This window comes from Acidovorax soli, from assembly GCF_014207955.1.
GTDB classification, from domain to species: Bacteria; Pseudomonadota; Gammaproteobacteria; order Burkholderiales; family Burkholderiaceae_C; genus Acidovorax; species Acidovorax soli_A.
On record NZ_JACHLK010000002.1, the window covers coordinates 108522 to 556229 of the forward strand.

The 447708-nt window shown below is 66.8% G+C and carries 405 protein-coding genes, 2 tRNA genes and 3 pseudogenes (2 of these 410 running past the window's edge); 212 read left to right on the forward strand and 198 right to left on the reverse strand.

Features of this window, described 5'->3' with window-relative positions:
* The 3 genes from HNP48_RS05000 to HNP48_RS05010 form a co-directional block, all read left to right on the forward strand.
* Positions 1-429: the 3' portion of a DNA polymerase III subunit chi gene (locus HNP48_RS05000; RefSeq protein ID WP_184855792.1), read on the forward strand. The gene continues 6 nt to the left of window position 1, outside the view; 429 of the gene's 435 nt are visible here — the last part of the coding sequence; its start codon lies off the left edge, out of view; it ends in the stop codon at positions 427-429.
* Positions 429-1169 carry a hypothetical protein gene (locus tag HNP48_RS35295; RefSeq protein WP_260420095.1) on the forward strand — a complete coding sequence of 247 codons (741 nt, stop codon included), beginning with the start codon at positions 429-431 and terminating at the stop codon, positions 1167-1169. The genes HNP48_RS05000 and HNP48_RS35295 overlap by 1 nt, the downstream gene beginning before the upstream one ends.
* A 131-nt stretch (positions 1170-1300) precedes the next feature.
* Complete coding sequence (locus HNP48_RS05010) at positions 1301-2431, forward strand: branched-chain amino acid ABC transporter substrate-binding protein (protein WP_184855793.1); 1131 nt, start codon at positions 1301-1303, stop codon at positions 2429-2431.
* Positions 2432-2537: 106 nt separating this feature from the next.
* Here the strand turns inward: HNP48_RS05010 and HNP48_RS05015 are convergent, their stop codons facing one another.
* From HNP48_RS05015 to lexA, 3 genes are all read right to left on the reverse strand, one after another.
* Positions 2538-3545 carry a D-2-hydroxyacid dehydrogenase family protein gene (locus tag HNP48_RS05015; RefSeq protein ID WP_184855794.1) on the reverse strand — a complete coding sequence of 336 codons (1008 nt, stop codon included), beginning with the start codon at positions 3543-3545 and terminating at the stop codon, positions 2538-2540.
* A gap of 216 nt (positions 3546-3761) precedes the next feature.
* Positions 3762-4172 (reverse strand): hypothetical protein, encoded by a 411-nt coding sequence (locus tag HNP48_RS05020; protein ID WP_184856549.1) that lies wholly within the window; start codon positions 4170-4172, stop codon positions 3762-3764.
* 137 nt (positions 4173-4309) lie between these two features.
* Complete coding sequence (gene lexA / locus HNP48_RS05025; RefSeq protein WP_184855795.1) at positions 4310-4984, reverse strand: transcriptional repressor LexA; 675 nt, start codon at positions 4982-4984, stop codon at positions 4310-4312.
* Between the two features lie 83 nt (positions 4985-5067).
* Between lexA and HNP48_RS05030 the strand changes: the two genes are divergently transcribed.
* From HNP48_RS05030 to HNP48_RS05045, 4 genes are all read left to right on the forward strand, one after another.
* A complete protein-coding gene (locus tag HNP48_RS05030; RefSeq protein ID WP_184855796.1) occupies positions 5068-6021 on the forward strand; it encodes an asparaginase in 954 nt (317 codons plus the stop codon).
* 22 nt (positions 6022-6043) lie between these two features.
* Complete coding sequence (locus HNP48_RS05035) at positions 6044-6463, forward strand: hypothetical protein (protein WP_184855797.1); 420 nt, start codon at positions 6044-6046, stop codon at positions 6461-6463.
* Between the two features lie 231 nt (positions 6464-6694).
* On the forward strand, positions 6695-7174 hold the full coding sequence (locus tag HNP48_RS05040) for a DUF6152 family protein (protein WP_184855798.1): 480 nt from the start codon (positions 6695-6697) through the stop codon (positions 7172-7174).
* 386 nt (positions 7175-7560) lie between these two features.
* Complete coding sequence (locus HNP48_RS05045) at positions 7561-8055, forward strand: DUF3617 family protein (RefSeq protein ID WP_184855799.1); 495 nt, start codon at positions 7561-7563, stop codon at positions 8053-8055.
* Positions 8056-8142: 87 nt separating this feature from the next.
* Here HNP48_RS05045 and adk read toward each other — a convergent pair whose 3' ends face one another.
* From adk to HNP48_RS05075, 6 genes are all read right to left on the reverse strand, one after another.
* Positions 8143-8799 (reverse strand): adenylate kinase, encoded by a 657-nt coding sequence (adk, locus tag HNP48_RS05050; RefSeq protein WP_184855800.1) that lies wholly within the window; start codon positions 8797-8799, stop codon positions 8143-8145.
* Between the two features lie 310 nt (positions 8800-9109).
* Positions 9110-9892: a 3-deoxy-manno-octulosonate cytidylyltransferase gene (kdsB, locus tag HNP48_RS05055; RefSeq protein ID WP_184856495.1), complete on the reverse strand. Its 783-nt coding sequence runs from the start codon at positions 9890-9892 to the stop codon at positions 9110-9112.
* 11 nt (positions 9893-9903) lie between these two features.
* Complete coding sequence (locus tag HNP48_RS05060) at positions 9904-10086, reverse strand: Trm112 family protein (protein WP_007858740.1); 183 nt, start codon at positions 10084-10086, stop codon at positions 9904-9906.
* A 37-nt stretch (positions 10087-10123) separates the two neighbouring features.
* A complete protein-coding gene (gene lpxK / locus HNP48_RS05065) occupies positions 10124-11182 on the reverse strand; it encodes a tetraacyldisaccharide 4'-kinase (protein ID WP_184855801.1) in 1059 nt (352 codons plus the stop codon).
* Positions 11182-11622 carry a biopolymer transporter ExbD gene (locus HNP48_RS05070; RefSeq protein WP_184855802.1) on the reverse strand — a complete coding sequence of 147 codons (441 nt, stop codon included), beginning with the start codon at positions 11620-11622 and terminating at the stop codon, positions 11182-11184. The genes lpxK and HNP48_RS05070 overlap by 1 nt, the downstream gene beginning before the upstream one ends.
* A 10-nt stretch (positions 11623-11632) precedes the next feature.
* A complete protein-coding gene (locus HNP48_RS05075; RefSeq protein WP_184855803.1) occupies positions 11633-12274 on the reverse strand; it encodes a MotA/TolQ/ExbB proton channel family protein in 642 nt (213 codons plus the stop codon).
* Positions 12275-12628: 354 nt separating this feature from the next.
* Here HNP48_RS05075 and xseA point away from each other — a divergent pair, with 354 nt between their 5' ends.
* Positions 12629-13942, forward strand: coding sequence for an exodeoxyribonuclease VII large subunit (gene xseA / locus HNP48_RS05080; protein ID WP_184855804.1), 1314 nt, complete (start codon positions 12629-12631; stop codon positions 13940-13942).
* Positions 13943-14110: 168 nt separating this feature from the next.
* Positions 14111-14692, forward strand: a complete 582-nt coding sequence (locus HNP48_RS05085; RefSeq protein ID WP_184855805.1) for a superoxide dismutase — start codon at positions 14111-14113, stop codon at positions 14690-14692.
* Between the two features lie 85 nt (positions 14693-14777).
* On the opposite strand, the gene HNP48_RS05090 is transcribed toward HNP48_RS05085, so the two are convergent.
* Positions 14778-15275 (reverse strand): DUF192 domain-containing protein, encoded by a 498-nt coding sequence (locus tag HNP48_RS05090; RefSeq protein WP_184855806.1) that lies wholly within the window; start codon positions 15273-15275, stop codon positions 14778-14780.
* Between the two features lie 120 nt (positions 15276-15395).
* Positions 15396-15605, reverse strand: coding sequence for a hypothetical protein (locus tag HNP48_RS05095; RefSeq protein ID WP_184855807.1), 210 nt, complete (start codon positions 15603-15605; stop codon positions 15396-15398).
* Positions 15606-15801: 196 nt separating this feature from the next.
* Between HNP48_RS05095 and icd the strand changes: the two genes are divergently transcribed.
* From icd to HNP48_RS05110, 3 genes are all read left to right on the forward strand, one after another.
* Complete coding sequence (gene icd / locus HNP48_RS05100) at positions 15802-17061, forward strand: NADP-dependent isocitrate dehydrogenase (protein WP_184855808.1); 1260 nt, start codon at positions 15802-15804, stop codon at positions 17059-17061.
* 44 nt (positions 17062-17105) lie between these two features.
* The gene (locus HNP48_RS05105; protein ID WP_260420146.1) at positions 17106-17867 is read left to right on the forward strand and encodes a CHASE2 domain-containing protein; all 762 of its coding nucleotides are present in this window, start codon (positions 17106-17108) and stop codon (positions 17865-17867) included.
* A 102-nt stretch (positions 17868-17969) separates the two neighbouring features.
* The gene (locus tag HNP48_RS05110) at positions 17970-19310 is read left to right on the forward strand and encodes a tetratricopeptide repeat protein (protein WP_184855810.1); all 1341 of its coding nucleotides are present in this window, start codon (positions 17970-17972) and stop codon (positions 19308-19310) included.
* Here the strand turns inward: HNP48_RS05110 and HNP48_RS05115 are convergent.
* Complete coding sequence (locus tag HNP48_RS05115; RefSeq protein ID WP_184855811.1) at positions 19291-20208, reverse strand: AraC family transcriptional regulator; 918 nt, start codon at positions 20206-20208, stop codon at positions 19291-19293. The two genes, HNP48_RS05110 and HNP48_RS05115, sit on opposite strands and share 20 nt — an antisense overlap.
* A gap of 116 nt (positions 20209-20324) precedes the next feature.
* Between HNP48_RS05115 and HNP48_RS05120 the strand changes: the two genes are divergently transcribed.
* Genes HNP48_RS05120 through HNP48_RS05135 form a run of 4 tightly spaced genes read left to right on the forward strand, consistent with a single transcriptional unit; the run spans position 20325 to position 27224 of the window.
* Positions 20325-22424 (forward strand): TonB-dependent receptor, encoded by a 2100-nt coding sequence (locus HNP48_RS05120; RefSeq protein WP_184855812.1) that lies wholly within the window; start codon positions 20325-20327, stop codon positions 22422-22424.
* On the forward strand, positions 22424-23683 hold the full coding sequence (locus tag HNP48_RS05125; RefSeq protein ID WP_184855813.1) for an MFS transporter: 1260 nt from the start codon (positions 22424-22426) through the stop codon (positions 23681-23683). Before HNP48_RS05120 ends, HNP48_RS05125 begins: the two co-directional genes overlap by 1 nt.
* A complete protein-coding gene (locus HNP48_RS05130; protein WP_260420096.1) occupies positions 23680-25464 on the forward strand; it encodes an ABC transporter ATP-binding protein in 1785 nt (594 codons plus the stop codon). Before HNP48_RS05125 ends, HNP48_RS05130 begins: the two co-directional genes overlap by 4 nt.
* Positions 25461-27224, forward strand: a complete 1764-nt coding sequence (locus HNP48_RS05135) for an ABC transporter ATP-binding protein (RefSeq protein ID WP_184855814.1) — start codon at positions 25461-25463, stop codon at positions 27222-27224. Before HNP48_RS05130 ends, HNP48_RS05135 begins: the two co-directional genes overlap by 4 nt.
* A gap of 2 nt (positions 27225-27226) precedes the next feature.
* Here the strand turns inward: HNP48_RS05135 and HNP48_RS05140 are convergent, their stop codons facing one another.
* The gene (locus tag HNP48_RS05140) at positions 27227-28180 is read right to left on the reverse strand and encodes an aldo/keto reductase (RefSeq protein WP_184855815.1); all 954 of its coding nucleotides are present in this window, start codon (positions 28178-28180) and stop codon (positions 27227-27229) included.
* A gap of 310 nt (positions 28181-28490) precedes the next feature.
* Here HNP48_RS05140 and HNP48_RS05145 point away from each other — a divergent pair, with 310 nt between their 5' ends.
* Positions 28491-29483, forward strand: a complete 993-nt coding sequence (locus HNP48_RS05145; protein WP_184855816.1) for a hypothetical protein — start codon at positions 28491-28493, stop codon at positions 29481-29483.
* Here the strand turns inward: HNP48_RS05145 and HNP48_RS05150 are convergent.
* Complete coding sequence (locus HNP48_RS05150; protein ID WP_184855817.1) at positions 29471-30070, reverse strand: chromate transporter; 600 nt, start codon at positions 30068-30070, stop codon at positions 29471-29473. The two genes, HNP48_RS05145 and HNP48_RS05150, sit on opposite strands and share 13 nt — an antisense overlap.
* Entirely contained in the window at positions 30067-30660 is a 594-nt protein-coding gene (locus HNP48_RS05155) for a chromate transporter (protein WP_184855818.1), read from the reverse strand. Before HNP48_RS05155 ends, HNP48_RS05150 begins: the two co-directional genes overlap by 4 nt.
* A 114-nt stretch (positions 30661-30774) precedes the next feature.
* On the opposite strand from HNP48_RS05155, the gene HNP48_RS05160 reads away from it, so the two are divergent.
* From HNP48_RS05160 to HNP48_RS05175, 4 genes are all read left to right on the forward strand, one after another.
* Positions 30775-31620, forward strand: coding sequence for a fumarylacetoacetate hydrolase family protein (locus tag HNP48_RS05160; RefSeq protein WP_184855819.1), 846 nt, complete (start codon positions 30775-30777; stop codon positions 31618-31620).
* A 132-nt stretch (positions 31621-31752) separates the two neighbouring features.
* On the forward strand, positions 31753-33645 hold the full coding sequence (locus HNP48_RS05165) for a CHASE2 domain-containing protein (RefSeq protein ID WP_260420097.1): 1893 nt from the start codon (positions 31753-31755) through the stop codon (positions 33643-33645).
* Positions 33642-34163 (forward strand): SH3 domain-containing protein, encoded by a 522-nt coding sequence (locus HNP48_RS05170; RefSeq protein ID WP_184855820.1) that lies wholly within the window; start codon positions 33642-33644, stop codon positions 34161-34163. Before HNP48_RS05165 ends, HNP48_RS05170 begins: the two co-directional genes overlap by 4 nt.
* On the forward strand, positions 34160-35098 hold the full coding sequence (locus HNP48_RS05175) for a M48 family metalloprotease (protein WP_184855821.1): 939 nt from the start codon (positions 34160-34162) through the stop codon (positions 35096-35098). Before HNP48_RS05170 ends, HNP48_RS05175 begins: the two co-directional genes overlap by 4 nt.
* 128 nt (positions 35099-35226) lie before the next feature.
* Here the strand turns inward: HNP48_RS05175 and HNP48_RS05180 are convergent, their stop codons facing one another.
* Together HNP48_RS05180 and HNP48_RS05185 are read right to left on the reverse strand one after the other, a co-directional pair.
* On the reverse strand, positions 35227-35511 hold the full coding sequence (locus tag HNP48_RS05180) for a DUF6150 family protein (protein ID WP_184855822.1): 285 nt from the start codon (positions 35509-35511) through the stop codon (positions 35227-35229).
* 170 nt (positions 35512-35681) lie between these two features.
* Positions 35682-36299, reverse strand: a complete 618-nt coding sequence (locus HNP48_RS05185) for a hypothetical protein (RefSeq protein WP_184855823.1) — start codon at positions 36297-36299, stop codon at positions 35682-35684.
* A gap of 122 nt (positions 36300-36421) precedes the next feature.
* On the opposite strand from HNP48_RS05185, the gene HNP48_RS05190 reads away from it, so the two are divergent.
* On the forward strand, positions 36422-37813 hold the full coding sequence (locus tag HNP48_RS05190; protein WP_184855824.1) for a sorbosone dehydrogenase family protein: 1392 nt from the start codon (positions 36422-36424) through the stop codon (positions 37811-37813).
* A 9-nt stretch (positions 37814-37822) separates the two neighbouring features.
* Here HNP48_RS05190 and HNP48_RS05195 read toward each other — a convergent pair whose 3' ends face one another.
* From HNP48_RS05195 to HNP48_RS05205, 3 genes are all read right to left on the reverse strand, one after another.
* On the reverse strand, positions 37823-38863 hold the full coding sequence (locus tag HNP48_RS05195; protein ID WP_184855825.1) for a phytanoyl-CoA dioxygenase family protein: 1041 nt from the start codon (positions 38861-38863) through the stop codon (positions 37823-37825).
* A 77-nt stretch (positions 38864-38940) separates the two neighbouring features.
* Positions 38941-39945, reverse strand: coding sequence for a tripartite tricarboxylate transporter substrate-binding protein (locus HNP48_RS05200; RefSeq protein ID WP_184855826.1), 1005 nt, complete (start codon positions 39943-39945; stop codon positions 38941-38943).
* 34 nt (positions 39946-39979) lie between these two features.
* A complete protein-coding gene (locus HNP48_RS05205) occupies positions 39980-40636 on the reverse strand; it encodes a DJ-1/PfpI family protein (RefSeq protein WP_260420098.1) in 657 nt (218 codons plus the stop codon).
* A gap of 118 nt (positions 40637-40754) precedes the next feature.
* Between HNP48_RS05205 and HNP48_RS05210 the strand changes: the two genes are divergently transcribed.
* A complete protein-coding gene (locus tag HNP48_RS05210; RefSeq protein ID WP_184855828.1) occupies positions 40755-41768 on the forward strand; it encodes a GlxA family transcriptional regulator in 1014 nt (337 codons plus the stop codon).
* A gap of 83 nt (positions 41769-41851) precedes the next feature.
* Here the strand turns inward: HNP48_RS05210 and HNP48_RS05215 are convergent, their stop codons facing one another.
* From HNP48_RS05215 to HNP48_RS05225, 3 genes are all read right to left on the reverse strand, one after another.
* Positions 41852-42055 carry a YjfB family protein gene (locus HNP48_RS05215; protein ID WP_184855829.1) on the reverse strand — a complete coding sequence of 68 codons (204 nt, stop codon included), beginning with the start codon at positions 42053-42055 and terminating at the stop codon, positions 41852-41854.
* 117 nt (positions 42056-42172) lie between these two features.
* A complete protein-coding gene (locus HNP48_RS05220) occupies positions 42173-43588 on the reverse strand; it encodes a dihydrolipoyl dehydrogenase (protein ID WP_184855830.1) in 1416 nt (471 codons plus the stop codon).
* Positions 43589-43678: 90 nt separating this feature from the next.
* Entirely contained in the window at positions 43679-44269 is a 591-nt protein-coding gene (locus tag HNP48_RS05225; RefSeq protein ID WP_184855831.1) for a YigZ family protein, read from the reverse strand.
* A gap of 240 nt (positions 44270-44509) precedes the next feature.
* Between HNP48_RS05225 and HNP48_RS05230 the strand changes: the two genes are divergently transcribed.
* Complete coding sequence (locus HNP48_RS05230; protein WP_184855832.1) at positions 44510-44731, forward strand: hypothetical protein; 222 nt, start codon at positions 44510-44512, stop codon at positions 44729-44731.
* Positions 44732-44737: 6 nt separating this feature from the next.
* On the opposite strand, the gene HNP48_RS05235 is transcribed toward HNP48_RS05230, so the two are convergent.
* Both HNP48_RS05235 and HNP48_RS05240 read right to left on the reverse strand, forming a co-directional pair.
* A complete protein-coding gene (locus HNP48_RS05235; RefSeq protein WP_184855833.1) occupies positions 44738-45277 on the reverse strand; it encodes a GNAT family N-acetyltransferase in 540 nt (179 codons plus the stop codon).
* A gap of 30 nt (positions 45278-45307) precedes the next feature.
* Positions 45308-46249: a bifunctional helix-turn-helix transcriptional regulator/GNAT family N-acetyltransferase gene (locus HNP48_RS05240; protein ID WP_184855834.1), complete on the reverse strand. Its 942-nt coding sequence runs from the start codon at positions 46247-46249 to the stop codon at positions 45308-45310.
* Between the two features lie 172 nt (positions 46250-46421).
* Here HNP48_RS05240 and HNP48_RS05245 point away from each other — a divergent pair, with 172 nt between their 5' ends.
* The 3 genes from HNP48_RS05245 to HNP48_RS05255 all read left to right on the forward strand — a co-directional run bounded on the left by HNP48_RS05245 (position 46422) and on the right by HNP48_RS05255 (position 50624).
* Positions 46422-48815 (forward strand): YgiQ family radical SAM protein, encoded by a 2394-nt coding sequence (locus HNP48_RS05245; protein ID WP_184855835.1) that lies wholly within the window; start codon positions 46422-46424, stop codon positions 48813-48815.
* A gap of 15 nt (positions 48816-48830) precedes the next feature.
* Positions 48831-49601: a helix-turn-helix transcriptional regulator gene (locus tag HNP48_RS05250; RefSeq protein ID WP_184855836.1), complete on the forward strand. Its 771-nt coding sequence runs from the start codon at positions 48831-48833 to the stop codon at positions 49599-49601.
* Between the two features lie 63 nt (positions 49602-49664).
* Positions 49665-50624 (forward strand): DMT family transporter, encoded by a 960-nt coding sequence (locus tag HNP48_RS05255; protein ID WP_184855837.1) that lies wholly within the window; start codon positions 49665-49667, stop codon positions 50622-50624.
* On the opposite strand, the gene HNP48_RS05260 is transcribed toward HNP48_RS05255, so the two are convergent.
* From HNP48_RS05260 to HNP48_RS35300, 3 genes are all read right to left on the reverse strand, one after another.
* Positions 50573-52990, reverse strand: a complete 2418-nt coding sequence (locus HNP48_RS05260) for an EAL domain-containing protein (RefSeq protein ID WP_184855838.1) — start codon at positions 52988-52990, stop codon at positions 50573-50575. The genes HNP48_RS05255 and HNP48_RS05260 overlap by 52 nt on opposite strands.
* A gap of 284 nt (positions 52991-53274) precedes the next feature.
* On the reverse strand, positions 53275-53742 hold the full coding sequence (locus tag HNP48_RS05265) for a hypothetical protein (protein ID WP_184855839.1): 468 nt from the start codon (positions 53740-53742) through the stop codon (positions 53275-53277).
* A 337-nt stretch (positions 53743-54079) separates the two neighbouring features.
* Positions 54080-54202, reverse strand: coding sequence for a hypothetical protein (locus HNP48_RS35300; RefSeq protein WP_260420099.1), 123 nt, complete (start codon positions 54200-54202; stop codon positions 54080-54082).
* A gap of 271 nt (positions 54203-54473) precedes the next feature.
* Here HNP48_RS35300 and HNP48_RS05270 point away from each other — a divergent pair, with 271 nt between their 5' ends.
* Positions 54474-55022, forward strand: a complete 549-nt coding sequence (locus HNP48_RS05270; RefSeq protein ID WP_184855840.1) for a hypothetical protein — start codon at positions 54474-54476, stop codon at positions 55020-55022.
* A 69-nt stretch (positions 55023-55091) separates the two neighbouring features.
* On the opposite strand, the pseudogene HNP48_RS05275 reads toward HNP48_RS05270, so the two are convergent.
* From HNP48_RS05275 to HNP48_RS05285, 3 genes and pseudogenes are all read right to left on the reverse strand, one after another.
* Positions 55092-55717: pseudogene (locus tag HNP48_RS05275) on the reverse strand (AMP-binding enzyme); the annotation flags it as partial.
* 586 nt (positions 55718-56303) lie between these two features.
* Positions 56304-56963, reverse strand: coding sequence for a cold shock and DUF1294 domain-containing protein (locus HNP48_RS05280; RefSeq protein WP_184855841.1), 660 nt, complete (start codon positions 56961-56963; stop codon positions 56304-56306).
* A gap of 13 nt (positions 56964-56976) precedes the next feature.
* Entirely contained in the window at positions 56977-57867 is an 891-nt protein-coding gene (locus HNP48_RS05285) for a CoA transferase (RefSeq protein ID WP_184855842.1), read from the reverse strand.
* Positions 57868-57994: 127 nt separating this feature from the next.
* Between HNP48_RS05285 and ygiD the strand changes: the two genes are divergently transcribed.
* The 3 genes from ygiD to HNP48_RS05300 all read left to right on the forward strand — a co-directional run bounded on the left by ygiD (position 57995) and on the right by HNP48_RS05300 (position 59996).
* On the forward strand, positions 57995-58897 hold the full coding sequence (ygiD, locus tag HNP48_RS05290; protein WP_184856497.1) for a 4,5-DOPA dioxygenase extradiol: 903 nt from the start codon (positions 57995-57997) through the stop codon (positions 58895-58897).
* Positions 58898-58986: 89 nt separating this feature from the next.
* Positions 58987-59541 carry a Crp/Fnr family transcriptional regulator gene (locus tag HNP48_RS05295; protein WP_221480099.1) on the forward strand — a complete coding sequence of 185 codons (555 nt, stop codon included), beginning with the start codon at positions 58987-58989 and terminating at the stop codon, positions 59539-59541.
* 95 nt (positions 59542-59636) lie between these two features.
* Positions 59637-59996, forward strand: coding sequence for a DUF6463 family protein (locus HNP48_RS05300; protein WP_184855844.1), 360 nt, complete (start codon positions 59637-59639; stop codon positions 59994-59996).
* On the opposite strand, the gene HNP48_RS05305 is transcribed toward HNP48_RS05300, so the two are convergent.
* Positions 59955-60536, reverse strand: a complete 582-nt coding sequence (locus HNP48_RS05305) for a nucleotidyltransferase family protein (RefSeq protein ID WP_311773803.1) — start codon at positions 60534-60536, stop codon at positions 59955-59957. The two genes, HNP48_RS05300 and HNP48_RS05305, sit on opposite strands and share 42 nt — an antisense overlap.
* A 34-nt stretch (positions 60537-60570) precedes the next feature.
* Positions 60571-61767 carry an amino acid aminotransferase gene (locus HNP48_RS05310; RefSeq protein WP_184855846.1) on the reverse strand — a complete coding sequence of 399 codons (1197 nt, stop codon included), beginning with the start codon at positions 61765-61767 and terminating at the stop codon, positions 60571-60573.
* 105 nt (positions 61768-61872) lie between these two features.
* Here HNP48_RS05310 and uvrB point away from each other — a divergent pair, with 105 nt between their 5' ends.
* From uvrB to HNP48_RS05365, 11 genes are all read left to right on the forward strand, one after another.
* Positions 61873-63963, forward strand: coding sequence for an excinuclease ABC subunit UvrB (uvrB, locus tag HNP48_RS05315; protein WP_311773804.1), 2091 nt, complete (start codon positions 61873-61875; stop codon positions 63961-63963).
* Positions 63964-64262: 299 nt separating this feature from the next.
* Positions 64263-64799, forward strand: coding sequence for a Fe-S cluster assembly transcriptional regulator IscR (gene iscR, locus HNP48_RS05320; protein ID WP_184855847.1), 537 nt, complete (start codon positions 64263-64265; stop codon positions 64797-64799).
* Positions 64800-64915: 116 nt separating this feature from the next.
* On the forward strand, positions 64916-66130 hold the full coding sequence (locus HNP48_RS05325; RefSeq protein ID WP_184855848.1) for an IscS subfamily cysteine desulfurase: 1215 nt from the start codon (positions 64916-64918) through the stop codon (positions 66128-66130).
* 60 nt (positions 66131-66190) lie between these two features.
* Positions 66191-66589 (forward strand): Fe-S cluster assembly scaffold IscU, encoded by a 399-nt coding sequence (gene iscU / locus HNP48_RS05330; protein WP_184855849.1) that lies wholly within the window; start codon positions 66191-66193, stop codon positions 66587-66589.
* Positions 66590-66595: 6 nt separating this feature from the next.
* On the forward strand, positions 66596-66919 hold the full coding sequence (gene iscA, locus HNP48_RS05335) for an iron-sulfur cluster assembly protein IscA (RefSeq protein WP_184855850.1): 324 nt from the start codon (positions 66596-66598) through the stop codon (positions 66917-66919).
* A gap of 95 nt (positions 66920-67014) precedes the next feature.
* The gene (gene hscB / locus HNP48_RS05340) at positions 67015-67533 is read left to right on the forward strand and encodes a Fe-S protein assembly co-chaperone HscB (RefSeq protein WP_184855851.1); all 519 of its coding nucleotides are present in this window, start codon (positions 67015-67017) and stop codon (positions 67531-67533) included.
* 78 nt (positions 67534-67611) lie between these two features.
* Positions 67612-69480, forward strand: coding sequence for a Fe-S protein assembly chaperone HscA (gene hscA, locus HNP48_RS05345; RefSeq protein WP_184855852.1), 1869 nt, complete (start codon positions 67612-67614; stop codon positions 69478-69480).
* 40 nt (positions 69481-69520) lie between these two features.
* Positions 69521-69859, forward strand: coding sequence for an ISC system 2Fe-2S type ferredoxin (fdx, locus tag HNP48_RS05350; protein WP_184855853.1), 339 nt, complete (start codon positions 69521-69523; stop codon positions 69857-69859).
* 1 nt (position 69860) lies between these two features.
* Complete coding sequence (gene dnaQ, locus HNP48_RS05355) at positions 69861-70574, forward strand: DNA polymerase III subunit epsilon (protein WP_184855854.1); 714 nt, start codon at positions 69861-69863, stop codon at positions 70572-70574.
* Positions 70575-70613: 39 nt separating this feature from the next.
* A tRNA-Val gene (locus HNP48_RS05360) sits at positions 70614-70688 on the forward strand.
* 50 nt (positions 70689-70738) lie between these two features.
* A tRNA-Val gene (locus tag HNP48_RS05365) sits at positions 70739-70813 on the forward strand.
* Between the two features lie 80 nt (positions 70814-70893).
* On the opposite strand, the gene HNP48_RS05370 is transcribed toward HNP48_RS05365, so the two are convergent.
* The 16 genes from HNP48_RS05370 to atzF form a co-directional block, all read right to left on the reverse strand.
* Positions 70894-71868 carry an MBL fold metallo-hydrolase gene (locus HNP48_RS05370; RefSeq protein ID WP_184855855.1) on the reverse strand — a complete coding sequence of 325 codons (975 nt, stop codon included), beginning with the start codon at positions 71866-71868 and terminating at the stop codon, positions 70894-70896.
* A gap of 36 nt (positions 71869-71904) precedes the next feature.
* Positions 71905-72729, reverse strand: coding sequence for an ABC transporter substrate-binding protein (locus tag HNP48_RS05375; RefSeq protein ID WP_260420100.1), 825 nt, complete (start codon positions 72727-72729; stop codon positions 71905-71907).
* 101 nt (positions 72730-72830) lie between these two features.
* Positions 72831-73571: a GntR family transcriptional regulator gene (locus HNP48_RS05380; RefSeq protein ID WP_184855857.1), complete on the reverse strand. Its 741-nt coding sequence runs from the start codon at positions 73569-73571 to the stop codon at positions 72831-72833.
* Between the two features lie 16 nt (positions 73572-73587).
* A complete protein-coding gene (locus HNP48_RS05385) occupies positions 73588-74274 on the reverse strand; it encodes a cysteine hydrolase family protein (protein ID WP_184855858.1) in 687 nt (228 codons plus the stop codon).
* Positions 74271-75866, reverse strand: a complete 1596-nt coding sequence (locus HNP48_RS05390; protein ID WP_184855859.1) for an ABC transporter ATP-binding protein — start codon at positions 75864-75866, stop codon at positions 74271-74273. Before HNP48_RS05390 ends, HNP48_RS05385 begins: the two co-directional genes overlap by 4 nt.
* A gap of 18 nt (positions 75867-75884) precedes the next feature.
* Positions 75885-76586: a cysteine hydrolase family protein gene (locus HNP48_RS05395; RefSeq protein WP_184855860.1), complete on the reverse strand. Its 702-nt coding sequence runs from the start codon at positions 76584-76586 to the stop codon at positions 75885-75887.
* 16 nt (positions 76587-76602) lie between these two features.
* The gene (locus tag HNP48_RS05400) at positions 76603-77529 is read right to left on the reverse strand and encodes an ABC transporter permease (protein ID WP_184855861.1); all 927 of its coding nucleotides are present in this window, start codon (positions 77527-77529) and stop codon (positions 76603-76605) included.
* Entirely contained in the window at positions 77526-78623 is a 1098-nt protein-coding gene (locus HNP48_RS05405) for an ABC transporter permease (RefSeq protein ID WP_184855862.1), read from the reverse strand. The genes HNP48_RS05400 and HNP48_RS05405 overlap by 4 nt, the downstream gene beginning before the upstream one ends.
* 13 nt (positions 78624-78636) lie before the next feature.
* The gene (locus tag HNP48_RS05410; RefSeq protein ID WP_184855863.1) at positions 78637-79758 is read right to left on the reverse strand and encodes a BMP family ABC transporter substrate-binding protein; all 1122 of its coding nucleotides are present in this window, start codon (positions 79756-79758) and stop codon (positions 78637-78639) included.
* Between the two features lie 67 nt (positions 79759-79825).
* On the reverse strand, positions 79826-80206 hold the full coding sequence (hpxZ, locus tag HNP48_RS05415; RefSeq protein WP_184855864.1) for an oxalurate catabolism protein HpxZ: 381 nt from the start codon (positions 80204-80206) through the stop codon (positions 79826-79828).
* Positions 80207-80217: 11 nt separating this feature from the next.
* Entirely contained in the window at positions 80218-81645 is a 1428-nt protein-coding gene (locus HNP48_RS05420) for an AtzE family amidohydrolase (RefSeq protein ID WP_184855865.1), read from the reverse strand.
* A complete protein-coding gene (locus HNP48_RS05425) occupies positions 81642-81848 on the reverse strand; it encodes a DUF4089 domain-containing protein (protein WP_184855866.1) in 207 nt (68 codons plus the stop codon). Before HNP48_RS05425 ends, HNP48_RS05420 begins: the two co-directional genes overlap by 4 nt.
* Positions 81845-82666, reverse strand: coding sequence for an ABC transporter ATP-binding protein (locus tag HNP48_RS05430; protein ID WP_184855867.1), 822 nt, complete (start codon positions 82664-82666; stop codon positions 81845-81847). Before HNP48_RS05430 ends, HNP48_RS05425 begins: the two co-directional genes overlap by 4 nt.
* Positions 82663-83493, reverse strand: coding sequence for an ABC transporter permease (locus HNP48_RS05435; protein WP_184855868.1), 831 nt, complete (start codon positions 83491-83493; stop codon positions 82663-82665). Before HNP48_RS05435 ends, HNP48_RS05430 begins: the two co-directional genes overlap by 4 nt.
* A gap of 14 nt (positions 83494-83507) precedes the next feature.
* On the reverse strand, positions 83508-84515 hold the full coding sequence (locus tag HNP48_RS05440; protein ID WP_184855869.1) for an ABC transporter substrate-binding protein: 1008 nt from the start codon (positions 84513-84515) through the stop codon (positions 83508-83510).
* A gap of 44 nt (positions 84516-84559) precedes the next feature.
* The gene (gene atzF, locus HNP48_RS05445; RefSeq protein ID WP_260420101.1) at positions 84560-86296 is read right to left on the reverse strand and encodes an allophanate hydrolase; all 1737 of its coding nucleotides are present in this window, start codon (positions 86294-86296) and stop codon (positions 84560-84562) included.
* A gap of 285 nt (positions 86297-86581) precedes the next feature.
* Here atzF and HNP48_RS05450 point away from each other — a divergent pair, with 285 nt between their 5' ends.
* The 5 genes from HNP48_RS05450 to HNP48_RS05470 all read left to right on the forward strand — a co-directional run bounded on the left by HNP48_RS05450 (position 86582) and on the right by HNP48_RS05470 (position 90043).
* Positions 86582-87628 (forward strand): histone deacetylase family protein, encoded by a 1047-nt coding sequence (locus tag HNP48_RS05450; protein WP_184856500.1) that lies wholly within the window; start codon positions 86582-86584, stop codon positions 87626-87628.
* Positions 87625-88725, forward strand: a complete 1101-nt coding sequence (locus HNP48_RS05455) for an NAD(P)/FAD-dependent oxidoreductase (RefSeq protein ID WP_184855870.1) — start codon at positions 87625-87627, stop codon at positions 88723-88725. Before HNP48_RS05450 ends, HNP48_RS05455 begins: the two co-directional genes overlap by 4 nt.
* A 160-nt stretch (positions 88726-88885) precedes the next feature.
* On the forward strand, positions 88886-89191 hold the full coding sequence (locus HNP48_RS05460) for a DUF883 family protein (protein WP_184855871.1): 306 nt from the start codon (positions 88886-88888) through the stop codon (positions 89189-89191).
* Positions 89192-89321: 130 nt separating this feature from the next.
* Positions 89322-89717: a phage holin family protein gene (locus HNP48_RS05465; RefSeq protein ID WP_184855872.1), complete on the forward strand. Its 396-nt coding sequence runs from the start codon at positions 89322-89324 to the stop codon at positions 89715-89717.
* Positions 89717-90043 (forward strand): hypothetical protein, encoded by a 327-nt coding sequence (locus tag HNP48_RS05470; protein ID WP_184855873.1) that lies wholly within the window; start codon positions 89717-89719, stop codon positions 90041-90043. The genes HNP48_RS05465 and HNP48_RS05470 overlap by 1 nt, the downstream gene beginning before the upstream one ends.
* A gap of 52 nt (positions 90044-90095) precedes the next feature.
* Here the strand turns inward: HNP48_RS05470 and HNP48_RS05475 are convergent, their stop codons facing one another.
* Positions 90096-95627, reverse strand: coding sequence for an alkaline phosphatase D family protein (locus tag HNP48_RS05475; protein WP_184855874.1), 5532 nt, complete (start codon positions 95625-95627; stop codon positions 90096-90098).
* Positions 95628-95724: 97 nt separating this feature from the next.
* Here HNP48_RS05475 and HNP48_RS05480 point away from each other — a divergent pair, with 97 nt between their 5' ends.
* Positions 95725-97503 (forward strand): hybrid sensor histidine kinase/response regulator, encoded by a 1779-nt coding sequence (locus HNP48_RS05480; RefSeq protein WP_184855875.1) that lies wholly within the window; start codon positions 95725-95727, stop codon positions 97501-97503.
* A 94-nt stretch (positions 97504-97597) separates the two neighbouring features.
* Here HNP48_RS05480 and HNP48_RS05485 read toward each other — a convergent pair whose 3' ends face one another.
* Both HNP48_RS05485 and HNP48_RS05490 read right to left on the reverse strand, forming a co-directional pair.
* A complete protein-coding gene (locus HNP48_RS05485; protein ID WP_184855876.1) occupies positions 97598-98248 on the reverse strand; it encodes a response regulator transcription factor in 651 nt (216 codons plus the stop codon).
* Between the two features lie 198 nt (positions 98249-98446).
* On the reverse strand, positions 98447-99505 hold the full coding sequence (locus tag HNP48_RS05490) for a quinone-dependent dihydroorotate dehydrogenase (protein WP_184855877.1): 1059 nt from the start codon (positions 99503-99505) through the stop codon (positions 98447-98449).
* Between the two features lie 47 nt (positions 99506-99552).
* Between HNP48_RS05490 and rpiA the strand changes: the two genes are divergently transcribed.
* Positions 99553-100242 (forward strand): ribose-5-phosphate isomerase RpiA, encoded by a 690-nt coding sequence (rpiA, locus tag HNP48_RS05495; RefSeq protein WP_184855878.1) that lies wholly within the window; start codon positions 99553-99555, stop codon positions 100240-100242.
* A gap of 93 nt (positions 100243-100335) precedes the next feature.
* On the opposite strand, the gene HNP48_RS05500 is transcribed toward rpiA, so the two are convergent.
* From HNP48_RS05500 to HNP48_RS05520, 5 genes are all read right to left on the reverse strand, one after another.
* On the reverse strand, positions 100336-101010 hold the full coding sequence (locus tag HNP48_RS05500) for a glutaredoxin family protein (protein WP_184855879.1): 675 nt from the start codon (positions 101008-101010) through the stop codon (positions 100336-100338).
* A gap of 38 nt (positions 101011-101048) precedes the next feature.
* Positions 101049-103094: a M3 family metallopeptidase gene (locus HNP48_RS05505; RefSeq protein ID WP_184855880.1), complete on the reverse strand. Its 2046-nt coding sequence runs from the start codon at positions 103092-103094 to the stop codon at positions 101049-101051.
* A gap of 40 nt (positions 103095-103134) precedes the next feature.
* A complete protein-coding gene (gene folD, locus HNP48_RS05510; protein WP_184855881.1) occupies positions 103135-103992 on the reverse strand; it encodes a bifunctional methylenetetrahydrofolate dehydrogenase/methenyltetrahydrofolate cyclohydrolase FolD in 858 nt (285 codons plus the stop codon).
* Positions 103993-104070: 78 nt separating this feature from the next.
* The gene (locus HNP48_RS05515; protein WP_007848524.1) at positions 104071-104697 is read right to left on the reverse strand and encodes a response regulator transcription factor; all 627 of its coding nucleotides are present in this window, start codon (positions 104695-104697) and stop codon (positions 104071-104073) included.
* Positions 104694-107255, reverse strand: a complete 2562-nt coding sequence (locus tag HNP48_RS05520; RefSeq protein WP_184855882.1) for a PAS domain-containing sensor histidine kinase — start codon at positions 107253-107255, stop codon at positions 104694-104696. The genes HNP48_RS05515 and HNP48_RS05520 overlap by 4 nt, the downstream gene beginning before the upstream one ends.
* Before the next feature lie 241 nt (positions 107256-107496).
* On the opposite strand from HNP48_RS05520, the gene aceE reads away from it, so the two are divergent.
* From aceE to HNP48_RS05555, 7 genes are all read left to right on the forward strand, one after another.
* The gene (gene aceE, locus HNP48_RS05525) at positions 107497-110214 is read left to right on the forward strand and encodes a pyruvate dehydrogenase (acetyl-transferring), homodimeric type (protein WP_184855883.1); all 2718 of its coding nucleotides are present in this window, start codon (positions 107497-107499) and stop codon (positions 110212-110214) included.
* Positions 110215-110231: 17 nt separating this feature from the next.
* A complete protein-coding gene (aceF, locus tag HNP48_RS05530; RefSeq protein ID WP_184855884.1) occupies positions 110232-111911 on the forward strand; it encodes a dihydrolipoyllysine-residue acetyltransferase in 1680 nt (559 codons plus the stop codon).
* Positions 111912-111926: 15 nt separating this feature from the next.
* The gene (gene lpdA / locus HNP48_RS05535; RefSeq protein WP_184855885.1) at positions 111927-113759 is read left to right on the forward strand and encodes a dihydrolipoyl dehydrogenase; all 1833 of its coding nucleotides are present in this window, start codon (positions 111927-111929) and stop codon (positions 113757-113759) included.
* Between the two features lie 167 nt (positions 113760-113926).
* Positions 113927-114817, forward strand: a complete 891-nt coding sequence (locus HNP48_RS05540; RefSeq protein WP_184855886.1) for a DMP19 family protein — start codon at positions 113927-113929, stop codon at positions 114815-114817.
* 67 nt (positions 114818-114884) lie between these two features.
* Positions 114885-116084, forward strand: a complete 1200-nt coding sequence (locus tag HNP48_RS05545) for a hypothetical protein (protein WP_184855887.1) — start codon at positions 114885-114887, stop codon at positions 116082-116084.
* Positions 116085-116103: 19 nt separating this feature from the next.
* Entirely contained in the window at positions 116104-116616 is a 513-nt protein-coding gene (locus HNP48_RS05550) for a DUF4274 domain-containing protein (RefSeq protein WP_184855888.1), read from the forward strand.
* Between the two features lie 43 nt (positions 116617-116659).
* Positions 116660-117241, forward strand: coding sequence for a DUF2199 domain-containing protein (locus HNP48_RS05555; RefSeq protein WP_184855889.1), 582 nt, complete (start codon positions 116660-116662; stop codon positions 117239-117241).
* A 25-nt stretch (positions 117242-117266) separates the two neighbouring features.
* On the opposite strand, the gene HNP48_RS05560 is transcribed toward HNP48_RS05555, so the two are convergent.
* On the reverse strand, positions 117267-118253 hold the full coding sequence (locus HNP48_RS05560; RefSeq protein WP_184855890.1) for a tripartite tricarboxylate transporter substrate binding protein: 987 nt from the start codon (positions 118251-118253) through the stop codon (positions 117267-117269).
* A gap of 23 nt (positions 118254-118276) precedes the next feature.
* Complete coding sequence (locus HNP48_RS05565; RefSeq protein WP_184855891.1) at positions 118277-119356, reverse strand: ABC transporter substrate-binding protein; 1080 nt, start codon at positions 119354-119356, stop codon at positions 118277-118279.
* Positions 119357-119488: 132 nt separating this feature from the next.
* Here HNP48_RS05565 and HNP48_RS05570 point away from each other — a divergent pair, with 132 nt between their 5' ends.
* Positions 119489-120001: a MarR family winged helix-turn-helix transcriptional regulator gene (locus tag HNP48_RS05570; RefSeq protein WP_184855892.1), complete on the forward strand. Its 513-nt coding sequence runs from the start codon at positions 119489-119491 to the stop codon at positions 119999-120001.
* 9 nt (positions 120002-120010) lie between these two features.
* On the opposite strand, the gene HNP48_RS05575 is transcribed toward HNP48_RS05570, so the two are convergent.
* Entirely contained in the window at positions 120011-120985 is a 975-nt protein-coding gene (locus HNP48_RS05575; RefSeq protein WP_184855893.1) for a DMT family transporter, read from the reverse strand.
* A gap of 165 nt (positions 120986-121150) precedes the next feature.
* Between HNP48_RS05575 and HNP48_RS05580 the strand changes: the two genes are divergently transcribed.
* Positions 121151-122050 carry a LysR substrate-binding domain-containing protein gene (locus HNP48_RS05580; RefSeq protein WP_184855894.1) on the forward strand — a complete coding sequence of 300 codons (900 nt, stop codon included), beginning with the start codon at positions 121151-121153 and terminating at the stop codon, positions 122048-122050.
* A 325-nt stretch (positions 122051-122375) separates the two neighbouring features.
* On the opposite strand, the gene HNP48_RS05585 is transcribed toward HNP48_RS05580, so the two are convergent.
* Positions 122376-123134 carry a DeoR/GlpR family DNA-binding transcription regulator gene (locus HNP48_RS05585; protein WP_184855895.1) on the reverse strand — a complete coding sequence of 253 codons (759 nt, stop codon included), beginning with the start codon at positions 123132-123134 and terminating at the stop codon, positions 122376-122378.
* Positions 123135-123202: 68 nt separating this feature from the next.
* Here HNP48_RS05585 and HNP48_RS05590 point away from each other — a divergent pair, with 68 nt between their 5' ends.
* Positions 123203-123613, forward strand: a complete 411-nt coding sequence (locus HNP48_RS05590; RefSeq protein WP_184855896.1) for a DUF4406 domain-containing protein — start codon at positions 123203-123205, stop codon at positions 123611-123613.
* Complete coding sequence (locus tag HNP48_RS05595) at positions 123610-124227, forward strand: NUDIX domain-containing protein (protein WP_184855897.1); 618 nt, start codon at positions 123610-123612, stop codon at positions 124225-124227. Before HNP48_RS05590 ends, HNP48_RS05595 begins: the two co-directional genes overlap by 4 nt.
* A 243-nt stretch (positions 124228-124470) precedes the next feature.
* Here the strand turns inward: HNP48_RS05595 and HNP48_RS05600 are convergent, their stop codons facing one another.
* Positions 124471-126831: a penicillin acylase family protein gene (locus tag HNP48_RS05600; protein WP_184855898.1), complete on the reverse strand. Its 2361-nt coding sequence runs from the start codon at positions 126829-126831 to the stop codon at positions 124471-124473.
* 131 nt (positions 126832-126962) lie between these two features.
* Here HNP48_RS05600 and HNP48_RS05605 point away from each other — a divergent pair, with 131 nt between their 5' ends.
* On the forward strand, positions 126963-128054 hold the full coding sequence (locus HNP48_RS05605) for a GlxA family transcriptional regulator (RefSeq protein ID WP_260420103.1): 1092 nt from the start codon (positions 126963-126965) through the stop codon (positions 128052-128054).
* A gap of 7 nt (positions 128055-128061) precedes the next feature.
* Here the strand turns inward: HNP48_RS05605 and HNP48_RS05610 are convergent, their stop codons facing one another.
* The gene (locus HNP48_RS05610; protein WP_184855900.1) at positions 128062-128553 is read right to left on the reverse strand and encodes an EVE domain-containing protein; all 492 of its coding nucleotides are present in this window, start codon (positions 128551-128553) and stop codon (positions 128062-128064) included.
* An 89-nt stretch (positions 128554-128642) separates the two neighbouring features.
* On the opposite strand from HNP48_RS05610, the gene HNP48_RS05615 reads away from it, so the two are divergent.
* The gene (locus HNP48_RS05615) at positions 128643-130433 is read left to right on the forward strand and encodes a DUF3592 domain-containing protein (protein ID WP_184855901.1); all 1791 of its coding nucleotides are present in this window, start codon (positions 128643-128645) and stop codon (positions 130431-130433) included.
* A gap of 1 nt (position 130434) precedes the next feature.
* On the opposite strand, the gene alkB is transcribed toward HNP48_RS05615, so the two are convergent.
* From alkB to HNP48_RS05650, 7 genes are all read right to left on the reverse strand, one after another.
* Positions 130435-131106, reverse strand: coding sequence for a DNA oxidative demethylase AlkB (gene alkB / locus HNP48_RS05620; protein WP_184855902.1), 672 nt, complete (start codon positions 131104-131106; stop codon positions 130435-130437).
* Positions 131103-131837, reverse strand: a complete 735-nt coding sequence (locus HNP48_RS05625) for a 2OG-Fe(II) oxygenase (RefSeq protein WP_184855903.1) — start codon at positions 131835-131837, stop codon at positions 131103-131105. Before HNP48_RS05625 ends, alkB begins: the two co-directional genes overlap by 4 nt.
* The gene (ada, locus tag HNP48_RS05630; protein WP_260420104.1) at positions 131834-132985 is read right to left on the reverse strand and encodes a bifunctional DNA-binding transcriptional regulator/O6-methylguanine-DNA methyltransferase Ada; all 1152 of its coding nucleotides are present in this window, start codon (positions 132983-132985) and stop codon (positions 131834-131836) included. The genes HNP48_RS05625 and ada overlap by 4 nt, the downstream gene beginning before the upstream one ends.
* 111 nt (positions 132986-133096) lie before the next feature.
* Positions 133097-135913 carry a DEAD/DEAH box helicase gene (locus HNP48_RS05635; protein WP_184855904.1) on the reverse strand — a complete coding sequence of 939 codons (2817 nt, stop codon included), beginning with the start codon at positions 135911-135913 and terminating at the stop codon, positions 133097-133099.
* Positions 135914-135937: 24 nt separating this feature from the next.
* The gene (locus HNP48_RS05640; protein ID WP_184855905.1) at positions 135938-136810 is read right to left on the reverse strand and encodes a helix-turn-helix domain-containing protein; all 873 of its coding nucleotides are present in this window, start codon (positions 136808-136810) and stop codon (positions 135938-135940) included.
* A 176-nt stretch (positions 136811-136986) separates the two neighbouring features.
* Positions 136987-137343, reverse strand: a complete 357-nt coding sequence (locus tag HNP48_RS05645; RefSeq protein WP_184855906.1) for a nuclear transport factor 2 family protein — start codon at positions 137341-137343, stop codon at positions 136987-136989.
* An 85-nt stretch (positions 137344-137428) separates the two neighbouring features.
* Entirely contained in the window at positions 137429-138334 is a 906-nt protein-coding gene (locus tag HNP48_RS05650; RefSeq protein ID WP_184855907.1) for a DMT family transporter, read from the reverse strand.
* Between the two features lie 131 nt (positions 138335-138465).
* On the opposite strand from HNP48_RS05650, the gene HNP48_RS05655 reads away from it, so the two are divergent.
* Positions 138466-138906 (forward strand): Lrp/AsnC family transcriptional regulator, encoded by a 441-nt coding sequence (locus HNP48_RS05655; protein ID WP_184855908.1) that lies wholly within the window; start codon positions 138466-138468, stop codon positions 138904-138906.
* Between the two features lie 6 nt (positions 138907-138912).
* Here the strand turns inward: HNP48_RS05655 and HNP48_RS05660 are convergent, their stop codons facing one another.
* Complete coding sequence (locus HNP48_RS05660; RefSeq protein ID WP_184855909.1) at positions 138913-139764, reverse strand: helix-turn-helix transcriptional regulator; 852 nt, start codon at positions 139762-139764, stop codon at positions 138913-138915.
* 116 nt (positions 139765-139880) lie between these two features.
* On the opposite strand from HNP48_RS05660, the gene HNP48_RS05665 reads away from it, so the two are divergent.
* The 3 genes from HNP48_RS05665 to HNP48_RS05675 are packed head-to-tail and all read left to right on the forward strand — an operon-like array spanning position 139881 to position 143151.
* A complete protein-coding gene (locus tag HNP48_RS05665; protein ID WP_184855910.1) occupies positions 139881-140357 on the forward strand; it encodes a DUF3237 domain-containing protein in 477 nt (158 codons plus the stop codon).
* Positions 140358-140407: 50 nt separating this feature from the next.
* On the forward strand, positions 140408-141418 hold the full coding sequence (locus HNP48_RS05670; protein ID WP_184855911.1) for a tripartite tricarboxylate transporter substrate binding protein: 1011 nt from the start codon (positions 140408-140410) through the stop codon (positions 141416-141418).
* A gap of 50 nt (positions 141419-141468) precedes the next feature.
* The gene (locus HNP48_RS05675; RefSeq protein ID WP_184855912.1) at positions 141469-143151 is read left to right on the forward strand and encodes a tannase/feruloyl esterase family alpha/beta hydrolase; all 1683 of its coding nucleotides are present in this window, start codon (positions 141469-141471) and stop codon (positions 143149-143151) included.
* A 6-nt stretch (positions 143152-143157) separates the two neighbouring features.
* On the opposite strand, the gene HNP48_RS05680 is transcribed toward HNP48_RS05675, so the two are convergent.
* Together HNP48_RS05680 and HNP48_RS05685 are read right to left on the reverse strand one after the other, a co-directional pair.
* Positions 143158-143661, reverse strand: coding sequence for a hypothetical protein (locus tag HNP48_RS05680; protein WP_184855913.1), 504 nt, complete (start codon positions 143659-143661; stop codon positions 143158-143160).
* Positions 143662-143730: 69 nt separating this feature from the next.
* Positions 143731-143979, reverse strand: a complete 249-nt coding sequence (locus HNP48_RS05685) for a GlsB/YeaQ/YmgE family stress response membrane protein (protein WP_184855914.1) — start codon at positions 143977-143979, stop codon at positions 143731-143733.
* Positions 143980-144212: 233 nt separating this feature from the next.
* On the opposite strand from HNP48_RS05685, the gene HNP48_RS05690 reads away from it, so the two are divergent.
* The gene (locus HNP48_RS05690; RefSeq protein WP_260420105.1) at positions 144213-144602 is read left to right on the forward strand and encodes a hypothetical protein; all 390 of its coding nucleotides are present in this window, start codon (positions 144213-144215) and stop codon (positions 144600-144602) included.
* A gap of 61 nt (positions 144603-144663) precedes the next feature.
* On the opposite strand, the gene HNP48_RS05695 is transcribed toward HNP48_RS05690, so the two are convergent.
* Positions 144664-145248, reverse strand: coding sequence for a C40 family peptidase (locus HNP48_RS05695; RefSeq protein WP_184855915.1), 585 nt, complete (start codon positions 145246-145248; stop codon positions 144664-144666).
* Positions 145249-145383: 135 nt separating this feature from the next.
* Here HNP48_RS05695 and HNP48_RS05700 point away from each other — a divergent pair, with 135 nt between their 5' ends.
* Together HNP48_RS05700 and HNP48_RS05705 are read left to right on the forward strand one after the other, a co-directional pair.
* Positions 145384-146550, forward strand: coding sequence for a PQQ-dependent sugar dehydrogenase (locus tag HNP48_RS05700; RefSeq protein ID WP_260420106.1), 1167 nt, complete (start codon positions 145384-145386; stop codon positions 146548-146550).
* A 62-nt stretch (positions 146551-146612) separates the two neighbouring features.
* Positions 146613-147218, forward strand: coding sequence for an isochorismatase family protein (locus tag HNP48_RS05705; RefSeq protein WP_184855916.1), 606 nt, complete (start codon positions 146613-146615; stop codon positions 147216-147218).
* Here HNP48_RS05705 and HNP48_RS05710 read toward each other — a convergent pair.
* Positions 147211-148071 (reverse strand): helix-turn-helix domain-containing protein, encoded by an 861-nt coding sequence (locus HNP48_RS05710; protein ID WP_311773805.1) that lies wholly within the window; start codon positions 148069-148071, stop codon positions 147211-147213. The genes HNP48_RS05705 and HNP48_RS05710 overlap by 8 nt on opposite strands.
* 91 nt (positions 148072-148162) lie before the next feature.
* On the opposite strand from HNP48_RS05710, the gene HNP48_RS05715 reads away from it, so the two are divergent.
* On the forward strand, positions 148163-148582 hold the full coding sequence (locus tag HNP48_RS05715) for a nuclear transport factor 2 family protein (RefSeq protein WP_184855917.1): 420 nt from the start codon (positions 148163-148165) through the stop codon (positions 148580-148582).
* 173 nt (positions 148583-148755) lie between these two features.
* Positions 148756-150660, forward strand: a complete 1905-nt coding sequence (locus HNP48_RS05720; protein ID WP_184855918.1) for a propionate--CoA ligase — start codon at positions 148756-148758, stop codon at positions 150658-150660.
* Positions 150661-150673: 13 nt separating this feature from the next.
* Here the strand turns inward: HNP48_RS05720 and HNP48_RS05725 are convergent, their stop codons facing one another.
* The 5 genes from HNP48_RS05725 to HNP48_RS05745 all read right to left on the reverse strand — a co-directional run bounded on the left by HNP48_RS05725 (position 150674) and on the right by HNP48_RS05745 (position 158283).
* Complete coding sequence (locus HNP48_RS05725) at positions 150674-151177, reverse strand: YcxB family protein (RefSeq protein WP_184855919.1); 504 nt, start codon at positions 151175-151177, stop codon at positions 150674-150676.
* A gap of 58 nt (positions 151178-151235) precedes the next feature.
* Positions 151236-155075, reverse strand: coding sequence for an EAL domain-containing protein (locus tag HNP48_RS05730; RefSeq protein WP_184855920.1), 3840 nt, complete (start codon positions 155073-155075; stop codon positions 151236-151238).
* 100 nt (positions 155076-155175) lie between these two features.
* A complete protein-coding gene (locus HNP48_RS05735) occupies positions 155176-156102 on the reverse strand; it encodes a DMT family transporter (RefSeq protein ID WP_184855921.1) in 927 nt (308 codons plus the stop codon).
* Positions 156099-156635, reverse strand: a complete 537-nt coding sequence (locus HNP48_RS05740; protein WP_184855922.1) for a methylated-DNA--[protein]-cysteine S-methyltransferase — start codon at positions 156633-156635, stop codon at positions 156099-156101. Before HNP48_RS05740 ends, HNP48_RS05735 begins: the two co-directional genes overlap by 4 nt.
* Positions 156636-156693: 58 nt before the next feature.
* Positions 156694-158283: a DNA-3-methyladenine glycosylase 2 family protein gene (locus tag HNP48_RS05745; protein WP_184855923.1), complete on the reverse strand. Its 1590-nt coding sequence runs from the start codon at positions 158281-158283 to the stop codon at positions 156694-156696.
* A gap of 150 nt (positions 158284-158433) precedes the next feature.
* On the opposite strand from HNP48_RS05745, the gene HNP48_RS05750 reads away from it, so the two are divergent.
* The 4 genes from HNP48_RS05750 to HNP48_RS05765 all read left to right on the forward strand — a co-directional run bounded on the left by HNP48_RS05750 (position 158434) and on the right by HNP48_RS05765 (position 164860).
* A complete protein-coding gene (locus tag HNP48_RS05750; RefSeq protein ID WP_184855924.1) occupies positions 158434-159822 on the forward strand; it encodes a phosphomannomutase/phosphoglucomutase in 1389 nt (462 codons plus the stop codon).
* Between the two features lie 61 nt (positions 159823-159883).
* Positions 159884-160642: a carbon-nitrogen hydrolase family protein gene (locus HNP48_RS05755; protein ID WP_260420107.1), complete on the forward strand. Its 759-nt coding sequence runs from the start codon at positions 159884-159886 to the stop codon at positions 160640-160642.
* 10 nt (positions 160643-160652) lie between these two features.
* Complete coding sequence (locus tag HNP48_RS05760) at positions 160653-161993, forward strand: 3-deoxy-D-manno-octulosonic acid transferase (RefSeq protein WP_184855926.1); 1341 nt, start codon at positions 160653-160655, stop codon at positions 161991-161993.
* A 440-nt stretch (positions 161994-162433) separates the two neighbouring features.
* Positions 162434-164860 (forward strand): penicillin acylase family protein, encoded by a 2427-nt coding sequence (locus tag HNP48_RS05765; RefSeq protein WP_184855927.1) that lies wholly within the window; start codon positions 162434-162436, stop codon positions 164858-164860.
* 27 nt (positions 164861-164887) lie between these two features.
* On the opposite strand, the gene HNP48_RS05770 is transcribed toward HNP48_RS05765, so the two are convergent.
* Together HNP48_RS05770 and HNP48_RS05775 are read right to left on the reverse strand one after the other, a co-directional pair.
* On the reverse strand, positions 164888-166297 hold the full coding sequence (locus HNP48_RS05770) for a HAMP domain-containing sensor histidine kinase (RefSeq protein WP_184855928.1): 1410 nt from the start codon (positions 166295-166297) through the stop codon (positions 164888-164890).
* On the reverse strand, positions 166297-166983 hold the full coding sequence (locus HNP48_RS05775) for a response regulator (RefSeq protein WP_184855929.1): 687 nt from the start codon (positions 166981-166983) through the stop codon (positions 166297-166299). The genes HNP48_RS05770 and HNP48_RS05775 overlap by 1 nt, the downstream gene beginning before the upstream one ends.
* Before the next feature lie 204 nt (positions 166984-167187).
* Here HNP48_RS05775 and HNP48_RS05780 point away from each other — a divergent pair, with 204 nt between their 5' ends.
* On the forward strand, positions 167188-167781 hold the full coding sequence (locus tag HNP48_RS05780; protein ID WP_184855930.1) for an outer membrane beta-barrel protein: 594 nt from the start codon (positions 167188-167190) through the stop codon (positions 167779-167781).
* Between the two features lie 41 nt (positions 167782-167822).
* Here the strand turns inward: HNP48_RS05780 and HNP48_RS05785 are convergent, their stop codons facing one another.
* Positions 167823-169748 carry a PhoX family phosphatase gene (locus HNP48_RS05785; protein ID WP_184855931.1) on the reverse strand — a complete coding sequence of 642 codons (1926 nt, stop codon included), beginning with the start codon at positions 169746-169748 and terminating at the stop codon, positions 167823-167825.
* A gap of 197 nt (positions 169749-169945) precedes the next feature.
* On the opposite strand from HNP48_RS05785, the gene HNP48_RS05790 reads away from it, so the two are divergent.
* Positions 169946-171445 carry a CYTH and CHAD domain-containing protein gene (locus HNP48_RS05790; RefSeq protein ID WP_184855932.1) on the forward strand — a complete coding sequence of 500 codons (1500 nt, stop codon included), beginning with the start codon at positions 169946-169948 and terminating at the stop codon, positions 171443-171445.
* Here the strand turns inward: HNP48_RS05790 and HNP48_RS05795 are convergent.
* From HNP48_RS05795 to HNP48_RS05820, 6 genes are read right to left on the reverse strand one after another with little or no spacing between them, the layout of a single operon-like run.
* On the reverse strand, positions 171435-172760 hold the full coding sequence (locus HNP48_RS05795) for a TolC family outer membrane protein (RefSeq protein ID WP_184855933.1): 1326 nt from the start codon (positions 172758-172760) through the stop codon (positions 171435-171437). The genes HNP48_RS05790 and HNP48_RS05795 overlap by 11 nt on opposite strands.
* 56 nt (positions 172761-172816) lie before the next feature.
* Positions 172817-173170 carry a rhodanese-like domain-containing protein gene (locus tag HNP48_RS05800; RefSeq protein ID WP_007850151.1) on the reverse strand — a complete coding sequence of 118 codons (354 nt, stop codon included), beginning with the start codon at positions 173168-173170 and terminating at the stop codon, positions 172817-172819.
* A 25-nt stretch (positions 173171-173195) separates the two neighbouring features.
* On the reverse strand, positions 173196-173903 hold the full coding sequence (locus HNP48_RS05805) for a protein-L-isoaspartate O-methyltransferase (protein WP_184855934.1): 708 nt from the start codon (positions 173901-173903) through the stop codon (positions 173196-173198).
* Positions 173904-173925: 22 nt separating this feature from the next.
* A complete protein-coding gene (locus HNP48_RS05810) occupies positions 173926-177138 on the reverse strand; it encodes an efflux RND transporter permease subunit (RefSeq protein ID WP_184855935.1) in 3213 nt (1070 codons plus the stop codon).
* A gap of 6 nt (positions 177139-177144) precedes the next feature.
* Entirely contained in the window at positions 177145-178317 is a 1173-nt protein-coding gene (locus HNP48_RS05815; protein ID WP_184855936.1) for an efflux RND transporter periplasmic adaptor subunit, read from the reverse strand.
* A gap of 3 nt (positions 178318-178320) precedes the next feature.
* Positions 178321-179037, reverse strand: coding sequence for a TetR/AcrR family transcriptional regulator (locus tag HNP48_RS05820; protein WP_184855937.1), 717 nt, complete (start codon positions 179035-179037; stop codon positions 178321-178323).
* A 294-nt stretch (positions 179038-179331) separates the two neighbouring features.
* Between HNP48_RS05820 and HNP48_RS05825 the strand changes: the two genes are divergently transcribed.
* The 24 genes from HNP48_RS05825 (at position 179332) to HNP48_RS05940 (ending at position 204301) form a co-directional block, all read left to right on the forward strand.
* Positions 179332-180150, forward strand: a complete 819-nt coding sequence (locus HNP48_RS05825; RefSeq protein ID WP_260420108.1) for a GntR family transcriptional regulator — start codon at positions 179332-179334, stop codon at positions 180148-180150.
* Positions 180151-180194: 44 nt separating this feature from the next.
* Positions 180195-181397 carry an ABC transporter substrate-binding protein gene (locus tag HNP48_RS05830; protein WP_184855938.1) on the forward strand — a complete coding sequence of 401 codons (1203 nt, stop codon included), beginning with the start codon at positions 180195-180197 and terminating at the stop codon, positions 181395-181397.
* 98 nt (positions 181398-181495) lie between these two features.
* Positions 181496-182368, forward strand: coding sequence for a branched-chain amino acid ABC transporter permease (locus HNP48_RS05835; protein ID WP_184855939.1), 873 nt, complete (start codon positions 181496-181498; stop codon positions 182366-182368).
* Positions 182365-183336 carry a branched-chain amino acid ABC transporter permease gene (locus HNP48_RS05840; protein ID WP_184855940.1) on the forward strand — a complete coding sequence of 324 codons (972 nt, stop codon included), beginning with the start codon at positions 182365-182367 and terminating at the stop codon, positions 183334-183336. The genes HNP48_RS05835 and HNP48_RS05840 overlap by 4 nt, the downstream gene beginning before the upstream one ends.
* The gene (locus HNP48_RS05845; RefSeq protein ID WP_184855941.1) at positions 183326-184090 is read left to right on the forward strand and encodes an ABC transporter ATP-binding protein; all 765 of its coding nucleotides are present in this window, start codon (positions 183326-183328) and stop codon (positions 184088-184090) included. The genes HNP48_RS05840 and HNP48_RS05845 overlap by 11 nt, the downstream gene beginning before the upstream one ends.
* Positions 184087-184806 carry an ABC transporter ATP-binding protein gene (locus HNP48_RS05850; protein ID WP_184855942.1) on the forward strand — a complete coding sequence of 240 codons (720 nt, stop codon included), beginning with the start codon at positions 184087-184089 and terminating at the stop codon, positions 184804-184806. Before HNP48_RS05845 ends, HNP48_RS05850 begins: the two co-directional genes overlap by 4 nt.
* 22 nt (positions 184807-184828) lie before the next feature.
* On the forward strand, positions 184829-185788 hold the full coding sequence (locus tag HNP48_RS05855; protein WP_184855943.1) for a tripartite tricarboxylate transporter substrate binding protein: 960 nt from the start codon (positions 184829-184831) through the stop codon (positions 185786-185788).
* Positions 185785-187062, forward strand: coding sequence for a 3-isopropylmalate dehydratase large subunit (locus HNP48_RS05860; RefSeq protein ID WP_184855944.1), 1278 nt, complete (start codon positions 185785-185787; stop codon positions 187060-187062). Before HNP48_RS05855 ends, HNP48_RS05860 begins: the two co-directional genes overlap by 4 nt.
* Entirely contained in the window at positions 187059-187565 is a 507-nt protein-coding gene (locus HNP48_RS05865; protein ID WP_184855945.1) for a 3-isopropylmalate dehydratase, read from the forward strand. Before HNP48_RS05860 ends, HNP48_RS05865 begins: the two co-directional genes overlap by 4 nt.
* Positions 187558-189273: a hydantoinase B/oxoprolinase family protein gene (locus tag HNP48_RS05870; protein WP_184855946.1), complete on the forward strand. Its 1716-nt coding sequence runs from the start codon at positions 187558-187560 to the stop codon at positions 189271-189273. Before HNP48_RS05865 ends, HNP48_RS05870 begins: the two co-directional genes overlap by 8 nt.
* Positions 189270-191312: a hydantoinase/oxoprolinase family protein gene (locus HNP48_RS05875; RefSeq protein ID WP_184855947.1), complete on the forward strand. Its 2043-nt coding sequence runs from the start codon at positions 189270-189272 to the stop codon at positions 191310-191312. Before HNP48_RS05870 ends, HNP48_RS05875 begins: the two co-directional genes overlap by 4 nt.
* Entirely contained in the window at positions 191309-191938 is a 630-nt protein-coding gene (locus HNP48_RS05880; RefSeq protein WP_184855948.1) for a cysteine hydrolase family protein, read from the forward strand. The genes HNP48_RS05875 and HNP48_RS05880 overlap by 4 nt, the downstream gene beginning before the upstream one ends.
* Positions 191935-193341, forward strand: a complete 1407-nt coding sequence (locus HNP48_RS05885) for an FAD-dependent oxidoreductase (protein WP_184855949.1) — start codon at positions 191935-191937, stop codon at positions 193339-193341. Before HNP48_RS05880 ends, HNP48_RS05885 begins: the two co-directional genes overlap by 4 nt.
* Positions 193338-194201 carry an oxaloacetate decarboxylase gene (locus tag HNP48_RS05890; protein ID WP_184855950.1) on the forward strand — a complete coding sequence of 288 codons (864 nt, stop codon included), beginning with the start codon at positions 193338-193340 and terminating at the stop codon, positions 194199-194201. The genes HNP48_RS05885 and HNP48_RS05890 overlap by 4 nt, the downstream gene beginning before the upstream one ends.
* Positions 194202-194415: 214 nt before the next feature.
* Entirely contained in the window at positions 194416-195930 is a 1515-nt protein-coding gene (locus tag HNP48_RS05895; RefSeq protein WP_260420109.1) for an MBOAT family protein, read from the forward strand.
* A gap of 11 nt (positions 195931-195941) precedes the next feature.
* Complete coding sequence (locus HNP48_RS05900; RefSeq protein WP_184856507.1) at positions 195942-197081, forward strand: alginate O-acetyltransferase AlgX-related protein; 1140 nt, start codon at positions 195942-195944, stop codon at positions 197079-197081.
* Between the two features lie 106 nt (positions 197082-197187).
* A complete protein-coding gene (gene msrA / locus HNP48_RS05905; protein WP_184855951.1) occupies positions 197188-197733 on the forward strand; it encodes a peptide-methionine (S)-S-oxide reductase MsrA in 546 nt (181 codons plus the stop codon).
* A gap of 239 nt (positions 197734-197972) precedes the next feature.
* Positions 197973-198398 (forward strand): transcriptional repressor, encoded by a 426-nt coding sequence (locus HNP48_RS05910; protein WP_184856508.1) that lies wholly within the window; start codon positions 197973-197975, stop codon positions 198396-198398.
* Positions 198395-199045, forward strand: coding sequence for an ABC transporter ATP-binding protein (locus HNP48_RS05915; protein ID WP_184855952.1), 651 nt, complete (start codon positions 198395-198397; stop codon positions 199043-199045). The genes HNP48_RS05910 and HNP48_RS05915 overlap by 4 nt, the downstream gene beginning before the upstream one ends.
* A 174-nt stretch (positions 199046-199219) precedes the next feature.
* A complete protein-coding gene (locus tag HNP48_RS05920; protein ID WP_184855953.1) occupies positions 199220-200446 on the forward strand; it encodes an ABC transporter permease in 1227 nt (408 codons plus the stop codon).
* A gap of 32 nt (positions 200447-200478) precedes the next feature.
* Entirely contained in the window at positions 200479-200733 is a 255-nt protein-coding gene (locus tag HNP48_RS05925) for a hypothetical protein (protein WP_184855954.1), read from the forward strand.
* Between the two features lie 169 nt (positions 200734-200902).
* Complete coding sequence (locus HNP48_RS05930; RefSeq protein ID WP_184855955.1) at positions 200903-201490, forward strand: DUF3299 domain-containing protein; 588 nt, start codon at positions 200903-200905, stop codon at positions 201488-201490.
* Positions 201491-201505: 15 nt separating this feature from the next.
* Positions 201506-201958, forward strand: a complete 453-nt coding sequence (locus HNP48_RS05935; RefSeq protein ID WP_184855956.1) for a hypothetical protein — start codon at positions 201506-201508, stop codon at positions 201956-201958.
* Between the two features lie 231 nt (positions 201959-202189).
* Entirely contained in the window at positions 202190-204301 is a 2112-nt protein-coding gene (locus HNP48_RS05940) for a TonB-dependent receptor domain-containing protein (RefSeq protein WP_409362534.1), read from the forward strand.
* Between the two features lie 13 nt (positions 204302-204314).
* Here HNP48_RS05940 and HNP48_RS05945 read toward each other — a convergent pair whose 3' ends face one another.
* On the reverse strand, positions 204315-205565 hold the full coding sequence (locus HNP48_RS05945; protein ID WP_184855957.1) for an FAD-dependent oxidoreductase: 1251 nt from the start codon (positions 205563-205565) through the stop codon (positions 204315-204317).
* Positions 205566-205768: 203 nt separating this feature from the next.
* Between HNP48_RS05945 and HNP48_RS05950 the strand changes: the two genes are divergently transcribed.
* Genes HNP48_RS05950 through map form a run of 3 tightly spaced genes read left to right on the forward strand, consistent with a single transcriptional unit; the run spans position 205769 to position 207502 of the window.
* The gene (locus tag HNP48_RS05950; RefSeq protein WP_184855958.1) at positions 205769-206374 is read left to right on the forward strand and encodes a helix-turn-helix domain-containing protein; all 606 of its coding nucleotides are present in this window, start codon (positions 205769-205771) and stop codon (positions 206372-206374) included.
* Positions 206375-206417: 43 nt separating this feature from the next.
* Entirely contained in the window at positions 206418-206699 is a 282-nt protein-coding gene (locus tag HNP48_RS05955; protein WP_184855959.1) for a ParD-like family protein, read from the forward strand.
* Positions 206699-207502 (forward strand): type I methionyl aminopeptidase, encoded by an 804-nt coding sequence (map, locus tag HNP48_RS05960; RefSeq protein WP_184855960.1) that lies wholly within the window; start codon positions 206699-206701, stop codon positions 207500-207502. The genes HNP48_RS05955 and map overlap by 1 nt, the downstream gene beginning before the upstream one ends.
* A gap of 2 nt (positions 207503-207504) precedes the next feature.
* On the opposite strand, the gene HNP48_RS05965 is transcribed toward map, so the two are convergent.
* Positions 207505-208416, reverse strand: coding sequence for a LysR family transcriptional regulator (locus HNP48_RS05965; protein ID WP_184855961.1), 912 nt, complete (start codon positions 208414-208416; stop codon positions 207505-207507).
* Positions 208417-208516: 100 nt separating this feature from the next.
* Here HNP48_RS05965 and HNP48_RS05970 point away from each other — a divergent pair, with 100 nt between their 5' ends.
* Together HNP48_RS05970 and HNP48_RS05975 are read left to right on the forward strand one after the other, a co-directional pair.
* On the forward strand, positions 208517-208978 hold the full coding sequence (locus HNP48_RS05970; protein WP_184855962.1) for an ester cyclase: 462 nt from the start codon (positions 208517-208519) through the stop codon (positions 208976-208978).
* On the forward strand, positions 208975-209901 hold the full coding sequence (locus HNP48_RS05975; protein ID WP_184855963.1) for an NADP-dependent oxidoreductase: 927 nt from the start codon (positions 208975-208977) through the stop codon (positions 209899-209901). Before HNP48_RS05970 ends, HNP48_RS05975 begins: the two co-directional genes overlap by 4 nt.
* Positions 209902-209918: 17 nt before the next feature.
* On the opposite strand, the gene HNP48_RS05980 is transcribed toward HNP48_RS05975, so the two are convergent.
* From HNP48_RS05980 to HNP48_RS05990, 3 genes are read right to left on the reverse strand one after another with little or no spacing between them, the layout of a single operon-like run.
* Entirely contained in the window at positions 209919-211805 is a 1887-nt protein-coding gene (locus tag HNP48_RS05980) for a bifunctional diguanylate cyclase/phosphodiesterase (RefSeq protein WP_184855964.1), read from the reverse strand.
* The gene (locus tag HNP48_RS05985; protein WP_184855965.1) at positions 211802-212344 is read right to left on the reverse strand and encodes a YfiR family protein; all 543 of its coding nucleotides are present in this window, start codon (positions 212342-212344) and stop codon (positions 211802-211804) included. The genes HNP48_RS05980 and HNP48_RS05985 overlap by 4 nt, the downstream gene beginning before the upstream one ends.
* 3 nt (positions 212345-212347) lie before the next feature.
* Entirely contained in the window at positions 212348-214360 is a 2013-nt protein-coding gene (locus HNP48_RS05990; protein WP_260420110.1) for a TonB-dependent siderophore receptor, read from the reverse strand.
* Positions 214361-214560: 200 nt separating this feature from the next.
* Between HNP48_RS05990 and HNP48_RS05995 the strand changes: the two genes are divergently transcribed.
* Positions 214561-215856: an aspartate carbamoyltransferase gene (locus HNP48_RS05995; protein ID WP_184855966.1), complete on the forward strand. Its 1296-nt coding sequence runs from the start codon at positions 214561-214563 to the stop codon at positions 215854-215856.
* 75 nt (positions 215857-215931) lie between these two features.
* A complete protein-coding gene (locus HNP48_RS06000; protein ID WP_184855967.1) occupies positions 215932-216885 on the forward strand; it encodes an AEC family transporter in 954 nt (317 codons plus the stop codon).
* Here HNP48_RS06000 and pdxH read toward each other — a convergent pair whose 3' ends face one another.
* On the reverse strand, positions 216886-217524 hold the full coding sequence (pdxH, locus tag HNP48_RS06005; protein WP_184855968.1) for a pyridoxamine 5'-phosphate oxidase: 639 nt from the start codon (positions 217522-217524) through the stop codon (positions 216886-216888).
* An 82-nt stretch (positions 217525-217606) separates the two neighbouring features.
* Between pdxH and HNP48_RS06010 the strand changes: the two genes are divergently transcribed.
* The 4 genes from HNP48_RS06010 (at position 217607) to HNP48_RS06025 (ending at position 221636) form a co-directional block, all read left to right on the forward strand.
* A complete protein-coding gene (locus HNP48_RS06010) occupies positions 217607-218179 on the forward strand; it encodes a TetR/AcrR family transcriptional regulator (RefSeq protein ID WP_184855969.1) in 573 nt (190 codons plus the stop codon).
* Positions 218180-218333: 154 nt separating this feature from the next.
* Positions 218334-218795 carry a (2Fe-2S)-binding protein gene (locus tag HNP48_RS06015; RefSeq protein WP_184855970.1) on the forward strand — a complete coding sequence of 154 codons (462 nt, stop codon included), beginning with the start codon at positions 218334-218336 and terminating at the stop codon, positions 218793-218795.
* 13 nt (positions 218796-218808) lie between these two features.
* A complete protein-coding gene (locus tag HNP48_RS06020; RefSeq protein ID WP_184855971.1) occupies positions 218809-221067 on the forward strand; it encodes a xanthine dehydrogenase family protein molybdopterin-binding subunit in 2259 nt (752 codons plus the stop codon).
* Positions 221067-221636, forward strand: a complete 570-nt coding sequence (locus tag HNP48_RS06025) for an NTP transferase domain-containing protein (RefSeq protein ID WP_184855972.1) — start codon at positions 221067-221069, stop codon at positions 221634-221636. The genes HNP48_RS06020 and HNP48_RS06025 overlap by 1 nt, the downstream gene beginning before the upstream one ends.
* Here the strand turns inward: HNP48_RS06025 and HNP48_RS06030 are convergent.
* Both HNP48_RS06030 and HNP48_RS06035 read right to left on the reverse strand, forming a co-directional pair.
* Entirely contained in the window at positions 221623-222144 is a 522-nt protein-coding gene (locus tag HNP48_RS06030; protein WP_184855973.1) for a superoxide dismutase family protein, read from the reverse strand. The genes HNP48_RS06025 and HNP48_RS06030 overlap by 14 nt on opposite strands.
* A gap of 163 nt (positions 222145-222307) precedes the next feature.
* On the reverse strand, positions 222308-222898 hold the full coding sequence (locus HNP48_RS06035; RefSeq protein WP_184855974.1) for a gamma-glutamylcyclotransferase: 591 nt from the start codon (positions 222896-222898) through the stop codon (positions 222308-222310).
* An 83-nt stretch (positions 222899-222981) separates the two neighbouring features.
* Between HNP48_RS06035 and HNP48_RS06040 the strand changes: the two genes are divergently transcribed.
* The 3 genes from HNP48_RS06040 to HNP48_RS06050 all read left to right on the forward strand — a co-directional run bounded on the left by HNP48_RS06040 (position 222982) and on the right by HNP48_RS06050 (position 225306).
* The gene (locus HNP48_RS06040) at positions 222982-223536 is read left to right on the forward strand and encodes an OmpA family protein (protein ID WP_184855975.1); all 555 of its coding nucleotides are present in this window, start codon (positions 222982-222984) and stop codon (positions 223534-223536) included.
* A 220-nt stretch (positions 223537-223756) separates the two neighbouring features.
* On the forward strand, positions 223757-224248 hold the full coding sequence (locus HNP48_RS06045; RefSeq protein WP_184855976.1) for a tetratricopeptide repeat protein: 492 nt from the start codon (positions 223757-223759) through the stop codon (positions 224246-224248).
* Entirely contained in the window at positions 224245-225306 is a 1062-nt protein-coding gene (locus HNP48_RS06050; RefSeq protein WP_184855977.1) for a hypothetical protein, read from the forward strand. Before HNP48_RS06045 ends, HNP48_RS06050 begins: the two co-directional genes overlap by 4 nt.
* Before the next feature lie 123 nt (positions 225307-225429).
* On the opposite strand, the gene gloA is transcribed toward HNP48_RS06050, so the two are convergent.
* The 3 genes from gloA to HNP48_RS06065 form a co-directional block, all read right to left on the reverse strand.
* The gene (gloA, locus tag HNP48_RS06055; protein ID WP_184855978.1) at positions 225430-225843 is read right to left on the reverse strand and encodes a lactoylglutathione lyase; all 414 of its coding nucleotides are present in this window, start codon (positions 225841-225843) and stop codon (positions 225430-225432) included.
* Positions 225844-225904: 61 nt separating this feature from the next.
* Positions 225905-226678 (reverse strand): SHOCT domain-containing protein, encoded by a 774-nt coding sequence (locus HNP48_RS06060; RefSeq protein WP_184855979.1) that lies wholly within the window; start codon positions 226676-226678, stop codon positions 225905-225907.
* Between the two features lie 55 nt (positions 226679-226733).
* Positions 226734-227285, reverse strand: a complete 552-nt coding sequence (locus HNP48_RS06065; RefSeq protein WP_184855980.1) for a PaaI family thioesterase — start codon at positions 227283-227285, stop codon at positions 226734-226736.
* A gap of 55 nt (positions 227286-227340) precedes the next feature.
* On the opposite strand from HNP48_RS06065, the gene HNP48_RS06070 reads away from it, so the two are divergent.
* Genes HNP48_RS06070 through HNP48_RS06085 form a run of 4 tightly spaced genes read left to right on the forward strand, consistent with a single transcriptional unit; the run spans position 227341 to position 230986 of the window.
* Positions 227341-227826, forward strand: coding sequence for a MarR family winged helix-turn-helix transcriptional regulator (locus tag HNP48_RS06070; protein WP_184855981.1), 486 nt, complete (start codon positions 227341-227343; stop codon positions 227824-227826).
* Positions 227816-229072 carry an MFS transporter gene (locus HNP48_RS06075; RefSeq protein WP_184855982.1) on the forward strand — a complete coding sequence of 419 codons (1257 nt, stop codon included), beginning with the start codon at positions 227816-227818 and terminating at the stop codon, positions 229070-229072. Before HNP48_RS06070 ends, HNP48_RS06075 begins: the two co-directional genes overlap by 11 nt.
* A gap of 28 nt (positions 229073-229100) precedes the next feature.
* A complete protein-coding gene (locus HNP48_RS06080; RefSeq protein WP_184855983.1) occupies positions 229101-229568 on the forward strand; it encodes a MaoC family dehydratase in 468 nt (155 codons plus the stop codon).
* Positions 229565-230986: an MATE family efflux transporter gene (locus HNP48_RS06085; protein ID WP_184855984.1), complete on the forward strand. Its 1422-nt coding sequence runs from the start codon at positions 229565-229567 to the stop codon at positions 230984-230986. The genes HNP48_RS06080 and HNP48_RS06085 overlap by 4 nt, the downstream gene beginning before the upstream one ends.
* A gap of 149 nt (positions 230987-231135) precedes the next feature.
* On the opposite strand, the gene HNP48_RS06090 is transcribed toward HNP48_RS06085, so the two are convergent.
* Positions 231136-231939, reverse strand: a complete 804-nt coding sequence (locus HNP48_RS06090) for an SDR family NAD(P)-dependent oxidoreductase (RefSeq protein WP_184855985.1) — start codon at positions 231937-231939, stop codon at positions 231136-231138.
* A 51-nt stretch (positions 231940-231990) separates the two neighbouring features.
* Positions 231991-232209, reverse strand: coding sequence for a hypothetical protein (locus HNP48_RS06095; protein ID WP_184855986.1), 219 nt, complete (start codon positions 232207-232209; stop codon positions 231991-231993).
* A 130-nt stretch (positions 232210-232339) separates the two neighbouring features.
* Between HNP48_RS06095 and HNP48_RS06100 the strand changes: the two genes are divergently transcribed.
* Complete coding sequence (locus HNP48_RS06100) at positions 232340-234610, forward strand: EAL domain-containing protein (protein WP_184855987.1); 2271 nt, start codon at positions 232340-232342, stop codon at positions 234608-234610.
* A 179-nt stretch (positions 234611-234789) separates the two neighbouring features.
* Entirely contained in the window at positions 234790-237276 is a 2487-nt protein-coding gene (locus HNP48_RS06105; RefSeq protein ID WP_260420111.1) for a bifunctional diguanylate cyclase/phosphodiesterase, read from the forward strand.
* Between the two features lie 19 nt (positions 237277-237295).
* On the opposite strand, the gene HNP48_RS06110 is transcribed toward HNP48_RS06105, so the two are convergent.
* The 4 genes from HNP48_RS06110 to HNP48_RS06125 form a co-directional block, all read right to left on the reverse strand.
* Complete coding sequence (locus HNP48_RS06110; RefSeq protein WP_184855989.1) at positions 237296-238474, reverse strand: ankyrin repeat domain-containing protein; 1179 nt, start codon at positions 238472-238474, stop codon at positions 237296-237298.
* Positions 238471-239088, reverse strand: a complete 618-nt coding sequence (locus tag HNP48_RS06115; RefSeq protein WP_184855990.1) for a sigma-70 family RNA polymerase sigma factor — start codon at positions 239086-239088, stop codon at positions 238471-238473. The genes HNP48_RS06110 and HNP48_RS06115 overlap by 4 nt, the downstream gene beginning before the upstream one ends.
* Before the next feature lie 36 nt (positions 239089-239124).
* The gene (locus HNP48_RS06120; protein ID WP_184855991.1) at positions 239125-240018 is read right to left on the reverse strand and encodes a hypothetical protein; all 894 of its coding nucleotides are present in this window, start codon (positions 240016-240018) and stop codon (positions 239125-239127) included.
* Positions 240019-240132: 114 nt separating this feature from the next.
* A complete protein-coding gene (locus HNP48_RS06125; protein ID WP_311773806.1) occupies positions 240133-240600 on the reverse strand; it encodes an Lrp/AsnC family transcriptional regulator in 468 nt (155 codons plus the stop codon).
* A gap of 169 nt (positions 240601-240769) precedes the next feature.
* On the opposite strand from HNP48_RS06125, the gene HNP48_RS06130 reads away from it, so the two are divergent.
* Positions 240770-241864, forward strand: coding sequence for a saccharopine dehydrogenase family protein (locus HNP48_RS06130; protein ID WP_184855992.1), 1095 nt, complete (start codon positions 240770-240772; stop codon positions 241862-241864).
* A 195-nt stretch (positions 241865-242059) separates the two neighbouring features.
* Here HNP48_RS06130 and HNP48_RS06135 read toward each other — a convergent pair whose 3' ends face one another.
* The gene (locus tag HNP48_RS06135; RefSeq protein ID WP_184855993.1) at positions 242060-242710 is read right to left on the reverse strand and encodes a GntR family transcriptional regulator; all 651 of its coding nucleotides are present in this window, start codon (positions 242708-242710) and stop codon (positions 242060-242062) included.
* 45 nt (positions 242711-242755) lie between these two features.
* Here HNP48_RS06135 and ggt point away from each other — a divergent pair, with 45 nt between their 5' ends.
* From ggt to HNP48_RS06150, 3 genes are all read left to right on the forward strand, one after another.
* A complete protein-coding gene (gene ggt / locus HNP48_RS06140) occupies positions 242756-244348 on the forward strand; it encodes a gamma-glutamyltransferase (RefSeq protein WP_221480101.1) in 1593 nt (530 codons plus the stop codon).
* Positions 244349-244476: 128 nt separating this feature from the next.
* The gene (locus tag HNP48_RS06145; protein WP_184855994.1) at positions 244477-245436 is read left to right on the forward strand and encodes a tripartite tricarboxylate transporter substrate binding protein; all 960 of its coding nucleotides are present in this window, start codon (positions 244477-244479) and stop codon (positions 245434-245436) included.
* Positions 245437-245798: 362 nt separating this feature from the next.
* Entirely contained in the window at positions 245799-246179 is a 381-nt protein-coding gene (locus tag HNP48_RS06150; protein ID WP_184855995.1) for a hypothetical protein, read from the forward strand.
* 16 nt (positions 246180-246195) lie between these two features.
* On the opposite strand, the gene HNP48_RS06155 is transcribed toward HNP48_RS06150, so the two are convergent.
* Entirely contained in the window at positions 246196-247191 is a 996-nt protein-coding gene (locus HNP48_RS06155; RefSeq protein WP_184855996.1) for a DNA-binding protein, read from the reverse strand.
* Between the two features lie 124 nt (positions 247192-247315).
* Between HNP48_RS06155 and HNP48_RS06160 the strand changes: the two genes are divergently transcribed.
* On the forward strand, positions 247316-248371 hold the full coding sequence (locus HNP48_RS06160; RefSeq protein WP_184855997.1) for a site-specific integrase: 1056 nt from the start codon (positions 247316-247318) through the stop codon (positions 248369-248371).
* Between the two features lie 20 nt (positions 248372-248391).
* Here the strand turns inward: HNP48_RS06160 and HNP48_RS06165 are convergent, their stop codons facing one another.
* The 3 genes from HNP48_RS06165 to HNP48_RS06175 are packed head-to-tail and all read right to left on the reverse strand — an operon-like array spanning position 248392 to position 250948.
* Positions 248392-249063 (reverse strand): hypothetical protein, encoded by a 672-nt coding sequence (locus tag HNP48_RS06165; RefSeq protein WP_184855998.1) that lies wholly within the window; start codon positions 249061-249063, stop codon positions 248392-248394.
* Positions 249060-250040: an SMI1/KNR4 family protein gene (locus HNP48_RS06170; protein ID WP_184855999.1), complete on the reverse strand. Its 981-nt coding sequence runs from the start codon at positions 250038-250040 to the stop codon at positions 249060-249062. The genes HNP48_RS06165 and HNP48_RS06170 overlap by 4 nt, the downstream gene beginning before the upstream one ends.
* Positions 250037-250948, reverse strand: coding sequence for a LysR family transcriptional regulator (locus HNP48_RS06175; RefSeq protein ID WP_184856000.1), 912 nt, complete (start codon positions 250946-250948; stop codon positions 250037-250039). The genes HNP48_RS06170 and HNP48_RS06175 overlap by 4 nt, the downstream gene beginning before the upstream one ends.
* A gap of 107 nt (positions 250949-251055) precedes the next feature.
* On the opposite strand from HNP48_RS06175, the gene HNP48_RS06180 reads away from it, so the two are divergent.
* The 12 genes from HNP48_RS06180 to HNP48_RS06235 all read left to right on the forward strand — a co-directional run bounded on the left by HNP48_RS06180 (position 251056) and on the right by HNP48_RS06235 (position 264485).
* Positions 251056-253185: a 3-hydroxyacyl-CoA dehydrogenase NAD-binding domain-containing protein gene (locus HNP48_RS06180; RefSeq protein ID WP_184856001.1), complete on the forward strand. Its 2130-nt coding sequence runs from the start codon at positions 251056-251058 to the stop codon at positions 253183-253185.
* Positions 253186-253202: 17 nt separating this feature from the next.
* Complete coding sequence (locus HNP48_RS06185; RefSeq protein WP_184856002.1) at positions 253203-254384, forward strand: acetyl-CoA C-acyltransferase; 1182 nt, start codon at positions 253203-253205, stop codon at positions 254382-254384.
* 13 nt (positions 254385-254397) lie between these two features.
* Positions 254398-255606, forward strand: coding sequence for an acyl-CoA dehydrogenase family protein (locus HNP48_RS06190; protein WP_184856003.1), 1209 nt, complete (start codon positions 254398-254400; stop codon positions 255604-255606).
* Between the two features lie 10 nt (positions 255607-255616).
* Positions 255617-256750: an acyl-CoA dehydrogenase family protein gene (locus HNP48_RS06195; protein WP_184856004.1), complete on the forward strand. Its 1134-nt coding sequence runs from the start codon at positions 255617-255619 to the stop codon at positions 256748-256750.
* A gap of 25 nt (positions 256751-256775) precedes the next feature.
* The gene (locus tag HNP48_RS06200; protein WP_184856005.1) at positions 256776-258014 is read left to right on the forward strand and encodes a CaiB/BaiF CoA-transferase family protein; all 1239 of its coding nucleotides are present in this window, start codon (positions 256776-256778) and stop codon (positions 258012-258014) included.
* A gap of 31 nt (positions 258015-258045) precedes the next feature.
* Positions 258046-259047 (forward strand): tripartite tricarboxylate transporter substrate binding protein, encoded by a 1002-nt coding sequence (locus HNP48_RS06205; RefSeq protein WP_184856006.1) that lies wholly within the window; start codon positions 258046-258048, stop codon positions 259045-259047.
* Positions 259048-259054: 7 nt separating this feature from the next.
* Positions 259055-260029: a nitronate monooxygenase family protein gene (locus HNP48_RS06210; RefSeq protein ID WP_184856007.1), complete on the forward strand. Its 975-nt coding sequence runs from the start codon at positions 259055-259057 to the stop codon at positions 260027-260029.
* A 28-nt stretch (positions 260030-260057) separates the two neighbouring features.
* Positions 260058-260813 (forward strand): electron transfer flavoprotein subunit beta/FixA family protein, encoded by a 756-nt coding sequence (locus HNP48_RS06215; protein WP_184856008.1) that lies wholly within the window; start codon positions 260058-260060, stop codon positions 260811-260813.
* Entirely contained in the window at positions 260814-261746 is a 933-nt protein-coding gene (locus HNP48_RS06220) for an electron transfer flavoprotein subunit alpha/FixB family protein (protein WP_184856009.1), read from the forward strand.
* A gap of 35 nt (positions 261747-261781) precedes the next feature.
* Entirely contained in the window at positions 261782-262774 is a 993-nt protein-coding gene (locus HNP48_RS06225; protein WP_184856010.1) for a tripartite tricarboxylate transporter substrate binding protein, read from the forward strand.
* 148 nt (positions 262775-262922) lie between these two features.
* The gene (locus HNP48_RS06230; protein ID WP_260420112.1) at positions 262923-263960 is read left to right on the forward strand and encodes an acyl-CoA dehydrogenase; all 1038 of its coding nucleotides are present in this window, start codon (positions 262923-262925) and stop codon (positions 263958-263960) included.
* A 270-nt stretch (positions 263961-264230) separates the two neighbouring features.
* Entirely contained in the window at positions 264231-264485 is a 255-nt protein-coding gene (locus tag HNP48_RS06235; RefSeq protein WP_260420113.1) for a hypothetical protein, read from the forward strand.
* Between the two features lie 24 nt (positions 264486-264509).
* On the opposite strand, the gene HNP48_RS06240 is transcribed toward HNP48_RS06235, so the two are convergent.
* Positions 264510-264806, reverse strand: coding sequence for a DUF2917 domain-containing protein (locus tag HNP48_RS06240; RefSeq protein WP_260420114.1), 297 nt, complete (start codon positions 264804-264806; stop codon positions 264510-264512).
* 83 nt (positions 264807-264889) lie between these two features.
* On the opposite strand from HNP48_RS06240, the gene HNP48_RS06245 reads away from it, so the two are divergent.
* The 4 genes from HNP48_RS06245 (at position 264890) to HNP48_RS06260 (ending at position 269155) form a co-directional block, all read left to right on the forward strand.
* Positions 264890-265855, forward strand: coding sequence for a LysR substrate-binding domain-containing protein (locus HNP48_RS06245; protein WP_184856014.1), 966 nt, complete (start codon positions 264890-264892; stop codon positions 265853-265855).
* A 79-nt stretch (positions 265856-265934) separates the two neighbouring features.
* On the forward strand, positions 265935-266804 hold the full coding sequence (locus tag HNP48_RS06250; RefSeq protein WP_184856015.1) for a LysR family transcriptional regulator: 870 nt from the start codon (positions 265935-265937) through the stop codon (positions 266802-266804).
* A gap of 94 nt (positions 266805-266898) precedes the next feature.
* Positions 266899-268038 carry an agmatine/peptidylarginine deiminase gene (locus HNP48_RS06255; RefSeq protein ID WP_260420115.1) on the forward strand — a complete coding sequence of 380 codons (1140 nt, stop codon included), beginning with the start codon at positions 266899-266901 and terminating at the stop codon, positions 268036-268038.
* 10 nt (positions 268039-268048) lie between these two features.
* Positions 268049-269155: an agmatine/peptidylarginine deiminase gene (locus HNP48_RS06260; RefSeq protein ID WP_184856016.1), complete on the forward strand. Its 1107-nt coding sequence runs from the start codon at positions 268049-268051 to the stop codon at positions 269153-269155.
* A 14-nt stretch (positions 269156-269169) separates the two neighbouring features.
* Here HNP48_RS06260 and HNP48_RS06265 read toward each other — a convergent pair whose 3' ends face one another.
* The 6 genes from HNP48_RS06265 to HNP48_RS06290 form a co-directional block, all read right to left on the reverse strand.
* Positions 269170-269658 (reverse strand): hypothetical protein, encoded by a 489-nt coding sequence (locus HNP48_RS06265; protein WP_184856017.1) that lies wholly within the window; start codon positions 269656-269658, stop codon positions 269170-269172.
* Between the two features lie 195 nt (positions 269659-269853).
* Positions 269854-270615: a S9 family peptidase gene (locus tag HNP48_RS06270; RefSeq protein WP_184856018.1), complete on the reverse strand. Its 762-nt coding sequence runs from the start codon at positions 270613-270615 to the stop codon at positions 269854-269856.
* On the reverse strand, positions 270599-271783 hold the full coding sequence (locus HNP48_RS06275; protein ID WP_184856019.1) for a DUF3182 family protein: 1185 nt from the start codon (positions 271781-271783) through the stop codon (positions 270599-270601). The genes HNP48_RS06270 and HNP48_RS06275 overlap by 17 nt, the downstream gene beginning before the upstream one ends.
* Before the next feature lie 194 nt (positions 271784-271977).
* Positions 271978-275358 carry an EAL domain-containing protein gene (locus tag HNP48_RS06280; RefSeq protein ID WP_260420116.1) on the reverse strand — a complete coding sequence of 1127 codons (3381 nt, stop codon included), beginning with the start codon at positions 275356-275358 and terminating at the stop codon, positions 271978-271980.
* Positions 275359-275463: 105 nt separating this feature from the next.
* Positions 275464-276990: an ATP-binding protein gene (locus HNP48_RS06285; RefSeq protein ID WP_184856020.1), complete on the reverse strand. Its 1527-nt coding sequence runs from the start codon at positions 276988-276990 to the stop codon at positions 275464-275466.
* Positions 276987-277706 carry a response regulator transcription factor gene (locus HNP48_RS06290; protein ID WP_184856021.1) on the reverse strand — a complete coding sequence of 240 codons (720 nt, stop codon included), beginning with the start codon at positions 277704-277706 and terminating at the stop codon, positions 276987-276989. The genes HNP48_RS06285 and HNP48_RS06290 overlap by 4 nt, the downstream gene beginning before the upstream one ends.
* A 142-nt stretch (positions 277707-277848) precedes the next feature.
* Between HNP48_RS06290 and msrB the strand changes: the two genes are divergently transcribed.
* From msrB to msrA (HNP48_RS06305), 3 genes are read left to right on the forward strand one after another with little or no spacing between them, the layout of a single operon-like run.
* On the forward strand, positions 277849-278349 hold the full coding sequence (gene msrB / locus HNP48_RS06295) for a peptide-methionine (R)-S-oxide reductase MsrB (protein ID WP_184856022.1): 501 nt from the start codon (positions 277849-277851) through the stop codon (positions 278347-278349).
* A gap of 13 nt (positions 278350-278362) precedes the next feature.
* Entirely contained in the window at positions 278363-280189 is a 1827-nt protein-coding gene (locus tag HNP48_RS06300; protein WP_184856023.1) for a cytochrome c biogenesis protein DipZ, read from the forward strand.
* 47 nt (positions 280190-280236) lie between these two features.
* Positions 280237-280968, forward strand: a complete 732-nt coding sequence (gene msrA, locus HNP48_RS06305) for a peptide-methionine (S)-S-oxide reductase MsrA (RefSeq protein WP_184856024.1) — start codon at positions 280237-280239, stop codon at positions 280966-280968.
* 225 nt (positions 280969-281193) lie between these two features.
* Here msrA (HNP48_RS06305) and HNP48_RS06310 read toward each other — a convergent pair whose 3' ends face one another.
* The 6 genes from HNP48_RS06310 to HNP48_RS06335 form a co-directional block, all read right to left on the reverse strand.
* Entirely contained in the window at positions 281194-284235 is a 3042-nt protein-coding gene (locus HNP48_RS06310) for a PAS domain S-box protein (protein ID WP_184856025.1), read from the reverse strand.
* A gap of 184 nt (positions 284236-284419) precedes the next feature.
* Positions 284420-284638 (reverse strand): hypothetical protein, encoded by a 219-nt coding sequence (locus tag HNP48_RS06315; protein WP_184856026.1) that lies wholly within the window; start codon positions 284636-284638, stop codon positions 284420-284422.
* Positions 284639-284719: 81 nt separating this feature from the next.
* Entirely contained in the window at positions 284720-286897 is a 2178-nt protein-coding gene (locus HNP48_RS06320) for a TonB-dependent siderophore receptor (protein ID WP_184856027.1), read from the reverse strand.
* 40 nt (positions 286898-286937) lie between these two features.
* Positions 286938-288398, reverse strand: coding sequence for an ABC transporter permease subunit (locus HNP48_RS06325; protein ID WP_221480136.1), 1461 nt, complete (start codon positions 288396-288398; stop codon positions 286938-286940).
* A gap of 3 nt (positions 288399-288401) precedes the next feature.
* Positions 288402-289799: an ABC transporter permease subunit gene (locus HNP48_RS06330; protein ID WP_184856029.1), complete on the reverse strand. Its 1398-nt coding sequence runs from the start codon at positions 289797-289799 to the stop codon at positions 288402-288404.
* Entirely contained in the window at positions 289796-290506 is a 711-nt protein-coding gene (locus tag HNP48_RS06335) for an ABC transporter ATP-binding protein (protein ID WP_184856515.1), read from the reverse strand. Before HNP48_RS06335 ends, HNP48_RS06330 begins: the two co-directional genes overlap by 4 nt.
* 246 nt (positions 290507-290752) lie before the next feature.
* On the opposite strand from HNP48_RS06335, the gene HNP48_RS06340 reads away from it, so the two are divergent.
* Both HNP48_RS06340 and HNP48_RS06345 read left to right on the forward strand, forming a co-directional pair.
* Complete coding sequence (locus HNP48_RS06340; RefSeq protein ID WP_184856030.1) at positions 290753-291187, forward strand: Fur family transcriptional regulator; 435 nt, start codon at positions 290753-290755, stop codon at positions 291185-291187.
* Positions 291188-291297: 110 nt separating this feature from the next.
* Positions 291298-292272: a magnesium and cobalt transport protein CorA gene (locus HNP48_RS06345; protein ID WP_184856031.1), complete on the forward strand. Its 975-nt coding sequence runs from the start codon at positions 291298-291300 to the stop codon at positions 292270-292272.
* Here the strand turns inward: HNP48_RS06345 and HNP48_RS06350 are convergent.
* From HNP48_RS06350 to HNP48_RS06365, 4 genes are read right to left on the reverse strand one after another with little or no spacing between them, the layout of a single operon-like run.
* Positions 292269-293459, reverse strand: a complete 1191-nt coding sequence (locus tag HNP48_RS06350; protein WP_184856032.1) for a lipid-transfer protein — start codon at positions 293457-293459, stop codon at positions 292269-292271. The genes HNP48_RS06345 and HNP48_RS06350 overlap by 4 nt on opposite strands.
* Positions 293460-293474: 15 nt before the next feature.
* The gene (locus HNP48_RS06355; protein ID WP_184856033.1) at positions 293475-295007 is read right to left on the reverse strand and encodes a long-chain fatty acid--CoA ligase; all 1533 of its coding nucleotides are present in this window, start codon (positions 295005-295007) and stop codon (positions 293475-293477) included.
* Between the two features lie 14 nt (positions 295008-295021).
* A complete protein-coding gene (locus tag HNP48_RS06360; protein WP_184856034.1) occupies positions 295022-296161 on the reverse strand; it encodes a DUF5938 domain-containing protein in 1140 nt (379 codons plus the stop codon).
* 23 nt (positions 296162-296184) lie between these two features.
* Positions 296185-296991, reverse strand: coding sequence for an SDR family NAD(P)-dependent oxidoreductase (locus HNP48_RS06365; protein ID WP_184856035.1), 807 nt, complete (start codon positions 296989-296991; stop codon positions 296185-296187).
* 186 nt (positions 296992-297177) lie between these two features.
* Here HNP48_RS06365 and HNP48_RS06370 point away from each other — a divergent pair, with 186 nt between their 5' ends.
* The 9 genes from HNP48_RS06370 to HNP48_RS06410 all read left to right on the forward strand — a co-directional run bounded on the left by HNP48_RS06370 (position 297178) and on the right by HNP48_RS06410 (position 307961).
* Positions 297178-297849, forward strand: a complete 672-nt coding sequence (locus HNP48_RS06370; RefSeq protein ID WP_260420117.1) for a TetR/AcrR family transcriptional regulator — start codon at positions 297178-297180, stop codon at positions 297847-297849.
* A 159-nt stretch (positions 297850-298008) separates the two neighbouring features.
* Positions 298009-298944: a hydroxymethylglutaryl-CoA lyase gene (locus HNP48_RS06375; RefSeq protein ID WP_184856037.1), complete on the forward strand. Its 936-nt coding sequence runs from the start codon at positions 298009-298011 to the stop codon at positions 298942-298944.
* A gap of 1 nt (position 298945) precedes the next feature.
* Positions 298946-300139, forward strand: a complete 1194-nt coding sequence (locus HNP48_RS06380) for a CaiB/BaiF CoA-transferase family protein (RefSeq protein WP_184856516.1) — start codon at positions 298946-298948, stop codon at positions 300137-300139.
* Positions 300140-300247: 108 nt separating this feature from the next.
* Positions 300248-301225: a tripartite tricarboxylate transporter substrate binding protein gene (locus HNP48_RS06385; RefSeq protein WP_184856038.1), complete on the forward strand. Its 978-nt coding sequence runs from the start codon at positions 300248-300250 to the stop codon at positions 301223-301225.
* Between the two features lie 26 nt (positions 301226-301251).
* Positions 301252-302184 carry an SMP-30/gluconolactonase/LRE family protein gene (locus HNP48_RS06390; protein ID WP_184856039.1) on the forward strand — a complete coding sequence of 311 codons (933 nt, stop codon included), beginning with the start codon at positions 301252-301254 and terminating at the stop codon, positions 302182-302184.
* Positions 302185-302248: 64 nt separating this feature from the next.
* Positions 302249-302782 (forward strand): molybdopterin-dependent oxidoreductase, encoded by a 534-nt coding sequence (locus tag HNP48_RS06395; protein ID WP_184856040.1) that lies wholly within the window; start codon positions 302249-302251, stop codon positions 302780-302782.
* Positions 302783-302800: 18 nt separating this feature from the next.
* Positions 302801-305836 carry a hybrid sensor histidine kinase/response regulator gene (locus HNP48_RS06400; RefSeq protein ID WP_184856041.1) on the forward strand — a complete coding sequence of 1012 codons (3036 nt, stop codon included), beginning with the start codon at positions 302801-302803 and terminating at the stop codon, positions 305834-305836.
* Positions 305833-307023 carry a two-component system response regulator gene (locus HNP48_RS06405; protein ID WP_184856042.1) on the forward strand — a complete coding sequence of 397 codons (1191 nt, stop codon included), beginning with the start codon at positions 305833-305835 and terminating at the stop codon, positions 307021-307023. Before HNP48_RS06400 ends, HNP48_RS06405 begins: the two co-directional genes overlap by 4 nt.
* Positions 307024-307031: 8 nt before the next feature.
* Positions 307032-307961, forward strand: a complete 930-nt coding sequence (locus HNP48_RS06410; RefSeq protein WP_184856043.1) for a response regulator — start codon at positions 307032-307034, stop codon at positions 307959-307961.
* 119 nt (positions 307962-308080) lie between these two features.
* Here HNP48_RS06410 and HNP48_RS06415 read toward each other — a convergent pair whose 3' ends face one another.
* From HNP48_RS06415 to HNP48_RS06440, 6 genes are all read right to left on the reverse strand, one after another.
* The gene (locus HNP48_RS06415) at positions 308081-308731 is read right to left on the reverse strand and encodes an SEL1-like repeat protein (protein ID WP_184856044.1); all 651 of its coding nucleotides are present in this window, start codon (positions 308729-308731) and stop codon (positions 308081-308083) included.
* Between the two features lie 288 nt (positions 308732-309019).
* Positions 309020-309661 (reverse strand): hypothetical protein, encoded by a 642-nt coding sequence (locus tag HNP48_RS06420; protein ID WP_184856045.1) that lies wholly within the window; start codon positions 309659-309661, stop codon positions 309020-309022.
* An 81-nt stretch (positions 309662-309742) separates the two neighbouring features.
* Entirely contained in the window at positions 309743-309964 is a 222-nt protein-coding gene (locus HNP48_RS06425; protein ID WP_184856046.1) for a hypothetical protein, read from the reverse strand.
* 96 nt (positions 309965-310060) lie between these two features.
* Positions 310061-310918, reverse strand: coding sequence for a hypothetical protein (locus HNP48_RS06430; protein WP_184856047.1), 858 nt, complete (start codon positions 310916-310918; stop codon positions 310061-310063).
* Between the two features lie 363 nt (positions 310919-311281).
* Entirely contained in the window at positions 311282-312334 is a 1053-nt protein-coding gene (bioB, locus tag HNP48_RS06435; RefSeq protein ID WP_184856048.1) for a biotin synthase BioB, read from the reverse strand.
* A gap of 100 nt (positions 312335-312434) precedes the next feature.
* The gene (locus HNP48_RS06440; protein ID WP_184856049.1) at positions 312435-312647 is read right to left on the reverse strand and encodes a hypothetical protein; all 213 of its coding nucleotides are present in this window, start codon (positions 312645-312647) and stop codon (positions 312435-312437) included.
* Positions 312648-312719: 72 nt separating this feature from the next.
* Between HNP48_RS06440 and HNP48_RS06445 the strand changes: the two genes are divergently transcribed.
* A complete protein-coding gene (locus HNP48_RS06445) occupies positions 312720-313166 on the forward strand; it encodes a hypothetical protein (RefSeq protein ID WP_184856050.1) in 447 nt (148 codons plus the stop codon).
* A 34-nt stretch (positions 313167-313200) separates the two neighbouring features.
* Here the strand turns inward: HNP48_RS06445 and HNP48_RS06450 are convergent, their stop codons facing one another.
* From HNP48_RS06450 to scpA, 10 genes are all read right to left on the reverse strand, one after another.
* Positions 313201-313596, reverse strand: a complete 396-nt coding sequence (locus HNP48_RS06450) for a phosphopantetheine adenylyltransferase (RefSeq protein WP_184856051.1) — start codon at positions 313594-313596, stop codon at positions 313201-313203.
* 101 nt (positions 313597-313697) lie between these two features.
* Positions 313698-314009, reverse strand: coding sequence for a hypothetical protein (locus HNP48_RS06455; RefSeq protein WP_260420118.1), 312 nt, complete (start codon positions 314007-314009; stop codon positions 313698-313700).
* Between the two features lie 50 nt (positions 314010-314059).
* Positions 314060-314533 (reverse strand): VOC family protein, encoded by a 474-nt coding sequence (locus HNP48_RS06460; RefSeq protein ID WP_184856053.1) that lies wholly within the window; start codon positions 314531-314533, stop codon positions 314060-314062.
* Positions 314534-314564: 31 nt separating this feature from the next.
* Entirely contained in the window at positions 314565-315395 is an 831-nt protein-coding gene (locus HNP48_RS06465; protein ID WP_184856054.1) for a YdcF family protein, read from the reverse strand.
* Positions 315396-315414: 19 nt separating this feature from the next.
* Positions 315415-317463, reverse strand: a complete 2049-nt coding sequence (locus HNP48_RS06470) for an acetyl/propionyl/methylcrotonyl-CoA carboxylase subunit alpha (protein WP_184856055.1) — start codon at positions 317461-317463, stop codon at positions 315415-315417.
* A gap of 50 nt (positions 317464-317513) precedes the next feature.
* On the reverse strand, positions 317514-318134 hold the full coding sequence (locus tag HNP48_RS06475; RefSeq protein WP_184856057.1) for a glutathione S-transferase family protein: 621 nt from the start codon (positions 318132-318134) through the stop codon (positions 317514-317516).
* A 38-nt stretch (positions 318135-318172) separates the two neighbouring features.
* A complete protein-coding gene (locus HNP48_RS06480) occupies positions 318173-319705 on the reverse strand; it encodes an acyl-CoA carboxylase subunit beta (RefSeq protein ID WP_184856058.1) in 1533 nt (510 codons plus the stop codon).
* 34 nt (positions 319706-319739) lie between these two features.
* Positions 319740-320789 carry a methylmalonyl Co-A mutase-associated GTPase MeaB gene (gene meaB / locus HNP48_RS06485; protein WP_184856060.1) on the reverse strand — a complete coding sequence of 350 codons (1050 nt, stop codon included), beginning with the start codon at positions 320787-320789 and terminating at the stop codon, positions 319740-319742.
* Positions 320786-321253: a GNAT family N-acetyltransferase gene (locus HNP48_RS06490; protein ID WP_311773807.1), complete on the reverse strand. Its 468-nt coding sequence runs from the start codon at positions 321251-321253 to the stop codon at positions 320786-320788. The genes meaB and HNP48_RS06490 overlap by 4 nt, the downstream gene beginning before the upstream one ends.
* 20 nt (positions 321254-321273) lie before the next feature.
* On the reverse strand, positions 321274-323445 hold the full coding sequence (gene scpA / locus HNP48_RS06495) for a methylmalonyl-CoA mutase (RefSeq protein WP_184856062.1): 2172 nt from the start codon (positions 323443-323445) through the stop codon (positions 321274-321276).
* Between the two features lie 119 nt (positions 323446-323564).
* Here scpA and HNP48_RS06500 point away from each other — a divergent pair, with 119 nt between their 5' ends.
* A complete protein-coding gene (locus HNP48_RS06500) occupies positions 323565-324200 on the forward strand; it encodes a GntR family transcriptional regulator (RefSeq protein ID WP_184856063.1) in 636 nt (211 codons plus the stop codon).
* Positions 324201-324209: 9 nt separating this feature from the next.
* Here HNP48_RS06500 and HNP48_RS06505 read toward each other — a convergent pair whose 3' ends face one another.
* The gene (locus HNP48_RS06505) at positions 324210-325373 is read right to left on the reverse strand and encodes a diguanylate cyclase (protein WP_184856064.1); all 1164 of its coding nucleotides are present in this window, start codon (positions 325371-325373) and stop codon (positions 324210-324212) included.
* 211 nt (positions 325374-325584) lie between these two features.
* Here HNP48_RS06505 and HNP48_RS06510 point away from each other — a divergent pair, with 211 nt between their 5' ends.
* Positions 325585-327438 (forward strand): long-chain fatty acid--CoA ligase, encoded by a 1854-nt coding sequence (locus HNP48_RS06510; protein WP_184856065.1) that lies wholly within the window; start codon positions 325585-325587, stop codon positions 327436-327438.
* A gap of 9 nt (positions 327439-327447) precedes the next feature.
* Here the strand turns inward: HNP48_RS06510 and HNP48_RS06515 are convergent, their stop codons facing one another.
* Entirely contained in the window at positions 327448-328722 is a 1275-nt protein-coding gene (locus HNP48_RS06515; protein ID WP_184856066.1) for an HD-GYP domain-containing protein, read from the reverse strand.
* Positions 328723-328861: 139 nt separating this feature from the next.
* On the opposite strand from HNP48_RS06515, the gene dusA reads away from it, so the two are divergent.
* Entirely contained in the window at positions 328862-329902 is a 1041-nt protein-coding gene (gene dusA, locus HNP48_RS06520) for a tRNA dihydrouridine(20/20a) synthase DusA (RefSeq protein WP_184856067.1), read from the forward strand.
* Here the strand turns inward: dusA and HNP48_RS06525 are convergent.
* Entirely contained in the window at positions 329874-332672 is a 2799-nt protein-coding gene (locus tag HNP48_RS06525) for an EAL domain-containing protein (protein WP_184856068.1), read from the reverse strand. The genes dusA and HNP48_RS06525 overlap by 29 nt on opposite strands.
* 185 nt (positions 332673-332857) lie before the next feature.
* On the opposite strand from HNP48_RS06525, the gene HNP48_RS06530 reads away from it, so the two are divergent.
* From HNP48_RS06530 to HNP48_RS06540, 3 genes are all read left to right on the forward strand, one after another.
* Entirely contained in the window at positions 332858-333925 is a 1068-nt protein-coding gene (locus HNP48_RS06530; protein WP_184856069.1) for a GTP pyrophosphokinase family protein, read from the forward strand.
* A gap of 196 nt (positions 333926-334121) precedes the next feature.
* The gene (locus tag HNP48_RS06535; protein ID WP_184856070.1) at positions 334122-335630 is read left to right on the forward strand and encodes a polyhydroxyalkanoate depolymerase; all 1509 of its coding nucleotides are present in this window, start codon (positions 334122-334124) and stop codon (positions 335628-335630) included.
* The gene (locus HNP48_RS06540) at positions 335627-336337 is read left to right on the forward strand and encodes an RnfABCDGE type electron transport complex subunit B (RefSeq protein ID WP_184856071.1); all 711 of its coding nucleotides are present in this window, start codon (positions 335627-335629) and stop codon (positions 336335-336337) included. The genes HNP48_RS06535 and HNP48_RS06540 overlap by 4 nt, the downstream gene beginning before the upstream one ends.
* 25 nt (positions 336338-336362) lie before the next feature.
* On the opposite strand, the gene HNP48_RS06545 is transcribed toward HNP48_RS06540, so the two are convergent.
* Positions 336363-337850 carry a methyl-accepting chemotaxis protein gene (locus HNP48_RS06545; protein WP_184856072.1) on the reverse strand — a complete coding sequence of 496 codons (1488 nt, stop codon included), beginning with the start codon at positions 337848-337850 and terminating at the stop codon, positions 336363-336365.
* A 203-nt stretch (positions 337851-338053) separates the two neighbouring features.
* Between HNP48_RS06545 and dapC the strand changes: the two genes are divergently transcribed.
* The 12 genes from dapC (at position 338054) to HNP48_RS06605 (ending at position 353857) form a co-directional block, all read left to right on the forward strand.
* Positions 338054-339259, forward strand: coding sequence for a succinyldiaminopimelate transaminase (dapC, locus tag HNP48_RS06550; protein ID WP_184856073.1), 1206 nt, complete (start codon positions 338054-338056; stop codon positions 339257-339259).
* Between the two features lie 5 nt (positions 339260-339264).
* Entirely contained in the window at positions 339265-340098 is an 834-nt protein-coding gene (gene dapD / locus HNP48_RS06555) for a 2,3,4,5-tetrahydropyridine-2,6-dicarboxylate N-succinyltransferase (RefSeq protein WP_184856074.1), read from the forward strand.
* Between the two features lie 73 nt (positions 340099-340171).
* Complete coding sequence (locus HNP48_RS06560; protein ID WP_184856075.1) at positions 340172-341335, forward strand: PilT/PilU family type 4a pilus ATPase; 1164 nt, start codon at positions 340172-340174, stop codon at positions 341333-341335.
* A gap of 64 nt (positions 341336-341399) precedes the next feature.
* Positions 341400-342578, forward strand: a complete 1179-nt coding sequence (dapE, locus tag HNP48_RS06565) for a succinyl-diaminopimelate desuccinylase (RefSeq protein WP_184856076.1) — start codon at positions 341400-341402, stop codon at positions 342576-342578.
* A complete protein-coding gene (gene prmB, locus HNP48_RS06570; RefSeq protein ID WP_184856077.1) occupies positions 342575-343477 on the forward strand; it encodes a 50S ribosomal protein L3 N(5)-glutamine methyltransferase in 903 nt (300 codons plus the stop codon). Before dapE ends, prmB begins: the two co-directional genes overlap by 4 nt.
* Entirely contained in the window at positions 343474-344523 is a 1050-nt protein-coding gene (locus HNP48_RS06575; protein WP_221480104.1) for a glycosyltransferase family 2 protein, read from the forward strand. Before prmB ends, HNP48_RS06575 begins: the two co-directional genes overlap by 4 nt.
* A gap of 71 nt (positions 344524-344594) precedes the next feature.
* Positions 344595-346010 (forward strand): DUF2142 domain-containing protein, encoded by a 1416-nt coding sequence (locus tag HNP48_RS06580; RefSeq protein ID WP_184856078.1) that lies wholly within the window; start codon positions 344595-344597, stop codon positions 346008-346010.
* 45 nt (positions 346011-346055) lie between these two features.
* Complete coding sequence (locus HNP48_RS06585; protein ID WP_184856080.1) at positions 346056-346403, forward strand: 4-amino-4-deoxy-L-arabinose-phospho-UDP flippase; 348 nt, start codon at positions 346056-346058, stop codon at positions 346401-346403.
* On the forward strand, positions 346400-348961 hold the full coding sequence (locus tag HNP48_RS06590; RefSeq protein ID WP_184856082.1) for a hypothetical protein: 2562 nt from the start codon (positions 346400-346402) through the stop codon (positions 348959-348961). Before HNP48_RS06585 ends, HNP48_RS06590 begins: the two co-directional genes overlap by 4 nt.
* A 190-nt stretch (positions 348962-349151) precedes the next feature.
* Positions 349152-351194: an ABC-F family ATP-binding cassette domain-containing protein gene (locus tag HNP48_RS06595; protein ID WP_184856083.1), complete on the forward strand. Its 2043-nt coding sequence runs from the start codon at positions 349152-349154 to the stop codon at positions 351192-351194.
* A gap of 649 nt (positions 351195-351843) precedes the next feature.
* Positions 351844-352512, forward strand: coding sequence for a hypothetical protein (locus tag HNP48_RS06600; protein WP_184856085.1), 669 nt, complete (start codon positions 351844-351846; stop codon positions 352510-352512).
* Between the two features lie 190 nt (positions 352513-352702).
* Positions 352703-353857: an ABC transporter substrate-binding protein gene (locus tag HNP48_RS06605; RefSeq protein ID WP_184856086.1), complete on the forward strand. Its 1155-nt coding sequence runs from the start codon at positions 352703-352705 to the stop codon at positions 353855-353857.
* A gap of 88 nt (positions 353858-353945) precedes the next feature.
* Here the strand turns inward: HNP48_RS06605 and phbB are convergent, their stop codons facing one another.
* From phbB to dnaE, 4 genes are all read right to left on the reverse strand, one after another.
* Positions 353946-354683, reverse strand: a complete 738-nt coding sequence (phbB, locus tag HNP48_RS06610; protein ID WP_184856088.1) for an acetoacetyl-CoA reductase — start codon at positions 354681-354683, stop codon at positions 353946-353948.
* A gap of 248 nt (positions 354684-354931) precedes the next feature.
* Positions 354932-357280, reverse strand: a complete 2349-nt coding sequence (clpA, locus tag HNP48_RS06615) for an ATP-dependent Clp protease ATP-binding subunit ClpA (RefSeq protein WP_184856090.1) — start codon at positions 357278-357280, stop codon at positions 354932-354934.
* Between the two features lie 57 nt (positions 357281-357337).
* Positions 357338-357706, reverse strand: coding sequence for an ATP-dependent Clp protease adapter ClpS (clpS, locus tag HNP48_RS06620; protein WP_035203675.1), 369 nt, complete (start codon positions 357704-357706; stop codon positions 357338-357340).
* Positions 357707-357976: 270 nt separating this feature from the next.
* On the reverse strand, positions 357977-361531 hold the full coding sequence (gene dnaE, locus HNP48_RS06625) for a DNA polymerase III subunit alpha (RefSeq protein ID WP_184856091.1): 3555 nt from the start codon (positions 361529-361531) through the stop codon (positions 357977-357979).
* 187 nt (positions 361532-361718) lie between these two features.
* Here dnaE and HNP48_RS06630 point away from each other — a divergent pair, with 187 nt between their 5' ends.
* Positions 361719-362516: an outer membrane protein assembly factor BamD gene (locus tag HNP48_RS06630; RefSeq protein ID WP_184856092.1), complete on the forward strand. Its 798-nt coding sequence runs from the start codon at positions 361719-361721 to the stop codon at positions 362514-362516.
* Positions 362517-362535: 19 nt separating this feature from the next.
* Here the strand turns inward: HNP48_RS06630 and HNP48_RS06635 are convergent, their stop codons facing one another.
* Positions 362536-364572, reverse strand: a complete 2037-nt coding sequence (locus HNP48_RS06635; protein WP_184856093.1) for an ATP-dependent DNA helicase — start codon at positions 364570-364572, stop codon at positions 362536-362538.
* Between the two features lie 190 nt (positions 364573-364762).
* Here HNP48_RS06635 and HNP48_RS06640 point away from each other — a divergent pair, with 190 nt between their 5' ends.
* Positions 364763-365623, forward strand: coding sequence for a PP2C family serine/threonine-protein phosphatase (locus HNP48_RS06640; protein ID WP_184856095.1), 861 nt, complete (start codon positions 364763-364765; stop codon positions 365621-365623).
* A gap of 69 nt (positions 365624-365692) precedes the next feature.
* On the opposite strand, the gene HNP48_RS06645 is transcribed toward HNP48_RS06640, so the two are convergent.
* The 5 genes from HNP48_RS06645 to HNP48_RS06665 form a co-directional block, all read right to left on the reverse strand.
* Positions 365693-366409: a hypothetical protein gene (locus tag HNP48_RS06645; protein ID WP_184856096.1), complete on the reverse strand. Its 717-nt coding sequence runs from the start codon at positions 366407-366409 to the stop codon at positions 365693-365695.
* Positions 366406-367503, reverse strand: coding sequence for a cell division protein ZapE (gene zapE, locus HNP48_RS06650; protein ID WP_184856097.1), 1098 nt, complete (start codon positions 367501-367503; stop codon positions 366406-366408). The genes HNP48_RS06645 and zapE overlap by 4 nt, the downstream gene beginning before the upstream one ends.
* 91 nt (positions 367504-367594) lie before the next feature.
* The gene (gene lpdA / locus HNP48_RS06655; RefSeq protein ID WP_184856099.1) at positions 367595-369022 is read right to left on the reverse strand and encodes a dihydrolipoyl dehydrogenase; all 1428 of its coding nucleotides are present in this window, start codon (positions 369020-369022) and stop codon (positions 367595-367597) included.
* Between the two features lie 94 nt (positions 369023-369116).
* Positions 369117-370388 carry a 2-oxoglutarate dehydrogenase complex dihydrolipoyllysine-residue succinyltransferase gene (odhB, locus tag HNP48_RS06660; protein ID WP_184856101.1) on the reverse strand — a complete coding sequence of 424 codons (1272 nt, stop codon included), beginning with the start codon at positions 370386-370388 and terminating at the stop codon, positions 369117-369119.
* A gap of 51 nt (positions 370389-370439) precedes the next feature.
* On the reverse strand, positions 370440-373319 hold the full coding sequence (locus HNP48_RS06665) for a 2-oxoglutarate dehydrogenase E1 component (protein ID WP_184856103.1): 2880 nt from the start codon (positions 373317-373319) through the stop codon (positions 370440-370442).
* A 247-nt stretch (positions 373320-373566) separates the two neighbouring features.
* On the opposite strand from HNP48_RS06665, the gene HNP48_RS06670 reads away from it, so the two are divergent.
* Both HNP48_RS06670 and HNP48_RS06675 read left to right on the forward strand, forming a co-directional pair.
* Positions 373567-374634, forward strand: coding sequence for an AI-2E family transporter (locus HNP48_RS06670; protein ID WP_184856104.1), 1068 nt, complete (start codon positions 373567-373569; stop codon positions 374632-374634).
* 48 nt (positions 374635-374682) lie between these two features.
* The gene (locus tag HNP48_RS06675; protein ID WP_184856105.1) at positions 374683-375603 is read left to right on the forward strand and encodes a putative molybdenum carrier protein; all 921 of its coding nucleotides are present in this window, start codon (positions 374683-374685) and stop codon (positions 375601-375603) included.
* A gap of 19 nt (positions 375604-375622) precedes the next feature.
* On the opposite strand, the pseudogene HNP48_RS06680 reads toward HNP48_RS06675, so the two are convergent.
* Positions 375623-376033 (reverse strand): annotated as a pseudogene (locus tag HNP48_RS06680) (pentapeptide repeat-containing protein); the annotation flags it as partial.
* Between the two features lie 122 nt (positions 376034-376155).
* Between HNP48_RS06680 and HNP48_RS06685 the strand changes: the two are divergent.
* Together HNP48_RS06685 and HNP48_RS06690 are read left to right on the forward strand one after the other, a co-directional pair.
* Entirely contained in the window at positions 376156-379098 is a 2943-nt protein-coding gene (locus HNP48_RS06685; RefSeq protein WP_184856106.1) for a Tn3 family transposase, read from the forward strand.
* Between the two features lie 589 nt (positions 379099-379687).
* Positions 379688-380500, forward strand: coding sequence for a hypothetical protein (locus tag HNP48_RS06690; protein ID WP_184856108.1), 813 nt, complete (start codon positions 379688-379690; stop codon positions 380498-380500).
* A 34-nt stretch (positions 380501-380534) separates the two neighbouring features.
* Here the strand turns inward: HNP48_RS06690 and HNP48_RS06695 are convergent, their stop codons facing one another.
* The 8 genes from HNP48_RS06695 to HNP48_RS06730 form a co-directional block, all read right to left on the reverse strand.
* On the reverse strand, positions 380535-381095 hold the full coding sequence (locus HNP48_RS06695; protein ID WP_184856109.1) for a hypothetical protein: 561 nt from the start codon (positions 381093-381095) through the stop codon (positions 380535-380537).
* Positions 381096-381182: 87 nt separating this feature from the next.
* The gene (locus tag HNP48_RS06700) at positions 381183-381677 is read right to left on the reverse strand and encodes a Pycsar system effector family protein (RefSeq protein WP_184856111.1); all 495 of its coding nucleotides are present in this window, start codon (positions 381675-381677) and stop codon (positions 381183-381185) included.
* The gene (locus HNP48_RS06705; protein WP_184856112.1) at positions 381661-382260 is read right to left on the reverse strand and encodes a Mov34/MPN/PAD-1 family protein; all 600 of its coding nucleotides are present in this window, start codon (positions 382258-382260) and stop codon (positions 381661-381663) included. The genes HNP48_RS06700 and HNP48_RS06705 overlap by 17 nt, the downstream gene beginning before the upstream one ends.
* Positions 382257-383954 carry a ThiF family adenylyltransferase gene (locus HNP48_RS06710; protein ID WP_184856113.1) on the reverse strand — a complete coding sequence of 566 codons (1698 nt, stop codon included), beginning with the start codon at positions 383952-383954 and terminating at the stop codon, positions 382257-382259. The genes HNP48_RS06705 and HNP48_RS06710 overlap by 4 nt, the downstream gene beginning before the upstream one ends.
* Positions 383951-385504, reverse strand: coding sequence for an adenylate/guanylate cyclase domain-containing protein (locus tag HNP48_RS06715; protein WP_184856115.1), 1554 nt, complete (start codon positions 385502-385504; stop codon positions 383951-383953). The genes HNP48_RS06710 and HNP48_RS06715 overlap by 4 nt, the downstream gene beginning before the upstream one ends.
* 388 nt (positions 385505-385892) lie before the next feature.
* Complete coding sequence (locus tag HNP48_RS06720) at positions 385893-386900, reverse strand: DNA-binding protein (RefSeq protein ID WP_184856116.1); 1008 nt, start codon at positions 386898-386900, stop codon at positions 385893-385895.
* 339 nt (positions 386901-387239) lie between these two features.
* Positions 387240-387854, reverse strand: a complete 615-nt coding sequence (locus tag HNP48_RS06725; protein ID WP_184856117.1) for a cation transporter — start codon at positions 387852-387854, stop codon at positions 387240-387242.
* A gap of 70 nt (positions 387855-387924) precedes the next feature.
* The gene (locus HNP48_RS06730) at positions 387925-390066 is read right to left on the reverse strand and encodes a protein-disulfide reductase DsbD (protein ID WP_260420119.1); all 2142 of its coding nucleotides are present in this window, start codon (positions 390064-390066) and stop codon (positions 387925-387927) included.
* A gap of 214 nt (positions 390067-390280) precedes the next feature.
* On the opposite strand from HNP48_RS06730, the gene HNP48_RS06735 reads away from it, so the two are divergent.
* Together HNP48_RS06735 and nadE are read left to right on the forward strand one after the other, a co-directional pair.
* The gene (locus HNP48_RS06735; RefSeq protein WP_184856120.1) at positions 390281-391516 is read left to right on the forward strand and encodes a sterol desaturase family protein; all 1236 of its coding nucleotides are present in this window, start codon (positions 390281-390283) and stop codon (positions 391514-391516) included.
* 11 nt (positions 391517-391527) lie between these two features.
* A complete protein-coding gene (gene nadE, locus HNP48_RS06740; RefSeq protein WP_184856121.1) occupies positions 391528-392361 on the forward strand; it encodes an ammonia-dependent NAD(+) synthetase in 834 nt (277 codons plus the stop codon).
* Positions 392362-392363: 2 nt separating this feature from the next.
* On the opposite strand, the gene cadR (HNP48_RS06745) is transcribed toward nadE, so the two are convergent.
* Positions 392364-392762: a Cd(II)/Pb(II)-responsive transcriptional regulator gene (gene cadR / locus HNP48_RS06745; RefSeq protein WP_184856122.1), complete on the reverse strand. Its 399-nt coding sequence runs from the start codon at positions 392760-392762 to the stop codon at positions 392364-392366.
* A gap of 95 nt (positions 392763-392857) precedes the next feature.
* Between cadR (HNP48_RS06745) and HNP48_RS06750 the strand changes: the two genes are divergently transcribed.
* From HNP48_RS06750 to HNP48_RS06770, 5 genes are all read left to right on the forward strand, one after another.
* The gene (locus tag HNP48_RS06750; protein ID WP_184856123.1) at positions 392858-395770 is read left to right on the forward strand and encodes a heavy metal translocating P-type ATPase; all 2913 of its coding nucleotides are present in this window, start codon (positions 392858-392860) and stop codon (positions 395768-395770) included.
* Positions 395771-395775: 5 nt separating this feature from the next.
* On the forward strand, positions 395776-396399 hold the full coding sequence (locus tag HNP48_RS06755; RefSeq protein ID WP_184856124.1) for a phosphatase PAP2 family protein: 624 nt from the start codon (positions 395776-395778) through the stop codon (positions 396397-396399).
* Positions 396400-396578: 179 nt separating this feature from the next.
* A complete protein-coding gene (gene lspA / locus HNP48_RS06760) occupies positions 396579-397076 on the forward strand; it encodes a signal peptidase II (protein ID WP_184856125.1) in 498 nt (165 codons plus the stop codon).
* Positions 397077-397162: 86 nt separating this feature from the next.
* The gene (locus tag HNP48_RS06765) at positions 397163-397633 is read left to right on the forward strand and encodes a TlpA disulfide reductase family protein (RefSeq protein WP_260420120.1); all 471 of its coding nucleotides are present in this window, start codon (positions 397163-397165) and stop codon (positions 397631-397633) included.
* Between the two features lie 81 nt (positions 397634-397714).
* Entirely contained in the window at positions 397715-398302 is a 588-nt protein-coding gene (locus HNP48_RS06770) for a thiol:disulfide interchange protein DsbA/DsbL (RefSeq protein ID WP_260420121.1), read from the forward strand.
* Between the two features lie 79 nt (positions 398303-398381).
* Here the strand turns inward: HNP48_RS06770 and HNP48_RS35780 are convergent, their stop codons facing one another.
* The gene (locus HNP48_RS35780) at positions 398382-398537 is read right to left on the reverse strand and encodes an SCO family protein (RefSeq protein WP_184856127.1); all 156 of its coding nucleotides are present in this window, start codon (positions 398535-398537) and stop codon (positions 398382-398384) included.
* 44 nt (positions 398538-398581) lie between these two features.
* Here HNP48_RS35780 and HNP48_RS35785 point away from each other — a divergent pair, with 44 nt between their 5' ends.
* The 4 genes and pseudogenes from HNP48_RS35785 (at position 398582) to HNP48_RS06795 (ending at position 400361) form a co-directional block, all read left to right on the forward strand.
* Positions 398582-398674, forward strand: coding sequence for a hypothetical protein (locus HNP48_RS35785; RefSeq protein ID WP_409362535.1), 93 nt, complete (start codon positions 398582-398584; stop codon positions 398672-398674).
* Between the two features lie 84 nt (positions 398675-398758).
* Positions 398759-398983 (forward strand): annotated as a pseudogene (locus tag HNP48_RS06785) (efflux RND transporter permease subunit); the annotation flags it as partial.
* A gap of 380 nt (positions 398984-399363) precedes the next feature.
* Complete coding sequence (locus HNP48_RS06790) at positions 399364-399735, forward strand: hypothetical protein (RefSeq protein WP_184856129.1); 372 nt, start codon at positions 399364-399366, stop codon at positions 399733-399735.
* Between the two features lie 98 nt (positions 399736-399833).
* Complete coding sequence (locus HNP48_RS06795) at positions 399834-400361, forward strand: DUF4148 domain-containing protein (protein ID WP_184856130.1); 528 nt, start codon at positions 399834-399836, stop codon at positions 400359-400361.
* 139 nt (positions 400362-400500) lie between these two features.
* On the opposite strand, the gene HNP48_RS06800 is transcribed toward HNP48_RS06795, so the two are convergent.
* The 8 genes from HNP48_RS06800 to HNP48_RS06835 form a co-directional block, all read right to left on the reverse strand.
* Positions 400501-400815, reverse strand: coding sequence for a hypothetical protein (locus tag HNP48_RS06800; RefSeq protein ID WP_184856131.1), 315 nt, complete (start codon positions 400813-400815; stop codon positions 400501-400503).
* Positions 400816-400895: 80 nt separating this feature from the next.
* On the reverse strand, positions 400896-401828 hold the full coding sequence (locus tag HNP48_RS06805; protein ID WP_184856132.1) for a cation diffusion facilitator family transporter: 933 nt from the start codon (positions 401826-401828) through the stop codon (positions 400896-400898).
* Between the two features lie 429 nt (positions 401829-402257).
* Entirely contained in the window at positions 402258-402638 is a 381-nt protein-coding gene (locus HNP48_RS06810; protein ID WP_184856133.1) for a hypothetical protein, read from the reverse strand.
* Positions 402639-402699: 61 nt separating this feature from the next.
* Positions 402700-405885 carry a CusA/CzcA family heavy metal efflux RND transporter gene (locus HNP48_RS06815; protein ID WP_184856134.1) on the reverse strand — a complete coding sequence of 1062 codons (3186 nt, stop codon included), beginning with the start codon at positions 405883-405885 and terminating at the stop codon, positions 402700-402702.
* Between the two features lie 15 nt (positions 405886-405900).
* Entirely contained in the window at positions 405901-407511 is a 1611-nt protein-coding gene (locus tag HNP48_RS06820; RefSeq protein WP_184856135.1) for an efflux RND transporter periplasmic adaptor subunit, read from the reverse strand.
* A gap of 2 nt (positions 407512-407513) precedes the next feature.
* Positions 407514-408869 carry a TolC family protein gene (locus tag HNP48_RS06825; protein ID WP_184856136.1) on the reverse strand — a complete coding sequence of 452 codons (1356 nt, stop codon included), beginning with the start codon at positions 408867-408869 and terminating at the stop codon, positions 407514-407516.
* A gap of 157 nt (positions 408870-409026) precedes the next feature.
* Complete coding sequence (gene czcI / locus HNP48_RS06830; protein WP_184856137.1) at positions 409027-409386, reverse strand: cation efflux protein, CzcI family; 360 nt, start codon at positions 409384-409386, stop codon at positions 409027-409029.
* Positions 409387-409428: 42 nt separating this feature from the next.
* Positions 409429-409767 (reverse strand): DUF4148 domain-containing protein, encoded by a 339-nt coding sequence (locus HNP48_RS06835; protein WP_184856138.1) that lies wholly within the window; start codon positions 409765-409767, stop codon positions 409429-409431.
* Positions 409768-409923: 156 nt separating this feature from the next.
* Here HNP48_RS06835 and HNP48_RS06840 point away from each other — a divergent pair, with 156 nt between their 5' ends.
* Both HNP48_RS06840 and HNP48_RS06845 read left to right on the forward strand, forming a co-directional pair.
* Positions 409924-410610, forward strand: coding sequence for a heavy metal response regulator transcription factor (locus HNP48_RS06840; protein ID WP_184856139.1), 687 nt, complete (start codon positions 409924-409926; stop codon positions 410608-410610).
* Positions 410607-411944, forward strand: a complete 1338-nt coding sequence (locus tag HNP48_RS06845; protein ID WP_184856140.1) for a heavy metal sensor histidine kinase — start codon at positions 410607-410609, stop codon at positions 411942-411944. The genes HNP48_RS06840 and HNP48_RS06845 overlap by 4 nt, the downstream gene beginning before the upstream one ends.
* Before the next feature lie 3 nt (positions 411945-411947).
* On the opposite strand, the gene cadR (HNP48_RS06850) is transcribed toward HNP48_RS06845, so the two are convergent.
* A complete protein-coding gene (gene cadR / locus HNP48_RS06850; protein WP_116005313.1) occupies positions 411948-412439 on the reverse strand; it encodes a Cd(II)/Pb(II)-responsive transcriptional regulator in 492 nt (163 codons plus the stop codon).
* A gap of 97 nt (positions 412440-412536) precedes the next feature.
* On the opposite strand from cadR (HNP48_RS06850), the gene HNP48_RS06855 reads away from it, so the two are divergent.
* Entirely contained in the window at positions 412537-415062 is a 2526-nt protein-coding gene (locus tag HNP48_RS06855; protein WP_260420122.1) for a heavy metal translocating P-type ATPase, read from the forward strand.
* Positions 415063-415085: 23 nt separating this feature from the next.
* On the opposite strand, the gene HNP48_RS06860 is transcribed toward HNP48_RS06855, so the two are convergent.
* Positions 415086-415742 carry a thioredoxin domain-containing protein gene (locus HNP48_RS06860; RefSeq protein ID WP_184856142.1) on the reverse strand — a complete coding sequence of 219 codons (657 nt, stop codon included), beginning with the start codon at positions 415740-415742 and terminating at the stop codon, positions 415086-415088.
* On the reverse strand, positions 415739-416155 hold the full coding sequence (locus HNP48_RS06865; RefSeq protein WP_184856143.1) for a disulfide bond formation protein B: 417 nt from the start codon (positions 416153-416155) through the stop codon (positions 415739-415741). Before HNP48_RS06865 ends, HNP48_RS06860 begins: the two co-directional genes overlap by 4 nt.
* A gap of 796 nt (positions 416156-416951) precedes the next feature.
* Here HNP48_RS06865 and HNP48_RS06870 point away from each other — a divergent pair.
* The 3 genes from HNP48_RS06870 (at position 416952) to HNP48_RS06880 (ending at position 418261) form a co-directional block, all read left to right on the forward strand.
* The gene (locus HNP48_RS06870; protein WP_184856144.1) at positions 416952-417293 is read left to right on the forward strand and encodes a DUF4148 domain-containing protein; all 342 of its coding nucleotides are present in this window, start codon (positions 416952-416954) and stop codon (positions 417291-417293) included.
* Positions 417294-417451: 158 nt separating this feature from the next.
* Positions 417452-417721 (forward strand): flagellar biosynthesis protein FliQ, encoded by a 270-nt coding sequence (gene fliQ, locus HNP48_RS06875; RefSeq protein ID WP_184856145.1) that lies wholly within the window; start codon positions 417452-417454, stop codon positions 417719-417721.
* A gap of 48 nt (positions 417722-417769) precedes the next feature.
* Positions 417770-418261 (forward strand): IS5 family transposase, encoded by a 492-nt coding sequence (locus HNP48_RS06880; RefSeq protein WP_184856146.1) that lies wholly within the window; start codon positions 417770-417772, stop codon positions 418259-418261.
* Positions 418262-418342: 81 nt separating this feature from the next.
* On the opposite strand, the gene HNP48_RS06885 is transcribed toward HNP48_RS06880, so the two are convergent.
* From HNP48_RS06885 to HNP48_RS06920, 8 genes are all read right to left on the reverse strand, one after another.
* Entirely contained in the window at positions 418343-421492 is a 3150-nt protein-coding gene (locus tag HNP48_RS06885; protein ID WP_184856147.1) for an efflux RND transporter permease subunit, read from the reverse strand.
* Positions 421489-423009, reverse strand: a complete 1521-nt coding sequence (locus tag HNP48_RS06890) for an efflux RND transporter periplasmic adaptor subunit (protein WP_184856148.1) — start codon at positions 423007-423009, stop codon at positions 421489-421491. The genes HNP48_RS06885 and HNP48_RS06890 overlap by 4 nt, the downstream gene beginning before the upstream one ends.
* A gap of 12 nt (positions 423010-423021) precedes the next feature.
* Positions 423022-424338, reverse strand: coding sequence for a TolC family protein (locus HNP48_RS06895; protein WP_184856149.1), 1317 nt, complete (start codon positions 424336-424338; stop codon positions 423022-423024).
* Positions 424339-424414: 76 nt separating this feature from the next.
* Complete coding sequence (locus tag HNP48_RS06900; protein WP_184856150.1) at positions 424415-424870, reverse strand: hypothetical protein; 456 nt, start codon at positions 424868-424870, stop codon at positions 424415-424417.
* Positions 424871-424936: 66 nt separating this feature from the next.
* Positions 424937-427189, reverse strand: coding sequence for a heavy metal translocating P-type ATPase (locus tag HNP48_RS06905; RefSeq protein WP_409362536.1), 2253 nt, complete (start codon positions 427187-427189; stop codon positions 424937-424939).
* A 171-nt stretch (positions 427190-427360) separates the two neighbouring features.
* Positions 427361-427579, reverse strand: a complete 219-nt coding sequence (locus HNP48_RS06910) for a DUF2933 domain-containing protein (RefSeq protein WP_184856520.1) — start codon at positions 427577-427579, stop codon at positions 427361-427363.
* Positions 427580-427831: 252 nt separating this feature from the next.
* Positions 427832-428248 (reverse strand): DUF305 domain-containing protein, encoded by a 417-nt coding sequence (locus HNP48_RS06915; protein WP_260420123.1) that lies wholly within the window; start codon positions 428246-428248, stop codon positions 427832-427834.
* A 30-nt stretch (positions 428249-428278) separates the two neighbouring features.
* Entirely contained in the window at positions 428279-428620 is a 342-nt protein-coding gene (locus HNP48_RS06920; protein ID WP_184856151.1) for a four-helix bundle copper-binding protein, read from the reverse strand.
* 444 nt (positions 428621-429064) lie between these two features.
* Between HNP48_RS06920 and HNP48_RS06925 the strand changes: the two genes are divergently transcribed.
* Together HNP48_RS06925 and HNP48_RS06930 are read left to right on the forward strand one after the other, a co-directional pair.
* Complete coding sequence (locus HNP48_RS06925; RefSeq protein ID WP_184856152.1) at positions 429065-429436, forward strand: hypothetical protein; 372 nt, start codon at positions 429065-429067, stop codon at positions 429434-429436.
* 92 nt (positions 429437-429528) lie between these two features.
* A complete protein-coding gene (locus HNP48_RS06930; protein WP_184856153.1) occupies positions 429529-430053 on the forward strand; it encodes a DUF4148 domain-containing protein in 525 nt (174 codons plus the stop codon).
* Positions 430054-430226: 173 nt separating this feature from the next.
* Here the strand turns inward: HNP48_RS06930 and fliE are convergent, their stop codons facing one another.
* From fliE to HNP48_RS06950, 4 genes are all read right to left on the reverse strand, one after another.
* Positions 430227-430535, reverse strand: coding sequence for a flagellar hook-basal body complex protein FliE (gene fliE / locus HNP48_RS06935; RefSeq protein WP_184856154.1), 309 nt, complete (start codon positions 430533-430535; stop codon positions 430227-430229).
* 190 nt (positions 430536-430725) lie between these two features.
* The gene (locus tag HNP48_RS06940) at positions 430726-431988 is read right to left on the reverse strand and encodes a type II restriction endonuclease (RefSeq protein ID WP_184856155.1); all 1263 of its coding nucleotides are present in this window, start codon (positions 431986-431988) and stop codon (positions 430726-430728) included.
* On the reverse strand, positions 431981-433387 hold the full coding sequence (locus tag HNP48_RS06945) for a heavy metal sensor histidine kinase (protein ID WP_184856156.1): 1407 nt from the start codon (positions 433385-433387) through the stop codon (positions 431981-431983). The genes HNP48_RS06940 and HNP48_RS06945 overlap by 8 nt, the downstream gene beginning before the upstream one ends.
* The gene (locus tag HNP48_RS06950; protein ID WP_184856157.1) at positions 433384-434070 is read right to left on the reverse strand and encodes a heavy metal response regulator transcription factor; all 687 of its coding nucleotides are present in this window, start codon (positions 434068-434070) and stop codon (positions 433384-433386) included. Before HNP48_RS06950 ends, HNP48_RS06945 begins: the two co-directional genes overlap by 4 nt.
* A gap of 143 nt (positions 434071-434213) precedes the next feature.
* On the opposite strand from HNP48_RS06950, the gene HNP48_RS06955 reads away from it, so the two are divergent.
* From HNP48_RS06955 to HNP48_RS06985, 7 genes are all read left to right on the forward strand, one after another.
* Positions 434214-434531, forward strand: a complete 318-nt coding sequence (locus HNP48_RS06955; protein WP_184856158.1) for a hypothetical protein — start codon at positions 434214-434216, stop codon at positions 434529-434531.
* Positions 434528-435964, forward strand: coding sequence for a TolC family protein (locus tag HNP48_RS06960; protein WP_184856159.1), 1437 nt, complete (start codon positions 434528-434530; stop codon positions 435962-435964). The genes HNP48_RS06955 and HNP48_RS06960 overlap by 4 nt, the downstream gene beginning before the upstream one ends.
* Positions 435965-435981: 17 nt before the next feature.
* Positions 435982-437394, forward strand: a complete 1413-nt coding sequence (locus HNP48_RS06965) for a multicopper oxidase family protein (RefSeq protein ID WP_184856160.1) — start codon at positions 435982-435984, stop codon at positions 437392-437394.
* Positions 437395-437430: 36 nt separating this feature from the next.
* Positions 437431-437934, forward strand: coding sequence for a plastocyanin/azurin family copper-binding protein (locus HNP48_RS06970; RefSeq protein ID WP_184856161.1), 504 nt, complete (start codon positions 437431-437433; stop codon positions 437932-437934).
* Positions 437935-437974: 40 nt separating this feature from the next.
* The gene (locus tag HNP48_RS06975) at positions 437975-438310 is read left to right on the forward strand and encodes a copper-binding protein (RefSeq protein ID WP_184856162.1); all 336 of its coding nucleotides are present in this window, start codon (positions 437975-437977) and stop codon (positions 438308-438310) included.
* A gap of 77 nt (positions 438311-438387) precedes the next feature.
* Complete coding sequence (locus tag HNP48_RS06980) at positions 438388-438681, forward strand: hypothetical protein (protein ID WP_184856163.1); 294 nt, start codon at positions 438388-438390, stop codon at positions 438679-438681.
* A gap of 106 nt (positions 438682-438787) precedes the next feature.
* Positions 438788-439423, forward strand: coding sequence for a hypothetical protein (locus HNP48_RS06985; protein ID WP_184856164.1), 636 nt, complete (start codon positions 438788-438790; stop codon positions 439421-439423).
* A 72-nt stretch (positions 439424-439495) separates the two neighbouring features.
* On the opposite strand, the gene cueR is transcribed toward HNP48_RS06985, so the two are convergent.
* Complete coding sequence (cueR, locus tag HNP48_RS06990) at positions 439496-440050, reverse strand: Cu(I)-responsive transcriptional regulator (RefSeq protein WP_311773808.1); 555 nt, start codon at positions 440048-440050, stop codon at positions 439496-439498.
* 106 nt (positions 440051-440156) lie between these two features.
* Positions 440157-440348, reverse strand: a complete 192-nt coding sequence (locus HNP48_RS06995; protein WP_184856165.1) for a heavy-metal-associated domain-containing protein — start codon at positions 440346-440348, stop codon at positions 440157-440159.
* Positions 440349-440557: 209 nt separating this feature from the next.
* On the opposite strand from HNP48_RS06995, the gene HNP48_RS07000 reads away from it, so the two are divergent.
* Complete coding sequence (locus HNP48_RS07000) at positions 440558-442942, forward strand: heavy metal translocating P-type ATPase (protein ID WP_184856523.1); 2385 nt, start codon at positions 440558-440560, stop codon at positions 442940-442942.
* A 114-nt stretch (positions 442943-443056) separates the two neighbouring features.
* Here the strand turns inward: HNP48_RS07000 and HNP48_RS07005 are convergent, their stop codons facing one another.
* From HNP48_RS07005 to HNP48_RS07015, 3 genes are all read right to left on the reverse strand, one after another.
* Positions 443057-443686 carry an HAD family hydrolase gene (locus HNP48_RS07005; protein WP_184856166.1) on the reverse strand — a complete coding sequence of 210 codons (630 nt, stop codon included), beginning with the start codon at positions 443684-443686 and terminating at the stop codon, positions 443057-443059.
* A gap of 108 nt (positions 443687-443794) precedes the next feature.
* On the reverse strand, positions 443795-444595 hold the full coding sequence (locus HNP48_RS07010; protein ID WP_184856167.1) for a metallophosphoesterase: 801 nt from the start codon (positions 444593-444595) through the stop codon (positions 443795-443797).
* Positions 444596-445140: 545 nt separating this feature from the next.
* Entirely contained in the window at positions 445141-445521 is a 381-nt protein-coding gene (locus HNP48_RS07015; RefSeq protein WP_184856168.1) for a hypothetical protein, read from the reverse strand.
* Between the two features lies 1 nt (position 445522).
* On the opposite strand from HNP48_RS07015, the gene HNP48_RS35305 reads away from it, so the two are divergent.
* Together HNP48_RS35305 and HNP48_RS07020 are read left to right on the forward strand one after the other, a co-directional pair.
* Positions 445523-445654 (forward strand): hypothetical protein, encoded by a 132-nt coding sequence (locus HNP48_RS35305; protein WP_260420124.1) that lies wholly within the window; start codon positions 445523-445525, stop codon positions 445652-445654.
* A 196-nt stretch (positions 445655-445850) separates the two neighbouring features.
* On the forward strand, positions 445851-446069 hold the full coding sequence (locus HNP48_RS07020; protein ID WP_260420156.1) for a helix-turn-helix transcriptional regulator: 219 nt from the start codon (positions 445851-445853) through the stop codon (positions 446067-446069).
* Here HNP48_RS07020 and HNP48_RS07025 read toward each other — a convergent pair.
* Positions 446041-446502 carry a hypothetical protein gene (locus HNP48_RS07025; RefSeq protein ID WP_184856170.1) on the reverse strand — a complete coding sequence of 154 codons (462 nt, stop codon included), beginning with the start codon at positions 446500-446502 and terminating at the stop codon, positions 446041-446043. The two genes, HNP48_RS07020 and HNP48_RS07025, sit on opposite strands and share 29 nt — an antisense overlap.
* A 209-nt stretch (positions 446503-446711) precedes the next feature.
* Between HNP48_RS07025 and HNP48_RS07030 the strand changes: the two genes are divergently transcribed.
* Positions 446712-447122, forward strand: a complete 411-nt coding sequence (locus HNP48_RS07030) for a helix-turn-helix domain-containing protein (protein WP_260420125.1) — start codon at positions 446712-446714, stop codon at positions 447120-447122.
* Positions 447123-447285: 163 nt separating this feature from the next.
* Positions 447286-447708, forward strand: the 5' end (the start) of a protein-coding gene (locus HNP48_RS07035; protein WP_184856172.1) for a tyrosine-type recombinase/integrase. Its footprint extends 510 nt past the window's final position; only the first 423 of its 933 coding nucleotides appear in the window; the start codon lies at positions 447286-447288; the stop codon falls past the right edge of the window.

A 447708-nucleotide genomic window follows, 5' to 3' on the forward strand; every position in this document is an offset into this window, starting at 1 on the left:
GAGGTCGCCTTCCATTTCAACGCACCGGACAAGGTGGCCTATGCCTGCCGGTTCGCACGCAAGGTGCTTCGCAGCGATGCCCGCCTGGTGATCACCGGCCCGGCCCCCGTGCTCGCGGCGCTGGACCGGCAGTTGTGGAGCATGGCGCCGCAGGACTTCGTCGCGCACTGTACCGATGCGGCCGACGAGGACCTGCGCCTGGCCTCGCCGGTGCTGCTCACCTCCGATGTGCAGGGCGCACCGCACCACGAGGTGCTGCTCAACCTGGGGGCCGATGTGCCCGAGGGCTTTGGCCGTTTCGAAAAGCTGATCGAAGTGGTCAGCGCCCACGACGAGGAAGACCGGGGACAGGCGCGCAACCGCTGGCGCCACTATGCCTCGCGCGGCTATGCCATCGTGCGCCACGATCTGGTGCTGAAGGGCGCTTGATGGCCACCACGCCGCCCCGCACGCCGCCCCGTTTTGTACCCACGCTCACTGAAGTGGTGCAGGCCCCGCCGGGCGCTGTGCCCGTGCCGCTGGCGGCCAGGCCGCCGGCGGGGGCGCCTTCTGCTGCCCCTGTGCGCCCGCAGCCTGCCGTAGCTGCTCCCGTGGCCCCGGCGGCGAGCCGCAGCGCTGCGCCGCAAACTCCCCCCGCCGTGGCCCCTGCACGGCCGCCCGCCAGCACGCCCGCGGCCTCTTCGCCCGTGGCGCAAGCAGCGGGTCGGGCGCTGGAGGCGCTGGCCTTGCGCCGTGCGCAGATCGCGGCGGCGGCCTCGCCCTCGGCATCCTCTGCCCCCCCCGTTGCCGCCCCGGTCGGCGTGCCTGCAGAGCCTGCGGCATCCCTGCCTTCTTCCAGGCCGTCGGCTGCGGCCTCCCAGCCCGTGGCTGCAGCGCCGCTTGCTGCGCCCGCCACGGCGGCCCCTTCGGTGTCGAATGTGGGGCAGCGGCCCGCTGCGCGTGCACTGCCTGAGGGCATGGAGGAGTACATGGTGCACCGTGTCATGCAGCGTGTGGACGGGGTCCTGGAGCAGCGCCTGCGCGATGCCATCGCCACCGTGGTGCAGGAGCAGACGCGTTCGGTGCTGCCGCGCCTGCGCGAGGAGATCGAATCCGTGGTCCGCCACGCGGTGTACGAGGCCGTGGCCGATGAGCTCGCGGGCAGCCATGCCGCGCCGACAAAGGGATGACAGGGTATTCCCCTGTGGTTTCTCTCACATTTACTCGTGTTCCCTAGTGATCTGGCCCGTAAATTGCGATATGTTCGCCTGCGTTGAGACACAAGAACATTTCTCAGCGTTTATCTTTACTGGAGATTGATATGCAATTGAAGTTGAAACTGACCGTGGTTGCTGCTATCGCAGCTGCTGCTGGTGTGGCCTCTGCACAAGAGCAGGTGGTCAAGATCGGCCACGTGGCTCCGGTTTCCGGCGCCCAAGCCCACTACGGCAAGGACAACGAAAATGGCGCACGCATGGCCATTGAAGAGCTGAACGCACAAGGTGTGACGATCGGCGGCAAGAAGATCAAGTTCGAGCTGCAGGCAGAAGACGACGCTGCGGATCCGAAGCAAGGCACGGCTGCTGCACAGAAGCTGTGCGACGCCAAGGTTGCTGGCGTTGTCGGTCACCTCAACTCCGGTACCACCATCCCCGCTTCCAAGGTCTACAACGACTGCGGCATCCCCCACGTGACCGGCGCGGCCACGAACCCCAACCTGACCAAGCCAGGCTACAAGACCACGTTCCGTATCATCGCCAACGACAACGCCCTGGGCGCTGGCCTGGCTGCCTACGCTGTGGACACCCTGAAGCTCAAGTCGGTCGCCATCATCGACGACCGTACCGCTTACGGCCAAGGCGTTGCCGACGTGTTCAAGAAGACCGCTGCCGCCAAGGGCATGAAGGTGGTGGACGAGCAGTTCACGACCGACAAGGCCACGGACTTCATGGCCATTCTGACCGCCATCAAGGCCAAGAACCCTGACGCCATCTTCTACGGCGGCATGGACCCCCAAGGCGGCCCGATGCTGCGCCAGATGGAACAGCTGGGCATGGGCAACGTGAAGTACTTCGGTGGTGACGGCATCTGCACGGCCGAAATCGCCAAGCTGGCTGCAGGCGCCAAGACCCTGGCCAACGTGATCTGCGCCGAAGGCGGTGCATCGCTGGCCAAGATGCCTGGCGGCACGGCCTGGAAGGCCAAGTACGACGCCAAGTACCCCAACCAGTTCCAGGTGTACAGCCCCTACACCTACGACGCCACGTTCCTGATCGTGGACGCCATGAAGCGTGCCAACTCGGTCGACCCCAAGGTCTACACCCCCGAGCTGCTCAAGGCCAACTTCAAGGGCGTGACCTCCACGATCGCCTTCGAACCCAATGGCGAAATGAAGAACCCTGCCATCACCCTGTACAACTACAAGGATGGCAAGAAGACCCCTCTGAACTAAATTCAGGGTCTGTCTCTGGGGCATCGCTTTCGGGTGGTGTTCCAGGAACAAGAAAGGCTTCCCTCGGGAAGCCTTTTTCGTTGGTGCAGCGCAAGCCAGTGTCGAACTATCGGCGCACCTGCAGCGAACCCGGGTTCACGATATTGGTGGGCGTGCCCTTGATGAAGTTCACCACGTTGTCGAAGGCTGCACCAAAGTAGAGCTCGTAGCTGTCCTGCTCCACATAGCCGATGTGCGGCGTGCAGATGCAGTTTTCCAGGCGCAGGAGGGCGTGGCCCTGCAGGATGGGCTCGCTCTCGAAAACGTCCACGGCGGCCATGCCGGGGCGGCCACGGTTCAGTGCCGCGATCAGGGCATCGGGCTCCACCAGTTCGGCGCGCGAGGTGTTCACGAACAGCGAGGTGGGCTTCATACACGAGAGGTCTTCGAGCGAGATGATGCCGCGCGTCTCGTCGTTCAGGCGCAGATGCACCGAGATCACGTCGCACTGCGAGAAGAACTCCTCGCGCGTGCTGGCGGCCTGGTAGCCGTCGGTGAGGGCCTGTGCGCGCGAGGCTTCGCGGCCCCAGACGCGCACGTTCATGCCGAAGGCCTTGCCATAGCCGGCGACGAGCTGGCCGATGCGGCCATAGCCCCAGATGCCCAGCGTCTTGCCACGCAGCACCGAGCCCAGCCCGAAATTGGAGGGCATGGACGCGGCCTTGAGCCCGGACTGCTGCCAGGCCCCGTGCTTGAGGTTGGAGATGTACTGCGGCAGCCGCCGCGTGGCTGCCATCACCAGCGCCCAGGTCAGCTCGGCCGGGGCCACCGGCGAGCCCACGCCCTCGGCCACGGCGATGCCGCGCTCGGTGCAGGCGGCCACATCCACGTGGTTGCCCACTTTGCCGGTCTGGGCGATGAGCTTGAGGCGGGGGAGCTTCTCGACGAGTTGGCGCGTGATCTGGGTGCGCTCGCGCACCAGCACGATGATGTCGGCATCCTTGAGCCGCACCGACAGCTGTCCCAGGCCCTTGACGGTGTTGGTATAGACCTTGGCGGTGTAGGCGTCGAGCCGGCTGGCGCAATGGAGCTTGCGCACTGCATCCTGGTAGTCGTCGAGGATCACGATGTTCATCCCGACATTGTGCCTTGGCGCGCCGCAGTCTTTGCGTCCCAAGCCCCGTCGGGCGTGCTGCATTTGCAACGCTGCGTGAATGCCCGGGCCCTGGCGCCGCAGAACGGGGCCAAAAGGGCTTGGCGCAGCCTTCGTGGCCAGCCCCAGGCGAGCGGGGTCGGGGCCTCGGAGGGGCGGTGTTGCACGCGCTGCGGGGCGCGCGCGGTGGTGGTGCACTCAGTGCTGCAGCAGTGCCTCGCGCGCGGCCATGCGGTCGAGCTCTGCGCAGACATCGGCCATGCGGCCCGAGATCACGAGGCGGCCGGCATCGGCGCCCGAGGCCGCCGTGCGCAGCACGCGCACCACATGGCGTGCCTGGGTGTGGCCATGCGGAGCGTCGGTGCCTGGGGTGGTGCCGTGCTGCAGGCCGCGCGCTCCAGCGGCGGCTTGCATGGCATCGTCGCGCGGCATGCGGGCTGCGGCGGGGCATGTGGGTGCCGTGTAGGCGGGCACTGGTGCCTTGCAGGTGCGTGCTGGCCGCGCCGTGGCGCTGTGCTCGTAGCCGCCACGCATGGCGGGCTGCAGCCAGCGTGCCAGTGCGTGCAGTGGGTGGGAGAAGGCCGAGAAGGTCAGGGAGGCAATTCGCATGTGAAGACTCCGAAGGTCGGTGGTGAACACAGGCAGGATTGCGAGGACAAGTGCGCGGCCCAGGGCTGGCCAGCGGCGGCGCCGACAACCGGCACCCCGCCTGCCAAACGCCCGCCACCTGGGCGGCGCAACGGTGGCTACATGAGCATGGTGTTGCGGATCAGGCCGACCGCCAGGCCTTCGATCTCGAAGGTTTCCCCGGGCTGCACGGTGATCACGGGGTAGTCGGGGTTCTCGGGCAGCAGTTCGATGCCGGTGGCCGTGCGGCGCAGGCGCTTGACGGTGACGTCGTCGCCCAGGCGGGCCACGATGATCTGGCCATTGCGTGCCTCGCGCGTGGACTGCACGGCCAGCAGGTCGCCGTCCATGATGCCGGCATCGCGCATGGACATGCCGCGCACCTTGAGCAGGTAATCGGGCTTGTGCTGGAACAGGTTGTTTTCCAGGCTGTAGGTCTGATCGACATGCTCCTGCGCGAGAATGGGCGAACCCGCGGCGACCCGGCCGATCAAGGGCAGCACCAGCTGCGACAGGCCGGGAATGGGCAGGCTGAACTGGGTGCCGCGCGCTGCATTGATGGAGCGCACGGTGTCGCCACGCAGGCGGATGCCGCGCGAGGTGCCGCTGACCAGCTCGATCACCCCTTTGCGGGCCAGGGCCTGCAGGTGCTCTTCTGCCGCATTGGCGGATTTGAAGCCCAGTTCGCTCGCGATTTCGGCGCGGGTGGGTGGGGCGCCGGTGCGTGCAATGGCGGTCTGGATCAGGTCCAGAATCTGTTGCTGGCGGGCCGTGAGCTTGGGGTTGTCGAGCATGGTGGTTTCCAGTGGGTGCCGGTACAGTGGCAAATGACTGTTTTTTAATCCAGTAACTGTATTTTTCACCAGTTTTTCGGAGTATGCAAGTGAGCGCGCAAAAAATTGTGGTTCTGGGTACGGGCGGCACCATTGCCGGCACCGCTGCGCAGGCGGGGGACAACATCGGCTACACGGCCGCACAGGTGGGGGTGGGCGAGCTGCTGGCCGCGGTTCCGGGGCTGGAGGCCGTGGCCGGCGGGCCCTTTGTGGTCGAGCAGCTGGCCCAGATCGACAGCAAGGACATGGAGCACGGCGTGTGGCGTGCGCTGGCGCAGCGCTGCGCCGAATGCCTGGACGACCCGGCCGTGCGTGGCATTGTGATCACCCATGGCACTGACACCATCGAAGAGACGGCCTGGTTCCTGCACTCCGTGCTGGATGCCAGGAAGCCCGTGGTGCTGACCTGTGCCATGCGGCCGGCGACTGCGCTGGTGCCCGATGGCCCGCAGAACCTGCTCGATGCCGTGGCCGTGGCCGCCACGCAGGGCGCGCAGGGCGTGGTCGTCGTGGCGGCCGGCACCATCCATGGTGCCCAGCGCGTGCAGAAGGTGCACCCCTACCGGGTCGACCCCTTCAGCTCCGGCGATGCCGGGCCGCTAGGCTGGGTGGAGGAGGGCGTGGCCCGGCTGGTGCAGGCCTGGCCGCAGTCCGCTGGTGCCAGGGGCGTGGGTGCCCTCGCGGCAGTGCCTGCCGATGCGCCCTGGCCCTGGGTGGAGCTGGTGGTCAGCCACGCGGGTGCCAGTGGCCGCGCCGTGGACGCGCTGGTGCGCGAGGGCGTGCGGGGCCTGGTGGTGGCCTGCACGGGCAATGGCACCATCCACCATGCCCTGGAGGCAGCGCTGCTGCGTGCCCAGGCCGTGGGGGTGCGTGTGGTGCGTTCCACGCGCTGCAGCGAAGGCCAGTTGCTGCCCACGGCCGGCGATGGCCTGGCTGCCATGCCCGGCCTGTCGCCTGCCAAGGCCCGCGTGAGCCTGGTGCTCGATCTGCTGGGCTGAGCGCCGCGGAAGGCAGCCTGCCATGTTCACCGCCCTGCGCTCCCATGTATGGGCCTACCCGGCACTGGAGGTGGTGCACATCGTGGGCATTGCGCTGCTGCTGGGCAACCTGGTGCTGTTCGAGCTGCGGGTGTTTGGCTGGGGCGCTGCCATTGCGCCCCGCGATCTGGCGCGCCTGAGCCTCTCGCTGGCGCTGTGCGGCTTCGGTCTGGCGGCCTTGTCGGGCCTGGTGATGTTCGCCACCCAGCCGCAGGAATTGCTGGCCAACCGGGCCTTCACCCTGAAGATGCTGTTGTTGATGCTTGCCGCGTGCAACGCGGCGTGGTTTCATGGGCGGGGTTCGCTCGCGCGGCTCGATGGCCTGGCGCGGGCGCAGATGCTGCTGTCCACCCTCATCTGGCTGGCTGTCGTGGCTTGTGGCCGCTGGATCGCGTACTTGTAGCCCCCTGAGTCGCTTCGCGCCACGGTGCAGCCGCCAGAGGCGGCAGCCCTTCGGCGCCGTCCAAGCCCGCGCAGGCGGGCTTGGAGCCGCGGCCCTCAGCCCCTCAGGGGGACGCCACCCGTGGCCTGGCAAAGCCAGTTCCACGGTGGCGCTGGCTTGGGTCAGTGCCGGTTGCATAAGCCGAGGGCTGTGTGTGAGGCAGAGACCGCTTTTTTGCAAAGGAGAAGTTCCATGTCCCTACGACGTCGTCAGTTGGTTCTCGCTGGCTTTGCCTTGCCTTTGGTGCCTCTTGCAGTCCATGCCCACCATGGCTGGAGCAGCTTCGATGCCGACCGGCCCATCTACCTGGAGGGCACGGTGCGCAAGGTGCGCTGGCAGAATCCGCATGCCGAGCTGGAGCTGGAACTGCCCGCCGCCCTGGCCTTGCCGCCCAATCTGGCGCAGCGGGCCGTGCCCGCGCAGACCGCTCCGGTCGATGGCAAGGCCTTGCTGGCGCGCGCCGTGCTGCCCACGCGCAAGGACCGGATGTGGGAGATCGAGCTGGCGCCGCTGACCCGCATGCAGGCCTGGCAGGTGGCCGAGATCAAGCCGGGCACGGCGCTTTCGGTGCTGGGCTTCACACTGCGCGAGGAAAAGGGCGACCCGGTGCTGCGCGCCGAGTACCTGTTCGTCGACGGCAAGGCCTACGGGCTGCGCTCCAGTCCGGCCTGAAATGAAACACCCCCGCAGGCGCTTCGCGCCTCGGTGTGTCCGCCAGAGGCAGTCACTCTTCGGGCACGTCCAAGCCTGCGCAGGCAGGCTTGGAGCCGCGGCCCTCAGCCCCTCTCTCTCCTCGCTGCGCGAGTCGGGAGGGGGACGCTCCCGGTGCACGCAAGCGAAGCGCCGCCTGCGCGGCTTGGCGGCCCTTGTACGGGAGCACTGGCTCGGCCGCGCCAGTTGCATGCCATGCAGGTGGCGCGCGGCACCGTGAAAAACTGAGACCTGACGCGGCGCGGATGTCGATTAGTGCACGTTTGGTTGCATTGCTTTTGGCCCTGCCGACGGTTCTGCGCGAGACCGCAACTATCATCCGGCGCATTACCTTGCAGGAGTTTCCCATGCGTTTCGTTTCCCTCTCTCTCGTGGCCGCAGCGGTGGCATTGGCAGCCCTGCCTGCGCAGGCTGTGGACCTTCCCAAGCGCAAGGCGGGTCTGTGGGAGCTCAAAACCGTATCGGGCGAGGGCGCTCCAGCTGCCGTCATGCAGCAGTGCACGGACGAAGCCTTTGAGGCTCAGATGCAGAAGACGGCCCTGGAAACGGCCAAAAACATGTGCAGCAAGAATGAGTTGAAGCGGGACGGCAACACGATCACCGGCAATTCCGAGTGCAAGATGGGCACCATTGCCGTGACGTCGCGAACGGTCACGACGGGCGATTTCTCCAGCAGCTACAAGACGGTGATCAACAACGCCTACAACCCCCCAATGATGGGCAAGGCCACGGATACGATGGTGATGGAGGCCCGTTACCTGGGCCCGTGCGCGGCAGGTCAGAAGCCTGGTGCCGTGACCATGCCCAACATGCCTGTTCCTCCTGCGGCGAAGTCCAAATAAGCGGCGTCCTGCCGGCGCCTTCGCCGGAGAGGCAGAAACAACAAAGCCGGGCATGCCCGGCTTTGTTGTTGAAGGGCTGCTGAAAAATCAGCTGGCCAGTGCCGCGAAGGCGCGCTGCGTGATGTCGTCCACGCTGCCCATGCCGCTGATGGCGCGGTACTGGGGGGCGGCGGCCGGTTCGGCCTTGGCCCACTGGCTGTAGTAGTCCACCAGGGGGCGGGTCTGGTCGCTGTAGACCTGCAGGCGCTTCTTGACGGTTTCTTCCTTGTCGTCGTCGCGCTGGATCAGGTCTTCACCGGTCACGTCGTCCTTGCCTTCCACCTTGGGCGGGTTGAACTTGACGTGGTAGGTGCGGCCGCTGGCGGGGTGCGAGCGGCGGCCGCTCATGCGTTCGACGATGGCCTCGAAGGGCACATCGATCTCCAGCACGTAGTCGAGCTTCACGCCCGCGGCCTTCATCGCGTCAGCCTGGGGGATGGTGCGCGGGAAACCATCGAACAGGAAGCCCTTGGCGCAGTCGGGCTGCGCAATGCGTTCCTTGACGAGGTTGATGATCAGGTCGTCGCTGACCAGGGCGCCCGACTTCATGATCGCGTCGGCCTGCAGGCCCAGCGGCGTGCCGGCCTTCACGGCGGCACGCAGCATGTCGCCGGTGGAGATCTGCGGAATGCCGTACTTCTGGCAGATGAACGTGGCTTGCGTGCCCTTTCCGGCGCCGGGCGCGCCCAACAGAATCAGTCTCATGAAGGTCCTCGAAGGTTAGAAATCGGTGGCACTGCTGGCAGGGGCGGATCGCATGCCTGCGCAAAGCTCACCGAAGTGGCAGCAAAAAAAGACCACAGTGCTCCACGGATGGGGCAGAGGCTGCGGGGTGGTGTGCTGCTACGTCAGTGCTCGCGCAGGCGCTTGTGGAGCCCGGGATGCAATGCTCTCGTTGCGTCGAGGATAGCATGTGACCGCCTTGCACTGGCTTACACGCGCGATATGACGTGCGTATAAATGCGTAGGATGGGGCATTGCCGCACCAGATCAGTGCATTTGGCCGGCCTTGGTGTCAGGCCAAAAGGGCGCGCACGCGCTCCAGGTCCGCGGGGGTGTCCACGCCGGGGCCCGGCGCCGTGTCCGTGGTGTGCACCGCTATGCGGTGGCCATGCCACAGGGCACGCAACTGCTCCAATGCCTCCATGACTTCGGTCGGGGCCTGGGGCAGTGTGGGGAACGCGCGCAGAAAGCCCGCGCGGTAGCTGTAGATGCCGATGTGGCGCAGCGGCGCGAAGCCTGCCGGCACTGCGCCCTTTGCGTTGTCCCACCAGGCTGTGCCTGCATGGTCACGCGCCCACGGGATGGGCGCGCGGCTGAAGTAGTGGGCCAGGCCGCGGGCGTCGAGCACGACCTTCACCACGTTCGGGTTTTCATAGTCGGCCAGGGTGTGGATGGCGTGGGCCGCCGTGCCCATGCTGGCCTCGGGCCGTGCGGGCAGCAAGGCCGCCACGGCGTCGATCAGGCTGGGGTCCATCAGCGGCTCGTCGCCCTGCACATTGACCACGATATCGTCACCTGCGAGGCCCAGTTGCTCGCAGGCCTCGGCCAGGCGGTCGCTGCCGCTGGCGTGGTCGGTTCGGGTGAGAATGGCCGGCACGCCATGCGCCTGGCAGGCCTGCATGACGCGCGGGTCATCGGCAGCCACCACCACGCGGGCGGCGGCGCTCAATGCGGCGCGCTGGGCCACGCGCACCACCATGGGCAGGCCGGCGATGTCGGCCAGGGGCTTGTCCGGCAGGCGGCTCGAGGCCATGCGCGCCGGGATCACCACCGTGAAGGGCGCGGAGGCGGGCAGCAACACCGCGCTCATGCCTCGACTTCTTCGTCGGTCAGCGTGCGCGCCTCGTTCTCGAGCAGCACGGGGATGCCATCGCGCACCGGGTAGGCCAGGCGCGCGCTGCGCGAGACCAGCTCCTGGTGCTCGCGGTCAAAGGTCAGCGGGCCCTTGGTGACGGGGCAGACCAGCAGTTCAAGCAGTTTGGGGTCCATGGCAGCTCTCAGGGAAGACGGTGGCGCCTGCGGTCGATCATGCAACCGGTGGGCGGGCAGGGGGCGATGATAGCGAGACTGGGGCCACCAGCGTTGCCAACCGGGCGTCCAGTGCAGTGAAAAAAGCGGGATCCACGCGCACCTCCAGGGGAACTGCCAGGGCATCGGGGCGCAGCGGCCAGAGCTTCACGGCGTCCTTGGCCGTGCACAGCAGCGGCAGGCGGCCGCCGGACCCCTCTTTTCCCTCACCCCAGCCGGTGAAGTCGTGGTGGTCGGGCAAGGCCGTGGTGCGCGCAAGGTCCAGACCCCGCTGCCGCAGCATGCCGAAAAAATCCTCGGGCCGGGCAATCGCCGCCAGGGCATGCACAGGCCGACCTTGCAGCGATTGCAAGGGGATGCGGCTGCCATCGGCCCGAGCGGCATGCTCGGCCAGACCGCGCCGCAAGGCAAATGTGGGTGCCGGGCCTGCGGGGGCGGCGGCAGAGTCGGGATGGAGCACCCAGTCCACCGCGCGCGGCCAGGGCTCGCGCAGCGGCCCTGCGGGCAGCAGAAAGCCATTGCCCACCCCCTGGTCGTTGAAGACGCAGACCTCCAGGTCGCGCTGCAGCGCCAGGTGCTGCAGGCCGTCGTCGCAGACGATGACATCGGTGCCGGGGTGGCGGGCCAGCAGTGCGCGGGCGGCGGTGCTGCGCTGGCGGTCCACGAAGACCGGCACACCGCAGTGGCGCGCGATCAGTGCGGGTTCATCGCCGACTTCGCTGGCCGGACTGTCGGCCAGCACCTCGCGGCAGTCGCTGGTGCTGCGGCCGTAGCCACGCGAAATGACGCCGGGCTGGAGTCCCCGGGCCTGGAGGTGTTCCACCAGGGCCATCACCACCGGGGTCTTGCCGGCACCGCCGGCAATCACATTGCCCACTACGATGGTGGGCCTGCCCGGGTGCTCGGAGTGCAGCAGGCCGCTGCGGTACAGGGCCCGGCGCAACCGCACCAGGCCTGCATAGAGAAGGGAGGTGGGCCACAGGGCCCAGGCGGCGGGGCCTCTGGTTTGCCAGGCCTGCCGCAGCCCGGCAGAGGGGGGCTGCTCGCGCCCGGCCATCAACGACCGTTGGCTGCCCGCGCGCCGGCCGACGACTGGGTGGCGAAGGTGATCTGCGTGAGGCCCACGCGGCGCGCGGCCTCCATCACCGTCACCACGGCCTGGTGGGGTGACAGCGCATCGGCGCTGATGATGACCACGCTGTCCTTGCCGATGGCGGTGGCTGCATCGCGCAGGGCGCGTGCCACGGCATCGACACTCTTGCCGTCCACGCCCGTCTTGTTGACCGCATAGCGGCCATCTGCCGCCACGGCGACCACGACCTCCTTGGGGTGGTCGCGTTGCTGCTCGGTGTCGGCCACGGGCAGGGTCAGCTGCAGCTCGGTGAACTTGCTGTAGGTGGTGGTCAGCATCAGGAAGATGAGGATCACCAGCAGCACGTCGATGAACGGGATCAGGTTGATCTCCGGTTCTTCCTTGGTGCGGGGGCGAAAGTTCATGACCGGTTCGTCACTTCTTGTGGCGCAGGATATGGCGCACGAACTGCTCGGAGGCCAGCTCCAGCGTGAGCAGGTACGCATCGACGCGGCCGCGGAAGTAGCGCCAGAAGATCAGCGCCGGGATGGCCACGATCAGGCCGAAGGCCGTGTTGTACAGGGCGATGGAGATGCCGTGTGCCAGGCGGGCCGGGTTGCCCCCACCCATGGCCTGCCCCACGCCGCCGGCACCCACCTGGGAGCCGAAAATCTCGATCATGCCGATGACGGTGCCCAAGAGGCCGAGCAAGGGCGCTGCCGAGGCGATGGTGGCCAGGGCGGACAGGTATTTTTCGAGCCGGTGGGCGACGGAGCGGCCCGTGCCTTCCATGGCGGCCCGCAGATCGGCCTCGCTGCACTGCGGGTTGCTGTTGAGCGTGCGCAGGCCGCTGGCCAGCACCTCGCCCAGGGCGGAGTTCTGCGCCAGCTGGTTCACCACGTCGGGCGTGGGCAGGCTTTTCGACGAGACGGTGATGGCTTCGTCGAGCAGCTTGGGCGGCGCAACACGGGCCGTCTTGAGGGCCACGAAACGTTCGATGACCAGGGCCATTCCGAGGATGGAACACAGGATCAGAGGCCAGATCGGCCAGCCTGCGGCTTGTATGATGGACAGCAAATCTCTCTCCGCGCAGATGAGGGGCAATCGGCGATTATGGCCCAGCTTCTTGGCAGCTTTTGGTCACAAACCGTTACCTTGGCGGACGCTTCCCATGCACTGTGGCGTCACCCACAAAAACTGTGGATAACTTTGTGGGCAACCGGGTTGCCGGGGTCCGCAAAGTGGCTTGGCGCCGTGCTTGCAACAGATTGATGAAAAATTGCGCAGTGAAAAATCGTTATAAATCAATAACTTGCACGTATGTCTGTGGCGTGCGAGGCGAGAATCGTTCTCAGGCACGCTCGGCGGCTGCATCGCCGTTTCTGTGGAAGACTCGCTCTGCCAATGGGGCGCCAATGGCCGCCATTGCTCATGTTTGATCGTACAAACCCCATGGCAGCGCCCCGCGTCTGGGAAGTTGGTGCGCTGTGCCGCGCCATTGCTGATGCGCTGGAGGCGCGCTTCAATCCTGTCGCGGTGCGCGGCGAGATCACGGGCTTCTCGCGCGCGTCCAGCGGGCATTGCTATTTCTCGATCAAGGACCCCCAGGGCCAGTTGCGCTGTGCCATGTTCCGGCGTGCCGCCAGCCTGCTTGACTTTTCGCCGCGCGATGGCGAATTGGTGGAGGTGCGCGGCAAGCTCGGGGTCTACGAAGCCCGGGGTGACCTGCAGTTCATTGTGGAAAGCATGCAGCGTGCAGGGCAGGGGGCTCTGTTCGAGCAGTTCCTGCGCCTGAAGGCCCAGTTGGAGTCCGAAGGCCTGTTCGATGCTGCCCGCAAGCGGCCGCTGCCCGTGCAGCCGCGCGGCATCGGCCTGGTCACTTCGCTCGGGGCGGCTGCGTTGCACGACGTGGTGACGGCCCTGCGCCGCCGCGCACCGCATGTCCCCGTGGTGCTGGTGCCGGCCCAGGTGCAGGGGGCGGCGGCGCCGCAGTCCCTCATCTCGGCCCTGTCCCGGCTGTACCGGCTGGCACAGCAGGGGCCGGCGGAAGGCCGGCCGCCCATCGACACCATCCTGCTGGTGCGTGGTGGCGGCTCCATCGAAGACCTGTGGGCCTTCAATGACGAGCACCTGGCCCGCACCATCGTGCAAAGCCCGGTGCCGCTGGTCAGCGGTGTGGGGCATGAGACCGACTTCACGATTGCGGATTTCTGCGCCGATCTGCGCGCACCCACGCCCACGGCGGCCGCCGAATTGGTGGCACAGCCGCGCGAGGTCTGGCTGGGCGCCCTGGACCTGATCGAAGGCCGCATGGCCGATGGCATCCAGCGGCTGCTGGATGCCCGCCACCAGCGGCTGGACCAGGCGGCCGCACGCCTGGGCCGGCCCTCGGGTCTGGTGGCGCGTGAGCAGTTGCAATTGGCCCGCACGGCCCAGCGCATGCGCCATGCCGTGCTGCTGCGCCTGCAGCGCATGGAGCAGGCGCAGCAGGCCGCCGCCGCTGCCTTGCCAGTACAGGTGCAGCGCCGCATCGACGGCCTGCGCGAGCGGGTGGACCGTGCCGCGCTGCGCCTGGAACTGCTGGACCCGCGCCTGGTGCTGCAACGCGGCTATGCCTTGCTGGCCGATGCCGACGGCCGCTCGGTCACCAGCGTGCAGCAGGCCCGGCCGGGCGACGCGCTGAAGGCCACGCTGGCCGACGGCGTGGTGGACGTCACCGTCGCCAGCCAGCCGCGATTGCTGTAGCGCGCTGTAGGATCAGAGCCCGTAGCTCCCTGCAGCGCACGATTGCTTGCCAACTTCGCTGCACAGGTCACACGTTCTTCCTACAATGCCCGTTCGCCTGGGGCTTGCTGCATTGCCGCATGGGCGCAGCGGCAGCCCACCCGATTCAAACCACCACGAGGAAAAACCATGGAACATACCCTTCCCCCGCTGCCTTACGCCATCGATGCCCTGGCTCCCCACTACAGCAAGGAAACGCTGGAATTCCACCACGGCAAGCACCACAACGCCTATGTGGTGAACCTCAACAACCTGCAAAAGGGCACCGAGTTCGAATCGATGTCCCTGGAAGAGATCGTCAAGAAGTCCAGCGGCGGCATCTACAACAATGCGGCCCAGATCTGGAACCACACCTTCTTCTGGAACTGCATGGCCCCCGCCGGCGGCGGCGAGCCATCGGGCGCGCTGGCCACGGCCATCAACGCCAAGTGGGGCAGCTACGCCGCCTTCAAGGAAGCCTTCGTGAAGAGCGCCGTGGGCAACTTCGGTTCGGGCTGGACCTGGCTGGTCAAGAAGGCCGATGGCAGCGTCGACATCGTGAACACCGGCGCTGCCGGCACGCCCCTGACCACGGCCGACAAGGCCCTGCTGACGGTGGACGTGTGGGAACACGCCTACTACATCGACTACCGCAACCTGCGTCCCAAGTTCGTCGAAACCTTCCTGGACAAGCTGGTCAACTGGAAGTTCGCCGAAGCCAACTTCGCCTGATTGCCGCAGACGGCAGTCCATCCGCCCCGATGGGCGGAAACGAAAAAACGGCCCAAGGGCCGTTTTTTTCATGGGCGCAGGGAGCTCACTTCTTCGAGAAGGGGGCGCCGCCCAGCTTGAAGCCGGCCTTGATGCCCTTCTTGGCGAACCAGCCCTGGTTCATTTCCAGCACGAAGCGCACCGGCTTCTTGGAGCAGTGCGAATCGAGCGTCTGGGGCTTCATGTCCTCCAGATTGACGATGGTGCCGTCGTCAGCGACGAAGGCCGCCGTCAGCGGCAGCAGGGTGTTCTTCATCCAGAAGCACTGCTCGCTGGGCTGCTCGAAGACGAACAACATGCCTTCGTGCTGGGGCATCTCGGGCCGGTTCATCAGGCCGATCTGGCGCTCCACCGGGGCCACGGCCACCTGGGCATCGATGCGGTGCATGCCCGCCGTGAGTTCCACACGCTGCAGGTTCAGCTGGGGGCCCTCCTGGGCCTGGCTGGCAGGTGCCAGGGCTGCGAGCGATGCGGCCAGCAGAACGGCCAGCAGGCCATGGCGGCGCAGGAATGGGGTGGGGGCGGCAAGGCGGAGGCTGGGCATGGAAGAAGCTCGGTCGATGGGAGGAACGGGCGCCAGAAACAAAATCGCCCGCGACTGCGGGCGATTTTGAAGCAAACCGGAAGGGAGGGGGTCAGAGATCCGCACAAACCCCCGGCCGCATCAGGCGGCAGCCTTCTTGGCGTGCTTCTTGGTCTTCTTCTGGGCCATTTTCTTGGACTGCTTGTGGGCAGGGGCCTTGGCCGCAGGAGCGGGTGCAGCCGCAGGAGCGGCGGCGGGCGCTGGAGCAGCAGCGGGGGCGGCTGGAGCCTGTGCGAAGGACGCACCGGCCGAGAACAGACCAGCCATCAGGACAGCGAGGAGTTTTTTCATATGTGCCATTTCCTAGACGAACTATCGGGTTGAGGGCCTCGCAAAATATTCACGAGGCTCCACCTGCAACGATAGCAGCCCGCGCGCGGTTGACAGGGGTTTTCGGCATTTTTTTGTCTATAGAATCTTTGCGATCAGGGGGCACTTGCCCCGTCTGCACAATTGTGTTTCAGATATCCAACGGAGACCCCCGTCCATGACCAGCTACCAGCACATCCAGGTGCCTGCCCAAGGCCAGAAAATCACCGTCAATGCCGATATGTCGTTGAACGTGCCGGACGAGCCCATCATCCCCTTCATCGAAGGCGATGGCACGGGCCTCGACATCACGCCCGTCATGATCAAGGTGGTGGATGCGGCCGTGGCCAAGGCCTATGGCGGCAAGAAGAAGATCCACTGGATGGAGGTCTACGCGGGCGAGAAGTCCACCAAGGTCTACGGCCCCGATGTGTGGCTGCCCGACGAGACGCTGGCCGTGCTGCGTGAGTACGTGGTGTCCATCAAGGGCCCGCTGACCACGCCCGTGGGCGGCGGCATCCGCTCGCTCAACGTGGCCCTGCGCCAGGAACTCGACCTGTACGTCTGCCTGCGCCCCGTGCAGTACTTCAAGGGCGTGCCCTCGCCCCTGAAGGAGCCCGAGAAGACCAACATGGTGATCTTCCGCGAGAACTCCGAAGACATCTACGCGGGTATCGAGTTCGAGGCCGAGTCGGACAAGGCCAAGAAGCTCATCAAGTTCCTGCTCGACGAGATGGGTGTGAAGAAGATCCGCTTCCCCAACACCTCGGGCCTGGGCGTCAAGCCGGTTTCGCGCGAGGGCACGGAGCGCCTGGTGCGCAAGGCCATCCAGTACGCCATCGACAACGACAAGCCCAGCGTGACCATCGTGCACAAGGGCAACATCATGAAGTTCACCGAAGGTGGCTTCCGCGACTGGGCCTATGCCCTGGCGCAAAAGGAATTCGGCGCCCAGCCGATCGACGGCGGCCCCTGGTGCAAGTTCAAGAACCCCAAGACGGGCCGGGAGATCACCATCAAGGACAGCATCGCCGATGCCTTCCTGCAGCAGATCCTGCTGCGCCCTGCCGAGTATTCGGTGGTGGCCACGCTCAACCTCAACGGCGACTACATTTCCGACGCACTGGCCGCCCAGGTGGGTGGCATCGGCATCGCGCCCGGCGCCAACATGTCCGACTCGGTGGCCTGCTTCGAGGCCACCCACGGCACGGCCCCCAAGTACGCCGGCAAGGACTACGTGAACCCTGGCTCCGAGATCCTCTCGGCCGAGATGATGCTGCGCCACATGGGCTGGGTCGAGGCCGCCAACCTGATCATCAGCTCGCTCGAGAAGTCGATCGCCTCCAAGAAGGTCACCTATGACTTCGCGCGCCTGATGGATGGCGCCACCCAGGTGAGCTGCTCGGGCTTCGGGCAGGTCATGATCGACAACATGTGAGGCGAAGCGGCGCGTTGCCGGCCCTGTGCCTTGCCGTGGCGGGCATGTGGGTCGGGCCGGCTGCTGCACGGGTGGCCGAGGCCGGGGCGGGCCCACCCTCGGGGTTAGAGTTCGTCGCGGTCACCGACGAAGACATCGCCCATTTCGGTGATTTTCCGTTTTCCCGGGCCATTTCGGCCACGGTGATTCACCGTCTGGCGCAGGCGGGGGCCAGGTCCATCGTCTACAAATTCTTTGTGGACGAACCGAGGGATGCCGATGCGCAATTGGCGACCGCGTTGGCTCGAATTCCCAGCTTTCTGCAGATCGATCTTGCCGATGTGGTGGAGGGGCCCGATGGCTTGATGCATGGCTCGGCCGTCGGCCCCAACAGCCGCCTCGCCCCTGCAGCGGCCGGTTTCGGCTTCGTGCACCAGCGTGCAGCCGGTGCAGAGGAATCCATCGAGGTCCAGGCGCAAGTCAACGGGCGCACAGTCCAGAGCCTGAGCCTGCTGGCTGCGCAGGAGTTGGTGCGAGCGAAAGCGGTGATCACGCCCTCGGAGCTCCGGCTGGGTCCCCGCCGGTTCGTGCTCGATGGCAAAGGGCAGGCCCGCTGCTTCCATGCGCAGCAGCCGGTGCCTGAGGGGCATTCGTTTCGCTCCGTGGTCGATGGGTCGCGCCGCTTTCTGGCACGTTTCCGGGACAAGGTGGTGGTTATAGGCCACATGGCGTCGAACACGCCCCGCCTGGCCGTCGGCCAGGGGCGGGAGCTTCCTGTCCATGCGATCTTTCTGCAGCAGGTGGCCTGCCTGGCGGCCAGCCCCTGAGCTGCTGCATCGGTATGGCATGATTTTCATCCCGGCCTTCGGCCCACGATGGGACCTACCGCATCCATGGACGGCGCCAGCACCCCCATTTCCATCCCCGCCATGGCAGATCCTGCCGCTGCGTTCGCGGCTGCGCTGAGCGAGCACCTCGCTGGGCGCCTGCCCGAGGCCGAATCCCGGTACCGCGGCATCCTGGCGGCGGCACCCGGCCAACCTTCAGCCACCCACTTCCTCGGCGTGCTGCTGCACCAGCGGGGCCGCAGCGAAGAAGGCATTGCCCTGGTCCGTGATTCGCTGGCCGCATCGCCCGGCGAGGCCGACTGGCACAACACCCTGGGCAACATGCTCGCGGCCACGGGGCAGGGTGCCGAGGCCATCGTGGCCTTCATGGCTGCACTGGAGCTGGATGCGCGCCATGCACAGGCCTGGAACAACCTGGGGGCGTTGCTGCTGCGGCACCAGCAGACGGACCAGGCCATCACGGCTTTCGAGAACGCCGTGGCCATCGATCCCGCCTTCGAGGACGCGTTGTACAACCTGGGCGATGCCCAGGCCCAACGGGGCGACAACTCGGGGGCTGCGCGCAGCCGCTGCGCGGCCTATGTGCTGCGTCCCGTGGCTGACAAGCCACGCCGCATGCTGGGTGTGGCCTACAGTGTGCTCGGGCGCTTCGAGGATGCGGCGCGCATGTACGAGGAATGGCTGGCGCAGGAGCCCGGCAACCCGGAAGCCAGCCACCTGCTGGCGGCTGCGCGCGGCAGCAGCGGGGACGGCGGTGCACCCGAGCGCGCATCCGACGCCTACCTGGCCGCCTACTTCGACGGCCTGGCGGAGACCTTCGAGCACAAACTCGTGGACATGCTGCACTACGGTGTGCCGCCCCTGATCGGCAAGGTGCTGCGCGGTTTGGGCACGGCCCCGCGCAGCCTGCGCATCCTCGATGCGGGCTGCGGCACCGGCTTGTGCGGGCTGGAAGTGGCGCCCTTCGCCAGCCGGCTGGTCGGTGTGGATCTCTCGGCCCGCTCGCTCGCGGTGGCAGCGGACAAGGGGGTCTACAGCAGCCTGCACGAACAGGAAGTCGTGGCCTGCATGGAGCAGGGCCCGGCCGGCAGCTTCGATCTCGTGGTCGCGGCCGACACCCTGGTCTACTTTGGCGATACCGGTGGTTTCTTCGCCGCCGCCGCACATGCGCTGGCGCCGGGCGGCTTGCTGATCGCGTCTTTCGAGGAACTCCTGGCCGAGGGGCCGGGCGGCCACGCCATTGCCCCTTCGGGCCGCTACAGCCACCGCCGCAGCCATGTGCGTGAGCGCCTGGCCTCGGCCGGGTTCGGGGCGCCCGACTTCACCGACGTCGACGTACGCGACGAACTCGCCACGCCCGTGAAGGGCTTTCTGGCGGTGGCTCGGCGCGGGGGCGCAGCGTTCAACCCTGCCGGCGCTTGAGCTCGCCCGGCAGGATGCCGAAGGCCTTGCGGAAAGCCGCGCCGAAATGGCTCATGTTGGTGTAGCCCAGCCGGCTGCCGGCCTCGCTGGCGCTGTGGCGGCCTGACTCGATGAGCTGCCAGGCCGCGCGCATGCGCTCCTGCTGGTGCAGTGCATGCACGGGCAGGCCGAACAGGCGCTTGAAGTCCTTCTTGAGGGCAAAGCTGTTCATGCCGCTCTCGCGCGCCAGGTGCTCGATGCTGGGGGGATCGGCCAGGTCGGCCAGCAGCAGCTCGCGCGCGCGGTGCAGGCGTTCGCGCTGCACGCGCGTGATCAGGGGCGCCGCGGATTCGGCGCGCCCGGCCGCGATCAGGTGGGCCAGCAGCTCCAGGCTCTTGGCCTCGCGCAGCAGCGGGCTGGCCGACGGGTTGAGCAGGGTGGCATCGAGCTCGTGCGCGGCGCGCAGCACCTCGGCCGTGCCGGGCTGCACGCGCAGGAAGCCATCGCGCCTGAGGTCGCTGAAGAAGATCTCGCCCTGTTCGCCACCCAGCACCGGCAACTGCCCAGGCGGCAGCAGCAGGCCCACGTGGTGGGCCTGGCCGCGGAAGTCGGATTTCCATGGTGTGCCCGGCAGGTAGCCGGCCACGGTATCGCGTCCGGCCACGCGGAACTTCCAGCCATCGGATTCCACGGCCAGGCCATCGCGCAGCCAGACCGACAGGTGCAGCCGCTCGGCCGAGTCGCAGACGGTGATGCTCACCGGGTCGGCGTACTCGCTGTGGCTGGAGAACGCGGCCAGGCCATAGCCCGTCATGTGCGCGCCGCTGCGCTGCGGCCCGGCGGGCCACAGATCCGTGCGCTGCGAAAGGTCGGAGGGCAGGTAGCCCGCCACGTCGACGACGGTGCTCGCATCGTGCATCCCAACACCCCCTCTCTCAAAAACTCCCGCTGCGGGTAGATGCACTTCCTTGCGGGGTAGAAGATGCAAATGAGAATTACTAGCATCAAAGTATATCTACGAAACGACCTCTGTCCATGCTTCACAACCGCCCAACGCCGTCCCGTCTTTCCCCCCTGTGCCTGTGCCTCGCACTGGCTGCCGCCCAGGGCGCCTGGGCGCAGTCCGCGCCGGAGTCCGGGCCTTCCGCTGCCGCCATGCCTTCGGTGGTGGTCACCGCCACCAAGCAGGGCCGCACCGTCTTCGACACGCCCGGCAGCGTGGATGTCATCGACGGCGAGGCCGTGAACGCCCAGGGCCTGCAGTCGCTGACCGACGTGGCGCAGCAGCTGCCCAACGTCTACTTCTCCGACTTCACGGGCAGTGCGCCTACCATCACCATCCGCGGCCTGGGTTTCTCGGACGATGAGTCCGACAGCCACAGCACCTCGCTGCTGGTCGATGGCGTGCCCGTGCCGGGCGCCATGCTGGGCGCACTGTTCGACCTGGAGCACATCGAAGTGCTGCGCGGCCCGCAGAGCACGCTGTACGGCCAGAACAGCATGGGCGGCCTGGTAGCGATGCGCACGCGCGACCCGGGCGCGGTCTTCGGCGGCAGCGCGCAGCTCGACTTCGGCACGGCCAACCGGCGCAAGCTTGGCTTGGCGGCCGACCTGCCGATGTCCAGCGATACCGGCTTTCGCCTGGCGCTGGGCGGCGAGGAGGGCGATGGCTACGTGAAGAACACCGCCCTGGGCCGTGACGACACCACAGGCTGGAGCAGCCGCTACGCACGCCTCAAGTTCCTGCACCGCGATGGCGCGGGCGGCACCTGGCGCCTGGGCCTGCACCATGCCGAGCGCAAGGGCGGCAACGACTTCTTCGCCCCGCTGGCGCTGGCCGCCGACCTGCGCTCCAACGCCAGCGAGGCCGGCCGCAACGACACCGATTTCACGTTGTTCACGGGCGAGTACCAGCGCCGCCTGGCTGGGGGCTCGCAACTGGCCGTGACGTTGGGCGGCAGCACCGGCACCTGGGCCAGCTGGATGCCGTCCTCGCTGTTTGGCGGGCCCTCGGGCTTCGACGCCAAGAACCGCCAGTTCAGCGGCGAGGCGCGGCTCTCGGGCGAGACAGCGCCGGCCAGCGCGGGCGGCTTTGATTGGCTCGCGGGGGTCTATGCCTCCAGCCTCAAGAAATCCTCGCCCTACCTGTTCGAGGTGCCTGGGTACATGCGCAGCGCCACCACGGCCGAGATCGAAGGCCAGACGGCTGCCGTGTTCGGTGAACTGGGCTGGCGCCTGGCCCCGCGCTGGCGCCTGGCGGGTGCGCTGCGCTACGAGGCCGACCGCCGCCACATGGACTGGACCAGCGCGCAAAGCGGCTTTTTCGACAGCAATGGCGATGGCAAGCCCGACACGCCCTACAACACCAACGACACGGTGAGCCGCTTGAAGACACGCGACAAGGTGCTGCTGCCGCGCCTGACGCTGGAGCACCGGCCCGATGGGCACCAGTTTGCCTGGCTCACGCTGGCGCGTGGCTACAAGGCCTCGGGCTTCAACCAGTACGCCTACAACCCCGTGTCGGCCGGCACACCCTTCGCCCCCGAGTATGGCAACTATGCCGAGATCGGCTACCGCGTGCGCGGCGAGCGCAATGCCTGGGACCTGGGCGCCACGGCCTTCTACACTCGCCTGCGCGACCAGCAGGTGGTCGTCATCGGGGCCAACGGGCAGAGCATGGTGAGCAACGCGGGCCGCTCGCACAACCAGGGCATCGAGCTCACGGGTGCGGTGCGGCCGGCAGCGGGGCTGGAGGTCAGCGGCTTTGCGGGCTATGTGCGTGCCGTGTACGACGAGTACGTCAACGGCGGTGTGGACTATGCGGGCCGGCAGTTCCCGAACGCGCCGCGCAGCAGCTATGGCCTGGCCGTGAACTGGAAGCCTGCGGCCGGCTGGGAGGCGGGTGTCTCGGTACGGCGCATGGGCAGCTCGGCCCTGTACCCTTCGAGCGCCGTGCAGAACCCGGCCTACACCCTGGTCGATGCCCAGCTGTCCTACCGCCTGCAGCGCTGGACCTTCGGCCTCTACGGCAAGAACCTGGGCGATGCGCGCTATTCCACACGCGCACTCGATGCCCGCACCGTGGTGGCGGGGGCTCCGCGCACCGTGGGCGTGCGCGTGGGGGTGGACTTCTGATGGCGGCCGTTCTGGACACCGCCATGGCAGCCCAGGCGCAAACGTCGCGCCGGGCCGAATACACCGCGCTGGCCTTGATGTACGTGGCCCAGGGCCTGCCCGCCGGCCTGGCCTTCAACGCGCTGGGTGTGCTGATCCGCGAGGGCGGCCACGGCGTGGGCGACGTGGGGCTTGCGGGCCTGGCCTTTCTGCCCTGGGCGCTCAAGTTCTTGTGGGCCGGGCCGGTGGACAACGCCTGCGCACGCTGGGGTTATGCGCCGGTGGTGGGTGTCACGCAGGGTCTGGCCGTGCTGGCCTGCCTGGCGCTGGTGCCGTTCTCGCCGGCCGGCCAGCTCACACTGGCGCTGGCCGGCGTGGTGCTGCTCAACACCCTCTGCGCCACGCAGGACATCGCCACCAATGCCTATGCCGTATCGCGCATGCAAGGCAGGGCGGCCGGTGCGGCCAATGCCATCCAGGTCGCGGGGTTCATCGCCGGCATGCTGGCGGGCGGCGGTGGGTTGCTCATCGTGTACGAGCATGTCGGCTGGGCAGGGGCCATGCTGGGCATGGCGGCGCTGATGTGCCTGCTGTACCTGCCCTTGCTGCTGGGGCAGCGCTGGCGCGCCGCACCGCCCCAGGCGCGGCCCGCAACGCGTGTGCGCCTGCGTGACCTGCGCGAGCACACCGACCTGGGTTGGGCCCTGGCCGTGGCGCTGCTGTTCAAGTTTGCCAGCACGGCCGCCGGCACGCTGGCCCAGCCCTGGCTGGTGGACCGGGGCCTGCCCGTGGCGCAGATCGGCGGCCTGCAGATGGGCACGCTGGTGGCCACGGCGCTGGGCGGTGTATTCATCGGCGTGCCCCTGGTGCGCTCGCTGGGCAACCGGCGTGCCCTGCTGGTGGGCTGCGCGCTGTCGACCCTGGCGCTGGGTGTGCCCTGGGCGCTGAACGCCGGTGGCGCGCAGCACCCGCTGGCGCTGTACTCCGCCGCGTTCGCGCTGCAGGCCCTGTGCGACGGCGCCATGTACGTGGCGCTGTGGGCGCTGGTGATGAACTGGGCTTCGCCTGCGCGCCCCGGTACGGACTACACGGTCATGCAGTGCAGCGAAAGCCTGGCCAATGCCGTGGCTGCGGGCGCCATCGGTGGGCTGGGGCAGCGCTGGGGCTATGGCAATGCCTTTGCGTTCGCCTGGCTGGCGGGGGCCGTGGTGCTGGTGCTGATTGCGCTGGCCCTGCCGCGCATGCATCTGGCGCATGAAGAAAAGGAGGGCCGCCCATGAGCTCCGCACCGCACAAGCCGCTGGGCTTTGCCGGCCTGATCGGCATGGCGCCCTGGGCGCTGCTGGGCGCCTCGCTGCTGGCCATCGCCTCGGCCGCACTGTCGCTGGCGCCGTTCTATGTGCTGTACCGCATGGCGCTGGCGATCTTTGCGCCGGTGCCGGACACGGAGGCCATCCGCCACCTGGCCCTGCTGGCGGTGGCTGCCATCGCACTGCGCTGGCTGATGATGGCGGCCAGCCATGCGCTCGCGCACCTGGGCGCATTCTCGGTGCTGTTCCAGCTGCGCCTGCGGCTGGCGCGGCAACTGGCGCGGGTGCCCATGGATTTCTTCGCACGCCACGGCAGCGGCAGCCTGCGCAAGACGGTGGTCGACGACACCGGCGCCATGGAGGGCTTTCTGGCCCATATGCTGCCCGACGTGGTGGCCAGCCTCACCGTGCCCCTGGCGGCGCTGGCGCTGATGGCGGCCATGGACTGGCGCCTCACGCTGGCCGCGCTGGCTCCCTTGCCGGTGGCGGTGCTGCTGCAGGCGGTGCTGCTGCGCGATTCGGGCGAGCGCATGCGCGAATGGCATGGGCTGCAGGCCGGCATCGCCACGCAGATCGTGGAGTTCCTGCGCGGCATGCCCGTGGTCAAGGTCTTCGGCCTGTCCGCGCAGTCCTTCGGCCGGCTGGACGATGCCATCCAGGGCGCCGTGCGCTGGGTGGACCGCTACTCTGCGGGGTCTGCAGGCGGCTGGGCCATGTTCATGGCGCTGCTGTCGGCCAACCTGGTGGTGGTGGCACCGCTGGGTGCCTGGCTGCATGCCCGCGGACAGGTGGATGCCGCCACGCTGGTGCTGTTTCTGCTGGTTGCGCCGCTGGTGCTGCAGCCCCTGCTGCGGCTGACCTTTGCCTTTGGCGAGCAGGCACGACGTGCCGAGGCGCTGCGGCGCATCGGTGAGGTATTGGCGGCCCCGGTGCTGCGGGATGTGCCGGGTGCGCAGGCCCCGGCGCTGGCGGTGCCGCACGGCATTGCATTTGACAACGTCGAGTTTGCCTACGGCGATGGGGTTGGCGAGGCCCAGGCCCTGCAGGGCATCAGCTTCGAGGCCCCGGCGGGCCGCGTCACGGCACTGGTCGGCCCGTCGGGCGCGGGCAAGAGCACGGTGGCCCGGCTGCTGCCACGCCTGCACGAGGTGAGCGGCGGTGCAGTGCGCGTGGCCGGGCGGGATGTGCGCCAGTGGCCGCAGGCGGCACTGCTCTCGCGCATGGCCATCGTGTTCCAGGAAGTGCACCTGTTCCACGGCACCGTGCGCGACAACCTGCGCATGGCGCGCCCGGGGGCGAGCGATGAAGAGCTGGTGGCCGCCGCCACCACAGCCCGTGCGCACGACTTCATTGTGCGCCTGCCGCAGGGCTATGACACACCCATCGGCGAGCGCGGCGCGCGCCTGTCGGGCGGCGAGCGCCAGCGCCTGTCCATCGCCCGGGCGCTGCTCAAGGATGCGCCCATTGTGCTGCTCGACGAAGCCATGGCCCATGCCGATGCCGAGAACGAGCTGCTGATCCAGCAGGCGCTGGACGTGGCCTGCCAGGGGCGTACGGTGCTGGTCATCGCGCACCGGCTGCACACCGTGCGCCAGGCGGCGCACATCGTGGTGCTGGACCAGGGCCGCATTGCCGGCCAGGGCCGGCACGAGGAGCTGCTGGCCGGCTGCGCGCTGTACCGCCAGCTGTGGCGGGACCATGAGGACGCACGCGACTGGACATTGGGTTCGGAACTCGGAGGCGCGCCATGATCCGCACCCTGGTACTGGCCGGCCATGAACTGGCCGGCTACACCGACAAACGGCTGCGCCGCGGCCTGCGCTGGTCGGTGGCCGAGTCGCTGTTCGCCGCCGTGCCCTTCGGCATCGTCGCATGGCTGTTGCTCGATGTGTTGCGCGGCACTGGCTCCGTGCAGCGTGCCGGGGGGGCTGCGCTGGTTCTGCTGGCCTGCCTGGTGGTGCGCATCGCCTGCGCGCGCCGGGCCATGCCCACCATCTTCTCGGGCGCCTACGCGATGATGGGCCAGGCGCGCCTGCGCGTGGCCGACCACCTGCGCCGCCTGCCCCTGGGCTGGCTGGCCGGCCGGCGCAGCGGCAGCCTGGCCGCCACTTTGGCGGCCGACATGCAACTCGTGGAGGACATCTGGGCCCACTTTCTGGGCGTGTTCTTCGGCGGGCTCCTGGTGCCGGCCTTCCTGTCGGTGCTGCTGCTGTGGCTGGACTGGCGGCTGGGCCTGGCTGTGCTGGCCACACTGCCCCTGGCGTTTGGCCTGCTGGTGGTGGGCCAGCGCGTGCTGATCGCCCAGGCCGGCAAGCTGCAGGCAGCCAACGCCCACGGCCAGGCCGAGGTGCTGGACTATGTGCAGGGCATTGCCGTGGTGCGTGCCTTCGAGCCCGCAGGGGAGGGCGGCGCCACCTTCCAACGCCTTGCGACGGCGCTGGCCGCCATGCGCCGCCAGGCCCTGGCCATCGAGCTGTGGCCCACGCCGCTGGTTGCGCTGTTCGGCTGTGCGGTGGAGTCGGGCTTTGCGCTGGCCGTGTGGCTGGGCGCACAGCGCCTGGGCAGCACGCTCAGCGGCGAGATGCTGCTGGTGTTTGCCGTGCTCTCGCTGCCGGTGTACCGCCAGTTGTTCGAGGTGGGGCTGTCGTTCTTGCTGCTGCGCTATGCGCAGGAGGCGATGCAGCGCATCCGCGACCTGCTGGCCGAGCCCGCGCTGCCCGAGCCCGCCGAGCCGCAGGCACCGCAAGGCCATGCCATTGAACTGGCGGATGTGCGCTTTGGCTATGGCGGGGGAGAGGGGGAGCCCGTGCTGCACGGCATCAGCGCCCATATCCCCGAGCGCAGTCTCACGGCGGTGGTCGGGCGCTCGGGCTCGGGCAAGACCACCTTGCTGCACCTGGTGGCGCGGCTGTGGGACGTGGATGCCGGCGCCGTGCGCATCGGCGGGGTGGACGTGCGTGCCATGGGATCCGAGCTGCTGCACCGCCAGGTGGCCATGGCCTTCCAGGACGTGGTGCTGTTCTCGGGCACGGTGCGCGAGAACCTGGCCATCGGCAGGCCCGGCGCCACGCATGAAGAGATTGTGGCGGCAGCGCGCCTGGCCGAGGCGCACGGCTTCATCGAACGCTTGCCCGAGGGCTACGACACGCCGCTGGGGGAGGGCGGAGCCCGGTTGTCGGGCGGTGAGCGCCAGCGCATCTCGATTGCGCGCGCCCTGCTCAAGGACGCGCCCATCGTGCTGCTCGATGAGGCCACGGCCAGCGTGGACCCCTCGAACGCGGCGCAGATCCAGCGTGCGCTTTCGACCCTGGTGCGCGACCGCACCGTGGTCGTCATCGCCCACCGGCTGCGCAGCGTGGTGCATGCGGACCAGATCCTGGTGCTGGACGGCGGCCGGCTGGTGGAGCAGGGCCGCCATGCCGAGCTGCTGGCGCGTGGCGGGGTGTATGCCACGCTATGGCAGTGTCAGCAGCAGACCCGGCAATGGCAAATCGGCGCCGCAGCGCCATAGGCTTATTCGGCGCTGGCGGTGCCCAGCGTAGCCAGTGCCTCGGCGTCCAGTGTGAGCTGGCTGGCCTTCACCAGGTCCTGCAGCTGTGCCAGCGAGGTGGCGCTGGCGATGGGGGCGGTGATGCCCGGCTGCACGATCTGCCAGGCCACCGCCACCTGGCCGGGCGTGGCGTTCAGGCGCGCGGCCACGGTGTCCAGCGCGGCCAGGATGCGCAGGCCGCGCGCATTGAGGTACTTGGCCGTGGTGTTCTTGCCGCGCGCGCTCTTGGCGGCGTCGGCCTCGGTGCGGTACTTGCCGGTGAGAAAGCCCGCGGCCAACGCATAGAAGTTGATCACGCCCACGCCCTGGTCCACGCACAGCGGCTGCAGTTCCTTCTCGAACACGGCGCGGTCGTACAGGTTGAACAGGGGCTGCAGGCTTTCGTAGCGCACCAGGCCCAGGCGCTCGCTGGTCGCCAGGGCCTCACCCAGGCGCGCCGCCGTGAAGTTGGAGGCGCCAATGGCACGCACCTTGCCGGCCTTGACCAGGTCGTCGTAGGCACCCAGGGTGTCGGCCAGCGGCACGCTGGCATCGTCGTCGTGCGACTGGTAGAGATCGATGTGGTCGGTCTGCAGGCGCTTGAGCGAGGCCTCCACCGCCTGGCGGATGTATTCGGGGCGCAGGCCCACCTTGCCGTCACCCATGTCCTTGCCGACCTTGGTGGCCAGCACGATCTGGTTGCGCTTGCCCGACTTGGCCAGCCAGCGGCCGATCACGGCTTCGGATTCGCCGCCCGCGTGGCCCGGCACCCAGCGCGAGTACACGTCGGCCGTGTCGATGAAATTGAAGCCCGCATCCAGCCAGGCATCGAGCAGCGAAAACGAGGTGGCCTCATCGGCCGTCCAGCCGAAGACATTGCCGCCAAAGCACAGGGGAGAAACTTGCAGGCCCGAGCGGCCCAGGGGACGGAGGTTCATGGAGCAGGATTCCTTGGTGGAGAAAGGTTCACAGGCATTGTTGCTGCTTTTGGCAAGTGCTGCTGGCGCAGGGCTCTGCGCTGCCAGCAGGCCTGTGCGTGATCTTGTTCACGGCTGGGGCGCCTGCGGCGCTGCCGGCCTATGGACTTCAGGGCGGTGCCAAAGAGACACTTCGCCCAGCCGCAAGGAACCCGTGACTTGCAGGCCTTGGTGGGTACCCACGGGGATATCTGGCAAGCCCGGATCTGCAGAGCTCCTGGTCTACGCCTTCACCGGAGAAACCATGATGCGATCAACTACCAGGTGCGCAGTGACCTTGGCCCTCGGCGCCATGCTCGCGGCCACGGCGCAGGCCGAACCGACCGTGCGCCCATCCAGCCGCGACGCGGCGCGGCAATGGCTCGAAAGCTCCTTCCCCTCCCTTTTTCCTGCCGGCGCCGGGCAGGACGGAATGGCCGGGCCCTATGCCTACCGGTTCTACGCCTCGGTGGGCAATGCCTTTGCCTTCAGCGAGGGCCGGTTTCTGGTGGCCAGCCAAAGCCAGACCGCAGGGCAGATCGTGGACCTGACGGCCGCCCTGTGCCAGCTCAATGCGGCGCTGTGCGAGAACACCTCCGTGCCCCCGCCCGGCACGGGCACCGGGGCCGCGTCGGACTGCTTCAACCCCGCGCTGCTGCAACAGGGCACGACCTACCGCTGGGACTGGCAGTCAGCCGATGGCGCCGTGCAGTTCAGCACCGAAGGCCGCATCAACCCCCCTGCCAGCTTTGCCGGGCAGTCCGGGCTGATCGAGACCGAGCGCACGGTGCTGGTGAGCAAGGCGGGCGCCACCACGTTCAATGCCCGGGTGTGGGAATACGACACGCTGGAGAGCACCCCCCAGGGCCCGGTGCTGCTGCGCTATGGCAGCACCGCGCGCGTGGAGGCACCGGTGGCGGGCATGCGGACCACCATGGTGCTCAGCCCGGCCAACCGCGTGCGCGACTTTGCGCTGGCGCTCAACGAGAGCTACACGATCAATGAGGTGCGCCAGACCACCATGGAGCTCCCGGGCCTGCCGACCCAGACCAGCACGACCCGCGAATCACAGACCATCACCTACCGCGGCCAGGAAAGCGTGACCGTGCCCGCCGGCACCTACATGGCCTGCAAGTTCGAGTGGACCAATGGCACGCGCGTGTCGGCGGGGTGGACGGCCAAGGGCGCGGGCCTGCCCCTGGTGATCACGGGCGACGATGGTGCGGGCAACCCGGTCACGCTGTACATCAAGTCCAGCTCGCACATCAACGGTCACCCCATATAGCCGAGTGCGCCCAGCAGGGCGCCGGCACCCAGCATCCACAGCAGGTGCAGGCGCGTCTTCCACACCAGCAGCATGGTCACCACGGTGGTCAGCCACAGCGGCCAGGCGGTGGCCAGGCCGCCATGGGCCTGGGCCAGCACCCAGGTGGTGGCCAGCAGCAGGCCGATGACCACCGGCACCATGCCCTGCTTGAAGGCGCGCACGCCGCGCCGCTCGCGGTTGCGGTGGCCCCAGCGCGTGGCCAGCCAGGTCAGCAGGCTGCTGGGCAGCATCACGCCCACCATGCACAAGGCCATGCCCAGGGCGCCCAGGGCCCAGCCCAGCGGGCCAGCCCCGCCGGCATTGAGCCCCACGTTCCAGCCCAGCAGGGCGATGAAGAGCACATTGGGCCCGGGGGCCGCCTGTGCGATGGCGATGGATGCGTTGAACTGCGGGTCGGCCAGCCAGGCGTTCTTTTCCACCAGAAAGCGGTGCATGTCGGGCGCGGTGGCAATGGCGCCGCCCACGGCCAGCAGCGACAGCGACATGTAGTACAGGAAGAGCTGCAACCAGTCGGCCCAGCCCAGGTGGATGCTGGCGCCCGTCATGGCGCGAGCTTTCGCCAGGTGAGCAGGCAGGCTGTTCCGCCCAGCAGGGGCAGGGTCCAGACCAGCGGCCAGCGCAGCACGGCCATGGCCACCACGGTAAGCACCGTGATCACCGAACAAACGGCCGGGCCGAGCGGGTGGGTGCGCAGCGTGGCCGAGAGCTTGAGCCCGGTACCCGCAATCAGCCCGGCGGCCACCGCGCCCATGCCGCGCAGCGCACCGGCCACTGCCGGGTGGCTGGCGAACTGGGCGTAGACCACGGCCAGCGTCAGCACCAGCATGAGCGGAAACAGCAGCATGCCGGCCAGCGCCGCCAGCGCGCCACGCCAGCCGAAGTAGCGGTCGCCGATGGTGATGGAGAGGTTCACCACATTGGGGCCGGGCATGATCTGCGCCACCGCCCATTCCTCGACGAATTCCTCGTTCGTCATCCAGCGCTTGCGCTCCACCAGTTCGCGCTGCACCACGGCCAGCACCCCGCCAAAGCCTTGCAGCGCCAGCCAGGTGAAGGACCAGAACAGGTCGGTGCAGTTGCGCGGGGCCGGGCGGGGCTCTGCCGGAGTGGAGGGGCTGGGGGAAGGCGGGACCATGGATGCAGGGCAGGGAAGACAAAGACCGGGCGCAAGCGGATGTGCCCCTGCGATGGTAAACGCCCGCCGGTGGGTATGCTGGCGTCCTCCCGTTTCCCTTGAACCATTTCCCATATGAAACTCATCCGTTACGGCCAGGCTGGTGCCGAGCGTCCCGGCCTGCTCGACGCCCAGGGCGTGCTGCGCGACCTGTCCATGCTGCTGCCCGAGCTGGGGCCGGCCCAGCTCAACCCGCGCACGCTGGCGGCCCTGGCCGCCATCGACGCCACCCGCCTGCCCGCCGTGGAAGGCACGCCGCGCCTGGGTTGCCCCGTGGGCGGCGTGGGCAAGATCGTCTGCGTGGGCCTGAACTACGCCGACCATGCGGCCGAGGCCGGCATGCAGGCGCCGGCCGAGCCGGTGCTGTTCATGAAGGCTGTCACCTCGCTCAACGGCCCGAACGACGAGGTGCGCATACCGCCTGGATCACAGAAAACCGACTGGGAGGTGGAGCTGGGCCTGGTCATCGGCACGCGCGCCAGCCATGTCAGCGAAGATGCTGCACCGCAGCATGTGGCCGGCTATGTGCTGGCCAACGATGTGTCGGAGCGTGCTTACCAGATCGAGCGCGGCGGCCAGTGGGTCAAGGGCAAGAGCTACGACACCTTTGCCCCCATCGGCCCCTGGCTGGTGACCGCGGACGAGGTGGCCGACCCGCATGCGCTGGACCTGTGGCTCGAAGTCAACGGCCAGCGCGTGCAGAACGGCAACACGCGCAACTTCATTTTCGGCTTGCCCAAGGTGATCTCGTACATCAGCCAGTTCATGACGCTGGAGCCTGGCGACATTGTGCTCACCGGCACCCCCGCCGGCGTGGGCCTGGGCCAGAAGCCCGCGCCCTGGTTCCTCAAGCCCGGCGATGTGGTGCGCCTGGGCGCCTCGGGGCTGGGCGAGCAGCGCCAGGTCTTCGTGGGCGGCTGAATGGCCCTGCCCGGGGAGTAGGGTGGGCACAACGCGCCGGGCCAATGTGCTTGCGGCGCGCAAAGCGGGGCGTGGATACTCTCGGCTGTGCCGTCTGCCCCTTCCCACCCTTCCTCGTCGGTCCTCACCCGGTTGCGCCAGCGCTTTGGCCGCAGCGCGCTGTATGCCGTGCTGTGCCTCATGCTCTGCGCGCTGGCGCTGTTCGAGGTGACCACCTGGCACAAGCTCGATGCCCTCGACAACCGGGTGGGAGACGCCTTGCTGCGCTGGCATGCGGACAGCCGCAAGCCGCCAGACGACATTGTGGTCGTCGACATTGACCAGGTCTCCTTGGTCAACCCCCAGATGCTCGATGTGGCTGGCAAATGGGTGTGGCCACGGGTCATCCATGCAGAAATGATTTCTGCGCTCGTCGCGCAGCAGCCGCGTGCCATCGTGCTCGACCTGATCCTGACCCAGCCGGACCGGTTCCGTCCCGAGAACGACGTGGAATTGGCCAAGGCGCTGGCCTTCGAGCATGCCTTCATTCCCATGGTGCTGGAAGAAAATACCGAACAGAAGGCCCCGCTGAAGATGGCGCCGCCAGCCATGGGCATACGCCCGCTGGAAAATGCCAGTCCTGATGCGGCCTATGGCATTGAAGGTCCTCTGTCGTTGCCGCCAGAGGTCTGGCGTACCGGTTACATCAACTTCATCAAGGACCGGGACGGAATCGGCCGCCGGACCGAGGTGGGCCGAGAGTCCGAGGGCTGGTGGATTCCGCACATCATTGGTCGGGTTGCCGATGCACTGCAACTACCCCAGCCCAAAAGACCCGGCTTTCGGCTGAACTGGTACGGCTCGGATTTCACGCGGATCTCCTACGCCGATGCCTACCTGGCCACCCAATCGGGTGATCGCAAGCTGCCTTTTGACGCGCGCGGCAAGATCATCGTGATCGGTGCCACGGCCAGCGGCATCCTGGACTTCGTGCCTACGCCCATGGATGCCACCACGCCGGGCCCTTTCGTGCTGGCGACCGGGCTGGCCAATCTGCAAAACAACGAGTGGTTGCGCGAGGCGCCGCCCTGGGCCAATCCGACCCTGGTGCTGGTCCTCATTTTCGGCCTGGCGCTGGCCTTCGTGGTGCGTGTATCACCCACTTGGGTGGTGACGGGCTACGGGCTGCTCGCTGCGGCTGCCATTGGGGGCAGTGTTGCGGCGTTGCAGGAGGCCAATGTGTACTGGATGCCGGTGTCCTCCCTGGTGCTGGGGGCTGTGGCACTGCTCGCTTTTGGGCTGCTCTCGTCGCGCCTGGAGATGGGGCAGCGGCGCCATGTGCAGGCCATGTTCTCGCGCTTCGTGGATCCGCGCATCGTGCAAGATCTGTCAGAAACTGTGGCCGAGGCCGAGGTGTCCGCGAGCCGCGAGATCACGCTGCTGTTCTCCGACATCCGGGGCTTTACCAGCCTGTCGGAGCACCGCAAGCCCGAGGAGATCGTGAACATCCTCAACCGCTACTTCGAGATGCAGGTGGAGGTGATCTTTCGCCACCAGGGCACGCTCGACAAGTTCATCGGCGACGCCATCATGGCCTTCTGGGGGGCGCCCATCGCCCAGCCCAACCATGCGGTGCTGGCCGTGGAGGCGGCGCTGGGCATGGCCGATGCGCTGCAGCGCTTTGCCGACGACATGGCGCGCGAGGACCCGACGGCCAAGTTCGACATCGGCATCGGTGTGCATACCGGCTCGGCCGTGGTGGGATTCCTGGGCACGGCGCGCCGGCTGGACTACACCGCAATCGGCGATGCCGTCAATCTGTGCAGCCGCATCGAAGGGTGCACGAAAGGGATTGCCCGGGTTTTGGTTTCCGAGTCGACAAGGGCACAATGTGGGGAAACATTTGTTTTCATTGACCGCGGCGATTTCGAGGTGAAAGGCCGCGACCAGGCGGTGCGACTTTTCGAGCCACAGCGCCGCCCGCCAATGGGGGAATCGGCACCCGCCGAAGCCCCGATTTCGACACAGAGAGGAGAAGGAAAGTGAACACATCATTCGTGGGCCTGTTGAAAGGCCTGCTCATTGCGCTGCTGCTGGGGCTGGGCCTTGGCGTGCATGCCCAGCAATTGGAAGTCACCACGCCCACCGAGCTGCGCGCCACGCCGGCATTGGACGGCAAGATCCTGGTCAAGCTGGCCAAGGGCAACAAGCTCGAACAGACCGCCGCACAAGAAGGCTGGGTCAAGGTCAAATTCGGCCGCACCGAAGGCTGGGTGCGCCTGACCCACGTGAAATCCCTGGAAGCTGCGGCACCGGCCGCGTCTGCGCCTGCCAGTTCGGGTACCAACCTGGCAGGCATGTTCTCTGCCCCCAGCCGGGGTGCGACGGCGACCACTGGGACCCGAGGCTTCACGAAGGAAGACCTTGCCAAGGCACAGCCTGCCCCAGCTGAAATGGCACAACTGGAGAAATACGCCATTAACCTGAATCAAGCAGAAACCTTTGCACGCAATGGCAAGGTCGTGGCTCAAAAGATTGATGCATACACCGGAGCAGAAAAATGAAAATCCAACGCTTCAAGTTTGCAGCACTGGCACTGTCTACTGTTGTGCTATTGACCGGTTGTGAAACCATGCCACAGGCTGGCGGTTCAGGAGGACTGAATGTTCTTTCCTCAGCGCTGGGTGGAGGTTCTGGTGGCGGTTCCCGTCTCGGTGGCGCATTGGATGTAATTCAAGGCGTCTCTACCGCCTTCAAGGATTACTCTGCTGAAGAACAGCGCGCCATGGGCCATGACTTCGCGTCTGTTCTGCTGGGCGCAGCGCCGCTGCTAAAAAATGATCCAGTGCAGCGTTATGTCAGCCAAGTCGGCTGGTGGGTTGCGGTTCAGGCCGAAAAGCCAAAGGACAAGGACGGTAAGGAGATCCAGTTCGCATGGCGCTTTGGCGTCACTGAATCCGAGGCGGTGAATGCTTACGCAACGCCTGGTGGCTTTGTCTTCATCACCGTCGGTCTCATGCGCCAACTCAAGTCTGAGGCGGAACTGGCTGGCGTACTGGGCCACGAAATTGCCCACGTGACCCGCGGTCACTACCTGTCTGCGTTGAAGAAGGGCGGTTTTGCGCAGGCTGCCGGAGGGGTGATTCAGGCCAGATCAGGCAATTCAATGGTGAGTTCTGCCGTTGTCGGATTGGCTAAAGACCTCTACAGCAAAGGCTTGGACCAGTCGGATGAGTTTGATGCTGACCGCCAAGGTGTTCTGTATGCGGCCCGCGCTGGCTACGCACCTATTGGTTTGCCCACGGTGCTAAACATGTATGCCGCCACAGGATCCAGTTCCAACACAGCTTATGAAATTCTGTTTTCGACTCACCCAGCGCCCAAAGATCGTCTGGAAAAGTTGCAGCCTTTCATGACCTCCAAGTTCTCAACCGTGGCAAGCGTTAGCAACGAAGCGCGCTACGAGTCTTTCAAACGCCAACTTCCCGCGAGACGGTAGTCACTTTGGCGCGTCTGTTCATTGGAGCGCCAATCCAGCAGTACTGAACTCTGGCTTGCTGCGCTTGAAAGAAACCCCTGCCGTGCATTGCACGGCAGGGGTTTTTTGTTTGTTGCCGTGCAGAATGCTCAGCCCATCTTGCCCACGAACTTGTGCGCCGCATTGCGCCAGCGCGCCTGCTCGGGGTACTTGACCTGGAAGGCCTTGATGTCGGCCTGTCCCTCGTACTTCACCTTGAAGATCTTGAAGCTGGCCTGGCCCTCGTAGTCGACGAAGAGCCACTTGGCGTCGCCTTGGGCCTGCTGCTCGTAGGGCGTCTCGTACCAGCACAGGTCGGCCTGGCTTTCATAGGCCACTTCGCAGACGGTTGCATCGGCCTGGTTTTCGTACTTGGTGACCAGAATTTTCGCCATGGGAGGAGCCCTTTGTAAGTGCAGTGAGCGGGTTTCGTGCCAGGGCTGGGCCGGGCAGTCGTTGCTGTCTGACCGCAAGCCTACCCAAAAAACCGTGAAAAATTTCACGCAGCCGATGAATGTCACGTCTGGACACTTTGCTGGTGGGCTCTTTTGCTGGCCAGCGGCGGCTACTCGACCAGTGCCGTCTCCACATAGATGAGCTCGCAGGAGTTGGCCCCCGAGTCCGAGCGGGTGAGCGAGCTGGTCCAGCGCCAGCCGCTGGGGTGTGTCACCTCGACCAGCTTGCCGGTGATGCGGATGTAGCTGCCCTTGCTTGCCTTCTTGAGCGCGCGCTCCACCGCATCGTTGGCGGGAATCATGTGCATGTTGGCCGAGGATTCGATGATCTCCTGCACCGGGATGGGGGGCTGGTTCGACCAGGAGTAGCGGTACCAGCGCCCGCCCTGGGTGATGTTCAGGGGCTCGTACACGGCCGGCTCGGCCATGCGCTTCCAGCCCAGCGCCAGGTCCACGGGCGACAGGTCGGCCTCGCGCCCCACCATGTAGCTTTCGCGCCCCAGCACCCGCGCGCGCACCGCGAACCGGGCCAGGGGGCGCACCTGGTAGCCGTTGAGCGCAAACGGCGGGTCGCTGGTCGCGCTCTGCTGCGGCGCATCGCCAAACTCCTGTTGCTGGAGCACCTGGCCTTGCAGTTTTTTGTCCACGCGGCCCACGCGCAGCTTTTCGATCGCGAAAAAGCCGATCAACAGGGCGATCGCCAGCAGGACAACGGATTTGAGTCTCATGGTTACAGGGAGGGTGCAGGGGGCGCGCCACGGCGGTACCGGGAATGTACCGCGCGGCGGGGCAGGTCGCGCCCTTGGCTGACAGTGCAGGCAGGCCCGTTCGGCCCACAATGCGGGCCACGATGCCATCTGCCCGCTTCCTTCCTTTGTTGCGCCGTGCCGCAGAGCCCCGCCGGTGGTGGGCAGTGCTGGCCAGCCCCGTGGTCCTTGCCGGCCTGGCGGCCTGCGGCGACACGGCCATCCTGGCACCGGAGCAGGGCATGGGCAGGTCGCCCACCCTGCCGGCGCCCAAGCCCTCCCTGATCCCCACGCTCCAGATCGCCCCCGCCACGGGTTGGCCCGCGGGGGCCATGCCCACTGCCGCCGTGCCGGGCCTGGCGGTCACGCCGATGGCCACCGGGCTGGACCACCCGCGCTGGGTGGTGGTGCTGCCGGGGGGCGATGTGCTGGTGGCCGAAAGCCAGGCACCGCCCAAAGGGGAGGGTGCGCCCGGCGGCCTGGTCAACGCCATCCGGGGCTGGATCATGAAGACCGTGATGGGCAAGGCCGGCTCGGGCCGCAGCCCCTCGGCCAACCGCATCACGCTGCTGCGCGACGCCGATGGCGATGGCCGAGCCGAGGTGAAAAGCGTGTTCCTGCAGAACCTGAACTCCCCCTTCGGCATGGCCCTGGTGGGCAGGGACCTCTATGTGGCCAATGCCGATGCCGTCATGCGCTTTCCCTACGAGCCGGGGCAGACCGCGATCACGGCCGCCGGTACCAAGCTCGTGGACCTGCCCGGCGGCCCCATCAACCACCATTGGACCAAGAACCTCATTGCCAGCGCCGATGGCAGCAAGCTCTACGTGACCGTGGGTTCCAACAGCAACGTGGGCGAGAACGGCATGGCGGCCGAGGAGGGCCGTGCCGCCATCTGGGAGGTGGACCGTGCCAGCGGCGCCCACCGCATCTTTGCCAGCGGCCTGCGCAACCCCAACGGCCTGGGATGGGCGCCGGGCACCGGCGCACTGTGGACGGTGGTCAACGAGCGCGACGAGATCGGCAGCGACCTGGTGCCCGATTACCTTACCTCGGTGAAAGACGGTGCCTTCTACGGCTGGCCCTACAGCTACTACGGCCAGCATGTGGACGCGCGCGTGCAGCCGCCCCGGCCCGATCTGGTGGCCAAGGCGGTCTCGCCGGATTACGCGCTGGGCTCGCATGTGGCGCCCTTGGGGCTGGCATTTGCCCAGGGGCCGGCGTTGGCCCCCCAGTTGGCCAGCGGCGCCTTCGTCGGCGAACATGGCTCGTGGAACCGCAAGCCGCTCAGCGGCTACAAGGTGGTGTTCGTGCCTTTTGCCGAGGGCCAGCCCGCGGGCCTGCCGGTCGATGTGCTCACAGGGTTCCTGAGCCCTGAAGGCAAGGCCTACGGACGGCCGGTGGGCGTGGCCATGGATGCGCGTGGCGGTCTGCTGGTGGCCGACGATGTGGGCAATGCCGTCTGGCGTGTGGCTCCTGCTGCTGCTGCGCGTTAGCTCGGCCCCTTACACCCAGTCTTCGTGGGCCGGTACCTCGGCCGGGAACATGTTGATGTACTGCACCAGCCGCGGCTGGGTGGCCCGGTTTGGACTGGGGCCATGGGGCAAGGCCTGGTGCCAGATCACGAGGTCACCTGCTCCCGCGCCGATGGCCCGTGCCCCCAGGGCCCGGAAGTCCGCGCGCCGCGGTTCGGCGCCCGGCGGCAGGCTGGCCAGCCAGGGGCCGATGCGGCGGTGAAAGCCGGGCACCACGGTCAGGCCGCCTTGCTCCGGCAGGGTGTCGGTGAGGTAGAGGATGCCCTGCGTGCAGAACGGAATCGGTTGCACCAGGCTCACGTCCCAGTGCAGGCCCTGGGCGCTGTAGGGGTGGCCTGGGCGCTCGGGCGGATTGAAGCCGCAGTGGTCCGTGCTGCGCCACAGGTCGGCCGAGCCCCACAGCTGGGCAAAGGCCTTGTGGATGCGCAGGGACCGCCGGTTCTTCTCGAAGGCCGGGTGCTGGAACAACTGCACCATGACATTGCGCGGGGCGTTCGGGTACCAGGAGTCCACATCGTGCGGGGTGGCACCCACGGCGTCCCACACCACCTGCGCTGCGGCGGCGCTGTCGTCGGCAGCCACGGCCTGCCGCAGGACCACGTAGCCATGTTCGTCCCAGTGGGCCAGGTCGGCGGCGTCCAGCACGGGGGGCATGGCATCGATGCGGGCTTGCAGGTCCAGTTGTGCGGCAGGCGGTGCACCGCCTTCGACCAAGGCCTGCAGGCGCGCCACCGTGGTGGCATCAGGAGCGCCTGCCGTGCGCACGATCCAGTCCTCGAACTCGGCAAAGTCCGGTGCCTCGCGCAGCACGTATTGCATGGTCTGTTCCAGCCCCACCCCCATGGCGGCCAGCACGACCTGGGTGCGGTGGGCTTCCTGCTGGCCCATCCCAGATTGTCCCTGGCGTGCCGCCATCCAGCTGGACCAGCAGCGCTTGAGGTAGGGCACCTGCAGGGCGCCGCGTTCATGGGGTGGGCAAAGGAGGTCTGCAGAGTGCGGGGCGGCGGACATGCGGGTCTTGTGTGTGGGCAGGCGATGGTGCAGCCCGCTTTGTATCATCCACCGCACGGGGCATGCCGCTTGGGCGGCTATTGGGGCACGAAGCCGCTTTGCGCAACCAGGGCTGCCAGGGCCTTGGACACCTGCGCCAGCCGCTGGCCCTGGTCTGTGGGCGTGCCTGCAGCCGGCGTCATGGCGCTGGCCTGCAGCTTGGCCACCACCTCGGGCAGGGCCAGCACCTGGTTCAAGGCCGCGTTGTAGCGGGCTACGGCCGTGTCGTTCAGGCCGGCGGGCGCGTACAGCCCGAGAAAGTCGCTGGTGGCATCCAGGCTCGCAAGGCCCGCCTGCGCGAACGAGGGCACGCCCGGCAGCAGCGGCGTGCTGCGGCTGGCCGCCAGGATGCGCAGCTTGCCCGCCTTCTGGTGCTGCAGGAAGTCCGAGATGCCCGAGACACCTGCCGAGATCTGCCCGGCCAGCAGATCGGTCACCATGGGTGTGGCGCCGCGGTAGGCCACCGGCACGATATCGGCCTTGAGGTGGCGGGCCACCTCGCCGGCAATGAATTCCGGTGCGGACGCTGGCGCCGGTACGCCGATGCTCGCGTCGCCGCGGCGTGCGGCGAACCAGGCACCCAGTTCGACCAGGCTGGCGGCGCCGGTCTTGGGGTGCACGGCCAGCGCCAGCTCGAAGTTGGCCACGGCACCGACGGGCCGGAAATCGGTGGCAGGGGCAAAGCCCGGCGCCTTCATGGTCAGGGGCACCATGGCCACGGTATGGGTGTTGCTCAGGAAGAGCACCGAGCCGTCTGCGGGCGCCACCTTGAGCGCCTGGGCCGCGATCTGCCCACCGGCGCCAGGCTTGTTGTCCACCAGCACGGGCTGGCCCAACTGGGTGGCGAGCTTGTCGGCCACGATGCGGGCCGCCGTGTCGGCCGGGCCACCGGGTGGGTAGCCCACCAGGATGCGGATGGGGCCCGGGTAAGCCGGCGCCTGGGCCTGGGCGCTGCCGTGCAGCGCCGGCCAGGTGAGGGCAAGAAGGGCTGCGGCCTGCAGGCAGTGGCGGCGCGACGGGGCGGGGCGGTAGGGGCTGTGCATGGTGTTCTCTTCCGGGGCGGTCAGGATGGCGGGGTCAGGCGGCTGCGCGCTCGGCAAGCAGGGCGCGGCGCCGTTCCACGATGGGTTGCAGGCGTGTCCGGGCCGCCTGCACGAGGGCAGGCGGCGCCTTGTGCGGTGCACCGGTGTCGAAGGGCGGTTGTGGGTCGTACTCGGCAAACAGCTGAACGCCCTGGGCCACTTCGGCGCTGCTGGCCAGCGCAATCGCCTGCAGCGCGCAGTCGATGCCCGAGGTCATGCCGGCGCCGGTGATGCGGTTGCGGTCCACCACGACGCGCTCGTCCACCGGGGTGGCGCCCACCAGCGAGAGCAGGGCGTGCGAACCCCAGTGGCAGGTGGCGCGGTAGCCCTGCAGCAGGCCGGCCGCGCCCAGCACCAGCGGGCCGGTGCAGATGCCCACGATCCATTTCGCGCCCTGGGCCTGTCTGGAGAGAAAGGCCAGGGTCTCTTCGTCGCTGAGCAAGGCTTCGATGCCCGGGCCGCCCGGTACGACGACCATGTCGAGCGTGCCGCAGCTGTCGAACGATGCGGTGGGGCGGAACTCCCAGCCCAGCTCCGTGCGGATCGGGTCGGTGTGCTTCCACACCAGGTGCAGTTGCGCGCCCGGTATGCGCACCAACAGGTCGGCGGGGGCGACGTAGTCGATGGCGGTGATGTCGGGAAATACCAGCATGCCGATGTTCATGGGGAGCCTTTCTGTGCGGTGGATGTTTGGATGGCTCCACTGTAGGATCGGCCTGTCTGTCCGTCAGGACACAAGTACCACGATTTCTGCCAAGCCAATCCACCCCATGCAAAACGCCGCCCACCAGGTCTGGTTCCTGGTTTTCGATCAGTTCCAGCTCTTGGACGTGAGCGGGCCGCTGCAGGTCTTTGCCACGGCCAATGACGAACTGCGGCTGGCCGGCCGCGCGCCGGTGTACGAGACCGGGGTCTACGGCCTGTCGGGCGGTGCCGTGCGCAGTTCGAGCGGGGTGGACCTGGTGGCGCGGGCGCTGCCACAGCGCCTGGCGCGTGGTGTGCAGACGGTGGTGGTGCCTGGGGGGCCTGGGGTGTTCATGCCTGCGGCCGCAGGCCGCGCGGCGCATGACACCCCGGTGGCGCATGCCCTGGCGCAGTGGTTGCGCCGCGCCTCACCGCGCATCGAGCGGCTGGCGTCGGTCTGCACCGGCGCCTTTGTGCTGGCGCACACCGGGGTGCTCGACGGCGCCGGTGCCGTGACCCATTGGGCGGCCTGCGATCACCTGGCATCGGGGTTTCCGGCCATTGCCGTGCAGCCCGATGCCATCTACTTCCGCCATGGACGGGTATGGACCTCGGCCGGGGTCACGGCCGGCATCGACATGGCCCTGGGCATGGTCGAGGCCGACCTGGGCCGGGACATCGTGATGGCCGTGGCCAAGAAGCTGGTGGTGTTCTACAAGCGCCCGGGCGGGCAGTCGCAGTTCAGCAGCGCGCTGCTGGAGCAGACCGCCGGCGACGAGCGCATCACCCGCCTGCATGCCTGGATCGCCGAGCACTTGCGCTCGGACCTGAGCGTGGCGCGCATGGCCGACCAGGTGGGCATGAGCCTGCGCACCTTTGCGCGCTTCTACACCGCCCACACGGGCACCACGCCCGCCCATGCCGTGGAGCGCATCCGCCTGGAGAAGGCCTGCCGCCTGATCGAGGAGCACCGGCACAGCAACAAAGCCATTGCAGTGCAGTGCGGCTTCAACTCCGAGGAGGTGATGCGGCGCATGTTCATGCGCCACCTGAATGTGTCGCCCAAAGGCTACCGCGAGCGGTTTGCGGCTGCGGACTGATGTGAACCGGGCAAAAAAATGCCGCCTCTAGGGGCGGCTTGTGAGGGGCTTACCTTGGAGAAATGGGGGCGGCATGCCTGCCTTCAGGCAAACGTATTGACCTGGGTGCCCAGCGTGCCCGAAGTGGCCAGCGGAGGCTGGGGCAGGGCCTGGAGCAGGGTGGCGGCCGAAGAAGCCTGGATGTCCAGTGCCTTCTTGAGCACGCGGACGTTGAGGGCATCGGAGGTTTCGCGGCTGGCCAGGGCCGTGGCGGTGTTGACGATGCTGTTGGTGAGGGCGACATCCATAGGGGTTCTCCGGTACTTCTCTCGCTTATCGGCATTCTGCGCCTGAAATGAAGGAAGTTTGTCAACTGTTACATCCTGCCGTGGCTGAAACGCCCTCTCCGCCTTGCGCAAGCCCCATTACTCCAGGGCCGCCACCCCAATGGGCTGGCAGGCAGCCAGGTCGGATTCGCCCACCTCGGGCAGGTGCCGGGCCGCATTGCGCAGGGCCGTGCGCAGGCCCTCTTCCAGCACCGGGTGGTAGATGGGCATGCCAAGCAACTGGTGCACGGTAAGCTTTTGCGTGATGGCCAGCGCCAGCAGGTGGGCCAGGTGCTCCCCGTCCGGCGCGCACATCTCGGCGCCCAGCAGGCGGGCACTGCCCTTGTCCGCATAGACGCACAGGCGGCCATGGTTGCGCAAGGCGGCGCGGGCGCGCCCATGGCGCTCGAACTCGACGGCACCCACCACGGTGTGGGCCGGGTCGAGGCGGTCGAAGGGCGTGCCCACCACGGCCACGTTGGGGTCTGAGAACACGATGGACAGGCGCGTGCGGCGCGCAAAGCGCGTGGGTTCGGCCGCCAGCGCGTTCATGCCGGCGATGTGGCCCTCGTCTGCCCCCTCGTGCAGCAGCGGGGCATGGCCATTGGCATCGCCGGCCAGGAACACGCGCAGCCTGCCGATCTGCTGGGTCTGCGGGTCCACCTGGGGCATGCCGCGCTCGTCCAGCGGTTCGCCCAGGGTTTCGAGGCCAAGGTGCTCGATGTTGGGCGTGCGGCCCATCGCGGCGATCACCTGGTCCACCACCACGCGGTTGGCACCGCTGCGCACCTCGATGCCGCCGGCCACCTCGCGCAGTTCGGCCTTGGCGTGGGTGTGCAGAACCATCTCTTTCCTGAGCAGGGCGCCCAGTTCGGCATTCAGGGTGGGGTCGCTCAGCCCGCCCAGCGCATGGCCGGTGGTGAAGGCGGCCACCTCCAGCCCCAGTCGGGCAAGGGCCTGCGACAGTTCCACGCCGATGGCGCCCATGCCGATCACGGCCACGCGCGGGCCCAGGTTTTCCTGCTCGAACAGGGTGTCGGTGGTCAGGATGTGGTCGCCAAAGGCCAGCCACTCCTCGGGCACCACGGGCCGCGAGCCGGGGGCCAGGATGATGCTGTCGGCGTGGTAGCGCACGCCGTCCACGTCCACGGTGTTCGCATCGAGCAGCACGGCGCGGCCCGACAGGCTGGCCTCGCCCAGGTCCTCGGTGGCCCGCAGGGCACCGGCCACAAAGTCATCGCGCAGGGCCCGCACGCGCCGCAGCACGGCAGGGAGATCGGCCTTGAGGTCGGCGCCCCCGCGGATGCCGAATTCCCCGAATGCCAGCCGCCGGTGGAAGGCATTGGCCGCCTCGATCAAGGTCTTGGAGGGCATGCAGCCCACGCGGGCACAGGTGGTGCCCCAGGGCCCCTCGTTGACGATCAGGTAGCGCTCCGTGCGCTTGCGCACCTCGCGCAGGGCCGCCAGGCCGGCCGTGCCTGCGCCAATGATGATGGTGTCGAGGGGCTGGCCCATGGATTGCGTCTCCCGAGTGGCGTGGAGCCGCCAGTGTGCAGGGCATGGGGCCGCCCGCGTGTAGGCGGGTTGCCCAAGGTGCGCCGCTTTTCAGCCTGCGTCCATCCAGCCCACCCGCCCCTGGCCCTGGTCGTTGATGCGTTGCACGAAGCCCGCCGACTGCGCCTCTGGCAACCGGATCTGCAGGGTCACGAGCGAGCCGTGCTGCACGTCCAGCAGGTCGGCGCCGGCCGCCTCCACCTCGCGGCGCAGCAGGCCTTCGAGGGCGTAGGGTACGGCGCATTGCAGCGTGGCCATGCGTTGCAGTGTGACCTTGGGCGCGGTGAGCAGGGCCTGGGCGATGGCGTCGGTATAAGCCCGCACCAGCCCGCCCGCGCCCAGCTTCACGCCACCGAAGTAGCGCACCACGGTGGCCAGCACGCCTTCCAGATCCTGGTGGCGCAGCACGTCCAGCATGGGGCGGCCGGCCGTGCCGCTGGGCTCGCCATCGTCCACGGCAGCCGATTGGCCGCCCGCCAGCAGCGCCCAGCAGACATGGGCGGCGCCCGGGTGCTGCTTCCACAGCGCGTCCACCGCGGCCTGGGCGCTGGCCCGGTCGGCCATGGGCTGCACGCAGCCGATGAAGCGGCTTTTCTTGATGAGGAGCTCGCTGTGGGCGGGGGCGGCAAGGGTCTGTGGCATGGGGCGAGGAGCTTATCAGCGTTGCCGGGCCGCAAAGATGTGGTGCAAATGCGCCACTGGCAGGCCACCACAGGTGGCAGATATGTGACGCCTGTCACAGCCACGGGCCCGCTGGTCGGTTGCGGGCCTGGAAGTGTGCGTTCTGTCACAAGCTCCGACGCGGTGCGTTCCTACACTTGAGCCCATAGCCGATGACTATTCTCGGCAAACAAGCACACCGACGCACCCAAGGAACCCGCCATGTTCGCACTGCCATTGACCGCCTCCCTCCCCAGCACGCTGGCCAGCCACGTGTTCGGCCGCTTCGCCGCATCCTCGGCGCCATCGTCCATGGCGCGCATGGCCATGCCCGCTCCTGCTGCTGCTGCCAGCACGCTGCGCGCCGATGTGGCCGCCGATTTCGAGGACGAAGAGGAAGAGTTCGACCTGGCCCAGCGCGTGCGTGAAGTGGGCGAGTGGTAAGACCGCCTACCGGTGCTCGGGCATGGGCGGCGTGACCGCGCGCGCCATGAGCACGCTGGTGTAGTTGGTGAGCGGCCTCCAGTCGCATTCGCCGACCACCCGGTAACCCCAGGATTCGTACATCGCAATCAGCGCATGGGCCGGTTGGGCCGTGTCCAGTGCCAGGGTGGCGGCCCCGGCACTGCGCGCCCTGTCCAGCAGCTCCGTGTGCAGCAGTTTCCCCAAGCCCTGTCCCTTGAACCAGGGCGCCACGCAGAACTGCGTGATGGACCACACCGAGCTGTCGCGGTACAGCGCCACTTTCGAGTCCGGCTGCGGCCCGCGCAGGGTGGCCGTGGCGGCATAGTCTCCCTCTATCTCCACCACCAGCGCCAGGCCCGAGGCCAGGCGCTTGGCCGTGTCCTCCACCGTCTGGTGCGTGGCCCAGTAGCGCAGGCCTTTGCTGGCGTGCGGGGCGTAGGCGGCGTGGATCAGCGCGGTCAGCCGCTCCAGGTCGTCGTGCGGCGCGAGCGGGCGGATGTGGGGGGCGGGCAGGGCAGGGGTCATGGCATTGCTGCCGCCGGGGGGGCGGCGGCCTCAGAGTTTGAGCGACCAGGTTTCCGAGACCAATTGTTGCCCGAAGTCCTCGTACGGTTCCGACTTGTCCAGCACAAATCCCCGTTTGGCGTAGATCGAACGCGCGGTGGTCAGGCAGCTGTTGGTCCACAGCACCATTTTTTTGTAACCTTTGGCACGCGCGAATGCGATGCATTCGTCGGTGAGCCGCGCGCCCAGGCCCATGCCGCGGGCCTTGGGCGACAGGATCAGCATGCGCAGCTTGGCCGTGGTGGCCGACTTGCGCACCACGAAGATCGCGCCCACGCGCTCGCCGTCGAGCTCGGCGATCCAGCACTTTTCCCATTCGGGCTGGAACTTGCGCACAAACTGCGCCGCGATGTCGGCCACCAGGGCCTCGAAGCGCATGTCCCAGCCGTATTCGCGGGCATAGATCTCGCCGTGCTGCTGCACCACCCAGCCGATGTCCCCGGGCATGGGGTCGCGCAGCACGGCAACGCGCGGGGCAGCCCCGGGGGCGGCGGGCTGCAGCAGGGCCTCGATGCGCTCCATGGCTTGCACCAGTTCCGCCTGGCGGGGGGCGGGCAAGGGGGCGAGCAGGGCCGCCGCCTCGTCGCGCGAGCGCTGCTGCAGCGGGGCGAAGGCTTCGTGGCCGGCCGGCGTCAGCGTGAGCACGCTTTGGCGCGCATCCTTGGCGCTGGGCGAGCGGCTGATCCACCCGGCGTTCTCGAAGCGGCGCAGGATGCGGCTCAGGTAGCCTCCGTCCAGCCCCAGCTCGCGCGCCAGCTCGCTGGCCACCAGGTCCTGGCGGTGCGCCAGTTCGTAGAGCACACGCACGTCGGTCAGCGAGAGATCGCTGCCCAGATAGGGGTCCAGCACACCGATGCGGCGTGTGAAGAAGCGGTTGAAACGGCGCACGGCCTTGATGGCGTCTGCGGGGGCATTGGCGAGGGGTTGATCCATGATTTATTGCCAAAGTCATGTAATTAATTGACTTTGGCAAGTATATGCCCTTTGGCCCATGGCCGGGCAAAGGGTAGGGCAAACACAAGCAGGGCGACAAAAGAGGGCCGCCAACGTAAAATCGCGGGTTATCCATAACGGCCTCGCCCATCCGAGGTCTCGCACCCCCCACATGAACGCCCCCGTCGACGTCTCCTTTTTCGCGCGCGCAGCCAAGCCGCTGACCAGCTATCGCCCCTATTGGGCGAAGCGTTTCGGCACGGCCAAATTCCTGCCGATGAGCCGCGCCGAGATGGACCAGCTGGGCTGGGACAGTTGCGACATCATCCTGGTGACGGGCGATGCCTATGTGGACCACCCGAGCTTCGGCATGTCGGTGATCGGCCGCACCCTGGAGTCCCAGGGCTTTCGCGTGGGCATCATCGCCCAGCCCGACTGGCAGAGCGCCGACCCGTTCAAGGCGCTGGGCAAGCCCAACCTGTTCTGGGGCGTGACCGCGGGGAACATGGATTCCATGATCAACCGCTACACGGCCGACCGCAAGATCCGCAGCGACGACGCCTATACCCCGGGCGACGTGGGCGGCAAGCGCCCGGACCGTGCGGCCATCGTCTACAGCCAGCGCTGCCGCGAGGCTTACAAAGATGTGCCCATCATCCTGGGCGGCATCGAAGGCAGCCTGCGCCGCATCGCCCACTACGATTACTGGAGCGACAAGGTACGCCGCTCCATCGTGGTGGACGCCAAGTGCGACCTGCTGCTGTACGGCAATGCCGAGCGCGCCCTGGTCGAGGTGGCGCACCGCCTGGCCGCGCGCGAGCCCGTGGAGCAGATCACCGATGTGCGTGGCACGGCCTTTGTGCGCCGCCCCGACGACGAAAGCGGCAAGGGCTGGTTCGAGATCGATTCCACCAGCGTGGACGAGCCGGGCCGGGTCGAGGCGCACGTCAACCCCTACATGACGACCAGCGAGCAGGCCGCGGCCCAGGGCAGCACCTGCAGCAAGGAAGACGGTCCGCAGGACGGGCAGGGCGGTGCGGCCATTGCAGCGGCCGATCCCAACCCCGCCATCCAGCCCATGCTGTTCGTGGCCAATCCCGCGCTCAAGGCCAAGCTCAAGGTGCCGCCGCGCGAGCGCAGCGTGATCCGCCTGCCCAGCTACGAGCAGGTCAAGAGCGACCCGGTGCTGTACGCCCACGCCAACCGTGTTTTGCACCTGGAGACCAACCCTGGTAACGCGCGCGCCCTGGTGCAGGCCCATGGCGAGGGCGTGACCGCGCGCGACGTGTGGATCAACCCGCCGCCCATCCCGCTGACCACGGCCGAGATGGACCATGTGTTCGACCTGCCGTACGCGCGCGGCCCGCACCCAAGCTATGCCGACGAGAACGGCAGCCACGATGGCGCGACCAAGATCCCCGCGTGGGAGATGATCCGCTTTTCGGTCAACATCATGCGTGGCTGCTTCGGCGGCTGCACCTTCTGCTCCATCACCGAGCACGAGGGCCGCATCATCCAGAGCCGCTCCGAGGATTCCATCATCCAGGAGATCGAGGACATCCGCGACAAGGTCGCCGGCTTCACCGGCACCATCTCCGACCTGGGCGGCCCCACGGCCAACATGTACCGCCTGGGCTGCAGGAGCCCCGAGATCGAGGCCGCCTGCCGCAAACCGAGCTGCGTGTACCCTGGCATCTGCCAGAACCTCACCACCGACCACGGCCCGCTGATCAAGATCTACCGCCGTGGCCGCGCGCTCAAGGGCATCAAGAAGATCCTGATCGGCTCGGGCCTGCGCTACGACCTGGCCGTGAAGAGCCCCGAGTACGTCAAGGAACTGGTGCAGCACCACGTGGGTGGTTACCTCAAGATCGCGCCCGAGCACACCGAGCAGGGCCCGCTCACCAAGATGATGAAGCCGGGCATCGGCAGCTATGACAAGTTCAAGCAGATGTTCGAGAAGTTCAGTGAAGAGGCGGGCAAGAAGCAGTTCCTGATCCCGTACTTCATCGCCGCGCACCCGGGCACCAGCGACGAGGACATGATGAACCTCGCCATCTGGCTCAAGAAGAACGGTTTCCGCGCCGACCAGGTGCAGACCTTCTACCCCAGCCCCATGGCCACGGCCACGGCCATGTACCACAGCAACAAGAACCCGCTGCGCAAGATCACGCGCGACAGCGAAGGCGTGGACATCGTGCGCGGCGAAAAGCGCCGCCGCCTGCACAAGGCCTTTCTGCGCTACCACGACCCGAACAACTGGCCGCTGCTGCGCGACGCGCTCAAGGCCATGGGCCGGGCCGACCTGATCGGCAACGGCAAGCACCACCTGATCCCCACCTTCCAGCCGATGACGGACGGGGGCTACCAGAGCGCGCGGCGCAAGAACTCCACGCTGAGCGGCGGCAAGACTGCGGCGCAAAGTGCCGCATCATCGAAGCCTTCGCAGGGCGTGGCGCTCAAGTCCACCCAGCCGCAGAAGGGCCGCATCCTCACCCAGCACACCGGCCTGCCGCCGCGCGTGACCGGGTCAGCCAAGCCTTCCGCTGGCCGCAAGGGCCGCTGACCCACAACACTGATCATGCCGCAGGAACGCATCCTCTACGCCGACACCGCTGCGTGGCGGGTGGAGCGGGTGGTCAGGCCTGCGGGGGTGGTCCATGCGGGCAGCACCGTCTACCAGGTGGCGACCCCGCGCTGGGTCTTCCCGGTGAGCGGGGTGTCCGAATTCCACATCGAGGGGCGGCAGGTGCTGCTCGACGGGCTGACCGTGGTGGCCTTGCCCACGGGGCTGCCCTACCGCGTCCATGAATGGCAGGCCACGGAGCGCAGCCACATGGTGGTCAGCATGCAGCCGGGCAGCACCCCGGCCAGCGGCCCCGGCCAGGCCCTCGCATGGAGCCTGTCGCCCCGGGCCCTCTGGCAGTTGCGCCTGCACTGGCGTGCGCTTGCGCAGGGGCGCGAGCAGACCGTCGGGCCCATGCCCGCGCCAGCTGCGCTGGGCGGCAGCTCAATGGCGCATGCGGCGGTGGCGCGGGCGCGGCGCTTCATGGCCACGCGCACGGCAGCAGCCGATGGCCTGCGCTGGTCGCTGCACGACGTGGCCGATGCCGCATGCTGCTCCTACTTCCATCTGGCGCGCCTGTTCCGTGCACATACTGGCCTGGGCCTGCATGCCTACCGCGAGCAACTGCGGCTGGCCGTGGCGCTGCAGCGCCTGGAGGAGGGCGAGGGGGATCTGGCCGCCCTGGCACACGACCTGGGCTACAGCAGCCAGAGCCACCTGGGCACTGCCTTGCGCCGCGAAGTCGGGGTGACGCCGGCGCAGGCCCGGCAGGCGCTGCGCGGCTGACCGCAACGGACCTGGGCAGGATTCTGATAGCCGGGTCGGGGGTGGCGCGCAGAGACTGCGGGCATGCCTGCTGTCACTCCCTTTTTGCGCCGCTCGTCTTTCTTCCTGCCATCGCCCTGGATCGGCTGGCTGGCCGCGCTGGCTGCCGCGCTCATCGGCAGCGGCTGGCAGCTTGCCTCGCGCCACGGCGTCACCACCACGCTGGGGCCGGTCGAGCTGGCCGTGCTGCGCTATGCCATTCCCGCGCTGGTCCTGGCGCCGCTGTGGCTGCGGCGCAGCGGGTGGCCGGCTGGCCTGTCCCTGCTGCGCTGCGCGCTGCTGGTGCTGTGTGGCGGCCTGCCGTTCGGCCTGGTGGTGCTGGCGGGGGCGCAGTGGGCGCCAGCGGCGCACATGGGCATCTTCGTGGCGGGCAGCCTGCCGGTGTTCACGGCGCTGGGTGGCTGGCTGGCAGCCGGGGACAGACCGGCCCCTTCTCGGTTGCTGGGTCTGGCGCTGATCGTGGCCGGCATGGCGGTCTTTGGTGCTGCAGATTGGCGCACGGTGGAGGGCGCCTGGCGCGGCGACCTGCTGTTCCTGTTCGCGGCACTGTTGTGGGCGGTGTACACGCTGGCGTTTCGCGGCTGTGGTCTCACGCCCTGGCAGGGCGCCGCCGTGGTGAACCTGGGCTCGGCCCTGCTGTTGCTGCCCCTGGTGGCGGTGGCCGGGGCGCCGCGGCTGCTGTCGGCGCCCTGGGCTGACGTGGCCTGGCAGGCGCTGGGGCAGGGCGTGGTGGCCGGGCTGCTGGGCCTGGTGGTCTACAGCGTGGCCATTGCCCGGCTGGGTGCGGCACGCGCTGCCCTGTCTGCAGCGCTGGTGCCGCTGCTCACGGCTGCAGGCGGTGCCGGCCTGCTCGGGGAGCCGTTTTCGGGCGCCTGGCTTGCCGCCGTTTTGCTGGTGGTGCCCGGCCTCGTGCTGGGCAGTGGGGCCCTGGCTCAGCCTTTGCGCAGGCAGTCGGCCAGCGGTACGGGGCGCGAGAGCGCATAGCCCTGGGCATGGTCCACGCCGATGGCGCGCAGCGCATCGACGATCTCCATGGACTCGGCGAACTCCGCAATGGTCTCCTTGCCCATCACGTGGCCGATGTGGTTGATCATCTCCACCATGGCCCGGTTGGTGGGGTCGTCCAGCAGGTCGCGCACGAAGCTGCCGTCGATCTTGAGGTAGTCCACCGGCAGGTGCTTGAGGTAGGTGAAGGAGGACATGCCCACGCCGAAGTCGTCGAGTGCAAAGCGGCAGCCCAGTTGCTGCAGGTCCTTCATGAGCCGCACGGCACTGGGCAGGTGCGAAATGGCGCTGGTTTCGGTGATCTCGAAGCACAGCAGGTGCGGGTCCACCCCCGACTGCTCGATTTCGGTGTGGATGTAGCGCAGCAGGCTCTCGTCGCCCAGGCTGGTGCCCGAGAGGTTGATGGCGCAGGTGTGTACCGCGGGGCCACCGGCCGCCTGGTGCTGCGCCAGGGCGGCCAGCGTGTGCCGAACCACCCAGCGGTCGATGGCGGGCATCATGCCGTAGTGCTCGGCCGCAGGAATGAAGCAGCCCGGGGCGATCAGTTCCGTGCCGTCCTCGGCCAGGCGCAGCAACACCTCCAGGTGCAGGCCCGCGCCGTCCCTTTGCAGTGCGGTGATGGTCTGCGCATGCAGGCGAAAGCGGTGGTGCTCCAGGGCCAGGCGCAGGCGCCGCACCCAGTCCATGTCGCCTTCGCGGCGGCTCATCTCGATGTCTTCGGTCTGGTAGACGAAGACCTGGTTGCGCCCGCCTTCCTTGGCGCGGTAGCAGGCCATGTCGGCCACGCGCATGGCCTCCTGGATGGTGCTGAGCGCCGGGATCAGCTGCACCATGCCGATGCTCAGCCCGGTGGAGAGCTGGCGCCCTTCCCAGAGCACGCGCAGCTCATGCCCCGCCTGGCGCAGTTGCTCGGCAATGCGTGCCGAGGGCCCGGGTGGGCAGTCCTTGAGCAGAATGCCGAATTCGTCGCCCCCCAGCCGTGCCAGCGTGTCGCCTTCGCGCAGGTGGCTTTGCAGCATGCGGCAGACCTCGCGCAGCATCTCGTCGCCCGCCTGGTGGCCACAGGTGTCATTGATGAGCTTGAACTGGTCCAGGTCCACGAAGAGCAGGGCGCCTTCGCGCCCCACGGCGCGCGGCTGGCTGAGCAGCACTTCGAGCCGGTGTTCGAACTCGCGCCGGTTCACCAGGCCGGTGAGCGCGTCGTGGCTGGCCTGCCAGGACAGCTGCTCCACATAATGCTGCTCGCGCGTCACGTCGTGCAGCACCAGCACCGCCCCCTTGGGCCGGCCCTGGTGCTCGATCGGCGAGCCCATGAGCTTGACGGGCACCGCGCTCTGGTCCGGGCGCACCACGGTGGGTGTGAAGCCATCGCGGTGGGTGGGGCCGCCGCGCAGCACCCGTTCCACCAGGTGCTCCGCGCCCAGGGCGCCGGTGCCATCGTTGAGCTGCAGCACCTGGGCCAGGGGGCGCCCGGTGGCTTCCCGGGCGGGCATGCCCACCAGGGCCTCGGCAGCGGCATTCAGGTACAGCACCTGGCCCTGCAGATCGGTGGTGACCACAGCGTCGCCAATGGCGGCGAGCGTGATGCGGGCCTGCTCGCGCTCGGCGTCGAGCGCCAGCTCCGCCCGCTGGCGCTGCGCGAGCAGGCCCCGGGTGTGCCAGGTGGTCAAAAGGATCAGCAGGCTGGCCATGCCCACGTTGGCCCAGAGCAGCCACTGCACGATGCGCCGGGAGCTGTCCCCCAGCGAGGCACTGAAGGCCCGCGCCGCCGGTGTGGCGCCCGCATTGATGGAGCGTATGCTGGCCTGCCAGCTGCGGCGCGTGCCGGCGTCCACCAGCCCCGCGGTGTGGCCCTGGTGGATCTCCTCGGCCAGCAGCTGCAGGCTGGCAATGTGCTGGTCCCCGACCACCCAGTGGACCAGCGGCTGCCGCATGATCTCGAAACGGTGGAACCATTGCAGCAGCCAGATCAGGCTGTCGATGTCGTCGGGGTGGTTCTCGCCACGGGCAAAGCCTTCCCGGGCGGCGTTCAGGTCGATGGGCCGGGATTCGAGCAGCGCCAGGCGGGCCGCCTTGTCACCCAGCGGAACCTCGACGGCCTTGCGGTACTGCACATAGGCGTCGGGGGAGCCCGTGGCGGCGTAGCGGTCCAGGTAGTAGATGGCGTCCTTCTGCCCCTTGGTCCACAGGCTTTCGCCAGCGACGAAGGCCCGCACAGCCGACAGCACATACAGGCTGCTCGCGACGCAGGCCGCCAGCAGGACCACCATCAGCAGGAAAGGCCAGGTGATCCGCAGCGTGGCGCGCAGCGGTCCCTGGCCTGGTGGCGCGCCTGTGTCGGTCATGTGCCGCTGCCGCCGGGGCTTTCAAGGCCGTGCGGCCGGATGTGCCTGGAGCGGGCTTTGGTGGCTGAACAACCCCATTGTCGATTCCCTCCCGTGCGGTGGGCTGCCATGGCGCCCCCAGCCGGAACTCCGGTGGTCGGGCGGGCTGGCTGGCTTGCCGTGCCAGGCCACTATATCGGCAACCCGGCGGCCGCGCAGCAAATCCTTGGCGCCGGGTGCGCTGGCGGCGGGCATGAAAAAACCCGCGTGCCTCGCGGAACGCGGGTTCCCGGGATGGGGGGCGCTCAGTGGGCCGTGGCCGCGTGCGTGCCCACCACCACGGACTGGGCCTTGCCGTCCGGCACGGGGGGTGTCACCAGGTCTTCGATGATGAAGGTGCGGTAGTAGAAGGCCGTGGCCGCACCCTGTGGCGTGATGGCATCCACCACGGTACCGGGCTCGTCCTTGCTGTCCATCTGGACCAGCAGGCCATGGTGGCCGGTGCCGGCCAGGTCGGCGATGCGGCGCACCATGTCGCCTTCGGCGCCCACCGAGGGCAGGGGGGCATCGGCCGTGCCCAGGGTGCGCACGATGTCGGCCAGGATGGTTTCGGGGCTGGCATAGGCCAGCGCGCCCTTGTGGCCCGCGGCTTCCAGCGCGGCGGCGGCCTGGCGCACGCAGTCCTCGTCGGGGAACAGGGCGAACACATGTCCCGTGGGGTAGAACACGCCGCCCATATTGGTCATGGTGGAGTCAAGAATCATTGGCTTCATGGCCGTCTCCTTTGGAGGGGTGGATACCTGACCATTGAAACCGGTGTGGCTGCTGGCTTGTGTAGTCCCAGGATGCATATGTGTGTCATCCGTAGGTGGTTTTCGCCTGCTCGAACGAAGCCACAGGAGGACTCGCGGCGTCGCAATACTCTCGCAATGCAAAGCCATATTTTGCACTTAGGAAGGTCTGCAAAACCCCTGTTTTCAGGCCCTCCTGACGCCACCGCGAACATAGGTCGCCCAATTCCCTCGCAAGCTGCGTCTTGGCACCAGTTTCATACCGGCTTCTGGCCTGTTTCAAGCCTGGCGGTGCCACTTTGGCGCCATGCAGACGCACTTATCCCTGCGCGCCCATGATGCGCTTCCTGGCCATCCACAGATCCTGGTTCATCTCGTCGAGGAAGACTTCCTTGCGGGTCTTCTTGGGCCGTGGGTCCAGGCCCAAGGTGAATTGATCCATGTGGGGACTGTCCTGGATGCCTGGCGCTGGCGGCTGCTCGGGTGGGGGAGGTTTTGCAGACCTTCCTTAACACCCAGTCTTTGCGCAATGGATGGCCGCCCTCCGGCAGGCAAAGAAGCAGGCCCGCGTGGCTGCTTTCCAGGGACGAGGGAAGCCCCCAGCCTGACTGCATCGTGAAAAAACGGTTCCCGCCGCCGGTGGCAATAAACCCGTGGGTTTCGAACGCCAGGGCTGTAACAATGGATTTTCATTCTCACCCCAGGAGTTTTCAATGAGCGCTTTGACGTTGCGTAACGACACCCCCTACATCGCCCAGTATGTGGTCCACAAAGGACAGCAGGTGATAGCCCGCCTGCCCGGCATTGCTCCCGGTGCGTTGCTATCCGTTCCCTTGAACGATACCTTCGAAATCACCGCCAGTACCATCCTGCACGGCAACACCTACACCTGCGCCCCAATCGCCATGGGAGGGGCGACCCACTATCTGGCACAAGTGAAGGAGATGGCTGCACAGGGCACCTACGCGTTCGAGGTAGTGACCACACCCAGCACCGTCGCCAACCAGATGCAATTCGAGAAGACAAGCCTCGCGCCCGTGACTTTCAATATCACGCGAAGCGGTGCGTATCTCCAAAGTGTCGTGGTTCAAGACACCTTCATCCGGGTGACACTGGAGATCAGCGATGTCTACTTCGTCTACGCTGTCATCAATGGCATCACCACAGACAACGTAACCACATCCAATCCCAACGCCACCATCACGGCCGTGGCCGATACCTCAGACACGGAGTTTGGCTACTTTACACTGGTGGTCTCCTGAGCCTGCAACCGCACGGCAGCCGGTCGGGAACATTCCCGCCGCGGGCCTTACTGAAGCGGGCAACTCATGGCCCACCAAATCCCTCACCTGCTGCAACGCCGCTGGGTCCCGCATCTTCATCAGATCACCCGGATCCCGCCGCTCGGCCACCCCCTGCAACGCCCTGCGCAGCAGCTTGCCGATGCGCGTCTTGGGCAGCACCGTCACGAAGTAGACCCGCGCCGGGCGCGCCACTGCGCCCAGTTGGCCATCCATTTGCTTCATCACCTCGCCCTCCGGCCTCAGGCGGGCTGTGTCATCCACCAGGCCCGACGCATCCCGCGCCGCGGCGAACGCAATCGCCACCTGGCCCTTGAGTGCATCGGCAATGCCCACCACGGCCACCTCGGCGGTGTTGGGATGGGCAGAAATGCTTTCTTCGATCTCCCGAGTGCCCAGGCGGTGGCCCGCGACGTTGATCACGTCGTCCGTGCGGCCCAGAATGAAGTGGCAGCCGTCGGCATCGCGGATGCCCCAGTCGAAGGTGCTGTAGATCAGCCGCCCCGGAATGCTCTTCCGGTACGTGCTGACGAAACGAGCATCTTCGCGCCACACCGTCTGCATGCAGCCGGGCGGCAGCGGTCCCTCGATGGTGGCTCCGCCCTTCTGGTGGGGCCCGTCAGTTCCTCGCCCGTGGCCTCGTTGATGGGCTTCACGCCGTTTGGCTTCATGGCCGTCTCCTTTGGAGGGGTGGATACCTGACCATTGAAACTGGTGTGGCTGCTGTGGCCCATGTAGTCCTAAGCGGTGTTTGCGTGTCGTTTGCTGCGGGTGGTTTTCGCGGCGAGATCGACTGTGCAGCGTGATGTCGCCGCCACAGCCATGACATCATGACGAAGGCAAGACTGCCCAGAGGGCGCATTGAAATGGCAGTCTGGCCCTGGCGCGGGGTAAGGGCAATTTAGATTTTGGAAATCTATGTATCAAATATATGCTTCGAAAATTCGCTTCTGGACGTCGCTGTGCACCACTGCGTGGGTGTTGATGGCATCCGCGATTTGTCACGCGTCACTTCCGATGTCGCCACCGATGCCGTTGGATGTTTTTCTAAGAAATTCAAATACTATTGTTTTCAAAGGGCGTTTTGAGGGAATATTTTATATAAGCGAGTCTTTGAACGAAAAATTAACCGGTAGGCGTTGTTGGATAGATCAAAATGAACTGGTGATTGCTGCTGAATTGAAGGGCAAAAAGATCGGCCAGCCATTCATGGTGGTTTCTTCAAAAGCAATTATTCTGCAGCTATCGTACCCAGCCGATTACCCAGATAGCCAGGCCCGCGCAGTTCGCAATCACGGTGGCCCAGTACACTGCCCGGAATGCGGCCTTGCTCGATTTGTGGCGTAGCATTTGCTGAGCGAACCAGGCACCAGGCCATCCCCCGGCAAGGGCCAGTCCATGCAGGGTGTTTTCGCTGGTACGCCATTGGTCGCTTTTTGCAGCCTGCTTGTCGATGAAGTAGACGGCAAAGGTCAGCAGGTTGAGTGCTACTGCGCCGCCCAACAGCCAAATGGGCAATCGGCCGTTCCAGGCGCCAAAAGCCAGCAGTCCCGCCCAAGCTCCCATCAGCAGAAAGGCCAGGCCCTGAAATGCAGGCGTGCCACGCGGCTGGTCGGTGCGCGATGGCCTCGCCTGCCGGGGCTTGGATGCTGACGGCCCTGGCGCCGAGCGAGCGGATGCGCGTGCTGCCGCCTGGGCGCCCGCTGGCTGCACCGCCATCGCCCTGGGTCCCTTGCCGCCCACGTGGATCTCTTCGTAGACCACGGCCTGGCCCTCGCGGGGCGCACCACCGCCCTGGAAATCGCGCACGTGGAAGAAAACGTCGGCATCGGTGTCCGCGCTGCGGATGAAGCCAAACGCACGCTCGGCGTTCCAGCGCACCACTTCTCCCTGTTTTTGCATGTCGGTTCTGTCTTCAGGCCAGGGTGTGCAGGGGAATGTCCTGCGCCTGGGCCAGTGCATCGAGCTGCGCGCGGGTCTGCGTGCGCAGGAAGGCGGCCACGGCCTCGTGCGTGGCCGGGGCACGCAGCACCTGGGCATCGCCCGCGGCGGGCAGGCCGGCGGCGGTGCACAGGCTGGCGGCAAAGTGCGGCTCCAGGGCGGCCACGGCCACGCGGCCGTCGGCGCAGGGGTAGATGCGGTAGCCCGCATGGTTGCCGCCCACATCGCCATCGGGCGTGGTCAGGCCCCAGTCGCGCGGCTGGGCCAGCCAGGCGGCGGCGTCGGCCAGGGCGACCTCGATGCACACGCCGCTGCCGCTGTGGGCGCGCTCCAGCAGGGCCTGCAGCACGGCCTCGCTGGCCATCAGCGAGCCACCCATGTCGGCGTACAGCGTGGGCGGCATCTCGGTGCCGGTGACCAGGCCGGCATCGGCCAGGTAGGTCAGGTCATGGCCGGGCTCTTCGGCGCGCTCGGCGGCCGCCCCGACGATGCGCACCAGTGACAGGCGCGGGTACTTCGCTTGCAAGACCTCCCAGGAAAGGCCCAGCTTGGCCAGGGCCGAGGGGCGGAACGAGGTGATCAGCACATCGGTGCGTGCCAGCTCTTCGTGCAGCGTGGCCTGGCCTTCGGCCGTCTTGAGGTGGGCATGCAGCACGCGCACCCCCTGGTGCAGCGTGGCATAGGCAGCCGGGCTGTAGATGCCCATGGGGTCGGCGCTCGGGTAGCCGGCCACGGGCGGCGGTTCCAGCTTGGTGCACTCGGCGCCCATGCGCACGCAGCGCATCAGGGCGGCGGGGCCGGGCAGGTTCAGGGCAAGGCTCAGGACGCGGGTGTTGCGCAGGGGCTGGGGCAGGGTGGTGCTCATGTCTCTTTGTAGGAATGGATAAAGGTGGTGCAGTTGGGCGGCCGGAACTTTGGCCCAGCCGGGTGCTCACTCCCTGCGTTATACAAAATTTGTTACGTTATCCTTGTCCATGCAACGCAGAACCTCTCTGGCCGCCCTCGCGGGTTGGGCCACTCTTCCAGGAGCTTTCGTGACTTCGCTCAGTAGTGCCGCCACCTTGCCCGCGTTGCAAGCCCTCAAGCCCTCGCCGCGCATGCCGGTGCTGTTCCTGGGCCATGGCAGCCCCATGAATGCCATTGAAGACAACGCCTGGCGCCGCGCCTGGCAGGCGCTGGGCACGGAGCTGATGGCGCGCGCCGTACAGCCGCAGCTGATCCTGTGCGTCTCGGCCCACTGGCTCACGCGCGGCGGCTGGCAGCTCACGGGCATGGCCAATCCCAAGACCATCCACGATTTCGGCGGTTTTCCGCAGGCGCTGTTCGATCAGCAGTACCCCGCGCCGGGTGCGCCTGCCGTGGCGCGCACCCTGGCCAAGGAGCTGAAATCGCCGGCCACCGGGGCCGCCCTGGGGGTGGACGAGGGTGAGTGGGGCCTGGACCACGGCACCTGGTCGGTGCTCAAGCCCATGTTCCCCAAGGCGCAAATCCCCGTGCTGCAGCTGAGCATGGACTACAGCCGTGCTCCGGCCGAGCACTATGCCCTGGGCAAGCAGCTGGCGGCCCTGCGCGAGCGTGGCGTGCTCATCGTGGGCAGCGGCAATGTGGTGCACAACCTGCGCGCCACACGCCGGGGCACGGCCGCCAGCGAAGCCTACGACTGGGCCAATGAGTTCGACGGGGTGGTGCAGGACCAGATCAAGCAGGGCCAGCTCGATGCGCTGGCCAACTTCCTGCAGCTCGGTCCCGTGGCGAAGCAGGCCCACCCCACGCACGAGCACTACCTGCCGCTGCTGTATGCGGCCGGGGCGGTGCAGCCAACCGAGATGCCGCGCTTCTTCAACACGGGTTTCCAGTCGGCATCGATTTCGATGCGCTCGGTGCTCTGGGGTTAGCCATGCAAGGCCCCCGGATGCCCTTGGATGCGGCAGGCCCCTGCGACGGCGAGGTGGCCGGCAGGGTCCGCGCGCTGATGGCGCAGGCCATGTCGACAGGAGATCCCGGGGTCTTGCTGTCCCTGGTGCCGCAATTCCAGGCGCGCATGCACAAGAAGGGGAGTGTGCTTTTGCACCAGGGGGCGGTCTGGGACCACGCATTCTTCGTGGAGCGCGGCCTGCTCCGCATGCACACCATCGAGGGCGATGGCAAGGATTTCAGCAAAAGCTTCTGGCCCGGCGGCACCATGTTCTTCCCGCTGACGCCCGGCATGGAGAGCGAAGCGCTGGCGTTCAATGTCTCGGCGCTGGAGGACTCCGTCGTCTGGAGTGCACCCCTGGCCGATCTGCGCACCGGCCTGGAGGGCAAGGGGCTGTGGGAGCCCTTTCGCGCCGAACTCCTGGGGCGGCTGCTGCACCGCAAGTCGCAGCGCGAGCTGGACCTGCTCACGCTGGACGGCAAGGCCCGCTACCAGAAGTTCTGCCAGCAGGAGCCGGGCTTGGCCGAGCGGGTGCCACTGGTGCACCTGGCGAGCTTCCTGGGGCTCACGGATGTCTCGCTGTCCCGGATCCGCCGCCAGATCAAGAAGGCCACGCAGAACTGATCAATTGTTAAGGCGCCGTTCTTCTCCCTTCCCTACAGTGGGGGCGCCTTGTGCAATGCCGCGCAAGGGCATCCCTATGGAAGGAGTTTCGATTCATGGCAAGAGGTATTGCATGGGCCACCCTGGTTCTGGGCCTGGTCCATCTCGTGTTCGGCATGGTCCGCTTCAAGCTGCCGCTGGAAGAGGCTGTGGCCGCCGGGTTCATAGACCAGTTCCGGGAGCACGAGCTGCGGCGCACGGCGTTCTGGTTTCTGATGTGTGGCCCCTTGCTGATGCTCATGGGACACCTGGCCATCCGGGCCGTGGCCATGGGCGACCCGGCGCTGCTCAGGATCACGGGCACGTATGCCCTCGTGGCATCGGTGGTGGGCATCGCGGCGTTCCCGATGTCGCCGCTGTGGTTGCTGTTTGGGCTATCGCTTTTGCTGATCGCTGCAGGGTGTGGCTGGCTCTAGGGTGTGCATGCGCAGCCAGGGCCAGCGCTGCTGGTAGCTCAGTGCCTTGGCCTCGAACAGCGGCAGGTGTGGGCAGGCCGGGTTGGGGCGCAGGATGCCGGCGTACAGCTCGGCGAGCCCATAGGGCGCATGCAGCACCGGCCCGTCAATGCCGGGCTGCAGGCCCACACAGGTGCAAGGCACCAGAAAGCGGCCAATCCCGTCGCGCGCCGAGGTGAGGGCGGTGTAGGGGTAGCCGAACCATTCCTCGTACCACAGGTGCACGCGCGCCTGGTTCTTGGCTTCCACGGTGGTGGGCAGGTCGGCGAACAGCGCCTCCGCGCGTGCCTGTACGGCGGCCTCGCCCTCGGCCGACAGATCGTCCGCGTCGAAGTAGAACAGGTCGTAGTCCTTGATGCGCGCCTCGGGCGCATGGCCGGTATGCAGGTTCCACACGGTCTGGAACAGGCAGCCCGCGACCAGCCAGGCATCGGGCACGCCCAGAAGCGGCAAACGCTCCAGAATGGCCGCGTTGTGCGGGTTCTGGAGCGTTTCGCTCACAAAGCGGCGCCGCAGCGCCGCTTCTTCATCGTGCTCAGACGACCTTTGCAATGGCCTGGCAGACGTAGTCGATGTTCTTGCTGTTCAAGGCGGCAACGCACATGCGGCCGGTGTCGGTGCCGTACACGCCGAACTCGTTGCGCAGGCGCACCATCTGGTCCTTGGAGAGGCCCGAGTAGCTGAACATGCCGATCTGGGTGGTGATGAAGGACATGTCCTGCTTCACGCCGGCGGCCTTCAGGCCGTCGACCAGCTTCTGGCGCATGGCCTTGATGCGCACGCGCATTTCGGCCAGCTCCTTCTCCCACAGGGCGCGCAGCTCGGGGTTGCCCAGCACAGCGGCCACCACGGCGCCGCCGTGGATGGGTGGGTTGGAGTAGTTCGTGCGGATCACGATCTTGAGCTGGCTCAGCACGCGGCCGGCTTCTTCCTTGTCCTTGCACAGCACGGACAGGCCGCCCACGCGCTCGCCGTACAGGCTGAAGCTCTTGCTGAACGAGGTGGAGACGAAGAACGTGAGGCCGGCGGCCACGAACTTGCCGATCACGGCGCCGTCTTCGGCGATGCCGTGGCCGAAGCCCTGGTAGGCCATGTCCAGGAAGGGGGTCAGGCCCTTGGCCTTGACGGCGGCGATCACCTGGTCCCACTGCGCGGCGGTGATGTCGTAGCCGGTGGGGTTGTGGCAGCAGGCGTGCAGCACGACGATGGTGCCGGCAGCGGCTGCGTTCAGGCTGGCCAGGAAGCCTTCGAAGTTCACGCCGCGCTTTTCGGCGTCGTAGTAGGCGTAGGTGTCGACTTCGAAGCCGGCGTTGGTGAACAGCGCGCGGTGGTTTTCCCAGCTCGGGTCGGAGATCAGCACCTTGGCATTGGGGCTGACCTTCTTCAGGAAGTCGGCGCCGATCTTCAGGCCGCCGGTGCCGCCGATGGCCTGCACGGTGGCCACGCGGCCGGAGGCCACGGGTTCGCTGTCCGCACCGAAGACCAGGGCCTTGACGGCATTGTCATAGGCCACGATGCCGTCGATGGGCAGGTAGCCGCGGGCGGTGGGGGCCGACATCATGGTCTTTTCGGCGGCTTGCACGCACTGCAGCAGGGGCAGCTTGCCGTTGTCGTCGAAATACACGCCCACACCCAGGTTGACCTTGTTGGGGTTGGTGTCGGCAGCAAATTGCTCGTTGAGGCCCAGGATGGGGTCGCGGGGTGCCATTTCGACGGCGGTGAACAGAGACATGAAAATCCTTGAAAGGTTGTCAGTAGCGAAGAATCCAGGCGTGGTGTACTGTGCCAGGTTCCACCGATTTTAACGGGCGGACCACCGCAACCGTTGACACACCCCATGCCGGATATTTCAGAAGTCATGACGGACACGCAAGAAGGCGAGTTCGTGCGCTTTCCCGATTCGCCCTTCGAGCTGTTCCAACCCTATCCCCCTGCGGGCGACCAGCCCGAGGCCATCGCCAAGCTGGTCGAGGGCCTGAACGACGGCGAGGCCTTCCAGACGCTGCTGGGCGTGACGGGCTCGGGCAAGACCTTCACCATGGCCAATGTGATCGCCCGCATGGGCCGCCCGGCCATCGTGTTCGCGCCCAACAAGACGCTGGCCGCCCAGCTGTACAGCGAGTTCCGCGAGTTCTTCCCCAAGAACGCCGTGGAGTACTTCGTGAGCTACTACGACTACTACCAGCCCGAGGCCTATGTGCCCCAGCGCGACCTGTTCATCGAGAAGGACAGCGCGATCAACGAGCACATCGAGCAGATGCGCCTGTCGTGCACCAAGAGCCTGATGGAGCGCAAGGATGTGGTCATCGTGGCCACCGTCTCGGCCATCTACGGTATTGGCGAGCCCGAGAGCTACCACCGCATGGTGATGACCCTGCGCACCGGCGACAAGCTGGGCCAGCGCGATGTGATCGCCCAGCTCATCCGCATGCAGTACCAGCGCAACGAGGCCGACTTCTCGCGCGGCAAGTTCCGTGTGCGCGGCGACACCATCGACGTCTTCCCGGCCGAGCACTCGGAGCTGGCCATCCGCATCGAGCTGTTCGACGACGAGATCGAGAGCCTGCAGCTGTTCGATCCGCTCACGGGCCGCGTCAAGCAGAAGATCCCGCGCTTCACCGTCTACCCCAGCAGCCACTACGTGACCCCGCGCGACAAGGTGCTGGCCGCCGTGGAAACCATCAAGATCGAGCTGGCCGAGCGCTTGAAGCAGCTGCTGGACGACGGCAAGCTGGTGGAGGCGCAGCGCCTGGAGCAGCGCACGCGCTTCGACCTGGAGATGCTCAGCGAAGTGGGGCACTGCAAGGGCATCGAGAACTACACGCGCCACCTGTCGGGCGCGGCGCCGGGCGATCCGCCCAGCACGCTGACCGACTACATGCCGCGCGAGGCCCTGATGTTCCTGGACGAGAGCCACCAGATGATCGGCCAGCTCAACGCCATGTACAGCGGCGACCGCTCGCGCAAGACCACGCTGGTGGAATATGGCTTTCGGCTGCCTTCGGCGCTGGACAACCGCCCGCTCAAGTTCGAGGAGTTCGAGCAGCGCATGCGCCAGGTGGTCTTCGTCTCGGCCACCCCGGCCGACTACGAGAAGCAGCACGCCGGCCAGGTGGTTGACCAGGTGGTGCGCCCCACGGGCCTGGTGGACCCGGTGGTGGAGGTGCGCCCGGCCACCCACCAGGTGGACGATGTGCTGCAGGAGATCCGCATCCGCACCGAGAAGCACGAGCGCGTGCTCATCACCACGCTGACCAAGCGCATGGCCGAGCAATTGACCGACTACCTCACGGACAACGGCGTCAAGGTGCGCTACCTGCACAGCGATGTGGACACGGTCGAGCGCGTGGAGATCATCCGCGACCTGCGCCTGGGCGCCTTCGACGTGCTGGTGGGCATCAACCTGCTGCGCGAGGGGCTCGACATTCCCGAGGTCTCGCTGGTGGCCATCCTCGATGCCGACAAGGAAGGCTTTCTGCGCGCCGAGCGCAGCCTGATCCAGACCATCGGCCGCGCGGCGCGCAACATGAACGGCCACGCCATCCTGTACGCCGACCGCATCACCGACTCCATGAAAAAAGCCATGGACGAGACGGAACGCCGGCGCGCCAAACAGATCGCACACAACGAGGCACATGGCATCACGCCGCGCAGCATTGTCAAGAGGGTAAGAGACCTGATTGACGGTGTGTACAGCGAAAAAGCGGGCAAGGACGCCGAGCGGCTGGAGCAGGAAACGCTGCAGCGCGCCAAGGTGGAGGACATGTCCGAGAAGGACGTGGCGCGCGAGATCAAGCGGCTCGAAAAGCAGATGCTCGACCATGCGCGCAACCTCGAGTTCGAGCAGGCGGCGCGTGTACGCGACCAGCTCACGCGCCTGAAGGACCAGGCCTTCGGTGCGCACGGCAGCGATTCCGTGGCCTTGTGAAAGTGCGCGCGCGCCCCGACATGGCAGCAAGGTGGGGCGCGCGTTTTTCTTCGGTGAGTGGGCTGTCAGTAAAAACGCGTATGGGGAAATAGTGACCCGGTAGTTTCTTATCCCGACTGATTCAATAGGGATTTGTGCTATACTCCTACAAACTACTCAAGAACAAAAGCCCACAAGATGAAGGGCTCTGCACCGGGGCAACCCGTGTGGAGTAAGGGGCGGAGACGGTGTCGTTGCTGGCCAACAGCCTGCAGTCGGCAGTTTCTACAACGAACAAGCCTTAGCACAAGGAGCTTGCGATGCGTCTCACTACCAAAGGCCGTTTTGCGGTCACCGCCATGATCGATCTGGCCCTGCGCCAGAACAACGGACCCGTCACCCTGGCTGCGATCAGCCAGCGCCAGCAGATTTCGCTGTCCTACCTGGAGCAACTCTTCGGCAAGCTGCGCCGCCACGAACTGGTGGAATCCACCCGTGGCCCCGGCGGCGGCTACACCCTGGCCCGCAAGGCGGGCGACATCACGGTGGCCGACATCATCGTCTCCGTGGACGAACCCATTGATGCCACCCAGTGCGGCGGCAAGGAAAACTGCCTGGGCGAAGCCGGCCGTTGCATGACGCACGAGCTGTGGGCCTCGCTGAACCAGCGCATGGTCGAGTTCCTCGACTCCGTCACGCTGCAGAAGCTGGTGGAAGAGCAGCTCGCCAAGGGTGTGCAGATCGAGGACAAGCCGGTCGTGCGCCGTGCGATCTCGACGACCCCCGTGGTCAAGCCCATCCGTGTGAACGCCCCCAATTCGGTGTTCGCGCTGGGCAACGCCTTCGCCAAATCCTGATCGCCGAACCCGCCGCGCCGGCCCTGGGGTCGGCACTGCCCTGAACGCTTTCTCTTTCTGTAACCATTCGTGCTTCGTTGTTTGCAAGCCAGCATTCTTCCTGAGCCAGCCACGCCATGACTCCACACTTCCCCATCTATCTCGACTACGGCGCCACGACCCCGGTGGACCCCCGCGTGGTGGACGCCATGATCCCCTGGCTGCGTGAGCACTTCGGCAACGCGGCATCGCGCAGCCACGCCTGGGGCTGGGAAGCGGAAGAAGCGGTGGAGCGTGCCCGTGCCCAGGTGGCCGACCTGATCCACGCCGACCCGCGCGAGATCGTCTGGACCAGCGGCGCCACGGAGTCGATCAACCTGGCCCTGAAGGGCGCCGCCCAGTTCTACAAGGGCAAGGGCAAGCACCTGATCACGCTCAAGACCGAACACAAGGCCGTGCTGGACACCATGCGCGAGCTGGAGCGCCAGGGTTTCGAGGCCACCTATCTGGACGTCAAGGAAGACGGCCTGGTGGACCTGGAGGCCTTGAAGGCCGCGATCCGCCCCGACACCATCCTGGTGAGCATCCTGTTCGTGAACAACGAGATCGGCGTGATCCAGGACATCCCGGCCATCGGCGCGCTGTGCCGTGAGAAGGGTGTGCTGCTGCACGTGGATGCAGCGCAGGCCACCGGCCGCGTCGAGATCGACATGAACACCCTGCCCATCGACCTGATGAGCATGACCGCGCACAAGACCTACGGCCCCAAGGGCGTGGGTGCCCTGTACGTGCGCCGCAAGCCCCGCGTGCGCCTGGAAGCGCAGATGCACGGTGGCGGCCATGAGCGTGGCATGCGCTCGGGCACCCTGCCCACGCACCAGATCGTGGGCATGGGCGAGGCCTTCCGCATCGCCAAGGAAGAGATGGCCGAGTCCAACGCCAAGGCCTACGCGCTGCAGCAGCGCCTGCTCAATGGCTTGAAGGACATCGAGCAGGTGTTCATCAACGGCAGCATGGAACGCCGCGTGCCGCAGAACCTGAACATGAGCTTCAACTATGTCGAAGGCGAGTCGCTGATCATGGGCATCAAGGGCCTGGCGGTGTCGTCCGGCTCGGCCTGCACTTCGGCCAGCCTGGAGCCCAGCTACGTGCTGCGCGCCCTGGGCCGCAGCGACGAGCTGGCCCACAGCAGCCTGCGCATGACCATCGGCCGTTTCACGACCGAGGAAGAGATCGACTACGCGATCGCCACCATCCGCGAAAACGTCGCCCGCCTGCGCGAGCTGAGCCCGCTGTGGGAGATGTACCAGGATGGCGTGGACATCAGCACCATCCAGTGGGCCGCGCACTGAGCGACCGCGCATCGCGACCGACCGACCGAATTGCATTGAAGAATTGAAGAGGTAAACATCATGGCTTATTCAGACAAAGTGGTTGACCATTACGAAAACCCCCGCAACGTGGGCTCGTTCGACAAGGGTGACGAGTCGGTGGGCACCGGCATGGTGGGCGCGCCCGCCTGCGGCGACGTGATGAAGCTGCAGATCAAGGTGAACCCCGAGACCGGCGTGATCGAAGACGCACGCTTCAAGACCTATGGCTGCGGTTCGGCCATCGCCTCGTCCTCGCTCGTGACCGAGTGGGTCAAGGGCAAGACGCTGGACGAAGCGGCAGCCCTCAAGAACAGCGTGATCGCCGAAGAGCTGGCCTTGCCGCCCGTCAAGATCCACTGCTCCATCCTCGCGGAAGACGCCATCAAGGCCGCCGTGCTCGACTACAAGACCAAGCACGCTGCGGCTGTGAGCGCCTGATCGACCATGGCCATCACGCTGACAGAAGCCGCTGCGCGGCACGTGACCCGCTACCTGAGCCGCCGTGGCAAGGGGCTGGGCGTGCGCCTGGGCGTCAAGACCACGGGCTGCTCGGGCCTGGCCTACAAGCTTGAGTATGTGGACGACACCGAGCCCGAGGACGTGGTGTTCGAGAACCACGGCGTGAAGGTGCTGATCGACCCCAAAAGCCTGGCCTACATCGACGGCACGGAGCTCGATTTCGTGCGCGAAGGCCTGAACGAAGGCTTCAAGTTCAACAACCCCAATGAGCGCGACCGCTGCGGTTGCGGCGAGAGCTTCCGCGTCTAGGCACAGGCAGGCGATCAAGCCTGCGTTGATGCGCCCAGCCAAACCGCCATCGCACGCACCCGTGCTGGCGGTTTTTTCTTGACCCATTCCCTTCCATGAACCTGCAATCCGACGATTTCGAGCTGTTCGGCCTCGCGCAGCGCTTTGCGCAGGAGCGCAGCGCCATCGATGCGCGCTGGAAGGAGCTGCAGCGCGAAGCCCATCCCGACAAGTTCGCTGCCCAGGGCGCGGCCGCGCAGCGCGTGGCCATGCAGTGGTCGGTGCGCATCAACGAGGCCTACCAGCGCCTGAAGGACCCGCTGCGCCGCGCCGCCTACCTGTGTGAGCTGCGTGGCGCCCCCATCCGTGCCGAGGACAACACGGCCATGCCGGCGGCCTTTCTGATGCAGCAGATGGAATGGCGCGAAGCGCTCGAAGACGCCGAAGGCGAAGCGGCCCTGGATGCGCTGGACGACGAGGTCCAGCAGGCCCGGCGTGCCGCGCTGGCGCGCTGCGGCCAGTTGCTCGATGAAGCGGGCGATGCCACGGGGGCGGCCCGCGAGGTCAGAGCCCTCATGTTCATTGCGCGATTTGGCGACGACATCGAGCGCCGCCGCGATCAACTGGGACAATAGGGGCTTGCCCCTTTCTGCAGGCCGCCCGGCGCGCTTGCAGGCACGAAGAACACGACGACAAGAATTCATCATCACGCCATGGCGCTTTTGCAGATCTCCGAACCCGGCCAGTCCCCCGACCCGCACCAGCGGCGCATTGCCGTGGGCATCGACCTCGGGACCACGCACTCGCTGGTGGCCGCCGTGCGCAACGGCGTGGCCGAATGCCTGCCCGACGACCAGGGCCGGGTGCTGCTGCCCTCCGTGGTGCGCTACCTGGACCAGAACGGCCGCCAGATCGGGCACGACGCCGTGGCCGCGCAGGCGCAGGACCCGCGCAACACCATTGCCTCGGTCAAGCGTTTCATGGGCCGCGGCCTGGCCGACGTGGCCGATGCCGGCAAGCTGCCCTACGACTTCGTGGCGCCCGCTGAAGGCGCCCAGGGCATGGTGAGCCTGGCCACCGTGGGCGGCGTGAAGTCGCCCGTGGAGGTGAGCGCCGAGATCCTGGCCACGCTGCGCTACCGCGCCGAAGACACCTTCAACGACGACCTGTACGGCGCCGTGATCACCGTGCCCGCGTACTTCGACGACGCCCAGCGCCAGGCCACCAAGGACGCGGCGCAGCTCGCCGGCATCCACCTGCTGCGCCTGATCAACGAGCCCACGGCCGCCGCCATCGCCTATGGCCTGGACAATGCCAGCGAGGGTGTCTACGCCGTCTACGACCTGGGTGGCGGCACCTTCGACATCTCCATTCTGCGGCTCACGCAGGGCGTGTTCGAGGTCATCGCCACGGGGGGGGACTCGGCCCTGGGGGGTGACGACTACGATGCCGCGCTGGCCGACTGGGTGCTGCAGCAACTGGGCCGCACGGTCGATACCCCGGCCGACAAGGTGGCAGCCCGCATGGCGGCACGCGCCTGCAAGGAGGTGCTGAGCGCCGCCGACAGCGCCACCTTCAGCGCGCAGCTGGCGGGTGAGGTGGTGCAGCACGCCGTGTCGCGCGCCGACTTCGAGGCCGCCACGGCGGCCCTCACGGCGCGCTCCATGGCCGCCGTGCGCCGCGCGCTGCGCGATGCGCACCTGGCGCGCGACGAAGTGCAGGGCGTGGTCATGGTCGGCGGCTCCACCCGCATGCCGCAGGTGCAGCGCGCCGTGGCCGAGTTCTTCGGTACCGAGCCGCTCACCAACTTGAACCCTGACGAGGTGGTGGCCCTGGGCGCCTCCATCCAGGCCAACCAGCTGGCTGGCAACAACACCGCGGGCGACCTGCTGCTGCTCGATGTGATCCCGCTGTCGCTGGGCATCGAGACCATGGGTGGCCTGGTCGAGCGCATCGTGGGCCGCAACGAGACCATTCCCACGGCCAAGGCGCAGGACTTCACCACCTACAAGGATGGGCAGACCGCGCTGGCCATCCACGTGCTGCAGGGCGAGCGCGACCTGGTGCAGGACTGCCGCAGCCTGGCCCGCTTCGAGCTGCGCGGCATTCCGCCCATGGCGGCCGGCGCCGCGCGCATCCGCGTGACCTTCACCGTCGATGCCGATGGCCTCCTGAGTGTGAGCGCCAAGGAGCAGGGCAGCGGGGTGGAGGCACGCATCGATGTGAAGCCCTCCTACGGCCTGTCGGACGACGAGATCGCGCGCATGCTGCAGGACGGCTTTGCCACCGCCGCGCAGGACATGCGCGCCCGTGCCGTGGTCGAGGCCCGCGTGGACGCCGACCGCATGCTGCTGGCCACGCAGAGCGCGCTCGATGCCGACGGCGATGTGCTCTCGGCCGCCGAGCGTGCCGACATCGACGCCCTGATGCAGGCTTTGCGCGGCCAGCGCGAGTCCGAAGACGCTGCCGTGATCGAGGCCGCCACCGAGGCCCTGGCCAAGGGCACCGAGGCCTTTGCCGCGCAGCGCATGAACCGTGGCATCCAGCAGGCCCTGGCCGGCAAGAACGTCCAGTCCTTCTGACCGACACCCCCTACGACAAGAACGAACAACAAGACGCACCATGCCCGTCATCAAGATCCTGCCCCACCCGGAATACTGCCCCGCCGGCGCCGAAATCACCGCGCCTGCCGGCACCTCGATCTGCGAGGCCATGCTGGACAACCACATCGACATCGAGCACGCCTGCGACATGAGCTGCGCCTGCACCACCTGCCACGTCATCGTGCGCCAGGGCCTGTCCTCGCTCAACGATGCCGAAGAGGAAGAGGAAGACCTGCTGGACCGCGCCTGGGGCCTGGAGCCACAATCGCGCCTGTCCTGCCAGGCCATCCTGGCGCAGACCGATGTGACCGTGGAAATCCCCAAGTACACGATCAACCACGCCAAGGAAAACCACTGAAATGACACGGCAGATCGTTCTCGATACCGAAACCACCGGCCTCTCGGCCGAGGGCGGCGACCGCATCATCGAACTCGGTTGCGTGGAGCTGCTCAACCGCAAGCTCACGGGCAACAACCTGCACTTCTATTTCAACCCGGGGCGCGACAGCCATGAGGACGCGCTCAAGGTCCACGGCATCAGCAACGAGTTCCTGCGCGACAAGCCCAAGTTCTCCGAGCTGGCCCCGGACATCCTGGAGTACCTGCAGGGCGCCGAGATCATCATCCACAACGCGGCCTTCGACGTGGGCTTCCTGAACAAGGAGCTCGAACTCACGGGCCGCCCTGCGCTCAAGACCTATGTGGGCAGCGTGACCGACACCCTGGCCATGGCCAAGGAGATGTTCCCGGGCAAGCGCAACTCGCTCGATGCGCTGTGCGACCGCCTGGAAGTGGACAACTCGGGCCGCACGCTGCACGGCGCCTTGCTCGATGCCGAACTGCTGGCCGACGTCTACATCAACATGACGCGCGGGCAGGATGCCTTGCTGGTTGCGGACGAGGCCGACGACAGCGCCGGTGGCATCAGCGTGGCCGCCATTGATCTGCGCAGCCTGTCGTTGCCCGTGCTGCCCGCCAGCGAGCAGGAGGTGGCACTGCACGCCGAGGTGCTCACACAGATCGATAAATCGAGCGGTGGAAAAACAATCTGGCGAAAATTCCAAACAGCCTGAAAAACTGTTCTATAATCTAAGGCTTGTCGCAGCGACAAAGGGTGATTAGCTCAGCGGTAGAGCACTGCCTTCACACGGCAGGGGTCACATGTTCGATCCATGTATCACCCACCACGCTTGCAACAGGAAAATGGCAAAGTCTTTCGCATGAGAGATGGCGCTTCGGGTGATTAGCTCAGCGGTAGAGCACTGCCTTCACACGGCAGGGGTCACATGTTCGATCCATGTATCACCCACCAATTCGAAACCCTTGCAGATTGCGGTCTGCAAGGGTTTTTTCGTTGGGGGCCGCCTCCAACTGCCGCCCCGCTCCGCGCGCTCAGTTGCTGGCCTTGCCGCAGCCTGCGGTGCACAGGCCAGCCGCATTGAACTCCATGGTGCGGCCCGACAGCGGCACCGCCACCGGCACGCGCGATGCCTTGATGAAGGCCTCGGTCTTGCTGCCCGGGCGCACCACGCCATCGACCGTGCCGACCTCGTTGACGTGGGAGGCGATCACCGTGGCGGGCTTGACCAGTTCGTTGATCACGAAAGCGGCTTCTGCCGGGCCGGTGCTGAAGCCATCGCCGATGTTCATCACCGCGAGCTTGGCCTTGTAGTAGTCGCGCACCACGCGCTCCTGGTCGGCGGTGATGCCCGTGTCGCCCGACAGATACGCCACCAGCCCGTTGCTGAAGCTCAGCACGTAGCCCGTTGCCAGGCCCACGTCGCCGGCAATGCCTGCGGCCTTCATTGCCTCGCCCAGTGGCCCGCCGATGTAGTCGGGGTCCACGCCATTGCTGTGCACGGCCGTCACGGTGGCGATGCGCACACCGCTCACGGTGACGCTGCCGCCGAAGCGCGCCAGCATGGAGTTGGCCGGGTCGCCGCCATTGGCCCTGAGCTTGGCCGCGAAGAAGGGCGGCATCTCGCTGCCCGTCACGATCTTGGATTTCTTGGCCAGGGCGATGTTCACCGCGCTGGAGTTGGGCAGGGCCGAGACCGACATGTCCGGGCTGGCGCAGGTGCCCGAATTGGGCGCCTTGTTGTGCGCGTTGCCCACATGGTCGCCATGCATGTGGCTCACCAGGATGATGTCGATCTTGCCCAGCCGCGGGTCGTTGGGGCCGGCCACCGTGCGGCCCGGGTCGTACAGAATGCGTGTTCCATTGGGATCCTCGAACACCAGGGCCCGGTCCTGCGGGCACAGCTCGCCCTCGATGCCGCCCAGCGGCGTCACCTTGACGTTCTGTGCCTGGGCGGTAGACAGCGCAGTGGCCAGGAAGAGGGTGGTGGCAAAGCACTTCAAACGCATGGACATCTCCTTGTGCTGGATGGCGGAAACGGGGGGTCAGCGCGGCGGCGCGGGGTCGGCGACGGCTGCGCCTTCGATGCCATGGCGCTTGAGTGCTGCGGCAACAAAGCCGCTCGCCTTCATGCGTTCCACGAAGGCATGCAGCGTGGCCCGCGCCAATGGTGGGCGGCCTGCGGGTACGCCCATGGCCTGCTCGATCACCATGAAGCGCCCGGGCAGCAGCCGCACGCCGGGCACGCGCCGTGCGTCGGCCTCCAGTTGCTGGCGTACACCAGCCGCCACATCGAGCTTGCGCGCCAGGAACTCGTCCACCACCTGGGGCGAGGTCGGGGCCCGCACCAGCGTGGCCTGCTTGATCTCGCGGGTCAGGAACAGGTCGTAGGCGCTGCCCTTGCCGACCACCACGGTAGTGCCAGGCCGGTCCACCTGGGCATTGGCCGTGAGTGGTGAATCGCTGCGCACCAAGTAGGCGCCCTCGATCACCACATAGGCCGCGGTGAATGCCACGCCCTCGCCGCGCACCGGATCGATGGCGAAGAAGCCGACGTCGGCCTGGCCGGCGCGCACCACCTCCACCGACTTTCCCGCCGCATCCACGGCCTTGAGTTCCACCGGCACGCCGAGCTGGCGGCCCAGCTCCTGCGCCAGGTCGACCGATACGCCCTTGAGTGCCCCGGTTGCCGCATCGCGCGAGGCGAGCACCGGGTTGCCCAGGTTGATCGAGGCCCGCAGCACGCCTTCGGGTGCGAGGGCGCGGACGGCCTCGGCCGGCAGCAGCGGTGTTGGCGCGGGGGAAGGCTGTGTGAGCGCGCAGGCGCAGAGCAGTGTGGCGCAGGTCAGCAGCGCCGGCCTGCGGAGCATGGCGAGACCGGTGAGGGGGCGGAGAATGGGCAAGGCGGTGCTCCTTCCGTGCGGACGGCGCGGGCCCGGGTTGGCTGCGCCAGCGCAGGGGATTGTGTCACTTACCCCGCGCTGGGTCCAAGGCGCGCCATGTGCACCTGGTGCAGCGTGATCTTGCGCACCTCGGCCTGGCTGGTCTGGATGTGGGCGCGCAACAGCATGGCGGCCTGGTCGCCGCGGTGGGCGCGGATGGCCTTGAGGATGGTGGCGTGCTCGTCGTAGGTCGCCTCGATGCGCGCCTGCTGTGTGAAGTCGAGCCGGCGGATGATGCGGATGCGCTCGGTCACGTCGCGGTGCACGCGCGTCATCTCGGCATTGCCGGCGGCGCGCACCAGCGCGCAGTGGAAGGCCTCGTCCCAGGCGGCCACCTGCAGGGTGTCGGTGCTGCGCTCGGCCACGGGCACCAGCCAGATGCGGTTGAGTTCGTCGAGCAACTGGTGGTCCACCGGCATGGACTTGAGCGCGCCGCCAGCCCCCTCGTCGCACAGGCGGTGCACGGCCGTGGTCTCCAGCACCATGCGCAGGTCGTAGAGCTGCTCGAACTGGTCGAAGTCGAAGGGCAGCACGCGCCAGCCGCTGCGGAACAGCACCTCCACATAGCCTTCCTGCTGCAGGCGCACCAGGGCCTGGCGCACGGGCGTGCGCGAAACGCCCAGGCGCTCGCAGATCTCGTTTTCGGTGAAGCGGTCGCCGGGCACCAGCTTGAACTCGCCCACATCGCGCTTGAGCTGGGCGTACACATCGTCGGCGCGCGAGCTGCGGGCCGGTTTCGTCTTGGAATGGGGGAGGGCGGGTGTCTGCACAAGGCGACTTTAGCAACTACGCGGCCACGCCAGCGTCGGCCAGGGCCGACAGCAGGGCGGCCGAGGGGGCAGTCCAGCCGACGATGGCGCCCTGGGCGCGCAGCATCTCGAGGGCGGCCGCCTTGAAATGCGGGAAATAGCTTTCGGTGCAGTCTTCCAGCAGCAGGCTGTCATAGCCGCGGTCGTTCGCCTCGCGCATGCTGGTCTGCACGCAGACCTCGGTGGTCACGCCCATAAAAACCAGGTGCGTGATGCCGCGTGCCTGCAGGGTTTCGTGCAGGCCGGTGGCGTAGAACATGCCCTTGCCGGGCTTGTCGACCACGATCTCGCCCGCCACCGGGGCCAGGGCCGGGATGATCTGGTTGCCCGGCTCGCCCGCCACCAGGATGCGGCCCATGGGCCCCGCATCGCCAATGCGCAGCTGCGGGTTGCCGCGCAGGCGCTTGGCGGGAGGGCAGTCCGACAGGTCGGGCCGGTGCGATTCGCGCGTGTGCAGCACCAGGCCGCCCGCCGCGCGCCAGGCCGCGAGCACGGCCTGGCAGGCCGGCACGATGGCTTCGAGCAGCGACACATTGTTGCCCAAGGTCTCGCCGAAACCGCCGGGCTCGATGAAGTCGCGCTGCATGTCGATGATCACCAGCGCGGTGTGCGCCAGTGCGAAGCGGTAGGCGAAGGGGTTGGCGTGGAGGGTGATGGGGCTCATGCCGCCTCCTGGTGGGGTGTGTGATCGTGCCCGCCGCCCATGTAGGCGCCCAGGATGTGGCGCTCGGCAACGGCGGCCGGGGTTTCGTGGACGATGCGGCCCTCGCTCATGACCACGATGCGGTCAGCCAGCTCCAGCAGTTCGTCCAGGTCTTCGCTGACCAGCAGCACGGCGCCGCCGCGCTCGCGCACGCCCAGGATGCGGGCATGGATCTCGGCCACGGCCGCGAAGTCCAGCCCGAACACCGGGTTGGCCGCGATCAGCACATTGATGTCGCCCGCCAGCTCGCGTGCCAGCACCGCGCGCTGCACGTTGCCGCCCGACAGGCTGCGGATGGGCGCGCCCTCGCCCTGGGTCTTGACGCCATAGCCCGCGATCCATTCGCGCGCGCGGCTGCGCCAGCTGGCAAAGCGCAGCACGCCGCCCCGGCGCAGCGGCGGCTGGTCGAAGTCGCGCAGCGCCATGTTCTCGGCCACCGACAGGTCGCCCACGCAGGCATTGCGCAGAGGTTCTTCGGGCAGGCTGCGCACTTTGAGTTCGCGGTTCTGCGCGCGTGTGGCGGTGTAGTCCCGGCCCAGCACCTGCACCCGGCCGGCCAGGCGCGGGCGCTGGCCGACCAGGGCCTCGACCAGTTCGCGCTGGCCATTGCCCGACACGCCGGCCACCCCCAGCACCTCGCCCCGGCGCACCGCCAGGTCCAGGCCCGGCAGGGCCAGGGGGCCGCGGTCGCCCGGGGCCTGCAGGCCTTGCACCAGCAGGGCGGTCTCGCCCGGTGCCGCTTCGGCGCGGCCTGCCGCCTCCGGGCGGGCCTGGGTGGATGGGGTGGCCGATGCTTCGCCCATCATGGCCTGCGCCAGGGCCTCGGGCCCGGTATCGGCCACGCGGCCATGGTGCACGGCCTGGCCCCGGCGCAGCACGGTCACGGCGTCGGCATAGGCCATGACCTCGCGGAACTTGTGCGTGATGATGATGACGCTGCACCGCCCGCTCTGCGCAAAGGCGCGCACATGGCCCAGCACCTCGTCGGCCTCCTGCGGGGTCAGCACCGAGGTGGGTTCGTCCAGGATCAAGAGGCGCGGGCGCAGGTACAGCTGCTTGAGCAGTTCGAGCTTCTGCTTTTCGCCGGCTGCCAGTTCCGAGGGGCGGGCATCCAGGTCCAGCTGGAAGGGCGTGGTGGCCAGGAAGGCCTGCAGTTCGGCGCGCTTGGCGCGCCAGTCGATCACCGCCGGGGTCTGGCCGCCGGCCAGCAGCAGGTTCTCGGCCACCGTCATGCCCGGTGCCAGCGTGAAGTGCTGGTAGACCATGCCGATGCCCAGGCTGCGCGCGACGATGGGGTTGGCGATGGCCTGCTCGCGCCCGTCGATCAGGATGGCGCCTTCCTCGGCCCTTTGGTACCCCGCCACGCATTTGACCAGCGTGCTCTTGCCCGCGCCGTTCTCGCCCAGCAGGGCGTGCACGCTGCCAGGCTCCACGCGCATGTTCACGCGGTCCATGGCGGTGAAGCTGCCAAAGCGCTTGGTCAGGTTCCAGGTCTCCAGCGCCAGCGCGCCGGTGCCGGCGGGCAAGGCACCAATGGGGTGGTCTGCGGACATGGCGGTTCCTCTCCCGGCTCAGTCCAGGGCGGCCAGCAGCGCGCTGGACGGGGCATGCGCCCCGAACACGCCGCCCTGCATGGTCACCATGTTCAAGGCCGCCTGGTGGTTGGCCGGGTCGGTGGCCGCCGTGCAGTCGGACAGCAGCAGGCATTCATAGCCCCGGTCATTGGCTTCGCGCATGGTGGTGTGCACGCAGACATCGGTGGTGATGCCTGCGAGGATGAGGTTCTGCACGCCCGCAAGCTGCAGCACCATGTCCAGGTCGGTGGCATAGAACGAGCCTTTGCCGGGCTTGTCGATCACCACCTCGCCGGGCAGCGGCGCGAGTTCGGGGATCAGCTCCCAGCCCGGCTCGCCGCGCACCAGGATGCGCCCGCAGGGCCCGGCATCGCCGATGCCCAGGCCGTCCTTGCCGATCTGGCGCGAGCGCCAGCGCTTGTTGGCCGGCAGGTCGGCCAGGTCCGGGCGGTGCCCTTCGCGGGTGTGGATGATGCGAAAGCCCTGCGCGCGCATCGCCGGCAGCAGGCGCTGCAGCGGTGCGATGGGTGCGCGCGTGAGGCCGATGTCGTAGCCCATCACGTCCACATAGCCGCCGATGCCGCAGAAGTCGGTCTGCATGTCGATCACGAGCAGCGCGGTGTTGTCGGGGCGCAGGTCGCCGTTGTAGGGCCAGGCATAGGGGTTGGCCTGGACGTGCCGGGTGGTCGCTGTGGTCACGTGGGAGGTCCTTCAATCAAGACTGTTTGGTGGAAGAGAGCTCACCGGGGCTGCCGGCCGCGACACTGCCGGGCTTGCAGGTCACCACCAGGATCAGCAGGGTCAGCACATAGGGCACGGTGTTGAACAGGTGGTAGCCCCAGCCCACGCCGACCGACTGCAGGGCCGGGCCGATGGCGCCCGCACCGCCGAACAGCAGGGCGGCCACCAGGCAGCGCAGGGGGCTCCAGCGCGCAAAGATCACCAGCGCCACGGCGATCAGGCCCTGGCCGCTGGAGATGCCTTCGTTCCAGCTGCCGGGGTAGAACAGGGTCAGCGAGGCGCCCCCTAGCCCGGCGATGAAACCGCCCGCCGCCGTGGCCGCGATGCGGATGCCCGGCACCGAATAGCCCAGGGCGCGCGTGGCGTTGGCCGAGTCGCCCGCCAGCCGCACCAGCAGACCCCAGCGCGTGCGCGCAAAGGCCCACCACAGCAGCGCGGCGAGCACCACGCCCAGCGGAAGCAGGGCGTTGACCTGGAGGGCCGACTGCACCACGGGCGAATCGCTCCAGCCGCCCAGCGGCAGCGCGGGGATCTGCGGGGCCTGCGGCTGGATCAGCGGCTTGCCCAGGTAGAAGGCCAGGCCCATGCCCAGCAGCATCAGCGCGATGCCGGTGGCCACGTCATTCACGCGCGGCAGCGAGCACAACACGCCGTGCAGCGTGGCCAGCAGGGCGCCTGCCATCGCGCCGGCCAGCACGCCCAGCCAGGGCGAGCCCGTGAGGTAGGCACCGCCAAAGGCCGCCATGGCCGAGAGCACCAGCACGCCCTCCAGCCCCAGGTTGATGCGGCCCGACTTTTCGGTGAGGCATTCGCCCAGGCTCACGAACAGGAAGGGCACGCCCACGCGCAGGGCTCCGCCCACGATGGCGGCGATGAGGGCAATCCATTGGTCAGCGGTCATATCGCCTCCACGTGGGCAGTCGGTGCCGGGGTGGTGCTGGTGTCCTCAGGCCGCTTGCGGCGCTGGGCCCACCAGGTCCGCCAGTCCACCTCGCGCAGCGCCTCGCTGGCCAGGATCAGCACGAAGGCAATGCCCTGCAACACCATCACCGAGGCGTCGGGCAGGCCCAGGCGCCGCTGCAGCAGGCTGCCCGCCGCGCCGAAGCCGCCGAACACGATGGCCACGGGGATGATGGCGATGGGGTTGTGCCGCGCGATGAAGGCCACGAGGATGCCCGCATAGCCATAGCCCGCGATCAGCGCCCCGTTGGCATTGGTGTGCACCGCTGCCACTTCCACCGCGCCGGCCAGGCCGGCCGCCGCGCCCCCCAGGGCGCAGGCCAGCAGCACCAGGCGCGTGGCCGGCAGGCCCACGAGCTGCGCCGCGCGCGGGTTGCCTCCCACCACGCGCACCGAGAAGCCCGAGGCCGTGAAATGCAGCCACAGCCCCAGCGCCACGCAGGCGAGCACGCCCAGCACCAGGCCCCAGTGCACGTCCGACCCGGCGATGCCTCCGATGAGCAGGCCGGGGTCCAGGCTGGGCGTGGCCGGCTTGTTCAGGCTGGCCGGGTCGCGCAGCGCACCCTCCACGAAATGCTTGAACAGGCCGATGGCCACGTAGGACAGCAGCAGGCTGCTGATGGTCTCGTTGATCCCGCGGTATTGGCGCAACCAGCCCGCGAGCATGATCCAGAGTGCGCCGGCCACGGCCCCCGCTGCGCAGGCCAGCACCGTGCCCGCCGCATTGGTGGGCAGGGCCACGGCCATGGGCAGGGCCGCTGCGGCCAGGCCGCCGAGCACCAGCGCGCCTTCGCCGCCGATCACGGTGAGCCCGGCGCGCGCGGGCAGGGCCACGCACAGGGCGGTGAGCATCAGCGGCGCTGCGCGCTGCAAGGTGTTCTGCCACGAGAACCAGTCGCCGAAGGCGCCCTTGAACAGCGTTGCCCACACGTCGAGCGGGTTCACGCCGGCAAAGCCGACGAAGCCGCCGAACAGCAGCAGCGCCAGCGTGATGGCGGCAACGGGCAGAAGGATGTCCTTGGCGACCGGGTGCATGGCAGTTCCCCGCTTAGAAAGAGCCTTGGACGCCTTCGACCAGGTAGTCCATCTTTTCCAGCTCCAGATCGGTCTGCTTGAACGACTTGCCGCTGGCGATGACCTCCTTGCCCTTGTTGGTCTTGAGCGGGCCCTTGAAGATGTCGAAGCCGCCCGCGATCATCTTGGCCTTGGTCTCGTCGGCCTGCTTCTTGGCCGCGTCGCTCACGGCCGGGCCGTAGGCCGACATCTTCACGAAGCCTTCCTTCAGGCCCCCGCGCAGGAAGTTGGGGTGCGGCTTGCCGGTGCGCGCGGCCTCGATGATGGTGGTGTAGGCCGTGAGCCAGTTCCACTCGGCCCCGGTCAGGTAGGCCTGGGGCGCCAGCTTGGCCTGGCTGGCGTGGTAGCCGCAGACCATCTTTCCGCGCTTGGCGGCGGTCTCGACGATGACCTTGGGCCCGTCCACGTGCATGGTGAACACGTCGCAGCCCTGGTCGGCCAGGCTGTTGGTGGCCTCGGCCTCCTTCACGGCCATGGACCATTCGCCCGTGAAGATCACGCTGCAGGTGATGCCCGGCTTGACCGAGCGCGCACCCAGCGTGAAGGCGTTGATGTTGCGCAGCACCTGCGGAATGGGCTTGGCCGCGATGAAGGCGATCTTGCCGCTCTTGCTCATGTGGCCGGCCACCACGCCGTTGAGGTACTGGCACTCGTCGATGTAGCCGAAGAAGCTGCCCGCGTTCTTGGGGTGCTTGCCCTCGGTCCACATGCCGCCGCAGTGCGAAAAGCGCACATCGGGGTACTTGGCGGCCAGGGCCAGCAGGTGCGGGTCGAAGTAACCGAACGAGGTGGGGAACAGCAGCTTGGCACCGTCCTGCGCGATCATGCCGGTCATGGTCTTTTGCACAGCGGCGGTCTCGGGCACGTTCTCTTCTTCGACCACCTTCACACCGGGCAGCTTCTTGAGTTCGGCCGCTGCCTGGGCATGCGCCTGGTTGTAGCCGTAGTCGTCGCGCGGGCCGACATAGATCACGCCCACGGTGAGCGGCGCCTGCGCGTTCGCCTGCAGGGCCCAGCTACCCAGGGTGCCGGCAGCGCCAAGCGCCGCGAGGGATTTCAGGGATTCACGGCGGTTCGGGTTTGCGAGACGAGACATGGGTTTCACGGGTTTCATGGCAGTCCTTTCGGCAACGGTTGGATCAAGGGGGATGAAAAGGGATCGATCAGTCCAGCAAGCTCACATGGGCAGCGACGACACGCCAGCCGGCTGGCGTGCGCAGCCAGGTCTGGCTCTGGCGCCCGGTGCGGGCGCTGCCTTCGCGCTGGAACTCCACGTTGGCGGTGGCGAAGTCGCTGCCGTACGTGGTGATTTCGGTGCGCAGCAGGCGTCGCTGCAGGCCCTGGGAAGGGCGTGCGGCGCGAAACGCCTTTATCTGCGCGTAGCCGTACAGGTTCTCGGTGGCGCCGTAGCGCAGGGTGTGCGGGCTGTCCCAGAACAGCTCGTCGAGCACATCGACTTTGTTGTTCACCAATGCGTCTTCGTAGCGGGCGAACACGGCCTGTACTTCGGCAAGCACCTCGGGCTGGTTGATGGGGTAGGGCATGGGGTGGGCTTTCACAGGGATGCGACAGGTGCCTGGCAGATGCCGGCAGCCTCCAGCACGGCGGCGGCGCGCAGCGCCAGGTCTTCGCGCCAAGGCGCGGCGATGAGCTGCACGCCGATGGGCAGGTTGGGGTGCGCCCCCCAGACGGGCACGGAGCACACGGGCAGGCCGATGCACGAGATCGGCTGGGTCAGCAGGCCCATGTTGGGGCGCAGCGGCAGGTCGCGCCCGTTGAGGTCGAAGCGCTCGGTGCCGATGGGCGTGGCCGCGCAGGGCGTGGCGGGAGCCAGCAGCAGGTCGTAGCGCGCCAGCACGGCGGCAGCAGCACGGGCATAGCGGCCGCGCACGCGCTGGGCCCGTGCCACCCAGGCGGCGGGGATCAGCGCCCCGGCCAGGAAGCGGTCGCGTGAGAGCGGCTCGAAGTCGGCCGCACGCATGCGCAGGTTGTCGAGGTGCAGGGCACCCGCCTCGGCGTTGGTGATGAGGAAGGCTGCCGCACGGCCGGCCTCCACCAGCGGCAGTTCCACCGGTTCGGCCTCGGCGCCCAGCGCCTGCGCCACCCGGGCCACGGCGGCGCGTGCCTCCGGCAGGGCGTTGTCGGCAAAGTAGCCGCCGAGCACGCCGATGCGCAACCCGGCCGAGCCCTGGCCCAGGGTGGGGGCTACCGGCTCCACAGGCCGCTGTGCGCAGCCGGCATCGGTGTGCGCGCCGGGGGCCTCAGGCCCTTGCAGGGCATCGTAGGCCAGCGCCAGGTCGCGCACGCTGCGCGCCATGGGGCCCAGGTGGTCCAGGCTGGAGATGAAGGGAAAGCTGCCCGTGCGCGGCAGGCGCCCGAAGGTGGGCTTGAGGCCGAACACCCCGCACAGCGAGGCCGGCACACGGATGGAGCCATTGGTGTCCGAGCCCAGCGTGATCGGCACCTGGCCGGCCGCCACTGCCGCCCCCGAACCGCCAGACGAACCCCCTGCGATGCGCGCCAGGTCGTGCGGGTTGTGGCAGGCGCCCTCGTGGCTGTTCTCGGTGGTGAAACCGTAGGCGTACTCGTCCATGTTGAGCGCACCGACCAGGATGGCGCCCGCGGCCTCCAGCCGCTGCACCAGCAGGCCATCGGCCGTGGCGGGTGCGCTGCCCCGCTCGATCTTCGAGCCCGCCAGGGTGGCGATACCCTCCACGTCAAACAGGTTTTTCACGGCAAAGGGCACGCCCAGCAGGGGCAGGGCGGCCTGTGTGGCATGGGTGCTGTGGGCCAGGCCGGCGTCGATGCGCGCGGCGCGTGCCAGGGCGCGCTCGCTCAGCACGGCGGTTAAGGCATTGACGCGGGCGTCGGTCTGCGCGATGCGTGCGAGGCAGTCCGCGACCAGCGCTGTGGCCGTCACATCGCGTGCTGCCACGGCCTGGGCCATGCCGGCCGCGTCCTGCTGCCACCAGGGGGCCGTCATGCGCTGCCCTCCAGCGGCACCACGGGCACGAAGGCCATGGCGGGTTCGTCCGTGGCGTCCAGGGGCACGGCGTTGACGGTGTCGGCAAAGCCGCTGGCCAGCGCCAGGTAGCCGAGCACGGCAGCGCGGTGCTCGGGCGCGATGGGCAGGCCGACGGCGGCCGAGGCGGCATCCAGGTAGCGTTCGAGCTCGGCGGCGTTCATCGGCGCACCTCGCGCTGGAAGATCTCCAGGCTGAGCTTCTTCATCGCCACAAAGCTGGGCTCGCTCAGCGTGGCCAGGGTGCGCGGGCGCGCGTCTTCGTAGTGCAGGATCTCGGCCACCTTGGTCGGGCGCTTGGTCAAGAGCAGCACCTCGTCGGCCAGGTAGACGGCTTCTTCCAGGTCGTGCGAGACCAGCAGCATGGTGGTGCCGGTCTGCATGAACACCTCCTGCAGCTTCTCGCGGATGAACAGCGTCATCTCGAAGTCCAGCGCCGAGAAGGGCTCGTCGAGGAACAGCACCTCGGGGTTGGGCGCGAGCGCCCGCATGATGGAGGCGGTCTGCTGCTGTCCGCCCGAGAGTTCGTAGGGGTAGCGGTTCAGGTCGAACTTCACGTCGAACGAGGCCACCAGTTCGGCCATGCGGCGGTCCACCTCGGCCTTGCTTTTGCCTTCGAGCTTGAGCGGGTAGGCGATGTTGTCGATGGTGCGCATCCACGGGAACATCGCTTCGCGGTAGTTCTGGAAGACGTAGCCGATCTTGGTGTCCTTGAGGCTTTTGCCGTCGAACAGGATTTCGCCGCTGTCGATGGGCACCAGGCCTGCGATCATGTTGATCAGCGTGCTCTTGCCGCAGCCGTTGGGGCCGAAGACCGAGACGATCTTGTGCTTGGGGATGTCGAGGTCGAAGTCTTCGTACAGCGGCCAGCCCGCGAAGTACTTGGTGAGGCCACGGATGGTGATGTGTGTGCCGGCCGGGCCCGGGGTGAAGGCGCGGCGGGGCACGTCGGCGTACACGGCGCCGTTGACGACGGCGTTCATCGGCCGCTCCAGTGCACGATCTTGCGCTCGGCGACAAGGAACAGGATGTTCAGGGCGTAGCCCAGTGCGCCCGCGGCCAGGATGGCGGCGTACATGCTCTTGACGTTGAGCACCTGCTGCGCGTCGATGATGCGGTGGCCCAGGCCGTTGTCCGAGCCGATGAACATCTCGGCCACGATGACGATGACCAGCGCCATCGACACCGCCGAGCGCAGGCCCACGAAGGTGGGCTGCAGGCTTTCCCAGACCAGCACGTCCTTGAAGATCTGCCAGCGCGACGCCCCCATGACGCGCGCCGCCATCACGCGCTGCTTGCGGGCGTTGATGACACCATAGGCGCTGTTGAAGATGACGATGAGGAAGGCACCGAACGCGGCGATGGCGACCTTGTTCACGTCCGACACGCCGAAGATCAAGAGGAACAGCGGGATCAGCGCCGAGGAGGGCGTGGAGCGGAAGAAGTCGATCAAAAACTCCACGCTGCGGTAGGCGCGCTCGTTGCTGCCCAGCAGCACGCCCAGGGGCACGCCGACCACGGCGGCGATCAGAAACGCCTGTACCGTGCGCCAGACGGTCACGGCAAAGTCCAGGAGCAGCGGCCCACCGGCCAGGCCGCTGACCAGGGTGAGCACGGTGGCACTGGGCGGCGGCAGCAGGATGGGCTTGATGAAGCCCAGGCGCACCACCAGGTCCCATACGATGAACAGGGCCAGCGGCCCGGCAAAGGGCAGGAACCTGTCCCAGGCAGGCTTCCTGGGCGCGGCGGCGGCCGCCTTGCCCGCGGGCGGCGACCAGGCGCCGGCAGTGGTGGTCGTGGTGTCGGCCATGGTGCGTCCTGCCCTCAGGCCTTGTAGATCAGGCTGTCGACCACGACCTTCTTCTCGAAGATGCCTTTTTCGGTGAACAGGTCGTAGAACTTCTGGAAGTGCGCCAGGTCGCTGGGCTTGAACTCGTTGTAGAGCATGTAGGACGCCAGCGGCACCTCGGCCGTGAGCGGGCCTTCGATGGCGGTGTAGCCCTTCATGAACTGGCGGGCCTCTTCGGGCTTGGTGCGCACCAGCTCGATGCCGCGGGCATAGGCGGCGATGAACTTTTTGGCAGCCTCGGGGTTCTTCTTGATGAACTCGCTGGTCAGGCTGGCCGCGCCGCCGTGCCAGGGGGCCATGGCATCGCCCAGGATGTACCGGGCCACCACGCCCGACTCGATCACGCGGGTGGTGCCGTTCATGCGGCCGATGGTGCCCGTGGGCTCCAGCGTGTAGCAGGCGTCCACCTGGCCGGCCACGATGGCGGCGATGTGCTGGCCGATGGGCAGCTCAGTCACCGTGACGCCGCTGGCGCCCGCGCGCTCCAGCATGGTCTTGCACAGGGTCATGTTCTGGATGCCGGGGCCGGAGGCGACCTTCTTGCCCTTGAGGTCGGCCATGGTCTTGATGGCGCTGTCCTTGCCCGTGATGAACTGGTCGAGCACGAACTTGGCGTTGCTCGGGTTGGTCGCGAAGATCTTGAACAGGCCGGGCTGGGCGATTTCGCCAATGGCCAGGTTGGCCGAACCCGTGCCGTTGGAGCTGCCATCGGACCGGCCCGAGAGCATGGCCTCCATGACCTGCTGGGCGCCCGCGAACTTGAGCGGCTCCACGTCCAGCCCGGCCTCCTTGAAGTAGCCCTTTTCCACCGCTGCGAAGAAGGGCAGGCCGGCCGCCACGGGCCAGAAGCCGATGCGGATCTTGGGCGCCGCCTGGGCGCGCACCAGGGCAGGGGCGGCCAGCGCGCCCAGGGTGGCGGCCGAGGCCTGCAGGACGCGGCGGCGCGAGGCGCCGGTGGATGGGGTGGAACTGTGGGATGTCATGGCAGGCTCCTGCAGCAGGGTTGGAGGTGGATGGAATGGGGGTGTCAGTTGCCGGCCTTGAGCGAGGCGATGTACGCCCGCCAACCGCCAAAGTGGCTGATGTCGCGCGCCCCGGCCAGGGCCAGCGGTTCGCAGATGAAGCCCTGCACGCTGCTGCCGTCGGCCAGGGACAGCGTGCCTATGCCCAGCGGCTGGGGGATCAGTGCGACAAAGCTGCCGTAGTGCGCGGCCGGCATGCGCCAGACCTCGACGGCGATGCGCGCGCCCTGGCCCGGCGCCACGCGCAGCAGGCCGGGCTTGGGCGGCACGGTGCCGGGCAGGGCGTAGAGCTGGTAGTCGGGCGCGGTCTCGGTGGCACGCTCCAGCGTGGCGCCGCGTTCGGTGAGCTGGCCGTTGAGCGGCATGCCGCTCAGGTGCGCGCCGACCACGGCGACCCGCACCGTGGCAGGCGCCTGCAGCCCGGCGATGGGCTGCGGTGCCGGCAGAGGTGTGCTGCCAGCAGCCTGGGGCAGGCCGGTGGCATGGTGGTAGCGCTGGCCCAGCTCGGCCAGCTGCAGGTCGCTGCCGCTGGGGCCGATCAGCGTGATGCCGAAGGGCAGGCCATCGGCGCGCAGGCTGCTGGGCACCGCGATGGCGGCATAGTCGAGCAGGTTCACGAAGTTGGTGTAGGCCCCCAGGTTGCGGTTGAGCACCACCGGATCGGCCTGCATGGCGGCAATGGTGTAGTGCGTGGGGGCTGTGGGCACCAGCAGCACGTCGATGGCCTCGGCCCCCTGCCACATGGGCGCGACCTGCTGGCCCAGGGCGCGCAGCCGGGTCTGGGCATCGCACAGGTCGGCCGCACTGTAGCCGCGCCCGCTGGCCAGGATGCTGCGCACGGGCTCCACCACCTGGTCGGCATGCGCATCGAAGAAGCTGCGCACGGCGGCATAGCGCTCGGCCACCAGGGCGCTTTCGTAGAGCAGGGCGGCGGCCTGGGCCAGCGGCGCATAGTGGATGGAGACCGGCGTGCCGCCCAGGGCCTGCAGCCGGACGACGGCTTCGGCAAAAGCGGCCTCGGCCGCGGCATCGCCAAAGAACTCCAGCACATCGGGCACACCGAAGCGAAAGCTTGCGGGCAGCGGCTCGCTGGCCAGCGTGAGCTGCCGGCCATACGGGTCTTCTGCGTCATGGCCCTGCGCCACCTGCAGCACACGGGCCGCCAGATCCACGGTGCGCGCAAAGATGGAGACGCAGTCCGCGCTCTGCGCTGCCGGCACCACACCGCGTGCGCTGATGAGGCCCTTGGTGGGCTTGACGCCCACGATGTTGTTCAGCCCGGCCGGCACGCGGCCCGAGCCAGCGGTGTCGGTGCCCAGCGCAAAGTCCACCTGCTCCGTTGCCACCACGTAGGCCGAGCCCGAGCTGGAGCCGCCCGACACATAGGCCGCATCCAGCGCGTTGGGCACCGCGCCATGGGGCGAGCGCGTGCCGTTGAGGCCGCAGGCGAACTGGTCCAGATTGGTCTTGCCCACCAGGGTGGCGCCCGCATCGAGCAGGCGCTGCACCACCGCGGCGTGGGTTGTGGCGGTGTAGGCGAAAGCGGGGCAGGCGGCCGAGGTGGGGTAACCCGCCACATCGATGTTGTCCTTGACCGCAAAAGAGAGGCCACTGAGCGGCCCGCCCGGCGCGCCGGCAATGGGCGGCTCGCAGCGCACGAGCCAGGCCTGCTCGGCCCGCACCGGCACGCCTGCCGCGGCGGGGGAAAGTCCGGCCACCAAAGAGCTTGTTGCTTGCACCATTTTGAAGAATTCAATCTTGGATACAAGATGAGATGCAAGCGCTGTGCCAGGTGTGCGGGAGCGTGAGGGCTGGGCGGCGACCTGCCCTGCGCTCAGAGGAAAAAGGGGCGCCTGGCTCCTTTTGCGCAGGGCAGGCTCGCGCCGTTGGCGGTTCGGATCCTGCCGCGCTCTGGTGCACGGATGGGGTTTCTGGGGGGGCGGGACGCGCTAAAGTGGTGAGCCTTGCTGGTGTCCTTGGAGCGCATGGAGGATGCCGGCCTGAAATCCATCCCCAGCCGTGTCCGCATGATCTCCTTCCACAACCCCCTGCACCACCGGCATGCGCCGGTCCACGAGTTCTACCGCGGCGAGCGCGTCCCCTGCTTCGAGAAGCCGGTGCGTGCCCAGTACGTCGAGGACGCGCTGCGCGAACGCGGCCACGGCCTCTTGGCGCCCGATGTGGACAGCAGCCCCGTGTTGGCCCAGATCCATGCGCCGCGCTACCTGGCTTTTCTGCAGAGCGCCTGGCAGCAATGGCTGGCACTGGACGCGGCCAACGCTTCGGTCCAGCCCTTTCCCTCTGTCTGGCCGGTGCGCAGCCTGCGCAGCGACGTGGAACCTGATAACTTCGTGGCCAAGCTCGGCCTGTACTCCATGGACAACGGCACGCCCATGGCCGAAGGTACGTGGGAGGCCGCCAAGGCCGGGGCCGATGCCGCCGCCAGCGCAGCAGCCCGGGTGGCCCAGGGCGCGCGCGCCGCGTTCTGCTGCACGCGCCCGCCCGGCCACCATGCGGGCCCGGATTTCATGGGCGGCTACTGCTTCCTCAACAACGCTGCCGTGGCCGCGCAGTGGCTGCGCAACCACGGGTCCGACCGCGTGGCCCTGCTGGACGTGGACTACCACCACGGCAATGGCACGCAAAGCATCTTCTACGACCGCGCCGACGTGCTTTTCATCAGCATGCATGGCGATCCGCGCACCGAGTACCCGTTCTACCTGGGCCATGCCGATGAAACCGGCGCAGGGCAGGGCGCGGGCTTCAACCTGAACCTGCCGTTGCCTGCGGGCACCAGTGCAGACACCTGGTTTGCCGCGCTGGAGCAGGCCTGTGTGCGCATCACCCAGTACCAGGCGGACACGCTGGTCGTGTCACTCGGGCTCGACGCCTTCGAGGACGACCCGATCTCTAAATTCGCCCTCAAGACGACGGACTTCACGCGCCTGGGCGAGCGCCTGGCCGCCCTGGGCCTGCCCACGGTGTTCGTGCTGGAGGGGGGCTATGCGGCGGCCGAGCTGGGCCACAACGCCGTGAACGTGCTCGACGGCTTCGAGCAGGCGGCGGCGCGGTGAGCGAGGCCGTCGACTGCGTGGTGGTCGGTGCCGGTGTGGTGGGCCTGGCCGTGGCCCGCGCGCTGGCCTTGCAGGACCGCGAGGTCATGGTGCTGGAGGCAGCCGATGCCATCGGCACCGGTACCAGCGCGCGCAACAGCGAGGTCATCCATGCCGGGCTGTACTACCCGGCCGGCTCGCTCAAGGCCCGCCTGTGCGTGCAGGGGCGCGAGATGCTCTATGCCTACTGCGCCGAGCGCGGCGTGCCCCACCGGCGCTGCGGCAAGCTCATCGTGGCCACGGCGGCCGACCAGATCCCGGCGCTGGAGGGCATCGCGGCACGTGCCCTGGCGAATGGCGTCACCGACCTGCAGTGGCTGGACACGGCAGCCGCCCAGGCGCTGGAGCCCGCGCTGCAGTGCGTGGCCGCGCTGCACTCGCCCAGCACCGGCATCATCGACAGCCATGCGCTGATGCTGGCCCTGCAGGGTGACCTGGAGCACGCGGGCGGGCTGGTGGCGCTCAACTCGCCGCTGGCGCAGGCGCACTGCACGGCCGAGGGCATCCACCTGCAGGCGGCCGATGGCACGCAGTTGCTGGCACGCAGCGTGGTCAATGCTGCCGGCCTGGCTGCGCCCGATCTGGCGCGCCGCTTCAAAGGGCTGGACCCGCGCCATGTGCCTACGCCGTACTATGCCAAGGGCAACTACTTCACCCTCGCCGGGCGTGCGCCGTTCAGCCGCCTGATCTACCCTGCCCCCGAGGCGGCGGGCCTGGGCGTGCACCTCACGCTGGACCTGGGCGGCCAGGCCCGCTTCGGCCCCGATGTGCAATGGGTGGACGACCCTGCCGATCTGCTGGTGGACCCCGCCCGTGGCGATGCCTTCTATGCCGAGGTGCGCAAGTACTGGCCGGGCCTGGCGGACAGCGCGCTGCTGCCGGGCTATGCCGGCATGCGCCCCAAGATCACGGCGCCGGGCGAGGCCGCGGCCGACTTTGTGGTCCAGGGGCCGGCGGTGCACGGCGTGCCGGGCCTGGTGAACCTGTTCGGCATCGAGTCACCGGGCCTCACGAGTTCACTGGCCATCGCAGCGCATGTGGCCGCTTTGTCGCCGTGATGCGTGTCAACACCCTGTCATGCGTAGGCCATTGCGTCCAAGTCCTACATGGTTTTTGGCGATGTGTCCGCTAAGATGACAGCGAGCGCTGCATGAGGGAGAGCCTGCGGCAACCCATGGGGTGTGATTTCTTCAATTTCTAATCAGAAAGGTTTGCTGTATGAGCGTTTCCGACTCCGTTTCCACGACCCAGGCCGATCTGGAAAAACTCGTGTCCGACCTGCGCGGCCTGTTGGCCAGCAAGGACCTCGACTCCGTGCCCGACATCAAGCTCTTGCGCCAGAAGCTCGACGATGGCCTGCACAATGCGCGCGAAGCCGCCGTGCGCGCCGCCCAGGATGCCGCTCGCCAGGCCAAGGATGCGGCCCTGGCTGCCGACCGCTACGCCCATGACGAACCCTGGCGCGTGGCCGGTGCTGCGCTGGCAGTGGGCGCTCTGGTGGGCTTTCTGCTGGCCCGCCGCTGAAGCGAGGGCGGCCCACGGGGGCGCCTTCTTGCGCACTTGCGGTGCGGCAGGGCATTGCTCTGCTGGCGCCGTGGTGCCTGCAACCCTGGCAGCGCGGCCTGCCTTGACTATCTAACACCCAAGGACACTGATGAACTGGTTCGCTCTTCTGGGCCTGGATGCGCTGGTGGCGCGCTGGCGCGCGAACATCATTGAAGGGGCCATTGCCGCCGAAGACCGCATGGACCTGGTGCGCCTGGAATGGCAGGACCAGAAGCAGCGCCTGCAGCAACTGCTGGTGCTGACCATTCTGGTCGGCGGGCTCACGGTGGTGGCCCTCATCATGCTGTCCATGGCGCTGCTGGTGCACTTCTGGGACACCGAGCACCGCGTGCTCGTGGGCTGGCTGGTGGCCGGTGCATGGCTGCTGGGCTGGGGCGCGGCGCTGGTCCGCCTCGTGTCCGTAGCCAAGCGGGCCGGCAACGGCTTTGCACTGACCCGCCAGGAACTGGCCCAGGATTGGCGTGACATCAAGGAGCGGCTGTGATGCCTGCCGAGAAACAAGCCTTTGTTACCGAACCCACGCCCGAACAGCAGCGCGTGCTGGACCGCATTGCCCTGCAGCGCGAGCGCATTCGCGCACGGCGCAAGGCCCGGGCCCAGGCGCTGGCCCTGGCGCAATCCGCCCAGCAGGCTTCGCCGGATGAGCCGTTTGCCCTGCGCGCAGCGGCGTTTGCCAAGCAGCACCCGGTCGCAGTGGCCGCCCTGGCCGGTGCCGCCGTGGTGGCCGGGCCGCGCCGCCTGGTCCGCTGGGTGGGGCTGGCGATGCCGCTCATCACCCGCCTGGGCCCGTTGCTCGCGCGAAGGGGCTGACGGCGGCCACGGCCCGCATGCACATCGCAGAGGGCCGGCGGGCCAATGGGGGTCAGCCCCCCACTGGCAGTTGCGCCCGCAGTTCCTTGGCCAGAACATTGCCTGGCCCATAGACGTCCATGGCGACCGCTGCCGTGCCGCGGTTCCCTGGATCGCAGGTCACCGTGACCTTGGAGAACTGCCGCTGGGCGTCCGACGCGAAGCGCGCGGTGCACACCATGGCGGCGTCGGCATCGCTGCCTGGCACGCGCACCGGCTGGTCGAAGCTGAAATCAGATGGCTGGGCGTTGGCAAACGGCAGGCTGGCATTCCACGCCGAACACACGAGGTTGAGCGCCTTCACGGATTTTCCCTGGCTGCTCAGTTCGATCTCGACCAGGGCGCTCAGGTGGTAGTCTCCGGCCACGAAGATCAGGCCCTCGATCTCGTTCTTGACAATGAACCGGACCAGCCGGCGCCAGCTGGCCGGATAGCCGAGCCAGTTGTCGGCAGCGATGCAGGTCGCCGGTTGGGCGACGAAGCGGTTCTCCGGCAGGGCGAATACGCTGCCGCTGCACAGCAGCTTGGGCCCTTTGGGGTGGGCCGTCAGCCAGTCTTCGATGGCCTCCATCTGCTCGTCGTGCATGATGCGCGCATGCCTCCAGTTGCCCAGGGTGCGGGGGCTGCGTTCGGTGCGCGTATCGGCCGCGAACGCGGGGATGCCGCCCACCTCGAAGCAATGCCACAGGCCGCGCTCCACCCTGTACACCTGCGGGCCCACGGACAGCCGAGGCAGCCCCGGGCGGTGAAAGCGTGACTGGTAGGCCGTGGCCGCCAGGAAGCCGCTCAGGAAACGCTGCCCACGCACGGAGTCGGCCGTGGCACGGTCCGCCCCGTCGAGGTTGTCGTCGAACTCGTGGTCGTCCACCACCAGCCAGACGGGAAGGCGCGCGAACAGCTGCCGCGTGGCGGGGCTGCCCCAGCTCTCGCGGTAGCGCTGGGCGCCGCGCTCGTCGGGTTCCGTGGTCTCGGCGATATTGGCGGTGGCATCGGCATAGATCTGGTCGCCCAGCAGCAGCAGCGCCTGCACGGGCGCGCTGGCATGGTCGATGTGCTGCGCCATGTCGCCGGCCAGGGCATCGATCGCGCTGCGCTCGAAGGCCAGGCCCGGCCAGCGGCAGGAGCTGGCGAGGAAGCTGGTGCAGGTGTGCGTCTGGCCGTCCGCAGCAAACCGTTGCCACCAGGGCCGTGCGGCCAGGTCCAGAGCGATGGGTGGCGATTCAGCCACGGCATGCGCATCCCCGGCCACGCCGGACCCCTGGGGAAGGCTGCGCAGCACCAGGCTGATGGGCGGCAGGCTGGCAAACCGCAGGCTCGCACTTTCCTCGAGCACGCAGGTCCAGTAGTAGCCCTGGCCGGTGGGCGGCCTGGCCGGAGAGGGGGCGGATTCGACCACGCCGGGAAGTTGCGTGATCCAGGCTGCGGGGCACACGGCACCGCCGATCCGGAGCTCGGGCGGTATCGGTGTGCTGGTGGTATCGAGGTACTGTTCCACCCAGATCACCAGCCGGCGCTGCCCCTTGGGCCCGTGTTCGATCTGCAGCATGGGGCCGGTGAGCGGCCGGATGGGCGTGGTGAAATCGCGATCAGCCAGGTCGGTGTCGCTGGACTGGCCGTCCGGGCACGGCCGTTCGGGATCGATGTGGCAACCATCGGTGATGTCCTCGAACGCGGCCGGTTGCTCAAGGAAGCGGGTGAGGTGGGGATAGATGTCCCGGTGGGCATGCTTGCCGAACAGGAAATCCATGTGCCCATAGCCTTTGCGCAGGAAGGTGCGCACCACGTGTTCCTGCGGCTGGCCTGCGAAGATCCGGCGCAGCCGGTTCCAGCTGCGCGCCGCGCCGCGCGGATCGAACACCTGGTTGTCCAGCCCGTGCACGAACAGCGTGGGAAAGTGCCAGTTCTGGCGGAAGTTGTCTTGCAGCAGGTAGGCGTTCTCGCCATCGCGGTTGGTCAGCCGCTCGCGCAGCACGATGAAGTACAGCTGGCGGAACACCTCGACGCCGGCCACACCCACGAGTTCGCCCAGCCGCTCGTGCGTGCGCGGGTCCAGGTTGGCGTGCACCCATTCGCGCCCGTAGAACGCGGTCATCCGGTTGCAGATGGCACAGCCCGCGCCGGGCGATTCGCGGTGCGCCTCGTGCAGGCTGCGTTCCTCCTCGGTCCAGGCCAGGGTCGCCGCGAACCGGTCCAGCAGCTCATCGGCCGCATCGGGCTGGGCCGGGAGCAGGGGGCTGATGCGCTCCCTGCCGGTCAGCAGATTGCGGTAGAGCGCAGCCAGGGCGCCCGAGAAGCGGTTGGACACCGACGGCACCACCCACGGGTGCACGGCATGGATGATGGCCGCGCGCACCTTGGTGGTGTCAAAACGCGCCTGCAGTGCAGACATCGCGAAGGCCCCTGCGCCCACGCAGTGCGCGAAGACATCGATGGCCTGGCCTCCCGCTTGTGCGTGCACGCGGTCGATGGCGGCGGGAATATCGGTGTGCGCAATATCGTCCATGGTGTGCGCACCGCGCGCGTAGCGCAGGCGGTTGGACATGCGGTTGTCCAGCAGCCAGACGGTGTAGCCTGCGCGCAGGAAATGGCCGGCCATGCTGGTGTCCACGGTGTCCGTCGCGTACACGCCGCTGCCATGGGCCAGCCCATGGATGAAGAGCACATGCCGCCCGCCTTCGGGATGGCGGTAGACCGTGAGCTGCAGCCCGATCTGTTGCTGCGCTCCGCTGCGGCGTGCCGCCTTGAGCACCTCCTCCTGTGGCCGGACAATGGCCCCTCCGGCGGTCTTCAAGGGAGGATGCGGTGGCAGCGCCGGGGGCGTGTACTGCCCGTAATCCAGGCCCCGCAGTGACCAGAAGTGCGTCTGCATCAGTGCGCGCAGCCACAGGGAGGCGAATGCCGCCAGCCCGACCATGGAGGCCGGCGTGCTGGACGATTCGCGGATCTGCAGGCGCAGCCGGCTCACCAGGTCGGCCAGATCGACGCGCAGCCCGAGCTTCCAGGGCGTGCCCTCGTCTTTGGTGCGCAGTTCGAAGTCCAGCAGCGTGAGCGCTTCCCACAGCGTGCGCGCACCTGGGCGGTAGGCCAGCAGCTTGCTGCCGCGGGCGACGACCTCCAGGGGGTGGTCCATGGCACGGCCCTGCGGCAGCAGCGTGAAGTGGTAGTCGAGTGTGCGGTGGTTGGTGTGCAGCCAGCCCGCGCGCGCGAGGGCGCACAGCTTCTTGAGCCAGCCGGGCCCCAGGTACCGCAAGAGATTGCCCGGCCTGCGTTCCTGGAAGGCACCGAAGGCGAGCAGCCAGCGCCAGACCCTGCGCACAACGCTGGCGCGCTCGAACGCGAGCAGCGACACCTGCCCTGCACCGCGCAGCAGGGGTTCGCCCTTCAAGGCCTCGGAGTGGATGGACGGCCAACCGGGAAGGGGGTTGGCGTAGATCGACAGGGAGGCATCCCACCGCGTCGACGGCTCGGCCAGCCACTGCTGCAGGTCCACCTCCATCTCGACGGCGGCGATGAACGCGCGCGGCTGCATGGCGGCCCCGGGGGACTGTGCGGGATCGTGCCGGTTCAGCAGTTGTCGAGCCCAGTCGGGCAGGTGGCCCTGCTCGGTACCGCCCAGCAGGTGCTCATGGATGCGAAACCGGAGCTTTCCGTCGGCGCCGGCCCGCGTGGCCACCTCCACGCGCGGTTGCGGCCGGGCGGCTTGGGCGGCTGCCGGCTGCGCGGTAGGGGCCTGGTCCGGCTGCGCCAATTCGCCGGCGATGTCCCGTGCGGCGAGCATGGAGAGGGCGGAAATCGTGACAAAGGGATTGACGCCCAGCGCGCGCGGAACGATGGCACCGTCCAGCACATGCAGGCCCGCATGCACCTCGCTCCCTGCACCCTTGAACACCGCGCCGCGCCAGTCGACCGCGCCCTGCGTGCCGTTGTCGCCCATGGCGCAACCACCCAAAGGGTGCACTGTGACCGACTTCTCCAGCTGGCTGCCCGCGATGATGTCGGAGAAACCGTCAGGTGCCGGACGCCACAGGGGGTTGGGCAGGTAGTCGCCACCGTCGAAGCCCCCGGCCGCATGGGCCCGGCCCAAGGCGTTGTGCACCGCCTGGTAGTACGCGGCATGCCCTGCGGTAGCGGTCTTGTCGTGCGCAGGCCAGCGCACGTCCAGTTCGAGTCCATGGGGGGCCGCCGGGTCGTTGCCGGTGGGGGCGCGCAGCAGGATTTGCCCGTTCGATGCATCCTGGCCCATGGCCAGCAGCAATTGCGCGTGCCGCGCTGCATCCCGCGGCAGGGCCAGGGGGTCGTCGGTGCCGGGGAAGCGTGCATCCGTGTCCTGTACATAGCGGTGCAGCGTGGACAGCGTGTGGCCCAGGGTGCTCGTGGCCTGCGCGAGCGCGGAGGGGATGGCGCCGTCCTGGAGCAGGATTTCCTGCGGCACGCCCTCGACCGTGAGCGGCACGCGCAGCGTGGCCGAGATCGTCGGCCCCACATCACGGCTGGGCTCGGTGCCGTCGGCTTCGGGGGCCGAGACCGCATTGACGGCCCGGCGCTGGCGCCAGCCCATCGCCACCACGTCGCCATTGGTGGAAAAGGCCGCGCCGAGCCGCTCGGAGTGCGGAACCTGAGCCGAGCGCAGCAGCAGCTCGGTGCTGCCCAGGCTGCCCGCGCTGACGACGACGGTATGCGCATCGATGGTGAATTCGACGGGGGCTGTGTTGCGGCTGCCGGTGGAGCACTCGAAGTGCACGCGCCAGCGCAGGCTGCGCCCGTTCGCGCTGCGTGTGGATGTTGCAAGGGGCTCTACCCGCAGGGCATGGCCGCCGACGAAGAAGCGCGCGCCGCGGCGGTGGGCCGCCGGGATGAGGTTGGTGGCCAGCGACCCCTTGGCGCCGACGTTGCAGCCGGTGAAGCAGTTGCCGCAGCGCACGCAGGCCTCCATCTCCACCCCATGCGCGTTGGTCCTCTTCGTCCCCGAGATGGTCAGGTCGACCGGCTGGGCGCTGCCGGCCTGCAGCGCGCCGCCCAGGCGGGACAGGGCCTGGAACTTGGGCAGTTCGGCCGCGCGTTCCAGGGGCGCGGCCTCCAGGGCGCAGACGACTTCGTCCAGGGCCTTTAGCAAGGCCCCGTGGCGTGCGCCGCCGGGCCGGTAGACACCGGGCCACGGCGCATGGCCGAAGGTGCTTGCCGCAGGCTTGAAGGCCACGCCCGCATTGACCAGGGAGCCACCCCCCAGGCCGCTGCCGGTGAGCACCGCCACCTGCTCGAAGTTCTGGACGTTGAGCAGCGCCTGCGCGTTCCCCAGGGCCTTTCCGCTTGCGCCACGCTGCATCCGCAAATGGCCCGGCAGGTGGCCGATGTCCTCGGGAAACTCGCCGAGCGCGTATTCCCGGCCGCGTTCGACAACCCAGGTTTCCACGCCGGGCGCAGCCAGTTCACGGGCTGCGAAACTCCCGCCATAGCCTGAGCCCACAACAAGGACATCGCAGCAAGGGGAGGCATTGAGCTGCAACATCGCTTCGATGGGCTCTGACCAGCGAGAATGGGGCGCCATGGGGCCTTTCCGTAGGGCTTTGTTTTGGGTAACAATTGTTTACATGCATTTTCTACCGCCCTTTCCTGTTGATGCCAATCACCCATTGGATGTAGCGATGGCGCGCGAGTCGCTGCGGCTGCGGGCGCAGCAGTCGGTCAGCGCGCGCACCATGGTGGTGGTGGCGGCCATCGTGGCGGCGATCTGCTTCGGCTTTTCCACCCCGGTCTGGCGTGTGCTGGCCTGGATGATTCCCGTGGTGCTCATGGCCCAGATCAATGCGGTGCTCAGTGCCCGGGCCCTGGCGGTGCTCGACACGGCGGATGCTGCCGCGCTGGCAAAGCAACAGACGGACCACTGGTGGATCACCATCGCCAACCAGGCCCTGATGGGCACGACGGTCTGGTGGATCGGCTATGGCACCAGCGGGGGCATCGCGACCTTTGCCACCGTGCTGCAGCTCATCTACCTGGGCGGGGCGCTGGTGAATGCGTCGACGCACCCGGCCACCTTCATCGCCGGGGCATGGATCAACCTGGCCTTCGCGGCCGTGTTCTGGCTGACGCAGGGCGGCACCAATGGCCTGCCGCTGGCCCTGGCCCTGTTCGGTGTGGGGCTGGTGGTCGCGGTCTCGTCGCGGCAGACGGCGCAAGCCTTCCGTGATTCGCTGCAGATCCGCTTCGAGAACGCAGACCTGCTGCGCCGGCTGGGGGAGGAGAAGCAGGTGGCCGAGGAGGCCAATGCCGCCAAGTCGCGCTTTCTGGCCGCAGCCAGCCATGACCTGCGCCAGCCCCTGCATGCCCTGCTGGTCTTCTCGTCGCTGCTGCACCGCCACGAAACGCCGCAGACCGCGCAACTGATTGCCCATATCCGCGACGCTGCGGGCTCGCTGGACAAGCTGTTTTCGGGGCTGCTCGACCTCTCCAAGCTGGAGACCGGCTCCATCGTGCCGCAGATGCAGGCCCTGAACATCGCGGGCATGGTGCGCGACCTGGCCGGCGAGTTCCAGCCGCGCTGTGCTGCCAAGGGGGTTTCCATAGAAACCGAGGGCGATGCCGAGGCGTGGGTGCTGAGCGATGCCTTTTTGCTTGAGCGCATTGTGCGCAACCTGGTGGACAACGCGGTGAAGTACACCAACGAAGGCGGTGTCGTGGTCTCCGTGCACGCACGGGAAAGCGTGGTGGCGCTGGAGGTGCGCGATACCGGCATCGGCATCGCGCATGAAGCGCAGGCCCGGGTCTTCGAAGAATATTTCCAGGTCGGCAATCCTTCGCGCGACCCGGGGCAGGGCAGTGGCCTGGGCCTGGCCATCGTGCGCCGCCTGGCGACCCTGCTGGGCCTGGAAATGGGCATGCGCTCGAACCCGGGCCAGGGGACCACCTTCACGCTGACCTTGCCCCAGGCGCCGATCTTCGAGAGCACGGGCGTCGGCGCGCTGCCGGCACCGGCCCAGCCGGTGTTGCACAAGGCCGTGGATGTCTGGCTCGTCGAGGACCATGCCCTGGTCCGCATGGCGACCAGCCAGGCCCTGGAGTCATGGGGCTGCAAGGTCATGCAGTGGGAGGGCATGCCCCCGGACTCCGTGATCGAATCGGCGGCCACCCCTCCGCATGCGCTGGTTGCCGACTACCGGCTTTCTGGCGATGCCACGGGCCTGGACGTGGCGCGGCGCCTGCGTTCCCGCTGGCCCGGGCTTCCCGTGGCCATCATCACCGGAGACCCGGGCATCGACATCCACGAGGTTGCGCGCCTGGGCAATATTGCAATGTGGCAAAAGCCGGTATTGCCCTCGTTGCTGATCAACTGGTTGGCAGAAATAGGTGAGCCGGCGGCCGAGCGGTCGGCTCCTGCTTTGAGGCCTGTGGTGGACAAGCCTGGAACCATCGGCCTTTCATGAGGCCGGCGTGCTGTGCGCCACCCCAATCGCACGCAACGGACCGTCTGCATGCACTCGGGGGCGGCGCCAAGCGCCCCTCGGGCGGTGGTTTATCTCATGCGATGCGCACGCCTTGCCGTGCGCAGACGTAGACCGCCTCGGTGCGGCTTTGCACGTTGAGCTGGCGAAAGATGACGCTCAGGTGGGATTTCACCGTCTGGTCGCTGATGTTGAGTTCGCGCGCAATCACCTTGTTGGGCAGGCCGCGCAGGATGGCGGCGAGCACATCGCCCTGGCGCTGGGTCAGCTCGGGGAAGGCGTGGGTGAGTTCGCTGGGCAGGTGGCTCTCTCCGGCGGGCGTTGTCCGCGCAGGGCCGGAGAGCAGGGTGGCTGGCAGGTAGATTCCGCCCGAGGCAATGGTGTTGAGGGCGAGCAGCAGGGTCTCGGGCTCGGAGTCCTTGGCGATGAAGCCCACCGCACCGTTGTCGATCGCGGTGCGCACCAGCGCTGCGCTCTTCTCGCCCGACAGCACGATCTGGCGCGCCTGGGGCACCAGTTCGCGGATGGCCACCATGGCGTCGGCCCCGGAGAGGCCTTCCATGTGCCAGTCGAGCAACACGACGTCTGCGGGCCGCGCCCGCAGTTTTTCGAGCCCTTCTTCGCAGCTGCCCGCGATCTGGGTGTCTATGCCGAAGCCAAGCTCGGCGAGCAACAGGCGCAGTCCCTCTCGAAACAGGGAGTGGTCGTCAATGACAAGAACGTTCATGGGTTGGAAGTGCAGGGCATCGCCGTGGCGTCGCAGGGCGACACAGGCACGTCGGATTGGATGGGATCGCCATCGGAAGACACATTTGGTATCGATCCGACTATGCCATGGTCTTGGCGTCCGTGCTGTGTCATCGCGATTTTTTTACCAGTTGGTGGAATCATCGTCGCGCTCGCAGCCTGCCCCCTGGACATGTCCTCAGCGCATGGCCTTGATGGCCTGCGCTGCCCGGGTCACGAGCGCCGGGCCCTCGTAGATCAGCCCGGTGTAGATCTGCACCACGTCTGCACCTGCGCGTATCTTGCTCACCGCATCCTCGGCGCTCATCACGCCTCCCACGCCGATGATGGGGAACTGGCTGCCCAGCGCGGCGCGCAGCTGGCGGATCACGTGGTTGCTGGCTTCGAGCACCGGGGCTCCGCTCAGGCCGCCGGTCTCCTCGGCATGGCGCAGGCCCTTGACGGCATCGCGGGCTATGGTGGTGTTGGTGGCGATCACGCCGTCCATGCCATGGCGCTGGAGCGTCGCGGCGATCACGGAGACCTGCTCCTCGCTCAGGTCGGGCGCAATCTTCACGAAGATGGGCGTGCGCTTGCCGGCCTGTGTTGCCAGCACTTCGCGGCGCGCAGCGATCGCACCGAGCAGGCCGTCCAGTGCCTCGTCGCTTTGGAGGGCGCGCAGGTTCTGGGTATTGGGCGAGCTGATGTTCACCGTCACGTAGTCGGCATGCGGGTACACGCCATCCAGGCAAGTCAGGTAGTCGCTGGTGGCGTTCTCGATGGGCGTGCTGGCGTTCTTGCCGATGTTCAGGCCCAGCAGCATGCGTGGGCCGCGGCCCTGGGGCTGGTCGCGAAAGCGCGATTGCTGCACATTGCGCAAGAAAGCGTCCAGCCCTTCGTTGTTGAAGCCCAGGCGGTTGATCAGTGCGCGCTTCTCGGGCAGGCGGAACATGCGTGGCTTGGGGTTGCCGGGCTGGCCCTTGGGCGTCACGGTTCCCACCTCGACGAAGCCGAAACCCATGGCGCCCAGCGCATCGATCACGCGCGCGTTCTTGTCCAGCCCGGCAGCCATGCCCACGCGGTTCGGAAAGGTCAGGCCCGCCAGCTCGATGGGGTCGTCCACCCGCGTGTTGCACCAGGCCCATTGCAGCGGCGTGCGTTGCCCGCGGGCCAGCATGTCCATGGTGAGTTCATGCGCGGCTTCGGCATCCATGCCGAAGAGGAAAGGGCGGGTGAGGGCGTAGGGGATCAGGGACATGGAGGAATGACAGGGGATAATTGCGCAATAACCGCTGATTTTCCCTCATGACGACCTCTACCCCCCTGACCCAAGACGAACTCAAGGCCCTCGTAGGCCAGGCTGCCCTGCAATACGTGGTGCCTGGCGAGATAGTGGGGGTGGGCACGGGCTCCACCGTCAACAAGTTCATCGATGCCCTGGCCAGCATGAAGGGCGACATCAAGGGTGCCGTGTCCAGCTCCGTGGCCAGCACCGAGCGGCTGAAGGCCCTGGGCATTCCCGTGTTCGACGCCAACGAAGTCGAATCGCTGTCGGTGTACATCGACGGCGCCGACGAGATCGACGGCCAGGGCCACATGGTCAAGGGCGGCGGTGCAGCGCTCACGCGCGAGAAGATCGTGGCCGCGCTGGCCGGCCGTTTCGTCTGCATCGCCGACGAATCCAAGCTCGTTCCCGCGCTGGGCAAGTTCCCGCTGCCCGTGGAAGTGATACCCATGGCGGCAGCCCACATCGCGCGCCGCTTTGCGGCCCTGGGCGGCAAGGCGACGATTCGCCAGAAGGATGGCCAGCCCTTGGTGACCGACAACGGCCAGCACATCCTGGACGTCACGGGCCTGTCCATCACCGACCCGCTGGCCTTCGAGTCCGACGTCAACCAGTGGCCTGGCGTGGTCACGGTAGGCGTGTTCGCGCACCAGAAAGCCTCGGTGTGCCTGCTGGGCACAGCGCAGGGCGTGAAGACGCTGAGCTACTGATTCCGTGCGGGCCCCGATCCCCGGGGCGGCGCCACAGAAAAGACAATGGGCCGCAGTTGCGGCCCATTGCCATGGGGGCGTTGGCCCGCCGGTTCAGAACCGGATGCCTGCCGGGTTGGTCGGCGAGGGGCCTTCGGTGGAGGGGGCCGGGCGCGTGCGTGGCGAGGCGGCGGTGGCTGCTGCTGCATCCGAGGCGGGAGCTGCTGCAGCCGGGGCTGCGGGGGCTGCGGGGGCTGCAGCAGCCAATGGCGTGGCGGGCGGACGCTGGTAGCCTGCCGTCAGCTGGGAGGTCTTGGGATAGCCTGCCACATCCAGGTACTGCGTCCATTCCGTGTCCTGGAAGCCGACCATGCGCTGCGCGCCGATGGTGCCGTAGGGCAGCGAGGTGTCTCCACTGAGCTTGCGCAGGGCCTCGAGGTCCTCGTTGGTGTTCACGGTGCGTTCGGTGAAGGGGACGCCCCGGCTCATCAGCAGGCTGCGCGCGCTCACGCAGGGCGCGCAGTCGCTGCCGGTGTACAGCGTCACGGGAAAGCGCTGCGCCACACGCGAAAGCGCCTGCGGCAGGCCGGCCGCGCTGCCCGCGGCGCCTGTCGCCGGGTTGGTGGTGGTGGCCGTGGCCTTGCTCGCATTGTCCGGCGCCCGGTCCGAGAAGGTGACCTTGCCATCGGGTCCGACGATGCGGTACACCGTCTGGGCCTGGGCCCCTGCACAGGCGAGAAGGACCAGCACCGGGGCCAGCATCGGCAGGGACAGCAGGTTCTTGCGCATTGTCTTTCTCCTCGGGATCCGTTGGTTGTAGGGGAAACTCAGGCCGCGACCGGTTCGGCCATGCCCTGGTGGCGCATCAAGGCGTCCAGGCGCGGCTCGCGGCCCCGAAAGGCCTTGAACGACTCCATGGCCGGGCGGCTGCCGCCGGCCTCCAGGATCGCCTCGCGGTAGCGGCGGCCGGTTTCGGCGCTCGGCTGGCCATCGCTGCCCACCGTTTCTTCAAACGCCGCATAGGCGTCGGCGCTCAGCACCTCGGCCCATTTGTAGCTGTAATAGCCCGCAGCATAACCGCCCGCGAAGATGTGGCTGAAGGTATGCGCCGTGCGGCTGAAGGCCGGCGGCTGCAGCACGGCCACCTCGGCGCGCACCTGGGCCAGCAGAGGCATGATGTCCTTTGCGGGATCGTGCTCGGTGTGCAGCAGCATGTCGAACAGCGAGAACTCGATCTGGCGCAGGGTCTGCATGCCGCTCTGGAAGTTCTTGGCTGCGATCATCTTGTCGAACAGCGCGCGCGGCAGGGGCTCGCCCGTGTCCACATGGGCCGTCATGTGCTTGAGCACATCCCACTCCCAGCAGAAGTTCTCCATGAACTGGCTGGGCAGTTCCACCGCATCCCACTCCACGCCGCCGATGCCCGAGACGTCGCGCTCGTTCACCTGGGTCAGCATGTGGTGCAGGCCGTGGCCGAATTCGTGGAACAGGGTGATCACATCGTCGTGCGTGAGCAGCGGCGGCTTGCCGTCCACGCCGCTGGCGAAGTTGCACACCAGGTGCGCCACCGGGGTCTGCAGCACGCCTGTGTCGGGGCGCAGCCAGCGCGTGCGCACATCGTCCATCCAGGCGCCGCCGCGCTTGCCGGTGCGGGCCGGCTGGTCCAGGTAGAACTGGCCGACCAGCGTGTCGCCGCGCTCGATGCGATAAAACTCCACGGCGGGGTTCCATACGGGCGCGCTGTCGCGGCGTATGGCCACTTCAAACAGCGTCTCGATGATCTTGAACAGGCCCGCCAGCACCTTGGGGGCCGTGAAGTACTGCTTGACCTCCTGCTCGCTGAAGGCGTAGCGCGCTTCCTTGAGCTTTTCGGCCACATAGGGCCAGTCCCAGGACTGCGGGTCGGCCAGGCCGAGCTGGCTGGACGCAAAGGCGCGCAGATCGGCCACGTCCTTTTCGGCATAGGGCCGGGCGCGGTGCGCCAGGTCACGCAGGAAGGTGACGACCTCGGTGGGTGAATCGGCCATCTTGGCCACGACCGAGACTTCGCCGAAGTTGGCATAGCCCAGCAGTTGCGCCTCTTCCTTGCGCAGGGCCAGGATCTCGCCGATCAAGGCCGTGTTGTCGTACTTGCGGGCATCGCCCTCGGCCTGGTCGGAGGCCCGGGTCACATAGGCGCGGTAGATCTTCTCGCGCAGCGCGCTCTGGTGCGCGAACTGCATCACCGGCAGGTAGCACGGCATCTTCAGGGTGAGCTTGTAGCCTTCCTTGCCTTCGGCCTGGGCGGCATCGCGTGCGGCCTGCAGCACGTCGGCAGGGATGCCATCGACTTCGGCCTCGGTGGCGTAGTAGGCAAAGGCGTCCGTGGCATCCAGGGCGTTTTCGCTGAACTTCTGGCTCAGTTCGGCCTGGCGCTCCTGGATCTGGGCGAAACGCTCCTTGGCGGCACCCACCAGTTCTGCGCCGCTGAGCACGAAGTTGCGCACGGCGTTCTTGTGCGCCTGGCGCTGCTCGCTGGTCAGCGTGGCCGGATCGATGGCCTTGTACTTTGCGTACAGGCGTTCGTCGGCGCCCAGGCGGGTCCAGAACTCGGTGACACGGGGCAGGGCGGCGTTGTAGGCGGCGCGCAACTCGGGCGTGTCGGCCACGCTGTTGAGATGGCTCACCGCACCCCAGGCCGTGCCCAGCTGTTCGGTGGCCACGTCCAGCACCTTGGCAATGGCATCCCAGCGGGCGGGAAAGTCGGGGGCAGTCACCGCCTCCAGCGCCGCGTTGGCACGCCCGAGCAGAACATCGACCGCAGGGGCGACGTCCTCGGGGGTGATGCGGTCAAACTGGGGAAGGCCGGAAAATTCGAGAAGGGCGTTGCTCATGCGGTGTAGATGGCGCCTCGGGGCGTAGGTTCAAGGTTTTTCAGCGGCCTGCTGCCGTGCGCTCGGCGGCCTCGATGGTGTTCACCAGCAGCATGGTAATCGTCATCGGGCCGACCCCGCCAGGGACGGGGGTGATCCAGCCGGCCACTTCCTTGACGCCTTCGAAATCCACGTCGCCGCAGAGCTTGCCTTCATCGTTGCGATTCATGCCCACGTCGATCACCACGGCGCCGGGCTTGACCATGTCGGCGGTCAGTACATTGCGCTTGCCCACGGCCGCCACAATCACGTCGGCCTGCAGGGTCTGGGCCTTCAGATCCTGTGTGGCGCTGTGGCAAACGGTAACGGTAGCGTTCTGGCCCAGCAGCATCAGCGCCATGGGCTTGCCCACGATGTTGCTGCGGCCAATGACCACGGCGTGCTTGCCCTTGAGGGGGTAGCCGATGCTCTCCAGCATCTTCATGCAGCCGTAGGGGGTGCAGGGCCAGAAGCCAGGCATGCCGGTCATCAGCGCGCCTGCGCTGGCAATGTGGAAGCCGTCCACATCCTTGGCGGGCGAAATGGCTTCGATGACCTTCTGCGCGTCGATGTGCTTGGGCAGAGGCAACTGCACCAGGATGCCGTGGATGCTGGCGTCGTTGTTGAGTGCCTCCACGCGGGCCAGCAGCGCTGCCTCGGTCATGTCGGCGTCGTACTTCTCCAGGACAGAGTGCAGGCCGCTGTCCTCGCAGGCCTTGACCTTGTTGCGCACATAGACCTGGCTGGCAGGGTTGTCGCCCACCAGCACGACGGCCAACCCGGGCGTGACACCGCGCCCTTTCAGGGCAGCGGAGCGTTGCGCCACGTCGGTGCGCAGTTGGCGGGAGAGGGCGTTGCCATCGATGAGTTGGGCTGTCATATCGAAAATACCGGTCGAAAATGCTGTTGGCGCTGGACGCGCAAGCGCCAGCAGCCGTCATAAGTAGAGAGGAATGCGTCAGCCCTTGGGGGCATTCTGGCCGAGGGCGATCTTCAGCAGATCGGCCACGGTGTTGGCGTTGAGCTTTTCCATGATGTTGGCGCGGTGCGCCTCCACCGTCTTGATGCTGATCCCGAGGTCGTCGGCGATCTGCTTGTTGAGGCGGCCGGCCACGATGCGTTCGAGCACCTGCGCCTCGCGGCTGGTGAGCTTGGAGAGCAGGGCGTCGCGGCTGGCGGCCTGCTGGTAGCCGGCAAACGCCTCGCGGGCATGGTCCAGCATGCGCTCGACCAGGCCGACCAGCTCTTCCTCGTCAAAAGGCTTCTGGATGAAGTCGAGCGCGCCCTTCTTCATGGTGTTCACGGCCATGGGCACGTCGCCGTGGCCGGTGATGAACACGATGGGCAGGGGGGACTTGCGCTCGATCAGGCGGTCCTGCAGCTCCAGGCCGGTCATGCCGCCCATGCGGATGTCCACGATCAGGCAGGCCACTTCGCGGGGGTCGTAGCGCGACAGAAAGGTCTCGGCCGAATCAAAGCAGCGCACCCGGTAGTCCTTGCCTTCCAGCAGCCACTGCAGGGAGTCTCGGACCGCTTCGTCATCGTCCACGACGTATACGGTGCCTTTTTTCGGAATCAAGCTCATGCAATTGTCCTTGGAGTGTGTGCGTTTGCTACAGAATTTGTAGTGTCATCGGCAGGCTTGGCAAGCGGCAACCAGAAGGAGAACCTGCAGCCGGTGACCTCGGAACCATTGTAGATGTTCTCTGCATGCATCCGGCCCTGGTGCGACTCGACGATGCTGCGGCACAGATTGAGGCCCATGCCCATGCCTTCCTGCTTGGTGGAGAAGAAGGCTTCGAACAGCCGCTCCAGCACCTCGGGCGCCAGGCCCTTGCCCGTGTCCAGCACCGAGAACTCGACCACGCCGCGGTCGTCGATGGTCTTGGGGACCACGCGCAGCTCCACGCTGCGGCCGGCCGTGGGGCGGTTGGCCTGCTGGATGGCCTCGGCGCCGTTCTTCATCAGGTTCACCAGCACCTGCTCGATCAGGATGGTGTCGGCCATCACGGGCGGCAGGCGCGCGGCGATATAGAGGGTCAGGCGCACATGGTGGCGGCGCAGCTCGATGTCGGCCAGTTCCACGGCCTCGGTCACCATGGAGTGCACATCGGCCAGGGCCCGGTTGGGCTCGCTCTTCTTCACGAAGGAGCGGATGCGCTGGATGATCTGCCCCGCGCGCTGGGCCTGGTGGGCCGTCTTCTGCAGCGCGGTGAGCAGCGCTTCTTCCGTCAACTGCCCGCTCTGGATGCGCGAGACCATGCCGCTGCAGTAATTGTTGATGGCCGTGAGCGGCTGGTTGAGCTCGTGCGCCACGCTGGACGCCATCTCGCCCATGGTGATGAGCCGGCTCACCGACTGGGCGCGCTCGGCCTGGCGCGAGGCCTGCTCTTCGGCCTGGCGGCGCGGCGTGATGTCGGTGGCGATCACCATCTGTGCCAGGCGGCCGTCCACCCAGTTCAGGTAGCGCGAGCGCACTTCCAGCCACTTGCCCAGGTCGGGTAAAAAGATTTCGGCGTTCTCGGTGCGGGCGCTGGTCAGCGTGTCGGTGGGCAGGCCCATCAGGCCGTCCTCGTCGTCCACGCCCGAACTGGTGCTGTTGGCCACGGGCACCACGCCGGCCTGGGCCACCAGCTGCAGGTGGCCCCCGGTCTGTGAGCCGAACCACTGGCGGTACAGCTTGTTGGCAAACAGCAGCTCCTCGCTGCCCAGCGGCGCCACAGAGACCGAAGCATCGAGCGATTCGAGCACGATGGTGAAGCGCTCGTGCGAGGCCGACAGCTGCTCGCGCACCCGGTTGGGCTCGGTGATGTCGGTCATCGACGTCATCCAGCCCGTCTGGTGGCCGTGGGCGTCGATCAGCGGCGAGACATACAGCCGCGCGTCGAACAGCGTGCCGCTTTTGCGCCGCACGCGCACCTGGAAGCCGCCGACGATGGTCTTGCCGCTCAGCTCGTCGCGCAGCTTGGCGTGCAGGGCCTCGTGGTCCGAGTCGGGCCAGTAGGGAAACGGCGCCTTCAGGCCCACCAGCTCGGCTTCGCTCCAGCCTGTCATCTGGCAGAAGGCGGCGTTCACATAGGTGATGCGGCCCTCCATGTCCAGGGCGCGCATGCCGGTGAGGATGGAATTCTCCATCGCGCGGCGGAAATTGGTCTCGGCCACCAGGGCCTGCTGGGCCTGCATGCGCCGGCGCGTGTGGCGCCAGGTGGCGATCAGCATCCAGGCTGTCATGGCCGAGAGGGTGCCCACCAGCCAGAACAGGCCGCTGCCCACCACGCCCAGCGAGGTGCGGTAGGCCTGGGCGCGCAGCACCAGGCCGTTGCCCACGGGGGACACGGGCACCTCGTACTCGTTGGCGCGCGGGCTCCAGGGCAGGAACTGCGTGGCCGGGTTGCGCGGGCCCAAAGGGGTGCCGGCCAGCACCTGGCTCTTGCCGTCGAGCATGGTCACGGCATAGCGCGCCAGCACCTCGGTCGGCGTGCCATAGCGCAGCAGGCTGTCGATGGAGTATTCGCCCAGCACCACGCCGCTGAACTTGCCCTGGTTGTTGAGTGGCACCTGCAACTGCAGCAGGGGTGTCACATCCCCCTGGGAGGCGGGCGGCTGGGCGTAGACGGGCTGCTGCAGGTCGCGCGCGAGGCCATAGGTGTCTGCCGTGTCACCGGCCTTGAGCACCTCGCCGGCAATGCGCAGTTCGCTGCTGGCCAGGGTGGGTGCGGCATGGCTGGCGCGGATACGGCGGCGCTCATCGATCCAGGTGATGGCCTGCAGTTCCGGGTACTGGCTGATCAGCGTCTCGGCCCGGCTCACGAACTCGGAGCGCTCCAGCTCCTGGTTGGACAGGTCGCGCGCGATGCGCATGAGCTGCTCCTGGCGCTCCAGCAGGCGCAGGCGCACGCGCTGCTGGGCGTATTCCACATCGCGGCGCAGGGCTTCCTGCTCGCGCTCGGCCTCTTCGGCGCGCAGGTACCAGAAGGCCGCCACGATGGCGGCCAGGAACATCAGCACTGCCGCCAGGGGTGCGAGGGCGGCAAACCGGTCCTGCCGGGTGGGCGAGAGGCTGCGCCACCACTTGCGCCACCAGCGTGCGGGGGCCGCAATGGGCGAGACCGTGGGGGAGGGCGCGGGATCGGTGGCTTGCATGGAGCCCCCAAGTGTAGAGGAGGCGCACACCTGGTTACGGACAGCCGGGGGAAAGCTGTCCACGATCCTTGGCCATGCATGGGCGCAGTGAGGCCAGACTGTTTGCGAACGCCCGTTCTTGTGCACTTGCAGCAAAATCTCATAATGCGATATGAATAGGCACCATTTGAAATTGGCAAAAAGTTGTGAGAAACTAGGGACAGTCATCTAAATTGCTGCCACATCTACAGGAGACAAAAGCATGTCAGCTCAGCCCGACCCACAGGCCGGTTTCGGCATCGGTACCGACGCCGATCAACAAGAGACCCGTGAATGGATGGACGCGCTGTCCGCCGTGATCGACAAGGAGGGCCCGGAGCGCGCCCACTACCTGCTCGAACAACTCCTCGAACATGCGCGCCAGAGCAGCATCGACATGCCGTTCTCGGCCAATACCGGCTATGTGAACACCATCGAGCCAACGCAGGAAGCCCACTGCCCCGGCAACATCGCCATTGAAAAGCGCCTGCGCGCCTATATGCGCTGGAACGCCATGGCCATGGTGGTGCGCGCCAACCGCCTGAACCCCGCTGATGGTGGCGACCTGGGCGGCCACATCGGCTCCTTCGCCTCGGTGGCCAGCATGTTCGGCGCCGGCTTCAACCACTTCTGGCACGCTGCCAGCGAAAACCACGGCGGTGACCTGCTGTACATCCAGGGCCACAGCTCGCCCGGCATCTACGCGCGCGCCTACCTTGAGGGCCGCCTGACCGAAGAGCAGCTCGACAGCTTCCGCCAGGAAGTGGACGGCAAGGGCCTCTCGAGCTACCCCCACCCCAAGCTCATGCCCGAGTTCTGGCAGTTCCCCACGGTGTCCATGGGCCTGGGCCCGCTGATGGCCATCTACCAGGCGCGCTTCCTCAAGTACCTGCACGCCCGCGGCATTGCCGACACCGCCAACCGCAAGGTCTGGGTGTTCTGCGGCGACGGTGAGATGGACGAACCCGAATCGCTGGGCGCCATCGGCCTGGCAGCGCGCGAAAACCTGGACAACCTGGTCTTCGTGATCAACTGCAACCTGCAGCGCCTGGACGGCCCGGTGCGCGGCAACGGCAAGATCGTGCAGGAGCTCGAAAGCGAGTTCCGCGGCAGCGGCTGGAACGTCATCAAGCTCCTGTGGGGCAATGGCTGGGACACGCTGCTGGCGCGCGACAAGACCGGCAAGCTCAAGCAGCTGATGATGGAGACGCTGGACGGCGACTACCAGGCCATGAAGGCCAACGACGGTGCCTTCGTGCGCAAGAACTTCTTCGGCCGCTACCCCGAGACGCTCAAGCTCGTCGAGCACATGACCGACGAAGAGATCTTCGAGCTGCGCCGCGGCGGCCATGAGCCCGCCAAGGTGTACGCCGCCTTCCACGCCGCCAACGAGCACAAGAACCAGCCCACCGTGCTGCTGGTCAAGACCGTCAAGGGCTACGGCATGGGCAAGGCCGGTGAAGGCAAGAACACCGTGCACCAGACCAAGAAGCTCTCGGACGAGGACATCAAGTACATCCGCGACCGCTTCAACATCCCGATCCCGGACAGCCAGCTGGCCGAGATCCCGTACTACAAGCCGGCCGACGACACGCCCGAAATGCAGTACCTGCACGAGCGCCGCAAGGCCCTGGGCGGCTACCTGCCCAAGCGCCTGCCCAAGGCCGAAGAGAGCTTCACCGTGCCCGCACTGGAGACCTTCAAGGCAGTGCTGGAGCCCACGGCCGAAGGCCGCGAGATCTCCACCACCCAGGCATATGTGCGCTTCCTCACGCAGCTGCTGCGCGACCAGGCCCTGGGCCCGCGCGTCGTGCCCATCCTGGTGGACGAGGCCCGCACCTTCGGCATGGAAGGCCTGTTCCGCCAGATCGGCATCTACAACCCCAAGGGCCAGCTGTACACCCCGGTCGACCGCGACCAGGTGATGTACTACAAGGAAGACAAGGCCGGCCAGATCCTGCAAGAGGGCATCAACGAAGCCGGCGGCATGGCCAGCTGGATCGCTGCCGCCACCAGCTACAGCACGAACAACCGGATCATGATCCCGTTCTACGTGTACTACTCGATGTTCGGCTTCCAGCGCATTGGCGACCTGGCATGGGCAGCGGGTGACATGCAGGCGCGCGGCTTCCTCCTGGGCGGTACCTCGGGCCGCACCACGCTCAACGGCGAAGGCCTGCAGCACGAAGACGGCCACAGCCACATCCTGGCCGGCACCATCCCCAACTGCGTGAGCTACGACCCGACCTTCGCCCACGAAGTCGGCGTGATCATGCACCATGGCCTCAAGCGCATGGTCGAGCGCCAGGAAAACGTCTTCTACTACCTGACCCTGCTCAACGAGAACTACGCCATGCCCGGCCTGCAACCCGGCACCGAAGAGCAGATCTTGAAGGGCATGTACATCTGCAAGCAGGCGCCGGCCCTGGCTGCCGACGCACCCACGGTGCAACTGCTGGGCAGCGGCACCATCCTGCGCGAATCCTTCTTCGCCCAGGAACTGCTGGAAAAAGACTGGGGCGTGGCCGCCAGCATCTGGAGCTGCCCAAGCTTCAACGAACTGGCCCGCGACGGCCAGGACGTGGAGCGCTGGAACCTGCTGCACCCGACCGAAACGCCCCGCGTTTCCTTCGTGGCCGAGCAACTGGGCAAGACCACGGGCCCCGTGGTCGCCTCCACCGACTACATGAAGAACTACGCGGACCAGATCCGCTCGTTCATCCCCGCAGGCCGCACCTACAAGGTGCTCGGTACCGACGGCTTCGGCCGCAGCGACTTCCGCAGCAAGCTGCGTGAGCACTTCGAGATCAACCGCCACTACATCGTCGTGGCGGCCCTGAAGGCGCTGTCCGAAGAAGGCAAGGTGCCGGCAGCCAAGGTGGCCGAAGCCATCGCCAAGTACAACATCCAGGCCGACAAGGTCAACCCGCTCTACGCTTAAAAGAACCGGAGACAACAATGGCATTGGTCAACATTCAAGTCCCGGACATCGGCGACTTCGACGAAGTCGGCGTGATCGAGCTGCTCGTCAAGCCGGGCGACACGGTCAAGGCCGAGCAGTCGCTGATCACCGTCGAATCCGACAAGGCCTCGATGGAAATCCCGTCGAGCCACGCAGGCGTGGTCAAGGAACTCAAGGTCGCTGTGGGCGACAAGGTCAAGCAGGGCTCGGTCATCGTGGTGGTGGAAGCCGCCGAAGCCGGCGCCCCTGCGGCAGCCCCGGCCGCCGCCGCGCCTGCTCCGGCAGCAGCCCCCCAGGCCGCCGCCCCCGCGCCAGCACCTGCAGCCGCCGCCACCCCCGCCGCTGCAGCTGGCCCCGTGGAAGTGCGTGTGCCCGACATCGGCGATTTCAAGGACGTGGCCGTCATCGAAATGCTGGTCAAGGTGGGTGACACCATCAAGGTCGAGCAATCGCTGTTCACCGTCGAGTCCGACAAGGCCTCGATGGAGATCCCGTCGCCCGCCGCTGGCGTGGTCAAGGAACTCAAGGTCAAGATCGGCGACACCGTGAACATCGGCGACCTGGTGGCCATCCTCGAAGGTGCGGCCGGTGCGGCTGCGCCCGCTGCCGCCGCACCTGCAGCGGCTCCGGCCGCCCAGGCCCAGGCTGCAGCAGCCCCCGCTCCTGCACAGGCCGCAGCGGCCCCGGCACCTGCAGCCGCATCGGTACCCGCCCACCAGCCTGGCACCCCCACGGCAGGCCTGCCCCACGCTTCTCCCTCGGTGCGCAAGTTCGCCCGCGAACTCGGTGTGCCGCTCGAAGAAGTCAAGGGCACCGGCCCCAAGGGCCGCATCAGCCAGGACGACGTGCAAGCCTTCACCAAGCAGGTGATGAGTGGCGCCACCCAGACCAAGGCCCAGGCGGCCAAGGCACCCGCCGGCGGCGGTGGTGGCTCCGGCGTGGGCTTGGATCTGCTGCCCTGGCCCAAGGTCGACTTCACCAAGTTCGGCACGGTCGAGCGCAAGGACCTGTCGCGCATCAAGAAGATCAGCGGCGCCAACCTGCACCGCAACTGGGTGATGATCCCCCACGTCACCAACAACGACGAGGCCGACATCACCGACCTGGAAGCCTTCCGCGTGTCCACCAACAAGGAGAACGAGAAGAGCGGGGTCAAGGTCACCATGCTGGCCTTCGTGATCAAGGCTGTGGTCTCGGCGCTCAAGAAGTTCCCCGAGTTCAACACCAGCCTGGACGGCGACACCCTTGTCTACAAGCAGTACTACCACATCGGCTTTGCGGCCGACACGCCCAACGGCCTGGTGGTGCCCGTGCTCAAGGACGCCGACAAGAAGGGCATCATCCAGATCAGCAATGAGATGGGTGAACTCGCCAAGAAGGCGCGCGACGGCAAGCTCGGCGCGGCCGACATGCAGGGCGGCTGCTTCTCGATCAGCTCGCTGGGCGGCATCGGCGGCACGCACTTCACGCCCATCATCAATGCGCCGGAAGTGGCCATCCTCGGCCTGTCCAAGGGCCAGATGAAGCCGGTGTGGGATGGCAAGCAGTTCGTGCCCCGCCTCACGCTGCCGCTGTCGCTGTCGTACGACCACCGTGTCATCGACGGTGCCTCGGCTGCGCGCTTCAATGCCTACCTGGGCCAACTGCTGGCGGACTACCGCCGCATCCTGCTGTAACGAGGAGACCCTGCAATGGCAACCATTGACATCAAGGTCCCCGACATCGGCGACTTCGACGAAGTCGGCGTCATCGAAGTGCTGGTCAAGCCCGGCGACACCATCAAGGCCGAACAGAGCCTGATCACCGTGGAGTCCGACAAGGCCTCCATGGAGATTCCTTCCAGCCACGCCGGCGTGGTCAAGGAACTCAAGGTCAAGGTCGGTGACAAGGTCGCCGAAGGCGCCGTGGTGCTGACGCTGGAAGCGGCGGACGCTGGTGCTGCAGCAGCCGCTTCGGCTCCCGCACCTGCTGCGCCAGCACCGGCCGCCGCTGCCACCCCGGCAGCCCCTGCACCGCAGGCGGCGAGCTTTGGCGGCAATGCCGACATCGAATGCGACGTGGTCGTGCTCGGCGCCGGCCCCGGCGGCTACAGCGCCGCCTTCCGCGCGGCCGACCTGGGCCTCAAGGTCGTGCTGGTCGAGCGCTACGCCACCCTGGGCGGCGTGTGCCTGAACGTGGGCTGCATCCCATCGAAGGCGCTGCTGCACGTGGCGGCCGTCATGGACGAAGTCAGCCACATGGCCGACCTGGGCGTGAGCTTCGGTGCGCCCACGCTCGACATCGACAAGCTGCGCGGCCACAAGGAAAAGGTCATCGGCAAGCTCACTGGCGGCCTGGCCGCCATGGCCAAGATGCGCAAGGTCACCACCGTGCGCGGCGTGGGCCAGTTCGTCGGTGCCCACCACCTCGAAGTGGAAGAAACCGGCGGCGCCACCGGCCAGGAGAAGACCGGCAGCAAGAAGGTCATCGCCTTCAAGAACGCCGTCATCGCCGCCGGCAGCCAGGCCGTGCGCCTGCCCTTCATGCCCGACGATCCACGCGTGGTCGACTCCACCGGCGCACTGGAGTTGAAGCAGGTGCCCAAGCGCATGCTCATCCTGGGCGGCGGCATCATCGGCCTGGAAATGGGCACCGTCTACAGCACCCTGGGCGCCCGCCTGGACGTGGTGGAAATGATGGACGGCCTGATGCAGGGCGCCGACCGCGACCTCGTCAAGGTCTGGCAGAAGATGAATGCCAAGCGCTTCGACAACATCATGCTCAAGACCAAGACGGTGGGGGCCAAGGCCACGCCCGAAGGCATCGAGGTGACGTTCGCCGCGGCGGAAGAGGGCGGCACCGCACCCGCGCCCCAGGTCTACGATCTGGTGCTGCAGGCCGTGGGCCGCACGCCCAACGGCAAGAAGATCGCTGCCGAGAAGGCCGGCGTGGCCGTCACGGACCGCGGCTTCATCAACGTCGACATCCAGATGCGCACCAACGTGCCGCACATCTTCGCCATTGGCGACATCGTGGGCCAGCCCATGCTGGCGCACAAGGCCGTGCACGAAGCGCATGTGGCGGCCGAAGTCATCGCCGGCGAGATCCAGGGCAACAAGGAACTGGCGAGCAGCGCCTTCAATGCCCGCGTGATCCCGAGCGTCGCCTACACCGACCCCGAAGTGGCCTGGGTGGGCCTGACCGAAGACCAGGCCAAGGCCCAGGGCATCAAGGTCAAGAAGGGCCTGTTCCCCTGGACGGCCTCGGGCCGCGCCATCGCCAACGGCCGTGACGAGGGTTACACCAAGCTCTTGTTCGACGACAGCCCCGAGGCCCATGGCCACGGCAAGATCCTGGGCGGCGGCATCGTGGGCACGCATGCCGGCGACATGATCGGCGAGATCGCGCTGGCCATCGAGATGGGGGCGGACGCAGTGGACATCGGCAAGACCATCCACCCGCACCCCACGCTGGGCGAAAGCATCGGCATGGCGGCGGAGATCGCGCATGGCAGCTGCACGGATGTGCCGCCGCAGAAGAAGTAAGCAAGCCGTCAAGCAAGCTGCTCCAGCAAAGCCGCACACGCTTTCGGGCCTGTGCGGCTTTTTTCATGCCTGGCGAATCCGTGAACAAATCGATGCATGGACGGCTGCGCAGCCGGGCCGGCGCGGTGCCCGGTATAGGATTCGGAATGGCTTTTGACCCCCGAACCATGGCATACCAGCAGCACTTCATCCGCCGGATCGGCTCCCAGCCTCCGGCCCATGTGCGCATGACCGTCGAGGGCCACCTGGTGCACACGGCTGAACTGCAGCCCAGCCCTGGCGTGGCTGCGGACAGCCCTGGTGCGGTCTGGAAGCCCCTGCACACGAAGAAATGCCGCAATGCCTTCGAGGCCGCCATGCATGCCAATGGCCAGGAGTGGGAGCGGCTGGGCACAGGCTGGCAACTGGCCTTGCCTACTGGCGAGCCGCAGCCCGCCCAGCCACCCGATCTCCGACCTGTGAATCCGGGTCCGCTGCATGCCCTGGCCAAGGACCTGGACTTCGACTGGAGCAGCTACTTCGAATACGCGGTGTGCCGCATCGCCGAGGTCTGGGAGTGGGACAAGCCCCTGCGAGCCGCCGAACTGCAGGCCCGCATGACGCCGGTACAGATGGCCCTGTGGGCCATTGCCAATGCCGATGGCCAGATCTGCAACGGCGGCTTCTCGCAGTTCTTCTACAACAGCTATGGAGAGTTGGCCCACGAGGCACTGGATGGCTTTGAACTGCTGGGCCTCACGGAGTTTGCCGACATCCTGCGCGAGGCCTATGCCGTCTTCCCTGGCCAGCGCATCCCCAGGGACCGGGACGAGCGCGTGGCCCTCCTGGAAGCCATGGCACTCGACGAGGAGGCCACCGCGGCCCGCCTGCAGGCTGCCAGCAACGGCATCGAGCACGCCTTTGCCATCTTCAAGGGCACCGAGGACCTCTGGGACGAACTGGGCACCCGCTACTACGCCCTGATCCACCAGGACATCGGGATCCCCGGTTACAACCCGGCTTTCTACAAGCCGTTGTGCGAGGGCATCGAAGCACGGGCCCACGAGGTTTTCCGGTAGCCGCGCGGCGCGGCATTGCGCACAATCTGCGGATCCCGTTACATTTTCGGGCGCCTGCCGCTTCTCCATGAGCTTCATCGTCCAGATCTTCGATCGCATCACGGCCACCGACGTGCCAACCGCCCAGGCTGCGTGCAAGCGCAGCCAGGTGGCCACGCCCCGGGTGGTGGCCATGCTCGACCAGTTTGTGCGCGAGGTGCAGTGCTATTACCCGCTGGCCGCCGGTGCCAACGGCGTGCCCCAGCCCCTGGTCTGGACCGAGGGCCTGCCGTTCGGGCCGCTGGACCAGTGGCCGTTGAACCTGGGCGTCGATGCGCAGGCGCTGGACGCCACCGTGCTCTCCACCCTGGGCCACGTGGCGGCCGATGCAGGCTTGCAATTGTTCGAACCGCAGAGCGGGGCGCTGTACCGGCTGGACCGCCAGGTGGTCTACGCCAACGGCACGGTCGAGCCCTTTGCCGAAAGGGCCCTGCGTGCCGACCCGCCCAAGGTGCAGGCCACGCCCGGCAGCTTTGCCCCCGCCCGGGTGCCGCACAGTCTCGACACGCTGTGCGGCGCGCTGATGGAGCGGCTCGCGCCCCTGGGCTTCGAGGTCCACCCGCACCCGGTGAATTCGCGTGCACGCTTCGTGCAGCGCAGCTACGGGCCCACGGTGCAGGCCTTTTCCCTGCACGTGCAGCCCGAGCAAGACCGGCAGTACATCCACTGTTCCGTGGGCTGGTGGCTGCCCAGCGTGCGCGAGGCCTGGCTGGCGCGCCTGGACGAGGTTGGCGGTCGCGAGCTGCGCAGCCGCATCAAATCCTTCATCCCGGACCACGAGCGCACGCTCAGCGACTTCCAGCAGATCCCGTGGCACCGCCATCCCCGCCTGGGCCAGAACGAGCTGCGCAGCGCGCAAGACCTCGATGAATACGCCCGGGCCCTGGCCTTCTGGGCCGCCGAGCGCGCCATCCTCTGGCAGGACGCGCCCAAGGACATGGCTGCGTTGGGCAAGCTGATGTTGTCGGTCGACCAGTTGAACCGCATTCTCAAGGACGGCGAGAGCGGCGTGCATGGCGCGTTCTGCCTGCAGGAGCAGATGGCCCTGCTGGTGCTGGCCCTGCACTGCAGAACGCCGCTGCGCGATGTCTGGGTCGAAACCCTGCGCCACCGCCAGCGCGTGACCCAGCATGTGCAGTGGAAGCCCGTCAGCGGCAACGATGGCAATGCCCTGTTCGAGGGCATCCTGCAAAGCCTGGTCGGGCGGCCGCCTGTGCTGGGTGCGTGATCCCCCCTTTATCAACAACATGACCTCTGAAAACGACATCGATACCCGCGTCCGGGCCATCGTCCAGGCCTACCTGGCCGAAGCCTCTCCCGCTGCCTGGCATGTCTATGCTGCGCGCTCCAACTACGGTGACAACCTGCCGTTGCTGCAGTGGCTGGTGGACCAGCCCGCGCTGGACCGGGGCACGGCGCTGCTGATCTATTGGTACCTGGGCGCTGCCTGGCATGTGCAGTTCACCTCGGCAGAACAGGCACTCAGCCCTGAAACCTTCACGCTGCTGCGCCGCATCGAGGAGCGCTATGCAGCGGGCTTCTACCGCACGGGCAACATCGGGTTCGATCCGTACACCTCCGAAGGCGGCCGGCCCGACGACTACCCCAAGGTGCCGGTGGTGCGGCCCGTGCCTGCCCTCATGCTGGAGCCGGTCAACGGCAGCGAGTTGGTCGATCTGCACCCGGAAGGCTTTGACGAGGGGTTGCCGATGGATGTGGCGGTGGCGATCTATGCGCTGTTCGAGGACCACGAAGGCTGAGTCCTCTGTCGCTTGCCTGAAGCTCACCGGAAAAGGCCACCGCATGCCCTCCGATACCTCCCTTCCCAAGCCACACGGACACCTTGCAACGGGTGAGCGTGCTGCCGAGGCGCAGCAGGTCTGCCCGTCCTGCGGGATGGTCCACAGTGTGTTGTCGGGCTCCATTCCGGTGTCCCTGCCGACGCAGGCTGCCATGGTCCCGCAGGCGGAACGCGAGGAGCGCATCTGGACGAATGGCGAGCTGTGCGTCGTGGACGATGAGCGCTTTTACCTGTACGGCTCGGTGGTGCTGTCCATCCACGGCCATGCCGAGGAATTTTCCTGGGGTGCCTGGGCCGAAGTGAGCGAGGCGCACTTCATGGCCTGCCAGGACCTGATGGCGGTGCAAGGCCGGGAGGCCACGGCCCCGCTGGCCGCGGCTCTGGGCACGGACATTCCTTTCTACCCCGTGACGCTCGGCCTGCCGCTCCAGGTGCACCTTCAGCCGCTGGGCCTGCGGCCCTTGTTTCGCCTGGATGCGGGGGAGCATCCGCTGGTTCTCGATCAGGCGGGCGGTGTGCCCCCGGAGCGCATCCACGCCATCCGGGCTTGGCTGGCATCGCTCAAGGCGGGTTCAGCCGGGTGATCGATGAGGGGCAGTCCCCAGCCCCTCAATCCGCCGTCAGCCCCAGCCGCTTCACCACCGGCTCCCAGCGCACCATCTCCTGGTTCAGCGTGGCCTGCGCCTGCGCGCTGGTGGTGCCCAGGGCCGTCACGTCGCTGTTCTGCAGCTTGGCACGCACGTCTGGCAGCTTCATCACCTCCTGCGCCCGTTTCGCCAGTTCGGCGATCACGGCGGGTGGTGTGGCCTTGGGCGCCTGCAGCACCAGCCGAAAGCTCACGTCCAGGCCGGGCTGCTGCAGGGCCTGGGCCAGCGTGGGTACCTCGGGCGCCAACGGCGATGGAGTGGCAGAGGAGACGGCCAGCGCGGCGAGCTTGCCGGCGCGTACATGCGGCAGCACGGTGGGCGTGGCCAGGAAGCCGCACTGCACCTCGCCGGCCAGAACCGCCTGCGTGGCGGGCGCGGGGCCGCGGTAAGGGATGTGCTCCATGCGCGTCTTGGCCGCATCCAGGAACATCTCGGTCGCCAGGTGGCCGGGCACCCCCGGGCCGCCGGAGCCGTACATGATGCGCTCGGTCTTGCTCTTGGCCACCAGCTCGCCCACCGTCTTCACGCCCACCGAGGGGTGGCACACCAGCATCTGCGAGAAGCTGCCGATGATGGAGACGTTCACCAGATCGGTCTTGGGATCGAAATCGCGGTTCTTGTAGATGTGCGGGTTCACCGTGAGCACGGTGTCCGGGCTCAGGACCAGCGTGGCACCGTCGGGTTCGGCCTTGGCCGCCGCCATGGCGGCCAGGTTGTTGCCGGCCCCGGGGCGGTTGTCCACGACCACGGGCTGCTTGACCAGTTTGCCCAACTGGTCGGCGAACAGCCGTGCCGTGATGTCCGACGGGGCGCCGGGCGGCGAGCCCACGAAAAGGCGCACGGGGCCTGCGGGCCAGGCCTGGGCCAATGCGGCGCAGGGTGACAGGGTGGCCAGTGCGAGGAGGCCGATGGCACCCGCGCTGCGGATCGTCTTGGTGGAAATGCCCATGAAAGCTTGCTCCTTGTTGGTGCTCAGTACATCAGCTGGCCGCGGCGGTTCACGACACCGATGTCCACCCACTGCGTGCCGATATTCTGGCCATTGGTGAAATCCAGCGGCAGGCCACCCAGGTCCATGCGCAACTGGCGCAGCGCGGCCGTGACCTTCTCGGGCGTGGGGGATGCGCCGGCGCGGGTGATCGCCTCGACCGCCACCTGGGCGGCCACGTAGCCCGTGAGGTGCGGGTTGGACGGCTCGGATTTCGGGTAGGAGGTGCGCATGGCCGCCCGGAAGTCCCGCGTCAGCCGCGTCTTGTCGGCCGAGGCGTTGGGCAGCACCTGGGCCACACCGACGCCGATGGCCGACTCCAGCGGCGTCTTTTCCATGATGGCCTCGGCCGGCACATAGGACATGCCGTAGATGGGCGTGCGGTCGGTGGCCGCGCGCACGTCGCGTACCAGCGCGGCGCCGCTGTTGCGCACCAGCACCATCACATAGGCCTGCGCGCCCGTCGCCTGCAAGGCCTTGGCCGTGCCGGCAAGCGCCTCGCCGACGGGCGGCACCGGCACGCGGCCGAGCACATCGAGCTTGAGTTCCGCCGCGGCTTCGTTGAAGTGGCCCAGGCCGCTCTTGCCCATGGGGTTGTCCTGGTGGGCGACCGACACCTTGCGGATGCCCAGCGTGGACAGGTGCTGCAGGATATGGCGGATCTGCGCGCGGTCGCCCGCGCTCACATGGAAGATCCAGGGGCTGCCGGGGCTGCGCATGGCCTCGGCACCTGGTGTCGCGCCGATGGCCGGTATCTTCACGCGCTCCAGCACCTTGCTCGACTGCAAGGCCAGCACATTGGCCGAGCCGAACAGGTTGATGAAGGCCAGCGGCTTGTCCTGTGCGGCGATGCTCTCGACCAGGCGCACGGTCTCTTCGGGCTTGTACTGGTCGTCCTCGTGCACAAAGCGGATCTTCTGTCCGTTCACACCGCCCTTGGCGTTCACGGCGTTGAAATACGCCATGGCCCCCTCGTAGTTGCCCACCGCCGTGACGGCCAGTGGCCCCTTGGTGGGCGAAACCTGGGCGATCACGATCTCGGCATGGGCGGCGGCTGCCTGCACAGCCGCATATAAGATCAAGGCACGAACGAACAAAGGCACAGGCTGTCTCCAGTGGCATAGGGAACTCTTTGCGAAGAATTCTTAGGCCTGGGCCAATGGTTCATCTAATGAAGAAAAGAGGAGACATTCCGAATGTTGCGCAATCCCCGTGTGCCGGACGATTTCGTGAACTACCGGCTGCAGCGGCTGTACGCATTGGCCGGCGCGCCCGTGGTGCGCCTGTGCGAAGGGCGCTATGGCGTGACGCGGCGTGAATTCCGGCTGCTGTGCCTGGTGGTCGATGGCGGCCCGGTATCGCCTTCGCGCCTGAGCGAGCTGGCGCACCTGGACCTGGCGCGCGCCTCGCGCGTCATCGCGGCCCTGGCCAAGAAGCGGCTGGTGCGCCGCGAAGTGCAGGATGGCGACCGCCGTTTCGCGCTCGTGGCCGCTACGCGCGAAGGCGTGGCGCTGCACCAGGAGCTGTTCCCGCAGATCGCCAGCATCAACCAGGGGGTGGTGTCGGTGCTGGATGCGGGGCAGGTGAAGGCGCTGGACCAGATCCTGTCGGTCCTCACACGCCATGCGGAAGTGATGAACAGTTCCATCGTGCTCGACGTGGGTGCGGACCGCCAGCGTGGGCGGCGCAGCCTCGACGACATGATGTGACTGCGGCCCTCAGCCGGCCTTGCTGGCCGCCAGTCCTTGCGGCAGGTCTGCCGTGGGCGATGTCGCGGGCTTGCTGCGCTTGCTGATCAGCAGCACCCCCGCCAGCACCAGCCCGGCGCCCGCCATCTGCCACCACGACAGCGGCTCGTTGAGCAGCCAGCAGCCAAAGAAGATGGTCAGCATGGGCCCCAGGTTGCCGATCAGTGCCGTGCGGGCCGCACCGATGCGGCGGATGGCGGCCGAGGTCATGAACACCGGCAGCACCGTGGAGAAGACCGCCATGCCCAGCGCATGCAGGTACACGGGCGCGGGCTGCGCCAGGGCGGCAACGGGCTGGGTCGCCACAAAGTGCGCCAGCGTCGCCACGGTGGACACCAGCATCGCCAGCGCCGTGAAGCGCGCCGCACCCAGGGCGCGGATGGCCGATTCGCTGCCCGCCTGGTAGAAGGCGTACGAGACGGCCGAGCCAAAGACGAAGCCCGCGCCGATGAGCACGGCCCGGGCGTCACCCGCCACATGCAGGTCGTGCGCAAAGGCCAGGCCGATGCCCGCGTAGGACAGCAGCAGCGAGCCGAATTCGCGCTTTGAGGCCCGCTTGCCCATGAAGAGCACACCGATCACGATGGTGAGCGTGGGGTACATGAACAGGATCAGCCGCTCCAGGCTGGCGCTGATGTACTGCAGGCCGATGAAGTCGAGGATGCTGGCACCGTAGTAGCCCAGCAGGCCCAGGGCGGCGACCAGCGCCCAATCGCGCCGGGTCAGCGGTGCCAGGCTGCGGCTGGCACGCCAGCCCACCCAGGCGAACACCGGCAGCGAGAACGCCATGCGCAGTGCCAGCAGGGTGACCGAGTCGACCGGCGTGGCCTGGGGCACGGCGTAGGCCAGTTTCACGAAGATGGCCTTGAACGAGAAGCCCAGGGCGGCCAGGACGGCCAGGGCCAGGCCGATGCGTTCGGCGGGCCAGTGTTTCCAGGAGGACATGGGGAAGCGTGGGAGAGGGTTGGCATGCGCTCACCGCGAACGGTATGCATGCATGCGATAGAGCCAATTAATGAGTGTGGCCATGGTGCACTGGGATGTTGCAGGGCACAATTGCTATTCCCGCAAGCATGTGTTCGTTTATGACGAACGCTGGTGTGCCGCCCCATGAACTACGACCTGACCGACCTGCGCCTGTTTGTCGCCATTGCCGAGGAGCGCAACCTCACGCGCGGCGCCGCGCGGGCGTGCCTGGCCCCGTCCTCGGCCAGCCACCGGCTGCGCCGGCTCGAAGATGCGCTCAACACTTCTTTGTTCGAGCGGCAGACCCGCGGCGTGCAGCTCACGCGCGCGGGCGAAGCCTTGCTGCGCAATGCGCGCCAGGTGCTGGCCAGCCTGGAGCAGATGCATGCCAACCTCTCGCCCTTTGCCACGGGCATCCGCGGCCATGTGAGCCTGTGGGCCAACACCCATGCCACGCACACCTTTCTGCCCGACGACCTGGCCGGCTTTTTGAAGCAGCACCCCCAGGTCAGCGTGACGCTGGAGGAGCGCACCAGCGCCGAGATCGTGGTGGCCGTGGCCAGCGGCGAGATCGAGGTGGGGGTGCTGGCCGACAGCGGCAACAGCGCGGGCGTGGCGCTGGCCCCGTACCGGCAGGACCGGCTGGTGCTGATCGTGCCGCGTGGCCATGCCCTGGCGGGCCGCGTGACGGTGGGCTTTGCCGAGGTGCTGGACCATGCCTTCGTGATGCTGCATGCGGGCTCGGCCATCCACACCTTCACCATGAACGCGGCTGCCGCGCTGGGCCGGCACCTGGACGTGCGCATCCAGGTGCGCAGCTTCGAGGCCGTTTGCCGCATGGTGGGCGCGGGTGTGGGCATCGGCCTGGTGCCGCGCAGTGCGGTCCAACTGGTGGGCCTGGCTGAGCCGCCGGTGGTCGTGGCGATGGACGAGCCCTGGGCCCAGCGCGACCTGCAGATCTGCGTGCGCAAGGGCGTCGAGCCCTCGGGCTTTGCGGCGGCCCTGGTGGAGCACCTGCGGCGCAGCGGCAGCACTCAGGGATGATCGCGCGCAGGGGTTTTCGCCGGCCGGATCGGCAGCCAACGCACCGCCAATCGCCCGGGCACGGCGCTGCTGGTTGCGCAAGCCCCTGCCGGTCGGCTCTGCGTGCATGTCCTGCATCAGGCGCTGGCGCTCGCGGCTCAGCGTCTGCGCATGCTCCGCCTCCCTGAGCGCCTGGTAGCTGCGTTCCAGTTCGGCCTCGCGCACCGCGAGCTGCTCGGCCAGGCCGGCGTTGAGCCGTTCAGGTCCAGCAGCTGCTGGGACTTGAACCCGTCGTAGGTGCCCAGGCCCACGGCGGTGGCAACGCTGCAGCGCAGCGGATGACGGGTCAGCTGGCGAGGACAAGGTCCACACCCGTCGCACGCAGTTCCTGCTGGATGCGGCCCGGTGCCGTGGCCGGAACGACCAGCGTGGTGATGTCGCCCAGGGCCGCCACGGTGAAGGGCGAGGCCGCGCCGAGCTTGTCGCTGGACGCCAGCACCACGGTCTCGGCTGCGCGCTGGTGCAGGGCGCGCTTGACGGCGGCCTCCTCGAAATCGCCCGTGGTCAGGCCCGCCTCGGCATGCACACCGGTGACGCCCATCAGGAACAGGTCAGCGCGCAACCGCCCGGCGGCCTCGACCACGCTGGCGCCCACATGGACCATGGAGTGCCGGTACAGGCGCCCGCCCAGGCCCAGCACCTCGATGTGCACATGGCCGGCCAGCGCCGCGGCCACCACCGGGCTGTGGGTCACGACCGTGGCATGCAGGTGGAGCGGCAGGTGCTGCACCACCTGCAGCGAGGTGGTGCCGCCATCGAGGATGACCACCTGGCCAGGCCGGACCAAGGCGGCGCCGGCCTGTCCCAGCAGGCGTTTTTCGTCGGGCGCGAGTTGCTGGCGCAGCCGCAGGTCACCCACGGCGGCCGAAGCGGGCAGGGCGCCGCCGTGCACGCGCTGCAGTTGGCCTTCGGCCGCCAGCTCGCGCAGGTCGCGCCGCACCGTGTCTTCGGAGATGCCCCATTCGTCGCTCAGCGCCTTGGCCACGACCTGGCCGTCGCGCTGCAGGCGTTGGAGGATGCGTTGTTTGCGCTGGCTTGTGAGCATGGCTTGCTTGATTGCATGAAATTCAATGAAAATGCATGATACTGCACGATTGAACTGTGGAGAACCCCATGCACGACACCACGGCGGCCGACCGCCCCCTGCTGGTACTCATTGCCGGCCCCTACCTGTCCGGCACCGACGGCGACCCCGCGCGCATTGCCGCCAACCGCGCGCGGCTGGAAGCCGCTGCACTGCCCATCTACCAGCGCGGCCACCTGCCGATGCTGGGCGAGTGGCTGGCGCTGCCCATCATCGAGGCGGCAGGTGGGCGCGCGCAGGGGGATGCCGTGTTCCATGCCTACCAGTACCCGGTGGCCGAGCGGCTGCTGTCGCGCTGCGATGCGGTGCTGCGCCTGCCCGGCGCATCGCGCGGGGCCGACAGGGACGTGGCCCGCGCGCAGGCCCTGGGGCTGCCCGTCTACCACCACATCGATGCGCTGCCCCTGCGCTCCGTGGCCCCAGAGGCGGTGGTGCCATGAAGCGCCCCGAAGCTGCCCCCTTGCCGGGCGATGCCGAGAACGTCCGGCTGCTGGGCGCGGAGCTGCTGTCGGACAGCTGGTACACCCTGCGCAAGATCCACTTCGAGCTGCGCCGCCGCGACGGCCGGTGGCAGCCGCTGAGCCGCGAGGCCTACGACCGTGGCAACGGCGCCGTGCTGCTGCTGTGGGATCCCGTGCGCCGCACCGTGGTGCTGACACGCCAGTTCCGCCTGCCGGCCTTTCTCAATGGCTCACCCGATGGGCAGTTGATCGAGGCCTGTGCCGGCCTGCTCGATGGCGATGAACCCGAGGCCTGCATCCGCCGCGAGGCCGAGGAGGAAACCGGCTACCGCATCCGCGCGCCACGCAAGCTGTTCGAGGCCTACATGAGCCCGGGCTCGGTGACCGAGAAACTGCACTTCTTCATCGCCGAGTACGCGCCCGGCGACCGCGTGCGCGCGGGCGGCGGCGTGGTGGAAGAGGGCGAGGACATCGAGGTCATCGAGATGCCCCTGGCCGACGCCCTGGCCGCCATCGCCTCGGGCCGCATCCAGGACGGCAAGACCATCATGCTGTTGCAGCACGTGGCCCTGGCTAGCGTGAACACCCCCTGAGTCGCTTCGCGCCTCGGCGCCACCGCCAGAGGCGGTGGCTCTTTGGGCACGTCCAAGCCTGAGCAGCCAGGCTTGGAGCCGCGGCCCTCAGCCCCTCTCTCATATTGCTGCGCAATCTGGGAGGGGGACGCCCCCAGCGCGGCGGGGCGGCCCTTGCGCGGGGGCACTGGCTTCGGCCGCGCCAGTTTCATGCACTGCTGCCAGCACAGTGCAGTTGTTGCCTGAAGCCGTGTCGGCCAGGTTTTACGGCCGTACCAGGCGCAGCGGTTCGCCGATGCGCTCGCGCTCCACATCGGCGCGGTGGAAGGGCAGGGTGTGCCATTCCTTGCGTGAGAACAGGCGCATCTGGTCGTTCGCATGCGGAGACTCGGGGTTGGTCGACTGGCCGTAGGTCAGGATGGCCTGGGCCACCGGGCCACGCGCGTCGAAGGTCACGGTCTGCACATAGCTCGTGCCGTAGTCGATGCGCAGGCCCGCCTGGTTGAGGGGCGCGGGCTCCTGGCGGCCCAGGTTGTTGAGCACGCCCTCGAATTCCTCGCCGCCATGCAGGGCGATGGCCTCCTCGGTGATGGCCGGGCGCTGCACGCTGCCCAGCGGGGCGTCGAGCGCAAAGCCGCTGCTGCGGATGGTGGCGACCGCCTTGTCCAGCGCCTCCCACACCTTGGCGGCCATGGCGGCATCGTCCATCTTCAGCCCCGCTGGCGTGGCCACGGGCTGGGCCGGGTCGAAGGGCACGCGGAACACGCCAGGGATGTTGCGTGCATTGCGCCAGAACTCGCGGAACAGGTGGGCGCCGCGCGCATCGAGGTCATTGCGCAGGTTCCAGCCGCGCAGGGCCGTGCAGGCATCGCGCGATGCGGCGCTGGGCGCCTGGGCGCAGGCGGCCAGCAGGTCCGGCACAGTGACCGAGGCCATGAAGTTGCGGTTCTGGAACAGCTGCTGCTGCATGGCCTGCAGCGTGACCTTGCCCCGGCCCAGCATCTCGGGGATTTCGGCGAGACCGGCGCGGGTGCGCGGGCGGGTCAGGCTGGCATCGCCCACCAGGGGCGAGATCGCGCCGAATGGCTGGGCCGGATGGGTGTAGTAGAAGCTGTCGTTGCTGTTGTGCACCCAGTCGTTGCGAAACGCCACCGGCATGCGGGCCATGGGGATCAGGCCGGGCACGGGCGAGGCGCTGTCGCGGCGCCAGGCGCAGTCGCTGCGGGCGCCGTCCAGCACCACCAGGCCGGCGCTGCCGCGCAGTGCCGCGGCCGGTTTGCTGGGAGCGCAGCGTTCCAGGTCGGCGGCGTTGAGGTCGGGCACCACGCTCACATCGGCATACATCGCGCGGCCCTGGCGGTCGGCCGCCAGCGTGTTCACCCAGGGCAGGCCCAGCGAGGCATGGGCCCGGTGCAGGTCGTCCACCTTGCCGGCCCGGGCAAAGGCCAGGGCGGCGTCCATCATGCGGGTGTTGCCGGTGTTGGCATCGCGCAGGGCGTAGGCGGTCTTGCCGTTCCAGGTGAGGCCGGCGCGCGGCACCACCACCAGCGGGCCCCAGCGGCTGGTCCACACCGTCTGTTCACGGGTCTGCAGCGTGCCATCGGGGCTGCGCACCTGGGCCTTCACCTGGCGCGCCACCATTTTCTCGGGCTTGCCGTCCACCAGGTAGCTGGTCGGCTCGCCGGGCACCAGGGCCAGTTCGTAGAGCGTGAAGCGCTTGCCGGTGGAGACGGTGTGCGACCAGGCCACGTCCTTGTTGAACCCGATGGAGACCATGGGGTAGGTGCCTATGCCCACGCCCATCACGTCCATGCGGCCCGGGATGGTCAGGTGCATCTCGTAGAAGCGGTTGGGCCCGCTCCAGGGGAAGTGCGGGTTGCCCAGCAGCATGCCGCTGCCATTGGCCGTGGTCTCCTTGCCGAAAGCCCAGGCGTTGGAGCCCAGCGGCGAATCGAGCAGGCCCAGCTCGCGCAGGGCCTGGGCGGCATCGGCCAGGTCCACGGCAGGGGCAGCCGCCTGTGCCGCCTTGGGCGCCGGGGGCTGCGCATCCAGCATGCCATCGGCCAGCGCGGCGATGCCGGCCTGCACGGCCACCACCTCGGCCATGCGCCGGTATTCGGGCAGCGTCATGGGCTGCACCCAGGGCTGGCCGTTGCAGGCCTTGGGCAGGCGCCCGGCGTGGTCGGCCAGAAAGCGGTTGTAGCCCGCCACATAGCCGCGTGCCATGGACTGCGCCTCGGTGCTGGTGGCGGACCAGCTGCGCGCCAGCAGTGCATCGTCCATGTGGGCGGCCATGAACAGGTCGATCTGCTCGTTGGGCAGGTAGCGGCGGCCCAGCAGGCCGATGGTCTTGCCGCCGAAGGTGGCGGCGCGCTGCCCGCGCGCCGTGACCAGCTGGTCGGCGGTCATGCAGACATTGTCCTGCGCATAGGCATAGGCCACGCCATAGGCCAGTGACTCGGGGTCGTGCGCGGTGATGTGGGGGATGCCGTAGGTGGTGCGCTCGATGGTCAGGCTGCGGTCGCTGGCCGCAGTGCCTGGAGCGCTGGCGCAGGCGGACAGCAGCAGGGCCGCGGCGGCGGCCGTGGCGGACAGGGCCAGCGTGCGGCCCGTGGGGTAGGTCATTGGGGTCTCCGGGTGTTGTGTTGGCATGGGCATGCAGCCCATGGCGCTTTGCGATCGCGCAGCCATGCTACTGCCCGGTAACATTTGGAGATGGTGGCAGGATGGACGCAAATGGTGGCAAGATGGCCACCATGCCCGCACCCACCTTGCCCCCGCCTGCCCACGTCAACGTCGGCATCCTCTGGGGGCCTGACAGCATTGCGGGCACGGCGGCTGCGGTGGTGGATGTGCTGCGCGCCATGAACACGCTGGCCGCCATGCGCAGCGACAAGGCCCCGCCGCCGATGCGCTGGTGCTGGCTGGCGCTGCCGGGGGAAGCCCAGGGCCTGCCGCCACCCGTGCCGGGCGCCGAGCAGATGGATGGCCCCCTGCACACCATCGTGCTGCCCGGCTGGCTGGCGCCCACGGGGCCGCGGCTGCGTGACATCTGCAGCCGGCATGTGGCGCATTTCGGTCCCTTGCTGCGTGCCCACCTGGCCGGCGGCGGGCAGGTGGCGGGCTTGTTCACCGGCTCGCACCTGCTGGCCGACTGCGGGCTGCTGGCCGGGCGCAAGGTGGCGCTGCCCTGGGTGTTTGCTCCCTCCATCCTGATGCCGGCACCGGGCAGTGGCCAGCAGGGAGTCATGCCCCGGGGCGATTGGCAGCGCAACCAGCCCTGGCAGCGCGATGGCGCCCTGTGGACCACCGCATCGCTGCAGGAGACCACGGCCGCCATGCTGGACCTGCTGTCGTCCACCCCCATGGCCGAGCTGGCGCAGGCCGCCTCACCGGTGCTGCGCTTTGACCCGCAGCGCCAGCTGACCGCCCCCGCCGGCATGGAGACGCCCACCGGCAGCCCCATGGTCGCGGGTGCACTGGAGCAGGCGCGGCGCTGGCTGCAGGCGCACCGCAGCGAGCCCTACAGCCTGCAGGCCACGGCGCGTGCCGCGTCGACTAGCCCGCGCACACTGTTGCGCTGGTTTGCGCAGGAGCATGGCCAGACGCCGCAGGACTACCTGCACGGCCTGCGCGTGGCCCAGGCCCAGGCGCTGCTGCAGACCACCTACCTCACCGTGGAAGACGTGGCCCAGCAATGCGGCTATGGCGACGCGGGCAGTTTTCGCAAGGTCTTCGTGCGCCTGTGCGGCGTGACGCCAGGCGCCTGGCGCCAGCGTTTTCGGCTGCGCACCACGCGCAAGCAATGGCAGGGGGCCGGGGAGGCACCGGTGCCAAAAGGCCGTTGAGGGCGGCTCAGGCCTGGGTGTCCAGCAGCGCCATGATGCGCTCCCAGTGGGGCAGGTCCACCGGCGTGATGGACAAGCGGCTGCCTTTTTGCAGCACGCGCAGGTCGGCCAGCTCGGGGTGCTGGCGCAGCTCCGGCAGGCCCAGGAGGCGCGTCTTGCGCAGGGCCTGCACATCGAGCAACAGCCAGCGCGGCGCATCGGGTGGCGACTTGGGGTCGTGGTAGGGCGAGGCCGGGTCGAACTGGGTGGGGTCGGCGCGCGTGCCCGAGGCCACGCGCGCGATGCCGACGATGCCGGGCTCGGCGCAACTGGAGTGGTAGAACAGCACGCCGTCACCGACCTGCATGCCGTCGCGCATGAAGTTGCGTGCCTGGTAGTTGCGCACGCCGGTCCAGGGCACGGTGGCACCGGGCGCGGCCAGGGCGTCGTCGATGGAGCATTCCTCGGGCTCGGACTTCATGAGCCAGTGGCGGGGGGTGGCGCTGGAGGGGGGTGTCATGGCACCATTCTGGCAAAGAGACTGTTCGACCGCAAAACATGTGAGGGGGAAATGCGCTGCCGCCTGCGAGGGGCGCGGCGCTGCACGCCATGGCTGAAGAATCCAAGAGCAAGAAAAGCAATGGCCCAGGCCCCTGGGTGCTGGTGCTGTTCGGCATGCCGTTTGCGGCCGTGGGCCTGGGCCTGCTGCTGCTGAGCGTGCTGCCCACGCTGTACGACTGGACCACCATGCAGGGCTGGCAGCCCGTGCAGGCCACGCTGGTCTCGGCCGAGACGGTTGCCAGCCGGGGCAGCAAGTCCACCACCTACAGCGTCAAGGCCGAGTACCGCTACCGCGTGGCGGGGCAGGAGTACACCGGGCGCCGCGTGGCCATCAACTCGGGCAGCGACAACGTAGGCGAGTTCCACCAGGAACTGGGAGCCCGGCTGGAGGCAGCCCAGCGCACTGGCACGCCGGTAGAGGCCTGGGTGGACCCTGCCGATCCCACCAAGGCCGTGCTCGACAGAAGCTTGCGGACCGGGCTGCTGGCCTTCAAGCTGGTGTTCTCGCTGGTGTTTGGCGGGGCCGGGATCGGCATCATCGTCTTCGCGCTGCGCTTTTGGTTCGCGCGCACCCAGGGCGCTCCCACCTCGGGGCCGGCCTGGGAGGCACGCCCCTGGGAGTCGCGCGCGGCCTGGAAGGACAACCGCATCCGGGCGCAGCGGCACATCGGGGTCTGGGTGCTCTGCGCCCTGGCGGTTCTGTGGAATCTGGTGGCGCTACCCATGGCCTTCTCCGTGGTGCCGCGCGCGCTGGCCCGTGGCGACCACCTGGCGGCAGGCATCCTGGTGCTGGTCCCGCTGGTCGGCCTGGTGCTGCTGGCCTGGGCCGCACGCAGCGCCTTCCATGCACGGCGCTATGGCGATGCACGGCTGGAGCTGGACCCGTTTCCGGGCTCCATCGGCGGGCATTTCGGCGCCACGCTGGCGGTGCCCGTGGCCTACAGCTCAGGACTGCGCTTTCTGGCCACCCTGCAATGCGTGGAGCACACGCGCACCCGCTCGGGCGGCAAGACCAGCTATGAAAGCCGCACGCTGTGGCAGGTGCGCGGCCTGGCCCAGGTGGAGGCGCAGGGCGAGGGCGTGCGGTTGGCCATGCGCTTTGACGTGCCGGCGCACCTGCCTGCCTCGGAAGATCCGGGCAGCGAGTACCACCGCTGGGGGCTGCAGGTCACCAGCGTGCCGGGCAGCGCGGGCGACAACCTGGCCCCGGGTTTTGAACGCAGCTTCGACGTGCCGGTCTACATCACCAACCAGAAGTCCGTCTGGCTGCGCCACGATGCGGCCGAGCACCCGCAACTGGGCGAGGTGGCCCAGGCCGGTGATGCCGCAGACGTGTCCGACGTGGAGCAGGTGCCCGGCGGCGTGCGCCTGTATTTTCCCTATGGGCGGCGCTGGAAGACCATGTTGGCGCTGCTCGTGTTCGGCGCCATTTTTGCTGGTGGGGGCGTGCTGATGTGGACCAACGCGGCGCCGCTGCCGTTCACGCTGATCTTCGGCGGCATCGGCTGGCTGGTGGTGCTGGGGGCGCTCTACGGCCTGTGCAACAGCCTCACGGTGCGCCTGGACCGCCAGGGCATCCACTCCGAGCGGCGCCTGCTGGGACTGGTGCGCTGGGAAAGCACCGCCACGGCCAGCGAAGTGGCGCGCCTGGAGCTCAAGGAAAGCTACTCCACCACCACAGGCGGCCACAAGGAGACCTACTACCGCCTGCAGGCCGCACTGACCAGCGGCAAGGCCATCACCGTGGCCGACAGCCTGCGCGGCAAGGCTGCGGCGCAGCAACTGCTGTCGTCGCTGTGCCGGCAGACCGGCTACACCAAGGGCTCTCCGCCCGGTTGAGTCATCCGGCCTTGCGGAAAGTGAGGTTGATGCGACAAGCACCCGTCAGCGGGTGCTCGGCCTCGGCCAGCGGCATCACCCCGTGGTAGCGCAGCCGCGCCGGGCCGCCCCAGACCACCACGTCGCCATGCACCAGGGGAATGCGCTGCGCTTTGTCGGCCCGGGCATCGCCACCAAACAGGAACACGGCGGGAAGGCCCAGCGACACCGACACGATGGGGTGCCCGTGGTCGCGCTCGTCCTTGTCCTGGTGCAGCGAGAGGCGGGCGCCGGGGGCATAGCGGTTGATGAGGCAGGCATCGGGCGCGAAGCCGGCAAAGCCCGCGGCCTCGGCCGCAGTGCGCGCCAGGGTGGCGAACACGGCAGGCAGGGGTGGCCAGGGGCGTCCGCTGAGCGGGTCGGCCCGGCCGTAGCGGTAGCCGCTGCGGTCGGAGATCCAGCCCAGCGGGCCGCTGTTGGTCATGGCCACCGACATGCGCTGGCCTCCCGGTGTCTCCAGGTGGCGGAAGGGGGCGTGGGCGGCGATGCCGTCCACCGCCTGCAGCAGGGCGGGTGCCCCATCCAGCGCAAAGCCGCGCAGCAGCACCGCCCCGGGTGCCAGGGCCTCCCGGGTGCCGGCCTGCTGCTGCAGCAGTGCGGCCTCTTCGTCCGCGGCAAAGAGATTCAGGGTCATGTCGCGTCGTGGAAGATGATGCCCGCCGTGTGCCGCACGCCCGAGCGCAGCCGGCTCACGCCGTGGCGCATGTTCACGCGGTAGGGGCCGCGCGTGCCGTTCACGGGGCGGTGGTGCACGGCGAACACCACCGCATCGCCCTGGCGCAGCGGCACCACCTCGGCCCGTGACTGCATGCGCGGGCGCTGTTCGGTCAGCACGAACTCGCCGCCCGTGAAGTCGCGCCCGGGCTCCGACAGCAATATGGCCACCTGCAGCGGGAACACATGCTCGCCATACAGGTCCTGGTGCAGGCAGTTGTAGTCGCCCGCCTGGTACTGCAGCAAGAGCGGCGTGGGCCGCAACTGGCCGGCCGCATGGCAGCGCGCAATGAAATCGGCATGCGCGGCCGGGTACTGCACGGCGATGCCCATCACCTGGTTCCAGCGGTTGGCCAGTGGGTAGAGGTGTGGGTACAGCGCCTCGCGCAGCCCGGCCACCAGGGGCGGCAGCGGGTAGCTGAAATACTGGTACTCGCCCTGGCCGAAGCCGTGGCGCGCCATCACCACGCGGCTGCGAAAGCGGCCACCGTCCGCGTACAGGCCTGCGAGGGCCTGGCATTCCCCCGCGCTGAGCAGCGCCGGCAGAATGGCCGCGCCCTCGGCATTCAGGCCCTCCGTGGCGGCCACCCAGTCGATGGCACCCGCGCGTGCAGCCCAGTCCGTGGTGTGTTCAGGAAGACGGGCGTTCATGCAGGCTGCCCCTGGGCTTGGCGGTGTTCACGGTCCAGCAGGGCCTGCTTGCGCTCCACGCCCCAGCGGTAGCCCGACAGGGCACCGTCGTTGCGCACCACGCGGTGGCAGGGAATGGCCACGGCCAGCGCATTGGCCGCGCAGGCCCGGGCCACGGCGCGGGCCGCGCTGGGCGTGCCGATGCGCTCGGCGATCTCGGCGTAGCTCGCCGTCTCGCCAGCCGGTATCGCCTGCAGCGCCTGCCACACGCGCTGCTGGAAGGCCGTGCCTTGCACGTCGAGCGGCAGGTCCAGGCCCAGGCCCGGTGCCTCGACAAAGGCCACGACCCGGGCCACCAGGGCATCGAAGCCGCGGTCGTCACCCACCAGTTGCGCCTGGGGAAAGCGGTCCTGCAGGTCCTGGAGCAGGGCCTGGGCATCGTCCCCCAGCAAAATGGCGCACACGCCGCGCCCGCTTTGCGCCACCAGGATGGCGCCCAGCGAGCACTGCGCAATGGCAAAGCGGATGGTGACCTGCCTGCCGCCCGCCTGGTAGCGCGTGGGCGTCATGCCCAGCACCCCGTCGGCTTCTTCATAGAAGCGGCTGGTGGCGTTGTAGCCCGCGTTGAAGATCGCATCGGTCACGCTGCCGGCCTCTGGCGCGGCCAGTTCGCTGCGCACGCGCTGCGCGCGCCGGGCCGTGCCATAGGCCTTGGGCGTGAGGCCGGTGGCCTGCTTGAAGATGCGGTGGAAGTGGTGGGCGCTCAGCCCCACGCGGGCGGCCAGTTCGTCCAGCGTGGGCGGCGTGTCGGCCGCCTCGATGATGCGGCAGGCCTCGGTGACCAGGGCCGCATGGTGCGCCACGGGCGATGCCTGGCCGGGCTTGCAGCGCTTGCAGGGGCGAAAACCGGCGCGTTCGGCGTCGGCGATGCTGTCGTGGAAGCGCACGTTCTCGGGCAGGGCCGGACGCGCCGCGCAGCTCGGGCGGCAGTAGACCCCGGTGGTCTGCACCGAGTAGTAGAAGCGGCCGTCGGCCGAGGCGTCGCGCGCGCGCACCGCCGCCCAGCGCGGGTCGGCCAGGGTGGCGGCGGCCTGGGCGGCCTTGGCGCTGGCTTTGGGCGGGCGGGTGGTGGGCATGCTGCTGTGGGCGAACGCGGTGGTGGTGTTCATGGTGGCCTCGCAAAGGTGTTGGAGATGGCCTCACTGTAGAAATGGACCGCCTTGCACGCACCCCGAAGCTTGCTTTTGAATTCTGCACTTTTGGCGACCGCCCTGGGGCCGTCAGGGATCCGGCACAAAGGGGCGAGGCCGGCGCAGCCCTGTGCCGCCCCAGCGCCTGGCGTCCTCGCCGGGTATCGCCAGCGGGTTGTTCTGCGGCTCCGACAGGGGCGCCAGCAGGGCCACCAGATCGGCCTCGCTGAATTTCACGGCGCCTTCCTCGTCGTGCCCCAGCACGCCCTGGGCCAGGGCCGCCTTGCGCGCCTGCAGTTCCAGCATGCGCTCCTCGATGCTGCCTTGCACCACCAGCTTGTAGACGAAGACCGGCTGCTCCTGCCCGATGCGGTGGGCACGGGCCGTGGCCTGCTCCTCCACGGCCGGGTTCCACCAGGGGTCCACATGGACCACGGTGTCTGCGGCAGTGAGGTTCAGGCCCACGCCGCCGGCCTTGAGGCTCACGAGCAGGATGGGCGGGCTGGCTTCGTCCTGCGCCTGGAAGCGTTGCACCACCGCGCCGCGCTGGCCCGGCGGTGTCTGGCCCGTGAGGGACAAGAAGGGCAGCGCCAGCGCCTGCAACTGCTCGGCCACCAGCTCCAGCATCTCGGTGAACTGCGAGAACACCAGCACGCGCCGGCCCTCGGCCACCAGGGCGGGCAGCATGTCGGCCAGCAGCTCGAGTTTGGCGCGCTCCACGCCGGCCGCAGTTTTGCTGCCCTTGACCAGGCGCGGGTCACAGCACACCTGGCGCAGCTTGAGCAGGGCATCGAGGATGGTGATCTGCGCGCCGTCGAAGCTCTCGCGTTCCAGCACCCGGCGCACCTGCTTGTCGACCGTGGTGCGCACGGCCTCGTACAGTTCGCGCTGCTTGCCCTGCAGCTGCACATGCTGGATCACCTCGGTGCGCGGGGGCAGTTCGGTGGCCACGTCCTGCTTGCGCCGGCGCAGGATGAAGGGGCGCACGCGCTGCGAGAGCAACTGGGCGCGCAGGGTCTCGCCGTTTTCCTCGATGGGCTTGCGCCAGCGCGCGTTGAAGCCGCGCAGATCGCCCAGAAAGCCGGGCATGAGAAAGTCGAACTGCGCCCAGAGCTCGCCCAGGTGGTTTTCCAGCGGCGTGCCGGTCAGGCACAGCAGGTGCGGGGCCTGCAGGCGGCGCAGCGCGCGGGCACTGCGGCTGCCGGCGTTCTTGACCATCTGCGCCTCGTCCAGGATGAGCAGGTGAAAGGCCTGAGCGGCCAACGCCTCCACATCGCGCCAGAGCAGGGGGTAGGTGGTCAGCACCAGGTCGTGGTCGGCGATCTCGGCAAATGCCTTGCCCCGCTCCGGCCCGTGCAGGGCCAGCACGCGCAGGCCCGGGGCCATGCGCCGCGCCTCGGCCTGCCAGTTGAACAGCAGCGAGGTGGGCAGCACCACCAGGGCGGGGCGGGTAAGGCGCCCGGCCTCCTTTTCCACCAGGATATGGGCCAGGGCCTGCGCGGTCTTGCCCAGGCCCATGTCGTCGGCCAGGATGCCGCCCAGCCCTTGCGCGCGCAGGTACTGCAGCCAGGCCAGGCCTTCGCGCTGGTAGGGGCGCAGCTGCACCTGCAGGCCCTCAGGCGCGGGCACCGGCTCGGGCGTGCCGATGGCCTTCAGGCGTTTGGCCAGTTGCGACAGGCCGATATCGCCCTGCAGCTGCCAGTCGTTGGCGGCGTCCACACGGTGCGCCTGCACCAGGCCGGCGCGCAGGGCTTCGAGCCGGCGCAGCTCCCAGGCGCCCAGGCGCAGCGGGTCCCCGTCCTTGTGCTGGTTGCGCTCGGGGTCGGTGATCAGGTCCACCATGGCGCCCACGATGGCCTTGAGCGGGCCGGCAGGCGCATCGATGCGCCGCCCGCCGGGGGCGCGCAGCGAAATGATCTCCAGATCGTCGATGCGCGCCATGCGCCGCGCGATGAGCCAGCGCGCATCGCGCCTGAGCAGGTCGGCCAGCATGGGCGCCAGGTCCAGCGTCTCGCCGTCGATCTCGATGCCCAGGCTCAGCAGCCAGGCGCCTTCGCGCGCGGGCAGCTGCAGCTTCTGCACCGGGCGCTCGCGGGGACCGACCGGCCCGGCCAGCTCCTTGCCCAGCACCTCGCCGGTGTCGGGGGCGATGACCAGCTTCCAGCGCTGCACGGGCACGCTTTCGTGCGCAAAGCCGGGCCGCACCACCACGCTCCAGCCCTGGGCCGCAAGCTGCGGCACCTGCTCGGCCCAGAAGTCGCCGAAGAAGGCCTCCTGCGCCAGCGTCCACACCGGCCCCAGGCTGGCGCCGGCATCGCGGTTGCGCCACTGCAGGGTGCGTGCGTCCAGCGGCTGCAGGCCCAGTTCCCAGACCCGGTCCATGGCGTCGGACTCGGCCGCCAGGTCGCGCTGCATGCGCACCACGGGGCCGCCGGTGTCGTACAGGTCCACCAGCGGCGCAGGGCGCGAGTTGAGGATAGAGGTGGGCGCCGGCGCCTGCCAGGCGATGGCGGCCTGGGGCGTGTCCTCCAGCCGGTAGGTCCAGTCGATCTGCACCAGCGTCACGCTGTCGCCGCGCGGGCCCATCTTGCCCTGGGGCTTGAGGCCCAGTAGCCCCTCGCCCCGGCCCAAGGTCATGAGGGTGATGCGGGGCTGGAAATGGCCGGCGGCGATGCCCGGGGGCAAGGCCGGGCGTTGCGGGGATGGGGGGGCTTCATTGCCATCGCCCCGCATCAGCCCCATCACGCGCGCGGCCTCGGCGTCGGTCAGCGGGGGCAGGGCCTTGAGCGCATCGGCCCCGGCCTGGCGGCGCAGGGCGGCCACCCAGGCGGCGATCACCGCCTGGCGGTCGGAGCGCGGAGGGCCGGGTTCTGCGGAATGGGAGGGTGGGTCACCGGGGCGTGTCACAGGGCGGTGATTGTGCCCGCAACGCTACCCGAGCACGGGCACGGCGTAGTGCATCACGGACGCGTCCGATCCGCCCTGGTAGGCGGGCCCGTAGATCTCCAGGTCGGCACCGCCGCTGTGGCGCTGTTCGGACCCCGCCAGCCAGTTGGCGTAGATGTAGTTCACCGTGTGGTTCAGGTTCTCCGGGGCGCCCCGGTGCTCGAAGCTGGCGTAGCGGGCCGCGGGCACTTCGAAGTGCACCATGCCTTCGGGCAAGGTGCCCGCGTGCGAGACCTCGATGGCGGCGTGGTAGAGCAGCAGGTCGGAGTCGCTCGCCGTCTGGCTCACCACGCCGTAGCAGACCCCGGGCACCCGGTGCGCAATCTCCGCCAGCCGGGGCATGAAGCTCGCCCACAGCGGGGGCAGCTTCTGGCCCAGGTTGTCCTTGTCCGAATCTGCCCCATAGAAATGGGTGGCCAGGCCCACCAGCTGCAGCGGCGGGCGCTCGCGGATGTCCGGGGTGAGCGACAGATTGCGGTCCAGCTGGCGCAGGTAGTCTTCATCGAACTGCACCTTCTTGACGAAGAGGCTGCGCCTGCCGAACTTGCGGTACTGGTTGGGCGTGAGCGCAAAGCAGGCCTTGAAGGCGCGCGTGAAGCTCTCCTGCGTGTCGTAGCCGGCCGCCAGCGCGATGTCCAGGATGCCCAGGCGCGTATGGAGCAACTGGTCCAGCGCCTTGGCGAAGCGCCGGGAGCGGATATAGGTCTTCAAGGTCTCGTTGGTCAAGGCCTTGAAGATGCGCTGGAAGTGCCACTGGCTCAACCCGGCGGCCTGCGCCACGTCCGACAGGGCAATGTCGGTCTCGAGGTGCGCTTCGATGAAATCGATGCCGCGCTGGATGCGGTGCAGGTAGAACATGCTGGGCTGCCCGTGCAGTGTTTCATGCTTGATGGCACAAATAAAAAGAACGGATTTTTGGTCCTGGTAAGGTGCAAACCACAGCGATACCGGGAGTATCGCGAGGATTTGCAACGCGGCCAGGGCCGAAAAGACGACTTTTTATGTGCCAGATAGCGTGAAACGCTGCACCAAATTCAGGGGGTGTCGTAGAAGCCGGTCATCGTGAGCAGCTTGCCTTGGCCGTTGAAGTGGCCGAAGCTTACGCCCTCGCCCAGCACCGCGCCATCGGCGCCCACCATCTTCCACTGTGCCATGCAGTGCTGGTGGTGGCTTGCAAAGCGCTCGGTCACGAAGTAGGCGCCGGGCAGCTGCTGGTGAAAGCCCTGCATGGTCTCTGCCAGCGCCTCCCAACCCGAGGCCACGCCCAGCGGGTCGGTGTAGGTGCAGTGTGGATCCAGACTGGCGGCAAACAGGGCCTGCTTCTCAGTGGCGGTGGGGGCCTTCCACGAGGCGACATAGGTCTCCCAGGTGGTTTGCAATGTGTGGTCCATGAAGGTGCTCCTTGGGTGGATTGGAGCTGCCGATGGTGCCGATCGCCGAACGCCGGTTTTGATATTTTGTGCTTATTCGACGGGTCTATTTCGCGCCCTGTGCAGCAGGCTCCGTGGCCGCCGTCCGCGGCCGGCTGCCCTGCAGGTTCATCGCGGCTGCGGCCAGCAAAATGGCGGCGGCGCCCAGCCACTGCGCGGGCTGCAGCCGGTGACTAAAGGCGATGAAGTCCACGGCAATGGCCACCACCGGGTAGATGAAGGACAGCGCGCCCTGCAGGTAGGTGGGCAGCTTTTGCACCGCGCCATAGAGCAGGATGTACATGATGCCGGTGTGCACGACGCCCACGGTGACCAGCAGCAGCCAGGTGCGCGGCTCCCGCGGCAGGTCGCCGAAGTGGGCGAACGGCGCCAGCATGAGCACGCCCACGCAGACCTGCACCAGCGCGATCAGGTGCGGCGGCGTGCCCGTGAGCCGCTTGGCGATGACCGAGGCCACGGCCCAGAAGAAGGCCGCGCCCAGCGCCATGCCAATGCCCAGCGCATAGTTGCTGCCGGCAAAGCTGGCGCCCGGCCGCGCCTGCACGATGAGCAGCATGCCGCCAAAGGCCAGTGCCAGCCAGCCGATCTTGGGCAGGGTGATGCGCTCGCCAAACAGCAGGGCGCCGAAGGCCACCAGCATGAAGGGCTGGGTGTTGTAGACCGCCGTGGCGATCGAGATCGAGGCATGCGAGTAGGCGCCGAACAGCAGCAGCCAGTTGGTCACGATGGCCACGCCGCCGAGCGCCGCCCATGCCGCCTGACGCCATGTGAGCACGCCGCGCAGGATGCCCATGGCCGCGCACACCAGGGCCAGGGTGGCCGCGCCGAAGGCGCAGCGCCAGAACACCACGTCCAGGGCCGGCAGGCCCGATTGCACGACGAACCAACCTATCGTGCCCGAAATGGCCATGGCACCGCCCATCTCCAGCGTGCCCTGCGTCTTCTTGTCCATCACCGTTCCACCTTGTATTCCGATGCACTGAGTGTAGAAAAATGGCGCTGCCGGGTGAATGGTCAAAACAAGTCGATTGCTCAGATAGTCCTCATAATCGAAGGCATGGCTTGAATCCGGAGTAATTTTCCATGGACTTGGTCGATCAATCCATTTTGTCTGTGCTGCATGCGGATGCGCGCACCTCGCTCAAGTTGCTGGCCGAGCGCGTGGGCCTGTCGGCGCCCAGCGTGTCCGAGCGGCTGCGCCGGCTGGAGGAGCGTGGGGTGATCCGCGCCTTCACGCTCGATATCGAGCCCAGGGCCCTGGGCTACCAGCTGCAGGCCATCGTGCGCATCAAGCCGCTGCCGGGGCAGTTGGCCGCCGTGGAGCAACTGGTACGCGACACGCCCGAGTTCTGCGAATGCGACAAGGTGACGGGCGACGATTGCTTCATCGCGCGGGTCTATGTGCGCTCGATCGAGCAGCTCGACAGCGTGCTCGACCGCATCGCCGACAAGGCCGAGACCAGCACCGCGGTGGTCAAGGCACAGACCATACGGCGCCGGCCACCGCCGTTCACGCCGGGGTAGAAGCAGTCAGCGGCCCAGCACCTTCGCAAACAGCTCGTTGCGAAAGTGGATGCCCATGCGCGCGAAGGCGCGGTTGCGGTAGGTCTTGACCGTGGGCACGCCCAGGCCCAGGTCGGCCGCGATGCCCTCGTGCGTCATGCCCTGCAGCACGCGGGCGCAGACGTCGAGTTCGCGGTCCGTCAGGTCGGGCTGCAGGCGCAGCAGGCGCTCGCGCAGCGCGGGCACCCCCTGGGGGAGGGCTGCCAGGGCGGGCAGCACGGCAGGCTCTGTGCTCTCTTCCGGCAGCAGTGGCACGGCCTGCGGGCGTGCCAGCGCAATGTGCTTGCGCGCCAGGGCCAGCAGCACCGGGGCCAGGGCCTCGAAATCGCTGATCTGCCCGTCGCGGAACGCTGCCTGGTGCTGGTGGCGGTAGAAGTTGACGGCGAAGACCGAGCCATCGCTCTCGTAGTCGACCACCGAGACGCGCTCGGCCACGCCGTGCGCCTCGTACACGCGCGCGCGGTGCTCGCCCTCGACCTCGCTTGCCGCCACATGGCACAGGCGGGTCAGCGGCTCGGCGGGCATGTCCTCGAAGGAGCGGCCCCAGGTGCGGTCCTGGCGGTACGGCCCTGACAGGTAGGCCCACCAGCAGTCCTGCGTGGTGTCGGGCACGCCGCGGCTGGCCGACATGAACAGGGTGGGCTTGCAGCGCTGGCCTGTGCGGTACACCGACCACGAGGCCGCCGGCAGCACGGGGGCCAGTTCCTCCAGCAAACCGCCGGCAAAGCCGGGCTCGCCCAGGCGCTGCACCATGCCCGCCACGGCCAGGCTACCGTGGCCTTGCGCTGCAGGGGGAGAAGAGGGAAGCCATTGCCTCATGGGGTGGGGGTGTGGGAGATCCGTGTCATCGCGCTGTCATCCTCAGGGATGACAGGCCCCGGACACAACCGGATTTACGCTAGGTTCATAACTAATTTTGCCGTGAAGAACCGCCCATGCCCGAGCTGTCCACCCTGCCCGAACCCCGCCTGAAATTCTTTGCCGACCTGCGCGTGCAGGTGGGCGTGCCCCAGGAAGTGGGCCACACCGCCCATGGCTTGCGGCGGCTGATCCCCATCACCGGCGGCACGGCAACGGGCGAGGGCTGGACGGCCCGGGTGCTGCCCGGCGGCGCTGACTTCCAGCTCATCGTGAACGAGCGGCTTTCCGAGCTCGATGCCCGCTATGTGCTGGAGACCGATGGCGGCGATTTCATCTACGTGCAGAACCGCGCCGTGCGCTCGGGTCCGCCCGAGCTGATCGCGCGCCTGGTGCGCGGCGAGCCGGTGGACCCGGGGCAGATCTATTTCCGCTGCAGCCCGAGTTTCGAGACCGCCTCGCCCGCGCTGGCCTGGATCGCCGAGCGCATGTTCGTGGGCTCCGGCGCGCGCTACCCCGATGCCGTGGCCATGCGCTTCTTCGAGCTGGCCTGAGATTTTTTCCCTTTCCCCGACTTTCCTCACAAGAACCACTGGAGACAAGCATGACGAACAAGACTTCCACCACCCCCGCTCGGCGCGCATTGCTGGCCGCTGCAGTCGTGGCAGGCCTGGCGCCTTGGGCTGCAGCCCAGGCCCAGAATGCCGCCGCCGGCTACCCAGGCAAGCCCGTGCGCATCATCGTGGGCTTTCCGGCCGGCACGGGGCCGGACATCGTGGCGCGGCTGCTGGCGCAAAAGCTCTCCGAGGCATGGGGCAACCAGGGCGTGATCGTGGACAACAAGCCCGGCGCGGGCGGGTTGATCGCCGCCACCGAGGCAGCACGCGCCCAGCCCGACGGCTACACCCTGATGCTGGGCGAGACCGGCCAGCTGAGCATTGCCCCGAGCAGCTACAGCAAGCTGCCGTATGCGCCGCAAAAGGACTTCGTGGCGGTGAGCCAGGTGGTCACCTCGGACTTCGTGCTGCTGGTCAACCCGCAGAAGGTACCGGCGCGCAACGTCAAGGACTTCGTCGAATGGACCAAGCAGCAGAAGGGCCTGTTCCTGGCCACCTTCGGTGCGGGCACGCCAGGGCACTTCGGCGCCTTCATGTTCGGTGATGCGGTGCAGCTCAAGCCCGAGCCCGTGCACTACAAGAACACAACCGACGCGCTGGGCGGCCTGTTCAGCGGCGACGTGCAGGGCGTATTCGCCAGCGTCGGGCTGGCCGCCCCCAATGTGAAGGCCGGCAAGCTGGCCGCCCTGGGCAGCACCGGTGCCACGCGCACCAATGCGCTGCCCGAGGTGCCCACCATCAAGGAGCAGGGCTACGCCAACCTGGAATTCTCGTCCTGGTTCGGCATCGTGGCGCCCGCCAAGACCCCGCCCGAGATCGTGGCCAAGCTCAGCGCTGACATCGTCAAGGCCGTGCAGTCGCCCGAAGGCAAGGCCAAGATGGAAGAGGCCGGTTTCCGCGTCACGGGCACCGGCTCGCAGGAATTCACCAAGGTCATCGCCGCCGACACGGTGACCTGGGGCAAGGCCGTTGCCGCCACGGGCTTCAAGGCCGATTGAGCCGGGCAGAACCCCACCGAGAACCACGACAACACCCAAGGAGACACACCATGCCATCCACTTCCCTGCGCACGCGTGCCGTGCGCCGCGCAGCGCTGCCCGCCGCCGTGCTGCTGCCCATCGCCCTGGCCGCCTGCGGCGGCAGCAACGACGGCCCCGTCTGGCCGCCGGCCAACGGCGCCTATGCAGCGGCCTGTACCGACCTGGTGGCCAGCGCCAAGCTGGCGGCCACCACATTGGCGACCAGCTATGTGCCGCCCGACACCAAGCGCCCGGGCGGCGCGGCCACGGGCGCCTTCCTGCCGGGCCACTGTGTGGTCACGGGCAGCATCAACCCGCGCGTCGGGGTGGATGGCAAGAACTACGCCATCGGCTTTCAACTGAGCCTGCCGGACAACTGGAATGGCCGCTTCCTGTTCATCGGCGGTGGCGGCAACGACGGCATCCTGCGCGACACCTCGCTGAGCTCCAGCATCTCGGGCGGCACGCCCTCGCCGCTGGGCCAGGGCTTTGCCGTGGTGTCCACCGACGCGGGGCACAGCGGCACCACCGCGAGCTTCGGCGCCGACCCGCAGGCACGCACCGACCATGCCTACAACTCCTACGACAAGACAGCCGTGGCCTCCAAGTCGCTGATCGCCACGCACTACGGCCGCAAGCCCGACCGCTCGTACTTCTCGGGCTGCTCGGGCGGCGGGCGCCAGGGCATGGTGTTCTCGCAGCGCTTTCCGGACTATTTCGACGCCATCACGGCGGGCGCCCCCGCCATGCGCGTATCGAGTGGTGCCACGGTGGCCGCGATGTGGAACACCATTGCCTTCAATGCCATCGCGCCACAGGACGCTGCGGGCAACCGCATCCTTTCGCAGGCCTTCAGCAATGCCGATCTGAACCTGGTGGCCGGTGCAGTGAAGTCCTCGTGCGATGCGGCCGATGGGGTGGTGGACGGCATGGTCAACAACACCAAGGCCTGCAACTTCAACCCTGCAGTGCTGCAATGCAGTGGCGCCAAGGGGGCCGACTGCCTGTCCTCTGCCCAAGTGGGCGCGCTCACCAAGGTATTCGGCGGCCCGCGCAACTCGGCCGGACAGGCGCTGTATGCCGGCCAGCCCTGGGACCCGGGCCTGGCCGCGCCCGGCTGGCGCGCCTGGACGCTGGGCAGCTCGACCACGGCCACGTCCGATGCACGCTACATCACGCTGATGGTGGATGCGCTCATCAACGAGTTCTTCACGCCGCCGGACCTCACGTTCAACCCGCTGGCCTTCAATTTCGACACCGACCCGGCGCGCATGGCGGCCTACTCGGCGATCTATGACACCTATGCGGACGACAAGCTCACGGCTTACCGCCAGCGCGGCGGCAAGCTGCTGTTCATCCACGGCATGTCGGACCCGATCTTCTCGGCCAAGGACACGGTGGACTACTACGAACGGCTCGCGGCCAACAACGGGGGCATGGCCACGACGCAGGGCTTTGCACGCACCTTCCTGGTGCCCGGCATGAACCACTGCTCGGGTGGCCCGGCCACGGACAGCTTCGACTCGATCCAGACCATGGTCGACTGGGTGGAAAAGGGCATTGCGCCCGACACCATTGCTGCGAAGGCGCTGCCCACCCAGGCGGACTACCCGAACCGCACCCGGCCGCTGTGCGCCTACCCGAAGTTCGCCAAGTACAAGGGATCGGGCAGCGTGGAGGATGCTGCAAACTTCACTTGTGCAGCGGAGTGAATCGGATCAACCTTTGGTGGCAGGGGCGGGCAGCTGGAGCTGCGCCTCCTGCACCACGCGGATGCAGTCGCGCATGTGCTGCTCGCCCAGGTAGCGCAGCGTGGCATAGCCGATGGCGGCAGACACCGCCTGCCCGGCGATGGGCACGTACTTGGCCAGTTGCTTGGTGGTCAAGCGCACGCCCACGGTGCGGGCGGCGCGCAGCACCAGTTCCTGGGTGATGAGCTTGCCGATCAGCACCGAGCCGACCAGGGCCACGGCCTTTTGCACCTTTTCGCGTTTCTCGGGGTCGAGCTGGTCCAGCTGCTGGGCCGACAGGCCGAACTCCGAGCTGATCTGCGGCAACAGGCGCGACAGGAGGGCCGCGTCCACGGCCCAGTCCAGGCCCGGTACGGGAACGGTGCTGGCGGCAGCGGCCACCAGGGCGCGGCGGTGCAGCAGGCGCCGGCTGCGCTGAACGGCAGCAGCCATGGCAGGGTCATCGGCAGCCATTTGTCGGGCAGTGGGCATCGGTCACATCCTCATGGTCGGGTTTGACGTGATCTGGGGCCACATGGCGCCAGCGCAACCAGCCGGTGCTCAATTTTTCTTGATCAGCCCGTAGATGAACAGCAGCACGATGGACCCCAGGATGGAGGCGATCCAGCCCGCCGCGTCGCCCTGCTGGTACCAGCCCATGGCCACGCCCACATAGCTGGCCAGGAACGAGCCCGCCACGCCCAGCAGGGCGGTCATGATCCAGCCCATGGAGTCGTTTCCGGGTTTGATGGCGCGCGCAATGAAGCCCACGACCAGTCCGATCAGCAGCGTTCCTATCAGTGAGAACATGGTGTTTGTCGCTTTGTGTGAAAGGTGAAAGAAGGAATGGCCCGACTGTAGCCGGGTGCTGGACCTCCGTCTGTCGGACAGCATGCATTGGATCCACCGCTCGCAGTTGTTGACATTGTTCCCGGCCGTGTAGGACGGGTCGCACAAGGGCGTGCGCGCGCCGCTGATCACGGCCGGCCCGGGGCGTGGCTAGAGTCAGGGAAATGCCCAGAACCAGCCCAAAGGAGCACGCCATGCACGAACCCTGGATCCCCTCCATGCGCCCCATGTCCTTGCTGGCGGCCATCGCACTGGTTGCCGGGGTGCTGGCGGCGTCGCCATCGCAGGTACTGGCCCAGGGGGACGAGGCCTCGCTGCAGCGCGGGGCCGTGGCCGACATGACGCCACAGCAGCGCTACAACACGGCGATCCGTGAGGCCGGCGGCGGCATGAAGGTCGCGCTGGAGGAGTGCCGTGCGCAAGCAGGTGCCGAGCGGCGCTCCTGCGAAGCCCAGGCCCGGGCCCGCTACCAGGCCGATATGGCGGCCGCCAAGGAATTCCTGCGCAACCCGAACGCCCGGCCGGTGAATGTGACGGGCGGGCCCATCCGCAGCACCGAAAGCACCTACGTGGTCAAACCATGAGCGCACAAAGCAAAAGCGCGCCCGGGGCGCGCTTGGTGGTGCCTGTCGCCGGTGGTGCGGCTTACTTGGCCGCGGCGGTGCTCGTCTCGACAGCCGTGGCTGCGGGCGTGACGCGGCGGGCGCCATCGAAGCGGCGCTGCCAGTAGGTCTGGCGCATGTCTTCCACCCGGACTTCCGATCCACTGCGAGGAGAGTGAATGAATTTGCCGTCGCCCACATAAATGCCCACGTGGCTGAACGCCCGGCGCATGGTGTTGAAGAACACCAGGTCACCCGGCTGCAGTTCCTTCTTGTCGATCACCGTGGTGGTGGCCGCCTGCTGGTCGGCCCGGCGGGGCAGCAAAAGCCCGACCGTCTGCTCGTAGATCGCACGGACGAAACCGCTGCAGTCGAAGCCAGTCTCGGCACTGTTGCCGCCGCGCTTGTAGCGCACGCCAAGGAATCCCATGGCATTGCCCACGAGGTCGGACGCCTTGTCCGCCACCGTGTGGGCCTTGTCGGCCACGGTGTGCTGCATATCCCTGAGCTGGGACAAGAGACCCTTGTCCATCAGGATTTTTTCCATGTCATCCGCCTTGTCGGTGGATGGTGCAGCCTGTGCGCTGACAGCGCAAGCCAGGAGGAGGGTGCAAAACCATTTGGACATGGGGGCGAAGGGTACCACGCTAAATTGCCTGTTTTGTGAGGGAAGTCACGTATGCCTTCATGTGAGGGCTGGACTTGCCTGCGCCGCTCCCTTATACCAATGGGTTGCATGGAACCCAGGTCCACCAAGGCTGACATGTATCTGACATCGAAAAGCCGCGTTGCTGCGCGTGCCGTGGGGTTTCTTGCTCTTTTTTCCATAGCGGGTGCGGGGTCAGGAGCTGCCCATGCGCAGGCCGCTGCGCCCGCACCACCTGCTGTCACCTTGGCGTCAGTGGCCACCGGCCTGGTGAATCCCTGGGCCGTGGCCTTCCTGCCCGAAGGCCGCTTCCTGGTCACCGAGCGGCCCGGCCGCATGCGGGTGATCGAAGCCAATGGCCAGTTGGGGCCCGCCCTGGCTGGTCTGCCCAGCATTGCTGCCGGAGGGCAGGGCGGCCTGCTGGACGTGGTGACCGACGCCGACTTTGCCAGGAACCGGCGCATCTTCTTTTGCTATTCGGAGCCCGGCGCTGCCGGCACGTCGGATAACAGCACGGCCGTGGCACGCGCCACCCTCGCGCCCGACAACCGTTCGCTGCAGGATGTGAAGGTCATCTTCAGCCAGAAACCCAAGGTGGCGAGCAACTTGCACTTCGGCTGCCGTATCGTGCAGGCCCCTGACGGCAACCTGTTCCTGGCGCTGGGCGAGCGCTACCACCGCAAGGACGACGCGCAAAAGCTCGACAACCACCACGGCAAGATCGTGCGCATCACGGCCGATGGCGCGGCACCGGCCGACAACCCGTTCCGCGAGCGCGCTGGTGCCTTGCCCGAGATCTGGAGCTATGGCCACCGCAACGCCCAGGGCGCGACGCTGGCGCCCGACGGCAAGCTGTGGATGCACGAGCACGGCCCCCAAGGCGGCGACGAGATCAACCTGCCCCAGCCGGGCCGCAACTACGGCTGGCCGGTGATCACCTACGGCGAGAACTACGGTGGTGGCAAGGTGGGCGAGGGCACGGCCAAGGCCGGCATGGAGCAGCCGCTGCACTACTGGGTGCCCTCCATCGCGCCTTCGGGCATGGCCTTCCTGACCAGCGACCGCTATGGCGCCGCCTGGCGCGGCAGCCTGTTCGTGGGCTCGCTCAAGTTCGGCAAGCTGCACCGGCTTGAGGTAGCGGGCGGCAAGGTGCAGCGTGAAGAAAAGCTGCTGCCGAACAACAACGAGCGCATCCGCGACGTGCGCCAGGGCCCCGACGGCTTTCTTTACCTGGTCACCGACAGCCCCCAGGGGCGGCTGCTGCGGCTGGCACCGGCCAGCTGAAGCTGCTGCCGGGCGGCGGGGCTGCGACAATCGGGCATTCCCATTGAATTCCCGTACCGCCCATGCTGCTCGACGCCTCCGAATCCCAACTCGTCCTGGTGGACTACCAGGAACGCCTGATGCCCGCCATTGCCGATGGCGCTGCCGTGCTAGCCAATGCGCGCCGCCTGGCGCAGATCGCGCAGTTGCTCGAGGTGCCGGTCTGGGGCACGGAGCAGAACCCCTCGCGCCTGGGCGCCAACGATGCGGTCCTGCGCGCGCTGTGCCAGCGCACGCTGGCCAAGATGCATTTCAGCGCCGCCGAAGAAGGCCTGGGCGAGTGGCTGCGCCCCCCTGCCAAGCCCCAGCAGGGCGGCAATGCGCGCAGCCTGCCGCGCCACCTGCAAAAGCCCGCCCAGCAGGCGCCCGAGCGCGGCACCATCGTGATCGCCGGCTGCGAGGCCCATGTCTGTCTGCTGCAGACCGCGCTGGACCTGATCGAGGACGAGTTCGAGGTCTGGGTCGTGACCGACGCCTGCGGTTCGCGCACCGACCGCAACCGCGATGCCGCTTTCGACCGCCTGGCCGGCGCGGGGGCCGAGCTGGTGACCACCGAGATGGTGGCCTTCGAGTGGCTGGGCAGCTGCGAGCACCCCGATTTCAAGGATGTGCTGGCGCTGATCAAGTAAGCGGCGGGGCGGCCGCTGCCAGGGCAGCCTGCAGCGCCTGCCGGGTGCGGTCATCGGCCGGCAGCAGGTGGTCCATGCGCAGCGAATCCAGCGCCACGTCCAGCGGCGACGCCAGTGTGGTGAAGGCCGACATGAAGGCCAGGATGCCGGCGCTGGAGCGCAACTGCATCAGCAGCACCGGCCCTTGTGGGGCGGGTGCCGGCCTCGCCGGTGAAGGTGAGGAGCCCATGCCGGGCAAGGCGCGCAGGCGCGCTGCCAGCGCGGGGTTGAACACCGCCTCGGCCTGCGCCCGCTGGCGCACGGCCTGTGCCACCTCGGGGCCGTTGACTGCACAGGCCAGCAGGCCGCCGGGCAGGAGCAGCATCTCCAGCAGGTTCAGCGGCATGCCATCGGCCACAGCCGGCGGGGTGTAGCCGATGAGCCGCATCAGCGCGGGAACCGCCGCGTTCGTTTCCAGCACGTTCCACCCCGCATCGAGCAGCATGGTGGGTGCCGGCTCGTGGGCGCGCAAGAAGTCGCGCAGGCTGGTGCGCACGGCCAGCAGGCCCTCGTCCTCCCAGCCGCGGCTGGGATAGTGCGGCGCAAATCCGGCTGCCAGCAGGGCCTGGTTGCGCTCGGCCAGCGGCGTGCGCAGGGCATCGAGCAGCGCCAGCAGCATGGCCCGGCTGGGCAGGGCCTTGCCGGTTTCCAGGCAGCTCAGGTGGCGCTGCGACACACCGGTGTGCAGGGCCAGGGCCATCTGGCTCAGGCGCTGGCGCTCGCGCAAGCCCCTGAGCAAGGGGCCTATCGGCAGTGCGGAACTGACCGCAGGAGATGGGGAGGCAATGGCGCTGTCCATGCGCCATGGTGGCACACAATGGTTATTGTCGTTATGACCTGGGAGGTGATTGCGACGATGATCGAGCATGCGCAAGATGCGGGCTCATTCATCTGAGGGAGTTTCCATGACGCCATCCATCACCACCGCCAGCGCATCCCGCCAGGCCATCGCCACCGCAGAGGCCTGGCAGGCCATGGCCGCGCAGCGCGACTTCGCACCCGCTGCGGCGCTGCTGCACCCCGACGCCGTGCTGCACTCGCCGCTGGACCACCAGATCCTGGTGGGCCGCCAGCAGGTCGCCGGCATCCTGGGCATGGCTTTCGGCATGTACAGCCGGTTCTCCTATGGCCAGCCCCTGTGGAGCCAGGAGGGCCACCAGCTCGCGCTGCCATTCGAGGGACAGATGGGGCCGCATGCCGCACGCGGGGTGGACCTGCTCACCCTGGATGGCGAGGGGCGCGTGACGGCCCTCGAGATCTTCCTGCGCCCGCTGGCCGTGGTCAGCTACCTGGCAGGGCAGGTGGCCCGTCTGCAGCCTGCGTGAGGCCTGTGTGGGGGATGGGACCTCAGGCCCCGTGCACGGGGCATCCACCAGAGCCCACCCTCTGCTGATCCTGCACCTCTGGCGCGTCAGCTTCCCGCAAGCCCGTCATGAATAATTATGAATTCAGAAATGCACCCCCGCAGGGGGCGCAGACGAGATGCTGGAGACAAACCATGACAACACGCTACGCAGATTTCTACCGCCAATCCATCGACCAGCCTGAGGCCTTCTGGGCCGAGCAGGCCCGGCTCATCGACTGGCAGACGCCGCCTGCCCAGATCTGCGACTACAGCAATCCACCATTTGCCCGCTGGTACGCGGGCGGCACCACCAACCTGTGCCACAACGCGGTGGACCGGCATTTGGCCGACCGTGCCGACCAGCCGGCCCTGGTGGCCATCTCCACCGAGACGGACAGCGAGCGCAGCTACAGCTTTGCCGAGCTGCATGCCGAGGTGCAGCGCATGGCGGCCGTGCTGCTGGCCTTGGGTGTGACAAAGGGCGACCGGGTGCTGATCTACATGCCCATGGTGGCCGAGGCGGCGTTTGCCATGCTGGCCTGCACGCGCATCGGGGCGCTGCATTCGGTGGTGTTCGGCGGCTTTGCCTCGGGCTCGCTGGCCTCGCGCATCGAGGATGCCGAGCCCGTGGCCGTGGTCAGCGCCGATGCCGGATCGCGCGGCGGCAAGGTCGTGCCCTACAAGCCGCTGCTCGACGAGGCCATCGCCCAGTCGCGCCACAAGCCCCAGGCCGTGCTCATGGTCAACCGCGGCATGGCGCCCATGCCATTGCACCCGGGCCGTGACCACGACTGGGCCGCCCTGCGTGCCCAGCACCTCGATGCCACCGTGCCCTGCGAGTGGGTGGACGCCACCCACCCCAGCTACACGCTCTATACCAGCGGCACCACGGGCAAGCCCAAGGGCGTGCAGCGCGACACCGGTGGCTACGCCGTGGCGCTGGCGGCCAGCATGCAGCACATCTTCGACGCCAAGCCGGGCGACACCTACTTTGCCACCAGCGACATCGGCTGGGTGGTGGGGCACAGCTACATCGTCTACGGCCCGCTGATCGCGGGCATGACCACCATCATGTACGAGGGCTTGCCCATCCGCCCTGATGCGGGCGTGTGGTGGAGCATCGTCGAGAAGTACCGCGTGACGCACATGTTCTCGGCCCCCACCGCCGTGCGTGTGCTCAAGAAGCAGGATGCGAGCTGGCTGCGCAAGTACGACGTATCGAGCCTCAAGGCCTTGTGGCTGGCCGGCGAGCCGCTGGACGAGCCCACGGCGCAGTGGATCAGCGATGCGCTGCAGGTGCCCATCATCGACAACTACTGGCAGACCGAGACCGGCTGGCCCATCCTCACGCTGGCCAATGGCGTGGAGCCGCAGACCACGCGCTTTGGCAGCCCCGGCAAGGCCATGTACGGCTATGCCGTCAAGCTGATCGACGAATCCACGGGTGAGGAGCTCACCGGCGCCCACCAGAAGGGCGTGGTCGCCATCGAAGGACCGCTGCCGCCGGGCTGCATGCAGACGGTATGGCGCGATGACCAGCGCTTCGTCAACACCTACTGGAAGAGCATCCCGGGCAAGCTGATCTACAGCACCTTCGACTGGGGCATCCGCGATGCCGACGGCTACCACTTCATCCTGGGCCGCACGGACGATGTGATCAACGTGGCCGGCCACCGCCTGGGCACGCGCGAGATCGAGGAGAGCATTGCCTCGCACCCCAACATCGCCGAGGTGGCCGTGGTGGGCGTGGCCGACGCGCTCAAGGGCCAGGTGGCCATGGCTTTTGCCGTGGCGCGCGATGCCAGCGGGCTCGGTGACCCGGCGGCACGCCTCAAGCTCGAGGGCGAGGTCATGCAGCGCGTGGACCAGCAGCTCGGCGCCGTGGCCCGGCCCTCACGCGTGCACTTTGTGACCGTGCTGCCCAAGACGCGCAGCGGCAAGCTGCTGCGCCGTGCCCTGCAGGCCGTGGCCGAGCGGCGCGACCCGGGCGACCTGACCACCATGGAAGACCCGGCCGCGCTGCAGCAGGTGCGCGAGCTCGTCGGGCAGGGCGGTTGAAGTTCTCTGCCTCTCAGGGCTTCGCCTGGATCTTGCCCCCCGCAGCGCGAACGCGGGCCTCGATGAGGGCTTGCATCTCGGGCGGCAGATCGGCCACTGGCAGGGTGCTGAACTGGGCCGGAGAGAACAGCAGCAGCCAGACGCGTTCGAACTGCCAGACCTCCTTGACGCTGCTCCAGGGCAGCGTGGCCAGGCCGGCTTCCGACTGCAGCGTGAAACCGTTCTCGTCGGCCCGCAAGGCGGCCCGCGCCATACCGCCCATGGCGCGCAGCTTGGCCATGGCGTTGCGGTAGTGCACGGCATAGACCATCACGCCCACCAGCACGCTGATGGCGACGGCCGTGCCGACCACGCCGACCTGCCAGGAGCGGTCGCCCTGCGCGAGCAGCACGCCCAGCCACAGCAGCATGGCCCCGGTCACGAGCACCGTGCGCAGCCCCACCGAACGGCGCCAGAAACGAAGGACGGCATGGCGCACCAGATCGGGCGTGTAGTGCAGGGTGGTTTCCAGGGGCATGGGATCGCAGCGGGGGGGCGGACAAAAGGCTGCAGTGTGCCACCGCTTGCAGCGGTGCTCAGTGCGGCCGTGAACGCTGCCAGCCTGCCGGCGTCTGCCACTGGGCCGCCCATTCCACGAACTGCTCCAGGGCCATGGGCCGGGCAATGCAGTAGCCCTGGGCCTGGGCGCAGCCCAGCTGCTGCAGCATCTGGCCCTGCTCGATGGTTTCCACGCCCTCGGCGATCACGCGGTAGCCGAAGGAGCGCGCCAGGCCGATCACGCCCTGCACGATGGCCAGGTCACCCGGGTCGCCCATCATGCCGTGCACGAAGCTCTGGTCGATCTTGAGCGTGTCCATGGGCAGGCGCCTCAGGTAGGTCAGCGACGAGTAGCCGGTGCCGAAGTCGTCGAGCGACACGCTCACTCCCAGTTCGCGCAGCCGCGTCAGCGTCGCCGCCACCGCACTGATGTCGTAGAGCGCGGCGCTTTCGGTGATCTCGATCTCGACCTGGCGCGCATCGAGGTCGGGGCGCTCGGCCAGCATCCGGGCCATCCAGTCGGCAAAGCCCGGGTGCTGCAGGTGCAGGGCCGAGATGTTGATGCTCAGCGGCAGGGCCAGGCCATGGCCGTTCAGTTGCCTGAGCAGGTCCAGCGCCGCCCCCACCACCCACTGGCCGAAGCCGATCTCCAGTTCGGTGCCCTCCAGCAGCGGCAAAAAGGCGCCCGGCGGCAACAGGCCGCGCTCGGGGTGCTGCCAGCGGGACAGGGCCTCGGCGCCCACGACCGCGCCGCTGCGCATGTCGACCTTGGGCTGCAGGTGCAGGATGAACTGGGCGCCCGCAATGGCCTCCTGCAGGTGCTTGCCCTGCTCGCGCTGCGCCACCAGGGCCCGCTCCTGTGCGGCATCGAACTGGTGGAAGCGGTTGCGGCCGGCCTGCTTGGCCGCGTACATGGCCTGGTCGGCATGGCGCAGCAGGGTGTCGGCATCGGCCTCGTCCAGCGGGAACACGGTGTAGCCGATGCTGGCGGTGACGACCACGCGCTCGGTATCGAGCGCGTAGGGGGCGGAGATGTTCTCCATCACCCGCGAGAGCATGCGTTCGCATTCGGCGGTGTCGGCCAGGTCGGGCAGCAGCATCACGAACTCGTCGCCGCCCAGTCGGGCCACGCTGTCACCGGGGCGCAGGGCGCGCGTCAGGCGGCCCGCCACCATCACCAGCAGGCGGTCGCCCGCGCCATGGCCCAGGCGGTCGTTCACGGGCTTGAAGCCATCGAGGTCCAGGTAGCCGACGCCGAGCTGGGTGCCGCGCTCGCGCGCCTGGTCCAGGCATTCCTGCAGCCGGCGCGCCAGCAGCACCCGGTTGGGCAGGCCGGTCAGGGCGTCGAAGTGCGCCAGCTTCTGCAGCAGCACCTCCTGCTCGCGCTGGGGCGTCACATCGAGCGCCACGCCCAGCATGCGCTGCGGCTGGCCGCCCGCACCAAAGCTCACGATCTTGCCCAGGTTGCGCACCCAGCGCGTGCCCTCGTGCGGGGCGGGCACCTTCCAGGTCGCGTCGAACGGCGTGGCCGGCCGTGCCGCATGGCGCGCCACTTCGGCCGTGATGCGGTCGATGTCGTCTGCCGCCACCGCGCTGGTCCACTGCATCGAGGTCTGGGCGATCGGGCCGGGGTTCTTGCCCTGCATGGCGGCCCAGCGGCTGTCGCCGGTGATGGTGCCGCGCTCCAGGTCCCAGTCCCACAGGCCCAGCGAGGCGGCAGAGATGGTCAGCGACAGCAGCTCCTCGCGCTCGCGGACCTGCTCTTCCTGGCGCTTGCGGTCGGTGATGTCGTGCACCGAGAACAGCCAGCAGGGCTCGCCATCGAAATCGATGGGGCGCATGGACTGCAGCACGGTCAGCCGGTTGCCCGGGCGCGCATTGAGCGTCACTTCGTGGCTGGTCTGGGGGTCTCCGCGCTCGAAGGCTTGTATCAGCTGCTGGCGCTCTTCCGGGGTGAAGATGCCCAGTTGCACGGCAGTGCGGCCCACGGCCTCGCTGCGCGGTATGCCCAGCAAGGCTTCCCAGGCCGGGTTCACGTCCAGGTACTGGCCATCGCTGCGGCGCGACAGCCCCATGGGGAAGGGCATGAGCTGGAAGATGCGCGAGAAGCGCTCTTCGGACTGGCGCAGGCGCTCGGTGGCGCGCTTGGCCGCGTCGATGTCCTGCATGACCCCGCGCACGCGCGTCACGCGGCCGTTCTCGATGACGGGCTCGCCCCGGGCGCGCACCCACAGCAGGTGGCCATCGGCGTGGATCACCTCCAGCTCCAGGCTCCATTCGGCGCGATCGAGGATGCTCGCGCGGAAATGGTTGCGCAGCGTCTCGCGGTAGGCGGGCGCCACCATGCGGTCGATGTAGTCGGTCGGCAGGGGAGAGCCGGGCGGCATGCCGTGGATGTCGAAGCACACGTCCGACCAGTAGACCAGGCCCTTGCCGCGCACGTCTTCCCAGGCGCCCAGGCGCGCCAGCCGGCCCGCCTGCTGCAGCAGGCTGTTGAGGGCGCGCAACTCGTCGCTGGTGCGTTGGGCCTCGGACATGTCGTGAAAAACGAAGACGAAACAGTTTTCGCCATCCACAAGCACGGACCGTGCCGACATCAGCCCCGGGATGCGCACGCCACGCCGCTGGGCCACCAGGGGCAGGCGGTCCACCTTGCCGTGGCGCTGGTAGGCGTCCAGCAGGCGCTTGCGCTCCCCATCGGTGGCCCAGATGGTGAGTTCGGTCGAGGTGCGGCCCACCACCTGGTCGCGCGGCAGCCCGAACATCTCGCAGAACGCCGGGTTCACATCGAGATAGCGGCCGTCCGAGACGCGGCTGATGCCCGCCGGGTCGGGCAGCGTCTGGTAGAACGAGGTGTACTTGGCCTCGGAGTCGCGCAGTGCCTGCTGGGTCTCGCGGTGGGCGGAGATGTCCACGTCCATGCCGATCAGGCGCAAGGGCTTGCCCGCGGCATCGCGCAAGGACACCATGCCGCGCGACATCAGCCAGCGCCAGCGGCCGGAGGTATCGCGCACACGGAACTCGGCTTCGTAGGTGTCTTCGAGCCCATCCATGGCGCGCGCGAGCTTGGCGGCATTGCGCTCCCGGTCCACCGGGTGGCGCAGGTCGTACCAGCGCTGCCACAGGTCCGGTGCCTGCAGCGCCTCGTCGCCCAGGCCGAACTGCGCGTAGAAGCTGCCTTCGCAGCGGAACTTGCGCGTGTCCACATCCCATTCCCAGCGCCCGCCGTTCAGGGAGTCGAGCGCCATGCGCAACTGTTGCTCGCGCTGGCCCAGGGCCCGGTGGGTCGACTCCTCGGCGTCCATCGACTGGGCCTTGCTGATCAGCAGCAGGCGGCAGCTTCCCAGCACCAGGATGCCGGTACCATGCTGCCAGGGCAGGTTTTCCCACCAGCTCGCCAGCGTGGGGCCCTCCGCCTGCGCGCCCGCTGCCGTGAGCAGCAGGCCGCTGACCACTGGCAGGCTCAGCGCCAGGCCCAGCATTTCCGGCCAGCTGCGTTGGCCCCGGTGGAGGGCCACCTGCCGCCACAGGGCCCCGCAGGCCCAGGCGCCGGCCAGTACCAGCGCCCCTGCGGGTGAGGGCGCGCCCTGGATCCAGGTGGCCACCAGAAAGGAAAGTCCGGCACACAGGGCGGTGGCGCGCACGCCAAAGCACAGGGCCACGAAGGCGGTGGCCGTGGGGTAGGCCACCAGGCCGGTGCCGCTGGGCTGGAGGTTGAGCACGGCCAGCATGGCAGCCGACACCAGGCCCCCCGCCAGGCCGGCCAGCCACTCGGTGCGCCGGGAGGGCGCCAGCACCTCCCGGGGCGGCAACAGGGCCAGGCCCAGGACGGTCAGCAGCAGCAACAGGCTGCCGGCGAGCAGGGTGTTATGCGCCATGGTGGCCGTGGCCGGCCCCCTGCGCCGGGGCGTTCAGCCAGGGCCCTGCGGCAAAGCATGTCAGCAGATGAAAAACCGGCGCAGGAACCATGCACCGAGTTTAGGGCCGTTCCGCAGCCCCCCAGGCCGGTGCACGCGTCCTGACAAGCCCGGTTGACAACAGCGTGCCGGTGACGATGACCGCGGCGCAGCCCAGCATCCACAGGGTGATGCGTTCCTGCAGGAACAGGGCGCCGTAGAGCACCGCGAACACCGGGGTGAGAAAGGTCACGGCCAGCGCCCGGCTCGGGCCCGCGTGGGCGATGAGGCGAAAGTACAGGATGTAGGCGATGCCCGTGCACAGCACCGCCATGGCCACGATGGCCGCCCAGGCGCGCGGGCCCGGCATCTGCGCCGGCCACAGCCAAAGGGTGGGCAGCGCCAGCCCGAGGGCGGCGCCCAGCTGGCTGCCCGTGGCGGTGGCCAGCGGCGGGATGCCCGCCAGATGGGTGCGCGCGAAGCTGGCCGCCAGGCCATAGAACGCCGACGCCAGCAGGCAGGCGCCGATGGCCCAGTGCGCCTGGTCGGTCTTGAAGCCCGTGCCGGCCGGGGCCCGCCAGGCCAGCAAGGCCACCCCCAGGAAGCCCAGCGCCAGGCCCAGCCAGCGCAGGCGTCCGATGCGGTCGCCCAGCCACACCCAGGCGATCAGTGCGCCGAACAGGGGTACGGTGGCGTTGAGGATGGAGCTCAGGCCTGTGGCGATGTGCAGCACGGCCCAGGAAAACAGCGCGAACGGAATCGCCGAATTGATGATGCCGGCCAGCATGATGGGCCGCCAGTGCTGGCGCAGCGCGGGCCAGTGGCCCTGGCGCAGCAGGATGGGCCAGAGGAACAGTGTTGCCAGGGTCACGCGCAGCCCGGCCGTGGGCAGGGGCCCGAATTCCGAGGCGCCCATGCGCATGAACAGGAAGGAGGCGCCCCAGAGCGAGGCCAGCAGCACAAACTCGCCGATCCAGGCGGAGACGGGGCGGGTGGCGGAATCGCTCATGCCGCCAGCAGGTCCAGCGTGCGCGGGCGCGCGCCCTCGATGGCCAGCAGGGCGCCCTTGCGCTCCAGGCCGCCGGCATAGCCGGTGAGGCTGCCGTCGGCGCCCAGCACGCGGTGGCAGGGCACGACCACGCTGATCGGGTTGCGTCCCACGGCCGCGCCCACGGCACGCACCGCGCGCGGGCGGCCCAGGCCGCGGCTGAGGTCGCCATAGGTGGAGGTGGCGCCGCAGCCAATGGCCAGCAGCGCGCGCCAGACCTCCTGCTGGAAGCTGGTGCCGCCCGACAGGTCCAGCGGCAGGTCGAACGCGCGGCGTTCGCTGCGCAGGAACTGCTGCAGCTGGCCCGCGGCCTCCTGCATCAGGGCATGGCCGCTTACCTCGGGCCAGGCCCCGGGGCCGTCGAGCAGGGGCGTGGGCTGGTGCCGTTGGCCATCGAACCACAGGCCGACCAGGCCCTGGGGAGAAGCCGCCAGGCGCACGGCGCCCAGCGGGGAGTCGGCGCGCGATTGCACCGTGGCGGGATGGAATTGCATGGAAGCGGAGGTTCTTTCTATATGTAGGTGCTGTAGGTGCAGATGGGCCGCGGCCATGTCAGGCGGGGGATGCCTGCCGGGCTGCCGTTGCGGGCAGGGGCAGTTCCGCCCAGGCGCGCAGCACGGCATAGCTGCGCCAGGGGCGCCAGGCGGCCGAGGCCTCGGTGGCGGCGCGGGCCGGGTGCTTCTGGCCCTGCACGCCCAGGGCCTTGTGCAGCGCCACGTCGCCGGCCGGGAAGGCGTCGGGCCAGCGCAGCACGCGCATGGCGATGTATTGCGCCGTCCAGTCGCCGATGCCGGGCAGGGCGCACAGGGCGGTGGTGGTCGCGGCCACATCGGCGCCCGCATGCAGGGCCAGGGCGCCGCTGTCCACCGCGCGCGCCAGCGCCACGATGGCCGCCTGGCGCTGGCGCACGATGCCCATCTGGCCCAGGGTGTCGCCCTCGGCCCGGGCCAGTACGGCGGGCGGGGGGAACAGGCGGCTGAGCTCAGGCCAGGGCGTCTCGATGGGCTCGCCCAGGCGCTCCACCAGGCGCTGGCCCAGGGTGCGGGCGGCGGCCACGGTGATCTGCTGGCCCAGCACGGCCCGCACGGCCAGCTCGAAGCCGTCGAAGGCGCCAGGCACGCGCAGGCCGTCGCCTTCGGGAAAGCGCTGGTGCAGCACGGCATTGATGGCGCCCGGGTCGGCATCCAGGTCCAGCATGGCGCGCACCCGCGCGATCACCACGGGCAGCACCGGGTACAGGCTGTCGCTGGTCTGCAGCAGCACCTGGTGGCGGGTGGTGTCGAAGCGCGCGCTGAGCCAGCCGGTCACTTCCATGGCTCCCGTCACGGCGGGCGACAGGCGCACCGTGCGCCGCAGGGCGGGGGCGCCATCGCCTTCCTGCTGCACCCATTCCACGCCCAGGAAACGGCGCCGCTCGAAGAAGGCCAGCAGCGCCGGTACATCCAGCGGCGGGCGGTAGGCCAGGCGCAGCGTGCCCGTGCGGGTGGCGCCCTGGGCACTGCCGCTTTTGCGCAGCTGGCTGGGGTTCAGGCCGTAGTGTTCGGCAAAGGCCGCATTGAAGCGGCGCACGCTGCCAAAGCCGCTGGACAGCGCCACCTGGGTGACGGGCAGCGGTGTATCGGTCAGCAACTGCTTGGCCGTGAGCAGGCGCCGGGTCTGCAGGTACTGCAGCGGCGAGACGCCCAGGGCCGCCTCGAAGATGCGGCGCAGGTGCCGGTCGCTCACGCCCAGGCGCTCGGCCAGGCGGGCCACGGTGGCGCCCTGGCCATCGCTCGTGGGGTTGCGGGCCCAGCCCTCGGGCGCATCGAGCAGGCGCACCGCCTCGCGCACCAGGATGTCCGAGGCGTCCTGCGTCGACCAGGCCAGGGACTGGGGGGCCATCTCGGGCCGGCAGCGCAGGCAGGGGCGAAAACCCGCACTCTCGGCCTGGGCCGCCATGGCGAAGAAGCGGCAGTTCTCGCGCCGCGGCGTGCGCACCGAGCACACGGGCCGGCAGTAGATGCCGGTGGAGGTCACCCCCGTGAAGAAGCGCCCATCGAAGCGGGCATCACGGGTCTGCAGGGCCAGGTAGCGGCCTTCGTCATCCGCCACCGTATCGGTGGTGATGGTGGGCTGGCCGGGAGAGGGCAGGGGGCTGGGCATGGAGGGAATGATAGGTCGCGCCTGCATCCGGGCTGGCCGTTTTCGGACATATGCCCCTGCCAACGTGGTTACGATCCTTGCCTGGAGCTGCAGGGGGCGCCCCCTACAATCCAGCGCTCTGTTCCAACGCTCACTGCAAAGGCCCCCCACGTGCAACCCACGCCCGCCATTTTCAAAGCCTATGACATCCGCGGCATCGTGCCGTCGACCCTGAACGAAGAAGTCGCCCTGGGCCTGGGCCGCGCCTTTGGCTCGGCCGCCCGCGCCGAAGGCCAGACCACGGTCGCCGTGGGCCGCGATGGCCGCCTGTCCGGCCCGGCCCTGTCGGCCGCGCTGATCCGGGGGCTGGTGGAAGCAGGCATCGAGGTGATCGACGTGGGCATGGTCACCACGCCCTTGCTGTACTTTGCGGCCAGCACCCTGTGCACCAGCGGCATCCAGGTCACCGGCAGCCACAACCCGCGCGACTACAACGGCTTCAAGATGGTGCTCAATGGCCGCGCCATCTATGGAGAGGAAATCCAGTCCCTGCGCCGCACCATGGAGCAGGAAAGCTGGCAGTTGGCCGCGGGCGGCAGCGTGCGCCATGTGGATGTGCTGCCCGCCTACCGCGACCGGATCGTGGGCGACGTGAAGCTGGCCCGTCCGCTCAAGATCGTGGTCGACTGCGGCAACGGCATAGCCGGTGCCACGGCCCCGGCCATCTTCCGCGCCCTGGGCTGCGAGGTGATCGAACTGTTCTCCGAGGTGGATGGCAATTTCCCCAACCACCATCCCGACCCGAGCAAGCCCGAGAACCTGCGCGACCTGATCGCCGCGCTGCAGGGCAGCGATGCCGAGTTGGGCCTGGCCTTCGACGGCGATGGCGACCGCCTGGGCATCGTCACGCGCGACGGCGTGAATATCTTCCCCGACCGGCAGATGATGCTGTTCGCCCAGGACGTGCTCACGCGCGTGCCCGGCGGCAACATCCTGTTCGACGTGAAGTGCACCCAGCGCCTGGCGCCGGCCATTGCGGCCGCAGGCGGCGTGCCGGTGATGTTCAAGACCGGCCACTCGCTGATCAAGGCGCGCATGAAGGAGCTCGACTCGCCCCTGGGCGGCGAGATGAGCGGCCACATCTTCTTCAAGGAGCGCTGGTACGGCTTCGACGACGGCACTTACGCGGGCTGCCGCCTGCTCGAGATCCTGAGCCGCCATGCCGACCCGAGCGCCGTGCTCAACGCATTGCCCACGAGCTTTTCGACGCCCGAGCTCAATGTCGCCTGTGCCGAGGGCGAGCCGCACCGCCTCACGGCCGAGCTGCAGGCCCTGGCGGCCGGCAGCTTCAGCGCACCGGCCCAGGTCAACACCATCGACGGGCTGCGCGTGGACTGGCCGGACGGCTTCGGCCTGATCCGCGCGAGCAACACCACGCCGGTGCTGGTGCTGCGCTTCGAGGGGCACACCGAGGAGGCGCTCTCGCGCATCGAGGCCGCCATGCTGGCGCTGCTGCACAAGGTCAAGCCCGATGCGCAGTTGGGCGCGGCCGCCCACTGAGTCCGGGGCCTCTCCCCCTCCTTTTTCGAACGCGCTTTCCTTGACTACTCTCTTGTCTCCCTTGCTGCGCGTCGCCGCGGCGCAATCGATTTCCGTGCCTGGCCAGGTGCAGGCCAATGTGCAGTCGCACCTGTCCATGGTGCGCGAAGCAGCCCGGCACGGTGTGCAGCTGCTGGTGTTTCCCGAGCTTTCGCTCACCGGCTATGAGCCCGCGCTGGTCGCGGACCTGGTGCTTGGCGCCGACGATGCCGTGCTCGCGCCCCTGCGCGAAGCGGCCCGCGCCACCGGCATGGCACTGGTGGTGGGCGCCCCTGCGGCCCCGGTCACGCCGGGCGGCAAGCCCGCCATCGGCGCCTGGGTGTTCGAGGCCGATGGCAGCGCCGCCCTGTACCGCAAGCGCTACCTGCACCCCGGCGAGGAGCAGTTCGCCAGTGCCGGCAGCGAAGACTTCCATGTGCGCCCGCTCGCGGGCCAGCCCACGGCGCTGGCCGTGTGCGCCGACACCACGCACCCGGAGCACGCCCGGGCGGCTCTCGACGGCGGTGCCTTGCTGTATGCCTGCGGCTCGGTGATCTCCGAAGGCGGCTACGCCAAGGACTCCGGCCAGCTGCAGGGCTATGCCGCAGACCTCGGGCTGGCCGTGCTGATGGCCAACCATGGCGCCTCCACGGGCGGGTACACCTGTGCGGGCCGCAGCGCTTTCTGGGCGCCTGGCGGCGAGCAGGTGGTTGCCGCCCCTGGCGTGGGAGCCTGCCTGGTCATGGCGTCCCGCGAGGGCGGTGCATGGCAAGGCCGTGTGGTCGAAATCGCCGCGCCATGAGGCAACCCGCATGACCACCGCGCGCGCTCTCTATTCCATGGTCACCTGGGCGGCCCAGCCGCTGCTGCGCCGCAAGCTGCGCCGCCGCGCCGCCGCCGAGCCCGGCTATGCCGTTGCGGTGGGCGAGCGCTTTGGCCGCTACCCGCAGCCCATCGACAGCCTGGTGCTGCACAGCAGCACCGATCCGCTGGGCCAGTTCGTCTGGATCCATGCGGTGTCGCTGGGCGAGACCCGCGCTGCCGCCATCCTGCTGGCCGAGCTGCGTGCGCAACTGCCCGGCATGCGCCTGCTGCTCACGCATGGCACGGCCACGGGCCGGGCCGAGGGAGAAAAGCTGCTGCAGGCCGGTGATGTGCAGGTCTGGCTGCCCTGGGACACGCAGGGTGCCGTGCTGCGCTTCCTGCGCCAGTTCCGCCCGGCCATTGGCATCCTGATGGAGACCGAGGTCTGGCCCAACCTGGTGGCCGCCTGCCGCCGGCGCGGTGTGCCGCTGGTGCTGGCCAATGCCCGTTTCAACGAACACTCGCTGCGCAAGGCGCGGCGGGTGTCGCCGCTGGCGCGCCCGGCCTATGGGGCTCTCGCGGCCGTGTACGCCCAGACCGAGGACGATGCCGATCGCCTGCACGCCATCGGCGCGCAGGTGCACGGCGTGTTCGGCAACCTCAAGTTCGACGTGGTGCCCGACGTGGCCCAGCTCGAGCTCGGGCGTGCCTGGCGCGTACAGGCGCTGCGCCCCGTGGCCATGCTGGCCAGCAGCCGTGAAGGCGAAGAGGCGCTGTGGCTGGACGCGATCCGCGCCTGGAGCACCTCGCGCACCGATGCGGCGCAGCCCGTGCAGTGGTTGATCGTGCCGCGGCATCCACAGCGCTTCGACGCGGTGCAGCAGCTGCTCGAGGCCGCCGGCCTCACGGTGTCGCGTCGCAGCACCTGGAGCCTGCTGCCCGAGCCGGCCGATGTGTGGCTGGGTGACTCGCTGGGCGAGATGGCCCTGTACTACGGCATGGCCGATGTGGCGCTGCTGGGCGGCAGCTTCGCGCCGCTGGGCGGGCAGAACCTCATCGAGGCAGCAGCCTGCGGCTGCCCCGTGGTGCTGGGCCCGCACACCTTCAATTTTGCCGAGGCCGCCGAACTGGCCTGCGCCGCCGGTGCGGCGCAGCGCGTGCCCGACCTCACGGCCGGCGTCGCGCAGGCCGTGCAGCTGGTGCGCGACCCGGCACAGCAGGCGGCCGCTAGCGAGCGCGCGACCCGCTTTGCGCGCCAGCACCGGGGCGCCGCCCGCGCCACCGTGCGTGAACTGCTGCAATTGGTGCGCCGGCGCACGGTGGGACGCTTCGAAGACTCTGATGTTTGAAGTGAACACCCCCTGAGGCGCTTCGCGCCTTCCCCCTCTCTCTCCTCGCTACGCGAGTCGGGAGGGGGACGCCCCCAGCGCATGCGCTGGATACGCCGCCTTCGCGGCGGGGCGGCCCTTGCGCGGGGGCACTGGCTTGGGCCGCGCCAGTTTCATGCGTCGCGGGTGGCGCTTTGCGCAATGAATAGCTGATACGACTCCGCCTTCAACCGTCGAACGTCGTGGTCCGCCTTGCCGTGCTACAGCACTGTCTAGGGCTTCTCGCATGGTTGTACGGTCGAACGCAAATCCGTATGAGCTGCTGTGAGCGGCTGACCCGATGTCCCTGACCGGGGCCTTCAGCATTTCTTCAGCCAGGCTTCACCTTGCGCGAAGCCTGGCTTCCTATCGTGCCGGGAGACCGCAGCAAAGGGCTGCGGTCGACTCCAACCAGGTACGACATGAATCTTCAGAATTTGCATTCCCGGCCCTCGGCGCAGGCTGGCACCCCAGGGCGCCGCCGGGTCTGGTGGCTGGGCCTTGGCATCGGCACCGCCGCGGCACTGGCCGCGTGTGGCGGTGGTGGTGGGACGGAGGGCGGCAGTGCCGGCGGCGGCTACAAGGCCGAGATCCGCCGCACCGCCCATGGCATTCCCCACATCGAGGCCGAGGACGAAAAAGGCATCGGCTACGGGGTGGGATATGCCTATGCCCAGGACAATTTCTGCCTGCTGGCGGAGCACTTCGTCACCGTGCGGGGCGAGCGTTCGCGCTATTTTGGCGCGGGGGACGCGCCCGAAGCGGGGCAGGGCACGCTGGCCTCCAACCTCACCTCCGACCTGTTCTACCGCTACCACAACGATGAGGCCCAGTTGCGGGCCGCATGGAGTGCCTACAGCGCACCGGTCAAGTCGCTGTTCAAGGGCTTTGCCGCGGGCTACAACCGCTACCTGCGCGAAACCGGGGCCGCAGGCCTGCCGGCGGATTGCAAGGGCCAGGCCTGGGTGCGGGCGGTGGACGACACCGACCTGGTGCGCCTGATGCGCGACTATGGGGCCATGAACGGCATCGCCGACATGGCGCCCTTCCTCGCCCAGGCCGCGCCACCCGGACGCGGCAGCCAGGCCGCGCAGGCCTCCAGGCATGCCCCGTCACTGCAGTCCCTGCTGCGCAAGCCCGTCACGGGCAGCAATGCCATGGCGTTGGGCAGCGACGCCACCGACAACGGGCGCGGCCTGCTGCTGGGCAACCCCCATCTCCCCTGGAACGGCGTGATGCGCATGTACCAGCTGCACCTGCGCATTCCCGGCCGCATGGATGTGATGGGCGCAAGCCTGCCCGGCCTGCCGATGGTGGGAATCGGCTTCACCCGCGATTTCGCCTGGACGCACACCACCAACACGGCGGCGCGCATCGCCTTCCACCAGTTGCAGCTGGACCCGGCCGACCCCACCCGCTACGTGGTGGATGGCCGCAGCAAGCCCATGGAGCGCAAGGCCTTGCGGGTGGAGGTGCTGCAGCCCGACGGGCGCATTGCGGTGCATGAGCACACCTACTACGCCACCGACTTCGGCACGGTCATTGCCCACCCGCAACTGCCCTGGGACAGCCGCCATGCCTATGCCGTGCGCGATGCCAACACCGACAACCACCGCCTGGCGGACCAGTGGCTGGCCATGAACCAGGCTGGCTCGCTCGCCGAGATGAAGGAGGCGGTGCTGCGCATCGTGGGCAACCCCTGGAACAACACGCTGGCGGTGGATGCCGCGGGGCGCGCCCTGTTCATGAGCGCAACGCCCACGCCCAATGTCTCTGCGCAACTGCTGCAGGACTGCCGCCCGGCCTCCACGGATGAAGCCCTGGCCGAGTTGCCGGCCGCGCTGCTGCGTGGCGACACGGCCCGCTGCCAGTGGGCGAGCGACCCCGCGGCGCCGCAGCCCGGCATCTTCGCCGGCCGCAGCCTGCCCGTGCTGGAGCGGCGCGACTATGTGCACAACGCCAACGACAGTGCCTGGCTGACCAACCCCGCGGCGCCACTCACGGGCTTTTCACCGCTGCTCAGCGTGGCGGACGCACCGCAGGGCTTGCGCACCCGCCAGGGCCTGGCCTGGCTGCAGGCCGCGCTGCAGCCACGCAATGGCCTGCCCACCCGGCGCGTGTCGCAGGACCAGGTGCAGGCCATGGTGCTCGACAACCGCTCTTACCTGGCCGAGCTGGTGCTGGACGACATGCTTTCGCTGTGCCCCGGGGGCAGCCGCATGGGCGCCCCCTCTGCCGAGCTGCGCCAGGCCTGCTCGGCGCTTGCCGCCTGGGACCGGACCGCCGGCCTCGATGCCGGCATCGGCTATGGCTATCTGGAAGACTTTGCGCTGTCGTTCCTGGGGTTGGCGCCCGACGTCTGGCGCGTGGCCTTCGATCCTGCCGATCCGGTGAACACCCCGCGCGGCCTGCGCGTGGAACAGCCCGCGGTGGCCGAGCAGGTCCGCGCGGCGATGGAGGCGGCCGTGCGCAACGTGGCCGCGCGCGGCTGGGCGCCGGGCCAGCGCTGGGGTGACATCCAGGGGGTGACACGGGGCGGGCGCCGCATCCCCGTGCCGGGCGGGGTGGAGGAGCTGGGCATCTACAACGTCGTGGGGAGCCTCGATACCACGGGCAATGGCCAGCGTGAAGCCTTGCTGGGCACGAGCTACCTGCAGGCGGTGGGGTTCACGGCCGAAGGGCCGCGCGCCCGGGCGATCCTGGCCTACTCGCAATCCTCCAACCCGGCTTCCGCCTGGTCTGCCGACCAGACCGAGCGCTTTGCCCGGCGCGAATGGGTCGATCTGCCCTTCACGCGCGCGCAGATCGATGCCCAGCCCGGGGTATCGCGCAGTGTGATCGCGGAGTGAGGGGGCGGCATGCCGGCACCAGGCGGATCAATCGCTGCCCTGGCCTGGCGCCAGGGGCAGGGCCACCTGCACCAGGAGCCCGCCGCCGGCGCCCTCGTGCAGGCTGGCACGGCCGCCATGGCGGGCCGCCACGTTCTGCACGATGGCCAGGCCCAGGCCGCTGCCGCTTTGCACCTGGTCGGGCACGCGAAAGAACCGGTCGAACACGCGCTCGCGCCACTGCACCGCAATGCCGGGGCCCTGGTCGGAGACGCTGAGCAGCACCTCGGTGCCGGTGCGCTCGAGCGCTGCGTGCACGGTTCCGCCGCGCGGGCTGTACTTGATGGCGTTGTCCACTAGGTTGTCGACCAGGGACACCAGGCCTTCGCGGTCGCCGGACACCGTGACCGGCCCTGTGGCCACAAGCTCCAGCTCCACCCCGGCGGCTGCCGCCAGGCCGTCGAACTCCGCCAGGCGGTCCTGCACCAGCGTGTCCAGGCGCAGGGAAGAGGGCATGCCGGCGTCGGCCGTGGCGTCGCTGCGCATGAGCTGCAGCAGCTGCGCCACCATGCGCGTCGCGCGTTCATTGCTGCGCAGCAGGCTGTCCATGAGTTCGCGCTGGCGCGGGTCGGTGGACTGCTGGTGCAGCGCCTCCACGTTGACGCGCATGGCCGCCAGTGGCGTGCGCAGCTCATGGGCCGCGTCGGCGATCAGCGCGCGCTCGCGTTCGGCGCTGTTGCGCACCCGGGAGAGCAGGGTGTTGATGCTGCGCACAAAGGGCTTGAGCTCGGCATGGCGCGGCTGGAACTGCAGGGGGGCCAGATCGCCGGGGCCGCGCGTGGCGATCTCCTCGCTCGCGCGCCGCCAGGGCCGCAGGGCCAGCCGCACCGACCACCAGGCCGGAAACGCCAGGAAGGGCAGGCTCACCAGCAGCGGCAGGATGTAGTAGCCGCGCGAATTGAAGGTGATGAGCAGGCGCGGCAGGTCCGGTATGGCGATCGCCACCTCGGTGTCCGCCGTTGCTGAGCGGCGGGTGCGCATGCGCCAGGTCTTGCCATCGACCTGCACGTCCTCCACCGTGTTGATCTGCCGGTTGCGCACCAGTTGCGCAGCGGGTGGGGAGCGGTAGATGGCCTCGCCCTTGTGCCAGACGAACAGTACCGGCGCGAAACTGCCGTCCTCTTCGCCGTCGCCATACTCGGTGCGCAGGGCCTTGTCGAAGTCGCGCAGCGCCTCGGCCTGGCGGGCCGGGTCATGGGCCAGCTTGTCGGTGATCGACAAGGCCAGGTCGAAGACCGGGTCGCTGTTCAACAGGTCATTGTCGCCATGGGCCGCCAGCAGCAGGGCGCCCACCAGCGTCGTCCACAGCACGAGCATCACCGCGATCTGCGCGAGCAGCAGCCGGCGGCCCAGCGAAGGCTGCAGCCAGCGCCGCAGCCGTGCCAGCGCGCGGCGCATCAGGCTCCCCCTCCGGTGTCGGGCAGCGGCCGGGCATCCACCACGTAGCCAATGCCGCGCACCGTGCGGATGAAGCCCGGCCCGATCTTGCGGCGCAGGTTGGAGACATGCACCTCCAGCGCGTTGCTGCCATTGTCCGGCCCGCCCGGCAGCACCTGCTCTTCCAGCAGGCGGCGCGTCACCACGCGGTCCGCGCGCTTGAGCAGCAGGGCCAGCAGGTCGAACTCGCAGCGTGACAGCTCCACCGGCCGGCCTTCCACACTGGCGCGGCGGGTCGGTTCGTGCAGGGCCAGGCCGCGCAGGCGCAGGGTCTCGTCGTCGAGGCCATAGCTGCGCCGTGCCAGGGCGCGCACGCGCGACAGCAGTTCGGCCAGCGCAAACGGCTTGACGAGGTAGTCGTCCGCCCCATGGTCCAGGCCCTGCAGCCGGTCGTTGAGGCTGTCGCGCGCGCTCAGGATCAGCACCGGCAGGCGCTGGCGGTTGCGGCGCTGGGCCTGCAGCAGCTCCAGCCCGTCGCCATCGGGCAGCCCCAGGTCCAGGATGGCCATGTCGAACAGGCCGCTGGCCAGCTCGCGCCGGGCATCGTCCAGGCGCCGCACCCAGACCACGTCCAGGCCCTGGTCGGCCAGGGCGATGCGTATGCCGTTGCCCAGGTCCAGATCGTCTTCCACCAGCAGCAGTCTCATGGGCCTTCCCTCGTGGCGTGTCGCCTTCCAAAAAGGGCAAGTATCTGCGAGCAGACAGCTCGGCCCTTCAGCTTGTCTTCAGCCAAGCCAAGCCCGCGTTCAGGTGCGCAAAGAACACTGCAGGGGTGCTGGAGCCGCAGCCCGCCCTGCGCGGCAGGGGTTGCCAGCCACTTTTTTCAACGGAACCACCACAGGAAACCTGACATGCAGAAATCATCGATCGCGTCGCTGCTCGTGCCCCTGGCACTGTGCACAGCCATGACCGGCAACGCCCAGGCCGCCGAACCGGCGCCCCATACGGGCCTGTACGTCGGCGGCGCGGCAGGCGTCTCGCGCTACCGGCTGGCCGATCCCGGCGCGCCGGTGGCCAGCAAGGACACTTCCGGCACCGGCCTCAAGCTCTATGGCGGCCTGCGCTTCACCGAGCACTTCGGGATCGAAGCCGGCTATGCGCAACTGGGCCAGTTCAGCGAGCGGGTGCGCCAGGGCGGGGCCGAGGTCGAGCAGCAGGGCAAGGGCCGCGTGTTCTATGCCGCAGCCACCGGACGCATTCCGATCACCGATGCCATAGCGATCAACGCCCGCGCCGGCATTGCCCAGGGGCGGGTATCGGGCCACAACGTCCTGTCGGCCAGTGCCAACCCCATCGGGCGCGAGCGCGGGCTGATGCTGGGCGGCGGCGTGGAGTATGGGCTCTCGCGCAACCTCGCCATCACCGCCGACTACGACCATTTCGGCAAGCTCTCGCGGGCCGCCAAGGGCGGCCTGGTCACGGTCGGGCTGCGCGCCAGCTTCTGACGGCGGGGCTGAACAGGGGGCGACCCACCGCTCCCCAGGCCTCAGGTGCCTACCACCCCGCCATCGGCCTTGCGGATCACCACCGTGGCCGAACGCGGCCGGCCTGCGGCGCGGTGCTCGGGCCAGTTGGAGAACTTGCGCGGCTCGGCAGGGTCGCTGCGCTCGCTCGGGCTTTCGCCCGGGTGCTGGATGTTGATGAACAGGGTTTTGCCATCGGGCGCCATGGTGGCGCCGGTGATCTCGCAGCCCGAGGGCCCCACCAGGAAGCGGCGGATCTCCCCGGTGCGCGGGTCTGCAGCCAGCATGGCGTTGTTGCCCATGCGCGCCAGATCGCCCTTGCCCATGGCCGAGGTCGACATGTCGGTCTGCACCCAGAGCACACCGCGGTGGTCGGCCCACAGGCCGTCGGGGCAGGCGAACATGTCGCCCTTGACGCTGCCTTTGGCGTCTGCGCGCTCGTTGGCCGGGTCGCCCGCGAGGATGAAATGGTCCCACTGGAAGCGCGCGCCATCGAAATCACCGGTTTCCTTCCAGCGGATGATGTTGCCCATGCTGTTGTTGGCGCGCGGGTTGGCGGCATCCACGCCGGGCTGGCCGTTGCCGCCGCGGTTGCTGTTGTTGGTCAGCGTGCAGTAGACGGCGCCGTCCTTGCCCACGGCGATCCATTCGGGCCGGTCCATCTTGGTGGCGCCCAGCAGGTCGCTGGCCTGGCGCGTCTTGACCATCACCTCGCCGGCGTCGGCAAAGCCGTTGGCGGCCGTGAGCGGGCCTTGGCCATGGGTGAGGGGCAGCCACTGGCCGCTGCCGTCGGCGTTGAACCTGGCGACGTACAGCGTGCCATGGTCCAGCAGCTCGGCGTTCTCGCGCGCGCCACCTGGGCGGATCTTGTCGCGGCTCACGAACTTGTAGATGTACTCGAAGCGCGAATCTTCGCCTGAATAGACCACGGCGCGGCCGTCCTTGGTGACGGCCACGGTGGCCCCTTCGTGCGCGGCACGGCCCAGGGCCGTGCGCTTGACGGGGGTGGAGCTGAAGTTGAAGGGGTCGATCTCCACGATCCAGCCGAAGCGGTTGGGTTCGTTGGGGTGCTTGCTCGCGTCGAAGCGCTCGTCGTGCTCGCTCCAGCGGTAGCCGGCCGGCTCGCCCTTGCGCAGGCCCCAGCGGGTTTCGTGGGCGTTGGGCGTGTCCGGGCCCTTGAAGTAGTTGATGAAGTTCTCTTCGCAGGTCAGGTAAGTGCCCCAGGGCGTGATGCCGCTGCCGCAGTTGTTCAGGGTGCCCAGCGGGCGCATGCCGGCCGGGTCGGCGGCGGTGCGCAGCAGGGCATGGCCGGCGGCGGGGCCGCCGAAGGCCATGGGCGTGCGGGCGGTGATGCGGCGGGCCCAGGGGGAGGGGCGCACCACCTCCCACTGGCCATCGGCCTTTTGCGCCACCTCGACCACCGAGACGCCGTGCGCGGCCTGCGACTTGCGCACCTTCTCGGCCGTCCAGGTTTTCATGCCGTCGGCATGCAGCAGGCCGTCGTCGGTGTACTCGTGGTTCATGACCAGCAGGCCCTGGCGGCTGCCTTCCTGGGCGTAGAAGTGGATGCCGTCGTGGTGCATGCCGAACTGCGCCTCCTGTTCGGCGGCGGTGTTGCTGCCGTCTTCCTTGAAGGCCGGGTTCTCGCCCGACAGGCCCACCGGGTCGCCCCAGGGCGCAATGACCTGGGCCACATAGCCCTCGGGCACCACGATGCGGTCGGCCGTGCCGATGGGCACGCTCTTGAAGCCCAGCAGCGGGCCGCTGGGCATGCCGGTACCGCTGGCGCAGCCGGGCAGGGACGCGGCGGCCAATGGCGCCAGCAGGCCGCCGACGGCCGAGGCCAGCCCACCGCCGAGCAGGGTGCGGCGGCGCAATGCCGAGACCTCGTGGATGCTCGGGTTGCCCGAGCGGTTGCTGTCTTCCATCGTGGCGAAGTCTTTGGCCATGAAACTCTTTCGGTGGGGTGGGAAACTGGATTTCTTCTGGGGCGGCCGGGAGACAATGCTGCCAACGCGGCTCCTGCGCGCTGTGGCATGGAGCCCATGCGGCGTGGCCACGCCTGGGGCCAGCAGCTTAGGTTTCAAAAATGGCGGTTTGATGACAGGCAGTTCCCTGGCACGCCCCGCCTCCCCGAGAAGACACCATGGAAGTCGAGTTCAAGTTCACCATTGCGCCCAAGCGCCTGGCCGCCGTGAAGGCGGCTGCCCGCCGCGGCGCGTCCAGCGCGATCCGCCTGGAGGCGCGCTATTTCGATACCGCCGACAAGGCCCTGTCATCGCGCGGCATCGCGCTGCGCTTGCGCAACGAGGGCGGGCAGTGGGTGCAGACCGTCAAGGCCCTGGGCGACGGGCCGCTGGACCGCGAGGAGCACAACGTCCGCCTCGACGCCCCGCCAGCGCTGGCACGCCCGGCCCTGCATGCGGGCAGCAAGGCCGGCGAGCGCCTGCGCGCGGCGCTGGACAGCGCGCAAGGCCCGCTGCTGGAGACCTACCGCACCGAGATCGACCGCACCCTGCGCGACCTGGCCTTCCGTGGCGGCGTCGTCGAGCTGGCCTTCGACTTCGGCCGCATCGTGGCGCATGGCGGCACGGCACAGGAAAGGCAGACCCCCGTGTGCGAGCTGGAACTGGAGCTCAAGGAGGGGCCGGTGGCCGGCCTCGTCGAAGTCGCCACCCAGTGGGCGGCGCAGCATGGCCTGGTGCTGAACACGGTGTCCAAGGCCGAGCGCGGCGAGCGGCTCATGGCCGCCCAATGGGCCCGGCCGGCGGTCAAGGCGCGGCCCATGGTGGCCAGCGGCACGCGCAAGCAGTTTCTCAAGGGACCGGGCCTGCAGCGCGCGGTGCTGTCCAATTGCCTGGCACAGGTGCTGGCCAATGCCAGCGAGATCGTCGAGGGCTCGGCAGGGCCTGAGCATGTGCACCAGCTGCGCATCGGCATCCGCCGCTTGCGCACGGCCTTGCGCGAACTCGACGCGCTGGCGCCGGGGCGCTTCGACCCGGCCTGGGAAGCGCCGCTGGTCGCGGCCTTCCGCAGCCTGGGCCGGCTGCGCGACCAGGAGCAGGCGCTGCAAGCGATAGGCGCAGAACTGCGGGACGCTGGCGCGCCCCCGGCCGGGGCGCAGCCGGCCGCCGCCCCGGGGCCATCGCCGCTGCACATCATCAGCAGCCCCGATTTCCAGTCGGTCCTCATCGCCCTGATGGGCTTCACCGCGCAGGCCGCAGTACCGTTGGCAGAGGAAGAAGTGCTGGGCGCGGCCGGCGCGCGCCGCTACCTGCAGCAGCGGCTGGATGCGCTGCGCAAGAAGATCCACCAGGATGCGCGCCGTTTCGAGTCCTTGCCGGGCGAGGCACAGCACCGGGTGCGCAAGCGCCTGAAGCGGCTGCGCTTTCTGGCGGAGTTCGTGGCACCGGCCCTCGAAGGGGAGGGCAGCGCATTCCTGCAGAGCCTGCAGCCGGCCTTGTCGGCCCTGGGCCGGCTCCACGACGAGCAGGTGGCCAGCGCGCTGTACCGCGACCTGGCCGCCAGGGACCCCAGGGCCTGGTTCGGCGTGGGCTGGCTGGCGGCCCGGCGCGGGGCCTCGGCCAAGGCCACCCGAAAAGCCCTGGCCCGGCTGGGGGAGGCCCCCCGTTTGCTCAGGGGGTGAGCAGTGCGTTGATGGCGCGCACGTCTTCGAGGGTCAGCGTGCCGGCGGCCTGGCGCAGCTTGAGCGTGCCCAGGAGCACGTTGTAGCGTGCCTGGGCCAGGTCGCGCTTGGTCTGGAACAGCTGGCTCTGGGCGTTGAGCACATCGATGTTGATGCGCACGCCCACCTGGTAGCCCAGCTTGTTGGCGTCCAGGGCGCTCTGGCTCGATGCCTCGGCGGCTTGCAGGGCCTGCACCTGGCCCTGGCCCGACTGCACGCCGAAGAAGGCCGTGCGCGTGGCCTGCGCCACGTTGCGGCGCGTGGTCTCCAGGTCGGCACTGGCCTTTTCTTCCAGGACCAGGGTTTCCTTGATGCGGTTTTGCACCGAGAAGCCGGCGAACAGCGGCAGGTTCAGTGCCAGGCCCACGCTGGCATTGTTGGTGCGGCTGTTGATGCCCGGCGCCGTGATGGTGCCCGTGGGGTTGCGCTGGATGTTGTAGCCGGCCTGCAGGTCCACCGTGGGCAGATGGCCGGTTTCGGCCTTTTTCGTCTCCAGGCGCGCGATGTCCAGGGCGATCTGGGCCTGGCGCACGCCGGGCTGCTGCTCACGGGCCGTATCCACCCAGGTGATCACATTGTCGGGTTGCACCGGGGGCAACTGCAGCGGCAGGGCCAGGGGTTTGGGCTGGGAGCCCGTGACGCCCACGAGCTGGTCGAGCGCGAGCTTTTTCACGCGCAGGTCGTTCTCGGCCGCGATCTCCTGGGCGATCACCAGGTCGTAGCGGGCCTGGGCTTCGCGCGAATCGGTCACCGTGGAGGTGCCGACCTCGAAATTGCGCTTGGCCGAAGCCAGCTGTTCCGACACGGCGGCCTTCTGCGCCTGCACGAAGGTCAGCGTGTCCTGTGCGGCCAGCACGTCGAAGTAGGCCTGGCTCACACGCACCAGCAGGTCCTGGCTGGCGGCGTCGAGCTGGGCCTGGGCCACGTCCACGCCGCGCTGCGCCTGTTCCAGGTTGATGCGGTTGGCCGGGCGGTACAGGGGCTGCGAGGCATTCACGCCCAGGGTCTGGGTGGTGGCGGTGCGCTCCACCGGCGGGCGGCTCACGTCAGTGTTGGCGCGCGAAACACCCGCCGACAGACCGGCGCTGGGCAGCAGGCCGGCGCGGGCCTGGTCGGCGCGGCGCGCCGCGGCATCGAGCTGCAGCCGGGCCGACTGCCAGGCCGTGTCATAGGTGCGCGCGGACTCCAACAGCTCCATCAGGCTCTGGGCCTGTGCGGGGGCGCACAAGGCAGCGCCCAGCGCCAATGACAGGGGAAGTAGCCGGAACGAGGTCATGGATGCCTTTCAGGAAGATCTGCATGTCGGAGGGGACGAAGGAGACGGTGCGGGCCTCAATAGCGGGGGACGGCCGGGTCGTTCTCGTGCGACCAGGCGTCGATGCCGCCGCTGATGTTGGCCAGGCGCTCGAACCCTTGCTGCTCCAGGAACGCTGCCACGCGCAGGCTGCGGGCGCCGTGGTGGCACAGGCAGGCAATGGGCGTGCCCGCGTCGCGGGCGGCATCGAGTTCGGCCAGGCGGCCCGTGAGCTGCCCCATGGGGATGGCCACCAGCTCGAACCCGTCAGCGCGCACGCTGGCCGTCTGCAGTTCCCAGGGCTCGCGCACATCCAGCACCACGGGCCGGCTGCCATCGGGGGCGGTGGCGAACCAGGCGGCGAGTTGGGCGGGGCGGATGTGCTCGATCATGCAAAAAACTCCAGAAAAAAGCGGGTCAGAACGTGAAGCTGGAAGGTTCGGGGAAGTTCACCAGGCGTGGCGCGGTGGTGTCCCAGGGTGAGGTGGTCTCGAAACGGTCGCCGCTGCGGCGCACCAGGGTGAAGCGCATCACGGGCTCGTTGCCCACGATGGCGCCCAGGCGGCCACCGTCGCGCAGCTGCGAGAGCAGGGCGGTGGGCACTTCGGCCACGGAGCCGCTGAGCACGATCACGTCGAAGGGGCCGTCGCTGGCGCCCTGCGAGCCGTCGGCCAGGCGCACCTCGGCGTTCTGCACGCCGGCGCTGAGCAGGTTTTCGCGGGCCATTTCTGCCAGTTCGGGCACGATTTCCAGCGACACCACGCTCTGGGCACGGGCGGCCAGCAGGGCGGCCATGTAGCCGGAGCCGGCGCCGATCTCCAGCACGCGGTCGGTCGGCTTGATGGCCAGGTCCTGCAGCACGCGGGCTTCCACGCGGGGCTGCAGCATGCTGTGGCCGGCCTGCACGGCCTCCTCGGCATTGCCGAGCAGCGGCACTTCGATGTCCATGAAGGCCATGCTGCTGTAGGCAGGGGGCACGAATTCCTCGCGGCGCGCCACGGCCAGCAGGTCGAGCACGTCGGCGTCGAGCACGTTCCAGGGGCGGATCTGCTGCTCGATCATGTTGTAGCGGGCCTGGGCGATGGGATCGTTGGGGTTGGCCGAGGTGTTCAGGGGCAGGGTCATGGAATTCTCCGTGGGGCGGGTGTCAGGACAAACCCTCGATTTTAGAGGCCTTGGGCGACACCTGGCCGCGACCCATGCGCGCCAGGGCCCAACGCGCCAGATCGTCCATGTAGCAATACACCACCGGCACCACCACCAGGGTGAGCAGCGAGGAGGTGATGACCCCCCCGATCACGGCCTGGCCCATGGGGGCGCGTTGCTCGGAACCTTCCGACAGCGCGAAGGCCAGCGGCACCATGCCGAAGATCATGGCCAGCGTGGTCATGAGGATGGGGCGCAGGCGCACGCGGGCCGCCAGCAGCAGGGCATCGGCACGCGGCAGGCCGGGCACCGTGTTGCCGGCGTCGTCGGTGTGTTCTTCGCGGGCCCGGATGGCGAAGTCCACCAGCAAGATGGCGTTCTTGGTCACCAGGCCCATGAGCATCACCACGCCGATGATGGAGAACATCGACAGGGTGGAGCGGAACATCATGAGCGCCAGCACCACGCCGATCAGCGTGAGCGGTAGCGAGGTCATGAGCGCCAGCGGCTGCAGAAAGCTCCTGAACTGGCTGGCCAGGATCATGTAGATGAAGACGATGGCCAGCACCAGGGCCGAGATGGCGTAGCCGAAGGATTCGGCCATGTTCTTGGTGGAGCCGCCGAACTGGTAGCGGTAGCCGGGCGGGAAGTGCACCTCGTCCAGGGCCTTCTTGATGTCGGCCGACACCTCGCCGGCCGAGCGCTGCGACACGTTGGCGTTGACCGTCACCTCGCGCGTCAGGTCGCGGCGGTTGATCTGGTTGGCGCCGGTGGATTCCTTCACCGCAGCCACCTGGTTCAGGCGCACGATGCGCGAGCTGCCATCGGCCGCCGCGGCCATGGCAAAGGGCAGGCGCTCCAGGTCCTGCGGGGCGGTGCGGGCCTCGGGCGCCAGGCGCACGTTCACGTCGTAGGTCTGGTCATCGGGTGCGCGCCAGTTGCCCACCGTGGTGCCGGCCACCAGGGTGCGCAGCGAGGCGGCCATCTGCGCCACCGACAGACCCAGGTCCGAGGCCGCATCGCGCTTGATGTCGAGGGCGATCACCGGCTTGTTGGGCTTGGCGCTGGTATCGAGGTCCACCAGGCCGGGAATGCCGCGGATCTTCTCGGTCACGGTGCGCGTGAGGCGCTCCAGCTCCTGCAGGTCCGGGCCCTGCAGCGAGAATTCCACCTGCTTTTGGCCGCCCACGGCATCGAGCAGGCCCACATGCGTGACGGTGATGCCGGGCACGGTCTTCAGGCGCTCGCGCAGCACGTCGGACATGGCGTCCACGCTGCGGCTGCGGTCCTTGCGGTCCACCAGGCGCACGTAGATGTTGGCGTAGATCTTGCCCTGGGCGTTGCCAGTGTTGATGGTGGACAGTGTGTAGCGCACCTCGGGCATCTCGTGCAGGATGGCCTCGACCTGGGCCGCCTTGGCCTCGGTGGCTTCGAGCGAGGAGCCCACGGGCGTGTAGAAATTGATCGAGGTCTCGGAAAAGTCCGCCTTGGGCACGAACTCGGTGCCCAGGAGCGGCACCATGACGATGCTCAGTACGAAGATGCCCACGGCAATCGCCATGGTGGTCAGCTTGTGCACCAGCGACCAGCGCAGGATGTGCTGGTAGCCCTCGGCCAGGGCGTCGGTGGCGCTGTCGAACCAGCCCGTGACGCGGCCGATGGTCTTGTCGTAGAAGGTGACCGGCTCGGTCTTCTGGCCATGGCCGTGGATGCTCGGGTCGTGCCAGATGCTCGACAGCATGGGGTCGAGCGTGAAGCTCACGAACATCGAGATCATCACCGCCGCGACGATGGTGATGCCGAACTCGTGGAAGAACTTGCCGATGATGCCGCCCATGAAGCCGATGGGCATGAACACCGCCACGATGGACAGGGTGGTGGCCAGCACGGCCAGGCCGATCTCCTGCGTGCCGTCCATGGCCGCGTTGTAGGCCGATTTGCCCATCTGCACGTGGCGCACGATGTTCTCGCGCACCACGATGGCATCGTCGATCAACAGGCCCACGCACAGGCTCAGCGCCATCAGCGTGATCATGTTGATGGTGAAGCCGAACATGTTCATGAACAAAAAGGTGCCGATCAGCGCGATCGGCAGGGTCAGCCCCGTGATCACGGTGGAGCGCCAGGAGTTCAGGAACAGAAAGACGATGAGCACCGTGAGGATGGCACCCTCGATCAGCGTCTGGCGCACGTTGTTCACCGCCACGCGGATCGGGCGGGCGCTGTCGCCGATGGTCTCCAGCCGCACGCCGGGCGGCAACTGGTTGCGCAGCTCGACCACGGCGGCGTTCAGGCCGTCCACCACCTCGATGGTGTTCTCGCCCTGCGACTTCTGCACCGACAGCAGCAGCGTGCGCTGGCCGTTGTACAGGGCCAGGCTCTCCACCTCCTGGGCGCCGTCGTTGACGCGGGCCACCTGGTCCAGGCGCACCGGGGCGCCGTTCTTGCGCGCCACGATGATGCGGCCGAAGTCCTCGGGCCGCTCCATGCGCGCGTCGATCTGCACCACGCGCTCCTGCGCCAGCGAGCGGATGGCGCCCACGGGCAGATCCTGGTTCTCGTTGCGCACGGCGCTGGCCACCTGGTCGGGCGTGACGCCGAAGGCCTCGAGCGCCTGCGGGTTCAGGTAGATGTTGATCTCGCGCTTGGTGGCGCCCACCAGGTTCACGGCACCCACGCCGCGCACGTTTTCCAGGCGCTTCTTCAGGATCTGCTCGGCCCAGGTGGTCAGCTCGACCGCGCTGCGCGCCGCAGCGCCGTCCTTGGCGGCTTTCTCATCGGGCAGCACGGCCAGCGACCACACGGCGCGGCTGGCCGGGTCGAAGCGCAGCACACGCGGCTCCTTGACCTCGGTGCGCAGCAGGGGGCGCACCGTGGCCACCTTCTCGCGCACGTCCTCGGCGGCCTTGCGGCCATCGATGTGCAGCTGGAACTCGATGATGACGACGGCCATGCCCTCGTAGCTGCGCGAGGTCAGGGCATTGATGCCGGCAATCGAATTGACGCCTTCCTCGATCTTCTTGGTGACCTCGCTCTCGACGATCTCGGGCGAGGCGCCGGGATAGTCCACCGTGACCACCACCACCGGGAAATCGATGTTGGGGAACTGGTCGACCTTGAGACGCTGGTACGAAAAGAGACCCAGCACCACGATGGCGAGCATCACCATGGTGGCGAACACCGGGTTTTTGAGACTGACCTTGGTGAACCACATGGCGGGTCAGGGCGCGGGGCGCGATGCAGGGGCCGAAGCGGGAGCGGCGGCTGCCGCCGTGGTGACGGCCGTGCCTTCGCGCAACTGCCCCATGCGGCCGGAGACGACCACCGTGCCTTCGGGGGCACCCTCAATGGCGACCAGGGCCTGGCCATCGACCACGGCGCGCGCCCCGGTCTTGACCGGCAGGTAGGCCACCTTGCCATCCCGCACGGCCTGGATGTAGGGCGCGGGCTTGTCGGTGCGCACGGCATCGAGCGGCACGGTCAGCACCTCGGCACGGCCGGTGTCGAGCAGGCCCTGCACGAACAGGCCCTGGCGCAGCGCGGGGGCACCGCGGTTCTGGGCAATGGCCAGGTAGACGGGCACCGTGCGGCTGCCGGCCTGGGCGCTGGGGTTGATGCGCGCCACCGTGGCCACCACGGGCTCGGCGCTGCCTTCGATCTGCAACTGGGCCTTCTGGCCCACACGCACGGCCAGTGAATCGGCCGGGCTCAGCAGGGCCTCGAGTTCCAGGCGCGAGAGGTCGACCACCTCCAGCACGCGGCCATCGACGGGCATGCGCTCGCCGGGCTGGGCCAGGCGCTGCGAGACCTGGCCCGTGATGGGGCTGCGCAGCACGGTGTCTTCCAGAGACTTCTTGGCCAGATCGGCCGCTGCCAGCGCGGCGCGGTAGGTCGATTGGGCCGATTCCAGGCTGGCCTGCGAGGTGACCAGGGCCGTGGCCGAGATGAAGCCCTGGTTCACCAGCGCCTGGTTGTTGGCCACCGTGCGCTGGTTGATGTCGACCTGGGCACGGGCGGCGTCGGCCTGCTGCTGCGCCTGGCGCAGGCGGGCCTGGGATTCGGTGGCGTCGATGCGGGCCAGCACCTGGCCGGCGCGCACGCTGTCGCCTTCGCGGACCGTCAGGCCCTGCAGCTCACCCGCCACGCGCGCCTTGACCATGGCCGATTCGGTGGCGCGCAGCGAGCCCGAGACCGGGACGCCCAGCACCAGGCTTTTGCGCACCACGCCCACCAGCTCGCTGGCCGCCAGTTGCATGGGCGCCTCGGCACGCTGGCTGGCAGCCTGTGCCAGGGCCTTTTGCTGCTGCTGGCGCGCGGCCATGGCGCGCCATGCACCACCGCCCACCAGCACGACGACGGCGGCCGCAGCCAGCCAGGGAATCCAGCGTTTCATGGGTCAGACCGCAGAAGGAGAAGAGGGAAGGGAAGGGGAGGAGAGGGCGGGGGCGAAAGGCCCCGTTTCCGGACGCGCGCACAGGCCGTAGAGCACGTTGTCCACCTGCGCGTCGATGAACTTCTCGGGGCCGAGTTCCAGCGCGTCAGGCATGCAGGCGCCCATGGAGTGCTTCCACAGCATCAGGAAGATCATCGGGGCCATCACCACGTGCACGGCGTAGTCCAGGTTCACGCCACGGAATTCGCCGCGCTCCATGCCGCGTCGCAGGATGCGGCGCACCAGGTCCTGCCCGGGGCGTATCACTTCCTGCTGGTAGAAGACGGTGATCTCGGGGAAGTTCTGGGACTCGCTGAACATCAGCTTGGTGATGCCCGAGGCCTTGGTGGCGCCAATGCGCTCCCACCAGACCAGGTAGCAGTGGCGCAGCAGCTCGCCGGTCGTGCCCTCGAAGGTTTCGAGCTCATGGCTCCACTCCTCGAAGCGGCCCGCGATGTTCTGGCGCACCACGGCCTTGAACAGCTCTTCCTTGCTCGGGAAGTACAGGAACAGCGTGCCCTTGGACACCCCGGCGCGCGCGGCCACGTCGTCCACCCGGGTGGCGGCAAAGCCTTTTTCCACGAACAGGTCGAGCGCCGCCTCCAGCAACTCGCCGGGACGCGCTTCCTTGCGGCGTTCGCGTTTGGTTCCGGCAGAAGGGGTGGCGGGGGCGGTGGTCAAGGGGGTGTTGTAGTTAATGACTGACTGGTTAGTAATATAGCAAGCGTGTCTGCCGGCGTCAATTGATCGATGCCCTGGGGCGACACCAGCGCGATGCCTTCCGGGGTTGCGGGTAAACCCCAGGCCCCGCGCGCGTGCTGCTCCACGGCGGTGCATGCGTCCCGTGGCAGCCCCATGAGCGTGCGTGCAAGTGCTCCAAAAATGGGAGCGCCATGGGCCTGGCCGCGCTCCGGCGCAAATGTCCTCAAAACAGGACCAAATGGGCTTAAATGTCTCATTGACAGGACATTATGGATGGCCCACGATGAACCCATGTCGCCCAAGCTGCCGTTGCCCAAATACCACCAGATCTACCTGGTGCTGCGCGAGCAACTGCAGGAAGGGCACTTCGCCGCGGGCTTGCCGGGCGAACTGGCGCTGATGCAGCAGTTCTCTGTGGCGCGCGTCACGGTGCGCCGTGCCCTGGAACTGCTGCAGGGCGAAGGCCTGATTTCCCGCCAGCCCGGCAGAGGCACGCGGCCCGTGCCCCAGCCCGAGGCAGGGCAGGGCGGCCAGGAGGGCCACCTGCACAGCAACCGCGCCCAGCTCACCGGCCTGCTCGAAAACCTGGTCAGCATGGGCTTGCGCACCTCGGTCAAGGTGCTCGATGTGGAGACCGTGACCGCCTCGCGCGCCGTGGCCGGCGCCTTGCAGATCGCCGTGGGCGACGCCGTGCAGAAGGCCGTGCGGGTGCGCAGCACGCGCGAGGGCCCGCTCTCGCACATCACCACCTATGTGCCGGCCGACATCGGCCGCCAGTTCGGCCGGCGCGAGCTGGCGCGCAAGCCCATCCTGGTGCTGCTGGAGGAGTCGGGTGTGAAGGTGGGCCGCGCCCACCAGACCATCTCCGCCAAGCTGGCCGATGCCGTGGTGGCGCGCCACCTCGACGTGGCGGTGGGCTCGGCCCTGCTGGCCGTGCGCCGCCTGATCTACGACGACCAGGAGCGCCCCGTGCAGTGGCTGCACGGCCTGTACCGGCCCGACCGCTACGAATACGAGATGCAGCTGTCCCGCGTGGGCAGCATCGACGCGAAGGTCTGGGTCAGCAAAGAGCTGTCGGCCCAGTTCCATTGAAAAACACAACAACCGCCCCGACCCATCCTCCAAGGAGTACGCCCATGAGCAATCGCCGCCATTTCCTCTCCCAGTCGGCCGCCGCCGCATCGGCCCTGGCCTTTCCCCTGGTGGGTGGCGCGCAGGCCAAGGCGGTCAAGGTGGGGGTGCTGCACCCGGTGACGGGGGCGCTGGCCTATTCGGGCCAGCAGTGCCGCGAGGGCGCGATGCTGGCCATCGAGGACATCAACAAGGCCGGCGGCATCAAGTCCCTGGGTGGCGCCAAGCTCGAAGCCCTGCTGGGCGACGCGCAGTCGCAGCCCCAGGCCGGCGCGGCCGAGGTCGAGAAGATGAACGAAGCCGGCGTGTCCGCCGTGGTCGGTGCCTTCGCCTCCGCCATCTGCCTGGCCACCACGCAGGCGGCCGCCAAGTACAACCTGCCGCACATCGTGGACGTGGGCGTGGCCGACCAGATCGTGGAGCGCGGCCTGAAGAACACCTTCCGCTTCGGCCCCGGCTACAAGAAGTGCACCGAGACCGCCATGGCCAACCTGCACGTGCTCAACACCGCGGCCGGCAAGCCCGCCAAGACGGTGATGGTGATCCACGAGGAGTCGCTGTTCGGCTCGGGCACGGCGCAGCTGCTGTCGCGCGAGCTGCCGGGCTACGGCTACGAGGTCAAGGAAGTCGTCAAGCACGCCAACCCCACGCGCGACTTCAACAACATCGTGCTGCGCATGAAGGCCGTGAACCCCGACATCGTGATCCCCGCCAACTACTACAACGAGTACGCGCTGCTGGTGCGCACCATGCAGCAGCAGAAGGTCACGCCCAAGGCCATCTACTCGGTGCTGGGCGGCGCCGCATCGAGCTACAAGTTCGTCAAGGAGTTCCCGGACGCGGCCAACGGCATCATCGACTGCAACCACTGGTTCAACCCCAAGGACAAACGCGCCCAGGATCTCAAGAAACGTGTGGAGGCCAAGGGCCTGTTCTTCAGCTACGAGCTGTTCATGACCTACACCAGCATGTGGCTGCTGGCCGATGCGCTGGAGCGTGCCAAGTCCACCGAGCGCGCCGCCGTCATCGACGCGTTGGAGAAGAGCACGTTCGCCGACCACATCATGCCCTACGGACCCACCAAATTCGTGGCCGGGCAGAACCAGGGGGCCCAGCCGCTCATGACCCAGGTGCTCAAGAACGACATCAAGGTCATCATCCCGCGCGACTACCGCGAGGCGGATCCACTCTTCCCGCTGAAGGCCTGACAACCGAGCTGGCGGCCATGCGCGCACCGGCTGACTTGGCGCCAGAGACCCTGGCGCCAGGCCGCGCCTTTGCCTGACATGCCCGGCACACCACCCCCATGTTCGATCTCAGCATCCTCTTCCCCTCGGTCCTCAACGGGCTGACGACCGGCGCGGTCTACGCGCTGATCGCCCTGGGCCTCACCCTGATCTATGGTGTGCTGCACATCATCAACTTCGCGCACGGCGCGTCGCTGATGCTGGCGCTGTACGCCGTCTACCTGCTCAAGCAGCACTGGGGCATCGACCCCTACCTGGCGCTGCCCATCCTCGTGCCCGGCATGTTCGCGCTGGGCTATGGGCTGCAGCGCGTGGTCATCAACCGCGCCAGCCATGGCAAGGACGAGAACATCCTGCTGGTCACGCTGGGCATCTCCATCGTGATGGAGAATTTGGCGCTGCTGTTCTTCAAGTCCGATACACGCACCATCGAGACGGCCTACACCCTCACCACCGTGGCCATCGGCCCGGCCATGATCGCGCTGCCCAAGCTGGTTTCCTTTGCCGGGGCGCTGGTGGTGTCGGGCCTGCTGCTGTGGATCGTGGGGCGCACCGACCTGGGCCGCGCCATCCGCGCTGTGGCGCGCGAAAAGCACGGCGCCAAGCTCATGGGCATCCATGTGGACCATGTCTACGCCATGAGCTTCGGCATCGGCCTGGCCTGCCTGGGCGCGGCGGCCTGCTTCCTGCTGCCGGCCTACTACGTCAACCCGCAGGTGGGCAGCGGCTTCGTGCTGGTGGCCTTCACCATCGTCGTGCTCGGCGGCATGGGCAGCTTTGCCGGAGCCCTCGTGGGCGGGTTGCTGATCGGGGTGGTCGAATCGCTGGGCGGCCTGTACCTGGGCGAGTCGCTGGGGCAGATCGGCATCTTCGCCATCTTCATCGCCGTGCTGCTGTTCCGCCCGCAGGGCCTGTTCGGAGCCCGGCAATGAAACAGCTCGCATCCATCGCAGTCTTCGTTCTGGCCGTGTCGGTCATCACCCTGGCGTCCGATTCGGGCGTGCTGCTCAATTTCGTCATGATGTCCCTGTACGCGGCGCTGCTGGCGCAGGCCTGGAACATCCTGGGCGGCTTCGGCGGGCAGTTCTCGTTCGGCCATGCGCTGTTCTTCGGCACGGGGGCCTACATCCAGGCCATCGCGCAGATGCAGGGCGGCATCAACGCCTGGCTGGCCTTGCCCCTGGCCGTGGCAGGCAGCGCGCTCGTGGGCCTGTTCGTGGGCGGGCTGTCGTTCCGCTACGGGCTCAAGGGTTCGTATTTCGCGCTGGTCACGCTGGCGTTCGCCGAGGTGTTCCGCATCCTGGCGCTGTCGGTGCCGTTCACCGGCGCGGGCGTGGGGTTGATGCTGCCGCTCAGGGAGTCGCTCTCCAACATGCAGTTCGGCTCGCGCAAGGGCTATGTCTTCCTGGTCCTGGCGCTGGTCACCCTGGCATTGCTGGCCAGTTGGTGGCTGCGCAATTCGCGCTTCGGTGCCTGGCTGCAGGCCGTGCGCGACAACGAGGATGCGGCCCGCGCCGTGGGCGTCAACCCCTTTCGGGTGAAGCTGGGCGCCATTGCGCTCTCCGGCGGCTTCATGGGGGCGGCCGGGGCGTTCTATGTGCAGGTGTTCCAGTACATCGACCCGGGCATCGCCTATGGCTCTTCCACCTCGGTGGAGGCGCTGGTGGCGGCCATCGTGGGCGGCATCGGCACGGTCTGGGGGCCGGTGCTCGGCGCCCTGGTGCTGCATGTGCTGGCCGACCTCACGCGCAACCTGTTCGGCCAGTTGCCCGGGATCAACATGGTGATCTACGGCACCGTGCTGGTGCTCATCGTGATGTTCCTGCCGCGCGGCATCGCGGGTCTGGGCCAGTCGGTGGTGGACCTGTGGAAACGATCGGGGGGCCGCCATGGCCAATAAAGAACTCTTGGCCCTCACGGGCGTGGGCAAGTCCTTCGGCGGCCTCAAGGCCGTGCAGAACGTCAGCCTCACCGTGCGCGAGGGCACGCTGACCGCGCTGATCGGCCCCAACGGCGCCGGCAAGACCACGCTGTTCGCGCTGATGAGCGGCTTTGTGCGGCCCGACACGGGCAGCGTGCACCTGGCCGGGCAGGACATCACCGGCCAGGCCCCGCACCTGAACGCCCGGCTGGGCATGGCGCGCACCTTCCAGATCGTGCAGCCCTTCGCGGCCCAGACCGTGCGCGAGAACATCGCCGTGGGCGCCCACCTGCACGAGCCGCGCCGCGCCGCCGCCCTGGCGCTGGCCACCGAGGTGGCTGCCCGCGTGGGCCTGGCCGCCCAGCTGGACAAGCCCGCCTCGGACCTCACCGTGGCCGGGCGCAAGCGGCTGGAGCTGGCGCGCGCGCTGGCCACCCGGCCGCGCCTCTTGCTGCTCGATGAGGTGCTGGCCGGCCTCAACCCCCAGGAGATTGCCGAGATGATTCCCGTGGTGCGCGGCATTGCGCAGGGCGGTGTGACGGTGCTGATGATCGAGCATGTCATGCAGGCCGTGATGAACCTGGCCGAGCACGTGTGGGTGCTGGCCCAGGGCCAGTTGATCGCCGAGGGCAGCCCCGCGGCCGTGACCTCCGACGAACGCGTGATCGAGGCCTACCTGGGCCATGGCACGGCAGCGCGCCTGCGCGCCGCCGCCGCGAAGGAGGCCGCATGAGCACGGCGGCTCCCTTGCTTGGCATTGCCGGCCTGCGCGGCGGCTATGGCCGCGTCGAGGTGCTGCGTGGCGTGGACCTGCAGGTGAACCCCGGCGAAACCGTGGCCCTTCTCGGCAGCAATGGCGCTGGCAAGTCCACCTTGAACAACGTGGTCTGCGGCATCTACCAGGCCTGGGCCGGCACGGTCGCCTTCGGCGGCGCGGACCTGAGCGGCGCGCACTACACCGAGGTGGTCAAGGCCGGGCTGATCCAGGTGCCCGAGGGCCGCAAGATCTTCCCCAACCTCAGCGTGCTCGAAAACCTCTCGCTGGGCAGCTTCACCCGCGCCCGGGAGCGGCGGGCCGAGAACATCGACAAGGTGTTCGCGACCTTCCCGCGCCTGAAGGAGCGCACCGGCCAGCTGGCCGGCACCATGAGCGGCGGCGAGCAGCAGATGCTGGCCATCGGCCGCGGCCTCATGGCCGAGCCGCGCCTCCTGATCCTGGACGAACCCTCGCTGGGCCTGTCGCCCCTGCTGGTCGAGGAGATGTTCGGCCTGATCCGGCAGTTGCGCGCAACCGGCCTGGCGGTGCTGCTGGTCGAGCAGAACGTGGGCCAGTCGCTGGAGATCGCCGACCGCGCCTATGTGATGGAAAACGGCAGCATCCGCTTTGCCGGAGCCCCCGACGAACTGCTGCGCAGCGACGAACTGCGCCGGGCCTACCTGGGCCTCTGAGAGAAAAAGGAGACAAGACACCATGACCATTCCACGCCGCAAAATGCTGCTGGCCCTGCCCGCGGTACTCCCGTTCGGGCAGGCCCTGGCCCAGAACAACGCGCCCATCCGCATCCTGGTGGGCGCGCCCGCAGGCGGCTCCACCGACACGCTGGCGCGCAACCTGGCGAGCGAGATGGGCCGCCAGCTCGGCCGCACCGTGGTGGTGGAAAACCGCCCCGGCGCGGGCGGCAATATCGCCGCTGACGCGGTGGCCAAGGCGGCACCCGATGGCAACACCCTGCTCATGAGCTTCACGAGCCATGCCATCAACGCCAGCCTCTACCCTTCGCTGCCGTTCGACCCCATCAAGGACTTCACGCCGCTGACCTGCGTGGCGACCTCGCCCTCCATCCTGGTGGCCAACCCCTCGGTGCCCGCCAAGGACGTGCGCGAACTGATCGCGCTGGCCAAGGCGCGACCGGGCCAGCTCAATTTCGCGATTGGCGCCGTAGGATCTTCGCTGCACCTGGCGGGCGATGCCTTCAAGATGCAGTCGGGTGCCTACATCGTCAACATTCCCTACCGCGGCACCGCCCCGGCCCTGCAGGACGTGCTGGCCGGGCAGGTGGAGCTGATGTTCGCCGCCGTGGGCAATGCCCAGGCCCAGGTGCGGGCGGGCAAGCTGCGTGCGCTGGGCGTGACCAGTGCCAAGCGGTTGCCGGCCTTCCCCGATGTGCCAGCCATCTCCGAGGTGCTGCCCGGCTACGAATCGAGCGCCTGGTTCGGCCTGTTCGGCCCCGGGCAGATGAACCCCGAGTTGGCCAAGAAACTCAGCGACGCCGCGCGCCATGCCATCGCCACGCCCGAGGTGAAAAAGCGCCTGGAGACCGAAGGCGCCGTGCCCGTGGGCAACAGCCCCGAGGAGTTCGCCCGCTTCGTGCAGGCCGAGATCCCGCGCTGGGCCAAGGTCGTGCGTTTTGCCGGAGCCAAGCCCGAATGACTGCCTTGCCCAGCACCCTGGCCCAGAAGCTGGTGGCCCGCGCCAGCGGGCGCAGCGGCGTGGCGCCCGGGGAAATCGTCAACTGCAAGGTGGACCTGGCCATGTTCCACGACTCGTCCGGCCCGCGCCGGCTCCAACCCATGCTCGAAGAGCTGGGCGCCGGGCTCTGGGACAAGTCGCGCGTGGTGCTGGTCATGGACCACTACCTGCCCGAGCGCGACGAGGAGTCACGCCGCATCGTGCGCATCGCGCGCGACTGGGCCAAGGAGCAGGCGCTGCCCCATGTCTATGACGGCCAGGGCATCTGCCATGTGGTGGTGCCGCAGCATGGGCACATCCGCCCCGGCATGTTCTGCGTGGGCGGCGATTCGCATTCGCCCACGGGTGGTGCCTTCGGGGCCTACATGTTCGGCATTGGCAGCACCGAGATGCTGGGCGTGGTGGTCACCGGCGAGATCTGGCTGCGCGTGCCCCACACCCTGCAGATGCACTGGAGCGGTCAGCTCGCTGCCGGCGTGACCGCCAAGGACATGGTGCTGCACATGATCGGCCGCTTCGGCATGAACGGCGGCCAGTACCAGGCCGTGGAGTTCGCCGGCCCTGCGGTGCAAGCGCTGTCGATGCAGGAACGCATGACACTGTCGAACATGAGTGCCGAGATGGGCGCCCAGGCCGGCCTGATCGCCCCCGACGCGACCACGCGCGACTGGCTCGCGACCCACGGCGTGCCCGAGGCGGACCTGCAGGGGCTGGACGCCTGGCGCACCGACCTCGGCGCGCCACTCACCCGCCACGATTTCGACGCCGATACCCTGGCACCCCAGGTGGCCGCGCCCCACAGCCCGGCGAACACCGCAGCCGTGGACCGGCATGCGGGCACGCGCATCGACGTGGCCTACATCGGCGCCTGCACGGGGGCCAAGCTCGACGACCTGCGCGCCGCGGCCCGCGTGCTGCGCGGCCAGCGCGTGGCCAGCGGCGTGCGCCTGATGGTGGCCCCCGCCAGCCAGCAGGACCAGGCCGCCGCGCGGGACGAGGGTGTGCTGCAGGTGCTGCAGGACGCGGGGGCCGAACTCTTCCCCACCACCTGCGGCGCTTGCGCCGGCTATGGCGACACGGTGGGCGACGGCACCACCGTGATCTCCAGCACGGCGCGCAACTTCAAGGGGCGCATGGGCTCGGCCACGGCCCAGGTGTACCTGGCCTCGCCCTACACGGTGGCCGCATCGGCCCTGAAAGGGCGCATTGCCGACCCGCGCGAGGTGCTGGCATGAGCGCCGTACCGTTGCACAGGGTCTGGAAACTCGGGGCCGACATCGACACCGATGTGCTGGCCCCCGGCCATGCGATGAAGCACGGCGTCGAGGTGCTGGCGCGCCACTGCCTGGAATCGGTGCGCCCGGATTTCGTGGGCGGTGTGCGCCAGGGCGACGTGATCGTGGCCGGGCCCAACTTCGGCATCGGCTCCTCGCGCGAGCAGGCCGCCGCCGTGCTGGTGCGCCTAGGCATCGTGGCGGTCATCGCGCCGTCGTTCAGCGGCCTGTACTTCCGCAACGCCTTCAACCTGGGCCTGCTGCTGCTGACCTGCCCCGAGGCGGGCCGGGTGGCCGAGGGCGAACAGATCGCCCTGGACTGGCAGGCCCCGGCTGTGCTCACCGCAGAGGGCACGCGCCTGGCCTGCGACCCGATTCCCCCGTTTCTCATGGACATGGTGCGCGCTGGCGGGCTGATGAACCAGCTGCGCGCCCGATTTGGCAAGGAGGCCGTCAATGGCTGAACAGACAACGACAAGCAGCAGCATGGACCCGGTCACCCTCGCGGTGCTGCGTGGCCGGCTCGAGCAGATCGCGGACGAAATGGACGCCACGCTCTACCGCAGCGCGTTCAATCCCATCATCGCCGAGGCGCACGACGCCTGCCACGGCCTGTACGACGCGGTGAGCGGCGACACCCTGGTGCAGGGCAAGTCCGGCCTGCCGGTTTTCGTGGGCGCCATGGCCTTCGCGGTGCGCGCGGCCATGCAGGCGGCCAGCGGGCGCGGCGGCATGGCCGAGGGCGACACCTGGCTGTTCAACGACCCTTACGAGGGCGGCACGCACGCCAACGACTTCAAGCTGGTGCGCCCGTTCTTCCGCAATGGCCGGCTGTACTGCTTTCTCGCCTCGGCCGCCCACTGGCACGACGTGGGCGGCGCCGTGCCCGGCAACTACAACCCGGCCGCCACCGAGTGCTGGCAGGAGGCGGTGCAGATACCGCCCGTGCGCATCGTGCGCGGCGGCGCGCTCGACGAGGACGTGCTGGCCATCCTCAAGGCCAACACGCGCCTGCCCGACAGCCTGTGGGGCGACCTCAACGGCCAGCTCTCGGCGCTGGACCTGGGCGAGCGGCGCCTGCACGACCTGCTGGACCAGTACGGCGATGCCGTGGTGCTGCAGTCCATGGGCGAGTTGCGCGCGCGCGCCGTCAAGCTCATGCGCTCGCACATCGCGGCGCTGCCCGACGGGCGCTACAGCTTCAGCGACATGCTGGACAATGACGGTGTGCGGGACGAGGCGCTGACCATCGCCCTGGACATGACGGTGCAGGGCGATGCGCTCACGCTCGATTTTTCGCGCAGCTCGCCGCAGTGCGCCGGGCCGGTCAACATCTCGCGCGCCACGGCCATCGCGGCCTGCTACGTGGCGCTCAAGCACCTGTTCCCCGACGTGCCGGCCAATGCCGGGGTGCTCGACGCGGTGGATTTCGTGCTGCCCGACGGCCTGGTGATCAGTGCCGCACGGCCACGGCCCGTGGGCGGCTACACCGAGACCATTTTGCGCATGATCGACGTGATCTTCAGCGCCACGGCCCTGGCCGCGCCCGAGCGCGCCATGGCCCAGGCCTACGGCACCATCAATGCACTGTCCATCGCCGGGCACCGCACCGATGCAGCACGCAAGGGCCAGCGCTGGGTGATGTTCAGCTTCTTTGGCGGCGGCCACGGCGGCCATTCCGATGGCGATGGCATGAGCCATGGCAACGCCCCCATCTCCACGGCGACCATCCCGCCGCTGGAGATCCTGGAGGCGGCCTACCCGGTGCGCTTCACGCAATGGGCGCTGCGCCCGGGCTCGGGTGGCGACGGCCAGCACCGGGGCGGCCTCGGGGCCATCTACGAGATCGAGCTGCTGGAGCAGGACGCCGAGGTCTTCATCTTCGGCGAGCGCGGCAAGGCCGCACCCCAGGGCATTGCCGGGGGCGGGGCAGGGGCCCTGAACGTGTTCCGTTACCAGAACGCGGGCGAGTGGAAGACGCCGCCCATGCGCTCCAAGATGATCGGCATCAAGCTGCAGCAGGGCGAGCGCGTGCGCCTGGAGACCCCGGGCGGGGGCGGCTACGGTGCGCCCGAAGCACGGGCCGTGGCGCGCCGGCAGATCGACGCGGCCATGGGCTATGTGGTGGAGAACAGTGAGAGTGCGACGGCAGTGAAAGGCGCAGCAGCATGAGTGGCAAGGCATCCTTTGTGGTGGGGGTGGACGTGGGCGGCACCTTCACCGATCTTTTCGTGCTCGACGAGGCGGACGGCAGCGCCCGCATCGTCAAGGTGCCCTCGACCCGGGGGGAAGAGGCGCGCGGCTTCATGAACGGCGTGGCGCGCGTGGCGGATTCGGCCGCGGCCATCGCCACCATCGTGCACGGCACCACCGTGGGCACCAATGCGCTGCTGGAGCGCAAGGTGGCGCGCACCGGCATCATCACCACGTGCGGTTTCCGCGATGTGCTGGAGATGCGCCGCCGCGACCGGCCCCAGACCTGGGGCCTGCGCGGCAGCTTCGAGCCCATCGTGCCACGCCACCTGCGCCTGGAGGTGGACGAGCGTGTGCTGGCCGACGGCACGCTGCACACCCCGGTGGACCTGGCCCAGGTGAAGGCCCAGGCCCAGGCCCTGCTCGATGCGGGCTGCGAGGCCGTGTGCGTTTTCTTCATCAACACCTATGCCAACCCGGCCAACGAGCAGGCGGCCGTGGCGGCCGTGCGCAGCCTGTGGCCCAACGCCCATGTGACGGCGGCCAGCGAGGTGCTGCCCGAGATCCGCGAGTTCGAGCGCTGCTCCACGGCCACGCTCAACGCCGCGCTGCAGCCCGTGGTGGGCAGCTACCTGGAGCGGCTGGAGGGCGACCTGCGCACCCAGGGCTTTGGCGGCGAATTGCTCATCGTGCAGAGCAACGGCGGCGTGATGTCGCGCCAGACGGCCTGCGACGTGCCGGTGCGCACGGCCCTGTCGGGCCCGGCGGCGGGTGTCATCGCCTGTGCGGCCATCGCGCGCGCGGCAGGCTTTCCCGATGCGATCACGGGCGACATGGGGGGCACCTCGTTCGACGTGTCCCTGGTCGCGGGCGGCGAGGCGGCCCTGGCCACACAGACCGCCATCGAATTCGGCATGGTGGTGCGCTCGCCCATGATCCAGATCGAGACCATTGGCGCGGGCGGCGGCTCCATCGCCTCGGTGGATGCCAGCGGCATGCTGCAGGTGGGCCCTGAGTCCGCTGGCAGTGTGCCTGGCCCTGCCTGCTACGGGCGCGGCAACACCCGGCCCACGGTGACCGATGCGAACGTGCTGCTGGGCCGCATCGCGGCCGACCGGCCGCTGGGCGGCGGCCTGCTGGCCGCCATGGATGCGGCCAAGGCGCGCGATGCCATCGAGACCCATGTGGCACTGCCCCTGGGCCTTTCTGTGATGGCTGCCGCCGAGGCCATCCTCACCGTGGCCAATGCCAAGATGGCCGGCGCCGTGCGTGTGGTTTCCATCGAACGCGGGCACGACCCGCGCCAGTTCGCCTACATGCCCTTCGGCGGTGGTGGCGCCCTGCACGTGTGCGCCATGATGCGCGAGGTGGGCGTGGGCACGGGCATCGTGCCACGCTACCCGGGCGTCACCTCGGCCCTGGGCTGCGTGATGGCCGACATGCGCCACGACGCGGTGCAGACCCTGAACAAGCCCCTGGCCGAACTGGATGTGGCCGACCTGCGCCAGCGCGTGCAGTCCCTGTCCGAAGCCTGCCAGCAGCGCCTGGATTCGGCGGGCGTGCAGTTCGTGCAGGTGCAGGAGATCATCGCGCTGGACATGCTCTACGCCGGGCAGACGCACACGGTGCAGGTGCCCGTCACGGCCGCTGCGCTCAGCCGCGAAGGCATCCAGGCGGCTTTCGAGGAGGCCTACCGCGCCGCCTTCGGCCGGGTGCTGGCCGGCATCGCCGTGCGCGTGATGAACCTGCGCTATGCCCGCGTGGGTGTGCGGCCCAAGTTCGACCTCACGGTGCTGGCGCCGCAGTCGACCACGCTGAACCCGCCCCTGGGCGTGCAGCGCGTGTTCCATGCCGGCCAGTGGTGGGACGCCGTGCGCCATGCACGGCTGGACCTGCCCGTGGGCGCCCGCATCGAAGGCCCGGCCATCCTGGAGCAGCCCGACACCACGGTGTGGCTGGAGCCGGGGTTCCACGCCACGGTGGACACGCTGGGCAATCTGCTGGTGCGCGCTGCATGAGCACCACTGCCACACCCTTGCACACCCGGCGCGTGGCGCTGGTCCTGATCGACCTGCAAAACGACTTTCTCGCGCCCGACGGTGCCTACGCGCGCGGTGGCGCGGTGAGCCCCGCCGCGCTGCTGCTGCCGCCGCGCCTGGCCCAGGTGGCCCAGGCCGTCAAGGCTGGCGGTGGCCTGGTGGCGGGCAGCCAGTTCACGCTGTGGCCGGATGCCCAGGGCGAGCCCATGGTCTCGCCCCACCTCAAGGAGCTGCGGCCCTTTCTGCGGCGCGGCGATTTCGCACCGGGCGGCACGGGCCAGGCCCATGTGCCCGAGATCGCGCCCTGGGTGGATGTGTCGGTCTGCAAGGTGGCGTATTCGGCCTTCTTCAACACCCAGCTCGACTGGGTGCTGCGCCGCGCGGGCGTCGACACCGTGGCCGTGTGCGGCATCGTCACCAATGGCGGCGTGGCCAGCACGGTGCGCGATGCCCACATGCGCGACTACCGCACGCTGGTGCTGTCCGACGGCTGTGCGGCCTTCCGCCAGGAGGTGCACGACACGGCGCTGGCCGACATGGCCAATGTGGCCCAGGTGCTGACTTGCGCGGACTTCACCGCGGCACTGGCGGCCGGAACGCCATGACGGGCATGAAGCCGACCATCCGCCGTGCCGAGCACATGCCTGCGGCCGCGCAGGACAGCCATGTGCCCGTGGCCATCGTCGGCGGCGGGGCCTGCGGCCTCACGGCCGCGCTGCTGCTGCACGACCTGGGCGTGGACTGCGCGGTGCTGGAGCGCGATGCCACGCCCACGGGATCCTCGGCCCTGTCCTCGGGTTTCATCCCGGCGCCGGCCACGCAGGTGCAGCGGGATCTGGGCATAGCCGACAGCCCCGAGCGCTTTGCCGCCGACATCGGCGCCAAGGCCAAGGGCAGGGCGGCGCCGCACCTGGTGCAGGCCTATGCCCGGGCCATCGGCCCCGCGCTCGATGCGCTGCAGCAGCGCCATGGCCTGCAGTGGCAGGTGCTCGATGGCTTTCTCTACCCCGGCCACAGCGTGCGCCGCATGCATGCCGTGCCCGAGAAGACCGGTGTGGGCCTGATGGGCCGGCTGGCCAATGCCGCCGCAGCGGCCGACATTCCCCTGGTGACCGATGCCGCCGTGCGCGAACTCTGGGCCGACGACACGGGGCTGGTGATCGGCGTGGGCTACGAGCGGCCCGATGGCACGCTGGAGCACCTGTCCTGCGACGCGGCCATCCTGGCCTGCAACGGCTTTGGCGGCAATGCCGCCATGGTGCGCGAGCTGCTGCCCGAAATGCGCGATGCCCTGTTCGCCGGCCATACCGGCAATGACGGCAGCGCCGTTGCCTGGGGCCGGGCGCTGGGTGCGCGCCTGGCCGACCTGGGGGGCTACCAGGGCCATGGTTCCTGGGCCATTCCCCAGGGGGCGTTGATCTCCTGGGCGCTGATGATGGAAGGCGGCATCCAGGTCAACGCCCTGGGCCGGCGCTTCCATGACGAGACTGAGGGCTATTCCGAGGCCTCGGTCCATGTGCTGGCCCAGCCGGGCGGCGTGGCCTGGAACGTGTTCGACGCCCCCATCCTCGCGCTGGCGCGCGGTTTTCCGGACTTTGTGGATGCCGAGGCGGCGGGTGCCGTGAAGCACTGCGACAGCGTGCAGGCCCTGGCCGCCGTGATCGGTTGCGACGAGGCAGCGCTGGCGGCCACGCTGGCGGGGCAGGGCCCGTATCCGCGCCCGGCGGCGCGGCCCCTGCAGGCGCCGTTCTGCGCCGTCAAGGTCACGGGCGCGCTGTTCCATACCCAGGGCGGGCTCGACATCGACGCGCAATGCCGCGTGCTCGATACGGCGGGCCGGCCGTTCCCCAACCTGCTGGCGGCCGGTGGCGCGGCGCGCGGCGTCTCGGGCGATGCCGTCTGGGGTTACCTCTCCGGCAATGGCCTGTTGAGTGCCGTGGCGGGCGGCTTCATTGCCGCGCACACCGCCGCCCACCAGCTTCGATCCACTACCGGCACCACCCCATGACCGCGATTTCCCTGCACGAACGGCTGCAGCAGCCCCACATCCTCCTGGCCCCCGGCATCTACGACGCGCTGAGCGCCCTGGTGGCCGAGCAGGCCGGTTTCGAGGCGTTGTACCTCTCGGGCGCCTCCATCGCCTACACCCGGCTGGGCCGCTCCGATGTGGGCCTGACCACCTACACCGAGGTGGAGGACACGCTGGCTCGCATCACCGAGCGCGTGCGCACGCCGGTCATCGTCGATGCCGACACCGGCTTTGGCAACGCGCTCAACATGCAGCGCACGGTGCGCGGTTTCGAGCGCGCGGGAGCCGCCATGGTGCAGGTGGAGGACCAGGGCTTTCCCAAGCGCTGCGGCCACCTGGACGGCAAGACCGTGGTGCCGGTCGCCGAGATGTGCGGCAAGCTGCGTGCCGCGCTGGACGCGCGGCATGACGCCCGCACCCTCATCCTGGCGCGCACCGATGCCATCGCGGTCGAGGGCATCGAGGCCGCCTTCGAACGCGCCGAGCGCTACCTCGAATGCGGGGTGGACGCGCTGTTCATCGAGGCCCTGCGCACCCCCGGGCAGATGGACGCCGCCTGCCAGCGCTTCGCCCACCGCATTCCCTTGCTGGCGAACATGGTCGAGGGCGGCAAGACCCCGGTGCAGAGCGCGCAGGAGCTGGGCGCGCGCGGTTTTCGCATCGCCATCTTCCCGGGCGGTACCGCACGGGCCGTGGCCCATACCCTGCAGGGCTACTACGCCAGCCTGCACACGCACCAGACCACGGCGCCGTACAAGGAGCGCATGCTGGACTTCGACGGGCTCAATGCACTGATCGGCACGCCCGAACTGATGGAGCAGGGGCGCAGGTACGAATAGCCCCCGATGGGCCGGCCGGCGATTCTGCCTGGGGCTTGGGGTACGATCACCGCCGACGGAGTGCTGTGGGTTGTGGATCAGCCACTCGCGGTACCCCATCCCCATGCATGGGGGCCGAGGGTGTTGCACTCCAGCACATCAGCAGGGGCGAGGTCACCTCCCCGTACCACCGCCTCGAGCGGCCCACATCTCCAAGCCCCCGGCCTTGCCGGTGATGGCCGCTAGCTCTATGGTTTTCAGTTCCTGGCAGTTCATTCTGGTCTACCTGCCCATCGTGGTGCTCATCTACTTCTTGATGAATCACCTGCGCTGGATCACTGCTGGAAAGGCTTGGCTCGTTGTAGCAAGCCTGTTTTTCTACTCGTACTGGGATACCAAGCACCTGCCGTTGATCCTGGGTTCCATTTTCGTGAACTTCGCGATTGGCACGTATCTGGCCAAGTCGCATGGCCCCCTCCCTGGCGATACGGGCAGGCTGAACCATGGAATCAGCAGAAAAATGGTGCTGGCCGCAGGCATTGCCGCCAACCTGGTGCTGCTCGGGTACTACAAATACACCAATTTTCTGTTGGACAACGTGAATGCCCTGTTGGGCACGGCGCACACCGTGCCCCAGATCGTGCTGCCGCTGGCGATCAGCTTTTTCACTTTCACGCAAATCGTGTATTTGGTGGACAGCTATCGCGGGGAAACCGCGAAATACGGAATTCTGAATTATTCGCTGTTTGTGACGTTTTTCCCGCACCTCATTGCGGGACCCATTGTGCACCACCAGCAGATCATGCCCCAGTTCGACTCGCGCTGGACGCTCATGCTGAGAAAGTCGAACCTCCTCAAGGGCTTGTTCATTTTTGGCATCGGTCTTTTCAAGAAGGTGGTCATTGCCGACAACTTCGCCGTGTGGGCCGATGCCGGGTTCGATGGCGGCCAGAGTCTTGGGTTCTTTGCAGCATGGGCAACCAGCCTGGCCTACACCTTTCAGCTGTACTTCGACTTCAGCGGGTACTGTGACATGGCGATCGGCGCTTCGTTGCTGTTCAATATTTCGTTGCCGATCAATTTCAATTCACCCTACAAGGCGCTGAACATCCAGGATTTCTGGCGACGTTGGCACATCACCCTCAGCAGTTTTCTGCGGGATTATCTGTATATCCCTCTGGGGGGCAACCGGTCCTCGGAGTACCAAACCTACCTCAATATTTTCATCACCTTTGTGCTGGGGGGGCTGTGGCATGGCGCGACCTGGATGTTTGTCATCTGGGGCGCCATGCACGGGGCTGCGCTGGGAGTGCACCGGCTCTGGAAGAAGTGGGGGCGCCCGATGCCCGCAGCCTTGGCATGGCTGCTCACCTTTGTGTTTGTGAATGTTGCGTGGGTTTTCTTTCGTGCAAAGACCCTGGAGGATGCGGCCCGCGTGCTGCACGGCATGGTGGATTTCCGCTCTATCGCCGGAACCTCCCTGCCATCCGCACCCACGTCTGATTTTGCCTGGGGGGGCTGGCTGTCCGATGTGTTGCTGCAATACCTTCCCGTGGGGCTTGTCGGACACGTGCCTGCATACCTTGCCATTGCGTTCGCTTTTATTGTCGTCCGTCAGAAGAATTCCATCGAAATAGCGAGTGCATCATTGGGGAGTGCCAAGCTTGTTTGCGGAGTGGTGATTTTTTCTCTGGCAATGTACGCCATGCTTGCAACGACAAGTTCGGTGTTTTTGTACTTCAATTTCTAATAAAAATGAACATGAGGCATCGGGCTGTTCTTTTCCTGGTTGCGCTGTTGGCGAGCTTGTTGATCGTGCCGATGGTCAATATTTCTCGCGTGAAAAATATCGAATCCATCAAATGGGAGAAATCATTTTTCTTCAACATGGACTTCGCATCGAAATTTGCGGCGAAGTTGCTGTACCCGGTGGGGATAAGCACCAATCCCAGACGGGTCGTCATTGGCCACGACGGCTGGCTTTTTCTGGGGGATGAGTTTGAGTCCACGCTGTCAGCATCCCGGCATCCACCTGCACCGGGGGATGTGGAGCTGGCCAAGCAGATTGGTGTGGCGGCGGCTGCCTGGGACACGTACCTGGCCAGCAAAGGGGTTCAACTCTTTCGGGTCATGATCGGTCCCAACAAGGGAAGCATTTACCCCGAACATCTGCCCCATTGGGCGCAGCCGGCATCACCCAACGCCACCGACGCGCTGTTTGCCGGGACGGGCAACGTTCTCTATGTCGATCTTCGAGCCCCCCTGTTGGAGGCCAAGGCGCACCAGCAAGCCGATCTGTACTTCAAAACGGACACCCATTGGAATGATCTTGGTTCTGCAACGGCATTCCGTGCCTTTGGGCAGCAGGTCGCAGCCGCGGCACCAGAGCTCCGCTGGCCATCGAGTGAGGTGTATCGCTTGAAATCCACCCATCCGGTCGGAGGAAAAGACCTGGCGAATTTTCTTCGGCTGTCGGAACATCTGTCCGATACCAGAGTGGCTATCCATGCCGAGGATCTGCCCCTGAAGACCACCCAGTTGGACTTTGACACCCACAAAGTCCTGCATACGGGAGGTCACCTGCCCACGGTACCGCCGAGGAAGCCGGTTCTTGTTCAATCCAGCAATGCCTTGAACCACAAGAAGGTGCTGTGGCTGAGGGATTCGTTTGGCGACTCGATGTCGTTGCTGATGGAGGCCACATTCAGTGACGTGCTCCAATTGCATTGGCATGAGGCCATCAAGCCCGATGGGCGCCTGGCCCAATTGGTCGAAAGCTGGAGGCCTGACTACGTCTTTTTCACGGTGGTGGAACGGGATGCGAGAAACGGATGGTTCACCGTTCCTCCCCCTGCAGCGGGCCTGCACGAGGGTGCCGCGAAAAACGCCCAGGCCCGCTGAAATCAGGACGCCGACCTGCAGCCGCAGTCGCAATGGCCCTGTCCGCACTGCGGCACCCCGGGCCGCGTACCATGCCATGGAAATACGTCATTGCATGGAGACCTTCATGGCAGAGAAACTGCAAACCATCACCCTGGGCGGCGGTTGCTTCTGGTGCACCGAAGCGGTGTTCGACCGCGTTCGCGGCATCACCGATGTGGAAAGCGGCTACACCAACGGCCACACCATCCATCCCACCTACGAGCAGATCTGCGGGGGCGACACCGGCCATGCCGAGGTGGTGCGACTGACCTTCGACCCCGAGGAGATCGGCCTCGAAGAGATCCTGGAGATCTTCTTCCACACGCACGACCCGACCACGCTGAACCGCCAGGGCAACGACGTCGGCACCCAGTACCGCAGCGGCATCTACTACGAGGACCCGGCCCATGGCGAACTGGCCAATGCCATGGTGCGCCAGATGGGGCAGGACAAGCTGTTCGGCGCGCCGATCACCACCGAAATCAAGCCCTTGGCCAACTACAGCACGGCCGAGGACTACCACCAGGACTACTTTGCCAAGCACCCGGGGCAGGGCTACTGCGCTTTCGTGGTGGGCCCCAAGGTGGAGAAATTCCGCAAGACCTTCCGCAAGTACCTGAAGGAAGACTGATCCCGGGCTGCGGCCTGTGGCAGTCCGTGTTCCAGACCCGCCTTGACGGCGGGTTTTCTTCATCGTGGCGGCAAAAGGTGCCCGCCATGGTGGGTCTCTGTGCGAGGACAGCTGCCGCGCGCGGGCATAATGCAATCCAATTGCGTTACCGGCATCCAGCCGGAGCCATGCCGCCCATGCCCACCGCACGCTCTCCATCCTCTTCTTCCGTCGCCAGTTCCTGGACCTTGCCGGCCGGCATGCGCGCCACCAAGGCCACGCGGGCCCTGGCTGCGCTCTACGAGGCGCGGCCCGATGCAGCGCTGTCCGAATCCGAGGTGGAGGCTGCGCTGGCTGCGGCGGGTGCGCCCGTCAACAAGGTCACCGTCTACCGCATGCTGGACCGCTTTGCCGCGGCCGGCCTGCTGCACAAGCAGGTGGATGCCGCCAGGGTGACGCGCTTTGCGCTGGCTTCACAGGACGAGGACACTGCAGTGCCCCGCTTTGAGTGCGGCGACTGCCACCGCCAGTTCCGCCTGGCCCAGGGCTCGGCGCGCGTGCAGTCGGCCTTGAAGCAGGTGCTGGCAGCCCTGGCCACGGCGGGGCACGAAAGCCTGGCCGTGGATGTGGCCGTGCGCGGGCGCTGTGCGGGCTGCGCGCACCCGGCCGGGGGCGCGGCCGCATGATACGCACCCGGGGCCTTTCCTACCGCTATGCCGAGGGCAGCGAGCCGCTGCGCTTTCCCGACGTGGACCTGCGCCAGGGCGGCACCCTGCTGCTGCGCGGGCGCTCGGGCACGGGCAAGTCGACCTGGCTGGCGCTGATGGCGGGGTTGCGCTCGCCCGCAGGCGGCGACCTGTTCGTGGCCAGCACCCAACTGGGCACGCAGCGCGGCGCCGAGATCGATGCCTGGCGTGCGCGCTGCGTGGGTTTTCTACCGCAAAAGCTGCACCTGAGCAGCGCGCTCACCGTGGCCGACAACCTGGCCCTGGTGTACTTTGCGGCCGGCCAGCCGCGCGACGATGCCGCCATCGCCCGCGCGCTGGCCCAGGTGGGTGTGGCCGAGCTGGCCGGGCGCAGGCCGCACCAGCTCTCGGGCGGGCAGGCGCAGCGCGTGGCGCTGGCCCGCGCCGTGCTGCTGCAGCCGCAGATATTGCTGGCCGACGAGCCCACGGCCAGCCTGGATGACGAGGCCGCGGCCGATGCCCTGGCCCTGCTGCAGGCCAGCGCCGCCGCCTGCGACGCCAGCCTGGTGATCGCCACGCACGACCAGCGCGTGGTGCAGGCCCTGGCTGCCGTGCCGGGCCTGCAGCAACTCGATCTCAACGCCTGAAGTGAAACACCCCCTGAGTCGCTGCGCGCCTTCCCCCTCTCTCATATTGCTTCGCCATCTGGGAGGGGGACGCCCCCGGTGCGGCGGGGCGGCCCTTGCACGGGGGCACTGGCCTCCGCCGCGCCAGTTTCATGCACCGCGATTGGTGCGCGGCGCAATGGATAACTGATACCGATGGCCAAACTTTTTTCGCTCTCTTGGCGCTACCTGTGGGCGCGCCCCTTGGCCGCCGCGCTCAACCTGCTGGTGCTCACCCTGGGCCTGGCGGCCATCACGCTGGTGCTGCTGGTGGCCACGCAGCTGGACCGGGCATTCGAGCGCGACCTCGATGGCATCGACCTCGTGGTGGGCGCCAAGGGCAGCCCGCTGCAGCTGATCCTGGCGGGGGTGTTCCACATCGATGTGCCCACGGGCAATATTCCGTTGCAGGAAGTGCAGGCGCTGCAGAAGAACCCGCTGGTGGCCCAGGTGATCCCGCTGAGCCTGGGCGACAGCTACCAGGGCTTTCGCATCGTGGGCACCACGCCCGACTACCTGGCGCTCTATGGCGCCAGCCTGGCGCATGGCCAGCCCTGGGCCCAGCCCATGGATGCGGTGGTGGGTGCCACCGTGGCGCGCGGCATTGCCCGGGAAGGCCATGCGGGCGCTGCGCTCGTGGGTGGCACCTTCATCGGCAGCCACGGCCTGGGCGGGGGAGGGCATGCGCACGGCGAGCACCCCTACCGTGTGGCCGGCGTGCTGGCGCCCTGCGGCTGCGTGCTCGACCGGCTGATCCTCACCTCCACCGAATCGGTCTGGATGGTGCACGAAACCGCCACGGCATCGGAGCCCGAGGACCTGGATGTGCTGAAGGAAGAGCGCGAGGTGACCGTCGCCCTGGTGCGCTACCGCACGCCCATGGCCGCCATCACCTTGCCGCGCCAGATCAATGCCGACACCTCCATGCAGGCGGCGGCCCCGGCCATCGAGGTCACGCGCCTGCTGCGCCTCCTGGGCGTGGGGGCCGATGTGCTGCGTGCCTTTGGCGGCGTGCTGCTGGGCGTGGCCGCGCTCAGCGTGTTCATCGCCCTGTGGAATGCCGTGCGCGAGCGCCGCACCGACCTGGCCATGCTGCGCATGCTGGGCGCCCCGCCGGGCCGCGTGGCCGGCCTGGTGCTGTGCGAGGCCTTGTGGCTGGCCGCCATGGCCTCCATCCTGGGCCTGCTGCTGGGCCATGGCCTGGCCCAGGTGCTGGGCTGGGTGCTGCAGGCGCAAGGGCTGTTGCCTGTGACCGGCCTGGTGTGGCTGCCGGCCGAGGCCGGCGTGCCGCTGATCGCGGGGGCCGTGGCCGCGTTTGCCGCGCTGCTGCCGGCCATGCAGGCCTACCGCACCGAAGTGGCTGATCTCTTGAGCCAGCCCTGATCCGATTACCAACTGCCCCTGAAAGGTTCACCATGAAGAAGCTGATCACCGCCCTGGCCATCGCGCCCCTGCTGCTGGCAGGCGCCTTCGCCCACGCCCAGGGCGCGCACACCGACAAGGAAACCAAGGCCGATGTGGAGCGCCACCGCGCCATGGCCGCTGCGCACGAGGCAGCGGCCAAGTGCCTGGAAGCGGGCAAGGGCCATGACCAGTGCCAGAAGGAACTTCAGGTGGCTTGCAAGGGTCTGGCCATCGGCAAGTTCTGCGGCATGCGCCACGTGCATTGACTCCCCCTGAGTCGCTTCGCGCCATCCCCCTGAGGGGGACGCCCCCAGCGCGGCGGGGCGGCCCTTGCGCGGGGGCGCTGGCTCTGGCCGCGCCAGTTTTGCAGGACTTGGCGGCCAGAGAGCCTCAACTGTAAGAAAATACCGCCAGCCCTGTTACGAAGGACTTTGCATGCACCACCATTCCTCACCCCGTTCCCTGCCAGCCCGTGCTGCCGCGCTGGTGCTGGCCTGCGCCCTGGCCGGGGCGGCTGGCGTGCATGCCGAAAGCAAGCCCGCGGCCACGGCCGGCGCGCCTTTCAACGCGCCGGTGCTCAGCTCGCCCATGCCGGGCACGGCGCCCACGGGCTCGGGCGCGGGCTACCACAGCCCCAACAGCCCCATCGCGCCACTGCCGCAGCGCAATGACGTGGTGCCCTGGTCGGTGCTCAGCGACCTGACCAAGAAGACCACCAAGGATGGCATCCTGCCCGTGTTCAACGCCCAGCAGCAGGGCATGGACAAGACCGTGCAGCGCATCCAGGGCTTCATGATGCCGCTCGATGCCAAGGCCACGCAGACGCACTTTCTGCTCACCTCGGTGCCGCTGACCTGCTCGTTCTGCATTCCCGGCGGGCCCGAGAGCATGGTCGAGGTCAAGGCCAAGACGCCCGTGCGCTACTCGCTCGAACCCGTGGTGGTCGAAGGCCGCTTCACCGTGCTGAACAACGACCCCTATGGCCTGTACTACCGCGTGGTCGAAGCCGTGCCGGTGAAGTAAGCCCACCATCCTCCCGTGAACCGCTCGCGCACTCCGCTGATGGCCTTGCCGGCCGTCTCCACCCGCATGGGGCACCCAGCCCCACAGGCGGGTGCGCGTGCATGGGCTGCGCGGCTGGCCCTGGTCTGGCTCGTGCTGGCCCTGGCCTGGGTGCCCACGGTCGGCCGCCTGCACCAGATCGCCCATGCACAGCCGCTGGCGCAGATCCATGCGGGGCATGGTGCGCTGGTGGCAGCGGAGCAGGGTGCAGCCCATGGCGCATCGGCTGGCTTCCTGTCGAGCCACAGCCTGGTCGACTGCCTTTTGCTCGACCAGCTTGCCCTGGGCGACGCCCTGCACAGCGCCTCTGTGGTGCTGTTGCCCCATGCGCCGGCCCCTGCGCCGGTGGCCTCGCATGCCCATGGCGTGCAGGCGCGCTCTGCGGCGCTGTTCCAGGCGCGCGCCCCGCCGCCTGCGCTGCGCGCCTGACAGCCTTTTCTCTCCCCGCATGGGCCACCGGGCCCGCAGGGCAGGGTCTGGCCCCTCCGTGCGCGCTGCTGCTGCCCCTGTTCCCCTGAATCCACTGCGGTAGGCGCCTGTTCGCCAGGCGGCTGCTGGCATGCCCGTTTTCTTTTTCCTTGATTCATGCCCCGCGGCATGAAGGCCTGCGCCCGTGACCGGCCGCTGCCTCGCTGCGCGCACGCTTTTGCACTGAATACCATGACGACACCTTCGCTCCACTCCACCTCCCGCCGTCCTGCCCTTCACCTCACCTTGCACCCTGTGGCCCTGGCAGCCATGCTGGCCCTGTCAGCCGGCAGCAGCCTGGCCCAGACAGCCGTGCCCGACGCGGCGGCCAATGCCCCCAGCCTGCCGTCGGTCACGGTGTCCACCAGCGGCCTGCAACTGGGTGTCAATGAAATGACCACGCCCGTGAGCGTGCTCGAAGGCGATGACCTCGTGCGCCGCCGCGAGGCCACGCTGGGCGAGACGCTGAACAGCGAGCCGGGCATCACCAGCAGCCACTTCGGCGCAGGCGCCAGCCGCCCCATCATCCGCGGCATGGACGGCCCGCGCGTCAAGGTGCTGTCCGATGGCGCCGAGCTGCACGATGCCTCCACCATCAGCCCCGACCATGCCGTGGTGTCCGAGCCCCTGCTGGCCACCCAGATCGAGGTGCTGCGCGGTCCTTCGGCCCTGGTGCATGGCAACGGCGCCGTGGGCGGCGTGGTCAATGTGCTCGATGGCAAGATTCCCACCGCCGTCCCCGAAAAGGGCTACGAAGGCAGCGCCGAGCTGCGTGCCAACAGCGGCGCGCGCGAAGGGGCCGGGGCGTTCTCGCTGACCGGCGGCGCCGGCAACCTGGCCGTGCATGTGGAAGGCGTGTCGCGCGATGCCAGCGACTACCGCGTGGGCAAGGGCTGGGCCCCCAACGGCGAGCCGGCGCGCAAGGTGCTGGGCAGCTTCAACCGCACCGACACGGGCAGCGTAGGCCTGTCGTGGGTGGGCGAGCGCGGCTACCTGGGCGCCGCCTATACACGCCAGACGGCGCGTTACGGCCTGCCGGGCCACAACCACAGCTTCGAGGGCTGCCACACCCATGGCGACCACCTGCACTGCGGCGCACACGGCGACGATGACGGGCACGACCATGACCACGGCGCCGAGGCGGGCGACGTGCCGGTGGTGGACCTGCGCAGCGAGCGCTTCGATGTGCGCGGCGAGCTGCGCAACCCGTTCGCCGGCTTCTCGGCCCTGCGCCTGCGTGCCGGCGTGACCGACTACCAACACGACGAAGTGGAAGACGGTGCCATCAGCACCACCTTCAAGAACAAGGCCTACGACACGCGCGTGGAGCTGCAACACGAACCCATCGCCGGCTTCAAGGGCGTGTTCGGCCTGCAGACCTCGCAGCGCAAGTTCAGCGCCGAGGGCGAGGAAGCCTATGTACAGCCCACCGTCACGCGCAAGACCGGCCTGTTCCTGCTGGAGGAATACCGCATGGGCGACTGGCGCTTCGAAGGCGCGCTGCGCCACGACCGCCAGACCGCCGAGGCGCAGGACTCGCGCATCGAGCGCAGCCACAACGGCACCTCGGCATCGCTGGGCGCGGTGTGGCAGTTCACGCCAGGCTATTCGCTCGGTGCCTCGCTCACGCGCGCCAGCCGCGCGCCCTCGGCCGAGGAGCTGTACGCCAACGGCCTGCACATGGCCACCAGCACTTATGAGCGCGGCAACGCCGACCTGCGGTCCGAGACCTCGCAGAACATCGACCTGAGCCTGCGCAAGACCAGCGGCGACACCACCTTCAGCGCCAGCGTGTTCCGCAACCGCGTGAACAACTACATCTATGGCCGCACGCTCGACGCGGTGGACGGTTTGCAACTGCTGCAGTACGCCCAGGCCGACGCCACCTTCACCGGCATCGAAGGCCAGGTGCGCCAGCGCATCACGCGCAACCTGGGTGTCACGCTGTTCGGCGACACGGTGCGTGCCCGCCTGGCCGGCGGCGGCCTGCTGCCACGCATTCCCGCCACGCGCGCCGGTGTGCGCCTGGATGCCAACTGGAACGCCTGGGAGGGCCAGGTCGAGTGGGTGCAGGTGGCCCGCCAGAACCGCGTGGCCGAATTCGAATCGGCCACGCCCGGCTACGGCATGCTCAACCTGGGCGTGAGCTACAGCGGCAAATACAACGGCGAGACGCCCTGGCAGGTCTACCTCAAGGCCAACAACCTGACGGACCGCCTGGCCTATGCCCACACCTCGTTCATCAAGAACGCGGCGCCGCTGATGGGGCGCAATATCACGCTGGGCATGAAGGTCTCCTTCTGACGGCGCGGCGGGTTCAGAACCGGTCGCAGCGGTAGGGCGCCAGGTCGATGGCTGGCGGCAGCCCGTCCAACTGGTCGCATACCAGCTGGGCGCTGCCGCTGGCCATGGTCCACCCCATGGCGCCGTGCCCGCAGTTGAAGAACAGGTTGGCATGCCGGCTGCTGCGGCCCAGGATGGGCAGGCCGTCCGGCGTCATGGGGCGCTGGCCGGTCCAGTGCCGGGGCTGCAGCGTGGTGGCAGGGGCATAGATCGACGCCGCAAACCGCTCCAGCGCCGCCCTGCGACGGCGCACCAGTGCCTGGCTGCGCGGGATGCCGATGTCGGCAAAGCCGGTAAAGCGCACCGCCTTGCCGAACGATGCCCACGCGATCTTGTGCTGCAGGGAGACGGCCCCCATGCGGGGCTGCAGGCCCAGGGTGTCATCGTGCGCATAGGTGACCGAGTACCCAGTCACCGGGTATATCGGCAGCCGGTAGCCCAAGGGCCGTGACAGGGTGGCCGCACCGAGACCTCCGGCCATGACCACGGCATCGCAGGCCCAGAAGGTCTGGGCGGTGCGGATGCCCGTTACGCGGCTGTTCTTCATCTGCAGGCCCTGGACCTGCTGTCCGAAATGGAACTGGGCCCCCAGGGCCTGTGCTGATTGGGCGGCCCGCTCGGTGAAAGTGCGCGCGTTGCCGGTCGCATCGGTGCGGCACAGGATGCCCGCGCCAAAGCGCTGCACCGCGGGCGCCAGCAGCGGCTCTGCCCGGACAATGCCGGCGCTGTCCAGCGCTTCGTAGGGTTCGCGCGCCAGGTCCAGCAAGGCCAATTCCTGCGCATCGCTGGCCTGTCCGGGCGCGAGCAGGTACACGATACCTGCGGCGGCATGCCCGTAGTCTGCCGCCGCCACTTCCCGTTGGTTCACCTGCAGCGTGCGCGAGTACGCCGACAGCGCCACCGACGCCGCCGAATTGCGCCGCCAGCGCGCAGCGGTGCATTCCCGCAGAAAGCGCAGGCCCCAGGGCCACAACGCCGGGTCGCTCCAGCGCGCAATGCCCATGGCATCGTCCGTGCCGGCCACCACACCGCCGAGTGCGTGCAGCACACCGGGCGATGCCCAGCTGAAGCTGTGGCCCGGCGAGATCAGTCCTGCATTGGCAAAGCTGGCGCCCTGGGCTGGTGCGTTCGCCGCCTCCAGCACGGTCACCTCGTGGCCTCGGGTGGCCAGTTGCAGGGCCGTCGTGGTGCCCACGACGCCTGCACCGATCACTGCAACGCGCATGGTGCACCTCCCGCTACGGGGTCTGCCGCGGGGGCGGTGTGGTGGCGCAAAGGCCGGCGCAGGGGCTGAGAGGCTGGCATGGCATGGTTCGGTGAAAATTCGTATTTGCAATTTTATTTGCAAATATGCAAATTTGAAAGATCAGGACTTCTGGCCCCGCTGGTAGGATCGAAGCAGCCGTTCTCCGCCACGCCGCGGCCCCCATGCAAGCGATCACAACGCCACCTTCAGAACCCGCCCTCGACCGCGAGACGCTCAGTGCGCGCGTGCGTGCCGCGCGGCACGACAAGCGCATGACCCTGGTGCAGGTGGCGCAAGCCGCAGGCATCTCGGCTGCCACCGTTTCGCGCGTGGAGCGCGGCCAGATGTCGCTGACCTATGAAAAACTCACCGCGCTGGCGCGTGCCCTGGGCATCGAGCTGTCCAGCCTGCTGGCCGGCAGCGGGGCCACGGGGAGCAGCAGCAGCGCAGGGCCGTCGCTCACGCGGGCCGGGCAGGGGGTCAGCTACCGCTCGGACGCCTACCTCTACACCTGGCTCAACGCCGATCTTGCGCGCAAGCGCATGACGCCGACCCGCATGGTCGTCTATGCGCGCACGGTGCAGGAGTCACCCGGATACTCCCGCCACGCAGGAGAGGAGTTTCTGTTCGTGCTCTCCGGGGCGCTGCAGGTGCACTTCGAGACCGGCGAGGCCATCGACGTGGCCCAGGGCGACTGCCTGTACTTCGACAGCCGCGTTGGCCACTTCTTCCTGTCCTCCGGCGAGGGCAATGCGGAGATCATCGGGGCCATCAGCGAGACGGGCTGATGTTGGTTTACACGAAACGTATATGTTTCGTATAATTCAACCCATGGGCATCGTCAAAATTTCCGACCAAATGCACGAGAACCTGCGCATCGCCAGCAATGCGCTGTCTCGTTCCATCAACTCCCAGGCCGAGCACTGGATGCGCGTGGGCATGCTCGCCGAGCTGCACCCCGAGCTCAGCCACAGCCAGATCTGCCAGCTGCTGATCCGCGCCGAGCAGGCAGGTGGGTTCGATCTGGCCGCACTCGCGCAGGCACTGCCGTCTGCCGCTGGCGGCAGTGGTGCCGGGGACAAACCCAGCCTCCAGGTCAGGCGGGTGCAGTGATGGGGGCCCGGCATCCCCAGGTCATCATCAAGACGCCGGCCGAAATCGCCCAGTCGCGCATTGCCGCCCAATTGGCAGCGCGGGTGCTGCAGATGATCGGCCCCTACGTGCAGCCCGGTGTTTCCACCGAAGAGCTGGACGACCGCTGCCGCGAGTTCATCGTGAACGAGCTGCAGGCCACCCCGGCCAACATCGGCTACCACGGCTACACCAAGACGCTGTGCACCTCCGTCAACCACGTGGTCTGCCATGGCATCCCGGCGGCAGACAAGGTGCTGAAAAAGGGTGACATCATCAACATCGACGTGGCCGTCATCAAGGATGGCTGGTTCGGCGACACCAGCCGCATGTACTACGTGGGCGAACCCAGCCGCCTGGCGCGCCGCCTGGTGGAGACCACCTACGAAGCCATGTGCGCCGGCATCCGCCAGGTGCGGCCCGGTGCCACGCTGGGCGACGTGGGCCACGCCATCCAGAGCGTGGCCGAGCGCGAGCGCTTCAGCATCGTGCGCGACTACTGCGGCCACGGTATCGGGCAGATCTACCACGAGGACCTGCAGGTGCTGCACTACGGCCAGCGCGGCCAGGGCATCACGCTCGAAGAGGGCATGGTCTTCACCATCGAGCCCATGGTCAACGTGGGCCGGCGCGAGACGCGCGAGCTGGCCGACGGCTGGACCGTGGTGACCCGTGACCATTCGCTCTCGGCCCAGTGGGAGCACATGGTGGCCGTCACGGCCGATGGCTTCGAGGTGCTCACGGCCTGGCCCGAGGGCACGGGCAGTTACCCGGCCATCGGCTAGGTTCAAAGCTCCGCAGCCAGGCTGGCAAGCAGGCCGCGCAGCCATTGCTGCGCAGGGTGCCCATCGGTGCGCCGGTGCCATACCAGGTGAAAGACGATGGGCGCAAGCGCTACGGGCGGCGCCAGCACTTGCAGTTGCAGCGGCTCGGTGCCATGCAAGGCCACACGCCGCAGCAGCGTGGCCGCCATGTCGGTGCGCGCCACCAGGGCGGGGGCCGCGAACAGCTGTGGCAAGGTCACGGCCAGGTGCCGGCGCTGGCCGAGCCGGGCCAGGGCTTCGTCCACCAGGCCATGGCGGTCCCCCTCGGGCGAGACCAGCACATGCGACAGTGCCAGGTAGGCATCCAGGTCCAGCCCCTGGCGTGCCGCTGGGTGGCCCTGCCGCACGATGGTCACGAACTCGTCCTGCAGCAGGGGGCGGGTGAGGATGCGGCCATCGGCCAGCGTGGGCGGCACGCCCACCGCCGCATCGATGGTGCCGGCATCGAGCAGGTCCACCGCGCTGTCGCGCGCGCTGAAGGCATGCACATTCAATGAAGCACCCGGCGCCTGCCGCCGCAAGGCCTCGGCCAGGGCCGGCAGCAGCACCAGGGCCGGGTAGTCGTACAGGCCCAGGTTGAAGCTGAAGGCCGCCGTGGCCGCGTCGAACTGCGGCCGCGGCACCACGGCGGCCTCGATCTGCCGGAGGGCCTGTGCGATGGGCCCGGCCAGGTCGCGCGCGCGCTGGGTCGGCAGCAGGCCTTCGGCGCTGCGCAGGAACAGCGGGTCGGCGAACAGCGTGCGCAGGCGCGACAGCGCGGCGCTCATGGCCGGCTGGCTCACCCCCATGCGCACGGCGGCGCGGGTGACATTGCGCTCGTCCATCAGCGCGTCAAAGGCGGCCAACAGGTTCAGGTCGATGCCGTGAAAATCCATAAATCAGATATTCACTCATATCTGCCATTTGTTGGACAGATTTTAGGTTGCTTTCCAGAATCACGTCATCGCTTTTCACACACCTCTAGAGGACTCGACGATGACCGATTCACCAGAACAGAAGCAGCTGCGCCGCGAGCGCCAAGCCGTGGAGACGCTGTACCGCGCCTTCAGCGACAAGAACCCCGACCTCATGGACCAGGCCGTCACGCCCGACTGGGACGACATTCCGCTGGCGCCCGGCCAGGGCCCGGGCCCTGAGGGGCTCAAGCCCATCATCCGGGGATTCATCGAGGCCATGCCCGATGTGCAGATCACCATCCACGACGTGCTCCAGGTCCCCGGCCGCCTGGCCGTGCGCGCCGAGATCACGGGCACCCACGAGGGCACGTTGTTCGGCATCCCCGCCACGGGCAAGCAGCTGAGCATTCCCATCCATGAATTCCACCAACTGCGCGGCGACCGCATCGAGCGCACCTGGCACCTGGAGGATTGGTTCGGCGCCTTTGTGCAAATGGGCAGCTTTCCACCCGCACCTGCACCTGCATCGGAGGCCGCATGAAAGCACTGCGCATCCACGGGTTCAGCACCCCTGATCTTGCTGTGCTGGAAGACATCGCAGTGCCGCTGCCACCTGTGGCAGGGCAGGTGGCCGTGCGCATCGAGGCGGCCAGCATCAACCCGCTGGACCTCAAGATCCTGTCCGGCGCCATGCAAGCGGTGTTCCCGATCCGCCTGCCCTACACCCTGGGCACCGACTTCGCCGGCGTGGTGCAGGCAGTCGGCCCGCAGGCGGCGGGTTTCCGGCCCGGCGACCGCGTGGCAGGCCGCCTGGAACCGACCGCAGGCGGGGCCTTGGCACAGGCTGCGTTGGTGCCGGCAACGGCGCTGAGCCTGCTGCCCGAAGGGGTGGCCTTCGAGCAGGCGGCAGCGTTGCCCACGGCCGCAGGCACCGCCTGGCTGGCCTTGTTCGGTGTGGGCCGGCTCCAGGCGGGACAGCGGGTGCTGGTGCATGCCGGCGCAGGCGGCGTGGGCAGCTTTGCCGTGCAACTGGTGCGCCAGGCGGGGGCGCAGGTGATCGCCACCGCCTCGCCCGAGAAGCACGCACTGGTGGCCCAGTTGGGCGCACACAGCGTGCTTGACTACCGTACGGAGGGTCTCGAACACGGCGCCAGAGACCTGGATCTGGTGATCGACACCGTGGGCGGACAGGCCACGGAGCGCTCCTGGCCGCTGCTCCGGCCTGGCGGCAGGCTGGTGTCGGTGGTGGACCATGCCATCCAGGGGCAGGGTGGGGTGCAGGGCGCCTTTGCCTTCTTCCAGCACGATGCGCGGGTGCTCGACGGGATCGTCGCACGCCTGGCTGCGGGGCAACTGCAGGCCGTGCTGGACAGCGTCCATCCGCTGGAAGCGGCCGGCGCAGCGCTCGCGCACCTGGCACGCGGCCATGCGCGGGGCAAGGTGGTCGTGCAGATGCCCCGCTGAGGGTGCCGGGGGGCTGGTCAGCGCGCTGCCTGCATCTGCTCGAACTGCTCGACCGGCATGGGGCGGGCAAAGGCAAAACCCTGCAGCACATCGCAACCGGCGTCCACCAGGTAGTCGGCCTGCTCGCGCGTCTCCACGCCCTCGGCCGTCACGGCCAGCCCGAGGCCGTGGGAGAGGGCGATGATGGCGTTGACGATCATGCGGCTGTGCTCCTGCCCGGGCAGGTCGCGGATGAAGCTGCGGTCGATCTTCAGGCGCTTCATGGGCAGGCGCCGCAGGTAGGCCAGCGACGAGTAGCCGGTGCCAAAGTCGTCGATGGCCAGGTGCACGCCCAACTGGCTCAGGCGGTGCAGGGTGCTGGCACAGGCATCCATGTTCTCCATGAGCACGGTTTCGGTGAGCTCGATCTCCAGCAGGTGGGCCGGCAGGCCTTCCTCGCGCAGTATGTCCATCACCCGTTCCAGGAACTGCGGGTCGCCCAGCTGCCGTGCCGAGACATTGACCGCCACGCGCAGAGGACCCTCTGCCCGGGCCTGCCAGCGGGCCGCGTCGCGGCATGCCGTGCGCACCACCCAGTAGCCCAGGTGCACGATCAGCCCGCATTCCTCCGCGACCATCACCGCCTCCAGCGGCGGGATGGCGCCCAGCCGGGCATGGGTCCAGCGCAGCAGCGCTTCGGCGCCCATCATGCGGCGGTCCGTGGCCGAGAACACCGGCTGGTAGTGCAGGGCCAGGCCCTCGCCGTCTTCCAGCACCTGGCGCAGGGCCTGCTCGATGGCATGCCGGCGCACCGCTGCGAGGTTCATGGACACGTCGAAGCGCTCGCAGCGGTTCTTGCCCAGGTCCTTGGCGCGGTACATGGCCGTATCGGCGCTGATGATGAGGGCGTCCCTGTCCTGCGCATCCCCCGGGTAGGTGGCAATGCCTGCGCTGCAGGTCACCATGACCTCCTGGTCCGACTCGACGAAACCCTTCTCGAACACGGCGACGATCCGGTCCCCATAGCTGCCGAGTGCGGCTTCGTCCATGTCCAGCCGCAGGATGACGGAGAACTCGTCGCCCCCCATGCGGCAGATGTCATCGCCCGCCCGCACCACCGATTGCAGGCGCTGCGCCACCTGGCGCAGCAAGCCGTCGCCCGCGGCATGGCCGAAGGTGTCGTTCAAGGTCTTGAAGTTGTCCAGGTCGATATAGACCAGCGCCAGCTTGCTGCCCAGCGTGGCGGCCCGTGCGATTTCGTGGGCCAGCCGTTCATTGAAATAGTGCCGGTTGCCGACGCCCGTGACGGCGTCCTGGTGGGCCAGCACCTGCAGGCGGCGTTCCGCTTCGCTGACGGCCGCGCGGCTGCGCAGCACCAGGGCGGTGGCCAGCGCCATGGTGCCTCCTGCGATCAGCAGCGCACCGCCGAATCGGATGACCAGGTGGGTGTAGACCTCGGCCATCGACTTGCGCAGGTAGATGCTGCCCGAACTCTTGCCCCGGAATTTCACGGGCTTGGCCATTTCCAGCAGCGACAGGCCCTGGTATTCGAAATCCCCGTTGCCCCCGCCCGGCAGTGTGCCGGGTGCCACCTGGTCGCCATCGCGCTGGTACGAGGCGAACAGCACGCCCTGGGCATCGTAGATGGCCGCCATCAGCACCATGGGCGAGGCCTTGAGGGCGCCCAGGATCTCTTCCGTCGTGTGCGCGTCGCGGAACATCACAGCCGTGGACACGTTGTCGGCAACGATGGCGGCCTCCACCCGGCTGTCGGCGAGCATGGCCTTGCGGCTGCTCCAGTAGTCGAAGGCCGTCAGGGCCAGCACCATGGTCAGCAGGGCCAGCCCGGTGGCGAGCAGGCCGGTCGCCACCACCTGCGATGACAGCTGCTCGGAGTTGGTGCTGGCCGGGCTCTCGGGCGTCATCGGGCCCCCCTGGACAGGCGCATCAGGCGCGAGCTGACCGACAGCCCCGCCTTGCCGATGGCATCGGCATTGATGTCAAAGACGATGCGGTCGCCCTCGCGGTACAGGGCGATCATGATCTCCGGCGGGGCGGCCGCCGCATCGTCGGCAATGGTCAGCACGGCCGTCTTGCCCGGCAAGGCGCGCAGGGCGCGCAGGGCGCGGTCGGTGTCGGCACCGCTGAGCACCAGCACGCGGCAGTCGCTCAGTTCGTTGGCTTCCCAGAGCCGGATGCGGATGGGGTTGTCCTTGCGCGCAGGCCGCCCCTCCAGTGCCAGCAGGTTGCGCTTGAGGGGGCTGAAGGGGGAGACACAGATGGTCCAGTCGGTGCCGGCGCGGCCATCGCCCTGGGGCCATTCGACAAACTGGATGAAGTTGAAGACATAGGCCGCCTTCAGTTCATTTTCACCCACCCGCTCCTGCGCACCGGCGCCGGGGTCGCACGCGAGCACGCACAGGCCCACCAGGAGGGCTTGGTACAGGCGGTGCAGGTGTGGCATGGCCTAGAACGCATGGGTGAGCTTCAGGCGCAGGGTCCTGCCGTCCTGCAGGATCGAGTCCCCCCGGATCTCGAAGGACGCAGGGTCGGCGTACCGCCGGTCCAGCAGGTTGTAGACCCCGAAGGACACCTCCGTGCCCGCCAGCCGCGTGGTGTAGGTCAGGTTGGCCACCGCATGGGCCGGCAGGCGCGATGCCAGCGTGTTGCGCGCGCCGATGCCGATGGCCTCCAGCCCCAGGCGGCCCCGGGCCCAGGGTGCAGCGTCGGCATTGCCAATGGCCGTCGACCACTGCGCCTTCAAGAGGTGCCGGGGGGAATTGGCCAGGGTCTCCCGCGTCAGGGTATCGCGTGCGCGCTGCCAGCTGTAGGCCAGGCGCAGCCGGACGTCGGGGCCCAGGCGCTGCTCGACTTCGGTCTCCACCCCGTACACGCCGACGCTGTTGCCGGCATTGCTGAACATGAGGCGGTCGGGCTGCGGTGCATCGCCAATGGCCAGCAGATGCGACACGCGCGACTGGAACAGCGTGACCAGGGCACGCGATGCGCCCGAGGGCGCATGCTCGAGCACCAGCTCCGTGGTGCGGATGCGCTCGGGCCGCAGCCTGTCCGTGCCCACCACGCCACCGGGCGTTTCCACGCGGTAGTCGCGCTCATAGGCATTGGGAGGGCGGTAGGCCGTGCCGTAGAGCAGCTTGAGGGCCGTTGCCGGCCCCACCAGGTACACCAGCCCCAGGCGCGGGTGCAGGCTGCCCTTGCTGTCCGAGTGTTTGCCCCAGCGCAGCCCGGCGTGCAGCACCAGGTCGGGGCGCAGCGCGACCTCGTCCTGCAGGTAGATGCCCAGCACGTCGCCGCGGCTGCTCTTGTCCAGCAAGAGCGCTTCGGGCGCCAGGTCCAGGTTGCGCTGCGTGATGTCGAGATCGCGCCGGTAGTCCAGTCCAAAGGAGATCTTGTGCCGCTGGAATGCCGTGCTCACCCATTGCAGCTCCGAGCCCAGCCAGCGGCCGCGGCCGATGTCGCGGTTGGCGGTGACGGGCGGGTAGTCGTAGACATAGTCGCCCACATACCGGTACTGGCCGCCGTGCAGGCGCGCCGTGAAATGCAGGGCAGGGCCCCACTGGCCGGCATACTCCGCCGCCATGCGGGTGCTGGAATCGACCACGCGCGAGCGCGGGTCGTTGAACACCTGCGAAAAGGCGGCCGTGGGCAGGCCTTTGGCGCGCTCGCCATGCGACAGGGACAAGGTCACACCTTCGCGCCGCATCTTCACAAACAGGCTGCTGCTGCGGTCGTAGTCCAGGCGCTGCGCCAACCCGTGGTTCTGGCCGGGCGTGTCGTAGGCGGGAAAGTAGAGCTCCTCTCCCCGCGTGGTGGAGCGGGATGCCGACACCAGCCAGTCGCCGCCATACCCGTCCGCCGTGCCCAGCGTGAAACGCAGCCGGGCGTGGCCGTGGCTGCCCAGTTCGGTGCTCAGTTGCGCACCCTTGAGCTGCCGGCCCTCGCGCGTGATGATGTTGAGCACGCCGAAAAAGGCATTCGCGCCATAGACGGCCGCACTCGGCCCCGGCACGAACTCGACACGCTCGATCAGGTCGATGTCGATGGGGAAGTCCGTGCCCACCGGGGCCTGGTCGTACAGGTTGTCGTTGAAGCGCACCCCATCGACCAGCAGCAGCACCCGGGTGTTGTAGTCGCCCGGCGTGGAAAAGCCGCGCATGCCCAGGTAGTGGTAGGAGCGGTCGTAGGACATGTACAGGCCGCGCATGCCGGCCAGGATCTCGGCCAGGTTGCGGTAGCCGAAGGTGCGGATGTCCTCCGCCGTCACCACGCTGACCGCGGCAGGTGCCTCCAGCGCGCTTTGCAGGTAGCGGCTCGCCGTGCGCACCTCCATCTGCATCAATTGCTCCAGCGGCAGCTGGGCGACATCGGCCTGGGCATGCGTGCCGCCCACCCAGGCAAAGGACAGGCACATCCCGAGGGCAAGCCGGCGGCTTCCTGCGCAAGGGGGTGATCTTGTCATGGCATCTCTATCGTGGGCTTGTCCAGCCCCGATCGCAAGCCGCACCGGATGGCTGTAACAAATGCTTGCATCCTACTCCTCTGGCAGGTGCCGGGGCCTGGGTTTACCTTAGTTCAAGATTGCCGCAGCGTGCGCTCTGTTTTTGATTGAATATACGCAATGCGTTTTGCAAAATTGCGCATTGCGTATAATAGAGGGCCATGAACAGCCAACAAGACTTCCTGCGCGACGCCATGCGCCGCCTCAACCTCACGCGCGATGCGTTTTCCGACCGTCTGGGCGTGCGCCGGCGCGCCCTCGATACCTGGCTGCTGCCGTCCGACTCGGGCGAGGCGCGCTCCATGCCCGAGATGGTGGAGAAGTTCGTTGCCGAGATCCTCGCGCACGAAGCCCGGGCCGTCGGGGCGGAGCCGGGCAGGGCGCAGGCCGCCCGGCCCCTGGCCCAGCGCATCGCGGCCGAGGGTCGGCCGCACCTGCTCTCGGTGGCCCAGTTCGACCGGGGCAGTCTGGAAGACCTGTTCCAGGTGGCCGATCTGATGCAGCCCATCGCGCGGCGCCAGAAGGTCTCGCGCGTGCTGGAGGGCGCCGTGCTGGGCAGCCTGTTCTTCGAGGCCAGCACACGCACGCGCGTGAGCTTTGGCGCGGCCTTCTGCCGCCTGGGCGGCACGGTGTGCGACACGACGGGCTTCACCTTCTCGTCCATGGCCAAGGGCGAGTCGATCTACGACACCAGCCGCGTGATGGCCGGCTATGTGGATGCGCTGGTGGTGCGCCACCCGGAGCAGGGCGCGGTGGCCGAGTTCGCACGTGCCACCAACATCCCTGTGATCAACGCGGGCGACGGCCCGGGCGAGCACCCGAGCCAGGCCATCCTGGATCTCTACACCATCCAGCGCGAGTTCTCGCGCCTGGGCAAGCTGGTCGATGGCACGCATGTGGCCCTGGTGGGCGACCTGAAGTACGGCCGCACGGTGCACTCCCTCATCCGCCTGCTGGCGCTGTACAAGGGGCTCAAGTTCAGCCTGGTGGCCCCGCCCTCGCTGGAGATGCCCGCCTACCTGCTGGAGCTGGTGGCGCGCAACGGTCATGTGATCGAGCAGACTTCGTCGCTGCAGGAAGGGCTGCGCGGCGCCGACGTGGTGTACGCCACGCGCATCCAGAAGGAGCGCTTCGTGGGCGAGGAGATCGAGGGCTACACGCCCGAGTTCCAGATCCGCAAGTCGCTGGTGGACGAACTGTGCAAGAGCGACACCATCCTCATGCACCCGCTGCCACGCGATGGCCGGCCTGGCGCCAACGACCTCAGCACCGACCTCAACCACGACCCGCGCCTGGCCATCTTCCGCCAGACGGACAATGGCATCCCCGTGCGCATGGCGCTGTTCGCCGTGCTGCTGGGCGTGGAGAACCAGGTGGCGCGCTCCATGCGCGATGCCGGCTGGCGATCGCCCTCGCACATCGGGCCCGACGATGCCGTGTTCGATGGCCTGGACTGAGAGGCTGAGAATGCCTGAGGGTAAACCCTTGCAGGTACTACACTCAAAGCCTTCTCCCCCGCGCGCCGCTGTCCCGTGAACTCCCCCGTCTTCGCCTCCCTGATCCCCGTCGTCCTGTTCATCGCCATCGGCTTTCTGTCGGGCAACCGGGGGTGGATACGGGCGGGCTCGGTCAAGGACCTCTCCAACCTGGTGTTCATGGTGCTCACGCCGGCGCTGCTATTCCGAACCATGAGTTCGGTGCACCTGGGCGATGTGGACTTTGCGCCCATTGCCGCGTACTTCGCGGCGGCGGGCCTGGTGTTCGGTGGCACCATGCTGCTGCTGGGCTTCACCAGTCTGGCGGCGGCGCGGGCGCTGGCCAATATGTTCAGCAACACGGTGATGATTGGCGTGCCGCTGGTGGGCCTGGTCTTCGGCGAGGCCGGGCTGGTCACGCTGTTCACCTTGATCTCATTGCACGCGCTGATCCTGCTCACGGCCGCCACCGTGGTGTTCGAGCTGGCAGCCGCGCGCGAGCGCGCGGGCACCCCGGGGCACGAGGGCCGCTCCATGCTGCGCACGGTGCTCATGGCGGTGCGCAACGGCATCGTCCACCCGATTCCCCTGCCCATCATCGCCGGCCTGCTGTATGCGCAGACGGGCCTGCCGATATCGCTGGTCATCGACAAGCCGCTGGAACTGCTGGGCCAGGCCCTGGGGCCGCTGGCGTTGCTGCTGGTGGGCGTGACGCTGGCCTTCACCACCGTGGGCTCGCATTTCCGCGCGGCCCTGCGCATCGCTCTCGTCAAGTGCCTGGTGCACCCTGTGGCCATGGCGGCCGTGGGCTGGGCCATGGGGCTCAAGGGCATGCCGCTGGCGGTGATGGTGGTGGCGGCATCGCTGCCGGTGGGCGCCAATGTGTTCCTGTTCTCGCAGCGCTACGAAGTGGCGCAGGACGAGGTGACGGCCAGCGTGGCCGTATCGACCGCGTTGGCGCTGATCACCATGCCGGTGGTGATCGTGCTGGTCACCCGATTCCTGGTCTGATCACGGGGCCAGGCGTTCTCGTAGCCATTCGACTCCATCGAGCCGGTAGCGCAGCCGGTCGTGCAGGCGGCTCTTGCGGCCCTGCCAGAACTCCCATTGCTCGGGCTTCAAACGGTAGCCACCCCAGTGCGGCGGGCGCGGGGGGCTCAGCAGAAACTGGGCGCCGTACTTCGCCGCATTGGCCACCAGCACGCTGCGGCCGGTGATGACCTGGCTTTGCGGGCTGGCCCAGGCGCCGATGCGCGAATCCAGTGGGCGGCTGGCGAAGTAGGCATCGCTCTCCTCGTCGCTGACCTTTTCCACCACGCCCTCGATGCGCACCACGCGTTCGAGCTCCACCCAGTGGAACTGCAGCGCGGCAAACGGGTTGCCCGCGATCTGGCGGCCCTTGCGGCTTTCGTAGTTGGTGAACCAGACGATGCCGCGCTCGTCATAGCCCTTGATCAGCACGATGCGCGTGCTGGGGCGCAGGTCGCCGCCCACGGTGGCCAGGGTCATGGCATTGGGCTCGGGCACCTGGGCGGAAATGGCTTCCTTCAGCCATTGATCGAATTGCTGCAGCGGCGCAGCATGCGAGGCGTCTTCGTTGAGTTCGGCGCGCTCGTAGCTCTTGCGCAAGTCGGCGATGGAGGTGGTCATGCCGCGATTGTGCACCCCTGCTGCAGAGCCCCTCGCGCAGCCGGTTGTTGTCGAATAAAAATTCGCTTATATTCGCTCTGCGATGAAACCCAAGGACGACGAAAAGCAGCGCGCCATTGCGCAGGCCACCTTCGATCTGGTGGGCCAGACCGGGCTGAGCGGCCTCACCATGGCGCAGATCGCGCGCGCCGCCGGCATTGCCACGAGCACGCTGTATGTCTACTACCCGTCCAAGGACGAGCTCATCAGCCAGCTCTACCAGGACGCCAAGACCGTCACCGCCGCGCGCATCATGGAAGGCGTGGTGCCCAGCCTGCCGTACCGCGCGCGCGTGCGCCGCATCTGGGAGAACCTGCTGCGCCACCGGCTCGACCAGTACGCCGAGGTGGTGTTCCAGGAGCAGTACTACAACTCCCCCTGGTTCACCGAGGGCAACCGCGAGTTCTCCACGCGCCTGATGACCGGCTTCTACGCGCTCATGCGCGAGGGGCAGGAGCAGGAGATCCTCAAGGCCGTGCCCGTGCCGCTGCTCACCGCCAGCCTCACGGGCTCGGTGCGCGACACCGCCACCCTGGTGCGCACGGGCGTGCTGCCCGACGACGAGGCGCTGCACCAGGCCGCCTTCAGCCTGTGCTGGGATGCGCTCAAAGCGTAACTCTTCAATTTGCGCTTTAATCGAATAAATATTCTCTTAAAAATGGCAACACCTTCTGCGTTTGCGTTGCCTGACCGAAGGCGGTGTTGAAGCCGCCTGCGTTCTGCTGTTTCCGTCAGTCCCCCTGAAAACACCTCCCCAAGGAGAACCCACGATGCCAACCCTCCATATCAACGGCAAAGAAACGGTGGTGGATGCCGATGAGTCCACCCCCATCCTCTGGGCCCTGCGCGACACGCTGGGCATGACCGGCACCAAGTTCGGCTGCGGCGCTGCCCTGTGCGGCGCCTGCACGGTGCACCTCAATGGCGCACCCATCCGCTCGTGCATCACGCCCATTTCGGCGGCGGCGGGCCAGAAGATCACCACCATCGAGGCCATCGCTGCCAACGACAAGGTGGGCAAGGCCGTGCACGCCGCCTGGGTCAAGCACGACGTGGCGCAATGCGGCTACTGCCAGAGCGGCCAGATCATGAGCGCCACGGCCCTGCTCAAGGGCAAGAAGAAGCCGAGCGATGCCGACATCGACACCGCCATGGCCGGCAACATCTGCCGCTGTGGCACCTATGTGCGCATCCGTGCCGCCATCCACGATGCGGCCCGCAGCCTGGCCTGAAGGAGCGCACACCATGCATTTCGAACCCCACACCGTTCAGGCCCACATGCCCCGCCACCTGCTGGCACTGCTCGAAAGCGTGCAGGATGCGCCCGCCGAACCCGCGCAGGGCCTGGCGCGCCGCAGCTTCCTCAAGGTCACGGCGGCCACCGGCTTTGCGCTGGGTGCGTTCCCTCTGGCTGCCGTGGCCCAGGGCGCAGCCGCGCCGGCGGGCGGTCTCAAGCCCTTCGAGCAGCCCTCGGCCTTTGTGCGCATCGAGCCCGATGGCACGGTCACCGTCACCATCAACCGGCTCGATTTCGGCCAGGGCGTGCAGACCGGCCTGCCCATGATCCTGGCCGAAGAGCTCGATGCCGACTGGTCCAAGGTGCGCAGCACGCACGGCGATGCCAATCCGGCCTATGCCGATCCGGCCATGGGCATGCACCTCACGGGCGGCTCCAATTCCATCAAGAACTCCTACACCCAGTACCGCGAACTGGGCGCGCGCACGCGTGCCATGCTGGTCTCGGCCGCGGCGGCGCAGTGGGGGGTGGATGCATCGACCCTGCGCACGCAAAGCGGCTTTGTCGTGGGCCCCGGCGGCAAGAAGCTGGGCTATGGCGAGCTGGCCGAGGCGGCCATGAAGCTGCCCGTGCCCGAGAAGGTCACGCTCAAGGACCCCAAGCAGTTCCGCCTGATCGGCAAGCCCACGGGCCGGCTCGATGCCAAGGCCAAAGCCAGCGGCCAGCAGGGCTACGGCATCGACGTGCGCCTGCCCGGCATGCTGACCGCCGTGGTCGCGCGCCCCCCGGTGTTCGCGGCCAAACTGAAGTCCCTGGACGATTCGGCCGCCAAGGCGGTCAAGGGCGTCAAGGCCGTGCTGCGCGTGCCCGTGGACCGCGGCGGCGAGGGCGTGGCCGTGGTGGCCGACGGCTACTGGGCCGCCAAGCAGGGGCGCGATGCGCTCAAGGTGGAATGGGACACGGCCGCGGTCGAGAAGGCCGACACCGTGCAGATGCTGGCCAGCTACCGCGAGCTGGCGGCCAAGCCCGGCCTGGTGGCCATGCAGGCCGACACAGCCCCGCTGGCGAACGCGCCGCACAGGATCAGCGCCGAGTACGTCTTCCCCTACCTGGCGCATGCCCCCATGGAGCCGCTCAACTGCACCGTGCAGTTGGTCGGCAACAAGGCCGAGCTGTGGATGGGCACGCAGATGCCGGGCCTGGACGCCGTGGCCGCGGCCAAGGCCCTGGGCCTGCAACCGCAGGACGTGAAGATCCACACCCAGATGGCCGGGGGCGGCTTTGGCCGCCGTGGCGTGCCCACGGCCGACTACGTGGTGGAGGCCTGCGCGGTCGCCAAGGCGGCCGGGGCCGCAGGCCTGGCAGCCCCGGTGCGCACGCTCTGGAGCCGCGAGGACGACATCAAGGGCGGCTACTACCGCCCCATGCACGTGCACCGCGCCGAGATCGGCTTCGACGCCCAGGGCAATGTGCTGGCCTGGGACCACACCATCGTGGGCCAGTCCATCCTCAAGGGCTCGCCCTTCGAGGGCTTCATGGTCAAGAACGGCATCGATGCCACGGCCATCGAAGGCATGAAGGAGCCCTATGATGTGCCGATGAAGCTCTCGGTCCACCACCCGCAGGTCAATGTGCCGGTGCTGTGGTGGCGCAGCGTGGGCTCCACCCACACCGCCTATGCGATGGAAACACTGATCGATGAAGTGGCCCGCACCACGAAGCAGGACCCCGTGGCCTACCGCCTGCGCCTCATGGGCGACAAGCACCCGCGCCACAAGGCGGCCCTGGAGCTGGCCGTGGCCCAGTCGGGCTATGGCAAGAAGAAGCTGCCTGCGGGCCGCGCCTGGGGCGTGGCGGTGCACGTGTCCTTCCAGTCGGTCGTGGCCTATGTGGTCGAGGCCTCGGTGACCAAGGACGGTGCGCCCAAGCTGCACCGCATCACGGCCGGCGTGCATTGCAACCTGGCGGTCAACCCGAAAAGCGTGGAGGCCCAGGTGCAGGGCGGGGCGCTGATGGGGCTGTCGATGTGCCTGCCGGGTGGCGCCGTCACGCTCAAGGACGGCGTGGTGGAGCAAAGCAATTTCGGCGACTTCGCGGTGCCGCGCATCACCGACATGCCCCAGGTGGCCGTGCACATCGTGCCCAGTGCCGAGCCCCCCACGGGCATGGGCGAGCCCGGGCTGCCCCCGCTGGCGCCGGCGTTCGCCAACGCCATTGCACAGCTCACCGGCAAGACGCTGCGCGAATTGCCGTTCAAAATGGCGTGATGGAACCAGAACCGCTGCCATCCCCCATCGTGCTCGTGCTGGCCTCTGGCCGGGGCGAGCGCTTTGCCGCCTCGGGCGGCACCGTCCACAAGCTGAGTGCGCTGCTCCACGGCCTGCCGGTGCTGGAGCACACGCTGGCCGCCGTGCGCGCCAGCGGCCTGCCCTGGCACCTGGAGGACGTGGGCCACCCGGGCATGGGCGATTCGATCGCGGCGGCGGTGCGCGCCACGGCCAACGCACCGGGCTGGCTGGTGCTGCCGGGCGATCTGCCCCTGGTGCAGCCGCGCACCCTGCGCCGCATGGCGGCGGCACTCTACGGCTGTGCGGTGGCGGTGCCCGAATACCGTGGCGAGCGCGGCCACCCGGTGGCTTTTTCTGCGCAATGCCTGCCTGGCCTGCTGGCCCTGGCGGGGGAGCAGGGCGCCGCCAGCGTGGTGCGCGAGCAGCAACAGCAGGGCAGGGTGCGGCTGGTGGAGGTGGACGATGAAGGCACGGTGACCGATGTGGACACCGTGCAGGACCTGGCCCGGGCGGAGCAGGTCCTGGCCGGCCGGCTTACTTTGCCGTGATCACTGCGCACGCCAGGCGCGGGCCGGCGTTGCCCGTGGGCTGGGTGGTGTAGTCATCGGGGTCGCGGTGCACGATCAGGCCCTTGCCGACGATGTCGTTGGCGCTGCTGCCCACGCGGATGGAACGCGACTCGAAATTGATCCGGGCCACGCCACCGGCATCGGCCTTGAGGCTGGGCAGGTCGCCCGTGTGGTGCTCGGCGCCCCCATGGCTGCCGTGCGGCTTGCCACCGGGGTTGAAGTGGCCGCCTGTGCTCATGCCGTCGCCGCTGGAGCAGTCGCCCTTTTCATGGACGTGGAAACCATGCTCGGCATTGGGCTTGAGGCCGCGCACCTCGCCCACCACCTTGACGGTTTCGCCCGTCTGGGTGAAGGTCACCGTGCCGGTGGTGGTGTTGCCGCGCGTGGATTCCAGCTTGGCCGTGGCCGAGGGGCCGGACGAGGAAAAGGCGGCACAGCCCGCCAGGGAGGCAACGGCCACGGCGAGCGCTGCAAAACGAAGATTCATGAAATTCACTCCTTGCTTGAAATATTGGCAGGCATGGGGCATGCGCGCTGCATCGGGCGCCCACGCCTTGGGACACTGGTACGGATGCGCCGTCCGCCGCGCCATGATGCGTTGCCGCTGCCGCCGACCCGGCGAACCGTACGCCGCAGGGGCACCACTATGCCTACTTTTTCACGGTAAGAGAAAGTAATCTTGCAAGCGAACGGTCGTGGATGCCCAGGCGGCAAAGCTCATCGTAGGTGGCCTGGGCATAGTCGCGCGTGGTGCCGTAGCGGCCGCAGGCCTCCTCGAAGATGCGCCGGTACTCCTGGTCGGGCAGTTCGCCCGTGTGGTTGGGGCTTTTGCGCGACAGGGTGAAGGCCAGGGCCTGCACGGCACCGTGGGGTGTGTGGCAGGTGAGCCAGCGCGGGTCGTACACCCCGGTCATCATCTCGCGCTGCCACAGGTTGACCAGCACCTGGCGCGCATGCGCCTTGTCCACGCGGAACACCATGCCCCGGCAACTGCCGCCCGAGAGCATGCCGAACACCAGGCCCGGGCACTCGGGCGTGCCGCGGTTGATGCGGCTCCACATCTTGAGCGCGCGGTGCCAGCCATGCACGCGTGCCGCACGCCGCTCGGCAAAGTCGAAATCGGGCCGCCAGATCAGCGAACCATAGCCAAAGATCCACAGGTCGCGGTGGCCACCCCATTCCTGCAGGGCCCGCTCCAGCATGGGGGCGGGGTCACGCAGCGGCGCAGGAAGACTGGTCATCACATCACTCTACAATGAAGAAGGTGCCCAAGCGGGGCGCCTGACAATATCCACCACAGACAGAGACAACACAGGGAGACTTCATGTCCGGTAGTTCCGATAACGACAGCCAAGAACGTTTTGCACTCGGTTTTTTGTTCATCCTGATCGCACTGGTGATCTCCACCGCGGTCGGTACCGTGGTGGTCAAGCGCCTGCGGGCCGCAGCGCCCGCCAAGCCGGTCCCTGCGGCCACCGCACCGGCGGTCGCAGCCGCAGCAACTGCTGCTCCTGCCACCAACGCGGCAAGCGCCCCGGCCGCTGACGCAGCCAGCGTGCGCGTCGAGAACGGCGTCGTGAAGTTCTACTTCGCCAGCGGCAAGGCCGAGCTGGCCGCTGGCGCCAACGAAGCCCTGGCCGACGTGGTCAAGGGCGTGGCCGAAGGCAAGAAGGCCGTGGTTTCGGGCTTCAACGACGCCACGGGCGACGCGGCCGCCAATGCCGAACTGGCCAAGCAGCGCGCCTTTGCCGTGCGCGATGCGCTCAAGGGCCTGGGCGTGGCCGAAGACAAGATCGAGCTGAAGAAGCCTGAGGACACTACCGCGAGTGGCAGCAATGCCGAGGCGCGGCGGGTGGAGGTGGCATTGGCTGCCAGCTGACCCGCTTCCTGGGCAGCCGCCCCTGAACGGAAAAGCCCGGCAGTGCCGGGCTTTTTTCTGGTGTTCCGTGGCGGAAGTGCAGATCGACAACACCGAGCCCGGCTGGGCGCAGCAACCCCTGGTGGAGGTGCCTGGTCTGTGCCAGGCAAGGGCAGTTCAGGAACTATTGGTGGCGTCTGGTTACTCAGCGATCACTGGACTGTCCAGTCAGGAGCCCACCATGTCCCCATCGCCCGACGCCACCACCGTCGACCTCAGCACCCCCGACGGCATTGCCGATGCCTTTATCAACCACGGCGTCACGCTGGCGTCCGTCAAGGGAATCACCGACGACGACCTGGAAGCGGTCTACGCCGAAGCCTACGGCCACCTGGCGGAAGGCCGCGCGCAGGAGGCCGTGGAGGACCTGATGCTGCTGGTCACGCATGACCCCTGGGAGCCGCGCTTCCAGTTTGCCTACGCGCTCGCGCAGCAACTGCTGGGCCAGCACGAAGCCGCTGCCCAGCACTACGCGCAGGCGCTGCTGATGGATGCCACGAACGCGGGCTGCATCCTGCGGCTGGGCGAGTGCATGGAAGCCATGGGCAATCTCCAAGAGGCCGAAGAGGCCTATCGCTCCTGCATCCAGCTGAGTTACCTGGACCCTGAATACCACTTGGTGCGCGCCCACGCGCAAGCGCGCCTGTCCAGCCTGAACGGAGGTGCAGCATGAGCTCCCCCATCGGCGTTGGAATGGGCCGTCCGGCCAATATGTTCGGCACCGTCGGCAGTGAACCTGCACCGCGGGCCACCCAGACTGCACAGGCCGCTTCTCAGGCTCCGGTGTCGCTGACCTTGCCCGCACCGCCACGCAGCGATGTGTCTGCAGGCCAGGCCGACCGGGTGCGCGCAACCGCCTCCGAGCCTGCCCGCGCGGGCGTGGCGCCCTCACGGGCCGAGGTGGCCAAGGGCAAGTTGGTCGCGGCCGGTGAAAAGCTGCTCGCGGCCCGGCAGGAGGGCGTGGACGTGGCCAAGACCTCGTTCTGGAAAAAGGCGCTGGGCGTGGCCCTGTCTGGCGTGGCGGTGGGCGTGGCCGCGGGCCTCACGGCCATATCGTTTGGCGGCGCCACCCCCTTGCTGGCGCTGGCCTGCGTGAACTTCGCGGTCTCCACCGGCGATGCCATCTGTGCCTACCGCAACATGCGCAACACCGAAGCCATTGCCGACCACCGGCCGCCCCCTTACGACACCCTGCCCATGGGCAACAGCATCGTGGCCAACATGGCGCATGGGGTGTTGACGCGGTGCGGCGTCAGCGCGGAGACCGCCAGCTCGGTTGCCAAGGGGATTGGCATCACGGTCGGTGTGGGGCTGGCGGTGGCATCGATCGCGGTCAGTGCGGGACTATCGGGCCTGCCCATGGCGTATGAAGTGGCAGGCAAGGTGGCCTCGTATGCTGGCACGGCGGTGGCCGTGGCGTCCACCGTGGGAGGGATGCTCACAGACGATGCAGACCGTGAACATCTCAAGGAAACGCTGGATGGCGTTCGCCAGAACGTCACATCGCTGGCAACACCTGACGGAAGACGCACCGAACTCGATGCGGAAGGCGAGTTGGTGGCGTCGGCCATGATCAATTCGCTGGACGGCACGGACATTGCCACGGCCACCGCGCTGCACGAAAGCGCTCTCAACGACGCGGGCCGGACCAAGGATGCCGTGCAGGGCGCAGCCGGTGTGTTCAAGGCCGTCGAGCCGGCCATCGGCATCATGAACATGATCCGGGGGTAAGAACCTGTTCTTCTGCCGCGCATGCCCCTGGCCCAGGAGAGGGCTCATGGCCTGACGCCCGCGCAGATACAACAAAGCCCGGCTTTGCCGGGCTTGTTCTTTGGGGAGGGCAGGGCCGGGCGCTCACCGCAGCCCTGTTCCGCCCGTATCGCTCTTGCGCTCAATCAGCTCGATCTTGTAGCCATCGGGGTCCGTCACAAAGGCGATCACCGTGGTGCCGCCCTTCACTGGCCCGGCCTCGCGCGTGACATTGCCGCCTGCCGCCTTGATCTTCTCGCAGGCTGCATACGCATCGGGCACGCCCAGGGCGATGTGGCCATAGGCCGTGCCCAGGTCGTAGCTTTCGGTGCCCCAGTTGTAGGTGAGTTCGATCTCGGCCTGGCCGGGGTTGCCGCCGTCGAAGCCGAGAAACGCCAGCGAGTACTTGTACTCGGGGTTCTCGGACTGGCGCAGCAGCTGCATGCCCAGCACCTGGGTGTAGAAATCAATCGAGCGTTGAAGGTTGCCAACGCGGAGCATCGTGTGGAGGAATCTCATGCCCTTGATTGTGCAGGCAGATCGAAGACCTGGTGCAGGTGCAGGGTGGTGGTGGGCAGGGTCAGATCCTTGCGAGCAGTTCGGCCTTCTTCGCCGCGAACTCCTGCTCGGTGAGGATGCCTCTGTCTTTCAGCGCTGAAAGTTGCGCGATGGCCTCGAAGACGGAGGCTTGCGCGTTGCCGCTGCCGCTGCTGCCGGACGCTGCTGCGGCTTCATGGCCCCCGTGGACGACTGGCAGGGTCGAGAGGTCCACGGTGCCGTGCTGGCTGGTGAAGCTCAGCGATCCAGTGCCACCTTGCTGCTGGCCAAAGCCGGTGATCTGGTGTTCCAGCGTGTCGTACAGCGACACCCTGCCACCCACCTCCACCGCCAGGCGGCGCTTGCCTGCGAAGTAGGCATACCGGGTGGCGTTCTGCGCGCCGCTGCTGTTGGGTGTGCCCAGGTCCGCTGGATACCAGGTGGGCTGGGGATCGGCAGTGAAGAGTGATGGCGGGGTACTGCCGAACCCCATTGCGCCGCTGCGATGGGACTGCGATGGGGGAGGGCTCGTCTGCAAGGGGGCCGGTGAACCAACCACAAGGGCGCTGGCCAGTTCGGTGGCCAGCGCATTCACGCGCGCCTTCAAGGCGTCGTTGAACATGTCGCCGATCATGAGCATGCCGCCACGCGCCCATTGGCCGCCGCCGCCCAACTCGGGGTGCGAAAACTGCGCCATGGTGCCGTTGCCCCTCTGCAGGGCCAGCAGCAACTGCCTCACCGCCTCGGGGCTGAAGCCGGTGCGCGATGCCAGGCTGGAAACAAGTTGCCGACCGTGTTCGCTGAGTTCTGGTGCCATATACCCCTTGGTGAGGTTCCGCTGCGGTCCCGTAGGGTAGCACCAGACCTGTGTCTTATGCCTTCGCTTGCGCGGGCAGGTCAAACACCAGGCAGGTGGTGGTGGCGTGGGCGTACAGGGTGCCGTCGGGGCCTACCAGGCGTGCTTCGGCTGTGGCGAGCTGGCGGCCGCAGTGGATGACCCGGCCTTCGGCGCGCACGCGGGGCACCTTGGGGGTGATGGCCTTGACGAGGTTCACGCCCAGCTCGGCCGTGGTGTAGCCGCGCCCGGGCAGCATGCGGGTGTGCACCGCGCAGCCCAGGGCTGAGTCGAGCAGGGTGGCGAACCAGCCGCCGTGCACGGTGCCCATGGGGTTCAGGTGCTCCACGCGGGGCGTGCCCTGGAAGACGGCCAGGCCTTCACCCACTTCCACCAGGCGAAAGTCCAGTGTGCGGGCGATGGGCGGGTAGGGCAGCTCGCCGCGCAGCATGGCCTGCATCATCTGCAGGCCATCGAGCCCGGCCACCTGGTCAGGACGTGCCACGCCCGGGCCCACGCCGGCATCCATGCGGGCCATTATTTCCTGCTCCTGGGCAAGCCATTGTTCGAGTTGGTTGTGTTGCGTCATGGGGTTTCCCGGTTGAAGTGTTGCATATGCAATTATTGCAGATACAATAATCTCCATGCAAGCCGAAACAGCCACCTTCGAGACACCTGCCGTGCCCCGGCGACCGCAGGGCTGTACCAACTTCAAGCTGCGCCAGCTGCTGCGGCGCGTGGGCCAGCACTACGACACCGAGATGGCCAAGTGCGGTCTCAAGACCACGCAGTACTCGCTGCTGTCGCATGTGTTCAAGCTCGGGCCCATCCGGCCGGGCGACCTGGCGGCGGAGATGAAGATGGATGCGTCCACCCTCACGCGCAACCTGCGTCCGCTGGTGGATGCGGGCTGGGTGACGCTGGAGGCGGGCACCGATGCACGCAGCCGCCTGGTGCACATCACTGACGCGGGCCGCGACAAGCGCGCCGAGGCCCAGCGCTGCTGGAAGGTGGCGCAGGTCTCGCTCAATGACCTGCTGGGCCTGGAGCGCGTGATGGCGCTGCACGCGCTGGCCGATGAATCCCTGGAACTGCTGTCCCCCGTATCGGAGCTTGACCATGGCGAGTGATGTGCTCAACCCCCCCGCGTCGAGCGGCCGCAAGATCGCCGTCTGGCTGGTGCTGTTGGCCGCAGCCGGTGCCTTTGCCCTGACCATGGGCACGCGCCAGACCATGGGGCTGTTCCTCTCAGCCCTCAACACCTCCACCGGCCTGGGCGTGGGCAGCATCAGCCTGGCCTTCGCGTTCGGCCAGCTGTGGTGGGGCCTGACCCAGCCCTTTGCGGGCGCGGTGGCCGACCGCATCGGCACCGGGCGGGTGATTCTGCTGGGCGTGGCGCTGGTGGCGGTGGGCACCATCATCACGCCGCTGATGACGACGACGGCCGGGCTGATCCTGGCCATCGGCGTGCTGGCCGCAGGCGGCGCCGGCATGGCCGGCCCCTCGGTGCTGATGGCGGCGAGCACGCGCCTGGTGCCCCCGGCCCAGCGCGGGCTGGCCACCGGCATCGTGAATGCGGGCGGCTCCTTCGGGCAGTTCGCCATGGCGCCCATTGCCATCGGCCTCACGGCTGCCGTGGGCTGGGCCAGTGCCATGCAGTGGCTGGGCGTGCTGGTGCTGCTGGCGCTGCCGGCGGCGTTGGTGCTCAAGGGCAATTCCAAGGCGCTGGCGGCCCAGGCGGCCGCGGCATCGGGCACCCAGGCGCTGACCGCGCGCCAGGCCATCGCCCAGGCACTGGCCACGCCCAGCTACCTGTACCTGGCGGCGGGCTTTCTGGTCTGCGGCTTCCATGTGGCCTTTCTGGCCACGCACCTGCCAGGCGTGATCGCGGCCTGCGGGCTGCCACCCGAAGTTGGCGGCTGGTCGCTGGCCATGATCGGGCTGTTCAACATCGTCGGCAGCCTGGCCATGGGCTGGGCCGTGGGGCGCTGGCGCATGAAGTCGCTGCTCTCCATCCTGTACGCCACGCGCGGCCTGGCGGTGCTGATCTTCCTGTTCGCCCCCAAGACCACGGCCGTGGTGCTGGTCTTTGCCGCGGTGATGGGGGTGAGTTTTCTGTCCACCGTGCCGCCCACGGCCGGCCTGGTGGCCAAGATGTTCGGCACGGCCAACATGGCCATGCTGTTCGGCCTGGTGATGCTCTCGCACCAGATCGGCGGCTTTTTCGGCGCCTACCTGGGCGGCAGCGTGTTCCAGGCCACGGGCAGCTACGACTGGGTCTGGTACATCGACATCGCGCTGGCCGTGGGTGCCGCGCTGGTGAACCTGCCGATCCGTGAGGCGCCGCTCAAGCGCCTGGTGCCTGCCGCGGCTTGAAGCCCCACACCCTCCCAAGACACTCCCCATGACAAGCACCGTGCAACCCCTGTACCTCGAAGACATGGCCGTGGGCCGGCGTTTCCAGAGCGGCGAACACGCGATGGACGCGGCGCAGATCATTGCCTTCGCCCAGCAGTTCGATCCGCAGCCCTTCCATATGGATGACGCCGCCGCCCAGGGCACGCTGTTCGGTGGCCTGGCCGCGAGCGGCTGGCACACGGCGGCCATCACCATGCGCCTGCAGGTGACCACGGGCCTGCCGGTGGCGGGCGGCATCATCGGCGCCAGCGGCGATGTGGCCTGGCCCCGGCCCACGCGGCCCACCGATGTGCTGCATGTGGTGAGCGAGGTCATGGAGGTGAACCCCTCCAGGTCCAAGCCCGACCGCGGCATGGTCACCATCCGCAGCGAGACACGCAACCAGAACGGCGAGGTGCTGCAGATCTCCACCGTGCGCATCGTCGTGCCGCGCAGGCCGGGTGCTGCGTCATGACCGCGACGACGGCGGCAGCCGCGATGAACCCACGCACGCGCATGCTGCTGGAGGCGCCCATCGCCCCCACGCTGCTGCGCCTGGCCCTGCCCAATGTGCTGGTGATGCTGGCCCAGGCCGGAGTGGGGCTGATCGAGACCTATTTCGTGGGCAAGCTTGGCACCGATGCGTTGGCTGGCATGGCGCTGGTGTTTCCGGTGGTGATGCTGATGCAGATGATGTCGGCCGGCGCCATTGGCGGCGGGGTGGCAGCGGCCATCGCGCGGGCCCTGGGTGCGCGCCGGCGCGACGATGCGGACGCCCTGGTGCTGCACGCCCTGGTCATCGGCCTGGTGTTTGCGCTGTGCTTCAGCGTGGCGGTGGTGGGCGGCGGGCGCTGGCTTTACACCCGCATGGGCGGGGCCGGGGGCGCGCTGGAGGCGGCGCTCATCTATTCGAACTGGGTGTTTGCCGGCGCCATTTGCGTCTGGGTGTTCAACACCCTGGCGGCCATCATCCGCGGCACGGGCAACATGGCGGTGCCAGCCTATGTCACGGTGTGGGGGGCGCTGGTGCTCATTCCGCTGTCGCCACTGCTGATCTTTGGCTGGGGCCCGCTGCCGGGTCTGGGCATCGCGGGCGGTGCCATTGCGCTCATGGCCTACTACGTGCTGGGCAGCGCCGTGCTGGCCTGGTACCTGTGGTCGCCGCGCAGCCTGCTGCGGCCCTCGTTCAAGGGGCTGCAACTGCGCTGGCCGCTGTTTGCCGACATCCTGCGCGTGGGCCTGGTGGGGGCGGTCTCCACCGTGGCGACCAATGTCGCCATCGGCGTGACCACGGCCATGGTAGGCGGCTTCGGCACGGCGGCCATCGCGGGCTATGGCACGGCATCGCGCCTGGAGTACCTGCTGGTGCCGCTGGTCTTTGGCTTTGGTGCACCGCTGGTGGCCATGGTCGGCACCTGCATCGGCGCGGGCCAGCGCGAGCGCGCCCTGCGCGCCACCTGGGTCGGCGCCGCCATGGCCTTCGGCATGACCGAGGCCATCGGCCTGTGGGCCGCGCTGTTTCCCGCCACCTGGCTGTCGCTGTTCGCCAGCGACCCGGCCATGATCGCCGCGGGCAGCCAGTACCTGCGCACCGTGGGGCCGGTCTATGGCTTCTTCGGCCTGGGGCTGGTGCTGTACTTTGCCTCGCAGGGGGCCGGCCGCCTGTTCTGGCCCGTGGCCGGCAACCTGGCGCGGCTGGCCGTGGCGGTGGCTGGCGGCTGGCTGGCCCTGCGCTGGAACGGGGGGCTGGCCGGTGTGTTCGCCGCCCAGGCGCTTGCGCTGCTGGTCTATGGCGTCGTGATCGGCTGGGCGATTGCCGGCGGCGCCTGGTTCGGCCGGGTGGGCTGGCCGAGCAGCCCGGCGGGGCTGCTGCGGCGCGTTCCCCAGCCGTAGACTGGAGCTTGCCCGCTGCGGGTGGGCCTGACGTGGCCAGTGTCAGTGCTCCTGCGCAAGGGCCGCCCCGCCGCGAAGGCGGCGTATCCAGCCCCTGCGCTGGGAGCGTCCCCCTGGGGGGAAGGCGCGAAGCGACTCAGGGGGGCCTCTTATACTGGCACGGTGTAGTTCAAGGTCATGCGCCCGCCGTCCACGGTGACGATCTCGCCCGTCACATAGCTCGCCGCATCGCTGGCCAGCCAGGCAACCACATCGGCGATTTCCGAGGGTTCGCCCAGGCGCTTCATGGGCGTGCGCGACATGATCTTGGCCTTGGCTTCCTCGCTGGTGAGCACGGCCTTGGCGGCCAGCTCGGTGGCGATGGTGCCCGGGGCCACCGCGTTCACGCGCACGTTCCTGTCGGCCAGGGCCAGCGCCATCACGCGCGTGAGCTGGTTGATGCCGCCCTTGCTCACGTTGTAGCTCGAAATGCTGGGGATGGTGAGCACGCCGTTGACCGAGCTCATGTTGACGATGGAGCCGCCGCCCGAGGCCACCATGGCGCGTGCCACGGCCTGGCCCATGAGGAACGAGCCCTTGAGGTTGACGCGCAGCACGGCGTCGAAATCCGCTTCGGTCACGTCGAGGAAATCCGCCGCGCGGAAGATACCGGCGTTGTTCACCAGCACGTCGATGCGGCCATGGGCCTTGAGCGTCTGCGCCACCAGCGCATCCACCTGGGCCTTGTCGCCCACATCGCAGTGCACATACAGGGCGCCCAGCTCCTGGGCCAGGGCCTTGCCGCGGGCATCGTCCAGGTCGGCGATCACCACGTGGGCGTTCTCGCGGGCAAAGCGGCGCACGCAGGCCTCGCCAATGCCCTGGGCCCCCCCGGTAACGATGCAGACCCGGCCCTGGTGGCCGAAGTGGACGGTGGACGGAGCAAAAGAAGAGGGCGCAGCAGAGAATGTCATGCCCGGATGGTAGCCGCTTGGCGGCGATGTGCCGGCTGTGCCGGCATGGGCCTAGCGGCGCAGGGTGGGGCGCCGGGCGGTCTTGCTCTTGGCGATGCCGGCCGGGCCGGCGCCCTTGTGGCCCGCGTGCAGTGCAGCGGGGCGCCGCAAGGGCTTGAACCGGGCGCGCTCGCGGCTGGCGCGGTGGCCACGCCACAGCCAGGCAAGCGCCAGCATGAGCACCACGGTCCAGGCCGTCACCAGCCGGGGGTTGGCTGCCAGCCAGGACATGGCGAATTCCAGATACTCCATGGGCGGGGACGCTATCACAGCACGAACGTGCGTCGCATGGGTGTAAACAATCATCAACAATCTGGCCGCTGCCCCGGGTTTTGTTGAAACCCTTGGATACACTGCAAGCATGAGCGACCTGACGGCCACCGTGACCGAAGCGCCTTCCCACGCCAAGGCCTTGCTGCAGCTGTGCAAGCGCCTGGAGCGGGCCTGGACCTTGTCCGACATCCTCGATGCGGTGTCGCCGGTGGCGGTCCAGGTGCTGGGCTATCCCCATTGCTGGCTTGGGGTGTATGGGGTGAAGCCGGGGTTCGTGACCATCCTGCTGCACTCCAGCGAGCGCACCGACCTGGAAATGGCCCGGGCCGTCGATGCCATCGAGATTCCCATCGAAGGCGACTCCATGGTCCAGGAGATCATGGCGGCGGACCACGTGGTGGTGGTGGTCGACGCGCGCACCGACCCGCGCACCAACAAGGAGATCGTGGCGGCGCTGCAGAACCGCACCATCATCAATGTACCCCTGGTCATGGCCGAGCAGCGCCTGGGCTCCGTGGGCCTGGGAACCTACGGCGATGCCGAGGGCGTGCGCCCGCCCTTGCCCTGGCAGATCGACTTCATGCAGGCCATGGGCGCCCATGTGGCCGTGGCCATGGACCGCGTGCGCTTCATGCAGGCCCGCAAGGATGCCGAGGATGCGCTCTACCATGAAAAAGAGCGCCTGCAGGTCACGCTGCATTCGATCGGCGATGCCGTGATCTCTGCCAATGCCCGCGGCGATCTGCTCTACATCAACCCGGCGGCCGAGGCGCTGACGGGATGGAACCTGACCGCCGCCGTGGGAAAGCCCTATGGCGAGGTGTTCCGGCTGCGCGGCCCCGAGGGCGCCGGAGAGCCGGCCCCCGACATGATGGCCGCCGCCATTGCCGCCGCCCAGGCCCTGCGCTACCCGGAGCTGCAGCTGCAGCCCCTGCAGGGCGGCACCGTGCTGGTGGAGGCGACGGTCTCGCCCATCAAGGATGCCGATGGCGAGGTGCAGGGGGCGGTGCTGGTATTCCGCGATGTGACGGAGCAGCGCCGCCTGAGCCACGAGATCGCCTACCAGGCCCTGCACGATGAGCTGACCGGCCTGGGCAACCGGCGCGCTTTCGAACAGGCGCTGGACCGTGCCTTCGAAGGGACGCGGGGCACGGCCCAGCACGATGTGGTGTGCTACCTGGACCTGGACGAGTTCAAGGTGGTCAACGACACCTGCGGCCATACCGCCGGCGACACCATGCTGCGCGAGATCTCCGCACTTTTCTCCGGCCTGCTGGACGGGCAGGACCTGCTGTGCCGCATCGGCGGGGACGAATTCGGCATCCTGCTCGCGGGGCGCAGCGTGGCTGCTGCGCTGCAGCTGGCCGAGCGGCTGCAGCAGGCGCTGGCGGGCTACCACTTCGTCTGGCTGGAGCAACGCTTTGGCGTGGGTGTCAGCATCGGCATGGTGGCGCTCGATGCCCAGACCGAGAGCGTGGGCGCCTTGCTGCAGGCGGCCGACAGTGCCTGCTACGTGGCCAAGGAGGCGGGCCGCAACCGCATCCACCTGTTTGCCATCGACGACCCTGCGCTGGCGCAGCGCTATGGCGTCATGGAGTGGGTGAGCCGCATCGAGCATGCCCTGCTGCACGACCGGTTCGAGCTGTTCGCGCAGCCCATCGTGCCGCTGCAGGGCAGTGAAGCGCAGGGCTTGCTGCATTGCGAGATCCTGCTGCGCATCCGCAGCGAGCAGGGCGAACTGGTGCTGCCGGGCCGCTTCATGCCGGCCGCCGAGCGCTACCACCTGGCCGCCCGGGTGGACCGCTGGGTCGTCACCCATGCGCTGCGCTGGGTGGTGGCGCAGCAGGACCGCATCGGGCAGTGCTCGATCAACCTGTCGGGCCAGTCGCTCGGGGATGCGGCCTTCACCGCCTTTGTGCTGCAGGCGCTGGCGCATGCCGATGTGCCATGCTCCAAGCTGTGCTTCGAGATCACCGAGACGGCCGCCATCAGCAACCTGCACACGGCCAACCATTTCATTGCGTCCCTGCGGGCCAGCGGCTGCAAGATCTCGCTCGACGATTTCGGCAGCGGCCTGTCGTCTTTTGCCTACCTGCGCAATCTGCCGGTCGATGTGCTCAAGATCGACGGCCAGTTCGTGCGCGACATCGACCGCGACCCGGTGAGCCTGGCCATGGTCAAGTCCATCCACGAGATCGGCTGCCTGATGGGCAAGCGCACGGTGGCCGAGTTTGTCGAGAGCCCGGCCCTGGTGGGCATGCTGCAAGGGATCGGGGTGCACTATGCCCAGGGCTATGCGGTCGGCCGCCCTGTACCGCTCGCACAGGTGCTCGAAGGGCATCTGGCCCCGCACCCATGAGGCCCGCCGTGCATTGCCCCGCCGCCAGCGCAGGCCCCGCAAAGGGGCGGCAGGCCATGGCACCGCCCAGGCGGGCACGCCAGTTGCATGCGGTGCTTGGGTAACGGGAGCTATCCAGGATGCGTGCCTTCCAGCTGTCTCTGCGGACCGCCATTGCAGTGCCTTTTGCGGCGCTGTTCATGGCCACGGTCGCTCTGCAGGCGGTCACGCAGCACCGGCAGATCAGCCACCTGATCGACCAGGAGAGCGTGCGCGTGCTGGAAGCCCTCACCGGCAATGCGCGCGCCCGGCTGGCGGAGTTCCTGGAGACGCCGTTTCTCATCCAGAGCACGGTGGCCGATGCCATCGGCCGCCATGGCCTGTACCAGGAAGGCGACCTGCGCCCCGTGTACACACACCTGCGGGGCGTTTTTGCCGACCTGTATGCCGGGCAGCAGCAGATCAGCCTGCTCAGCTTCGGAAGCAGGGCGGGGGAGTACACCGGCATCCGCCGGGAACCCGGCGAAGGGTTCCGCCTGATCCTCAAGGATGCCAGCACGAATGGCATGATGAATGTGTACGAGGACGATACGCTGCGCAAGGTGGCGGCCGCCTTCCCCAACTACGATCCGCGCGTGCGCCCCTGGTACGCGCCGGTGGCAGGTTCGGGCCAGTCGCGCTGGTCTCCCATCTACACCACGGCAGGCGAGCGCGGCGACATCACCATCTCGGCCGCGACGCCGGTCATGGCCGGCGGCAGTCTGCTGGGCGTGATGGAGGCCGATGTGCGGCTGGACAGCCTGAACCGCTTTCTGCGCGAAGAGCCGCTGCGTGGGCAGGGGCAGATCTTCATCGTCGATGCGCAGGGCCTGATCGTGGCGCACTCGGAGCCGGGCTCCGTGCTCAGCGACCGGCGCAATGCCGCGGGCCAGCGCGAGCGCCTGCGCATCTCGGAAAGCACGAGCTCCCAGATCCGCACGGCCGAGAGCCACCTGCGCGAGGTACCGGCTGCGGCCGGTGGCAGTTTCTACTTCGAGCACCAGGATGCGCGCTACTTCGGCCGCGTCACGCCCTATGTGGACCGGCGCGGCATCGACTGGCGCATCGTGGTGCTGCTGCCCGAGTCCGAGTTGCTGGGTGACACGCGCAGCGCGGGCCAGGGGGCGCTGCTGGCGGCCGGGGCCATTGCCATCATCGGCCTGCTGCTGGGCCTGTGGGTGATCCAGTGGGCCGCGCGGCCCATTCTGCGGACCGCCGAGGCGGCCAACCGCATTGCGCGTGGCGACTGGGACACCGACATCGTGGCCCCCAGCCCCCTGCGCGGAACCACGGTCCTGGTGCAGGCCTTCAATGAAATGACGCACCGGCTGCAGCGCTCGTTCCTGCAGATGCAGGAGCTGCTCACCCACGACAGCCTGACCCAGCTGCTCACGCGCCGGGGGCTGCTGGAGCAGGTGCAGTGGGCCGAGCCCAGGCGCGCCGTGCTCAGCCTGGTGGGGCTGAACGCCTTTCGTGCCATCAACGACAGCGTGGGCTTCGGCACGGGCGACCGTTTGCTGCAGGCGGTGGCCAACCGGCTGCGGGGGCATTTTCCGGCGCCGGTGCTGCTGGCCCGTGTGGGCGGGGACGAATTTGCGCTGCTGAGCCTGGTAGAGGAGGAGGACCAGCCCGCAGAGCGCTTCGGCAAAGCTGTGCTGGGCCTGTTTTCCACCCCCTTTTCGGCGGGCGCCGACGAGGTCATGGTGCATGCCTCGGTGGGGCTGGTGGCGGGCCACCTGCGCGGGGACGAGCTGGCGGAATGGTTGCGCAACGGCAGCATCGCGCTGGGCGAAGCCAAGCGCCATGGCCAGAGCCAGTGGATGGTGTTCGAGCCCGGCATGGCGGACCAGTCGATGGAGCGCACGCGGCTGGCCTCCGAGCTGCGCCAGGCCCTGGACAAGGACCAGTTCCTGGTGCACTACCAGCCGGTGATCGACCTGGCCACAGGCCGCGTCACGGGGGCCGAGGCACTGCTGCGCTGGCGCAGCCCCACGCGCGGCATGGTGCCGCCGGGCGTGTTCATCGCCATGGCCGAGGAGAGCGACCTGATTCTGGCGCTGGGCGACTGGGTCATGCTGCGGGCCACGCGGGACATTGCGCAGCAGCTGCCGCAGCTGCCCAGGGATTTCGGCCTGCATGTCAACGTGTCGGCCCGGCAACTGATCCAGTCGGACTTTGTCGAGCAGGTGCAGCGCACGCTGGAGGCCAGTGGCCTGCCTGCGCGCCACCTGACGCTGGAGCTCACCGAGTCGGTGCTGATCGAAGGAGATGCGGTGGCGCTGCAGCAGCTCTCGCGCCTGCGCGCCCTGGGGCTGAAGATCGCCATCGACGACTTCGGCACGGGCTACTCCTCGCTGGCCTACCTGAGCCGCCTGCCCTTCGATTGCCTGAAGATCGACCAGACCTTTGTGCGCGACCTGGTCGAGTCCTCGCAGAATGCCGCCATCGTCACGGCCGTGCTGCACATGGCCACGGGTTTTGGCGTGACGGTCGTGGCCGAGGGCGTGGAGACCGAGGCCCAGGCCCGGCGCCTGCTGCAGATGGGCTGCGGCAGCGCCCAGGGCTACTGGTTCGGCCGCCCGGCGCCGCTTGAGCAACTGAGCCTGGCCCAGCGCAGCCTCGATGGGCCGGGCCAGGGGTTGAAGTAACCAGGCGCTGGCGCCGTCTTCAGGAGCCGGCCTCGATCAGCTCCGCAGTGCGCGTGTGCCCGAGCCGCCGGGCTTGCTGGGCGGCGTTCAGGCCTTCGTGGTCCAGCAATGCGGGGTTGGCGCCCAGGGCCAGCAGTTTCTGCACCGTGGTGGTCTGGCCGTTGGCGGCGGCCAGCATCAGTGCCGTCCGGCCGGCGCCGTCGCGGGCATCAACCGGCGCGCCCTGGGCGATGAGGCGTTCGACCTCTGGGGTCTGGCCTGCACGGGCCGCTTCGCGCAAGCCGTCCGGCAATAAGGTGTTGGCGCGCCCGCTGTCGGCGCGTGGGGCGGCTGCCGCCAGTCGGTTGTCGGCTGCGATGCCTCCTCGCAGGCCGCTGCCTGCACCTTGCGCTGCCTGCGCTGCAGAGCGGGCCGGTTCGGGAACGGGGACGGCGCGTGCGGTGGCCTCGGCGGCCGCCGCGGGGGCCGGGGCCGGAGGTGGTGGTGCCATGGACTTGGCGGCCGCAGCATCCTGGTTGGCCAGGCGCTCGCGCATTTCTGCGCGCGGGGCGGGCGCTGAAGACACCGAAGGCGCAGCCGCCGGGGGGCCGGACGGTGCATCGGCCGTGAAAGGAGGGGATGCCGGGAAGCCCGATACGGCGCCGGCCCGGCCCGGTGCCGGTGGAGCCTCGGCTTCCTGGGTGGCAGGTGCCGGCGCCGTTTTGGCCAACGGTGTGGTGGCGCCTGGTACCGGCGCAGCGGGCTTTTGCGCCTGCGGCCTGGCCGGTGGACTGGTCTCTTGACGGGTGCTGCGCCCCAGGGGTGCAGGTGCCGCGGGCTCTGGGAGTGTGGCCGGTGGGGCTGCAGGCGCTGGCGGCGGCGCGGCGGGTGCCTGCACGCTGGCGGAGGGTGCGGCACGGCGCTGGCCGTAGGCGATCTCCTGTTCTTCGGGGGTGCCGCGCTGGAACTGCAGCAGCAGCAAGCCGGTCAGGCCCACCACGGCCACGGTGGCCAGGGCCGAGATCTTCCAGTGCGACTGGTTGGCGGCCGCCTGCCGGGGGGCAGGGGAGGCGGGCAGGGGGGCGGCTGCTGAAGCAGCCGCCGCCAGCATCTGCGCATGGGCACGCACGGCATCGCGGACCTGCGCGCCGGGGCGGGCCGTTTCCTGTGCGCTGGCTTCGCGGTACCGCTCTGTCAGCTCGTCGTCCCGCGCGCTCATGGTGCAAACTCCTGTAGCTGTTGGCGAAGGCTGGCCCGCGCATAGCGCAGGCGGCTCTTGGCGGTTTCGAAATTCACCTGGGTCGCCTCGGCGATCTCCTGCACGCTGAGGTCGCCTTCGGCCTGCAGCAAAAAGGCCTCCCGCTGCTCGAAGGGCAGTTGCTCCACGGCGCGGACCAGGGCGGCCGCCTGCTCGCGCGACTGCAGCTGCCGTACGGGCCCGAACCCGGAGTCGGCCGCCAGGGTGTCGGCCAGGCCGGGCCGGCCTTCGCTGCCATCATCGGCCGCATCCAGGCTGGTGTGGTTCCTGGCGGTGCGCAGATGGTCCACCAGCCGGTTGTGGGCCAGGGTGAACAGCCAGGTGCGGAATTTCGCCCGGGCTTCATAGCTGCCTGCGTTGCGCGCCACGGCAAACCAGACGTCCTGCAGCAGATCGTCCGCCACGGCCTGGATCTTGACGCTGCGCAAGACGAAGCGCCAGACGGCCAGCTCGTGCCGGCCGTACAAGGTGTCGAACGCAGCCATGTCGCCGGCCGCATAGCGCAGCATCAGCGTCTCGTCGGCATCGTCGGTGGACAGGGCGGTCTGCACCCGCGCATTATGCGGGCCTCTCATCCACCGGCGCAGCGCGCCATGCTGCGCCCGGATCCATCACCTGGGGTCCGGCACATAGGACACGTTGTCCGATTGCGGGAAGGCGCGGGGCAGGGGTGGCCGCACCGGTTGCTCGCGGATCACGCCGCTGGCGACCAGGTTCTCGCGGCTGTCGTAGCGGATGCTGATCACCTCGTTGGGGCGCTCCTGCAGGCGCGTGAAGGTGGTGTGCGACACCACGGAGGTTTCGCGCTGGCCATGGGCCGTGCCCAGTTTGGCGGTGGGGGCCGGCGCAGGCCTGGCCAGGCTGCCTGCCGACAGCGAACGGTTGGCGGCAGATGACTCCGCCTCCGCGGACGGCGCGGGGGCTGCAGCGGCGGCCGGCGCCGCCGGCTCTTCGCGCAGCCGCCCCAGGCCGGCACTGTCGCTGCTGCTGCTGTCGCGGCGCTGGCTGTAGGGTTCGGGGATGACAACGGGGGCGGGCTGGGGCGGTTGCTCGCGGAACAACGCCACGCCGATCACCCCCACATTGGCCGGCCGGCCGGTGCGGCTGGCATACGAGTTGGCAATGCTGGAGAACTCGAAGGCGGCGACTTCGCTGCTGCTCTTGCGCCAGCCGGTGATCTGGTAGCGCTCGTAGGGTGAGAACACATAGCCACGCTGGTCCCAGGCGGCGGTTTCGCCGCTCAGCACATTCACGCCATCCACCGACGGCACGGCCAGCACGCGCTCGCCGGTGCGGTTGTGCACGGTGACGGCGTAGCGTGCACCGGGCCGGCCCGCCACCCAGTACTCGCCCTTGGCGTAGTGCACCGGCAAGGTGGCACCGGTGTCGCGGTCGACGATGGTGACATCGGCCAGGCGGCCAATCGCCTGGGCTGGCAGGCTGGTCAGCGACAGCACGGCAGCCAGTGCCGTCAGTGCGGGAAGGATCAGTGAACCGGATTTCATGGCAGCTCCATCAATCAAAGTGTTGGTGCTGGGTGAAACGAACGGGGTGGTCCAATGGGGTTAAATATCCGCAAAAAAATTTTCGACCCGGCACATCGTCTGCATCAATGCACGCTAGCCGCCTCTGTCGATTCGAAGGGCGAGAATGACCGAGGTGTTGGTCCTGGTGACCCCCTCGATCTCCCCGATTTGATCCAGCAGCACGTCGAGCCGCGCCGTGCTGTCTGCCCGAAGGGTGGCCATGTAGTCAAACTCGCCGCTTACCGATGCCAGCTGGAGCAACTCGGGAAACTTCGTCAGCTCCCGGATGACTTCTCTGCCGGCCTTGGGCTGCACCACGATCCCCACAAATGCCTGTACGCCCCGCGCGATTGCTTCGCCTCCGAGGCGCACTGAATAGCCACTGATGAGGCCGTTGGCCTCCAGTTTTGCAAGGCGTGCCACGACCGTTGTTCTCGCTACGCCGAGCCTGCGGGCCAGGTTGGCCGTGCTCTCGCGCGCGTTGGCCTGCAGCAGCGCGATGAGCTCGCGATCGAACTGGTCGCGCAGCAGTGTTTCGGGAGGGTGGGTCGGCGCGTTCACGGCAGGGGATGCAAATCAAAAAAGGAGGCGCGTTGACGATTCGACTGAATTGTCTGCCATTTCGGCGAAGGAAGTAGGTATTTCGTCGAACTCATGCTTTTTTTCGTCAAAGGATTTGGGAACACTTGGGTGCATTCCCCCACCCACTCTGTTCTTCAAGGAAACCTGCATGAAAGTAGCTCTTCTCGGCGCAGGCCATATCGGCCAAACCATCGCTCAACTGCTGCACACCAGTGGAGACTTTGCGTTGACGGTCTTCGACCGTGACCAGGCAGCGCTGGATCGGCTGGCCCAAAAGGGCATCCGGACCGTGTGCATCGACACCTCCAGTGCCGCCGAACTCACGAGTGCCCTGGACGGGCACCTTGCCGTGGTCAATGCGCTCCCGTACCACCTGGCGACTTCTGCGGCCCAGGCGGCCTTGCGGGCCCGTTGCCATTACTTCGATCTGACGGAGGACGTGGCGGCAACCAAGGAAATCAAGCGCCTCGCACAGGATGCTGAAACTGCGTTCATGCCCCAGTGCGGCCTGGCCCCGGGCTTCATCGGGATCGTGGCGCACCACCTTGCCAGCGGCTTCGAGGCCCTCCACGACGTGAAGATGCGCGTGGGTGCCCTGCCGGCGTTTCCCACGAATGCGCTCAAGTACAACCTGACGTGGAGCGTGGATGGCCTGATCAATGAGTATTGCCATCCGTGCGAGGCGATACACGATGGTCAGGTGATCTCGGCCCTGCCGCTCGAAGGTCTGGAGCACTTTTCCCTCGACGGGGTGGAATACGAAGCCTTCAACACGTCGGGTGGCCTGGGAACCCTGTGTGAGACCTGGGACGGAAAGCTGCGCAACCTCGATTACAAGACGGTGCGCTACCCAGGGCATCGTGCCTTGATGCAATTTCTGTTGGATGAGCTGCAACTCAAGAGCGACCAGGGCACGCTCAAGACCGTGCTTCGGCGCAGCATGCCTGCCACCATGCAGGATGTGGTGCTGGTGTTTGTCACCGTCTCGGGCACCAAGAACGGCGTGCTCGTACAGGAGGTGTTCGCACGCAAGATCTTTGCCGAGCGTGATGGCCAATACCCCTTGTCCGCCATCCAGATCACGACCGCTGCAGGGATCTGTGCGGCCCTGGACCTGTTTCGCGAAAAGAAGCTGCCCCAGCGTGGCTTCATTCGCCAGGAGCAGGTCGCTCTCACGGATTTCCTGGCCAATCGCTTTGGCCGGGCCTACCAGCAGTACCGTCAGGTTGAATCGATTGGCTGAGTGGCCTGCGGGCAGGGCGCGTGGGCCTTGCTTGAGGGCGTGGCTTCCTGCGGCCCCTTGGCCCGGGCTTCTTCAGCGTATTCCTGCGCAGGGCAGGGCAGTGGCCTTTGGCGTGAAAGGAGGTATCAAGCCTCTTCGCATGCTTACGGCGGTGGCGAAAAATGTAAGACTGTATCCAATTGACTGCCAACCCATTCAGGTGCGCATGAGCTTCGCCAGCGTTTCCAAGGTGCTGCAAACATGCTCGCGTACCACTGCCTCAATCAACTCCGGGCGCTTGCGGCGCAGCGCGTCGATGATGAAACCGTGCTCTTCGCGGCTTGGCCTGGGCTTGTAGGTCGACTGCAGCCATAGCCGCATATGGGGCTCGATGCACACGTGAAGTGCCGCAATCTGCGCGACCAGCCGCGGGCGGGCGCTCAGGCCGCACAAGTACAGGTGGAAGTCACGGTGCTCGGTCACCCAGGCGGAAAGATCTTCTGCGCACCGGTCCATGGCGTCCAGCCGCCGCTCGAGCTCATCAATGTCTGCCGGGCCGATGCGGTGCAAAGCGGCTGTGGCGGCCAGACCTTCCAGCACCGCACGCATTTCGAACACCTCGATCGCCTCGTCATGGCTCAAGCCCCGCACCACCGCACCGCGGTTGGGGCGGATGGTCAGCAATTCTTGCGTTGCAAGGCGCCGGAACGCGTCGCGCACCGGCATTCGGCTCATCCCCAATTGCGACGCAATCTCCTCGGGCACGATGCGGTCGCCCGCCTTGAACTGGCCCATGCGGATTCCGTCGAGGAGGAAGCGATAGGCTTCTTCCTCCGCCGTTGCGGGGCTGGAAAAGGGTGTGAGCATACTGGCCATTCACTTCAGATTGGATACACGAATATACTTCGGGCCATGCAGCCCTTTGACTGGTCGTTCCCGTACCCCTCCCAAAAGATGCCATTGCTCGCGGCCAATGCCGTGAGCGCAAGCCAGCCTCTGGCGGCGCAGGCGGGCTTGAGCATGCTGTACCAGGGGGGCAACGCCATCGATAGCGCATTGGCGTCCGCGATTGCGCTGACCGTGGTGGAGCCGGTCATGAACGGGATAGGCGGCGACATGTTCGTGCTGGTGTGGCATGAGGGCCGATTGCACGGTTTGAATTCGAGCGGGCGCGCGCCCGCGCTCTGGACGCCGCAGTATTTCAAGGGGCATGAAAAGATGCCGGAGAAGGGCTGGGATTCGGTGACTGTACCGGGCCAGGTTGCAGGTTGGAAGGCGCTGTCGGATCGCTTTGGCAAACTGCCCTTTGCGCGCCTGTTCGAGCCGGCCATTCGGTACGCGCAAGAAGGCTTCATGGTGTCGCCGCAAATTGCGAGGCAGTGGGCCCACCAGATTCCACGGCTGATCGACCAGCCGGGCTTCCGCGATGCGTTCACGTTGGATGGGCGGGCTCCTCGCGCGGGTGAGCTGTGGCGCTTTCCAGCCCAGGCCAGGACACTCGAGCTGATCGCCGAGAGCGGTGGCGAGAGTTTCTACCGGGGCGAACTCGCCGAGAAGATCGAAGCGTTTGCCAGGCAGTGCGGCGGTGCGCTGCGCGCAACCGATCTTGCGGCGCACCGGGCCGAATGGGTCGAGCCCATTGCGCAGTCGTTTCGCGGTTACACCGTGCACGAGATTCCGCCGAATGGCCAAGGGCTTGCTGCACTGATTGCGTTGGGCATCCTGGACCACTTCGACCTGGCCAGCATGGGCGTGGACAGTGCCGACTACTACCACGTGGGCCTGGAGGCGATGAAGCTGGCCTTCGCCGACCTCAAGAAATATGCGGCCGATGCGCCTGCCATGTCGCCTGTCTCTGCGGCGCATTTGCTCGACGCTGCCTATCTGGCGGAGCGCGCGAAGCGCATCGACATGAAGCGCGCGGCCGATCCAGGCCCCGGCATGCCAAAAATCGGCGGAACGGTCTATCTGGCGTCCGCGGATGCGGCGGGCACCATGGTCTCTTACATCCAGTCGAACTACCATGGCTTTGGCTCCGGCGTGGTTGTTCCTGGCACCGGCATCAGTTTGCACAACCGCGGCGAAGACTTCAGCCTGGTCCCGGGGCATCCGAATATCGTCGCTCCAGGCAAGCGGCCACTGCACACCATCATCCCGGGTTTCATCACGCGCGATGGCGCACCCGTGATGGCGATGGGCGTCATGGGTGGTTCGATGCAGGCACAAGGGCATGTGCAGATGGTGGCGCGGCTGGCCAGCTTCGGACAAAACCCGCAAGCCATGAGCGATGCCCCACGGTTTCGCGTGGAGCCGGGCCCCACGGTCACGCTGGAATCGCATGTCCCGGGCGATGTGCCGGACTCCCTGCGCGCCCGCGGACACCAGGTCACTGTCGCACAGCGTGAAAGCCTGGACTTCGGGTCGGCCCAATTGATCTACCAGGCGGAGCATGGGTATGTCGCGGCATCCGACTCGCGCCGGGATGGACAGGCCGTTGGCTTTTAGCAGGAGCTGAGCCCATCACGCAAGCCACCGAAGCTGCGCGCAGCGTCGACCTGATGATCGACGCACATGCATCTCCTCTACGCACTGTATTCCCTTCCCACCCACCAATGAGCCAGGAGACACCCACAATGAAGCGACGAATCTTTTCCGCAGCAGCCGCAGCCTCAGCACTCTCACTGGCTTTGCCGGCAGCTGGGCAAGACCGGACCCTGAAGCTCATTGTGGGGTTCGCGCCCGGTGGTTCGTCCGACCAACTGACGAGAATTCTTGCCGACAAACTGCGCGTTTCACTGGGACAGAACGTCGTCGTCGAGAACAAGCCGGGCGCATCGGGGCGGGTTTCCATGGCGGAACTCAAACGCTTGCCGCCGGATGGGCAAACCCTGGTCATGGCCACCAGTGGCACGCTGGTGGTGGCTCCCTGGCTTTACCCCAATCTGCCCTACGATGCCGTGAAGGACTTCACGCCGATTGCGCGTGCGGCGAGCTTCGACTTTGCCCTCACCATCGGCCCTGCAGGCCCCCAGCGCGATATCAAGCATGTGGTGGCCTGGATGAAGGCGAATCCTGAAAAGGCCAACTTCGCCACGTCGGGGGCCGGTACGCTGGGCCACTTTACGGGCGTGCTGCTGTCGCAGACCACGGGCGTCAATCTCACGCACATACCGTACAAAGGGGGCGCACCCGCAGCGCAAGACCTGGTGGCCGGGCTGCTCCCTCTCATGGTGGACACGGCTTCTGAAACCTTGGAGCACCACAAGGCGGGCAGGGTGCGGATTGTTGCGGTGACGGGACAGGAACGCTCCAGCGCCTTGCCCGACGTGCCGACTTTGAAGGAAGCCGGCATCAACATGACGGCGGATGGGTATTTCGGCCTGTACGGCCCTGCGGGAATGCAGCCGGCTGTCGTGCAGCGCATCGAACGTGCCGTGGCCGAGGCGCTTCGCGCCCAGGACGCGAGGGACAAGATTTCCGCGCTGGGGCTGGTTCCAGACTATCTGGATTCATCTGGGCTCAAGAAGCTGCAAGCCGAGCAGCTCAAACGCTGGGAGCAGCCAGTGAAGGCCTCTGGCTTCAAGCCAGACTGACGAAGCAGGACGGTGCTGGCGTGTCGGTGTTTGCTGCACGCCACCAACAACTTGCGTGCGGCCGCGTTTGCCGCCCAGTCTGGGGCCCATGTCGAGGTGCCACAGACCAGATCGAGTACGGCGTGGGGTCAGGCGCGGCCCTCTGCGCTCGGAGTATCTGTGACTAGATACGATGTATATTATGTTAAATAAAAGAAGCGAAATTTGAGCGTATTTGGGCTGTTTGTGCCCAGGCATGCCGGGCCAGCCCGGGCCGGTCCCTCTTTTGCGCCCACCCCTTTCTCTTCTCGGTGCTTGCCATGGATTCGAGTGCCAGCCAGGTCCGGCCGTTTGATGCCGACCCGCCACCCTATGATCGCTCCATGCTGATCCGCCACTTCCAACGCACGCTCCTGGTCGCCGCTGTCCTTGTCTCGACCACTGCGGCTGCCCAGTCGGCCAGGGAGTCCTTCAGCGTGGCCGAATCCAGGAAGGCCATCCTCGATACCTTGCCCCATCCCAAGGGGACGAAGTTCCGCCAGTTGTTCCTGTCGGAGCATGGCGACTCCAAGGTCACGCTCTGTGGCGAGATCAACGCCAAAGACCGCGCGGGGGCCTACCTCGGGTTCCGGCGCTTCATGGTGGACGACCTGGGTGAATCGATGCGGGACCCGATGGACACCGCAGCGGGCTCCTGGCAGCAATCGATCTTCGACCGGGTCTACCAGCGGGCCTGCTCCGACAGGTTCAAGGACGTGAAATAGGCCGCCCGGGTCGGTTCTAGCCCTTGCCTCGGCGGGCCCTCGTTTTCGATGCCGCCCCCGGCGTGGGTGCTGGCGGCGTGGCGGGGAGCCGGTCGCGCAGTTCGTTGAGCACGGCCAGCATGTCGTTGCTGCGCGCATCGAGCTTCGCCTGCAGGCCTTGGGCCTCGTCGCGGGCAGATTGCAGCTCCCGGCCCAGGTTGGCGCGTTCGGTCTGCAGGCTGCCCACCTGGGCATCGAGCTCCCGGCTTCGGTCCATGGCGTCGGCCAATGCCTTGGCCGCCTTCCTGCCGTCGACTTCCAGCTGCTGCGCCAGGCGCTTGGACTCCTGGCGGGCCCGGTCCACCTCGGTGTTGAGCCGGCGTTCCTGGGATTGGGCCCGCTCTTCGAGCCGTGCGCGCTCGGCCCGGTGCTCCATGTCACGGGCTTCGTGCTGCAGCCGCTGGGCATCCGCCGCCTGCCGCAATTGCACGCTTTCGGAACGCAGGCCTTCCAGCTGCTGCTGGCAGGCCTGCAGTTGCTGCTGCAACTCCTGGGTCTGGCGCACCAGTTCGGCAATCTGGGCATCCCGGGCCTGCATGGCCACGGCATAGGCAGCGTTGCGGTCATCCAGGCGCTGCTTTTCGCGCGCCACCTCGTCCTGCGCAGCGCGCAATGCCTGGGCCTCGCCGTCCAATGTGGCGCGCGACTGGGCCCACTGGGCGGCCGTCTGCTCGTCGGCCTGCTGGAGCGCCCGCCCCCACAAGGCTTTTGCGGCGCGGACCACGGGCGCCGGCAAGGGCACTTCGGCCTCCGCCGGAGCATCCGCGGGGTCTGCCGGCCCCTGCAGCCGCCGGGCCAGGGATCCGTACCAGCCGTCGAGCATGGGCCCCACCGTGTTGGGCGAGCCGCGGCCCAACTGCTGGCGCACGCGCTCGATGGTCGGCCGCTCGCCCAGGCCCAGCACGGCATCCGCTGCGGCCCAGACTTCTTCCATCTGCACCCCCCGCGCACCCCTCACACTTTTCGCTTGCATGGCCCTGCCTTTCGCTCCAAATTACCAACGATAATAGATTGTTATCGAGAGTAAAAAATCAAATTCATATCAAACAATACATCATATGTATTGTTTATGCAAATTCTGAATGGAGAAGCCATTGATGCGCCTGCCCACCCTCCAAACCCAGCCTGCGCTGGAACCCAGCGTCCTTTCGGTGGTGGCGGCGCGTGCCGTCGACGAGTTGATGCGCGAGGGGGAATCCGCCAACACCCTGGCCAGTTACCGGTCGGCGCTGCGGTACTGGGCGGCCTGGTTCAATGTGCGCTACGGCCAGCCGATCGCGCTGCCGCTGCCGCCCAGCGCCGTGTTGCAGTTCATCGTGGACCACGCCCAGCGCACCACCCCGAACGGTCTGGCCCATGAACTGCCACCGGCCCTCGATGCGGCGCTGGTCGAGGCCGGCTTCAAGGGCAAGCCGGGGCCCATGGCGCTCAACACCCTGGTGCACCGTGTTTCCGTGTTGTCCAAGGCCCACCAGATGCGTGGTGTGAAGAACCCCTGCCAGGATCCCCAGGTGCGCGAGCTGCTGGCCAAGACGCGCCGCGCCTATGGCAAGCGCGGCGAGTTGCCCCAGAAGAAGGCCGCCCTCACCAGGGATCCGCTGATGGCGATCCTGGCGACCTGCGATACCTCCACGCTCAAGGGGCTGCGCGACCGCTCCCTCCTCCTCTTTGCGTTTGCCAGCGGTGGCCGGCGGCGCTCGGAGGTGTCCCAGGCCGACATGAAGCACCTGCGCCGGAACGGGCCCGCATCCTTCACCTACACCCTGGCCCACTCCAAGACCAACCAGAACGCCGCAGACCGGCCCGAGAACCACAAGCCCATCGAAGGCATTGCGGGCGAGGCGCTGCAGGCCTGGCTTGCCGCCTCAGGCATCCACGAGGGCGCCGTCTTCCGGAGGGTGCGCAAGGGCGGGCAACTGGGCGACCCGCTGTCTGCTGCCGCCGTGCGCGATGTCGTCAAGGAGCGCGCCCGCGCGGCGGGGCTGCCCGATATGTTCTCGGCGCATTCGCTGCGCTCCGGCTTCGTGACCGAGGCCGCCACCCAGAAGGTTCCCATGGCCGACACCATGGCCATGACGGGGCACCGCAGCGTGGCGAGCGTGCTGGGCTACTTTCGGCCGTCGTCGAGCAACCCGGGCGCCCATCTTCTCTAGCGTGGGGCGCCCCGCGGGGGTCACGGCAGGTCCTGCACCCGGGCCCCCAGGCGCAGGCTGGCGCAGAAGGCCGCAAACTCGCCCTGGGGGTCGATGGGCGGGTTCTGCAACTGCACGAACAGATCGGGCGCCAGCTGCAGCAGCGTCACGTCGGCGCCACCCGAGCCGGCGTAGATGCCCGTATAGTTCTTGGTGCGGGTGCGCCACCAGTACATGCGCACAATGGTTTCACCCACCCATGCGGGCTTGCCGCAGAAGTCGGCGGCTTTGGCGGGCTGATCGCCAGCCTGGGCGTTCGGCACCATCCAGCGGCCATCCTCGGCGCGCGTGAACGATTCCAGGAGCGTGCCCTTGGGCCCCTGGCGCACCACCTGCACGCTGGGCGTCGGAGGGCCGGCATCGATCATCCAATCGCAAACCTTGTAGGGCGGCTGGCCGCCCTCTTCCTTGTCCTTGCACTCTCCGCGGGGCGCAGGTTCGGGGCGGAGCTTGACGATATCGAAGGCGCACGCGCGGCCGTGGTGCTCATCGGCCTGGCGCTTGGGTCGCGTGATCTTGTAGGCGGCCGGCAGATCGAACTCAAGGCCACAGGCCGCAACCTGCACGGTCGCCGCGGGCTCGACGGCATGGCTGCACAGGGGCAGCAGCAGCGCAGCGAACACTGCCAGGGGGTGACGGGCCGTGCGCGTCATGTGGCTGCACCGAGTTCTTGCAGCAGCGCAGCCCGGAAATCCGTGCCGAGGTGCCACTGGCCCTCCTGTTGCACCAGGTCGGCAGCGTCCACGCGTGCCTGGAACCAGTCTTCCACGAAGCCCGGTGCCCAGCCGCCAGTGCCGAAATGCGCGCTGCCCACCATGGCGATGACGCCGGGGTAGGACTGCAGGAAGCCCTCCATGGACCGTACCGGCCGGCTGTGGCTGAGCAGCAGGAACTGGGTTGCGTACATCCGGTGCGAGTTCGCGTCCGCGTGCAACGCGAAAAAGCCCTTGTCCTGCACGATGGCCTCAGCCAGACGGCGGATGGCTGCGGGCAGCTCCGGGTCGGGCCACTGGTCGCAGAGCTTTTGCAGCCGGGAGTTGAAAGGCGCGCTGCGCACATGGGCCAGTGCGTCGTTCTTCACGTCCTCGGGGTCATCCTCGTACTCGGATTCATGCACCAGGCTGCGCACAAAGGTCTCGAAGTCAGGCGCCAGCGGCGTGATGCGGTAGCCGCCCTCCTGGTCGACGTGCACCACGGCCGGCTCGCCGGTCGGCCCGCAGGCACGGTAGTCGAGCGCGATCATGTCGTGCCCGGCCGAGGGGCAGTCGCCAAAGTACACGCCGATGTCCGGGTAGTCCCAGGCCTCGATCTTGAAGCGGCTGCCCAGGCCCCCGCACAGGCTCCATTGCTGCGCGAAGCCGATGCCCTTGAAGGCGCTGATCGCCACATGGTCATCGGCCCAGGAGGTCGCCTTGTCGGTGGGAAAGCAGCGCCGGAACGGGATGCCGCCGTTTTGCGACTGCATCAGCGCGATGTAGCTGGCCGGAAGCCGGTAGCCCAGCGCGGCCTCGACCGCGGCAATCGCTGCCGGCGTGGGCGGTGGTTCCACATACTCCTTGCGTGCGTAGTCGCTGTCGTCCCAGAAGCTGGAGAGATCGAAGCCCGAAAACGGCGTTGCTTTGGTGTTCATGTACCCTGCCCTTCTTCCCCTTGCTCGGCGCGCGCCTTGTCGAGCAAAAATTCGATGCACAGGCGCACGGCGCGCGTCTGGTGGCGGTTGGGCATGTACAAGAGGTGCATGCGCGTGCCGAAGATGCTCAGGCGGTAGTCGTCCAGCGTGGTCAGCACCTCGCCCGATTCGATGGCGTCCTTCACCACGTAGTCGGGCACCAGGCCCACGCCCAGGCCCGCGAGGATGCCCTGGCGCAGAAACGGGAAGTGCTCGGAGATCAGGGTCGGCTCCAGCAGCAGCTCCTGCCGCTCCTCGCCCTGGTAGGCGCTCAGGCGCAGCTGCCGCCCCGTCACGCCGGCGGTGATGAGCGGCGCGCTGCGCAGCTCGAACAGGGTCTGGGGCAGCCCGTGCTCCCGGGCAAAGCTGCGCGAGGCGCAGGCGATGTAGCGCACCGTGCCCAGGCTGCGCGCCACCAGGGACAGCGGCGGCTCCTGTATCACCCGGATGGCGATGTCCACCTCGTCGCGCAGGTTGTCGGCCCGGTTCTCGAACAGCACGTCGAGCACGATGCCGGGGTACAGGCGCTTGAACTCGATGAGCCAGTCGCTCATCACGATCTGCCCGTAGCCACTGGGCACGCTGATGCCCACGCGGCCCTGCAGCCCCTGCCCCAGGGTGGCGATGGTCTCGCGCGCGGCCAGCATTTCGTTCTGGATGCTGCGGCCGTGCTCGTACAGGCGCAGCCCCACCTCGGTGGGCTCGACCCGGCGTGTGGTGCGCCGCACCAGCTGCACGCCCACGGACTTTTCGAGCTGGGTCAGGTGGTAGCTGACATTGGCGCGCGACACCTTGAGCTTGCGCGCGGCCTGGCTCAGGTTGCCGCTGTCGATGATTTCGACCAGCAAGGCCAGAGAGTGGGAATCCATGCAGTCATTGTTTCAAATGTTTTGACAGTCTGTCAATTCAAGCGGGGATTGTTATAAATCATTGTCACCGCAAGAATCCCGGTTTTCCAAGAACCCCTAGAGGAGACATGCGCGTGACCCATCCAGCCCCTGCTTCTGTCGTTCAGTGGACCCCGCATGGGGGCGTGCTGCTGGTCACCGTGGACAACCCGCCGGTGAATGCCCTGGGGGCCGCCGTGCGCCAGGGGCTGATGGCCGCGATCGCCGCGGCCGAGGCCGATGCCGGCGTCGAAGCGGTGCTGATCGTCGGTGCAGGCCGCGCCTTCATCGCCGGGGCCGACATCCGCGAGTTCGGCAAGCCGCCGGTACCGCCCGCCCTGCCCGAGGTCTGCCAGGCCATCGAAGCCTGCAGCAAGCCGGTGGTGGCCGCCATCCACGGCGCGGCGCTGGGCGGCGGCCTGGAGGTGGCCCTGTCGGCCCACTACCGCCTGGCCTTGCCCGGTGCCCAGTTGGGCCTGCCCGAAGTGCTGTTGGGCCTGCTGCCCGGCTCCGGCGGCACGCAGCGCGCGCCGCGGCTCATGGGGGTGAAGGCGGCCACCGAACTCATGCTCAGCGGCAAGCATATCAACGCCCAGGCGGCCCTGGCCGCTGGCCTGGTGGATGCGCTGGCCGAGGGCAGCGATCCTGTGGCCGCCGGCCTGGCCTATGCGCGCGAGCTGCTGGCGCGCCATGCACCGGTGCGCCCCACCAGCGCCCTGCCCGGCCGGCTGGCGGACAAGGCCGCGGCGCAGGCCGAACTCGATGCCCTCAAGGCCGAGACCGCCAAGTCCGCGCGCGGCCTGTTCTCGCCCCTGAAGATCATCGACTGCGTGCAGGCCGCGCTGGACCTGCCTTTCGACGAGGCCCTCAGGTTCGAGCGCGCCCAGTTCATGGCCTGCCTGGACAGCCCGCAGCGTGCCGGCCTGATCCACGCCTTCTTTGCGGAGCGCGAAGTCGCCAAGGTGCCTGAGGCCAAGGCCGCCGCCCCCCGCCCCTTCACTTCCATCGCCGTGATCGGCGGCGGCACCATGGGCGCTGGCATTACCGTCTCGGCGCTGGATGCCGGCCTGCCCGTGACCATGATCGAGCGCGACGAGGCCTCGATCGCGCGCGGCCGGGCCCATGTGGAGAAGGTCTACGATGCCCTGGTGGCCAAGGGCCGCATGGCCCCTGAGGCCAAGGCCGCCACCACGGCGCGCTACACCGGCAGCACGCACTACGAGGACATTGCCGGCGCGGACCTGGTGATCGAGGCGGTCTTCGAGGACATCGAGGTCAAGAAAACCGTGTTCCGTGAACTCGACCGTGTGTGCAAACCCGGCGCCGTGCTGGCCACCAACACCTCCTACCTGGACATCGACGCGATTGCGGCCGCTACGGCGCGCCCAGAGGACGTGATCGGCCTGCATTTCTTCAGCCCTGCCAACATCATGAAGCTGCTGGAGATCGTGGTGCCCGCCCGGGTCAGCGCCGACGTGGTGGCCACGGCCTTCGAGCTGGCCAAGCGGCTCAAGAAGGTGCCGGTGCGTGCCGGCGTGTGCGACGGCTTCATCGGCAACCGCATCCTGGCCGTGTACAAGCAGGCGGCCGACCACCTCATGGAAGACGGCGCCAGCCCCTACGAGATCGACGCCGCCGTGCGCGGCTTCGGCTATCCCATGGGCCCCTTCCAGGTGACCGACCTGGCCGGTGGCGACATCGGCTGGGCCACGCGCAAGCGCCGCGCCGCCACGCGCGACCCCAAGGCGCGCTACGTGGAGATCGCCGACCGCATCTGCGAGCGCGGCTGGTTCGGCCAGAAGACCGGCCGGGGCTTCTACCTCTACCCCGAGGGCGCCCGCGTGGGCCAGCCCGACCCTGAGGTGCTGGCCATCGTCGATGCCGAACGTGCGCGCAAGGGCGTGGTGCCGCGCGCTTTCAGCGCCGACGAGATCATGCGCCGCTACATGGCCGCCATGGTCAACGAAGGCGCCAAGGTGGTGGCCGAGGGCATTGCCCTGCGCCCGCTGGACGTGGACGTGACCTTCCTGTCCGGCTATGGTTTCCCACGCTTTCGCGGCGGCCCCATGAAGTGGGCCGACATGCAGGGCCTGCCCCAGGTGCTGGCCGACATTCGCGAGTTCGCCCAGGAAGACCCGCTGTTCTGGCAACCCGCCACCTTGCTGGAGCAGCTGGTGGCCCAGGGCCGCAATTTCGACAGCCTCAACCAAACCGCCTGAACCAGGAGACACCCACCATGCGCGAAGCCGTCATCGTTTCCACCGCCCGCACCCCGCTGGCCAAGTCGCACCGCGGCGAATTCAATGCCACGCCGGCCGCCCAACTGGCCGCGTTCTCCGTCACTGCAGCCGTCGAGCGCTCGGGCGTGGACCCCGCCATGTTCGAAGACTTCATCCTGGGCTGCGGCAACCCCGACGGTTTCCAGGGCCGCAACCTGGGCCGCCAGACCGTGCTGCGCGCCGGGCTGCCGCTGTCGGTGGCGGGCACCACGGTCACGCGCTTTTGCGCCTCGGGCCTGCAGTCCATCGCCATTGCCGCCGGCCGCATTGTGGCCGAAGGGGTGCCAGCCATGATCGCGGGCGGGGTGGAAACCATCTCGGGTATCCGCCCAGGCAACAACCTGCCCACCGACATGGACCCCTGGCTGGTGGAGCACAAGCCGGCCCTCTACATGACCATGATCGACACCGCCGACGTGGTGGCGCACCGCTACGGCATCTCGCGCGAGGACCAGGATGCGTTTTCGCTGCAAAGCCAGCAGCGCACGGCCGCCGCGCAGGCCGCTGGCCGGTTCGACGATGAAATCGTCCCCTGCACCACGCGCATGGCCGAGAAGAACAAGGACTCGGGCGAGGTCACCTACCGCGAGGTGGTCGCCACGCGCGACACCTGCAACCGCCCCGGCACCACGCTCGAAGGCCTGCTGGCGCTGGAGCCTGTGAAGGGCCCCGGCCAGTTCATCACGGCCGGCAATGCCTCGCAGCTGTCCGATGGCTCGTCGGCCTGCGTGCTGATGGAAGCCAAAGAGGCCGAGCGCCTGGGCCTGCAGCCGCTGGGCGCTTTCCGCGGCATGGCCGTGGCCGGCTGCGAGCCCGATGAGATGGGCATCGGCCCGGTGTTCGCCGTACCCAAGCTGCTGGCACGCCACGGCCTCACGGTGGAGGACATCGACCTCTGGGAGCTCAACGAGGCCTTTGCCTCGCAGGCCCTGTACTGCCAGCGCCGGCTGGGCATCCCCATGGAGCGGCTCAACGTGAACGGCGGCGCCATCTCCATCGGCCACCCCTTCGGCATGACGGGCGCACGCTTGGCCGGCCACATCCTGCTGGAAGGCCGGCGCCGCAAGGCCAAGTGGGGCGTGGTGACGATGTGCATCGCCGGGGGCATGGGCGCCGCCGGCCTGTTCGAAATATTCTGAAGCGAGGCACGACATGGATCTGCAATTCACCCCTGAGGAACAGGCCTTCCGCGAGGAAGTGCAGGCCTTTCTGAAAGACCGGCTGCCCGCCGCGCTGGCGCACAAGGTCAAAGCCGGACAGCGCCTGACCAAGGCCGACCAGGAGGAGTGGCATGCCATCCTGAACGCGCGCGGCTGGCTGGCCAACCACTGGCCTGCGCAGTACGGCGGCCCGGGCTGGGGTGCGGTGCAGAAGTTCATCTTCGACAACGAGTGCGCCGTCGCGGGCGGGCCGCGCATCGTGCCCTTCGGCGTCAACATGCTGGGCCCGGTGCTCATCAAGTACGGCAACGAGGCACAAAAGCAGTATTGGCTGCCGCGCATCCTGAGCGGTGCCGACTGGTGGTGCCAGGGCTATTCCGAGCCGGGCTCGGGCTCGGATCTGGCCTCGGTCAAGACCACGGCCGTGCGCGGGCTGGATGCGCAGGGCGCGCACTACATCGTCAACGGGCAGAAGACCTGGACCACCCAGGGCCAGCACGCCAACATGATCTTCTGCCTGGTGCGCACCGACCGCGAGGCCAAGGCCCAGTCGGGCATCAGCTTTCTGCTGGTGGACATGGACACGCCGGGCGTGGAAGTGCGCCCCATCCGCACGCTCGATGGCGACCGCGAGGTCAACGAGGTGTTCTTCACCGACGTGCGCGTGCCGGCCGAGAACCTGGTGGGCGAGGAAAACAAGGGCTGGACCTACGCCAAGTACCTGCTGACGTACGAGCGCACCGGCATCGCCGGCGTGGGCTTCTCGGTGGCTGCGATGGAAAAGCTCAAGGTGATTGCCGCCAAGGTGCAGCGCAATGGCCGCCCGCTGGACCAGGACCCGCAGTTCGCCACCCGCATGGCCAAGGTCGAAATCGACCTGGAGAACATGAAGACCACCAACCTGCGCGTGATCGCCGCCGTGGCCGGTGGCGGGGTGCCGGGGGCCGAGAGCTCCATGCTCAAGATCCGCGGCACCGAGATCCGCCAGGAAATCCTGTCGCTGATCCGCCGCGCCATGGGCCCCGCCGCCCTGCCCTACATCGAGGAGGCGCAGCACCAGGACCTGGATGCGGCAACCTCCGGCCCCGCCGAGGCGGCCACGGCCGCGGCCAACTACTTCAACTACCGCAAGCTGTCGATCTTCGGCGGCTCCAACGAAATCCAGAAGAACATCATCTCCAAGATGATCCTGGGCCTGTGAGGCAGCTGCCATGAACTTTGAACACACCGAAGACCGCCGCATGCTGGCGGACACCCTGGACCGCTTCGTGGCCGGGCAGTGCCCCATGGAGACCCGCAATGCCATCGCCTACGGCAGCGCCGGCATGTCGGGCGCGCTGTGGGGGCAGTTCGCCGAGTTGGGCGCCATAGGCGCCCTGTTCCCCGAAGCCGATGGCGGCTTTGGCGGCGCCGGTTTCGACATCGCCGTGGTCTTCGAGGCCCTGGGCCGGGGCCTGGTGGTGGAACCCTTCCTGGGCGCCCTGCTGGTGGGCCGCGCCCTGGGCGCCGTGGGGACGCCCGCGCAGAAGGAGCGCATCGCCAGCCTGATCGACGGCAGCACCGTGGCCGCGCTGGCGCACGACGAGCCGGGCAGCCACTACGAACTGGCGCGCGTGGCCACGCAGGCGGTGCGCAAGGGCCAGGGGTGGGTGCTGTCGGGCGCCAAGGCCGTGGTTGTGCAGGGCGGCGCGGCGCAGTTGCTGCTGGTCTCGGCCCGCACCGCGGGCGCGGTGGACAGCGAGGATGGCATGTCACTGTTCCTCGTGCCGGCCGATGCGCCGGGCGTGGAGCGCCGGGGCTATGCCCGCATCGACGGTGGCGGCGCCGCCGACATCACGTTCACCAACGTGGAACTGGGCCCCGATGCGCTGCTGGGCACCGAAAGCCAAGGCCTGGCCACGCTGGAGCTGGCCGTGGGCTGGGGCGTGCTGGCCCTGTGCGCCGAGGCGCTGGGCGCCATGGAGGTGGCCAAGAAGGACACGCTCGAATACCTGCAGACGCGCAAGCAGTTCGGCGTGCCCATCGGCAGCTTCCAGGCGCTGCAGCACCGCATGGCCGACCTGCTGCTGGAGGTGGAGCAGGCGCGCTCGGCCGTGATCAACGCCGCGGCCGCCATGGACGGCGAGCGCCTGGCGCGCGAGCGCGCGCTGTCGGCCGCCAAGTTCACCATCGGCCGCATCGGCGCACTGGTGTCCGAGGAAAGCATACAAATGCATGGGGGCATCGGCATGACCTGGGAGCTGCCGCTGTCGCACTATGCCAAGCGGCTGGTGATGATCGACCACCAGCTGGGCGACGAAGACCACCACCTGGCGCGCTACATGGCGCTGGGCCAACCCGGCTGACGGCGGGCACACAAGGAGACTGAACATGGCGACCACCCAAGAACCGGCCCAGGGCCTGGACCTGCCCCTCGAAGGCGTGCGCGTGCTGGACCTGTCGCGCGTCTTCGCCGGGCCACTGTGCGGCCAGGTGCTGGCCGACTTCGGCGCCGAGGTCATCAAGGTCGAGCACCCGGGCCGCGGCGATGACACGCGCGACTGGGGCATGCGCATCGGCAAGACCGAGACCACCTACTACAACAGCATGAACCGCAACAAGCGGTCCATCACGCTGGACCTGCAGAGCCCACAGGCCTTGAAGATCATCCACAGCCTGCTGCCGCAGGTCGACGTGGTGATCCACAACTTCAAGACCGGTGGTGCCGAAAAGCTGGGCCTGGGCTATGAGCAGCTCCGGGCCATCCGGCCCGACCTGGTCTACTGCGCCGTGGCCGGCTACGACGCGAGCGGCCCCGAGGCCAAACGCCCCGGCTACGACCTGGTGATCCAGGGCGAGGCCGGCCTGATGGCGCTGAACGGCGAGGCCGAGCAGCCGCCGCTGAAGTTCGGCGTGGCCGTGGTGGACCTGGTGACCGGCATGCATGCCGCCCAGGCCGTGCTGGCCGCCCTGTTCCGCCGCGAGCGCACGGGCAAGGGCCGGCTCATCGAGATGGCGCTGTACGACTGCGGCATCATGGTCACGGGCTACTACGGGCTCGATGCGCTGCAGCTGGGCCGCGACCCGGCGCGCTACGGCAACGCCCACCCCTCCATCGTGCCCTATGGCATGTTCGAGGCGGCCGACGGCCCGCTGATCATCGCCGTGGGCAACAACACGCAGTTCGACAAGTTCTGCCGCGCGGTCATCGAGCGGCCGGACATCGTCGAAGACCCGCGCTTTGCCACCAATGTGGAGCGGGCCAAGAACCGCCCTGCCCTGGTGCCGCTGCTCAACGGCATGATCCGCTCGCTGCCGCGCGATGTGCTGCTCGAACGCATGGCGGCGGCCGGCATCCCCTGCGGCAAGGTCGCCGGCCTGCACGAAGCCCTGACCAGCCAGCGCACGCGCCAGAGTGGCCTCGTGCAGGACATGCCCCACCCCGTGACCGGCACCACGCCCGTGTTCGCCCCGCCCTACCGCCTGGACGGCCAGCGCCTGCCTGTGCGCAACGCCCCGCCGACGCTGGGCGAGGGCACGCGCGAGGTGCTGCAGCGCCTGCTGGCCCTGGGCGAGGACGAGCTGCAGCAGTTGCAGCAAAGCGGCGTGCTGACCCTTCCATCCGCCTGATGCCAGACATCCACAACACCGAGACAAGACCATGAGCACCTCTTTCAACCGCCGCACCGCCCTGCAAGGCCTGGCCGCATTGGGCAGCGCAGGCCTGCTGGGCAGCAGCCTGGCCCAGCCCGCCAAGGACGCCTGGCCGGCCAGCCTCCTCAAGCTGGTCGTGCCCTTCCCGGCCGGCGGCCCCACCGACACGGCCTCGCGCATCGTCGGGCAGAAGCTGGCCGAGCGTCTCAAGCAGGCCGTGGTGGTGGAAAACCGCCCCGGCGCCTCGGGCTCCATTGCCGCGCTGCAGGTGATGAAGGCCGAACCCGATGGCTACACGCTGATGATGCTGGCCACCCCCACTCTGCTGGCGCCCCACCTGTACAAGAAGGCGGGCTACGACACGGTGAAGGACTTCGCCCCGGTGGCCACGGTGTACGACCTGCCCATCGTCGTGGTGGTCAACCCCACGCAACTGCCGGACGTGACCGATCTGCGCAAGCTCATCGCCCATGCCAAGGCGCAGAAGGCCCCGCTCAACTACACCAGCTCGGGCGCGGGCAGCTTTGGCCATCTGAGCATGGAACTGCTCAAGCAGATGGGCGGCTTCGACATGCAGCACGTGCCCTACAAGGGCGGCGTGCCGGCCATTACCGACACCATCGGCGGCCAGGTGCCGGTGATGTATGCCGACCTGGTAGCGGCCCTGCCCCACATCAAGGCGGGCAAGCTGCGCGCCATCGCCATCGGGTCGCCGCAGCGTGTTTCCATGCTGCCCGATGTGCCGACCATTGCCGAGCAAGGCTTCAAGGGCTATGACGCCGTGTCCTGGGGCGGCCTGCTGGCCCCCGCGGGCACGCCCAAGGCCGTGGTGGAGCGCATCGCCAATGAGGTGCGCCAGATCCTGGCCGACAAGGAGATCCAGGAGAAGCTGCTGAACGCGGGGGCCATTGCCCGCTTCCAGGACCCAGTGCAGATGGGCCAGCATGTGCAGCAGGACTATGCCAAGTGGGGCCAGTTGATCCGCGACAAGGGCATTGCCCCGGAGTGAGACGAGCATGAAGACACGCATCACCGAACTCTTTGGCATTGAGCACCCCATCATCCAGGGTGGCATGCACCATGTGGGCCTGGCCGAGCTGGCGTCGGCCGTCTCCAACGCGGGCGGCCTGGGCATGGTCACGGGGTTGACCCAACGCACGCCCGAGCTGCTGGCGCGCGAGATCGCGCGCTGCCGCGCCATGACGGACAAGCCCTTCGGCGTGAACCTGACCTTTCTGCCCTCGGTCAACCCGCCCGATTACCCCGGCTATGTGAAGGCCATCATCGAGGGCGGTGTGAAGGTGGTCGAGACCGCGGGCAACAACCCGCAGAAATGGCTGCCGGCGCTCAAGGAGGCAGGCATCAAGGTCATCCACAAATGCACCTCGGTGCGCCATGCGCTCAAGGCCCAGGCCATCGGCTGCGATGCGATCAGCGTCGACGGCTTCGAGTGCGGCGGACACCCGGGCGAAGACGATGTGCCCAATTTCATCCTGCTGCCGCGCGCCGCCGAGGAACTGGGCATCCCCTTCGTCGCATCGGGCGGCATGGCCGATGGGCGCTCGCTCGTGGCCGCGCTGGCCTTGGGGGCCGAAGGCATGAACATGGGCACGCGCTTCATTGCCACCCAGGAGGCGCCGGTGCACGAGAACGTCAAGCGCGCCATCGTCGCGGCCAGCGAACTCGATACGCGCCTGGTCATGCGCCCGCTGCGCAATACCGAGCGGGTGCTCAGCAACGCTGCCGTGGAGCGCCTGCTGGCCAAGGAGCGCGAACTGGGCGCCGCCATCACGTTCGAGGACATTCTGCCCGAGGTGGCCGGCGTCTACCCGCGCATCATGCAAAGCGGCGAGATGGATGCCGGTGCCTGGTCCTGCGGCATGGTCGCCGGTCTGATCCACGACGTGCCCACGGTGCAGCAGCTGATCGACCGGACCATGGCCGAGGCCCACGCCCTGATCCACGAACGCCTGGCCGGGCTGGCCCGCTGAGCATTCCTTCATCCCTAGAAAGCATTCCATGAAAATCCTCGTCCCCGTCAAGCGCGTGGTGGACTACAACGTCAAGGTCCGCGTCAAGTCGGACAGCACGGGTGTGGACATCGCCAACGTGAAGATGAGCATGAACCCTTTTGACGAAATCGCCGTCGAAGAGGCCGTGCGCCTCAAAGAAAAAGGCCTGGTCACCGAAGTCATCGCCGTCTCCTGCGGCGTGGCCCAGTGCCAGGAAACCCTGCGCACCGCCATGGCCATCGGCGCCGACCGCGCCATCCTGGTGGAAACCCCCGCCGACCTGGATCTGCAGCCCCTGGCCGTGGCCAAGCTCCTCAAAGCCCTGGTCGGCAAGGAACAACCGGGCCTCGTGATCCTGGGCAAGCAAGCCATCGACGACGACGCCAACCAGACCGGCCAGATGCTGGCGGCCCTGGCCGACCTGCCCCAGGCGACGTTCGCCAGCAAGGTCGAACTGGCCGCCGACAAGGTCAGCGTCACCCGAGAAATCGACGGCGGCCTGGAAACCCTGTCCCTGTCCCTGCCCGCAGTCATCACCACCGACCTGCGCCTGAACGAGCCCCGCTACGTCACCTTGCCCAACATCATGAAGGCCAAGAAAAAGCAGCTCGATACCGTCAAGCCCGAAGACCTCGGTGTGGACGTCGCTCCGCGCCTCAAAACCCTGAAGGTCAGCGAACCGCCCAAGCGCGGTGCCGGCGTCAAGGTGGCCGATGTGGCCGCCCTGGTCGAGAAACTCAAGAACGAAGCGAAGGTGATCTAAATGTCGGTACTCGTTATTGCTGAACACGACAACGCCAGCATCAAGGGCGCGACCCTGAACACCGTGACCGCCGCAGCCGCCTGCGGTGGCGACGTGCACGTGCTGGTGGCCGGCCACAACGCCGCTGGTGCCGCCCAAGCAGCTGCACAAATCGCGGGTGTCGCCAAGGTCATCCATGCCGACGCCGCCGGCCTGGCCCACGGCCTGGCCGAAAACGTCGCCGCGCAAGTCCTGGCCATCGCCAGCAACTACAGCCACATCCTGTTCCCCGCCACCGCCGGTGGCAAGAACGTGGCCCCCCGCGTGGCGGCCAAGCTCGATGTGGCCCAGATCAGCGACATCACCAAGGTGGTCTCCCCTGACACCTTCGAGCGCCCCATCTACGCAGGCAACGCCATTGCCACCGTGCAGAGCCAGGACGCCACCAAGGTCATCACCGTGCGCACCACGGGCTTTGATGCCGCAGCCGCAACGGGCGGCAGTGCAGCCACCGAAACGGCGGCGGCAACAGCCGACGCGGGCAAGAGCAGCTTTGTGGGCAGCGAGATCGCCAAGAGCGACCGGCCTGAACTGACCGCCGCCAAGATCATCGTCTCCGGTGGCCGGGCCCTGGGCAGCAAGGAAAAGTTCGACGAAGTGATGACCCCGCTGGCCGACAAGCTGGGCGCTGCGATTGGCGCCAGCCGTGCGGCGGTGGATGCGGGCTATGCACCCAACGACCTGCAGGTGGGCCAGACGGGCAAGATCGTGGCGCCGCAGCTCTACGTCGCCGCGGGCATCTCCGGGGCCATCCAGCACTTGGCGGGCATGAAGGACTCCAAGGTGATCGTGGCGATCAACAAGGATGCGGAGGCGCCGATCTTCAGTGTGGCCGACTATGGGCTGGAGGCGGATCTGTTCACGGCGGTGCCGGAACTGGTCAAGGCGCTCTGACCCGTCGGCCGCCCTCACCAAACCAGGAGACACGCATGCACAAGAACGAACCTCTCAATCGCCGCCGCCTGCTGGTAGCTGCCACGGCCGGCATCGCAGCCACAGCCGCACCTGCCTGGGCCAACACCCCGTGGCCGAGCAAGCCGATCCGCATCGTCGTGCCGTACACGGCGGGCGGCTTCACCGACCAGATGGCGCGGCTGCTGCAGGTCGGGCTGCAGCAGGCGCTGGGGCAGCCCATCGTCATCGACAACAAGCCGGGTGCCAACAGCATCATCGGCGTGGATGCGGTCGCCAAGGCCGCGCCCGACGGGCACACCTTTGCCGTGGTGATCGCTGCCTATGCGGCCAACACCACGCTCTACCCCAAGCTGCCCTACGACCCGAAGAAGGATCTGGTGGGGGTGTCGCTCATGGGGGTGTCGCCGCTGGTGGCCGCCGTAGCCACGAATGCGCCGTACAAGACCATGGCGGAGCTCGTGGCCTACGGGCGTGCCAACCCGGGCAAGCTGAGCTACGCGTCCTCGGGCGCGGGTTCGGCCGCCCACCTGACCTCCGAGCTCATGCGCCTGGTCACCAAGGTGGACATGGTGCATGTGCCTTACAAGGGCGCCTCCCCTGCGCTGGCCGACCTCATGGGCGGGCAGATCCCCCTGTTCCTGGACCCGCCACCCAACCTGATCCAGCCGGCCAAGGCCGGCAAGATCCGCCTGATCGGCGTGGCCAGCGACAAGCGCGTGCCGGCGCTGCCGGACGTGCCGACCTTTGCCGAGCAGGGCTACCCCGGCATCGTGGGCAGTACCTGGGCCGCCATGCTGGCGCCGGCCGGCGTGCCGCGCGAAATCGTGCAGCGCATGTCCACCGAGGTTGCGCGCATCATCCGCAGCGCCGAGGTGTCGCGCCGCCTGGAGCAGAGCATGGGCACTTTTGCCGAGGGCTCCACCCCGCAGGAGTGCGATGCCTTCATTACCGCCGAAACCGCCAAATGGGCCAAGGTCATCCGTGAGGCGGGAGTGGTCGTGGACTGATTCAGCCAGATAACGATTGCTCTTGGCGCCTATGCGCCGCATCTGCTTTTTCCTACAAGGCCAGACCCGCCCGCTCCGTACGATCCGTCATCCCTGCCGCTGCGGCTGATCGCAGCCAGGCCCCTTTTGGCCAAGAGGTGCCGCCATGATGACCGACTCGCAAAACCTGTTCAGCATGGCCCAGGCCCTGCCTGGCGCGCTGGCGTCCCTGGGCTCTGCGCCGGTCTTGCGGCAACTGCGCTACCTCGTGGACAACGGATTGGCGGATCTGCCCCCGCCCGGTGCGGGCCGGACGCTGGAGCGCTGGCAGGCGCTGAGCCTGGTTGCCGGGCACGATCTGTCGCTGGCCCGCCTCTACGAAGGCCATACCGAAGCGCTGGCCCTGCTGCGTGAAATGGGCGGCGAGGCCGGTGTGCGTGGAGCCGTCTGGGCCCACTGGACCGCAGAATCTCCGGGCCGCCGTGTGGCGCTTGGCGTTGCAGGCCAGGGTGCCACGCTGTCGGGCTCGCGGGCCTGGAGTCCCGGCGCGCTGGGCGCCAGCCATGCGCTGCTCACCGCCTGGCTGCCAGGACAGCAGGCGCCGCAGCTCGTGGCGGTGGAACTCGACCACCCCAGCGTCACCATCCACAGCGATGCCTGGCATCCCGTGGGGCTGCCCGACACCGGCAGTGCCGATGTGGTGTTTGACGGCACGCCTGCCGTGCTGGTGGGCGCCCCGGGCGAGCACCTGCGGCGGCCCGGCTTCTGGCAGGGCAGTGCCGGCACCGCGGCCTGCTGGTATGGCGCTGCACAGGCCCTGGCCCGGGTGCTGTACGCGGCCGTGCAACAGTCCTCGCCCACCCATCCCAGCCATGGCGCCCGCGCCGCGGCACTGTGCAAGGTGGATGCGGTGCTTGGCAGCACTGCGGCCCTGCTGCGCGAAAGTGCCGCCTGGATCGATGCCCACCCCCTTGCCGACGCGATGACCGTGGCACTGCGCGCCCGCGAAGCGGCCGAGTCGGGTGCCCGCAAGGTGCTCAAGGAGGTCGGCCATGCGCTGGAGGGCACGCCCTGGTCCCGCAACGCCTTTTTCGTGCGGATGGTGACCGATCTGCCGCTGTTCATGCGCCACAGCCAGGGCGACCGCAACGACGCCGCCCGCGCCAGCGCCCTGCTCGCCCAGCAGCCGCCGCTGTGGGCACTGTGACCGCAAGCGAGGCGTGTTTCGCTCTGTTCGCGATGCTGTCCTACAGCCCAAGGCCGTACCCCGGCCTACCATGGGCTTGTCGATACCGCAGTCGACATCCCCCACTTGCTTCACCGCAAGCAGAAAGCCCGCTTCGTGCGGGCTTTCTTGTTGGTGTGTTGCACTGCATCGAAACCCCTCCCGGCCCAGGGCTGTTGCGAATCGTTGCCTGCCTTCCCGTGCCGGCGGTTCAGAATGCGCTGTCACCAAACACGCGGGGGTCCTATGCCGATGGAGTACCTGAAAGTGATCGCTGGCGAGATGTTTCCGTTCGACGTGGACGATGAAGCCGGCGTGGACATGCTGCGGGTGCTGGAGGCTGCCGGCATGGTGGAGGTGCAGTTCGCGCCCGGGCGCGGCAGCCCCGCCCGTGTGGTCGCCGTCACCGGCCTGGGCCGGGCTTCGCTGCTGGCCGAAACCGCCAAGCAGGTGATCCGACGACAGCGCAGCCCCGAGGTGTCATCGGCCTGGGCAGCACTGTCCTGAGGCGGCAGGGCCCGCAAGGCTTTTTCAGGCGCTGACCACCACCGGCCGCACCGGCAGGCTCGGCGCTTCGGCGCGCTGCCGGCGATCTGCAGCCACCGTCCTTCCCCCATCGTGCCGCTCCAGGCTCACGCGGGCCGGCTCCAGCGCGAACAGGATGGCGCGCCGGTGCTCCGGCGTGGCAAAGCTTTCACCCGGGGCCAGCACGATGTCGCGTGTGTCGTGGTCCAGCGTGACCCAGATGCTGCCGCTCTGGCAGCGGATCTGTACGCCTGCAGCGTCGGGCACGCTGTGCAGGTCCCTGTGGGCAAGTTCAAGCACCATGGTAGGCCTCCTTGGCATTCATCGATGGAATGAATATAGTGAGCAGCCACGCTTGGCTCAAACGGTCATTTGGAATCCTTCGCATGCCAATTCAGAATGTGAAAGTGGCTTCTTCGGCGATTGGCCGCGATGAGCTGCCGCCGCTGGACCTGCTGCGCAGCTTCGAGGCCTCGGCGCGCCACCTGAGCTTCACCCTGGCCGCGCAGGAGCTGTTTCTCACCCAGTCGGCCGTGAGCCGCCAGATCCAGCAGATGGAGTCCTGGCTGGGTGTCGCCCTGTTCGAGCGCCGCCACCGCGCCCTGGTGCTGACCGAGGCCGGCGCCGTCATGCAGCGGGCCGCCGTGGACGCGCTGGAGCGGCTGCGCGATGCCACGGCGCGGGTGCGCGCCGCCCCGGCCCTGCGCCAGGTGGCCATGACCTGCACGCCGGGTTTTGCATCGCTGTGGCTCATCCCCCGGCTGGCGCGCTTCACCGAGCAGCACCCGGATGTGGATGTGCGCATCTCCGCCACGCTGGAGTTGCTCGACCTGGAGCGCAGCCAGCTGGACCTGGCCGTGCGCTTTTGTCCCACCGAGGACGGCCATGGCCAGCCGCTCTTCGAGGAATGGGTGGTACCCATGTGCTCGCCCCGCCTGGCCGACAACAGTGCCAATCCCCTGCTGCAGCCGGCGGACCTGGTGCGGCACACCTTGCTGGCCGTGGACCAGCACCCCGGCATGCCGCTCACGGTGGAGTGGGAGCCCTGGGCGCGGCTGATGGGCGTGTCCGAAGTGCGCATGAAGAACACCGTGCGCTTCACCCAGTATGCCGATGCCGTAGCGGCCGCCATGCAGGGCCAGGGCGTGGTGATCGGGCGCCTGCCGCTGCTGGCCGAGCTGGTGGACAGCGGCCGCCTGGTGACGCCGTTTGGCAGTTGCGCCGCGTCGCAGCGCGGCTACTACGTGGTGCCCAGCGCCCGCGGGGCGGTCAACCCCGATGCGCAGGACTTCGTGCGCTGGCTGCGCAGCGAGGCCGAGGCCGCTCTGGCGCCGCAGGCGGCCATGGCCTGAAATCCCGCGCCTGGCCGGGCGGCTGGGCGTTGTGCGGTAAAAGAGCGCCAGTTCCGCTCCATCCCTGTTTGCTGTGCCCATGTCCAACGCGCGATTGCCTTCGTTCAAGTTCCTGATCGGTTTCGAGGCCGCTGCGCGGCTGGGCAGCTACTCGCGTGCGGCCGAGGAGCTGTGCGTATCGCAGTCCGCCGTGAGCCACCAGATCGCCCAATTGGAATTGCAGCTCGGGCAACCCCTGTTCCGGCGCAAGGGCCGCGGTGTCGAGCTGACGGTGGCCGGGATGCTGCTGCACGACAGCGTGGGCAAGTCGCTGGAGCAGATCCGCCATGGGCTCAGCCGCATCGAGACCTACCTGGACGACGGGCTGGTCACCCTGGTCTGTCCGGCGCCCATCGCCAGCGGCTGGCTGCAGCCGCGCGTGGAGCAGCTGCGGCAGGCCCACCCGGCGCTGTGTCCCATCATCTCCATCGACGAGAGCGCGCGCTTCGTCGACGAGCTGGACGTGGACATCGCGATCACCCGCGAGCCGCTGCGCCAGGAGGGGGTGGTGGACATGCCCTTCCTCACCGATGAACTCATCGCCGTCGGCCCGGCCGGGCTGCCCGAGGGCGCCGACATGGAGCTGCTGTGCCTGGAAGAAGACCTCACAAGCGATCGCATCGGCCCTTTCATCCGCGAGCACTTCGGTGGTCTGCGCAAGGCCGCCATCTACGACGACCCCCGCCTGGTGCTGGATGCGGCTGTGCGCGGCCGGGGCATGGCGCTGGTGTCGCGCCTGCTGGCCGACGAGGCGCTGCGTACCGGGCAGCTCAAGGAGCTGCCGACGTACCCGCGCTTTGCGCTGGGCACCGTCTGGATCGCGCGCGCCGAAGGACCCTTGCGCCTGCCGCTGGTGCAGGATGTCTTCGACAGCCTGCTACTGATGGCGCAAGATAATCCCAAAACATGAGCTGTATTGATTATTTTCATCAGAAAACATCAGTTGTGTAGATAAGTCCTGCTCCGCAGAATCGCGGTTCTCTTGGCAGCAACCTCTTTTTTGCATGACGACACGACGTATTTTTCTGGGCCTGGGTGGCCTTGGCCTGGTGGGCGGGCTGGTGAGCGCCTGTGGTGGCGGGGCTGAGCCCGCGGACGAAGCTTCGGTACCGCCCGTGGCCCGGCCAGCACCCACGCCCGGCACGGGCTGGCAGATGCCGGATGAAGGCAGCGCCCAGCGCGCTGTCTGGATGGCTTTCGCGGCGCGCGAATCCGTCTGGGGCGCAGAGCTGCGCCAGCCGGTGCAACAGGACCTGGCACGCATCGCCAATGCCATCGGCCGCTATACGCCGGTGCGCATGCTGGTGAACTCCTCCGACCTGGCCACCGCCCGGCAGCTGTGCAGCGCCAAAGTGCAACTGATCGAGCACCCCATCGACGACCTGTGGATGCGGGACACGGGCTGTGTCTTCGTGCGCAATGCCCGGGGCGAGCGCGCCGGTATCAGCTTCAACTTCAATGGCTGGGGCAACAAGCAGCCCCATGCCCGCGATGCCACGGTGGCGGCGCGCATGGCCGAACTCACGGGCGTGCCCCTGGTGCGCAGCCGCCTGGTGGCCGAAGGCGGCGGCATCGAGGTCGATGGGCAGGGCACCGCCATCATCACCGAGAGCTGCGTGCTCAACGGCAACCGCAACCCGGGCCTCACCAAGGCGGCGGCCGAAGACGAGTTCAAGCGCCTGCTGGGCGTGGAGAAGATCATCTGGTTGCCCGGCATTGCCGGGCGCGACATCACCGATGGGCACACCGACTTCTATGCCCGCTTCATCCGGCCGGGCGTGGTCGTGGCGGCACTGGACAACGACAGCGAATCCTTCGACCATGCCGTGACGCGGCGCCACCTGGAGCTGCTGCGCTCGGCCACCGATGCCCGCGGGCGTGCGCTGCGCATCATCCCGCTGGAAACCCCGCGGCGGGTGCGCAACACCTATGCGGCGCGGGACTTTGCGGCGGGTTACGTGAACTTCTTGCTCACGGACAAGGCCTTGTTCCTGCCCGAGTTCGGGGATACCGTGGCCGACATCGCGGCCCGCGATGCACTGGCGGCCGAGTTGCCCCGGCACCAGATCGTGCAGCTGGACATCGATGCCATTGCCGCGGGCGGCGGCGGCATCCACTGCACGACCCAACAGGAACCCGTCTGAGGAGCGCCGCATGCCTTTTTCCCCCACCCGCCGCCGCCTGCTGGGCGGCATCGGCCTCGCCCCCCTGGGCCTGGCAGCCAGGAGCGCAACGGGCGCCGCGGCGCCCGAGGCCTGGCACATGCCCGATGAGGGCGACCCGCACCAGGCCACCTGGATGTCCTTCGGCCCGCACGAGCGGGTCTGGGGCCGGCGCCTGCTCACGCCTGCGCGTGAACACCTGGCCGGCATTGCGCGCGCCATTGCGGCCTTCGAGCCCGTGCACATGCTAGTGCGTGCGCAGGACCACGACCTGGCCGCCCGCCTGTGCGGCGACCAGGTGCAACTGGTGGTGCAGCCGGTGGATGACCTGTGGATGCGCGACACCGGCCCGGTCTTCGTGCGCGACACGGCAGGCGCGGCCGGGCAATGGGCGGGCGTGGACTTCAATTTCAATGGCTGGGGCGGCAAGCAGGAGCATGCGCGCGATGCCGAGGTGGCCGGTTTCGTGACCGAAGCCGCCCAGGCCCAGGGCCTGTGCACCCCGCTCGTGCTGGAGGGCGGCGGCATCGAGGTCGATGGCGCGGGCACCGCCATCATCACCGAGAGCTGCGTGCTCAATGCCAACCGCAACCCCGGTCTGGGCAAGGCCGTCTGCGAGGCGGAACTCGCGCGGCTGCTGGGTGTGCGCAAGATCATCTGGTTGCCGGGCATTGCTGGCCGCGACATCACGGACGGGCACACGGACTTCTATGCCCGCTTTGCGGCACCGGGGGTGGTGGTGGCCGCGCTCGATGAAGACCCTGCTTCCTATGACCATGCCGTGACCCGGCGGCACCTGGAGATTCTGCGCCAGGCCACGGACGCGCGCGGGCAGCGGCTGCGTGTGGAAGTGCTCAAGGCGCCGAGAACGGTGCGCCCGCGCTTCGAGTCCGACGATTTCGCTGCCGGCTACGTCAATTTCTACCTGTGCAACGGCGCCGTCATCGCACCGCAGTTCGGCGATGCCAGGGCCGATGCCAATGCCCGGGCGTTGCTGCGCGAGCTGTTCGCGCGGCGCGAGGTGGTGCAGCTGGACATCGATGCCATCGCGGCGGGCGGCGGTGGCATCCATTGCACCACCCAGCAGCAGCCACGCTGACCCTCGGGCCTTGCTTACTTGCGCTGGCGCTGCTGCAGGCCGTAGGGCACGTGGTCGTTGGCCGCGACGAAGGGTTCGTGCAGCACCTTGCGCCGGGGTGGCGCGGCGCTGCCCGCCTGCAACACGGCGGGTGCCTTGACCTGCACGGCCGCCCGGCCATCGGCTGCCCTGCCCATTTCGAGCTGTACCGGGTCCTGGCCGGTCTTGCGGTGGTGCAGCCAGGCCACCTCCGAGATCTCGGCATGCTCGGCAATCACCAGGCCCAGCAGGTCGGTGAAGGCCCGGGCGCTGCCCTCCTGCCATTGCACCTGGATGGTGAAGCACTGGCCATTGTTGGAGCAGTTGATGGTCAAGTACGGGTTGGCCTCATGGGCCTTGGCGGCCTGGGCCCGGGATTTCAGGGCCTGGTTGCGCAGCAGTTCGAGCGATGCACCAGGGTCTTCCTCTCCGAGCACGGAGCTGTCGATGGGAGCGGGTGGCGGAACGCGATGGAGACGGGACATGGGATACCTCACCTGAAAAGGCGCCGGCCTGTTCTCATCGGCATGAGATCCGGCCCGGCAGCGTTGGAGCGATGTCCTGCCCGTTGACCCCTGCGGGGTGCCGGGCAATCGATGGCACCATCGTGATCCCGCTGCGCCCTGCCGGTTGTAGGACAAGCGCCGGCCGGTGCGCCATCTGCGCGCGGCAATCGGGCTTCAGTCGCCATGGGCGACCCCGGCCTTTTTCCGGGCGCCGCTGACCATCTCCTGCACCCACTGCACCAGCACGGTCGTGTAGTCCTGTTTCCACTCGGGGCGGGTCAGCGCGTGGTCCGCACCGCTGATCACCCGGTAGGTCATGGAGCGGGTCTGCAGGAAGGCGGCGCGGTAGTTCTCCAGCACCGGGTGGGGCACGACATCGTCGTGCTCGGACTCGACCAGCAGCACGTCGCCCTGGAACTGCGCGCTGGCCGCCAGCGCCCGGTTGCTCTGCGGCGCGATGGCGCGGCTGCGGTAGGCGGCGACCTCCTCGCGGTTGAGCCTGATCTTGGAGACCATCCAGTCCTCGTCCTTGTACAGCGCGGGCGCCCGAAGGGCCATCCAGCGCACGGGCCGCAGCGCGCTGAGCACGGCGGCCAGGTAGGCGCCGTAGCTGGTGCCGACCACCAGCACCGAGGCCGGGTCCACTGCCGGGTGGCCCACCAGCAGGTCGTAGGCGGCCAGCATGTCGTTCAGGCTGTCCTCGCGCGTGACGCTCTCGCGCTCGGCCCGGTCATTGGCGTGGCCGCGCAGGTCGAAGGTCAGGCAGATGCAGCCCAGGGCCGCGATCTGGTGCGCCCGGTCGATGTACTGCTTCTGGCTGCCGTCCCAGCCGTGCACCAGCATCACCCCGGGCACCAGCACGTCGGGTGCGACCAGGGTGCCTTCGATGCTGCGGTTGCCCACCGGGATCCGAATGCCTCTATGCCGTGTGGTCATGGATTTCCAGCGTGGTGTACTTGGTCAGGGGGCCGGCTTCGGGATCGATGCCCTGGTAGTACAGCGTGGCACCGACTGGAATGGGCTGGGGCGCGCCGAATTTCTCGACACAGCTGGCGCGCACGCGCCGCAGACCCGGGTTGTGGTGGAAGGCCTCGAGCGCCGCGACCTCGGCGCCGCTGGCCCCGCCCACGCGCCAGGACTGCTCCAGCACGCCCGAGCACCATTGGCCCGCTGCGTTCAGGCCCTGGGCCACGTCGTAGTTGATGCGCGAGGCGAAAAAGCCCGGGTAGCAGGTGCGCACGGCCTCGTCGTAGGCCAGGGCCTGGGTCACGGCGTCGTGCAGCGGGCCCGAGGGGGTGCTGGCCAGCAGGGCATGGAAATCGCCGCGCACCACCGTGAGGTCCGAGCCGCCGTAGACCAGGGCCCCGTGGTTGTCGGGCGTGAGGCGCTGCGAGCCGTAATAGGAGGCCTGCAGGCCCGCCACCCGCACCTGCCCGATGCTCAGCGTTTCCACCTCGGTCAGGTTGTGCTCGAGCACCACGCCGTCCTTCTCCAGCAGGCTGTCGCCGAGCGCGTTCAGGCAGACCTCCAGGGCCGCCATGGTGCTGGCGACGGTCTGCCCCCGGCCGCCCGTCTCGCCCACCGGCTTCACCCGCAGCGGCCCCAGGGCGAACAGCGCGTCGCCGGCGCGCAGCGCATCGGCGCGCGAAAAGGCCGCGTAGCCGGGCAGTACCGAGCGCTTGACCAGGCGCGAGAACTCGGGGTTCCAGCCTTCCGGGGCCGCGGCTTCGAATGACACCAGGGGATGGGTGATGGCCTTGGTGGCAATGAAGGCCTGCGGCACGACGCCGCCGAAGAAGTCGTCCGGCCCATGCACCCCCAGGGCGTGCGCGGTGGCCACGCCCACCAGCGTATCGCTGGGCACCAGGTAGGTTCGGCCCTGCCAGATGGGCTGGGGCAGTTCGTCCAGGCTGTAGGCGCAGCCCTTGATGTCGGCCAGGCGGCGCACCAGTTCCTGGCGCGTGGCCTGTTCATGGGTGCTGGCGTGCCCGCGCAGTCCCCGGGTGAAGGGCATGACCGTTTCCTGGGCTTCGCGCCGCCGCAGCGCCAGTGCGCTGTGGGCTGCCTCCAGGCCGAGCGGAAGCTCCGATGGGTAGGATGTCATGGCTGGGCCCTCCAGGCTGGGTAGGCGCGCGCCGCGAGGCAATTCGCAGGGCCGCCGTTGGCAGGTATCCGGTGCCCGGGGGCGCATGCCCCGCGTTCACCGAGATTCCATGCTATTTTTGGCGGGGGGCGCTGGCGCTTCTTGTGCGCCGCAACAGGCTGTAGGACACGGGCTACAGCGTGGAAGGAAGTCTCTCAGATCTCGAAGGTGTTCTCGGTCCGTGTGCGCGTCTCGGGCGCCACGAAGCCCGCCACCCAGCCCGGCAGTTCGTGCGCCGGCATGGGCCGCGCCAGGAAGTAGCCTTGGCCGATGTCGCAGCCCAGGGCCGCCAGTTGGTTCCAGTGCTCCTGGGACTCGATGCCCTCGGCCACCACCTTGCGGCCCAGGTCATGGGCCAGGTCGATGGTGGAGCGCACGATGACGGCAGACGCCTTGCTCTCCGTCATCTCGCAGACGAAGGACTGGTCGATCTTGATGTACTCCACCGGCAGCTGCTGCAGGTAGCTGAGCGAGGAGTATCCGGTGCCGAAATCGTCGATGTACAGCACGATGCCCAGGTCGCGCAGCGCGTGCAGCACGCGCAGGGCGCGTTCGGGCTCGCCCATGACGGTGGTTTCCGTGATCTCCAGCTCCAGCAGCCCGGGCGCCACCGGCCAGGCGGCCTGCAGTTGGCGGATGGTCTGCAGCAGGGCCTCGTCGCGCAGGTTGCGCGCCGACAGGTTCACGGCGATCGGCAGGGCCGTGCCCCGGGCCGACCACCCATGGTTGAGCTGGAGGCTGGCCTCGATCACCCATTCGGTCAGCGGCTTGATCAGCCCCGTGTGCTCGGCCAGCCCGATGAAGTCGCCCGGCATGAGCAGGCCGCGCTCCGCGTGGCGCCAGCGCACCAGGCCCTCGGCCCCGCGCACCTGCCCGGTGACCATGTCGATCTTGGGCTGCAGGTACAGCGCCAGGTCGCCATTCTCGATGGCGCGCCGCAGCTCGCCTGCCATCTGCAGCCGGTGTGCCTGGTTGTGGTGGTGGCTTTGCGCCGGATCGAACACCACATGCCCGACCCCGGCCTTCTTGGCCTGGTGCACGGCCGTGTCCATGTGGCGGTACAGGTCGTGCGGGGTTTCTCCGTGCAGGGGAAACAGGGCCACGCCCGCGGTGACGGAGACTTCCATCGAGATATCGGCAATCGCAAATGGCTGGGCCAGCACGGCGTCCACGGTGCGTACCATGGCCACGGCGGTATCGGCATTGCACTGGGGCAGCAGGATGGCGAACTCGTCGCCGCGCAGCCTTCCCACCGTCGCGGCTGCGGGCACGGCCTGGACCAGGCGGGCCCCGACTTCCTGGAGGATCTGGTCGCCATAGCAAAAGCCCAGGGCGTCGTTGATCTCGCTGAGCCGCTCCACATTGGCCTGCAGCACGGCAAACGGCCGGCCGGCTCCGATCGCGGACACCATGCCCTCCGTGAACTGCGCTTCGTTGGGCAGCCCGGTGAGGGTGTCGTAGCGGCGCATCTGCTGCATGGCCTCCTGCACCCGCGCCTGCTCGCTGCGCTGGCGCAGCGTTGCGATGCCAAAGGCCAGGTCGTCGGCCGATTCGACCAGGAAGGTGATCTCGTCGGGCTCGAAGATCTGCGACCGGTTGCTGTAGATCGCCAGCACGCCGATCACCTCGTTGTCCACCCGCAGCGGGCAGGCCAGCACCGAGGCCGCTGCCGGCATGCCGGCCAGCCAGGCAGGGCCATCGGGGCCGGGCGGCTCCCCTCCCCGGCCCACACTGGCCAGCCCCGCGCGCATGGCGTCGCCGACCACGCCCTGGCCGGTGTCACCGGCCTGCCAGCGGGCGTTCAAGGCACGCAGCCAGGGCTGCGCCTTGGCGGCGGCGCTTTCCGCCATGGGCACCAGCAGGCCGCTGGCAGCGTCCGCCGGGCGGCACCAGACCACGGCCATGGCGTAGCCGCCGGCCGTGACGATGGCCTCGCACATGCTGGAGAGCAGGCCCTGCTCGTCCACGGCGCGCAGCATGGTGCGGTTGCCGGCACTCAGGGTCTTGAGCGCCCGGGTGGTGTGCTCCAGGCGCTGCACATGGTCTTCCATCGCCGCGTTGAGCGCCAGGATCTCTTCCTCGGTCTGCTTGCGCGCGGTGATGTCGGCGCCCAGCACGTAGTAGCCCTGCACGCGTCCGTCGTCGTCGCGCTTGGGGATGCAGTCGATGGCCAGCCACATGCCCGGAAAGGGTTGCCAGTCGTAGCTTTGCCGCTCGCCCTGCAGGGTGCGCTCGATCCGCGGGGCGGCATGGGCGTAGCGCTCTTCGCCCAGGATCTCGCGCACCGTGTGGCCGGCCACCTCGTCGCGGTCCGGCGCATACAGCGCCTTGTGCTGTGCGTTGACGTAGACATAGCGCTCTTCGGCATCGACATAGGCGAGCACCGCCGGCACGCTGTTGATCACGCTGTTCAGATGGTCTTCGCTGGTGCGCAGTTGCGCGGTGCGCTCCTGCACGCGCTGCTCCAGCAGGGCATTGGCGTTCACGATCATGCGCTGGGCCTGGCGCGCCAGGGTCTCGTCGCGGAACACCAGCACCACGCCTGTCACCTCGCCCGTGCTGGCGCGGATGGGCGCGGCGCTGTCGGCGATCGGGCACTCCGTTCCGTCGCGCGCGATCAGGGTCGTGTGGTTGGCCAGCTCATGGACCACGCCGGTGGCCAGCACCTGGGCCACGGGCACCACGGCCGGCCCGCGCGTGACCTCGTTGATGATGCGGAACACCACGTCGATGGGCAGGCCGCGCGCCATCTCGAAGGTCCAGCCGGTCAGGCGCTCGGCCACCGGGTTCATGCGCGTCACGCGGCCTTCGGTGTCGGTGGCCAGCACGGCGTCGCCGATGGACTGCAGGGTGGTGGCCAGGCTTTCCTCGCTGTCGGCCAGGGCGCGCTGGGTCTGGCGGGTCTCGCGCAGCTGGCTGCTGATGAGTGCAAAGGCACCCGCCAGCAGCCCCATGAGCACCACCACTGCGATGCCATTGGCGGCAAGCAGCAGGCGGCGTGTGCGCAACTGCGCCTCGGTGCGCTCGCGCAGCAGCGCGGCCTCTTCGAACTCCAGGCCGCGCAGCAGTTCATGGATGCGGTCGCGCGTCTTTTGCAGCGGGGCCGTGGCCACGTAGGCATTGGCGGCTTCGGGGCCCTGGGTCTTGCGCAGCATCTCCACCCGGCGGGAGATGGCCAGCCGCTCGTCCACCATCTGGCGCAGCAGGGTCCAGCGCTCCTGCTGCAAGGGGTTGTCGGCCGTGAGCTGGCGCAGCTGCGACAGCATGGCCTCGCGGGCCTCGGCCGCGGCATCGCGCTCGGTGATGTGCGCGGGGTCTCCGGTGATGCGAAAGCTCTGCGTGCTCAGCTCGATCTGCAGGGTGTTGGCCCGGATGTGCGCGACGTTGCCCAGCACCTGGTGGGTATGGGCCACCCAGCCGGTCGCCTCCTCGGCATCATCGGCCAGCTTCCAGCCCATCACGGTGACACCGGCCACCACCAGGGCGGCAGCGATGAACGCGGTCAGGACCTTCGATTCGAAGCTCGAACGCAGCAATGGGCCTCCCCTCCCCCTGTTCTGCCAGGATGGCCCATTCTTACACCCGACAGGCCTTGCGCGGTAGCAAAAAATTACATGGGCCGTGCAGGTGGCGGCGTTGTCCTACAAGCCCGCCTCAGGGGAAACGCTTATTGGAGGTGCGCCCGCGCCATGCGGCCCCCCGCCGGCCCTGGGCAGGGTGAAGCGGAAGGCCGCGCCGGGCGCCACCCTGTCCACCAGCGCTATGCGGCTGCCATGCAGCGCCAGGATGCGGTGCGCGATGCGCAGCCCCAGGCCGCCGCCGCGCCGCGCGCCCCCCACGGCGAAGGGCCGCTCGAACAGGCCTTCGCGCAACTCCGGCGCAATGCCGGGCCCGGTGTCCTGCACCTGCACGGCCAGGCCATCCCCTTCCCTGGCCAGTGCCACCGTCACGGTGCCGCCCGGCGGCGTGTGGCGCAGCGCGTTGTCCAACAGGTTCGTCAGCACCCGCTCGATGAGGCCCAGGTCGGCATGTACGGCAGGCAGCTGCGGCGCGATGTCGGCCTGCAGGGCCACCTGGCGCTCCAGGGCCGCCAGCTCGAACTTCTGGAACACGTCCTGCACCAGGTCGGGCATGGCAAAGGGCTCGGCCTCGGGCTGGACGAAGCCATATTCGAGCCGCGCCAGCTCGAACAGGCTCTGCGCCAGTGCCCCCACCTTGCGGCTCTGGTCCAGTGCGATACCCAGGTAGCGCTGGCGCTCGGCCGGCTGCAGCGTGGCGTCCTTGACCAGCAGGGTCTCCAGGTAGCCGTGCAGCGAGGACAGGGGTGTGCGCAGGTCGTGCGAGACATTGGCGATCAGCTCGCGCCGTTCCTGGTCCTGGCGGTTCAGCGCCTGCCATTGCTCGCCGATGCGCGCCACCATCTGGCGGTAGGCCCCGTCCAGCACCGCGATTTCGTCGCGGCTGTCCGGATGGGGTGGTGCCGATGGCGCCGCAGACGGCTCAGGCGGGGTGGCGCCGCTCATGTCGAAGCGGCGCACGGTCTCGGTCAGGCGGCGCAGCGGCCGCGTGATGAGCGTGAAGGCCACCAGGCCGGCCGCCAGGCACAGCAGCGCCACCATGGCGATGGACCAGAGCGCCGTGGTCAGCACGGCATTGGTGGAGCCCTGTGCGGCCACCGCGTCGTGCGCCTCGCCCAGCAGCACCACGTAGATGAAGCCCACGTCGCGCCCATGCACGCGCAGCGGCGCGGCGCTGAAGACCTTGCGCCCTTCCTGGCTGCGCGGGTCGTCGGCCAGGATGGGCAGCGGCGCCCCGTCGATCAGGCGGCGCACGGGGGCCAGGTCCACCCGGTCACGGCGCAGCCGGCCTTCGGGCGCGGCATGCCCGGCGATGCGGCCGTCGGGCCCGAGCAGGTAGACCTCCACACTGGGGTTGACCGCCATGAGCTGGTTGAACAGCTGGCGCACGGCACCGGGCATGAGGCCGTCGGCGTCGGTGAGCTGGGCATCGCGCGCAATGCTCGCGGCCAGGTCGCGCGACAGGCCTTGCACCACCTCCAGCTCGTGCATGCGGTTGGAGCGCACCTGCATCCAGGCCGAGGTGCCGCTGCACACGAGCAGCAGCACGGCGAACACCAGCGACAGCCGCTGGGTCAGCGTGAGCCTCATGGGGTCTCCCCGGCAAATTTGTAGCCCCGGCCCCAGACGGTGAGGATGCGCGCGGGCTGGGCCGGGTCGGCCTCGATCTTGGCGCGCAGGCGGTTGATGTGGGTGTTGACCGTGTGCTCGTAGCCCTCGTGCTGGTAGCCCCAGACGGCGTTGAGCAGGTCCATGCGCGAGAACACCTTGTCCGGCTGGCGGGCAAAGAAATAGAGCAGGTCGAATTCGCGCGGCGTCAGCTCCAGCCGCTGGCCGGCCAGGCGGGCCTCGCGCGCCACCGGGTCCATGGCCAGGCCGGCCACCGACAGGCTGCCCGCCTGCTGGCGCGCATTCTGCGCCATGGCCTCGGCCCGGCGCAGCAGGGCGCGCACCCGGGCCACCAGTTCGAGCACCGAGAACGGCTTGGGCAGGTAGTCGTCGGCACCGATCTCCAGGCCCAGGATGCGGTGCACCTCGCTGGCCCGCGCGCTGATGATGATGATGGGCACATAGCGCGCCATGGCGCGGGCGCGGCGGCAGATTTCCAGGCCGTCCACGCCCGGCAGCATCAGGTCCAGCACCAGCGCATCCCAGTCACCGCCGCGTTCCAACTGGGCCATTCCCTCGTCGCCCCGGGCGCAATGCACGACCTGCAGGCCTTCATCGCGCAGGTGCATGGACAGCAGGTCGGCGATGTGGGCATCGTCTTCGACCAGCAGCACGCGTTTGGGAGGGGGTGTGGACATGGGTGGATCAGGCGGGCAAACGGATGCCCGCATTGTGCGCAATCCGCACCTGCCGAGTTATCACGAATTTTTGAAGTTTGCGTGAGGACTTGGCGATGGGCGCGAACCTAAGCTGTGCCCCATCTACCGACCGAGGACGCCCATGACACCGACCCGCCGCCATCTTCTGTTCACCGGCACTGCCAGCGCCCTGGGCCTGGCCGCCGTGTTCTCGCACCGCCAGGCCCCGGCCGCCGGCAGCAGCGAGGTGTTCGAAGTGACCCTGACCGACGCCCAGTGGCGCGCCAAGCTCACACCCCAGCAGTACGCCGTGCTGCGCCAGGAAAGCACCGAGCGCCCGGGCAGCAGCCCGCTCAACAAGGAGCACCGCGCCGGCACCTTCACCTGTGCGGGCTGCGCGCTGCCGCTGTTTTCCTCCACCACCAAGTTCGACAGCGGCACCGGCTGGCCCAGCTTCTGGAAGCCGCTGGACAAGGCCGTGGCCACGCGCACGGACCGTACTTTCGGCATGGCGCGCACGGAGGTGCACTGCCGCCGCTGTGGCGGCCACCTGGGCCATGTGTTCAACGACGGGCCCCAGCCCACGGGCCTGCGCTACTGTATGAACGGCCTGTCGCTCCAGTTCACACCTGGCGCCGCCTGAGGAGAGACCTGCCATGCTGCTCATTCTTCTGGCCTATCTGGGCGGGGTGCTGACCATCGTCAGCCCCTGCATCCTGCCCGTGCTGCCCTTTGTCTTCTCGCGCGCCAGCCAGCCCTTTGTGCGCAGCGGCCTGCCGCTGCTGGCGGGCATGGCGCTGACCTTTGCGGCCGTGGCCACGCTGGCCGCCGTGGGCGGCGGCTGGGTGGTGGCCGCCAACCAGTATGGGCGCTGGGCGGCGCTGGTGCTGTTGGCGGTGTTCGGCCTGGCGCTCCTGTGGCCCGGTCTCTCCGCCCGGCTGGCACGCCCCCTGGTGGCCGCTGGCGACAGGCTGTCGCAGACGGCCCAGGGCGATGGGCAGCCGCGCGTGGGCGCCTCGCTGTTGCTGGGCGTCGCCACGGGCCTGCTGTGGGCACCCTGCGCCGGGCCGGTGCTGGGCCTGATCCTCACGGGCGCGGCGCTGCAAGGCGCGAGCGTGGGCACTACCCTGCTCTTGCTGGCCTATGCGGCGGGGGCGGCCACCTCCATGGCAGCCGCCCTGCTGCTGGGCGGCCGGGTGTTCGCCGCGCTCAAGCGCTCGCTGGGTGTGGGCGAGTGGGTGCGCCGTGGTCTGGGCGGTGCGATGCTGGCCGGTGTGGCTGCGATTGCGCTGGGCCTGGACACCGGCGTGCTGGCGCGCCTGTCGACCGCGTCCACCGGGGGCATCGAGCAGGCCCTGGTGGACCGGCTCGGCGGCGAACCCCACGGGGGCGGCGCCATGGCCATGAGCGGCGGCCCCTCGATGATGATGCAGGCCGGCGGCGCCATGATGGCTGCTGCCGACGGGGCCGGCCCTTCCATGGTGGCGACCAAAGGCCAGGGCACCGGATCCCTGCCCGACCAGGGCGAGGTGCCCTCGCTCGACGGTGCCGTGCAATGGCTCAACTCCCCGCCGCTCACCACCGCCGGCCTGCGCGGCAAGGTGGTGCTGGTGGATTTCTGGACCTACTCGTGCATCAACTGCCTGCGCGCCATGCCCTACGTGAAGGCCTGGGCCGAGAAGTACAAGGACCAGGGCCTGGTGGTGGTGGGCGTGCACGCGCCCGAGTTCGCCTTCGAGCGCGATGCCGCCAATGTGGGCAAGGCCGTGCGCGACCTGGGCATCACCTACCCCGTGGCGATCGACAACAACTACGCCATCTGGCGCGCCTTCCAGAACCGCTACTGGCCTGCGCACTACCTGATCGATGCCCAGGGCCGCATGCGCTACCACCATTTCGGCGAAGGCAACTATGCCGAGTCGGAACGCGCCATCCAGCAGCTGTTGCGCGAAGCCGGCAGCGCCGCCCCGGCACAGGACGGGCTTACCCAGGTGGCCGGCCAGGGCGTGCACCAGCCTGCCGACCTCAAGACGGTGCGCTCGCACGAGACCTACCTGGGCTATGAGCGGGCCGAGAATTTTGCCTCGGCAGAACCTGCCGTGCGCGACCAGGCCAAAACCTACACAGCACCCGCCCAGCCGGCACTCAATGCCTGGGGCTTGGCCGGCCAGTGGACGGTGGGTGCCGAGCGCGCCACGCTCTCCGGCGGCAGCGGCCGCATCGTCTACCGCTTCCAGGCCCGCGACCTGCATCTGGTGCTGGGGCCGGGCGCGGGCGGCAAGCCGGTGCGCTTCAAGGTCACGGTCGATGGCCAGCCTCCGGGTGCTGCGCACGGCACGGATGTGGCCGCCGACGGCACAGGCACGGTGACCGACCAACGCCTGTACCAGCTCGTGCGCCAGGGCGGCGACATCCGTGAACGCACCTTCAGCATCGAGTTCCTGGATGCCCCTGTCGATGCCTATGCCTTTACCTTTGGCTGAACGCAACCCGTCACACTCTCTCCACCTTCCGAAAAAGGCTCTCCACCATGGCAACCACCACCCCTTCCTTCCCCAGCCGGCGCAGCCTGCTGCAGCTTCTGGCCGGCGGCGCCACGCTGACCGGCGGCGCCCTGCTTTTCCAGAACCTGGCCCACTCGGCCGAAGACGCCGTGGTGATCCCCGCGCCCGCGCAGGATGTTCCTGCGGGCAGCACCAAGCTGGAAAAGGCCATCTTCGCCGGTGGCTGCTTCTGGGGCGTACAGGGCGTGTTCCAGCATGTCAAGGGGGTGCACAAGGCCGTGTCGGGCTACAGCGGCGGTTCGGCCGCCACGGCCAGCTACAACCTGGTGAGCAGCGGGCGCACCGCGCATGCCGAGTCGGTGGAGATCAGCTACGACCCTGCCCAGGTGAGCTATGGGGCGCTGCTGCAGATCTTCTTTTCGGTGGTGCACGACCCGACCCAGCTCAACCGCCAGGGGCCGGACACGGGCCCGCAGTACCGCTCGGCCATCTTCGCGGCCAGCCCCGAGCAGGACAAGGTGGCGCGTGCCTACATCGCCCAGCTCGACACACTCAAGGTGTACAAGAAACCCATCGTGACCCGGGTGGAAAGCGACCCGAGCTTTTTCCCGGCCGAGGCCTACCACCAGGATTTCCTGACCGAGAACCCGCGCCACCCCTACATCGTGATCAACGACCTGCCCAAGGTGGCCCACCTCAAGCGGCTGTTTGCCAGCCGCTACCGGGCCGAGCCCGCGTTGGTCAAGCGCGCGGCCTGACCGGCTCAGACAGTGCTGTAGCACGGCAAGGCGAACCACGACGTTAGCCGGTGTCGTGTCAGTTATCAATTGCGCTGTGCGCCACTCACGACGATTGAAACTGGCGCGGCCCAAGCCAGTGCCCCCGCGCAAGGGCCGCCCCGCCGCGCTGGGGGCGTCCCCCTCCCGACTCGCGCAGCGAGGAGAGAGAGGGAAGGCGCGAAGCGACTCAGGGGGTGTTTCACTTCAGGCCCGTCGGCCGCGTCCCCCGGCCTTGGCCTGGTAGAGCATGGCATCGGCGCTGGCGACCAGGCCCCGCCAGCCCTGGTCGCCGCCCCTGCCCAGGGCCACGCCCACGCTGGCACCGAGCGCGAGGACAAGGCTCCCTGTACGGAAGGGCGCGTGCGCCGCCTCGACGACCTTGTCCGCCACGGCATCGGCGTGGGCCTTCTCGCGCACGCCCGACAGCACGATGGCGAACTCGTCCCCACCGAGCCGGGCCACGGCGTCGGTGGGACGCACTGCGGCCTGCAGGCGCTGGGCGAACTGGCGCAGCACCTCGTCGCCCACCGGGTGCCCGTGGGTGTCGTTGATCGGCTTGAAGCGGTCCAGGTCGATGTACAGCAGCGCCAGGCCGGCCGCATCGCCCTCCTGCGCCTTGTGCTGCAGGTAGCGCTCGAATCCCGCCCGGTTGAGCACGCCGGTCAGCGCGTCGCGCTCGCTGAGCATGAGCAGACGGTGGGCTTCCTCGCGGTGTTCGGTGATGTCCTGGGCAATGCCCACGAAGCCTTCCACCGCGCCGTCGTCCACGCGCAGTGGAATGTACGAGATGGCCAGGTGCCGGTTGTGCGCCCGGCCCGCGTATTCCTTCTCGAAGTTCACGGTCTCGCCAGCCAGCACGCGCTGCACCCAGGGCAGGCTGCGCTGGTATTCCTCTTCGCCCAGCACCTCGGGCAGCGTCAGGCCCACGATCTGCCCGCGCGGGCGCCCGCACCACAGCTCGAAGGCACGGTTGGCAAAGCGGTAGTGCCCATCGGCCCCCACCACCGCCACCACGGCGGGAATGGTCTCGGCAATCGAATGCAGGGTGCTGGTCTGCAGCAGCAGCTGCTGGCGCGCCGCGACTTCGGCCGAGATATCGCGCATCACGGCCGAGTAGCGCGAGACGCGCCCCTGGGCGTCGCGGTGGGCGATGACCATGTGGTCCACCGGCACGATGCGCCCGCCCTCGCCCAGCACGGTGGTTTCTCCCACCCAGACGCCGTCGCGGATCACCTTCTCGATGATTTCCTCGCGGTGGCGCCGGTTGGTCTCTTCGGTGTTGAACTGCTCGTAGTCGTAGTGCTGCACCGGGGCATCGAGCGCGATGCCCAGCCCGCGGCGGGCCGCGGCGTTGAGGTACTGGACCTTGCCGCGCCAGTCGGTCTGCACGATGAAATCGGTGGTGTTGTCGAAGATGTCGGTGATTTCGCGCAGCCTGCGCTCCGTGGCCTTGCGCTCGGTGACATCGATGCCGATGGTGAAGACCCCCTTGGTGCGGCCATCGGCCCCGGTGTCGGGGATGAGCTGGCTTTCGATGGTGCGGACCTGGCCGATGGCCTCTTCCTTGAATTCGAAGCGCTGGGGCGTGCCAGCCAGGGCCGCCTCGAAGGCCTGTGCCACGTCGGGATCGTCGGGACGGCTGAGCAACTGGGCGCGCGTGCGCCCAAGGATCTCCTCGCGCGGCCGGCCAAAGCGCTCGCTCTGGCGCTGGTTGACAAAGCGGTAGCAGCCTTGTGCGTCCACGTAGGAGATGCGCAGGGGCAGGTTGTCGGTGATTTCGCGCACGAAGCGCTCGCTCTCGGCCAGGCGCCGCTCCAGGGCCTTGCGCTCGGTGATGTCCTGCAGCGCACCCACCAGGCGCCGCGGCTCGCCATGGGTGTCGTGCTCGGTCTCGCCCACGGCGCGCACACAGCGGCGCCGGCCGCTGGCCGTGACCAGCTCCAGCTCCAGGTCGAAGGCGTGGGGCTGGCTGTTGCCCTTGCCGGCCATGGCCTCCTGCAGCAGCCGCGCGGCCTCGGGTTCATAGAACGAGAGCACCGAGTCCAGTGTGGGCTGGTAGTCGGGTTCCACGTCGTGGATGCGGCGCATGCCATCGGACCAGCGCACCCCCAGCGTGTGGAGATCGAGCTCCCAGCCGCCCACCCCGGCCACCCGGCCGGTGCGTGCCAGGAAATCCTCACTCGCCTGCAGGGCCGCCTCGGCCTGCTTGCGTTCGGTGATGTCGCGCCCCACGGAATGCAGCAGGCGCTCGCCGCCCGGCCCCACTTGCACCTGGTTGGTCCAGGCCATCCATTTTTCGGTGCCGTCCGGGGTGAGCATGCGGTTCTCGCCAAAGGTCACCTGCTCGGTGGCCATGATCTGGGCGATGCGCTCGCGCACGGTCTCGCGGTCCGCCGGTGCCACGTAGTGGTACAGGCTGGTCCCCAGCATTTCATCGATGCCAAGGCGGAAAACCCGGGGGTAGGCGGGATTCAGGTAGACCAGGGTGCCATCGGCGCGGGCCAGCGACACCAGTTCCGCCTGCTCTTCGACCAGGCTGCGGTGCTGGGCCTCGCTCGCGGCCAGGGCCTTCTGGTAGCGGCGCTGCCCCGCCAGCAGTTGCACGATCTGCACCCCGCAGAGCAGCACGAACAGCACCAGTGCGGCCACGGTTCCGGTGGCCAGGCGCCGGCTCTGGACGCTGCCCTCGGCCACGGCCAGGTTCAGGCGGTCGCGTTCGGCGCGGATGGCATCGAGCACCGCATGGATGTGGCTGCGTGCCTGGTCCATATAGGTTGCCCCCATGTCGGTGCGCACCAGGCGCAGGGCCTCCTCGGGCGAGCTGGCGTCATGGGCATGCAGTGTCTCCTGCAGTTCGGCAAGCTTGAGGCGGATGGCTTCCCGCGCCTGGGCGGCCCGGGCCGGCACCTGGGCGTCCTTGAGCGGAATGCTGTCCAGGCCCTTGAGCTGGCCGGGCATGCGTTCCAAGGCCGCATGGTAGGGCGCGAGGTAGCTCGACTGCCCTGTGAGCAGGTAACCGCGCTGCCCGGTCTCGGCATCGCTGAGCGAGACCAGCACGGTCTGCAGCATGCGCAAGCGGTTGGACAGGTCGGCCTGCAGCGTGGCGCGCAGCCGGTTCTCGTCGGCCTGCTGGGCGAACAGCACGGTGCCTGCCACCAGCGCCAGCAGCGAGATGGCGAGCGCCGCCGTGGTCAGGTACAACCGCCGGCCGGTTGCGGGCACGCTCGGCTGGAGCGCCTGGTCCATTGCTTCCCACTCCTTGTCATCTTGGATCGGCCCGGGCTTGCCATGCCAAGCCGGGCCTTGTGGGAAGATCGTAGCGGGAAAAACGGCCTGTCCGGCTCGGGTGAAGCGAGGATGCGGCCTTTGCAAGAAAACTGGCATTCAGCGCCCGTCTCAGGGGCGTCGCTGCGCAAGGCGCTGGCCTGCTTTACTTGAGCCACTTGCGCTGGGGCCGCGGCTGCACGGTGATGTCCACCGTCTTGTGCACACCGGGCTGTCCGGTGGCCGGGTCGGTCTCGACCACGTCTTCGAGGTCGATGTCCTGCACCTCGGTGTGGGTCTCCTCCTCCAGCTCTTCCAGGATGTTGTCGACCTTGCGTTCGGCCTTGTCGACTTCGGATTGCGGGAGCGGGGTGATGCGGCGCATGGGCGACTCCGGGGAGAAATGCCCCATTCTTGCCAGCCCATGCGCCCTGCCCTGTCATCCATTGCCGATGGATGGTGTCGTTCAAAAGTCGAATTTGGCCGACAGCTCCAGGGTGCGCCCGGGCGCCAGCAGCACCTGGCTGGTGGCCCGACCGGCGTAGCTGGCGTAGAGCTTGTCCGTGAGGTTGCGCACGCGCAGGGTCAAGAGGGCCGGCTTGAGGCGGTAGCTGGCCGCGATGTCGGCCGTGGTGTGGCCGTTGATGCGGATCTGGTTGGCATTGTCCGTGTACATGGGGCCGGTGTGGTTGATGGACAGGTACAGGTCCAGCGGCACCTCCTTGAAGCGGTAGTTGGCGAACAGGTTGGCCACGCGCTCGGGCACATTGGGCGGGGTGTTGCCCACGCGCGAGACCCCACCCGCCTCCACCAGCGAGTCGAAGCGTGCGTCGAGCGCGGCCACATTGCCCGACAGGGTGAGCTGCTTGGTAGCGCGCCAGGCCGCGGAGAGCTCAACCCCGCGCGAGGACTGGCTGCCGTTGTTCACCGTGAGGTTGGCGTTGTTGGCGTCGCGCGAGAGCACATTGTCCAGCGAGATGTGGTAGGCCGCGGCCGTCCATTCCACCTCGCCCGCACTCTGCTTGAAGCCCACTTCGAACTGCTTGCCCTTGGATTGCGGGAAGGCCGCATTGCCGGCGGACAGCAGGAACAGCGAACCCACGGGGATGGTGGCATTGGTGTACTGCGCGTAGACCGATGAGGCCGCAGACAGGTCGTAGACCGTACCCAGCCGCACCGAGTTGGACGTGTACTTCGTGCCGAAGGCGGCGAAGCTGCCCAGGTTGAGGTCGGTGACACTGCGGTCCACGTCCACGCGGTCATGGCGCAGGCCGCCGACCAGGGTCCACCCCGCCGCGGGCTTGAGCGAACTTTCGGCAAACACCGAGGTGCTGCGCACATCCGCCGTGAAGTTGGTGCGGTTGCCGCCGCCGGCCATCAGGGCCGGATCGTCGTTGTAGTAGCCGGTGCTGGTGCCCAGCAGAGGTACCTGCAAGGCGGCATTGGTGCTGGCCGAGCCGTTGGAGAAGCGGCGTGTGTTGTCGAAGTCGGTCTTGCTCACCTCGCCACCCAGTACCAGCTTGTGGGCCATGCCCGCCAGCCGGCCTTCGTGTGAGGCGTCGAGCCGGTTGGACAGGTAGTGCTGGTCGTGCGCGATCTGGGTCTGGTCGCGCGTGATGGAGCCCGGCGCGCTGAAGACGGCGCTTTCGGAGTTGCGCCACAGACGGTCCACCTTGTTGGCCGTGAATTCGTTGCGCAGCGTCCATTCAGGCGTCACGCGGCTGGTGACGCGGGCGCGCAGCCAGTAGGCCTCGGAACCATTCCTGTCGTCGAGCACGTTGTAGTTGCGCTGGGCGATGCGCCGGTCGATCACCCGGCCATCGGGCGTGCTGACCACGCTGGTCGGCTGGGTGGACAGGCTGCCCGGGATCAGGGGCGTGCCCCAGTAGGCATGGCCCTCGTCGCGCGAGTAGTCGAAGGACAGGTCCAGCCGCGTGGCGCGCGCCACGTCGAAGGACAGGCCCGTGGTCAGGTGTTCCAGTTGCTCGCTGTTGCGCGCGATGGTGCCAACGCGTGTGTCATTGCGGCTGTAGTCGAGCCGGTAGGCGCCGGTCTCGCCCACGGCACCGCCCAGCCCCACGGCGGCGCGCGTGGAGCCGTAGCTGCCATAGGACAGCAGGGCCTCGCGCCCGGGGTTGTGGCGGTCGGGCCGTTTGGCCTGGAAGTTGACGATGCCGCCGATGGCGCTATCGCCCTGCAGCACCGAGGCCGGGCCCTTGAGCACCTCGATGCGCTCGTAGTTCCAGGTGTCTTCCACCCGGTTGGTCACGCCCGCGCCCGACATGCGCACGCCGTCGTACAGGTAGAGCACATTGGTGAAGCCGCGCAGCGACAGCGTGGTGGGCGACGATGGCGGCCCGCCGCCGGCCATGCCGGCAGTGCTGCGCAGGGCCTCGCTCAGGGTGCGGGCGCCGCGCTCCTGCATCAGGTCCTGCGAGAGGATTTCCACCGAGGCCGGCGTTTCGCGCAGCGTGAGGCCCAGGCGCGAGGCGCTGCTGCTCTTGTTGTCCAGTTGCAGGCTGTCGCGGTCTTGCCCTGTGCGGATGTCGACGGAGGGCAGCTCGGCCTCGACCGTCTGGGCCAGCCCGCCCTGCAGGGCGGCCGCGGCGGCCAGCGCCACGGCGCTGCGCTTCAATGGTGTCATGGTGTTGTCTTTCTGGGGTTTGGAAAAATGGGGAGCAGGGTCAGACCACGCGGTAGCGGCGCAGACGCCAGCCGGCCAGGCCCAGCAGCACCAGCGTGGGCAGCAGCAGTTGCAGCACGGCCCGCGCGGCCTGGGCCTGCACGGCGCCCTGCCCCTCCTCGTGCCAGCGGAAGGCGGGGATGCGCGCGAAGTCGGCCTCGGCCAGGGCCAGCCCGCCGTCGATACGGGGGTAGAAGAAGTCTTTCCAGGCCTGGTGGTAGCTGGCAACCTGCGCCAGAAACCAGGCGTTGCGGCTGTGCCCTGTGCCGGCGAGTGCGGTGATGCCTTCGTAGGCCACCGCAGCGGGCGAGATGGCGGACCAGCGCACCACCAGTGCCTGCTGGCGCGCCTGCTGTGCGTCGAAGCGGTCCAGCTCGGGCCGCAGGGTCTCGTCCACCTGGCGCTGTATGCGGTAGTTGGCCATGGCGCGGCCGCTCATGGCCAGGCGGCCGTCCCGGGGCACCAGCGTGTCGGGTTGGTCCACATGCGTGTAGTCGGTGGCCAGCAAGGTGGCGTTGTGCGACATGGCCTGGGCCGTGACCACCCGGGTGCGGGCCGCCAGCTCGGCGCGCGAGGGGGCCGGGCTGGCCTGGGTCACGGCGATGTTGAGCAGCACCGGCGCCACCAGCACGAGCACCACCCAGCCGATGACCAGCACCATGGCGTTGGTGGCCGACGACCAGCCGAAGGCATTGACCGCCACCACCGCCGTGAACCAGAACAGCGCATAGGCGCCCACCACCAGCGCCCACCACAGGGTGGCGCCGGGCGCGGCCAGGGCCTGGGGCCGGGCGATGAGCAGCACCGCCAGCGGCACCAGCACCGCGGCCCCGAGCAGCACGGCCGCGCGCACGGCGATCTTGGCCGCCACCAGCGTGGGCAGCGCCAGCGGCTGCGAGAGCAGCAGGCGCAGCGTGCCGTCTTCGCGCTCGCCCGACAGCAGGTTGTAGCTGAGCGCGAAGATCAACAGCGGCAGCAGGTAGACCACGACGAAGGCCAGATCGAAATGCCCGCTTTGCAGATGCCAGGGGTTTTCGATGTCGTTGTTGTGCAGGAGGTTGACCTTGCTCTGGTGCGTGACCTTGAACTGCGCGGGGAACAGGTCGGTCTGCCCCAGGGCCACGGGCGCCAGCGGCGCGCTGGGCATCACGGCATGCTGCGCTCCCAGGCCGCCCGCCATGTTGGCGGGGTTGGCCGGGTTGCCGAAGGGCGTGGGCACCTCGGTGCCGGCCATGATGCGGCCCAGCTGTGCCAACTGACCTGCACGGGCCTGCCCGTCGGCCGCCACCAGGGCGGCCTGGGCCTGGTCGCGCTGGTGCGTTTGCAGCATGCCGTTGAACAGCGCATAGCCCACGAGCAGCAGAAACAGGCCGCCGACCAGCCACAGGCTGCGGTCACGCAGCAGCAGGCGCAATTCCTGCCGGGCGACGAGAAGAAAACGGGGGGATGGGTTCACAGCCAGCTCCTATATCGCCCGCTGCCGTGCGACGGCAATCCAGGCAAAAGCCACGGCCAGCGCCAGGCTGGCGCACAGCACCAGCGCGCTGCCCCCGCCCCGGGCCAGGGCCCAGCCGGCGCTGGGCGCGTGGTAATCGAAAGCCGGCACCCGCGCCCAGAGCGCGGGGCTGGCCTGGTAGGCGAAGTGCTGGTGGCCCAGCGGGTCGGCGTGGTCCACCAGGTCCTGGCTCACGATGTCCTGGATCAGGCGGCGGTGGCGCTCGGCAGCGGTGGTGAAGTCGCGGTGGTGCGCGAAGTCCGTGCCGGCCATGGTGCTCGAAAAGCTGCGCACGGCCAGCAGCGGCAGCAGCAGGCCGCCGGCTTCCTGCACGGCCTGCTGCTGCTCCCAGGTGTCCCACAACCGGCCGAAGTGGCGGTCGTATACGGCGTAGCTGGCCTGGTCGTCGAGCTTGAGGGCAATGCCCCATTTATTCAGCGGCACGTCCTTGCTCCACCGTTCGGTGGTGCCGAAGGCCTGCATCCAGGTGCGGTCGGACGTGGCCTTGAGGTCGGCCGCCAGTGCCTGGTTGAATTCGAGCCGCGTCGGACTGGGAAAGATGGCGCGCGAGAGCTCGGACAGCACGCGCGGCGCCACCACGGCATTGGCGATCCACAGCGCCAGCAGCGCGGTGATGGCCACGCGCGAGCTGCGCGAGGCGGCCGACACCGCGAGCGTGAGGAACACGAAGATGCCCAGGTACAGCGCATAACCCAGCGCCAGCCCGGCAAAGCGCAGCAGGGCATCCAGGCGCTCTCCGCTGCCTGCAGAGAAGGCCACGGCCACCGCCGCGATCAGCGCGGCCGGCACCAGCAGCACCGCCAGGGCCATGGCCAGCGCCAGCGCCTTGCCCCACAGCAGGCGCAGCGGCGGCACACCCAGGCTCAGGGTCTGGCGCAGCATGCCTTGCTCGCGTTCGCCCGCAAAGGCATTGAAGCCCAGCACCACCACCAGCAGCGGCCCCAGCACCTGCAGGATCCAGCCCACCGAGAGGTCGCCAAAGCGCTGCAGGCCCGTGGCGTCCTGCGCGGGGCGGAATTTCACCTCGCTCTGCCGGTGCGCCTGCAGCCACACGGTGCTGCCGATGTAGGGGTTGATGCCCGGGTCGACCAGGGCCAGCGCCGCGTCGGGCTTGAAGGCATGCATGCCCTGGTGCGCAGCGTCGTGCGGGTGGCGTGCGCCCTGGGCCAGCCAGTCCTTGTAGTCCGAGCTTTGCGCGGCGGCCTGCTCGGCGCGGGCCTCGCGCTGGTGGCTTGCGCCCACGGCCAGGGCCGTGAGCAGCAGCAGGGCGACCAGACCGCCGGCCCAGTACAGGCGGCCGTCGCGCAAGCGCTCGCGCAGGTCCTTGAAGGCGATGCGCCAGATCATTCTGTGCCCCGCATGTGCTGCAGGTACAGGGCCTGCAGGTCGGTGTCGTTGATCTGCGCGGCGTCGAGGTTCTCCACCAGGCGCCCCTGCTTCATGATGCCGATGCGCGTGGCCGTCTGCCTGGCGTGGAACAGGTCGTGCGTGGTCGCGAGGATGGCCACGCCCGCCTCGCTCGCCTGCTGCAGCAGGCCGGTGAAATCGGCGGCGGCATGCGGGTCCAGGCCCGAGGTGGGCTCGTCCAGCAGCAGGGCCTTGGCCTCCTTGGCCAGCGCCACGGCGATCCAGATCTTCTGGCGCATGCCCTTGGAGTACGCGGCCACGCGCTTGTCGGCAGCGCTGGCGTCCAGCCCCACCTGGGCCATCAGCTCCAGCAGGCGCGCACGCGGCGGCGCCTCGCCCAGCGCCAGCGCGGCGAAGTAGCGCAGGTTCTCCAGCCCCGTCAGCGTGCCGTAGAGGTTGACCTGCTCGGGGATGTAGGCCAGGTAGTGCTTGGTGGCCACGGGTTCGCGCGTGACGTCCACCCCGTGCACCAGGGCCTGGCCGCCATCGGGGGCGATGAAGTTCAGGAACAGGTTGACCGTGGTGGTCTTGCCCGCGCCGTTGGCGCCCAGCAGGCAGTAGATCTCGCCCGGGCGGATGCACAGGTCGAGCGGGTGCAGGGCGATCTGGTCGCCGTAGCGTTTGGTGAGGCCTATGGCTTCGAGCACAGGGGGTCCTTCCATCGGAGATGGCGGTCTGGGGGAATCGGGGTGGCTGGCGCCGGGGGGGCGGTGCCGTTGGCAGGACCCGGGCGATCCCGTCAGTTCGGGCTCAGCCTGGCGTCGCAAGTCATAAATGATAATGCGTTATCAATATCAATTGCAACAGGTGCAAGAAATTACGCTCGGGGTGCGGGCCGGAGTACGTGCCCGATAATGGGTTCTCAACAACAGCCCCACGGCACCCCCAACTTCATGGAACGATCGACCCGGCAGCGCGCCGCCATCCTGGCGGCGATCGCAGACGCCCAGCGCCCCCTCACGCCGCAGGAGGTGCTGGAGAGCGCGCGCGAAACCGTGCAGGGCCTGGGCATGGCCACGGTCTACCGCAACATCAAGGCCTTGCTCGAGGATGGATCGCTGCAGGCCGTGCAGCTACCCGGTGAAAGCCCGCGCTACGAGCCGGCCGAGCACGAGCATGGGCACCACCACCACCATTTCCAGTGCACGGTGTGCTCACGCGTGTTCGACGTGCACGACTGCCCGGGCGACCTGGCCGGCATGGCGCCCAAGGGTTTCACGGTGGAGCGGCACGAGCTGACGCTGTATGGCCGCTGCGCGGACTGTGCAAAGGTGGCGCCGCCGAAGGCCGGGAGCAAGCCCCCTGTGGCCACCAGAAAAGCTGGCTAGGCAGAGTCCCCTCGGGCCGCTTGGGAGCATCCTGCGGGGCCAGGCCCATTGGCCCATCCTTTGCCGTGGCAAGATTCGACGTCACAGTCAGAGTCACTGGAGGGTCCCCCATGCTGATCAATTGCGTTGCCTACGAAAACGGTTCCAAAGTGGCCGATATCCCTGTTGCCGACATCAGCGAGTACATCGCCAGGCCCGGGTGCTTCGTGTGGGTTGCGCTGGCCGATGCGACGCCCGAGGAACTGGCCGAGATGCGCGAGGAGTTCGGCCTCCATGAACTGGCCGTCGAGGATGCGCACCACGGCCACCAGCGCCCCAAGGTCGAAGAGTACGGCGCGTCCCTCTTCGTCGTGATGCATTTGCTGGAGCCCGAACCCGGCAGGCCAGGCCATTTCAACGAGGGCGAGGTCGATGTCTTTGTCGGCCCGAACTACGTGCTGTCGGTTCGCAACCGCAGCAAGCAGGGTTTTCTGGGCGTGCGGGACCGCTGCGAGAGGGAGCCCGACCTGCTGCGCCACGGCTCGGGCTTTGTTCTGTATGCGCTCATGGATGCGGTGGTCGATCGCTACTTTCCCATCATCCACGCCCTGGAGCTGGAACTGGAGAAGATCGAGCACCAGATCTTCACCCAGAAGGCCGCCCGCGACAGCATCGAGCAGCTGTACAACCTCAAGCAACGCGTCATGCTCCTCAAACACGCGGTTTCGCCGCTCGTGGAAGGGGTGGGCAAGCTGCACGGTGGGCGCGTACCCCAGATCTGCATGGGGTCGCAGGAGTACTTTCGGGACGTCGTGGACCACCTCGTGCGCATCAACGGCTTGATCGACGGCATGCGCGACACCATCGGAACGGCCATCCAGGTGAACCTGTCCATGGTGACCATCGAAGACAACGAGATCACCAAGCGCCTCGCGTCCTGGGCCGGTATTTTCGCGATCTGCACGGCCTTTGTGGGCATTTGGGGCATGAACTTCGAGCACATGCCGGAGCTCAAGTGGCGCTATGGCTATCCGGCCGCGTTGCTGCTCATCTTCAGTGTCTGCTCCTATGTCTATTATCGATTTCGCAAGGCCGGGTGGCTCTAGCCATCCTTGCTGGCGTACAGGGTCACCACGCAGGCCCCGCCCAGCCCCAGGTTGTGCTGCAGCGCCGTGCGCGCCCCGGGAACCTGCCGCTCCTGCGCGCTGCCGCGCAGCTGGTGCGTGAGCTCGTAGCATTGGGCCAGGCCCGTGGCACCCAGTGGGTGGCCCTTGGACAGCAGCCCGCCCGAGGGGTTGGTCACCACCTGGCCGCCATAGGTGTTGTCGCCCGCATCGATGAAGGCCGCGGCCCCGCCCGGCGGGCACAGGCCCAGGGCCTCGTAGCTGATGAGTTCGTTCTGGGCGAAGCAGTCGTGCAGCTCCACCACGTCCAGATCCTGGGGGCCGATGCCGGCCTGCTCGTAGACCTTGCGCGCGGCCTCCTGCGTCATGCCGTAGCCCACCAGGCGCATCATGTCGTGGCTGTCGAAGGTGTCGGGCCGGTCCGTGGTCATGGCCTGGGCGGCGATGAACACATCGGTGCGCAAGCTTTTCTTCTTCGCAAAGGCCTCGGACACCAGCACCGCCGCGGCCGCGCCGCAGGTCGGCGGGCAGGCCATGAGCCGGGTGAGCACGCCGGGCCAGAGCATGGGGGCGTCCATCACGTCCTGCACCGACAGCTCCTTGCGCAGCAGGGCCAGCGGGTTGCGTGCCGCATGCCGGCTGGCCTTGGCGCGCACTTTGGCAAAGGCTTCGAGCGGCGTGCCGTACTGGCGCATGTGGCTCTGCCCCGCCCCGCCAAAGTAGCGCAGCGCCAGCGGCAGCTCGGGCACGCCGGCCAGGGCCTCGGCCTCGCGGTCGAAGTCCTCGAAGGGGCTGGGCCGGTCGTTGAACACGGTGCCGATGGCGCCCGGGTTCATCTGCTCGAAGCCCAGGGCCAGCACGCAGTCGGCCGCGCCGCTTTCCACCGCCTGGCGCGCCAGGAACAGTGCCGTCGAGCCGGTCGAGCAGTTGTTGTTGACGTTGAAGACCGGAATCCCCGTCATCCCCAGGCCGTAGACAGCCTTCTGCCCGCTGGTGGAATCCCCATAGACATAGCCCACGTACGCCTGTTCGATGGCGCCGTAGGCGACGCCTGCGTCTTCCAGCGCCAGCCGGCCAGCCTGCGCGGCCATCACCGGGTAGGGTTCGCTGGCGCCGGGTTTGGCGAAGGGCACCATGCCCACGCCTGCGATGAATGCCTTGTGTGACATGGATGGCTTTCTCTCTCAGCGCGCCAGCACGGTGGCACGGATGTCCTTCTTGAGCACTTTGCCCACCTTGGAGCGCGGCAGGTCGGGCCAGATCTCCACCTGCTTGGGCGCCTTCACGCTGCCGATGCGCGCCTTGGTGAAGGCGATCACCTCCTCGGGCTGCACCGTGCGTCCCGGCCGCAGCTGCAGCACGGCCACCACCCGCTCACCCCACTTGTCGTCGGGCAGGCCGATGACGGCGCCGTCCTGCACATCGGGGTGCTGCATCAGCGCCTGCTCGACCTCGACCGAGTAGACATTGAAGCCGCCGGTGATGATCATGTCCTTGGCGCGGTCCACAATGAAAAGGTAGCCATCGGCATCCACCCGGCCGATGTCGCCCGTGTGGTGCCAGCCGCCCTGCCCTGCCTCGGCCGTGGCCTCGGGGTTTTGGTAGTAGCCCATCATCACCAGCGAGCTGCGCACCACGATTTCGCCAGTCTCGCCGCGCGGCAGCAGCCGGCCTTCGCCGTCCATGGTGGCCACCTGCACCAGCGGGCCGGGCCGGCCGGCGCTCGCCAGGCGCTCGCGCGCCACAGTGCCGTCGGCATGGAAATGCTCGCGCGGGGACATCATGGAGATCATCATCGGTGCCTCGGTCTGGCCGAAGAGCTGGGCCATCACCGGGCCGATGGCCGTGAGCGCCTCTTCGAGCCGCGCCGCCGAAATCGGCGCCGCCCCGTACCAGAAGCACTGCAGCGAGTCGAGCCGCGTGCTGGCCAGCTTCTCGTGCTGCAGCAGCATGTAGATCAGCGTGGGCGGCAGGAAGGTGTGGGTCACCCCGTGCCGCTCCACCAACGCCAGGAACTCGCCCAGGTCGGGCTTGGGCATGATGACGATGCGCCCGCCCAGTGCCATCACCGGCAGGCAGAGCACGCCGGCGGCATGGGTGAGCGGCGCGAGGGCCAGGTACACGGGCCGGCCGTCGAAGGGGTAGCCCATGAGCGTGAGGGCGGACATGGTCTCCAGGTTGCGGCCCGAAAGCATCACGCCCTTAGGCTGGCCCGTGGTGCCGCCGGTGCCGGCGATCATGGCCAGGTCGTCCACGGTGGCAATGTCCACGGGGTCGTCGTTCACCCCCTCCACCCACTGCGCCCACGACGGCGCCCAGCCCAGGGCCGCATCCAGGCAGACGAACTGGCGCACCTTGGGCAGCTCTGCGCGCATCTGCTCCACCATGGGCGCGTAGGCGCTGTGGAAGATCAGGCAGCTGCAGTCGAAAGCGTCGAGCACGTAGCGGTTCTCTGCCGCCTCGTTGCGCGGGTTCACCGGGCACCACACGGCAGCGGCACGCGAGATGCCGAACACGCAGGCAAAGGCCAGCGCATCGTTGCTGGAGAGCACGGCCACCTTGTCGCCCGGCGCAATGCCCGAACGCTGCAGTGCCCGCGCCACGCGGTGGCTGGTGCGCTGCACCTCGCCGTACGAGAGGTCGGCCGTGCCCATGGTCAGGCACGGCGCGTCCTCGCCTAGCATGGCCCCCTTGTCGAGGTAGTCGATCAGGCGCATTGGGGGGCGCCTGATCAGTGCTGCACCGTGAGCACGGGCGGCTGCACCAGGCCGAAGCTGCGCAGCACGCCCAGCAGCTCGTGGTGGCCGAAGGCCTGGCAGCCCGAGGCAAAGCCCACGCGGCGCGGTGCCTGCTGCAGCAGATAGGCCGCGGCATAGGCCTGCATCAGCCCGGTCTGCTTGTAGTTGCAGTTGCCGTAGATGACGCAGTGCGCGCGCCCCAGCGGGCCCGAGGCATGCACCGAGTCCACCGACTTGTTGATGCGCGGGTTCTCGCGCGGCGGCATGCTGCCCATCACGCTGGCGGCCGTCTGCGCCAGGGCGGCGTAGCGGTCCTCCTCGTTCATGCCCTCGGTGGCCTTGAGCGCGGCGGCCACGATCTGCGGCACGCCCAGCATCAGCGGCTTGTTGAACACGCCACCCAGCACCTTGACGTTGGCCACCCGCGGGTCCTTCTTGAACCACACGGGGTGCGAGGTGCCGCCCCAGGGCAGTGCCAGCGCCGTCTCGTGCTGGCCGGGGATGGCCAGGCTGTACAGGCCGGCGTCGGGCTGCCATTCGACGTACTGGTTCTGCTCCAGGAAGTAGGCTTTGGAGGTGGCAGCGTTGACCAAAATGGTCTGGGTGGAGGCCACCGTCGGGCTGCCGCCCCAGAAGACCGCGATGTCCAGGGTATCGAGGCCCGGAGTCTCCAGGCACAGCTGGGCGGCGATTTCGCCCGTGGTGTACATCTGCGCCAGGCCGGGCGAGAGCAGCAGGCCGGCGGCGGCGAAGCGTGCGCCGTACTCGGCCTCCAGGGTGATCAGCCAGTCCTGCTCGCCCGTGGTGTCGGTGTAGTGGCACTTCGTGGCCAGGCAAGCCTGCGCCACCTCGTGGCCGAACTTGGCGAAGGGGCCCACGGTGTTGAGCACCACGCTGGCGCCGTCGAACAGCGCACTGAGCGCCTCCACCGTGTGCGCCACCTCCACCACCTCGTAGCTGGCGGTTTCGATGCCGGGCACGTGCGATTTCATCGCATCGTCGAGTTTTTCCTTGCTGCGGCCGGCCGCGATGAAGGGGATGTTGTACTCGCGCAGGTACTCGCAGACCAGCCGGCCGGTGTAGCCGGAGGCGCCGTAGACCACGACGGGTTTCTTGCTGCTGCTTTTGCTCATGTTCTTGTCTCCTGGTGTGCCGCTCACATGCCCATGCCGCCATCGACCGGCAGGCCCGCGCCGGTGATGAAGCGCGAGGCGTCTGAGCACAGGAAGACCACGGCGTCGGCCATGTCGGCCACCTCGCCCAGGCGGCCCGCGGGCGTCTGCTCGATGATGGCGCCCACGGCGGCCTCGGGCGATGGGAACAGGCCCGCGGCCACCACGTCGGCAGCGAGCTTCATGCCCATCTCGGTGGGCACCAGGCCCGGGTAGATGCAGTTCACGCGCACGCCGAAGCCGAGCTTGCCCGACTCCATGGCCGCCACGCGGGTGAGCCGGTCCACGGCCGACTTGGTGGCCGAGTAGCCCGCGATCGCCGGGAAGGCGATGGTCGCCGCCACCGAGGCGATGTTGACCACCGCCCCGCCCTTGCCCGCGCTGCCGCCCGGGCGCATGGCGCGGAAGGCGTGCTTGAGGCCCAGCGCCGTGCCCACGATGTTCACGTCGAGCATGCGGCGCAGCGATTCGGCCTCGATCTCGGACACCAGGGCCGTGACCTCGATGCCGGCGTTGTTGATGAGGATGTCGAAGCCGCCCAGCGTCTCCTGTGTGGCCTGCACGGCGGTGGCCCAGTCGGCCTCCTGCGTCACGTCGAGCTTGACGAAGCCGGCCTTGGCGCCGCCGGTCACCGGCAGCTTGCCCGCCGTCTCCTGGCCCAGCGACGTGAGCACGTCACCAACCATCACCGATGCGCCCGCGGCCGCCAGTGCCTGGGCCATGCCTTCACCGAGGCCGCGCGCGCCACCGGTGACCAGGGCCTTGCGGCCGGTCAAATCGAACTTCGCCATGTCTTGTCTCCTGGTTTTGGGATCGTTGGCCCCCCGCGTTTTTGCAGGGAACGGAATCGATTCTGGAAATGTGTTGGACAAGTGTCAAGACTTTTTCTTGACACTTGTCATAAATTCAATCGACCCGGCGCTGCCCATGCATGAAAAGACATGGGCGCCCTCTCCGCCTCTGCCTACAATGGCGCGATGGAAAGAGCACCCCGCCGTGACAAATACGCCGAACGCCGCGCCGAACTGGGCGAGGCTGCGCTGCAGACCCTGGCCGAACTGGGCTACGCGCGCACCAGCCTCCGCGAGATCGCGCAGAACTCGGCCTTCTCGCACGGTGTGCTGCACTACTACTTCACCGACAAGCTCGACCTGATCCTGTGCAGCGTGCGCCAGTACAAGGCGCGCTGCGTCACGCGCTACGACGAGGTGACCGAGCAATCCACCTCGTTTGCGCAGCTGGTGGACGGCTTTGTGGGGGTGCTGGGCGAGACCGTGCGCACCGAGGCGCCCATGCACCGGCTGTGGTACGACATCCGCTCGCAGTCGCTGTTCGAGGAGGCGCTGCGCGCCGACGTGGAGGCCATCGACAAAAGCCTGGCCAACATGGTCTGGCGCGTGCTCACGCGCATGGCCGAGCTGGCCGGCAGCCCTGTGCGGGCGCCCATCGACCTGACCTACGCCATGTTCGACGGCGTGTTCCAGCAATGCCTGCAGCGCCACATGGCGGGCGATGCCAAGGCCATTGCCACCATGCAAGGCCATGTGCGCCTGCTGGTGGAGCAGTTGATCGCCGCGCCGGCTGCGGCGGCGGCCGCCCCTCCTGCCAGGGCGCCGCGCAAGCGCAAGCCGGCCGAGCAGGCTGCGTAGCAAGCTGCCCTGTACCGTCTTTCATGCAAGCCGTTCTGTTATGCAGAACGGCTTTTTTATTTGCTGTGTGGCGCTTGACCTGGTGGCGGATCCTTTCCATACTTTCATGAGACAGATTGATGTTCTTTCTTATAGAACATTCTGAAATCAGGAGATTCCATGCCCCAAGCACCCCATGTGCTGATCAGCGAGGTCGGCCCGCGCGACGGCCTGCAGTCCGTGAAGGCCACCATGCCCACGGCCGACAAACTGCGCTGGATCGACGCGCTCTACGCCGCTGGCGTGCGCGAGATCGAGGTCGCTTCCTTCGTGCCCGCCCGCCTGCTGCCGCAGATGGCCGATGCGGCCGAGGTCGTGCGCCACGCCGTCACCCTGCCCGGCCTCACGGTCATGGCCCTGGTGCCCAACCGCAAGGGCGCCCAGGCGGCGCTCGAAGCCGGGGCGCACAAGCTGACCATGCCCGTGTCGGCCAGCGCTGCGCATTCGCTGGCCAATGTGCGCAAGACGCGCGAGGAGATGGTCGAGGAGGTGCGCGCCATATCGGACCTGCGCCGCGACATCGCGCCGCACGTGAAGCTGGAGGCTGGCATCTCCACCGCCTTTGGCTGCACCTTGCAGGGCCTGGTGCCCGAGGACGAGGTGATCTGGCTGGCTGCGCAGTGCGTGGAGGCCGGGGCCGACGAGTCGGGCCTGTCCGACACCGTGGGCTATGCCAACCCGGCCCAGGTGCGCCGCCTGTTCAAGCGCCTGCGCGCCGAGCTGGGCGACAAGGCCGGCGCCGCCCACATGCACAACACGCGCGGCCTGGGCCTGGCCAACTGCCTGGCGGCGTACGAGGAAGGTGTGCGCACCTTCGATGCTTCGCTCGGCGGGCTGGGTGGCTGCCCCTATGCGCCGGGCGCCTCGGGCAATGTGGTCACGGAGGACCTGGTCTTCATGTTCGAGGCCAGCGGCATCGCCACCGGCATCGACCTGCAGCGGCTGATGGAGGCCCGCGCCCCGCTGGTGGCCGGCCTGCCGGGCGAGCCCGTCTACGGCATGACGCACGAGGCCGGCCTGCCCAAGGGCTTTGTGCAAGGGGGCAGCCATGTCTGACATGCCCAAGAACGATCACCCCCTGCCCTACGCCGGCATCCGCGTGGTGGAGTTCACCCACATGGTGATGGGCCCCACCTGCGGCATGGTGCTGGCCGACCTGGGGGCCGAGGTCATCAAGGTCGAGCCCATCGAGGGCGACAGCACGCGCCACCTGCTGGGCTCGGGTGCGGGTTTCTTCCCCACCTTCAACCGCAACAAGAAGAGCATCGCGCTCGACCTGAAGAAGCCCGAGGGCATCCAGGCCGCGCTGCGCCTGATCGCCACGGCCGACATCGTGAGCGAGAACTTCAAGCCCGGCACCATGGCCAAGCTGGGGCTGGACTACGCTTCGCTCAAGAAGCTCAACCCGCGCCTCATCTACGTGAGCCACAAGGGCTTTCTGCCCGGCCCCTATGAGCAGCGCACGGCCCTGGACGAGGTGGTGCAGATGATGGGCGGCCTGGCCTACATGACCGGGCGCCCCGGCGATCCGCTGCGCGCAGGCACCAGCGTCAACGACATCATGGGCGGCATGTTCGGTGCCATCGGCGCCATGGCCGCGCTGCGCCAGCGCGAGCTGACCGGCGAGGGGTCTGAGGTGCAATCTGCGCTGTTCGAGAACAATGTCTTCCTGGTGGCGCAGCACATGATGCAGTTCGCCAGCACCGGCAAGGCGGCCAATCCCATGCCCAGCCGCATCTCGGCCTGGGCCATCTACGACGTGTTCACGGTGAAAGGCGGCGAGCAGATCTTCCTGGCCGCCGTGAGCGACAAGCAGTGGGCCATCTTCTGCGAGGCCCTGGGCCTCTCGGACCTGCTGGCCGACCCGCGCCTCAAGACGAACAACGACCGCGTGCAGGCGCGCGACTGGATGATGCCGCAGCTGCGCTCGCACCTGGCCGGGCGCAGCGCGGCGGAGCTCGCGGCCATCTTCGAGGCCAACGAGCTGCCCTTTGCCCCCATCACCAAGCCGCAGGAGCTGTTCGACGACCGGCACCTCAACGAAAGCGGGGGCCTGGCGCCCATCCGCCTGAACAACGGCACCGAGTCCAAGGTGCCGCTGTTGCCCCTGACCATCGGCGGCACACGCCCTGGCGTACGCCTGCAGCCGCCGGGCCCGGGCGAACACACGGACGCGCTGCTGCGCGAGCTGGGCTATACGGACGCCGATGTGGCGGCCCTGCGCGCCCAGGGCGCCGTCGCCGGCGGCTGACGACCCGATCCCCTGCCCCTCCAGCCGGCCGCCAGGCGGCCTGGCTGGGCGCCGCTGTGCGCCATTCCCTGCCTGGGCCCCATTTCAACCACACCAAGGAGACACACCATGCGTTCCACCAACCTTACCCGCCCCCTGGCCGCCGCGCTGGCACTGATCGCCAGCGGCGCCATCGCCCAGACCACCACCACCTGGCCCGACAAACCGGTGCGCCTGGTCGTGCCCTACTCTCCTTCGGGCACCACCGACTATGCGGCGCGCCAGATCGCGCAGAAGCTCACCGAGCAGACCGGCAAGTCCTTCTACGTGGAGAACAAGGTGGGCGCCAGCGGCACCATCGGCTCCGACCTGGTGGCCAAGGCCGCGCCGGACGGCAGCACCTTCCTGATCAATGACACCACCTATGCCATGCTGCCGCACCTGTTCAAGAAGCTGCCCTGGGACCACGCCACCGGCCTGGTGCCGGTGACGCGCATCGTCGACACGCCGCTGGTCGTGGTGGTGGGGGCCAATTCGCCGTACAAGACCATGCAGGAGCTGCTCGATGCAGCCAGGAAGAACCCCGACAAGCTCACCTTCGGCTCGGGCGGCATGGGCAGCAGCTCGCACCTGGGAGGCGAACTGCTGCGCCAGCACGGCAAGATCGCGCTGACCCATGTGCCCTACAAGGGCGCGGGCGAGGCCATGCTGGGCGTGATCTCGGGCCAGGTGGACCTGGTGGTGACGGCGGCGCCCACGGCCATCCCGCAGGTCAAGGGCGGCAAGGGCCGGGCGCTGCTGGTGACCTCGCCGCAGCGCCTGGCGGCCCTGCCCGATGCGCCGACCAGCGCGCAGCTGGGCCTGCAGGGCTTCACGGCCACCAACTGGTTCGGCATCGCTGCGCCCAAGGGCACGCCCCAGGCCATCATCGACAAGATGCAGGCCGAGGTGAAAAAGGCCGTGGAATCGCCCGATCTGGCCAAGCGCTTTGCCGACCAGGGGGCGGATGTGGGCGCCATGGCGCCGGCCGACTTCCAGAAGTACGTGCGCAGCCAGACCGAAGATTGGGGCCGCGTCATCAAGGCCGCCGGCGTGCAGGCCGAATAATCCCCGTCCAAGGAGCAAACCCCGCCATGTGGAACCTGAGTTTTACCCCGCCCGAGGTGATCGAGGCGAGCGTGCTGACCCGCCTGCCCGACGCCATGCGCCAGCCGCGCCGCACCGAGTGGGTGGACGCCAACAAGCCCGGCCATGTCATGGACAGCTTTCTCGAAGGCCCGGTGTTCGACGGCCAGGGCAACCTGTACGTGACCGATATCCCCTATGGCCGCATTTTCCGCATCACGCCCGGCGGCCAGTGGCAGCTGGTGGTGCAGTACGACGGCTGGCCCAACGGCATGGCCCCGCACGCCGACGGCAGCCTGTGGATCGCCGACTACCGGCGCGGCATCCTGCGGCTGGACCCGGCCAGCGGCGAGCCGCCGACGCCCGTGCTGGCGCACCGCAACAGCGAGTCGTTCAAGGGGGTGAACGATCTGACCTTCGACGCCGCGGGCAACCTGTATTTCACCGACCAGGGGCAGACGGGCATGCACGACCCCACGGGCCGGGTCTACCGCTACACGCGTGGCGGCCGGCTCGACCTGCTGCTGGCCAACGCGCCCAGCCCCAACGGCCTGGCGCTCAGTGCCGATGGCGGTGCCCTCTTCGTGGCCGTGACGCGCGGCAACCAGGTGTGGCGCGCGCCGCTGCTGCCCGACGGCAGCATCTCCAAGATGGGGGCGCTGCAGACCTTCTTTGGCACCAGCGGGCCCGATGGCCTCGCGGCCACGGCCGATGGGGGTGTGGTCGTGGCCCATGCCAGCCTGGGCGGTGCCTTCGTGCTCAATGCGCGCGGCGAGGTGACCCACTTCGTGCGCAGCCCCGTGGGCGCCACAGTGACCAATATCGCCTTTCGGCCCGGAACCGCCGAGCTGGTGATGACGGAGTCGTCCAGCGGCAGTGTGCTGCGCGCCCTGCTCCCGGTGCCCGGTGTGGCCCTTGGAGGACATTTCTTGAGTGCATGAATCCGCGCCGGCTGTTATAACTCCCCCCAGAACCGGCCGCCAAGGCCGGCGAGGGGGAAACAGCATGACCGATGCGAAGGGGGCCAATGGCCCGTTGTCACGCCTGGCCGCAGGCGTTGTGGTGGCGGCGTGCGCCTTTTTGCCGGTACAGGCGCAGCAGGCGCTGGACCAGCCCGCCGGGCCTGTGGTGCTGACCATCCAGGGCGGCGTGGGCCGCACCAACCAGGGCGACCGGGCCCAGTTCGACATGAAGATGCTCGAAAAGCTGCCCCAGAAGAGCTTCACCACCCAGACCCCCTGGTACCCCCAGCCCGTGAGCTTCACCGGGCCGCTGCTGCGTGACGTGCTGGCGGCGGCAGGTGCCAAGGGCAGCAAGATCACCGCGGTGGCGCTCAACGACTACAAGACCGAGATCCCCTTCGAGGACGCCACGCGCCACGAGGTGATCGTGGCCCGGCTCATGAACGACCGCCCCATGCCCGTGCGCGAGAAGGGGCCCCTCTTCATCGTCTACCCCTTCGATACCAAGGCCGAGTTGCGCACCGAGCTCTACTACAACCGGTCGGCCTGGCAGTTGCGCACCCTGCAGGTCAAGTGACGAGCCGGCGGGGTGTCCATGCTGCGCAGCAAGCACCTCCTGCCCCTGATCATCGCCAGCCTGGTGGTGGTCTATGTCTCCATCGCCACGGTCCAGTACCGCCAGTACCGCAGCGTTGAAGCCGTGATGCGCCGGGGCGACGTGAATGCCCTGTGGTCCTTCCTGCAGCTCAACGTGGAGTATGGGCGGCTGGACCATGCGCTGCACCAGTACGAGTTCGATCCCCAAAGCACCTCGCTGGAACAGCTGCAGCTGCGCTACGACCTGTTCCTGAGCCGCTTCAGTGCCCTGGAGAGCGGCACCGCACGCACGCTGATGCAGCACGAGCCCATCTATGCGCGGGCCCTGGCCGAGTTGCAGGCCTTCGTGGAGGCGGGAGACAGCTACTTCGGGCAGAGCGTGGACGAGCGCACCGGCCACGCCAACATGCGATTGCTGCGCGAGCGCCTGGGCGAGTTGCGCGAATCGGTGCAGGAGCTGGCCCTGCACGCCTCGCGCATCTCGGCCCTGCTGGGCGACCAGCGCAATGCCGAGGTGCAGCACCAGACCCTGCTGACCACCGGGCTCACGGCCTTCCAGGCGCTGCTCACCTTTTTGCTGGCCGTGGCCATGGCCCGGCAGTTCCTGAAGCGCGAAAAAGCCAAGTCGCTGGCCATGGCCGCGCAGGCGGAGCTGGTGGACGCGCTCAAGCGCAGCGAAGAGGTGCTTGAGGCCCGGGTGGTCGAGCGCACCGAAGAGCTGGAGCAGGCCAATGCCGCCCTGCGCGAGCACGAGGATGAGCTGGAGGTGGCCCGCGCCCGCGCCGAAGAGGCTTCGCAGATGAAGTCGGACTTTCTGGCCAACATGAGCCACGAGATCCGCACGCCCATGAACGCGGTGATCGGCATGAGCCACCTGGCCCTGACCACCGACCTCTCGCCGCGCCAGCGCGACTATGTGGAGAAGATCCAGCGTTCGGGCCAGCACCTTCTGGGCCTGATCAACGACATCCTCGACTTTTCCAAGATCGAGGCTGGCAAGCTCACGGTGGAGACCGTCGATTTCGGGCTGCGCAATGTGCTGGACAACGTGGCCAACCTGATCGGCGACAAATGCTCGGCCAAGGGGCTGGAGCTGATGTTCGATGTGGACCCTGCCCTGCCCGACGACCTGCGCGGCGACCCGCTGCGCCTGGGGCAGATTCTCGTGAACTATGGCAACAATGCCGTGAAGTTCACCGACACCGGTGAGATCGTGGTGCGCGTGACCGAGGTGGAGCGCGATGCCGCACAGGGCCTGCTGCTGCGCTTCGAGGTGCAGGACACGGGCATCGGCCTCACGCCCGAGCAGCAGTCGCGGCTGTTCCGCTCGTTCGAGCAGGCCGACACCTCCACCACGCGCAAGTACGGCGGCACCGGGCTGGGCCTGGCCATCTCCAAGAAGCTCGCGGGCCTGATGGGCGGCGATGTCGGTGTGGACAGCACGCCTGGCGAGGGCAGCTGCTTCTGGTTCACCGCCCGCGTGGGCCTGGGCACGCCCTCGGCGCGCCCGCTGCTGCCCGAGCCCGACCTGCGCGGGCGCCGCGTGCTCGTGGTGGACGACAGCGAGCAGGCGCGCCAGATCCTGGCGGGCCTGCTGGCCAGCATGAGCTTTGCCGTGACCACGGCCGCCTCGGGCGAGCAGGCGATTGCCGCTGCGCGCGAGGCCGACGCGGCGGGCCTGCCCTGCGAGATCGCATTTCTGGACTGGCGCATGCCGGGCATGGACGGCTTTCAGACGGCCGCCCAGCTGGCCCTGCTGCCCCACCCTCCGGTGCCGGTGATCGTCACCGCCCATGGCCGCGAAGAGGTGTTCCGCGCGCTGGAGCAGGCCGGCATCGCGCTGATGCTGACCAAGCCGGTCAGCCCCTCCCAGCTGTTCGACACCGCCATCCGGGCGCTGGGCGGGGCGCAGGACGCCGCCCTCGCGGATCGCGCGGGCCCGCGCCGTGGCGGCAGCGCAGCCGACCTCGCGCCCATCCGCGGTGCCCGGGTGCTGCTGGTGGACGACAACGACCTGAACCAGCAGGTGGGGGCCGACCTGCTGGGCGATGCCGGGCTGGTGGTGGAGGTGGCCGAGAACGGCCAGGTGGCGCTCGACATGCTGGCGCAGGCGGCCTACGACATCGTGCTCATGGACATGCAGATGCCGGTGATGGACGGCCTCACGGCCACGCGCCACATCCGCGGCAACCCGGCCTGGGCCGAACTGCCCGTGCTGGCCATGACCGCCAACGCCATGGGCAGCGACCGCGACAGCTGCCTGGCGGCCGGCATGAATGGCCATGTGGCCAAACCCATCGACCCCGACGAGCTGTTCGCCCAGTTGCTGCGCTGGGTGCCGGCACGCGCCGAGGCCCAGGATGGTCCGGCGGGCGCGGCAGTGCCCGCCCCGGCGGCGGGCGTGCTGCACGAGCCGCTCACGCACATCGATGGGCTCGACACGGCCGCCGGCCTGCGCCGCGTGCTGGGCAAGCCGGCCGCCTACGAGAGCCTGCTGCGCAAGTTCACGGCCGGCCAGGCCCTGGCCGTGCCAACCACCCTGGCCTTCCTGGCCGCGGGCCAGCGCGACGATGCCCTGCGCAGCATGCACACCCTGAAGGGCACGGCCGGCACCATTGGCGCCAGCGCCCTGGCCCAGCAGGCCGAAGCGGTGGAAAAGGCCATTGCCGACGGGGCGGACGCTGCCGCGCTGGCGGCCCTGCTGGCGCCGCTGGATGTGGCCTGCCAGACCCTGGTGGAGGCACTGCAGGGGGCCCTGCCGGCCGAGGAGGCCGCCTGCAGCGCCCAGGTGGCGGTGGACGAAGCCGAGGCGCAGCAACTGCTGGCGCGCCTGGATGCCCTGCTGGCCGACGACGACTCGGACGCCGTGGAGCTGTTCAAGGACTCGGCGCCCACCCTCAAGGCCCTGCTGGGCCCGGTCTATGGCGAGATGAAGCGCGCCCTGGACAGCTACATCTTCACGGACGCCCTGGCGCTGCTGCGTGCAGCACCCCAGCCCGGCCAAGCGATACCAGAAGGAGGACCCACGTCATGAGCAACCCCATGGAAACCAGCGGCCGGTGCACGGTGCTGGTGGTGGACGACACGCCCGACAACCTGTCGCTGATGAGCGATCTGCTGCGCGCGGACTACAAGGTCAAGCTGGCCAACAGCGGCGAGCGGGCCCTGCAGATCGTGGCCGGCGATGCCAAGCCCGACCTGATCCTGCTGGACATCATGATGCCCGAGATGGACGGCTACGAGGTGCTGCGCCGCCTGCAGTTCAACCCCGACACCGAGGACATCCCGGTGATCTTCCTCACCGCCATGAGCGCCAAGGACGATGAGACGATCGGCCTGGAGCTGGGTGCGGTGGACTACATCACCAAGCCCGTCAATCCCGCGATCACCCTGGCGCGGGTGCGCAACCACCTGCTGCTCAAGCGCGCGCGTGACCTGCTCGCGCGCCAGAACCACTACCTCGAGGAAGAAGTGGCCAAGCGCACGCGCGAGGTGGTGGAGCTGCAGGATGGCACCATCCGCGCCATGGCCTCGCTGGCCGAGACGCGCGACAACGAGACCGGCAACCACATCCGCCGCACCCAGCACTACGTGGAGGTGCTGGCGCGCAAGCTGCAGCACCACCCGCGCTTTGCCGACGAGCTCAGCGAGGCGGCGATCGAGCTGATCTTCAAGTCGGCGCCGCTGCACGACATCGGCAAGGTGGGCATCCCCGACCGCATCCTGCTCAAGCCCGGCAAGCTCACGCCCGAGGAATTCGAGGTCATGAAGACCCACACCACGCTGGGGCGCGATGCCATCATTTCCGCCGAGCGCGAAACCTCGCAGGCCAACCCCTTCTTCCGATACGCCAAAGAGATCGCTTACAGCCACCAGGAGAAGTGGGACGGCTCGGGCTACCCCGAGGGCCTGGTGGGCAACACCATCCCCCTGTCCGCGCGGCTCATGGCCGTGGCCGACGTGTATGACGCACTGATCTCCGAACGCGTCTACAAGGCCGCGTTTTCGCACGAGCAGGCCGTGGAGATCATCCGCGACGGCCGGGGCAGCCATTTCGACCCCGACATGGTGGATGCTTTTCTCGCACTGTCCGAGGAGTTCCGGTCCATCGCCCAGCGCTTTTCCGACGGCGCCCATGCAATGGCCGCCCAGGTGGACCGCATCGCCACCGACCTGCCTGCCGAACACATCGAACTGACCGCCGACGGCGCCAAGACCTGAACCCACCCATGCACCCTTCCAAGACCACCGTGCTGCTGGCCGAAGGCGCCAGCGCCATGCGCCAGGCCCTGGCCAGCCAGTTGCAGAGCTTTGGCTTCGGCCAGGTGCTGCAGGCGCGCGACGGCACGCGCGCCCTGCAACTGCTGCGCGCCGAACCCGTGCATGTGGTGATCTGCGACATGGACATGCAGGGCATGGACGGCCTCGCACTGCTCGAAGCCATGCGCACCGACCCGAAACTGGCCGGCCTGCCCTTCATGCTGATGTCGGGCGGGCTGGACCGCGACTCGGCCGCCCGGGCCATTCGCCTGGGCATCGGCGACCTGCTGGTCAAGCCCTTCACGGTGCGCCGCCTCATCGAGCGCATGCAGCGCGTGCTGCAGCGGCCCTCCTCCGCGGCGGCCTTGCCCGGCGGCGCCCCGCCGGACCTGCCGCCCCTGGAACCTGTGCCCGAACCCGAGCGCGCCACCATCCTGGTGGTGGACGACACGCCCGAAAACCTGCAACTGCTGGCCGGCCTGTTCCGCGACCGCTTCAAGGTCAAGATCGCGCACAACGGCGAGAAGGCCCTGGCCATCTGCCAGTCCGACGCACCGCCAGACCTGATCCTGCTGGACGTGATGATGCCCGGCATGGACGGCTTCGAGGTGGCGCGCCGCTTGCGCGAGCACCACGCCTCGGAATGCACGCCCATCATCTTCGTCACCGCGATGACGGATGACGCCTCGCGCCACCAGGGCCTGAGCCTGGGCGCCATCGACTATGTCTTCAAGCCCATCGATCCGGAACTGCTCCAGCTGCGCGTGAGCAACCTGATGGTCTACGTGGAGCACCGCAAGCAGTTGCAGAGGGATTTTGACCAGTTGCAGGAGAACAGCCGGTTGCAGGCGGAGGTGGAGCGCTTGCAGGTAGAGGTCAAAACCCTGCGGGGTGGGTGAATTGGGCAGGTTGGAGGAAAGCTCCGGCCTGGTCAAAAGCAGAAGCAGGCCCCTTCCCTAGGGCACTGCACTACAGCCTACGGCGCTGGAGGGCGCTCACTATGTAGCATTGCCGCGCATCATGTCACAGGGCACGCTCCGGAGCGCAGAAAAAGCTCTTTACTTTTTTGTGGGTCTTTGGGAGTGCAACTTCCAAATTGATAATGGTATGCCAACCTCCTGGCGGCACAGCTGTTGGTTTGATTGCTTACAAGCAATTCATTTTCGATGGCCTTTTTCAGGGTTGCGACAGCTGCTCTGCATGTTGGGCTGTCTTTATCGTATGTGGGAGCGGAATCTCGAAATAGTTTTATTGCGAAATCAACCTGATATCTGGCAAGTCTCTCAACTGGAATTGGACCAGTTGCGGGAAGATTTATCAAGTCCTTTAGATGTATTTCCCCCTCATGACCCCTTGCCGCTAGTGCTCTGCAATAATATCCATTTTTAAGATTTTCGCAGCCCCGGTCTAGTTTTCCGGTTTTCCAGGTTTCGTATAAAAATGCCGTGGCTAGCTGTTGACGCGCAATCCAATCATCCTGCTGCGCGCGCTTAACAATTTCATCAATTTCCTCCTTCGTTGGTGGGTCTTTCGGATCAGGTAGTTCTAAAATGAGCCAATCTACATGCCAGGATGGAATGGCGTTGGCGGATTGAATTTTTAAAGAAAATGCCGCAAAAAAAGTAATTATCAGAAAAACTGGAAAGCTTGACAAAGACCGCTTTTTCATATTTTCAAGTGGGTTTGATTGTCACTGTAGATTTTTAAAGTCTGGGCCTAAGCCCAGTTGGGCGAAATGACAGCAGTGAGCAGCGCTGGCGCACAGCACAGGGGCCGGGTCTTGTCTTTTGCCTGCAATGGTCTTGCCATTTCCAGAACCTCCGCATACTGACGAATCAGTTTGATGATGAAGGGGCGTTTCAACGGCTTGGCGGGAAATGCAAGACCTGCCCCCTCCGCTCGCGCTCGCGAGCATCTGGGGGGATTCCATACCATGAAAAATAACGGTGCTGTCCCGCTATGACTTCGCACCTCCGTTTTTACTGCAGGGTAAATATTTTGCCTCGATAAAACCAAGCTGAAGCGCAATTTTATGAATATCATTGTATTCAATAATATTTCGCGGGGCTCCATCCCGCCAGTTTGGTCCACGTGAAATGTAATAAAACTCATTCAGAAAAGCTCCTGCATTGCCGATATATTGTGTGGGTGGCTCCAGAAAGAGTACAACCTCGGCTCCTGCAAGATTTTCATAGTGGTTTTTGTATTGCTCACTCCCCCTGAGATGATGCGTGGATGCGTAGATCTTCTTTAAATTGCAAGATTTGATTGCAGCCAAGGTGAATTTGTCTGATCTTGCCATTCGAAGTCGGGCATTTTCAACCTCCAAAAAAGTGTAATCTGAATGTTCGTTCGCTTGCTCAAATTTCAAATCTTTGGTGCTGATGTCTGAAGCGGGATCTTTCAGTTTATTTTCCAGCCACGACGGCATTGCTACTGTTTTTTTGATGGTTCCAGTAAATATCAATTGTCCAAATATTGAAATGTAACTATTCAGCGAGAGTGGCTCCGGAATTGGCGTTGTTGCAAGTGCGGGAAAGCCGAATGCGCCTGCGGCTGAAATAAGAATATTTCTTCTATGTATTGAGGAATTATTCATAATAATTTATTTCTGTATGAGGCGATATATTTAATGCAGTAGAGGTTGTAACGTCGATCAGACTCAAATTCGGCTTAAAAATTAACCCCAATTGGCAGCGATGACGGGATTGAGAGCTATCTGGTAATTGGCGCTCAAGGTCGTCTGTCCTTTGAACTGCGGCGAGAGCCCGGCTATCGCGGCCCTCAAGGACTGCACCTTCGTGTCCGCCAGCACCTTGCGACTGGCCCAGATCTGCTCGACGTGCGGTGCCGTGCCCAGGTACCAGTCCTTGATACAGGCTTTGTCGCTGGTACCGATCACGCTCACCTCCAGGTTGTTGCTCGACTTGACCAGCCAACACTGGTCATGGCGAATGCTCGACCTCCACTTCGGAGGTCATTTATTTTTCTTGAATAGTTACTTGGAATTCTTGACCTGAACGGGAAATACACCTTCTATCTGAACTGCTGCTCTGGATTTTTTTGAGCGATCGCTCCAATAGTCAGACATGGCCTTGGATGGCGCAACACCCAGTCCTTCGCGATACAGCTTCGCAAGTGATGTTTTAGCACCTATGGAGCAAGTTCTGGGTGCTGCCATGGAGCACCAATAAAAGGCTTGTGCATCGTCTTTTTTCTCTACGCCCGGGAATTCGCGCAATTCTTTGTCGTGAGCCTTGCACAACCACTCTGCAGCAGCAGGATTGCCGCCGCGCGCAGCAATCTCCGCCCATTTTGGTATGTCGGTGAGTTTCAGGATGGGGTGGTCTCCGTGGGCGCGATAATCCCAGCGGCCCCGCCCCATTTCCATTAGCCAAGTGGCAGCCTGGGGCTCACCCGCCTCTGCCGCATCGATCACCGGCTGCAATAACTCCTTGAGAAGGGGTACGCTGATTGGTTTGCGTGGACCATCGGGGTCTTCAGGATCGATGGGTTCTGTCTTCCATCGCTCATCCAAAATGTAGGAATAATAGGCTGCTGCGCCCTTGGATCCGTTGGCAATCGCTTTGTCAAGCCATGCAAGGCGCTCACCCTTGTCCTGTGTGGCTATGCCCATGAAGTATTGGGCATCGACATTACCCATCTTTGCCAGGGCCTCTTGCCGGTCGATTTGCTCAGGAGGCATTGGCCGAATGAAACCGCTGCGCTCCCATTCAATTTCGCAAGGCGTTGGAATGTACATGACGCCACTTGAGCCAAATGCACCGATGTGCATCGTAAAAAATACTAGCGTAGCGGACTGGGCCAGATTCGGGAGTCGTATATTTATTTTCATGGTCCAGATCCTGTCCGAGGCTTACAAAGCCGCTGGCTTGTTTTCGGGGTCACCTCGCCTCGCACGCTGGCACCGTCGGGAACGAAGACCTTCGGGGGCGCGCTTCAGTGACCACTCTGCCCTGGGGTTGCTACACGGTCCCGGCCAAGGTGGCGGCAGGTGGTTGCTCGGTGCTGATAGTTCTGGTGCATCGGGCTGGGCAGCAGCTCTCCCTCACGGCCGCGCGCGCCGACCTCGAACTTCGTGCATCCTCATCTTCAGCATTTGCTGTTTGTTGAAGAGGGATGCTATCTGTTTAAGTAATCTTGCGGCGGCACCTGGGCCCACCCAAATGGGTGAGCTTTGCCATTCGTTCAGCAGGCCTCAGGTCAGCGCTGGCGCTGGCGTCTTCGAAGACGCGCTGCCTTGCCCCGTGGCCACCAACCCCAGCTTGCCCAGCAACTGCACATCGGCCTCCACATCGGGATTGCCCGTCACCAAGAGCTTGTCGCCATAGAAGATCGAATTGGCCCCGGCCAGAAAGCACAGGGCCTGCACCGCTTCGCCCAATTGCTGGCGCCCAGCCGACAGGCGCACGCGGGCGCGGGGCATGGTGATGCGGGCCACGGCGATCATGCGCACGAAGTCGAGCGGGTCGATGGGTTCGCTGTCGGCCAGCGGGGTGCCGGGCACGCGCACCAGGCTGTTGATGGGCACGGATTCGGGGTACGGGTTGAGGTTGGCCAACTGGGCGATGAGCCCGGCGCGGTGCACCGGCGCCTCGCCCATGCCGACGATGCCGCCGCAGCACACGCTGATGCCGGCGCTGCGCACATGCTGCAGGGTGTCGAGCCGGTCCTGGTAGGCGCGGGTGCTGACCACGTCGGTGTAGTACTCGGGGGCGGTGTCCAGGTTGTGGTTGTAGTAGTCCAGGCCCGCATCCTTGAGCGCCTGGGCCTGGTGCCCTTCGAGCATGCCCAGGGTGGCGCAGGTCTGTAGGCCCAGGCCTTTGACGGCGCCGATCAGCTCGCTGACCTTTTCGATGTCGCGGTCCTTGGGGGCGCGCCATGCCGCCCCCATGCAAAAGCGCGTGGCACCCGCGTCCTTGGCGGCCTGGGCGGCGCGCAGCACCTCGTCAACGGCCATGAGCTTGTCGGCCTTGACCCCCGTGTCGAACTCGGCGGCTTGCGGGCAGTAGCCGCAGTTCTCGGGGCAGCCGCCGGTCTTCACCGAGAGCAGCGTGGCCAGCTCGATGTCACCTGCCGGCCAGTGCTGGCGGTGCACGGTCTGGGCCTCGAACAGCAGGTCCATCAGGGGTTTGTCGAGCAGGGCCTGGATGGCAGCCACCGACCATTTGCCCTGCACGGCCGGCTTGGGCACGGGGCGGTGCAACTGGATGGACTGGGGGGCTGCGGTGGTGGTGGTCGTGGATGGCATGGGTTCTCTCCTTGGCGCTTCGCTCGCAGGTGGCAGGTGACAAAAGACGCCAGAGGCACGGAATCGCCGCCTGTGGCGCGCTGCGGTATGGCGATGATTCTCAAGGAGAAAAAGGCGCAAGATCAAGCAGTTGGGTCGCAAAAAGTGCCACAAAAATCGATGCACCAACTTCACGCATCTCGATGTTCAAAATGGATGAGAAAGGCCGACGTTGTTGATTTTTGATGGCATTTGAAAGCATTGAAAATTGCGGCGCAGCAAGTTGCCGCCTATGGTTCGCATCTGCTGGCAATCGATGGGCTGGCTTTTGCATGCCTCCCCGACGTTGGCGCAAGTTGCCACCCTGGTATGGAGGAGCCGCCCTGCATTGGGTAGCATGGGCACCATGAAACCGCTCATTGCCATGTCCCTGGGCCTTGCCCTCAGTGCCGCCCTTGCCAGCCCCGCCCAGGCAGGCCCTTATTCCGACGATCTGGCCAAATGCCTGGTGGCCTCGACCAGCGACACCGACCGGTCGCTGCTGGTGCGCTGGATCTTCTCGACGGCTGCCCTGCACCCGGAGGTGGCCAGCATTGCGGCGGTGACGCCGGCACAGCGCGAGGGCACCAACAAAGGCACCGGGCAGCTGATCGAACGCTTGCTCACCGCCACCTGCCGCCAACAGACCCGCGACGCCCTGAAGTACGAAGGCCCGCCCGCCATCCAGACCAGCTTTCAGGTGCTGGGCCAGGTGGCCATGCGCTCGCTGATGGAGAACCCGGCGGTGGCCCAGGGCTTCCAGGGCATGGGCCGGTACATCGATGAAGACAAGATCCGCGAGCTGACCAAGTAGCCTGGGCAGTATCGGCGAAGCCCTTTGCTGTGCGTCAGGTGCCAGGCACCGGGGTGGTGTGCTCGGCCCATGCCAGGGTCGCCGCGCCGACCACCAGGCACAGCAAGGCCAGCACATCGGCCACGACCACGCGCTGCAGGTGCGCATTGAAGCCGCCGGTGGCCCAGGCGAGCCAGAGAAAGGAGACCACGCTGAAGCCCCCCAGGACCAGCGCCAGCCACTGGAACGCCGGCTTGAACGCGGCCAGCACGCACACGGCCCCCACGATGCCGAACAGCACGGCGCGGTGGCGCATGAGGATGAGCGCACTGGGGTCGGACGGCGCGGCGCCATACAGGCGGGCCAGGTGCTCGGGGCCGAGCACGCCCGACACGGGAATCAGGTGGATGATGCCCACGACCAGCAAGGCCAGGGTGGTGAGGATGCGCATGGGATACAGCTCCAGGAAGGGACACAAGGGATGCCCCGGTTGTATCCCCCATGGACTTACGGATCCATGACCCGCCAGGTCATGGACCGTGTGCCACGGGCTCAGTGCTGAAGCATGTCTTCCAGGGCCTGGCGGATGGCGCCGGGCTTGTCGGCCACGCCCTCGAAGGCGGCGCAATTCGGGGCACGCTGTACCTCGGGCACGCGTGCACCCACCCGCGAGAACAGGCGCTCGCAGTCGCAGCGCAGGCTGGCCAGGGTCTGGCGGGTGCGGCGGTTCTTCACCTCGGCCACCCAGCAGCTGTCGGCGCAGCCGCAGGAGCGGTATTCCAGGACCTCACCGGAGCGGCCCCAGTCCAGCGGGTAGGCACCACCTGCGGCCGACAGGGTGGGGCTGGCCAATGCAAGCAGCAAAGCTGCCGCTCCCCTGATTCGTTCCGCGAAGACCATCGCTTGCGGTGGGTTCAGCCCAGGGCCGCAATCACATCGGCCGGCGCCTGCACCAGTTCGATCAGCACGCCCTCGCCTGCAATCGGGAACTCGTCGTTGCTCTTGGGGTGCAAAAAGGTGATGTCGTAGCCCGCGGCGCCCTTGCGGATGCCGCCGGGCGCAAAGCGCACGCCTTTCGCGGTGAGCCACTCGACGGCACGGGGCAGGTCGTCGATCCACAGGCCGATGTGGTTGAGGGGCGTGGTGTGCACGGCGGGCTTCTTGTCAATGTCCAGGGGCTGCATGATGTCGACCTCGACCTTCCAGGCGCCCTGCCCCATGGCCAGGATGTCCTCGTCCACGTTCTCGCGCTCGCTCTGAAAGGTGCCTGTCTGCGTGAGGCCCAGCATGTCCACCCACAGGGTCTTCATGCGCGCCTTGTCGGTGCCGCCGATGGCGACCTGCTGGATGCCCAGGACTTTGAAGGGACGGGAGGCGGCGGTGTTCATGGCAGATCTTTCAAAAAACAAGGAAATGGTTTCAGACTTCGCCGAGCACCCAGCTGCTGGCGGTGGCGAAATACTCGCGCAGCCAGGCGTTGTAGCGCAGGTACAGCGGCGTGGGCGCGGCGGCCACCACGGATTGCGTGTAGCCGATCTTGCGCGCGATGCGCTGGGCGCGCACGGTGTGGTAGTCGCTGGTGACCACGGCCACAGGGCTGGCCAGGCCAAGCCCTTTGGCCTGCAGCAGCGGCAGGCTGTAGCGCAGGTTCAGCTCGGTGCTGGTGCTGCGCTCCTCTTGCAGGATGCGTTCGGCCGCCATGCCCTGGGCGCGCAGGTAGTCGCCCATGATGCGGCCTTCGCTCGCGGTCTCGCCAAAATCCACACCGCCCGACACCACCACCCAGGCGGCAGGATGGGTAGCGGCCAGTTCGCGCGCCTTGTCCAGCCGTGCCCGCAGCGCAGGCGATGGCTGGCCATTGGGCGTGCCGCTGCCCAGCACGATGATGGCTTTCAGGGGCAGATCGACCACCGCTGCATTGAACTGGCGCACCTGCCCCGCCAGCGCGTTCCAGAACAGGCCGACGCTGGCTACCCAGGCCAGCAGCAGCAGCCAGCCTGCGCGCCACAGGTGCCGGCCGGTGCGCGAGCGGTTGCGCCAGGATTGCAGAGGGTGCCAGCGCCAGGCCAGCAGGCACAAGGCGAGGCCCAGGGCACCAGGCACGGTGACGCCCATGGAGAACAGGCCCATGGACATCAGCACCAGGCCATCGGCCAGCAGCACGGCGCCCACCAACAGGCAGGCCAGGCGGGCCAGCGGCCAGCGCCTGCGGGGCGCGGCCGACGGCCACTCGTCCACCGTCACGAACACGGTTGCGTGCGCTCCGCGATCATTGGAATTCCAGGATCACCTGGTCCACGGCCAGCGATTCGCCCTTGCCGGCAACGATCTTGCCGACCACGCCATCCTGCGCGGCAAACAGGATGTTCTCCATCTTCATGGCCTCGATCACGGCCAGCTTCTCGCCGGCCTGCACCTTCTGGCCGGGCTGCACGGCCACGTCCACCAGCAGGCCGGGCATGGGCGAGAGCAAAAAGCGGCTCAGGTCCGGCGGGGCCTTGAAGGGCATGAGCTCATGCAGGCGCGCGCCCAGGGGCGAGAGCACCATGGCCTCGATCTGCGTGCCGTTGTGTGCGATGCGCAGGGCCAGCGGATTCTTGCCCGCGCCGCGCTCCACCTGGGCCGTGAACCCGAGGCCATTGCACTGGCCCTGCACGCGCACCTGGCCCAGCGTGGCCGAGCTGCTGATGCGGTAAGTGCGGTCCTGCACCGTCACGGCGCTGGAGCCGGACAGGTCCTCGAAGTCCGTCACCGACACGGCGTTGTGCACGTTCTGGCCGCCCGCGCCCAGCGTGACCACGACGAACTGCTCGCCCACCTTGACCTCGTGGCCCGCCAGTTGGCCGCTGATGCCCGAGGCGCGCGCGCGGTAGCGGCGGTTCATGTAGGCGGCCAGCGCCACCAGGAACAGCGGGTCCTCGTGCGGCACGTCTTCGGCAGCAAAGCCCTGGCTGTAGTTCTCGGCGATGAAGCCGGTGTTGAAGTCACCCGAGACGAACCTGGGGTGTGCCAGCAGCGCCGCCTGGAAGGGGATGTTGCTGCTGATGCCGCGGATCACGAAGCCATTGAGCGCGGCACGCATCTTGTGGATGGCGTCGTCGCGGTCGCTGCCGTGCACGATGAGCTTGGCGATCATCGAGTCGTAGTACATGGGGATCTCGCCGCCCTCGTACACGCCGGTGTCCACGCGCACGCCCAGCTTCTTGGCTGTGTCGGACTGGAACATGGTCTCTTCCGGCGGCTGAAAGCGCACCAGGCGCCCGGTGCTGGGCAGGAAGTTGCGGAACGGGTCTTCGGCGTTGATGCGGCACTCGATGGCCCAGCCGTCGCGCTTCACGTCGGCCTGGGTCAGCGGCAGGGCCTCGCCGGCGGCCACGCGGATCATCAGCTCCACCAGGTCCAGGCCGGTGATGCACTCGGTCACGGGGTGCTCGACCTGCAGGCGGGTGTTCATCTCCAGGAAGTAGAAGTCCTGGTCCTTGCCGACCACGAACTCCACCGTGCCGGCGCTCTGGTACTTGACGGCCTTGGCCAGGGCCACGGCCTGCTCGCCCATGGCCTTGCGCGTGGCGTCGCTGATGAAGGGCGACGGTGCCTCCTCGATCACCTTCTGGTGGCGGCGCTGGATGGAGCATTCGCGCTCGTTCAGGTAGATCACGTTGCCGTGGCTGTCGCCCAGCACCTGGATCTCGATGTGGCGCGGCTGCTGCACGAACTTCTCGATGAAGATGCGGTCGTCGCCGAAGCTGTTGCGTGCCTCGTTCTGGCAGCTGGCAAAGCCCTCGAAGGCCTCCTTGTCGTTGAAGGCCACGCGCAGGCCCTTGCCGCCGCCGCCGGCCGAGGCCTTGATCATCACCGGGTAGCCGATGCCCTTGGCGATCTCCACAGCCTGCTCGGGGCCGCTGATGGCGTCGTTGTAGCCAGGGATGGTATTGACCTTGGCTTCGTTGGCCAGCTTCTTGGAGGCGATCTTGTCGCCCATGGCCGCAATCGAATGCGCCTTGGGGCCGATGAAGGCGATGCCCTCGTCCTCGCAGCGCTGGGCGAAGGCCTCGTTCTCCGACAGGAAGCCGTAGCCCGGGTGGATGGCCTGCGCGCCGGTCTGCTTGGCAGCGGCGATGATGTTGTCGGCCAACAGGTAGCTTTCGCGGCTGGGCGCGGCGCCGATGCGCACGGCCTCGTCGGCCAGCTTCACGTGGCGCGCTTCCTTGTCGGCGTCGGAATACACGGCCACGGTGGCGATGCCCATCTTGCGCGCGGTGGCGATGACCCGGCAGGCGATCTCACCACGGTTGGCGATCAGGATTTTGGTGAACATTTCAAGGGCTCCGTTGTCTTGTCTTTGCTGGGGCTGTCTGGGGCGGGCCGCTACTGCAGGCCCAGTTCCTTGCGCATGGCCTGGTTGCGGGCGTTGGCACGCTGGTAGGCGGCTCGCGCGTCGAGCCGCTGTACATAGGCGGTGAAGGTGGGCGTGGGCTCGATCTGCTTGAAATCCATCATGAAGCGCAGCGTGCCGCCGAACACCACGTCGGCCATGGAAAAGGCGCTGCCCAGAACGAAGTCCCGGTCTGCAATGGCGCTTTCTGCCGAGGCGATCATGGTGTCGTAGCGCCCCCATCCGGCGGACATCTCCTTGACCTCCCAGCCCGCGCCCTTGGCCATCACGGCCGGCTCGATCACGCTGGGCGCGAACAGCGACCAGCGCAGGTAGGTGCCGCGCTGCGGGTCATCAAGGGCCGGGGCCAGGCGGCCGGGCGCGTAGCGGTCTGCCAGGTACAGGGCAATGGCGGCGGCTTCGGACACCACCAGCTCGCCGTCCACCAGCGTGGGCAGCTTGCCCATGGGGTTCCTGGTGACCAGGTCGGGCCCCTTCTGGGCGCCCTTCAGGATGTCGGTCACCACGAGGTCGTAGGCGACGCCCGCCTCCTCCAGCGCCCAGAGGGTGCCGGCCGCGCGGGAGTACGGGTGGTAGTAGAGTTGGATGGGCATGTGGGTGCTCCTTGTCTATCGGCCGCTCGCCTGCTGCCTCACAGCGGAATGTTGCCGTGCTTGCGCCAGGGGTTATCGAGCTTCTTGTCGCGCAGCATGACCAGGCTGCGGCAGATGCGCTTGCGCGTCTCGTGCGGCAGGATCACGTCGTCGATGAAGCCGCGTGCGCTGGCCACGAAGGGGTTGGCAAAGCGCTCCTTGTACTCGGCTTCGCGGGCGGCGAGCTTGACGGGGTCGTTCTTGTCCTCGCGGAAGATGATCTCCACCGCACCCTTGGCGCCCATCACGGCGATCTCGGCGTTGGGCCAGGCCAGGTTCACGTCGCCGCGCAGGTGCTTGGAGCTCATCACGTCGTAGGCGCCGCCGTAGGCCTTGCGCGTAATGACGGTGATCTTGGGCACGGTGCACTCGGCATACGCGTACAGCAGCTTGGCGCCGTGCTTGATGATGCCGCCGTATTCCTGGCTGGTGCCGGGCATGAAGCCGGGCACGTCGACGAAGGTGACCACGGGGATGTTGAAGGCATCGCAAAAGCGCACGAAGCGCGCGGCCTTGATGGAACTCTTGATATCGAGGCAGCCGGCCAGCACCAGCGGCTGGTTGGCGACGATGCCCACGGTCTGGCCTTCCATGCGCGCCAGGCCGATCACGATGTTCTTGGCGTAGTCGGGCTGCAGCTCGAAGAAGTCGCCGTCGTCCACCACCTTGGTGATCAGCTCCTTCATGTCGTAGGGCTTGTTCGGGTTCTCGGGCACCAGCGTGTCCAAGCTCAAGTCCATGCGGTCGGCCGGGTCGTTGCTGGGGCGCACGGGCGCCTTTTCGCGGTTGTTCAGCGGCAGGTAGTTGTACAGGCGGCGCAGCATCATCAGCGCCTCCACGTCGTTCTCGAAGGCCATGTCGGCCACGCCGCTGCGCGTGGTGTGGGTGCTGGCGCCGCCCAGTTCCTCGGCCGTGACCTCCTCGTGCGTCACGGTCTTGACCACCTCGGGGCCGGTCACGAACATGTAGCTCGAATCCTTGACCATGAAGATGAAGTCCGTCATGGCCGGCGAGTACACGGCGCCGCCCGCGCAGGGGCCCATGATCATGCTGATCTGCGGAATCACGCCGCTGGCCATCACGTTCTTCTGGAACACGTCGGCATAGCCGCCCAGCGAGGCCACGCCCTCCTGGATGCGCGCGCCGCCCGAGTCGTTGATGCCGATCACGGGGGCGCCGACCTTCATGGCCTGGTCCATCACCTTGCAGATCTTCTCGGCATGGGTTTCGCTCAATGCGCCGCCGAAGACGGTGAAGTCCTGGCTGAAGACGAACACCAGGCGGCCATTGATCATGCCGTAGCCGGTGACCACGCCGTCGCCGGGGATCTTGTTGGCCTCCATGCCGAAGTCGGTGCAGCGGTGCTCGACGAACATGTCCCACTCTTCGAAGGTGTTGTCGTCGAGCAGCAGCTCGATGCGCTCGCGCGCGGTGAGCTTGCCCTTGGCGTGCTGCGCATCGATGCGCTTTTGCCCGCCGCCCAGGCGCGCCAGGGCGCGCTTCTTCTCCAGTTGCTCCAGGATGTCTTGCATGGTGTCGCTCTTTCGGTGAAATGGGTGTCGTTGTCTAGAGAGAATGGTTCGTGCCTTGCGCGGCCAGCAGGCTGCGTGCCGCCGTGGAGGCCGCCACGCGCCCGGCAGCCACATCGGCCTGCAGCGTGGGCAGCAGGCCGCGCACGGCCGGGTGCTGGCGGAAGGCCTGCTTGAGCCCTGCGTCGATGCGCTCCCACATCCAGGCCAGCGACTGCTTTTCGCGGCGCAGGGCCAGGCGGCCGTTGTCGGTCTGCTGGGTGCGGAACTGGGTGACGGCGTCCCAGAAGCCGTCCACGCCCTCGCCCAGCAGCGCACTGATCTGCACCACGCGCGGCTGCCAGAGCGCTCCGTGCGTGGCATGGTCGGGGTTGCCGTGCATGCCCAAGAGGCGCAGGCTCGATGTGATCTGCGCCTGGGCGCGCGTGGCGGCGTTCTTGTCGATGTCGGCCTTGTTGATGGCCACCAGGTCGGCGATCTCCATCACGCCCTTCTTGATGGCCTGCAGGTCATCGCCCGCATTGGGTAGCTGCAGCAGCACGAACATGTCGGTCATGCCGGCCACGGCGATCTCGCTCTGGCCCACACCCACGGTCTCGACCACCACCACGTCGTAGCCGGCGGCCTCGCAGACCAGCATGGCCTCGCGCGTCTTCTCGGCCACGCCGCCCAGGGTGCCGCCCGAGGGGCTGGGGCGGATATAGGCCTCCTCGCGCATGGACAGCTGCTCCATGCGCGTCTTGTCGCCCAGGATGGAGCCGCCCGAGACCGTGCTCGACGGGTCGACCGTGAGCACCGCCACGCGGTGGCCCTTGGCAATCAGGAACAGGCCCAGCGCCTCGATGAAGGTGGACTTGCCCACACCGGGCACGCCACTGATGCCCAGGCGAAAGGCTTGGCCCGTGTGCGGCAGCAGCGCCGTGAGCAGGGCATCGCCCTGGGCGCGGTGGTCGGCCCGGGTGGATTCGAGCAAGGTGATGGCCTTGGCCATGGCGCGGCGCTGCACGGGCTGGCTGCCGTGCAGGATGCCGTCGAACCACTGGTGGGCCGGGCCGTGCAGTTCGGTCAGGGGCTGGGGGGCGTTCATGCGGGTGCGCCCTCCCCGGCCCGCCACTCGTAGTGCACGTCCACGTCTTCCTCGCCGGTCTGCACGAAGCCGTGGCGCTGGTAGAAGCGGTTGGCATCGCTCAGCTGCAGGGCGGTGAGGCGCAGCACGGCGCCTTCGCGGCGCGCACGTTCCTGGACATCAGCCAGCACCGCAGCGCCAATGCCGCTGCCCTGCCAGTCGGGGTGTAGGTACAGGTGCTGCAGGCGCAGCACCCCTGGGCCCTCGGGCTGAACCGTGACAAAGCCCATGCGCCGGCCGTCGGCCGACACCAGGTGCTGCATGTACTGGGGTACAAACGCTGCACGCAGGCGCTCGCGCGAGCGCTCGGGCGTGTAGCGGCCCACGCGCTCCAGGCTTTCGCGCATGGCGGCGGTGCGCAGCGCCAGCATGGGCTCGAAGTCTTCTTCGGCCACGGGCTGCAGGGTGAACAGGGGCGCAGTCAAGGCAGCACCTCCCAGGCTGTTCATGCCGCGATGGCCTTGCGGATCTGTTCGAGCACGTCCTTGGCGCTGGCCGGGATGGGCGTGCCCGGGCCGTAGACGCCCTTGACGCCGGCCTCGTACAGGAAGTCGTAGTCCTGCACGGGGATCACCCCGCCCACGAAGACGATGATGTCGTCCGCGCCCTGGTCCTTGAGCGACTGGATGATGGCCGGCACCAGGGTCTTGTGGCCGGCGGCCAGGGTGCTCACGCCCACGGCGTGCACGTCGTTCTCGATGGCCTGGCGCGCGCATTCCTCGGGCGTCTGGAACAGCGGGCCCATGTCCACGTCGAAGCCCAGGTCGGCAAAGGCCGTGGCCACCACCTTGGCGCCGCGGTCGTGCCCGTCCTGGCCAAGCTTGGCGATCATCACGCGCGGGCGGCGGCCTTCGGCCTCGGCGAAGTCGCTGATCTCGGTCTTGAGCTTGTCCCAGCCCTCGGCCGAGTCGTAGGCGGCAGCGTACACACCGGTCACCTTTTGTGTGTCGGCACGGTGGCGTCCGTAGACCTTTTCGAGCGCGTCGGACACCTCGCCCACCGTGGCGCGCAGGCGCACGGCCTTGATGGCCAGGTCCAGCAGGTTGCCCTCGCCGGATTCGGCGGCCTGGGTGAGCGCATCGAGGGCTGCCTGCACCTGGGCCGCATCGCGCTTGGCGCGGATGTCCTTGAGGCGTGCGATCTGGCCATCGCGCACCTTGACGTTGTCGATCTGCAGGATGTCGACCGGGTCTTCCTTGGCCAGCTTGTACTTGTTGACGCCCACGATCACGTCCTTGCCGCTGTCGATGCGCGCCTGCTTCTCGGCGGCCGCGGCTTCGATCTTGAGCTTGGCCCAACCGCTGTCCACGGCCTGGGTCATGCCGCCCATGGCCTCCACCTCCTCGATGATGGCCCAGGCGGCGTCCACCATGTCCTGGGTGAGCTTTTCCATCATGTAGCTGCCGGCCCAGGGGTCGACCACGTTGGTGATGTGGGTCTCTTCCTGGATGATGAGCTGCGTGTTGCGCGCGATGCGGGCCGAGAACTCGGTGGGCAGCGCGATGGCTTCGTCGAGCGCGTTGGTGTGCAGGCTCTGCGTGCCGCCGAAGACGGCCGCCATGGCCTCGATGGTGGTGCGCACGATGTTGTTGTAGGGGTCTTGCTCGGTCAGGCTCCAGCCGCTGGTCTGGCAGTGGGTGCGCAGCATCAGGCTCTTGGGGTTCTTGGCGCCGGTCTCCTTCATGATGCGGCACCACAAGAGGCGCGCGGCGCGCATCTTGGCGACTTCGAGGTAGAAGTTCATGCCAATGGCCCAGAAGAAGGACAGGCGGCCCGCGAAATCGTCCACGTCCAGGCCCGAGGCCATGGCCGTCTTCACGTATTCCTTGCCATCGGCCAGGGTGAAGGCCAGCTCCAGCGCCTGGTTGGCTCCCGCCTCCTGCATGTGGTAGCCGGAGATGGAGATGGAGTTGAACTTCGGCATGTTGCGTGCCGTGTAGCCGATGATGTCGCCGATGATGCGCATGCTCGGCTTGGGCGGGTAGATGTAGGTGTTGCGCACCATGAACTCTTTCAGAATGTCGTTCTGAATGGTTCCGCTCAGCTGCGCCTGCGACACGCCCTGCTCTTCCGCCGCCACCACGTAGCCGGCCAGCACCGGCAGCACCGCGCCGTTCATGGTCATGGAGACCGAGACCTTGTCCAGCGGGATCTGGTCGAACAGGATCTTCATGTCCTCCACCGAGTCGATGGCTACGCCGGCCTTGCCCACGTCGCCGGTCACGCGTGGGTGGTCGCTGTCGTAGCCGCGGTGGGTGGCCAGATCGAACGCCACGCTCACGCCCTGCCCGCCCGCGGCCAGCGCCTTGCGGTAGAAGGCGTTGGACTCTTCGGCGGTGGAAAAGCCCGCGTACTGGCGGATGGTCCAGGGCCGCACCGCGTACATGGTGGCCTGGGGGCCGCGCAGGTAGGGCTCGAAGCCGGGCAGCGTGTCGGCGTACTTCAGGCCGGCGGTGTCGGCCGCCGTGTACAGCGGCTTGACGGTGATGCCGTCGGGCGTGACCCAGTTCAGCGCATTGACATCGCCCCCTGGTGCCGACTTGGCAGCGGCTTTCGCCCAGGCCTCCAGCGAGGCGGCAGCGAATTCAGAGGGGCTGTTGGGGGGCGTGGCACTCATGGCGAAACGGTCTCCGAGGATGGCGGTATCGTATTCAGGGGCAAATCCCGATGTGGTGCCAAGTTTACATCATTCATAATTATTGATTCAAAATATTCTCACGGTTTACAATCCAGCCCATGTCCGCACTGACCCTGACGCCCCGCGCCCTGTACGAAGAAGTCGCTGAGCAATTGCGCCAGCGTATCTTCCGCCGCGAGCTGGAGCCCGGCAGCTGGATCGACGAACTCAAGATCGCCGAGGAATTCGGCATCAGCCGCACGCCCCTGCGCGAGGCGCTCAAGGTGCTGGCCGCCGAGGGCCTGGTCACGATGAAGGTGCGCCGTGGCGCCTATGTGACGGAGATGTCGGAAAAAGACCTGCGCGACGTGTACCACCTGCTCAGCCTGCTGGAGAGCGATGCCGCGGCCGTGGTCGCAGCCACCGCTTCCCCCACCCAACTGCGCGAATTGGAAGCCCTGCACGCCGAGCTGGAAGGTGCCGCTGGCGAGCGCGAGCGCTTTTTTGCAATCAACGAGCGCTTTCACATGCGCCTTCTGGAGATGGCCGACAACCGCTGGCGCAGCCAGATGGTGGCCGACCTGCGCAAGGTGATGAAGCTCAATCGCCACAACTCGCTGCTCAAGCAGGGCCGCATCGAGGACTCGCTGGCCGAGCATCGCGCCGTGATGGCCGCGCTGGCACGGCGCGATGGCGCGGGCACGGCCCAGGCCATGCAGGCCCACTTCGCCCAGGGGCTGGAAGCGGCGACCTGAGGGCCGCCGTCAACCGCCTGCGAGTTCCACTCGGTTACGCCCGCTGCGCTTGGCGGCATACAGCGCCTCGTCGGCGCGGCGCAGCAACTGGTCCAGCGTGGTGTCACCGTCGGCCTGCAGGGCGACGCCGGCCGAGATGGTGATGGTCAGCGAGGCCCCGTCGGCCGTGAACGGCGTGCCCGCCACCGCCAGGCGCAGGCGCTCGCCCGCCGCCTGGGCATCGCCATGCTGCCCCAGGTCCAGCAGCACGACGAATTCTTCCCCGCCATGGCGCGCCACGAAGTCCAGGCCGCGTGCCGTGGCCTGCAGTTGCCGGGCCACGTGCTGCAAGGCCTTGTCGCCCACCTCGTGCCCGTGGCCGTCGTTGATGGCCTTGAAGTGGTCCACATCGACCAGCGCCAATGCCAAATGGGCACCACCCCGGCGCGCCGTGGCAAAGCGGCTCTCGCCTTCGGCCAGCAGGGTGCGGCGGTTGGCCAGGCCCGTCAGGTAGTCGGTGGCGGCGGCCAGCTCCCACTGGCGGCCGATGCGCTGCGAGCACATGAACAGAAAGGCCGTGGTGCCCACCACCGGCAGCAAAGCCGTGACGAGCGGGCTGGCGGTGTTGATCCAGGCGCCCTCGCCCGTGATGTCGAACGATGGCCCCACCTTGCGCACCAGGAAATAGCCCGCGCGGAACAGCACGAACAGGCCTACCAGGAAGAACAGGCCCGCCAGCGCCTTGCGGCTGCGCGCCCGCTCCCCCGTGCCGCCGCGCACGAGCTGCAGGGTGCCGGCCATCAGCACGAAGGCCACTACGCCGGACAACAGCAGGATGCGGCTGGGCGTATCGGGCTGCACGCCCGCGAACCAGAGCACGCCGCCAATGCCCGCCAGCGCCGGCAGCCACATCCACCAGCGGTCCGGCGCACCGTCGAACTGGCGCAGGGCGCGCCAGTAGCCGGTGCAGCCCAGCATCACCATGCCATTGGCCATGGGCGAGACCAGGCCCAGCGGCAGCTCGTACTGCACGGCGTAGAGCACGGCACTGCCGGCCAGCAGCAAGGTGGCGATGCGCCAGGTTTCGGCGCAGGGTTGCAGGGAGACCGGCAGGTCCTTGTGCATCAGGCCCAGCACCCCGCCATTGGCCAGCATCATCAGTGTCGCGACGATGAAGATGGTGATGGGATCCATGGAGCGGTGCAGCGCAGGCAGAAAAAGCGGTGTGGAACTGCCGGGATTGTGGCCGAGCGGGGCCTGCTGCCCCGAAAACTCTGGGCCGCAAGAAACAAAGAAGCACAGCTTGTGCCTCCAGGATAGGTATGATCGCGCGGGTTTTCCCCAGGTTGGTACCCGATGGTACCGCCCTGGCTCTGTGCATGCCGCCCAGGCCCCGAACGACCCGATGACTTCCTCCTTTTCCGACATCGGCAGCGTCCAGACGCTGCCCCAGCTTCTTTCCTGGCGCGCCACCCAGACGCCCGACGCGCCCGCCTTCCGTGCCTTCGAGGCCAAGGGCCAGGCCTGGACGACCTGGACCTGGGCCGAGACGGCTGCCCGCGTCGCGCAGTGGTCGCGCGCCCTGGTGGCCTTGCAGCTGCCGGCCGGTGCCCGCGTGGCCATTTTGCTGCCCAACGGCCTCGATGCCATGTGCGCCGACCAGTCCACGCTGGCCAGCAACTGCGTGCCCGTGCCGCTGCACGCCATCGACAACCCGGGCAGCATCGCCTACATCCTCTCGGACTGCGAAGCCTCCATGCTCATCGTGGGCAGCGCCCAGCAGTGGGAGAAGATCCGCGCCGCAGGCTCGGAATTCCCGGCGCTGCGGGCGGTGATCGTGACCGACCCGGAGCCCTCGTTCACGCCCACCCCGCCCTCCGCCCACGCCCCCGCCGTGGGCTCGCTCGCGCAATGGCTCGAGGGTGCCGCCCAGGCGGTGGAACTGGCGCCCCCCAACCCGCCCGGCCCTGACGACCTGGCCGCCATCGTCTACACCTCGGGCACCACGGGCAAGCCCAAGGGCGTGATGCTCACGCACCGCAACGTGGTGAGCGATGTGAAGGCCGTGCTCGAACGCATCGCGCCCACGGTGGACGATGTGTTCCTGTCCTTTTTGCCGCTGTCGCACACCTTCGAGCGCACGGGCGGCTACTACCTGCCGATCGCGGCCGGCAGCTGTGTGGCCTATGCGCGCTCGGTGGCGCAACTGGCCGAGGACATGCAGACCATCCGCCCCACGGTGCTGGTCTCGGTGCCGCGCATCTACGAGCGCATCCACGCCAAGCTGCTCGAAAAACTCTCGCCCTCGCCCTGGAAGATGCAGCTCTACGAGGCGGCGCAGTCCAAGGGCTGGCAGAATTTCTGCGCCGCGCAGGGCCTGCCCGTACCCCAGGCCGACCCGGCCGGGGGCTGGATGAACGCCCTGCCCTGGCCCCTGCTGCGTGCCCTGGTGGCCCAGCCGCTGCTGGCCCAGTTCGGTGGCCGCGTGCGCGTGGCCGTGAGCGGCGGTGCGCCGCTGTCACCAACCATTGCCAAGTGCTTCCTCGGCCTGGGGCTGCCGCTGGTGCAGGGCTACGGCATGACCGAAACCGCGCCCGTGGTGTCGGTCAACTCCTTGCAGGACAACGACCCGGCCTGCGTGGGCCGGGCCCTGCCGGGCGTGGAGGTGCGCATCGGCGAAAACCGCGAACTGCAGGTGCGCGGCCCCATCGTCATGAAAGGCTACTGGAAGCGCCCCGAGGACACGGCGCGCATTCTCGCGCCCGATGGCTGGCTGGGCACGGGCGACCAGGCCGACATCGTGGATGGGCGCATCTTCATCCGCGGCCGCATCAAGGAGATCATCGTCACCTCCACGGGCGAAAAGGTGCCGCCGGGCGACCTGGAACTGGCCCTGCTGGCCGATCCGCTGCTGGAACAGGCCTTTGTGCTGGGCGAGAACCGCCCCTTCATCGCCGCCGTGGCCGTGCTGCGTGCCGACGAGTGGCAGCGCCTGGCCGGCGACCTGGGCCTGGCCGCGCAGGACCCCGAGAGCCTGAACCACCCGGCCGTGCACCGCGCCGTGCTGGCGCGCATCGAAAAGAGCACGGTCAGCTTCGCGCGCTACGCCGTACCGCGCGCCGTGCACCTGACCCTGGCGCCCTGGACCATCGAGAACGGCTTCATGACGCCCACGCTCAAGCTCAAGCGCGCACCGCTCATGGCCCACTTTGCCCAGGCCATCGAGGGCCTGTACCAGCAAAAGCCCGGGGCGCGCTGAACCCGGCCTTCAGTCTTCGACCGAGAAGAAGTACGACAGGCGCTGCTGGGGATTGAGCCAGTCGAGCACCTCGCGTGGCAGCGTGGACGGGCGGATCGCCTCGGCCACGCGGATGTCGGGCTCGGTGTGCAGCTCCACCAGGGGGGCCTCGTCCTTGGGGATTTCGGGCGTGTAGACCAGCACCTGGGGCCGCAGCGACTCGGGCCCCGGCGCCACCACCAGCGCCAGCGCCCCATCGGTGAGCTGCACCACCGTGCCGGGCGGGTACACGCCCAGCAGCTTGATGAGCGAGCTGAGCAGCGCCGGGTCGTGCTGGCCCGATTCGTTCCTGAACATGTGCGCCAGGGCCTCGGCCGGCATCAGCGGCTCCACGTCACGGGCCTCGGGCGAGCACAGGTTGTCGTAGCGGTTCACCATGGCCAGGATCAGGGCCAGGCGGTGGGTCTCGCGCTGGCCGCGTGGCCAGCCCGAGCCGTCGGCCGCCTCATGGTGGCTGGCGATGCAGGCCAGCGCCTCCTTGCTGAAGGCGCCCGAGTCCGAAGCCAGCTGGGTGCTGTACATCACGTGCTGGCGCACGAATTCCTCCTCGTGGCGCTTGCGCCGGGAGGTCTTGAACAGCTGCGGCGGCACCTTGGACTTGCCCACGTCGTGCGCCAGGGCCGCCATGGCCAGGTCGGCCAGCTCGCGTTCGGACAGGCCGGCCTTCTTGCCCACCAGCATGCACAGGGTGAGCACATTGAGCGCATGGAACTGCGGGCCCTGGTCCTTCTTGTCGCCCAGCAGGTGCAGCAGCACCTCCTGGCTCTGGGCAATGCGTGCCGCCGTCTCGCCCGACAGGTCGGCCAGGATGCGGCCTGCCGCCTTGGGCGAGCGCGTGAGGGTGAGCAGCGCCTCCCGGGTCTGGCGCGCGGCGTCTTCCCAGGCCCGGTCGGCCCGCGCGGCGGCATCCCGTTGGCGCTGGCGCTTGTCCTTCTTGGCCTGGTCGAGACGGCGCACCTCGGCGGCCAGGGCCGCCTGCGCATCGACCTGCTGGGGGACTGGTTCGGGGTCAGGGGCGCCTGCCGGCGCCAGGGGCAGCGGTTCGACCGTGCTGCGGTCCGGGTAGTAGTAAAGGTGGCCTTCCAGGCCGAGCGACTGGATCACCGCCACATCCTTGGCGGTGCGGACCATGAAACGGTTGGCGACAAAGGGGTGTTCGTCCCAGCGCATCTCCAGCCAGACGTACAGACCAACAACCAGTTGGGACGGGGCGATCGCAACGGCGACCCCGGGGTTCTTCCACATGCAGCGTATTCAAACAAAGAGTCCCTGCGCCAGTATGCCGCGCCAGGAACTGAGAAAATGTAGGCATGGGCGCACAGTTCGCGCGCCGTTCCCCCTATTTTCCCGGACTGGCGTGCATGCCGTGCATGCCCGTTCCCTCATGACAACGGTCCCGATCTTGGAAAACAGCCCCGCCCTTGCCTCCGCACAGCCTGCCGCGCACAGCCCCTGGCGCATGTCCGTTGCGCCCATGATGGACTGGACGGACCGCCACTGCCGCTATTTCCACCGCCTGCTCACGCGCCAGACCCTGCTCTACACCGAAATGGTGAACGCGGGCGCCATCATCCATGGCGGCACCGAGCGGCACCTGCGCTTCAATGCCGAGGAGCACCCGGTGGCCCTGCAACTGGGCGGCAACGAGCCCGAGCTGCTGGCGCAGGCTGCGCGGCTGGGTGCCCAATGGGGTTATGGCGAGATCAACCTGAACTGCGGCTGCCCGAGCGACCGGGTGCAGCGCGGTGCCTTCGGGGCCAGCCTGATGAAGGCGCCCCAGTTGGTGGCCGATGGCGTGAAGGCCATGAAGGACGTGGTGGACGTGCCCGTGACGGTCAAGCACCGCATCGGCATCGACAAGGTCGAAGACTACGGATTCGTGCGCGACTTCGTGGGCACGGTGGCCGATGCGGGTTGCACGGTGTTCATCGTGCATGCGCGCAATGCCTGGCTGCAGGGCCTGTCGCCCAAGGAGAACCGCGACATCCCGCCGCTGCGCTACGAGGTGGTGCACCGGCTCAAGGCCGAATTTCCCCATCTGACCATCGCCATCAACGGCGGCATCCAGGCCGACCAGGTGGTGCTGGAGCAGCTCGCGCACCTGGACGGAGTGATGATCGGCCGCGAGGCCTACCACAACCCCTGGTGGCTGGCCCGCTGGGACCAGGTCTACTATGGCGGCGCCCCCTGCCCGCTGACCCGCGAGGAGGTGGAATTGGCCATGGTGGAGTACATGGAGCGCGAGGCGGCCCAGTACGGCACGCCCTGGGCCCACATCGCACGCCACATGCTGGGCCTGCGCCACGGCCTGCGCGGCGCGCGCCTGTGGCGCCAGGTCTGGAGCAACCACCTGCTCAAGGACAGGCCTGCCCGCGAGGTCTACGCCCTGGCGCAGGCTACGACGTTGATTCCCGAGCCGGTCTGAGCATCCCGTCCAGCCAGCCGCCCAGCGGCTCGGGGCGGTAGAACAGGTAGCCCTGCAGGCAGTCGCACTGGCTGGCCGCCAGGAAGTCGGCCTGGGCCTGCGTCTCCACGCCCTCGGCCACCACGCGCAGGTTCAGGTGGCGCGCCACCGAGAGGATGGACTGCACGATGGCCGTGTCGCTGGGGTCATCGGGCGTGTCCTGCACGAAGCTCTTGTCGATCTTGAGCTCGTACAGCGGCAGGCGCTTGAGGTAGGCCAGGCTGGAGTAGCCGGTGCCGAAGTCGTCGATGGAAAAGCGCACGCCCAGGTGCACCAGCTCGGTCATGCGGGCGATGGTGTCGTCCAGGTTCTCGATGAGCAGGCTCTCGGTGACCTCCAGGACCAGGCAGGACGGTGTGGCCCCGGTCTGGGCCAGCACATTGCGCACGCGCTCGACGAAATCCTCCTGCCGGAACTGGCGCTGGCTCACATTCACCGAGATCGACAGCGGCTTGCCCTGCTTTTGCAGCTGCGCGATGGCGTCGCAGGCTTTCTCGATCATCCAGGCCCCCATGGGCAGGATCAGCCCCGAGGCCTCGGCAATCGGGATGAAGCGCGCCGGCGGCACGCTGCCGCGCACCGGATGGCTCCAGCGCATGAGCAGCTCTCCCCCGACCACGCTGCCCTGTGCGTCCACCTGGGGCTGGATGTAGGCGGCCAGCTGCCCTTCGGCCATGGCCTTCTTGAGGTCCTGCTCCAGCGCCAGGCGCTCCTGCACGTCGGCCTGCATGGCCGCCTCGTAGAAGCGGATGCGGTTGCGCCCCAGGTCCTTGGCGCGGTACATGGCGGTGTCGGCCTCGCGCAGCAGGTCTTCCACCCCCTCTGCGCGCTTGGGGAACAGCGTGATCCCCAGGCTGCCGGTGCTGCTGTAGAGGTGGGTGTCGATGGCATAGGGCAGCTCCAGTGCCTCGCGCACGCGCTCGGCCACGGCCAGGGCCTGCCGGCCGGCCGTGGCCATGTCGGTGGCAATGCCCTGCAGCAGCAGCACGAACTCGTCGCCCCCCAGGCGCGCCACGGTGTCGCCGGGGCGCAGCAGGCCCGTGAGGCGGCTGGCGACCTCGGCCAGCAGCTGGTCGCCCAGGGTATGGCCGCGTGCATCGTTGATCTGCTTGAAGTTGTCCAGGTCCACGAACAGCAGGGCTCCGATCTGGCCGTTGCGGCGCGCTGCGGCCAGGGCCAGGCCGAGCCGGTCGAGCAGCATGCGGCGGTTGGGCAGGCCGGTCAGGGCGTCGAAATAGGCCAACTGGTGCGTGCGCGCCTGGGCCTGCTGGCGCTCGGTGACGTCGCGGGCCAGGGCCACGAAGCGCGGCCCCTCGCCCGGGTGCGTGCTGTCCTTGCGCGCAATGGACAGCTCGTACCAGTGGGTCTGGCCATCGACCTCCAGGTGGTATTGGTGGCCCGCGGAATACCCGTTGGCCAGCGCGGCGCGCACGGCCTGCAGACAGCCGGCGGCCTCGCCGGGGGGCACGATGTCCTGCAGCCGCTGCCCCACGAACTGCGTGGGATCGAGGGCAGACTGCGGCATGTGCGCAGAGCGGCAGTGGTGGATGCGGCCTTCGGCATCGAGTTCGAACAGCAGGTCCGGGATGGCGCTGAGCGTGCTCTCCAGGTCATCGCGCGCGCCACGCAGCTGGGCCGTCATGCGGCGCGCCAGTGCCGCGGCGCGCTCGCGCCCGGTGGCCAGCACCCAGGCGAACCAACCCAGCAGCAGGCTGATGAAGACCCCCATCACGGCCACCAGGTGGTGGCCTTCGTCTTCGTGGCGCAGATCGAAGGCCGGCAGCGGTGCCATCCGCAGCGTCCAGGCGCGGCCGCCCACCTCCAGGCGCCGGCTGGTCTGCACGGCCCCCCGCGCCAGGGCCTGCGCCTGCAGCCCGGGTTCGCCATACAGCAGGGCCTCGGGCAAGGGCTCCTCGCCGTCGTAGATGGCCAGGGCGATATCGGGATCGAACTCGCGGGACAGGCCCTTGACCACATCGCCCACCCGGAACGGGGCCGCCACCCAGCCCCGGATGGCGCGGCGGCGGCCGGACAGGGTTTCGGCCTCCAGCAAGGTGGAGTACACCGGCAGGAACAGCCCCACCTCGCCCTGCGCCGGCGTGCCCGGCGGCAAGGGCCCCAGCAGGCCGGACAGTGCCAGCCGGCCGGTGTCGCGGGCCCGCTCCAGCGCCTCGCGCGCGGGCGGCAGCGTCAGCGCATCCAGGCCCAGGGCTTCGAGGTTGCGGCCTTCCAGGGGTTCGATGTGGGTGATGGGGGCGTACTGCGCGCGCTCACCCGGCGGGTGCACGGTGTAGCCGGAGAAGCCGCGCCCACGGATGTCCGCCAGATGGGCCGCCAGGCCGCTGCCCTGCACGAACATGACCAGCGAGATGCCCTGCAGGCCGGGCCGTGTCTGCTGCATCTGCAGCGCACCGACATAGGACTGGAACTCGCCCCGCTCGATGCGCTCGGACCCGTCCACATAGCCCTGCACGCCCCGCAGCATGACCTCGTAGGTGGACATGCGGTCGCGCAGGTTGTAGGCAATCTGCTCGGCCGCTGCATGGAAGTTGCGCAGGCGCTTGTCGAGCGACTCGTTGTGCGCCCGGTACCAGTACAGGCCGGTCACCCCGAGCATCATCAGGACCATCAGCGGTGGCAATACCAGCACCAGCCAGCGCTGGCTGGCGGATGCGTCGCGGAGCCTCTCGGGCTCGGTGGATGCGGGGACCGTGTCTTGTTCTGATGTCATCGCATGGGTCACACACTGCGTTCATTATCCGATTTCAGGCGCCCCTGCCAAGCGAGGTCACCCGGTGCGCGGCATTGGCTGACAGGGGGCGGCGCAGAATGCGGGTATCGTTCGCTCGCCCATTTTCCTTCCACATCCTGCCGCAGCCGCCGTCCGGCATCCCTCGCCCTTTTTGCACCCCCACCATGGCATCGCTTGATTTTGAACGGGAAGAGTCCCGGTTCCGTGCGTTCTACGCAGCCCGCAGGTCCGCGCTGGAAGACGCCTGCATGGCCTTTACGGCCGCCATCGCCGAGGTGGTGGACAGCGCCCGCAGCGTCGACGTCTCCAAGGTGGAGGGCCGGGTCAAGGATGTGGACGAATGCATCCGCAAGTTCGCACGCAAATACCGGCCCGGCCTGGAAGAAAGCAACACCCCCTACGAGATCCAGCACTGGATCACCGACCTGGTCGGGGTGCGCGTGGTCTGCCTCTATGAGGACGAGCTCGAGAAGGTGGCGCAGATCGTGCGCCAGCATTTCGCGGTGATCGACGTGACCGACAAGGCCTCGGCCGTGGAGAGCACCGAGGCCTCGTTCGGCTACAAGGGCCTGCACCTGGATCTGCGCCCTGGCCCGCGCGCACTGCCGGCGCTGGCTGCGCATGCCGAGCAGCCCTTCGAACTGCAGGTGCGCACCATCATCCAGGACTCCTGGAGCGTGCTGGACCACAAGATCAAGTACAAGAAATCCATCCCCGGCCAGCTCAAGCGGCGCATCAATGTGTTGTCGGCCCTGTTCGAACTGGCCGACCGGGAGTTTCGCCAGATCCGTGACGAAACGGCCACCGCCCTGCTGCAGGCCCCCGACGAGACAGCGGAGGCCGAGGCAGAGATGGACGACGGCAGCCTGGCGGCGCCCAAGCCCTCCTCCAGCCTGGGCAGCGAGCTCAATGCCTTCACCTTCCTCAAGATCGCCACGCATTTCTTCAAGGACTTCGAGTTCGACCCCTCCAAGGTGGACGGCTTCGTGGACGACATCCAGGCCTGGTCGCCCGGCATCACGCGTGCGCGCTTCAACACCCTGATGCGCGAGACCGTGGGCACGGTCAAGCGCTACAAGCAGCACTTCGAGGAACAGAACCCCCAGGGCAGCTTCAACCCCTATACGGTGGTCCGGCACTGCCTGTACCTCTCCAACCGCACCCAGTTCCGGCCCGCGCTGCGCAACGTGGCGCGCGAGGCCTTCGAATCCTGGCTGGCCGACAACGGCTGACCGGCGCCGCGCCGCGGGCAGGGTCTTGCTGAAAAAACCATAGCAGACTGGCTTTGCACAGCAAGCCATCTGAGGTCATTTGGCGGGAGATGGACAGCGCTGTCACCTGTGCGACTGGGTCTAGGTGGTTTTCCCGCATGCAGAGGTAACCAAGTGCTGCTATATTGCACTGCAACATAACGGAGTTTCGCCCCCCATGCTGTACCAGATCTACGAAACCCAGCGCTCCCTGATGGAGCCGCTCACCGACTTTGCGCAAGCCGCGGCCAAACTCTTCAGCAACCCTATGTCTCCCCTGAGCCAGACGGCGTTCGCCCAGCGCATGTCGGCGGGCTACGATCTGCTGTACCGCCTGGGCAAGGACTATGAAAAGCCGGTGTTCGACATCCACACCGTGGATGTGGACGGCGTGGGCGTGGCGGTGCACGAAAACATCGAACTGGACAAGCCCTTCTGCGAGCTGCGCCGCTTCAAGCGCTTTTCGGACGACACCGACACCCTGGTGCGCATCAAGGCCCAGCCCGTGGTGCTGGTGGTCGCGCCCCTGTCGGGCCACTATGCCACGCTGCTGCGCGACACGGTGCGCACCCTGCTCAAGGACCACAAGGTCTACATCACCGACTGGAAGAACGCGCGCCTGGTGCCCCTGGCCGACGGCGAGTTCCACCTGGACGACTATGTGAACTATGTGCAGGAGTTCATCCGCCACCTGCAGGCCACCTATGGCAATTGCCATGTGATCAGCGTCTGCCAGCCCACGGTGCCGGTGCTGGCCGCCGTGTCGCTGATGGCCAGCCGTGGCGAGAAGACGCCGCTGACCATGACCATGATGGGCGGCCCCATCGACGCACGCAAGTCCCCCACGGCGGTGAACAACCTGGCCACGAACCGCAGCTACGAGTGGTTCGAGAACAATGTGATCTACCGCGTGCCGGACAACTTCCCCGGCGCGGGCCGCCGCGTCTACCCGGGCTTCCTGCAGTACACCGGCTTCGTGGCCATGAACCCCGACCGCCACGCGTCCAGCCACTACGACTACTTCAAGGACCTGATCAAGGGCGACGACGCCAGCGCCGAAGCCCACCGCAAGTTCTACGACGAGTACAACGCCGTGCTCGACATGGACGCCGACTACTACCTGGAAACCATCGAGACCGTGTTCCAGGAGTACAAGCTGGTGCATGGCACCTGGGATGTGCGCTCGCCCGAAGGCAAGATCGAACGTGTGCGCCCGCAGGACATCACCACCACGGCCCTGTTCACCGTGGAAGGCGAGCTCGACGACATCTCCGGCTCGGGCCAGACCGAGGCCGCGCACGACCTGTGCACCGGCATCGTGCGCAAGGAGCAGCGCCACCTGGAGGCCAAGGGTGCCGGGCACTACGGCATCTTCAGCGGCCGGCGCTGGCGCGAGATCGTGTACCCCGAGGTGCGCAAGTTCATTCTGGAGCACGAGGTTCCGCAGAAGAAGGCCCCCCGCCCTGCGGTCGTGACCGAGATGCCCGACGACAACCCACCCGCGCCGCCCCGCACGGCGGCTGCGAAGAAGGCCCCGGCCAAGGCTGCCGCCAAGTCGGCTGCCAAGGCCCGGCCCGCCACGGGGGCTGCAGCAGCCCCTGAGCCCGAGGCGCCCGCGGCCAAGGCTGCGGTTACCGCCGCTGCGGCTGCGCGCACCCGCCGCACCACGTCGGCACGCAAGGCTTGAGCCCGCAGCCGCACGCCCAGCCCGCCACCCCTTCACCACCTGCAGGGCAGGCCGCGCATGCACTGGCGGCCCGCATCGACGCGGCCTTGCCGCAGACGCAGTGCACGCGCTGCGGCTACCCGGACTGCGCGGCCTATGCGCAGGCCATCGCGTTCGAGGGCGTGCCCATCAACCAGTGCCCACCCGGTGGCGCCGAAGGGGTGGCCCGGCTGGCGGCGCTGACCGGCCAGCCGGTGCGCCCGCTGAGTGCCGAGCATGGGCTGGAGGCACCGCGCACCCTGGCCGTGATCGACGAGAACTGGTGCATAGGCTGCACGCTGTGCATCAAGGTCTGCCCCACCGATGCCATCGTGGGCGCCAACAAGCGCATGCACACCGTGATCGAGCCGCACTGCACGGGCTGCGAGCTGTGCATTCCGGTTTGCCCGGTGGACTGCATCACCCTGGAGCCCGTGAGCGGCCAGGCCACGGGCTGGGCTGCCTGGGGCCCGGACCTGGCGGCCCACGCGCGGCAGCGCTATGCGGTCCACCAGGCCCGCACGGCCCTGGCGGCACCAGAGCCGCTGGACGAGGAGGAGGCCGCAGCGCCAGGCGATGCCACTGTGGCCCCCGCCAGCACTGCCGATACCGCGGCACAGGCCCGCAAGGCAGCCATCGCCGCGGCCATGGCGCGTGCCCGCGCGCAGCGCGCGGGAACCCTGCGCTGAGCGCAGCGCCGCCGCCTGGCGGGTGTCACTTGGCGGCCAGGGCCTTGTACACGCCGCAGCCCAGGTACAGGTCGCCCGCCCGCTCCACGAAGGACATCTTGGTCTGCACCGCACCGCTCGCAGGGTTGGTGATGTCGTACTCCACCCAGCCCGGGGCGACGTCGGCCTGGGCCACGATGTCCTCGATCAGGCGGTCGCCTGCAATGCCGGGAATGTCCTGCACCCGGGTGCCCACCTTGGCCGGGTTGCCGCCGAAGGCGCGGTAGGTGCCGCCCGTGTCCAGCACGAAGACGTACATGTCGCGGTCGTTGAAGGGCTGGCCCTTGTCGGTGATGCGCGCCAGGAACTGGTCGCGCGAGGTGCCCTTGTGCAGGGCCGCGGCGCGCTTGACCAGGGCCACCGCCTCGTCGGCCGTGCCCTGCTGCAGGCGAAACGCCGACACCGCGCGCGAAAGGGTGGAGGCGCGGCTCTCCAGCGCCTCGGCCTGGCCCACGGCCTGGCCCACCATCTGTGCATTGCGCTGGGTGATCTGGTCGAGTTGCTGCACGGCGCTGCTGATCTCGCGCAGGCCCGTGCTCTGCTCGGCGCTGGAGCTCGATATCTCGGACATGCTGGCCGCCACGCTGCGCATGCCGCCGGCCATCTCGGTGATGCCTTCGCCCGCGGTGCGGATCAGGCCGGCGCTCGATTCCACCTGCGTGACCGAATCGTTGATCAGCTCGCGGATCTCGCGCGCCGCATTGGCCGAGCGCTGGGCCAGCGTGCGCACCTCGGAGGCCACCACGGCAAAGCCGCGGCCCTGCTCGCCTGCGCGGGCGGCCTCCACCGCGGCGTTGAGTGCCAGGATGTTGGTCTGGAAAGCGATGGCGTCGATGGTGCCGATGATCTCTGTCATGCGGCGCGCTCCTTGCTGGATGGCCTGCACCGATTGCACGGCACGGCCCATGGCTTCGGCCCCCGTATCGGCGGCCTGGCGCATCTGGCCGGCGCGCTGGTCGGCGCCCTGGGCGGTCTGGGCGTTGTTCTGCACCGTGGATGACAGCTGCTCCACGCTGGCGGCGGTCTGCTCCAGGTTGGCGGCCTGCTGTTCGGTGCGGTCGGCGAGCTCGCGGTTGCCATGGGCCAGGCTCTGGCCGGCATGGGCCACCAGGGCGGCGTTGCTGCGGATGTCGGCCACCATGGACGACAGGCGCAACACCATGGCATCGAGCGACTGGGCCATGCGGGCCACCTCGTCGCTGCCGCCCGTTGCCGCCCGCACGCACAAATCGCCTTCGGTGATGCGCGCCATGGCGGCGGACAGGGCCGCCAGGTCGTCCACCAGGCTCAGGTACAGCGCCAGCAGCGCATACAGCACCACCAGGCCGCCCGCCAAGTCCACCCACCAAGGGGCGCCCAGCAAGGCAGCCGCAAGCGTGCAGGCGATGAGCACGGCCAGCGTGGCCAGCTTGCCGGGAAGGTGCAGCCGGCGCATCCACCACAGGCCGGGCCGCAGGGGAACAGATCCTGCCATGTTGTCTCCGATATCGTTGTGGCCCGGACCAGGGACGCGCTCCGGGACTGTCGCAACCATACTAGGCACCTGCCTTACGCCGGATTGACAAGCGGTACCACCCAAGGGTTTGCGATAGGGCTTGTGCCGGGGAGCACACCACGAGCGTGCCTGGCCGGCCACCTGCGGTCCGGCAGGCACGGCATCACCCATAATGATGGCCCATGAACCCCCTGCTCTCCCGCCTGCAGCCCTACCCTTTCGAGCGGCTGCGCAAGCTTTTTGCCGGTGTCACGCCCCCGGCCCAGTATTCCCCCATCAGCCTGGGCATGGGGGAGCCACGCCACCCGACACCGCAGTTCATCAAGGACGCACTCAGTAACAACCTCAGCGGCCTGGCGAGCTACCCCGCCACGGCGGGCGAGCCGCGCCTGCGCGAGGCCTTCACCACCTGGCTGCACAAGCGCTATGCGCTGGCGCTGGACCCCGCCACGCAGGTGCTGCCCATCAATGGTTCGCGCGAGGCGCTGTTTGCCTTTGCCCAGACGGTCGTCGACCCCTCCAGGCCCGATCCGGTGGTGGTCTGCCCCAACCCCTTCTACCAGATCTACGAAGGCGCGGCCCTGCTGTCGGGCGCCACACCCTACTACGCCCCGAGCGATCCGGCGCGCAACTTCGCGGTGGACTGGGACAGCGTGCCGGTCGAGGTCTGGAAGCGCACCCAGCTGCTCTTCGTGTGCTCGCCGGGCAACCCTACGGGCGCAGTCATGCCGCTCAACGAGTGGCAAAAACTCTTCGCCTTGAGCGACCGCCATGGCTTCATCATTGCCTCGGACGAGTGCTACAGCGAGATCTACTTCCGCGACGAGCCGCCACTGAGCGGCCTGCAGGCCGCCATCCAGGCCGGGCGCAAGGACTTCCAGAACCTGATCTCCTTCACCAGCCTGTCCAAGCGCAGCAATGTGCCCGGGCTGCGCAGCGGCTTCGTGGCCGGCGATGCGGCGCTGATCAAGGCCTTCCTGCTGTACCGCACCTACCATGGCAGCGCCATGAGCCCGGTCGTGCAGGCCGCGAGCATCGCCGCCTGGGGCGACGAGCAGCACGTGACCGAGAACCGCGCGCTCTACCGCAAGAAGTTCGCCCAGGTCACGCCGCTGCTGGCCGGCGTGATGGACGTGGCGCTGCCCGACGCGGGCTTCTACCTGTGGGCCAAGGTGCCCGATGCGCTTGGAATGACCGATGCCGAGTTCGCCCGCGAGCTTCTGGCTCAATACAATGTCACCGTGCTGCCGGGCAGCTACCTGGCCCGCGAGGCCGGGGGCTTGAACCCCGGCGCCCAGCGCGTGCGCATGGCCCTGGTGGCCGAGGCCGAAGAATGCGTGGAGGCCGCAATGCGCATCGTCCAATTCATCCAATCCCGTACTGTCTGACATCCATGACCCAACAACTCCAGAACATCATCGACGCCGCGTGGGAAAACCGCGCCAACATCTCGCCCGCTGCCGCTCCCAAGGAGGTGGCCGATGCCGTCGAGCACGTGATCGCCGAACTCAACAATGGCACGCTGCGCGTGGCCACCCGCCAGGGCGTGGGCCAGTGGACCGTGCACCAGTGGATCAAGAAGGCCGTGCTGCTGTCCTTCCGCCTGAAGGACAACGAGGTCGTGAAGGCCGGCGACCTGGGCTTTTATGACAAGGTGCAGACCAAGTTCGCCCACCTGAACGAAGAGCAGATGAAGGCCACCGGCGTGCGCGTCGTGCCTCCGGCCGTGGCCCGCCGTGGCAGCTTCATCGCCAAGGGCGCGATCCTGATGCCCTCGTACGTGAACATCGGCGCCTACGTGGGCGAAGGCACCATGGTCGACACCTGGGCCACCGTGGGTTCGTGCGCCCAGATCGGCGCCAACGTGCACCTGTCGGGTGGCGTGGGCATCGGCGGCGTGCTGGAGCCGCTGCAGGCCGGCCCGACCATCATCGAGGACAACTGCTTCATCGGCGCGCGCTCCGAAGTGGTCGAGGGCGTGGTGATCGAAGAGCACTCCGTGCTGGGCATGGGGGTGTACATCGGCCAGAGCACGCCGATCTTCAACCGCGCCACGGGCGAGATCAGCTACGGCCGCGTGCCAACGGGCTCGGTGGTGGTCAGCGGCAACCTGCCCAAGACGGCGGCCAATGGCGCGCCCTACAGCATGTATGCTGCCATCATCGTCAAGCAGGTGGATGCGCAGACGCGCTCCAAGACCAGCATCAACGACCTGCTGCGCGACTGACCCAGTCCCGCGGCCACCGAGAAGCACGCACGCGGCCGGCGCCGGCCCACCAACGAACAAGAGGGGAAACACCATGAGCACGATGGAGCGGATTCTTCGCCTGATGAGCGACAAGAAGGCATCGGACGTCTACCTGTCGGCCAATGCCCCGGCGCTGATCAAGATCAACGGCGAGTGCGTGCCGATCAACAACCAGATCCTGCCGCCGGATGCGCCACGCAACCTGCTGTCCGAGATCGTGCCGCCCGACCGCATCGAGGAGCTGGAGGAAACCGGCGAACTCAACATGGGTGTGCCGCTCTCGGGCGTGGGGCGCTTTCGCATCAGCGCCATGCGCCAGCGCGGCAGCTATGCGGTGGTGATCCGCTTCATCTCGCAGGCGATTCCGGAAATCGACTCGCTGGGCCTGCCCGGCGTGATGAAGGAATTGATCATGGAAAAGCGCGGCCTCATCCTGATGGTGGGCGCCACGGGTTCGGGCAAGAGCACCTCGCTGGCCTCGATGATCGACAGCCGCAACGAGGTGCTCACCGGCCACATCCTCACCATTGAGGATCCGGTGGAATACCAGTTCCGCAACAAGAAATCCATCGTCAACCAGCGCGAGATCGGCAGCGACACCCAGTCGCTGCAGACGGCACTCAAGAACGCGCTACGCCAGGCGCCCGATGTGATCCTGATCGGCGAAATCCGTGACCGCGAGACCATGTCCGCGGCCATCGCCTATGCGCAATCGGGCCATTTGTGCCTGGCCACGCTGCACGGCAACAACAGCTACCACGCGCTCAACCGTATCCTGTCCTTCTACCCCGTGGAAGTGCGTCCGACCATGCTGGGCGACCTCGCCTCGGCGCTCAAGGCCGTGATCTCGCAGCGCCTGGTGCGCACCATGGACGGGGGGCGCCTGCCGGCCGTGGAGGTCATGCTCAACACCAAGCTGGTGTCCGACCTCATTGAAAAGGGCGACTTCGGCGGCGTGAAGGAGGCCATGGAAAAGTCCATGGCCGAGGGCTCGCAGACCTTCGAGGAAGATCTGGCGCGCATGATCATCGACAAGCGCATCGACAAGAAGGAAGGCCTGGCCTTTGCCGATTCGCCCACCAACCTGATGTGGCGGCTGCAGAACGACTTCGCGCTGGCCGCCAATGCCGCCAAGGCGCAGAAGGAATCGCGCGATGCACCCGACGATACGCCCTCCTTCACCGAGATCGTGCTCGACGTGAAGCCCACGGCCTGAACCTGGAGCGCGCGCCGCTCCCCCTGTGCTTTTTGTCTTTGTCCCTGTCCTTTATTTTCCTGCGATGTCCCGTACCCTGCACCTGGCCGAACAGCTGATCTCCCTGCCCTCCATCACCCCCGAGGATGCGGGTTGCCTGGAGCTGCTGGCGGCGCGGCTCGCGCCGCTGGGCTTCGTGTGCGAGCGCATCGACAGCGGCCCCGACAGTTTCCGCGTGAGCAATCTCTGGGCGCGCCGGCCGGGCGCGGGCGCTGCGCCCAAGACCCTGGTGTTTGCCGGCCACACTGACGTGGTGCCCACCGGCCCGCTGGAGCAGTGGACCAGCGACCCCTTCGTGCCCACGCACCGCGATGGCAAGCTCTTTGGCCGCGGCGCCAGCGACATGAAGACCTCGATCGCTGCCTTCGTGGTGGCGGTGGAGGATTTCCTCGCCGCCACGCCCGACCCCGCGGTCAACCTGGCCCTGCTGCTCACCAGCGACGAGGAAGGCCCTTCGGTGGACGGCACCAAGGTCGTGGTCGAGCAGCTCAAGGCGCGCGGCGAGCGCCTGGACTACTGCATCGTGGGGGAGCCGACCTCGGTCGAGCGTACCGGTGACATGATCAAGAACGGCCGGCGCGGCACGCTCTCGGGCAAATTGTCCGTGCGTGGCATCCAGGGCCATATCGCCTACCCGCAGCTGGCGCGCAACCCCATCCACCAGGCCCTTCCGGCGCTGGCCGAACTGGCCGCGACAGTGTGGGACCAGGGCAACGACTTCTTTCCTCCCACCAGCTGGCAGGTCAGCAATGTGCACGGCGGCACGGGTGCGACCAACATCATTCCCGGCGAAGTGGTGTGGGACTTCAACTTCCGCTTCTCCACCGAATCCACGGCCGAGGGCCTCAAGCAGCGCGTGCACGCCGTCCTCGACGCCCATGGCCTGGACTATGAACTGCGCTGGACCCTGGGAGGCCAGCCCTTCCTCACGACGCCGGGCGAACTGGTCACGGCCGTGCAGCAGGCCATCATGGCCGAGACCGGTATCACCACCGAGCTGTCCACCACGGGCGGCACCAGCGATGGCCGCTTCATCGCCCAGGTCTGCCCCCAGGTGATCGAGCTGGGGCCGCCCAACGCGAGCATCCACAAGATCGACGAGCACATCGTGGTGGCCGACATCGAGCCGCTCACTCACATCTACCGCCGCACCCTCGAGAACCTGCACGCCCAGGCCCTGGCGGCCGCGGCGGTGGCCGCATGAGCGCGGTGCTGAGCGGGGGCACCGTGGGTGCCGTGGTGCAATCTGCCGCCGCGCTGCTGGCGGCGTCGGGCGTCTCGTTCGGCCATGGCACGGCCAACGCGCACGACGAGGCCGCCTGGCTGGTGCTCTGGCGCCTGGGCCTGCCCCTGGACAGCGACCTGTCGGGCGAGCCCGGCTCCATCGACGGCCAGACCGTTTCGACCGAGCAACTGGCCCAGGTGCAGGCCCTGCTGCAGGAGCGCATAGCCACCCGCAAGCCGGCCGCCTACCTCACGCGCGAAGCCTGGCTGCAAGGTGTGCCGTTCTACGTGGACGAGCGCGCCATCGTGCCGCGCAGCTTCATTGCCGAGCTGCTGGCCGATGGCAGCGTGGACGAGTTCCTGAGCGAACAGACACACCGGGTGCTGGACCTGTGCACCGGCAACGGCAGCCTGGCCGTGCTCGCCGCCATGGCCTGGCCCGAGATCACCGTGACGGGCGCCGACATCTCGCCCGAAGCGCTGGAGGTGGCGCGCATCAATGTGGACCGCCATGGCTTGCAGGACCGCATCACGCTGCAGCTGTCGGACGGCCTCGCGGCCCTGCCCGGCCCCTGGGACCTGATCCTGTGCAACCCGCCCTACGTCAACAGCACCAGCATGGCGCAACTGCCAGCCGAGTACCGGGCCGAGCCCGAGCTGGCCCTGGCCGGTGGTACCGATGGCATGGATTTCATCCGCCAACTGTTCAAGGATGCGCCTGCGCGCATGGGCGAGAACGCCGTGCTGCTGCTGGAGATCGGCAACGAGCGCGCGCACTTCGAGGCCGCCTTCCCGCACCTGCCGGTCTACTGGGTCGATACCAGCGCCGGTGAAGACCAGGTACTGCTCGTCACGCGGGAGGCATTGGTCCAGGCATGAACGGTATTTCCCCCCTCGCAACAGGCACCGGCACCGAACTCCTTTCGTCCCCCGCACCGACGGCACCTGCCCGTGTTGCCGTGGTCATTCCCTGCTACAAGGTCACGGGCCATGTGCTGGGCGTCATCGAGCGCATCGGTCCCGAGGTCCATGGCATCTTTGCCGTGGACGACAAGTGCCCGGTCAACTCCGGCGCCTTCATCCAGCAGAACTGCACCGACCCCCGGGTCGAGGTGGTCTTCAACCCCGAGAACCTGGGGGTGGGCGGCGCCGTGATGCATGGCTACCGCCGCGCCATCGAGGCGGGCTACGACATCATCGTCAAGGTCGATGGTGACGGCCAGATGGACCCGCGCCTCCTGCCCGGCTTCATTGCCCCCATCCTGAGCGGTGAGGCCGACTACACCAAGGGCAACCGCTTCTTCGACCTCGAAGAGATCCACCAGATGCCGCCCATGCGCATCTTCGGCAATGCGGCGCTGTCCTTCCTGACCAAGATCTCGTCGGGCTATTGGCAGGTGTTCGACCCGACCAATGGCTACACGGCCATCCACGCGCGCGTGGCCAGCTACCTGCCGTTCGACAAGATCAGCCGGCGCTACTTCTTCGAGACGGACATGCTGTTCCGCCTGAACACGCTGCGCGCCGTGGTGGTGGACGTGCCCATGAACGCGCACTACGCCGACGAGGAAAGCAACCTCAAGATCAGCAAGATCCTGCCCGAGTTCACGGTCAAGCACCTGCGCAACTTCGCCAAACGGATCTTCTACAACTACTACCTGCGCGACATGTCGCTCGCATCGATCGAGTTGCCGCTGGGCCTGGCCATGGTGCTGTTCGGCACGGTCTTCGGTGTGCTGCACTGGATCAACTCCAGCGTGCACCAGGCCTATTCGTCGGCCGGCACGGTCATGCTGGCCGCCCTGCCCATCATTGCCGGCCTGCAGCTCTTGCTGGCCTTCATCGGGCATGACATCGCCTCTGTGCCGCTCAAGCCGTTGCACAAGGTGCTGCACGGCAAGATCGACCTCGACAAGCGCTCCTGAGCCCCGGGGTGCCCAGCCCCGCTGCGTCCGGCGGGCCAGGCATCCGGGATGCGGCACGCTCATACCCATCCATGCCGATCCACACCGAATCCCGTATCCATCGCCCCCCGCTGGCGGCACAGGCCGCCTGGTTCGCATTGGCACTCCTGGTTGCCTGGGGGCTGATGCGCCTGGTGCCGGCCCTGCAGTCGCCCGACGAGAACTCGCACCTGCTGCGTGCCGACATGATCGCCCATGGCCAGTGGACACTGCGCAAGGACGAGCCGGACGAGGTCGGCAACCAGGGCGGCTACGTGGACCGCAACTTCCAGGCCTTCGTGCAGAGCATGCGCAAGATTGCCGGCCACGAGCGCGACCCCAAGGCCTCGGCCCGGGAGCTGATGGAGCAGGCCGCCCAACAGCGCTGGGCGCACCAGGACATGTTCGTGAACGCGGCAGGCACCGGCTACTACGCGCCCTTCATCTACCTGCCCCATGCCCTGGGCCTGCGCATGGCGCGGGCACTCGACCTGTCGATGCGCGCCAGCTACGAGCTGACCCGGCTCGCGGTGGCGGCCACCGCGCTGGTGCTGATGGCCTGGGCCTGGCGGCTCTTCACGCCCAACCTGCTGGTACGGGCGCTGCTGCTCATGCCCATGGCCATGTTCCAGGTCATCTCGCCCACCATCGACGGACTGAGCATCGCCTCCGCTGTGCTGCTCGCGGCCCTGTTCTCGGCGCGCTGTGGGGCCCCCCGGGGTGAGCCGAATCGGCTGCAGGAGTGCGCGCTGTACGCCTGCACCTTCCTGCTGGTCACCTCGCGCACCAACCTTGCCCCCTTGCTGCTGTTGCCCTTGTGGCTGCTGGTGCGCAGGTTCTCGGCCAGCCACCTGCTGGCCTGGGTCGCACTGTGCGTGGCCTGCGCGGGCTGGACGCTCTACGGGCTCGCCAGCACGGCCGACAGCCGCCTGGTGCGCAACCATGGGACCCTGGAAATCCTGGCGATCTACCTGCAGGATCCGCTCGGGTTCGCCCGCCTGGTCCGCGATACGCTCATGGACAGCCAAACCGGGTATTTCTACGCCTACTCCTTCGTCGGCATGATGGGCTGGCTCGATGCTGCCGTCACCAAAGAAGAGATGAAGACCATCTGGTGCTGTCTGGCACTGGCGCTGGCCGTGACCCTCGGGTCCACGCGCTACCTCTGGCGGGATGCCGCCGCCCGCGCACTGTTGCTCTTCGTGGGGCTGGCCAGCTCGGCCCTGGTCTTCCTGGCGCTGGCCATCAGCTGGAACGACCATCCCGTCGCCATCATCAGCGGCGTGCAGGGCCGCTACTTCATCGTGCCCGCGCTGCTGGCCGCCACCGCGCTGGGGCCCATGGGCCGGGCGGCCTCGCCCGCCGGCCGGGTCGTGGCCCACGGGCTCACGGCGGTGTTTGCGCTGGGCTCGCTCTATATCATGGCCACCACCCTTTCCGAGCGCTATGGGCTACTGCGCCTCCTTTAACATCGCCCGGGCCCAGCCCCTCCCCTCCAACCGGAATCACGATCCATGTACGTCTATCTCCTGACCATTCTTTGCGTGGTGGGCATTGCCATCGGCCAGATCCTGTTCAAGGTCAGCGCCAACTCCATGAACAAGACCGGCAGTTTCTTTGCCATCGAAACCCTGGCCGTGTTCTTTGCCACCATGGTGCTCTATGGCATCACCTCGATCGGCTGGGTGCTGATCCTGCGCAAGGCCGAACTGGGCAAGGTCTACCCCTTCATGGCCCTGGCCTTCATCCTGGTTCCGCTGGCCAGCCGCTTCTTCTTCGGTGAGCGCTTCGCACCCGGCTACTTCGTGGGCACGGCACTCATCATGTCCGGCATCGTGGTGACGGTGGCCGCCTCCCGATGAGCAAGGCGCTGCGCGGTCTTTCACGGGCTGGCTGGGCGGCACTGGCCTGGGTCTGGCTGTGCGCCCTGCTGCTTTGCCTGCCAGCGAGCGCCCGGGCCCAGCAACTGCTGGCACCCGGCGTGTACGGCTTTGTCGATACCGTGGAGTACGACAGCACCAGGAGCATGGTGCGCATCACCGGCTGGTGCTACGACTCGCAGAACCAGCAGTTGCCCAAGGACTTCCTCGTGCGCATCGGCGACAGCGAGAAGCGCGTGGCCGTCCCGACGCGGTCCAAGCGTGACACAGTGGCGGTCCATTTCAAAGAGGGCCACACCATTCCCCTGGGGTTCGCCCTGGAGCTGCGCTACCCGCGCTACCTGGAAGGCGGTCCACAACCTGTCACCGTGATCGCACGCTTCGACGATGGCGCGCGCTTCAACGTCAACCCGTCCTCGCCGGCGGCAGGCCAGCTCACCGGTCCCGAGACGCCGGGCCGGCACTGGCTGATCGCGGCCGTGGTGGCCGTGGCCATCGTGGTGCTGCTGCTGCCGGGCGCCACGCGCCTGCAGCGGCGCATGGGCGCCTGGATCGGCAGCCACCGGCCTGCGGTGGCGGGCAGCATTGGCGTGCTGTTCCTCGTGCTGGTCGGCGCGGGCGCCACCGGATCGTCCTTGGAGCTGTTGCTGGGCCGCAGCGACCAGGGTGCGCCCCATACATTCCTGTCGGCCGACAGCGCCGTCACCCATCTGGCGGGCCAGCCGCGCGGGGTGCGCTCCGACGAGTGGATGGTGGTGGCCGCCAGTGCCCTGGCCCAGGCCAACCACCAGCCGCCGTTCCCGGTCGTCAACCGCAACCTGGGCCTGGACGGCGAGAACATGATGGTGATCGGCATGACGGGCGTGCCCGTGCTGCACATCTCAGCCCTCGCGCGCCCCGCCACCTGGGGCTTTTTCGCGCTGCCGCTGGACAAGGCGCTCGCCTGGTACTGGTTCTTCCCGCTTTTTGCCTGCCTGCTGGCGCTGTGGTGGTTTCTGGAGGTGCTGGCACCAGGGCGCTCGGGGCGCAACCTGGCCCTGTCCCTGCTGTTCTGCCTGGCACCGTATGCGGCCAGCTGGTCCCACTGGCCGCTGTACGCGGTGTTCTTCCCCTCGGGGGCCATGGCGGCCACCCTGCTCATGCTGCAGCAGCGCCCGGGCATCCGCATGGGTTGGCTGGCCCTGGCGCTGGGCTGGTTCCTTGCCGGGTTTGCGCTGGTGCTGTACCCGCCCTGGCAGATCACGGTGGCCACGCTGTATGCCATGGTCCTCGTGGCCTGGCTGATCGGCAACCGCCGCCAGGTCCGTTGGAGCTGGCAGACCCCACTGGCCTTTGCCCTGGCCACGGCGCTGCTGGCGGCCCTGCTGTACTTCTGGTGGCACGATGCGCGCGACGCCATTGCCGCCATGCGGGGCACGGTCTACCCCGGCCAGCGCGCTGCGCTCCAGGGGGGCGACCTGTCGATCCTGGTGCTGCTGCGCGGCTTCGGCAACGCCGACACCCTGTCCAACCTGCAGGGCGGCGTGTTCAACGAAAGCGAGTTCGGCTCCTATTTCCTGCTGCTGTTGCCCATCTGGTTCCTGTGCCTGCGGCAGATCCGCGCCCAGGGAGCCCAGCCCTGGGTGCTGGCGGCCTGTGCGGCCTTTTCGGTGTTCGGTGTGGTGTTCGTGGTCTGGGGCGTACCGCTGGTGCTGTCCAAGGCCATGTTCTGGCACTACGTATCGTCTTCGCGCATCGACCTGTCGCTGGCGCTGGCCAGCCTGCTGGTCGTGGCATTGCTCGGCCCGGCGCGCGCGGCAGCACCTGCCGCGGTCCTGCCGGCGGCGCCGCGCACCGCGACCGTGGTACTGGGGTTGTTCAGCGCCGCACTGGCGGCCCTCGTGCTGGCGGGCATTCCGGAGGATTTCCACCCCGGCATGACGGCCCTGTTCCTCTGGAGCATGGCCGCGGTTGCGGGCCTTTCGGCCTACTGGCTGGTGCACGGCCAGGTTGGGCACTCGATTGCGCTGACCATCGTGGTCTACGCCCTGGCGGTATTCGACTTCAACCCCATGGGCCTGGCCCCGGCGCGCGTGGCCCTGGCCGAGCCCGTGCGTGGCTTTGTGGCCGGCCCTGCCGGAGCAGACGGGATAGCGAAGATGCGCCGCGTGCTGGTGGTACTGCCCAGCACCTCGCATGCCATGACCCTGGCCGCGGCCGGCGTGCCGGTGGTGGACGGGGTCTTCTACTACCCCCAGCCCAGCGTGTGGCGCAGCATGCAACTGCCCGCGAGCGAGCAGGACACGGTGAACCGCTACCAGCACCTGACCTTTGTGCAGGAGATCATGGCGGCCCCCGCCACCTACCGGGTGGTGAACCCCACGCCCGATTCGGTGCGCGTGCTGCTGGACCCGCGGCGCTTCGACTTCGCCACCACTGGTGCGCAGGTGGTCACGGCGAATGCGGGCGTCTTCGAGTTCCGTGAGAACCCGCACCTTCGCCTTCTGGGCGAGCACGAGGGCTGGGCCTGGTACGAGGTCGCAGCCGCTGCAGCGAGGTAGCTTCCGTCGCAGCGGTTTTCCCGCGGTCGCCCATATCGGCGACAATCCCAGGTTGCCCGCTTTGCGGGCCCTGGAAGGACCGGGCCCGGCAGCCCGATCGCCTTCCCCAAGGATCTCCTCCGATCCTCCACCCGATTTGTACCTGGGACCTGCTGCATGCTGTGGCAGCGGCCCCGTGATTGAACACTGCATGATCAACCTGAAGAACATCGTCCTGCGGCGCGGCACCAAGGTGCTGCTGGACAGCGTTTCCGTGACCCTGAACCCGGGCGAGAAGGTCGGCCTGGTCGGCCGCAACGGCGCGGGCAAATCCACCCTGTTCGCGCTGCTCAATGGCAGCCTGCACGAGGACGGGGGCGATTTTTCCATTCCGCGCCAGTGGCGCATGGCGCAGGTCGCGCAGAACATGCCCGAGACCGAGGAGACGGCCACCGACTTCGTGCTGGCCGGCGACACCCGCCTGGCCGAATTGCGCGCGGAACTGGTGCGGCTGGAGCAGAGCGACACCGCACACGACGATGCCGAGCACGGCATGGCCATTGCCCAGGTCTACACCGATCTGGCCGACGCCGGCGACCACGATGCGGTGCCGCGCGCCCAGGCACTGATCCTGGGCCTGGGCTTCCAGACGCACGAGCTCGAGCGCCCGGTGAACAGCTTCTCGGGCGGCTGGCGCATGCGCCTGCAACTGGCGCGCGCACTGATGTGCCCGTCGGACCTCTTGCTGCTCGACGAACCCACCAACCACCTGGACCTGGACGCCCTGGTCTGGCTCGAAGCCTGGCTCAAGAAGTACGCCGGCACCATGATCGTGATCTCCCATGACCGCGAATTCCTGGATGCCGTCACCAACGTCACGCTGCAGATCGACAGCGCGCGGTTGACCCGCTACGGCGGAAACTACAGCAAGTTCGAGGAGCTGCGCGCCCAGCAGATGGAATTGCAGCAGGCGGCGTTTGCCAAGCAGCAGGACAAGATCGCCCACCTGCAGAAGTTCATCGACCGCTTCAAGGCCAAGGCCAGCAAGGCCAAGCAGGCGCAAAGCCGGGTCAAGGCCCTGGAGCGCATGGAAAAGGTCGCGCCCCTTCTGGCCGAGGCCGAGTTCACCTTCGAGTTCAAGGAGCCGGTCAACCTGCCCAACCCGATGCTGGCGATCAGCGATGCGGCCTTTGGCTACACCACCGACGACGAGGTCAAGACCATCCTCACCGGCGTGAGCAAATCGGTGCTGGCGGGCCAGCGTATCGGCATCCTGGGCGCCAACGGCCAGGGCAAGTCGACCCTGGTCAAGACCATCGCGCGCGAGATGGCGCCCCTGGCGGGTACCGTGACCGAAGGCAAGGGCCTGTCCATCGGCTACTTCGCCCAGCAGGAGCTGGACGTGCTGCGCCCTGGCGAGAACCCGCTGGAGCACATGATCCGGCTGGCGCGCGAGATGGGCGCCAACGCCCGCGAATCCACGCGCGAGCAGGACCTGCGCAGTTTCCTGGGCAGTTTCAATTTCAGCGGCGACATGGTCAAGCAGGCCGTGGGCACCATGAGCGGCGGCGAAAAGGCCCGCCTGGTGCTGGCCATGATGGTCTGGCAGCGCCCCAACCTGCTGCTGCTGGACGAGCCGACCAACCACCTGGACCTGGCCACGCGCGAGGCGCTGTCCATGGCGCTCAACGAGTTCGAGGGCACGGTGATGCTGGTCAGCCATGACCGGGCCCTGCTGCGCGCCGTCTGCGACGAGTTCTGGCTGGTGGGCCGCGGCGTGGTCGGCCCGTTCGATGGCGATCTGGACGACTACCAGCGCTACCTGCTCGACGAGGCCAAGCGCCTGCGCGAGTTCTCGCGCCAGGCCGAGGCGGCCGCTGCGAAGGCGGCGACAGCCCCTGCGCCGGCGCCCGCCCCCGCGCCGGTGGCGCCTGCAGCCAGCGCGCCCAAGGCGGCAGCGCCAGCCGCCGGTGGGCGTGACCAGCGCAAGCTCGACGCCCAGAGCCGCCAGCAACTGGCGGAAAAGACCCGCCCGCTGAAAAAGGAGCTCGAACAGATCGACAAGCGGCTGGCCGCGCTGTCGACCGAGCGCGCGGAACTGGAGCGCCGGCTCACCGAAGCCCTGCCCCCGGCCGAGATCGCCGAGTGCGGGCGCCGGCTGAAAACCGGCAACGACGAGACAGCGCAACTTGAAGAGCGCTGGCTGGAAATTTCGTCGGCGCTCGAAGAAATTTCGGCTGCCGCGGGCAGCTGAGTTGTAAAACCCTGTAATTCATTGCCCCTGTTTCCAGGACTTACATATTGGCCAGCTTGCGTTGGTTGCTATATTTATTGAAGCAATTCGGGGCTGGAAATTTTTTGATTTTGGGTTGCATTTTTTTGCGAAACGCTGTCAACCGGACGGGAAGCGGGTGCGTTGTTGGTACATCACAGGAGTTTTCCAACATGAACACCACCGCAATCTTGTCCGCCTGGCCCGAAGACGAACGCGACCGCAAGCGCGCTCCGGCCCGCTTCTGAGGGTGTGGCAGCCCCGGGCTTCCACCCGGGCCGCCCCCTCTTCCTACTGTTCCCATTGCTCCTCCAGCAGGAAAGCCCCGCCGCAGTGGGGCTTTTTTGCGTCCGGCGCAGATTGCCGCCACCCGCGTCGAGGCCGCCTCTTCCCCCCTTTCTTGAGCCCACTGCTCTGCGCATCGCTTTGCCGCAGACCGGCTGAACGCCCCCGGTACGCCCCTTCCCAGCCCAGTGGACACATTGTCAAGCGCCCAGCAGCGCCAGTGGACAAGGCGGAGAACGCCCTCCAGGCCTGGTCACCGAACAATCCATGCATTGCACCTCCCGGTGCGCCCCTGGCGAGCCCTCCCCGGCACCCGGGACTTCAACCATGGAAAGGAAGACCACCAATGCGGATGCACCACCACAGGACGGCCCACCCGGCGCGTGTCCGGCTCGCCCTGCGCCTTGCCTGCACCGGCCTGCTGCTGGCAGCCCTGGGGGCCCTGGGGGCCCTTGCGCCAACCACCGCGAGCGCCCAGGCGCGCTACACCTGCCGGGACGACAGTGGCAACACCTACACCTCGTTCCGGGCTTGTCCGCAAGGCATGAAGACCACATCGGTATCGGCCGGTCCCACGGCAAGCGAGTACCGCCAGGAACGATCGCCCAGTCGCACGCTGTCCACAGCGCCCGCCGCCGACCACCAGCAGTACATGAGCGAGCGCTGCCGCAGCCTGAAAGACACCCTGCGGACGGCCTACTCCCGCAACATCAAGGCGGACACGCAGGAGGGCATGCGCCGCGAATTCGAGCGCGACTGCCGCGAAGAGGAGAGCGAAGCCTCGTCCCGCTACTACAGGGAGCAACGCGAGGCGCGCCAGCAGCGGCGCGACGAAGACCGCCAGGCCCAGCAGGCACAACAGGCATCCCAGGCCGACGAGGCCCGCCACAGCCAGCAATGCGCCGAGTCGCGCCGCATCCTGACGCTCAAGAAGGCACGCACCGACCTCAGCGAGGGCGAGCGCAGCGATCTCAAACGCTTCGAGGATGCTTACATGGCGCGCTGCGCGCGCTGAGCCGCAGGCGCCGGCCATCCCCCGGATGCCGCCACTTGTCCCTCGCGCCGAAACGTTTTTTGACGCCGCTCACGATTGGTCGATAAAATCAGGGTTTTCCCTATGGTTGCGCTATCCATGCAGCCAGGGTCCCTGGCCACCACGGTATCCCGTGGCAGCGCCCTCCTTTTCGACCATCGCCAATTTCCTCATGCAACGCCGTCAGTTCACCCAGTCCCTTCTTGCCACCGCCACCGGCCTCTCGCTCGCCCCTTGTGCATGGGCCGGCCCCCAGGACCCCATCGACGCCAAGGTGGTCACCATCGGTTGCTCGCTGGGCATGACCGGCCCCCTGGCCAGCCTGGGCAAGGAACTCAAGCAAGGCCTGGACGCCGGTATCGCCCAGGCGAATGCGCGCAGCGGCGGCACGCATGGCCGCGAACTGCGCCTGCTGGCGCTGGACGACGGCTACGAACCCGCGCGTTCGGAAGAGAACGTGCGCAAGCTGATCGCCGACGGCAATGTCGCGGCCCTGCTGTCGTGCATGGGCACGCCCAACAACCAGCGCATCATGCCGCTGGTCGATGAAGCGCAGATCCCCTACGTGGCCCCGCAGAGCGGCGCATCCTCGCTGCGCAAGCCCGAGTACCGCTCGGTCTTCCACGTGCGTGCAGGCTACTCCGACGAAGCCCAGCGTCTGGCCAAGAAGCTGGTGGCCATGGGCATCACCGACCTGGCCGTGGTCTACCAGGATACGGTCTTCGGCCGTGAATTCCTGGCCGATGTGAACAACGCCCTGAAGGCCGTCAACCAGCCCGCGCCCAAGGCCTTCAAGCTCGACGCCAAGGGCGAGCAGGTGGCCCAGGTGGTGCAGCAGGCCATCGGTGCCAAGCCCATGACCGTGCTGCTGGGCACGGCCGGCGACGTCAGCGCCGCGCTGGTCAACGAGTTCCGCAAGGTCTCGGCCAGCACGCCGCTGGCCGCCACCAGCGTGGCGTTCAGCGGTGAGAACCTGCGCCAGCTGGGTGCCAAGGCCGGCGGCCTGGCCGTGTCGATGGTGATGCCCGATGCCACGCGCACCAGCGTAGCCCTGGTGCGCGAATACCAGCGCGCCATGCGCGCTGCGGGCCAGCAGGAGTTTTCGGCCCGCAGCTTCGAGGGCTACGTCAACGCCCGCGTGCTGATCGACGGCCTGGACCGCGCCGGCAAGGACCTCAGCCGCGCCAAGCTGCGCAGCGCGCTGGCCGGCATGCGCAACAACGACATGGGTGGCTTCCTGGTGGACTTCGCAGGCGGTACGCCCTTTGTGGGATCGAAATTCATCGACCTGGGCATCATGGGCTCCAACGGCAAGTTCGTTGGTTGACCCTCGAGCCAGCCGCTCGCACCCATGAAAAAACCCGCCGAGGCGGGTTTTTTCGTTCCGGGCGACAACAGGGTCGCTGGCGGAGGGATCAGCCCATGTGCAAGCCGCCGTTGACCGAGAAGTCGGCACCGGTGGCGTAGCCGCCCTCTTCCGAGGCCAGCCAGGCAATGATGGAGGCGATTTCGCTGGGTTCGCCCAGGCGCTTGACGGGCACGGTGGCGACGATCTTTTCGAGCACGTCGGGGCGGATGGCCTTGACCATGTCGGTGCCGATGTAGCCCGGGCTCACGGTGTTCACCGTGACGCCCTTGGTGGCCAGTTCCTGGGCCAGGGCCATCGAGAAGCCGTGCATGCCGGCCTTGGCGGCCGAGTAGTTGGTCTGGCCGGCCTGGCCTTTTTCACCGTTCACGCTGCTGATGTTGACGATGCGGCCCCAGCCCTTTTCCACCATGTCGGCCACCACCTGCTTGGTGACGTTGAACATGCTGTTGAGGTTGGTCTCGATCACGGCGTCCCAGTCCTCACGCGACATCTTGAGGAACATGCGGTCACGCGTGATGCCGGCGTTGTTCACCAGCACGTCGATGCTGCCGTGCTCGGCCTTGGACTTGCTGAAGGCCTCGACGGTGGAGTCCCAGTCGCCCACATTGCCCACGGACGCGTAGAACGTATAGCCCAGGGCCTTTTGCTCGGCCAGCCACTTGGCGTGATCGCGCGTCGGGCCGCAGCCCGCAATGACCTTGAAACCCTCTTTGTGCAGGCGCTGGCAGATAGCCGTTCCGATGCCCCCCATGCCCCCGGTGACGTACGCGACTTTCTGGCTCATGTAATTACTCCTTCTTCATTGATGTGATGCGCTCCATGCCACTCTACCCAAGAAACATGGCGCAATCCTGAAGGAAAACACTGAGCGGGCTTTCTTTTTGATGCAACAAAGCGTGTGATAGCCTGACGTGTTGCCAGCGCAACGGTGCACCGCAAGGCAGCGCGTTCCGGTGGGGGACAGCCAGGCGCATGCGCCATGAAAAAAGCCCACAGCGGGTGCTGTGGGCTTTGGTCTGGCCAGTGGCTCGCTCAGTCGGCGGTGGCTTCTTCGGGCTCCGCAGGCTCCGACTTGGCGGTGCGGTCCTTCTTCGGCAGGGGCTGGATATCGAGCAGCACTTCCGGCTGTTCCACACCCTTCTCGTCGGCCTTCATCTCGATGTCCACTGTCAGGCGGCCACCTTCGGTGAGGCGCCCGAACAGCAGTTCGTCGGCCAGCGCACGGCGGATGGTGTCCTGGATCAGGCGCTGCATCGGGCGTGCACCCATCAGCGGATCAAAGCCCTTCTTGGCCAGGTGCTTGCGCAGCGTGTCGGTGAAGGTGACTTCCACCTTCTTCTCGGCCAGTTGCGTTTCCAGCTGCAAGAGGAACTTGTCCACCACGCGCAGGATGATCTGCTCGTCCAGTGCCTTGAAGTTGACGATGGCATCCAGCCGGTTGCGGAACTCGGGCGTGAACAGGCGCTTGATGTCGCCCATCTCGTCGCCCGCCTGGCGCGGGTTGGTGAAGCCGATCGTCGCCTTGTTCATGGTCTCGGCGCCGGCATTGGTCGTCATGATGATCAGGACGTTGCGGAAGTCGGCCTTGCGGCCGTTGTTGTCCGTCAGCGTGCCATGGTCCATGACCTGCAGCAGCACGTTGAAGATGTCCGGGTGGGCCTTCTCGATCTCGTCGAGCAGCAGCACCGCGTGCGGCTTCTTCGTGATGGCTTCGGTCAGCAGGCCACCCTGGTCGAACCCGACATAGCCCGGAGGCGCGCCGATCAGGCGGCTCACGGCATGGCGTTCCATGTACTCCGACATGTCGAAGCGCAGGAGCTCGATGCCCATGATGTAGGCCAGCTGCTTGGCGGCTTCGGTCTTGCCCACGCCCGTGGGGCCGCTGAACAGGAACGAGCCGATCGGCTTGTCGCCCTTGCCCAGGCCCGAACGTGCCATCTTGACCGAGCTGGCGAGCACTTCCAGGGCCTTGTCCTGGCCGAACACCACGCTCTTCAAGTCACGCTCCAGCGTCTGCAGCTTGCTGCGGTCGTCGTTGGACACGTTGGCCGGCGGAATGCGCGCGATCTTGGCCACGATCTCTTCGATCTCGGCCTTGCCGATGGTCTTCTTGCGCTTGCTGGGCACCATGATGCGCTGGGCGGCACCGGCTTCGTCGATGACGTCGATCGCCTTGTCGGGCAGATGGCGGTCATTGATGTACTTGGCGCTGAGCTCGGCCGCGGCCTGCAGTGCGGCCGTGGCGTACTTCACGCTGTGGTGCTCCTCGAAGCGCGACTTCAGGCCCTTCAGGATGTCGATGGTCTCGGCCACGGTGGGCTCGACCACATCCACCTTCTGGAAGCGGCGCGACAGCGCAGCGTCTTTTTCGAAGATGCCACGGTACTCCGTGAAGGTGGTCGCGCCGATGCACTTGAGCTGGCCGCTGGAGAGCGCCGGCTTCAAGAGGTTGGACGCATCGAGCGTGCCGCCCGAGGCAGCGCCCGCACCGATCAGGGTGTGGATCTCGTCGATGAAAAGGATGGCGTTGGGCTTGTCCTTGAGCGACTTGAGCACGCCCTTCAGGCGCTGCTCGAAATCACCGCGGTACTTGGTGCCGGCCAGCAGCGCGCCCATGTCGAGCGAGTACACCACGGCCTCGGCCAGGATCTCGGGCACGTCGTTCTGCGTGATGCGCCAGGCCAGGCCCTCGGCGATCGCAGTCTTGCCCACGCCGGCTTCGCCCACCAGCAGCGGGTTGTTCTTGCGGCGGCGGCACAGGATCTGGATGGTGCGCTCCACCTCGTAGTTGCGCCCGATCAGCGGATCGATCTTGCCATCCTTGGCAGCCTGGTTGAGGTTCTGCGTGAACTGCTCGAGCGGCGAGGCCTTCTCGTTGCGCTCGGCAGACCCGCCCTCCTCGCCTTCGGCCTGGTTCTCGGCCTTGGCGGGTTCCGGCGGCTCGCCCTTCTTGATGCCGTGGGCGATGAAGTTGACCACGTCCAGGCGCGTCACACCCTGCTGGTGCAGGTAGTACACGGCATGCGAGTCCTTCTCGCCGAAGATGGCCACGAGCACGTTGGCACCGGTGACTTCCTTCTTGCCGTTGCCGGTGGACTGCACGTGCATGATGGCGCGCTGGATCACGCGCTGGAAACCCAGCGTGGGCTGCGTGTCCACCTCGTCGGTGCCGGCGACCTGGGGGGTGTTGTCCTTGATGAAATTCGACAGCGACGACCGCAGGTCATCGATGTTGGCCGAGCAGGCGCGCAGCACCTCCGCTGCGCTGGGGTTATCGAGCAGTGCAAGCAGCAGATGCTCCACGGTGATGAATTCGTGGCGCTGCTGGCGGGCCTCAACAAAGGCCATGTGCAAGCTGACTTCCAGTTCCTGGGCAATCATGTGAACTCCTTTGTGCTTGCGTGGAAGGGATAACTGTAGATCGGGATCAAAGACCTGTTATTCAACAGGCTCACTGACACATTGCAGCGGGTGCCCGGCCTTGAGGGCCGCGTCGAGCACCTGTTCGACCTTGGTGGCGGCCACGTCGCGCGAATACACGCCGCACACGCCTTTACCGTCGAGGTGGATCTTGAGCATGATCTGGGTCGCCTGCTCCCGGTCCTTGCTGAAGAACTCCTGCAGCACCACGATGACGAACTCCATGGGCGTGTAGTCGTCATTGAGCATGACCACCTGGTACATCTGGGGGGGCTGGGTCTTTTGCGTGCGTCTTTCCAGCACGACCGAACCGCCGTCATCCCGCGCAGGCCTGGTGACAGGCGGCGCGGCTTTGGGAGAAGGTGGTTTTGTTGCCATGAATTTCATTCTAGCGACCCGCGCGTACCGCTGCCGCAGGAGAAATCTGATGTTGGTCCGTTTTTTTTCAAGGCTGCTCTCAGCAATATTCCTGCCAGGCCATAACCAGACCTGCGAAACGGTCGGCGCAGGCATATGCAGCGATGGGGCGGTGTGCCATCCCGGAGCTGCATTGCCCATCCTCCGCAACCTTTGAAACTGGCGCGGCCCAGGCCAGCGCCCCCGCGCAAGGGCCGCCCCGCCGCGCTGGGGACGGCGCGTAGCGACTCAGGGGGTGCCTCATTCATAAACGACGGTGGCGGAGCCGGCGCCGACCTGGGCGCTCCAGGCGGCCAGCGCGGCATCGCTGGGGTAGAAGCGGCTGCTGTCAGACAGCTGGATCTCGGCAACGGCCGTGGCACTGCTGGCGGCCCCCTGGGCCGTGCCGGTGCAGCGCAGCCCCATGCGCACGCGCAGGCCGTGCAGCAGATCGCCCTCGGGCGCCTCTTCCCGGCGCGGTGGGAACTCGCGCAGCAGTTTCTGCACTTCGGGTGCCTTGTCGTTGACCACCACATGCAGGTACTTGCCAAAGCGCGCACGCGCGCCGGCCAAGTCCCAGACCTGCTGCACCTTCACGCGCAGGCCGCCGCTGAAGTGGTCGAGCTGCAGGCGGCCCATCATCACCACGAACTCGTCGTCCTTGAGCTGGTTCTTGTAGGTGTTGATCAGCGCCTCGTCGGCCGAGGCCTCGATCACGGCCGACTTGTCGTCGATCTTGAACAGCGCGAGCTTGCCGCGCTGGCCGTTGATCACCCGCAGGTCGCTGATGATGCCGGCCAGGATCTGCGGCTCGCGGCTGTCGATGAGCTCGTCGATCTGCGTGCGCACGAAGCGGCGCACCTCCACGGCCACCTCGTCGAACAGGTGGCCCGAGAGGTAGAAGCCCACCGCCGTCTTCTCCAGCGTGAGGCGCTCCTTGATGCCCCAGGGCGTCACATCCACCAGGTCGGGCTCCTGCGTGCTCGATCCATGGGCATCGTCGCCCATCATGTCGAACAGGCCGCCCTGGTTGACGTTGGCCAGCGAGGCTGCGGCGAAGTCGAAGGCCCGGTCGATGGAGGCCAGCAGCGAGGCGCGGTTGAGGTTGAGCGAGTCGAAGGCGCCGGCCTTGATGAGGGCCTCCACCGTGCGCTTGTTCATGCGCGCGCGGTCCACACGCAGGCAGAAGTCGAACAGGCTCTTGAACGGGCCCTTGGTGGAGCCGTTGGGGCCTTCGCCGCGGCCTTCGCGCGCGGCCACGATGGCCTCGATGGCCGCCTGCCCCCCGCCCTTGACGGCGCCCAGGCCATAGCGGATGACCTTGTCCGTCACCGGCTCGAAGCGGTACATGCCGCGGTTCACGTCGGGCAGCTCGAAGGTCATGCCGAAGTTCTTGCGCGCGTCCTCGAACAGCACCTTGAGCTTGTCGGTGTCGTCCATTTCCACCGTCATGTTGGCGCAGAAGAACTCGGCCGTGTAGTGCACCTTGAGCCAGCCCGTGTGGTAGGCCAGCAGCGAGTAGGCGGCAGCGTGCGACTTGTTGAAGCCGTAACCCGCGAACTTCTCCATCAGGTCGAACACCTCGTCGGCCTTCTCCTCGCTGATGTCCTGCTTGGCGGCACCGGCGCGGAAGATCAGGCGGTGCTCGGCCATCTCCTCGGCCTTCTTCTTGCCCATGGCCCGGCGCAGCATGTCGGCGCCGCCCAGGCTGTAGCCGCCCAGCACCTGGGCGGTCTGCATCACCTGTTCCTGGTACACCATGATGCCGTAGGTCTCGGCCAGCACCTTCTCGACCAGCGGGTGCGGGTACTCCACCACTTCCTTGCCATGCTTGCGGTTCACAAAGCTGGGGATCAGGTCCATGGGGCCCGGGCGGTACAGCGCGTTCAGGGCGATCAGGTCTTCCAGCCGGCTGGGGCGCGCCTCGCGCAGCATGCCCTGCATGCCGCGGCTTTCAAACTGGAACACGGCTTCGGTCTTGCCGTCGGAGAACAGCTTGTAGGTGGGCCCGTCGTCGAGCGGGATGGCCTCGAAGGTGAAGTTCTCCTGGCCCTTGTGGCGCTTCATGATGAACTCGCGCGCGATCTCCAGGATGGTCAGCGTGGCCAGGCCCAGAAAGTCGAACTTCACCAGGCCGATGGCCTCCACGTCGTCCTTGTCGTACTGGCTCACGGCCGATTCGCTGCCGGGCTGCTGGTACAGCGGGCAGAAGTCGGTGAGTTTGCCCGGCGCGATCAGCACGCCCCCGGCGTGCATGCCGATGTTGCGTGTCATGCCCTCGAGCTGCTGCGCCATTTCGATGACGGTCTTGACGTCCTCTTCCTTGCGCACACGCTCATAGAGCATGGGCTCGAGTTCCAGCGCGTAGTTGTTCTTGTCGCCGTCCTTCTTGACTTCGGGCGGGTACTGCAGCGTGTACGACATGCCGGGCTTGCCGGGCACGAGCTTGGAGATGCCGTCGCAGAAGGTGTAGCTCATGTCCATCACGCGGCCCACGTCGCGGATGGCGGCCTTGGCCGCCAGCGTCCCGAAGGTGGCGATCTGGCTCACGGCGTTCTTGCCGTACTTGTCCTTCACGTAGTCGATCACGCGGTCGCGGTTGGACTGGCAGAAGTCGATGTCGAAGTCGGGCATGGACACCCGCTCCGGGTTCAGGAAGCGCTCGAACAGCAGGTTGTATTCGAGTGGATCGAGGTCGGTGATCTTGAGCGCATAGGCCACCAGCGAGCCGGCGCCCGACCCCCGGCCCGGCCCCACGGGGCAGCCGTTTTCCTTGGCCCACTGGATGAAGTCGCCCACGATGAGGAAGTAGCCCGGAAAGCCCATCTTGAGGATGGTGCCGATCTCGAACTCCAGCCGGTCCACATAGCGCTGGCGCTGGGCATCGCGGTCGGCTTCCTTGGGGAACAGCAGCTTGAGACGCTCTTCCAGCCCCTCGAACGAGGCAAAGCGGAAATACTCGTCGATCGGCATGCCGTTGGGCGTAGGGAAGTCCGGCAGTTGCGGCTTGCCCAGCACCAGCGTGAGGTTGCAGCGCTGGGCGATCTCCACGGTGTTGGCAATCGCCGAGGGAATGTCGGCAAACAGCGCCTGCATCTGGGCGGAGGACTTGAAGTACTGCTCGCGCGTGAAGCGGCGCACACGGCGCGGGTTGGCCAGGATCTCGCCCTCGGCGATGCACACGCGCGCCTCGTGCGCCTCGTAGCCCTCGTCCTCCAGGAACTGCACCGGGTGGGTGGCCACCACGGGCAGGTGCAGGCGCGCGGCCAACTGGGCCGCGGCCACCACATGGGCCTCGTCGTCGGGGCGGCCGGCGCGCTGCAGCTCGATGTAGAAGCGGTGCGGGAAGATCCCCGCCAGGCGCAGTGCCAGGCTGGCGGCGCCGGCATCATCGCCCTTGACCAGGGCCTGGCCCACGGGGCCGGCCTGGGCGCCCGAGAGCACGATCAGCCCTTCGGACAGCTCCTGCAGCCATTCCCAGGTGCAGACGGCGAGGTTCTTGACGATGTTGCGCGTCCAGGCACGGGCCAGCAGTTCCGAGACGTTCAGGTAGCCCTGGCGGTTCTGGACCAGCACGATCATGCGCGAGGGCGGGGCCGTGCCCTCGCCCTCCAGGTAGATCTCGGCGCCCAGCAGGGGCTTGACGCCCTTGCCGCGGCCTTCCTTGTAGAACTTGATGGCGCCAAAGAGGTTGTTGAGGTCGGTGATGGCCAGGGCGGGCTGGCCGTCGCCGGCAGCGGCCTTGACCACTTCATCGATGCGGGTGGTCCCGTCGACGACGGAAAATTCGGTGTGCAGGCGCAGGTGGACAAACATGGGCTCCATTGTAGAAAGCCCGGTGCATCCCGTAACCGAAACGTTTGCGACAGGGAGATTCCAGGCCCGAATGCCACCGGTACAATGCCCCGTTGGGTGACCCACCGGGAATGGGCGCGGCAGGGTTGCCGCGCGCTGCAGGTTCCCGGGAACATTCCGTTTCTTTTTTGCCTGAAAGCTGCTTGCGATGCTTCGTGCCCCACTGCCGTTTATCTCCGCCCTGCTGGCTGCAGGCGTTCTCGCCGGGTGCTCGACCACCACGGAAGACAAGACCGCCAACTGGAGCCCGAACCGCATCTACTCCGAAGCCAAGGACGAAATGAACTCCGGCGGCTACGACAAGGCCGTGCCGCTGTTCGAGAAGCTCGAGGGCCGTGCCGCCGGCACGCCGCTGGCCCAGCAGGCCCAGCTGGACAAGGCCTACGCCCACTACAAGGCGGGTGAAAAGGCCCAGGCCGTGGCCACGCTGGACCGCTTCATGAAGCTGCACCCTGCCAGCCCGGCCCTGGACTATGCGCTGTACCTCAAGGGCCTGGTCAACTTCAACGACAACCTGGGCATGTTCTCCTGGCTGTCGCGCCAGGACCTGTCCGAGCGCGACCAGAAGGCCGCCAAGGACTCCTTCGAATCGTTCAGCGAGCTGAGCACGCGCTTCCCCGACTCGCGCTACGCGCAGGACGCACGCCAGCGCATGACCTACATCGTGAACTCGCTGGCACAGTACGAAGTGCACGTGGCACGCTACTACTACCAGCGTGGTGCCTACGTGGCCGCCATCAGCCGCGCCCAGGTGGCCGTGGCCGATTACCAGGGTGTGCCGGCGGTCGAAGAGGCGCTCTACATCCTCATGCAGTCCTACGACGCCCTGGGCATGGCCCAGCTGCGCGACGACACCCGCCGCGTGATGGATGCCTCGTACCCGCAAAGCGAATACACGCGCACCGGCTTCAAGGGCAAGTCGGATCCATGGTGGAAGTTCTGGTAAGCAGCATCTGACGACCCGCTCAGCCCGGGTCTGAACGGGCCGCCAGCAGATCGTCCAGCGCGGCATCGAAATCTTCCGGCGTCTCCAGGCGCCGCATGGGCGGCAGGGCCCGCAGCAGCCGCTTGCCATAGCCCATGGTGGCCAGGCGCGTGTCGCCGACCACCAGCACCCCCCGGTCCGACTCGCGCCGTATCAGGCGGCCGGCCCCCTGCTTGAGCGCCACCGCGGCCTCGGGCACCGAATACTGCTGGAACGAACTGCCCCCCGCTTCCTCGATGCGCTGGCTGCGCGCCTCGACCAGCGGATCACCCGGCGGCGGGAACGGCAGCTTGTCGATGATGACCAGCTGCAGCGCATCCCCCGGCACGTCGAACCCCTCCCAGAACGTGGCCGATGCCACGAGAATGCAACCCGCCCCACCGTGCGTGCTGCCTTCGCGAAAGCGCTCCATGAGGCGGCGCTTGGGCCACTCGCCCTGCACCAGTACCGCGAGGTCCTGGCCGCCACCGAAGCGCTGGTGCAGCAGGTCTCCGATGGTGTTCAGGGCCCTGAGCGTGGTGGTGAGCACCAGGGTGCGCCCGCCGATGCGCGCTGCAGCGTCGCCGGCCAGGCGCGCGATGGCGGCGCTGTGGGCCGGGTCCGCCGGTTTGGGCAGGTGGCGCGGCACGTACAGCGCGGCCTGCGTGGCGTAGTCGAAAGGGCTGTCCACGCGCAGGATCTCGGCGCCCTCCAGGCCGCAGCGCTCCACGAACCAGGTCAGGCCCTCGTCGGCGCCCAGGGTGGCCGAGGTGAAGATCCAGGCACGGCCGCGTTCACCCTCGGGGTCGGGCCACTCGTCATCGCGCGTGCTCTGTGCGGGCTGGGTCAACAGGCGGGTGCGCATGGCGTGCGCGATGTCCAGCGGTGACTCCACCAGGCGCACCTGGGTGCTGCCGCCCAGATCGATCCAGCGCACCGCCTCCTGGCTGCAATCGCCCGCGAAGCGGCCCAGGCGGGCCAGCAGCTCGGTGCTGCGCTCGTAGAGCCGTTCCAGATCGGGTGCGGTCTCGCTCAGCTGGTCGAGCGTCTCCTGCGCCTGGGCGCAGGCGGTGCCCAGCCGGCGCAGCGCGGCGTCCCAGGCGTCGGCCTGTGCGCCCTCGGGGGCGGCCCCGCTCCAGCCGTGCTTGCCCTGGGCGCTGCCGCCAGCCGCATGCAGTTCGGCCACAGCCTGCTCCACCCTGCCGGCCAGGGCCACCCAGTCGGCCAGGCCGCGGGCATGGTGCAGGCCGGCGGCGAGCAGGTCGCGCGCAAAGTCGAGCAACTGGCCCGAGGACAGCTGCAGGCCCAGGAACTGCACGCCGGTCTCGCTGATCTGGTGGGCTTCGTCGAAGACCACCACGCGCACCGTGGGCAGCAACTCGGCCACGCCCGACTCGCGCACCGCCATGTCAGCAAAGAAGAGGTGGTGGTTGATCACCACGATATCGGCCGCCAGCGCCTCGCGCCGGGCGATGTTGACATGGCATTCGCGCGCGCGCGGGCAGCTCGCGCCCAGGCAGTTTTCGCGCGTGGAGGTCACCAGGGGGATCACCGGCGAGCGCTCGTCCAGGCCCGTGAGTTCTGCCAGGTCGCCGCTTCGCGTGCTGTGCGACCAGGCCTCCACCTTGGCCAGCACGCGTGCGACATTACGATCTGTTACCGCGCCGTCCTGGCGGGCCTGCACCATGCGGTGCAGGCACAGGTAGCTGGCCCGGCCCTTGAGCAAGGCGGCGCGCACCGGTACGCCCAGCACCCCGGCCAGGAGCGGCAGGTCGCGCGCGAACAGCTGGTCCTGCAAGGCCTTGGTGGCCGTGGAGAGCAGCACGCGTTCGCCGCTGAGCAGGGCCGGGACCAGGTAGGAGAAGGTCTTGCCCACGCCGGTGCCCGCCTCGACCACGAGCAGGCCGCCCTCCTCCATGGTGCGGGCCACGGCGGCGGCCATGCGGGTCTGGCCTTCGCGCGGGCGGAACTGCGCATCCGCGCGCGCCAGCAGGCCGCCGGGTGCGAACACCTCCTGCACCATCTCGGGCAGCGGCATCAGGCGGGCTCCCCGGGGTGTAGCAAGCGCTCCATGCGCGGCACAAGGGTGTGCCGATGAAGCGAAGGGTGGATGGATTTCAAGGGAGGCGCGTGGCAGTCATGGCAAAAATGCCACAGGCGGGCGGATAATACGCGCATCAGACCCCTCGAACGACAGCCTGGCCCATTGACGCACCACAATCACCAGCATGAGCACCAAAGCGTTTCGCCTTATCGCCTCCACCGGCATCCACAAGGGTGACCGCGAGTACCAGCAAGACCAGGTCGCCCTGATTGCGCACAGCCGGCACAATGGCTGCGTGCTGGGCGTCGTGGCCGATGGCATGGGGGGGCGCAGCGGTGGCCGCAAGGCATCCGACCAGGTCATGATGACGGCGCGCCAGCTCTTCGAGCGCTACTCCCCCGAGACCGATGACGCGGCCGCCATGCTCAAGAGCATGGTGGAAGAAGCGCACATCGTCATCCGCCTCACGGCCATCGCAGCCGAGCAGGAGCCGCACAGTACCGTCGCGGCCTTCCTCATCAATCCGCGCGGCGACTGCCACTGGGTGCATGCCGGTGACTCGCGCATCTACCACTTCCAGGGCGCGCGCCTGACGCACCGCACCAGCGACCACTCCTATGTGCAGGCCCTGGTGGACCGCGGCGAGCTGACCGAGGCCGAGGCCAACAACCACCCCCATTCCAACATTCTGGTGGGCTGCCTGGGCACCGAAAGCGACCCACCCATCACAACGCACTTGATTTCCCAGCTGCACCCGGGCGATACGCTCATGGCCTGCAGCGATGGCGTGTGGCACTACTTCTCGCCCACCGAGCTGGCCTCGGTGGTCGAATCGCTCTCGCCGCGCGAGGCGACCGAGTTCCTGATCGAGAAGGCGCGCACGCGGGCCCGCGGGGGCGGCGACAACCTGTCGCTGGTCATCGTGAAGATCGAGGCCCTGGTCGAAGAGAAGAAGCCCATGCAGGGCCTGGGCATGGGCGCACGCCCTGCGCCGGCCGTTGGCGCCCCCGCTGCAGCAGCGGGCACGAGCACCAGCAAGGCCTGACGGCGTGCGACGAGGCGCTTGCCGCCTCGCGCCCGCCATGCGGCGCGAGGCCACCAAAGATCACCCCCCTTAACGGGCCGCGTCCGGGGCTGGCACTGGCAGCGGTGCCGCCGGCTTGCGGCCCGCGGCCGCTGCGGCGGCCTGGTCGCGGGCCACGCGGGCGCGGCGCGCCTCAGCGGCCTTCAGTTCCTCGGCATGGCGTTCGCGCGCGCGATCGGCGCGCTGGGCGGTCTCGGCAGCACGCTGGGCCTGTTCGGCTTCGCGCTGCTGGATGTCCTGGGCGCGCGGGGTTGGCACCACCGGGGTCTTGGGGGTGCGCGGTGGGCGTGGGGCCTGCACATGCGGCTGGCCGCGCACGCCGATACCGACCTCTGCGGCCTCCCCCAGCGGGCCGGGTTGGGCACTCTGCTTTTCCGCAATGCTGCGGCGGCGATCGGCGGCCTTTTCCTTGCGCTCGGCATCGTTGATCTGCATTTCGCGCTTGCGCAGACCCGCCTCGGCTTCGCGCGCACGGTTGCGCGAGGTGCGCAGGCAGTCCTCCACGGCAAAGAGCTTGTAGCACTCCTTGTCGGCGGCCAGCTGGCGCTCGGCAACGGCCTTGCGCTCTGCCTCGATGTGGGCCCGCTCGGCCTTGCGCTGGGCATGGGCCGCCTTGCGCTCGGGCGTGGCATCGGGGGCTGCATCATCCTGCGCCAGTGCAGGCGCCAGCAGGCCCGCCTGCACGGCCAGGCACAGCGCGGAAATGAAGAGGAAACGCCGCATCGTCGTCTTGCTTGTCGTCGTCATGTCAACCCTGTATCCACCACACGGCGCTCGAGCGCCAGGAATTCCTTGGACTGCATTTCGTTCAGGCGCGACACGGTGCGCGGGAACTCGTGTGCCAGGGGGCCTTCCGTGTACAACGCCTCGGGCGGCACGGCCGCCGACATGATGAGCTTGACGCGCCGGTCGTACAGCACATCCACCAGCCAGGTGAAGCGCCGCGCGGGCGAAGCCATGGCCACCGGCAGGTAGGGCACATCGGACAGCAGCACGGTGTGGAACTGCGTGGCGATCTCCAGGTAGTCGTTCTGCGAACGCGGTCCACCGCACAGTTCACGGAAGTCGAACCATACCACCCCGCCGGCCTTGCGCTTGGCGCGGATCTCGCGCGCCTCGATGTGCAGCACCGGGTCTTCGTCGTGCACTTCGGCCAGCTGATTGAAGGCCTCGTTCATCTCGGCGTCGGCCTCGGGGCCCAGGGGCGTGTGGTAGAGCTTGACCTGCTCCATGGTGCGGCGCCGGTAGTCGGTGCCATTGTCCACATTGACCACTTCCAGGCGCTGGTTGAGCAGTGCGATCGCGGGCAGGATGCGGTCGCGGTGCAGGCCGCCCGGGTAGAGCTCGTCGGGCATGAAGTTGGAGGTGGTGACGAAGCCCACGCCGTTCTCGAACAGCGAGACCAGCAGGCGGTGCAGGATCATCGCATCGGTGATGTCGGCGACGTGGAACTCGTCGAAGCAAATGAGCTTGTAGCGCTTGGAGATGCGCTCGCCCAGCACATCGAGTGGGTTCTGCGTGCCCTGCAGCCCCGCCAGCTCACGGTGCACCTCGCGCATGAACTCATGGAAGTGCAGCCGCACCTTGCGCTTCAAGGGCACGGCATTGAAGAAGCATTCCATGAGAAAGCTCTTGCCCCGCCCTACCCCGCCGTACATGTAGACGCCGCGCGGGATCTCGGGGTGGTTGATGAGCTTCTTGAAGGCGTTGGAGCGCCGCTCCTTGTAGGTCGCCCATTCATCGGCGCAGCGCTGCAGCGCATCCACGGCGCGCAATTGCGCGGGGTCGCTCTTGAAACCCTTGGCTTCGAGTTCGGCCAGATAGGCCTGTTTGACGGTCACGGTGCGCTCGCCTGTGCTAGATGGGGACAAGGAACAAGGCGCCGCCGCCCTTCACAGGGCGACGGCGCCATCATTCTCCGGTGAACGGAGATCAGAAGTTCAGCGTGCGCTTGTCCACGGCCAGGGCCGCTTCCTTGGTGGCTTCGCTCAGGCTGGGGTGGGCGTGGCAGATGCGCGCGATGTCTTCGCTGCTGGCCTTGAACTCCATGGCGACCACGGCCTCGGCGATCAGCTCGCTGGCCTGCGGGCCCACGATGTGCACGCCCAGGATCTCGTCGGTGTCGGCATCGGCCAGCATCTTGACCATGCCGGTGGTGTCGCCCAGTGCGCGTGCACGGCCGTTGGCCAGGAATGGGAAGCTGCCGGCCTTGTACTTGACGCCGTCGGCCTTGAGCTGCTGCTCGGTGCGGCCCACCCAGGCGATTTCGGGGCTGGTGTAGATGACCCAGGGGATGGTGTTGAAGTTCACGTGGCCATGTTGGCCGGCAATGCGCTCGGCCACGGCAACGCCTTCTTCCTCGGCCTTGTGCGCCAGCATCGGGCCGCGCACCACGTCACCCACGGCCCACACGCCAGGCAGGTTGGTCTTGCAGTCGCCGTCGACCACGATGGCGCCACGCTCGTCGAGCTGCAGGCCCACGGCTTCGGTGTTCAGGCCGATGGTGTTGGGCACGCGGCCGATGGAGACGATGAGCTTGTCCACGTCCAGCGACTGGGCTTCGCCCTTGGCATTGGTGTAGGCGATGCTCACGCCCTTCTTGCCGGTCTTGATCTCGCCGACCTTCACGCCCAGCTCGATCTTCAGGCCCTGCTTGTCGAAGGCCTTCTTGGCTTCCTTGGCGATCTGCTCGTCCACGGCGCCCAGGAAGGTCGGCAGGCCTTCGAGGATGGTGACTTCGGCACCCAGGCGGCGCCACACCGAGCCCATTTCCAGGCCGATCACGCCCGAGCCGATCAGGCCCAGCTTCTTGGGCACCGCGCCCACGCGCAGCGCGCCGTCGTTGGACAGCACGAACTCTTCATCGAACGGCGTGCCGGGCAGCGCACGGGCGTTGGAGCCGGTGGCGATGATGATCTGCTTGCCGGTGATCGACTCTTCGGCGGCGCCGGCCACCTTGATCTCGTAGCCGCCTTCGGCGGCTTTCACGAACGAGCCGCGGCCGTGGAAGAAGCTGATCTTGTTCTTCTTGAACAGGTACAGGATGCCGTCGTTGTTCTGCTTCACGACGGTGTCCTTGCGCGCCAGCATCTTGGCCACGTCGATCTTCACGTCGCTGGCGGAGATGCCGTGCTCGGCAAAGTGCTTGTTGGCGTGCTCGAAATGCTCGGACGATTGCAGCAGCGCCTTGGAGGGGATGCAGCCCACGTTGGTGCAGGTGCCGCCCGGTGCGGGGCCGCCCTTCTCGTTCTTCCACTCGTCGATGCAGGCCACGTTGAAGCCCAGCTGCGCGGCACGGATGGCAGCCACATAGCCGCCGGGGCCGCCGCCGATGACGATCACGTCGAATTGTTTGCTCATATCGGTCTCACTCACTCAATCGTTCATTGGAAAAAAGACCCACCGGCGGGCGCGGCCAGGGGCCGGCCACGCGGGTGGGTCGATTCAGTCGCTATCAGATGTCAAAGAGCAGGCGCGATGGGTCTTCCAGCGCTTCCTTCATGGCCACCAGGCCCAGCACGGCTTCGCGGCCGTCGATGATGCGGTGGTCGTAGGACATGGCCAGGTAGTTCATCGGACGGATCACGATCTGGCCGTTCTCCACCACGGCGCGGTCCTTGGTGGCGTGCACGCCCAGGATGGCCGACTGTGGCGGGTTGATGATGGGCGTGGACAGCATGGAGCCGAAGGTGCCGCCGTTGCTGATGGAGAAGGTGCCACCGGTCATCTCTTCGATGCCCAGCTTGCCTTCGGCCGCCTTCTTGCCGAATTCGGCGATCTTCTTCTCGATGTCGGCGAAGCTCATCTGGTCAGCGTTGCGCAGGATGGGCACCACCAGACCACGGGGCGAGCCCACGGCGATACCGATGTCGAAGTAACCGTGGTAGACGATGTCATTGCCATCGACCGAGGCGTTCAGCACGGGGTACTTCTTCAGGGCGTGCACGGCGGCCTTGACGAAGAAGGACATGAAGCCCAGCTTGGTACCGTGTTCCTTGGTGAAGCTGTCCTGGAACTTCTTGCGCAGGTCCATCACCGGGGCCATGTTCACTTCGTTGAACGTGGTCAGGATGGCATTGGTCGATTGCGACTGCAGCAGGCGCTCGGCCACGCGGGCGCGCAGGCGGCTCATGGGCACGCGCTGCTCGGGACGGCCGCTCAGGTCTTCCTTGGCAGCCGGGGCAGCCACCTGGGGCAGCGCCTTGGTCGGCACGCCCGTGGGGATGCTGCTCGGAGCGGCCACGGCCGCCTTGGCGCCACCGGCCACGGCCGACAGCACGTCGCCCTTGGTCACGCGGCCATCCTTGCCCGTGCCGGCCACGGCCGAGACGGACAGGTTGTTGTCGGCCAGCAGCTTGGCTGCGGCAGGCATGGCGACATCGCCCTTGGAACCACCAGCGGCGGCGGCAGGCGCAGCTGCTGCAGCGGCGGGTGCCGGTGCGGCCGCGGCAGGAGCGGCTGCAGGGGCAGCAGCACCGGCCTTGCCTTCGGTGTCGATCTTGGCGATGAGCTGGTCGGCCACCACGGTGGCGCCGTCGCCCTGGATGATTTCAGCGAGCACGCCAGCCGAGGGGGCGGGCACTTCGAGCACGACCTTGTCGGTTTCGATCTCGATCAGGATCTCGTCCACTGCGACCGCTTCACCGGCCTTTTTCTTCCAGGTGAGCATGGTGGCTTCGGCCACGGACTCGGACAGCTGGGGGACTTTGACTTCTACGATAGCCATTTTGAATTCTTTCAGTAGGGTTCTGTTCTGTGTACGTTCGGGTAGCTGGCCTTACTTGGTCAGGACAAAACCCTTGAGCTTGGCGAAAGCGGCATCCACCAGGGCCTTTTGCTGTTCCTGGTGCAGGTGGGCATAGCCCACGGCTGGCGACGCGGAAGCGGCACGGCCGGCATAACCCAGCTTCTGGCCATCGAGCATGTTCTCGTGGATGTTGTGCTGGATGAAGAACCAGGCGCCCTGGTTCTGTGGCTCGTCCTGGCACCACACGATGTCCGTGGCGTTGGGGAAGCGCTTGAGTTCGGCTGCGAAGGCCTTGTGCGGGAAGGGGTAGAGCTGCTCGACGCGGATGATGGCCACGTCGTCGTCCTCGCGCTCGGTGCGCTTCTTGACCAGGTCGTAGTACACCTTGCCCGAGCAGGCGATCACGCGCTTGACCTTGGCGGCCTTCTTCACGATGGCTTCGTCCTGCTCCGGGATCACCGTCTGGAAGCTGCCCTTGGTGAACTCGGACAGCGGCGAGGTGGCGTCCTTGTTGCGCAGCAGCGACTTGGGCGTCATGATGATCAGCGGCTTGCGCAGATCGCGCACCATCTGGCGGCGCAAGATGTGGAAGATCTGGCTGGCCGTGGTGGGCTGCACCACCTGCATGTTGGTGTCGGCAGCCAGTTGCATGAAGCGCTCCAGGCGGGCCGAGCTGTGCTCGGGGCCCTGGCCTTCGTAGCCGTGCGGCAGCATCAGCGTGATGCCGTTGACACGGCCCCACTTGACTTCGCCCGAGGCGATGAACTGGTCGATCACGACCTGCGCGCCGTTGGCGAAGTCGCCGAACTGGGCTTCCCAGATCACCAGGGTGTTGGGGTCGTTCGAGGCGTAGCCGTACTCGAAGCCCAGCACGGCCTCTTCGGACAGGATGGAGTCGATCACAACGAACGGAGCCTGGTTCTCGCTCACGTTCTGCAGCGGCACGTAGGTGCCGATGTCCCACTTCTCGCGCTTCTGGTCGTGGATCACGGCGTGGCGGTGCGTGAACGTGCCACGGCCGCAGTCCTCGCCCGACAGGCGCACGGGGAAGCCGCTGGCCACCAGCGAGGCAAACGCCATGTGCTCGCCCATGCCCCAGTCCACGGGGATGTCGCCACGGCCCATGGCGGCGCGGTCGTCGTACACCTTCTTGACCAGCTGGTGCGGCGTCACGCTTTCTGGGATGGTGGTGATCTTCTCGGCCAGGCGCTTCCACTCGGCCAGCGGGATCGCCGTGTCGCCGGCATCGGTCCACTTCTTGCCCAGGAACGGGCTCCAGTCCACGGCGTACTTGCTCTTGAAGTTGGTCAGCACCGGATCGACCGTGTGCTTGCCCGCGTCCATGGCGGCGCGGTAGGCCTTGACCATGTCATCGCCCAGGGTCTCGCCCAGGCCTTGCGTGGCCAGCTTGTCGGCATACAGCTTGCGCGTGCCGGGGTGCTGGCCGATCTTCTTGTACATCAGCGGCTGGGTCAGGGCCGGCGTGTCCTGCTCGTTGTGGCCCAGCTTGCGGAAGCAGATGATGTCCACGACCACGTCCTTCTGGAATTCCATGCGGAACTCGAGGGCGAGCTGGGTGGCCAGCACCACGGCTTCAGGGTCGTCGCCGTTGACGTGCAGCACGGGCGACTCGACCATCTTCACGATGTCGGTGCAATACAGCGTGGAGCGTGCGTCGCGCGGATCGGAGGTGGTGAAACCGATCTGGTTGTTGATGATGATGTGCACCGTGCCGCCCGTGGAGTAGCCACGGGTCTGGGCCAGCGCCAGGGTTTCCTGGTTCACGCCCTGGCCGGCAAAGGCCGCGTCGCCGTGCACCAGCACGGGCAGCACCTGCTTGCCCAGGGGGTCGGCGCGGCGGTCCATGCGCGCGCGCACCGAGCCTTCGACCACGGGGTTCACGATTTCCAGGTGCGATGGGTTGAACGCCAGCGACAGGTGGACCGGGCCGCCAGGGGTGGTCACGTCGGAGCTGAAACCCTGGTGGTACTTCACGTCGCCCGATGGCAGGTCTTCGGGGGCGGTGTGGTCGAACTCGGCGAACAGGTCCGCAGGCATCTTGCCCAGGGAGTTCACCAGCACGTTCAGGCGGCCACGGTGGGCCATGCCGATCACGATCTCCTGCACGCCCTTGGCGCCGGCGGACTGGATCAGCTCGTCCATGGCGGCGATGAAGCTCTCACCCCCTTCGAGGGAGAAACGCTTCTGGCCGACGTACTTGGTGTGCAGGAAGCGCTCCAAGCCTTCGGCGGCCGTCAGGCGGTCCAGGATCTGGCGCTTCTTGTCGCCACCGAAATTGGGCTTGCTGCGGATGGTTTCCAGCTTTTCCTGCCACCAGCGCTTCTGGTTCTGGTCGGTGGCGTACATGTACTCGGCACCGATGGAGCCGCAGTAGGTTTCGCGCAGCGCGTTGATCAGCTCGCGCAGCGGCATGGATTCCTTGCCGAAGAACGTGTTGCTGGTGTTGAACACGGTTTCCTGGTCGGCGTCGCTGAAGCCGTAGAACGAGGCTTCGAGTTCAGGGATCGCGGGGCGCTCGGTGCGCTTCAAAGGATCGAGGTCGGCCCAGCGCTGGCCCACATTGCGGTAGGCGGCGATCAGCTGCTGGACGGCGGTGCGCTTGCGGCCCAGCTCGGAGTCTGCACCCGTGGCCACGACGACCTTGGTGCCGCCCTGCTTGGCGCGCTCGGCGAAGGCATTGATGACGGGGAGGTGGGGAACGTCCTTGGCATTGGAGCCGTCGACGGCAGGCACATGCTGCAGTGCGTCGAAGTACTCGCGCCAGGTGTCAGGCACGCTGCCGGGGTTGGCGAGGTAGTTCTCGTACATCTCTTCGACATAGGGCGCGTTGCCGCCGAAGAGGTAGGTGTTGCCTTGGTAGGCTTGGTAGACAGATGGCGTATCGCTCATATTCCGCTGACCTCCGCTTTCCTTGGGAAAGCATTAGCTGGTTGGTAAACCTTCCGCGACACGGCTGAACCGATTGGCGGATGCGACTGTGGCTGGGGAAGGGCCTTGGTACGGGCAGCATTGTGCCACTGATCTGCATCAAGGCCAAAAAGCGGCGGCATATGTATCGGTGCTCCATGGAAATGGAGGCCGCTGTTGCGGCTCGCGTACATTGCGGGTACACGGCGTTTTGCTGCAACGGGTTTCAATGAGCTCCAACACACTCCAAGACAAGACTTTCCTGCTGCTACTGGTGCTGGTCACCGTGGCCTTCGGTGCCATCCTCTGGGAATTCCACGGCGCTGTCTTCTGGGGCATGGTGCTCGCCATCCTGTTCGCCCCCCTGCACCGCAAGGTGCTGCGCCGCGTGCGCCCCCGGGTCAACCTCGCAGCCCTGATCACGCTGGGGCTGTGCCTGGTGGTCGTGATCCTGCCGCTGGTCTTCCTCACCCTTTCGCTGGTCCAGGAGGCCACGGCGATCTATGAACGCACCCGCACGGGGCAGCTCAATTTCGGCCTGTACTTCCAGCAGGTGATCGCCGCCCTGCCCCAGTGGGCCGTGAACCTGCTCGACCGGTTCGACCTGACCTCGATCGCCCAGATCCAGGCCAAGCTCTCGTCCGTGGCCGTGCAGGCCAGCCAGTTCGTGGCCACACAGGCCGTCAACATCGGCCAGAACACGCTCGAATTCCTCGTGGGCTTCGGCATCATGCTGTACCTGCTGTTCTTCCTGCTGCGCGATGGCGCCGTACTGGCGGCCCGCATCGGCCGCGCCATCCCCCTGGAAGAAGGCCACAAGCGCCAGCTGGTGAGCAAGTTCACCACCGTGATCCGCGCCACCGTCAAGGGCAACATCGTGGTCGCCGCCTCCCAGGGCGCCCTGGGCGGGCTGATCTTCTGGATCCTGGGCATCCAGGGCCCCGTGCTCTGGGGCGTGCTCATGGCCTTCCTGTCGCTGCTGCCCGCCGTGGGCGCGGGCCTGATCTGGCTGCCCGTGGCCATCTACTTCCTGGCCACCGGCGCCCTCTGGCAGGGGGTGGTGCTGATCGCGTACGGGATCTTCGTGATCGGCCTGGTCGACAACATCCTGCGCCCCATCCTGGTCGGCAAGGATACGAAAATGCCCGACTACGTGGTGTTGATCTCCACCCTGGGCGGCCTAGGCCTGTTCGGCCTGACCGGCTTCGTGATCGGCCCGGTGATCGCGGCGCTGTTCATGGCGACCTGGGATTTGTTCTCGCCGGAGCCGGACCAGATCCATCGCGACCCGAGCTGACCAGCCACTTGGAATTGGCAAGGTCACTTGCAAGCCGCTCGGCAGAAAATGCCTTCACTCGCCATAATCGATACCCGCCCCGTACTCACCGTGCTGCCAGAGTACGCCTTGGGGGCTTTTCTCTGGATAAACAGGGATCCCGCAAGCGGGGGCGGGATCGGCCCAAACCTTTGTGATGCCACCTTCTGGGACGACTCCTTCCTGATGTCGGAGGGGTTGTGGCGGAAGTTTGCGGATTGGGCGATGGATTTCGTCCGCATGGAGTTCTACCAGCCAGATGTGGATGACCGCCACTGGGACTGGATGGCCTTTCATGCCCGCGGGCTGCAACTCTCGCACTGGCTGAAGGAGGAGGTAGGCGAACAGTACGCCGTGGTGTATCTCAAACCGTTCGACGACCCCAACCACCGGCTGGAGGAGCGCCGCGAAGTCCCCACCAATGGAGCACTCGTTGAACTTGCGTCTTTTCGACCGATACAGGCCACATCGACAAGACTGTGCAAAACCATCCAGTCCGGTGGGCAGACCGGGGTTGATCGCTCCGCCCTGGACTTTGCGATTGCCCATGGTTACACCCACACCGGATGGGCGCCCAGCGGAAGATGTGCGGAAGACGGGAACATCCCCTTCAAGTACCAGCTCAAGGAGCTCTCTGAAGGTGGCTACCGGCAGCGCAATCGGCTGAACGTGCACGACAGCGATGCCACCCTGATTCTGAACATGGGAGAACTTACCGGAGGCACGCTAGCGACACGTGGTTTTGCTCAAAAGATGGGCAAACCCCACCTTGTTCTTCAACTGGACGAGAACGCCTTGCAGACCACCTTAGACAGACTCCAAACATGGCTGCGACAAGGGCCTGTACAGACGCTGAATGTGGCTGGTCCCCGGGAGAGCAAATGCCCGGGAATCTACAGCCTTGCTCGCCAGCTACTGGATTCGGCGCACGCGCAATTGAGCAGGGATTGAACAAGCCGGCAGAGGCGATCTACATCACCCGCACCCCCAGCTCGCTCGCCAGTGCCGCAGCTTGGTCCTGCGAGATTACCGCCCCCTTGAAGAACTGCGCTAGGTGGGCGATGCGCAGCCCGGACAGATCGACCTCGCGCAGGTCGGCGCCGTCGAAGCGCGCGTTCTTGAGGTTCGCATCGCGCAGGCTGCCACCCTCGAACACGGCATCGCGGAAATCGCAGCCGCCCAGGTCGGCATCGGACAGGTCCAACTGCCCGATGGTCTGTTTTCGGAACGACATGCCGCGCAGGTCGGCGCCCACCAGCAGCGAGTCGTGGAACGCCAGTCCCAGGGTGTGCGCTTCGCGGAAGCTCGCCCCGGTGAGCTTGACCTCGGCGAACACCGCGGAGCCAAGCTTGCTGCGCACCCAGCTGGTGTTGTTCAGATCGGGGTGATCTCAATTCACGCTCAGATTTTTACGCCACCCATTGCGGGTAAACCCGGAGCTCTAAGACGCCTTGACCGAACCCGATCCTGCTGCCAGAGTGCCCGTCCAGGGAGGCAGGAGAAATGTCGGGATTTCATCAGCGCTTCATAGGCTCAACCGCGTTCCCCAAGACCCTCACCGACATCGATCTGGGGCTGTGCTTTCGGCTGTCCAAGGAAGATGTGGATGCTCTGAAGTCGCGGTACCGAGACAACGCGCTTGGGCCTGCTGTCCTGCTCGTTTTTCTGCGTGCGTCAGGGCGGCATCTTGAGAACTTGACGCTCATCCCTGCGCTTCTTCTGAAGTACCTCAGCGCTGAGCTCCAGCTGCGACAAACGTCCATTGCCTCGCTCAAGTCCCTGTACAAGCGGCCTGCAACGTTGACCGCCCACCGTCAGTGGATCCTCGAAAACCTCGCCAATCTGGCACCGGCAACTGCGCAGAACCTCGATGAACTCGGCAATGCGCTGAAGGCCCTGGCGACAACGGCTGTCTCTGTCGAAGACCTGGTCAAGCGCGCGGAACTCTGGTTGCTCGACAACCAACTGCTGATCCCCCACGAACGGATACTGCGGAGCATTGCCGCCCGAGCGTTTGAGGCCGAAACGGCCGCCGCGCTCGAAGTGGTGCGGGTCAAAGTCACTGAGGCCCATGCTCACAGGGCCTTGAAGGCTGTCTTTTCCGGGCGCAAAGGCCGCACCGGTGGCACGCAGCTGGAATGGCTTAAAGAGCCGCCCGGGAAACACGGGCTTCATTCACTTCGTGAAGCAAGCAAGAAGATCGCCTTTCTCAAGGAACTGGGTGTCCATGACTGGGATTTGTCCGCGATTGGTGGAGAGCGGATCCGCGCCTATGCCCGAGCCGTGGTGCATCGCCCCCCATCAGCAACGCGGTTGCTGGCCGAAACGACCCAGATGCTCGAGGTTTGCTGCTTTCTGCGCGCGACCTTGCTTGAATTCACCGACAACGCGTTTTACACAGCGGGCCGCCATCTCAACCGCCTGATCGGCCAAGGACGTGGCCGCGTGCAGTCCTTGCGCGCGCAAACCGCTATGGAGTACGCACAGCAAGAGCAGCGGGTTCGAGCGGTGATCCATAGCAATGACAAGACCGACAGGCAAAAAGTGGAAACGCTCAAGGAAATGTACCCCTCGGAGAAAGCACCACCCAACCTCTCTGGCTCTGCCCTGGTGCGCGACCACTTGGCCGGCGAGCGCTTTGCGGTGGCTTCAGTGCTCAGCGCTTTTGAAGGCATCGAGATCGAGGGACCAGACGACGATCCTGCGCTCCAGTTGGTCCAGGCACTGCGCGACATCAAAGCTCAGAACCTGAACGAGCTGCCCGCTGACTTCCCACTGCCAACCACGGACAGGGTATGGCATGACTTGCTCAAAGGCGATGACCGGAAACGGGCCTTGGGGGCCCTGCAGGCTTCTACCGCTCTGGCCATCCACAAGGGGCTGCGCGGCGGCAGGCTGTGGGTAGCACATAGCTGGAAGCACCGAAATCGTGAGGACTTCTTGATCCCGAAAGATCAGTGGGATCGAGACCGCAACAAGCTCACCAGTGCAATGAACGCGTTCTCAGACCCAAAGTTGTATTTGAAGCGGACCCGCCACGCGTGCGAAATTGGCCTCCGAGCGCTGTCCGAGGCGCTGGACGCCGGTAGGCTGGAAATACACGAATCCCAGCACATCAGCTTTCCCAGGTTGTCTCCTCAAGACATCGACATGCAGGTCGAACGGGCACGAGATGCCATCTTCAAAATCATCGGACCAGAGCGCTTCGAAAAAATCCTGATCGAAGTGGATGCCAAGACCAATTTCTCGGAGGTCATTCTTGGTCGAAAGGCGAAGTCCACCCGCGAACTCATTGCCCTGTATGGCGCAATGCTCGCGATGGGCACTGAAAATGACGTCGCCGGCGTTGCAGCCATGATCCCGCGTGTCGAGCTGTCGCACATCGCGGCCGCCATGCGGCTGTTGGAGAACCCTGAGCGCGTACGGGCTGCGAATGACCGGGTGCTGGTTTTCCAGATGGAGCACGCCATTGCCGCGCATTGGGGCAACGGGGAGAAAGGCTCTTCGGACATGATGTCCATGGACGCAAGCAACCGCCTCTTCAACGCCCGTGTAGACCCGCGCCGCCGCACTTTCGCGGTGGGCATCTACACCCACGTCCTCGATAGCTACGGCGTTTTCTACGACCAGCCAATCGTCCTGAACACGCGCCAGGCGGCCGCGGCCATTCATGGGGCCCACTGGTACAACACCAAGAGTCCGGTGGACCGCAAGCTGCAGTGGCTCGCCGTCGACACGCACGGCTACACGTCGATCGCCATGGCCACGGCCAAGCTGTCGGGGTTCGATCTGTGCCCCCAACTTCGCAACATGGCCGAGCGAAAGCTCGTGCTGCTGCACGGCATGAAGGTGCCGGAGAACATGGAGCGCCTGAAAATCCAGTACATCTCGGAAAAGTCCATCGTCCAGGGGTGGGACGAGGCCATGCGCGTCATGGCTTCAATCCACACTGGCCGGGTGACCCCACGAGAATTGCTGGAAAGGCTCGGCTCGCACGCTGCCGGCTCACCCATGTTCAAGTCCCTTGAGAACCTTGGCCGCCTGCTGCGCACGGTCTTTCTGTGCGACTACTTTTCCAACGAGAGCTTTCGCCGGGAAATCCATACGAGCCTGAATCGCGGGGAGTCGGTTCATCAATTGCAGCGGGCCATTTACTTCGGGCGGATCTCCCCCAGTCGTGGGCGCAGGGAAGACGAGATGGTGGCCATCAGCGGATGCCATGCACTCCTTACGAATGTGGTCATCGCTTGGAACACGCACCGGATGCAGCAGGTCGTCGACCGCTTCGCCAAAGAAAAGCACCCCATCGAGGATGACTGGATTGCCCATATGGGGCCGGTGCACTTCAGTGGAATCAACTTCCGGGGAACGATGGATTTCGCGGTGGAGGAGTATGTTGATGCCCTCCTGGAGCGCGCCAGCCGGCGGCGGGTTGTCGGGGCGTGAGACTGTCGGCCGCCTGGCGCGCCGAACCCATCGCAGGGCTCCGTTCCGGGATTTCTTGGCTGCCCAAATTGAGTGCCCAAAATTTAGGCAGCTCATTTCACGTGCAAATTTTTACTCTGGTCAAAAACTCAACCCAATAAAATCAACAACTTAGAGCTGCTTTGAGGTTTGCTTAAAATTTAGGCAGCTCATTTCACGTGCAAATTTTTACTGTCGAGCCTTTAGCGCCCTCTACCCAGAGGGGCACTACGCTCTGCCGTTTTGGATCACCGATGGGGCAGCCTGCGCAGTCGTGTTGGTCAAAATTAGCCCCCCTCGTTGCGAACCAGGAAGGCGTCTTTTGGTGCGACGTAATGTTGCCCTTGTGTCCGCCACGCTTCACGCCATACTGCTCGGCATTTAACTTAGCAGGGGCCGCGACATTGCCAAAGGTCTTGACCTTGCGCTCCTCGGTTCCGCCGATCGCGCACGTGATGAAAACTCGGCGTCGGTCAGCGGCCTCACGGGCACATGGTGGCGCCCTGGGCTATGCCGGCCAGGTTCGCCGCGCTCAACAGGGCTGCTCCCTTTAACTCAGAAGCACAACTCAATGACGATATCACCCGAGGTTCTTGGCAACAACGCTGCAGGACGGCTGTATGCAATTCTTTCCGCTGCAAAAGTTCAGCTTGTGCATCCAAACCCAAATGCGGCTGCAAGCGCAGGGTGGCTAAGGGCTGCAGGGCTGCCAGGCAATGAAAATGAGGTGGAGAGCGCGCGTCTCGCCGCAGAGCTGATCACGGCCATCGCAAGGGAGATTCCAGCGGTGCTGGAGGCGACGAAGGCGGCGGGCATCCCAGAGGGACTGATCGGGCCCCAGGTGCACCACTTGGGGAACTCTCTCCACGTCCATCTTCTGAATGCGCAAGGCTCTCAGTCAGCGCAATACATCACTGGTGAGGCCCTACTAGCGCTTGGCTGGGCTTCGGTGGTTCTGCCGAACGAAGATGTCGTCGTGGAAGATGCGGCGGTGGCAGAGTTGACACAGAAAATTGACGAGCTACGCCAAGCGCTTGAGGTGGAAGGCATCCCCCCTTCGCTTCGGCGATATGCCGACCAGCAGTTGGAAAGTCTCAATCGCGCGCTTCGGATGTTCCGTGTCCAGGGGGCAGCACCTTTTCGCAGCGCAGTTCGCAAGGCAGTGAGTGATGCCCACTTCGATGAGGAAGAAATCAAAGCGGCGCTGGACACTCACGCAGAATCCCCGCCCGTTCGAACGCTTCGGGAAAAACTGGGCGGCGCGCTGAAATCTGCGGCGGCTGTCGCAGGAGAAGCTGAGAAGTTTACCAAGGCGGCAATTTACTTGGGCAATCAAGCCAAAGATGGAGCAACGCTTTTGATTGATGCCGTCTCAAAGCTGTAGAACTACCTTCGGTCGGAATTTTGCAACGAAATTTCTAAATTCCGCATTTAGAAGCCAGGCGGCTGGAATCCAGCCAGCGATGGACGAAATACCCATTGCTCCATTTCCTTCGACCCGCCAAGTAAACTGACCGGAAGTATCCCAGGTTGCGAATAGGCGCCTGTTCCCAAGCTTCGTGCATCGATGGCAATAGGCTGAGGTCAAAAAATGGGTTCTGAACTGACACAAGAAGATAACCGGAGCCATACTTCTCGTGCAGACTTGAGTAAGAACCCTTCTCCAGCTTTTTCTTTATCACCTCTACCAAGCCGTCTAAAAATTGGGCGTCAGGGTTTACGATCCCAGATTCCATCGGCTTTGGAGTCTCGCCAAGCGTAGCATGAGACATTATATCGGCAGCGAATCTTTTGTTCAGCGGGGCCATAGTCACCTCTACCCAGCTGCATGCCCTTTTTGATCGAATAATCGCATCCGGCGGGTCTGGCTGCTCAGCAATAACGTATGTTGAGCGGTGACGTCGATTGAGCTCCTCGAGAAATATATCGACAATGGCCTTTTCGTGTGCAACCTTAACCAATCCACGGGCGTTCACCATTCACCCCTCCATTTAGTTGATTTTTGTACTTCACTGAGTAATTACCCGATTCAAGCAGCGGGTCAAATCTCAGTGAAGTCCAACAGGTTACTTGTGGATTAGTGTGATGATTGCCGCGAACCAAGGCAGAATGGCCAAAAACGACCACAGCATCCCGTGTCGGACCCAGCGAAACTTCTCGCAGGCAATTTGAGCGTTGCGGTGAATTTGAGATGTCCAATCCGTGAGAAGTGCGTCAATGGAAGCACCTTTAAAACTGTTGATGTAGTCGGCCTCCTCAGTTTTTCCTATGCGCCCAAAGAAAAGCAAGGATGTAGCGGGCCCATTAACGCGAGGCAGAACTGCAAAAGCTGCGCAAACCAGACCGATACCCAAGCAAAGCGCCGCTCCTAGCGTGAACAAATAGGCCCACTGCGTGCGCATTGCCACATCAGCCGTGCTGAAAGCTGCCCCTAGTCCTCCCAGCATAGCGGTGTCGATGGCGACGATGACGCCCACTTTTACTTCGGCGGCTGCAACCCAGCCAAGATTGCGCTCCAATACCCACTGCGCCGTTTGCAGGCGTTCATTTTCTGTACTCACGTTGATCTCCTCGAAATTCTCTGCGAAAGCGTTTTGCCGGCGTGAAAGCCCCTTGATCTTGCTGCAAGGATCGCCCAGGCACCGTTCTCCTGAAATCCGCCTCTTCTTGAACAGATACACCGTCGGATGCACTTAGCCTGACGCGAATCGGTGCATGCGCTCTACGAAAGGCATGGGTGGACCCCACCAGCCGGCCGCTCCCGCCAAGCTTGACGATCAGCAGCATGAGAAATGAGGAAGTCTGTTCAGGATCATGCATTTCCAAATGCATATTCCAGACGTCAGGTGGACTTGGCAACGCCAAAAAGCTGGGATGGGAGTGCCATTCGCCGAGGTAGTTAAATCGCTCAGGATTGTTCCCTGTGAGCAAGCGGAAGCGCCGCATGAACCTGCGATGCTGCAACGGGTCGCGCACAAACGAAGTCGGGGTGCCATCGCGCTGCACGGAAAGATCTATGACGAGAAACTGGCCGTCCGCAATCTGCTCGGCGGCCATCACGCCACCGATCTCGTTGCGTCCCGCAGCTTTCAACTCCCTCTTGAGCTTGCGCACGCATCTGGCGCTGAGAATGATGTCGATCATTGTTCACGCGGAGGCACAAGGTCTGGCAGAACTGTGGCGGCCGTCGAAAGGTTGGCGCCAATCCCACCCAAGGGCGGTGGTGGCCTAAGCTTAATCGGGAATGTCTGAAATGGCTCTGCGAAGATCCATTCTCTACGCAACCCGATGACATAAGCCGAAAATGGGTAGTCCGATTCGTTGGCAGGAAGCAGTGCATCAAGTGCCATGCGCGCCAAATGGGCTGCGATGACCGACACATCCGCATCATCAGCAATCATGCTCGGCTGGTGGTCAGGCTCAACTCCATAGTCAATGTCACTGTCCTTGGGCGGCTTTGGAAACTCAGGATTGGTCATCCAAGTATAGATTTCATGCCGCACATCAAGTGCATCCGCTTCAAGGCCAGGCCGACTACGCGCAACGTAGCCGCCATATCCTCCGCCGAACACGCGCCCCCACACCATTGGGATGTCATCCATCGTCGCAACCTGGGCGGCCATGCCGAACCCTTGGCCACTGGCTGTGGTCTCGACAATCAAATCGCACTCGGCCAGCTTTCTCAGGCAAGTAACAAGGTTTGCCGTGGAAAACTGCCCTCCAAGATCGCCAATCCAACCATCAACCTTGATCTCCGGATTGATCGCCTGCAGCCTCTCTGTCACGCCATCCACCTTGTGCGCACCAACTGCCGTCCAGTCGAGATCGTTGCGCACAATGTTGGCGATCTTCATTACATCGCCATCTACGAGGTAGAAGTCCGTGACGCCGGCACGAGCGAGACTAGCAGCGACCTTGCTTCCCATTGAGCCGCAGCCTACGATGGCCACACGCTTGCCGGCCATCGCATTGTTCCGAGCCGGCGCTCGTTGTTGGTAGTCCATAGGAACCTTGGCTAAGTCGTAGGCCTTTTCTCCCAGCCATTTGGCGAGCACTTGTCCATCCAAGAGGCCGATGGCGACACCGTATCCTGAATACGCAATCGAAGAGAACTGCGCCCAGACCTCGTCAGGGGAGAGATTCTTGTCAAGCAGTGCGAGGTGGCGCGCGTCGCCCTTCTGGAGCAAAGCGACTCTCGCTAGCCGATTCGCCTTGGCTCGTAACCGCGAGGGGATTCCCACATCTACCCAGGCGTCGTGCTCTGCGGATCCGACCAGGCCGACTGCGAAATGCACTACGCAGTTTTCGTGATCGACAGCCGTGAGGTCCATGCCATGTACATCTCCTCCTCGCCGGATCACTTCAGCAATCATTGCGTCGCTGATGACAAGACGCGCAGCTTTGAAATGCAGCAATTGCGCCGGTGTGACGTGATGGGTTGTTGGCACCCGCATTGCATTGCCGGCATCATCGACCAGTGCTTCGGTTCCAAGCAGATTGCGTGCGCTGATCAGCATGTCAGCCCCATTGAAGTCTGTGTGCCAGTTGTCCGCACGCATCTCCAAACACAGCTCACCGCTCGGCCACTGGTGGTTTGACCAACGCTCTCCTTCCGCCCGGGGTAATACCTGTATCGGGCAGAAGGGATAGACAAACGGATAGACGAGTCTGACTTCTCGCAGCTTGCCGCCCGCTTCAAAATCAACCTCGGCCGATACCGTTCCTGCCGACTCATCAACCGCCCAAACTACTCGTTTTACCCATCCTTGGGAGAGCAGATTCCCAAGGGCTTCCTGTTCGTGCAAAAGACGGGCAGGAAACCGCTGGAACCAGTTCAAGCAAAGCCTCGCTGGCTATTGGAGGGCTGCGCTGCGACCTTGCCAAAGGAGAAGCCAGCCGCTGCTGCTGTAGCCGTGGCGGGCTGCAAGAGCCCACCGCTGAGCGCGGCTGCCTTCTTCGCTTCGGCTTTCGGATTGAGCGCCTCTTCGGCCGCGACATAGTCGAAGTCGGCGCGGCGCCGGTCGGCACCAAAAAGCGTCTGGAACTGCTCAGGAGCGTGTTTGTAGAGTTCGGGACCCATGGCTGTCTGGCGGCCATTGCAGCGCTTCTGCTCACCCTCGGAGGCAAGCACTGAGCGGCTGATGCAGCAACGAGTACGCTCACCTTTGATGCCAAGGCGGGTGACCGAGATAACACCGTGCTCCACGCCGATCGCCAACCCAAGATCGCCCGCGTCGATCTCTGCCGCCTTGAGCTCGCTCATCGCCAGATTGAAGCTGCTACGCATTGCCGCGGCGCACAGCAGAGCGTTCTTGGCCGTCTCGGCGTCGTCGGTGGTTTGGGCAGTACCCTCTACCAGGATGCCGTGTATGCAGTCTCCGATGAAGCGGATCTTGCGGCCCGCGAAATCGTCATAGAGTACCGAATCGAGCTCGCCACGCAGTACGTGGAGTGTCTTGACCACACTTGCTGCACTTTCATCGTCTTCAATTCGGTCCGTGATGTAGCGCGTGAAGTTGTCGATGTCGGCATAGACGGATGTGCTTTCCTGGCGACGGGAGTTGCCAGGCGTCAGCTTCTCCAGGTCGATATCCTTGAACGGTGGGGTGTGGCGAGAGAAGTCAAATGACCCGATCGGATTGTTCGCCAGATCAGCCTCCCAGCTTTTGACAACACTGCTGACGGTCACCGGAAGGTCTGCTGCCTTCTGGGCTTCTTCGATCTGGGCTTGGGTCAATGCCGTATCGTCCATATCGATGACTTCGTCCCACCCGAGTACCGCCCTGGCAGTGTTGGTCATGTAGATGCCCTCAACATCGCCCCCAGCTCGCTTGGCAGCCTGATTGGCGGGATCGCCGAGAAACAGCGGCTCGCGGCTTGACCGCCGGCCATTGTTTACAGCCAGGGCCTTGCCGGAGTCAATGCCGACACGCGTCTTTGCCGCAGGCAATGGGTCGTCACCACCTTCACCGGTCTTGGCCAGCACATCACGGATCAATTGAGCCGTGGCCACCGCCTTGAGGATGCGCGCTTTCTCATCCCCGTAGGGCTTGGCGAACACGGCGTGCAATCGCTGGTTGTGGAAATCGATCTCGATTGCATCAACATCCGCCAGAATGTCGCGTACAGCGCGGTAGTGCAAGTTCAGGAACCTGAGCGTACGGCGATGGCTTGTGGTGCCCTCGTAGTCCGTGACATTGAGCATGTCACCGATGTTCAGGATGTCGATGTACAGGTGGACACCATCCACTCGATAGGCAACCCCATTTGCGATCCCCTGCAGGTCAGTGGTTCGCACGTACTCCTTGATGGTCACCGTACTGACTTCGGCCAATCGCGCTGTGATGCGCTTTTTCGCCGCAGCTTCGCTCCAACTCCGTTTCGCCATACTCGCTCCAACTGGTTGAATTTCCCCCGGGGCACTTGGCGCCAGGTAGCTCTCCTCAGCAGCGCAAATCAGGGCCGAGTCTGAGAATTCAAGCCACCAGCGCGGGCAAAGCGCGGGGAGGCAGTCTCTGGGGAGAACGCGAGCCATCATCGCGCTCGCTTTATCGCCCCACTGTTGCCTGCGGCAGCCCTAAACCTCAGTTTCCCTTCATCGCTAGGGCCCGATTGGATCAAATTTCCAAACGATGCGCAAAACGGTAACAACGCTACCTATAGTGTTTTTACAATTACAAAAACACTATATATAGTGTGTTGACAGTTTTCGGGTTGAAGAGGTCCGGGTCCCGGCAGCCGTCTCCAGCAATGGGTGAACTGGAATGTGGGGTCGTTCATTTGCCTGCGGGAGATCGAAGCGCGTCCAGGCGATTCATCAACTCTGTCGTGAGTTGCTGACGAGCGGCATCTGCTGCGACGGTTGCTGAAAGCTGTCGCTCCAGCTCCAGATTGCGCTGAGTGGCCTGGAGCAGATCGGCCCGCAAACGGGTGTTTTCTTCCTCCTGGCTCAGGACCTTTGCTGTCAACTCTTCCAGTTGCTGGGGCATATCCGCAAAGCCTTGAGCGGCTTGCTGGGTCACTTCCAGTTGTGTTCCAAGCTGCTGGAGCTGTGACCTGGCCAGGCCCAGCTCCCGTGAAAGCGCCTGGTTCTGCTGATGGTCGTTGCGCATTTGCTGCTGGCTGGCCAAGGCGGCCGCATTCGCTTTGCTCAGCTCCGTTTGCAGGTACTGCAGCTGCTGCTCGTGCTGGCGGAGCTCGCGCTCGCGCTGCTCTTTGGACGCTTCACGAAAGTGCTCCAGCGCTTGCCTAGCATGGGTGTGCTTTTCTTCCAGCGACTGGCTGTGAGTTTGGGCACTCTCCACTCGTGCATGCAACTGGGCAACCTGCTCGGTCAACTGGGCCAGCTCTTTCTCCTTGGTTGCCAGCTGCCTGCCGGCGCCCTCTGCGGCGTCGCGCTCCTTGGTCAACTCGGCCCCGGCCTGCTCCAACTGCTGCCTGGTCGCCGCTGCCTCACTTCTGGATGCGTCCAAGCTGGCTTTGAATTGGACTTCCTTGCCGTTGAACTCCTCCATGAGCGCAACCACCCTCGCATTGGTCTCGAACTCCAGCCGGCCGGAGAGGCGGTTGACCAACTCTGCGATTTCTTCGCTGATACTGATTTTGGGCGCCGCGGCGTTGGCTTCGTCCTCTTCAATTTCCTTGAGGTACCGGTGGATGGTGGCCTTGGATCCGGTGTTGCCAAGCTCGATGCGTACGGCATCGATGGAGGGGTACTTCCCTAGGCTCACCAGCCGATCCCTGGCTCGCAGCACCTCGGACTTGTAGATTCCACCTCTGGCCATGGCATTCCTCCAACTATTTCGTACCGTGGTACATACTACGATATTACATACTAGTTTGTTGCGTTCTGGAGCTCATTCTTCGGAGAAATTCGAATAAGTTAATAAGGGTTTATCTGTTGTGATCTCTATGAAACCCCTACAACGACGGGTGGGTGGCATGTATCGTGCCGGGAAGGGTGTTTTTGAAAGGCAGGCAAATCCGGGGTGCAGATGATTCCTCTGGGCCCTCCTGCCTGGAATGCGGCAAGTCTTAGGGTCGCTCTGGCTACCCTTGTTCGCTTTACGACATGGAGACAAGACCAGGCTTTTCACCGTATTGGTGCAGCATGAAATCCGTAACTATTCCTGCGCGGCTTCCGATGCTTCCCGCAGTATTTCGCGTCCCCCATTCGCTGCAATGGCAGCTACGACAACGCCCAGCAGCAAGTCCGGGATGTTCGATCCCAGCCACATAACCAACGCCCCGGACAGCACAATGGCACCGTTGACGATGGAGTCGTTGTTCGTGAAGATCGCCGACGCCTTGAAGTTCACATCTTCACCGCGATGACGGCGTAGCAGCCTCAAGCACACCAAGTTCAAAGCCGCGTTCACCGCAGCTATCGCCATCATCGCTGGTCCCACAGGCTCCTCGCCCCCGGCGAAGCGGCGAAGAACCTCCACCAATAGCAACACGGCGAGGCCAATAAGCAAGTAGCCCGACAAACGAGCTGCGCGCACTTTGACCATGGCCGCTCGCCCGACGGCGTACAAGCTGACCGCATAGACCGAAGCGTCGGCGAGGTTGTCCAGCCCGGCGCCCATCAGTGCGGTGGAGGCAGCCCATATGCCAAGACCGATGCCGGCGGCGGACTGACCCAGGTTGATCATCAACACGGTCCGCAAGATTTTCCGATCGGCCGCGTTGCTCGCGTCCAACCCACCTAGTTCGTCGTCTTCGTAGTGTTCAGCCATGCTTGTCCCTTTAGAGTCCGCACATCTTGAAGCCTGCAGTGGCTAGAGGGTCAAGCACTGGCGCACTTAGCTACTGCGACGCCTGCGTAACTGTCGGTGAAGGCGCCAAGGGCGCAGCTGTGAGCGCCGCACGCAGTTCGGAAGCGCTCAATATCTCGGAGAGAATTTGAGCTGGGGCTTTGTTGGTGTAAAACACGTATAGGGGTACGCCGCTGCGACCGAGTTCCCCTAGCGCGGCGGTAATCGCCGGGTCGCGCAGCGTCCAGTCGGCGCGCAACAATGCCACGTTCCTGGCTGCAAAGTCGGCCAGCACCTCAGGGTTCTGAAGTACGGTCTTCTTGTTGTACTGGCATGTGACGCACCATGCCGCGGTGAAGTCGACAAACACCGGGCGGCCGCTGGCCAGCAACTGCTCCACCCGTCCCGGCACCCAAGCCTGCCAAGTGCCATCATTCGCCTCTACGGCCTGCTGCGGCCGCACGGTGCCGACCTTGCCTGCGAGCAGCCAGGCAAATCCCACCGCCCACGCGACCGCGATCACACCGACGATCACGCGCGTGCGGCCCGTCAAGCCCAGGCTCCATGCCAGCATGCTGGTGGCAATCAAGACCACCAGCAATGCACTGGCTGCATCGATCCCGCTTTGCTGGCCCAGCACCCACAACAGCCACACCACCGCAGCGAACATCGGGAAGGCCATCAGTTGGCGCAAGTTCACCATCCACTCACCGGGGCGAGGCAGCAGTTGCGCAAAGGCCGGGACCCAACTGGCGACAAGATACGGCAGCGCCATGCCGGTGCCAAGCGCCGCAAAGATCAAGATGGCTTGAGCGGCGGGCAGTCCTACCGCGAATCCCAGTGCAGCGCCCATAAAAGGGGCCGTGCAGGGTGACGCTACCACGACCGCCAGCACGCCGGACAGAAAGGCGTTCACCGCTGGATGGCTGCTTTGCAGTGAAGCCAAGCGGCTCGGGATGAACTGGCGGACCTCGAACACGCCAGCCAGGTTCAGTCCGACCAGCGTGAACAACAATGCGAGCGCGGCGACCACCCCGGGCACCTGCAACTGGAACCCCCAGCCGAGCTGCTGCCCCGCACCGCGCAGTGCGACGACGAGCAGTCCCAGCGCCACAAACGACGCCACCACCCCTGCGGAGTAAGCCACCCCGTCAAGGCGCCGGGCCCGCTGGTTGCTGCCATGTTGGGCGAAGCCGAGCACCTTGATCGCCAGGACCGGAAAGACGCAGGGCATCATGTTCAGAATCAGTCCACCGAGCAGAGCACCCAGCAAGGCGGCCATGAACGTCAGCCTGGCGCCCGACTCCGCCGCGGCTGCAGTCACATTCTTGCGAAGCGCTTCTTGCAGCGCTGGCGACACAGCGGCCGGAGCGGCGGTCGCAGGCCACGTGCCTTGCACCCGGGCGTCAATACTCCACCCTTGGTTGCCTTGTGTCAGCACGATCGGCATCGCATCCGGGCTCAGGCTTCGCTGTGGCGAGAGCGGGACCTGAGCAGTCCAGACCTGACCGTCCCAAGCTTGACTCCATTGCGCGGAAGTTTCGATTACTTCCGGCGTCTCGGGAAAAAACTCCAATGGCTTGTTCCGAAGATCCGCTGGCAGCCCGCTGACGCGAAGCCGCAAAGAAGTTCCGTCAATCGTGACGGTGGCCTTATCCGCCAGCGGCTTGGGCTGTGCCGCGAAGCTCGCCTGAAAGACGGGCCCATGCAGGGCTATCGCACTCTTTGCAGGAATCGCCAGCAAAAACTCGCCTTCCTCGGGGATGCACTCCTTGCGGCACACCAACCACTGCGCCTTGAGCTTGACTTCCAGCGCGCCACTCAGGAGCGAGGGTTGGAAATCAGACGAGATGTTCAAGGGTACCGGCAACAGCACGGTGTGCTCATAGCCGTAGTTGATCAACGTGCCGATCGGGTACTTGCGAGGCATTGGCCAGGCAATTTCACCCGCCAGGACCCCTGCGGGTAGCTTCCATTCGAGCTTGGTGGGAAGTCCAGAATCACCGGGATTTTTCCAGTACGAGTGCCACTCCGGCTGATGCGTGAGTTGCAGGCCGACCCAGACCGGCTTGCCCGGCTCCAAGCCCTCGGGTGCATGGGCCAGCAGCTCGGCGCGCGTGCGCTCTGTCACCACTACGCTCTTGCCGCCAAGCTGCGCCGATGCCGCGCCACCCCACAACAGGAACAGCAGCATGAGGAGGTGAGCAGCGAGGGGCGTAGGCGGATTGAACATGTAGCGGCAATGCACTTGTGGAGCGCACGATGCGCGCCATCGGCGGGGACTATAGGTGCATAGTTGGCGCGAAACGGCGCCGCCCTGAGTCTGCGGGGGGTCTCTGACCTGGCTGCTTGACTCTACTGTAGCTAGAGGGTTTCCAATCCTTTCCTGATCTTTGTGAGGAGAGATGATGAGTACGAAAACACCCCCCTTGCTGACGGCGGTAATTCAGTACGGCAGCTACCCGCTGATTTTCGGCGCTACCGCGCTGATGCTCTTCGGCGGGCTCGCTGGTGGCTGGCCGTATTTCCCCACGGTGCCGCTGACGGTGGCTGCAGCGCTCGCTTGCGTCGCGTTGCTGGAGCGGCGGCTGCCCTTTCACGCGGCATGGGCTCGCGACTACCGGGACACCATTTGCGACGCGATGCATACAGTGGTCAACCTCGGCGTGCTCCTCGCCGTCCACGGCGTCATTGCTGCGCTGGCGCCTCTGTGGTCAACCGGCGCCTGGTGGCCGGGCCAGTGGCCGCTGTGGGCGCAGGCCGTTGCCGTCGGCGTGGTACTCGATCTCAGCCTCTACAGCGTCCATTGGCTGAGCCATCGCGTGGCCTGGCTCTGGCGGTTCCACGCGATCCATCACAGCTCGGAACGCCTCTACTGGCTCAACGGCGAGCGCAGGCACCCCCTGCATGCAGGGATGATGGCCACGCCCGGCTTGCTCTTTGTGGTGCTGATGGGTGCACCTGCGATGGCCGTCGGGGCATGGCTCGGCCTGCTGGCCGTGCACCTGGCCTTCCAACACTCCAACCTGGACTACCGGGTCGGGCCGCTGCGCTACGTGATCGGTGCTGCCGAAGTCCACCGCTGGCACCATAAGCGCGAGTACGAGGACGCTCAAGTCAATTTCGGCGAGTTCTGGATGGTTTGGGACCACATCTTCGGCACCTTCCGGCTACCAAAGCACAGGCTTGAAGCCAACGAAGTGGGCCTGAAAGAAACGGACTTCCCGATGAACTACAGCGCCCAACTGGTCTACCCCTTTCGCAGTCATCCTGTGGCAAAAGGCGCTCGGGCTAAGGACTATGCCCTCGCCCACGCCGCATTCCTGAGTGAAAAGGGTCTCGCAGCTTCTCGCGAAGCAGCCGGCGACCGGCTCGCGGCATGGCGTGCGCTTGAGTTGGGCCATATTATTTCCCAGCCGTATCTTGGCTTGCACTTGCGTAGCCATGCAGCAATGCTCGGTCTGGCCTGGAGGACTCACTTTTGCTCGGAGGTACTGGCCCAAATCGTGCGTCTCACGTTGGCTCCCTTGGGCCATGCCCTGGGCCAAACCCCACCGCAGAACGTTGGCACTGGGCGCTTTGGCGTGATGGACAGTGGCACCTGGCCATCAGAGCTTGATCCGGTTACCTTCAAGCGGCGATAGGATCTCTGGCCATGACGGAAGATCAAAATCACATTGCCGCCGAGCTGGGGATTGATCCGCACTTTGATGTATCTGCAGAGATCACCAGGCGCACGCAGTTCCTCATGGACTATGCGCGCCGAGCCGTCGCAGGATCTCTTGTGCTGGGAATTAGCGGGGGGGTGGATTCGAGTGTCGCCGGGCGGCTGTGCCAAATTGCGGCAGAGCATCTGCGATCCTCGGGCATGCAGGTTCGCTTCATCGCAATGCGGCTGCCATATGGTGAGCAGGCCGACCATGCAGACGCCCAGCGCGCGTTGACCTTCATCGATCCGGATGAAACGCTGGAGATAGACATCAAGCCGGCAGCCGACGCAATGCTCGCGCAGTTGAAGGCCGGTGGCCTCAAATTCAACGACCAGTGGCAGGAAGACTTCTTGCTCGGCAATATCAAGGCGCGCCAGCGCATGATCGCGCAGTACGCTGTTGCAGGCGCCACGAACGGGCTGGTGGTAGGTACTGACCATGCCGCTGAAGCGGTGATGGGCTTCTTCACCAAGTTTGGCGACGGTGGGTTCGACCTGAGTCCGCTGGGTGGTCTCACCAAGCGTCGCGTTCGCTCAATGGCCTTGGCACTGGGAGGGGACGAGAAGCTAGCGCACAAAGTTCCCACGGCCGATTTGGAAACCATGCGTCCGCTTCGCCCCGATGAAGCAGCGCTGGGCGTCAGCTACGACGAGATCGACGATTTTCTGGAAGGCAAACAAGTGGCCCCGCCCAGCGCCGAGGTCATCCTGCAAACTTACCGCCGCACCGCCCACAAGCGGGCGCTACCTGCCGTCCCGGCTCGCCAACGCGCGGCTTGAGTTCAGGCGGGTTCGGCCAGGCCATTGAGAATGCCGCACTCGCGCGCTGTGCGGGCGGTATCACAGGAGCGCCGCAGATCCGTCAGCTCTCGTTCAAGCTCTCGCAACTCCTTGATCTTGGCCCGCACCTGGGCGATATGAGAGTCCACTAGAGAGTTCACATCGCCGCAGTCCTGCTCTGGCCGATCCCGGAAACTCAACAGTTGCCGGATCTCCCCCAGATTCATGTCCTTGGCACGGCAGCGGCGGATGAACAGCAAGCGTCGTACATGGGCATCGTCATACAACCTGAAATTGCCCTCGCTGCGTGCCGGCTCGAGCAGCAAGCCCTCGGATTCGTAAAAGCGCACCGTCTGCACCAGACAGTCCGCCCTCTTGGCCAGTTCACCGATCCGCAGCATGGTTGTTCTCCGTAAAAGCTTGACTCTATATCAACTAGAGGTTGTTCAATCATGGCATGTGGGGGAAACCCCTGCCAACGAAGAGTGAGCGATTTATGAACAAAGACCCTTCCAATTCATGCGGCTGCTCGGGCACAAAAGAGCAAGGGGCAAACTGTGCCCAAGACCAAGCTAACTCGGAAACAAGCATCTTTCACATCGGCAACATGGATTGCCGCCGCGAGGAAGGACTGGTGCGGTACACGCTGGAAAGCATACCCGGCGTCGAACGGCTGGAATTCGATCTTCCACAGCGCAAACTGACCGTTTTGCACAGCATGGTCACGGTCGATGCTCTGGAGCAGGCACTGAACGCAGTGGGCATGAAAGCGCAGGCTATCCGGGATGCGGCGGTGTCGACCACCTACCGTATCGAGAACATGGACTGCCCGAGCGAGGAAAAACTCATTCGCTCGCACCTGGGCGCGGTTGAGGGGGTCCAGGACCTGGACTTTGACCTGGCCGAACGCACCTTGTCGGTAAAGCACCTCGCCGAGGCGCGCGCGCAAATGGAGCAGGTCCTGGCTTCCATTGGCATGCATGCCAAGGAACAGACCGCCAGTCTCGCAAGGCCGGCGGCAACCGAGCCACTGGTCGAGTCCCCGATACAACAGCCACTGGCGACCGGCCCGATTTCGGCGATGCCTGCCGGAGAGCGCGTGACGTACCGGATCGAGAACATGGATTGCCCAACGGAGGAAGCGCTGATCCGCAACCGCCTGGGCAAGGAGCCAGGCGTGACTGCCCTGGACTTCAACCTGATGCAACGGGTGCTGGGTGTGCAGCACACGCTGTCCTCGACGCAGCCGATCGAGAAGGCGCTCGTTTCCATTGGCATGAAGGCCGAGCGGCAGGACCTGCAAACAGTCACTACACGGCTGCGCATCGCCAAGATGGACTGCCCGACGGAGGAAAGCCTGATTCGCGGCAAGCTGCAAGGTCTGCCGGGTGTTCAAGGCCTGGATTTCAATCTGATGCAGCGTACGCTCACAGTCCAGCACGCGCCTGACGCGATCCAGTCAGCCATTGAGGCCATCGAGTCACTGGGCATGGAAACCGAAGTGCAGAAGACCGATGAGCCGCGCGATCCCCAGGTGCCAGCGCACAAGACTAGCTGGTTGCCTATGGCCGTATCCGGCATTGCGGCAGTGCTCGCTGAAGGCGTCTACTGGGTCAACGATGGGAACCACTGGGCCGTGATCGTGCTGGCCCTAGTGTCGATCTTCACTGGCGGCCTGAGCACCTACAAGAAGGGTTGGATCGCCCTGAAAAACCGCAACCTGAACATGAACGCCCTGATGTCCATTGCGGTCACGGGCGGCATGGTGATCGGCCACTGGCCCGAGGCGGCCATGGTCATGTTCCTGTTTGCGCTGGCCGAGGTGATCGAGGCAAAGTCGCTGGATCGCGCGCGCAATGCGATTCGCGGGCTGATGGACCTGGCACCAGAGACAGCAACCGTGCGACAGGCTGACGGCTCGTGGGCAGAACAGCCAGCCAAGCAGATCGCCAAGGGCACGGTGGTCCGGGTGCGTCCAGGCGAGCGGATTGCACTTGACGGCCTCATCACCTCAGGCCGTTCTGCCATCAACCAGGCCCCCATCACCGGCGAGAGCCTCCCCGTCGAGAAGGCGGAAGGCGACCAGGTGTTCGCGGGCACCATCAACGAGACCGGCTCCTTTGAGTACCAAGTGACCGCTGGCGCAAGCGACTCGACGCTTGCGCGCATCATCCATGCGGTGGAGTCCGCGCAGGGCAGCCGCGCGCCCACGCAGCGCTTCGTCGACCAATTCGCGCGGATCTACACCCCGGCAGTGTTCGTGGTGGCCGTGCTTGTCGCGGTCGTTCCACCGCTCGCCTTTGGCGGCGAGTGGTTCGACTGGATCTACAAGGCGCTGGTGCTGCTGGTGATCGCGTGCCCCTGCGCGCTGGTGATCTCAACCCCCGTCACGATCGTCAGCGGTCTGGCCGCCGCTGCCAGGCGCGGCATCCTTATCAAGGGTGGCGTGTATCTGGAGGGCGGGCGCAAACTCAAGGCCTTGGCGCTGGACAAGACCGGCACGCTCACCCACGGCAAGCCCGAGCAGACCGACTTCCTGCCGCTGATCGGCGATGCCCAGCAGGTAGCCGTCTGGGCTGCGAGCCTTGCGGCCCGTTCAGACCATCCGGTGTCCCAAGCCATTGCCCGCAAGGCAAACCGCGACGGAGTCTCGCTGCACGAAGTCGAAGACTTCTCGGCCCTGCCTGGGCGCGGCGTGCGCGGACGCATTGGCGGCAGGATGCTGCAGATGGGCAATCACCGTCTCGCAAATGAGCTCGGCCTCAGCGAGGTCGCGTTGCAATCGCAGCTTCAAGGACTTGAGCGCCAAGGCAAGACAGCCATCCTGCTGATGAATGAGACCACCGTGCTCGGCATCTTCGCTGTCGCTGACACGGTGAAGGAAACCAGCCGTGAAGCCGTGGCCGACCTGCAGGCGCTCGGCGTGCGCACGCTAATGCTCACCGGCGACAACCAGTACACAGCCGACGCCATCGCGGCCCAGGTCGGGATCTCTGAAGCCCGTGGAGACCAGTTGCCCGAAGACAAGCTCAAGACCATCGAGAGCCTCATCGGCGGTGAGGGCCAAGTCGGGATGGTGGGCGACGGCATCAACGATTCGCCGGCTCTCGCGCGTTCCGACATTGGTTTCGCCATGGGCGCGGCCGGCACAGACACCGCCATTGAGACGGCCGACGTCGCCCTGATGGACGACGACCTGCGCAAGATCCCGACGTTCATCCGTCTGTCGCGCACCACTGCCTCGATACTCACGCAGAACATCGTGCTGGCATTGGGCATCAAGGCGGTTTTCCTGGCGCTGACGTTCACGGGTCATGCCACGATGTGGATGGCAGTGTTCGCAGACATGGGGGCTAGCATGCTCGTCGTCTTCAATGGCTTGCGCCTGCTCAAGCTCAAGACGGCCTGACGGACATGCAAACGCCGGACGCCGCGACGCAGTGGACGAGACACTGGCTGTATGACTGGGGTGGCGCCAACGTAGACCTCTTCCTGACCATCCAGCGCGCCCTGCCTGACGGCTGGATCTGGCTGCCCGAAATCCTGAGCTTGCTCGGCAGCTACTGGGGAGCGCCGGCCGTCGTGGTTCTGATGCTGGTTTGGCGGCGAATGCAGGTCCGTGAAGGGTCAACTCCGCTCGATGTGACGTTGTGCAGATTTGTGCTTGGGCTGGCGCTTGCATTCGCCGGCGCAGCAATCTTCAAGGCGATGTTCGCGCTTCCGCGTCCGTTCGTGGTCCTGGGAGATGCTGTCTACCGGGCCCACTCTGCACCTGACAGCCGATACACGATGCCCAGCGGCCATTCGGTCTACGTTGGGGTCCTGGCGGCAGCGCTTTGGCCTGCGCTGGGCTGGGCGGGCAGGATTGGCTTGCTGGTGTTCGCCGCCGCAGTGGGCTGGTCGCGCCTCGTACTGGGCGCGCATTTCCCGATGGACGTGATCGCAGGCCTTGCACTCGGCGGGTCGAGCGCTGCGGCCGCGGACTCTTGGGCTCAGCGCCTGGCGCGATGTGTGCCGATGGCATGGCGGAGATGGTAAATGACGCTTTCAGGGCGTGCTGGGCGCTGTCGGAGTCTGGCAGTGCCGTGTAAATGTGGTCGATCTGGTTCGCTTCGAACTTAACCTCCCTTTGGCGCTACCCGCGCCAGCGAAGAAACATCAGCTCCTCTCGATCCTGCCAGAACTGCACGTGAAGCCTTCAACCAAAGTTAACTTACATGAATCACACCCCGAAAAGACTGCAGTGGTATGCACTCGCGATCATTGTTTTTCTCGCAGATCAGGCTGCCAAGAGCTATATCGACGCGACGACCCCGTTGGGATGGTCGCATGAGGTCACGTCATTCTTCAATTTGGTTCATGTCCTCAATCCCGGCGCGGCGTTCAGCTTCCTCGCCGGCGCTGGTGGCTGGCAGCGGTGGTTCTTTCTCGCGATTGCCCTCGCGGTCTCAGCGTGGCTGGTGCTGCAGCTGTACAGCCCACTGCGGAAACTAGAAGGGCTTTCCTACAGTCTCATCCTGGGTGGTGCCTTGGGCAACGCATTCGACCGGGCGGTGCGGGGTCAAGTCATTGACTATTTGGACTTTCACCTGCGTGGATGGCACTGGCCTGCGTTCAACATCGCCGACATGGCCATTGTGGGGGGAGCGATTGCGCTGGTGGTTGTATCGCTGATGAGCGGGGACGGTCCTATCGCAGCGAAAGAGCCACGGTGAACCAAGAGCGCCATGTAAATTCCGATAGGGCATGCCTTCGGTTCCCGTCCACCAAAACAGGTGTACAGATGAAACGTCTCCGACACATGCTGGCTTTCGCTACAGCCTCACTGGCACTCGCCGGCTGCATGAATTCCTCGGCCGCACCAGAAAGCACTTTCACGCTTCTGGACGGCTCGTCGCTCACCACTGCCGACCTCAAAGGAAAGGTGGCGTTGATCAACTTCTGGGCGACCAGTTGCACCACATGTGTGGCGGAGATGCCCATGCTGTCGGCCACCTACGAGAAGTTCCGAGGCCGCGGTTACGAGACCATCGCTGTGGCCATGAACTATGACCCCCCGGCCTATGTCGTCAACTTTGCCCAAACACGCAAGTTACCTTTCCCTGTAGCCATCGACAACACCGGCGTGGTCGCCAAGGCGTGGGGCGATGTCAATGTCACCCCTACAACTTTCCTCGTCAACAAGCGAGGGGTGGTGGTGAAACGCTTCGTGGGTAAGCCGGACTTCTCCGAGCTGAATCAGCTTATCGATCGATTGCTCTCTGAGAGCTGAACCTAGTCATCTTTTTCATCTTCTTTCATCATGATCAAAAGACGCCTTTTCTGCAGCCTTTCACTTCCCTTGTCCCTCGGCATGCATTCCGCCTCGCGCGCTCAGGAACACTTTGCGCCGGGCAGACACTACGTGGAGATTTCTCCTCGACAGCCGACCAAAAACCCGAAGCAAGTGGAGGTGCTGGAGTTCTTCGCCTACAGTTGTTCGCATTGCAATGCATTCGAGCCTGCGCTAGAGGCCTGGGTCAAGAAGTTGCCTCCGGAGGTTTTGTTTCGCCGCATTCCGGTCGCCTTCCGCGAGGACCTCATGGTCCATCAGCAGCTGTACTTCGCCCTGGAAGCCCTGGATCTTGTTAAGCAGCTGCATGGGAGGGTTTTCCGAAACATCCACGCTGACAAGCAGCGTCTTACGACGCTTGCGGAAATCGCAGCCTTCGCCGAGAGGACCGGTGGCGATGGAAAATGGCTCGTGGAGACCATGAACTCGTTTGAAGTCGCCGCCAAGGTCAAGCAGGCCACGGCACTGGTCACCGGCTACAAGGTCGAAGGCACGCCTTCACTAGGGGTGGACGGACGGTGGCTAACTTCCGGCTCCATGGCCGGCTCGAACGCGCGTTCGCTGGCCGTAGCCGACCATCTGATCACGCTCGCCAGCAAGGCGCGGTGAAGGAGTCACTTCTTCGGAAGTCTCACGCCTCATTCAGCTGCAATCGCACGTCGGAATCCAGCGCTTCAGCCTCTAAACCTTAACGAGAGCGCAGCCGAACGCGCCCTCGCGCTTCGAAGACGTAGGTGACGGCCGAGTGCTCTATGACGTAGGCGCTCGGAATCTTGCCCTCTAGCTTCTTGTAGTAGATCTTGAACTCCTTCACGATCTTTGCCAGCTGCTGCTCAGAGGGCACAAGAGCGACACTCCATCCTGCTGTCGCACGGACCCATCCCCTCCATGCAATGGGGGCCTATGACCGTGGAGTTCAAGCCGCCGCCGCACAACGCGCTGCCGCGCCACCTGGAAAAAGGGCGACCACGTCACCATTGAATTCTTCGTGGACAAGGAGGGGATGCCCCAGCTCACACGGTTGTCGCCCATGCCAGCGCCGGCCTCTGCACCAGGGGCCAAGAAATGATCGCCCGGCTGATCCGCTGGTCCATCGTCAATCGCTTCCTGGTGCTGTTAACCACATTGGCTGGCGGCGCCTGGGGCGTCCCTGCCTTGCTCAGGACGCCGCTGGACGCGCTGCCCGATCTATCGGACGTGCAGGTCATCATCCGCACAACCTACCCGGGCCAGGCCCCGCGCATTGTCGAGAACCAGGTCACCTATACGCTGACCACCACGATGTTGGCGGGCGACATCGTCGCCCAGGAGATTAGCCGCTGCATAACCGTGCCAAATCTTGCTCTTTATGATCTGGCCATGGGTGGCGCTACGCGGGCCTCTTCGTATGTTTTGAGAGCGGGGAGGCTCAAGCACGCTCTAAGTGCATCCGAACAGAAGCCACCGGAGCAATGCGCTGAAACCTGTTGGCCAATCGCCGAAGGCACTCCAATTGGGTCCGAAATATGCATGCGTCTTACCTCCGGTCAATTTAAGAGTGTGCCTGTCAAAACTGTAATGCTGCGGTCAGCGGCACGTGGGCGGCAGATTTCTAGACTTATCCCCGTGGTGCAAAAAAGGTTGCATCTCCTGAATTCCCAACCGGGCGTTCAGTGCTCAAGGAGATCTTCATGAAAGTTCGTTTCGCCCTCATCGCTCTCGGCCTGGCGACCGCCGCTACGGGCGCCCTTGCTTCGACCGTGTATCACACCAGCCCTACCCAGGAAGAAGGGGCCACTTTCGTGCCATCTCACCTGGGCAATGCTGTGAGCCGAGAAGACGTACAAAAGAACGTGCTCATTGCCCAGCAAGATGGCTCGTTGCACTGGATCAGCCGTGGCTACCCCGCCACCTATCCGCTGGTCAAAGCGCCCGTGTTAACGAAGAGCCGGCAGCAAGTTCTCGATGAACTGCAATCGGCTCAAAAGCGCCCCGCCACTGCGAATGGGGTGCGCGACCTGGGCGGCGAGATCGGCTGGGTAGAAGCCCACCAAGCTCCATGAATAGCTGAGGGCCTTCGGGCCCGGCAGCCGCCGTCCATTCAACCCCGCCCATCCAAGGCACCACTTTTCGCTTCCAACCATTGACCTCAAGGACCAACATGAAACTCAAGACCACCCTCATCATCCTCGCGCTGAGCGCAGCCCCTGCATTCGCTTTCGATGCCAGCCATGGCGCCCAGTCCAAGACCCGCGAGGAGGTCAAAGCCGAGCTCTCGCAAGCACTGCGCAGCGGCGACATCATGGCCGGCGGGGAAATCGGCGCCAAAGTCAGTGAGCTCAGCTCCGGTGGCTACCAGTTGAAGACCCCGGTGCTGGGCAAGACCCGGGACCAAGTGAGGGCGGAACTGGAGCAGGCCGTTCGCAGCGGTGACATGCTTGCCGCCGGGGAATCCGGATCGCGGCTCAATGAACTCCAACCCGACCTGTATCCGGCCAAGGTGGCGCAAGCGGGCAAGACACGCGAGCAGGTCAAGGAGGAACTGGCAGAGGCCATCCACACTGGGGATCTCATGGCCGCCGGCGAGGACGGCCGCAAGCTCAACGAAATCTACCCTGGCCAATACCACCAGCACCACGCGGGCTCGGCGGCCGCGCAATCGGGTCACTCCAATGGCCGCGATCTCTGAACATCAGATCCAGAGCCCAGTAGCGCTGGGCTGGCCCGCCCTCACGCTCCGTGGTGGTGGGCACCAGCGCCGTTCACTCGTGCACACCGGGTGCGACCGGTGAGGTATCTGAATCGACCGGCTGGAGCTCGCCTGTGCTCTAGTTCATCTCGCGTTTGACGAGGGCTGCCGAGCAATCCCAAACCTTGACGTAGACCGGCTCTCCAGCAACCACGGCTACATCTGCAGGCAGACGCGCAACGGTCCAGCGCGACCGACCCACCTCTCTCCACTGGACAATGGCGAACCGCTCTTGCTCACGATCTAACTGATCGGCCTTGCACCGGCGCTTGTAGAACGCCAGGTCCTGATCAGTGGCTTCAACCCTGCTGACTTTGCCCACGCGCCAACCCTCCGCCCACGGCAGGGAGTTTTCATACACGGGGGTGGCGCAGCCGGCGGCGAGCAAGGCCACGACACACAGCGCTGGCAGGCGCAACCTGTTTGCGCAGCGCTGTGCAGAGCAGGAACGGAGGGTGGTCGTCCACGCGGAAATCACACGGGTGCTTTCCAGTGATCCGCACCAGCATTCGAAGTGCCGGCGGCAGTCATACCGCAGGCTTGGGTTTCCAACTGAATGGTGGTGTGGGTGATCTCGAATTGCTTCGCCAGCAACTGGTTGACGGCGGCCAGCATGGTGCCAGGGTCTGCCGCTTGCGGGTTGTATATGACGTGAGCGCTCAGGCTGGTCTTGGCGCTGCTGACCGCCCAGACATGCAGTTCATGCAAGGACACCACCCCTGGCAGGTCCAGGAGCGCACGCTTGAGCTGAGGCAGATCGATGCCTTCGGGGACGCCTTCGAGCAGGATGTTAAGCGTCTCTTTCAGGAGGATCCAGGTGCGGGGCAGCACCCACAAGCCGATGGCCACGGCAATGACAGTGTCGACCCAGTTCCACCCTGTGAACAGAATGACCAGCGCTCCCACGATGACCCCAATCGAGCCCAGCAGGTCGCTCCAGACTTCAAGGTAGGCTCCTTTGACGTTGAGGCTGGAATCCTTGCCTGAGGACAGAAGGCGCATACTTACCAGGTTGACGATCGTGCCTAGTACAGCGATCACCAGCACCCCTGTGGTCTGGACTGCAGGCGGATCGCTCCAGCGTTGCCAAGCCTCATAGAGGATGTAGGCCGCAACGCCAAACAGGAGCAAGGCATTGAACGCGGCGGCCAGGATCTCAAATCGGTGGTAGCCAAAGGTGCGCCGGTCATCGACAGGCCGGCGCCCGACCCGAATGGCCGCCAGCGCAATGGCCAGCGCCGCCACGTCGGTGAACATGTGTGCGGCATCGGACAGCAGAGCCAGGCTGTTGAGCATGACGCCACCAATGACCTCTGCCAGCATAAAGCCGCCGGTGAGCATCAGCGCGTAGCGCAATGCCTTTTCGTTTCCAGCCGCTGGCAAGGCGTGGTCGGAACCTTTTCCCATAGTCTGTCTCCTCAGCATCAATCTGGTGATGTCATCGACCGCGTTCAGTCCGCGGTCCTCGCCCGGCCTTGGCGCTCAGTGACGTCGCCGGTGCCGAGGCTTGCCCGTGGTTCGGCACTTCAAGCGCGTTATTTGCCGGTCCCTCAGTCTCTTGGCCAGTCGCCGGCTGTACTTGGTTCGAACGTCCATCGGGGGATGGCGCTTGAGCCACATGTGCCGCAGCCGCCAGAACACAAACACAGAGACCAACAAGCTGATCCAGATCCAGAACAGCTTGGCGAAAAGCCCACCCTGAGCCGCCTGCATTGACATGGATCGCTCCCTTTTTCCTCTAAGCGCAAGGACATGCACAGCGCCGAGGGGCGGTCCGGACCCGCCACTGCGGGGTCGTTCGCATGGACTGGAGCGATGCTTCGGGCGGCGTTGGTGTTACTTCAGCGTGAAGCGGACCGAGGCGACCGACTTGCCGGCCTTCGAGACGGCGACCAAGGCTTTGGTACCAGCGGGGACCTTGAAGCTACCCGCGGCTTCCAACTTGCCCTCACCGGCTTGGAGTTGAACCTCCTGCTTCTCGCTGCCGGCCAGCAGGGTGACCTTGGCGGTCATCCCCGCCACGGCAACGGGTTTTCCGTGGTCGCGCATGTAGAGCTGCAGCTTGTCGGCACTGGCGACGAATTCGTACTCGACGTCCTTGGCTTCCGCCACAGCACCACCGTGCATCGGTTTGACGTCGTGGCCGTGGTTGTCAGCCGCGATGGCTGCGCCAGCGATCGATACCGTGAGGGCGAGAATGAGGTAGGAGAGTTTCATGGCAGTTCCTTTGGGGTTGGAGAAAAGGGGAAGGTCCCGCGATCCGCGGGACCGTCTTCGACTAGGCCGGCTTCGGTGCGTCCGGGTGGGAGGGCTCGGCAGACACGTCCTCGGCTTCTTCATCGGGCCTGTGGGCCAGCCTGTAAAGAATCGGCAGCACGAGCAGCGTGAGCAGCGTGGATGAAAGAATTCCACCGATCACCACGGTGGCCAGAGGACGCTGGACTTCAGCCCCCGTGCCTGTGGCGATGGCCATGGGAATGAAGCCCAGCGAGGCCACCAGGGCGGTCATCAGCACCGGGCGTAGCCGGGTCAGGGCGCCATCCCGGATCGCTTCGTCCAGGCCGACCCCGCCTTCCCTCAGGCTGCGGATGTAGGAAATCATCACCAGGCCGTTGAGCACCGCCACCCCGGACAGCGCAATAAAGCCAACGGCTGCGGAGATGGACATCGGGATGTCCCGAAGCCACAGCGCCAGAATGCCCCCTGTCAATGCGAATGGGATGCCGGTGAAGACCAGCAAACCGTCCTTGGCATTGCCGAACATCGCGAACAGCAGCACGAACACCAGCAGCAGGGAGACCGGTACAACGATCTGCAGGCGCTTGGTAGCCGACTGCAGGTTCTCAAAGGTGCCACCCCAGCTCGTCCAGTAGCCGGTGGGGATCTTGATCTGCGCCAAGCCTTGCTCGGCCTCTGCCACGAAGGAGCCCACATCGCGCCCGCGCACGTTCGTGCTCACGACGATGCGGCGCTTGCCGTTTTCTCGGCTGACCTGGTTGGGGCCGGGTGCCAGCTCGAACGTTGCGACCTCACCCAGCGGGATGAAGTTCGTCTTGGCTTCCGTACCACCGGCAGACCGCGGCAACGGTATCGGCAGCCGCTTCATGCCTTCCAGGTCGTTGCGAAGCGCCTCAGGCAGGCGAACCAGGATGTCGAACCGGCGGTCCCCCTCGAACATGGTGCCAGCCTCACGACCACCGATGGCCGTGGCCACGGTGTCTTGGATGTCGGCAACGTTCAGTCCGTAGCGCGCTGCCTTCTGGCGGTCGATGTTCACCGTGAGCATCGGAAGGCCCGTCGTCTGCTCGACCTTTACCTCGGAGGAGCCCTGGATTTTTTGCAGCATGGCGGAGACCTCTTCCGCGGACTTGTTCAACACGTCCATGTCGTCACCGAAGATCTTTACGGCCACGTCGCTGCGCACCCCTGAGATCAGCTCGTTGAAGCGCAGCTGAATGGGCTGGGAGAACTCGTAGTTGTTGCCGGGGATCTTGCCAATGACTTCCTGGATCGCCGCGAGCAACTCATCACGGGTCTTTCGAGGCTCGGGCCATTCATCCATCGGCTTGAGCATGATGTACCCGTCTGAAATGTTCGGCGGCATGGGGTCCGAAGCAATCTCCGCAGTACCGGTTCTGGCGAAGATGCGCTCGATTTCGGGGAACTTCGCTTTCAGCGTCTTTTCGATCTGCTGCTGCATCGCCACCGACTGGGAAAGGCTGGTGCCCGGAATGCGCAGTGCCTGGATCGCGAAGTCGCCTTCATTGAGGTTGGGTACAAACTCGCTGCCCATGCGGGTCGCGATCAATCCGCACAGGACCACGGCAACCGCGGCAATGGTGAGAACCAGCGTTTTGGCGCCCATCACGCGATCAAGCATGGGGCCGTACAGGCGCTTGGCATGGCCCAGCAAAAAGTTCTCCTTCTCGCTGACCCGATTGCCGATGAAGAGGGCCACAGCTGCCGGGATGAAGGTCACCGACAGGATCATCGCGCCCACCAAAGCGGCAACCACCGTGAAGGCCATGGGGTGGAACATCTTCCCTTCCACGCCCGTCAGCGCGAAGATGGGCAGGTACACCACCATGATGATGAGCTGTCCGAACAGCAATGGGCGGCGTGACTCCTGAGATGCCAGGAACACTTCATGAAAGCGCTCGGCCCGCGTCAACGGCCGGCCGTGGTGCGCCTGCGCATGGGCGAGCCGCCGCACGCAGTTCTCCACGATCACCACAGCGCCGTCAATGATGATGCCGAAGTCCAGGGCCCCCAGGCTCATCAGGTTGGCACTCACCTTGTAGTGGACCATCCCGGTGAACGTGAAGAGCATCGACAAGGGGATGACCATTGCCGTGATGACTGCGGCCCGGATATTGCCCAGAAAGAGGAACAGGATCACGATCACCAGTACCGCGCCTTCCAGCAGGTTCTTCTTGACGGTATTGATGGCCTTGTCGACAAGCACGGTGCGGTCATAGACCGTCACCGCGTGCACGCCCTCTGGGAGGCTCTTGTTGACCTCCAGCATCTTCTTGTCCACTGCCTGCGAGACGGTCCGGCTGTTTTCTCCGATCAGCATGAACACCGTGCCAAGAACCACCTCGCGCCCGTTGTCGGTTGCGGCACCCGTTCGCAGTTCCCGGCCAATGCCCACCTCGGCCACGTCACGCACGCGCACAGGAACACCGTTGGCACTGCTGAGGATCACGTTGCCGATGTCCTCCAGCGACTTGACCTGTCCAGGGGCGCGAATCAGGTACTGCTCGCCGCGCTTTTCGATATAGCCCGCGCCCACATTGCCGTTGTTGCGGTCCAGTGCCGTGACGACGTCTTGCAGCGTCACGCCCAGCGAGGCCAGTCGTTCCGGGATGGGGGCGATCTGGTACTCCTTGGCAAAGCCGCCAATGGAGTTGATTTCGGTCACGCCAGGAACGTTTCGCAGCTGCGGCTTGATGATCCAGTCCTGGATCTCGCGCAGGTCGGTCGGGGTGTAGGGACTGCCATCGGGCTTCTTGGCCCCATCCTTGGTTTCGACGGTCCACAGATAGATCTCGCCCAAGCCGGTCGAGATGGGCCCCAGGGCTGGCGTGATGCCGGCGGGCAGCCGGTCTCTGGCTTCCTGGATGCGCTCATTGACCAACTGGCGCGCGAAATAGATGTCGGTTCCGTCTTTGAAGATGACGGTCACTTGCGACAGTCCGTACCGTGACAGCGACCTGGTCTGCTCCAGGTTCGGCAGGCCGGCCATGACTGTCTCGATGGGATACGTGACCCGCTGCTCGGTCTCCAGAGGCGAATAGCCGGCGGCCTGGGTGTTGATCTGAACCTGGACGTTGGTGATGTCGGGGACCGCGTCGATGGGCAGCTTCTGGTAGCTGAAGACGCCCAGCGCCGCCATGCCCAGGGCCGCCAGCAGCACCAGCCATCGCTGCTCGATCGAGAATCGGATGAGTTTTTCAAACATGTATGCGCTCCGGGATCAGTGCGTGTGTTCGGCAGATCCCTTGCCGAGTTCGGACTTCACGACGAAGCTGCCTGTCGAGGCGTAGGGCATGCCGGGCTTGAGGCCCGACAGGACCTCGATGCGCTTGCCATCGCTTCGACCCAGCTTCACAGGTTGGGCGATGAACCCACCGTTGACCTTGAGGAAGACCACGGGCTTTTCTCCGACGTTCTGGACTGCGTCGGCCGAGATGGTCACAGGCGCTGCCGTTTCTTCGGACACCACCTCGACGTTGACGAACAGGCCGGGGCGCCAGGCGCCCTTGGGGTTATCAAGAACGACGCGGGCCTTGGCGGTACGGGTCTGCTCACCGATCAACGCGCCCACGAAAGCGACAGTGCCCGTGGCGGAGGCATCGAAGGCGGTGGCCTTGATGGTGACCTTCTCGCCCAACCGCACCGACGGCAGATCCTTTGCAGGAACATTGATCTCAGCCCACACCTTGGAAAGGTCCGAGATGGTGAACACCGCCGCATCTTCCTTGACGGCCTCGCCAAGACTCAGGTGCTTTTCGATGACGATGCCGTCGAAGGGCGCGCGCAGTTCGATACGGTTCAGTCCGGACACGGACGAGGTGGACAGGCCCAGCGCACTGAGCTTCTGATTGGCGTTGGCGACAGCGACCTCCGCTTCGCTCAACGCCTGCCTGGCCTGCAGGTAGTCCTGTTCGGCAGAGACCTTTTGCTCCCACAGCTTCTTTTCCCGCTCGTAGGTGGTCTTGGCCAGCGCCAGGCGCTTTTGCGCCGTCTGCAGCTCGCTGCGCTGCTCCGAAGCAGTCGGGCTCGCGATGGCGGCAAGAATCTGCCCCTTTTTGACGACCTGGCCCAGGCTGGCGCTGACACTCTCCACCACACCCGCCAGACGGGGAACCACGTGCGAAGTCCGGTCCTCGTTCAGCCGGATCTCGCCGGGCAAAAGCAGCGCCGTCTTGATGTTGGCTGCCGAGGCGGAGTCCACCGTAATGGAGGCGGCCTTGATCTGGGCATCGGTCAGTTCGATCTTTCCCTCTTCCTTGCTCATCACGAACATGAAAGGTTCGGTGGCCGTCTGCGCAATGATCTCGATGTCGAACGCGTGGGGTTCGGCGACGATCTCGCGGCTGACCAAGCTGTCCTTTTCTGCGGCAAACGTCAGCTTCTGCTTTTCGTCGGTGGGGCGGGTCACTGTTGCCGTGACCGTTACCGTGTTCAGGGGGAGCGGCTTATCCTTGTCGGACAACCAGACCCGCAGCCGAGGCTCGCCACCATCTTCGGACAGCAACGCCTCCAGGCTGAAGTCGCCTTCCTTGAACACGGTACCGCCGTGGGGGCCCTTAGCCTGGCTCTTTTCATGGTGTTCGCCATCGGCGTGGCCTTTGTCGTCGTCGTGGCCTTTTTCACCGCCCTTGCCATGGTGCTCTCCATCACCGTGCCCCTTAGCCTCGGTATGGCTGCCATGGCCGTGGCCATCGCCCTCGGCAGCGACTGCTTTGGGCTTGCCGCCGCCCTGCAGGATGAAGGCTCCTGCCCCGACCCCTAGCGCGAGGACAACGGCAATAGCGATGAGATGCTTTTTGCTGATGGTGGATGTGCTGGTGTTCATGGTCATGCTCAGTTGTGCGTTGCGATCAAGCCGGAAACCGTGCTGGCCCCGAGCAGGCGGTCGACATCGGCCGCCGCGCGGTGTGCCTCGCCCAGGGCTTTGAGGTACTGGGATTTGGCGGTGAAGTAGGTGCGCTGGGCATCGAGCACCTCCAGGAAGTTGAACTTTCCGTTCTCGAAGCCAATGGTGGCCGCGTCGTAGGCCGACTTCGCGCCGGGCAGGACGTCCTGCTGCAGCGACTGGATCTCCGCAGTGATCGTCGAAAGGCGTTCGCGCGCCTGCGCCACTTCGCTGTGCAGGCGCACCGTGGCCCCTTGCAACTCGTCACGGGCCTTGTCCTCAAGTTTGAGCGCTTCCAGCAGGTTGCCCTGGTTGCGGTCAAACACAGGCAGAGGCACGGAGACACCAAACAGAAGGACGTTGCGTTGGGTCTCGTTGCTGCGCTGCATGCCGACGCTGACGGTGACATCGGGCACGCGCTTGCTTTGCTCCAGTTCAGTCAGGGCCTGGCGCCGATCAACCTCGATTCGTGCAAGGACAACGCCTGGCGAAGAAGAAATCAAGGGCTGAAGATCGGCGAGGGGTGGTACCGCTGGAAGGTTTTCGGCTTTGCCCTCAAGGACGGTGAACGGCGCATTGATCTGTCCCAACAGCGCAAACAAGCGAGACAGTGCATTGCGTTGTTCGCTGGCTGCCTGGGCGAGCTCGACGCGAACGCCGGCTTCCGCAACGCGGGCCTTGGACTCTTCCACAGGTGACACCTTGCCAGCGGCTACGCGCTTGGCCACGGTATCCGTCGACGACTTGGCCAATGCGACGCTGTCTTTGGCGAGTGCCAATCGCTCCTGCGCCGTCAGGACATCGAAGTAGGCTGCGGCCACATTGGCCCGCACGGTCCCCTTCAGCTCAGCGAGCTGGGCCGCCGCCTGCTCGCGTGACTTTTCGGCCGCCTTGGTACGCGCTGCACGCTTTCCCCCCAATTCCACGGGAAGGTTGAGCTGCCAGCTTTGCGTACGTGTTTTGGACCGTGCGTCTTCCAGCGAATAGGCAAGCTCGGGATTGGGGCGTGAGCGCCCTTGAAGAATCTGCCCCTCTGTTGCCTCCAACTGGCGCGTAGCGGCAGCCACCTCTGGATTCCCTTCCAGGGCCAACTCGATGGCCTTGGCCAGCGACAGGGGCCCAGCGGGAGACACCGCGACAGTCTGGGGTTCCTGTGCTCCAACGACTGGACCTTGCGACGTGCCCTGAGAAAAGGCCCCGCCCGAGAAGGTCAGCAATATGGCCGCGGCACCTGCCGCGAGCCTGAATTTAGTGCGGCCGCGCCATGCGTGCGGCTTTCCTTGAAGGTAAATACCCTTGAACATCCGATTCTCCAGTGATTTCAAAACACGAGGGAATCGGCGGGGTGGCAACCGTGCAGCTGCCTGGCAAATCGTCAGTCAATGCAGCCGCGAAAAGCGCAACTGCATCCGCCAGGAGGCGGACACGAAGGACTGAAAGAAGGAGAGATGCCCCCGCCGATCAGGCGAGGACGGGCCACTGTGGGCGGTCGGGGGGGGTGGGCGTTACAGCCGCCAAGCGCTCACCTGAGGGTGAGTCCACACGGCTGTCATGGCAGATGCGATGTTTTGCACAAGACCAGTTGAGGGCCCCGATGCCGGCACCATGGCAAACCGAGCAGTCGACATCGGACATGTCTGCGCCTTGGCCGGTCTTGTCGGCTTGGGCGATCCCGCTTTTGGCTTCGTGCTTGTGTTCGTGATGCCCCAGATGCTGCGCCTGGGCGGTCGAGTTCTCGTGCATGCAATAAGCAGCCACCGCGGACCAGCTGAACTGGAACGGGAGCAATGCAAGCATAAAAACGACGATCAGGCGGCGCATTTTTTGAGTCTAGCACGCGGTCCGGAAAACTTCGTGTGACTATCAGCCGCCCGAGCCGTACAGTTCCTGGATGCGCTGTTTTTCAGCGGCTGACATGTTCAGGTATTCCTGCTGCACCTGCTCACGCGTCTTGGAGCCGCCCGTTGCCTTGACAGGCAGTGCACCACCCCGTGACAGGATCGCCAGCGTACCGTCCTTGCGCGCGACGTCGACCGACCGGAGCACGTCGCCACGGGACATGTTGCTTTGCACGTGGTCGGGATGGGTGGTCATTCCCACTTCACCGCCGGCGGGATGGTAGAGCGCCGAAGCAGATGCCAGGCCTGGGGCCGCAATGGCAAGGGCAATCAGGGAGAGTGCGAGGGGTTTGCGAACGGTCATGGTGTGGTCCCTTGATTCGGATGAGCCAGCGGCGACTTGCCCGGGCTATGCCTTTCGACACGGTGCGACTGTAGAAATCGGCGCGCGACAAGGCGCCAACAGCCAGATGACAAATTCGTAATCTACGAACAGGCGGCATTCTTCGAGAATGGCACCATGAAAATTCTGCTCATCGAAGACGAAGTCAAGCTGGCCGAGTACCTGCGCAAGGGCCTCGGAGAGGTCGGCTATGTGGTGGACGTCGCCCACAACGGCGTGGACGGCCTGCACATGGCCCTTGAAGGCGGCCACGATCTGCTGGTGTTGGACGCGATGCTCCCAGGGATCGACGGCTTCAGCCTGCTGACGGCCTTTCGCAAGACCAGGCAGACCCCTGTCTTGATGCTCACAGCCAGGGTCAGTGTCGAGGATCGGGTGCTCGGACTTCAGACTGGTGCCGATGACTATCTGGTCAAGCCCTTTGCGTTTTCCGAGTTGAGCGCCCGCATCCAGGTTCTGCTCAGGCGTAGCCACGGAGCACGGGACACGGCAGAGCCCACGCAACTGCGTTTGGCCGACCTGGAGGTCGACCTGGTGCGGCGCAAGGCGACACGAGGCGGTCAGCGCTTGGAATTGACTGCCAAAGAGTTCCTGCTGCTGACCCTTTTTCTGAGAAGGAAGGGAGAAGTGCTGTCTCGCACGGAGATCGCCGAGCAGGTCTGGGACATGAACTTCGACAGCGATACCAACGTGGTGGAGGTCGCCATACGGCGCCTGCGTACCAAGATCGATGTGCCCTTTGACACCGCGCTTCTGCACACCATCCGCGGTATGGGGTACGTCATGGAAGAGCGCAACGGATGAAGGCCCTGGTCCAACATCGCTCATTGCGCCAGCGGTTGTCGTGGTGGCTGGCACTTCAGAGCTTTGCCGGGCTCGGGCTGGTCTGTCTGGCCGTCTACCTGGTGACTGAATTCAACTTCCGAGATCGACAGGAGGAAACGCTGGCGCAAAAGGAAAACGTCATCCGGCACTTGCTGGCGGACGGCAAGGAGCACGGGGATTCGGAAGACCTTGCTCACAAGCTCGATGATTTCCTGGTGGGGCACGGAGATCTTTCGCTTGAAGTAGCCCAGGCCGATGGGGCCGTCCTCTACGCCCATACCCGCAACCAGAATGAGAAGACGGTCTGGCGCCAGCGGCAGTTCGAAGTGGCGCAGTCTGCAGGCCAGACACCCTCAAAGAGTCTGCGCGTCCAGCTGTCGCTGGACATCCAGACCGACAACCAGTTGCTACACCGGCTTGCAGTCACGTTGCTGGTGGCAGCCATTGGTGGGGCCGTCGTGGTTTCGCTGGGCGGCTTCTCCCTGGTCAACCTGGGCCTGGCGCCCGTTCGAAGACTGGCCAGCCAGACGCGCGCCGTGTCGGCTGACAACCTGCACCAGCGGCTCGATGGCGCGGAGCAGCCCCTTGAACTCGTGCCGCTGATCGACCAGTTCAATGCACTCCTGGCTCGCATTGAAAAGGCCTACTCGCAGATGGAGGGCTTCAATGCGGACGTGGCGCACGAGTTGTGCACGCCTTTGGCCACGCTCATTGCCAACAATGAACTGGCGCTGCGGCGCCCCGAGCAGGCGGATATTCGCGAGGTGCTGGCATCCAATCTGGAGGAGCTGCATCGCCTGACCGGTATCGTCAACGACATGCTGTTCCTGTCCCAGGCGGATCGAGGCGTGGGAGCGCGTCGCGCGCCCGTGGCAAGCCTGGCATCGGTGGCGGCCGACGTGCTGGACTATCACGAGGCGGCGCTGGCCGAGGCGGGTCTCACCGCGAAAGTGGTCGGCGATGCGCATGGCACCTTCGACGTGCCGTTGTTGCGCCGGGCTTTGTCCAACCTGCTGGGAAACGCAACCCGCTACGCGAGCACCGGCTCAATCGTGCAGATCAACTTGAGAACTGTTGACGAGGACCGCGTGCTGATCAGCGTCACCAACTACGGCAACACCATCGATCCCGACATACTTCCCCAGCTGTTTGACCGGTTTTTCCGGGCAGATCCTGCTCGCAGCCATGGGCAGAGCAACCATGGCCTGGGCCTGGCCATCGTGGGCGCGATTGCCCGCATGCACCAGGGCAAGCCGGTGGCCAGGTCAGAGAACGGAGTGACAAGTGTCGGGATAGAGATTCGCGCTCACTGAAAATCAGCGTCGTTTGTTGGCCCGCTGCCTCGGAGCCACGCCAATATCATGATGAGCACCTGGCGGGTGGGCTTCGCTGGGCTGCATGTGATTGTGTTGAAGTGCCGCATTGGCCAAGCCGCCCAAGATGCCGCACTCACCGGCGGGATGGCCTGGTGAGTACTGTTGTTGCAAGCTGCGCAATTCCGACTCCAGTGCTTGGAGTTCCCGGATGCGAGAGACCACGTGCCCGATGTGCTCCCGAAGAAGCGCGTCCACTGCGCCGCAGTTTTCATCCGGAGCGTCCTTAAAATGCAACAGCACCCGGATCTCATCGAGCGTCATGTCCAGGCAGCGGCAATGGCGGATGAAGGCTAGGCGCTCGACATGACTGCTGTCGTAGACCCTGTAGTTGCTTTCTGTGCGCATCGCGATCGGCAGCAGGTTCTCGCGCTCGTAGTAGCGGATGGTCTCTGTCTGCGTGCCTGTGGCCTTGGCAAGTTCGCCGATTTTCATGAAGCGTCCTCTGCAAAATCTGGTTTACGTAGGACAATGCGGCGACATCTGGGAAGTCGCTTGACTTTAAGGTCACTACAGGGTTTCCAATTAGGCCATGAAACCAGAAACCAGCACTTCCTCCAGCGTTGTTGACACCTGCTGCTCCTCGGGCTGCTCGAGTACCGTTGCCTCGGCTCCTGCCGCCGCAAGCAGCCCAGGCCAGGGCACGCTGTTCCGAATCGCCACTATGGACTGCAGCGCCGAGGAGTCGGAGATCCGGCGGGCGCTGGAACCTCTGGAGGGAATCAGGTCCTTGGGTTTTCAGCTCGGCGCGCGCACGCTGAAGATCGATGCGGACGATCGCGCCTTGCCCCTGGCGCTGGATGCCATCCGCAAGGCGGGCTTCGATCCACAGCCGGTCGCCACTGCGGCAAGCACCCAGGGTGGCCAGGGCCGGGTGTTTCGCATTGCGACCATGGACTGCAGTGCCGAGGAGGCGGAGATTCGCCGGGCGCTGGAGCCTCTGGATGGAATCCGCTCTCTGGGTTTTCAGCTCGGCGCACGGACGCTCAAGATCGACGCAGAGGAAAGCACCTACCCGTTGGCACTCGATGCCATCCAAAAAGCCGGCTTTGATCCACAGCCAGTGGTCGGCGCCGATGGCTCTGAGGGCGGACAGGCGGGCGCATCAGCCGACGACCACGACCAAGGACATGGTTTTGCAGGCGGCATTTCCCGGTTGGTGGCTGCGCTGGTGTTCGCGACTGGGGCTGAGGTCCTTTCCTTCTTTGCACCCGACCAGATGGCCTGGAAGGTGGCCGGCATGGCCATCGCCGCCGTGGCCATCTGGCTGGCGGGTATCGACACCTACAAAAAAGGCGTTGCGGCACTGCTGCGCGGCAAGCTCAACATCAATGCGCTGATGTCGGTGGCCGTCACGGGCGCATTCCTCATCGGTCAGTGGCCTGAGGCTGCCATGGTGATGGCCCTGTACGCGATTGCTGAACTCATCGAGGCCAAGGCAGTGGACCGTGCCCGCAACGCCATCAAGGGCTTGCTGGAACTGGCGCCGGAAGAGGCACTGGTTCTGGGAGCAAATGGGTCGTGGTTTGCTACACCGGTGGCTTCGGTGGCCATTGGAGCAACCGTGCGCATCAAGCCAGGCGAACGGGTGCCGCTGGACGGCAAGGTGACCAAGGGCAATGGGGCCATCAACCAGGCGCCGGTGACTGGCGAGAGCATTCCAGTGGACAAGGCGCCTGGCGACCAGGTGTTCGCGGGGACCATCAACGAGACTGGTGAACTGGAGTTTGAGGTTACTGCCTTGTCCAGCAACACCACCCTGGCCAGGATCATCCAGGCCGTGGAGCAGGCGCAGGGCACGCGTGCGCCGACGCAGCGCTTCGTCGACCGCTTCGCCTCGATCTACACCCCTGCTGTCTTCGCCATTGCCGTGGCGGTAGCGGTGCTGACCCCTTTCCTGATGGGCCTGACCTGGCTGGAGGCGCTATATAAGGCCTTGGTGCTGCTGGTGATCGCCTGTCCGTGTGCTCTGGTCATTTCCACGCCCGTCACAGTGGTCAGCGGATTGGCCGCGGGAGCGCGCCGCGGGATCCTGATCAAGGGCGGAACCTACCTGGAAGACGCCCGGCTCCTCAAAGCCGTAGCGCTGGACAAGACGGGCACCATCACAGAGGGCAAACCCAAGCTGGTGAAGTGGCAGGTATGGGGCGCTGGCGATGAGGGCGCTATCCAGCAGATGGCCGCCAGCCTGGCGGCCCGTTCCGATCACCCGGTTTCCAAGGCGATAGTTCAGGGACTGGAGGCACAAGGCCCCGAGGCTGAGAACTTCAAGGCCTTGCCCGGGCGCGGTGTCGAGGGCGTGGTCAATGGTGCGCGCCTGGTGCTGGGCAATCACCGGCTGATTCACGAGCAGGGCTTGTGCGGACCGGACCTGGAGGCGGAGCTGGCCATCCACGAAAAGCAAGGCCGCACGGTCACCCTCCTGGCAGACGACTCGCGGGTTCTGGCGCTCTTCGCGGTAGCGGACACCATCCGCGAGACCTCAAAGCAGGCCATCGTCGATCTCAAGGCACTGGGAGTGACCTCGGTGATGCTGACCGGCGACAACACGGCCACTGCAAAGGCCATCGCAGCACAGGCCGGCATTGATGATGCCCGCGGGGATCTGCTGCCCGAAGCCAAGCTTGATGCCATCAAGGAGATGCAAAAGCGCTATGGCGCCACCGGTATGACCGGCGATGGCATCAATGACGCGCCGGCGCTGGCGCAGGCCGACATCGGCTTTGCCATGGGCGGTGCGGGGACTGACACGGCGATGGAAGCGGCCGACGTGGTCATCATGAACGATGACCTGCAGCGCGTCGCCGAGACCGTGCGCCTGTCCAAGCGCACCCATGCCGTTCTCTGGCAGAACATCACCTTGGCGCTGGGTATCAAGAGCGTTTTTCTGGTGATGGCGGTGGTGGGCACTGCGACCATGTGGATGGCCGTTTTTGCGGACATGGGGGCCAGCTTGCTGGTCGTGGGCAATGGACTGCGCCTGCTTCGCGGCACGCGGGTCGAGCCTGCCGCGAAGGCCCAGCCTGCGCAGCCCAAGGAGCATGCCCATTCCCACTAGCGATTGCCCGGGACGCACGATGCCTATTTGCCCGCCTTGGAGACCTCCTGGGCTACCAGCTCAGCCAGTTGCTTGGCGCCAAAGCTGGGCAACGGCCGCCCATTCACAAAGAAGGTCGGGGTCTTGTCGACCTTGAGGGCAGTCAGGTCCTGCACATCCTGCTGCAGCATCGCTTCCAGCGTGGGCGATGCCATGTCGGCCCGAGCTCTCGCCATGTCCAGACCTGCCTGCTCGGCCGCACTGTAGGCCAATGCCAGATTGGGACTTCCATGGTCTGCCCACTGTGGCTGTGCCGCCAGCAGGGACTCCAAGACCACGAGGTACCTGTCCTGCAGCCGCGCGGACTCCAGCAGCTTGACCACCTCGCCCGAGCCCTGGTGGAACGGTGCATACCGGATGACCAACCGAACCTGGGAGGGATACCGCTGCATGAGATCTTTCACGACCGGATAGAAAGCGCGGCAGGTCTCACATGCGGGATCGAAGAATTCGACAATGGTCACGGGCGCCTCTCGGGGGCCGATGACTGGCGAATGCATGCGTACCAGCCGCTCAGACTGCCCGGCGGCATGCTGCTCCTGGTTGCTGGTCACACGGCTCTGGTAGAGACTCGCACCGACCGCGAAGGCTGCAAGTGCGACGCCCAGCACGAGGGCGATGATGTATTTGCGGTGGATCATTTGGCTGTTTTGCGCAGATAAAGACAGAGTGAAACGGCGATGACAATGAACGCCGCCAAGGAAAGCCAGGGCAGTTCAATGCCATAGAAAAAGTCGAGCTTCTGATCGGCGCAGGACACGCCTACAGCGCATGGAACCCATGCCCTGGGAACCAGGCCTGCAGCCAGAAGGCTGTGGTAGCCCGCTACGGCCGCGCCTGCAAGCGCCAGGGGCAAGGCATAGACCGCTCCCCGGCGGTCCTCGCTGTAAAAGGCCATGCCCAGCACCATTACCAAGGGGAACATGGCGATGCGCTGGTACCAGCACATCACGCAGGGGGCCATGCCCATCACCTCGCCGAGGAACAGCGCGCCGCCTGTTGCTACAACGGCGGTCAACCAGGCGGCCAGAAGTAGCAATGAGGTATGTTTCATCGGTGCCTCCATTGCATCCTCAGGAGAGTGCAGCAAGGGGGTGTCGCAGCACTACTTGCGGTGGTTTGCGGGCCAGGCGGCCCAATGGCTATGAACATGAAGTGATCCCGAAGGCATGCGTCGAGGCCGGCACACAGGTGCCGGCACGCTTGGCAGGGATCGCCGTGGATTGCTGGGCGATACCCTGGTCAGGCCAGGGCGTGCCACTGAGGACGTTCGGGACGGTTGGCAGGCACTGCGGACCAGCGCGCTCTGATAGAAATGCCAAAGTGCTCCTGCCCGACGGCCGCGCAAACGCCGCGCCGCGCGGGCAGCGCCTCTGGACCCTGGGCGTGGCATGTGCCGCACTCCACTTCGATAGCGGCAGTGCCCATTCGAGCTGACTCCCGAGCCAGCTTCTCGTCGGCCGCAGCCAGGCCCATTTGGTGGTGTTCGCACAAGTGCCGTGCTGTCATGAGCGAAACCCCGTACTCCGGCGCGCTGTCGTGCGGCCCCACTGCAGCCCAGACCAGTTGCAGCGGCAAAAGCACAAGCAAAAGAACAAGCAGTCGGGAGCGCATCCAGAAAATTGTACTGGCGTCTCGACCGCAGTCGGCGCGCGCGCAAGCATGCAAGCGCGCCGGCCGTGCGGGCCACACGGCACGCCCGAGTGGGCGCTATGAACATAACAAACTTGTAATCCTGCGGTGCGCAAGCTGTCGGCATGCGGTCAGCAAACTGTCACACGTGGCCCGACTGCTGGCCCTACAGCGGCGCAGATGACGGGGCACGTTCATTCAAACCCAAGGAGATACACATGACAGTCCGCACTTTCCTGACCGCCTTGTCGCTGGCCGCGGTCGCTGCCCCGGCCCTGGCCAGCAGCGTGATCCACCCCGCGAGCACCGAGATGGGATACACGACGCATCCCGAACACGCGCAGGCGGGCAAGTCGCGCGACCAGGTCCTGGCAGAGATGGAACAGTCCAAAAAAGACGGGCTGTGGCAATACCATCGGTTTGGCGCTCCCGTCCCAGTGAAGGGCAAGGCTGCGACACGGGACGAGGTGCTGGCGGACCTTGAGCGGTCACAAAAGCATCCGAGCTGGGCACTGCGACGTGTGGGAGCACCTGTCGCTGACGTTCCCACGCTCAAGTAAAGCAATCCTGGATCTACCGTACATTTTCGCGCATGGGCTGAGCAACGATCTCGGGCGGCGACGATGAAAACTCCCCCGACAAGCTTCTCCTGGCGGGTCGCTCATTGGTCGAGCGCCGCTATGGGGGTGTGGGTCAGGCCGTTCATATCCGATAGTCTATGAGTTCCCAGCACGTTCTTACTGCCGCTCAAAATGCGCTTTATATGCTCCTGATGGTGGCTGCGCCCATCATTTCGGTTGTGTTGATCGCTGGGCTCATCGTGAGCATCCTGCAGGCCGCAACTCAAGTTAACGAACCGACCCTCTCTTTCATTCCTAAACTTATAGCAGCTTTGGTCGCACTGATCATCGCAGGGCCTTGGCTTTTGGCTACGCTTGTTGACTATCTGCAGGGCGTCCTCAGCTCGATTCCCAGCATGGTTCGATAAGAGACAGGGCTTGCGCTGCATACGCTGGAGACCAGCGAGCAGCCGGACATGGAATATGCGATGGTGGATGCCACGATTGTGAAAGTGCATCGGCATGGCCAGGGGGCAAAAGGGGGGGCTTCGGACCAGGCTATTGGTCGCTCGCGAGGAGGCCTGACTACGAAGATCCTGGCTCTGACCGATGCGTTGGGCAATCTGGTGAAGATCATCCTGATGCCAGGGCAGCGCAACGACATCACGGGAGTGAAAGAGTTGATTGCCAACGTGCGCTTCGAGTCGCTGCTGGGCGACAAAGCCTTCGATGCCAACTGGCTGATCGAGGAGTTGGGCAGACGCGGAGCACAGGTGTTGATCTCACAGATGCCGCATCGGCGATCTCCTTTGGAGATTGATCGTGAGGTCTACAAGTGGCGTCACTTGATCGAGAACTTCTTCGGCAAGCTCAAGGAGTTCAAACGCATCGCACTGCGCAGCGACAAGACGGACACCAGCTTCGCAGCCGAGATCCATCTTGCGGCGGCTGTTATCAACTCCCGTTGATTCTCAACAGCCCCTAGGGTGTGCGCTCTGCCCCTCGAGAGCGAAGAGAGGGGGATCGGTCGGTAGTTGTCGATGCCAGGATTACGAAGGCGCGCGGTCCAAATGTTTGCCGATCTTTGGCCTGCGCATGAGCACGTAGGCAGCGGGAATCACAAACAGGGACAACAATGGCGCGGTCACCATTCCGCCCAGCATGGGGGCCGCGATGCGGCTCATGACCTCCGAACCTGTTCCGCTACTCCACACGATAGGAACCAGGCCTGCCAGGATCACTGCCACGGTCATGGCTTTGGGCCGCACGCGTAGTACGGCGCCTTCCCGGATGGCGTCCAGCAACTCCTCAAGCGTAGGCTGCCGACCATCCGGGCACCTCTCGGCCAGTGCCTGCTTGAGGTAAATGAGCATGACCACACCGAACTCCGCAGCAACCCCTGCCAGCGCGATGAAACCTACCCCCGTCGCGATCGACAGGTTGTAGTTCATCACGTACAGGAACCAGATGCCTCCTGTGAGCGCAAACGGCAGCGTGGCCATGATCAGGGCCGCCTCGCCAAGGCGGGAGAAAGTCAGGTACAACAGCACGAAGATGATCAGCAGGGTCGCGGGCACCACCACTTTCAGGCGCGCGTTCGCCCGCTCCAAGTATTCGAACTGGCCCGAGTACGTGATGCTGACCCCGGGTTCAAGTTTGACCTGGCGGCCCACCGCTTCCCGCAGGTCATTTGCCACCGAGGCCAGATCTCGCCCCCGCACATCTACATACACCCAGCCCGACGGGCGCGCGTTCTCACTCTTGAGCATGGGAGGGCCATCGGTGATGGACACCGTGGCCACGCTGCCCAAGGTGACCTGCTGCCCTGCGGGCGTGGAGAAAGGCAACTGGGCCAGCCGCTCGGGTGAATCCCGCCATTCACGCGGGTAGCGCAAACTGATGGGGAACCGGGCCAGCCCTTCGACGGTCTCGGAGATGTTTTCCCCCCCGATGGCCCCTGAGACTACGGCCTGGACGTCGGACACATTCAGGCCATACCGTCCCGCCGCTGCGCGATCGATGCGCACATCCACATACCGCCCACCCGTCAGGCGCTCCGCGAGCGCCGACGACACGCCAGGAATCCCCTTGGCCACTTGCTCGACCTGGGCTGCGATCCCATCGATCACGCGCAGGTCACTTCCGGTCACTTTGACACCGATCGGGCTCTTGATGCCCGTGGCCAGCATGTCGATGCGGTTGCGGATGGGCGGGATCCAGATGTTGGACAGGCCAGGGATTTTGACGGCCTTGTCCAACTCCTCGATGAGGCCTTCGGGCGTCATGCCTGGGCGCCACTGGTCCCTGGGTTTGAGCTTCACCGTGGTCTCGAACATCTCAAGCGGCGCGGGGTCGGTCGCTGTCTCAGCGCGACCCGCTTTGCCAAACACCCGTTCGACCTCGGGCACCGTCTTGATCATGCGATTGCTCAACTGCAGCAGTTCGCTTGCCCGCTGGGCCGACAGGCCCGGTAGCGCCGAAGGCATGTACAGCAGATCCCCCTCGTCCAGGCGCGGCAGGAACTCGCCGCCCAGCCGGGACAACGGCCAGATCGTAGTGGCCAGTGCCAGTACCGCAATGACGAGGGTCGATTTGGGGCGGGAGAGAACCCATTCGAGGCATGGCCGGTAAACCGCGATCAGTGCACGCGTGATGGAGTTCTTCTGCTCGTCAGGGATGCGACCCCGTATCCAGTAACCCATGAGCACGGGTATCAGGGTGACGGAAAGGCCCGCCGCCGCCGCCATGGCATAGGTCTTGGTGAAGGCCAGTGGCCCGAACAAGCGCCCCTCTTGAGCCTCGAGGGTGAAGACCGGCACGAAGGACAAGGTGATGATCAGCAGCGAGAAGAACAGCGCAGGCCCGACCTCTTCGGCAGCCTCGGTGATGACACCCCACCGCTCCTGCCCGACAAGTGCCCGGTCCGGATGGGCGTGCTGCCAGGCCTCTAGCTTCTTGTGGGCGTTCTCAATCATCACCACGGCGGCGTCCACCATGGCACCGATGGCGATCGCGATTCCGCCCAGGGACATGATGTTGGCGTTGATGCCCTGGTAGTGCATGACCAGGAACGCGGTCATCACCCCCAGCGGTAGCGAGATGATGGCCACCAGCGCCGATCGCAGGTGCCACAGGAAGATGACGCAGACCAGCGCGACCACGGCGAACTCCTCCAGCAGCTTGACCGTGAGGTTCTGGATGGCACGCTCGATGAGTGCGCTGCGGTCGTACGTGGTGACGATCTCCACCCCTTCGGGCAGGCTGCTTTGCAGTTGCGCCAGCTTGGCTTTGACGGCCGCAATTGTTTCTTGGGCGTTCTTGCCGGAGCGCAGGATGACCACCCCTCCCGCGACCTCGCCTTCACCGTCGAGCTCCGTGATGCCACGCCGCATTTCCGGGCCTGTCTGGACCGTGGCGACATCGCCCAGGCGTACCGTGATCCCGCCGCGCGCTGCCAGGGGCACGGCACGGAAGTCATCGAGGGTCTTGAGGTAGCCATTGGCACGAACCATGTACTCCGCACCGGCCAGCTCCAGCACCGACCCACCGGTTTCCTGGTTCGCATTCATGACCGCTTCGCGCACCTGTCCTTGGCTGATCCCGTAGGAGGCAAGCTTGATGGGGTCGAGCACGATCTGGTACTGCTTGACCATGCCTCCCACCGAGGCCACTTCGGCGACATTGGGCAAGCTCTTGAGTTCGAACTTCAGGAACCAGTCCTGCAGGGCGCGCAGCTGGGCCAGGTCGTTCTTTCCAGTGCGATCCACCAGCGCGTACTGGTAGATCCAGCCCACACCGGTCGCGTCCGGCCCCAGGGCCGACTTGGCCGTGGCCGGCAACCGACCCTGGACCTGGTTCATGTACTCCAGCACCCTCGAACGCGCCCAATAGAGATCGGTTCCGTCCTCGAACAGGATGTAGACGAACGAGTCCCCGAAGAACGAGAAACCGCGCACCGTTTTCGCACCTGGCACAGACAGCATGGTGGTCGACAGCGGGTAGGTCACCTGGTTTTCAACGATCTGCGGTGCCTGGCCGGGATAGCTGGTGCGGATGATGACTTGGACGTCCGAGAGGTCCGGCAGCGCATCCACGGGGGTCATGCGCACAGCCCAACCGCCCCAGGCTGTGAGCATCAATGTGGCCAGGAGAACCAGAAAGCGGTTTGCAACGGACCAGCGGATCAGTCGCGCGATCATGGCTTGATCCTTTCCACTGCGTTGATGACATAGTCTTCGCCCTGTTTCGAGAAAGTGAAGCGCACCTGCTGCTTGGGCTCCAGGCCCATCGCCAGCTGAGGCTTTTCCAGCTTGAAGCCCATCGTCATGGCAGGCCATTTCAGACCCGGAACGGCATCGTGGGCAAGAGTCAGCTCAGTGGGCGAGACTTCTTGAACCTCCCCCCGAACGGTGAAGCTGCCGGCAGGAGGCGGCGCGGCTCCTTGTGCAGCGGCCAGTGGCGGAGCGGCAGGGCGTGCAACAGCTTCCGGCTGGGTGGGTACCACCCCCCTGAGGCTGGCCTCGGAATCGATCAGGAACTGCGCAGAGGCGACCACCTGCTGCCCGGCGACCAGTCCGCCCTGGACGACCAGACGATCATCAATCTCGGCGCCCAGCTGCACGGAGACGGGGTGGTACTTACCCGGACCGTCGACCAAGTAGACCAGTGCCCGCTTGCCGGTTCGGATCACGGCTTCGCTGGGTACGAGCAGCGCGGGCTGCTTGCGACCGGCCAGGACGATCTGCCCCGACATGCCCGCTTTGAGGCGCTGACCGGGATTGGGAAGCTCCAGGCGCACGCGCACCGTGCGGGTGTCGCGGTTCGCTTCGGGCAGGATGCTCACCACGCGGGCCTTGAGGGTTTCGCCCGCAAACGCCGCCAGCCTCACCTGGGCGTCCTGCCGCAGCTGCAAAGGCCCGCTTTGCGCCTCAGGAACAGCAGCCTCGATCCAGACACTGGCCAGGCCGTTCACGCGCGCCAGGCTCGCACCTGCGGAAACCGTCATTCCCTGGCGCACCATAAGTTCCGCCACCAGGCCCCCCTGCGGAAAGGTCACGGTATAGCGGCCTTGGGGTTCGCCGGTGCGCTCCACCTGGGCCACGAGCGCAGCCGGCATGCCCAGCAGCGCCAGTCGCTGGCGCGCGGCCGCCGTCAGCGTGTCGTCCTTGAGGCCCCGGACCGCGAGGAATTCACGCTGCGCGGCGACCCATTCGGGCAGCAACAGGTCGGCCAGCGGCGCGCCCGCTGCTACCACGTCGCCTGGCGCCCTGGCGTACACCCGCTCCACGAACCCGGCCGAGCGGGCCTGGACGACGCTCACGTCCCGGTCATTGAGCTGTACCGTACCCAGCGCATCCACGTCGGCGCCTATGTCACGTTGCTCCACCACGGCGGTGCGAAGGCCAAGGGCCTGCACTGCCTGTGCGGACACATTCAGCCCACTGCCTTGCTGCATGTCTTCCTCGGCGTACTTGGGGACCAAGGCCATGTCCATGAAGGGCGACTTGCCCGGCTTGTCGAACTTCTGTGTCGGCACCATGGGGTCGTACCAGTACAGGACCTTGCGGTCGGCTTTCGCGGCTCCTGTCTCTGCCGTGGAGACACCAGTCCCGATGCCACCGGAGATTCGCCATTGGGCCAGGCCCCATCCCAGCGCGATGCCTGCGCAGAGCAACGCCACCGCCACAGCGGTCTTCTTGAAACCAGAATTTGTCATGTCGTTCTCCGCTCAGTCGGCGATCAGGCTGTTCAGCCGGGCAGTCACTGCATCGCGCTGCGCCTGCAGGTCGATCAAGCGCCATTGCACTTCCAGCACTTGTGCGCGGGAGCCCAGCACTGCACTGAGGTCGCCCTTGGCGGCCTGGTAGTTGGCAAGCGCGAGCTGGGCACGTCCCTGCGCCAGACCGATGCCGGCGGACTGCAGGCGCTCGATCTGGCTTTGCAGCGCAGCCAGCTCGGCGGCGCTGTCGTCCAGCTCCTGCAAGCGCCTGCGGGTCACGTCTTCTTGCTCTGCCTCGAGGCGCTGCAGCTCCAGTAGCTTGGCCTTGATCTGGGGCCCCTGGCGCCGCTCTTGTTGCCACGGAAGATCAAACGTCACCTGGAAAGACACCATGTCGCCCCACTGGCGCGCACGGCGGCTGTAGGCAACCTCCCAGGACCAGTCGCCGCGCGTCTGCGCCTGCGCCTCGAGCGACTCGGCCGCAGCCATGGCCTGCATGGCGGGATACTGGGCGAGTTCGGCGTGGCGCTGCACCTGCGCGCGCAGTTCTTCCACAGGGCGGCTGAGCGGACCCGGCGTGCCCTGCAAGGCTTCGTCAGAACGCGAGCCCACCCAGCGCCGAAGCATCGCGCGCGCCTTGGCGCGATCCCTGCGCAGATCATCTCGCCGATCCGACAGGGCCAGCGCTTCTTGGCGGGCTGCCAGCAGGTCACCCGCCTGGGCGGTGCCTCCTGCGATGCGTGATGGAAGACTGTCCTGCAGGCGCTGGTTCTCCGCCAGCAAGGCCGTGAGCACTTGATCGCGCTGCTCGATGGCCTGTGCCAGGATCCAGGCTTGGCTCAGTTCCTGGCGGATCTGCACCCGCTGGACCGCCAAATTGGCCCGTTCGCGCTCTACCTTGGCCTGGGCGCCGGCGATCTGCGCATCGCGCTTGGCCCGGTTGGGGACTTCCTGCATCAGCGCCAGGCGCTGCATGGTCATGGATTCGCGCGTGAGGCTTCCGCGGTCCATGCCGGTGATGGGAAAGTTTTCGATACCTACCGACAGTTTGGGGTCGGGCAGCGTGCCGGCCGCCTTCTGGATGCTGCCGGCTGCGTCAATCTGCAGCCGCTGGGCTGCGATGCGCGGACTTTGGTGCTCTGCCAGCTCCAGCGCTTCGGTAAAGCCCAGGGCATGGACGGGGGGGCTGACGGTACCTGCACCTGCCAGCAAGGCTGCCAGCGCACCAAGGCGCAGACGACTCAGGTGGAAAACCAGGGTGCGATGAGGGACGCGTGAAGACGCGGCCATGCGCCCGCCTGGGGCGCCGGTAAAGACATTTGACATGATGGTCCTCGAAACTGAATGGGCACGAAGTCAGACTTGCGTGCACGCTGCAGTGCAGCGTGCACACCGTGCGCGATCAATTCCGAAAGACCTTGTGTGTCAGATAGAGAGGTGGGGATCCCGCTCGGCTATCGAACTCTGCGTAGAGAGCCCGGGAGTCTGCGCGCTGCAATTCGTCCAGCACCGCGGGCAGCACATAGGCAACCCAGACGGCATGGGCCGCGAGGGCCTGCAGGTCAAGACTGTGCAGCGAAGGGGTCGACTGGTTGTCGCCATCGCAGTGTGCCCGGCACAACTGCGGATCCTGCTCATCCATGGTCCCCGCCATGGCATGGCAATCGGGCATGGATGCCATTGGGACGGCGTCCTCCATGACCATGCCCGCCTTTTGCATCGACGAAGCATGGGCTGCGGAGTCGAGCCTCGGGCAGGCATAGGCTGCCAGGGCAAACTGCATGAGAAGCAACGCCGCAACCAGGAAGCTGGAAATCCAGCGTCCTTGGCGCGACACGATGCTTCTGACATTTGGCATGGTGCGATGGTACCCAAGTCGCAAGCCCGTGGCTTGATGCCGATCACTTTCTGCTCGCGCTTCTATCTAGCCCTTGCGCAAACGCAATGCATTGGCGATCACGGATGCAGAACTCAGGCTCATCGCCAGGGCGGCGATCATTGGAGACAGCAGCCAGCCGGTGAACGGGTACAGCAGGCCCGCGGCGATCGGAATGCCCAGAGCGTTGTAGAGGAAGGCAAACATCAGGTTCTGCTTCATGTTGCCCACTGTCGCCTCGGACAGTTCGCGCGCCGTGGATATCCCTCGCAGGTCGCCCTTGACCAGAGTGACCTGGGCGCTGTTCATAGCCACGTCGGTGCCCGTGCCCATCGCAATGCCTACATCGGCCTTGGCCAGCGCGGGCGCATCGTTGATGCCGTCTCCGGCCATGGCAACCACGCGGCCCTCTGCCTGCAGCCGGGACACCAGGGCCAGCTTGTCCGCAGGCTTGACCTCACCGTGAACCTCGTCGATGCCCAGCTTGGCACCCACTGCCTTGGCGGTTGTCATGCCATCGCCCGTAGCCATCACGATGCGCAGGCCAGCCGCGTGCAAGGTGGCCAAGGCCTCCGGGGTGCTTTCCTTGACCGCGTCCGAGACCGCCAGCAGGCCTTGCAGTTGACCATCGGCTGCCAGGTACATCACGCTCGCACCCGTGGCACGCAAAGCCTCCGCCTGGGCGAGGAGCGGCTCTGCGGAAACCCCCACTTGCTCCATCAGGACGGTGTTACCGAGGGCCAACTGGCGGCCTCCCACCCTGCCGCGCACTCCGATGCCTGATCCGGATTCGAAGTCCTCGGGCTTGTCCAGCGCCAGGCCCTTGACGCGGGCCGCCTCCACGATGGCGTCCGCAAGGGGGTGTTCGCTACCTTGGTCCAGGCTGGCCGCCAGGCGCAGCACTTCATCCTCGGGCAGACCAGGCATCGCCACCACCCGCTCGAACGATGGCTTGCCCTCAGTCAGCGTGCCGGTCTTGTCCACGATCAGCGTGTCCACCTTGCGCAGGTTCTCGATGGCCGCAGCGTCCCGGAACAGTACACCGCTGGTCGCGCCCCGGCCCGTTGCCACCATGATGGACATGGGCGTTGCCAGGCCCAAGGCACAAGGGCACGCAATGATCAGCACTGCCACCGCGTTGACCAGGCCATAGACCCAGCGTGGTTCCGGCCCGAAAAGACCCCATGCAAACAGGGTTAGAAGCGCGATTCCGACGACGGCCATGACGAAGTACCCCGCCACCTGGTCCGCCATGCGCTGCATCGGCGCCCTCGAGCGCTGCGCCTGCGAGACCATCTGCACGATCTGGGACAGCATGGTGGCTGAGCCCACGCGCTCGGATCGGATGATCAGCGCACCATTGGTGTTGAGCGTGGCGCCAATCACCGAGTCCCCCGGCCCCTTGACGATGGGAACCGGCTCGCCCGTGAGCATGGCCTCGTCCACGGCGCTGCTGCCCTCGACCACCACCCCATCCACTGGCACCTTCTCGCCGGGGCGCACGCGCAGCAGATCGCCCACGTGCACGTGGGACAGGGGCACGTCGCTCTCCTGCCCATCGGCGCCGATGCGGCGCGCGGTCTTAGGCGCCAGGCCCAGCAGCGACTTGATGGCTGCGGACGTCTGGGAGCGGGCCTTGAGCTCCAGCATCTGGCCGAGCAGCGTCAGCGAGATGATGACGGCCGCTGCTTCAAAGTACACCGATACGCGCCCCATGGCCTGGAACGACGCCGGAAACACGCCGGGCGCCACGGTGGCCACCACGCTGTACACGAAGGCCGCGCCGGTGCCCAGGCTGATCAGCGTCCACATGTTGGGACTGCGATTGGCAACCGATTGGGCTCCACGCAAGAAGAACGGCCATCCGGCCCACAGGACGATGGGCACGGTCAGGACCAACTCGATCCAGCTCTGGGTGGCCATCTCGAACCACTGCAGGCGGTGGCCCGCCATAGCCAAGACGGTGACGACCGCGGTGAGCGGCAGGGTCCACCAGAAACGGCGGCGGAAATCCACCAGTTCGGCGTTCTCACCCTCCTCCAGCGTCGGGAGCATCGGCTCCAGTGTCATGCCGCACTTGGGGCAGTTCCCAGGGTGGTCCTGCTGAACCTCCGGATGCATCGGGCATGTATAGGTGGTGCCCGGCTGGACCGGCTCGGGCTCGGGAGGAGCCAGTGCGTCGCGCCCCTGCACGTACTTGTCTGGTGCCTCGACAAACTTCGTGCGGCACTTGGCGCTGCAAAAATAATAGTGAAGTCCTTCGTGCTCCGCTGAATGAAGGGACTGGCTCGTGACATCCATGCCGCACACGGGGTCCTTCAGACCTGTCGGCGTTTGGGACGCATGCCCGTCGTGGCCTCCATGGTGCGCATGCCCCTCGTGCGCTTGGTGCCCTTCATGGGCTTGGTGGTCGTGCGGTGTTGCTGTTGACATGTATGGAACTCCTTTTGCTGATCTGAGCCGTGCGCACTGTCAACGGTCGCTCGGACCACTGCCTCGTGGTCCGTGGTGGCCGTGCCCGTGAAATAGATGCATCACTGGACATGCGAGCAAGAGCAGATAGGGCCAGTACCCGGCAAGGTGCTCCCAGTGCTCCCGCAAAAGGAAAAACACCCCGATCAGCGCGAGCATGATCGCTGCGCCGACAAGCCTGCGGCCGCTTCGCCAAGCGCCGACTCCAGACGGCTGCATGATCCCGTTGGTGGACTGTTGATGGTTCATCATGATCTCCAGGAAGGAGGCTGTCTCCTTGCGGACAGGCCTTGCGGTGACGATAGGGCCTGACACGGTGGTAATGTCAAGCATGAACCAAGGCAACTCCTGATCTGTCGCAAATCTGCATTGGCGTTGGGCCGACGCTCTTTGCATGGCGCCATGCGCCGCGGCCCCCGCACCTGAAGCGCATCCAGGTGCAGGGGCCGCAGCAGTGGCATGGCCGGTAGCCTACTTGGCGGCGGCAGCGGGCGCTTTGCCGCTTCGAGCCAAGAATGCGTCGAGGACTGCGATCTCTTTCTTCTGGGCCGAGATGATCTCCTTGGCCATCTTCAACAGCTGCGGATCCTTGCCATCGCGCAACTGGCTTTGCGCCATGTCGATTGCGCCCTGGTGATGGATGCGCATCATCTGCGCGAAGTCCACATCGGGGTTTCCGGTCATCGCCAAGGAGGACATCTTCTCGTTGTTCTCCTTCATCATGGACTTCATGTCCATCTTGCCGGCGGGCATGGACGCATCCATGCCGGAGCCCTTCATGCCAGGGTGCGGTGCTTGCTGTGCCTGCGTGATCACGGGGCACAGCAAGGCGCTGAACACCAATGCTGCGGCGGGGATCGCCTTCAGGACAGGGTAGGAATCGGTCATAGCGTTTCTCCAGGCGGGAAATGTGTTTAATCAGTGGGCGCTGGCCATGGAGCGACACTCCTGAGCGCAGTTGTAGCAGGCCGCAGCGCAGGCCTTGCAGTGCTCCGCTTCGTGCTTTGCGCACTCGTCGCCGCAGGCTTGGCAAATCTCGGCGCACAGCGCACAGATGGCCTTGGCGTGTTCGCTGTTGCGGGCCATTGCGCCCGCAGCGAAACTGCACACGGCCGCGCAGTCCGCATCCAGAGCGATGCAGCGGGCCATCATCTTCACGTCGTCTTCCTTCAAGCACGCGGCATGGCATTGGTTGCAGGCCGTTGCGCACGAAAGGCAAGCCTGGATACAGCTTTGGTAAGGGGTTTGGGTGTGGTTCATTGAAAGCTCCTTGGTTTCGTTCGATTGGTAGGGTCCGTGTGAAATCCTGCGCAGCCCGGCTGCCAGGAGCAGTCATCTTTTGCCGCGCGCAGCGCCCGGCACTGTAGGCGGGAACCGATGATTGGGACGTGAACCAGGTGTTTTGCGTCAGGTTTCGCACCAGGATTACCGCGAGATTTCAGCGATGTAATCGGAGCGTCAGATTGGAGGGGAACAGCGGTCGATTGGCGCTCACATGAACGGAGTACATGGCACTTGCGAGGTGAGCTCATGTCTCACCTGCGCGCTCCCGTAAGTGCGAGCGATGCGCCTGCCTATGCATTTCAAAAGCGTAATCGGGAGGTCAGCGCTGTGTGGGGGTGAGATTTCTAGACTTCTCTTCGTGGTGCACAAAACGCCACCTGGATGGACCATATCGGGCATCCGGCGCCACAGGAGACCATCATGAAAATCCGTACCGCCGTCCTCGTCGCCAGCCTCGCTGCATCCGCCACGGCATCCTTCGCCACTTCCGTTTACCACGCCAGCCCAAGCCAGGAGGAAGGTGTGAGCATCGCTCCCGACCACCTGGGCAATGCGGTGAGCCGCCAGGCTGTCGAAAACACCGTGCTGGCAGCACAGAAGGACGGCTCCCTCTATTGGATCAGCCGTGGCTATCCAGCCACCTATCCGATGGTCAAAGGTCCACAGCTGACGAAGACCCGCCAGCAAGTCCTCGACGAGCTGCAGGCCGCCAAGCGCAATCCCGTGAGCAGCGACGGTGTGCGTGACATGGGCGGCGAGGCAGGCTGGGTCGATGCCCGCCAGCTTCCCTGACAGTACATCTGAACGCAGCACTGCGCCAGGGCCGCACGCACACGGCCCGCGACAGTGCCCTCATCACCTATTCATCCAACCAGGAAACCATCATGAAACTGAAGTCCACGCTCATCGTTCTCTCCCTTATTGCCGCCCCCGCGTTCGCCTCGGACCAAGGCGTCAGCAAGACGCGCGAGCAGGTACAGGCAGAGTTGGTACAGGCGATCCGCACCGGCGACATGCTCGCCTCGGGCGAGTCCGGCCTGACGCTCAAGCAGCTCAACCCGCATGCCTACCCTGTGACCGAGTCCGCGTCGGGCGCCAAGACGCGCGAGCAGGTGCAGGCAGAGTTGGTACAGGCGATCCGCACCGGCGACATCATGGCCGGCGGTGAGTCGGGTGCCAAGCTCAACGAGTTGGAGCCTTCCCGTTACCCTGCAGTCGCCTCCGCACCTTCCTTGACCCGAGACCAGGTCAAGAACGAATTGGCGCGCGCCATCAGCCAAGGGGAGCTTGTGGCGGTGGGTGAGGACGGGCGCAAGCTCAACGAGATCTATCCAGATCGCTACCATGCAGCGCATCACCCAGCCGTCGCGGGCAACACGCAGGAACCCGCCGAGCAAAGCCGGTTCTAAGTCGGCTTGCTGCCTCTGACAAGGCGCTCACCGCCACGCGGCACTGCGGCGCGGTGAACGCTTCAAGCCAGAAAAACCATCAAGACACCTGTCGGTCAGTGGCTGACCCGCAGGTGTCTTTCTTTTCCGGCTACGCATGCCACGTCGGCGCGTTCCCCTGCGCTCGCTGGACATCACACCTGCATGTTCATCACATCCGTGTAGGCCTGGACGATGCGATTGCGGGTCTGCAGCGTGGCCTGGAACGCGATGTTGGACTTGACGCCTGCGAGCATGGTTTCTTCCAGGCCCACGGTGGGGTTTCCAAAGGTCACCTCACGGCTTAAACGGCCCGACTCACTCTGCAGCTTGGTTGTGGTGGTCAGCGCCTGTTTCATGGCGTCCAGAAAGCCGCCATCCTGGATGTCCGGTGCTTTGGGCGCGGGCTTGCCAAGCGAAGCGACAGGCAATAGCGCATCCAGTGGCTTGGTCGTGACGTTCATGGCGAGGCTTTCTTGGTTTCGATGACGGCGTTTGCGTGTACCCACTCGGAGAGCACTGTCAACGCGAAGCCAAATCGTAGATCCCGCCACGCGAGCTGTAGCCCACATGACACAAAGCTCTACCTGCCAATCCCTCGCGTTGGGATTACAGAACTCTCATCTCGCCGACAGCACAGCCGTTCGCGCGGTCTCACAGCCGCTGCGAAATCTCCAGCAGCGGCTTGATGCTGGAGCCGAAGCGGCTCATCGAGGCGTGGTTCAGCTCGAGCTGGCTGTACGGCAGGTAGCGGATCCCCAGTTCCGACACGCGGGAGAACGCAGGTCTCTTGAGCTGTTCTGCCACCTTGTCTCGACGGTTGTCCGGGGCCACCAGAAACAGCGCGCATTGTTCAGCGACTGGTGTGCCAAGCGCAAGATCAAGCATGCGGACAATGCCCGAATAGATGGACGTGGTGTGCTCGACTTCAAAGGCCGCAGCGACCAGCGAGGTCTGGCGGTCAATCCACACCACGTCGATCAGCCGCACCGACTCCAACCCCGCGTATGCAGGTGGCGGCAACTGGGCCAGGCATCCATCCCCCAGGAGGCCGGTGCCATGCACACGCCCCCGGTCATTGGATGCAATCCACACGTCAAACCCCAAGGCCTTGCCAAGGTCTCGCAGCGACGCCTGAACACCGGTGTGGGTCGCATCGCTCTCAGCCGCCTGGGACAATTCTTTGTGCATGGCCGTAGATTCCAGCCGGACGCGCTGGAGATCTTCCCGCCACAGGGCTGCCGCCGCCGCATCCATTGCCGCCGGCGGCGCGGTGTACCGGCCGCTGCCGATATCGAACATCAGTCCCGCGATCGCACCAAGATCGTTGGAGAGCTGCCGGCGGTACTGCTCGTTCAGGCGCAGCAGGCCCTCCCGCATCGAGAGATAGTGGTCCCAGCGCCCGAGTTTGACCCGACCGCCGGTGACAGCGTTGAAGCCGTTGACGATGGCGGTGTTGAAAGGGGTCACCAAGGTCGGGTGAATGAAGTACAACAGGTTGGCGACTGCTGGACCCAGGCCTTTGATGCCGATCGCATCGATGCGCTGGATGGCCGACACCACGTCCTCGGCGCAGTCGCAGTGGTCGCAGGCATGGAGCAGATCGGCGAACGCGCGCTGGTTGCTGGCGTTCTCGTAGATGTCCGGGATACGCAGTTTGGGCTTCCATAAAAAAGCGTGATCGGCGCCTTTGAAGATCTGGCGTTGCTCGGCGACCGACCCCACGATGGTTTCGAGCGAAGAGCCTCGATAGGCGTTGCCGAACGTTCCTGCGCGGATGTCCTTCACTACCTGCGCGATGCCACGGCGTATCGAACGGAAGTTTTTGACCCGCTGATCCCACAGAAACCAGGTGTTGTACGTGCTGCTCGGGTCAGCCTTCCAGCCGTCGATGAGTGTGCCCAGGGAATCATGCATTGGTGGTCTGGTGCTTTCCGACGCTGTGTGTGCTTGGGAAGAACATGGAAAAGCAGGTTCTGCCGCTCTCTGAACTCACCGACATGCGGCCCCGGTGGGCCTGAACAATGGCCTGGGTGATGGACAAACCAAGGCCTGCACCGTCGGAGTCGAGTTGCTTGCGCGACTTGTCGGCCCTGAAGAACCGGTCAAACAGGCGAGGAATCATCTGCGCATCAATGGTGGGGCCATGGTTGATGACATCCACCGTGGTCCCGTGAACGTCTCCTGATATCTCAACGACCACGCTTTCTCCTGCAGGGGTGTATCTCACCGCATTGGACAGAAGGTTGCTCAGGGCCCGTCGCAGCATCAATTGATCGCCGGAAATCTCTGCGGCACCCAGGAGCTTGAGCTGCACCTGTTTCTCTTCCGCCAGCGCCTCGTAGAAATCGAAAAGGGCTTGTGCCTCGGCATGCACCGCGATCTTCTCGGTGCTGGGCAGGATCAGGCCATGATCGGCTTTGGCCAGGAACAGCATGTCCGCCACCATCCGAGCGAGGCGCTGGTACTCCTCTGCGTTGGAAGCCAGGATGTCCCGGTACTGGTCTGCGCTGCGCGACTGGCCGAGCGTGACCTGGGTCTGGGTCATCAGATTGTTGATGGGCGTGCGCAACTCGTGGGCCAGATCCGAGGAGAATTCCGAGAGACGGTCGAAATCTTCCTTCAAGCGCCGCAGCATTTCGTTCAAGGTCGTGGCCAGGTCGGCCATCTCGATGGGAAATTCCTGGCTGGGCATGCGCTCGTCGAGTCGCTTGGCCGTGATGGCCATGGCGCGCGATCGCATGGCACGCAAGGGAGCCAGACCGTTCCTTGCTGCCCACCAACCCAGCACGCCTGCCACCAGGGTGGCCAGTGCCACATACACCGCGAGCACCCGGATCAAGTCGTGCATGAAATGCTTGTGGTGGGCAATGTCCAGCGCAACACTCACCTGCAGCGGCAAATCGCCTCCCCCAGGAGCGGACAACACCTCGTACATCCCTCGGACTTCGCGGGTTCCGGCGTGCCAGGCGGCCACCCCCAAGCGCGCCCCGCGGACCATCTCCGGCATGCCGCCGGGAAACTCAAAGCCTGGCGTGGAGTAAAGCGCTTCGCTGCCCCGCGTCACGCTGACAAAAAGTCCCTCGTGGCTATGGAGCACATCGTCCATGCGGGTCTGCAAATCCTGGGGGGATTTGGACTTCCCGATCACCTCCCGCATGAGATGGATCTTGTCGCGCAGGGCGTCACGGTCCAACTCCACGAAATGCCGATCAATGGAGATGGCGACCAGGGTTCCCAGGCCTATGAGCACAAACGCGGAGGCCAGGGTAAAAAACACCGTCAGTCGTGTCGTCAGCGAATATGGGGCGCTCACAGGCTCTCCTCAGGCTCCTCGAGCACATAGCCCATGCCCCGAACCGTCTGAATGAGCTTAATGTCGTAAGCGTCATCGATCTTGGCTCGCAGCCTGCGCATCGCCACCTCGATCACGTTGGAATCGCTATCGAAGTTCATGTCCCACACCTGCGAGGCGATGAGCGATCGCGGCAACACCTCGCCATGGCGCCGCATCAGCAGTTCCAGCAAGCCGAACTCTTTGGCCGTGAGGTCGATACGCTTGCCAGCGCGGCTCACGCGCCGGCGCAGCAAATCGAGCTCCAAATCCGCCACCTGCAGCACGGTCACCTCTGTCCCGCTGCGACCGCGCCGCAAGATGGTGCGCACCCGCGCAAGCAGTTCGGCAAAGGAAAACGGCTTGACCAGGTAGTCGTCGGCGCCCAGTTCGAGACCTTTGATCCGATCATCCACGTGGTCTTTGGCCGTCAGGAACAGCACCGGCATCTCCAGCCCGTAGCGGCGAAGGCTCTTGAGGACCTGCCATCCATCCATTCCCGGGAGCATGACATCCAAGATGACCAGGTCGTAGTCACCTTCTTGGGCCATGTGCAGCCCATCCACCCCGTTGTGAACCAGATCTGCGTTGAAGCCTGCCTCTCGCAGGCCCAGGCGCAGGTACTCCCCGGTTTTGATTTCATCCTCTACGACCAATATCTTCACGGGCGACTCCCTTGACCAGTTGGCGCAAGTGTGCCCGGGGATCGCAGGCTTTCATGAACATTACAAAGATGTAATGGACAAGTTATGTCGGCGGCAGCAAGGGGTTCACACAATGCATCCATCACGAAACGCATGGTGAATCTATGAAAAATCCTTGGCTTTCACGACCCACCTCAAGCCGATGGCTGGCCGCCGCGCTCGCGGTTCCCTCCTTGGCATTCGCGCAGACGCCAGAGGCCGGCGCCACAAAGGTGGACTACCAGATCTCCTACCGCTCGGCATTCACGGGCTATGAGGCGTACAAGGAGCAATCCGTCCAGCCTTGGAAGGAGGCCAACGACAAGGTGGGGCAAATCGGTGGCTGGCGCGCCTACGCCAGGGAAATGCGCCAGACGGCGCCCGATGCAGGCCAAGAGCAGCCCGCCCAAGGCCATGGCACCCACGGTGGAGGCAAGCAATGAGCCGCCCAGTTCGCATGCCCCGTGCCAAGCTCCTGGTGGCTCTGGCCGCCGTCGCGGTATTGTCCGGCTGCGCCAGCGTGAACCTGGAGCAGAACCTGTCTGGCACCAATGCCGCCACGGCCGGCTTCACGGATGGCCAACTCACCCTGGCCCGAGACAAGTCCGAGCAGGACGCCTTGCGCCAGCGTGCCTCCGATCTCTTGAGCAAGCCGCTTGGGCAAAAGGAAGCCGTACAACTCGCGCTGGTCAACAGTCCGTCCATGCAGGCCATCGTGGCCCAAAGCTGGGCCGATGCCTCGAGCGCCGCCCAGTCGGGGCGGATTGCAAATCCCATCCTCACCCTGGAGCGGGTGCGCCTGGGCAGTGAAACCGAGATCGGCCGGCTTCTGTCCTTTGGACTGCTGGACCTGCTCACCCTGCCCATGCGCAAAGGGACAGCTGAACTGCGCATCAAGCAAACACAGCTGCGCCTGAGCAGCGATGTCGTGGATCAGGTCACACAAGTGCGTCAGGCCTGGGTACGCGCTGTAGCGGCCCAGCAGACGCTGACCTATACCCAGCAGGTCTTGGCCAGCGCCCAGGCCAGTGCCGAGCTGGCAAAGCGCATGCAGTCGGTCGGGAACTTCAACAAGCTCGATCGTGCCCGCCAGCAGGCGTTCTATGCGGACACTGCCACCCAGGTGGCCAACGCACAGCACCAGACTACGGCCGCCCGCGAGGAGCTGGTCCGGCTGCTTGGCCTGGACGACAGCCAGGCTGGCATGCTCAAGCTGCCCGAGCGCCTGCCCGCACTGCCCAAGGAGCCTGTGTCTGCTCAGGAGGCGGGCCGCCTGGCCTCCAAGGGCCGCCTGGACCTGCAGATCGCCAAGTCGGACTATGACGCAGCTGCGCGCTCGCAGGGCTGGAACACGCTCATGACCTTCACGGACATCGAACTGGGGGTGCGACGCGACTCCGTGTTTGATGCGACCGAGAACACAAAGCAAACCCGCCGCGGCTTTGAGATCAGCCTGAGCCTGCCCATCTTCGACTGGGGCGGCATGCAGCGCAGCGCAATGAGTGCGCAGACGCTGGCGGCGGCCAATCGCCTGGAGGCCACCGCCCGAGCGGCCGGCTCCAACCTTCGCGAAAGCTACTCCGCCTACCGCACGGCCTATGACGTCGCGCGCCACCACCGCGATGAGGTGATCCCGCTGAGGAAGACCATCTCCGAAGAAAACCAGCTTCGCTACAACGGGATGCTGATCAGCGTGTTCGAGCTGCTGGCTGACTCCCGCGACCAGGTGAACTCGGTGATGGCAGCGCTCAATGCCGAACAGCAGTTCTGGCAAGCAGAGGCGGCCCTCCAGGCCTCCCTGATCGGCAAGCCCATGAGTGCCGGTGTCGCTGGCGGCGGGGGTGCTGCCGCCGCCGAGTCTGCAGCAGGCCACTGATCCCAAAGGAAACCAACATGAGTTCGAGAAGAGATTTTTTCCGCTTCGCAGGCATTGCCGGAGGGGCTGTGGCTGCGGCCAGTGTGAGCCGAGTTGCGATGGCAGCTTTGCCAGAGCCTGTTTTTCAGACGAGTCCTGAGACCATGGCACCGCTGGTGCCCAACTCGGGGCGTCCCTACAACCCCGTGGTCACGCTGAACGGCTGGACGTTGCCCTGGCGCATGAACCAGGGTGTCAAGGAGTTCCATCTGGTCGCCGAGCCCGTGGTGCGAGAAATGGCCCCCGGCTTCAAGGCCCACCTGTGGGGTTACAACGGACAGAGCCCAGGCCCCACCATTGAAGTGGTCGAAGGCGATCGCGTGCGCATCTTCGTGACCAACAAGCTACCTGAGCACACCAGCATCCACTGGCACGGTCAACGCCTGCCCAATGGCATGGATGGCGTAGCAGGACTGAACCAACCTGCCATCAACCCAGGCAAGACCTTCGTCTACGAGTTCGTGGCGCGCCGCCCTGGCACCTTCATGTACCACCCGCATGCCGACGAAATGACGCAGATGGCCATGGGCATGATGGGCTTCTGGATCACCCACCCCAAGGCCAAGCATCCGCTGATCGATGAGGTGCAGCGCGACTTCTGCTTCCTGCTCAGCGCCTATGACATCGAGCCCGGGGCCGCGACACCCAAGGTCGCAGAGATGACGAACTTCAATCTGTGGACATGGAACAGCCGCATCTTCCCGGGCATTGACTCGTTGAATGTCCGGCTCAACGACAAGGTGCGGATCCGCATCGGCAATCTGACCATGACCAACCACCCCATCCATCTGCACGGCCACGAGTTCCTCGTGACCGGCACCGATGGTGGTCCAACGCCCAAGAGCACGCGGCTGTACGAGGTCACCACCGATGTGGCCGTGGGCCAGATGCGGCAGATCGACTTCCTGGCTGACGAAGAAGGCGACTGGGCATTCCATTGCCACAAGAGCCACCACACCATGAACGCGATGGGGCACGACATTCCTACCATGATCGGCGTGGACCACCGGGGGGTGGCCAAGAAGATCAACAACCTCATTCCCGACTACATGGTGATGGGTGAGCGCGGCATGGCGGACATGACGGAGATGGAGATGCCCATCCCTGACAACACGATTCCGATGATGACCGGCGAAGGCCCGTTTGGGTCGGTCGAGATGGGCGGCATGTTCAGCGTCGTCAAGGTGCGCCGCGACCAAAAGCCGGGCGACTACAAAAACCCCGGTTGGTACAAGCACCCTGAAGGCACCGTCGCCTATGAGTACACCGGCCCGGTGGCCGAGCCAGCGCGCTTCAAGGCCGAGGGCGGTCAGTCCATGCCGCGCAAGGAAAAGGCCACCTCGGACACCGTCGTCAAGGTCAAGAAGCCATCGGCCCATAGCGGGCACTGAAAACCCATCCCCCCTGAACCACTCTACGAGGTACCTATGAAACGCAACCTTTCCCTGATCGCAGCCTCCGCCCTGGTGGCCATTTCCTTCAACAGCTTCGCCGGCGGTAACCACGGTGGCGGTCATGACGCCGGTGGCGCCAAAGGCCACGGCAGTGCTGAATCCGCCATTGGTCAGCCCGGTCAAGCCGGCAAGGTGACCCGCACGATCAACGTCGAGATGGCGGACACCATGCGCTTCACGCCAGCGAACATCGCCGCCAAGCAGGGCGAGACCATCCGCTTCGTGATCAAGAACTCCGGCCAGGTCAAGCACGAGTTCAGCCTGGGTACCGAGGCCGAGCTCAAGGAGCACTACGAGACCATGAAGAAGTTCCCCGAGATGGAACACGACGAGCCGAGCAAGATTTCCCTGGCTCCCGGCAAGCAGGGCGAAATCATCTGGCATTTCACCAAGGCGGGCGACATCAACTTCGCATGCCTGTACCCAGGCCACTACGACGCAGGCATGAAGGGCCAGGTCAAGGTCGCAAAGAAGTAACCACGGGGTTGCGCGTCAACCCACTGAACAAGGAACTCTCATGAAGCAAATCAACACTGCTATCGCCGCCGCCATGCTGTCGCTGGCCGCACTGCTGCCGGTCGCGGCCATGGCCCAGGCCGCCCCCGACGCCGCCAAGTCCTCCGCAGCCGCCTCGATGACCGATGGTGAGGTGCGCAAGATCGACAAGGACGCCAGCAAGATCACCATCAAGCATGGCGACATCAAGCACCTGGAAATGCCCGGCATGACCATGGTCTTCAACGCCAAGGACAAGGCCCTGCTCGACAAGGTGCAGGTAGGCGACAAGATCCGCTTCATGGTGGTCAGCGAAGGCGGAAAAATGGTCGTGACGGACATCCAGGCCGCCAAGTAAGCCAGGCGAAAAGCAGACGGCGCCCTCGTACAGGGGGCCTTTCCTCACCCATGCGGCCATGCCGCGAAAGAAAAATCATGAAGTCTTTTCTCATCGCTCTGGCCCTTACGGCCGCATCGTCCGCATTTGCAGCTGGCGATACCCAGGAGGCCACCCCCTACACCAACTCCAAGGCCCAGGCGCACGGCGAGGATCACAAGAAGGCCCGCCCAGCAACGCCACCCAAGCGTACCAACGACGGCAGCACGGCCCGCGGGGAAGGCTCAGGCGTGGCCACGACCAGCAAGTCCGAAGCCCGCGGCCAGGACAAGGCCAACGAGCGCGAAGCCAAGCCACACAAGGAAACGAGCCAAGGGACCACCCCGAAGTAAAACCGGCATGAAGCGCGGCGGACGGGCTATGCCTGTCCGCGCTATACGCCGGTGGCAAGCCGCGTATAGCGCGCAAGTCTGATGCGAGCACAGGCCTGCTCTGGCCATGACGGTGTACGGTGAGGTAGACGTGACTTACGCGCTATTTGCCAACTTGGCCGAAGACACCAGCGGTGGGTGGTGGGACATGGTGCTGCGCGGAACTTTGGAGCAGTGCATCTGGGCTGGAAACTCCGTCAAGGCCGATTGGGCGCACATTGTCGACATGGAGACTGCCCAAGTCGTGCGCTGGAAGAAGCGCGATGCCTCAGGACCGCCGCTTGACTTGGTTCCGTGGTCGGTCGGCCATGATGCGGACATTCCATTGACCTTCGGCGTATTGCTTTCCTTTCAGGAGCTTTGCAAGCTGTCGGCCCTTGGCGGCTCTCGATGGGTTCGCGCGCAGTTGGCCAAGGCCACTGTTTCGCCCGCGCTAGCCGAGGTAGCTACGGCTTCGGCCATGCTGCACTTGATACAGGGCTGCCCTTTGCCATTTCTCGTGAGCGGACCACAGGCAATCCTGGTTGAGGAGCTTCAGCAAAACGGTCTCCTGCGAGCCGAATTTACCTACGCGGATTCACAAGAGGAGGACACGGCAACGGTGCTTGCCATCACGGACAAAGGGCGCGAAGCACTTGCTGGCAACGCCGTCTCCAACACGGCATCTCGCCCATCGAAGGCCGCTGTTTCTCCCGACCCCTGAGCGGCTTTGCCGGGATAGAAAGTCCCACAGGCTGCCAACCCACAAGGGTCGTCTTGGACAACCGCCGCGCGGTCAATGATTGCCGTGATGGACGTGAACGCCGCGCATCCAGGCCATGAGATCCAGCTGGCTGGTTGCAACCGAACCAGGCGCTGGGCTGCGGCTGTCATTTTGGCTGCGACGCCGCGGCTTGACGAAGTTTGCGCTGTGGCTGGGCCTGGACGGGCTGTCGACCGCCAGATTGTCCAGGATTGCGCAATCGGCGTGGTCGTCACCAGCACAGACAGCCACGAGCTGCTCAAGCGCTGACTTCATCTCGACGATCTCCTGCAGCTTCTGTTGCAGATCCTGCAGATGGCGCTCTGCAATGGCCTTGACCTGCCGGCTGCTGCGGGCAGCATCACCCCACTGGCCGATCAGCTCGGCGATCTGGGGCATGGAGAATCCGAGTCGGCGCGACTGGCGGATGAAACGCAACACGGAGATCTCCCGCTCCCCGTACAGGCGGTACCCAGAATCGCTGCGTACCGCCTCCGGGAGCAAGCCGGTCTGCTCATAATGGCGAATCATCTTGGCTGAGACCCCTGCGGCTTTGGCGGCATCGCCGATGTTCATGAGTGCGGTCATGGCTGTTCCTGCGAATGAAGAAAACACGGTAGCAGGACTGTCCACCTTGCCACCGTGTCAATGTCAAGAACCCCCAAGAGGTTCCTGCTGAGTACCTCAAACGAGATCAGGCGGGTGGGTATCCCGCCTCGGACAGCACCTCCGTCAATGTCTGGCGGTCTTCCGCGCTCTGCACAGTAACCGTGCGCTTGGGCATGTCCACCTGGATCTTGCATTCGGGATCGACCATCTTCAGTGTCTGGCTGACCATCCCGGCGCAATGCCCGCAGGTCATGTTGGGGAGTTGGAATTCATGCATGTTTCACCTCGTGGAAAAAAAGTTGTGAAGCACGCAGTCTCCAGCTTGTCACGGTGGAAAGGTCAAGCCCTGGTGACGCTAGCTACTACCTCGCACAACGCCACGCTTGCGTTTGCCACCGTGTCAAGCCTGACAGTTCAGCTGTGCCGGCCACAGCCGGGTTTGAACCTCATTTGGAGACTGCCATGAATTCCGTTGCCAATGGCGCAATGCTGCCCTCGTCACTACCGACATCACTCTTGGACCTTCCGATCACGGGCATGACCTGCGCCTCCTGCGTCGGGCGGGTCGAGAAGGCGCTCAAAGCGGTGCCAGGCGTGCGGGACGTGACCGTGAACATTGCCACGGAGCGTGCGACCGTGGTGGCCGAGGCATCCGTTGCCGCCCCCGCCTTGGCGGCGGCCGTACAAAAGGCCGGGTACTCAGTGGCCGAGGAACTGGTGGAGCTTTCTGTTGGCGGGATGACCTGCGCCTCCTGTGTCGGTCGTGTCGAGAAGGCCTTGAAGGCCGTGCCCGGGGTGACGGATGCCGAAGTCAGCCTGGCCACCGAGCGGGCGCGGGTGCGCCTGCAAGCGGGGGTGGCATCCGATGGCCTCGTGAGAGCCATCCAGAAGGCCGGCTACGAGGCCCAGGTCGTGACTTCAGATGCACCCGCCCCCCCAAAGTCCGGTGGCGAGCCTTGGTGGCCGGTTGCATTGGCTGCCGTCCTTTGCGTACCGCTCGTGCTGCCCATGCTGGGTATGCTGTTCCGGCAGGACTGGGCTCTGAGCGGCTGGATTCAACTGGCTTTGGCCACGCCGGTGCAGTTTTGGCTGGGGGCACGGTTTTACCGGGCGGGATGGAGGGCGCTGCGCGCCGGCGCGGGCAATATGGACCTGCTGGTGGCTCTGGGCACCTCGGCAGGGTATGGGTTGAGCCTCTACCTGCTCTTCAAGCACGCAGAGCATGGCACACCCCATCTGTACTTTGAGGCATCGGCTGTGATCATCACCCTCGTGCTTCTGGGGAAGTGGTTGGAAGCGCGGGCCAAGAGGCAGACCACAGCGGCCATCCAGGCACTCAATGCCCTGCGCCCGGAAGTGGCGCGCGTGCGTACCGCTGCTGGTGACGTCGATCTACCCCTGTCGCAGGTGAAAGTGGGGGACGACGTGGTCGTTCGCCCCGGAGAGAGAGTGCCGGTGGATGGCGCCGTCATCGAGGGCGCAAGCCAGGTCGACGAATCGCTGATCACCGGCGAAAGCCTTCCCGTTGCCAAGAACGTCGGCGACCAAGTGACCGGAGGGGCCGTGAATGCGGAAGGCTTGTTGCTGGTTCGCACGAGCGCCGTCGGCGCCGAGTCCACGCTATCGCGCATCGTGCGCATGGTGGAATCTGCGCAGGCCAAGAAGGCTCCGATCCAGCGCATGGTGGACAAGGTCAGCGCCGTGTTCGTCCCCGTAGTCCTCGGCCTTGCCGCACTCACCCTGGTGGGATGGGGCCTTGCGACGGGGAACTGGGAACAGGCCATCCTCAATGCTGTGGCGGTGCTGGTCATTGCCTGCCCCTGCGCGCTGGGCCTGGCGACTCCGACCGCCATCATGGCGGGGACCGGCGTGGCAGCGCGCCATGGCATCCTGATCAAGGATGCCGAAGCCCTCGAGATTGCACACCGCATCGACACGGTAGCCTTCGACAAGACCGGCACTCTCACTGAAGGCAGACCCACCATGGCAGCAGCAGTCCCTGCTGAGGGCGCCCAGGAGCATCTATTGCCGTTTGCCGCGGCCCTGCAGAACGGAAGCGAGCATCCCTTGGCCAGAGCCGTGATGGACGCTGCTCGCAGCCAGTTGATCACCGTGCCGCGAGCCACCGACGTCACTGCAGTGGCAGGCCGGGGGATGTCGGCCATCGTCAAGGGGCGCGAGATACGCTTGGGCAGTACCCGGTACATGAACGAGCTCCTGGTCAGCACTGAAAGTCTGGCGGCGACTGCCGCGCAGATGCAGCAGGAAGGCCGAACCGTGTCCTGGCTTGCCGACGTGACCGACACGCCGACATTGGTGGGTCTGCTGGCGTTTGGCGATACCGTCAAAGCCAGCGCACGCCAGGCGATAGCGCAGCTGCACGGCCTGGGCATCGAGACCGTCCTGGTGACCGGGGACAACCAAGGCAGCGCGGCCGCGGTGGCCAAAGCGTTGGGCATAGACCAGGTCCGTGCTGATGTGCTGCCTGAAGGCAAAGCCGAAATCGTCGCGCAACTCAAATCCGGTGGTCGGCAAGTTGCGATGGTCGGGGATGGAATCAACGACGCCCCCGCGCTGGCGGCGGCCAACGTGGGAATCGCCATGTCCACAGGCACGGATGTGGCCATGCATGCGGCTGGCATCACGCTCATGCGTGGGGATCCGGCGTTGATCGCGGATGCCATTGACATCTCGCGGCGCACCTACGCCAAGATCCGCCAGAACTTGTTTTGGGCCTTTGCCTACAACGTGGTGGGTATCCCGTTGGCGGCTTTTGGCTTGCTCAACCCCATGGTGGCGGGCGCCGCAATGGCGCTCAGCAGCGTGAGTGTCGTGACCAATGCCCTTACCCTGCGGTCCTGGAAGAAGTGAGGGGCGCAGGGCCGTCGTCAATATGAAGAACCAGGCGGCTCCAAGGGACCAGGGAGATGGATCCAGACGAAGATTTCGGACGTCTTTCCTGGCGCTCTGGTATGCCGCGAGGTTCTACACCGGCTGCGTCCGCAGTGAACACCCAGGGCCGCGCGTCCACTCGCTGAATGCCCACAAATCTGCGTGTGAGGAATGGACCAGATCGAGCTCCGGCCCGACGTTCGGTGTCCCATTGGGACCGCGGCAAATCAGTGCTCGATGGACGGCCGGAGCGATCCCACGAAAATACGGCAGGAAGTCATCTACAAACGCCACTGGCGCAAGGCGCTCGATGGCCTCAGCCTTCGGGCTTCGCTCCCCTGCTGCGACTCCTGTGGCGATCACGCGCTCGATCGGAAACCCCGCATCCCGCAGATTCCTCAGGCGCGCCGCTTCAAACTGCTGGGCCAGAGCTGAGACGCAGACCAGTTCGTAGCCCGCATCGTAGAGCACATGGCTGGCTTCGACAGCCCGCTCCAGTGGTGGCACGCAAGACCAGAACTGCTCATCCATGCAGGCCCGCAACGCCGCCAGGCGATCCCCCTGCAGAAACTCGACCGCCCAGCGGTGATGCGGAAAGTACGCGTCCTTGTCCCGCTCGACGGGCCGCTGGCCAAACGCGCGCTCCCAGACCGAGGCATAAGCCAGGCCATAGTCGAGCAGCACCCCATCCGCATCCAGGGCGATGATTGGCTTGGTGCTCATGTCGATGATCCTCCAGCAAGATCTCATTGCAATTGCGCTCGTGGGGCCGGCGAGCATGCCATCGGTAGGTGACCACCCGCGTGCTTGCAGACGCGTCGCAGTCTCTGCTCAGCCCACATCCACACAGAAATCCACCCGGAACTCCGAATTCTGCATGCCACCCCCTCGGCGCCTGTAGCCTCTGGGGTTGGTGACGATCCGAGTCCCCCGCACCTGATAGTCCTGGCTCTCATGGACGTGCCCATGGATCCAGGTGCCGGCCTTTCCCATCAGCGCTTCCAGGTCGCTGGCGTAGCAAGGTGACAGCGGGTGGGCTTCAAACCCCTGCGGGATTGATCGCGGATGCGGTGCATGGTGGGTGACCACCACCGTGTTCTCTGGATCACCCAGGCCCAGTTGCTCCTGCAGCCACTGCCGGCTCGCGTCATGCCGGCGCCCGGCCATTGCCGGCACCAGGCGGTGCTTGCGTTCGTGCCAGTACATCTCCGCCGGCCGGGTGATCTTGATCCGCGGGTAGTCGCTCATGCGATGGCGCGCGGTGTTCATCGCCATCAGCTTCTCGTCGGCGCCGTGCAGCGCATAGTCCGTCCAGAGCGTGCACCCCAGGAACCGAACCTCCCCGATCACGACGGCATCGTTCTCCAGGTAGTGGACCTGGTAGTCACTGGCGAGCTTGCGCATCACGTCAATGTGCTTGTCCCAATGCTGGCTGTAGAACTCGTGGTTGCCGTCCACGTAGATGACGGGCTTTCCCGGGAAGGTCTCGCGTGCCCAGCGCAGCCCGCCCGTGCCCTCGGTGGTGTCGCCGGCCAGCACCACCACGTCGACGGTCTGGAGGAAGTGCGGGTCCAGCCGCGGCCTGAAGGGAGCCAGGTCCAGATGCAGGTCCGAGTACACGAGCAGTTTCATGGATGCTCCGTTGAAGGCGTTGCGCGGACTCATGGCCAACAGCGGCGAGGCTTCTTGCGCGCCCTGACCATCGGCGCGAAGCCTGCGCGCTGAATGCGTGCGGAAACCAGTCTCCCTTTCAGCAGCCTCCCTGGTTCGGTCGTGATCACGAACTGTGGTGGCTCGTCCCCGTCAGCGCTACTCCTGGCCAGCGAGAAGTACACGCGAGCGCCCACCGTCCACCCCATCCCAGGCGGCAAGGGAATGCGATTGCGACTGTCGATGTGCACTCTGCGCTCGGGCTCGAATCGCTTACTGACGGATTGGGGGTTTAAAGGCATAGCAATCCTTGGATGACATCCCAGCCCACATTGACAACATGGGTGATTTCGGAGGGAGCCAGCACGTCTCGGTGCAGGTGACCGTGGTAGAGCCGGCGAAACGAGTGGTTTACGCTCACCGGGCATCGCAGCGTGCACATAGGGCCGGGATCGCTCCGTGGCCAGGGTGCGCTGAAATAGGTTCGTGCGTCGTTGAAATCCATAGTGCGTGGCAAGGAAACGGAACTATTGCCAGGGCGGCAGCAGCTCGCCGCCATGGGCTGGCCACGAGCCGACAGATACCGCGTCCCAGACGACATCGCTCACGTCAGCCGAAATCGTCCCGATGGCAAGCTGGCCACGCAGTTCCATCAACATCCGCAGGTCCTCGTCTTCTTCGGGAGATGCTGCCAGGTGATAGTTGCGACCCGATCCCGTCTTGACCATTGCGCTCGCAAGATCGATGGCAGCCAATGCCGAAGTAACTCTGAGTGTCATGGGCCCCAGCATCGCGACGATGTGCAGCGTCCCGGTTCCACGTCGAAGGATTCGCCAATGATCCAGTTGGACCTCGGGCTGGACTTGAAGATCGGGGGCGGGACGCTCATTGAGAAATTGAATCTGCACGATGCAGGACCTTGTTTTTGATCAAAAGAGCGAACAGGATGAGGGCCTCGTTTGCGATGAATCGCTGCAGTGCGATCCAGGCCTGCATGTCCAGATCGAGGATCAGTCCAAGGCTGAGAAGACACTGGCATGAGGACTCCGCGGCAGCCGTCCGGAAGTGGAAATCATCAGATTTCCATTGAAATGCGACTAGTTAGACGTGGTCTTTTTAGTCGCCATCGGCGGAAATCGAGTGAATGCCAACTCGAAAGTCAGATCCGCCAAAAGCTGCCGTCGGTCGCGCGCTCAAGGAGCTGCGCACCGCTCGCGGCTTCACGCAGGAGGATCTGATGTCGTCGATCAGCCGACGGCACGTTGGACGTCTTGAGCAGGGCGAACAACTTCCCAGCATTGGCATGGTGGAACACCTCGCTGAAGGCCTGCAGGTCCATCCAATGACTCTCCTGGCGGTTGCATATGCACGCCGATTCGATGCAGCATCGGTTGAAAAAGTGCTGAAGTCGGTGAGAGCCGACCTCTCTACACTGCTGCCCGAGGACGCGTCCTAGACTTCTTTGCCCGCTGTGGGTGGCTTGCTTCGTCCATGATGGCTTCGATGCCTGTCAACATAGTCAGCGACTCTTCGTCGTTCGGACGATTGAGCAGCCTGTTCACGATCTCTCGGTCTGCAGCCACGCTCAAGACCATCATCACTTCGCGCAGCTGCTGCATGCTGCCTTCAAATAGCTCGCCATTTGCTGGGGGAGAGGGATGGCTCTTTGCCATCAGCAGCAATGCCATGGCGATCGCAGCATTGGGTGTGCCATCAGGTCCTTGCGTGCCTTCGCCCCACAACATGGCCCGAAGCTGATCGGAAACGCAGACCAACTGGCTGTCGCTGAGGCTCTTCGGAAGGATTGCGCTCCAGCCCCCGGCGTCAAGAATGCCTGCAAGGTCCATCTCACTGAAATGGCCAATCTGTTCTCTGTCTAACTGCAACATGCTCTTCAAATAATTGTGGGACTAGTTGGTCCCATTTGGGACTGAGCGTGCGAAGATAGCTGAACTTTCTCCGCGCAAATGCCGTTTGAAACCGGCCATGTGCAAATGGAAAGTTCCCGGTTGCCTTGCATTGACATATGCGCAACCGAAGCGTTGTCTTGAACCTTTTTTGCCACCCGCCCTTGACGAGTCGATTGGATCTTTCCCGCTTGGTTGAACTCGACAGCCAGCTTCGCGAACTGGCGAAGCAGCAAGGTGCAGGCACGCCCAGGAGCGGCTGGGTGAAGACGGTGCGCCTGGCGCTCGGGATGAACTCGGCGACTCTAGGCCGTCGCATCGGCATCTCTCCGCAGGGGGTCCGGAGACTGGAGCAGTCGGAAGCGGAAGGCTCGATTTCCCTCAACACACTGGCCAAGATTGCCGATGGATTGAACTGCGACGTACGGTACGTTCTGGTCCCCAGGATCAGCCTGGTCGATCAAGTGATGGCGCGGGCCACGGAGCACTCCAAAGGCGCGGGTTCGATGGGAGCTGGCAGCACCCCGATGAACATTGACGGCCAATCGTTGGTTGTGCTCGCATCGCTTCTTTCGCGCATCGACAAACGCGCGTTTTGGTAGCTGGCGTGACCTGCTGCTGAAGAGGAGTGCAGTACGCCGGCAGGACAGGCCCACAAGACAGCCCGCGGGTTGTGGCGCGGGCGGCTTGAACGCCTATAGTGGCTGCAGTCGGCGCTGTTCCTCGTGAAATGCGGTTGCGGGGCCGAGTCCAAAAGGAGGCGTGGTGGGGGAACTGGATGACTATCTGCAGGCTGCCGACCGTGAAACCACGGTTCGGAGCTACGCAGCTGCGATCAAGCACTTCGAGCAGGACTGGAAAGGCCTGCTGCCGGCCACCAGCGATACCGTCGCTCGCTACCTCGTGGCCTACGCGAGCACGCACAAGGTCAGCACCTTGAGGCAAAGGCTGGCGGCGCTCGCGCGCTGGCATGCAGAACAGGGCTTTGCGGACCCGACCAAGACACCGCTGGTGCGAAAGGTGCTCAGGGGCATCGTGGCAAAGCACCCGTCCAAACAGAAACAGGCGCGCCCCCTTGAACTCGACCAGCTACAGAAGATTTCCGAATGGCTGCAGGCCGCTCAGCGCGCCGCACGCGAACGAGGCGATGAAGCGGCGTTGCTGCAGCTGACGCGCAACAGGTCCATC

Excerpts from the sequence above, each read along its gene's own strand:
- HNP48_RS35295 (WP_260420095.1), top strand. The coding sequence starts at position 429 with ATGGCCACCACGCCGCCCCGCACGCCGCCCCGTTTTGTACCCACGCTC.
- HNP48_RS05010 (WP_184855793.1), top strand. The coding sequence starts at position 1,301 with ATGCAATTGAAGTTGAAACTGACCGTGGTTGCTGCTATCGCAGCTGCT.
- HNP48_RS05015 (WP_184855794.1), bottom strand. The coding sequence starts at position 3,545 with ATGAACATCGTGATCCTCGACGACTACCAGGATGCAGTGCGCAAGCTC.
- HNP48_RS05020 (WP_184856549.1), bottom strand. The coding sequence starts at position 4,172 with ATGCGAATTGCCTCCCTGACCTTCTCGGCCTTCTCCCACCCACTGCAC.
- lexA (WP_184855795.1), bottom strand. The coding sequence starts at position 4,984 with ATGCTCGACAACCCCAAGCTCACGGCCCGCCAGCAACAGATTCTGGAC.
- HNP48_RS05030 (WP_184855796.1), top strand. The coding sequence starts at position 5,068 with ATGCAAGTGAGCGCGCAAAAAATTGTGGTTCTGGGTACGGGCGGCACC.
- HNP48_RS05035 (WP_184855797.1), top strand. The coding sequence starts at position 6,044 with ATGTTCACCGCCCTGCGCTCCCATGTATGGGCCTACCCGGCACTGGAG.
- HNP48_RS05040 (WP_184855798.1), top strand. The coding sequence starts at position 6,695 with ATGTCCCTACGACGTCGTCAGTTGGTTCTCGCTGGCTTTGCCTTGCCT.
- HNP48_RS05045 (WP_184855799.1), top strand. The coding sequence starts at position 7,561 with ATGCGTTTCGTTTCCCTCTCTCTCGTGGCCGCAGCGGTGGCATTGGCA.
- adk (WP_184855800.1), bottom strand. The coding sequence starts at position 8,799 with ATGAGACTGATTCTGTTGGGCGCGCCCGGCGCCGGAAAGGGCACGCAA.
- HNP48_RS05060 (WP_007858740.1), bottom strand. The coding sequence starts at position 10,086 with ATGGACCCCAAACTGCTTGAACTGCTGGTCTGCCCCGTCACCAAGGGC.
- lpxK (WP_184855801.1), bottom strand. The coding sequence starts at position 11,182 with ATGGCCGGGCGCGAGCAGCCCCCCTCTGCCGGGCTGCGGCAGGCCTGG.
- HNP48_RS05070 (WP_184855802.1), bottom strand. The coding sequence starts at position 11,622 with ATGAACTTTCGCCCCCGCACCAAGGAAGAACCGGAGATCAACCTGATC.
- xseA (WP_184855804.1), top strand. The coding sequence starts at position 12,629 with ATGTTTGATCGTACAAACCCCATGGCAGCGCCCCGCGTCTGGGAAGTT.
- HNP48_RS05085 (WP_184855805.1), top strand. The coding sequence starts at position 14,111 with ATGGAACATACCCTTCCCCCGCTGCCTTACGCCATCGATGCCCTGGCT.
- HNP48_RS05090 (WP_184855806.1), bottom strand. The coding sequence starts at position 15,275 with ATGCCCAGCCTCCGCCTTGCCGCCCCCACCCCATTCCTGCGCCGCCAT.
- HNP48_RS05095 (WP_184855807.1), bottom strand. The coding sequence starts at position 15,605 with ATGAAAAAACTCCTCGCTGTCCTGATGGCTGGTCTGTTCTCGGCCGGT.
- icd (WP_184855808.1), top strand. The coding sequence starts at position 15,802 with ATGACCAGCTACCAGCACATCCAGGTGCCTGCCCAAGGCCAGAAAATC.
- HNP48_RS05105 (WP_260420146.1), top strand. The coding sequence starts at position 17,106 with ATGTGGGTCGGGCCGGCTGCTGCACGGGTGGCCGAGGCCGGGGCGGGC.
- HNP48_RS05110 (WP_184855810.1), top strand. The coding sequence starts at position 17,970 with ATGGCAGATCCTGCCGCTGCGTTCGCGGCTGCGCTGAGCGAGCACCTC.
- HNP48_RS05115 (WP_184855811.1), bottom strand. The coding sequence starts at position 20,208 with ATGCACGATGCGAGCACCGTCGTCGACGTGGCGGGCTACCTGCCCTCC.
- HNP48_RS05120 (WP_184855812.1), top strand. The coding sequence starts at position 20,325 with ATGCTTCACAACCGCCCAACGCCGTCCCGTCTTTCCCCCCTGTGCCTG.
- HNP48_RS05125 (WP_184855813.1), top strand. The coding sequence starts at position 22,424 with ATGGCGGCCGTTCTGGACACCGCCATGGCAGCCCAGGCGCAAACGTCG.
- HNP48_RS05130 (WP_260420096.1), top strand. The coding sequence starts at position 23,680 with ATGAGCTCCGCACCGCACAAGCCGCTGGGCTTTGCCGGCCTGATCGGC.
- HNP48_RS05135 (WP_184855814.1), top strand. The coding sequence starts at position 25,461 with ATGATCCGCACCCTGGTACTGGCCGGCCATGAACTGGCCGGCTACACC.
- HNP48_RS05140 (WP_184855815.1), bottom strand. The coding sequence starts at position 28,180 with ATGAACCTCCGTCCCCTGGGCCGCTCGGGCCTGCAAGTTTCTCCCCTG.
- HNP48_RS05150 (WP_184855817.1), bottom strand. The coding sequence starts at position 30,070 with ATGACGGGCGCCAGCATCCACCTGGGCTGGGCCGACTGGTTGCAGCTC.
- HNP48_RS05155 (WP_184855818.1), bottom strand. The coding sequence starts at position 30,660 with ATGGTCCCGCCTTCCCCCAGCCCCTCCACTCCGGCAGAGCCCCGCCCG.
- HNP48_RS05160 (WP_184855819.1), top strand. The coding sequence starts at position 30,775 with ATGAAACTCATCCGTTACGGCCAGGCTGGTGCCGAGCGTCCCGGCCTG.
- HNP48_RS05175 (WP_184855821.1), top strand. The coding sequence starts at position 34,160 with ATGAAAATCCAACGCTTCAAGTTTGCAGCACTGGCACTGTCTACTGTT.
- HNP48_RS05180 (WP_184855822.1), bottom strand. The coding sequence starts at position 35,511 with ATGGCGAAAATTCTGGTCACCAAGTACGAAAACCAGGCCGATGCAACC.
- HNP48_RS05185 (WP_184855823.1), bottom strand. The coding sequence starts at position 36,299 with ATGAGACTCAAATCCGTTGTCCTGCTGGCGATCGCCCTGTTGATCGGC.
- HNP48_RS05190 (WP_184855824.1), top strand. The coding sequence starts at position 36,422 with ATGCCATCTGCCCGCTTCCTTCCTTTGTTGCGCCGTGCCGCAGAGCCC.
- HNP48_RS05195 (WP_184855825.1), bottom strand. The coding sequence starts at position 38,863 with ATGTCCGCCGCCCCGCACTCTGCAGACCTCCTTTGCCCACCCCATGAA.
- HNP48_RS05200 (WP_184855826.1), bottom strand. The coding sequence starts at position 39,945 with ATGCACAGCCCCTACCGCCCCGCCCCGTCGCGCCGCCACTGCCTGCAG.
- HNP48_RS05205 (WP_260420098.1), bottom strand. The coding sequence starts at position 40,636 with ATGCTGGTATTTCCCGACATCACCGCCATCGACTACGTCGCCCCCGCC.
- HNP48_RS05210 (WP_184855828.1), top strand. The coding sequence starts at position 40,755 with ATGCAAAACGCCGCCCACCAGGTCTGGTTCCTGGTTTTCGATCAGTTC.
- HNP48_RS05215 (WP_184855829.1), bottom strand. The coding sequence starts at position 42,055 with ATGGATGTCGCCCTCACCAACAGCATCGTCAACACCGCCACGGCCCTG.
- HNP48_RS05220 (WP_184855830.1), bottom strand. The coding sequence starts at position 43,588 with ATGGGCCAGCCCCTCGACACCATCATCATTGGCGCAGGCACGGCCGGC.
- HNP48_RS05225 (WP_184855831.1), bottom strand. The coding sequence starts at position 44,269 with ATGCCACAGACCCTTGCCGCCCCCGCCCACAGCGAGCTCCTCATCAAG.
- HNP48_RS05230 (WP_184855832.1), top strand. The coding sequence starts at position 44,510 with ATGTTCGCACTGCCATTGACCGCCTCCCTCCCCAGCACGCTGGCCAGC.
- HNP48_RS05235 (WP_184855833.1), bottom strand. The coding sequence starts at position 45,277 with ATGACCCCTGCCCTGCCCGCCCCCCACATCCGCCCGCTCGCGCCGCAC.
- HNP48_RS05240 (WP_184855834.1), bottom strand. The coding sequence starts at position 46,249 with ATGGATCAACCCCTCGCCAATGCCCCCGCAGACGCCATCAAGGCCGTG.
- HNP48_RS05245 (WP_184855835.1), top strand. The coding sequence starts at position 46,422 with ATGAACGCCCCCGTCGACGTCTCCTTTTTCGCGCGCGCAGCCAAGCCG.
- HNP48_RS05250 (WP_184855836.1), top strand. The coding sequence starts at position 48,831 with ATGCCGCAGGAACGCATCCTCTACGCCGACACCGCTGCGTGGCGGGTG.
- HNP48_RS05255 (WP_184855837.1), top strand. The coding sequence starts at position 49,665 with ATGCCTGCTGTCACTCCCTTTTTGCGCCGCTCGTCTTTCTTCCTGCCA.
- HNP48_RS05260 (WP_184855838.1), bottom strand. The coding sequence starts at position 52,990 with ATGACCGACACAGGCGCGCCACCAGGCCAGGGACCGCTGCGCGCCACG.
- HNP48_RS05265 (WP_184855839.1), bottom strand. The coding sequence starts at position 53,742 with ATGAAGCCAATGATTCTTGACTCCACCATGACCAATATGGGCGGCGTG.
- HNP48_RS35300 (WP_260420099.1), bottom strand. The coding sequence starts at position 54,202 with ATGGATCAATTCACCTTGGGCCTGGACCCACGGCCCAAGAAGACCCGC.
- HNP48_RS05270 (WP_184855840.1), top strand. The coding sequence starts at position 54,474 with ATGAGCGCTTTGACGTTGCGTAACGACACCCCCTACATCGCCCAGTAT.
- HNP48_RS05280 (WP_184855841.1), bottom strand. The coding sequence starts at position 56,963 with ATGCAAAAACAGGGAGAAGTGGTGCGCTGGAACGCCGAGCGTGCGTTT.
- HNP48_RS05285 (WP_184855842.1), bottom strand. The coding sequence starts at position 57,867 with ATGAGCACCACCCTGCCCCAGCCCCTGCGCAACACCCGCGTCCTGAGC.
- HNP48_RS05295 (WP_221480099.1), top strand. The coding sequence starts at position 58,987 with ATGTCGACAGGAGATCCCGGGGTCTTGCTGTCCCTGGTGCCGCAATTC.
- HNP48_RS05300 (WP_184855844.1), top strand. The coding sequence starts at position 59,637 with ATGGCAAGAGGTATTGCATGGGCCACCCTGGTTCTGGGCCTGGTCCAT.
- HNP48_RS05310 (WP_184855846.1), bottom strand. The coding sequence starts at position 61,767 with ATGTCTCTGTTCACCGCCGTCGAAATGGCACCCCGCGACCCCATCCTG.
- uvrB (WP_311773804.1), top strand. The coding sequence starts at position 61,873 with ATGCCGGATATTTCAGAAGTCATGACGGACACGCAAGAAGGCGAGTTC.
- iscR (WP_184855847.1), top strand. The coding sequence starts at position 64,263 with ATGCGTCTCACTACCAAAGGCCGTTTTGCGGTCACCGCCATGATCGAT.
- HNP48_RS05325 (WP_184855848.1), top strand. The coding sequence starts at position 64,916 with ATGACTCCACACTTCCCCATCTATCTCGACTACGGCGCCACGACCCCG.
- iscU (WP_184855849.1), top strand. The coding sequence starts at position 66,191 with ATGGCTTATTCAGACAAAGTGGTTGACCATTACGAAAACCCCCGCAAC.
- iscA (WP_184855850.1), top strand. The coding sequence starts at position 66,596 with ATGGCCATCACGCTGACAGAAGCCGCTGCGCGGCACGTGACCCGCTAC.
- hscB (WP_184855851.1), top strand. The coding sequence starts at position 67,015 with ATGAACCTGCAATCCGACGATTTCGAGCTGTTCGGCCTCGCGCAGCGC.
- hscA (WP_184855852.1), top strand. The coding sequence starts at position 67,612 with ATGGCGCTTTTGCAGATCTCCGAACCCGGCCAGTCCCCCGACCCGCAC.
- fdx (WP_184855853.1), top strand. The coding sequence starts at position 69,521 with ATGCCCGTCATCAAGATCCTGCCCCACCCGGAATACTGCCCCGCCGGC.
- dnaQ (WP_184855854.1), top strand. The coding sequence starts at position 69,861 with ATGACACGGCAGATCGTTCTCGATACCGAAACCACCGGCCTCTCGGCC.
- HNP48_RS05370 (WP_184855855.1), bottom strand. The coding sequence starts at position 71,868 with ATGCGTTTGAAGTGCTTTGCCACCACCCTCTTCCTGGCCACTGCGCTG.
- HNP48_RS05375 (WP_260420100.1), bottom strand. The coding sequence starts at position 72,729 with ATGCTCCGCAGGCCGGCGCTGCTGACCTGCGCCACACTGCTCTGCGCC.
- HNP48_RS05385 (WP_184855858.1), bottom strand. The coding sequence starts at position 74,274 with ATGAGCCCCATCACCCTCCACGCCAACCCCTTCGCCTACCGCTTCGCA.
- HNP48_RS05390 (WP_184855859.1), bottom strand. The coding sequence starts at position 75,866 with ATGTCCGCAGACCACCCCATTGGTGCCTTGCCCGCCGGCACCGGCGCG.
- HNP48_RS05400 (WP_184855861.1), bottom strand. The coding sequence starts at position 77,529 with ATGACCGCTGACCAATGGATTGCCCTCATCGCCGCCATCGTGGGCGGA.
- HNP48_RS05405 (WP_184855862.1), bottom strand. The coding sequence starts at position 78,623 with ATGCACCCGGTCGCCAAGGACATCCTTCTGCCCGTTGCCGCCATCACG.
- HNP48_RS05410 (WP_184855863.1), bottom strand. The coding sequence starts at position 79,758 with ATGTCTCGTCTCGCAAACCCGAACCGCCGTGAATCCCTGAAATCCCTC.
- hpxZ (WP_184855864.1), bottom strand. The coding sequence starts at position 80,206 with ATGCCCTACCCCATCAACCAGCCCGAGGTGCTTGCCGAAGTACAGGCC.
- HNP48_RS05420 (WP_184855865.1), bottom strand. The coding sequence starts at position 81,645 with ATGACGGCCCCCTGGTGGCAGCAGGACGCGGCCGGCATGGCCCAGGCC.
- HNP48_RS05425 (WP_184855866.1), bottom strand. The coding sequence starts at position 81,848 with ATGAACGCCGCCGAGCTCGAACGCTACCTGGATGCCGCCTCGGCCGCC.
- HNP48_RS05430 (WP_184855867.1), bottom strand. The coding sequence starts at position 82,666 with ATGAACGCCGTCGTCAACGGCGCCGTGTACGCCGACGTGCCCCGCCGC.
- HNP48_RS05435 (WP_184855868.1), bottom strand. The coding sequence starts at position 83,493 with ATGGCCGACACCACGACCACCACTGCCGGCGCCTGGTCGCCGCCCGCG.
- HNP48_RS05440 (WP_184855869.1), bottom strand. The coding sequence starts at position 84,515 with ATGACATCCCACAGTTCCACCCCATCCACCGGCGCCTCGCGCCGCCGC.
- atzF (WP_260420101.1), bottom strand. The coding sequence starts at position 86,296 with ATGGTGCAAGCAACAAGCTCTTTGGTGGCCGGACTTTCCCCCGCCGCG.
- HNP48_RS05450 (WP_184856500.1), top strand. The coding sequence starts at position 86,582 with ATGATCTCCTTCCACAACCCCCTGCACCACCGGCATGCGCCGGTCCAC.
- HNP48_RS05460 (WP_184855871.1), top strand. The coding sequence starts at position 88,886 with ATGAGCGTTTCCGACTCCGTTTCCACGACCCAGGCCGATCTGGAAAAA.
- HNP48_RS05465 (WP_184855872.1), top strand. The coding sequence starts at position 89,322 with ATGAACTGGTTCGCTCTTCTGGGCCTGGATGCGCTGGTGGCGCGCTGG.
- HNP48_RS05470 (WP_184855873.1), top strand. The coding sequence starts at position 89,717 with ATGCCTGCCGAGAAACAAGCCTTTGTTACCGAACCCACGCCCGAACAG.
- HNP48_RS05475 (WP_184855874.1), bottom strand. The coding sequence starts at position 95,627 with ATGGCGCCCCATTCTCGCTGGTCAGAGCCCATCGAAGCGATGTTGCAG.
- HNP48_RS05480 (WP_184855875.1), top strand. The coding sequence starts at position 95,725 with ATGGCGCGCGAGTCGCTGCGGCTGCGGGCGCAGCAGTCGGTCAGCGCG.
- HNP48_RS05485 (WP_184855876.1), bottom strand. The coding sequence starts at position 98,248 with ATGAACGTTCTTGTCATTGACGACCACTCCCTGTTTCGAGAGGGACTG.
- HNP48_RS05490 (WP_184855877.1), bottom strand. The coding sequence starts at position 99,505 with ATGTCCCTGATCCCCTACGCCCTCACCCGCCCTTTCCTCTTCGGCATG.
- rpiA (WP_184855878.1), top strand. The coding sequence starts at position 99,553 with ATGACGACCTCTACCCCCCTGACCCAAGACGAACTCAAGGCCCTCGTA.
- HNP48_RS05500 (WP_184855879.1), bottom strand. The coding sequence starts at position 101,010 with ATGCGCAAGAACCTGCTGTCCCTGCCGATGCTGGCCCCGGTGCTGGTC.
- HNP48_RS05505 (WP_184855880.1), bottom strand. The coding sequence starts at position 103,094 with ATGAGCAACGCCCTTCTCGAATTTTCCGGCCTTCCCCAGTTTGACCGC.
- folD (WP_184855881.1), bottom strand. The coding sequence starts at position 103,992 with ATGACAGCCCAACTCATCGATGGCAACGCCCTCTCCCGCCAACTGCGC.
- HNP48_RS05515 (WP_007848524.1), bottom strand. The coding sequence starts at position 104,697 with ATGAGCTTGATTCCGAAAAAAGGCACCGTATACGTCGTGGACGATGAC.
- HNP48_RS05520 (WP_184855882.1), bottom strand. The coding sequence starts at position 107,255 with ATGCAAGCCACCGATCCCGCGCCCTCCCCCACGGTCTCGCCCATTGCG.
- aceE (WP_184855883.1), top strand. The coding sequence starts at position 107,497 with ATGTCAGCTCAGCCCGACCCACAGGCCGGTTTCGGCATCGGTACCGAC.
- aceF (WP_184855884.1), top strand. The coding sequence starts at position 110,232 with ATGGCATTGGTCAACATTCAAGTCCCGGACATCGGCGACTTCGACGAA.
- lpdA (WP_184855885.1), top strand. The coding sequence starts at position 111,927 with ATGGCAACCATTGACATCAAGGTCCCCGACATCGGCGACTTCGACGAA.
- HNP48_RS05540 (WP_184855886.1), top strand. The coding sequence starts at position 113,927 with ATGGCATACCAGCAGCACTTCATCCGCCGGATCGGCTCCCAGCCTCCG.
- HNP48_RS05545 (WP_184855887.1), top strand. The coding sequence starts at position 114,885 with ATGAGCTTCATCGTCCAGATCTTCGATCGCATCACGGCCACCGACGTG.
- HNP48_RS05550 (WP_184855888.1), top strand. The coding sequence starts at position 116,104 with ATGACCTCTGAAAACGACATCGATACCCGCGTCCGGGCCATCGTCCAG.
- HNP48_RS05555 (WP_184855889.1), top strand. The coding sequence starts at position 116,660 with ATGCCCTCCGATACCTCCCTTCCCAAGCCACACGGACACCTTGCAACG.
- HNP48_RS05560 (WP_184855890.1), bottom strand. The coding sequence starts at position 118,253 with ATGGGCATTTCCACCAAGACGATCCGCAGCGCGGGTGCCATCGGCCTC.
- HNP48_RS05570 (WP_184855892.1), top strand. The coding sequence starts at position 119,489 with ATGTTGCGCAATCCCCGTGTGCCGGACGATTTCGTGAACTACCGGCTG.
- HNP48_RS05575 (WP_184855893.1), bottom strand. The coding sequence starts at position 120,985 with ATGTCCTCCTGGAAACACTGGCCCGCCGAACGCATCGGCCTGGCCCTG.
- HNP48_RS05580 (WP_184855894.1), top strand. The coding sequence starts at position 121,151 with ATGAACTACGACCTGACCGACCTGCGCCTGTTTGTCGCCATTGCCGAG.
- HNP48_RS05585 (WP_184855895.1), bottom strand. The coding sequence starts at position 123,134 with ATGCTCACAAGCCAGCGCAAACAACGCATCCTCCAACGCCTGCAGCGC.
- HNP48_RS05590 (WP_184855896.1), top strand. The coding sequence starts at position 123,203 with ATGCACGACACCACGGCGGCCGACCGCCCCCTGCTGGTACTCATTGCC.
- HNP48_RS05595 (WP_184855897.1), top strand. The coding sequence starts at position 123,610 with ATGAAGCGCCCCGAAGCTGCCCCCTTGCCGGGCGATGCCGAGAACGTC.
- HNP48_RS05600 (WP_184855898.1), bottom strand. The coding sequence starts at position 126,831 with ATGACCTACCCCACGGGCCGCACGCTGGCCCTGTCCGCCACGGCCGCC.
- HNP48_RS05605 (WP_260420103.1), top strand. The coding sequence starts at position 126,963 with ATGCCCGCACCCACCTTGCCCCCGCCTGCCCACGTCAACGTCGGCATC.
- HNP48_RS05610 (WP_184855900.1), bottom strand. The coding sequence starts at position 128,553 with ATGACACCCCCCTCCAGCGCCACCCCCCGCCACTGGCTCATGAAGTCC.
- HNP48_RS05615 (WP_184855901.1), top strand. The coding sequence starts at position 128,643 with ATGGCTGAAGAATCCAAGAGCAAGAAAAGCAATGGCCCAGGCCCCTGG.
- alkB (WP_184855902.1), bottom strand. The coding sequence starts at position 131,106 with ATGACCCTGAATCTCTTTGCCGCGGACGAAGAGGCCGCACTGCTGCAG.
- HNP48_RS05625 (WP_184855903.1), bottom strand. The coding sequence starts at position 131,837 with ATGAACGCCCGTCTTCCTGAACACACCACGGACTGGGCTGCACGCGCG.
- ada (WP_260420104.1), bottom strand. The coding sequence starts at position 132,985 with ATGAACACCACCACCGCGTTCGCCCACAGCAGCATGCCCACCACCCGC.
- HNP48_RS05640 (WP_184855905.1), bottom strand. The coding sequence starts at position 136,810 with ATGTTCTACCTGCACCGCATCCAGCGCGGCATCGATTTCATCGAAGCG.
- HNP48_RS05645 (WP_184855906.1), bottom strand. The coding sequence starts at position 137,343 with ATGGACCACACATTGCAAACCACCTGGGAGACCTATGTCGCCTCGTGG.
- HNP48_RS05650 (WP_184855907.1), bottom strand. The coding sequence starts at position 138,334 with ATGGACAAGAAGACGCAGGGCACGCTGGAGATGGGCGGTGCCATGGCC.
- HNP48_RS05655 (WP_184855908.1), top strand. The coding sequence starts at position 138,466 with ATGGACTTGGTCGATCAATCCATTTTGTCTGTGCTGCATGCGGATGCG.
- HNP48_RS05660 (WP_184855909.1), bottom strand. The coding sequence starts at position 139,764 with ATGAGGCAATGGCTTCCCTCTTCTCCCCCTGCAGCGCAAGGCCACGGT.
- HNP48_RS05665 (WP_184855910.1), top strand. The coding sequence starts at position 139,881 with ATGCCCGAGCTGTCCACCCTGCCCGAACCCCGCCTGAAATTCTTTGCC.
- HNP48_RS05670 (WP_184855911.1), top strand. The coding sequence starts at position 140,408 with ATGACGAACAAGACTTCCACCACCCCCGCTCGGCGCGCATTGCTGGCC.
- HNP48_RS05675 (WP_184855912.1), top strand. The coding sequence starts at position 141,469 with ATGCCATCCACTTCCCTGCGCACGCGTGCCGTGCGCCGCGCAGCGCTG.
- HNP48_RS05680 (WP_184855913.1), bottom strand. The coding sequence starts at position 143,661 with ATGCCCACTGCCCGACAAATGGCTGCCGATGACCCTGCCATGGCTGCT.
- HNP48_RS05685 (WP_184855914.1), bottom strand. The coding sequence starts at position 143,979 with ATGTTCTCACTGATAGGAACGCTGCTGATCGGACTGGTCGTGGGCTTC.
- HNP48_RS05690 (WP_260420105.1), top strand. The coding sequence starts at position 144,213 with ATGCACGAACCCTGGATCCCCTCCATGCGCCCCATGTCCTTGCTGGCG.
- HNP48_RS05695 (WP_184855915.1), bottom strand. The coding sequence starts at position 145,248 with ATGTCCAAATGGTTTTGCACCCTCCTCCTGGCTTGCGCTGTCAGCGCA.
- HNP48_RS05700 (WP_260420106.1), top strand. The coding sequence starts at position 145,384 with ATGTATCTGACATCGAAAAGCCGCGTTGCTGCGCGTGCCGTGGGGTTT.
- HNP48_RS05705 (WP_184855916.1), top strand. The coding sequence starts at position 146,613 with ATGCTGCTCGACGCCTCCGAATCCCAACTCGTCCTGGTGGACTACCAG.
- HNP48_RS05715 (WP_184855917.1), top strand. The coding sequence starts at position 148,163 with ATGACGCCATCCATCACCACCGCCAGCGCATCCCGCCAGGCCATCGCC.
- HNP48_RS05720 (WP_184855918.1), top strand. The coding sequence starts at position 148,756 with ATGACAACACGCTACGCAGATTTCTACCGCCAATCCATCGACCAGCCT.
- HNP48_RS05725 (WP_184855919.1), bottom strand. The coding sequence starts at position 151,177 with ATGCCCCTGGAAACCACCCTGCACTACACGCCCGATCTGGTGCGCCAT.
- HNP48_RS05730 (WP_184855920.1), bottom strand. The coding sequence starts at position 155,075 with ATGGCGCATAACACCCTGCTCGCCGGCAGCCTGTTGCTGCTGCTGACC.
- HNP48_RS05735 (WP_184855921.1), bottom strand. The coding sequence starts at position 156,102 with ATGAGCGATTCCGCCACCCGCCCCGTCTCCGCCTGGATCGGCGAGTTT.
- HNP48_RS05740 (WP_184855922.1), bottom strand. The coding sequence starts at position 156,635 with ATGCAATTCCATCCCGCCACGGTGCAATCGCGCGCCGACTCCCCGCTG.
- HNP48_RS05745 (WP_184855923.1), bottom strand. The coding sequence starts at position 158,283 with ATGCCCAGCCCCCTGCCCTCTCCCGGCCAGCCCACCATCACCACCGAT.
- HNP48_RS05760 (WP_184855926.1), top strand. The coding sequence starts at position 160,653 with ATGACCACCGCGCGCGCTCTCTATTCCATGGTCACCTGGGCGGCCCAG.
- HNP48_RS05765 (WP_184855927.1), top strand. The coding sequence starts at position 162,434 with ATGAATCTTCAGAATTTGCATTCCCGGCCCTCGGCGCAGGCTGGCACC.
- HNP48_RS05770 (WP_184855928.1), bottom strand. The coding sequence starts at position 166,297 with ATGCGCCGCGCGCTGGCACGGCTGCGGCGCTGGCTGCAGCCTTCGCTG.
- HNP48_RS05775 (WP_184855929.1), bottom strand. The coding sequence starts at position 166,983 with ATGAGACTGCTGCTGGTGGAAGACGATCTGGACCTGGGCAACGGCATA.
- HNP48_RS05780 (WP_184855930.1), top strand. The coding sequence starts at position 167,188 with ATGCAGAAATCATCGATCGCGTCGCTGCTCGTGCCCCTGGCACTGTGC.
- HNP48_RS05785 (WP_184855931.1), bottom strand. The coding sequence starts at position 169,748 with ATGGCCAAAGACTTCGCCACGATGGAAGACAGCAACCGCTCGGGCAAC.
- HNP48_RS05790 (WP_184855932.1), top strand. The coding sequence starts at position 169,946 with ATGGAAGTCGAGTTCAAGTTCACCATTGCGCCCAAGCGCCTGGCCGCC.
- HNP48_RS05795 (WP_184855933.1), bottom strand. The coding sequence starts at position 172,760 with ATGACCTCGTTCCGGCTACTTCCCCTGTCATTGGCGCTGGGCGCTGCC.
- HNP48_RS05800 (WP_007850151.1), bottom strand. The coding sequence starts at position 173,170 with ATGATCGAGCACATCCGCCCCGCCCAACTCGCCGCCTGGTTCGCCACC.
- HNP48_RS05805 (WP_184855934.1), bottom strand. The coding sequence starts at position 173,903 with ATGACCCTGCCCCTGAACACCTCGGCCAACCCCAACGATCCCATCGCC.
- HNP48_RS05810 (WP_184855935.1), bottom strand. The coding sequence starts at position 177,138 with ATGTGGTTCACCAAGGTCAGTCTCAAAAACCCGGTGTTCGCCACCATG.
- HNP48_RS05815 (WP_184855936.1), bottom strand. The coding sequence starts at position 178,317 with ATGAAACGCTGGATTCCCTGGCTGGCTGCGGCCGCCGTCGTCGTGCTG.
- HNP48_RS05825 (WP_260420108.1), top strand. The coding sequence starts at position 179,332 with ATGGCCCACGATGAACCCATGTCGCCCAAGCTGCCGTTGCCCAAATAC.
- HNP48_RS05830 (WP_184855938.1), top strand. The coding sequence starts at position 180,195 with ATGAGCAATCGCCGCCATTTCCTCTCCCAGTCGGCCGCCGCCGCATCG.
- HNP48_RS05835 (WP_184855939.1), top strand. The coding sequence starts at position 181,496 with ATGTTCGATCTCAGCATCCTCTTCCCCTCGGTCCTCAACGGGCTGACG.
- HNP48_RS05840 (WP_184855940.1), top strand. The coding sequence starts at position 182,365 with ATGAAACAGCTCGCATCCATCGCAGTCTTCGTTCTGGCCGTGTCGGTC.
- HNP48_RS05845 (WP_184855941.1), top strand. The coding sequence starts at position 183,326 with ATGGCCAATAAAGAACTCTTGGCCCTCACGGGCGTGGGCAAGTCCTTC.
- HNP48_RS05850 (WP_184855942.1), top strand. The coding sequence starts at position 184,087 with ATGAGCACGGCGGCTCCCTTGCTTGGCATTGCCGGCCTGCGCGGCGGC.
- HNP48_RS05855 (WP_184855943.1), top strand. The coding sequence starts at position 184,829 with ATGACCATTCCACGCCGCAAAATGCTGCTGGCCCTGCCCGCGGTACTC.
- HNP48_RS05860 (WP_184855944.1), top strand. The coding sequence starts at position 185,785 with ATGACTGCCTTGCCCAGCACCCTGGCCCAGAAGCTGGTGGCCCGCGCC.
- HNP48_RS05865 (WP_184855945.1), top strand. The coding sequence starts at position 187,059 with ATGAGCGCCGTACCGTTGCACAGGGTCTGGAAACTCGGGGCCGACATC.
- HNP48_RS05870 (WP_184855946.1), top strand. The coding sequence starts at position 187,558 with ATGGCTGAACAGACAACGACAAGCAGCAGCATGGACCCGGTCACCCTC.
- HNP48_RS05875 (WP_184855947.1), top strand. The coding sequence starts at position 189,270 with ATGAGTGGCAAGGCATCCTTTGTGGTGGGGGTGGACGTGGGCGGCACC.
- HNP48_RS05880 (WP_184855948.1), top strand. The coding sequence starts at position 191,309 with ATGAGCACCACTGCCACACCCTTGCACACCCGGCGCGTGGCGCTGGTC.
- HNP48_RS05885 (WP_184855949.1), top strand. The coding sequence starts at position 191,935 with ATGACGGGCATGAAGCCGACCATCCGCCGTGCCGAGCACATGCCTGCG.
- HNP48_RS05890 (WP_184855950.1), top strand. The coding sequence starts at position 193,338 with ATGACCGCGATTTCCCTGCACGAACGGCTGCAGCAGCCCCACATCCTC.
- HNP48_RS05895 (WP_260420109.1), top strand. The coding sequence starts at position 194,416 with ATGGCCGCTAGCTCTATGGTTTTCAGTTCCTGGCAGTTCATTCTGGTC.
- HNP48_RS05900 (WP_184856507.1), top strand. The coding sequence starts at position 195,942 with ATGAGGCATCGGGCTGTTCTTTTCCTGGTTGCGCTGTTGGCGAGCTTG.
- msrA (WP_184855951.1), top strand. The coding sequence starts at position 197,188 with ATGGCAGAGAAACTGCAAACCATCACCCTGGGCGGCGGTTGCTTCTGG.
- HNP48_RS05910 (WP_184856508.1), top strand. The coding sequence starts at position 197,973 with ATGCGCGCCACCAAGGCCACGCGGGCCCTGGCTGCGCTCTACGAGGCG.
- HNP48_RS05915 (WP_184855952.1), top strand. The coding sequence starts at position 198,395 with ATGATACGCACCCGGGGCCTTTCCTACCGCTATGCCGAGGGCAGCGAG.
- HNP48_RS05920 (WP_184855953.1), top strand. The coding sequence starts at position 199,220 with ATGGCCAAACTTTTTTCGCTCTCTTGGCGCTACCTGTGGGCGCGCCCC.
- HNP48_RS05925 (WP_184855954.1), top strand. The coding sequence starts at position 200,479 with ATGAAGAAGCTGATCACCGCCCTGGCCATCGCGCCCCTGCTGCTGGCA.
- HNP48_RS05930 (WP_184855955.1), top strand. The coding sequence starts at position 200,903 with ATGCACCACCATTCCTCACCCCGTTCCCTGCCAGCCCGTGCTGCCGCG.
- HNP48_RS05940 (WP_409362534.1), top strand. The coding sequence starts at position 202,190 with ATGACGACACCTTCGCTCCACTCCACCTCCCGCCGTCCTGCCCTTCAC.
- HNP48_RS05945 (WP_184855957.1), bottom strand. The coding sequence starts at position 205,565 with ATGCGCGTTGCAGTGATCGGTGCAGGCGTCGTGGGCACCACGACGGCC.
- HNP48_RS05950 (WP_184855958.1), top strand. The coding sequence starts at position 205,769 with ATGCAAGCGATCACAACGCCACCTTCAGAACCCGCCCTCGACCGCGAG.
- HNP48_RS05955 (WP_184855959.1), top strand. The coding sequence starts at position 206,418 with ATGGGCATCGTCAAAATTTCCGACCAAATGCACGAGAACCTGCGCATC.
- map (WP_184855960.1), top strand. The coding sequence starts at position 206,699 with ATGGGGGCCCGGCATCCCCAGGTCATCATCAAGACGCCGGCCGAAATC.
- HNP48_RS05965 (WP_184855961.1), bottom strand. The coding sequence starts at position 208,416 with ATGGATTTTCACGGCATCGACCTGAACCTGTTGGCCGCCTTTGACGCG.
- HNP48_RS05970 (WP_184855962.1), top strand. The coding sequence starts at position 208,517 with ATGACCGATTCACCAGAACAGAAGCAGCTGCGCCGCGAGCGCCAAGCC.
- HNP48_RS05975 (WP_184855963.1), top strand. The coding sequence starts at position 208,975 with ATGAAAGCACTGCGCATCCACGGGTTCAGCACCCCTGATCTTGCTGTG.
- HNP48_RS05980 (WP_184855964.1), bottom strand. The coding sequence starts at position 211,805 with ATGACGCCCGAGAGCCCGGCCAGCACCAACTCCGAGCAGCTGTCATCG.
- HNP48_RS05985 (WP_184855965.1), bottom strand. The coding sequence starts at position 212,344 with ATGCCACACCTGCACCGCCTGTACCAAGCCCTCCTGGTGGGCCTGTGC.
- HNP48_RS05990 (WP_260420110.1), bottom strand. The coding sequence starts at position 214,360 with ATGACAAGATCACCCCCTTGCGCAGGAAGCCGCCGGCTTGCCCTCGGG.
- HNP48_RS05995 (WP_184855966.1), top strand. The coding sequence starts at position 214,561 with ATGAACAGCCAACAAGACTTCCTGCGCGACGCCATGCGCCGCCTCAAC.
- pdxH (WP_184855968.1), bottom strand. The coding sequence starts at position 217,524 with ATGACCACCTCCATCGCCGACTTGCGCAAGAGCTACGAGCGCGCCGAA.
- HNP48_RS06010 (WP_184855969.1), top strand. The coding sequence starts at position 217,607 with ATGAAACCCAAGGACGACGAAAAGCAGCGCGCCATTGCGCAGGCCACC.
- HNP48_RS06015 (WP_184855970.1), top strand. The coding sequence starts at position 218,334 with ATGCCAACCCTCCATATCAACGGCAAAGAAACGGTGGTGGATGCCGAT.
- HNP48_RS06020 (WP_184855971.1), top strand. The coding sequence starts at position 218,809 with ATGCATTTCGAACCCCACACCGTTCAGGCCCACATGCCCCGCCACCTG.
- HNP48_RS06025 (WP_184855972.1), top strand. The coding sequence starts at position 221,067 with ATGGAACCAGAACCGCTGCCATCCCCCATCGTGCTCGTGCTGGCCTCT.
- HNP48_RS06030 (WP_184855973.1), bottom strand. The coding sequence starts at position 222,144 with ATGAATCTTCGTTTTGCAGCGCTCGCCGTGGCCGTTGCCTCCCTGGCG.
- HNP48_RS06035 (WP_184855974.1), bottom strand. The coding sequence starts at position 222,898 with ATGACCAGTCTTCCTGCGCCGCTGCGTGACCCCGCCCCCATGCTGGAG.
- HNP48_RS06040 (WP_184855975.1), top strand. The coding sequence starts at position 222,982 with ATGTCCGGTAGTTCCGATAACGACAGCCAAGAACGTTTTGCACTCGGT.
- HNP48_RS06045 (WP_184855976.1), top strand. The coding sequence starts at position 223,757 with ATGTCCCCATCGCCCGACGCCACCACCGTCGACCTCAGCACCCCCGAC.
- HNP48_RS06050 (WP_184855977.1), top strand. The coding sequence starts at position 224,245 with ATGAGCTCCCCCATCGGCGTTGGAATGGGCCGTCCGGCCAATATGTTC.
- gloA (WP_184855978.1), bottom strand. The coding sequence starts at position 225,843 with ATGAGATTCCTCCACACGATGCTCCGCGTTGGCAACCTTCAACGCTCG.
- HNP48_RS06060 (WP_184855979.1), bottom strand. The coding sequence starts at position 226,678 with ATGGCACCAGAACTCAGCGAACACGGTCGGCAACTTGTTTCCAGCCTG.
- HNP48_RS06065 (WP_184855980.1), bottom strand. The coding sequence starts at position 227,285 with ATGACGCAACACAACCAACTCGAACAATGGCTTGCCCAGGAGCAGGAA.
- HNP48_RS06070 (WP_184855981.1), top strand. The coding sequence starts at position 227,341 with ATGCAAGCCGAAACAGCCACCTTCGAGACACCTGCCGTGCCCCGGCGA.
- HNP48_RS06075 (WP_184855982.1), top strand. The coding sequence starts at position 227,816 with ATGGCGAGTGATGTGCTCAACCCCCCCGCGTCGAGCGGCCGCAAGATC.
- HNP48_RS06080 (WP_184855983.1), top strand. The coding sequence starts at position 229,101 with ATGACAAGCACCGTGCAACCCCTGTACCTCGAAGACATGGCCGTGGGC.
- HNP48_RS06085 (WP_184855984.1), top strand. The coding sequence starts at position 229,565 with ATGACCGCGACGACGGCGGCAGCCGCGATGAACCCACGCACGCGCATG.
- HNP48_RS06090 (WP_184855985.1), bottom strand. The coding sequence starts at position 231,939 with ATGACATTCTCTGCTGCGCCCTCTTCTTTTGCTCCGTCCACCGTCCAC.
- HNP48_RS06095 (WP_184855986.1), bottom strand. The coding sequence starts at position 232,209 with ATGTCCTGGCTGGCAGCCAACCCCCGGCTGGTGACGGCCTGGACCGTG.
- HNP48_RS06100 (WP_184855987.1), top strand. The coding sequence starts at position 232,340 with ATGAGCGACCTGACGGCCACCGTGACCGAAGCGCCTTCCCACGCCAAG.
- HNP48_RS06105 (WP_260420111.1), top strand. The coding sequence starts at position 234,790 with ATGGCCACGGTCGCTCTGCAGGCGGTCACGCAGCACCGGCAGATCAGC.
- HNP48_RS06110 (WP_184855989.1), bottom strand. The coding sequence starts at position 238,474 with ATGAGCGCGCGGGACGACGAGCTGACAGAGCGGTACCGCGAAGCCAGC.
- HNP48_RS06115 (WP_184855990.1), bottom strand. The coding sequence starts at position 239,088 with ATGAGAGGCCCGCATAATGCGCGGGTGCAGACCGCCCTGTCCACCGAC.
- HNP48_RS06120 (WP_184855991.1), bottom strand. The coding sequence starts at position 240,018 with ATGAAATCCGGTTCACTGATCCTTCCCGCACTGACGGCACTGGCTGCC.
- HNP48_RS06130 (WP_184855992.1), top strand. The coding sequence starts at position 240,770 with ATGAAAGTAGCTCTTCTCGGCGCAGGCCATATCGGCCAAACCATCGCT.
- HNP48_RS06135 (WP_184855993.1), bottom strand. The coding sequence starts at position 242,710 with ATGCTCACACCCTTTTCCAGCCCCGCAACGGCGGAGGAAGAAGCCTAT.
- ggt (WP_221480101.1), top strand. The coding sequence starts at position 242,756 with ATGCAGCCCTTTGACTGGTCGTTCCCGTACCCCTCCCAAAAGATGCCA.
- HNP48_RS06145 (WP_184855994.1), top strand. The coding sequence starts at position 244,477 with ATGAAGCGACGAATCTTTTCCGCAGCAGCCGCAGCCTCAGCACTCTCA.
- HNP48_RS06150 (WP_184855995.1), top strand. The coding sequence starts at position 245,799 with ATGCTGATCCGCCACTTCCAACGCACGCTCCTGGTCGCCGCTGTCCTT.
- HNP48_RS06155 (WP_184855996.1), bottom strand. The coding sequence starts at position 247,191 with ATGCAAGCGAAAAGTGTGAGGGGTGCGCGGGGGGTGCAGATGGAAGAA.
- HNP48_RS06160 (WP_184855997.1), top strand. The coding sequence starts at position 247,316 with ATGCGCCTGCCCACCCTCCAAACCCAGCCTGCGCTGGAACCCAGCGTC.
- HNP48_RS06165 (WP_184855998.1), bottom strand. The coding sequence starts at position 249,063 with ATGACGCGCACGGCCCGTCACCCCCTGGCAGTGTTCGCTGCGCTGCTG.
- HNP48_RS06170 (WP_184855999.1), bottom strand. The coding sequence starts at position 250,040 with ATGAACACCAAAGCAACGCCGTTTTCGGGCTTCGATCTCTCCAGCTTC.
- HNP48_RS06175 (WP_184856000.1), bottom strand. The coding sequence starts at position 250,948 with ATGGATTCCCACTCTCTGGCCTTGCTGGTCGAAATCATCGACAGCGGC.
- HNP48_RS06180 (WP_184856001.1), top strand. The coding sequence starts at position 251,056 with ATGCGCGTGACCCATCCAGCCCCTGCTTCTGTCGTTCAGTGGACCCCG.
- HNP48_RS06185 (WP_184856002.1), top strand. The coding sequence starts at position 253,203 with ATGCGCGAAGCCGTCATCGTTTCCACCGCCCGCACCCCGCTGGCCAAG.
- HNP48_RS06190 (WP_184856003.1), top strand. The coding sequence starts at position 254,398 with ATGGATCTGCAATTCACCCCTGAGGAACAGGCCTTCCGCGAGGAAGTG.
- HNP48_RS06195 (WP_184856004.1), top strand. The coding sequence starts at position 255,617 with ATGAACTTTGAACACACCGAAGACCGCCGCATGCTGGCGGACACCCTG.
- HNP48_RS06200 (WP_184856005.1), top strand. The coding sequence starts at position 256,776 with ATGGCGACCACCCAAGAACCGGCCCAGGGCCTGGACCTGCCCCTCGAA.
- HNP48_RS06205 (WP_184856006.1), top strand. The coding sequence starts at position 258,046 with ATGAGCACCTCTTTCAACCGCCGCACCGCCCTGCAAGGCCTGGCCGCA.
- HNP48_RS06210 (WP_184856007.1), top strand. The coding sequence starts at position 259,055 with ATGAAGACACGCATCACCGAACTCTTTGGCATTGAGCACCCCATCATC.
- HNP48_RS06215 (WP_184856008.1), top strand. The coding sequence starts at position 260,058 with ATGAAAATCCTCGTCCCCGTCAAGCGCGTGGTGGACTACAACGTCAAG.
- HNP48_RS06220 (WP_184856009.1), top strand. The coding sequence starts at position 260,814 with ATGTCGGTACTCGTTATTGCTGAACACGACAACGCCAGCATCAAGGGC.
- HNP48_RS06225 (WP_184856010.1), top strand. The coding sequence starts at position 261,782 with ATGCACAAGAACGAACCTCTCAATCGCCGCCGCCTGCTGGTAGCTGCC.
- HNP48_RS06230 (WP_260420112.1), top strand. The coding sequence starts at position 262,923 with ATGACCGACTCGCAAAACCTGTTCAGCATGGCCCAGGCCCTGCCTGGC.
- HNP48_RS06235 (WP_260420113.1), top strand. The coding sequence starts at position 264,231 with ATGGAGTACCTGAAAGTGATCGCTGGCGAGATGTTTCCGTTCGACGTG.
- HNP48_RS06240 (WP_260420114.1), bottom strand. The coding sequence starts at position 264,806 with ATGGTGCTTGAACTTGCCCACAGGGACCTGCACAGCGTGCCCGACGCT.
- HNP48_RS06245 (WP_184856014.1), top strand. The coding sequence starts at position 264,890 with ATGCCAATTCAGAATGTGAAAGTGGCTTCTTCGGCGATTGGCCGCGAT.
- HNP48_RS06250 (WP_184856015.1), top strand. The coding sequence starts at position 265,935 with ATGTCCAACGCGCGATTGCCTTCGTTCAAGTTCCTGATCGGTTTCGAG.
- HNP48_RS06255 (WP_260420115.1), top strand. The coding sequence starts at position 266,899 with ATGACGACACGACGTATTTTTCTGGGCCTGGGTGGCCTTGGCCTGGTG.
- HNP48_RS06260 (WP_184856016.1), top strand. The coding sequence starts at position 268,049 with ATGCCTTTTTCCCCCACCCGCCGCCGCCTGCTGGGCGGCATCGGCCTC.
- HNP48_RS06265 (WP_184856017.1), bottom strand. The coding sequence starts at position 269,658 with ATGTCCCGTCTCCATCGCGTTCCGCCACCCGCTCCCATCGACAGCTCC.
- HNP48_RS06270 (WP_184856018.1), bottom strand. The coding sequence starts at position 270,615 with ATGACCACACGGCATAGAGGCATTCGGATCCCGGTGGGCAACCGCAGC.
- HNP48_RS06275 (WP_184856019.1), bottom strand. The coding sequence starts at position 271,783 with ATGACATCCTACCCATCGGAGCTTCCGCTCGGCCTGGAGGCAGCCCAC.
- HNP48_RS06285 (WP_184856020.1), bottom strand. The coding sequence starts at position 276,990 with ATGAGGCTCACGCTGACCCAGCGGCTGTCGCTGGTGTTCGCCGTGCTG.
- HNP48_RS06290 (WP_184856021.1), bottom strand. The coding sequence starts at position 277,706 with ATGTCCACACCCCCTCCCAAACGCGTGCTGCTGGTCGAAGACGATGCC.
- msrB (WP_184856022.1), top strand. The coding sequence starts at position 277,849 with ATGACACCGACCCGCCGCCATCTTCTGTTCACCGGCACTGCCAGCGCC.
- HNP48_RS06300 (WP_184856023.1), top strand. The coding sequence starts at position 278,363 with ATGCTGCTCATTCTTCTGGCCTATCTGGGCGGGGTGCTGACCATCGTC.
- msrA (WP_184856024.1), top strand. The coding sequence starts at position 280,237 with ATGGCAACCACCACCCCTTCCTTCCCCAGCCGGCGCAGCCTGCTGCAG.
- HNP48_RS06310 (WP_184856025.1), bottom strand. The coding sequence starts at position 284,235 with ATGGACCAGGCGCTCCAGCCGAGCGTGCCCGCAACCGGCCGGCGGTTG.
- HNP48_RS06315 (WP_184856026.1), bottom strand. The coding sequence starts at position 284,638 with ATGCGCCGCATCACCCCGCTCCCGCAATCCGAAGTCGACAAGGCCGAA.
- HNP48_RS06320 (WP_184856027.1), bottom strand. The coding sequence starts at position 286,897 with ATGACACCATTGAAGCGCAGCGCCGTGGCGCTGGCCGCCGCGGCCGCC.
- HNP48_RS06330 (WP_184856029.1), bottom strand. The coding sequence starts at position 289,799 with ATGATCTGGCGCATCGCCTTCAAGGACCTGCGCGAGCGCTTGCGCGAC.
- HNP48_RS06340 (WP_184856030.1), top strand. The coding sequence starts at position 290,753 with ATGGAACGATCGACCCGGCAGCGCGCCGCCATCCTGGCGGCGATCGCA.
- HNP48_RS06345 (WP_184856031.1), top strand. The coding sequence starts at position 291,298 with ATGCTGATCAATTGCGTTGCCTACGAAAACGGTTCCAAAGTGGCCGAT.
- HNP48_RS06350 (WP_184856032.1), bottom strand. The coding sequence starts at position 293,459 with ATGTCACACAAGGCATTCATCGCAGGCGTGGGCATGGTGCCCTTCGCC.
- HNP48_RS06355 (WP_184856033.1), bottom strand. The coding sequence starts at position 295,007 with ATGCGCCTGATCGACTACCTCGACAAGGGGGCCATGCTAGGCGAGGAC.
- HNP48_RS06360 (WP_184856034.1), bottom strand. The coding sequence starts at position 296,161 with ATGAGCAAAAGCAGCAGCAAGAAACCCGTCGTGGTCTACGGCGCCTCC.
- HNP48_RS06365 (WP_184856035.1), bottom strand. The coding sequence starts at position 296,991 with ATGGCGAAGTTCGATTTGACCGGCCGCAAGGCCCTGGTCACCGGTGGC.
- HNP48_RS06370 (WP_260420117.1), top strand. The coding sequence starts at position 297,178 with ATGGAAAGAGCACCCCGCCGTGACAAATACGCCGAACGCCGCGCCGAA.
- HNP48_RS06375 (WP_184856037.1), top strand. The coding sequence starts at position 298,009 with ATGCCCCAAGCACCCCATGTGCTGATCAGCGAGGTCGGCCCGCGCGAC.
- HNP48_RS06380 (WP_184856516.1), top strand. The coding sequence starts at position 298,946 with ATGCCCAAGAACGATCACCCCCTGCCCTACGCCGGCATCCGCGTGGTG.
- HNP48_RS06385 (WP_184856038.1), top strand. The coding sequence starts at position 300,248 with ATGCGTTCCACCAACCTTACCCGCCCCCTGGCCGCCGCGCTGGCACTG.
- HNP48_RS06390 (WP_184856039.1), top strand. The coding sequence starts at position 301,252 with ATGTGGAACCTGAGTTTTACCCCGCCCGAGGTGATCGAGGCGAGCGTG.
- HNP48_RS06395 (WP_184856040.1), top strand. The coding sequence starts at position 302,249 with ATGACCGATGCGAAGGGGGCCAATGGCCCGTTGTCACGCCTGGCCGCA.
- HNP48_RS06400 (WP_184856041.1), top strand. The coding sequence starts at position 302,801 with ATGCTGCGCAGCAAGCACCTCCTGCCCCTGATCATCGCCAGCCTGGTG.
- HNP48_RS06405 (WP_184856042.1), top strand. The coding sequence starts at position 305,833 with ATGAGCAACCCCATGGAAACCAGCGGCCGGTGCACGGTGCTGGTGGTG.
- HNP48_RS06410 (WP_184856043.1), top strand. The coding sequence starts at position 307,032 with ATGCACCCTTCCAAGACCACCGTGCTGCTGGCCGAAGGCGCCAGCGCC.
- HNP48_RS06415 (WP_184856044.1), bottom strand. The coding sequence starts at position 308,731 with ATGAAAAAGCGGTCTTTGTCAAGCTTTCCAGTTTTTCTGATAATTACT.
- HNP48_RS06420 (WP_184856045.1), bottom strand. The coding sequence starts at position 309,661 with ATGAATAATTCCTCAATACATAGAAGAAATATTCTTATTTCAGCCGCA.
- HNP48_RS06430 (WP_184856047.1), bottom strand. The coding sequence starts at position 310,918 with ATGAAAATAAATATACGACTCCCGAATCTGGCCCAGTCCGCTACGCTA.
- bioB (WP_184856048.1), bottom strand. The coding sequence starts at position 312,334 with ATGCCATCCACGACCACCACCACCGCAGCCCCCCAGTCCATCCAGTTG.
- HNP48_RS06440 (WP_184856049.1), bottom strand. The coding sequence starts at position 312,647 with ATGCAAAAGCCAGCCCATCGATTGCCAGCAGATGCGAACCATAGGCGG.
- HNP48_RS06445 (WP_184856050.1), top strand. The coding sequence starts at position 312,720 with ATGAAACCGCTCATTGCCATGTCCCTGGGCCTTGCCCTCAGTGCCGCC.
- HNP48_RS06450 (WP_184856051.1), bottom strand. The coding sequence starts at position 313,596 with ATGCGCATCCTCACCACCCTGGCCTTGCTGGTCGTGGGCATCATCCAC.
- HNP48_RS06460 (WP_184856053.1), bottom strand. The coding sequence starts at position 314,533 with ATGAACACCGCCGCCTCCCGTCCCTTCAAAGTCCTGGGCATCCAGCAG.
- HNP48_RS06470 (WP_184856055.1), bottom strand. The coding sequence starts at position 317,463 with ATGTTCACCAAAATCCTGATCGCCAACCGTGGTGAGATCGCCTGCCGG.
- HNP48_RS06475 (WP_184856057.1), bottom strand. The coding sequence starts at position 318,134 with ATGCCCATCCAACTCTACTACCACCCGTACTCCCGCGCGGCCGGCACC.
- HNP48_RS06480 (WP_184856058.1), bottom strand. The coding sequence starts at position 319,705 with ATGCAAGACATCCTGGAGCAACTGGAGAAGAAGCGCGCCCTGGCGCGC.
- meaB (WP_184856060.1), bottom strand. The coding sequence starts at position 320,789 with ATGAACGCCCCCCAGCCCCTGACCGAACTGCACGGCCCGGCCCACCAG.
- scpA (WP_184856062.1), bottom strand. The coding sequence starts at position 323,445 with ATGAGTGCCACGCCCCCCAACAGCCCCTCTGAATTCGCTGCCGCCTCG.
- HNP48_RS06500 (WP_184856063.1), top strand. The coding sequence starts at position 323,565 with ATGTCCGCACTGACCCTGACGCCCCGCGCCCTGTACGAAGAAGTCGCT.
- HNP48_RS06505 (WP_184856064.1), bottom strand. The coding sequence starts at position 325,373 with ATGGATCCCATCACCATCTTCATCGTCGCGACACTGATGATGCTGGCC.
- HNP48_RS06510 (WP_184856065.1), top strand. The coding sequence starts at position 325,585 with ATGACTTCCTCCTTTTCCGACATCGGCAGCGTCCAGACGCTGCCCCAG.
- HNP48_RS06515 (WP_184856066.1), bottom strand. The coding sequence starts at position 328,722 with ATGTGGAAGAACCCCGGGGTCGCCGTTGCGATCGCCCCGTCCCAACTG.
- dusA (WP_184856067.1), top strand. The coding sequence starts at position 328,862 with ATGACAACGGTCCCGATCTTGGAAAACAGCCCCGCCCTTGCCTCCGCA.
- HNP48_RS06525 (WP_184856068.1), bottom strand. The coding sequence starts at position 332,672 with ATGACATCAGAACAAGACACGGTCCCCGCATCCACCGAGCCCGAGAGG.
- HNP48_RS06530 (WP_184856069.1), top strand. The coding sequence starts at position 332,858 with ATGGCATCGCTTGATTTTGAACGGGAAGAGTCCCGGTTCCGTGCGTTC.
- HNP48_RS06535 (WP_184856070.1), top strand. The coding sequence starts at position 334,122 with ATGCTGTACCAGATCTACGAAACCCAGCGCTCCCTGATGGAGCCGCTC.
- HNP48_RS06545 (WP_184856072.1), bottom strand. The coding sequence starts at position 337,850 with ATGGCAGGATCTGTTCCCCTGCGGCCCGGCCTGTGGTGGATGCGCCGG.
- dapC (WP_184856073.1), top strand. The coding sequence starts at position 338,054 with ATGAACCCCCTGCTCTCCCGCCTGCAGCCCTACCCTTTCGAGCGGCTG.
- dapD (WP_184856074.1), top strand. The coding sequence starts at position 339,265 with ATGACCCAACAACTCCAGAACATCATCGACGCCGCGTGGGAAAACCGC.
- HNP48_RS06560 (WP_184856075.1), top strand. The coding sequence starts at position 340,172 with ATGAGCACGATGGAGCGGATTCTTCGCCTGATGAGCGACAAGAAGGCA.
- dapE (WP_184856076.1), top strand. The coding sequence starts at position 341,400 with ATGTCCCGTACCCTGCACCTGGCCGAACAGCTGATCTCCCTGCCCTCC.
- prmB (WP_184856077.1), top strand. The coding sequence starts at position 342,575 with ATGAGCGCGGTGCTGAGCGGGGGCACCGTGGGTGCCGTGGTGCAATCT.
- HNP48_RS06575 (WP_221480104.1), top strand. The coding sequence starts at position 343,474 with ATGAACGGTATTTCCCCCCTCGCAACAGGCACCGGCACCGAACTCCTT.
- HNP48_RS06580 (WP_184856078.1), top strand. The coding sequence starts at position 344,595 with ATGCCGATCCACACCGAATCCCGTATCCATCGCCCCCCGCTGGCGGCA.
- HNP48_RS06585 (WP_184856080.1), top strand. The coding sequence starts at position 346,056 with ATGTACGTCTATCTCCTGACCATTCTTTGCGTGGTGGGCATTGCCATC.
- HNP48_RS06590 (WP_184856082.1), top strand. The coding sequence starts at position 346,400 with ATGAGCAAGGCGCTGCGCGGTCTTTCACGGGCTGGCTGGGCGGCACTG.
- HNP48_RS06595 (WP_184856083.1), top strand. The coding sequence starts at position 349,152 with ATGATCAACCTGAAGAACATCGTCCTGCGGCGCGGCACCAAGGTGCTG.
- HNP48_RS06600 (WP_184856085.1), top strand. The coding sequence starts at position 351,844 with ATGCGGATGCACCACCACAGGACGGCCCACCCGGCGCGTGTCCGGCTC.
- HNP48_RS06605 (WP_184856086.1), top strand. The coding sequence starts at position 352,703 with ATGCAACGCCGTCAGTTCACCCAGTCCCTTCTTGCCACCGCCACCGGC.
- phbB (WP_184856088.1), bottom strand. The coding sequence starts at position 354,683 with ATGAGCCAGAAAGTCGCGTACGTCACCGGGGGCATGGGGGGCATCGGA.
- clpA (WP_184856090.1), bottom strand. The coding sequence starts at position 357,280 with ATGATTGCCCAGGAACTGGAAGTCAGCTTGCACATGGCCTTTGTTGAG.
- clpS (WP_035203675.1), bottom strand. The coding sequence starts at position 357,706 with ATGAAATTCATGGCAACAAAACCACCTTCTCCCAAAGCCGCGCCGCCT.
- dnaE (WP_184856091.1), bottom strand. The coding sequence starts at position 361,531 with ATGTTTGTCCACCTGCGCCTGCACACCGAATTTTCCGTCGTCGACGGG.
- HNP48_RS06630 (WP_184856092.1), top strand. The coding sequence starts at position 361,719 with ATGCTTCGTGCCCCACTGCCGTTTATCTCCGCCCTGCTGGCTGCAGGC.
- HNP48_RS06635 (WP_184856093.1), bottom strand. The coding sequence starts at position 364,572 with ATGCCGCTGCCCGAGATGGTGCAGGAGGTGTTCGCACCCGGCGGCCTG.
- HNP48_RS06640 (WP_184856095.1), top strand. The coding sequence starts at position 364,763 with ATGAGCACCAAAGCGTTTCGCCTTATCGCCTCCACCGGCATCCACAAG.
- HNP48_RS06645 (WP_184856096.1), bottom strand. The coding sequence starts at position 366,409 with ATGACGACGACAAGCAAGACGACGATGCGGCGTTTCCTCTTCATTTCC.
- lpdA (WP_184856099.1), bottom strand. The coding sequence starts at position 369,022 with ATGAGCAAACAATTCGACGTGATCGTCATCGGCGGCGGCCCCGGCGGC.
- odhB (WP_184856101.1), bottom strand. The coding sequence starts at position 370,388 with ATGGCTATCGTAGAAGTCAAAGTCCCCCAGCTGTCCGAGTCCGTGGCC.
- HNP48_RS06665 (WP_184856103.1), bottom strand. The coding sequence starts at position 373,319 with ATGAGCGATACGCCATCTGTCTACCAAGCCTACCAAGGCAACACCTAC.
- HNP48_RS06670 (WP_184856104.1), top strand. The coding sequence starts at position 373,567 with ATGAGCTCCAACACACTCCAAGACAAGACTTTCCTGCTGCTACTGGTG.
- HNP48_RS06675 (WP_184856105.1), top strand. The coding sequence starts at position 374,683 with ATGCCTTCACTCGCCATAATCGATACCCGCCCCGTACTCACCGTGCTG.
- HNP48_RS06685 (WP_184856106.1), top strand. The coding sequence starts at position 376,156 with ATGTCGGGATTTCATCAGCGCTTCATAGGCTCAACCGCGTTCCCCAAG.
- HNP48_RS06690 (WP_184856108.1), top strand. The coding sequence starts at position 379,688 with ATGACGATATCACCCGAGGTTCTTGGCAACAACGCTGCAGGACGGCTG.
- HNP48_RS06695 (WP_184856109.1), bottom strand. The coding sequence starts at position 381,095 with ATGGTGAACGCCCGTGGATTGGTTAAGGTTGCACACGAAAAGGCCATT.
- HNP48_RS06705 (WP_184856112.1), bottom strand. The coding sequence starts at position 382,260 with ATGATCGACATCATTCTCAGCGCCAGATGCGTGCGCAAGCTCAAGAGG.
- HNP48_RS06715 (WP_184856115.1), bottom strand. The coding sequence starts at position 385,504 with ATGGCGAAACGGAGTTGGAGCGAAGCTGCGGCGAAAAAGCGCATCACA.
- HNP48_RS06720 (WP_184856116.1), bottom strand. The coding sequence starts at position 386,900 with ATGGCCAGAGGTGGAATCTACAAGTCCGAGGTGCTGCGAGCCAGGGAT.
- HNP48_RS06725 (WP_184856117.1), bottom strand. The coding sequence starts at position 387,854 with ATGGCTGAACACTACGAAGACGACGAACTAGGTGGGTTGGACGCGAGC.
- HNP48_RS06730 (WP_260420119.1), bottom strand. The coding sequence starts at position 390,066 with ATGCTGCTGTTCCTGTTGTGGGGTGGCGCGGCATCGGCGCAGCTTGGC.
- HNP48_RS06735 (WP_184856120.1), top strand. The coding sequence starts at position 390,281 with ATGAGTACGAAAACACCCCCCTTGCTGACGGCGGTAATTCAGTACGGC.
- nadE (WP_184856121.1), top strand. The coding sequence starts at position 391,528 with ATGACGGAAGATCAAAATCACATTGCCGCCGAGCTGGGGATTGATCCG.
- cadR (WP_184856122.1), bottom strand. The coding sequence starts at position 392,762 with ATGCTGCGGATCGGTGAACTGGCCAAGAGGGCGGACTGTCTGGTGCAG.
- HNP48_RS06750 (WP_184856123.1), top strand. The coding sequence starts at position 392,858 with ATGAACAAAGACCCTTCCAATTCATGCGGCTGCTCGGGCACAAAAGAG.
- HNP48_RS06755 (WP_184856124.1), top strand. The coding sequence starts at position 395,776 with ATGCAAACGCCGGACGCCGCGACGCAGTGGACGAGACACTGGCTGTAT.
- lspA (WP_184856125.1), top strand. The coding sequence starts at position 396,579 with ATGAATCACACCCCGAAAAGACTGCAGTGGTATGCACTCGCGATCATT.
- HNP48_RS06765 (WP_260420120.1), top strand. The coding sequence starts at position 397,163 with ATGCTGGCTTTCGCTACAGCCTCACTGGCACTCGCCGGCTGCATGAAT.
- HNP48_RS06770 (WP_260420121.1), top strand. The coding sequence starts at position 397,715 with ATGCATTCCGCCTCGCGCGCTCAGGAACACTTTGCGCCGGGCAGACAC.
- HNP48_RS35785 (WP_409362535.1), top strand. The coding sequence starts at position 398,582 with ATGCAATGGGGGCCTATGACCGTGGAGTTCAAGCCGCCGCCGCACAAC.
- HNP48_RS06790 (WP_184856129.1), top strand. The coding sequence starts at position 399,364 with ATGAAAGTTCGTTTCGCCCTCATCGCTCTCGGCCTGGCGACCGCCGCT.
- HNP48_RS06795 (WP_184856130.1), top strand. The coding sequence starts at position 399,834 with ATGAAACTCAAGACCACCCTCATCATCCTCGCGCTGAGCGCAGCCCCT.
- HNP48_RS06805 (WP_184856132.1), bottom strand. The coding sequence starts at position 401,828 with ATGGGAAAAGGTTCCGACCACGCCTTGCCAGCGGCTGGAAACGAAAAG.
- HNP48_RS06810 (WP_184856133.1), bottom strand. The coding sequence starts at position 402,638 with ATGAAACTCTCCTACCTCATTCTCGCCCTCACGGTATCGATCGCTGGC.
- HNP48_RS06815 (WP_184856134.1), bottom strand. The coding sequence starts at position 405,885 with ATGTTTGAAAAACTCATCCGATTCTCGATCGAGCAGCGATGGCTGGTG.
- HNP48_RS06820 (WP_184856135.1), bottom strand. The coding sequence starts at position 407,511 with ATGACCATGAACACCAGCACATCCACCATCAGCAAAAAGCATCTCATC.
- HNP48_RS06825 (WP_184856136.1), bottom strand. The coding sequence starts at position 408,869 with ATGTTCAAGGGTATTTACCTTCAAGGAAAGCCGCACGCATGGCGCGGC.
- czcI (WP_184856137.1), bottom strand. The coding sequence starts at position 409,386 with ATGCGCCGCCTGATCGTCGTTTTTATGCTTGCATTGCTCCCGTTCCAG.
- HNP48_RS06835 (WP_184856138.1), bottom strand. The coding sequence starts at position 409,767 with ATGACCGTTCGCAAACCCCTCGCACTCTCCCTGATTGCCCTTGCCATT.
- HNP48_RS06840 (WP_184856139.1), top strand. The coding sequence starts at position 409,924 with ATGAAAATTCTGCTCATCGAAGACGAAGTCAAGCTGGCCGAGTACCTG.
- HNP48_RS06845 (WP_184856140.1), top strand. The coding sequence starts at position 410,607 with ATGAAGGCCCTGGTCCAACATCGCTCATTGCGCCAGCGGTTGTCGTGG.
- cadR (WP_116005313.1), bottom strand. The coding sequence starts at position 412,439 with ATGAAAATCGGCGAACTTGCCAAGGCCACAGGCACGCAGACAGAGACC.
- HNP48_RS06855 (WP_260420122.1), top strand. The coding sequence starts at position 412,537 with ATGAAACCAGAAACCAGCACTTCCTCCAGCGTTGTTGACACCTGCTGC.
- HNP48_RS06860 (WP_184856142.1), bottom strand. The coding sequence starts at position 415,742 with ATGATCCACCGCAAATACATCATCGCCCTCGTGCTGGGCGTCGCACTT.
- HNP48_RS06865 (WP_184856143.1), bottom strand. The coding sequence starts at position 416,155 with ATGAAACATACCTCATTGCTACTTCTGGCCGCCTGGTTGACCGCCGTT.
- HNP48_RS06870 (WP_184856144.1), top strand. The coding sequence starts at position 416,952 with ATGACAGTCCGCACTTTCCTGACCGCCTTGTCGCTGGCCGCGGTCGCT.
- fliQ (WP_184856145.1), top strand. The coding sequence starts at position 417,452 with ATGAGTTCCCAGCACGTTCTTACTGCCGCTCAAAATGCGCTTTATATG.
- HNP48_RS06880 (WP_184856146.1), top strand. The coding sequence starts at position 417,770 with ATGGAATATGCGATGGTGGATGCCACGATTGTGAAAGTGCATCGGCAT.
- HNP48_RS06885 (WP_184856147.1), bottom strand. The coding sequence starts at position 421,492 with ATGATCGCGCGACTGATCCGCTGGTCCGTTGCAAACCGCTTTCTGGTT.
- HNP48_RS06890 (WP_184856148.1), bottom strand. The coding sequence starts at position 423,009 with ATGACAAATTCTGGTTTCAAGAAGACCGCTGTGGCGGTGGCGTTGCTC.
- HNP48_RS06895 (WP_184856149.1), bottom strand. The coding sequence starts at position 424,338 with ATGTCAAATGTCTTTACCGGCGCCCCAGGCGGGCGCATGGCCGCGTCT.
- HNP48_RS06900 (WP_184856150.1), bottom strand. The coding sequence starts at position 424,870 with ATGCCAAATGTCAGAAGCATCGTGTCGCGCCAAGGACGCTGGATTTCC.
- HNP48_RS06905 (WP_409362536.1), bottom strand. The coding sequence starts at position 427,189 with ATGGATGTCACGAGCCAGTCCCTTCATTCAGCGGAGCACGAAGGACTT.
- HNP48_RS06910 (WP_184856520.1), bottom strand. The coding sequence starts at position 427,579 with ATGCAGCCGTCTGGAGTCGGCGCTTGGCGAAGCGGCCGCAGGCTTGTC.
- HNP48_RS06915 (WP_260420123.1), bottom strand. The coding sequence starts at position 428,248 with ATGACCGATTCCTACCCTGTCCTGAAGGCGATCCCCGCCGCAGCATTG.
- HNP48_RS06920 (WP_184856151.1), bottom strand. The coding sequence starts at position 428,620 with ATGAACCACACCCAAACCCCTTACCAAAGCTGTATCCAGGCTTGCCTT.
- HNP48_RS06925 (WP_184856152.1), top strand. The coding sequence starts at position 429,065 with ATGAAAATCCGTACCGCCGTCCTCGTCGCCAGCCTCGCTGCATCCGCC.
- HNP48_RS06930 (WP_184856153.1), top strand. The coding sequence starts at position 429,529 with ATGAAACTGAAGTCCACGCTCATCGTTCTCTCCCTTATTGCCGCCCCC.
- fliE (WP_184856154.1), bottom strand. The coding sequence starts at position 430,535 with ATGAACGTCACGACCAAGCCACTGGATGCGCTATTGCCTGTCGCTTCG.
- HNP48_RS06940 (WP_184856155.1), bottom strand. The coding sequence starts at position 431,988 with ATGCATGATTCCCTGGGCACACTCATCGACGGCTGGAAGGCTGACCCG.
- HNP48_RS06955 (WP_184856158.1), top strand. The coding sequence starts at position 434,214 with ATGAAAAATCCTTGGCTTTCACGACCCACCTCAAGCCGATGGCTGGCC.
- HNP48_RS06960 (WP_184856159.1), top strand. The coding sequence starts at position 434,528 with ATGAGCCGCCCAGTTCGCATGCCCCGTGCCAAGCTCCTGGTGGCTCTG.
- HNP48_RS06965 (WP_184856160.1), top strand. The coding sequence starts at position 435,982 with ATGAGTTCGAGAAGAGATTTTTTCCGCTTCGCAGGCATTGCCGGAGGG.
- HNP48_RS06970 (WP_184856161.1), top strand. The coding sequence starts at position 437,431 with ATGAAACGCAACCTTTCCCTGATCGCAGCCTCCGCCCTGGTGGCCATT.
- HNP48_RS06975 (WP_184856162.1), top strand. The coding sequence starts at position 437,975 with ATGAAGCAAATCAACACTGCTATCGCCGCCGCCATGCTGTCGCTGGCC.
- HNP48_RS06980 (WP_184856163.1), top strand. The coding sequence starts at position 438,388 with ATGAAGTCTTTTCTCATCGCTCTGGCCCTTACGGCCGCATCGTCCGCA.
- HNP48_RS06985 (WP_184856164.1), top strand. The coding sequence starts at position 438,788 with ATGACGGTGTACGGTGAGGTAGACGTGACTTACGCGCTATTTGCCAAC.
- cueR (WP_311773808.1), bottom strand. The coding sequence starts at position 440,050 with ATGACCGCACTCATGAACATCGGCGATGCCGCCAAAGCCGCAGGGGTC.
- HNP48_RS06995 (WP_184856165.1), bottom strand. The coding sequence starts at position 440,348 with ATGCATGAATTCCAACTCCCCAACATGACCTGCGGGCATTGCGCCGGG.
- HNP48_RS07000 (WP_184856523.1), top strand. The coding sequence starts at position 440,558 with ATGCTGCCCTCGTCACTACCGACATCACTCTTGGACCTTCCGATCACG.
- HNP48_RS07005 (WP_184856166.1), bottom strand. The coding sequence starts at position 443,686 with ATGAGCACCAAGCCAATCATCGCCCTGGATGCGGATGGGGTGCTGCTC.
- HNP48_RS07010 (WP_184856167.1), bottom strand. The coding sequence starts at position 444,595 with ATGAAACTGCTCGTGTACTCGGACCTGCATCTGGACCTGGCTCCCTTC.
- HNP48_RS35305 (WP_260420124.1), top strand. The coding sequence starts at position 445,523 with ATGCAGGACCTTGTTTTTGATCAAAAGAGCGAACAGGATGAGGGCCTC.
- HNP48_RS07020 (WP_260420156.1), top strand. The coding sequence starts at position 445,851 with ATGTCGTCGATCAGCCGACGGCACGTTGGACGTCTTGAGCAGGGCGAA.
- HNP48_RS07025 (WP_184856170.1), bottom strand. The coding sequence starts at position 446,502 with ATGTTGCAGTTAGACAGAGAACAGATTGGCCATTTCAGTGAGATGGAC.